At 51.2% G+C, this 455,317-nt stretch carries 485 protein-coding genes, 8 tRNA genes, 1 other RNA gene, 15 pseudogenes, 2 riboswitches and 1 other annotated feature (2 of these 512 running past the window's edge); of the genes and pseudogenes, 203 read left to right on the plus strand and 306 right to left on the minus strand.

Annotated features, from left to right (window positions below):
- Positions 1-247, minus strand: partial view of an HTH-type transcriptional regulator CysB gene (gene cysB / locus E4Z61_RS06035; protein ID WP_045443507.1) — the 5' portion only. It extends 728 nt beyond the left edge of the window; the window shows 247 of its 975 coding nt (coding positions 1-247); the start codon lies at positions 245-247; the stop codon falls past the left edge of the window.
- 195 nt (positions 248-442) lie between these two features.
- Positions 443-3,040, minus strand: a complete 2,598-nt coding sequence (gene topA / locus E4Z61_RS06040; protein ID WP_135321999.1) for a type I DNA topoisomerase — start codon at positions 3,038-3,040, stop codon at positions 443-445.
- A gap of 400 nt (positions 3,041-3,440) precedes the next feature.
- Between topA and E4Z61_RS06045 the strand changes: the two genes are divergently transcribed.
- The gene (locus tag E4Z61_RS06045; RefSeq protein WP_003020616.1) at positions 3,441-3,692 is read left to right on the plus strand and encodes a YciN family protein; all 252 of its coding nucleotides are present in this window, start codon (positions 3,441-3,443) and stop codon (positions 3,690-3,692) included.
- Between the two features lie 51 nt (positions 3,693-3,743).
- On the opposite strand, the gene sohB is transcribed toward E4Z61_RS06045, so the two are convergent.
- Positions 3,744-4,790, minus strand: coding sequence for a protease SohB (gene sohB / locus E4Z61_RS06050; RefSeq protein WP_135322000.1), 1,047 nt, complete (start codon positions 4,788-4,790; stop codon positions 3,744-3,746).
- A gap of 221 nt (positions 4,791-5,011) precedes the next feature.
- Between sohB and E4Z61_RS06055 the strand changes: the two genes are divergently transcribed.
- Together E4Z61_RS06055 and cobO are read left to right on the plus strand one after the other, a co-directional pair.
- A complete protein-coding gene (locus tag E4Z61_RS06055; protein WP_135322001.1) occupies positions 5,012-5,773 on the plus strand; it encodes a YciK family oxidoreductase in 762 nt (253 codons plus the stop codon).
- Complete coding sequence (gene cobO / locus E4Z61_RS06060) at positions 5,770-6,360, plus strand: cob(I)yrinic acid a,c-diamide adenosyltransferase (RefSeq protein WP_135322002.1); 591 nt, start codon at positions 5,770-5,772, stop codon at positions 6,358-6,360. Before E4Z61_RS06055 ends, cobO begins: the two co-directional genes overlap by 4 nt.
- A gap of 41 nt (positions 6,361-6,401) precedes the next feature.
- On the opposite strand, the gene rluB is transcribed toward cobO, so the two are convergent.
- The 3 genes from rluB to rnm all read right to left on the minus strand — a co-directional run bounded on the left by rluB (position 6,402) and on the right by rnm (position 8,873).
- The gene (gene rluB, locus E4Z61_RS06065) at positions 6,402-7,277 is read right to left on the minus strand and encodes a 23S rRNA pseudouridine(2605) synthase RluB (RefSeq protein WP_135322003.1); all 876 of its coding nucleotides are present in this window, start codon (positions 7,275-7,277) and stop codon (positions 6,402-6,404) included.
- Between the two features lie 100 nt (positions 7,278-7,377).
- A complete protein-coding gene (locus tag E4Z61_RS06070; protein ID WP_096756817.1) occupies positions 7,378-7,998 on the minus strand; it encodes an L-threonylcarbamoyladenylate synthase in 621 nt (206 codons plus the stop codon).
- Positions 7,995-8,873: an RNase RNM gene (rnm, locus tag E4Z61_RS06075; protein ID WP_135322004.1), complete on the minus strand. Its 879-nt coding sequence runs from the start codon at positions 8,871-8,873 to the stop codon at positions 7,995-7,997. Before rnm ends, E4Z61_RS06070 begins: the two co-directional genes overlap by 4 nt.
- Positions 8,874-9,011: 138 nt before the next feature.
- Here rnm and trpL point away from each other — a divergent pair, with 138 nt between their 5' ends.
- The 6 genes from trpL to trpA all read left to right on the plus strand — a co-directional run bounded on the left by trpL (position 9,012) and on the right by trpA (position 15,680).
- Positions 9,012-9,056, plus strand: coding sequence for a trp operon leader peptide (gene trpL / locus E4Z61_RS24340; protein ID WP_225622929.1), 45 nt, complete (start codon positions 9,012-9,014; stop codon positions 9,054-9,056).
- Positions 9,033-9,127: a sequence feature (Trp leader region), on the plus strand. It overlaps the preceding gene by 24 nt.
- Before the next feature lie 23 nt (positions 9,128-9,150).
- Positions 9,151-10,713 carry an anthranilate synthase component I gene (gene trpE, locus E4Z61_RS06085; protein ID WP_135322005.1) on the plus strand — a complete coding sequence of 521 codons (1,563 nt, stop codon included), beginning with the start codon at positions 9,151-9,153 and terminating at the stop codon, positions 10,711-10,713.
- Positions 10,713-12,308, plus strand: coding sequence for a bifunctional anthranilate synthase glutamate amidotransferase component TrpG/anthranilate phosphoribosyltransferase TrpD (trpD, locus tag E4Z61_RS06090; protein ID WP_096756814.1), 1,596 nt, complete (start codon positions 10,713-10,715; stop codon positions 12,306-12,308). Before trpE ends, trpD begins: the two co-directional genes overlap by 1 nt.
- A 3-nt stretch (positions 12,309-12,311) precedes the next feature.
- Positions 12,312-13,670, plus strand: a complete 1,359-nt coding sequence (gene trpCF, locus E4Z61_RS06095) for a bifunctional indole-3-glycerol-phosphate synthase TrpC/phosphoribosylanthranilate isomerase TrpF (protein WP_135324886.1) — start codon at positions 12,312-12,314, stop codon at positions 13,668-13,670.
- Between the two features lie 10 nt (positions 13,671-13,680).
- Positions 13,681-14,874 carry a tryptophan synthase subunit beta gene (gene trpB, locus E4Z61_RS06100; RefSeq protein WP_135322006.1) on the plus strand — a complete coding sequence of 398 codons (1,194 nt, stop codon included), beginning with the start codon at positions 13,681-13,683 and terminating at the stop codon, positions 14,872-14,874.
- Positions 14,874-15,680, plus strand: coding sequence for a tryptophan synthase subunit alpha (gene trpA, locus E4Z61_RS06105; RefSeq protein ID WP_135322007.1), 807 nt, complete (start codon positions 14,874-14,876; stop codon positions 15,678-15,680). Before trpB ends, trpA begins: the two co-directional genes overlap by 1 nt.
- A 31-nt stretch (positions 15,681-15,711) precedes the next feature.
- On the opposite strand, the gene E4Z61_RS06110 is transcribed toward trpA, so the two are convergent.
- From E4Z61_RS06110 to E4Z61_RS24290, 6 genes and pseudogenes are all read right to left on the minus strand, one after another.
- Positions 15,712-17,184 (minus strand): GGDEF domain-containing protein, encoded by a 1,473-nt coding sequence (locus E4Z61_RS06110; RefSeq protein ID WP_135322008.1) that lies wholly within the window; start codon positions 17,182-17,184, stop codon positions 15,712-15,714.
- 101 nt (positions 17,185-17,285) lie between these two features.
- Complete coding sequence (locus E4Z61_RS06115; RefSeq protein WP_135322009.1) at positions 17,286-17,561, minus strand: hypothetical protein; 276 nt, start codon at positions 17,559-17,561, stop codon at positions 17,286-17,288.
- Between the two features lie 136 nt (positions 17,562-17,697).
- Complete coding sequence (locus E4Z61_RS06120; RefSeq protein ID WP_135322010.1) at positions 17,698-18,375, minus strand: DUF3313 domain-containing protein; 678 nt, start codon at positions 18,373-18,375, stop codon at positions 17,698-17,700.
- Between the two features lie 514 nt (positions 18,376-18,889).
- A complete protein-coding gene (locus E4Z61_RS06125; protein WP_135322011.1) occupies positions 18,890-19,150 on the minus strand; it encodes a membrane lipoprotein lipid attachment site-containing protein in 261 nt (86 codons plus the stop codon).
- Between the two features lie 24 nt (positions 19,151-19,174).
- Positions 19,175-19,555 (minus strand): hypothetical protein, encoded by a 381-nt coding sequence (locus E4Z61_RS06130; protein WP_135322012.1) that lies wholly within the window; start codon positions 19,553-19,555, stop codon positions 19,175-19,177.
- A 529-nt stretch (positions 19,556-20,084) separates the two neighbouring features.
- A pseudogene (locus E4Z61_RS24290) lies at positions 20,085-20,201 on the minus strand (DUF1722 domain-containing protein); the annotation flags it as partial.
- On the opposite strand from E4Z61_RS24290, the pseudogene E4Z61_RS06140 reads away from it, so the two are divergent.
- A pseudogene (locus tag E4Z61_RS06140) lies at positions 20,199-20,387 on the plus strand (hypothetical protein); the annotation flags it as partial. The pseudogenes E4Z61_RS24290 and E4Z61_RS06140 sit on opposite strands and share 3 nt — an antisense overlap.
- Before the next feature lie 311 nt (positions 20,388-20,698).
- Here the strand turns inward: E4Z61_RS06140 and E4Z61_RS23940 are convergent.
- Both E4Z61_RS23940 and E4Z61_RS24345 read right to left on the minus strand, forming a co-directional pair.
- A complete protein-coding gene (locus tag E4Z61_RS23940; RefSeq protein WP_205746882.1) occupies positions 20,699-20,968 on the minus strand; it encodes a hypothetical protein in 270 nt (89 codons plus the stop codon).
- 68 nt (positions 20,969-21,036) lie between these two features.
- A complete protein-coding gene (locus E4Z61_RS24345) occupies positions 21,037-21,213 on the minus strand; it encodes a YnfU family zinc-binding protein (protein WP_420808698.1) in 177 nt (58 codons plus the stop codon).
- Positions 21,214-21,366: 153 nt separating this feature from the next.
- Here E4Z61_RS24345 and E4Z61_RS06150 point away from each other — a divergent pair, with 153 nt between their 5' ends.
- Positions 21,367-21,600 carry a hypothetical protein gene (locus E4Z61_RS06150; RefSeq protein ID WP_135324887.1) on the plus strand — a complete coding sequence of 78 codons (234 nt, stop codon included), beginning with the start codon at positions 21,367-21,369 and terminating at the stop codon, positions 21,598-21,600.
- A 19-nt stretch (positions 21,601-21,619) separates the two neighbouring features.
- Here the strand turns inward: E4Z61_RS06150 and E4Z61_RS06155 are convergent, their stop codons facing one another.
- The 3 genes and pseudogenes from E4Z61_RS06155 to E4Z61_RS06160 all read right to left on the minus strand — a co-directional run bounded on the left by E4Z61_RS06155 (position 21,620) and on the right by E4Z61_RS06160 (position 30,855).
- Positions 21,620-30,202, minus strand: a complete 8,583-nt coding sequence (locus tag E4Z61_RS06155; RefSeq protein WP_135322014.1) for a GH36-type glycosyl hydrolase domain-containing protein — start codon at positions 30,200-30,202, stop codon at positions 21,620-21,622.
- A 156-nt stretch (positions 30,203-30,358) separates the two neighbouring features.
- Positions 30,359-30,523 carry a YnfU family zinc-binding protein gene (locus E4Z61_RS24050; RefSeq protein ID WP_332593663.1) on the minus strand — a complete coding sequence of 55 codons (165 nt, stop codon included), beginning with the start codon at positions 30,521-30,523 and terminating at the stop codon, positions 30,359-30,361.
- A gap of 120 nt (positions 30,524-30,643) precedes the next feature.
- A pseudogene (locus E4Z61_RS06160) lies at positions 30,644-30,855 on the minus strand (cold shock domain-containing protein).
- Between the two features lie 282 nt (positions 30,856-31,137).
- On the opposite strand from E4Z61_RS06160, the gene E4Z61_RS06165 reads away from it, so the two are divergent.
- From E4Z61_RS06165 to E4Z61_RS24350, 3 genes are all read left to right on the plus strand, one after another.
- Entirely contained in the window at positions 31,138-31,356 is a 219-nt protein-coding gene (locus E4Z61_RS06165) for a cold shock domain-containing protein (protein WP_135322015.1), read from the plus strand.
- Between the two features lie 325 nt (positions 31,357-31,681).
- On the plus strand, positions 31,682-31,909 hold the full coding sequence (locus E4Z61_RS24055) for a hypothetical protein (RefSeq protein ID WP_135322016.1): 228 nt from the start codon (positions 31,682-31,684) through the stop codon (positions 31,907-31,909).
- Between the two features lie 119 nt (positions 31,910-32,028).
- The gene (locus E4Z61_RS24350; RefSeq protein ID WP_420808699.1) at positions 32,029-32,145 is read left to right on the plus strand and encodes a YnaM/YnfT family protein; all 117 of its coding nucleotides are present in this window, start codon (positions 32,029-32,031) and stop codon (positions 32,143-32,145) included.
- A gap of 54 nt (positions 32,146-32,199) precedes the next feature.
- Here the strand turns inward: E4Z61_RS24350 and E4Z61_RS06175 are convergent.
- A pseudogene (locus E4Z61_RS06175) lies at positions 32,200-32,456 on the minus strand (tail fiber assembly protein).
- Positions 32,457-32,542: 86 nt separating this feature from the next.
- On the opposite strand from E4Z61_RS06175, the pseudogene E4Z61_RS06180 reads away from it, so the two are divergent.
- Positions 32,543-32,762, plus strand: a pseudogene (locus tag E4Z61_RS06180) (IS3 family transposase); the annotation flags it as partial.
- A 27-nt stretch (positions 32,763-32,789) separates the two neighbouring features.
- On the opposite strand, the gene arsC reads toward E4Z61_RS06180, so the two are convergent.
- From arsC to arsR, 5 genes are read right to left on the minus strand one after another with little or no spacing between them, the layout of a single operon-like run.
- Entirely contained in the window at positions 32,790-33,221 is a 432-nt protein-coding gene (arsC, locus tag E4Z61_RS06185; protein ID WP_135322017.1) for a glutaredoxin-dependent arsenate reductase, read from the minus strand.
- A gap of 12 nt (positions 33,222-33,233) precedes the next feature.
- Complete coding sequence (gene arsB / locus E4Z61_RS06190) at positions 33,234-34,523, minus strand: arsenite efflux transporter membrane subunit ArsB (protein WP_135322018.1); 1,290 nt, start codon at positions 34,521-34,523, stop codon at positions 33,234-33,236.
- Between the two features lie 47 nt (positions 34,524-34,570).
- Entirely contained in the window at positions 34,571-36,322 is a 1,752-nt protein-coding gene (gene arsA / locus E4Z61_RS06195; protein ID WP_135322019.1) for an arsenite efflux transporter ATPase subunit ArsA, read from the minus strand.
- A 17-nt stretch (positions 36,323-36,339) separates the two neighbouring features.
- A complete protein-coding gene (gene arsD / locus E4Z61_RS06200) occupies positions 36,340-36,702 on the minus strand; it encodes an arsenite efflux transporter metallochaperone ArsD (RefSeq protein ID WP_057696013.1) in 363 nt (120 codons plus the stop codon).
- Between the two features lie 47 nt (positions 36,703-36,749).
- Positions 36,750-37,103, minus strand: coding sequence for an As(III)-sensing metalloregulatory transcriptional repressor ArsR (gene arsR, locus E4Z61_RS06205; RefSeq protein ID WP_135322020.1), 354 nt, complete (start codon positions 37,101-37,103; stop codon positions 36,750-36,752).
- A gap of 156 nt (positions 37,104-37,259) precedes the next feature.
- On the opposite strand from arsR, the pseudogene E4Z61_RS24060 reads away from it, so the two are divergent.
- Positions 37,260-37,460 (plus strand): annotated as a pseudogene (locus E4Z61_RS24060) (site-specific integrase); the annotation flags it as partial.
- A gap of 48 nt (positions 37,461-37,508) precedes the next feature.
- Here the strand turns inward: E4Z61_RS24060 and E4Z61_RS06215 are convergent.
- Positions 37,509-37,625: pseudogene (locus tag E4Z61_RS06215) on the minus strand (OmpW family outer membrane protein); the annotation flags it as partial.
- A 192-nt stretch (positions 37,626-37,817) separates the two neighbouring features.
- Between E4Z61_RS06215 and E4Z61_RS06220 the strand changes: the two are divergent.
- Entirely contained in the window at positions 37,818-38,489 is a 672-nt protein-coding gene (locus E4Z61_RS06220) for an SOS response-associated peptidase (protein ID WP_135322021.1), read from the plus strand.
- Positions 38,490-38,775: 286 nt separating this feature from the next.
- Here the strand turns inward: E4Z61_RS06220 and E4Z61_RS24355 are convergent, their stop codons facing one another.
- Complete coding sequence (locus E4Z61_RS24355) at positions 38,776-39,024, minus strand: pPIWI-associating nuclease domain-containing protein (protein ID WP_205746883.1); 249 nt, start codon at positions 39,022-39,024, stop codon at positions 38,776-38,778.
- Positions 39,025-39,107: 83 nt separating this feature from the next.
- Here E4Z61_RS24355 and E4Z61_RS06230 point away from each other — a divergent pair, with 83 nt between their 5' ends.
- Entirely contained in the window at positions 39,108-40,283 is a 1,176-nt protein-coding gene (locus tag E4Z61_RS06230; RefSeq protein WP_135322022.1) for an HNH endonuclease, read from the plus strand.
- A 155-nt stretch (positions 40,284-40,438) separates the two neighbouring features.
- Here the strand turns inward: E4Z61_RS06230 and E4Z61_RS06235 are convergent, their stop codons facing one another.
- From E4Z61_RS06235 to E4Z61_RS06245, 3 genes are all read right to left on the minus strand, one after another.
- Complete coding sequence (locus E4Z61_RS06235; protein ID WP_135322023.1) at positions 40,439-41,212, minus strand: hypothetical protein; 774 nt, start codon at positions 41,210-41,212, stop codon at positions 40,439-40,441.
- A 278-nt stretch (positions 41,213-41,490) separates the two neighbouring features.
- On the minus strand, positions 41,491-42,420 hold the full coding sequence (locus E4Z61_RS06240; protein ID WP_135322024.1) for a hypothetical protein: 930 nt from the start codon (positions 42,418-42,420) through the stop codon (positions 41,491-41,493).
- A gap of 264 nt (positions 42,421-42,684) precedes the next feature.
- A complete protein-coding gene (locus E4Z61_RS06245; RefSeq protein WP_240703854.1) occupies positions 42,685-43,560 on the minus strand; it encodes an HNH endonuclease in 876 nt (291 codons plus the stop codon).
- Positions 43,561-44,010: 450 nt separating this feature from the next.
- Here E4Z61_RS06245 and E4Z61_RS06250 point away from each other — a divergent pair, with 450 nt between their 5' ends.
- Positions 44,011-45,057 carry a hypothetical protein gene (locus E4Z61_RS06250; RefSeq protein WP_135322026.1) on the plus strand — a complete coding sequence of 349 codons (1,047 nt, stop codon included), beginning with the start codon at positions 44,011-44,013 and terminating at the stop codon, positions 45,055-45,057.
- A gap of 357 nt (positions 45,058-45,414) precedes the next feature.
- Here E4Z61_RS06250 and E4Z61_RS06255 read toward each other — a convergent pair whose 3' ends face one another.
- Entirely contained in the window at positions 45,415-45,804 is a 390-nt protein-coding gene (locus E4Z61_RS06255) for a HumD family translesion DNA polymerase (RefSeq protein WP_135322027.1), read from the minus strand.
- Positions 45,805-45,926: 122 nt separating this feature from the next.
- Between E4Z61_RS06255 and E4Z61_RS06260 the strand changes: the two are divergent.
- The 3 genes and pseudogenes from E4Z61_RS06260 to yibB form a co-directional block, all read left to right on the plus strand.
- Positions 45,927-46,031: pseudogene (locus E4Z61_RS06260) on the plus strand (hypothetical protein); the annotation flags it as partial.
- Positions 46,032-46,124: 93 nt separating this feature from the next.
- Positions 46,125-46,367: a DinI family protein gene (locus E4Z61_RS06265; RefSeq protein WP_038642073.1), complete on the plus strand. Its 243-nt coding sequence runs from the start codon at positions 46,125-46,127 to the stop codon at positions 46,365-46,367.
- Positions 46,368-46,880: 513 nt separating this feature from the next.
- Positions 46,881-47,738 (plus strand): protein YibB, encoded by an 858-nt coding sequence (gene yibB / locus E4Z61_RS06270; RefSeq protein WP_135322028.1) that lies wholly within the window; start codon positions 46,881-46,883, stop codon positions 47,736-47,738.
- 64 nt (positions 47,739-47,802) lie between these two features.
- Here the strand turns inward: yibB and E4Z61_RS06275 are convergent, their stop codons facing one another.
- From E4Z61_RS06275 to E4Z61_RS06380, 20 genes are all read right to left on the minus strand, one after another.
- A complete protein-coding gene (locus tag E4Z61_RS06275; RefSeq protein WP_135322029.1) occupies positions 47,803-48,387 on the minus strand; it encodes a tail fiber assembly protein in 585 nt (194 codons plus the stop codon).
- A complete protein-coding gene (locus E4Z61_RS06280) occupies positions 48,387-50,966 on the minus strand; it encodes a prophage tail fiber N-terminal domain-containing protein (RefSeq protein ID WP_135322030.1) in 2,580 nt (859 codons plus the stop codon). The genes E4Z61_RS06275 and E4Z61_RS06280 overlap by 1 nt, the downstream gene beginning before the upstream one ends.
- A gap of 41 nt (positions 50,967-51,007) precedes the next feature.
- Positions 51,008-54,412, minus strand: a complete 3,405-nt coding sequence (gpJ, locus tag E4Z61_RS06285; RefSeq protein ID WP_135322031.1) for a phage attachment tail tip protein J — start codon at positions 54,410-54,412, stop codon at positions 51,008-51,010.
- Between the two features lie 72 nt (positions 54,413-54,484).
- Positions 54,485-55,162: a tail assembly protein gene (locus E4Z61_RS06290; protein ID WP_135322032.1), complete on the minus strand. Its 678-nt coding sequence runs from the start codon at positions 55,160-55,162 to the stop codon at positions 54,485-54,487.
- Positions 55,060-55,794 carry a C40 family peptidase gene (locus tag E4Z61_RS06295; RefSeq protein ID WP_135322033.1) on the minus strand — a complete coding sequence of 245 codons (735 nt, stop codon included), beginning with the start codon at positions 55,792-55,794 and terminating at the stop codon, positions 55,060-55,062. Before E4Z61_RS06295 ends, E4Z61_RS06290 begins: the two co-directional genes overlap by 103 nt.
- 11 nt (positions 55,795-55,805) lie before the next feature.
- The gene (locus tag E4Z61_RS06300; RefSeq protein ID WP_135322034.1) at positions 55,806-56,501 is read right to left on the minus strand and encodes a phage minor tail protein L; all 696 of its coding nucleotides are present in this window, start codon (positions 56,499-56,501) and stop codon (positions 55,806-55,808) included.
- Between the two features lie 8 nt (positions 56,502-56,509).
- Entirely contained in the window at positions 56,510-56,809 is a 300-nt protein-coding gene (locus E4Z61_RS06305; protein ID WP_240703877.1) for a phage tail protein, read from the minus strand.
- Between the two features lie 33 nt (positions 56,810-56,842).
- The gene (locus E4Z61_RS06310) at positions 56,843-60,145 is read right to left on the minus strand and encodes a phage tail tape measure protein (protein ID WP_135322036.1); all 3,303 of its coding nucleotides are present in this window, start codon (positions 60,143-60,145) and stop codon (positions 56,843-56,845) included.
- 250 nt (positions 60,146-60,395) lie between these two features.
- Entirely contained in the window at positions 60,396-60,758 is a 363-nt protein-coding gene (locus E4Z61_RS06320) for a phage tail protein (RefSeq protein ID WP_133086223.1), read from the minus strand.
- Positions 60,759-60,819: 61 nt separating this feature from the next.
- On the minus strand, positions 60,820-61,302 hold the full coding sequence (locus E4Z61_RS06325; RefSeq protein ID WP_135322037.1) for a phage tail protein: 483 nt from the start codon (positions 61,300-61,302) through the stop codon (positions 60,820-60,822).
- Positions 61,303-61,335: 33 nt separating this feature from the next.
- The gene (locus E4Z61_RS06330) at positions 61,336-61,737 is read right to left on the minus strand and encodes an HK97-gp10 family putative phage morphogenesis protein (RefSeq protein WP_135322038.1); all 402 of its coding nucleotides are present in this window, start codon (positions 61,735-61,737) and stop codon (positions 61,336-61,338) included.
- Positions 61,734-62,123: a hypothetical protein gene (locus tag E4Z61_RS06335; protein WP_135322039.1), complete on the minus strand. Its 390-nt coding sequence runs from the start codon at positions 62,121-62,123 to the stop codon at positions 61,734-61,736. The genes E4Z61_RS06330 and E4Z61_RS06335 overlap by 4 nt, the downstream gene beginning before the upstream one ends.
- Positions 62,092-62,442 carry a head-tail adaptor protein gene (locus E4Z61_RS06340; RefSeq protein WP_135322040.1) on the minus strand — a complete coding sequence of 117 codons (351 nt, stop codon included), beginning with the start codon at positions 62,440-62,442 and terminating at the stop codon, positions 62,092-62,094. The genes E4Z61_RS06335 and E4Z61_RS06340 overlap by 32 nt, the downstream gene beginning before the upstream one ends.
- Positions 62,439-62,756: a head-tail connector protein gene (locus E4Z61_RS06345; RefSeq protein WP_135322041.1), complete on the minus strand. Its 318-nt coding sequence runs from the start codon at positions 62,754-62,756 to the stop codon at positions 62,439-62,441. The genes E4Z61_RS06340 and E4Z61_RS06345 overlap by 4 nt, the downstream gene beginning before the upstream one ends.
- The gene (locus E4Z61_RS06350) at positions 62,737-63,114 is read right to left on the minus strand and encodes a hypothetical protein (RefSeq protein ID WP_135322042.1); all 378 of its coding nucleotides are present in this window, start codon (positions 63,112-63,114) and stop codon (positions 62,737-62,739) included. Before E4Z61_RS06350 ends, E4Z61_RS06345 begins: the two co-directional genes overlap by 20 nt.
- 97 nt (positions 63,115-63,211) lie before the next feature.
- A complete protein-coding gene (locus E4Z61_RS06355; RefSeq protein WP_135322043.1) occupies positions 63,212-64,498 on the minus strand; it encodes a phage major capsid protein in 1,287 nt (428 codons plus the stop codon).
- A 72-nt stretch (positions 64,499-64,570) separates the two neighbouring features.
- A complete protein-coding gene (locus E4Z61_RS06360; RefSeq protein ID WP_135322044.1) occupies positions 64,571-65,491 on the minus strand; it encodes a S49 family peptidase in 921 nt (306 codons plus the stop codon).
- 36 nt (positions 65,492-65,527) lie between these two features.
- Positions 65,528-66,787 carry a phage portal protein gene (locus tag E4Z61_RS06365; RefSeq protein ID WP_135322045.1) on the minus strand — a complete coding sequence of 420 codons (1,260 nt, stop codon included), beginning with the start codon at positions 66,785-66,787 and terminating at the stop codon, positions 65,528-65,530.
- Positions 66,788-66,959: 172 nt separating this feature from the next.
- Positions 66,960-68,681 carry a terminase large subunit gene (locus E4Z61_RS06375; RefSeq protein ID WP_135322046.1) on the minus strand — a complete coding sequence of 574 codons (1,722 nt, stop codon included), beginning with the start codon at positions 68,679-68,681 and terminating at the stop codon, positions 66,960-66,962.
- Positions 68,681-69,115 (minus strand): phage terminase small subunit P27 family, encoded by a 435-nt coding sequence (locus E4Z61_RS06380; protein ID WP_042309017.1) that lies wholly within the window; start codon positions 69,113-69,115, stop codon positions 68,681-68,683. The genes E4Z61_RS06375 and E4Z61_RS06380 overlap by 1 nt, the downstream gene beginning before the upstream one ends.
- 234 nt (positions 69,116-69,349) lie before the next feature.
- Here E4Z61_RS06380 and E4Z61_RS06385 point away from each other — a divergent pair, with 234 nt between their 5' ends.
- Positions 69,350-69,865, plus strand: coding sequence for a hypothetical protein (locus E4Z61_RS06385; protein WP_135322047.1), 516 nt, complete (start codon positions 69,350-69,352; stop codon positions 69,863-69,865).
- A 135-nt stretch (positions 69,866-70,000) separates the two neighbouring features.
- Here the strand turns inward: E4Z61_RS06385 and E4Z61_RS06390 are convergent, their stop codons facing one another.
- The gene (locus E4Z61_RS06390; protein WP_079224593.1) at positions 70,001-70,363 is read right to left on the minus strand and encodes an HNH endonuclease; all 363 of its coding nucleotides are present in this window, start codon (positions 70,361-70,363) and stop codon (positions 70,001-70,003) included.
- Between the two features lie 273 nt (positions 70,364-70,636).
- Between E4Z61_RS06390 and E4Z61_RS06395 the strand changes: the two genes are divergently transcribed.
- On the plus strand, positions 70,637-71,176 hold the full coding sequence (locus E4Z61_RS06395; RefSeq protein WP_135322048.1) for a cytochrome b: 540 nt from the start codon (positions 70,637-70,639) through the stop codon (positions 71,174-71,176).
- A gap of 311 nt (positions 71,177-71,487) precedes the next feature.
- Here the strand turns inward: E4Z61_RS06395 and E4Z61_RS06400 are convergent, their stop codons facing one another.
- From E4Z61_RS06400 to E4Z61_RS06420, 5 genes and pseudogenes are all read right to left on the minus strand, one after another.
- Positions 71,488-71,784, minus strand: a complete 297-nt coding sequence (locus E4Z61_RS06400) for a hypothetical protein (protein ID WP_135322049.1) — start codon at positions 71,782-71,784, stop codon at positions 71,488-71,490.
- 83 nt (positions 71,785-71,867) lie between these two features.
- Positions 71,868-72,065, minus strand: a pseudogene (locus tag E4Z61_RS24070) (hypothetical protein).
- Between the two features lie 29 nt (positions 72,066-72,094).
- Positions 72,095-72,613 carry a DUF2514 domain-containing protein gene (locus E4Z61_RS06410; RefSeq protein ID WP_240703855.1) on the minus strand — a complete coding sequence of 173 codons (519 nt, stop codon included), beginning with the start codon at positions 72,611-72,613 and terminating at the stop codon, positions 72,095-72,097.
- Positions 72,610-73,158 carry a lysozyme gene (locus E4Z61_RS06415; protein WP_135322050.1) on the minus strand — a complete coding sequence of 183 codons (549 nt, stop codon included), beginning with the start codon at positions 73,156-73,158 and terminating at the stop codon, positions 72,610-72,612. Before E4Z61_RS06415 ends, E4Z61_RS06410 begins: the two co-directional genes overlap by 4 nt.
- Positions 73,130-73,408, minus strand: a complete 279-nt coding sequence (locus E4Z61_RS06420) for a phage holin (RefSeq protein WP_001568784.1) — start codon at positions 73,406-73,408, stop codon at positions 73,130-73,132. The genes E4Z61_RS06415 and E4Z61_RS06420 overlap by 29 nt, the downstream gene beginning before the upstream one ends.
- A 334-nt stretch (positions 73,409-73,742) precedes the next feature.
- Here E4Z61_RS06420 and E4Z61_RS06425 point away from each other — a divergent pair, with 334 nt between their 5' ends.
- Positions 73,743-74,264, plus strand: a complete 522-nt coding sequence (locus E4Z61_RS06425) for a hypothetical protein (protein ID WP_240703856.1) — start codon at positions 73,743-73,745, stop codon at positions 74,262-74,264.
- Positions 74,265-74,269: 5 nt separating this feature from the next.
- Complete coding sequence (locus tag E4Z61_RS06430) at positions 74,270-75,154, plus strand: DUF4868 domain-containing protein (RefSeq protein ID WP_135322051.1); 885 nt, start codon at positions 74,270-74,272, stop codon at positions 75,152-75,154.
- Positions 75,155-75,175: 21 nt separating this feature from the next.
- On the opposite strand, the gene E4Z61_RS06435 is transcribed toward E4Z61_RS06430, so the two are convergent.
- From E4Z61_RS06435 to E4Z61_RS06465, 7 genes are all read right to left on the minus strand, one after another.
- Positions 75,176-75,523 carry an antiterminator Q family protein gene (locus E4Z61_RS06435; RefSeq protein ID WP_135322052.1) on the minus strand — a complete coding sequence of 116 codons (348 nt, stop codon included), beginning with the start codon at positions 75,521-75,523 and terminating at the stop codon, positions 75,176-75,178.
- Positions 75,524-75,534: 11 nt separating this feature from the next.
- Positions 75,535-76,563: a DUF968 domain-containing protein gene (locus tag E4Z61_RS06440; protein WP_135322053.1), complete on the minus strand. Its 1,029-nt coding sequence runs from the start codon at positions 76,561-76,563 to the stop codon at positions 75,535-75,537.
- On the minus strand, positions 76,560-76,895 hold the full coding sequence (locus tag E4Z61_RS06445; RefSeq protein WP_135324891.1) for a RusA family crossover junction endodeoxyribonuclease: 336 nt from the start codon (positions 76,893-76,895) through the stop codon (positions 76,560-76,562). Before E4Z61_RS06445 ends, E4Z61_RS06440 begins: the two co-directional genes overlap by 4 nt.
- A gap of 26 nt (positions 76,896-76,921) precedes the next feature.
- A complete protein-coding gene (locus E4Z61_RS06450) occupies positions 76,922-77,122 on the minus strand; it encodes a hypothetical protein (protein WP_071667046.1) in 201 nt (66 codons plus the stop codon).
- A gap of 175 nt (positions 77,123-77,297) precedes the next feature.
- On the minus strand, positions 77,298-78,158 hold the full coding sequence (locus E4Z61_RS06455; protein ID WP_135322054.1) for an HNH endonuclease: 861 nt from the start codon (positions 78,156-78,158) through the stop codon (positions 77,298-77,300).
- Positions 78,159-78,353: 195 nt separating this feature from the next.
- Positions 78,354-78,599: a hypothetical protein gene (locus tag E4Z61_RS06460; protein WP_135322055.1), complete on the minus strand. Its 246-nt coding sequence runs from the start codon at positions 78,597-78,599 to the stop codon at positions 78,354-78,356.
- A 45-nt stretch (positions 78,600-78,644) separates the two neighbouring features.
- Positions 78,645-78,878 (minus strand): DinI-like family protein, encoded by a 234-nt coding sequence (locus tag E4Z61_RS06465; protein WP_080625281.1) that lies wholly within the window; start codon positions 78,876-78,878, stop codon positions 78,645-78,647.
- 294 nt (positions 78,879-79,172) lie between these two features.
- Here E4Z61_RS06465 and E4Z61_RS24360 point away from each other — a divergent pair, with 294 nt between their 5' ends.
- Positions 79,173-79,520 carry a colicin E1 family microcin immunity protein gene (locus tag E4Z61_RS24360; protein WP_135322056.1) on the plus strand — a complete coding sequence of 116 codons (348 nt, stop codon included), beginning with the start codon at positions 79,173-79,175 and terminating at the stop codon, positions 79,518-79,520.
- 14 nt (positions 79,521-79,534) lie between these two features.
- On the opposite strand, the gene E4Z61_RS06475 is transcribed toward E4Z61_RS24360, so the two are convergent.
- The 8 genes from E4Z61_RS06475 to E4Z61_RS06510 form a co-directional block, all read right to left on the minus strand.
- Complete coding sequence (locus tag E4Z61_RS06475) at positions 79,535-80,806, minus strand: colicin-like pore-forming protein (protein ID WP_240703858.1); 1,272 nt, start codon at positions 80,804-80,806, stop codon at positions 79,535-79,537.
- Between the two features lie 118 nt (positions 80,807-80,924).
- The gene (locus tag E4Z61_RS06480) at positions 80,925-81,164 is read right to left on the minus strand and encodes a hypothetical protein (protein ID WP_135322057.1); all 240 of its coding nucleotides are present in this window, start codon (positions 81,162-81,164) and stop codon (positions 80,925-80,927) included.
- Positions 81,161-81,499 carry a DUF977 family protein gene (locus E4Z61_RS06485; protein ID WP_080626321.1) on the minus strand — a complete coding sequence of 113 codons (339 nt, stop codon included), beginning with the start codon at positions 81,497-81,499 and terminating at the stop codon, positions 81,161-81,163. Before E4Z61_RS06485 ends, E4Z61_RS06480 begins: the two co-directional genes overlap by 4 nt.
- A 5-nt stretch (positions 81,500-81,504) precedes the next feature.
- A complete protein-coding gene (locus E4Z61_RS06490; RefSeq protein ID WP_135322058.1) occupies positions 81,505-81,921 on the minus strand; it encodes a PerC family transcriptional regulator in 417 nt (138 codons plus the stop codon).
- Positions 81,922-81,936: 15 nt separating this feature from the next.
- A complete protein-coding gene (locus tag E4Z61_RS06495; RefSeq protein ID WP_135324893.1) occupies positions 81,937-82,482 on the minus strand; it encodes a replication protein P in 546 nt (181 codons plus the stop codon).
- Complete coding sequence (locus E4Z61_RS24075) at positions 82,394-83,305, minus strand: DnaT-like ssDNA-binding domain-containing protein (RefSeq protein WP_240703878.1); 912 nt, start codon at positions 83,303-83,305, stop codon at positions 82,394-82,396. Before E4Z61_RS24075 ends, E4Z61_RS06495 begins: the two co-directional genes overlap by 89 nt.
- Positions 83,306-83,557: 252 nt before the next feature.
- The gene (locus E4Z61_RS06505) at positions 83,558-84,112 is read right to left on the minus strand and encodes a toxin YdaT family protein (protein WP_135322060.1); all 555 of its coding nucleotides are present in this window, start codon (positions 84,110-84,112) and stop codon (positions 83,558-83,560) included.
- 2 nt (positions 84,113-84,114) lie between these two features.
- Entirely contained in the window at positions 84,115-84,342 is a 228-nt protein-coding gene (locus tag E4Z61_RS06510) for a transcriptional regulator (protein WP_047357952.1), read from the minus strand.
- 130 nt (positions 84,343-84,472) lie between these two features.
- On the opposite strand from E4Z61_RS06510, the gene E4Z61_RS06515 reads away from it, so the two are divergent.
- The 6 genes from E4Z61_RS06515 (at position 84,473) to E4Z61_RS06540 (ending at position 89,705) form a co-directional block, all read left to right on the plus strand.
- Positions 84,473-84,880: a helix-turn-helix domain-containing protein gene (locus tag E4Z61_RS06515; RefSeq protein WP_167394269.1), complete on the plus strand. Its 408-nt coding sequence runs from the start codon at positions 84,473-84,475 to the stop codon at positions 84,878-84,880.
- Between the two features lie 198 nt (positions 84,881-85,078).
- Positions 85,079-85,294 carry a hypothetical protein gene (locus tag E4Z61_RS06520; RefSeq protein ID WP_135322061.1) on the plus strand — a complete coding sequence of 72 codons (216 nt, stop codon included), beginning with the start codon at positions 85,079-85,081 and terminating at the stop codon, positions 85,292-85,294.
- 45 nt (positions 85,295-85,339) lie between these two features.
- Positions 85,340-85,678: an RrF2 family transcriptional regulator gene (locus tag E4Z61_RS06525; RefSeq protein WP_240389239.1), complete on the plus strand. Its 339-nt coding sequence runs from the start codon at positions 85,340-85,342 to the stop codon at positions 85,676-85,678.
- 141 nt (positions 85,679-85,819) lie between these two features.
- Positions 85,820-88,300, plus strand: a complete 2,481-nt coding sequence (locus tag E4Z61_RS06530; protein WP_135322062.1) for a 3'-5' exonuclease — start codon at positions 85,820-85,822, stop codon at positions 88,298-88,300.
- Positions 88,301-88,351: 51 nt separating this feature from the next.
- Complete coding sequence (locus E4Z61_RS06535; RefSeq protein ID WP_135322063.1) at positions 88,352-88,585, plus strand: excisionase; 234 nt, start codon at positions 88,352-88,354, stop codon at positions 88,583-88,585.
- Positions 88,578-89,705, plus strand: a complete 1,128-nt coding sequence (locus E4Z61_RS06540; protein ID WP_135322064.1) for a phage integrase Arm DNA-binding domain-containing protein — start codon at positions 88,578-88,580, stop codon at positions 89,703-89,705. Before E4Z61_RS06535 ends, E4Z61_RS06540 begins: the two co-directional genes overlap by 8 nt.
- Positions 89,706-89,750: 45 nt before the next feature.
- Here E4Z61_RS06540 and ompW read toward each other — a convergent pair whose 3' ends face one another.
- Entirely contained in the window at positions 89,751-90,389 is a 639-nt protein-coding gene (ompW, locus tag E4Z61_RS06545) for an outer membrane protein OmpW (RefSeq protein WP_135322065.1), read from the minus strand.
- Between the two features lie 280 nt (positions 90,390-90,669).
- On the opposite strand from ompW, the pseudogene E4Z61_RS24080 reads away from it, so the two are divergent.
- The 4 genes and pseudogenes from E4Z61_RS24080 to yciA all read left to right on the plus strand — a co-directional run.
- Positions 90,670-90,756, plus strand: a pseudogene (locus E4Z61_RS24080) (YkgJ family cysteine cluster protein); the annotation flags it as partial.
- Positions 90,757-90,784: 28 nt separating this feature from the next.
- Positions 90,785-91,528, plus strand: coding sequence for a YciC family protein (locus tag E4Z61_RS06550; protein WP_135322066.1), 744 nt, complete (start codon positions 90,785-90,787; stop codon positions 91,526-91,528).
- A 56-nt stretch (positions 91,529-91,584) separates the two neighbouring features.
- Positions 91,585-92,124: a septation protein A gene (locus E4Z61_RS06555; RefSeq protein ID WP_135322067.1), complete on the plus strand. Its 540-nt coding sequence runs from the start codon at positions 91,585-91,587 to the stop codon at positions 92,122-92,124.
- A 154-nt stretch (positions 92,125-92,278) separates the two neighbouring features.
- On the plus strand, positions 92,279-92,680 hold the full coding sequence (yciA, locus tag E4Z61_RS06560) for an acyl-CoA thioester hydrolase YciA (RefSeq protein ID WP_096756806.1): 402 nt from the start codon (positions 92,279-92,281) through the stop codon (positions 92,678-92,680).
- Positions 92,681-92,760: 80 nt separating this feature from the next.
- Here yciA and tonB read toward each other — a convergent pair whose 3' ends face one another.
- The gene (gene tonB / locus E4Z61_RS06565) at positions 92,761-93,477 is read right to left on the minus strand and encodes a TonB system transport protein TonB (protein WP_135324895.1); all 717 of its coding nucleotides are present in this window, start codon (positions 93,475-93,477) and stop codon (positions 92,761-92,763) included.
- Between the two features lie 223 nt (positions 93,478-93,700).
- Between tonB and E4Z61_RS06570 the strand changes: the two genes are divergently transcribed.
- Positions 93,701-93,997, plus strand: a complete 297-nt coding sequence (locus E4Z61_RS06570; protein WP_135322068.1) for a YciI family protein — start codon at positions 93,701-93,703, stop codon at positions 93,995-93,997.
- A gap of 52 nt (positions 93,998-94,049) precedes the next feature.
- On the opposite strand, the gene E4Z61_RS06575 is transcribed toward E4Z61_RS06570, so the two are convergent.
- A complete protein-coding gene (locus E4Z61_RS06575) occupies positions 94,050-94,223 on the minus strand; it encodes a YciY family protein (RefSeq protein WP_135322069.1) in 174 nt (57 codons plus the stop codon).
- Between the two features lie 142 nt (positions 94,224-94,365).
- Here E4Z61_RS06575 and cls point away from each other — a divergent pair, with 142 nt between their 5' ends.
- Positions 94,366-95,826, plus strand: coding sequence for a cardiolipin synthase (gene cls / locus E4Z61_RS06580; protein ID WP_135322070.1), 1,461 nt, complete (start codon positions 94,366-94,368; stop codon positions 95,824-95,826).
- Between the two features lie 34 nt (positions 95,827-95,860).
- Positions 95,861-96,190 (plus strand): HI1450 family dsDNA-mimic protein, encoded by a 330-nt coding sequence (locus tag E4Z61_RS06585; protein WP_135322071.1) that lies wholly within the window; start codon positions 95,861-95,863, stop codon positions 96,188-96,190.
- A gap of 37 nt (positions 96,191-96,227) precedes the next feature.
- Here E4Z61_RS06585 and E4Z61_RS06590 read toward each other — a convergent pair whose 3' ends face one another.
- The 7 genes from E4Z61_RS06590 to E4Z61_RS06625 form a co-directional block, all read right to left on the minus strand.
- The gene (locus tag E4Z61_RS06590) at positions 96,228-97,064 is read right to left on the minus strand and encodes an ion transporter (protein WP_135322072.1); all 837 of its coding nucleotides are present in this window, start codon (positions 97,062-97,064) and stop codon (positions 96,228-96,230) included.
- Positions 97,065-97,110: 46 nt separating this feature from the next.
- Positions 97,111-98,115: a murein tripeptide/oligopeptide ABC transporter ATP-binding protein OppF gene (gene oppF / locus E4Z61_RS06595; RefSeq protein ID WP_135322073.1), complete on the minus strand. Its 1,005-nt coding sequence runs from the start codon at positions 98,113-98,115 to the stop codon at positions 97,111-97,113.
- Positions 98,112-99,125: a murein tripeptide/oligopeptide ABC transporter ATP-binding protein OppD gene (gene oppD, locus E4Z61_RS06600; protein WP_135322074.1), complete on the minus strand. Its 1,014-nt coding sequence runs from the start codon at positions 99,123-99,125 to the stop codon at positions 98,112-98,114. The genes oppF and oppD overlap by 4 nt, the downstream gene beginning before the upstream one ends.
- An 11-nt stretch (positions 99,126-99,136) precedes the next feature.
- Positions 99,137-100,045 (minus strand): oligopeptide ABC transporter permease OppC, encoded by a 909-nt coding sequence (oppC, locus tag E4Z61_RS06605; RefSeq protein ID WP_135322075.1) that lies wholly within the window; start codon positions 100,043-100,045, stop codon positions 99,137-99,139.
- 18 nt (positions 100,046-100,063) lie between these two features.
- Positions 100,064-100,984: an oligopeptide ABC transporter permease OppB gene (gene oppB, locus E4Z61_RS06610; RefSeq protein WP_096756798.1), complete on the minus strand. Its 921-nt coding sequence runs from the start codon at positions 100,982-100,984 to the stop codon at positions 100,064-100,066.
- Between the two features lie 123 nt (positions 100,985-101,107).
- Positions 101,108-102,739: an oligopeptide ABC transporter substrate-binding protein OppA gene (oppA, locus tag E4Z61_RS06615; protein WP_135322076.1), complete on the minus strand. Its 1,632-nt coding sequence runs from the start codon at positions 102,737-102,739 to the stop codon at positions 101,108-101,110.
- Positions 102,740-103,509: 770 nt separating this feature from the next.
- The gene (locus E4Z61_RS06625) at positions 103,510-104,157 is read right to left on the minus strand and encodes a YchE family NAAT transporter (protein WP_135322077.1); all 648 of its coding nucleotides are present in this window, start codon (positions 104,155-104,157) and stop codon (positions 103,510-103,512) included.
- A 487-nt stretch (positions 104,158-104,644) separates the two neighbouring features.
- Here E4Z61_RS06625 and adhE point away from each other — a divergent pair, with 487 nt between their 5' ends.
- Complete coding sequence (gene adhE, locus E4Z61_RS06630; protein WP_135322078.1) at positions 104,645-107,323, plus strand: bifunctional acetaldehyde-CoA/alcohol dehydrogenase; 2,679 nt, start codon at positions 104,645-104,647, stop codon at positions 107,321-107,323.
- Positions 107,324-107,566: 243 nt separating this feature from the next.
- On the opposite strand, the gene tdk is transcribed toward adhE, so the two are convergent.
- Positions 107,567-108,184, minus strand: coding sequence for a thymidine kinase (gene tdk, locus E4Z61_RS06635; protein WP_135322079.1), 618 nt, complete (start codon positions 108,182-108,184; stop codon positions 107,567-107,569).
- Between the two features lie 646 nt (positions 108,185-108,830).
- Here tdk and hns point away from each other — a divergent pair.
- Complete coding sequence (gene hns, locus E4Z61_RS06640; RefSeq protein WP_096756794.1) at positions 108,831-109,244, plus strand: histone-like nucleoid-structuring protein H-NS; 414 nt, start codon at positions 108,831-108,833, stop codon at positions 109,242-109,244.
- Positions 109,245-109,383: 139 nt separating this feature from the next.
- Here hns and galU read toward each other — a convergent pair whose 3' ends face one another.
- The 3 genes from galU to rssA all read right to left on the minus strand — a co-directional run bounded on the left by galU (position 109,384) and on the right by rssA (position 112,505).
- Positions 109,384-110,292 (minus strand): UTP--glucose-1-phosphate uridylyltransferase GalU, encoded by a 909-nt coding sequence (gene galU, locus E4Z61_RS06645; RefSeq protein ID WP_096756793.1) that lies wholly within the window; start codon positions 110,290-110,292, stop codon positions 109,384-109,386.
- A gap of 203 nt (positions 110,293-110,495) precedes the next feature.
- On the minus strand, positions 110,496-111,509 hold the full coding sequence (rssB, locus tag E4Z61_RS06650) for a two-component system response regulator RssB (protein ID WP_135322080.1): 1,014 nt from the start codon (positions 111,507-111,509) through the stop codon (positions 110,496-110,498).
- A gap of 90 nt (positions 111,510-111,599) precedes the next feature.
- A complete protein-coding gene (rssA, locus tag E4Z61_RS06655; protein WP_135322081.1) occupies positions 111,600-112,505 on the minus strand; it encodes a patatin-like phospholipase RssA in 906 nt (301 codons plus the stop codon).
- A 111-nt stretch (positions 112,506-112,616) separates the two neighbouring features.
- Between rssA and E4Z61_RS06660 the strand changes: the two genes are divergently transcribed.
- The 5 genes from E4Z61_RS06660 (at position 112,617) to E4Z61_RS06680 (ending at position 114,504) form a co-directional block, all read left to right on the plus strand.
- Entirely contained in the window at positions 112,617-113,072 is a 456-nt protein-coding gene (locus tag E4Z61_RS06660) for a YchJ family protein (protein WP_135322082.1), read from the plus strand.
- A gap of 54 nt (positions 113,073-113,126) precedes the next feature.
- Entirely contained in the window at positions 113,127-113,969 is an 843-nt protein-coding gene (gene purU, locus E4Z61_RS06665) for a formyltetrahydrofolate deformylase (protein ID WP_135322083.1), read from the plus strand.
- Positions 113,970-114,124: 155 nt separating this feature from the next.
- A tRNA-Tyr gene (locus tag E4Z61_RS06670) sits at positions 114,125-114,209 on the plus strand.
- A 35-nt stretch (positions 114,210-114,244) separates the two neighbouring features.
- A tRNA-Tyr gene (locus E4Z61_RS06675) sits at positions 114,245-114,329 on the plus strand.
- A gap of 45 nt (positions 114,330-114,374) precedes the next feature.
- Positions 114,375-114,504, plus strand: a non-coding RNA gene (locus E4Z61_RS06680) — RtT sRNA.
- A 208-nt stretch (positions 114,505-114,712) separates the two neighbouring features.
- Here E4Z61_RS06680 and narI read toward each other — a convergent pair.
- From narI to E4Z61_RS06705, 5 genes are all read right to left on the minus strand, one after another.
- Positions 114,713-115,390 (minus strand): respiratory nitrate reductase subunit gamma, encoded by a 678-nt coding sequence (gene narI / locus E4Z61_RS06685; RefSeq protein ID WP_115258301.1) that lies wholly within the window; start codon positions 115,388-115,390, stop codon positions 114,713-114,715.
- Positions 115,390-116,100 carry a nitrate reductase molybdenum cofactor assembly chaperone gene (gene narJ / locus E4Z61_RS06690; RefSeq protein ID WP_135322084.1) on the minus strand — a complete coding sequence of 237 codons (711 nt, stop codon included), beginning with the start codon at positions 116,098-116,100 and terminating at the stop codon, positions 115,390-115,392. The genes narI and narJ overlap by 1 nt, the downstream gene beginning before the upstream one ends.
- Positions 116,097-117,635 (minus strand): nitrate reductase subunit beta, encoded by a 1,539-nt coding sequence (narH, locus tag E4Z61_RS06695; RefSeq protein WP_135322085.1) that lies wholly within the window; start codon positions 117,633-117,635, stop codon positions 116,097-116,099. The genes narJ and narH overlap by 4 nt, the downstream gene beginning before the upstream one ends.
- On the minus strand, positions 117,632-121,375 hold the full coding sequence (locus E4Z61_RS06700; protein ID WP_135322086.1) for a nitrate reductase subunit alpha: 3,744 nt from the start codon (positions 121,373-121,375) through the stop codon (positions 117,632-117,634). The genes narH and E4Z61_RS06700 overlap by 4 nt, the downstream gene beginning before the upstream one ends.
- A 395-nt stretch (positions 121,376-121,770) precedes the next feature.
- Positions 121,771-123,162 carry a NarK family nitrate/nitrite MFS transporter gene (locus E4Z61_RS06705; RefSeq protein WP_135322087.1) on the minus strand — a complete coding sequence of 464 codons (1,392 nt, stop codon included), beginning with the start codon at positions 123,160-123,162 and terminating at the stop codon, positions 121,771-121,773.
- Between the two features lie 340 nt (positions 123,163-123,502).
- Here E4Z61_RS06705 and narX point away from each other — a divergent pair, with 340 nt between their 5' ends.
- Both narX and narL read left to right on the plus strand, forming a co-directional pair.
- The gene (gene narX / locus E4Z61_RS06715; protein WP_135322089.1) at positions 123,503-125,299 is read left to right on the plus strand and encodes a nitrate/nitrite two-component system sensor histidine kinase NarX; all 1,797 of its coding nucleotides are present in this window, start codon (positions 123,503-123,505) and stop codon (positions 125,297-125,299) included.
- Complete coding sequence (narL, locus tag E4Z61_RS06720; RefSeq protein ID WP_135322090.1) at positions 125,292-125,942, plus strand: two-component system response regulator NarL; 651 nt, start codon at positions 125,292-125,294, stop codon at positions 125,940-125,942. The genes narX and narL overlap by 8 nt, the downstream gene beginning before the upstream one ends.
- Positions 125,943-125,961: 19 nt before the next feature.
- Here narL and E4Z61_RS06725 read toward each other — a convergent pair whose 3' ends face one another.
- Positions 125,962-127,347 (minus strand): YchO/YchP family invasin, encoded by a 1,386-nt coding sequence (locus E4Z61_RS06725; RefSeq protein WP_135322091.1) that lies wholly within the window; start codon positions 127,345-127,347, stop codon positions 125,962-125,964.
- Between the two features lie 175 nt (positions 127,348-127,522).
- Between E4Z61_RS06725 and E4Z61_RS06730 the strand changes: the two genes are divergently transcribed.
- Complete coding sequence (locus E4Z61_RS06730; protein ID WP_135322092.1) at positions 127,523-127,876, plus strand: DsrE/DsrF/TusD sulfur relay family protein; 354 nt, start codon at positions 127,523-127,525, stop codon at positions 127,874-127,876.
- 262 nt (positions 127,877-128,138) lie between these two features.
- Positions 128,139-128,384 (plus strand): DUF1883 domain-containing protein, encoded by a 246-nt coding sequence (locus E4Z61_RS06735; RefSeq protein ID WP_096756773.1) that lies wholly within the window; start codon positions 128,139-128,141, stop codon positions 128,382-128,384.
- Between the two features lie 47 nt (positions 128,385-128,431).
- On the opposite strand, the gene E4Z61_RS06740 is transcribed toward E4Z61_RS06735, so the two are convergent.
- Positions 128,432-129,127: a gamma-glutamylcyclotransferase gene (locus tag E4Z61_RS06740; protein ID WP_135322093.1), complete on the minus strand. Its 696-nt coding sequence runs from the start codon at positions 129,125-129,127 to the stop codon at positions 128,432-128,434.
- 402 nt (positions 129,128-129,529) lie between these two features.
- On the opposite strand from E4Z61_RS06740, the gene chaA reads away from it, so the two are divergent.
- Positions 129,530-130,630, plus strand: a complete 1,101-nt coding sequence (gene chaA, locus E4Z61_RS06745) for a sodium-potassium/proton antiporter ChaA (RefSeq protein WP_135322094.1) — start codon at positions 129,530-129,532, stop codon at positions 130,628-130,630.
- A 106-nt stretch (positions 130,631-130,736) separates the two neighbouring features.
- Here chaA and kdsA read toward each other — a convergent pair whose 3' ends face one another.
- The 6 genes from kdsA to hemA are packed head-to-tail and all read right to left on the minus strand — an operon-like array spanning position 130,737 to position 136,040.
- The gene (gene kdsA / locus E4Z61_RS06750; RefSeq protein ID WP_135322095.1) at positions 130,737-131,591 is read right to left on the minus strand and encodes a 3-deoxy-8-phosphooctulonate synthase; all 855 of its coding nucleotides are present in this window, start codon (positions 131,589-131,591) and stop codon (positions 130,737-130,739) included.
- Between the two features lie 35 nt (positions 131,592-131,626).
- On the minus strand, positions 131,627-132,436 hold the full coding sequence (gene sirB1 / locus E4Z61_RS06755; RefSeq protein ID WP_135322096.1) for an invasion regulator SirB1: 810 nt from the start codon (positions 132,434-132,436) through the stop codon (positions 131,627-131,629).
- A 2-nt stretch (positions 132,437-132,438) separates the two neighbouring features.
- Positions 132,439-132,831 (minus strand): invasion regulator SirB2, encoded by a 393-nt coding sequence (sirB2, locus tag E4Z61_RS06760; RefSeq protein ID WP_135322097.1) that lies wholly within the window; start codon positions 132,829-132,831, stop codon positions 132,439-132,441.
- Complete coding sequence (prmC, locus tag E4Z61_RS06765) at positions 132,828-133,661, minus strand: peptide chain release factor N(5)-glutamine methyltransferase (protein WP_135322098.1); 834 nt, start codon at positions 133,659-133,661, stop codon at positions 132,828-132,830. The genes sirB2 and prmC overlap by 4 nt, the downstream gene beginning before the upstream one ends.
- On the minus strand, positions 133,661-134,743 hold the full coding sequence (prfA, locus tag E4Z61_RS06770) for a peptide chain release factor 1 (RefSeq protein ID WP_135322099.1): 1,083 nt from the start codon (positions 134,741-134,743) through the stop codon (positions 133,661-133,663). The genes prmC and prfA overlap by 1 nt, the downstream gene beginning before the upstream one ends.
- Positions 134,744-134,783: 40 nt before the next feature.
- The gene (gene hemA, locus E4Z61_RS06775) at positions 134,784-136,040 is read right to left on the minus strand and encodes a glutamyl-tRNA reductase (RefSeq protein WP_135322100.1); all 1,257 of its coding nucleotides are present in this window, start codon (positions 136,038-136,040) and stop codon (positions 134,784-134,786) included.
- 211 nt (positions 136,041-136,251) lie between these two features.
- On the opposite strand from hemA, the gene lolB reads away from it, so the two are divergent.
- From lolB to E4Z61_RS06835, 12 genes are all read left to right on the plus strand, one after another.
- A complete protein-coding gene (gene lolB / locus E4Z61_RS06780; RefSeq protein ID WP_135322101.1) occupies positions 136,252-136,875 on the plus strand; it encodes a lipoprotein insertase outer membrane protein LolB in 624 nt (207 codons plus the stop codon).
- The gene (gene ispE, locus E4Z61_RS06785; protein WP_135322102.1) at positions 136,872-137,723 is read left to right on the plus strand and encodes a 4-(cytidine 5'-diphospho)-2-C-methyl-D-erythritol kinase; all 852 of its coding nucleotides are present in this window, start codon (positions 136,872-136,874) and stop codon (positions 137,721-137,723) included. The genes lolB and ispE overlap by 4 nt, the downstream gene beginning before the upstream one ends.
- Before the next feature lie 266 nt (positions 137,724-137,989).
- Complete coding sequence (prs, locus tag E4Z61_RS06790) at positions 137,990-138,937, plus strand: ribose-phosphate diphosphokinase (protein WP_001518537.1); 948 nt, start codon at positions 137,990-137,992, stop codon at positions 138,935-138,937.
- Positions 138,938-139,088: 151 nt separating this feature from the next.
- Positions 139,089-140,741 carry a C4-dicarboxylic acid transporter DauA gene (gene dauA / locus E4Z61_RS06795; protein ID WP_240703879.1) on the plus strand — a complete coding sequence of 551 codons (1,653 nt, stop codon included), beginning with the start codon at positions 139,089-139,091 and terminating at the stop codon, positions 140,739-140,741.
- Between the two features lie 106 nt (positions 140,742-140,847).
- Complete coding sequence (locus E4Z61_RS06800; RefSeq protein ID WP_135322104.1) at positions 140,848-141,363, plus strand: GNAT family N-acetyltransferase; 516 nt, start codon at positions 140,848-140,850, stop codon at positions 141,361-141,363.
- A gap of 243 nt (positions 141,364-141,606) precedes the next feature.
- Positions 141,607-141,834: riboswitch (cobalamin riboswitch) on the plus strand.
- A 201-nt stretch (positions 141,835-142,035) separates the two neighbouring features.
- The gene (locus E4Z61_RS06805) at positions 142,036-143,088 is read left to right on the plus strand and encodes an ABC transporter substrate-binding protein (RefSeq protein ID WP_135322105.1); all 1,053 of its coding nucleotides are present in this window, start codon (positions 142,036-142,038) and stop codon (positions 143,086-143,088) included.
- 65 nt (positions 143,089-143,153) lie between these two features.
- Positions 143,154-144,218 (plus strand): FecCD family ABC transporter permease, encoded by a 1,065-nt coding sequence (locus E4Z61_RS06810; protein ID WP_135322106.1) that lies wholly within the window; start codon positions 143,154-143,156, stop codon positions 144,216-144,218.
- 53 nt (positions 144,219-144,271) lie between these two features.
- Positions 144,272-145,036, plus strand: coding sequence for an ABC transporter ATP-binding protein (locus E4Z61_RS06815; protein WP_135324896.1), 765 nt, complete (start codon positions 144,272-144,274; stop codon positions 145,034-145,036).
- Positions 145,037-145,054: 18 nt separating this feature from the next.
- Positions 145,055-145,495 (plus strand): pseudoazurin, encoded by a 441-nt coding sequence (locus E4Z61_RS06820; RefSeq protein ID WP_135322107.1) that lies wholly within the window; start codon positions 145,055-145,057, stop codon positions 145,493-145,495.
- A 27-nt stretch (positions 145,496-145,522) separates the two neighbouring features.
- Positions 145,523-146,071, plus strand: coding sequence for a ubiquinol-cytochrome c reductase iron-sulfur subunit (petA, locus tag E4Z61_RS06825; protein WP_135322108.1), 549 nt, complete (start codon positions 145,523-145,525; stop codon positions 146,069-146,071).
- A 1-nt stretch (position 146,072) separates the two neighbouring features.
- Positions 146,073-147,245 (plus strand): cytochrome b, encoded by a 1,173-nt coding sequence (locus tag E4Z61_RS06830; protein ID WP_135322109.1) that lies wholly within the window; start codon positions 146,073-146,075, stop codon positions 147,243-147,245.
- A gap of 4 nt (positions 147,246-147,249) precedes the next feature.
- On the plus strand, positions 147,250-148,074 hold the full coding sequence (locus E4Z61_RS06835) for a cytochrome c1 (RefSeq protein WP_135324897.1): 825 nt from the start codon (positions 147,250-147,252) through the stop codon (positions 148,072-148,074).
- Positions 148,075-148,103: 29 nt separating this feature from the next.
- On the opposite strand, the gene ychH is transcribed toward E4Z61_RS06835, so the two are convergent.
- A complete protein-coding gene (gene ychH, locus E4Z61_RS06840; RefSeq protein ID WP_045443721.1) occupies positions 148,104-148,382 on the minus strand; it encodes a stress-induced protein YchH in 279 nt (92 codons plus the stop codon).
- Between the two features lie 274 nt (positions 148,383-148,656).
- Here ychH and pth point away from each other — a divergent pair, with 274 nt between their 5' ends.
- From pth to E4Z61_RS06855, 3 genes and pseudogenes are all read left to right on the plus strand, one after another.
- Positions 148,657-149,241 (plus strand): aminoacyl-tRNA hydrolase, encoded by a 585-nt coding sequence (gene pth / locus E4Z61_RS06845; protein WP_135322110.1) that lies wholly within the window; start codon positions 148,657-148,659, stop codon positions 149,239-149,241.
- 115 nt (positions 149,242-149,356) lie between these two features.
- Entirely contained in the window at positions 149,357-150,451 is a 1,095-nt protein-coding gene (gene ychF, locus E4Z61_RS06850; RefSeq protein ID WP_135322111.1) for a redox-regulated ATPase YchF, read from the plus strand.
- A 214-nt stretch (positions 150,452-150,665) separates the two neighbouring features.
- Positions 150,666-150,832: pseudogene (locus E4Z61_RS06855) on the plus strand (Arm DNA-binding domain-containing protein); the annotation flags it as partial.
- A gap of 140 nt (positions 150,833-150,972) precedes the next feature.
- Here the strand turns inward: E4Z61_RS06855 and E4Z61_RS06860 are convergent.
- Positions 150,973-152,898 carry a C1 family peptidase gene (locus tag E4Z61_RS06860; protein WP_135322112.1) on the minus strand — a complete coding sequence of 642 codons (1,926 nt, stop codon included), beginning with the start codon at positions 152,896-152,898 and terminating at the stop codon, positions 150,973-150,975.
- A gap of 432 nt (positions 152,899-153,330) precedes the next feature.
- On the opposite strand from E4Z61_RS06860, the gene E4Z61_RS06865 reads away from it, so the two are divergent.
- Positions 153,331-154,374: a catalase family protein gene (locus E4Z61_RS06865; RefSeq protein WP_135322113.1), complete on the plus strand. Its 1,044-nt coding sequence runs from the start codon at positions 153,331-153,333 to the stop codon at positions 154,372-154,374.
- Between the two features lie 158 nt (positions 154,375-154,532).
- Here the strand turns inward: E4Z61_RS06865 and E4Z61_RS06870 are convergent, their stop codons facing one another.
- Positions 154,533-155,903 (minus strand): Dyp-type peroxidase, encoded by a 1,371-nt coding sequence (locus E4Z61_RS06870; protein ID WP_135322114.1) that lies wholly within the window; start codon positions 155,901-155,903, stop codon positions 154,533-154,535.
- 74 nt (positions 155,904-155,977) lie between these two features.
- Positions 155,978-156,427: a hypothetical protein gene (locus tag E4Z61_RS06875; RefSeq protein ID WP_135322115.1), complete on the minus strand. Its 450-nt coding sequence runs from the start codon at positions 156,425-156,427 to the stop codon at positions 155,978-155,980.
- Between the two features lie 622 nt (positions 156,428-157,049).
- On the opposite strand from E4Z61_RS06875, the gene E4Z61_RS06880 reads away from it, so the two are divergent.
- The gene (locus E4Z61_RS06880) at positions 157,050-157,472 is read left to right on the plus strand and encodes a hypothetical protein (RefSeq protein ID WP_205746885.1); all 423 of its coding nucleotides are present in this window, start codon (positions 157,050-157,052) and stop codon (positions 157,470-157,472) included.
- 172 nt (positions 157,473-157,644) lie between these two features.
- Here the strand turns inward: E4Z61_RS06880 and E4Z61_RS06885 are convergent, their stop codons facing one another.
- From E4Z61_RS06885 to E4Z61_RS06895, 3 genes are all read right to left on the minus strand, one after another.
- Positions 157,645-159,111: a sensor histidine kinase gene (locus E4Z61_RS06885; protein WP_135322116.1), complete on the minus strand. Its 1,467-nt coding sequence runs from the start codon at positions 159,109-159,111 to the stop codon at positions 157,645-157,647.
- A gap of 2 nt (positions 159,112-159,113) precedes the next feature.
- Positions 159,114-159,827, minus strand: coding sequence for a response regulator transcription factor (locus E4Z61_RS06890; protein ID WP_135322117.1), 714 nt, complete (start codon positions 159,825-159,827; stop codon positions 159,114-159,116).
- A gap of 317 nt (positions 159,828-160,144) precedes the next feature.
- A complete protein-coding gene (locus tag E4Z61_RS06895; RefSeq protein WP_135322118.1) occupies positions 160,145-160,648 on the minus strand; it encodes a hypothetical protein in 504 nt (167 codons plus the stop codon).
- A 200-nt stretch (positions 160,649-160,848) separates the two neighbouring features.
- Here E4Z61_RS06895 and E4Z61_RS23845 point away from each other — a divergent pair, with 200 nt between their 5' ends.
- The 16 genes from E4Z61_RS23845 (at position 160,849) to E4Z61_RS06970 (ending at position 179,374) form a co-directional block, all read left to right on the plus strand.
- Complete coding sequence (locus E4Z61_RS23845) at positions 160,849-160,989, plus strand: hypothetical protein (protein ID WP_167817531.1); 141 nt, start codon at positions 160,849-160,851, stop codon at positions 160,987-160,989.
- A gap of 196 nt (positions 160,990-161,185) precedes the next feature.
- Entirely contained in the window at positions 161,186-161,716 is a 531-nt protein-coding gene (locus tag E4Z61_RS06900) for a Csu type fimbrial protein (RefSeq protein ID WP_135322119.1), read from the plus strand.
- A 14-nt stretch (positions 161,717-161,730) separates the two neighbouring features.
- Entirely contained in the window at positions 161,731-162,450 is a 720-nt protein-coding gene (locus E4Z61_RS06905) for a fimbrial biogenesis chaperone (protein WP_135322120.1), read from the plus strand.
- Positions 162,451-162,505: 55 nt separating this feature from the next.
- Positions 162,506-164,779, plus strand: a complete 2,274-nt coding sequence (locus E4Z61_RS06910) for a fimbria/pilus outer membrane usher protein (RefSeq protein ID WP_135324899.1) — start codon at positions 162,506-162,508, stop codon at positions 164,777-164,779.
- Positions 164,780-164,792: 13 nt separating this feature from the next.
- Entirely contained in the window at positions 164,793-165,761 is a 969-nt protein-coding gene (locus tag E4Z61_RS06915) for a Csu type fimbrial protein (RefSeq protein ID WP_135322121.1), read from the plus strand.
- 323 nt (positions 165,762-166,084) lie between these two features.
- On the plus strand, positions 166,085-167,359 hold the full coding sequence (locus E4Z61_RS06920; protein WP_135322122.1) for a Glu/Leu/Phe/Val family dehydrogenase: 1,275 nt from the start codon (positions 166,085-166,087) through the stop codon (positions 167,357-167,359).
- A 328-nt stretch (positions 167,360-167,687) separates the two neighbouring features.
- Positions 167,688-168,758 carry a dihydroxyacetone kinase subunit DhaK gene (gene dhaK, locus E4Z61_RS06925; RefSeq protein WP_135322123.1) on the plus strand — a complete coding sequence of 357 codons (1,071 nt, stop codon included), beginning with the start codon at positions 167,688-167,690 and terminating at the stop codon, positions 168,756-168,758.
- An 11-nt stretch (positions 168,759-168,769) separates the two neighbouring features.
- Positions 168,770-169,402, plus strand: coding sequence for a dihydroxyacetone kinase subunit DhaL (gene dhaL / locus E4Z61_RS06930; RefSeq protein ID WP_135322124.1), 633 nt, complete (start codon positions 168,770-168,772; stop codon positions 169,400-169,402).
- Between the two features lie 10 nt (positions 169,403-169,412).
- The gene (gene dhaM / locus E4Z61_RS06935) at positions 169,413-170,843 is read left to right on the plus strand and encodes a dihydroxyacetone kinase phosphoryl donor subunit DhaM (protein ID WP_135322125.1); all 1,431 of its coding nucleotides are present in this window, start codon (positions 169,413-169,415) and stop codon (positions 170,841-170,843) included.
- A gap of 173 nt (positions 170,844-171,016) precedes the next feature.
- Entirely contained in the window at positions 171,017-172,729 is a 1,713-nt protein-coding gene (locus E4Z61_RS06940) for an alpha,alpha-trehalase (protein WP_135322126.1), read from the plus strand.
- Between the two features lie 208 nt (positions 172,730-172,937).
- The gene (locus tag E4Z61_RS06945; protein WP_135322127.1) at positions 172,938-173,960 is read left to right on the plus strand and encodes an ABC transporter substrate-binding protein; all 1,023 of its coding nucleotides are present in this window, start codon (positions 172,938-172,940) and stop codon (positions 173,958-173,960) included.
- Entirely contained in the window at positions 173,960-174,946 is a 987-nt protein-coding gene (locus E4Z61_RS06950; protein ID WP_135322128.1) for a FecCD family ABC transporter permease, read from the plus strand. Before E4Z61_RS06945 ends, E4Z61_RS06950 begins: the two co-directional genes overlap by 1 nt.
- On the plus strand, positions 174,943-175,704 hold the full coding sequence (locus tag E4Z61_RS06955; protein WP_135322129.1) for an ABC transporter ATP-binding protein: 762 nt from the start codon (positions 174,943-174,945) through the stop codon (positions 175,702-175,704). Before E4Z61_RS06950 ends, E4Z61_RS06955 begins: the two co-directional genes overlap by 4 nt.
- Positions 175,705-175,713: 9 nt before the next feature.
- Positions 175,714-176,526 (plus strand): class I SAM-dependent methyltransferase, encoded by an 813-nt coding sequence (locus tag E4Z61_RS06960; protein ID WP_135322130.1) that lies wholly within the window; start codon positions 175,714-175,716, stop codon positions 176,524-176,526.
- A complete protein-coding gene (gene modD / locus E4Z61_RS06965) occupies positions 176,523-177,380 on the plus strand; it encodes a ModD protein (RefSeq protein WP_135322131.1) in 858 nt (285 codons plus the stop codon). Before E4Z61_RS06960 ends, modD begins: the two co-directional genes overlap by 4 nt.
- Before the next feature lie 23 nt (positions 177,381-177,403).
- A complete protein-coding gene (locus E4Z61_RS06970; protein WP_135322132.1) occupies positions 177,404-179,374 on the plus strand; it encodes a TonB-dependent receptor plug domain-containing protein in 1,971 nt (656 codons plus the stop codon).
- A 47-nt stretch (positions 179,375-179,421) separates the two neighbouring features.
- Here E4Z61_RS06970 and E4Z61_RS06975 read toward each other — a convergent pair whose 3' ends face one another.
- Positions 179,422-179,676: a GlsB/YeaQ/YmgE family stress response membrane protein gene (locus E4Z61_RS06975; RefSeq protein WP_135324900.1), complete on the minus strand. Its 255-nt coding sequence runs from the start codon at positions 179,674-179,676 to the stop codon at positions 179,422-179,424.
- A 198-nt stretch (positions 179,677-179,874) separates the two neighbouring features.
- Between E4Z61_RS06975 and ycgR the strand changes: the two genes are divergently transcribed.
- Positions 179,875-180,609, plus strand: a complete 735-nt coding sequence (gene ycgR, locus E4Z61_RS06980; protein WP_135322133.1) for a flagellar brake protein YcgR — start codon at positions 179,875-179,877, stop codon at positions 180,607-180,609.
- A gap of 11 nt (positions 180,610-180,620) precedes the next feature.
- Here ycgR and emtA read toward each other — a convergent pair whose 3' ends face one another.
- Positions 180,621-181,232 carry a membrane-bound lytic murein transglycosylase EmtA gene (gene emtA, locus E4Z61_RS06985; RefSeq protein WP_135322134.1) on the minus strand — a complete coding sequence of 204 codons (612 nt, stop codon included), beginning with the start codon at positions 181,230-181,232 and terminating at the stop codon, positions 180,621-180,623.
- A gap of 98 nt (positions 181,233-181,330) precedes the next feature.
- On the opposite strand from emtA, the gene ldcA reads away from it, so the two are divergent.
- Together ldcA and E4Z61_RS06995 are read left to right on the plus strand one after the other, a co-directional pair.
- Positions 181,331-182,245, plus strand: a complete 915-nt coding sequence (ldcA, locus tag E4Z61_RS06990) for a muramoyltetrapeptide carboxypeptidase (protein WP_135322135.1) — start codon at positions 181,331-181,333, stop codon at positions 182,243-182,245.
- A gap of 130 nt (positions 182,246-182,375) precedes the next feature.
- Positions 182,376-184,010 (plus strand): annotated as a pseudogene (locus E4Z61_RS06995) (potassium/proton antiporter); the annotation flags it as partial.
- Here the strand turns inward: E4Z61_RS06995 and E4Z61_RS24365 are convergent.
- The 3 genes from E4Z61_RS24365 to E4Z61_RS07005 are packed head-to-tail and all read right to left on the minus strand — an operon-like array spanning position 183,951 to position 186,505.
- Positions 183,951-184,085 carry a hypothetical protein gene (locus E4Z61_RS24365; RefSeq protein WP_420808710.1) on the minus strand — a complete coding sequence of 45 codons (135 nt, stop codon included), beginning with the start codon at positions 184,083-184,085 and terminating at the stop codon, positions 183,951-183,953. The pseudogene E4Z61_RS06995 and the gene E4Z61_RS24365 sit on opposite strands and share 60 nt — an antisense overlap.
- Before the next feature lie 38 nt (positions 184,086-184,123).
- A complete protein-coding gene (dadX, locus tag E4Z61_RS07000; RefSeq protein ID WP_135322137.1) occupies positions 184,124-185,194 on the minus strand; it encodes a catabolic alanine racemase DadX in 1,071 nt (356 codons plus the stop codon).
- Positions 185,195-185,206: 12 nt separating this feature from the next.
- On the minus strand, positions 185,207-186,505 hold the full coding sequence (locus E4Z61_RS07005) for a D-amino acid dehydrogenase (protein ID WP_135322138.1): 1,299 nt from the start codon (positions 186,503-186,505) through the stop codon (positions 185,207-185,209).
- A 322-nt stretch (positions 186,506-186,827) separates the two neighbouring features.
- Between E4Z61_RS07005 and E4Z61_RS07010 the strand changes: the two genes are divergently transcribed.
- Positions 186,828-188,360: a SpoVR family protein gene (locus E4Z61_RS07010; RefSeq protein ID WP_135322139.1), complete on the plus strand. Its 1,533-nt coding sequence runs from the start codon at positions 186,828-186,830 to the stop codon at positions 188,358-188,360.
- 40 nt (positions 188,361-188,400) lie between these two features.
- Here E4Z61_RS07010 and fadR read toward each other — a convergent pair whose 3' ends face one another.
- Positions 188,401-189,120, minus strand: a complete 720-nt coding sequence (fadR, locus tag E4Z61_RS07015; protein ID WP_135322140.1) for a fatty acid metabolism transcriptional regulator FadR — start codon at positions 189,118-189,120, stop codon at positions 188,401-188,403.
- Between the two features lie 237 nt (positions 189,121-189,357).
- Here fadR and nhaB point away from each other — a divergent pair, with 237 nt between their 5' ends.
- From nhaB to E4Z61_RS07030, 3 genes are all read left to right on the plus strand, one after another.
- The gene (gene nhaB, locus E4Z61_RS07020) at positions 189,358-190,899 is read left to right on the plus strand and encodes a Na(+)/H(+) antiporter NhaB (protein WP_135322141.1); all 1,542 of its coding nucleotides are present in this window, start codon (positions 189,358-189,360) and stop codon (positions 190,897-190,899) included.
- A gap of 144 nt (positions 190,900-191,043) precedes the next feature.
- Positions 191,044-191,574: a disulfide bond formation protein DsbB gene (gene dsbB / locus E4Z61_RS07025; RefSeq protein WP_135322142.1), complete on the plus strand. Its 531-nt coding sequence runs from the start codon at positions 191,044-191,046 to the stop codon at positions 191,572-191,574.
- 110 nt (positions 191,575-191,684) lie between these two features.
- Positions 191,685-192,026, plus strand: coding sequence for a TehB family protein (locus tag E4Z61_RS07030; RefSeq protein ID WP_135322143.1), 342 nt, complete (start codon positions 191,685-191,687; stop codon positions 192,024-192,026).
- A gap of 29 nt (positions 192,027-192,055) precedes the next feature.
- Here E4Z61_RS07030 and E4Z61_RS07035 read toward each other — a convergent pair whose 3' ends face one another.
- The 3 genes from E4Z61_RS07035 to E4Z61_RS07045 all read right to left on the minus strand — a co-directional run bounded on the left by E4Z61_RS07035 (position 192,056) and on the right by E4Z61_RS07045 (position 193,617).
- Positions 192,056-192,502 (minus strand): YcgN family cysteine cluster protein, encoded by a 447-nt coding sequence (locus E4Z61_RS07035; RefSeq protein ID WP_135322144.1) that lies wholly within the window; start codon positions 192,500-192,502, stop codon positions 192,056-192,058.
- Between the two features lie 92 nt (positions 192,503-192,594).
- The gene (locus E4Z61_RS07040; protein WP_135322145.1) at positions 192,595-193,254 is read right to left on the minus strand and encodes a fumarylacetoacetate hydrolase family protein; all 660 of its coding nucleotides are present in this window, start codon (positions 193,252-193,254) and stop codon (positions 192,595-192,597) included.
- A 69-nt stretch (positions 193,255-193,323) separates the two neighbouring features.
- Positions 193,324-193,617 (minus strand): YcgL domain-containing protein, encoded by a 294-nt coding sequence (locus E4Z61_RS07045; protein ID WP_135322146.1) that lies wholly within the window; start codon positions 193,615-193,617, stop codon positions 193,324-193,326.
- A gap of 126 nt (positions 193,618-193,743) precedes the next feature.
- Here E4Z61_RS07045 and minC point away from each other — a divergent pair, with 126 nt between their 5' ends.
- The 3 genes from minC to minE are packed head-to-tail and all read left to right on the plus strand — an operon-like array spanning position 193,744 to position 195,557.
- On the plus strand, positions 193,744-194,451 hold the full coding sequence (minC, locus tag E4Z61_RS07050) for a septum site-determining protein MinC (RefSeq protein ID WP_135322147.1): 708 nt from the start codon (positions 193,744-193,746) through the stop codon (positions 194,449-194,451).
- Positions 194,452-194,474: 23 nt separating this feature from the next.
- Positions 194,475-195,287 (plus strand): septum site-determining protein MinD, encoded by an 813-nt coding sequence (gene minD, locus E4Z61_RS07055; protein WP_135322148.1) that lies wholly within the window; start codon positions 194,475-194,477, stop codon positions 195,285-195,287.
- 3 nt (positions 195,288-195,290) lie between these two features.
- Positions 195,291-195,557, plus strand: coding sequence for a cell division topological specificity factor MinE (gene minE / locus E4Z61_RS07060; RefSeq protein WP_003833739.1), 267 nt, complete (start codon positions 195,291-195,293; stop codon positions 195,555-195,557).
- 65 nt (positions 195,558-195,622) lie between these two features.
- Here the strand turns inward: minE and E4Z61_RS07065 are convergent, their stop codons facing one another.
- Entirely contained in the window at positions 195,623-196,540 is a 918-nt protein-coding gene (locus E4Z61_RS07065) for a LysR family transcriptional regulator (RefSeq protein WP_135322149.1), read from the minus strand.
- Between the two features lie 103 nt (positions 196,541-196,643).
- Here E4Z61_RS07065 and E4Z61_RS07070 point away from each other — a divergent pair, with 103 nt between their 5' ends.
- Complete coding sequence (locus tag E4Z61_RS07070; protein ID WP_135322150.1) at positions 196,644-197,729, plus strand: tartrate dehydrogenase; 1,086 nt, start codon at positions 196,644-196,646, stop codon at positions 197,727-197,729.
- Between the two features lie 48 nt (positions 197,730-197,777).
- On the opposite strand, the gene rnd is transcribed toward E4Z61_RS07070, so the two are convergent.
- From rnd to E4Z61_RS07095, 5 genes are all read right to left on the minus strand, one after another.
- Positions 197,778-198,893: a ribonuclease D gene (gene rnd, locus E4Z61_RS07075; protein ID WP_135322151.1), complete on the minus strand. Its 1,116-nt coding sequence runs from the start codon at positions 198,891-198,893 to the stop codon at positions 197,778-197,780.
- An 84-nt stretch (positions 198,894-198,977) separates the two neighbouring features.
- A complete protein-coding gene (gene fadD, locus E4Z61_RS07080; RefSeq protein ID WP_135322152.1) occupies positions 198,978-200,663 on the minus strand; it encodes a long-chain-fatty-acid--CoA ligase FadD in 1,686 nt (561 codons plus the stop codon).
- 204 nt (positions 200,664-200,867) lie between these two features.
- A complete protein-coding gene (locus E4Z61_RS07085; protein ID WP_135322153.1) occupies positions 200,868-201,452 on the minus strand; it encodes a Slp family lipoprotein in 585 nt (194 codons plus the stop codon).
- 103 nt (positions 201,453-201,555) lie between these two features.
- Entirely contained in the window at positions 201,556-202,251 is a 696-nt protein-coding gene (gene tsaB, locus E4Z61_RS07090; RefSeq protein WP_135322154.1) for a tRNA (adenosine(37)-N6)-threonylcarbamoyltransferase complex dimerization subunit type 1 TsaB, read from the minus strand.
- Between the two features lie 58 nt (positions 202,252-202,309).
- On the minus strand, positions 202,310-204,220 hold the full coding sequence (locus E4Z61_RS07095) for a DNA repair helicase YoaA (protein ID WP_135322155.1): 1,911 nt from the start codon (positions 204,218-204,220) through the stop codon (positions 202,310-202,312).
- A 142-nt stretch (positions 204,221-204,362) separates the two neighbouring features.
- On the opposite strand from E4Z61_RS07095, the gene E4Z61_RS07100 reads away from it, so the two are divergent.
- Positions 204,363-204,707, plus strand: a complete 345-nt coding sequence (locus tag E4Z61_RS07100; RefSeq protein ID WP_135322156.1) for a RidA family protein — start codon at positions 204,363-204,365, stop codon at positions 204,705-204,707.
- Between the two features lie 6 nt (positions 204,708-204,713).
- Here the strand turns inward: E4Z61_RS07100 and E4Z61_RS07105 are convergent, their stop codons facing one another.
- Positions 204,714-204,899, minus strand: coding sequence for a YoaH family protein (locus E4Z61_RS07105; RefSeq protein ID WP_135322157.1), 186 nt, complete (start codon positions 204,897-204,899; stop codon positions 204,714-204,716).
- 83 nt (positions 204,900-204,982) lie between these two features.
- On the opposite strand from E4Z61_RS07105, the gene pabB reads away from it, so the two are divergent.
- The 4 genes from pabB to E4Z61_RS07125 all read left to right on the plus strand — a co-directional run bounded on the left by pabB (position 204,983) and on the right by E4Z61_RS07125 (position 210,251).
- Complete coding sequence (gene pabB, locus E4Z61_RS07110) at positions 204,983-206,344, plus strand: aminodeoxychorismate synthase component 1 (protein WP_135322158.1); 1,362 nt, start codon at positions 204,983-204,985, stop codon at positions 206,342-206,344.
- Positions 206,345-206,347: 3 nt separating this feature from the next.
- Entirely contained in the window at positions 206,348-206,926 is a 579-nt protein-coding gene (locus E4Z61_RS07115) for a CoA pyrophosphatase (RefSeq protein WP_135322159.1), read from the plus strand.
- 231 nt (positions 206,927-207,157) lie between these two features.
- Positions 207,158-208,522, plus strand: a complete 1,365-nt coding sequence (gene sdaA, locus E4Z61_RS07120) for an L-serine ammonia-lyase (protein ID WP_135322160.1) — start codon at positions 207,158-207,160, stop codon at positions 208,520-208,522.
- Between the two features lie 130 nt (positions 208,523-208,652).
- Complete coding sequence (locus E4Z61_RS07125) at positions 208,653-210,251, plus strand: EAL domain-containing protein (protein WP_135322161.1); 1,599 nt, start codon at positions 208,653-208,655, stop codon at positions 210,249-210,251.
- A gap of 6 nt (positions 210,252-210,257) precedes the next feature.
- On the opposite strand, the gene yoaE is transcribed toward E4Z61_RS07125, so the two are convergent.
- Together yoaE and E4Z61_RS24370 are read right to left on the minus strand one after the other, a co-directional pair.
- On the minus strand, positions 210,258-211,817 hold the full coding sequence (yoaE, locus tag E4Z61_RS07130; protein ID WP_135322162.1) for a CNNM family cation transport protein YoaE: 1,560 nt from the start codon (positions 211,815-211,817) through the stop codon (positions 210,258-210,260).
- A complete protein-coding gene (locus tag E4Z61_RS24370) occupies positions 211,805-212,014 on the minus strand; it encodes a protein YoaL (RefSeq protein WP_420808700.1) in 210 nt (69 codons plus the stop codon). Before E4Z61_RS24370 ends, yoaE begins: the two co-directional genes overlap by 13 nt.
- A 263-nt stretch (positions 212,015-212,277) precedes the next feature.
- On the opposite strand from E4Z61_RS24370, the gene manX reads away from it, so the two are divergent.
- The 5 genes from manX to mntP all read left to right on the plus strand — a co-directional run bounded on the left by manX (position 212,278) and on the right by mntP (position 216,464).
- A complete protein-coding gene (gene manX, locus E4Z61_RS07135) occupies positions 212,278-213,240 on the plus strand; it encodes a PTS mannose transporter subunit IIAB (RefSeq protein ID WP_135322163.1) in 963 nt (320 codons plus the stop codon).
- Between the two features lie 58 nt (positions 213,241-213,298).
- Entirely contained in the window at positions 213,299-214,099 is an 801-nt protein-coding gene (locus E4Z61_RS07140) for a PTS mannose/fructose/sorbose transporter subunit IIC (protein WP_096756709.1), read from the plus strand.
- 12 nt (positions 214,100-214,111) lie between these two features.
- Positions 214,112-214,963: a PTS mannose transporter subunit IID gene (locus tag E4Z61_RS07145; RefSeq protein ID WP_135322164.1), complete on the plus strand. Its 852-nt coding sequence runs from the start codon at positions 214,112-214,114 to the stop codon at positions 214,961-214,963.
- A 61-nt stretch (positions 214,964-215,024) separates the two neighbouring features.
- Positions 215,025-215,483, plus strand: a complete 459-nt coding sequence (locus E4Z61_RS07150) for a DUF986 family protein (RefSeq protein ID WP_096756707.1) — start codon at positions 215,025-215,027, stop codon at positions 215,481-215,483.
- A gap of 197 nt (positions 215,484-215,680) precedes the next feature.
- Positions 215,681-215,781: riboswitch (yybP-ykoY riboswitch) on the plus strand.
- A 116-nt stretch (positions 215,782-215,897) separates the two neighbouring features.
- Positions 215,898-216,464, plus strand: a complete 567-nt coding sequence (gene mntP, locus E4Z61_RS07155) for a manganese efflux pump MntP (protein ID WP_135322165.1) — start codon at positions 215,898-215,900, stop codon at positions 216,462-216,464.
- On the opposite strand, the gene rlmA is transcribed toward mntP, so the two are convergent.
- The 6 genes from rlmA to mgrB all read right to left on the minus strand — a co-directional run bounded on the left by rlmA (position 216,461) and on the right by mgrB (position 220,801).
- Positions 216,461-217,270, minus strand: coding sequence for a 23S rRNA (guanine(745)-N(1))-methyltransferase (gene rlmA, locus E4Z61_RS07160; RefSeq protein WP_135322166.1), 810 nt, complete (start codon positions 217,268-217,270; stop codon positions 216,461-216,463). The two genes, mntP and rlmA, sit on opposite strands and share 4 nt — an antisense overlap.
- 63 nt (positions 217,271-217,333) lie before the next feature.
- Positions 217,334-219,079, minus strand: a complete 1,746-nt coding sequence (gene ftsI / locus E4Z61_RS07165; RefSeq protein WP_135322167.1) for a peptidoglycan glycosyltransferase FtsI — start codon at positions 219,077-219,079, stop codon at positions 217,334-217,336.
- A 219-nt stretch (positions 219,080-219,298) separates the two neighbouring features.
- Positions 219,299-219,508 (minus strand): transcription antiterminator/RNA stability regulator CspE, encoded by a 210-nt coding sequence (gene cspE, locus E4Z61_RS07170; RefSeq protein ID WP_001062678.1) that lies wholly within the window; start codon positions 219,506-219,508, stop codon positions 219,299-219,301.
- Positions 219,509-219,520: 12 nt separating this feature from the next.
- The gene (locus E4Z61_RS07175) at positions 219,521-219,664 is read right to left on the minus strand and encodes a DUF2627 domain-containing protein (RefSeq protein WP_003034983.1); all 144 of its coding nucleotides are present in this window, start codon (positions 219,662-219,664) and stop codon (positions 219,521-219,523) included.
- Between the two features lie 637 nt (positions 219,665-220,301).
- Positions 220,302-220,583 carry a YebO family protein gene (locus tag E4Z61_RS07180; RefSeq protein WP_135322168.1) on the minus strand — a complete coding sequence of 94 codons (282 nt, stop codon included), beginning with the start codon at positions 220,581-220,583 and terminating at the stop codon, positions 220,302-220,304.
- A gap of 74 nt (positions 220,584-220,657) precedes the next feature.
- Positions 220,658-220,801, minus strand: a complete 144-nt coding sequence (mgrB, locus tag E4Z61_RS07185; protein WP_135322169.1) for a PhoP/PhoQ regulatory lipoprotein MgrB — start codon at positions 220,799-220,801, stop codon at positions 220,658-220,660.
- Between the two features lie 163 nt (positions 220,802-220,964).
- Here mgrB and E4Z61_RS07190 point away from each other — a divergent pair, with 163 nt between their 5' ends.
- On the plus strand, positions 220,965-221,204 hold the full coding sequence (locus E4Z61_RS07190) for a YobH family protein (RefSeq protein ID WP_135322170.1): 240 nt from the start codon (positions 220,965-220,967) through the stop codon (positions 221,202-221,204).
- Between the two features lie 114 nt (positions 221,205-221,318).
- On the opposite strand, the gene kdgR is transcribed toward E4Z61_RS07190, so the two are convergent.
- Entirely contained in the window at positions 221,319-222,110 is a 792-nt protein-coding gene (gene kdgR, locus E4Z61_RS07195; protein ID WP_135322171.1) for a DNA-binding transcriptional regulator KdgR, read from the minus strand.
- Between the two features lie 175 nt (positions 222,111-222,285).
- Between kdgR and E4Z61_RS07200 the strand changes: the two genes are divergently transcribed.
- Positions 222,286-223,659, plus strand: a complete 1,374-nt coding sequence (locus E4Z61_RS07200) for an MFS transporter (RefSeq protein ID WP_135322172.1) — start codon at positions 222,286-222,288, stop codon at positions 223,657-223,659.
- 46 nt (positions 223,660-223,705) lie between these two features.
- Here E4Z61_RS07200 and htpX read toward each other — a convergent pair whose 3' ends face one another.
- From htpX to E4Z61_RS07220, 4 genes are all read right to left on the minus strand, one after another.
- A complete protein-coding gene (htpX, locus tag E4Z61_RS07205; protein WP_045444014.1) occupies positions 223,706-224,587 on the minus strand; it encodes a protease HtpX in 882 nt (293 codons plus the stop codon).
- Between the two features lie 192 nt (positions 224,588-224,779).
- Positions 224,780-226,828, minus strand: a complete 2,049-nt coding sequence (gene prc, locus E4Z61_RS07210) for a carboxy terminal-processing peptidase (RefSeq protein ID WP_135322173.1) — start codon at positions 226,826-226,828, stop codon at positions 224,780-224,782.
- Between the two features lie 19 nt (positions 226,829-226,847).
- Complete coding sequence (gene proQ / locus E4Z61_RS07215; RefSeq protein ID WP_135322174.1) at positions 226,848-227,534, minus strand: RNA chaperone ProQ; 687 nt, start codon at positions 227,532-227,534, stop codon at positions 226,848-226,850.
- A gap of 96 nt (positions 227,535-227,630) precedes the next feature.
- Positions 227,631-228,128: a GAF domain-containing protein gene (locus E4Z61_RS07220; RefSeq protein ID WP_135322175.1), complete on the minus strand. Its 498-nt coding sequence runs from the start codon at positions 228,126-228,128 to the stop codon at positions 227,631-227,633.
- A gap of 128 nt (positions 228,129-228,256) precedes the next feature.
- On the opposite strand from E4Z61_RS07220, the gene yebS reads away from it, so the two are divergent.
- The 5 genes from yebS (at position 228,257) to E4Z61_RS07245 (ending at position 234,271) form a co-directional block, all read left to right on the plus strand.
- The gene (yebS, locus tag E4Z61_RS07225) at positions 228,257-229,540 is read left to right on the plus strand and encodes a membrane integrity lipid transport subunit YebS (RefSeq protein ID WP_135322176.1); all 1,284 of its coding nucleotides are present in this window, start codon (positions 228,257-228,259) and stop codon (positions 229,538-229,540) included.
- On the plus strand, positions 229,509-232,142 hold the full coding sequence (locus E4Z61_RS07230) for a PqiB family protein (protein ID WP_135322177.1): 2,634 nt from the start codon (positions 229,509-229,511) through the stop codon (positions 232,140-232,142). The genes yebS and E4Z61_RS07230 overlap by 32 nt, the downstream gene beginning before the upstream one ends.
- A 109-nt stretch (positions 232,143-232,251) precedes the next feature.
- Positions 232,252-233,640, plus strand: coding sequence for a 16S rRNA (cytosine(1407)-C(5))-methyltransferase RsmF (gene rsmF, locus E4Z61_RS07235; RefSeq protein ID WP_205746893.1), 1,389 nt, complete (start codon positions 232,252-232,254; stop codon positions 233,638-233,640).
- A gap of 100 nt (positions 233,641-233,740) precedes the next feature.
- Positions 233,741-233,977: a YebV family protein gene (locus E4Z61_RS07240; protein WP_161959030.1), complete on the plus strand. Its 237-nt coding sequence runs from the start codon at positions 233,741-233,743 to the stop codon at positions 233,975-233,977.
- 102 nt (positions 233,978-234,079) lie between these two features.
- A complete protein-coding gene (locus tag E4Z61_RS07245; RefSeq protein WP_135322179.1) occupies positions 234,080-234,271 on the plus strand; it encodes a YdfD/YebW family protein in 192 nt (63 codons plus the stop codon).
- Here the strand turns inward: E4Z61_RS07245 and pphA are convergent, their stop codons facing one another.
- From pphA to E4Z61_RS07385, 28 genes are all read right to left on the minus strand, one after another.
- Positions 234,272-234,913: a protein-serine/threonine phosphatase gene (gene pphA, locus E4Z61_RS07250; RefSeq protein ID WP_135322180.1), complete on the minus strand. Its 642-nt coding sequence runs from the start codon at positions 234,911-234,913 to the stop codon at positions 234,272-234,274.
- Between the two features lie 452 nt (positions 234,914-235,365).
- Positions 235,366-235,797, minus strand: a complete 432-nt coding sequence (locus E4Z61_RS07255) for a tail fiber assembly protein (protein WP_135322181.1) — start codon at positions 235,795-235,797, stop codon at positions 235,366-235,368.
- Positions 235,798-235,799: 2 nt separating this feature from the next.
- On the minus strand, positions 235,800-236,867 hold the full coding sequence (locus tag E4Z61_RS07260) for a gp53-like domain-containing protein (RefSeq protein WP_135322182.1): 1,068 nt from the start codon (positions 236,865-236,867) through the stop codon (positions 235,800-235,802).
- A 2-nt stretch (positions 236,868-236,869) separates the two neighbouring features.
- Positions 236,870-237,526 carry a baseplate wedge 1 family protein gene (locus tag E4Z61_RS07265; RefSeq protein WP_135322183.1) on the minus strand — a complete coding sequence of 219 codons (657 nt, stop codon included), beginning with the start codon at positions 237,524-237,526 and terminating at the stop codon, positions 236,870-236,872.
- Positions 237,523-238,722, minus strand: coding sequence for a baseplate J/gp47 family protein (locus tag E4Z61_RS07270; protein ID WP_135322184.1), 1,200 nt, complete (start codon positions 238,720-238,722; stop codon positions 237,523-237,525). The genes E4Z61_RS07265 and E4Z61_RS07270 overlap by 4 nt, the downstream gene beginning before the upstream one ends.
- Positions 238,723-239,076 (minus strand): contractile injection system sheath initiator, encoded by a 354-nt coding sequence (locus E4Z61_RS07275; RefSeq protein WP_135322185.1) that lies wholly within the window; start codon positions 239,074-239,076, stop codon positions 238,723-238,725. It abuts the gene before it with no gap.
- Positions 239,076-239,828: a Gp138 family membrane-puncturing spike protein gene (locus E4Z61_RS07280; protein WP_135322186.1), complete on the minus strand. Its 753-nt coding sequence runs from the start codon at positions 239,826-239,828 to the stop codon at positions 239,076-239,078. Before E4Z61_RS07280 ends, E4Z61_RS07275 begins: the two co-directional genes overlap by 1 nt.
- A 58-nt stretch (positions 239,829-239,886) precedes the next feature.
- The gene (locus tag E4Z61_RS07285) at positions 239,887-240,309 is read right to left on the minus strand and encodes a hypothetical protein (protein ID WP_135322187.1); all 423 of its coding nucleotides are present in this window, start codon (positions 240,307-240,309) and stop codon (positions 239,887-239,889) included.
- A 1-nt stretch (position 240,310) separates the two neighbouring features.
- The gene (locus tag E4Z61_RS07290) at positions 240,311-241,042 is read right to left on the minus strand and encodes a tetratricopeptide repeat protein (RefSeq protein WP_135322188.1); all 732 of its coding nucleotides are present in this window, start codon (positions 241,040-241,042) and stop codon (positions 240,311-240,313) included.
- A gap of 105 nt (positions 241,043-241,147) precedes the next feature.
- Positions 241,148-241,495 carry a hypothetical protein gene (locus E4Z61_RS07295; RefSeq protein WP_135322189.1) on the minus strand — a complete coding sequence of 116 codons (348 nt, stop codon included), beginning with the start codon at positions 241,493-241,495 and terminating at the stop codon, positions 241,148-241,150.
- Positions 241,485-242,558, minus strand: a complete 1,074-nt coding sequence (locus tag E4Z61_RS07300) for a hypothetical protein (protein ID WP_135322190.1) — start codon at positions 242,556-242,558, stop codon at positions 241,485-241,487. The genes E4Z61_RS07295 and E4Z61_RS07300 overlap by 11 nt, the downstream gene beginning before the upstream one ends.
- A gap of 2 nt (positions 242,559-242,560) precedes the next feature.
- Positions 242,561-242,866 carry a phage baseplate plug family protein gene (locus tag E4Z61_RS07305; RefSeq protein WP_135322191.1) on the minus strand — a complete coding sequence of 102 codons (306 nt, stop codon included), beginning with the start codon at positions 242,864-242,866 and terminating at the stop codon, positions 242,561-242,563.
- Entirely contained in the window at positions 242,863-243,441 is a 579-nt protein-coding gene (locus E4Z61_RS07310; protein WP_135322192.1) for a phage baseplate protein, read from the minus strand. Before E4Z61_RS07310 ends, E4Z61_RS07305 begins: the two co-directional genes overlap by 4 nt.
- On the minus strand, positions 243,441-245,396 hold the full coding sequence (locus E4Z61_RS07315) for a hypothetical protein (protein WP_135322193.1): 1,956 nt from the start codon (positions 245,394-245,396) through the stop codon (positions 243,441-243,443). Before E4Z61_RS07315 ends, E4Z61_RS07310 begins: the two co-directional genes overlap by 1 nt.
- Positions 245,389-245,487 carry a DUF6889 family protein gene (locus E4Z61_RS24375; RefSeq protein WP_405000092.1) on the minus strand — a complete coding sequence of 33 codons (99 nt, stop codon included), beginning with the start codon at positions 245,485-245,487 and terminating at the stop codon, positions 245,389-245,391. Before E4Z61_RS24375 ends, E4Z61_RS07315 begins: the two co-directional genes overlap by 8 nt.
- An 89-nt stretch (positions 245,488-245,576) precedes the next feature.
- A complete protein-coding gene (locus E4Z61_RS07325; RefSeq protein WP_135322194.1) occupies positions 245,577-246,002 on the minus strand; it encodes a phage tail assembly chaperone in 426 nt (141 codons plus the stop codon).
- 3 nt (positions 246,003-246,005) lie between these two features.
- Positions 246,006-246,446 carry a DUF3277 family protein gene (locus E4Z61_RS07330; protein ID WP_135322195.1) on the minus strand — a complete coding sequence of 147 codons (441 nt, stop codon included), beginning with the start codon at positions 246,444-246,446 and terminating at the stop codon, positions 246,006-246,008.
- 11 nt (positions 246,447-246,457) lie between these two features.
- Positions 246,458-247,951 (minus strand): DUF3383 domain-containing protein, encoded by a 1,494-nt coding sequence (locus tag E4Z61_RS07335; protein WP_135322196.1) that lies wholly within the window; start codon positions 247,949-247,951, stop codon positions 246,458-246,460.
- A 3-nt stretch (positions 247,952-247,954) separates the two neighbouring features.
- A complete protein-coding gene (locus E4Z61_RS07340) occupies positions 247,955-248,497 on the minus strand; it encodes a phage neck terminator protein (RefSeq protein WP_135322197.1) in 543 nt (180 codons plus the stop codon).
- Entirely contained in the window at positions 248,490-248,876 is a 387-nt protein-coding gene (locus E4Z61_RS07345; RefSeq protein ID WP_135322198.1) for a head-tail adaptor, read from the minus strand. The genes E4Z61_RS07340 and E4Z61_RS07345 overlap by 8 nt, the downstream gene beginning before the upstream one ends.
- The gene (locus E4Z61_RS07350; protein ID WP_135322199.1) at positions 248,876-249,382 is read right to left on the minus strand and encodes a phage virion morphogenesis protein; all 507 of its coding nucleotides are present in this window, start codon (positions 249,380-249,382) and stop codon (positions 248,876-248,878) included. The genes E4Z61_RS07345 and E4Z61_RS07350 overlap by 1 nt, the downstream gene beginning before the upstream one ends.
- Entirely contained in the window at positions 249,379-249,789 is a 411-nt protein-coding gene (locus E4Z61_RS07355) for a DUF4054 domain-containing protein (protein ID WP_135322200.1), read from the minus strand. The genes E4Z61_RS07350 and E4Z61_RS07355 overlap by 4 nt, the downstream gene beginning before the upstream one ends.
- Positions 249,758-250,144, minus strand: a complete 387-nt coding sequence (locus tag E4Z61_RS07360; protein WP_135322201.1) for an STY1053 family phage-associated protein — start codon at positions 250,142-250,144, stop codon at positions 249,758-249,760. Before E4Z61_RS07360 ends, E4Z61_RS07355 begins: the two co-directional genes overlap by 32 nt.
- Positions 250,145-250,181: 37 nt before the next feature.
- Positions 250,182-251,126, minus strand: a complete 945-nt coding sequence (locus E4Z61_RS07365; protein WP_135322202.1) for a DUF2184 domain-containing protein — start codon at positions 251,124-251,126, stop codon at positions 250,182-250,184.
- Positions 251,127-251,136: 10 nt separating this feature from the next.
- A complete protein-coding gene (locus E4Z61_RS07370) occupies positions 251,137-251,655 on the minus strand; it encodes a structural cement protein Gp24 (protein WP_135322203.1) in 519 nt (172 codons plus the stop codon).
- Positions 251,656-251,666: 11 nt separating this feature from the next.
- Positions 251,667-252,926, minus strand: a complete 1,260-nt coding sequence (locus E4Z61_RS07375; RefSeq protein WP_135322204.1) for a DUF2213 domain-containing protein — start codon at positions 252,924-252,926, stop codon at positions 251,667-251,669.
- A gap of 52 nt (positions 252,927-252,978) precedes the next feature.
- Positions 252,979-253,512 carry a phage head morphogenesis protein gene (locus tag E4Z61_RS07380; protein ID WP_135324902.1) on the minus strand — a complete coding sequence of 178 codons (534 nt, stop codon included), beginning with the start codon at positions 253,510-253,512 and terminating at the stop codon, positions 252,979-252,981.
- 61 nt (positions 253,513-253,573) lie between these two features.
- Complete coding sequence (locus E4Z61_RS07385) at positions 253,574-255,052, minus strand: DUF1073 domain-containing protein (protein WP_135322205.1); 1,479 nt, start codon at positions 255,050-255,052, stop codon at positions 253,574-253,576.
- A gap of 115 nt (positions 255,053-255,167) precedes the next feature.
- Here E4Z61_RS07385 and E4Z61_RS07390 point away from each other — a divergent pair, with 115 nt between their 5' ends.
- Complete coding sequence (locus tag E4Z61_RS07390) at positions 255,168-255,497, plus strand: hypothetical protein (protein ID WP_135322206.1); 330 nt, start codon at positions 255,168-255,170, stop codon at positions 255,495-255,497.
- Between the two features lie 35 nt (positions 255,498-255,532).
- Here E4Z61_RS07390 and E4Z61_RS07395 read toward each other — a convergent pair whose 3' ends face one another.
- From E4Z61_RS07395 to E4Z61_RS07430, 8 genes are all read right to left on the minus strand, one after another.
- Positions 255,533-256,738, minus strand: coding sequence for a PBSX family phage terminase large subunit (locus E4Z61_RS07395; protein WP_135324903.1), 1,206 nt, complete (start codon positions 256,736-256,738; stop codon positions 255,533-255,535).
- Positions 256,739-256,776: 38 nt separating this feature from the next.
- Positions 256,777-257,484: a terminase small subunit gene (locus E4Z61_RS07400; RefSeq protein ID WP_135322207.1), complete on the minus strand. Its 708-nt coding sequence runs from the start codon at positions 257,482-257,484 to the stop codon at positions 256,777-256,779.
- A 141-nt stretch (positions 257,485-257,625) separates the two neighbouring features.
- Positions 257,626-258,267, minus strand: coding sequence for a hypothetical protein (locus E4Z61_RS07405; RefSeq protein ID WP_135322208.1), 642 nt, complete (start codon positions 258,265-258,267; stop codon positions 257,626-257,628).
- 77 nt (positions 258,268-258,344) lie between these two features.
- Positions 258,345-258,617, minus strand: coding sequence for an Rz1-like lysis system protein LysC (gene lysC / locus E4Z61_RS24090; protein WP_135322209.1), 273 nt, complete (start codon positions 258,615-258,617; stop codon positions 258,345-258,347).
- Entirely contained in the window at positions 258,502-258,885 is a 384-nt protein-coding gene (locus E4Z61_RS07415; RefSeq protein ID WP_135322210.1) for a DUF2570 domain-containing protein, read from the minus strand. Before E4Z61_RS07415 ends, lysC begins: the two co-directional genes overlap by 116 nt.
- On the minus strand, positions 258,882-259,280 hold the full coding sequence (locus tag E4Z61_RS07420; RefSeq protein WP_135322211.1) for a M15 family metallopeptidase: 399 nt from the start codon (positions 259,278-259,280) through the stop codon (positions 258,882-258,884). The genes E4Z61_RS07415 and E4Z61_RS07420 overlap by 4 nt, the downstream gene beginning before the upstream one ends.
- Complete coding sequence (locus E4Z61_RS07425) at positions 259,280-259,555, minus strand: phage holin family protein (protein WP_128611492.1); 276 nt, start codon at positions 259,553-259,555, stop codon at positions 259,280-259,282. The genes E4Z61_RS07420 and E4Z61_RS07425 overlap by 1 nt, the downstream gene beginning before the upstream one ends.
- On the minus strand, positions 259,552-259,950 hold the full coding sequence (locus E4Z61_RS07430; RefSeq protein WP_049041756.1) for a putative holin: 399 nt from the start codon (positions 259,948-259,950) through the stop codon (positions 259,552-259,554). The genes E4Z61_RS07425 and E4Z61_RS07430 overlap by 4 nt, the downstream gene beginning before the upstream one ends.
- A 204-nt stretch (positions 259,951-260,154) precedes the next feature.
- Between E4Z61_RS07430 and E4Z61_RS23850 the strand changes: the two genes are divergently transcribed.
- Positions 260,155-260,310, plus strand: a complete 156-nt coding sequence (locus tag E4Z61_RS23850; RefSeq protein WP_165755478.1) for a hypothetical protein — start codon at positions 260,155-260,157, stop codon at positions 260,308-260,310.
- Here E4Z61_RS23850 and E4Z61_RS07435 read toward each other — a convergent pair.
- The 19 genes and pseudogenes from E4Z61_RS07435 to E4Z61_RS07535 all read right to left on the minus strand — a co-directional run bounded on the left by E4Z61_RS07435 (position 260,288) and on the right by E4Z61_RS07535 (position 270,600).
- On the minus strand, positions 260,288-260,857 hold the full coding sequence (locus E4Z61_RS07435; RefSeq protein WP_109866325.1) for a hypothetical protein: 570 nt from the start codon (positions 260,855-260,857) through the stop codon (positions 260,288-260,290). The two genes, E4Z61_RS23850 and E4Z61_RS07435, sit on opposite strands and share 23 nt — an antisense overlap.
- Before the next feature lie 181 nt (positions 260,858-261,038).
- Positions 261,039-261,728 (minus strand): bacteriophage antitermination protein Q, encoded by a 690-nt coding sequence (locus tag E4Z61_RS07440; protein ID WP_135322212.1) that lies wholly within the window; start codon positions 261,726-261,728, stop codon positions 261,039-261,041.
- A gap of 211 nt (positions 261,729-261,939) precedes the next feature.
- Positions 261,940-262,545, minus strand: coding sequence for a recombination protein NinG (locus tag E4Z61_RS07450; protein ID WP_135322214.1), 606 nt, complete (start codon positions 262,543-262,545; stop codon positions 261,940-261,942).
- Between the two features lie 2 nt (positions 262,546-262,547).
- Positions 262,548-262,754, minus strand: a complete 207-nt coding sequence (locus E4Z61_RS07455; RefSeq protein ID WP_135322215.1) for a hypothetical protein — start codon at positions 262,752-262,754, stop codon at positions 262,548-262,550.
- The gene (locus E4Z61_RS07460; RefSeq protein ID WP_135322216.1) at positions 262,754-263,353 is read right to left on the minus strand and encodes a DUF1367 family protein; all 600 of its coding nucleotides are present in this window, start codon (positions 263,351-263,353) and stop codon (positions 262,754-262,756) included. Before E4Z61_RS07460 ends, E4Z61_RS07455 begins: the two co-directional genes overlap by 1 nt.
- Before the next feature lie 55 nt (positions 263,354-263,408).
- Entirely contained in the window at positions 263,409-263,603 is a 195-nt protein-coding gene (locus E4Z61_RS07465; protein ID WP_089502786.1) for a hypothetical protein, read from the minus strand.
- 751 nt (positions 263,604-264,354) lie between these two features.
- Positions 264,355-264,612: a DNA polymerase III subunit theta gene (locus tag E4Z61_RS07475; protein ID WP_135322218.1), complete on the minus strand. Its 258-nt coding sequence runs from the start codon at positions 264,610-264,612 to the stop codon at positions 264,355-264,357.
- Positions 264,605-265,099 (minus strand): DUF1643 domain-containing protein, encoded by a 495-nt coding sequence (locus E4Z61_RS07480; protein ID WP_032943664.1) that lies wholly within the window; start codon positions 265,097-265,099, stop codon positions 264,605-264,607. Before E4Z61_RS07480 ends, E4Z61_RS07475 begins: the two co-directional genes overlap by 8 nt.
- 195 nt (positions 265,100-265,294) lie before the next feature.
- On the minus strand, positions 265,295-265,681 hold the full coding sequence (locus E4Z61_RS07485; RefSeq protein ID WP_135322219.1) for a hypothetical protein: 387 nt from the start codon (positions 265,679-265,681) through the stop codon (positions 265,295-265,297).
- A gap of 168 nt (positions 265,682-265,849) precedes the next feature.
- Positions 265,850-266,140, minus strand: a pseudogene (locus tag E4Z61_RS24095) (DUF550 domain-containing protein); the annotation flags it as partial.
- 159 nt (positions 266,141-266,299) lie between these two features.
- Positions 266,300-266,773, minus strand: a complete 474-nt coding sequence (locus E4Z61_RS07495; protein WP_135322221.1) for a class I SAM-dependent methyltransferase — start codon at positions 266,771-266,773, stop codon at positions 266,300-266,302.
- A gap of 1 nt (position 266,774) precedes the next feature.
- Positions 266,775-267,065, minus strand: a complete 291-nt coding sequence (locus tag E4Z61_RS07500) for a hypothetical protein (protein WP_135322222.1) — start codon at positions 267,063-267,065, stop codon at positions 266,775-266,777.
- Entirely contained in the window at positions 267,062-267,274 is a 213-nt protein-coding gene (locus E4Z61_RS07505; RefSeq protein WP_135322223.1) for a hypothetical protein, read from the minus strand. Before E4Z61_RS07505 ends, E4Z61_RS07500 begins: the two co-directional genes overlap by 4 nt.
- Positions 267,271-267,723, minus strand: coding sequence for a hypothetical protein (locus tag E4Z61_RS24100; RefSeq protein ID WP_135322224.1), 453 nt, complete (start codon positions 267,721-267,723; stop codon positions 267,271-267,273). The genes E4Z61_RS07505 and E4Z61_RS24100 overlap by 4 nt, the downstream gene beginning before the upstream one ends.
- Positions 267,720-268,031 (minus strand): hypothetical protein, encoded by a 312-nt coding sequence (locus tag E4Z61_RS07515; RefSeq protein WP_126957837.1) that lies wholly within the window; start codon positions 268,029-268,031, stop codon positions 267,720-267,722. Before E4Z61_RS07515 ends, E4Z61_RS24100 begins: the two co-directional genes overlap by 4 nt.
- Before the next feature lie 18 nt (positions 268,032-268,049).
- Positions 268,050-268,799, minus strand: coding sequence for an ATP-binding protein (locus E4Z61_RS07520; protein WP_135322225.1), 750 nt, complete (start codon positions 268,797-268,799; stop codon positions 268,050-268,052).
- Positions 268,800-268,801: 2 nt separating this feature from the next.
- Positions 268,802-269,713: a replication protein gene (locus E4Z61_RS07525; protein ID WP_135322226.1), complete on the minus strand. Its 912-nt coding sequence runs from the start codon at positions 269,711-269,713 to the stop codon at positions 268,802-268,804.
- Positions 269,714-269,797: 84 nt separating this feature from the next.
- Positions 269,798-270,337, minus strand: coding sequence for a toxin YdaT domain-containing protein (locus tag E4Z61_RS07530; protein ID WP_135322227.1), 540 nt, complete (start codon positions 270,335-270,337; stop codon positions 269,798-269,800).
- A 2-nt stretch (positions 270,338-270,339) separates the two neighbouring features.
- Positions 270,340-270,600 carry a transcriptional regulator gene (locus E4Z61_RS07535; RefSeq protein WP_089502797.1) on the minus strand — a complete coding sequence of 87 codons (261 nt, stop codon included), beginning with the start codon at positions 270,598-270,600 and terminating at the stop codon, positions 270,340-270,342.
- 25 nt (positions 270,601-270,625) lie between these two features.
- On the opposite strand from E4Z61_RS07535, the gene E4Z61_RS07540 reads away from it, so the two are divergent.
- The 10 genes from E4Z61_RS07540 (at position 270,626) to E4Z61_RS07580 (ending at position 277,643) form a co-directional block, all read left to right on the plus strand.
- The gene (locus E4Z61_RS07540; protein ID WP_089502798.1) at positions 270,626-271,057 is read left to right on the plus strand and encodes a hypothetical protein; all 432 of its coding nucleotides are present in this window, start codon (positions 270,626-270,628) and stop codon (positions 271,055-271,057) included.
- A 330-nt stretch (positions 271,058-271,387) separates the two neighbouring features.
- A complete protein-coding gene (locus E4Z61_RS07545; RefSeq protein ID WP_016156718.1) occupies positions 271,388-271,594 on the plus strand; it encodes a hypothetical protein in 207 nt (68 codons plus the stop codon).
- An 11-nt stretch (positions 271,595-271,605) separates the two neighbouring features.
- Positions 271,606-271,767, plus strand: coding sequence for a YdaE family protein (locus E4Z61_RS23855; RefSeq protein WP_053389201.1), 162 nt, complete (start codon positions 271,606-271,608; stop codon positions 271,765-271,767).
- Between the two features lie 139 nt (positions 271,768-271,906).
- Entirely contained in the window at positions 271,907-274,393 is a 2,487-nt protein-coding gene (locus tag E4Z61_RS07550; protein ID WP_135322228.1) for a RecE family exodeoxyribonuclease, read from the plus strand.
- A 14-nt stretch (positions 274,394-274,407) separates the two neighbouring features.
- On the plus strand, positions 274,408-275,448 hold the full coding sequence (locus E4Z61_RS07555; protein WP_135322229.1) for a RecT family recombinase: 1,041 nt from the start codon (positions 274,408-274,410) through the stop codon (positions 275,446-275,448).
- Between the two features lie 34 nt (positions 275,449-275,482).
- Positions 275,483-275,827: a hypothetical protein gene (locus E4Z61_RS07560; protein ID WP_135322230.1), complete on the plus strand. Its 345-nt coding sequence runs from the start codon at positions 275,483-275,485 to the stop codon at positions 275,825-275,827.
- Positions 275,820-276,023, plus strand: a complete 204-nt coding sequence (locus E4Z61_RS07565) for a hypothetical protein (protein WP_003841645.1) — start codon at positions 275,820-275,822, stop codon at positions 276,021-276,023. The genes E4Z61_RS07560 and E4Z61_RS07565 overlap by 8 nt, the downstream gene beginning before the upstream one ends.
- Positions 276,010-276,252: a DUF4060 family protein gene (locus E4Z61_RS07570; RefSeq protein ID WP_135322231.1), complete on the plus strand. Its 243-nt coding sequence runs from the start codon at positions 276,010-276,012 to the stop codon at positions 276,250-276,252. The genes E4Z61_RS07565 and E4Z61_RS07570 overlap by 14 nt, the downstream gene beginning before the upstream one ends.
- Before the next feature lie 64 nt (positions 276,253-276,316).
- On the plus strand, positions 276,317-276,589 hold the full coding sequence (locus tag E4Z61_RS07575) for an excisionase (RefSeq protein WP_135322232.1): 273 nt from the start codon (positions 276,317-276,319) through the stop codon (positions 276,587-276,589).
- Positions 276,558-277,643 carry a tyrosine-type recombinase/integrase gene (locus E4Z61_RS07580; RefSeq protein WP_135322233.1) on the plus strand — a complete coding sequence of 362 codons (1,086 nt, stop codon included), beginning with the start codon at positions 276,558-276,560 and terminating at the stop codon, positions 277,641-277,643. Before E4Z61_RS07575 ends, E4Z61_RS07580 begins: the two co-directional genes overlap by 32 nt.
- Positions 277,644-277,979: 336 nt before the next feature.
- On the opposite strand, the gene E4Z61_RS07585 is transcribed toward E4Z61_RS07580, so the two are convergent.
- Genes E4Z61_RS07585 through yobA form a run of 3 tightly spaced genes read right to left on the minus strand, consistent with a single transcriptional unit; the run spans position 277,980 to position 279,586 of the window.
- Entirely contained in the window at positions 277,980-278,318 is a 339-nt protein-coding gene (locus tag E4Z61_RS07585; protein ID WP_135322234.1) for a YebY family protein, read from the minus strand.
- A gap of 16 nt (positions 278,319-278,334) precedes the next feature.
- On the minus strand, positions 278,335-279,207 hold the full coding sequence (gene copD / locus E4Z61_RS07590) for a copper homeostasis membrane protein CopD (protein ID WP_135322235.1): 873 nt from the start codon (positions 279,205-279,207) through the stop codon (positions 278,335-278,337).
- A gap of 4 nt (positions 279,208-279,211) precedes the next feature.
- Positions 279,212-279,586 carry a CopC domain-containing protein YobA gene (yobA, locus tag E4Z61_RS07595; RefSeq protein WP_135322236.1) on the minus strand — a complete coding sequence of 125 codons (375 nt, stop codon included), beginning with the start codon at positions 279,584-279,586 and terminating at the stop codon, positions 279,212-279,214.
- A 144-nt stretch (positions 279,587-279,730) separates the two neighbouring features.
- Between yobA and E4Z61_RS07600 the strand changes: the two genes are divergently transcribed.
- The 3 genes from E4Z61_RS07600 to exoX all read left to right on the plus strand — a co-directional run bounded on the left by E4Z61_RS07600 (position 279,731) and on the right by exoX (position 281,404).
- Positions 279,731-279,955, plus strand: a complete 225-nt coding sequence (locus E4Z61_RS07600; RefSeq protein ID WP_135322237.1) for a DNA polymerase III subunit theta — start codon at positions 279,731-279,733, stop codon at positions 279,953-279,955.
- Between the two features lie 106 nt (positions 279,956-280,061).
- Positions 280,062-280,718 carry a carbon-nitrogen hydrolase family protein gene (locus tag E4Z61_RS07605; protein WP_135322238.1) on the plus strand — a complete coding sequence of 219 codons (657 nt, stop codon included), beginning with the start codon at positions 280,062-280,064 and terminating at the stop codon, positions 280,716-280,718.
- A gap of 23 nt (positions 280,719-280,741) precedes the next feature.
- The gene (exoX, locus tag E4Z61_RS07610) at positions 280,742-281,404 is read left to right on the plus strand and encodes an exodeoxyribonuclease X (RefSeq protein WP_135322239.1); all 663 of its coding nucleotides are present in this window, start codon (positions 280,742-280,744) and stop codon (positions 281,402-281,404) included.
- On the opposite strand, the gene ptrB is transcribed toward exoX, so the two are convergent.
- The 4 genes from ptrB to yebG all read right to left on the minus strand — a co-directional run bounded on the left by ptrB (position 281,401) and on the right by yebG (position 285,064).
- Positions 281,401-283,461: an oligopeptidase B gene (ptrB, locus tag E4Z61_RS07615; RefSeq protein WP_205746886.1), complete on the minus strand. Its 2,061-nt coding sequence runs from the start codon at positions 283,459-283,461 to the stop codon at positions 281,401-281,403. The two genes, exoX and ptrB, sit on opposite strands and share 4 nt — an antisense overlap.
- An 86-nt stretch (positions 283,462-283,547) precedes the next feature.
- Positions 283,548-284,207: a tellurite resistance TerB family protein gene (locus E4Z61_RS07620; RefSeq protein ID WP_135322241.1), complete on the minus strand. Its 660-nt coding sequence runs from the start codon at positions 284,205-284,207 to the stop codon at positions 283,548-283,550.
- A 93-nt stretch (positions 284,208-284,300) separates the two neighbouring features.
- A complete protein-coding gene (gene yebF / locus E4Z61_RS07625; RefSeq protein ID WP_135322242.1) occupies positions 284,301-284,654 on the minus strand; it encodes a protein YebF in 354 nt (117 codons plus the stop codon).
- Positions 284,655-284,773: 119 nt separating this feature from the next.
- On the minus strand, positions 284,774-285,064 hold the full coding sequence (gene yebG, locus E4Z61_RS07630) for a DNA damage-inducible protein YebG (protein ID WP_135322243.1): 291 nt from the start codon (positions 285,062-285,064) through the stop codon (positions 284,774-284,776).
- Between the two features lie 131 nt (positions 285,065-285,195).
- On the opposite strand from yebG, the gene purT reads away from it, so the two are divergent.
- On the plus strand, positions 285,196-286,374 hold the full coding sequence (gene purT / locus E4Z61_RS07635; RefSeq protein ID WP_135322244.1) for a formate-dependent phosphoribosylglycinamide formyltransferase: 1,179 nt from the start codon (positions 285,196-285,198) through the stop codon (positions 286,372-286,374).
- Between the two features lie 70 nt (positions 286,375-286,444).
- On the opposite strand, the gene kdgA is transcribed toward purT, so the two are convergent.
- The 3 genes from kdgA to zwf all read right to left on the minus strand — a co-directional run bounded on the left by kdgA (position 286,445) and on the right by zwf (position 290,641).
- Complete coding sequence (gene kdgA / locus E4Z61_RS07640) at positions 286,445-287,083, minus strand: bifunctional 4-hydroxy-2-oxoglutarate aldolase/2-dehydro-3-deoxy-phosphogluconate aldolase (protein ID WP_135322245.1); 639 nt, start codon at positions 287,081-287,083, stop codon at positions 286,445-286,447.
- Positions 287,084-287,119: 36 nt separating this feature from the next.
- Complete coding sequence (gene edd / locus E4Z61_RS07645; RefSeq protein WP_135322246.1) at positions 287,120-288,931, minus strand: phosphogluconate dehydratase; 1,812 nt, start codon at positions 288,929-288,931, stop codon at positions 287,120-287,122.
- 234 nt (positions 288,932-289,165) lie between these two features.
- Entirely contained in the window at positions 289,166-290,641 is a 1,476-nt protein-coding gene (zwf, locus tag E4Z61_RS07650) for a glucose-6-phosphate dehydrogenase (RefSeq protein WP_135322247.1), read from the minus strand.
- Between the two features lie 365 nt (positions 290,642-291,006).
- On the opposite strand from zwf, the gene E4Z61_RS07660 reads away from it, so the two are divergent.
- Together E4Z61_RS07660 and pyk are read left to right on the plus strand one after the other, a co-directional pair.
- Positions 291,007-291,876: a MurR/RpiR family transcriptional regulator gene (locus E4Z61_RS07660; RefSeq protein WP_096759428.1), complete on the plus strand. Its 870-nt coding sequence runs from the start codon at positions 291,007-291,009 to the stop codon at positions 291,874-291,876.
- 121 nt (positions 291,877-291,997) lie between these two features.
- Positions 291,998-293,440, plus strand: a complete 1,443-nt coding sequence (gene pyk, locus E4Z61_RS07665; protein WP_096757427.1) for a pyruvate kinase — start codon at positions 291,998-292,000, stop codon at positions 293,438-293,440.
- Positions 293,441-293,491: 51 nt separating this feature from the next.
- Here the strand turns inward: pyk and lpxM are convergent, their stop codons facing one another.
- From lpxM to znuA, 3 genes are all read right to left on the minus strand, one after another.
- Positions 293,492-294,463 carry a lauroyl-Kdo(2)-lipid IV(A) myristoyltransferase gene (gene lpxM / locus E4Z61_RS07670; protein ID WP_135322249.1) on the minus strand — a complete coding sequence of 324 codons (972 nt, stop codon included), beginning with the start codon at positions 294,461-294,463 and terminating at the stop codon, positions 293,492-293,494.
- Positions 294,464-294,582: 119 nt separating this feature from the next.
- The gene (mepM, locus tag E4Z61_RS07675) at positions 294,583-295,902 is read right to left on the minus strand and encodes a murein DD-endopeptidase MepM (RefSeq protein WP_135322250.1); all 1,320 of its coding nucleotides are present in this window, start codon (positions 295,900-295,902) and stop codon (positions 294,583-294,585) included.
- A 15-nt stretch (positions 295,903-295,917) separates the two neighbouring features.
- Positions 295,918-296,862: a zinc ABC transporter substrate-binding protein ZnuA gene (gene znuA / locus E4Z61_RS07680; RefSeq protein ID WP_135322251.1), complete on the minus strand. Its 945-nt coding sequence runs from the start codon at positions 296,860-296,862 to the stop codon at positions 295,918-295,920.
- 78 nt (positions 296,863-296,940) lie between these two features.
- Here znuA and znuC point away from each other — a divergent pair, with 78 nt between their 5' ends.
- Positions 296,941-297,696 carry a zinc ABC transporter ATP-binding protein ZnuC gene (znuC, locus tag E4Z61_RS07685; protein WP_135322252.1) on the plus strand — a complete coding sequence of 252 codons (756 nt, stop codon included), beginning with the start codon at positions 296,941-296,943 and terminating at the stop codon, positions 297,694-297,696.
- Positions 297,693-298,478 (plus strand): zinc ABC transporter permease subunit ZnuB, encoded by a 786-nt coding sequence (znuB, locus tag E4Z61_RS07690; RefSeq protein WP_135322253.1) that lies wholly within the window; start codon positions 297,693-297,695, stop codon positions 298,476-298,478. Before znuC ends, znuB begins: the two co-directional genes overlap by 4 nt.
- 46 nt (positions 298,479-298,524) lie before the next feature.
- On the opposite strand, the gene ruvB is transcribed toward znuB, so the two are convergent.
- The 6 genes from ruvB to aspS all read right to left on the minus strand — a co-directional run bounded on the left by ruvB (position 298,525) and on the right by aspS (position 303,782).
- Positions 298,525-299,535: a Holliday junction branch migration DNA helicase RuvB gene (ruvB, locus tag E4Z61_RS07695; RefSeq protein WP_135322254.1), complete on the minus strand. Its 1,011-nt coding sequence runs from the start codon at positions 299,533-299,535 to the stop codon at positions 298,525-298,527.
- Between the two features lie 8 nt (positions 299,536-299,543).
- Entirely contained in the window at positions 299,544-300,155 is a 612-nt protein-coding gene (ruvA, locus tag E4Z61_RS07700; protein WP_135322255.1) for a Holliday junction branch migration protein RuvA, read from the minus strand.
- Between the two features lie 81 nt (positions 300,156-300,236).
- Entirely contained in the window at positions 300,237-300,758 is a 522-nt protein-coding gene (gene ruvC / locus E4Z61_RS07705; RefSeq protein WP_045444124.1) for a crossover junction endodeoxyribonuclease RuvC, read from the minus strand.
- A 34-nt stretch (positions 300,759-300,792) separates the two neighbouring features.
- Positions 300,793-301,536, minus strand: a complete 744-nt coding sequence (locus tag E4Z61_RS07710) for a YebC/PmpR family DNA-binding transcriptional regulator (RefSeq protein WP_135322256.1) — start codon at positions 301,534-301,536, stop codon at positions 300,793-300,795.
- Positions 301,537-301,564: 28 nt separating this feature from the next.
- Positions 301,565-302,008 (minus strand): dihydroneopterin triphosphate diphosphatase, encoded by a 444-nt coding sequence (gene nudB, locus E4Z61_RS07715; RefSeq protein WP_135322257.1) that lies wholly within the window; start codon positions 302,006-302,008, stop codon positions 301,565-301,567.
- A gap of 1 nt (position 302,009) precedes the next feature.
- Positions 302,010-303,782, minus strand: a complete 1,773-nt coding sequence (aspS, locus tag E4Z61_RS07720; RefSeq protein ID WP_135322258.1) for an aspartate--tRNA ligase — start codon at positions 303,780-303,782, stop codon at positions 302,010-302,012.
- A gap of 264 nt (positions 303,783-304,046) precedes the next feature.
- On the opposite strand from aspS, the gene E4Z61_RS07730 reads away from it, so the two are divergent.
- The 5 genes from E4Z61_RS07730 to cmoB are packed head-to-tail and all read left to right on the plus strand — an operon-like array spanning position 304,047 to position 307,624.
- Positions 304,047-304,613, plus strand: a complete 567-nt coding sequence (locus E4Z61_RS07730; protein ID WP_135322260.1) for a hydrolase — start codon at positions 304,047-304,049, stop codon at positions 304,611-304,613.
- Complete coding sequence (locus tag E4Z61_RS07735) at positions 304,610-305,428, plus strand: DUF72 domain-containing protein (RefSeq protein ID WP_135322261.1); 819 nt, start codon at positions 304,610-304,612, stop codon at positions 305,426-305,428. The genes E4Z61_RS07730 and E4Z61_RS07735 overlap by 4 nt, the downstream gene beginning before the upstream one ends.
- Before the next feature lie 51 nt (positions 305,429-305,479).
- Positions 305,480-305,875 (plus strand): MAPEG family protein, encoded by a 396-nt coding sequence (locus tag E4Z61_RS07740; RefSeq protein WP_003833847.1) that lies wholly within the window; start codon positions 305,480-305,482, stop codon positions 305,873-305,875.
- Between the two features lie 40 nt (positions 305,876-305,915).
- On the plus strand, positions 305,916-306,659 hold the full coding sequence (cmoA, locus tag E4Z61_RS07745; RefSeq protein WP_135322262.1) for a carboxy-S-adenosyl-L-methionine synthase CmoA: 744 nt from the start codon (positions 305,916-305,918) through the stop codon (positions 306,657-306,659).
- On the plus strand, positions 306,656-307,624 hold the full coding sequence (cmoB, locus tag E4Z61_RS07750) for a tRNA 5-methoxyuridine(34)/uridine 5-oxyacetic acid(34) synthase CmoB (protein WP_135322263.1): 969 nt from the start codon (positions 306,656-306,658) through the stop codon (positions 307,622-307,624). Before cmoA ends, cmoB begins: the two co-directional genes overlap by 4 nt.
- A 242-nt stretch (positions 307,625-307,866) precedes the next feature.
- Here the strand turns inward: cmoB and cutC are convergent, their stop codons facing one another.
- Positions 307,867-308,613 carry a copper homeostasis protein CutC gene (gene cutC / locus E4Z61_RS07755; RefSeq protein ID WP_135322264.1) on the minus strand — a complete coding sequence of 249 codons (747 nt, stop codon included), beginning with the start codon at positions 308,611-308,613 and terminating at the stop codon, positions 307,867-307,869.
- A 2-nt stretch (positions 308,614-308,615) separates the two neighbouring features.
- Positions 308,616-309,182, minus strand: coding sequence for a VOC family protein (locus tag E4Z61_RS07760; protein ID WP_135322265.1), 567 nt, complete (start codon positions 309,180-309,182; stop codon positions 308,616-308,618).
- Between the two features lie 238 nt (positions 309,183-309,420).
- Here E4Z61_RS07760 and argS point away from each other — a divergent pair, with 238 nt between their 5' ends.
- Positions 309,421-311,154, plus strand: a complete 1,734-nt coding sequence (gene argS / locus E4Z61_RS07765) for an arginine--tRNA ligase (RefSeq protein ID WP_135322266.1) — start codon at positions 309,421-309,423, stop codon at positions 311,152-311,154.
- Positions 311,155-311,337: 183 nt separating this feature from the next.
- Positions 311,338-313,206, plus strand: a complete 1,869-nt coding sequence (gene mrdA / locus E4Z61_RS07770; RefSeq protein ID WP_135322267.1) for a penicillin-binding protein 2 — start codon at positions 311,338-311,340, stop codon at positions 313,204-313,206.
- A 12-nt stretch (positions 313,207-313,218) separates the two neighbouring features.
- Here mrdA and flhE read toward each other — a convergent pair whose 3' ends face one another.
- The 8 genes from flhE to tar all read right to left on the minus strand — a co-directional run bounded on the left by flhE (position 313,219) and on the right by tar (position 321,790).
- Entirely contained in the window at positions 313,219-313,611 is a 393-nt protein-coding gene (gene flhE, locus E4Z61_RS07775; protein ID WP_135322268.1) for a flagellar protein FlhE, read from the minus strand.
- Positions 313,611-315,689: a flagellar biosynthesis protein FlhA gene (gene flhA / locus E4Z61_RS07780; RefSeq protein ID WP_135322269.1), complete on the minus strand. Its 2,079-nt coding sequence runs from the start codon at positions 315,687-315,689 to the stop codon at positions 313,611-313,613. Before flhA ends, flhE begins: the two co-directional genes overlap by 1 nt.
- Positions 315,682-316,833 (minus strand): flagellar biosynthesis protein FlhB, encoded by a 1,152-nt coding sequence (flhB, locus tag E4Z61_RS07785; RefSeq protein WP_135322270.1) that lies wholly within the window; start codon positions 316,831-316,833, stop codon positions 315,682-315,684. The genes flhA and flhB overlap by 8 nt, the downstream gene beginning before the upstream one ends.
- A gap of 159 nt (positions 316,834-316,992) precedes the next feature.
- Positions 316,993-317,637 carry a protein phosphatase CheZ gene (gene cheZ, locus E4Z61_RS07790; RefSeq protein WP_135324904.1) on the minus strand — a complete coding sequence of 215 codons (645 nt, stop codon included), beginning with the start codon at positions 317,635-317,637 and terminating at the stop codon, positions 316,993-316,995.
- Positions 317,638-317,650: 13 nt separating this feature from the next.
- Complete coding sequence (cheY, locus tag E4Z61_RS07795) at positions 317,651-318,040, minus strand: chemotaxis response regulator CheY (RefSeq protein WP_135322271.1); 390 nt, start codon at positions 318,038-318,040, stop codon at positions 317,651-317,653.
- Positions 318,041-318,056: 16 nt separating this feature from the next.
- Complete coding sequence (gene cheB / locus E4Z61_RS07800) at positions 318,057-319,106, minus strand: protein-glutamate methylesterase/protein glutamine deamidase (protein ID WP_115258787.1); 1,050 nt, start codon at positions 319,104-319,106, stop codon at positions 318,057-318,059.
- Positions 319,103-319,975: a protein-glutamate O-methyltransferase CheR gene (gene cheR / locus E4Z61_RS07805; protein WP_135322272.1), complete on the minus strand. Its 873-nt coding sequence runs from the start codon at positions 319,973-319,975 to the stop codon at positions 319,103-319,105. Before cheR ends, cheB begins: the two co-directional genes overlap by 4 nt.
- Positions 319,976-320,128: 153 nt before the next feature.
- Positions 320,129-321,790 (minus strand): methyl-accepting chemotaxis protein II, encoded by a 1,662-nt coding sequence (gene tar, locus E4Z61_RS07810; RefSeq protein WP_135322273.1) that lies wholly within the window; start codon positions 321,788-321,790, stop codon positions 320,129-320,131.
- A 265-nt stretch (positions 321,791-322,055) separates the two neighbouring features.
- Between tar and E4Z61_RS07815 the strand changes: the two genes are divergently transcribed.
- Complete coding sequence (locus tag E4Z61_RS07815; protein WP_135322274.1) at positions 322,056-323,315, plus strand: dicarboxylate/amino acid:cation symporter; 1,260 nt, start codon at positions 322,056-322,058, stop codon at positions 323,313-323,315.
- A 69-nt stretch (positions 323,316-323,384) separates the two neighbouring features.
- Here E4Z61_RS07815 and cheW read toward each other — a convergent pair whose 3' ends face one another.
- The 6 genes from cheW to flhD all read right to left on the minus strand — a co-directional run bounded on the left by cheW (position 323,385) and on the right by flhD (position 328,800).
- A complete protein-coding gene (gene cheW, locus E4Z61_RS07820; RefSeq protein WP_115258791.1) occupies positions 323,385-323,888 on the minus strand; it encodes a chemotaxis protein CheW in 504 nt (167 codons plus the stop codon).
- 21 nt (positions 323,889-323,909) lie between these two features.
- Positions 323,910-325,934 (minus strand): chemotaxis protein CheA, encoded by a 2,025-nt coding sequence (gene cheA, locus E4Z61_RS07825; protein ID WP_135322275.1) that lies wholly within the window; start codon positions 325,932-325,934, stop codon positions 323,910-323,912.
- A gap of 4 nt (positions 325,935-325,938) precedes the next feature.
- The gene (motB, locus tag E4Z61_RS07830) at positions 325,939-326,868 is read right to left on the minus strand and encodes a flagellar motor protein MotB (protein ID WP_135322276.1); all 930 of its coding nucleotides are present in this window, start codon (positions 326,866-326,868) and stop codon (positions 325,939-325,941) included.
- Positions 326,865-327,752: a flagellar motor stator protein MotA gene (motA, locus tag E4Z61_RS07835; RefSeq protein ID WP_135322277.1), complete on the minus strand. Its 888-nt coding sequence runs from the start codon at positions 327,750-327,752 to the stop codon at positions 326,865-326,867. Before motA ends, motB begins: the two co-directional genes overlap by 4 nt.
- 125 nt (positions 327,753-327,877) lie before the next feature.
- Positions 327,878-328,462, minus strand: coding sequence for a flagellar transcriptional regulator FlhC (gene flhC, locus E4Z61_RS07840; protein WP_135322278.1), 585 nt, complete (start codon positions 328,460-328,462; stop codon positions 327,878-327,880).
- The gene (gene flhD / locus E4Z61_RS07845; RefSeq protein ID WP_137399382.1) at positions 328,459-328,800 is read right to left on the minus strand and encodes a flagellar transcriptional regulator FlhD; all 342 of its coding nucleotides are present in this window, start codon (positions 328,798-328,800) and stop codon (positions 328,459-328,461) included. Before flhD ends, flhC begins: the two co-directional genes overlap by 4 nt.
- Before the next feature lie 794 nt (positions 328,801-329,594).
- Here flhD and uspC point away from each other — a divergent pair.
- Complete coding sequence (uspC, locus tag E4Z61_RS07850) at positions 329,595-330,023, plus strand: universal stress protein UspC (RefSeq protein ID WP_135322279.1); 429 nt, start codon at positions 329,595-329,597, stop codon at positions 330,021-330,023.
- A 17-nt stretch (positions 330,024-330,040) separates the two neighbouring features.
- On the opposite strand, the gene otsA is transcribed toward uspC, so the two are convergent.
- The 5 genes from otsA to E4Z61_RS07875 form a co-directional block, all read right to left on the minus strand.
- Positions 330,041-331,462 carry an alpha,alpha-trehalose-phosphate synthase gene (gene otsA / locus E4Z61_RS07855; protein ID WP_135322280.1) on the minus strand — a complete coding sequence of 474 codons (1,422 nt, stop codon included), beginning with the start codon at positions 331,460-331,462 and terminating at the stop codon, positions 330,041-330,043.
- A complete protein-coding gene (otsB, locus tag E4Z61_RS07860) occupies positions 331,437-332,240 on the minus strand; it encodes a trehalose-phosphatase (RefSeq protein WP_135322281.1) in 804 nt (267 codons plus the stop codon). The genes otsA and otsB overlap by 26 nt, the downstream gene beginning before the upstream one ends.
- A gap of 301 nt (positions 332,241-332,541) precedes the next feature.
- Complete coding sequence (araH, locus tag E4Z61_RS07865; protein ID WP_135322282.1) at positions 332,542-333,528, minus strand: L-arabinose ABC transporter permease AraH; 987 nt, start codon at positions 333,526-333,528, stop codon at positions 332,542-332,544.
- Positions 333,529-333,542: 14 nt separating this feature from the next.
- Entirely contained in the window at positions 333,543-335,057 is a 1,515-nt protein-coding gene (gene araG / locus E4Z61_RS07870) for an L-arabinose ABC transporter ATP-binding protein AraG (RefSeq protein WP_135322283.1), read from the minus strand.
- A 65-nt stretch (positions 335,058-335,122) separates the two neighbouring features.
- Positions 335,123-336,112, minus strand: a complete 990-nt coding sequence (locus E4Z61_RS07875; RefSeq protein WP_135322284.1) for an arabinose ABC transporter substrate-binding protein — start codon at positions 336,110-336,112, stop codon at positions 335,123-335,125.
- Positions 336,113-336,924: 812 nt separating this feature from the next.
- Here E4Z61_RS07875 and E4Z61_RS07880 point away from each other — a divergent pair.
- Positions 336,925-337,428 (plus strand): non-heme ferritin-like protein, encoded by a 504-nt coding sequence (locus tag E4Z61_RS07880; protein WP_135322285.1) that lies wholly within the window; start codon positions 336,925-336,927, stop codon positions 337,426-337,428.
- An 80-nt stretch (positions 337,429-337,508) separates the two neighbouring features.
- Here the strand turns inward: E4Z61_RS07880 and E4Z61_RS07885 are convergent, their stop codons facing one another.
- Positions 337,509-337,760, minus strand: coding sequence for a DUF2766 family protein (locus E4Z61_RS07885; RefSeq protein ID WP_135322286.1), 252 nt, complete (start codon positions 337,758-337,760; stop codon positions 337,509-337,511).
- Between the two features lie 128 nt (positions 337,761-337,888).
- On the opposite strand from E4Z61_RS07885, the gene E4Z61_RS07890 reads away from it, so the two are divergent.
- The gene (locus E4Z61_RS07890) at positions 337,889-339,310 is read left to right on the plus strand and encodes an MFS transporter (protein ID WP_135322287.1); all 1,422 of its coding nucleotides are present in this window, start codon (positions 337,889-337,891) and stop codon (positions 339,308-339,310) included.
- A 34-nt stretch (positions 339,311-339,344) separates the two neighbouring features.
- On the opposite strand, the gene E4Z61_RS07895 is transcribed toward E4Z61_RS07890, so the two are convergent.
- Positions 339,345-339,983 (minus strand): RpiB/LacA/LacB family sugar-phosphate isomerase, encoded by a 639-nt coding sequence (locus tag E4Z61_RS07895; protein ID WP_135322288.1) that lies wholly within the window; start codon positions 339,981-339,983, stop codon positions 339,345-339,347.
- Positions 339,984-340,252: 269 nt separating this feature from the next.
- On the opposite strand from E4Z61_RS07895, the gene yecR reads away from it, so the two are divergent.
- Positions 340,253-340,588, plus strand: a complete 336-nt coding sequence (gene yecR / locus E4Z61_RS07900) for a YecR family lipoprotein (RefSeq protein WP_135322289.1) — start codon at positions 340,253-340,255, stop codon at positions 340,586-340,588.
- A gap of 194 nt (positions 340,589-340,782) precedes the next feature.
- Positions 340,783-341,280 (plus strand): non-heme ferritin, encoded by a 498-nt coding sequence (ftnA, locus tag E4Z61_RS07905; RefSeq protein WP_135322290.1) that lies wholly within the window; start codon positions 340,783-340,785, stop codon positions 341,278-341,280.
- 45 nt (positions 341,281-341,325) lie between these two features.
- Here ftnA and E4Z61_RS07910 read toward each other — a convergent pair whose 3' ends face one another.
- Positions 341,326-341,565 carry a YecH family metal-binding protein gene (locus tag E4Z61_RS07910; RefSeq protein WP_135322291.1) on the minus strand — a complete coding sequence of 80 codons (240 nt, stop codon included), beginning with the start codon at positions 341,563-341,565 and terminating at the stop codon, positions 341,326-341,328.
- Positions 341,566-341,779: 214 nt separating this feature from the next.
- Between E4Z61_RS07910 and tyrP the strand changes: the two genes are divergently transcribed.
- Positions 341,780-342,991 (plus strand): tyrosine transporter TyrP, encoded by a 1,212-nt coding sequence (gene tyrP / locus E4Z61_RS07915; protein WP_135322292.1) that lies wholly within the window; start codon positions 341,780-341,782, stop codon positions 342,989-342,991.
- Between the two features lie 26 nt (positions 342,992-343,017).
- On the opposite strand, the gene E4Z61_RS07920 is transcribed toward tyrP, so the two are convergent.
- The 6 genes from E4Z61_RS07920 to E4Z61_RS07945 form a co-directional block, all read right to left on the minus strand.
- Positions 343,018-343,683, minus strand: a complete 666-nt coding sequence (locus tag E4Z61_RS07920; protein ID WP_135322293.1) for a YecA/YgfB family protein — start codon at positions 343,681-343,683, stop codon at positions 343,018-343,020.
- Positions 343,684-343,890: 207 nt separating this feature from the next.
- Complete coding sequence (locus E4Z61_RS07925; protein ID WP_135322294.1) at positions 343,891-344,172, minus strand: heavy-metal-associated domain-containing protein; 282 nt, start codon at positions 344,170-344,172, stop codon at positions 343,891-343,893.
- Entirely contained in the window at positions 344,169-344,525 is a 357-nt protein-coding gene (locus E4Z61_RS07930; protein ID WP_135322295.1) for a mercuric transporter MerT family protein, read from the minus strand. The genes E4Z61_RS07925 and E4Z61_RS07930 overlap by 4 nt, the downstream gene beginning before the upstream one ends.
- Positions 344,503-345,645: a transglutaminase-like domain-containing protein gene (locus tag E4Z61_RS07935; RefSeq protein WP_135322296.1), complete on the minus strand. Its 1,143-nt coding sequence runs from the start codon at positions 345,643-345,645 to the stop codon at positions 344,503-344,505. Before E4Z61_RS07935 ends, E4Z61_RS07930 begins: the two co-directional genes overlap by 23 nt.
- A 241-nt stretch (positions 345,646-345,886) precedes the next feature.
- Positions 345,887-346,357 (minus strand): SRPBCC family protein, encoded by a 471-nt coding sequence (locus E4Z61_RS07940; protein WP_135322297.1) that lies wholly within the window; start codon positions 346,355-346,357, stop codon positions 345,887-345,889.
- A 13-nt stretch (positions 346,358-346,370) separates the two neighbouring features.
- Positions 346,371-346,958 carry a DUF1571 domain-containing protein gene (locus E4Z61_RS07945; protein WP_332600543.1) on the minus strand — a complete coding sequence of 196 codons (588 nt, stop codon included), beginning with the start codon at positions 346,956-346,958 and terminating at the stop codon, positions 346,371-346,373.
- Positions 346,959-347,276: 318 nt separating this feature from the next.
- Between E4Z61_RS07945 and E4Z61_RS07950 the strand changes: the two genes are divergently transcribed.
- From E4Z61_RS07950 to E4Z61_RS07960, 3 genes and pseudogenes are all read left to right on the plus strand, one after another.
- Positions 347,277-347,621: a hypothetical protein gene (locus E4Z61_RS07950; RefSeq protein ID WP_135322298.1), complete on the plus strand. Its 345-nt coding sequence runs from the start codon at positions 347,277-347,279 to the stop codon at positions 347,619-347,621.
- Between the two features lie 285 nt (positions 347,622-347,906).
- A complete protein-coding gene (locus tag E4Z61_RS07955; RefSeq protein WP_135322299.1) occupies positions 347,907-348,329 on the plus strand; it encodes a hypothetical protein in 423 nt (140 codons plus the stop codon).
- Positions 348,317-349,057: pseudogene (locus E4Z61_RS07960) on the plus strand (hypothetical protein). The gene E4Z61_RS07955 and the pseudogene E4Z61_RS07960 overlap by 13 nt, the downstream one beginning before the upstream one ends.
- Positions 349,058-349,307: 250 nt before the next feature.
- Here the strand turns inward: E4Z61_RS07960 and E4Z61_RS07965 are convergent.
- The 6 genes from E4Z61_RS07965 to uvrY all read right to left on the minus strand — a co-directional run bounded on the left by E4Z61_RS07965 (position 349,308) and on the right by uvrY (position 352,847).
- Positions 349,308-349,394 (minus strand) — tRNA-Leu (locus E4Z61_RS07965).
- Between the two features lie 11 nt (positions 349,395-349,405).
- Positions 349,406-349,479 (minus strand) — tRNA-Cys (locus E4Z61_RS07970).
- A 51-nt stretch (positions 349,480-349,530) separates the two neighbouring features.
- Positions 349,531-349,606 (minus strand) — tRNA-Gly (locus tag E4Z61_RS07975).
- Positions 349,607-349,757: 151 nt separating this feature from the next.
- The gene (gene pgsA / locus E4Z61_RS07980) at positions 349,758-350,306 is read right to left on the minus strand and encodes a CDP-diacylglycerol--glycerol-3-phosphate 3-phosphatidyltransferase (RefSeq protein WP_135322300.1); all 549 of its coding nucleotides are present in this window, start codon (positions 350,304-350,306) and stop codon (positions 349,758-349,760) included.
- A 55-nt stretch (positions 350,307-350,361) separates the two neighbouring features.
- A complete protein-coding gene (uvrC, locus tag E4Z61_RS07985; RefSeq protein ID WP_135322301.1) occupies positions 350,362-352,194 on the minus strand; it encodes an excinuclease ABC subunit UvrC in 1,833 nt (610 codons plus the stop codon).
- Positions 352,191-352,847, minus strand: a complete 657-nt coding sequence (gene uvrY, locus E4Z61_RS07990) for a UvrY/SirA/GacA family response regulator transcription factor (RefSeq protein ID WP_003834023.1) — start codon at positions 352,845-352,847, stop codon at positions 352,191-352,193. Before uvrY ends, uvrC begins: the two co-directional genes overlap by 4 nt.
- Positions 352,848-353,239: 392 nt before the next feature.
- Here uvrY and E4Z61_RS24380 point away from each other — a divergent pair, with 392 nt between their 5' ends.
- Positions 353,240-353,287, plus strand: a complete 48-nt coding sequence (locus tag E4Z61_RS24380) for a hypothetical protein (RefSeq protein ID WP_418222342.1) — start codon at positions 353,240-353,242, stop codon at positions 353,285-353,287.
- A 19-nt stretch (positions 353,288-353,306) separates the two neighbouring features.
- Positions 353,307-353,531 carry a DUF2594 family protein gene (locus tag E4Z61_RS07995; RefSeq protein WP_135322302.1) on the plus strand — a complete coding sequence of 75 codons (225 nt, stop codon included), beginning with the start codon at positions 353,307-353,309 and terminating at the stop codon, positions 353,529-353,531.
- Between the two features lie 66 nt (positions 353,532-353,597).
- On the opposite strand, the gene sdiA is transcribed toward E4Z61_RS07995, so the two are convergent.
- From sdiA to E4Z61_RS08035, 8 genes are all read right to left on the minus strand, one after another.
- Complete coding sequence (sdiA, locus tag E4Z61_RS08000) at positions 353,598-354,320, minus strand: quorum-sensing transcriptional regulator SdiA (protein ID WP_135322303.1); 723 nt, start codon at positions 354,318-354,320, stop codon at positions 353,598-353,600.
- 231 nt (positions 354,321-354,551) lie between these two features.
- Positions 354,552-355,304 carry an L-cystine ABC transporter ATP-binding protein TcyN gene (gene tcyN, locus E4Z61_RS08005; protein WP_135322304.1) on the minus strand — a complete coding sequence of 251 codons (753 nt, stop codon included), beginning with the start codon at positions 355,302-355,304 and terminating at the stop codon, positions 354,552-354,554.
- Entirely contained in the window at positions 355,301-355,969 is a 669-nt protein-coding gene (gene tcyL, locus E4Z61_RS08010; protein ID WP_135322305.1) for a cystine ABC transporter permease, read from the minus strand. The genes tcyN and tcyL overlap by 4 nt, the downstream gene beginning before the upstream one ends.
- Before the next feature lie 21 nt (positions 355,970-355,990).
- A complete protein-coding gene (gene dcyD / locus E4Z61_RS08015; protein ID WP_135322306.1) occupies positions 355,991-356,977 on the minus strand; it encodes a D-cysteine desulfhydrase in 987 nt (328 codons plus the stop codon).
- A gap of 107 nt (positions 356,978-357,084) precedes the next feature.
- Entirely contained in the window at positions 357,085-357,885 is an 801-nt protein-coding gene (gene tcyJ, locus E4Z61_RS08020) for a cystine ABC transporter substrate-binding protein (protein ID WP_135322307.1), read from the minus strand.
- Between the two features lie 100 nt (positions 357,886-357,985).
- Positions 357,986-358,537 carry a flagella biosynthesis regulatory protein FliZ gene (fliZ, locus tag E4Z61_RS08025; protein ID WP_135322308.1) on the minus strand — a complete coding sequence of 184 codons (552 nt, stop codon included), beginning with the start codon at positions 358,535-358,537 and terminating at the stop codon, positions 357,986-357,988.
- Between the two features lie 57 nt (positions 358,538-358,594).
- Positions 358,595-359,314 carry an RNA polymerase sigma factor FliA gene (locus E4Z61_RS08030; RefSeq protein ID WP_096757498.1) on the minus strand — a complete coding sequence of 240 codons (720 nt, stop codon included), beginning with the start codon at positions 359,312-359,314 and terminating at the stop codon, positions 358,595-358,597.
- A 162-nt stretch (positions 359,315-359,476) separates the two neighbouring features.
- Positions 359,477-361,069: a flagellin N-terminal helical domain-containing protein gene (locus E4Z61_RS08035; RefSeq protein ID WP_135322309.1), complete on the minus strand. Its 1,593-nt coding sequence runs from the start codon at positions 361,067-361,069 to the stop codon at positions 359,477-359,479.
- Between the two features lie 255 nt (positions 361,070-361,324).
- Between E4Z61_RS08035 and fliD the strand changes: the two genes are divergently transcribed.
- The 4 genes from fliD (at position 361,325) to amyA (ending at position 365,066) form a co-directional block, all read left to right on the plus strand.
- A complete protein-coding gene (gene fliD, locus E4Z61_RS08045) occupies positions 361,325-362,725 on the plus strand; it encodes a flagellar filament capping protein FliD (RefSeq protein ID WP_135322310.1) in 1,401 nt (466 codons plus the stop codon).
- Between the two features lie 15 nt (positions 362,726-362,740).
- A complete protein-coding gene (gene fliS, locus E4Z61_RS08050) occupies positions 362,741-363,148 on the plus strand; it encodes a flagellar export chaperone FliS (protein ID WP_135322311.1) in 408 nt (135 codons plus the stop codon).
- Complete coding sequence (fliT, locus tag E4Z61_RS08055) at positions 363,148-363,510, plus strand: flagella biosynthesis regulatory protein FliT (RefSeq protein ID WP_135322312.1); 363 nt, start codon at positions 363,148-363,150, stop codon at positions 363,508-363,510. Before fliS ends, fliT begins: the two co-directional genes overlap by 1 nt.
- 68 nt (positions 363,511-363,578) lie before the next feature.
- Entirely contained in the window at positions 363,579-365,066 is a 1,488-nt protein-coding gene (amyA, locus tag E4Z61_RS08060) for an alpha-amylase (RefSeq protein WP_135322313.1), read from the plus strand.
- A gap of 40 nt (positions 365,067-365,106) precedes the next feature.
- Here amyA and yedD read toward each other — a convergent pair whose 3' ends face one another.
- Positions 365,107-365,520 carry a lipoprotein YedD gene (gene yedD, locus E4Z61_RS08065; RefSeq protein ID WP_135322314.1) on the minus strand — a complete coding sequence of 138 codons (414 nt, stop codon included), beginning with the start codon at positions 365,518-365,520 and terminating at the stop codon, positions 365,107-365,109.
- Positions 365,521-365,705: 185 nt separating this feature from the next.
- Here yedD and yedE point away from each other — a divergent pair, with 185 nt between their 5' ends.
- The gene (yedE, locus tag E4Z61_RS08070; RefSeq protein WP_135322315.1) at positions 365,706-366,911 is read left to right on the plus strand and encodes a selenium metabolism membrane protein YedE/FdhT; all 1,206 of its coding nucleotides are present in this window, start codon (positions 365,706-365,708) and stop codon (positions 366,909-366,911) included.
- Positions 366,908-367,141: a sulfurtransferase-like selenium metabolism protein YedF gene (gene yedF, locus E4Z61_RS08075; protein WP_000790504.1), complete on the plus strand. Its 234-nt coding sequence runs from the start codon at positions 366,908-366,910 to the stop codon at positions 367,139-367,141. Before yedE ends, yedF begins: the two co-directional genes overlap by 4 nt.
- A gap of 45 nt (positions 367,142-367,186) precedes the next feature.
- Here yedF and fliE read toward each other — a convergent pair whose 3' ends face one another.
- Positions 367,187-367,501: a flagellar hook-basal body complex protein FliE gene (gene fliE, locus E4Z61_RS08080; protein WP_045444321.1), complete on the minus strand. Its 315-nt coding sequence runs from the start codon at positions 367,499-367,501 to the stop codon at positions 367,187-367,189.
- 216 nt (positions 367,502-367,717) lie between these two features.
- Between fliE and fliF the strand changes: the two genes are divergently transcribed.
- The 14 genes from fliF (at position 367,718) to rcsA (ending at position 379,214) form a co-directional block, all read left to right on the plus strand.
- On the plus strand, positions 367,718-369,388 hold the full coding sequence (fliF, locus tag E4Z61_RS08085) for a flagellar basal-body MS-ring/collar protein FliF (protein WP_135322316.1): 1,671 nt from the start codon (positions 367,718-367,720) through the stop codon (positions 369,386-369,388).
- Positions 369,381-370,376, plus strand: coding sequence for a flagellar motor switch protein FliG (fliG, locus tag E4Z61_RS08090; RefSeq protein ID WP_135322317.1), 996 nt, complete (start codon positions 369,381-369,383; stop codon positions 370,374-370,376). The genes fliF and fliG overlap by 8 nt, the downstream gene beginning before the upstream one ends.
- Positions 370,369-371,076, plus strand: coding sequence for a flagellar assembly protein FliH (gene fliH / locus E4Z61_RS08095; protein WP_135322318.1), 708 nt, complete (start codon positions 370,369-370,371; stop codon positions 371,074-371,076). The genes fliG and fliH overlap by 8 nt, the downstream gene beginning before the upstream one ends.
- A complete protein-coding gene (gene fliI / locus E4Z61_RS08100; RefSeq protein WP_135322319.1) occupies positions 371,076-372,446 on the plus strand; it encodes a flagellar protein export ATPase FliI in 1,371 nt (456 codons plus the stop codon). The genes fliH and fliI overlap by 1 nt, the downstream gene beginning before the upstream one ends.
- A 21-nt stretch (positions 372,447-372,467) precedes the next feature.
- Positions 372,468-372,911: a flagellar export protein FliJ gene (fliJ, locus tag E4Z61_RS08105; RefSeq protein WP_135322320.1), complete on the plus strand. Its 444-nt coding sequence runs from the start codon at positions 372,468-372,470 to the stop codon at positions 372,909-372,911.
- Positions 372,908-374,122, plus strand: a complete 1,215-nt coding sequence (fliK, locus tag E4Z61_RS08110) for a flagellar hook length control protein FliK (RefSeq protein ID WP_135322321.1) — start codon at positions 372,908-372,910, stop codon at positions 374,120-374,122. The genes fliJ and fliK overlap by 4 nt, the downstream gene beginning before the upstream one ends.
- A 104-nt stretch (positions 374,123-374,226) precedes the next feature.
- A complete protein-coding gene (gene fliL, locus E4Z61_RS08115) occupies positions 374,227-374,694 on the plus strand; it encodes a flagellar basal body-associated protein FliL (RefSeq protein WP_135322322.1) in 468 nt (155 codons plus the stop codon).
- A 4-nt stretch (positions 374,695-374,698) separates the two neighbouring features.
- A complete protein-coding gene (gene fliM / locus E4Z61_RS08120) occupies positions 374,699-375,703 on the plus strand; it encodes a flagellar motor switch protein FliM (RefSeq protein WP_115258830.1) in 1,005 nt (334 codons plus the stop codon).
- Entirely contained in the window at positions 375,700-376,113 is a 414-nt protein-coding gene (gene fliN / locus E4Z61_RS08125) for a flagellar motor switch protein FliN (RefSeq protein ID WP_135322323.1), read from the plus strand. Before fliM ends, fliN begins: the two co-directional genes overlap by 4 nt.
- Entirely contained in the window at positions 376,113-376,490 is a 378-nt protein-coding gene (gene fliO / locus E4Z61_RS08130; RefSeq protein WP_135322324.1) for a flagellar biosynthetic protein FliO, read from the plus strand. Before fliN ends, fliO begins: the two co-directional genes overlap by 1 nt.
- Complete coding sequence (gene fliP / locus E4Z61_RS08135; RefSeq protein WP_135322325.1) at positions 376,490-377,227, plus strand: flagellar type III secretion system pore protein FliP; 738 nt, start codon at positions 376,490-376,492, stop codon at positions 377,225-377,227. Before fliO ends, fliP begins: the two co-directional genes overlap by 1 nt.
- Before the next feature lie 9 nt (positions 377,228-377,236).
- On the plus strand, positions 377,237-377,506 hold the full coding sequence (fliQ, locus tag E4Z61_RS08140; RefSeq protein ID WP_003030425.1) for a flagellar biosynthesis protein FliQ: 270 nt from the start codon (positions 377,237-377,239) through the stop codon (positions 377,504-377,506).
- A gap of 8 nt (positions 377,507-377,514) precedes the next feature.
- Positions 377,515-378,309, plus strand: coding sequence for a flagellar biosynthetic protein FliR (fliR, locus tag E4Z61_RS08145; RefSeq protein ID WP_135322326.1), 795 nt, complete (start codon positions 377,515-377,517; stop codon positions 378,307-378,309).
- Between the two features lie 281 nt (positions 378,310-378,590).
- A complete protein-coding gene (rcsA, locus tag E4Z61_RS08150) occupies positions 378,591-379,214 on the plus strand; it encodes a transcriptional regulator RcsA (RefSeq protein WP_135322327.1) in 624 nt (207 codons plus the stop codon).
- Between the two features lie 55 nt (positions 379,215-379,269).
- Here the strand turns inward: rcsA and dsrB are convergent, their stop codons facing one another.
- A complete protein-coding gene (gene dsrB, locus E4Z61_RS08155) occupies positions 379,270-379,458 on the minus strand; it encodes a protein DsrB (RefSeq protein WP_194841960.1) in 189 nt (62 codons plus the stop codon).
- Between the two features lie 163 nt (positions 379,459-379,621).
- On the opposite strand from dsrB, the gene yodD reads away from it, so the two are divergent.
- Positions 379,622-379,849: a YodD family peroxide/acid resistance protein gene (yodD, locus tag E4Z61_RS08160; RefSeq protein WP_096757522.1), complete on the plus strand. Its 228-nt coding sequence runs from the start codon at positions 379,622-379,624 to the stop codon at positions 379,847-379,849.
- Positions 379,850-380,055: 206 nt separating this feature from the next.
- Here yodD and E4Z61_RS08165 read toward each other — a convergent pair whose 3' ends face one another.
- Both E4Z61_RS08165 and E4Z61_RS08170 read right to left on the minus strand, forming a co-directional pair.
- Positions 380,056-380,235, minus strand: a complete 180-nt coding sequence (locus E4Z61_RS08165; RefSeq protein ID WP_135322329.1) for a YodC family protein — start codon at positions 380,233-380,235, stop codon at positions 380,056-380,058.
- 77 nt (positions 380,236-380,312) lie between these two features.
- Positions 380,313-381,227 (minus strand): DUF808 domain-containing protein, encoded by a 915-nt coding sequence (locus E4Z61_RS08170; protein WP_205746894.1) that lies wholly within the window; start codon positions 381,225-381,227, stop codon positions 380,313-380,315.
- A 175-nt stretch (positions 381,228-381,402) separates the two neighbouring features.
- Here E4Z61_RS08170 and yedA point away from each other — a divergent pair, with 175 nt between their 5' ends.
- A complete protein-coding gene (gene yedA / locus E4Z61_RS08175) occupies positions 381,403-382,323 on the plus strand; it encodes a drug/metabolite exporter YedA (protein WP_135322331.1) in 921 nt (306 codons plus the stop codon).
- On the opposite strand, the gene E4Z61_RS08180 is transcribed toward yedA, so the two are convergent.
- The 3 genes from E4Z61_RS08180 to E4Z61_RS08190 form a co-directional block, all read right to left on the minus strand.
- On the minus strand, positions 382,315-382,782 hold the full coding sequence (locus E4Z61_RS08180; protein WP_135322332.1) for a very short patch repair endonuclease: 468 nt from the start codon (positions 382,780-382,782) through the stop codon (positions 382,315-382,317). The genes yedA and E4Z61_RS08180 overlap by 9 nt on opposite strands.
- A complete protein-coding gene (locus tag E4Z61_RS08185) occupies positions 382,763-384,193 on the minus strand; it encodes a DNA cytosine methyltransferase (RefSeq protein ID WP_135322333.1) in 1,431 nt (476 codons plus the stop codon). Before E4Z61_RS08185 ends, E4Z61_RS08180 begins: the two co-directional genes overlap by 20 nt.
- Positions 384,194-384,266: 73 nt before the next feature.
- Positions 384,267-384,962 (minus strand): phosphohydrolase, encoded by a 696-nt coding sequence (locus tag E4Z61_RS08190; protein ID WP_135324906.1) that lies wholly within the window; start codon positions 384,960-384,962, stop codon positions 384,267-384,269.
- A 402-nt stretch (positions 384,963-385,364) separates the two neighbouring features.
- Here E4Z61_RS08190 and E4Z61_RS08195 point away from each other — a divergent pair.
- Positions 385,365-385,676, plus strand: a pseudogene (locus tag E4Z61_RS08195) (porin); the annotation flags it as partial.
- A 782-nt stretch (positions 385,677-386,458) separates the two neighbouring features.
- Here E4Z61_RS08195 and E4Z61_RS08205 read toward each other — a convergent pair.
- A tRNA-Ser gene (locus E4Z61_RS08205) sits at positions 386,459-386,548 on the minus strand.
- A gap of 93 nt (positions 386,549-386,641) precedes the next feature.
- Between E4Z61_RS08205 and mtfA the strand changes: the two genes are divergently transcribed.
- The 5 genes from mtfA (at position 386,642) to E4Z61_RS08230 (ending at position 392,526) form a co-directional block, all read left to right on the plus strand.
- Positions 386,642-387,418 (plus strand): DgsA anti-repressor MtfA, encoded by a 777-nt coding sequence (mtfA, locus tag E4Z61_RS08210; RefSeq protein ID WP_135322334.1) that lies wholly within the window; start codon positions 386,642-386,644, stop codon positions 387,416-387,418.
- A gap of 122 nt (positions 387,419-387,540) precedes the next feature.
- A tRNA-Asn gene (locus E4Z61_RS08215) sits at positions 387,541-387,616 on the plus strand.
- A 220-nt stretch (positions 387,617-387,836) separates the two neighbouring features.
- On the plus strand, positions 387,837-389,159 hold the full coding sequence (gene shiA / locus E4Z61_RS08220) for a shikimate transporter (RefSeq protein ID WP_135322335.1): 1,323 nt from the start codon (positions 387,837-387,839) through the stop codon (positions 389,157-389,159).
- 118 nt (positions 389,160-389,277) lie between these two features.
- The gene (locus tag E4Z61_RS08225; RefSeq protein ID WP_135322336.1) at positions 389,278-390,732 is read left to right on the plus strand and encodes an AMP nucleosidase; all 1,455 of its coding nucleotides are present in this window, start codon (positions 389,278-389,280) and stop codon (positions 390,730-390,732) included.
- Positions 390,733-390,747: 15 nt separating this feature from the next.
- Positions 390,748-392,526, plus strand: a complete 1,779-nt coding sequence (locus E4Z61_RS08230; protein WP_135322337.1) for an aminopeptidase P family protein — start codon at positions 390,748-390,750, stop codon at positions 392,524-392,526.
- Between the two features lie 55 nt (positions 392,527-392,581).
- On the opposite strand, the gene ptsG is transcribed toward E4Z61_RS08230, so the two are convergent.
- The 14 genes from ptsG to yceD form a co-directional block, all read right to left on the minus strand.
- Positions 392,582-394,015: a PTS glucose transporter subunit IIBC gene (ptsG, locus tag E4Z61_RS08235; RefSeq protein WP_135322338.1), complete on the minus strand. Its 1,434-nt coding sequence runs from the start codon at positions 394,013-394,015 to the stop codon at positions 392,582-392,584.
- Between the two features lie 293 nt (positions 394,016-394,308).
- Positions 394,309-395,106, minus strand: coding sequence for a metal-dependent hydrolase (locus E4Z61_RS08240; protein ID WP_135322339.1), 798 nt, complete (start codon positions 395,104-395,106; stop codon positions 394,309-394,311).
- 10 nt (positions 395,107-395,116) lie between these two features.
- Positions 395,117-396,121 (minus strand): DNA polymerase III subunit delta', encoded by a 1,005-nt coding sequence (holB, locus tag E4Z61_RS08245; RefSeq protein WP_135322340.1) that lies wholly within the window; start codon positions 396,119-396,121, stop codon positions 395,117-395,119.
- Positions 396,118-396,759: a dTMP kinase gene (tmk, locus tag E4Z61_RS08250; protein ID WP_135322341.1), complete on the minus strand. Its 642-nt coding sequence runs from the start codon at positions 396,757-396,759 to the stop codon at positions 396,118-396,120. Before tmk ends, holB begins: the two co-directional genes overlap by 4 nt.
- Positions 396,749-397,771, minus strand: a complete 1,023-nt coding sequence (yceG, locus tag E4Z61_RS08255) for a cell division protein YceG (protein ID WP_135322342.1) — start codon at positions 397,769-397,771, stop codon at positions 396,749-396,751. The genes tmk and yceG overlap by 11 nt, the downstream gene beginning before the upstream one ends.
- A 2-nt stretch (positions 397,772-397,773) precedes the next feature.
- Positions 397,774-398,583, minus strand: coding sequence for an aminodeoxychorismate lyase (pabC, locus tag E4Z61_RS08260; protein WP_135322343.1), 810 nt, complete (start codon positions 398,581-398,583; stop codon positions 397,774-397,776).
- 137 nt (positions 398,584-398,720) lie between these two features.
- Entirely contained in the window at positions 398,721-399,962 is a 1,242-nt protein-coding gene (fabF, locus tag E4Z61_RS08265) for a beta-ketoacyl-ACP synthase II (protein ID WP_135322344.1), read from the minus strand.
- Positions 399,963-400,047: 85 nt separating this feature from the next.
- Positions 400,048-400,284 carry an acyl carrier protein gene (acpP, locus tag E4Z61_RS08270; protein WP_003857954.1) on the minus strand — a complete coding sequence of 79 codons (237 nt, stop codon included), beginning with the start codon at positions 400,282-400,284 and terminating at the stop codon, positions 400,048-400,050.
- A gap of 154 nt (positions 400,285-400,438) precedes the next feature.
- Positions 400,439-401,173 carry a 3-oxoacyl-ACP reductase FabG gene (gene fabG, locus E4Z61_RS08275; protein WP_135322345.1) on the minus strand — a complete coding sequence of 245 codons (735 nt, stop codon included), beginning with the start codon at positions 401,171-401,173 and terminating at the stop codon, positions 400,439-400,441.
- A gap of 12 nt (positions 401,174-401,185) precedes the next feature.
- Complete coding sequence (fabD, locus tag E4Z61_RS08280; protein WP_135322346.1) at positions 401,186-402,115, minus strand: ACP S-malonyltransferase; 930 nt, start codon at positions 402,113-402,115, stop codon at positions 401,186-401,188.
- Positions 402,116-402,130: 15 nt separating this feature from the next.
- Positions 402,131-403,084 carry a beta-ketoacyl-ACP synthase III gene (fabH, locus tag E4Z61_RS08285; protein WP_135322347.1) on the minus strand — a complete coding sequence of 318 codons (954 nt, stop codon included), beginning with the start codon at positions 403,082-403,084 and terminating at the stop codon, positions 402,131-402,133.
- A gap of 80 nt (positions 403,085-403,164) precedes the next feature.
- Positions 403,165-404,241: a phosphate acyltransferase PlsX gene (plsX, locus tag E4Z61_RS08290; RefSeq protein ID WP_135322348.1), complete on the minus strand. Its 1,077-nt coding sequence runs from the start codon at positions 404,239-404,241 to the stop codon at positions 403,165-403,167.
- Between the two features lie 122 nt (positions 404,242-404,363).
- Entirely contained in the window at positions 404,364-404,537 is a 174-nt protein-coding gene (gene rpmF, locus E4Z61_RS08295) for a 50S ribosomal protein L32 (RefSeq protein WP_003036242.1), read from the minus strand.
- Between the two features lie 16 nt (positions 404,538-404,553).
- The gene (yceD, locus tag E4Z61_RS08300) at positions 404,554-405,075 is read right to left on the minus strand and encodes a 23S rRNA accumulation protein YceD (RefSeq protein ID WP_135322349.1); all 522 of its coding nucleotides are present in this window, start codon (positions 405,073-405,075) and stop codon (positions 404,554-404,556) included.
- A 197-nt stretch (positions 405,076-405,272) separates the two neighbouring features.
- Here yceD and E4Z61_RS08305 point away from each other — a divergent pair, with 197 nt between their 5' ends.
- On the plus strand, positions 405,273-405,857 hold the full coding sequence (locus E4Z61_RS08305; RefSeq protein ID WP_135322350.1) for a Maf family protein: 585 nt from the start codon (positions 405,273-405,275) through the stop codon (positions 405,855-405,857).
- 53 nt (positions 405,858-405,910) lie between these two features.
- On the opposite strand, the gene rluC is transcribed toward E4Z61_RS08305, so the two are convergent.
- Entirely contained in the window at positions 405,911-406,864 is a 954-nt protein-coding gene (rluC, locus tag E4Z61_RS08310) for a 23S rRNA pseudouridine(955/2504/2580) synthase RluC (protein WP_167817534.1), read from the minus strand.
- A gap of 574 nt (positions 406,865-407,438) precedes the next feature.
- Between rluC and rne the strand changes: the two genes are divergently transcribed.
- Positions 407,439-410,663 (plus strand): ribonuclease E, encoded by a 3,225-nt coding sequence (rne, locus tag E4Z61_RS08320; RefSeq protein ID WP_135322352.1) that lies wholly within the window; start codon positions 407,439-407,441, stop codon positions 410,661-410,663.
- A 310-nt stretch (positions 410,664-410,973) separates the two neighbouring features.
- On the opposite strand, the gene flgL is transcribed toward rne, so the two are convergent.
- From flgL to flgB, 11 genes are all read right to left on the minus strand, one after another.
- Positions 410,974-411,927 carry a flagellar hook-associated protein FlgL gene (gene flgL, locus E4Z61_RS08325; protein WP_135322353.1) on the minus strand — a complete coding sequence of 318 codons (954 nt, stop codon included), beginning with the start codon at positions 411,925-411,927 and terminating at the stop codon, positions 410,974-410,976.
- A gap of 14 nt (positions 411,928-411,941) precedes the next feature.
- On the minus strand, positions 411,942-413,600 hold the full coding sequence (gene flgK, locus E4Z61_RS08330; RefSeq protein ID WP_135322354.1) for a flagellar hook-associated protein FlgK: 1,659 nt from the start codon (positions 413,598-413,600) through the stop codon (positions 411,942-411,944).
- 64 nt (positions 413,601-413,664) lie between these two features.
- On the minus strand, positions 413,665-414,615 hold the full coding sequence (gene flgJ / locus E4Z61_RS08335; protein ID WP_135322355.1) for a flagellar assembly peptidoglycan hydrolase FlgJ: 951 nt from the start codon (positions 414,613-414,615) through the stop codon (positions 413,665-413,667).
- Positions 414,615-415,691 carry a flagellar basal body P-ring protein FlgI gene (locus E4Z61_RS08340; protein ID WP_420808711.1) on the minus strand — a complete coding sequence of 359 codons (1,077 nt, stop codon included), beginning with the start codon at positions 415,689-415,691 and terminating at the stop codon, positions 414,615-414,617. Before E4Z61_RS08340 ends, flgJ begins: the two co-directional genes overlap by 1 nt.
- Positions 415,692-415,724: 33 nt before the next feature.
- On the minus strand, positions 415,725-416,423 hold the full coding sequence (locus E4Z61_RS08345) for a flagellar basal body L-ring protein FlgH (protein WP_135322357.1): 699 nt from the start codon (positions 416,421-416,423) through the stop codon (positions 415,725-415,727).
- Between the two features lie 57 nt (positions 416,424-416,480).
- Positions 416,481-417,263 (minus strand): flagellar basal-body rod protein FlgG, encoded by a 783-nt coding sequence (gene flgG / locus E4Z61_RS08350; RefSeq protein WP_045441663.1) that lies wholly within the window; start codon positions 417,261-417,263, stop codon positions 416,481-416,483.
- Positions 417,264-417,276: 13 nt separating this feature from the next.
- Positions 417,277-418,032, minus strand: a complete 756-nt coding sequence (locus E4Z61_RS08355; RefSeq protein WP_135322358.1) for a flagellar basal body rod protein FlgF — start codon at positions 418,030-418,032, stop codon at positions 417,277-417,279.
- A gap of 20 nt (positions 418,033-418,052) precedes the next feature.
- Entirely contained in the window at positions 418,053-419,309 is a 1,257-nt protein-coding gene (gene flgE, locus E4Z61_RS08360; RefSeq protein WP_135322359.1) for a flagellar hook protein FlgE, read from the minus strand.
- Between the two features lie 26 nt (positions 419,310-419,335).
- Complete coding sequence (flgD, locus tag E4Z61_RS08365) at positions 419,336-420,034, minus strand: flagellar hook assembly protein FlgD (protein ID WP_135322360.1); 699 nt, start codon at positions 420,032-420,034, stop codon at positions 419,336-419,338.
- A gap of 11 nt (positions 420,035-420,045) precedes the next feature.
- Positions 420,046-420,450, minus strand: coding sequence for a flagellar basal body rod protein FlgC (flgC, locus tag E4Z61_RS08370; protein WP_096757562.1), 405 nt, complete (start codon positions 420,448-420,450; stop codon positions 420,046-420,048).
- A gap of 3 nt (positions 420,451-420,453) precedes the next feature.
- Entirely contained in the window at positions 420,454-420,870 is a 417-nt protein-coding gene (flgB, locus tag E4Z61_RS08375; protein WP_135322361.1) for a flagellar basal body rod protein FlgB, read from the minus strand.
- A gap of 156 nt (positions 420,871-421,026) precedes the next feature.
- Between flgB and flgA the strand changes: the two genes are divergently transcribed.
- The 3 genes from flgA to flgN all read left to right on the plus strand — a co-directional run bounded on the left by flgA (position 421,027) and on the right by flgN (position 422,498).
- A complete protein-coding gene (gene flgA, locus E4Z61_RS08380) occupies positions 421,027-421,686 on the plus strand; it encodes a flagellar basal body P-ring formation chaperone FlgA (RefSeq protein WP_135322362.1) in 660 nt (219 codons plus the stop codon).
- Between the two features lie 92 nt (positions 421,687-421,778).
- Complete coding sequence (gene flgM, locus E4Z61_RS08385; RefSeq protein WP_135322363.1) at positions 421,779-422,072, plus strand: flagellar biosynthesis anti-sigma factor FlgM; 294 nt, start codon at positions 421,779-421,781, stop codon at positions 422,070-422,072.
- A gap of 3 nt (positions 422,073-422,075) precedes the next feature.
- Positions 422,076-422,498: a flagella biosynthesis chaperone FlgN gene (gene flgN, locus E4Z61_RS08390; protein WP_135322364.1), complete on the plus strand. Its 423-nt coding sequence runs from the start codon at positions 422,076-422,078 to the stop codon at positions 422,496-422,498.
- An 85-nt stretch (positions 422,499-422,583) separates the two neighbouring features.
- Here flgN and murJ read toward each other — a convergent pair whose 3' ends face one another.
- From murJ to rimJ, 4 genes are all read right to left on the minus strand, one after another.
- Positions 422,584-424,119 carry a murein biosynthesis integral membrane protein MurJ gene (gene murJ, locus E4Z61_RS08395; RefSeq protein ID WP_135322365.1) on the minus strand — a complete coding sequence of 512 codons (1,536 nt, stop codon included), beginning with the start codon at positions 424,117-424,119 and terminating at the stop codon, positions 422,584-422,586.
- A gap of 122 nt (positions 424,120-424,241) precedes the next feature.
- Positions 424,242-425,165, minus strand: coding sequence for a Gfo/Idh/MocA family protein (locus E4Z61_RS08400; RefSeq protein WP_135322366.1), 924 nt, complete (start codon positions 425,163-425,165; stop codon positions 424,242-424,244).
- Position 425,166: 1 nt separating this feature from the next.
- Entirely contained in the window at positions 425,167-425,817 is a 651-nt protein-coding gene (locus E4Z61_RS08405) for a YceH family protein (RefSeq protein WP_135322367.1), read from the minus strand.
- A gap of 35 nt (positions 425,818-425,852) precedes the next feature.
- Complete coding sequence (gene rimJ / locus E4Z61_RS08410; protein WP_115258871.1) at positions 425,853-426,437, minus strand: ribosomal protein S5-alanine N-acetyltransferase; 585 nt, start codon at positions 426,435-426,437, stop codon at positions 425,853-425,855.
- 258 nt (positions 426,438-426,695) lie between these two features.
- Between rimJ and mdtH the strand changes: the two genes are divergently transcribed.
- The 9 genes from mdtH to E4Z61_RS08455 all read left to right on the plus strand — a co-directional run bounded on the left by mdtH (position 426,696) and on the right by E4Z61_RS08455 (position 433,449).
- Positions 426,696-427,904 carry a multidrug efflux MFS transporter MdtH gene (gene mdtH, locus E4Z61_RS08415; RefSeq protein WP_135322368.1) on the plus strand — a complete coding sequence of 403 codons (1,209 nt, stop codon included), beginning with the start codon at positions 426,696-426,698 and terminating at the stop codon, positions 427,902-427,904.
- A 115-nt stretch (positions 427,905-428,019) separates the two neighbouring features.
- On the plus strand, positions 428,020-428,580 hold the full coding sequence (locus E4Z61_RS08420) for a lipoprotein (RefSeq protein ID WP_135322369.1): 561 nt from the start codon (positions 428,020-428,022) through the stop codon (positions 428,578-428,580).
- A 105-nt stretch (positions 428,581-428,685) separates the two neighbouring features.
- Entirely contained in the window at positions 428,686-429,732 is a 1,047-nt protein-coding gene (gene pyrC / locus E4Z61_RS08425) for a dihydroorotase (protein WP_135322370.1), read from the plus strand.
- A gap of 75 nt (positions 429,733-429,807) precedes the next feature.
- Positions 429,808-430,053, plus strand: a complete 246-nt coding sequence (dinI, locus tag E4Z61_RS08430; RefSeq protein ID WP_135322371.1) for a DNA damage-inducible protein I — start codon at positions 429,808-429,810, stop codon at positions 430,051-430,053.
- A gap of 340 nt (positions 430,054-430,393) precedes the next feature.
- Positions 430,394-430,648: a biofilm formation regulator BssS gene (gene bssS / locus E4Z61_RS08435; protein ID WP_135322372.1), complete on the plus strand. Its 255-nt coding sequence runs from the start codon at positions 430,394-430,396 to the stop codon at positions 430,646-430,648.
- Between the two features lie 113 nt (positions 430,649-430,761).
- A complete protein-coding gene (gene solA / locus E4Z61_RS08440; protein ID WP_135322373.1) occupies positions 430,762-431,880 on the plus strand; it encodes an N-methyl-L-tryptophan oxidase in 1,119 nt (372 codons plus the stop codon).
- A gap of 51 nt (positions 431,881-431,931) precedes the next feature.
- Positions 431,932-432,045 carry a YceO family protein gene (locus E4Z61_RS08445; protein ID WP_135322374.1) on the plus strand — a complete coding sequence of 38 codons (114 nt, stop codon included), beginning with the start codon at positions 431,932-431,934 and terminating at the stop codon, positions 432,043-432,045.
- A 260-nt stretch (positions 432,046-432,305) separates the two neighbouring features.
- Entirely contained in the window at positions 432,306-432,872 is a 567-nt protein-coding gene (locus E4Z61_RS08450; RefSeq protein ID WP_135322375.1) for a cytochrome b, read from the plus strand.
- Between the two features lies 1 nt (position 432,873).
- Positions 432,874-433,449, plus strand: a complete 576-nt coding sequence (locus E4Z61_RS08455) for a YceI family protein (protein ID WP_135322376.1) — start codon at positions 432,874-432,876, stop codon at positions 433,447-433,449.
- Positions 433,450-433,499: 50 nt separating this feature from the next.
- Here E4Z61_RS08455 and trhO read toward each other — a convergent pair whose 3' ends face one another.
- Positions 433,500-434,549: an oxygen-dependent tRNA uridine(34) hydroxylase TrhO gene (gene trhO / locus E4Z61_RS08460; protein WP_135322377.1), complete on the minus strand. Its 1,050-nt coding sequence runs from the start codon at positions 434,547-434,549 to the stop codon at positions 433,500-433,502.
- A 221-nt stretch (positions 434,550-434,770) separates the two neighbouring features.
- On the opposite strand from trhO, the gene E4Z61_RS08465 reads away from it, so the two are divergent.
- From E4Z61_RS08465 to E4Z61_RS08475, 3 genes are all read left to right on the plus strand, one after another.
- On the plus strand, positions 434,771-435,691 hold the full coding sequence (locus tag E4Z61_RS08465; RefSeq protein ID WP_135322378.1) for a Kdo(2)-lipid IV(A) acyltransferase: 921 nt from the start codon (positions 434,771-434,773) through the stop codon (positions 435,689-435,691).
- Between the two features lie 153 nt (positions 435,692-435,844).
- The gene (gene mdtG, locus E4Z61_RS08470) at positions 435,845-437,065 is read left to right on the plus strand and encodes a multidrug efflux MFS transporter MdtG (RefSeq protein ID WP_135322379.1); all 1,221 of its coding nucleotides are present in this window, start codon (positions 435,845-435,847) and stop codon (positions 437,063-437,065) included.
- Between the two features lie 81 nt (positions 437,066-437,146).
- On the plus strand, positions 437,147-437,521 hold the full coding sequence (locus E4Z61_RS08475) for a MysB family protein (protein WP_135322380.1): 375 nt from the start codon (positions 437,147-437,149) through the stop codon (positions 437,519-437,521).
- Here the strand turns inward: E4Z61_RS08475 and E4Z61_RS08480 are convergent, their stop codons facing one another.
- The 3 genes from E4Z61_RS08480 to mdoG all read right to left on the minus strand — a co-directional run bounded on the left by E4Z61_RS08480 (position 437,522) and on the right by mdoG (position 441,881).
- Entirely contained in the window at positions 437,522-437,761 is a 240-nt protein-coding gene (locus tag E4Z61_RS08480) for a YceK/YidQ family lipoprotein (protein ID WP_420808701.1), read from the minus strand.
- A gap of 63 nt (positions 437,762-437,824) precedes the next feature.
- On the minus strand, positions 437,825-440,353 hold the full coding sequence (mdoH, locus tag E4Z61_RS08485; protein ID WP_135322382.1) for a glucans biosynthesis glucosyltransferase MdoH: 2,529 nt from the start codon (positions 440,351-440,353) through the stop codon (positions 437,825-437,827).
- Positions 440,346-441,881 (minus strand): glucans biosynthesis protein MdoG, encoded by a 1,536-nt coding sequence (gene mdoG / locus E4Z61_RS08490; protein ID WP_135324907.1) that lies wholly within the window; start codon positions 441,879-441,881, stop codon positions 440,346-440,348. Before mdoG ends, mdoH begins: the two co-directional genes overlap by 8 nt.
- Before the next feature lie 271 nt (positions 441,882-442,152).
- Here mdoG and mdoC point away from each other — a divergent pair, with 271 nt between their 5' ends.
- A complete protein-coding gene (gene mdoC, locus E4Z61_RS08500; RefSeq protein WP_135322383.1) occupies positions 442,153-443,313 on the plus strand; it encodes a glucans biosynthesis protein MdoC in 1,161 nt (386 codons plus the stop codon).
- Positions 443,314-443,328: 15 nt separating this feature from the next.
- Here mdoC and E4Z61_RS08505 read toward each other — a convergent pair whose 3' ends face one another.
- From E4Z61_RS08505 to csgB, 6 genes are all read right to left on the minus strand, one after another.
- Positions 443,329-444,816, minus strand: coding sequence for a phospholipase D family protein (locus tag E4Z61_RS08505; protein WP_135322384.1), 1,488 nt, complete (start codon positions 444,814-444,816; stop codon positions 443,329-443,331).
- Positions 444,752-445,294 (minus strand): O-acetyl-ADP-ribose deacetylase, encoded by a 543-nt coding sequence (gene ymdB, locus E4Z61_RS08510; RefSeq protein WP_135322385.1) that lies wholly within the window; start codon positions 445,292-445,294, stop codon positions 444,752-444,754. The genes E4Z61_RS08505 and ymdB overlap by 65 nt, the downstream gene beginning before the upstream one ends.
- Before the next feature lie 100 nt (positions 445,295-445,394).
- Positions 445,395-445,715 carry a type 1 fimbrial protein gene (locus E4Z61_RS08515; RefSeq protein WP_135322386.1) on the minus strand — a complete coding sequence of 107 codons (321 nt, stop codon included), beginning with the start codon at positions 445,713-445,715 and terminating at the stop codon, positions 445,395-445,397.
- Between the two features lie 150 nt (positions 445,716-445,865).
- Complete coding sequence (csgC, locus tag E4Z61_RS08520) at positions 445,866-446,198, minus strand: curli assembly chaperone CsgC (protein ID WP_135322387.1); 333 nt, start codon at positions 446,196-446,198, stop codon at positions 445,866-445,868.
- 60 nt (positions 446,199-446,258) lie between these two features.
- Positions 446,259-446,708: a curli major subunit CsgA gene (csgA, locus tag E4Z61_RS08525; RefSeq protein ID WP_135322388.1), complete on the minus strand. Its 450-nt coding sequence runs from the start codon at positions 446,706-446,708 to the stop codon at positions 446,259-446,261.
- 40 nt (positions 446,709-446,748) lie between these two features.
- Complete coding sequence (gene csgB / locus E4Z61_RS08530; RefSeq protein ID WP_135322389.1) at positions 446,749-447,204, minus strand: curli minor subunit CsgB; 456 nt, start codon at positions 447,202-447,204, stop codon at positions 446,749-446,751.
- Between the two features lie 763 nt (positions 447,205-447,967).
- Between csgB and csgD the strand changes: the two genes are divergently transcribed.
- From csgD to csgG, 4 genes are read left to right on the plus strand one after another with little or no spacing between them, the layout of a single operon-like run.
- The gene (gene csgD / locus E4Z61_RS08535) at positions 447,968-448,618 is read left to right on the plus strand and encodes a biofilm master transcriptional regulator CsgD (protein WP_135322390.1); all 651 of its coding nucleotides are present in this window, start codon (positions 447,968-447,970) and stop codon (positions 448,616-448,618) included.
- 4 nt (positions 448,619-448,622) lie between these two features.
- The gene (csgE, locus tag E4Z61_RS08540; RefSeq protein ID WP_016152600.1) at positions 448,623-449,015 is read left to right on the plus strand and encodes a curli production assembly/transport protein CsgE; all 393 of its coding nucleotides are present in this window, start codon (positions 448,623-448,625) and stop codon (positions 449,013-449,015) included.
- A 25-nt stretch (positions 449,016-449,040) separates the two neighbouring features.
- Positions 449,041-449,454: a curli production assembly/transport protein CsgF gene (csgF, locus tag E4Z61_RS08545; protein ID WP_135322391.1), complete on the plus strand. Its 414-nt coding sequence runs from the start codon at positions 449,041-449,043 to the stop codon at positions 449,452-449,454.
- Between the two features lie 25 nt (positions 449,455-449,479).
- A complete protein-coding gene (gene csgG / locus E4Z61_RS08550) occupies positions 449,480-450,313 on the plus strand; it encodes a curli production assembly/transport protein CsgG (RefSeq protein ID WP_135322392.1) in 834 nt (277 codons plus the stop codon).
- A 54-nt stretch (positions 450,314-450,367) separates the two neighbouring features.
- On the opposite strand, the gene E4Z61_RS08555 is transcribed toward csgG, so the two are convergent.
- The 4 genes from E4Z61_RS08555 to ghrA form a co-directional block, all read right to left on the minus strand.
- A complete protein-coding gene (locus E4Z61_RS08555) occupies positions 450,368-450,850 on the minus strand; it encodes a DUF1097 domain-containing protein (protein ID WP_135322393.1) in 483 nt (160 codons plus the stop codon).
- A gap of 101 nt (positions 450,851-450,951) precedes the next feature.
- Positions 450,952-451,506, minus strand: a complete 555-nt coding sequence (locus tag E4Z61_RS08565) for a TorD/DmsD family molecular chaperone (RefSeq protein WP_135322395.1) — start codon at positions 451,504-451,506, stop codon at positions 450,952-450,954.
- 23 nt (positions 451,507-451,529) lie between these two features.
- A complete protein-coding gene (locus tag E4Z61_RS08570; RefSeq protein ID WP_135322396.1) occupies positions 451,530-452,267 on the minus strand; it encodes a phosphatase in 738 nt (245 codons plus the stop codon).
- 210 nt (positions 452,268-452,477) lie between these two features.
- A complete protein-coding gene (gene ghrA / locus E4Z61_RS08575; RefSeq protein WP_135322397.1) occupies positions 452,478-453,416 on the minus strand; it encodes a glyoxylate/hydroxypyruvate reductase GhrA in 939 nt (312 codons plus the stop codon).
- Between the two features lie 236 nt (positions 453,417-453,652).
- On the opposite strand from ghrA, the gene E4Z61_RS08580 reads away from it, so the two are divergent.
- A tRNA-Ser gene (locus tag E4Z61_RS08580) sits at positions 453,653-453,740 on the plus strand.
- Positions 453,741-453,928: 188 nt separating this feature from the next.
- Here E4Z61_RS08580 and phoH read toward each other — a convergent pair.
- Complete coding sequence (gene phoH, locus E4Z61_RS08585) at positions 453,929-454,717, minus strand: phosphate starvation-inducible protein PhoH (RefSeq protein ID WP_205746888.1); 789 nt, start codon at positions 454,715-454,717, stop codon at positions 453,929-453,931.
- Between the two features lie 534 nt (positions 454,718-455,251).
- Positions 455,252-455,317, minus strand: the 3' portion of a protein-coding gene (efeB, locus tag E4Z61_RS08590) for an iron uptake transporter deferrochelatase/peroxidase subunit (RefSeq protein WP_135322399.1). It continues 1,218 nt past the right edge of the window; only the last 66 of its 1,284 coding nucleotides appear in the window; its start codon lies off the right edge, out of view; it ends in the stop codon at positions 455,252-455,254.

Below are 455,317 nucleotides of genomic sequence, written 5' to 3' on the forward strand. Positions count from 1 at the left end.
CCGACTTAATGGCATCTACTTTAGACAGCACTTCGCGCGCAATACGAATGACTTCCTGCCCTGCCGGGGTAACCTGCGTCAGGTGCTTACCGCTGCGGGCAAAAATCTGAATACCCAGCTCGTCTTCCAGCATACGAACTTGCTTACTGATACCCGGCTGAGAGGTATAAAGCCCTTCGGCCGTTGAGGAGACATTAAGGTTGTGGTTAACCACCTCAACAATATAGCGAAGCTGCTGTAATTTCATTTTAGACCATCCAGATTAGCGGCATCAGACCATCGTTTATACGCAGGCGGTATCGCGCTGCTAATACGATTTAATAATAAAAAGTTTGTTAACTATAACCACTATATCATTTTAATCTGAGCTGTATAGATACCGCCCGCTATAAAAAAGGGCCGCTTACGCGACCCTTTCAGGAGAAGTTCAGCTGTCAGGCTGTTACTTCTTACCTTCTACCCATTTACCGTCAACGAAGAACGCGGACCAGCCGGTCGCTTTGCCGTCTTTCTCAGCAGCAACATACTGCTGCTTGGTTTTACGACTAAAACGCACCATCGATTTGTTGCCATCCGGATCGGTCTGCGGCGCATCCGCAAGGTAGCGCAGTTTTTCCGGCAGACGATCGCGGAAGCGGTACAGCTCTTCCACTAACGGCGCACGCGTCTCACGAGATTTCGGGAAGGTGTTAGCGGCCAGGAAAATACCTGCTGCACCATCACGTAACACGAAATACGCGTCCGATTTTTCACACGGCAATTCTGGCAGCGGAACCGGATCTTCTTTCGGTGGCGCGACCTCGCCGTTACGCAGGATCTTACGGGTGTTTTTACACTCGTCGTTAGTACACGCCATGTACTTACCAAAACGCCCCATTTTCAGATGCATTTCAGAACCACATTTCTCGCACTCTACGATCGGACCATCGTAACCCTTGATCCGGAACTCACCCTCTTCGATTTCATAGCCGTCGCAGGTTGGGTTATTACCACACACATGCAACTTACGTTTTGGATCGATAAGGTAGCTGTCCATTGCCGTGCCGCACTTCTGGCAGCGACGTTTCGCACGTAAGGCGTTGGTTTCCGCGTCGTCGCCTTCCAGCACGTTCAGCACTTCGTTTTCCGGCACCAGGTTAATGGTGGTTTTACAACGTTCTTTCGGAGAAAGCGCGTAACCAGAACAGCCAAGGAAAACGCCGGTACTGGCGGTACGGATACCCATCTGACGACTACAGGTTGGACAGTCGATGCTGGTCAGCACCATCTGGTTCGGGCGCATACCGCCCTCTTCAGGATCTTTCTCGGCTTTATCAAGCTGCTGAGTAAAATCACTGAAGAAGTTGTCGAGCACACCCTTCCACTCGGCTTCGTGCTTCGCCACCTGGTCGAGACTGTTTTCCATCTGCGCGGTGAAATCGTAGTTCATCAATTCGCGGAAGTTCTCTTCCAGACGGTCGGTGACGATTTCGCCCATTTTTTCTGCGTAGAAACGACGGTTCTCAACACGGACATAGCCGCGATCCTGAATCGTAGAGATGATCGACGCATAGGTAGATGGACGACCAATACCGCGTTTTTCAAGCTCTTTAACCAGTGACGCTTCGCTGAAGCGCGCTGGCGGTTTGGTAAAGTGCTGCGCTGGCGTCAGTTCGACCAATGTCAGCACATCGCCTTTATCCACTGCCGGTAAGATGCGATCTTCATCGCCTTTACGCAGTGCTGGCATCACTTTTGTCCAGCCATCGAAACGCAAAATACGCCCGCGCGCCTTCAGACGGTAATCACCCGCGCCAACGGTCAGCGTGGTGGAGTCATATTTGGCAGGCGTCATCTGACAGGCGACAAACTGACGCCAGATAAGCTGATACAGTTTTTGCGCGTCAGCTTCCATATCTTTCAGCGATTCTGCCTGTACGGCGACATCTGAAGGGCGGATGGCTTCGTGCGCTTCCTGCGAGTTTTCTTTACTGGCGTACTGGTTCGCGCTCTCCGGCAGATACTTTTTACCAAAGTTTTCGCCGATGTAATCACGGACCATAGAAACGGCATCCTGGCTCAGGTTGGTTGAGTCAGTACGCATATAGGTGATATAGCCCGCTTCATACAAGCGCTGTGCCATCATCATGGTTTTCTTCACGCCAAATCCCAGACGGGTGCTGGCAGCCTGTTGCAGCGTTGAGGTGATGAACGGCGCGCCAGGTTTGCTGCTGGTCGGCTTATCTTCACGCTCCAGCACGCTGTAACGTGCTTTTTCCAGCAAACTTACTGCGGCAAGCGTCTGTTCGCGGTTAACGGGACGGAACGGCTTATCATTGTGGTGCGTCACTTCCAGCGGTAACGCATCACCGGAAGGCGTCGTAGTGCTGGCATCAACTTCCCAGAACTCTTCCGGAACGAACGCCTTGATCTCACGCTCACGTTCAACCACCAGACGCACAGCTACCGACTGTACGCGACCGGCAGACAGGCCACGGGCAATCTTTTTCCACAGCAGTGGCGAAACCATGTAACCCACTACGCGGTCCATAAAGCGGCGCGCCTGTTGAGCATTTACACGGTCAATATTCAGTTCACCCGGCTTTTCAAACGCCTGCTGAATCGCATTTTTGGTGATTTCATTAAACACCACGCGACTGTAGCGGGTGTCGTCGCCCCCGATAACTTCCCGCAGGTGCCATGCAATGGCTTCCCCTTCGCGGTCAAGGTCGGTTGCGAGATAGATGTGGTCGGCTTTTTCAGCCAGTTGTTTCAGTTCAGAGACGACCTTCTCTTTACCGGGCAGCACTTCATAGCGCGCATCCCAGTTGTGCCACGGGTCAACCCCCATACGGTTGACGAGAGCGCCACGTTCATCCTTTTTGGGCTTTTTAGCCGTTTTGGTGGAGGTTGAGTCGGCGCTCTTTTTAGTTGCTGAGCCACTGGTCGGCAAATCACGGATATGACCGACGCTGGATTTCACCACGTAGTCATTACCCAGATACTTGTTGATCGTTTTGGCTTTTGCCGGGGACTCAACGATGACAAGAGCTTTACCCATATTCACCTTTACCTAATTTGATTCTTCCAGGAATGCGTCGCGCGTTGATTCACCTTCCACTGGCGACGAGACATAGATATGGTCTCTGCGTCGGCGGATATCAACCCCTAGTACTGATTACGCATTCGTAATGTAATCCCCATGTAGCTGAGTTAACAGGATTTTTTTCACGAAAACGCTAAAGCACGACGGAATATTGGTCGAATGTCAAGCAAATCTGTTGCCAGATTGACGAAAGCGTCACACTGTACCTGATAAAATGCGTTACGCAACTTTATTAGCATGCAAAAACAAATCTCGCCAGTCGCGACACTGATATAAGCCCCCCGTTTTTATCAGGGAATATTTGCCCATAAGGCGGGCTCGGCGTAGACTAATGTCCTTGTTTAAGGAGTAAATAATGCATAAAGACACTCAACCCATCGATCGCGAAACGCTGCTGATTGAAGCCAACAAAATCATTCGTGAGCATGAGGACACGCTGGCGGGGATTGTCGCCACCGGCGTCACGCAGCGCAATGGCGTGCTGGTTTTCAGCGGAGATTACTTTTTAGACGAGCAAGGGCTACCAACGCCCAAAAGCACAGCGGTGTTTAATATGTTTAAACATCTGGCGCATGTCCTTTCTGAAAAGTATCACCTGATCGATTAATGTAAAACGCGAGGCACAGGCCTCGCGTTTTCAGTTATAGAGTCTTAAAGCTTACAACAGTGGTTTTTGTCCACGCTGCCACCAACGCAGCAGCAAGCGGTCGGCGCTTTCAGCCGCGCTCCCGGTGAAACGGTCCATCAGTTTCTTACGCTGCAGATAGCGTACGTTAAGCACTTCGCGACCTTCCATCAAACTCAGGATCACCTCGTCGCTGGTATTAATCTCATCCACCAGCCCATTTTCCAGCGCCTGTTGACCGAACCAGTGCTCTCCGGTGGCAACCTGTTCAATGTCCAGAGTCGGGCGCATGCGATGCACAAAATCTTTAAACAGGTGATGCGTTTCGTTCAGGTCTTCGCGGAACTTCTGTCGTCCCTCTTCTGTATTCTCACCGAGCAGCGTCAGCGTGCGTTTGTACTGCCCGGCAGTATGCAGCTCAATATCAATATCTTTGCCTTTCAGAAAACGGTTAAAGTTAGGGATCTGCGCCACCACGCCAATTGAGCCCACAATAGCAAACGGCGCTGAGACAATTTTGTCGGCCACGCAGGCCATCATGTATCCGCCGCTAGCGGCGACTTTATCGACCGTCACCGTGAGTGGGATCTGCTTATCGCGCAGGCGCTGCAATTGCGATGCCGCCAACCCATAGCCATGGACTACGCCGCCGGGACTTTCCAGACGAATAACCACCTGATCCTGCGGTTTTACCACCGCCAGCACCGCCGTCACCTCTTCCCGCAGCGCGCTGACTTCATGGGCATCCATGCTGCCTTTAAAATCAAGCACCCAGACGCGCGGTTTACCCGACGATGTACTCTCCCCCAGTTTCGCTTTAGCTTTGGCCGCCTTCGCTTCCAGCTTGTGCTTTTTTTTCTGCGCCTTATGCCAGAACTTTTGTTGGTGGCTGTCCAGCAAAGACATCGCCAGGTCTTCTTTCATCTCTTTATATTGTTCACTGAGATTGATGACCCGTAGCTCCCCGCGCTGACGCTTACGTTGTGTCGCGTTAACGATCAGCATGACAATCACCGCAATCGCCAACACCACCGTGACGATTTTTGCCAAAAACAGCCCATATTCAGACAACAATTCCACGAGTCCCACCTTGGTTAAACAACGCTACTTTCGCTCAGTGTACAACAGGCATGTTAGCCCGTCTTGCTTCATCCATCCGCATGGTATTCCGTAAAAAGCATGACAAAGCGTTCATTTTACGGTGTTATTACCTTTGGCTGATTGAAAAATAGCAGGGTTTAAGGCATAAAGCCGACAAGTTATCGAAAACGGGATGGCCAGAGCGTCGCCGAGGAGTAGCCGTGCATTACCAACCTAAACAAGATCTGCTACAGGATCGCATTATCCTGGTCACCGGAGCCAGTGATGGCATTGGCCGCGAAGCTGCGCTGACCTATGCCCGCTACGGCGCGACCGTGATTCTGCTCGGGCGCAATGAAGATAAACTCCGTCAGGTCGCCGAGGTGGTTGCCGTAGAAAATGGCACGCCCGCACAGTGGTTTACGCTGGATCTGCTGACCTGCACATCCGCAGAATGTCACCAACTGGCGCAGCGTATCGCCGCCCATTACCCGCGGCTGGATGGTGTATTGCACAATGCCGGGTTACTGGGTGAAATCTGCCCGATGAGCGAACAAAACCCGCAGGTCTGGCAGGAGGTGATGCAGGTGAACGTCAATGCCACCTTTATGCTTACTCAGGCGCTACTCCCACTGTTGCTTAAGTCTGATTCCGGATCGCTGGTCTTTACCTCATCCAGCGTCGGTCGTCAGGGACGAGCCAACTGGGGAGCCTATGCCACCTCCAAGTTTGCCACCGAAGGTATGATGCAAGTACTGGCGGACGAGTATCAAAACCGTCATTTGCGCGTAAACTGCATTAATCCAGGCGGCACGCGCACCGACATGCGAGCCAGCGCATTCCCGACAGAAGATCCGCAAAAATTAAAAACGCCCGCCGACATTATGCCGCTGTACCTGTGGCTGATGGGCGACGACAGCCGCCGTAAAACCGGTATGACCTTCGACGCCCAGCCGGGCCGTAAACCAGGAATCGCCCAATGAGTGAAGAACGTTATCAACAGCGCCAGCAGCGCGTAAAAGACCGGGTTGACGCCCGCGTTGCCGCCGCAAAGGACGAGCGCGGCATCATCATCGTCTTTACCGGCAACGGTAAGGGGAAAACCACCGCCGCATTTGGTACCGCCACGCGCGCGGTCGGTCACGGTAAAAAAGTCGGCGTGGTGCAGTTCATTAAAGGGACGTGGCCCAACGGCGAACGAAACTTACTGGAACCTCATGGCGTAGAGTTTCAGGTGATGGCGACGGGGTTCACCTGGGAGACGCAAAATCGAGATTCGGACACTGCAGCCTGCCTGGCCGTGTGGGAACACGGTAAGCGCATGCTGGCCGATTCAGAGCTGGATATGGTGGTGCTGGACGAGTTGACCTATATGGTGGCATATGACTATCTGCCGCTGGAAGAGGTGCTCAGCGCCTTAAGCGCCCGCCCTTCACACCAAACAGTAATTATTACCGGTCGGGGATGTCATCGCGATATTCTGGAGTTAGCCGACACGGTCAGCGAGTTGCGCCCGGTCAAGCACGCCTTTGAAGCGGGTATTAAAGCGCAGATGGGCATTGATTATTAAAAAAGGGCCCGATGGGCCCTTTTGTTCACAACCACAGTAGATTAACCGTTGTTGTTGCGACCACCCGGACGACGGCTACTGCCCACCTGGGTGTGACGCTTAACCGCACGGCGGATCTGGTTCGCCTTCATTCGACGACGATCTTTCTCAACGGCAACTTTAGAGCTGGTTTCCGGCTGCAGCTCCACCAGTTGACGCAGATAGTTAGTCTGCGCGAGATCAAGCTCCGTCCAGCCGCCGCGTGGCAGACCTTTCGGCAGCGGAATGTCACCGTAACGCACACGGATCAGGCGGCTTACCTGCACGCCAACGGCTTCCCACAGGCGACGCACTTCACGGTTACGCCCTTCGGTCAACGTGACGTTATACCACTGGTTAATCCCTTCACCACCGCTGAATTTGATGGTTTTAAATGCAGCCGGACCATCTTCCAGCTGTACGCCACGGCTCAGGTCACGCAGTTTCGTTTCATCAACCTGACCAAACACGCGCACTGCGTATTCACGTTCAACTTCACGGCTCGGATGCATCAGACGGTTCGCCAGTTCACCGTCGGTGGTGAACAGCAGTAAACCACAGGTATTCACGTCCAGACGCCCCACGGCAATCCAGCGCGCATCGCGCAGTTTTGGCAGGCGATCAAAGACGGTCGGACGACCTTCCGGGTCGTTACGCGTACACAGTTCGCCTTCCGGCTTGTAATACGCCAGAACACGACAGATTTGTTCTGCTGATTCTTTCACCGAAATCAGATGACCGTCGATACGGATTTTCAGACCCGGAGTGACTTCAACGCGATCGCCAAGCGTGGCAATTTTGCCGTCAACGCTTACGCGACCTGCTGCAATAATGGTTTCAATTTCACGGCGAGAGCCGTGGCCAGCGCGCGCCAGCACTTTTTGTAACTTTTCGCTCATAGAGCTTCCTTTAGGTGTCGCCTTCACAGGCGTCGAACAGGAGAATCAACGGCGCCAGTCAGCGCCATTTTAAGGCCGCGTAGTATACCGAGTTGCGCCCTTATAAGAAAGGTTTAACGTCGCCGACGCCTTCACGCAACACCACCGGCGAATCATCGGTTAAATCAATCACCGTGGTTGGCTGCTGACCGAGGTAACCGCCGTGGATGATCAAATCAACCTGCTTCTCCAGACGATCTTTGATCTCTTCGGGATCTGACTCAGTAAATTCACTGCCCGGCAGCATCAGCGAGGTGGAGAGCATGGGTTCGCCCAGCGCTTCCAGCAATGCCAACGCAATCGGATTGGACGGTACGCGCAGACCGATGGTTTTACGTTTTTCCTGCAGCAGTCGGCGCGGCACTTCTTTCGTCCCTTTCAGGATGAAGGTGTAGTTGCCCGGCGTATTGTTTTTAATTAAACGAAAGGCGACGTTGTCCACGAACGAATAGGTCGACAGCTCGGACAGGTCACGGCACATCAGCGTGAAGTTGTGTCCATCAGGCAGATGGCGGATACGGCAAATGCGCTCCATCGCCCCTTTATCTTCGATTTTACAGCCCAGCGCGTAGCCTGAATCGGTGGGATACACGATCACCCCACCTTTACGCACAATTTCAACGGCCTGATTGATCAGTCGTTGCTGTGGGTTATCAGGGTGGATATAAAAAAACTGACTCATATTTTCCTCTCTGTGGTCTCGGGCTGTTCCCAGAGTTGCCAGACGCCTTCAACGCCTGCGGGCAACCAGAGCTTACGACCCAATTCAATCCACGGACACGGCTGATGAAAATCAGATCCTTGTGATGCCCACAACTGGTGCTGACGCGCCAGGGTCGCCAAATGGGTACGCTCATTGGGAGACTGTTGACACTGTGCCACTTCCATCGCGTCACCGTGATGTTCGGCAAAATATGCAACCAGTCTTTTCAGCCACTTAGCGCTAAGATCGTACCGACCAGGATGAGCCAGCACCGCCTTACCGCCAGAATGATGAATGACATCAATAGCTTGTTCTATTGTACACCACTGTGGCGGAACGTAACCGGTTTTCCCACGCGCAAGGTATTTTTTAAACACGTCGGCAATGGTTGTCGCTTTGCCGCTCTCGACCAGGAACCGGGCAAAATGGCCTCGCGTGACGGCTCCACCGTCAGCCAGACGCAACGCCCCTTCCCACGCGCCCGGGATATGCGCTTTGTCCAGTCGCTCAGCAATTAGCTGTGCGCGCTGCTGACGACGCGCCGTTTGCTCTGCCAGGAATTCACGCATCATGGGGTGAGCGATATCAATATTCAAACCGACAATATGGATCTCGTGGTTTTCCCAGACCGTGGAAATTTCAACGCCGGCTATCAAATTCAACGCTAAACCTGAACGTGAAATTTCTTCTCTTGCCGCCGGAATCGCTGCCGTGGTGTCATGATCGGTAATCGCCAGTGTCCCGACTCGCATCTCTACCGCACGGTGTACCAACGCTTCAGGCGTCAACCGTCCGTCGGACGCCGTTGTATGACTGTGCAGGTCATAAATCACTGCGTAATTCGTGTCGCTCAAGGCGGCTCCCGTTTCAATAAATGTCGTATCACGCCCATCATAGCGTTTTCGACAAATTTACTGAAATCAGGTGTTGACTTTATTCCATCGAACTAGTTAACTAGTACGCAAGTTCACATGAAGAAAAAGGTATCTGAGATGAAAGCAACATATGTCCTGCACGGTTGGTGGCGCACTTCCTGATTTCGGGCAGTGTCTTACGTCTGCAATATGCAACCAGATACCCGGCCCGCCAACTGAGCGGGCTTTTTTTTGAACAAAATTAATGAGAATAACGATGCAAACACAAAAACCGACACTCGAACTGCTGGCCTGTGAAGCCGCCTACCGTGAGAACCCGACCGCGCTGTTTCATCAGGTCTGCGGCGCACGCCCGGCGACGTTGTTACTGGAATCCGCCGATATCGACAGCAAGGACGATCTGAAGAGTCTGCTGCTGGTTGACAGTGCATTGCGCATTACTGCATTAGGTGACACTGTCACCATCCAGGCATTATCAGCGAATGGCGCCTCCCTGCTCCCGCTGTTGGATACCGCCCTGCCAACGGGGGTTGAAAACGAACAACAACCGAACGCCCGCAAGCTGCGTTTCCCAGCCGTCAGCCCACTGCTGGATGAAGATGCCCGTTTATGTTCCCTGTCGGTATTTGATACGTTCCGTTTAATGCAGGAACTGGTTAACGTGCCAGATCAGGAACGTGAAGCCATGTTCTTCGGCGGTTTGTTTTCCTACGATCTGGTCGCCGGATTCGAAGATTTACCCCAGCTTGAAGCCGGCAACCGTTGCCCTGACTACTGTTTTTATCTTGCTGAAACGCTGATGGTCATTGACCACCAGAAAAAAAGCACCCGCATTCAGGCCAGCGTATTCACCCCCTGCGAGGACGAAAAACAGCGTCTGACCAGCCGTCTGGCGCAGTTGAGCCAGCAGTTAACTGAACCCGCGCCGCCACTGCCTGTTATTGAGGTTCCGGAAATGCGCTGCGAGTGTAATCAGAGCGATGAAGAGTTCGGTGCCGTGGTGCGCGGAATGCAAAAAGCCATTCGTGCCGGTGAAATTTTCCAGGTAGTCCCTTCCCGCCGCTTTTCGCTGCCCTGTCCGTCACCGCTGGCTGCGTACTATGTGCTGAAAAAGAGCAATCCGAGCCCGTACATGTTCTTCATGCAGGATAACGAGTTCACATTGTTCGGCGCTTCTCCGGAAAGCTCGCTGAAATACGACGCCACCAGCCGCCAGATTGAAATCTACCCGATTGCCGGGACCCGCCCACGCGGTCGTCGTGCGGACGGCTCGCTGGATCGCGATCTCGACAGCCGTATTGAACTGGAAATGCGCACCGACCACAAAGAACTTTCCGAGCACCTGATGTTAGTTGATCTGGCGCGTAATGACCTGGCACGTATCTGTACGCCGGGCAGTCGCTACGTTGCTGACCTCACCAAAGTCGACCGTTATTCCTTCGTGATGCACCTGGTTTCCCGCGTGGTAGGCGAACTGCGTCACGATCTGGACGTCCTGCATGCTTATCGCGCCTGTATGAACATGGGCACGCTAAGCGGTGCGCCAAAAGTTCGCGCCATGCAGCTTATCGCCCAGGCTGAAGGCCGTCGCCGTGGCAGCTATGGCGGTGCGGTTGGTTACTTCACCGCCCATGGCGACCTGGATACCTGCATCGTGATCCGTTCCGCCCTGGTGGAAGACGGTATCGCCACAGTGCAGGCTGGTGCCGGGATTGTTCTGGATTCTGTACCGCAGTCTGAAGCCGATGAAACCCGTAATAAAGCGCGTGCGGTTCTGCGTGCTATCGCCACCGCGCACCATGCACAGGAGATTTTCTAATGGCTGACATTCTGCTGCTCGATAACATCGACTCATTTACTTATAACTTGGCAGATCAGCTGCGTACCAACGGTCATAACGTGGTGATTTACCGTAATCATATCCCGGCGCAGACCTTAATTGACCGTTTAGCCACCATGAAAAACCCGGTGCTGATGCTCTCCCCTGGCCCGGGCGCGCCAAGCGAAGCGGGCTGCATGCCGGAGCTACTGACCCGACTGCGCGGCAAGCTGCCGATCATCGGTATTTGCCTTGGGCATCAGGCGATTGTTGAAGCCTACGGCGGGTATGTGGGTCAGGCAGGTGAAATTCTACACGGTAAAGCTTCCAGCATTGAACACGACGGCCAGGAGATGTTCGCCGGTCTGGCTAATCCGCTGCCGGTGGCGCGCTACCATTCACTGGTCGGCAGCAACGTACCGGCGGGATTAACCATTAACGCCCACTTCAACGGCATGGTGATGGCGGTGCGTCACGACACTGACCGCGTGTGCGGATTCCAGTTCCATCCGGAGTCAATTCTCACCACCCAGGGCGCACGTCTGCTGGAACAAACGCTGGCCTGGGCGCAACAGAAGCTTGAGCAAACCAACACGCTACAACCGATTCTGGAGAAACTGTATCAGGCTCAGACACTGTCTCAGCAAGAGAGTCACCAGTTGTTCTCTGCGGTCGTGCGCGGTGAACTGAAGCCGGAACAGCTTGCTGCCGCATTGGTCAGTATGAAAGTGCGCGGCGAGCATCCTAATGAGATTGCCGGTGCGGCGACCGCCCTGCTGGAAAATGCAGCCCCGTTCCCACGTCCGGACTATCTGTTTGCCGATATTGTCGGGACCGGCGGCGACGGCAGCAACAGTATCAATATTTCCACCGCCAGTGCGTTCGTCGCCGCAGCCTGTGGTTTAAAAGTGGCGAAACACGGCAACCGTAGCGTTTCCAGTAAGTCTGGTTCATCGGATCTGCTGGCAGCCTTTGGCATCAATCTGGATATGAATGCTGATAAGTCGCGCCTGGCGCTCGACGAACTGGGTGTGTGTTTCCTGTTTGCACCGAAGTACCACACCGGTTTTCGTCACGCTATGCCGGTTCGCCAGCAGCTCAAAACCCGCACGCTGTTTAACGTGCTCGGGCCGTTGATTAACCCGGCGCATCCACCGCTAGCGCTGATCGGCGTTTACAGCCCGGAACTGGTCCTGCCGATTGCCGAAACGCTGCGTGTGCTGGGATATCAGCGTGCCGCCGTGGTACACAGCGGCGGAATGGATGAAGTTTCACTGCATGCACCAACCATTGTGGCCGAGTTGCATGACGGCGAAATCAAGAGCTATCAGCTGACGGCAGACGACTTTGGCCTGACGCCATACCACCAGGAACAGCTGGCGGGCGGCACGCCGGAAGAAAACCGTGACATTCTCAGTCGCTTGCTACAAGGTAAAGGTGAAGCCGCGCACGAGGCCGCTGTGGCGGCGAATGTCGCCATGTTAATGCGCCTGCACGGCGAAGAAGATTTAAAAGCCAACGCACAAATCGTGATTAATGTACTGCGTAGCGGTGCGGCCTATGACCGGGTCACTGCGCTGGCAGCAAGAGGGTAAATGATGCAAACCGTTTTAGCGAAAATTGTTGCAGACAAGGCGATTTGGGTAGAAGCCCGCAAACAACAGCAACCGCTGGCCAGCTTTCAAAATGATATTCTGCCAAGCGCGCGTCACTTTTACGATGCGCTGCAAGGCGCGCGTACCGCGTTTATTCTGGAGTGCAAAAAAGCCTCCCCGTCAAAAGGTGTGATCCGTGATGACTTCGACCCGGCACAGATTGCGGGCGTGTATAAACATTATGCCTCGGCGATTTCCGTACTCACTGACGAGAAATACTTCCAGGGAAGTTTTGATTTTCTGCCAGTCGTCAGTCGCATCGCACCACAACCGATTCTGTGTAAGGACTTTATTATCGATCCTTACCAAATTTACCTGGCGCGCCACTACCAGGCTGACGCCTGTTTACTGATGCTGTCGGTATTGGATGACGAACAATATCGTCAGCTCGCCTCTGTCGCACACAGCCTGAAAATGGGCGTGCTGACCGAGGTCAGCAACGAAGAAGAGCTGGAACGTGCCATTGCGCTTGGCGCAAAAGTCGTGGGTATAAACAACCGTGACCTGCGTGACTTGTCGATTGATCTCAATCGCACCCGCCAGTTGGCACCGCGACTGGGACACGGCGTGACCGTGATCAGCGAATCCGGCATTAATACCTACGGACAGGTGCGCGAACTGAGCCACTTCGCCAACGGTTTCCTGATTGGCTCCGCGCTGATGTCCCATAACGATCTGCATGCAGCGGTGCGTCGCGTGTTGCTCGGCGAGAACAAAGTATGCGGCCTGACGCGCGCGCAGGATGCCAACGCAGCGTATGAATCTGGCGCGATTTATGGCGGACTGATTTTTGTCCCTTCTTCGCCACGCGCAGTCAGTATTGAGCAGGCGCGTGAAGTCATGACAGGTGCGCCGCTACAGTATGTCGGCGTGTTTCGCGACAGCAATATTGATGACGTGTGCGCCGCCGTCGGGCATTTGTTGCTGACAGCAGTGCAACTCCACGGGAACGAAGATCAGACCTATGTCGACACGCTGCGCGCAGCATTGCCGCAACAGGTGCAAATCTGGAAGGCGTTGAGCGTGGGCGAATCACTGCCTGCCCGTCGCTATCAGCATATTGATAAATACGTTTTCGACAACGGCCAGGGCGGCAGCGGGCAGCGCTTTGACTGGTCTCTGCTGGGCGGACAATCGCTGGATAACGTTTTACTGGCTGGCGGGCTCGGTGCAGATAACTGCGTCGAGGCGGCTAAAACCGGCTGTGCCGGTCTCGATTTTAATTCTGGCGTAGAGTCGCAGCCTGGCATCAAAGATGCTCGTCTACTGGCCTCGGTCTTTCAAACACTGCGCGCATATTAAGGAAAAGGACATGACAACATTACTCAACCCCTACTTTGGTGAATTTGGCGGCATGTATGTGCCACAGATTCTGATGCCTGCGCTGCGCCAGCTGGAAGATGCCTTCGTCAGCGCGCAAAAAGATCCTGAGTTTCAGGCGCAGTTTACCGACCTGCTGAAAAACTACGCGGGTCGTCCTACCGCTCTGACCAAATGTCAAAACATTACCGCAGGCACAAACACCACGCTGTATCTCAAACGTGAAGACTTACTGCACGGCGGCGCACACAAGACTAACCAGGTGTTGGGTCAGGCGTTACTGGCAAAGCGCATGGGTAAAACCGAGATCATCGCCGAAACGGGTGCTGGTCAACACGGCGTCGCTTCCGCACTCGCCTGTGCCTTGCTTGGCTTGAAGTGTCGCATCTATATGGGCGCGAAAGACATCGAACGTCAGTCACCCAACGTGTTCCGTATGCGTTTGATGGGCGCCGAGGTGATCCCGGTCCATAGCGGTTCCGCAACGCTGAAGGATGCCTGTAACGAAGCGCTGCGCGACTGGTCTGGCAGCTACGATACCGCGCACTATATGCTCGGTACGGCGGCTGGCCCGCATCCGTTCCCGACCATTGTGCGTGAATTCCAGCGCATGATCGGTGAAGAAACCAAAGCGCAGATCCTCGAAAAAGAAGGCCGTCTGCCGGATGCTGTTATCGCCTGTGTGGGCGGCGGGTCGAATGCTATCGGTATGTTTGCTGACTTTATTAATGAAACCAGCGTCGGGCTAATTGGCGTTGAGCCGGGCGGTCACGGGATTGAATCCGGTGAACACGGCGCGCCGTTGAAGCATGGCCGCGTCGGGATTTACTTCGGCATGAAGTCGCCGATGATGCAAACCGAAGAGGGACAGATCGAAGAGTCCTACTCGATCTCTGCCGGTCTGGATTTCCCGTCCGTTGGGCCACAGCATGCCTACCTGAACAGTATTGGCCGTGCCGACTATGTATCGATTACCGATGACGAAGCGCTGGACGCTTTCAAAACTCTGTGCCTGCACGAAGGTATCATCCCGGCTCTGGAGTCATCCCATGCCCTGGCCCACGCGTTGAAAATGATGCGTGACAATCCTGAAAAAGAGCAGCTGCTGGTGGTTAACCTCTCCGGTCGCGGCGACAAAGACATTTTCACCGTACACGATATTCTGAAAGCGCGAGGGGAAATCTGATGGAACGTTATGAAAACCTGTTTACACAACTGAAGGACCGCAAAGAAGGTGCATTTGTCCCCTTCGTCACCCTCGGCGACCCTTCTGTTGAGCACTCTCTGAAAATTATTGATACGCTGATCGAAGCGGGTGCCGACGCGCTGGAACTCGGTATTCCGTTCTCCGATCCGCTGGCTGACGGTCCAACCATTCAGGAAGCCACCTTACGTGCGTTTGCGGCGGGCGTGACGCCATCACAGTGTTTTGAAATGCTGGCGCTGATTCGCCAGAAACACCCTACCATCCCTATTGGTCTGCTGATGTACGCCAATCTGGTGTTCAACAAGGGTATTGATGAATTCTACGCCCAGTGTGAAAAAGTCGGTGTCGATTCTGTATTGGTGGCTGATGTGCCGGTAGAAGAATCAGCCCCGTTCAGGACGGCCGCGCTGCGCCACAACGTTGCGCCTATTTTCATCTGCCCACCTAACGCCGATGACGAATTGCTGCGCCAGATTGCCACCAATGGCCGCGGTTATACCTATCTGCTGTCACGAGCAGGCGTAACCGGTGCAGAAAACCGTGCGGCGTTACCACTGCATCATCTGGTGGAAAAATTGAAAGAGTACAATGCGCCGCCTGCTTTACAGGGCTTCGGTATCTCTGCACCTGAGCAGGTAACGGGAGCTATTGAAGCAGGTGCCGCTGGGGCGATTTCTGGCTCGGCGATAGTCAAAATCATCGAGAAAAATGTCGCTGCACCAGAACAGATGCTGGCTGAGTTAAAAGCTTTTGTCAGTGCGATGAAAGCCGCCACACATCAGTAAAATGAAACGACCGCCAGAGGTTTCTGGCGGTTTACCTTTCTTTCGCCTGCTTCATTTGGTACATGGCGCTATCCGCATTCTGAATAGCCACATCCAGTTGGCCATTCACCTCCGCAATTCCCCACGACACCGACAGCGGTACGGTATGACCATCCACTACAAACACGTGATTGTTGACCTGCCCGCTAATACGCTCGGCGATGGCGATAGCGTCATTCGCCTGAGAGCGAAACAGCAGGATCATAAACTCATCCCCACCGGTACGAATCACCAGATCATGGCTGGTTCGGGTATTAGACAACATTCTGTTGGCAATGATTTGCAGCGCACGATCCCCAGCCGCGTGTCCCCAGGTGTCGTTGACAGCCTTGAACTTATTACAATCCAGTAGCACGACCGAGCAATGAGATAAATCCCGGCGTTTAATAATGTCGAGGATCCTACGGTTAAAGCACCCCGTCAGGGAATCGATATACACTTTGAGGTCACTTTCATTCAACCACGACTTCAGCGAAAAGCTGATAATAATGAAGAAGAATGGCGCCAGCAAAATAACAATTCCGGCATGGGGATCGCGAACCATAAAGCGACCTAATGAAATTGAATAGTGCAGCGCATACTTTTCTGACAATAACCTGACATTGGCGTTGCTTATAGCGGCACATTTACCGGCTAAACAGAGACTCTCTTGATTGAGTAAATTAACCAATGCCACGTTAAGCCCCTGCGGGACCTGGTATTCAAACGCGCTGGCCAACTCTTCCTGCAGTTCAGATTTCGAATGGTCATAGACCAGATAGGCCACGATATGATCAGAGATGTCCTCACCCGACAGATCGTAAATATAACTCACTACGCTGTACGCTTTGTCACCAGTGATTTTATCGGTATAAAGATCGGTCGAACTGAGGGCTTTATTTTTGACGTTTTTTTGCAATAACCGGGTATAGAAATCAACCGGTGGATAAAAAAAGTTGGAAATATCCAGAGCCATCTCTGAATCAGAAAAAGTAAAATTGCGTGAATCGGCTGGCGTAAACCAGTAAAAATACTCAGCGTCTTTGGCAATGATATAACGATGTGCGTCAAAGGTACCCGGATTAAGTTCATTAACCATGCCGCGAATAAACTCTGCGGCGGTAAACATACACAGGGCCTGTTGACTGGCCTGTTTAGCAATAATGGCTCCTGACGCCGAATGTACCCGCTTTCGGTCGGCGTTGATTCCCCATTCCCCCGCCTCCCGTGGAACAAAGCGCGATACATCACCACATCTTTCGCCATTACTGATGTGATGATAGCGCTCCCCAATAGCATCTGAGAGCAGTTCATTGTCGTTAAAGATGTCCATGAGACGCGATTGTAGACGATTGATTCCATCACTCGCGGTAGCCATACGCTGTTCGTAAATGATAAACAGAAACAGTGAAGTAAATATCAGTGTAATGAGGCCCGAGACCAGCAATGCCTGCCTGTTTCTGAGCTTATCCTGCACAATCTTCACGAGTCCACCCTGATGGTTATCAGCATTGCTAAATCAGTTACCTGAGCGCTAAGTTACAGATTTACACACATAAAAGCACATCTTATTAACAAAAACACAAACTAATCATCACCATCAATCGGATACCCTGCCTGACGGATTGCCTCGCGGCAGTCGCTGACCCCTGCGGCATAGCCGGCTTCAATTTCACAAACCGGGCTGGCGCTGCAATAAGGTAATTTAATCGGTACGGCAAGGGCTTTTTCAAGACTCTCCACCCGACTCATGTACGCCAGCAACGCGCGCGCAGCATACAGGGCAAACTCTGCCATGTCATCGTTGCTTGATGATTCCAGGAGTGAAATTCTTTGTTGTAGCAGTTGACTAGTCAACTCCATCGTTAACGCCCCTCAACGCGGGTTTGCTTAAAGAGTAGCATTTCATCGAAGGGTGAAAAGGCGGGAAGGAAAAAACAGCCCCGCGGTTGCGGGACTATGAGTAAATACCGTAATACTTAATTTTTATTTGCTATATTTACGAGCCTGACTGCTCATTGATACTAAATCCCGTCACATCAGTTCCCAGGTCATCAATGACCTGTTTTAAGTTATCAAGAGTCATTGGAGTACTTTCATTGTTCAGATCTTTCCCCTCACCTAATCTAACAACTTTTAATACCGGTTTCTGGGTTGTAGCATCAATCAACTCACCTTCAATGTATAAGTGAGTATCCATAGTCCGGTGGCCTGTAGCGACCTGCGTTGCGGCGACAACCAAAGCTACCGGTAGAACTTCATAGAACTGGAGTCCCTCTTTCTCGCTGCTCACACCTGTAATTGCCCCCCTGAAAATCAGCGATCTCGGTCCAGGTGTTGAAACCAACGGTTTTCGCGCGGCAAATGATTGCTTCAATTTATTATCTGTGTAGGTCAGCAACTGACTCAGTACTTGCTCTCCTACCTGAGTTGTTGGCTTCGGTGTTGGATAATAAACGAGTGAATTGTACACAATGCTGTCATAATTTCCTGGATTGAAATTAGGATCAATCCACCTTAAAACAGGCTTTCCTGTTTTACTTTCTGCCTTTTCCAACCCCGAATAATCGTTTAAAAAGCCAGAGTATTTGTCTTTATCTGGTACTTTTGATGCACACCCAACAGCAGAAAGAACAGCAGTACACAAAGCGACCTTAAGCAAGCATTTAAATTTCATCCAAAAAACCCCAAAAGAGAAATAAATTCGGATGAAAGATAACAAATAAACATTCAGCAAATGGATTAGCCAATCGTGTCAAAATGTATTTTTTATCAATAACAATACCAACAATGTAAAAAAGCACTTTTATTGCTCAAATAAACCACTGCGAGTAAAATGTGTACAGCTTATTAGCATTAAAACGAAGCGTGATGATTTAAAAAATCACCGGAAACGTCTGGAGGGCGAGTACATTTCCCACGTTCTTCATCAGTAGTCAATACAACTGATTTTAGGCGTAGTGTCATGTCACTGCATTATTATTGTTTTCCCTTCCCGAGTTGTAAAGCCGCTCACAAGCTCCTCCTGACGTATAGTGTTCGTCAGCCTGGTTAGCGTTGAGTTGGGTATGTTGGATGTTATTTTGCGCCATTGGTTACCTCCTATGGCGCAGCAGAAAAAGGTTGTTCAGGCCTGGAATTGATAAGTCTAACGGAATGATGGATCTTCGTAGGCTAAAAGGATTGCAGCCTTACCTGTACCAGCAGCGTCCACCATTATCTGCCTGACTCGCATCTGGCAGGTCTTCGCAATCAGGGAGAGTTACACCTTGTTTAGTGATCATGCGATACCCATCGGAACTGGTGTAGTCGTCATTCTGGCGATCATGATGGTGATGATGGTGTTCCTTACGGTCCTGCTCACGTTTTGCATCAGCATAACGTTGTGCAAAATCTGCAGAACAGCCAGACAATAAAGTTGTGAGTGCAATAAATGTGATTATTTTTTTCATGTGTTGTGTCTCTTTTATTACGAATCAGCGAACAACTACCGATGCAACAGCATCATCCTGTCCCCAGACCAGGGTTGCGTAACGTTCACCCTTACGATATTTGCTGCCGTCCTGAGAGATCCGCGTCCACCCATCAGACTCCATAACATCGACAGCTTCTCCGCGGAAAGATCCAATCACCATCTGGTTTAAATGCGTGCGGATTACATCCGGAGAATTATTGCCACCATGGCGACGGGCATTTCGTTCGTTCTGCTCCGCAGTTTTGTGAATATTGCAGGTGGTTCCTGCATTCATTTCAGTACAGCCGGAACGTTCGAGCTGAGCCCGGTATTGAGCATTGATAGCCAATGCCGGTGATGAATGAATAGCGGCAACAATGGCAAATACAATTAATTTTTTCATGGTTTATCTCTTAATGAATAGTCAGCGGTTTCAATGTCCGCACGGTATGCTTCATGTTCTCTTTCAGTACACACTAATAAAGTAAGATGCCGTCACCCCTCGGCATGGGTTAATAATTACATTAACCAAAAAACATTAAATGTTTACTTTCACCTGAAATCATCAATGACAACATTAATAAAACCCCTTCTAAGTCACAATTATTTAAATTATAACAATTTACATATAAAACAATAAGTTAATAGCAAAGTAGTCATTCGTGAACACTGTTTGCACACCAATAACATGCAAATGTAATGCGTGTTTGGTTTTATAATAAATATCACTAAGCGCATTCGACATGCAAATATTTTTCATCACCCATACTTTAATAAGAACATTCTGACCCAAGGCGTTACACATGAAATAAAGTAGACATTCACCTGCAACTTTATGCAATTAGATATCACCAAACACAATACGCCAAGAATAATTAACATTAAGGCCGATAAATTATTAACAAATGATACCGGGGTAATTTATGGGTTTTTCTATGAGTTACTTCAATAATGTTACGGAAGTAGCCATAAATATGCATCAATATGTTAGTGTGATTTTTTCGTCAGGCTGGATTGTTGAGGATCGCCATTATCTTTTTGCGGTAAAGGAAGGTAACAAGAGGCAGCCCCACTTCATTCATCAGGCCGATGGTCAGCCGATATTTATGGCGGTGATCGGCAGCACACCATTTGAACGAGGAGATGAAGCAGAGGGCGCCGTGACGCATGCCGTCGGGAATGTAAAAAATCAGGGAGCCCAGTTAATCCAGCCAATATGGCGCAGAATCACATAACCAACACTCAGCTAACAATATGATAAATATAAAATTATTATGATTTCAGCCATCAAAAACAACTCGCAATTACCTCTTGTAACTCATTGATTATCAAAAATCTGTTTTCAGTTTTGGGGACGAGTTTTTGCCCCTCCGAAGGATTTTAAATCCTGCGTATTATCGCGAATAATCAATAAGCTAAAATATTATTTCGCCAAAAACTTATAAAAATAAAATATTTATTCAACTACTAGGAAGAGTTCTGAAGAGCCAAGAGCGAATTTTAAGTCAGTAACACTTTTATTACTATAACATTTAAGTGGTTGTTATTAATATTCAAGGAATTGTCTTCTGGACTCATCATCCTCAAGATACTCAAAAGAGAGAAGATGAATTTGGGTAAGGTTATAAAACCATTCGCAATCGTTTCGTTGAATAACTTCGCCTGCCTTGAAACATATCCCTGATGCTTCCCGAACAATCGCATATTTGCCATTACTAAATCTAACTCTGTGGATACAGAAAGGTTGGCCTGCCTGTCCGTGACAGCTGCTCGAAAGGATATCCCCTTCAATAAAAACAGTTTTTTTTGTTTTCATCATCATGCCCTCTACAACTGCAATACAAGAGAATTTATGTCATTCCCCGGCATCATTTTGGGACCCCATCAACCGCCGATACACCAGCATTCTGATGGCCTGAATAACAACCCGCAGGCAGGGCATTCCAGCACAGCATCTTTTCGCAGTTTACCTGCTTTCTGATCTGCCCTGTGTGCGCATACCGGGCAGGCAACATTAACGGGTCTTTCTTTAAAGTGCCTGAGTCCTTTTGTATAAGACATAAATAATACTCTTTGGATTATAATAGTTATTATACGCGTTAATATAAAATTATCTTGGTTAAGTTATGATGATTTATTACTGAATCAAAACATCAGACATTGAAAAATGAATGTCTGGTTTATGATACAATACCCTTCCCTGAGAAAATTATGATGAAATCAGAAGACACCCTTGACTGGTACCCCGCTCAACTGCCGCCAGTGAAAATTATCCTTGGTGAAGCCGTACTGGCTGTGAGTAAACAGGGACGACCGATTAATACCCGAACGTTGCTTGAGTATCTCCAGGTGATGCAGGACAGGCAAAAAAAGCGTGATGACAAAGTCGCCATGCAAACCGCGATTGATGTCCTTAGAGATAATCAGCGCATTAACGGCAGACGTTAATGCGCGTTTTGAGCCAGTGTCAGTTCTGAACAATTTCAACCGTATGGTTTTGTCCATCATCCCACAGCGGGATTCTGTCATCAGGCAGGAGAACGCCATCAAGTGTAACCTGATATTCTCCGTCTCCGCGTGAAACACTAATCTGATAATGGCTTTCGCCATATTGATATGTCATAGAAAAAGACGGCCACTCATGCGGCAACCGGGCATGGACAGTTAAGGTGGTACCAGAACGTTTTATCCCCAGTAGCTCCTCAGTAAGAAGACGGTAGGCCCAACCTGCAGAGCCAGTATACCAGCTCCATCCAGCTCGTCCGGTATGGGGCGTGACACTGTAGACATCAGCGCTCATGACATAAGGCTCGGCTTTATAAATCCCGACCGAGTCTGCATTCAGAGTATGATTTATCGGATTGAGCATTGACCAGAGTTGCCAGGCGCGTTCAGCATTTCCCATTCGGGCAAATGCCATCACCGCCCAGATAGCACCATGTGTATACTGTCCCCCATTCTCCCGCACACCGGGCAGATACCCCTGAATGTAACCCGGATTAGGACCGTGTCCATCGAAAGGGGGAGTTAACAGTTTTATCAATCCACCATCATTATCCACAAGGTGCTTATCCAGTGCCTGCATGGCCTGTGCACAGCGGCCAGGGCTCGCGGCCCCTGACAATACAGACCAGCTCTGCGCGATCGCATCAATCCGGCAGTCCTGCGAGGCTTTAGCCCCCAGAGGAGTACCATCGTCAAAATACCCGCGTCGGTACCATTCATTATCCCAAGCATGGGTTTCGAGACTTTTTTGCAGATGCAGTGCTTGCGTACGACATAGCGAGGCGACACTGTCGTCCTTTCTGCGCTCCGCCAGCACCGAAAACCGCTGCAAGAGGTCGTACAGGAAGAAGCCCAACCAGACACTTTCACCCTTACCTTCGACACCAACCCGGTTCATTCCGTCATTCCAGTCACCCGCCCCCATCAGCGGCAGACCATGCTCGCCGAATCTCAGTCCATGCTGAATCGCTTTGACGCAGTGTAACCAGAGTGTCTCTTCGGTTCCGCTGATGACAGGAGTGTCATAAACAGACTCTTCACCAGGCTGGAGCAAACGCCCCTCCAAATAAGGTATACGTATTTCCAGGACATCCTCATCCCCAGTGGTTTCCACATAGTGGCAAACGGCAAGCGGAAGCCACAGGTAGTCATCAGAACAGCGGGTACGTACACCGTTGCCGTGTGGAGGATGCCACCAGTGTTGCACATCCCCCTCAATAAATTGCCGTGATGCGCACAGTAGTATCTGTTCACGCATCCGGTTCGGATCGGCATGGCTCAATGCCAGCGTATCTTGCAGTTGATCGCGAAAACCAAATGCACCACCAGACTGATAATAACCACTGCGAGCCATAAGGCGACAGGCTACTGTCTGATACAGCAGCCAGCCGTTGAGTAGCAAATTCACGGAGGTGTCTGGGGTGTTCACCACGATTTTATCGAGCACATTGTGCCAGTGGTTGTGAACCCGGTTCAGCTCCTGGCGAACTGTATCCTCATTCAGATAATGGGCGAGCGTCTCATGCGCGCGGGCATGATTCTCATCTGCGCCGAGGACAAAAATAAACGTCTTCTGATCCCCGTCAATTAAAGTGACAGCCGATTGTACCGCGCCGCAGGGATCCAGACCTGCGCCTGTCTTACCTGAAAGTCTGCGCAGTTTCATGGCTGACGGGTTGTGCAGGGAACCATTACGGCCGATAAATTCCCGCCGGTCTCCCGTCAGCGAACAGTAATTACCACTGACGGCAAAAAATGCAGTACGCACGCCACCGTTATCACCGTAAAAGTTGTTCGCCAGCACCCCGCATCCACCAGGGATACTGGCAGCCTGTGTCACAACGTGGGGGGCTGAGCGGGTTCGGGATTCTCCGAGCGTCCACTCCACATAGCCTGTCACGGAGAGTTTACGTGTACGTCCCGAAGTATTACTGAGTGTTAGGATCGCCAGTTTAACCGGCATATCTTCGGCAACCATGACCGTCAACTCACTGTCTATACCAAACTCACGATGGGCAAAGACGCTATAGCCAAAACCATGTCGTGTCAGGTAATCACCGTGACCGCGAACTGGCAAAGCCGTCGGTGACCAGCACTTACCGCTCTCTTCATCGCGCAGATAAAACGCCTCACCGCTACGATCGCTAACCGGATCGTTCTCCCACGGTGTTAACCGATATTCATGTGCATTCTCATACCAGGTATAGGCCTGTCCTGCATCTGAAATTACACTGCCAAAACGGGAGTTTGCCAGTACGTTTGACCAGGGAGCAGGCGTCAGAGTATTTTCCCGCAGGACAATCTGATACTCCCGACCGTCCTGAGAAAATCCGCCGTACCCGTTGAAATAGCGTAACTGACTGATATCGGGTATCCAGTCCGTATGTTGATTGAGTTCAAGTACAGCATGTGGAATGAATGCCCTGCCAGGAGGTTTAAGAGTATGAATACGCTGGTTAAGTTGCTCATTAATTCCACCTGCGCGGTCATCCAGATAAAGACAGGCCACGCTCATCAAAAGCAACTTATCCTCAGCGGAGAGGTGCTCGCCATTACGGACAAAAAGCCCGCCCTTTTTATCCAACAGACTGGCTTCAGACCCAGCATAAATTAAATCCATAATCTGATTTTGTAATCCCTGCTGGTAGCCTCCGGGGCTGTTATTCAGGATCACTAAATCCACCTCCAGTCCTTTCTGTCTCCAGTACCGGTGTGCCTGAATAAGTAAGGTAACAGAGGCGATACTTTCTTCACTGGTAATGCTGAGCAGCACTATCGGCAGGTCGCCTGAAATTGCCCAACCCCACAAACCGGGTTGACCACGCCGGTTACGGCTGATGACCTGGTTGTCGGCTCGTAGCTCCTGAATGGGGTAAAGCACTGCACTGGCGAGACGATTAAACAACGAGGCATCATCTTCACTGGCGTTCATCTGACGTAATACCACCAGACTGTGAGACCAGGCCAGTTCAAAGATGCGATCAGCGATAGGGTAATCACGATATTTTTCCAGCAACGCCAGGCTTTGCTGGCGGGTATCGCTGATGCCATAAATGATATCAATCGTGACCGGCTGCCCCGGCTGCAGAATAATAGCGTGGCGTATCGCCAGTATAGGGTCCAACACTGACCCCGAAGTGTTGCTGAGCGCCCCTCCGCTCTCTATTGCCAGGGCATCAGCAGGACTTCTGCCACGACCAAGAAATTTTGCTCTGTCCGTTTCAAACGAGACGCTCTTACGATTATCGCCATGCACCACCATCATATGAAACAGGCAGGGGCTCGGTTCATCCGGTGAACGTGGGCGTCGGTGGCAAAGAATGGCGTCACGTTCAGGATTAAGCTCCGTCTGAATAAACAGATTGCTGAATGCCGGGTGTGCCAGATCGCTGGCATCAGACGCCAGTACCACTTCGGCATAAGTTGTCAGTTCCAGAGCTCGGGGCTGGCGACCACGATGAATGAGAGTGAGTCGCCGAAGTTCGATATCATCCTCCGGGGAGATCACAACCTGAGTTTTGACGCTGAGTCCCCCGAAAGTGCGTCTGAACTCAGCCCCCGCATCGGTAAAAATCACCTCCTCGTCGTGTCCGCCGGCATTGCCTGTAGGTTGCCAGGTATTGCTCCATACGTCACCCGTCTGCAAATCACGGATATAGCAGAATGCCCCCCAGTTATCGCGGGTGGAATCACTGCGCCAGCGCGTAAGAGCAATATTATTCCAACGACTGTAACCTCCGCCGCCCGCAGTTAACATCAGATGATAATGGCTGTTGGACAGCAGTTGAATATCCGGAGCCGGGGTATCCACCCCACTGAAAATACGGGGTTCATAGCGGACGGGTTTGACCCTGCCCTCATGAGATTCAAAATGACGGCGTGGACTGTAAAGCTCGGGCGCATCCGGCACTCGCTCCTGTAACAGCAGACTCGCTGACCGGAATACGGTACTGGACATGAATCGCTCAATCATTGGAGCGTCAAGCAGCACATGGGACAGAGCCTGAAATGCCATGCCCTGGTGATGTGCCATCCAGGACTGCACCACCGCATACAGCTGACCGGTTGCGAGGCGTGAGGGTGTATAGTCCAGCGCTTCATAAAAACCATATTCGCCATGAGCGCCATTTTTTTTCAGTCTGAACAGATTCTCACAGGCCCTCTGTGGCGATACCATCAGCGCAAGCAGTGTGGCGTAAGGGGCTACAACCATGTCATCGGCAAGTCCCCTGCGCAGACCAAGACCAGGCACGCCAAATGCCTGATACTGATAATTATGCTGAGCATCAAAAGCATGATAACCAGACTCTGATACTCCCCATGGCACCCCACGTTCTTTCCCCCAGTGAATCTGGCGCATAACCGCCGACTGACTCATCTCATTAAGCAGGCTGCCAGGCCAGGTGGGCATCACCAGATTCGGCATCAGATATTCAAACATTGAACCGCTCCATGACATCAGAGCAGTTTCATTATCAATCGTAGTAAACAACCGCCCCAGAGCGTACCAACTTTTAAGGGGCAGCTGATTAGTTGCGATGGCGAGAAAACTGGTCAGGCGGATTTCAGATGGCAGGAGATCGTAGTGACTCTTGTCAGGCGTATTCGTGTCACAGTTATAGCCGACGCTCAGCAGACTGGTTGCTTCACTGTACAGAAAGGCGAAATCCATCCGAGAATGACTATCCAGTCGCTGTTCAAGCTCGGTGATAATATTCAGTCGCATCCGGGCCTGTACCGTCACTGATGCCGGAGGCGTTCCTTCTCCCGTAAATGTCGCACAGGCAAGCCAGCTCAGCGTCGGCAACGTTGGTTCGTTCCAGGATTCAGGTAACCAGTCGAGCAGTAGCGACCACTCATGGCAAAGTTGTACCAGTTGATGCTCCAGATGCCCCGCCCAACGCACCTGAAGGGGAGACCCCTGATGACATTGCCTTGTCAAATGATTGCACTGCGTGCGCATTTTTTTCAGCTCGCTGAAAAACGCCTTCGGAAAAAGCGATACGGCAATCAGGCAGTTTTCACGCAATAACTGAAGACTTGAGGGTGAACTCTGGCCCCACTGTTTTTCCAGAATATCCAGAGTATCATTCAGCCCGGCCAGTACCTGTTGGGTATTAAAAACAGGCTGATGACGCATAGCGGATAGCCCTTCACGCAGTGTCAACAAATGACCAGCCATATTGCCGCTGTCGACACTCGAAACATAGCGTGGGCTGAGAGGTGCAAGCGTACGGGTGTCATACCAATTATAGAGATGGCCCCGGTAGTGTTCCATTTTATCCAACGTATCGAGCGTGAGCGACACACGCTGGAGTACCTCCCCTCCGGGCAAGTAGCCAAAGTCCCAGGCCGTCAGGTTAGCCATCAGGGAAAGGCCAATATTGGTTGGCGAAGTACGATGGGCCACCGTCGGTTGCGGTATTTCCTGATAGTTGTCAGGCGGAAGCCAGTTCTCTTTCTCTGTGGCAAACGTCTCAAAAAATGCCCAGATTTCACGGCTTGTCTGGCGTAACAGCTGTTTTTGCTCCTGATTCGGCGAAAACGTCTTACGCAGAGGCTGGCGACTCAGCCAACTCATCAACAGTGGTGCCAGGCACCATAAAATGGTGATAGATAAAGCAATCGCCAGCATTTGAGGGGCAAATTGTCCGGCCAGTATTGTAAGAGCCACGCCACCAGCAACATTCAGCCACATAGCCTGATAAAAACGAGCAACTGAGGGCCTGGACTGATTACTGTCTGAACTATAGCTGACCCACTGGCTGAGGTGACGCTTGCTGACCCCTAGTCGCCATAACGTCACGGCAATCGCCTTCAGAGAGTATCCGGTTTCGTGTGGCAGTATCGCGAAATTGAGGCCGATACCTGACAGGCGCTTCAGCGCCCCTGTTCCTGCCAGCAGCAAATGCTGCTTCAGGTGGCGACGCAACGGTTTATGCAGAAGGTCATAGGCGATGCTGAGGATGGCTGGCAACAGCCATATCAGTATCAGCACGCCAAGCCAGTAAAACGGATTGGGTACCCAAAGCAGAGCGAAGAACAATAATATCAGTAAAGATGGCGCGACCAGACTGCGCCGCAAATTATCAAACAATTTCCAGTAAGAAAGCGTGGACAGCGGATTCTTACCCCGGGTTCCATCGGCTTTTCTGACGTGTGGTTTCAGCCAGTTGAGCAGTTGCCAGTCGCCCCGTATCCAGCGAGAACGGCGCGCAACATCCGAAAGATAATTGTTAGGGTACTGTTCGTAGAGTAAAACTTCACTCAGCAGACCCGAGCGCGCATAGCATCCTTCAAGTAAATCATGGCTGAGAACCAGGTTTTCAGGGCAGGTGTTGGCGGTGGCTTGCACAAAGATATCAACATCATAAATCCCTTTGCCCACGAACGAACCTTCCCCGAAGAGATCCTGATAGATATCCGAAGACATCATCGAATAGGGATTATTGCCCGGCACACTGCTGCGCATGGCGGCATAACGTCCCTGACCGTTGCGTGGTATCTCCTCCGCGAGACCGGGTTGCAAAATGCCAAATCCTTTGACGACCCTCTGGCGTACTGGATCATACTCTGGCTTATTCAGCGGATGCGCCATTGTCGCGACCAGTTTGTGCGCCGTATCGCGCGGCAGTACCGTGTCACTATCCAGTGTGATGACATATTTAATGTGACCGGGTAAAAGATGAGCAGGCATGTCTGCAACGCTGACGAATTGCGCTCCCGGATGACGCAACCAGCTATTCAGCAACGCCAGTTTTCCCCGCTTACGTTCATAGCCCATCCATGTTCCTTCAGCGGAGTTCCATTCAGGCTGTCGGTGTAGCAGATAAAAACGTGGACGGCAGAACGGATAACGCCGGTTAAGCGTCTGCAAATCGGCGATCGCTTGTCTAAGCAGTACGTTGTTTTCCGGAGAGTGTTCACTTCCGGAATCAGCGAAATCGGTGAGCAGAGCAAAGCTGAGGTTTTCGTTTTGATTCCCCAGCCAGCAGACTTCAAGGCTGGTGAGAAGTTTGCTGAAACTTTCGTGGCTGGTCAGCATACAGGGGATGACGATCATCGTTGCACTGTCAGTGGGAATGCCCGTTGAAAAATCCATCCTTGGCAATGGACGAGGAACGCGAAAACGGGTGGTTACATCGCTGAGTAAATCACTCATTAACTGAGTAAGAGCGATAATCAGAGGCAATGCGACCGCAATCAGCAGCCAGTTTGCGCCCTGCAGGGCTGTTTCGTGCAATATTGCCGCTGTCGTTGCGGTCGTCAACAACGCCAGGCTTCCGAGCCATGACAGCAGGGTTACTTTGTTGAAACTGTGCCGCAAACGTATGAACCTGGAGGTGTCTGCCAACAGATATATTTCCAGCTGCTGTCGACCTTCCCCCGCCAGATAATAGCCAACGTGATGCTCCTGTGTGTCGGGAGCTGCTTCCACTGAAAGCGCCAGCACCTTGTTAGCCACCACAGGCTCACTGAGACCACTGTCTCTGGCCAGAATCTCAATAACGTGGCGGTAATGATCCCGGGTATTGAAGTGCATCAGGGGATAGATACCGGCAGGATCATTGCGTAATACCTGTTCGACGACGCTTATCAATTCGGCGAAATCAGACCAGTCCGTTTCGCTCAGTAATCGCAGACCCGCGATGCTATTACTGACGGATAGCTGGCTGGCGGCGAGCTGCTGATTGAAACTGTGTATCAGAACATCGGTGGTTATCCCCTGTTCTGTAAGGCACTGATCAACCCAGGTCAGAGGTAAAGACAGCGCGTTTCCATGTCCCTGCAGGCGCCGCACCAGTTCTGCGACAAATGCACTGGTTAGTGGAGGTCGGGAGCGCGCCATATCAGCTACCACCATGATTAAATCAGCAGGGGCGCTCTCTGCACATTCGAAAATTCTTGTTATCCACGTATCTGCCAGGTTTCGTTCCTGCTGAGCCTTCACAACATCCATGCTGATACGACGAAGATTTTCGATTAAAGCCAGCCGCAACATCCCCGGCAGGGCCCATACTTCGCCTAATGTCAGCGGTGTAACCTTTTGATAGGCTGTGAGATAGCTGGTCAGGCTTGCGACATCCCAGCGACCATCACCGTGAGCGATAGCCTCTGATGCAATATTGTAAATTCGTGGGCAATTCAGCGGTGACATCAGAGACGGGAGACCTTTACCGAAGCTTTTCGGCAAGTGCTGGCGGACAGTGCGGATTTGTTCTTCAATCAGGTAGTAATTGTCCAGCAGCCACTCTCCTGCGGGCATAATACTCGTTTTTTTCCCCGCATTGAGTTCGTAGCAGTTTTGCGTGATCACGGCTTCATTGTCACCGAGCCTTTTCAGAAGGTAGTAAGGAAGTTTATCCGGCGATAATTTATGCGTGCGCGCCAACTTCTGACCGAAGCGTTCCATCTGAGCGGTCGAAAAGAGTTCTGACCGCGGATTATTTTCACCAGCAGGATCGTTCGCCGAAAACATAACGAGTCCGGAGGCATTTGTAGGAATACGTGAGCGGTTAAACCACGCCCTGGGGTTTATTTTCATAGCGTTGCTCTGATGCGACGTTAGCGCGCAGGAGCAGTTGCGAAATCAGTTAAGAAACGTTCTCTCAGGATGGACGTAAGGCATCAGGGATTTAACAGCTGCTAAGATTTGACTTAAGTATAGAACACTGGGTTTATGTGCGATGGGGTGTCAGGGTTAGCGAGGTGAGACAAACAAAGCCTTACACCCCGGGCACAGCAATGTCTGTTTACGGCGAATTTTGGAGAGGGGTTGAGATGACCGTAAGCCACAAATCGGGCAGATGACAGAGGAGGTCGATGCGCCACTGATGAACTTCATTGCATAATCGATGATAGACATGATGATTAACCTTTCAATGAATGAGCTTCAGCATATCATGCCTGATTAAAATTTAATCATTTTATTTATCTTCCCATTATTTATCCAAAAGTGGGATATCACAGAGGAGATGATGTCGTTTCAGGAAAAAAAGATGTTCGCAACAACAGGACCATAGAGACCGTTGTTCTGACAAAATTCGATATGGATCCCAAGGGTGAGTAATTCTGATTCGTTGGAGTTAACGGCTGAAATGTGAAGCAAAACGTCTTTTCGACCATCAAAAAGGGTTTGAGGCCTTTGCCACTGAGAATATCAAAATTATTGATAATTCCTGTCATTCTGTGGGACAAGTCAATGCCTCATTGAAAAAACGTAACGACTATACGTTGAAATGATTTTTTTGCCATCTTTAATTTTCTTTGCAGATTCTCTGGACGGCTAAAATATAATTTGCTTATTATGACTTCCCGTGCCTTAATGAACCCTATCAGTTCGATATACTTACGAACGTAAAACATTTTCCGAGCAGTCCTCATTACCAGGCGTTATCGCTGATATCCCCTTCTTTTGAGTCCATACGTTTAATACTATACGTTTACTATCAATATCATATATGTATAACTGGAGTCAGTATGACCTCAAGAGTTAAAGGCTTGGTCAAGTGGTTTAACGAAGACAAAGGTTTTGGTTTTATCTCTCCTCTCGATGGAAGTAAAGATATCTTTGTTCATTTTTCTGCACTTAACGGTGATGACTTCAAAACTTTATTTGAAGGGCAGAAAGTAGAATTCGCAATACACAGCGGTGACAAAGGTCCTGCTGCTGCAAACGTAATACTTTGCGATAAATAAATATTTGTGGGTCTGCGACAACGATGAAGGATTATTCCTGAGTAGACAGATCCATAAATTAATTTAGATAAAAGCAGATTATTCTTAACACCAGGTCAGTACATTTTACCTTTGTATGAGTGTACTGACCGATGTGATGAAGTGCAGGTCTGCTGCATGAAAAGCCTTAAAGCAGAAGCTAACTGCTTGTAAAATAATAAAGTGCGTAAGAGGTAAGGCAACCTCAAAAAGCATCACTTCCTTGATTTTACCTCACTGGAATTTGCCCGTTAACATCACTGAGAGAACTGGGTGATGGAAAAGACTAACAGAATCATGGCGGCATATGATAAAAGTCCTTGTTTTCTTTAACACCGAACCCTGTAAGGTCATAACCGTTCTAAATGGTATTTCCTCTATCAGGCAAGAGTACCCAAATGGTAAAGAGACACATCTTCGGATAATGTCTGCAGGTTTTCCTTCATTGACTGGTGATCATGGTGTTGTTTATGTGGCGTCAGACAGGGAGTTAACCTCACAGGAGATACTAAATGCTGCAAAAAAGCATTTGTAGTTCTGGCATACCATGGGCCGTCGCAATACTTTTTCGGGGGTGATATCACTATATTTATCATGAATACTCTCCTGGTGCGTCAGTCTAACAATTACATTCAACTGAAATAAAGAAACATTATGATTACTAACCTTGTATTGATATTTTCTGTAATTACCACTCTGTGCATTATGTTGTTCGCCGCAGTAAAAGTAGGGATTGGTTTGTCTAACAATCCAGATCGAAATGATACTTAGCCCATTCGTAGACGACTACTCACTTTACCTCATGTTAGGTTTAACTAGAGACAGTCATATCACTGGACAATCAGGCCAGTTAATATCTGGTGTCTGACTGGCATCGACACGATTAATCAAAACGCGATATTTTTCCACACCAGCAACAATGCCGATTCCACTTCCGTTGAAATATCAAAATCTACTGTATCCTGCAATGGTCCAATTTTTGATGTACCCATCATCAGAATGCTCTCTTTGAGTTGTGCCGCCTGCGTAATCTTCCCCGTTTTTTCTGCTCCATTATCATGCACCCATTTTTCCCATCCCACATTACAAACTCTTCCACAGAATGGTTATCAATGAGCACCGCACTGTATGGGGTGTAATGACGATGTGTCGGGTACTCAATGTCGCCCGGGCCAATAACCTGGCCCCAAGTATGAGCCGGCGTGGAAACTGCCGGGATAATGCGGTGGCCGGATCGTTCTTCAGTTCACTGAAAAAAGAACGCATCAGAAAACGCATATATAAAACCCGGGATCTGGCCCGGGCTGATATCTTCGATTACATTGAAGTGTTCTACAACTGGGCCCGGCGGCGTCAGTCCGGAGGCCTTTGAACAGGCCTCGTCGTGAGAACAGGATATGTCTACGGGCGTGGGGTCAGTCCAATTTCAGTCTTTTGCCTGCATCATCAACGACTTTCTCGCCATCTTCCTTAACGAAAACCCCTTTTTGAGCATCAGGAAGGATATCCAGAACAACTTCAGAAGGACGACACAGTTTGGTTCCCAGCGGTGTCACAACGATTGGGCGGTTAATCAGGATCGGATGCTGCAGCATAAAGTCGATTAACTGATCGTCAGTAAATTTATCTTCCGCCAGCCCCAGTTCTTCATACGGCTCAACATTTTTACGCAACAGATCCCGTACCGTGATCCTCATATCTGCAATGAGTTTGACCAATTCGTCGCGTGATGGAGGGTTCTCAAGGTAATGAATAACTATCGGTTCATCGCCGCTATTGCGGATCATCTCCAGTGTGTTACGCGACGTGCCGCAGGCTGGGTTGTGATAAATAGTGATGTTGCTCATATCAGTATCTCATTACAAAGTGAAAGAGAGACGTAGCGCCAGCGCAGCCAGCGTTACAAACAGCACAGGCAGTGTCATGATGATCCCTGTGCGGAAATAATAGCCCCAGGTGATCGTCATGTTCTTCTGTGAAAGTACATGCAGCCAGAGCAGCGTTGCCAGGCTACCAATAGGTGTAATTTTCGGCCCCAGATCACAGCCAATCACGTTGGCATATATCATCGCCTCTTTAATAACGCCGGTTGCAGTGCTGCCATCGATAGACAGCGCGCCAACCAGCACAGTAGGCATGTTGTTCATGATGGAAGACAGGAACGCCGTCAGGAAGCCTGTGCCAAACGTCGCGACCCAAAGGCCTTTATCCGCCAGCACGTTCAGTATGGCGGAGAGATATTCCGTTAGGCCGGCGTTGCGCAGACCGTAGACCACCAGATACATCCCCAGTGAGAAGATGACGATCTGCCAGGGTGCACCATGCAGCACTTTGCCGGTGTTAATGGCATGGCCTCGTTTCGCCACAGCAAACAGAATTACCGCCCCAACCGCCGCAATCGCACTAACGGGAATACCGAGCGGCTCGAGGACGAAGAAACCAACCAGCAGAAGAATCAGAACTATCCAGCCGGTGCGGAATGTAGCCGGATCTTTTATTGCTTTTGCCGGTTCCTTTAGGAGAGCCAAATCGTAAGTCGGCGGAATATCTTTGCGGAAAAACAGATGCAGCATAACCAATGTGGCAACAATGGCTGCGATATTGACCGGGACCATCACCGACGCATATTCGGTGAATCCCAGACCAAAGAAGTCCGCCGAAACAATATTCACCAGGTTCGACACGATAAGCGGCAGGCTGGCAGTATCGGCAATAAACCCGGCGGCCATGACGAATGCCAGCGTGGTACCTTTGCTGAATCCTAATGCCAGTAGCATAGCAATAACAATTGGTGTCAGTATTAACGCCGCACCATCGTTGGCAAACAGTGCCGCCACCGCTGCGCCGAGCAAAACGATATATGTAAACAGCAAACGACCACGACCATTGCCCCAACGGGAAACGTGCAGCGCAGCCCATTCGAAAAAGCCAGATTCATCGAGCAGCAGGCTGATGATAATCACGGCAATAAAGGTCGCCGTCGCGTTCCAGACGATATTCCATACCACCGGGATATCACCTAAATGTACAACACCTGAAATCAAAGCCAGTAAAGCGCCAAGTGTCGCACTCCAGCCGATCCCTAATCCTTTAGGTTGCCAGATAACCAGAACAATGGTCAGGACAAAAATAACGCCTGCCAGTAACATACATCCTCCAGACAGGACGACTCTGTCACCCTGTATATGCAAAAAAATTAACTCACCAACTCTCTGAGTTTTTCAATACCGGTAGGCTCAGATGCCAGTACCGGAACGAGCGCTATGCGGTCAGCGTGCTGATGCTTAACAGCCTCAATCTGAGATTGCTCTTGGTTGGCCCGCTGGCAAAGCAAGGGGGAACGCGTATCAGCAATAGAGAGGCTGTTATTGATAATCCAGCCCCACGGATGAATCCCCGCGCGTTCAAGATCGGCCTGCAAATTTGCCGCCTCCAACACAGGTGTGGTTTCAGGAAGGGTAACCAGCAGAACTTTGGTTCTGTCCGGATCCTGAAGCTGCATCATTGGCGTAGTAAAATGGCTTTTGTCTCCCATTTTCTTGGTAATTTCACGGTGATAGGCCCCAGTTGCGTCCAGCAGCAACAGCGTGTGTCCAGTGGGGGCCGTATCCATCACCACAAATCGCTTACCTGCTTCGCGGATCACGCGGGAAAATGCCTGGAACACGGCGATTTCTTCAGTACAGGGAGAACGTAAATCTTCTTCCAGTAATCGTTTCCCGGCCTCATCCAGATCTCTTCCCTTCGTCTCAATGACATGCTGACGATAGCGTTCAGTTTCATCGTATGGATTGATCCTGCTGACCTGCAGGTTATTCAGGCTTCCGTTTAAAGTTGTACTGAGATGTGCGGCGGGATCTGAGGTAGTGAGATGTACATCAAAACCCATATCCGCCAGCCTGACAGCAATGGCAGCCGCCATTGTGGTTTTACCCACACCACCTTTACCCATCAGCATAATCAGGCCGTGTTCACTGCGGGCGATATCATCAACCAAACCAGAGAGCGATAAGTTTTCAGATGCGTACAGGACGTTCGTTGTAGGGAGCGGTAATGCCTCAGAAAGGGGGTTAAATAGTCCCTTCAATGCAGATACGCCAACCATGTTGACTGGCTGTAGTAACAAGATATCTGTCGGCAGCCCGGATAAACCAGCAGGAAGATTTACCAGTGCTTCTTGCTCCCGTTGCATTATTGCAGCGGCTAATGCGTCATGTTCTGTTTCGACGACAGGCAGAACGCCATTAATCACCAGATACTGGTTTTTCAGGCCAATCGCAGCCAGTTCTTCATGGGTGCGGGCAACTTCCTGCAAAGTGGATTTTTGCAGTCGTGCAACCAGAACCAGGCGGGTACGTTCAGGATCTGATAGTGCCTCAACTGCATGCGCGTACTGCTCGCGCTGCTTTTCCAGTCCGGCCATCGGGCCGAGACAGGAAGCACCGTCCGGGTTACTCTCAATGAAGCTACTCCAGGCTCCGGGAAGCTGGAGAAGACGGATAGTGTGACCTGTAGGAGCAGTATCAAAAATGATGTGATCAAAACGGGTCAATAGAGAAACGTCAGTCAACAAGCTGGTGAACTCATCGAATGCTGCAATTTCAGTGGTACATGCTCCGGAAAGCTGCTCACTGATACTGTTAACAACGTCATCAGGCAGAAGGCCTTTGATTGGATCAACGATTCTGGCGCGATATTGCTGGGCAGCTTCCTGCGGGTCAATCTCCAGCGCGTAAAGTCCGGGTACCGTAGTCACTGGATTAATAGTGTTACCGATAGTCTGATCAAACACTTGGCCGACATTGGAGGCCGGATCGGTACTGACCAGCAAAACCCGCTTACCCTGCTCTGCCAGGCGGATAGCCGTCGCGCAGGAAATAGAGGTTTTGCCCACTCCCCCCTTCCCGGTAAAAAACAGGTAAGGCTGGATATTCTGTAAGAATTTCATATGTCCTCCTGACATACTCAGCAACAGGAAGTATTACCACCACAACAGCTGGTGGGAGCTAACCCCACCTTCTCCAGCGGAATACCAAACCAGCGAGCCAGCTCAGCGCGTTTTGGATATCGCCCTGCCATCACCGTTTCGCCGTCTAGCAACAGTAGCGGAAGCCCTTCTGCTCCAGATGCTTCGAGGAATGCTTTCGCTTTCTCGTTCTGAACGAAGCTCATAGGCTGTTGTGCCAAGTTGTATCGTTCAACCTGCACGCCACGTCCTTTCAGCCATTGCACATCAGCAGAGAAATCAACCAGAATCTGGTCGACATCTGAGCCACATACGCCTGTGCTGCAGCACATTGCCGGGTCAAACACCGTTAATGTTTTCATTTTGAATACCTCACATTCGAAAAATCATATATGTTAAGGGAAATTTTTTAGAGACAAATAGCCTTACCGCTACCAGAGCAGTTTGCCGATGCCAGCTTACGGGCGATGTCCTGTACGTCGTCCTGTTGGCTCAACCAGGCTTGCTCAATCACCTGAGCAGCCCAGGAAGGAATATGCGGGGATAGGCGGTAGTGAACCCACTTGCCCTGTTTGCGATCCAGCAATAGACCACTTTCACGGAGCATTGCCAGATGGCGTGAAATCTTGGGCTGTGACTGTTCCAGCGCTGTACAAAGATCGCATACACATAGCTCCCCCATCTCCCTGAGCAGCAGCACGATCCCTAGACGGGTTTCATCGGAGAGGTTTTTGAAGAGTTGTAGAGAAGTTAGTTCAACCATTTTAATCTCCTGGATTCTCTCCGTAGTTTCCGGCAATAGTTGAGCGCCGTCAACCATCACATTCGAAAATTCGAATATGATGGTAATGTAATTTTAATTCTAGGTTTACTGATTGTTTAGTATTCAATTTGTGAATCCTGTCGCTTTTCGACGCCTGTAACCGGTGCGTTCAGAAAAGCACGTGACTCAGTTGACTACGACTGGTCAAGCAAAGGTGCTCCCCCTTCTTTCCATGAGCAACGTTCTTTGGCTGAAAGGATATTCAGGGAGCAAGGTATCGACACACAAATTTTGTTGGGCCATAGCAGTAAAGTAATGACCGATCACTACAACGATACGCGTGGAAAAGAATGGAAAAGCTGGTCATTTTATGACCAGCCTTGCAGAAGAGATGTGCAGAAGAACTTAAAAACGATAACCCGCAGAGAACATAAACACCCACGGATCGAGGCGTACACTGTCGTGCTGCTGCGCGCCAGCCAGTTTATAGCTCGCGGTGGTGTCAATATCCATGTACCACACCGGTATCTCCCTGACCTCCAACTATCATCATGAATTAAAAATATTTTATTGGTATTTCGTCATGTTTGAGTGACCATTTTGAACGTGTTGTAAGCTTATGATTCGCTGTTAGATTTAAATTGTTTTGCAGAACGTATTTTCTCAGATTTTCCTTGAGTACCTATACTTTCAGTCTCGAGACTGGAGGTGTCTATGTGTGGACGTTTCGCTCAATCAATGACGCGTGAAGATTATCTTGCCCTGCTCGCTGATGAATCAGAACGCGACATTCCATACGATCCAGAACCCATAGGGCGTTTCAACGTAGCGCCAGGCACCAAAGTTCTGCTTCTGAGCGAACGTGATGAACAACTGCACCTTGACCCTGTCATTTGGGGATATGCCCCTGGGTGGTGGGATAAGCCACCGCTAATTAATGCTCGCTCTGAATCTGCGGCCACCAGCAGAATGTTTAAACCACTCTGGCAACACGGCCGTGCAATTTGCTTTGCTGATGGCTGGTACGAATGGAAAAAGGAAGGCGACAAGAAGCAGCCCTACTTCATTCATCGGGCCGATGGTGAGCCGATATTTATAGCGGCAATCGGCAGCACGCCATTCGAACGAGGAGATGAAGCAGAAGGTTTCCTGATAGTTACAGCTGCAGCTGACAAAGGACTGGTTGATATTCATGACAGGCGACCGCTGGTACTGTCACCGGAAGCCGCACGCGAATGGATGAGACAGGATGTTGGAGGGAAAGAAGCAGCGGAAATTGCAGCCGACGGTGTCATACCAGCTGATAAATTTATATGGCACGCCGTGACGCCTGCCATTGGGAATGTTAAGAATCAAGGACCAGAGTTTATAGAAGCTATGCGTTGATGTACGAAGCATCAGAGAAAAAACGTCTGCTTTGAGCGAAAAGCGGAAGTTGGACTGTTTGCTCCCACTAGAGCAACGAGAGCACTTATTTTTGCAAAATTGCGATTGTACGGTGGTCTATATGGATATAATTAGGATTTCTTGTCGCTATTTAAACTACGAGTAAGTTATCAGTCAACTCAACGCTTCGGGTCAATTTATGATCTTCCTATGTTATATACTGTTCTCGGTCGCCCCCCCATTCTTCACTTTATTGGTTAAGGTGATTCCTCAATTTCATTTTTTATTAAACGCCAAACCAGGATGACGTATCGATTTCAAAATCAGATTGATCAATAGTAATGTCATTAGGGTCCTCAACATTCATCTCAATATAAATGCTAAACGGATAATTTTCATGTACTTCTGTAAAGTCCTCCCCCTTACCGTATTCTTGAGTTACATAAACCGTACCTGAGACAGCTACAGTTATTCCATTTTCTTTTCTATTAGTTGAATGTATTAATTTTGGCTTGAGAGGCCCGTAAATTTTCAAATTTTTTTGTTGAATTCATTAATTTTATGCAGTATTACTTGTGCTTCATGGCAACTCATCATTGAAGATGGCGAGGGTTCACAATGAGTGAAGAAATTAATAATAAAAACTTTAAACGCAACTATGATGCATTACGGAGAGCAGCAACAGAGAAGTACCCCAACTTTTTCGCTACAGGAGTAGATTCGAAAGTTGAAACTTGGTTAAATTTCTGGGCAGAACATGATGATTTTAGCCCTGCTGATGCCCAAGATAGGGTCTGTGACTTAGAGGATATCTATCAACAACGATTTTCGGATAAAGAAAAAAATGAAATTCCGCTCTACCCTCCGTTGGACTCTTCGGAAATAAAAAACCGGCGTGAAATAATGAATGACTCAGTTAGAGCGGTTCGTCAAAGAAAGCTTCAATTGGGTCATCGTTTGCCAGGTATGGATGCTAACGAAGAAGAAATATTGCAAACAGCTTTGGAAAGAATTCGACGTGAAAGGGAGGAAAGTGATAGCGAATATGCAATGAATAAGGAAAATCGGCATACAACAAAAAAAACACATCTATCTGAGAATGAGGCGCCAGTTCTTACTGACGAACAACAATGGTTAATAGGCTTGGAAGAAAATACTAAACAAAACTATTTCCAATGGTGTAGCAAAAATAATTTGCTGTGTGTGAGAAAAAACTGGAGCCTTTATCAGGCTGCTTTGGCCCAAAACTCTCCGGGTTGTCAGAACAACAACGTAGAAACTCCTGCGGGTACGAATAGTCAACTGACTTCACAGCAAGACACCGATCATAATCGCGAGTTTTTGGCATCTGTTGGCTGGAGCCCTGAGGAAATAGATTCTATTGATGATAGTCAGGCAGCTAAAGTATACGCCGAAGAACTCGACAGGCAGGTATTGAATTCCCCCCATTTTAACAATTCTGGTCCCAAATATTCACGAGTTGAGGTTAGGCCTGCTCAGGGCCGCTTCAGGGCGGAAGTTCTGCGAAACTGGGGAGATGCTTGCGCGATTACCGGGCAGAAGTTGGTAGTAGAAGCCTGCCATATAATTGCGCATGCAGAAGGAGGTGCATCTACAATTGAAAATGGTATCGCACTTGCAGTTGATCTACACCGTCTGCTGGATGCTGGGCATTTACTCATAGTGGATGAAACGGTTTTGATGAGTGATGAAGCGAGGTGTGAAAAACGCTATGCTGATTTGCATAATAAGAAACTTCGAACACCACGTAAGGCGATCATGTACAGGTCATGAGGTAGCAATTATTGTACAAAATCCTAGTACACTAGCAATATCCGCTCATACTCACTGGGGTCACTGGGGAGATTTAGAGCTGTCACTGCCGGGGCGCACAGCAGCAACTTTTTGATTGGGCATGCAGGTCATTCAGTTGATTATTATCTAATTAGTCATAGTGGTATTTTTGAAGCGCCGGGAGGTAGCGGGACGTCATAACTGCCATGTACATTTTCGTATCGCCGGATGAATGCAATAACATCGCTGTACAGCAGGTCAAACAGTCTGATGAGGTCGGTTATCAGCGATGCAACATAGCCTTCATCAATAATGATACGGTGACGTATCAGCCTGATACTTTTTTTCTGTTTACAGTAGTTTTCTATATCAGCAAGCCACTTCATTCTCTGTTTCTCTATCTCACCTTCAGAGTGAACCAGAACATGCCTGATTTGTTCCACTTTCAACATGTCCTCCCAAAGCTCCCATAGCACCTTCCCCGGCTCAAACTTAAAAGAAGCCTCTTTCTTCAGAAATTGACGGAAATTTTTAATGCTCACATTCCGGAATTTATATTTTCCACTTAAATCCTGCGGAAGCAGCCTATTTGTTTCGACGCACAGTGTCTTAATTTGATGTTCGAAAAAATTGTACAGCGTGATAATCATTGCCTTGCGGTGCATGGCGGGGTATATATTTTGTAGCTCATTAAAATCCTGACTGTAGCTTTCAAAAATATCAGTGTGATGATGTTCTTCAGATTTGCAAATTCTTCGATTTACCTCGTTGGAAAGAATATCATTGCTTTTAATTAAATTATCTTCGGTATATTTATCGTAGGCTTTATAACCATGAAGATCGACTTGAGTAAAGTGGCACAGATGAAAAAAGGTTGTACCAAAGAAGTCGATAACATTGGGGTAGCAAAATTCCGTATCCGGTTCCATAAACATCCTTCATCACATGACTGCGTCGGTGGCAGAGATTGTAGTGATTTATCGATTCTGGCCATAATAGCAGAACTGTGGGATGTCCGCTCCTGGCACAAAGCGGACTGCCTGCAGTATCGCGAGGTACGCTCTGAGCGAGAAGCGGGCATTAAAATCTGCTTCTCCAAAAAATTTTCAGGATCTTAGCGATTTTTCAGCTCAAACACTATTCACAATGCGGACTTGGGTTCTCTCATTTTCAATCGTACAGAACAACTAGTTTGATGCATCACAAGCTAATTCTCTTTTATTAATTTCAGGAAATTACAGAGATTGGCAATTTTAGATTTGCATTCGAGAATGGCTATTGCCTTCTTTATTTCTTTGCATTTATTTAATCTAGCATTGAACACTAATATTTCAAAATTATTTATCAGCTTATTTTGAGGTTCTGAGCAGCGCAGTTTATATAGTTTAAACAACCCAGTTCTTTGATAGTCATATCCATACTTTGACAAAAAGGCCATCAGGATAAAATGGAAACAGTTAATTAAATGCCATTTATTGCAAGATTTGTCACTCATTATGGTGGATATGTACTTGCAAACCTGTGTATAGTCTAATTCAGACTCTGATTTAGATTTGAATTCTGAATAAGTAATCACTCCTGTAGGTGTAATCATTTTTTCCACAATACTAATAAGGTCATCCCTGAAAAAATGGTCTACAGCATGCTCATTATCATAACCAATTCCACTCAACATCGAAGCATCGCAAAATATATTTTGCATGGTTTTAATATACTTTACAAAATAAAGATCGTTCTTTTCTGAAAGGGTTACATCTAAATATATCAACTCTCTTTCGAACTTTACACACCAAGCATAAAATGCTAAAAATCGATAACAAAAAGTTTGCAGGTAATATTTATCACCAATTGATTCATTTTTTTTAAAATTATGCCATCCTTTAGTACAATTTCCTGAAAAATTCCATAACCTATGATTCAATGACTCAGCTGAATCGAGTAAAGGCATTTTATATTTTGATATCGCCTCTTTGATTTTCTTCTTTTGTTCGTAGCTATGTTCAACTTTGATTTTGTAAACAAGGAAATATTTATTCCATAAAGGTGTGCATACACCTTTTATAATAAATAATAAAATCGTAACTAATGCAGATACTAGTGCCGCCATAACAGCAGGAGCTGGAGTTATTTCAGACATATGGAACCTTATTGAATGTTTATTCTGAAATCTATTTGTATGTAAGATATTAATATAAAAACGCTCTTATCACAATAGAGTAAATAATTCTTCTCCTGCTTTTACAGCCAGTATCATCTGTAACTTAGGCTCAATTCAGTACATGACGATCCATTCCCTGAAAATTAGCATTATGAGTTGCTGTCAACGTCCGCTTCTGGCACGGAGTGGACGAACCAACTGAGTTGAAGATCCGCTATGAGCGAGATGCAGACAGTAGTAGCGTTAAGCACCTTCAACATCATTACGATTTTCAATCCAATATTGCCGATGATTTATCAGATGAGTTGTTAACGGCCAGTTTTGCTTATCTTTAGGTAACCTGAGATATCGGCCATCTAACTCTGCATATTCTGTCCCGGCCAACTGTTCTGATATCCTTATTTTCAACTCGGTATCAATCCAGAGCAAACCACGGTCAAATAGAGTATGGATATCTGTTTTCAGTAACAGGCCATGCTGAGCACGGGTATGCCAAGCTCCTGCGTAGGGGGTGATATGTGCAGCTTCAAGCAACACTTGGATTGAACAGCCCGTTACTGCGCATTTACCCTCATAAGCTTCAATGAGCTTTCGCCTAAATACTGGTTGCCCTTCTCGAATAATGACCTCACGTAGTGCTTTGAGGCGAAAGTCACCTTCATCGTCAGGCAATTCATTGAATAATTCATCTCTCGCTTCAACTACCATCCGATCGCCTGGCCTTGGGGCGGCAATCTGAATTGGCGTCCTACCATCATCGCCAATGTCCCATATGCCGTGCAGCTCCTGCACATACTGTTCATACCGTGTATTTCGTAGGTTTCCGCTACGAAATAACAAGTCGTATGGGCTACCCAGGTCAGTCCGGGCGCTTTTTCGGCTACCAAGATATCGATATCGGGAGTTGCTATTAACGGTTAATGCATCCAGTTGGATACGAATCTCGCTCTCTTTCAGGGGGGCGTTGCTGTTACGGATCCACTGAACAATATTTTTAGCAGAAGCGGAATTTAGTTGTGTCACGGCATACCATACGCGGAGATATTGCGGATAATGCATTTCTTCAGGAATTATACCTTGCACATCAACAATATACGTTGAGAAATTATGATGACGCATCCATTCTCCCCACTGACGGGAATGGGTGCTAATACCTATGCGATGAGGTTCACGTTTGCCAATTTCATCATTGAATTCCTGTCGCGAGGGTGCTCGACCTAGTTTCTGATAAAGCTCATCACAGCAGTCCCACACAGCTCGTACTAACGGGCCCTGTGGGTATCCATCTTTGCTCTGGTTCAAAGTATTCTCCGTCAACGAACATATCATGAGACTAGCAATATCCAATTCTGACACTAAATCCCCCGCATAGCATCAGGCGGTTATGAGCGAGGAACGGAAGTTGTCCTTATCTACCTACAATGAAAATAGTTACGAAAGCCGTGGCTATTCTTTGTGTCTTTGCCGTCTTACTTTGCTTCAGATTTTTGCAATTCACGGAGCGTATACCCTACCGAGATAATCTGGTATAAACTCTTTTGAAACTTTCATTTGCACGTCGGACCAGTCATGCCAAAAGCTCACACACAGTCGCAAATTAATGAGATGCTAAAATCAGGTGAGGCCAAGCAAGGCCCGCTTCGCAGGGCCATAACGTCTGTAAAAACAGGGAAAATAATCTCAAATGAAATCGTACAATCAACGACTTTGCCTCCTGCTATTGTCACCAAATCTGATATCTATATCATTTACAACGATATAGATATTCAGCAGTTTAAAAAGGAGGTCAGGGATCAGACTAATATAATCTTGCAGGCGCTGAGAAATACTGCGTTCAGTAATGCAGGCGTGCAGTATCAGCAGTTTCTTGATCAGTTCGCTGCATTAATGGAGTTGCCAACAGAAGATCATCTGAATTTGGTCAGGTCAAAAGGTATCGACCTTTATGCTACTCTTGAAAATGAATTTGTGGCTACTGCAGACGAAATTCATCCCGTTAAGAATCCCGATCAAGATTTGGAAAAGAGATTTTATGCTGTAGCAGAAGCCAACCTTAATTTGTTCGTCCATATGATTATCATTAATCTAGCTAAATTCAATCGCTTAGATGATGTTCAGGGACAGTTGCGTGCAAAAATTGCATTATTTAGAAGTAAATTACAAACACTTCTTAACAAGTATGTATTTGCAGGATCTGATGGAACTGAGTCGCAATCAGAAATAGATGAATGGAGAACATTATATGGATGGCTTTTGCTCAAAGAAAATGATCTAGTTACCGCTATGGCAATCTATGATAACGACGAAAACATTAAAGGTCAGGTCACATTCCAAAAGTTATTCAGTGATGTCATGTCAGTTTTCACACCTCAATATGGCAGAGAATCTACTCACTCTGAAATAATAAGGGAAACGTTTGGTTATTGGGGCATTCCCGAATCACGGGTCCGCATCGCGCGGCAAATAGCATATTATCTCCAGCAGTGTGAACAGGTCCGTAGCTATTTAGACGAATTAGTATTCGAAACCAATAATTTGTCGGATACAACAATGGAACCAAATCTGGACATCCGATCTCTAATAATTCATCCGGCCGAAGATAATCTTATCCCTTAGCACTGAGAACTATCTTTCAACCACGAAGCTCTCCCGTAAATTAATGCGGAAGGGCTTTCCAACAACAATTCCACGTTAATAAAATCACTTTTTCGTTTTCTGTAATAAACATAAAACTAACCGTGGCAACTGAGCTGCCCTCATAATATAGGCAACGTCCGCTCCTGGCACATAGCTGCCCTTGAGATGGAACCTCGCCGACATGGGGGGCGGAGGTTCAAATCCTCTCGTGCCGACCAAAAACTCCTTTAAGAACCAGCCTTTACGGCTGGTTTTTTATGCCTGTTTTCTGTACGGGGAATTATCGGAGAATAATGCCGACACCGTACATCCACTACGCAACAAAATCTCAGCTATTCACATCACCGGGCAGTCATCAAACTCCGCATTCCTGGCATCATTAATGATGTACGTGATCACCCCGAATACAGTGTGTGAAGAACTATAGCCATCCGCGTCTACGGGCAGCTCCTCTCTTCTCCCGTTCTCCAGATTTATCAAATGTGGTTCCGAGTGAATTCGATACCGCTTGATCCGAAACTCACCTTCCATTGAACATATCAACAGCGAACCATCACAAGGCGACAGCGAAGAGTCGACGACAAGCAGCGCACCCTGCAGTATCCCCTCCCTGAAATGTGAGCACGATGCCCGCATGAAATAAGTTGCTGATGGCTTGCTGATAAGCTCTTGATCGAGAGAGATGCGATGCTCAACATAATCAGATGCTGGTGACGGAAATCCCATGACTATAGTCCTCCGTTTGGATTGAACAGCTGAAAGGTACGGTTCTCACCTTCCTGCGTTGATACATCGCGGAAGGTGGTCACGTACCATTCGACCCATTCGTTGGCCTGCTTCATCGTCCAGTGCCAGTTAACCTTGCCCAGTTCCTGGACAAACCGCTGCGTGGTGACGGTCTTCCGGCCATTCGGTTCCTGCTGTATCGAGGCATACCAGGCCATTTCAATATCGCTGCGTCGTGGCATCATTACGCCCTCTCTTGAATACCGGATAAAAACACAGTATAAATACTGTATATTCATCCAGTAAAGAGGCAATAAGCAATGTTCGTGGAACTCGTTTATGACAAAAGGAATTTTGATGGTCTGCCCGGTGCAAAAGATATCATTCTGGGCGAGTTGAGTAAGAGGGTTCACCGGATCTTCCCCGATGCTGATGTCCGGGTTAAACCGATGATGACACTACCGGCGATCAACACTGACGCCAGCAAGCATGAGAAAGAACAGATAAGCCGAACGGTTCAGGAAATGTTTGAAGAGGCAGATATGTGGCTGGTTTCAGATTAAACACATTGATTCGTTATGTTGGATAAGTACAATCCGTCGCGACTGTGAACCATTCAATACTCGCTATATCGAATGGCTACCAGTCGGCCGCAGTTACGTTCTTGCATACGACGTGACTGCGGCAACTCTCATCATCGTACATCCATCAATTTACCAGCCCAGTCATCTTTGATGATGTACATTCTTACTCCAAATATCAGGGGGTAAATTATTTTATATAGTGTGGTAACCCATAGATATCGCATATTGCACTAACGGAATAATTCAATAATAAATAATACCGTTATAAATTATTTACCACCAATTAATAGCCGGTGGTAATTTGTTATTCTGGATGCTATTTGCCCCCCAGAACCCATAAACACAATCCATTGCTTATCTTTTAAATATCACATGATGCTTCCCGCCTCATGTTGATACTGATAGAATACCTCCATGTAACAGACATCAAAAAAATATGTATTCAACATTCTTGCAGTTATTGGATAGGTATAAAACACGGATTGCATAAAAATGAACTCATCTATTACCATAGTTACAGCATTTTTCGATATAGGACGAGGAGACTGGACGAGTAATAAAGGTTTCTCTCCTCATTTAGAGAGAACACCTGACACCTATATTCAGTATTTTAAAAACCTATCTGAATTAGATAATGATATGATCATCTTTACATCCAGTGAACTTAAACCCAAAATTGAAAAAATTAGAGATGGGAAAAACACTGTTGTAGTGGCTTTAGACATTAATAAAAAATTTCAACATATCAAAAAAAGAATTGCACGAATTCAAAAAGATAACGAGTTCATAAGCAAGCTTGAAACTCGCCAGTTGATTAACCCCGAATACTGGTCCCCAGACTATGCACTGGTTTGCAATCTAAAAGCATATTTTGTAAACAGAGCGATAGAGTTAAAGCTAGTAAATAATGATATGGTTGCATGGGTTGACTTTGGTTACTGTCGTAGTGCAGAAGTAACCAGAGGGTTATCTCGATGGAATTATCCATTTGACCGAAACAAAGTAAACTTTTTTACAGTTAAACAAGGTTTGACAGTCAAAACCATCCATCAGGTTTTTGACCACATGATTAACAATCGCTCTTATATTATTGGTGGATCAATTGTAGCAACACAAAAGAAATGGAAAGAATTTTACAAACTGGTTTGTCAGTGCCAAATAAAAACCCTCAGACATAATATAGTAGACGACGATCAGGGTATTTTTATAATGTGCTATTATTACAAACCTCAATTAATAAAACTAAATTACCTGGGTAAGAACCGATGGTTTAATCTGTTTAAACTATTCGGAAGGAAAGATTTAATGACTTTATCAAGAAGATTAAAAGTATCTCTTATAGGAAAATAATCTTTAATTGAGGTATGAACAATGCTGTTTCTGGTCAGGATCGGCATTGTTTTACAAAAGTCAGTTATACAGTCAATAGATACTCAGGCCAGATAATGTTTTGAGCATCCTCGGGGTTGATTCGGTTAAGCATCACACGATATTTTTTCCATGCAATAAGTGCGTTCGATTCATCTTCCGTTGCCATACCCAGCTCAACTGCATCCTGCAGGGGGGCAATAGCGGATGTTGCTATCATCAACAGGTTTGCTTTTTCCTGCGCAGCCTGTCCCTGAAAAAAGGCTTTTTCCGCCTCTGCATCATGGACCCATTGTGTGCCGTCCCATTTAACATACCCCCCTTCAGGAGCTACTGAGACAACATTATCAGGCAGTGAGCCCAGCGTCTCAATAACAGTGGGTCTACCTGTGCTGACGTCATAAACGGTTTCTCCCCGGTGGTCTTCTACTTGCGACCATTTATTGGTCTGAGTATCGAAAACAGCCACAAACCCCGCCTTCACTTTTGGCGGCGCTATATCGGTACTATACGCAGGTAAGCCCATATTGGCCGGAATAAAGCCATCCCCCTTACCGATAAACTCATTCGTTGCTGATGAAAGGTTGTAAATAGTAATAACGCGGTTGGTATCGGTCATTTTAAAAGTCATTATGCAAGCCTCACTAAATAATTAAATGCAGTATTTTTTACAGTGTTTTCAGCCTGACCAGATGGTGAAACAGTCACACCATGGCTATGCGCGCCAATGTAAACAGAGTGAGCATGCGCCCCAATACCCACCACGTGATCATGTGCGCCAATTCCTACGGCGTGAGCGTGGTCGCCGACGCCACCAACAGCTCCCCAGTTTGTTCTGTCAGAGCCAGTATTGGACATTGCAACGACATCCCCTGCCTGACCGAACTGCGTTCTCCCGGATATAGGGTGATTGTGAGCCCCCGCGCCTGTTGTTGATTTAGTACCGTAGTCAAAAACTGATACCGATTTGGTTCCATAATCAAACCCGGTTGTATCCCTGCTTCCGAGATCGGTACTTGCGATCGTTGCACCGTGATCGTGCCACTTAATACCATCCTGTTCTTGTGTTAATACCCCTCTACCTGTTGGATTACCTTTAATCGTCTGACCACGCATATCAGGAATAACGCCTGATGGATAAGCTATGGCAAGTAACGGATAGGCAGACTTATCAAATGACTGTCCCTGCATAATGGCGTGGTTAGCAGGTGGCGTTTCTGAAGGCCAGGGGATAGGCGCACCGACAGGATAGGATACAGGCGGGGGGTTCCTGCCAGAATACAAGATATCCCACGGTGTAGATGTATTGTTATCACCGTTAAACGTTCTGAAATACAAACGTCCATTAGTATAATCCGCACCTATTTGCCCTCTGTATCCGGGATTGTCGCCGAACGGAGCATGAAGCCCCCACCAGTCAATAACGGCACAGTTTGAAGGGGGAGCATTTAATGCGGCGCCATATACAAAAGACGTCGAACCTGCTGGCGCGTTGTTAAAATCCGTCCCCGTCGAATATGATGCTGATGACAGTACCAGTGCGCTGGCGGCCCGATTTATCGTGTCTGCTAAACCGAGATACTGAAGAAGACCAGCGACATCTTTTCCGCTCAGATTAGTCAGCGTTTCGTTAAGAGGCTGTTTACCTGCTAACGCATTGAGTATCGTCGTTGCAAAATTGGGGTCATTGTTTAATGCATTAGCTAACTCAGCCAGGGTATCCAGAGCTTCAGGAGATGAGCCAACCAACGCGGCAACCGCAGCCTGAACGTACTCGGTATTTGCAATCTGTTTGTTGCTTACACTTAATGGTGCCGTGGGTGTGGTTGGGAGCCCCACCAGCTCCGGACTATCCAGTGGGGCTTTCTGGTTTGTCAGGTCTTTGACTTTTTTAACGGCTTTCGATGTCGCTGCATAAGCTTCACTGTCGCTGTCGTCATCGCTGCTTAACTGCACAAGTCCCTTTTGCGTTGTACTGGCATCCCCCAGCTTCAGACTTTCAGCAATATCCCGCGCTTCATCACGATATCCCAGTGAGGCTGCAGCTGCACTTTCAGCGCCAGCCATCGCAGCTTCTGCACGCTGAGCATCATCGGCTACAGCAGCTTGCAACTGCTCCGATACCTTGCCTGCAGCTTCCGTTGCTGCGTCTGTCGCCGCCGTTTCAGCAGCTTTTACTGCCTCGTTCCGGGAAGTCAGCGCCTCATCCCTGGCCTGTTCGGCTCGGGTGGCACTCTCAGTGGCTGCATTTTTTTGGTTCTCAGCCGTTTCGGCTGACTGCAGGGCTGATGCTTCACTTGCGGATGCCGATCTCGCACTGGCTGATGCAGCAGTCTCTGATTTAGCGGCATTTTCGCTGGATTCCCTGGCATGCTCTTCACTCAGGGCCGCAGCTGCAGCGCTATCATTACTCTGTTCTGCAGCCTGCGTGGCCGTGAGCGCGCTTTCACGCGCGGAAATTTCAGATGAGGCTGCATTACTGGCATGCTCACCCGCCGTTTGTGCTGAGGCTGCGGCGCTTCCGGCACTTCCCGCTGCTGACTGTGCTGAAGCTCCTGCCTCCTGCTGCGCTTTTTGTGCCGTATCAGCGGCGGTCTTTGCCAGTTCGGCCTGCCCTGTCGCTGTCTGTGTAGACGTTGCCGCACTGTCAGCATCAGCACCACTGGCCAGAACGTCCTGCGCTGTCTGTCGGGCATTATCGGCAGCAGACCGGGCAGACTCATCAGCAGCATCCTCAGAGAGTGCCGCCTGGCGCTGTGACTCTGCCGCTGCCGTTGCAGAAAATGCCGCTGAATCCTTACTTTGTTCCGCTGACTGTGCTGCGTTTTCCGCACGCTCCCGGTCCTTCTCTGCCTGCTGGCACAGCGCTGCCGTGCGGTTAACCATTTCCTCAAAACGTTTCATCACCTCCGGACGCAGGTCCGCATCCGCCGGCGCATCGAGAAACGCATTCAGGGTATCCGGCGCATCAGTCGGCGTGACATAAATTTCACCGGCCAGCGTGGGAGGAAAACCTTCCCGCAGCAGTGACACACTGTAATAACCCGGCTCAGCCTGAATGCTGTAATGGCCATCCATCCCCGTGACAGTCGATGAGATAACCTCCACCACAACGGTCGGGCTGGTTTTCTTCGCATTCAGCTGAATAGTGCAGCCCTGAACCGGTTGGCCCGCCCCGTCTTTAAGTACACCCGAGATAAGTACTGCCATAATCCCTCCATAAAAAAACCGCCCGGAGGCGGTTTCTGTCTTTAACTGATTGTTATCCCTGCGGATGATTTTTTCGTCACAATAACCAGCAGGTCACTGATTCTGGAAAATGGCCAGCCAGTGCTGTTACCGCGTGTACTGACGCTGAAACTCAGCGTCAACCGACCGCTCCCGGCAGGCATATCCAGAGTCCGCGTAAAAGTCGCCGGTACACCTCTGCTTGTCTGGTTGTATATCTCGGCTCCGTTTTTCCTGACAATCAGCGTACAGTCATCCCATAAGTCGTTACTGGTCTGGCTGTCATACGTTGTGCCCTGAAAGGTAATCGCAGGAATGGAAATCTGTCGGTCAAATGACTGGTCATCTTCAATCACAACCGTCAGTGTCCCGTTGGCGTACCGTTTTTGACCTGTATTGGGTTCAAGAAAGTAAGGAAATTCCTTACCAGCAGCCTTAACGATATCCCCCAAAATACGCTCAGCCCGGAGCGTCCCGTTGATGGTGCAGTTTTCCGCTATCGTCACATTATTGAGGGTGCCGGAATTCGCGCTGATATTACCGCTGATATCCGCATTACGGGCGGTCAGTCTGCCGTCAGGCGTCAGCATAAAAGTCGGCGGGTTCCCGCCGCTGGTGATAGTGGGGGCCGTCAGATATTTGAGGAACACCTCGTTCATAAATATCTGGTTGCCCTGAGCCACAAACATCGGGGTCTCATTGCCGTTTGCCGGGTCGATAAACGCGATACGGTTTGCTGCCACCAGGAACTGGCTTATCTTCCCTTCTTCGGTGTCTTCCATACTCAGACCAAGACCAGCCACATAGTGCCTGCCGTCTTCGGTCTGCTCTATCTTCACGCCCCACATGGCGTTCCATTTGCCGTTCGCGTCCTGCCACTCTTTCGAAAACTGATCCAGCCGGCTGGCGTTGTCTTCCGTCAGTTCCACCTTCTCCAGCAGTTCTTTCCCCAGGTGACTTTCGGTGATCTCCCCTTTGAAGAAATCCAGATAACCCGCCGCATCGTTGCTGGCCTGCCCTTTAGCCTCCACGAACGCCGATTTCCCGACCTGGTTCACGGCCCGGATATAGAAGTAATAGTCCTTGCCCGGTTTGATACTGCTGCTGGCCGCAATCCAGTACAGCGCCGTGCCGAGATAACGCGCATCAGTTTCCACCTGGCGGATATCGGCGATCTGCGTATCCGTAAACCAGAATTCATACTGCACCGTGGGGTCGTATACCGCCTGGCGCAGGGTGGCGGTTATCTGAAAATAACCGGGGGTCAGTTCAACATAAGAGGGTACAGCCGGCGCGGCGATGCTGAAATCCGTGCTGGCCGGATCGCCCTGCTGCCCCTGGGAGTTAACCGCCCGCACCGTCAGGGTGTAACGCCCCGGCGTCAGGTTGCGGAAAGTGTGCTCCGTTTCGGTCAGGGTCAGGCTGCTGGCCAGGCGGTCGCTGTTATCTTCCGCTTTTACCGTCAGGCGCAGGGAGAAGTTCACCCCCTTCACCACACGCGGGGTATCCCATCGCGCCCGCGCCTGATACTGCCCCTCCTCTGCCAGAATTTCCGTGGTGAGGTGCTGCACAGCGGGCGGAGTGTTCGTAATGCCGGTACCGGGGAGCGGATCAAATGTCGCCCCGTTATCCACGATGGAGCCTTTCTCCGGGACATGCTGCACGGCGGTAATAGCATACGTGCCATCATCATTTTCCCGGATGGCCACGCAGCGAAACAGGCGCTGGCGCAGGTCCGGCAGTTTCAGCCCCCACACGCTGTACGTCGCCACACCATCCGGTAACTGGCTGACGGTCACGTGGTCCGGGGCCGGATGTGCGGTGATGGTGACGCTGACGGGCTGGCCATCGCTGCCCACCAGGTTCAGCAACACATTGCCCCCTGGCGGTATCTCCACTTCACGATCCAGCGTGAGCGTGCGGGAAAGGCTGTCGACCGACAGGACGCGCCCGCCCACGGTCACGCCGGCATAATCACTGTCGCAAACCTCAATGATATCGCCGGGAACGTGGCGCAGCCCGTCAGCCCCTACGGAGAAATCCACCGTCTGCGTCTCCAGTAATTCGGTGGTGATGGCCCATAGCCCGGCGCGGTGCGCCTGCCCACGGCTGGTACAGGCAAACGCATCCATTTTGAGGACATTGCGCCCGTAGCGCCGGATGGCAGCATCGTTTTCAACCAGTTCGGTGGACGTTTCCCAGCCGTTATTCGGATCGGTGTAGCGGACTTCGGCGGCATTGTGGCGCTCTTTCAGTGCGCTGAAACTGTAGACGAACGGCGCACCGTCAGCGGGCATCACCACATTACTCTGCGTATAGGTCCAGACTTTATCGGCGGGCCGGTCCTGCACAAACGTCAGGGTACTGCCGTTCCAGACCGGCATGCAGCGCATCAGGGAACAGAAATCCCCCAGCACGTCCCACGCTTTACGCTGGTCCGTCAGATACGCATTGCAGGTGATACGCGGCTCTGTCCCACCGAATCCATCCGGTACAGACTGATCGCAGTACTGTGCAATGGCATACAGCGCCCACTTGTCCACATCGGCAACACCAATGCGGCTTCCCATGCCATAGCGCGGGTGAGTCAGCATATCCAGCACACACCAGGCCGGATTATCTGTCCAGGCGGGTTTAAACGTCCCGTCCCAGAGTCCCGTATATATCCTTTTTATCGGGTCGTAATTAGAAGGGACCGGCACAATACGCCCGCGCAGGAGATAGTTTCGCGTGACCTGCTGGCTGCCAAACTGCTCCGCGTCCACTTTTACCCCGATAACAGCGGTGTTCGGGTAGCGTTGTTTCACATCAATGATTTCTGTATAACCCGACCACACCGTTTTGTTCTGCAGCAGGTCTGTCGTACTGTCATCAGTAAGACGCCACATGCGGACTTCAAACGGCCGGGGCGGCAAATCATCAATCACCACGGACGCCAGAAACTGCGTGGTCGTTTTACCCGTAATGGTGATGTCCCGTTCCACCTGCCACTGCCCGTCACGGCGAAACTGGATCAGCAGCTGTACGCTGGTTGGATTACGATCGCCTTTGGTACTGGTGCTGACCAGCGACTGCACACCAAAGGTAAAGCGCAACCGATCCACCGTTTTGGTGGTAATGGTGCGGGTCACCGGCTCTGACTTTTTCACCTCCACACCCAGCAGAGTTTCAGCGCCGGAGTCTTCGAACCCCTCCATCGCGGTCTGCTCATCCTCCCCCACGCGGTAAACCACGGTGACACCGTGAACCATCGCGTTACCGTCGCTGTCGAGGACCGGCGTTTTGTTAATTCTGACGCTTTTCAGCCCGTCCACCGGACCTTCTATCGGCCCCTCACAGATGGCATCAACAACGGTCAGCATCTGACTGGATTTCAGGTCGTCCGGAGCCTCATGCGGCGTTTTACTGCTGCCACCACCCTTACCCATAATCTGTTCCCTCTGAAACAACAAAACCGCCCGGAGGCGGTTCTGTGCAAATACAAATATGCTTCAGTAATATCATCGACCGATAATCACCACCTGCCCCCCGCCGCCTTCATCCCGTGTGCTGATTTCCTGGGAAATGGTGCGGGAGCCGACCAGCATTTCACCGTACAGCACCGGCAGGGCATTGCCCTGCGCCACCATGTTGTCCAGCGATGAAAAATACGTATTCTGTTTGCCGTTGTCGGTCTGCCGGGACGAGGGGATTTTTGCCTGCGGCGTCAGCATCTGCGCCACACCGCCCAGCATCATGGCCGCCCCCAGTGAAAACAGGACCGAGGATACCGAAATGCCACCGGCAGATAACGCTGCTCCCCAGGCAGCCATTGAAGCACCTGCCGTAAAAAAGGACGCGCCTATGGCCACTGCCCCCAGCACCACCTGGAACAGACCACCGGATTTTGCCCCGGCCATACGCGGGACAATGTGAATAATGGCCCCGTCCGGCAGCGGCTCATGCAGACGGGCTGACAGGCTCGTTTCATCCATATCCTGACCGGCGATGCGTATCTGATACCAGCCGTCGCTCAGTTTCTGCCGGAAGCCCGGTATCTGCATAGCCAGCGCGTAAATGGCCTCGGCCCCCGTTTTTATACTGAGGCTGAAACGGCGGCCAAATCGTTGTAACTCCACGTGAAGGCAGACTCGTGCCATGCCCGGTGTCGCCATATCGAGTGTGTGCGGCGTTGCCATTTGTCGGTATACCTCTCGCGTTTACTGAGCTGATCAGGAATATGGTGCAGTAGCTCGCCATCGCCGCAATAAATCGCGGCATGGTTGGCAATCGATGAACCAAAACAACAAATCAGAATGTCTCCGGGTTGTGCCTCTGCGGCATGCACCCGGTAAAAACCGATCTCCTCCAGATTATCCAGGTACAGATTTTTGCCCTGTTTCCACCAGTCATCCTCCCGCGTAAAATCCGGTATCTCAATACCGGCCAGATGGTACGCATCGCGGAACAGGGTGTAGCAGTCCGTCACGCCATGCTCAAATACCCGCCCTGTGAGGAACGGCACGCAGCGAAATTTATATATCCGGTCATCGCAGACCAGCCACCACGGCAGGCCACTTTGCACCTGCAGATGGCGATCGACATCGCTGAGAAACGGCAGGCCATCGGGATGGCTGTGGACCAGGGCCACCACATCGCCTGCCGCCTGCGCCTGAAGGTAATCTGCCGGATCCATACGGAAATACATCGTCGGTTCAGCGGAAAGATTCTGGCAGGGGAAAAACCGCTCCCCAGCAGACGTGTTCACCGCATAGCCGCACGATTCTGCCGGCGCACACGCAGCGGCATGCGTCAGGATAGTTTTTTTCATGGGTGTATCCATCAGGAAAGGCGGTTAATGGAGAGGAAGCAGCCGATGCGCGGCAGGTTATTACGCAGCCCGCAGCCGGTACGGCATTTACTGCAGGCATCTTTTGCAGGGTCTGCCGTGGGCTTGTCAAACTCATCCGCCACGGGCGGCCCGGCATAGCCGCACTCCTCAGAACGGTAGGTCCAGTTGCAGACATGAGCCAGCATGATCCGCGCCGGAAACACGCTGCCGTCCGTTTCTGTCGGTGTGGCCAGCACGAAGGTCGCCGTGGTGGCTTTCAGCTCCGACAGTTGTTCAATCACCCAGCGGCTGACCACTTCCTGTTCCGGATCGGCCTCCGGGTTGCCGCCTGTAAAGTTCACCGCATCGAGAAAACGGGCGTATACCACGCGCCTTACTACCGTGGCCCCGACCAGGCTCTGCACATCTTCCGCAAGTCCCGTAACCATGCCAAACAGGTTCGACACCGCCAGCGTCGGGCGGGCGGATGTCCCTTTCCCTACCAGATCGAACCCGGTTCCCTGTATCGGGTAAACGTCATACTTCCGCCCCTGCCAGGTGACCGGCTCTCCCTTCTCGTTCAGTTCGTTTGAAAAATAGTAACGCTGACCACCAATGGCCGTCAGGTCGATTTCCCACAAATTGATGCGGGCGGACTGTTCGGTTTTCGTGGTTTCGTTAAGGGTGTTCTGAGGAATATCCTGCATAAGGATCCTTAAGCAATAACCTGCTCAAATTTACAGCTGAAGTCGGAATACGTGACGTTGTCCGTAACAGACCATTCCCGGCAGACAACTTTAACCGTGCGGTTGTATTTTGGCGGTCGCCACAGAAAGGCTTTATATCCTCCGTGCCCGGCCAGAAACGCTTCAAGTGCGGTGCGGGAATTGTCCGACGTTGTCCGGAAGACAGGCTGGAAGTTAATTAACTGATGGTTGAGTCCGGTCGGGCGACGTTGCTCATAGCCATCCCCAAATTTTATGGTTGTCACTGAAGGGGAAACAGAAGACTGCATCCCCTCCCTGGGTACCCAATGAAAGGTTTTCACTTATCCTCCCGCCAGCATGCCGCCATCACGGCCCTGAGTTCTCAGGATACTCATGACACGCGTGTCGATCATTTTGACCAGCATCTGCGATGCCTGCGGCCCTATCTCCCCGTTTTGCCCGTCATTCTGAATGGCAATGTGATAAACAGGTGAATAAGCAATTCCCCCATTCATACCACCACCAGAAGAACCCGGGTCACCCAGCGCCCTGACACCCAGCGTACCGTCTGTCGTTTTCGCCAGAGGCATAATGGCTTCCGGACCAGCTTCACCAAACACGCCTGCCCCCTTTGCAAAAGCAAACAGGGTCGGGCTGTCATAGATGCCGTTGCTGTAGGAACTTAATGAAGGTGAGTCATAAACACCGCCTTTCGCATTAAAGCTAAAACTGCTCCCAAAACTGCTGATGGCTGTGCCGGTGCTCGCGGTGGCTGCGCCGCCAAAAAGACTGCCGCCGATGCCCGTAATGGATTTCAGAATGGTGTTGGTAATCAGCGCCTGCGCTGCCATATCGACAAGGTTTTTAATCACCGACTGTGTCAGGGAGGCAAACAACCCAATCATCCCGTCCCGGAGTGTCTGTGTACCATTCAGCATGCCGGTCAGCATGTTGGAGGTTCGCTCCTGGGTGGTTTCCATCAGGCCGATGGCGAGGCTGTTCAGATTCCCCTGCGACTTATACAGCTCCACCGCCGTCTGGTACTGCGCATCAGCGGAATCTTTATCCGCCTTTTGCTTCAGCAGTTCGTACTGCTCTTTGCTGATAACATCGTTCTGATAAAACGCCTGCAGCAGTGACTGACGCTCGGCCAGTTGATTACGCAGTTCAACCAGAGGATCAACCGTGCCGGCGATATCAATCAGAGGAGCGGACATTGCCGCTGCCTGTGCCTGTAACAGTTCACGGGCCGTACTTTGCGCCAGCGTGATTCTGGCTGTCTGATACTCCTTTTCATCCAGAAGACGGGCATCAAAAAGAGATTTCAGCTCCTGGCTCGCTTCGCGCTCTTTCGTCAGAGACGCTCTGGCCGGCGCATACTGTTCTGCCAGTTCGAGGCGCTGTTTCTGATAATTTTTAGCATTCAGCAGCAGCGTCTTCTGAATATCAGCCTCGCTGGCCCCGTCAGCGCGGGCGGCTTCAAGGAGTTTTCTGGCGCTTTCCTGCTCCTGCAGGTTGATACGTCCGAGGCTTGAGGCATGCGCGGCTTCAATTTCACGCCGCAGTTGCTCATACTGGTTAACCTTCGCCTTTTGCCTCTTCCCCGTATCCCCGCCTTCCCCGGTCCAGGGGGTATCGGGTTTATCGCTCCCTGTTTCATTCCCTGATTTATCCGGCTTCGGTATGGGATCGGTTTTTCCTGATTTAGCCTGCTCTATGGCCTCTTTGACTGTTTTTTGCCGTTCCTTGAGGAGTTTTAACCCCTGCTCAACGGCATCCAGATCCCCTTTGTAACGGGTTTTATCGTTCTGTACGCCCTTAAGCTGTCCGAACGGATCGAAGCCACTCAGTCCATCGATACGGTTTTCCGCATCCTGAATTTCCTTAATCAGTTTATTTCGCTGAATAACCTGATTTTCAAACTGTTCATCAATGTCCAGCTGCTTCACGTTGAGCTGGTTAAGCGACAGTTTTTTGAGTTCTTCATTCGTTTCAACAACAGCATTTTTCAGGTCAATCGCTGACTGACGGGCATTCTTCGCCTGATTATGGAAATAGAGCAACGCCGAACCGGCCAGCATTGCCGCCCCCACCGGACCGCCCACCAGTGCCAGCGCCCCTCTGGCCATACCTACCGCTGCAGAGACTGCACGGGCTGAAACGGAAAGCTGTTTATTGGCGGCATTCAGCTGACTCTTCGCCTGGGTGGAAAGCAGTGTCTGCTCGGTTTCCTGGCGAATTAAGCGGTTAAACTCACTCTGATAACTGACGTTAAGGCCAAATTGTCTGGCGCTTTTCTCCATTTCCCGATAACGCCCGAATTCTGCGTTATTCTGTGCCAGCGTGGCAGCGGTACTTTCCAGCGTTTTTCGCGCCATATCCACCTGCGCCATCGCGCTGGCCCTGACCGCCTGCTGCTGCTCCACCCAGGCACCAATGTTCCCCCTGATACCTGCCGTCAGTTTTGTCGTCAGAACAGGAATCAGCGTATACAGCGCCACGTTGGCGACCGTATTAAAATTATCCGTCAGGCCATTAATCGCATCGGTTATAGTCTGAACACCACCACGCAGCGGGCCGTTTCCGCTGTGCCCCACCTTAATAATCAGACCTTCAAAAGCCGAAGTCAGACTGAGAAGATCGCCGTTCAGGTTATTTACCCTGATTTCTGCCTGCTCATGCGCGGTCTGCGTGCCGGTCAACGCAGCAGTCAGCGACTCCACTTTCTCGCGGTTCTGCACCAGGATGGATGCAGCGCTGATGTTTTCCACCCCGAACAGCTTTACGGCCTGCCTGGTTGACAGGTTTTTCCCGGCCAGGTTCTCCAGCGCCTGGCTCAGCCCGACAACGGAAGGCTTCAGGGTTTTGTCCGCGCCCTTCTCCAGATGCAGAATAACGTTGCGCAGCGCGGTCCCGGCTTCACCGCCTTTTACCTCGCGCTCCGCCAGTACCTGTATGGCGGCATTGAGGGTTTCAAAACCCACGCCAGCCTGTGCCGCTGCCACCCCGCCATTTTTAATTGCGGCAGCCGTGTCGGCTATCTCCGACGAGCCAAATTTCGCGCCGGCAGCCAGTACGTTGATATACCGGTCGGCTTCACTGGCCCCCACACCAAACTGGTTTAACGACAGCGCCAGCGTTCGGGTGGCATCCGGAAGCGTGGTCCCTGCCGCCTGGGCCAGCGTTAACGCGCTTTTGGTCGCCGCCGTCAGCCCTGCAGAAGTGCTCAGCAGCTCAGGTTTTGCCGAAGCCATCAGCTTAATGGCCTCGGCAGCCTGTGATGCGCTGTATTCCGTTGTGCGGCCCATTTCCTGCGCCGCCTTATCGTACAGTTTCATCTGCGCACTGGTGGCACCGGTGATGGCCTGCAAATCCGACAACGACTGGCTGTACTGCCGCGTGGTGTTAATAATGGTGCCCAGCGATAACCCCGCCCCGGCATAACCGACCAGCCTGCCAGCCAGCCCCGATACCGAAGCGGATACACGCTTATAGGCATCCTCCGTCTTTTTCGCATCAGCCTGGGCATTGCGGTTAAACTGGCGTGACTGACTCTCAGCGCTGCCGTAGGCGCTCATCAGCTGCGATTTAAAGTTCGCTGCATTCAGATGCAGCCCAACGGCAAGAGAGGCAACGTCACCCATTACATTAATACCTTCATGACTGCCGCACACTGCGCATCCAGATTCGGATTCACAGCGGCGGTGTGAGATTTAACAGGGGGCGGGTTACTGACAGAACCTTCTGTCGAAGGCTTTTTGAAAATACCCTGTTTGAGGAAGAAAGCACGCCAGTGGAAAAGCGTGTCTGCAGGAAGTGCCGCAATTTTTGACGGGTCAGGCTCGCCCCAGCGGTCGGCCAGCCAGAAAACCAGCTCCAGCCAGGGCGAGTCACTCAGTTTTTTTCGGCGGTTTCCAGCTTACCGATACCGTGTTTTTTCACTTTGTCGATAGCGTCCAGAAGCGCAACGTTATCGTGTGCTGCCAGCAGCTCCTTCGCCGTGGGTTTATCTTTGGCTTTAATCGGGGAGCCGTCAGGCTGAACCAGGCTGTCGATAACAATCTGTACGCTCAGCTCAGACGCCATGCGGGCATTGCCAGAGGTTTGGGCCTCAATGAGCGCATCTTCATGATCAATAAGCTCAGCCGCCGTCAGTCGGCGCAGGTAAACTTTTGTACCGAATATTTCAGTTTCAGTCGGCGTGGGGTTCGTTTTGAGCAGTGCTTTTTTCAGTGCGGAGAGGCTAAATTCAGACATGATGTATCCTGTTTTTCAGACGAAAAAAACCGCCCGGAGGCGGTGTATAACGAGAAACGGATTACGCTCCGGCATCTGGCGCTGGCGCGGCACTCCCCCATTTAATGTTGTTTTGCTTACCCTGCACCGTAATCTGGATAACTTCACTGGCAGGCGCTGTGATTTCGTTCATCTGCCAGCCTGAAAGCGCAAGGATCATTGAAGCCGTTCGTTTGTTCGGCAGCTCAATATAAAACTGAACGGTCTTACGCTGTTCTGCAGCATTGAGGAACGCGGTGAAATCTTCGTTTCCTGGGTCGTCAATAAATCCCAGCGATTTTTCCGGCCCTTCCGGCAGGTCGGATATCGACTGCTTACTCTTGTCCAGCAGGGTGGTACAGTCGACAAATCCCCCCGTCTGACCTGTCGCACCCAGCGCCTTACAGTTAATCAGGGGTTTGAGCGCAGCCACAGCGGCCCCCACCTCGCCGAACTTCACCACCGTCCCGGCAGGAAGCATCGCGTACTCAGGGGATGATTTTGGCGTGTTATTTTCATCAGCCATAATGATTCTCTCTTAAATAGTGGGCAGCGGTTGCTACCTGTTCTGAATGCCATTGCGGATTTCTACGGTCAGAATGCGCAGAACCTGCCGGACGTTGTAATCCAGTGCCGGACGGATGAACGGATCGGCAACCTGTTTAACCGTACCGAACTCCTGCGCCAGCGCTTTCATGTAATGCTTTTTGCTGGGACCAACCCGAAGGGTGACCACCGTATTTCCACGACCTTTCCGGGTGGATGAGCGAATTTTGATGGAATCACGCATATGCTCTGCAGAGGACGCATCGTCGAATCCGGCATGTTGTTTCATGTCTTCTTCAACCACTTTCAGCGCCTCACGCCCCGCGTCACGTAACACCTTCGTGCCGACCTTTTCACCGAGCGCGATAAGCTGCCGCTCCAGCTCGTCCAGGCCTTTTACGTCCATGGTGATCATGGTGAGGCGTCCCGGTAGTAAAAGGTAAAATCCCGCACGAACCGGTACTGAATATTGCCGCTGGTCAGTACCGATTTACTCTGCTGTATTCCACCCCGGACCACATACTGCACGGGAAAGCCCTCAAGCTGGCCATGCACGATAGCGGTCCATTCCGCGCTGATTTTCTTATCCAGCTGTATCAGGCGGGTGTAGTCATTGAGCAGATGAATCGCTATCTGGAAGCGGCCCGCAATCAGGCCTGTGCGTAACAGTCCGGCGTACATTTCCGGATCGGAAATACACTGGTAAGTAATCCCCTCCTGCAGCTGATCCGGCAGGAGGAGAGGGTAAGCATCCAGCCCGGTTAAGCGTTCAAGCGCTACCTTCAATGCCTGCTCGATCATGGCGTGCGTCTGCCTCCCCTGTGATGATGATACGGTCCGCCAGGCGCCCGACGTTACGAACGGTATAAACCCGATCAGACGTCGTTATTTTCCAGTCGATATCAATATTCAGGCTCGGATGAGTGGTAAAAAGACACGTTTCAACAACCTGCTGCTGATCCAGTGTGCGGACCTTTCTGCCCGATACCAGCTCGCACTTCGCCCAGGCTTTCCCTGTCACGACCAGCTGTTCCGGCAGGTATTCGCCCAGCGGCCCCCGCCCGGATTGCATATACCCAATCGAAAGACGGCAGGTCATCTCTTCCGGCTTCAGGCTCATACGGTGTTCTCCTGCAACGGGAAAAGAAGGTGCCGGACCGCAGCCGTCTCCAGCCACTGACCGGTGAAACCGTTCAGATACGCATCCCCGACCAGATACTGCATGGCCAGCTGGATATCCTCATCCGCTACAAAACCGCGTTCACCTTCCGGCAGCGCATGTAGTTCGTCATCGCTGCCCACCAGTTTGCAGTAATAGTCGCGCTCAACACTCTTCTGCGCAGCCGCCACCATTTTTGTGAGCATATCGTCATGCTCAGTGAAATCCGGCTCCAGGCGGAGTTGGGTTTTCACGTCATCCAATGTCAGTATCATGATCATCGGCTCCCTGGCGGGGACTCAGCGCTTTTTTCGCATCTTTTGGCCATACTGCTATATGGCGTTCAACCAGTTTCTCTGCGTACTCAGCATCAAAACAGGCCGTATCACCGCGTGAATAACGATGGTATGGTCCCAGGAAAACAACCGCTTTCCGCTCCACTTCTGCTCCCGTCAGGCCCGTGGCCCCGTTTGTTTCACTTTCGATCAGATCAACACCTGCATCACCTGAACCCGCTGCAGTATTCTGACCGTCATCCCCGTCCACTGTATTTTCCGGCGTCAGTTCATCCGGCTTTTTCACATCCCCGGCTGCTGCCGCCGCTGCCGTTGCTTTTGCCGCTTTCGTTGTCATCGTTTTGCTCCTGAAAAGAAAAAACCCGCTGCTGCGGGCCAGGGAAACTACGTGCTTTTACTCTGTGTGACCGTGGTCGCACAGAGTGCAGGACCGGTTAAAACAGCACTTTTGTCCCGAGAACAAGACCTTCCGGATGACGGAAGCCGATATCGTGCTCCGTCACCACACGGATCAACGACTGGTTACGGGAGAACGCGGAAACCAGATTGCCGTCCCCGTCCTGGTAGGAGGCTTCCTGCGAGAAGGACACCTTCATGTTGCCATCCTCACCGATTACCACGTCATTAAAGTCAGCGAAGTAAATTTCTGACTCCTTGCCGCCGTCACCGAGGTTTGCCGGGATAGCGCTGGTACGCTGAATCTGAAATCCTTTCAGGATCCCCTGGGCCATTTCCGGGTAGACCTTATTACCGTTACCGTCGCGCAGCCCGAACAGTTTCATGTAGGTACGGTTCGACATACCCCAGCCGCAGCTGATCATGTTGCTGTTCCCGTCCATAGCCATCAGGATGATGCTGTCGAGATACGCATCAATCGTATTCAGATTGATATCAGCAGCAGCTTCCCACGGCAGCAGGCGGCTCCATTCGGTTGCCCGCGCTTTCATACCGATCGGCGTATCACCGGTACCGTCATCACGCATAAAGGCTTTATCTTCGCGAACAGAAATCGCGGTCAGAATATCCTGCAGGACCAGTTGCTCCACGTTGTAGCCGGCACGACCAATCAGCTGGTTGGAGATTGGCACCATCGCAATCATGGTTTTCGCAGTGAGTTTCACATCATCAAAGCGGGCTTCTGATACTTTCGCATCCTTGCCTTCCCCTGTGTAACTCGCCGTCGCACCACCAGCCAGACGCGGCAGCGCCATATTGCCGTTCGGCAGCGGAATGGAGCGCGCGCCCAGCTTACGAACGATGGTGCGATCACGCAGCAGTTCGATCACCTCGTTGTGGAGGTTTTGCGGAATAAGAACTCCACCTGACGCGGCGGCAGTATTGATGGCCATCGAGACAGACGGGTCATTCAGTTCTTCAGCTGCAAATTTTGCAGCGTCCTGGACGTTACCCTGTGCTGCCGCAATCGACATTACCAGACGGGTCATGCCTGCGCCGGTATATTGCTTTGGCTCTGCTTTAACGCTGATACCAGGAGCCTGCTGTGTACCTTTAACTGGTTTAGCAACAAGCGCTGCAGCACGTTCAGCCGCTTCCAGACGTTCCATTTTGGCGCTGATATCCGTGAACTGCTGCTGCAGGCTGGCAAATTCGGTTAACTGCTCCGCTGTCAGCGTTCCACCGGTAGTTTCAATCGTGGCCAGGGCCTGTACCTGTTCATTAATACCCGCACGCTGACGACGTAATTCTTCAATCTGTGGCATAGTTTTCTCTCTTTTTGGCATAAAAAAAGCAGCCAACAGGCTGCTTTCTGGCAATGACGCGTTAGCGCCGGGTTACATTCTTGTTTGCAGGTCCATCGCGGCTGCCTGCAACTTTATGGAAGTGGTTCGTTGAGGTTGTTTGTACTTTGCCGCAATGGCATTAATTGCGGACTGAGGATCCGAAACTTCATCGGCAAGACCAGCAGAAATGGCATCAGCGCCGAAATAGATTCCGGCCTGCGTGTTAATCACCGTCTGAGGGGCAAGATTCCGGTATTCCGCTACAGATGTAATAAACGTCTCGTACATATCGTCAATCATCCTCTGGAACATTCCCCGAGCGTCTTCACTCAGTGGCTCATGTTGTGTACCGTTATTTTTGTTATCTCCCCGAAAAATCGTGGTGAATGTTAACCCCATTTGCTCTTCCATCCTGGAAGTATCCAGGTGTTCCATGATCACTCCAATCGAGCCGACTCCACTGGTCTGGCTGACTACAATTTTGCTGCAGGCCGAAGCGATAAAGTAAGCCGCAGAATAGGCGCTGTAGTTCACAATTGCAGTAATAGGCTTAGTTTGACGTGACTGGAAAATATAATCGGCCAGTTCCTTGCATCCAACCGCCGCACCACCACCAGAATTTATATCCAGTACAATTTCACTGATGGAAGGGTCATTTAATGCAGCATGCACCTGGCTACGTATGCGCTCATAGCTGGTAAGTTCAGAACACATTGCAGTAATTTGCCCACGACGCGGAACCAGAATGCCGTGAACAGGAATAACTGCCATTCCACCAGCTGGTTGAACCAAATCTGGCGCCTGATTGTTATCAGGATCCTTCGTCATGTGAATTCCAGCCTCTTCTGATATTCCCTGAATACGGGGAACCAGCACAGCTTTTACAGAATCCATTGTCTGTCGTGTCACGTAATGTGGTACACCAAAGACCATAGCCGCCAGATGCGGCAGATTAATTAAATTTTTTGTCATGATGTTTACCAGGTCAGCCCGCACTGCGGGTGATATTCAGTTTCTGGACAGAATAGAGTTGATTTCTGCCAGTTGTTTAGCTGTTGGCTCGTTATTGCCAGGTAAGATTTGTTTACTGTCGACCATATTCAGAGGCGTCAGGTATTTATCACCTCCGGCGATGGGTGGAAGGTTCTCCATACGGCGAATATCATTAACCGATAACCACCCCCACTGGCGGCCTAATGCATAAGATTCATAACGCGACTTCTGATCCCCGCGCAACAGGCCAGAGACATTGAATTCTATGTACAGATCACCGCGCTCGCTGGGTAAAAGAAGATCGCGCATTAATGCGCCTTCATGACGCTTCAGCCAGGCCAACAGCGTGTACATCACAAACTGCAGCCCCTGGTGCTCTATGTTGTTATTCGTGGCTTTCTCCAGCATCTGCACCATATGAGGCGGGATTTTATAAAGCCGGCACACTTCTTCCACGCCCCATTGTCGGGACTGCAATAATTGAGCTTTCTCGTTATCCTGAGATAACTGTTTATAACTCATCCCTTCCTGAAGCAATGCAACAGAGAAGGCGTTTCTGACGCCGGAATATCTGTTCGTCCACTTTGCCAGCAGGCGGTCGATAGCATCCTGGCTTTTGATCGTCGGAGCGTCTTTTGGACGCTCAATAACGCCGCTCATCGTTGTACCACGGCGAAAGACCTGAGAAGCATGCTCTTCCACGGCGAGGTTTAGCCCAAGAACATCCGCGTTCGTCTGGATTGGGGAACTGCCGATATAGCCATCCAGTGAGAAGACCTTCACATGATGCATCATGCGCATTGGCAACGTTTCGCCAATTTCGGGTAGTTCATAATATGGCATCCCATCCGGGCCTTTCAGGACAATGACCTTTTGGGGATTAACCGGGATTAATTCGCGGGGATAACCTTTCCCGTCCCTGTCGATGATCGAGTAGCAATTCCCCTCCAGACCAAGCAGGCCCTGCTGCTGTTCAAAGTATTCAAATGAAGTGTCTTTTTTGTTGGGCTGGGAATGAATCAGATCATAAACAGGGTGGTCAGTCGCCCGTTCACGGCCTCCGTTAGCGCCTCGCCTGTAAAGTTCACACGGCAGTTGCGCCACCGATTCTGCCAGAAGCGTTACACATGCCCGGACCGCCGATAACGCCATTGCGGTTTCAGAAGTGATAATGATCCCCGCCTTGCTCTGGCTGGAACTCACACCACCCAGCATGGTTTCCCAGAATCCACCACCTGATCGCGATTTACCCCGAAACATCTGGGGGATAAACATTACTCACCCCCTGGTTTGTGAAATCCTGTAGATATGGATCTCGCAATTAAAAACGACCACAGCAGGCAAATTAAGCCGCCGGTAATAAATCCGACGGAGGGTGAAATAAGCCAGGCGCCGGTCGACAATAAGCCGACACCAACTAGGCCGATAATAAAACTCAGGACTGTGATTAACATGTAATATCTTCCTCATCATAAGCCGATTTACTTACTGTACTGTTCAGCATGGCCCGTCCGATCCCCATAAGTAATCCTACAGCACCATCAATTTTATTTTGCTTCCCCTCCTTGCCGGGGCGGACGATATCATCGCTTCCAGGCAAATAACGCCCAATAACATTTTGGATGCACCAATTCATGATAGGGTTACCGTCATGATGAAAACGTCCTGATGCCAGCGCGGCCTCAATTTCACGCATTGGGTCACTCATGTTGGTGAAGTTTTGTCTGATCTCAACTGGCTCCAGCCCTTCCTCTTCAAGCATGTGTCGTAATGATGTTGCACCGTAAGGATCAATAGGACACTGAACAATTTTTACACGCTGACGTAATTGAAGGATTGACTCAAAAATAAGCCGATAGTCCACTTCCGCACCTTCTGTCGGTATCAGAATCTCTTGTTTAACAAATGACTGATAGCGGTCAGAAGTGGTTTTCAATGTGGGATCTGGTGAGTAAACCGTATCTTCAGGCACCCAGAACATCGGACTGACACAGTAGAAATGCGTAATACCATCCACTTCCCGTCTGAATACTGGTACGACCGCATTCAGGTCAACCTTGGAAGCAAGGTCTATCCCCAGCCAGCAATCTTCATCGGCGAAATCAGATAACTTGAGACTATTGTCCGCAGCAGCCATCCATTTTTGCAGATCATAGAAAACCGTCTTGGCACTTACCCACCGGTTAAAATGCTTGGTAAGAATTTTGTTCGTCTGGCTGGGATTAGATATGCCAAGCAATTGTTTTGCGCGCAGGAAATGTTCTTTTACGGAAATGCCAAAGTTTGGATTTGCTTTGATTAATGCTTCAGGTTTTGTCCAGTCGTCATCATCATCAAGACAGTAAATAATACCGAAAATTGTTTCATTTTCTTCCCCCACCCGATTCCGGCGTAAAATTTCCACCACCTGCGCACGTTTCTCATAACACGGAGAAGTAATGTCATAACCCGCAGTTGTAATGATCAGAGTGATAGGTTGTTCCCTTGCCCCCATTCCTGTTGTCATAGTCGTATAAAGAGCATCTGTTTGGTGCTCGTGATATTCATCAATAATTGCACATGAAGGGGAATCGCCGTCACCAGGATCGCCGATGACTGGCGCAAAAACAGAGCCATCCGGACGGGTCATTTTCTTCGCCCAAGGTTTGACTGAGTATTTTTGTCGCAATGCAGGGAGTTTTTTTACCATTTGTAGAGCGGGAGAGAAGACTTTCCAGGCCTGTTTTTCTGTAGTGGCGCCACAGTACACTTCTGCACCATGTTCCCCATCAGCGCAAAACATATAATTACCAACGGCAGCTGCAATTGCGGACTTCCCATTTTTCCTGGGAACCTCAATATATATTTCAGAAAAACGGCGGAATCCGGACTTCTTATTAACCCAACCAAATGGCACACCAAGAGCAAACTTTTGCCAGGGCTCAAATTCTATACGTAGTTTCTTCCTGGCCCATTCACCGGCCGTATGAGGCATCTTCTGAGCAAAGCGCAAAAATCGCTCGGCCTTGTTTTTATCAAACCGGTAAGGCCAGGCAGGATCCTTCGCACGATCCAAATCATCAAGGTGTCGTTGACAGGCAAGCACAGTTAACTGACAAGCAAGGATCTTCCCGCCAACAACATCTCTTGCATACTGGTTCGCTGCATTGACGTTCGGATATGTAGACATCAGTCAAACTCATCAAATTCATTCCCGTCATCGTCAGGAGCATTTCTGCCACTGGTCATTCTGATACGGCTGAGTGGATCTAACCCCAGAAGTGAGCCCAGACGGGCAATCTGGGAAACTGAATCATTTCGGACGTTAACTGCAGGGTGTTTTTTTAATCCTCCCATTTCACTTTCAGTTGTCAGCCCTGAAGCCAGTAATTTTTCAGCTTCAAGCATAAGATGGAAGGCATTGCAGTAGGCTAAAAGTAAGGGGGCATCTTCAAGTTCAAATACGCCTCTTTCGATCAGGATTTTGCTCTGGGTCTTCCACATTCTTATAGCAGCCTCCCCCATTAACTCTGCAGGAGGTGCAATTCGGGTTAATTTACTTTTTTGTCCGGCGGGTAAGATGGGTTTTCTCCCCCCTCCAGACGATCGAATTCCACCAGCCATAACTCCTCTTTTAATAGGTGAAGCCTACCGGAAAAAAGATCCTTATTTATGACGTACAAAAATGGCCTTCAGGATGCAGTCCTGAAGCGCGAAAGGGGTAAGGGATTTACTCCCCCCCTCCCCCTTGAAGATGGCAGCTAGAAACCATGCAAAAGGCAGATACTGGTCATCCATCAGGATGTTCAGCAAAGTGTCTTGAGTTAATCTCAATAAATAAACAATGGAGTCTAAGAAATGGATAAAACTAGAAAATATGATAGAGCCTTACAACTTGAAATCCTCAACGCCCATATAGATTGTGCTCCTAACTATTTAAACAGGGCACAGGAGCGAGCGCTCATTGAGAAGTTTGACAACTATGATCACTTTGTGGCGTGCATGCTATATCTTGAAATGCATGCTCTTGTTTCTACACCCTTCGTACGTAGCGAAACCATGGCTGGCGTTGATTTTATCTTCAACGCCCCATACTGCAACATTACAGAGAAAGGAATTGATTTTCTTCTTGATGATGGCGGCTTAAGTGCGATCCTTAAGGTTCAAACCGTTCGGTTACACAATGACACGATTGTTGCCCTTGAGGATATAATCCGTGTCGCAAATATATCTGAAGATCAGAAGAAGGGATTGATTTCAAAACTCCGAGAACTTCCGGGAGACGCCATAAAACATTTGACCCTACAGTTACTGACTCAGGGGGTTCTGAATCTGCCGAACGCACTTCGACTAATTCAAACAACCCTCCAGTAGGGCTAAACTCGTCTGAGGGGCGAATTAACTCAAATTTGCCCCATCCCAATGTTTTACTTAAAAACACCCAAAATTCCTTCCGGGTATCTGCATGAATGTAGAAACTGTTCTTATGCATTACAGCAGTGAATATTATCATCGAATACGTTCTCTTGCTGTCTTTGCTCTGTGGCATTCCCAGCACAACGACTCAAGGTTGGAATCGTCATCAGTACCGCCATGAGCTTTTGGAATGATGTGGTCAACGCTTGCCGCTTTCTTCGCTATCCTCTGTCGGCGATGGTTCTGACACAGGTATTTATCACGCTGAAGGATACGCGCTCGTTTAATTTCCCAGAGTCGCCCATATCCACGTTCTTGCCTGCTCTTTCCCGACTGATAATTCCGCCAGCCGTCACCAGCATGCTGCTGTCGGTGTTGGTCACAATATCCGCTGACATCATTGGTGATTGCCGCACACCCTTTGTGTCGGCATGGGCGTTTAGCACGTGCTGGCATCGGCATAGTCCTGTTTGTTGGATACAAATGGTAATAGGCGGAAAGTAAAAATGAACCAGTAGCTGATTCAAAGTTCTCATAAATAGCGAGAATCTGCACGGTTCTTGCCCCGTAACATCACGGATTATCAGAAAGAAATAAAAATGATAATTATTATCAAAACATTCATGTGAGATCGCTGGAATAACAAAATCTGAAGCTCTCATCAAAAATAAGGATTTGTTAAGCTTCATGATTTATGGTCGATGTAACACACCGTTTGAGGCAAGAATAATGGTCAAATTCTCAAAACTTCAGATTCGATTACACTGGCTAACCCTGATATTAATAGCGATAACCTATGCAGCTATGGAGCTTCGTGGCTGGTTTCCCAAAGGCAGCAACACCTACCTTCTCATGAAAGAAACACATTACAATGTTGGGGTGTTTGTATGGTTTTTAATGATAATACGATTAATTATTAAACATAAGTATCATGACCCAGCCATCATTCCCCCCCCACCAGCCTGGCAGATGATGGCGGCTAAAATAATGCATATCCTGCTGTACATTTCTTTTTTGGCTCTACCATTATTAGGTATTGCAATTATGGCTTACGGTGGAAAGGACTGGAGTTTCTTAGGTTTTAACGTTGTATCGTTCGTTGCTCCTGACGGGGAAACAAAATCACTTATCAAAGATATTCACGAAACACTGGCAAACATCGGATATTTTTTAATCGCAGCGCATGCTGGTGCAGCGCTATTTCATCACTACGTCCAGAAAGATAATACTCTTTTGAGGATGTTCCCTGATTGTAACGATAAGAAATAAATACAAATTTTAATGTTTAACATTACAGCAAGCGCTCAGTGAATGCCTGCTGTAATGCCCGCTCAGTCAAGTTGAAGCACACCGTGTTCTTCTGAATCAGAGAATGCAACCAACCCAGTGTATTCGGGGATAGTGTTACCGTCATCAGCATCAAATGCTGAAATGGTTGCGTGAAAAATCAAAAATGCTCCAAATCCCGCGCTGCTGCTGCCCCGTGGCAGGCCACCTCACCGGGAGGACCCATTAAATAATAATGAGTATCACTTGCCTTAATGAGTGGAGAGTAACAAAAAACCGCCCTAAGGCGGTTTTCAAATATTCCCACGTAACTTGTCAAGAGCATAAAGACCATCACCATCACCATCACCATCACCAGCATCCAACAAGGCGTAATACTCAGGATCTTTTATTCGCTCTATCTGGTTAGATATATCTAATAGCTCGCCTTTTAAAGCATCAATTTCTGATCTCAAATTCTCATTTTCGTCTTTGAGATCCATAACTTCTTGCTGTAGAGATAATATGCTTTTAACCGTTGCAGGAAATCGATTTATTTCATGCCAGATACCGATAAATAATGCTATTGCTGCGATGGTTAACGTTCCCACAATCTATCCCCTTCATATAGTTTGAGGAGATAATAACGCATAGAGTAACCACTGGCACTCAGTGAATGCCTGCTCTAATGCCGCTAGTCGTCGAGTTGCAACACACCGTGCTCCAGTGACTCTGAGTAGGCGATCAGCCCCGTATATTCAGGGATAACCTCTCCATCATTCGCTTCGAATTCAGGGATTGTCCCAGTTGTGATGGTTTATTGGGGCTGACCATCTTCTTTCGCGAAGGCTGCCAGGTCTTCAATCTGCTTAGCTGTAAGAACTACTGTCATGCTTATTCCTCAGTTGTTAAAAAGCCCCGCTATTGCGAGGCTATAGGCTTGTTGTTTGACTCTCTCACTGAGTCGTAAACGCGCTCACATGTCATTCCAGCGTTGTAGCGGTCGTCAGCGATTCCAGCATAATATTTAGCTTCTTCTGCAATACTTCCGAGCATGTCGGCGAGCATTCTTGCGTCGGCTTCGGTTGTTTTGCTTCTGACGGCAGCGGCAAGATCTGCGGTGTGCTTTGCGGCGTCCAGGCGGGTAGCGAGTTTTGTTGCTTCGGTGCGCAGTTGGCTAACAGCGGCAGACAGGCCAGCAACAGAGGCAGCAGATTTAGCGGCTTGTGCTTGTGCATCTTTAACGGCCTCATCCCGGGCAATAATTCGCCCTTGTTCAATCATGCGGGCGGCGGTCTGCGCGTTCGCTGTTCGCGATGATTCCGCGCTATCACGTTCCGCCCACTTTTTTTCCCAACCACGATTACTCCATACATTCCCTGCAATGAACGCAACGACCACCAGCATCGAAATGGCAATACACTGATAGCGTATGCTCACTGGTCTATCCCCCAGCACGTCAGCGCGCTTTCCTGGTCTCGTCGTTCTACTTGGCCATAGCAGCCATTTTTCTGGCCTTTGGTCAGTCGACAGTCGCGGCCACCGTCTTTAATCCACCAGCGAATAGCTTCACAGGCTCCTTTACGATCACCTGCATTGATCCGCTTATAGAACGTGGATGGGAAGCATTTTCCGGGGCCGATGTTATACGGACAAAAAGATGCGATCCCAGCTTTCTGTGGTTCGGTCAGTGACACCTTGATGTTTCGCTCAACCCACGCCAGCGCCTTGTCGCGTTCTATGGAGTTCACCTGAGCGCATTTCTCAGCTGACAGCTTCATGCCTTGCACTACCGGCTTGCCATCAATCATCGTGGCGCCACGGCAAATCGTCCATAGCCCTCCGCCGTCGCGATAAGCCGTCAGACTATTCCCCTCTTTCTCATCCAGAAACTGATCGAGAATAACGGGCGCGGATGCCCCGGCAAGAATCAGACCAACGACCGCTGCGCTCAGCTTATTCCTCAGCTTTTGTGGCATAGCCATTGCGACGATCCTCCCGTTCTTTCCAGCGGAAATACCAGTTCACTGCACAGGTGATTACCGTGCATGCGATACCGACAATAATTGCCCAGTCGCTCAGGCTTAACCCTGCAATTCTGTCGGCCAACATCCAGGACACCTCTTTTGCTGTTTTAGCTGTTTCGGCATATGCCTTCGCTGATACACCGCAGCCGGTCAGCGTGGTTCCTGTTCCATATGAAAGTCTGCTGTAAATGGTGCTCATTCTGGTCATAGCCTCACCTCCGATTTTTCGGATGGCGCTGTGTGTGATGAAAGGGTCAGGCTTCACGGGCTGGATTTATCAACAAAGCGCGTAACGGATGATTCCCGTGAGCCTGAAATGAAAATGCCACCTACTAGTGGCTTCAGAAAACAAAAAACCCCGCCGAGCGAGGTTTGAGAATGCTTAAGTTTGTGTCTAAGTGACCACCCTTAACACGTTACATGAAGAACTGCGTACGCGTTAATTTTTTTCTGTGGCTTTTAGTGTTAGATTTACTCATAAGATAGATACTTTGGGACACATGATGTAAAGTACTGTTTATACATACAGTATAAGGAATGTCATGATGAATAAGTTAGCACGCTTATTATTAACAGCCAGCTCCATTGCGCCTGTATGCGCTACTCTTTTTTTTATTGGGTATGTAAAAGAAACCTTTTGGTTGATGCAATATAGCTTATGCGTAGGAATAGCAAGCTGGTTATTGGCTATAGGTCTTATCCAATATGCTGAAAGGAAACTGGAACCTCTGACAAAAAATATCAATTCAGTTTCACCAGCTAACAAAGAAGTAACTAATTACTTTTTAAGTTATCTATTTCCTCTCCTGGGTACCGATTCCATTGCTGAAAACAAAGCATATGCATTATTCTTTTACTTATCGTTATTATTTTACATTAGCTTTTCCGAAAACTATAATTTCAATCCCGTTCTTTCACTCATCGGCTATAAATTTTACGAAGCCGAGGATGACACCGGCGTAGGTTTTGTTTTGATTTCTAAATCAGTTATAACTGATATTAAAGATATTAAATTCACAGTTGTTCAATTAACAGACTACACTTTTTTACATGTTAAAGGATAATAATCATGGCACTTTTTGCAGTAATGGATAATACAATAACACCGAGAATTGTTAGAGTTGGGCTTGATAGAAATGCCAGCGCATCTGTTACAGCTATTTTTCAAAAACAATCTCAACATTTTGAGAGCCATCATAACAATAAAATATCATTCTACGCCGGTTATGACCCAAAATATAATGAATGCTTTGAAATTCAGAAATTCACTGACTCCGCAAGCCTTCTTGATGCTGTCAATAGGCCAACAGCAGTACCGATATGGGATCCTAGTCAAATAGACATCGACAAAATTAAAGCATTATTTGTCGGTGTTGGCACATCAGCAAACCCTAATATTATCGCACTACAAACCTTTAATAAAAAACAAATTTTGGATAATTCAAAATCATTCTTCGGGAGATTAGTAGCAAGTAAAACTACTTTTAGCAAAGCTGATAGTGTTGGTTTTAATGTTGATGATAAACTTGTTGCCGTAATTGAAAACGATAAAATACGATTTAAGAGCTTCTTTAAACTGAGAAGTATTTTCGATATGACGTCCTATTTCTCGGCTGCTACAGATAAAGAACTTACTACATTTAGTCAACTTAGTGTATTCTCTACACCTCAAGGTTTTGATTTAAAAAACGTTGCGGATACAGTAATTAGGAACAAAGTTACGTTAATAAATCAGACAGGGATGTTAACCCCTAAAAACCTATCAATATTTAAAATTGAAGCTTCCAAAGTCAATTTCCCATTACAAACCACATTAATTGGTGGTGTTGAAAAAATCGTCATGCCTTCATCAAAAAAGGAAATAAAAGCCCTACTCGACTTTATTGAGGAAGACATTTGGGTCTCTGGAATAAGTGGTAGACGCTTTAAGTCAAATTCAAAGCGTCCAATCTAATTGGAATACGGAGAAAATTATCTAATAGATAAGAGTGCAAACAATGCCTTCTATGAAACCAAGCGCTGTTTGCAGCTCTTTTCTAATAGTCCCATCCGAACACTTTTTCTTCTTTGCAATGGCCCGCAAGGATATACCTATCACAAAATGTGCAATAACTAACTCATACTCTTCCGATTTGTATTTCCGTAAACGAGACACACAACCATCAATCATGATGCCTTCGTCATCATCACACTGAATACGTGATTTTTTGCCATGTGGAAGCAAACCTTTAAATCCTGCAGCAATTGGTTGCCAGTCCACACCGCTACTGTCAGCTGCAGCCCATGCCCCCCAACGATCCATCACTTCATACATATCACGCATCAAATATCTCCTTACGCCAGAACACCGAGCCCATAAGCCCGATCCAGCACTCTGATAATCATTACCGGCTGAGGCGCATGTTTTCGCTCAAACTTCACCGGGTCGTTATGTAGTTCTGTATGGCACTGACGACACAGGGGGATCGCGAAAATATCATGCGCCTTCGTTGCTATCCCTCCCTGCCCCCAGCCAATTAAATGGTGTGGGTCATCTGATGATTTACCGCAGGATTCGCAGGGCTGTGTTTTAATCCATGCCAGATATTCGGGGGCCGTCCAGCGGATTCGCTTTGGACGTTTCATATAGGTTTGCGGGGACTCAGGATCGACCAGAACACCAACTACGGGCTTAACCGCTGGCACCTGCACTACGGTTACTGTGCTGGCTTTGGCTGTAATGATGCCGGTGGAGGAGACACCCGGTTCGATATCGCATTCACGCATGACAGACTGATGCTCTTCCGAAGGAATACGGAGCGCCCGGCTGGCTACGGATTCGGGAATTGCGTCGCTAACCCCCATACGAACCGCCCACCAGCAAAGCTCCGCCAGCGACAGTTCTCTGGACGGATCCTGATTCAACACCACTATGATGCTGTTAATAATCCAGTTAATAACATTACGTCTCGCCATCCCTGCAAGTTGTTCGCTGTAGTGGTCACGCAGTTGGTTATCACAATGTCCACACAGAAGAACCGATCCGGGTTCATGACGCAGAGTAGTTAACTCGTGATAATGGTAATCACTGTGTGGCCACTGGCAGCAATTACCGCCATAACGCAGAAGCCAGTAATCAAGGCCACTAAAACCACCAGCAGCCTTTATAACCTTTTCATCCAGGAAGAACGGCCACAGAGACTCGTCACTGGCAAGCGGCTGGCGAACGTCAGGAACGCGGCCGGCGGGCAACCGCTCCATGCCTGCCGGCTGGCTTTCCACCAGCACACGTTCACAACTGAATAATGACATCAGCTCACTGCCCGGCTTGAGCAGCACAATTCCAAGCTCACGCGCAACCACCGGCTTCAGTAGCGCCCTCATTCTGCAATCTCCCCGATAATTATTTGTCCCTTCTCTCCCCATAATTTTGTGATGCGTGAATCCCAGATGTGAGCATCATCTTCGTAAATAGCATCCATCAGGGCTTTCATCATGTTGTCGAAATCAGGTTTAGCCTGATGTGGTTTACCATTGAACTCAGTCCGTTTCTTATTGCTCCAGCTCGCTGGCATCGGAAGAATGAAGGTGACATGCGAACCGCTTTCCGGCAGCTCAACACCCTGCAGACGAACTTCATCACAGAAAGCCCGGTAACGCAGAACCTCGGGGCGCTTTTTCCATTTGTCAGCGCGCGTCATTCTGGGCTTGCCCATTGGGGCGATATTGAAGACTTTCACATTCACCTCCAGATCCGTTGTTGCCAGGTTCTATCCTGACGCGGAGTCTTAGAGACTTCTGGCAAGAACGCGCTGATCGTCCAGTGAATAAAGTCATTATCCAGACTACGCTCGGTCTTAATCTGCTTTGCGCGATAGCGGGCTTCCAGTTCGTCAGCCTGCTCAGTGGTGAGTTGGGTATGTTGAAACCAGCTTTTCTTCATAACGCACCTCTGGATGCGGCAAAAAGAAAATCGCTGGCGTTGGTTAACGTCAGTATGTGGGATTGCTTGCATTGATCTTGCGCCATGGGGCTTTTCTCCATTGGCGCAGCAGGTTGCTAGGTGTTCAAGCTAGCTTCATTACTATATACATTTCAGATTTAAAAAAAAAGTCTATCTAGATTTCATCTATCAGTGCTGATGATGTATTTTTCAAACTTGCTTTAAGTTCTTTGAGCTTTGTTTGTAATGAACTCGCCTCAATACTGTAATGTACCGCCCTGTGGCAATTTGGACATAATGCAGCACAATTACTAGGCGTATCCTTACCTCCTTCACTTAGTGGAATGATATGGTGGACTTCCAGAAATGGTGCGCCGTTAGGCATTCGAAATGGTGCCGCTTTAAGGCATAATGAGCATATTCCTTTACTTTCCTGCAATATCCACGCCTTGACTTCCGGAGATCTTGCATAAATTTTTAGAGCAGAAATTTTGCTCTGAGGGGTTTGGATACCATCTGGTTCAGATAACTTAAAATTAGCTAGTTGTTGAGTCCGGAGAAATAATTCATTTTCATCAAAGGTTGGAACGCTATAGTAAGAAAAATCACCTTCAACTACCGAATGCCACGATTCAACGACATCAAATCCTTCAACACTAATTAATATTCGTTTTGTTCTATTTCCTGAAGGCGTTTCTCGTCGCTCAGTATTACTGAAATAACGTTGCAGCTTACACAATTCATTACGAAGATATTGAGCAGGCTTAGAATCAATATCAAAATAACCAGAATCACATAGCCTTCTGCTCCATATTTCAGGGATACTTTTCCTTAATGGGGCTGAAGCTATATAAGGTATAATACGCTTAACACCTTTACCCTGTAGTCTTTCTATAATGATCTCTAATGCTTCATTGTAATCAGAATTCCTTTTTGAAGGCCCCCAGGACTCCAAAACAAGTCCAAAACAACCATCTTCTTTTTTGATACTACATGCAGCATTTAATTGCCGACCATCGTTTCCCCGAACATTCATACACTCTAATCCTTAGAAGTAAAATCATTACTATACTAATCCCATTGTATGAAAAAGTTAACAAGTCAGTATTATGAGTAATCACCAGCCAAGAGCATATGCGATATGTTACAACCAATAAAGTCATTTCATATCACAGCAAAAATTTGCTACTGTATGGAAATCGTTATGGTTTCTCCCCATGATACAGTACTCCTATGGCGTGAGTGCAACATCATTAAGAGAGACGCGATAACCAGCCCTTTCCAACATCTGAGTAAACAACGTTGGTGTACCAATAATTTCATCATCCTGAAGAGGCATGAAAGACACCATGCTACCGCGACGGTACATCAGGGCGCGTTCACATTCTGGAAATGATTGCAGTCTGGCAACGATGACCCCATCGTGACATCTGATGACTGCATAGCCTTTTTTGGGCAATTCTACTTTTTCTTTCACTTAAACTCCCCCATGCAAACGGGATCAAAGCAACACCCAAAATAATTAATAAAACCAATTGTCAGCACTTTCCGAGGTCTCCTGGAGGCTGATCTCTGTTTTATTTTTATCTTCCTTTTCACAACCTGGGATACTCAATCCATCAGAACCAGCGCGAAGCACACGAAGGCTGCAGTTTTCATAATGATTCTCTAACCTTTTCAGCAACACTTCCGCCAGTACAGATACCGAGCTTTTAGGAATTTCTTTCATGCTATCAATGGTTAATTCAACTTTCATAATGGCCTCCATTGCACTTACTGTATGTATATACAGTACACTTAAAAGATAGTATGATCAACGTTTTAACAGCACAAAATGGTAAAAATGATAAGCGTTGCCTGATGGGGGAACATTGACACAAACAAAAATAAAAACTCTACATATCAATAAATTATTCGTTTACTACCTCTATTTACGAACATAAACACACCCAAGCGACAATGAGAATGATTATCGTTATTGAATTTTTCCTTAATCTTGTTAGTATCTTACTCACAGATGGATAATCGTTGATAACAGGAGCAAAACTCGATGAATTCAGGAATAACACTCAAGTACTATCTTAAAAATAGTGTATGGAGCGTAATAGTCATTGGTGTTTTTTTATACTCCTGGATAAACGACCCTAACAATAATCTGACTTTCCAACTGCTCCTGGCAATATTTATTAATTCGCTACTATTCCCTTTCTCTAAATACATCATTCAAAGAAGTGTCCTTTTGTTTTCAAAGAAAGAATTTTGGCAGAGAGACTTTTTTATCAATCCAACAGGTGGTAGTTTAGTCGTTCTTTTTGAATTTTTCTGCTTTATACTGGCAATTCCAGTTTGTTTATTTTTTTTAATTATTAAAACTGTAAAAACCCTCTCAAAATCATGAGAGGGCTATTATGCTTAGATACCTATTAACTTGTTAATATCTTCCATAAGGCTGTCATTTACCAGAGCACTCATAGCGGCCATTATAATTGCAAAACCGAGGATACCAACAGGAGTTCCGACCATTAAAGCAAACGTCCATGCAGTTACTGCAGATGCAACCCTACCCGCAGCAAGCGACTCCATTTTCACAAAGAATGGCCGCCAGTTATCAGTGGTGAGGGCTTTCTGTAATTCAACTGCCACGTCCAGACGGTCGAGACTCTTACTCACAAATCCGAACGCTTTGCTATAGATACCAAAACTCTTGGCCATTTCAGCTCGATTAATTGACTCCAGGGCATGAGAAATAGCCTGACGATCTTTAAGACTGTATTTTTTATTCAGGTTATTCCTGAATTTATCAAAGGATTTGAGAGCATCATCAACTCCATTAATTTGTTTACCTCTTGAAGCCTCAGCCAGTTCCTTTGCAACTTTCGAAGAGTGCTCACCTAACTTACCGGTTAGCTGATTATAAAAATCAGCAGTCACTTTAAGCGCATCTTTGATCTGTTCTGCATCTTTAGATTTTAGTTCATCGACTTTTTTCTGTTTTTTTTGCACATCTTCTTTAGCTGCTGCGAGTGCTTTTTTTGCCTGTTCGACTTTGATATCCATATCTTTATCAATAGCAAACAAACGGCTCAGTTCAGCCCTGACAACTTTCAATTGTTGCTTAACACGCCCGGGGTTTTCCAGCGACAGAAACCATTGCTCATTATTTTGTTTTAGGTATTGTTCACGTGCTCGTCTTTTAGATGCTTCTGTTTTCAGAAGGGCTGAATTATCACGCTCATATTTGACTTTACTCAAAGCCAGCTGCATCTTCGCCAATTCAAATTCTGAAACATGCCCAGAAAATTCATTAACTTGCTTTTCAAAAGTTGCAACATCATGATTAAGCTGTTGCAGTTTTTTTTCGAGATCTGCCTCAAGATTGGTTGCGTACTTGATCTTATTATCACTCTCTTCGCGATAGATCCCTTTCATCCCCTCAGACATTGGTACGATAAAATCTTCATCCTCATCAAACGGACTTTTAGGTTTATTCATCTCCCCAATTTTCTGATCCCAAATGCGGGTTACGTTGTCCGGACTCTTAGGAGGACTCCCAGACCATCCCTCTACAATCATATCATCTCCACTTCCCTGTAAAGCACGCTGCCACCCGTGACCATTCCAGTGATAACCCATTGACTCCATAATATTTTTTTCTGTTGGATCAATGTCTTTATAATCAGCCATCATAAACTCCTTTTATCATAAACAATAAAAATACTGTATGTATACACATGTGTATATACATACAGTTAAAATGTACACCTCAACTTCCAACAGATCAACAAATAATAATCATTATCATTTATACTGAATTCATAATGACATCTTCTCCACTACAGCTATAACCCCGCGCATAACCGCAATGTTTGTTACTGGATATGCGAAATTCCAGCACCTCATCAATCACTTTCACAGCATCAGCCATTGCGTAGCCGAGATTACCGCCGTCGCTTTGTGCTGCTGCTTTGCTGAGTGTTTCGCGTATCTGGAGCAGGCGATCGAGTGATACAGGACCGTTCGCTGGGTGGTTGTTAGTTGTCATGCTGGCATCCTCCCCACGATTTCAATGACCCGGCGCATAACCGCACTTCCCCGAAAATCTGCTGGTAACTCAATCACAGGCTTACTAGAGCCGTATGAAAAACGCTGGAGATCGAAATCAATCACAGCCTTCTGGTCCCTGAACAAACCAAGACGACCGTAACGAATGAGTTCGCCGCGTTCGGCTGCTACGCGGAAATACTTCTCAGCAGTCTGACGATGCAGCGACAACATCTGTGATGCCTCGCTAACGGTTAAGCGTCCACGGATTTTCACCTCTTCGATAATCACCCGAATAAGTGCCGCCTGCTCTTCTGGTGTATTTGGTCTTGGCATGCTGATCATCTCCGGGCTATACGCAGGCATTCATTACGTTGCTGCGCTATACGTGACACTTCAGCCGAACTGCGGGCAATGTCTAACATGTCGGTATATACCTTTGCCGCGCGCCGCCAGAGTCCTCGTGACTTAAGGTCTTTCGCCATTTTCTCCGCTAATTGCGTTTCAACCGGATCGCTTTTCTCTTCCATGAAGGGCAGTTTTACGTCGGGTATTTCTGCATCCGCAGCGATGTTATATACATACTGAGTTCCGTTGTGAGTACGCAGGACCGTGCTGCTAACAGTCAGCGCGCGCAGAAACTTACCTGCGGTACCGGATGGAATATCCAGCGCTTCACACACATCACGTAATACACAGTTCGGGGTATGGCGTACCACTATCGCTACCCGATCTTTCTGAGAGATTTCTATGGTCATTGGTCAATACTCGTTTTAGTTCGTTAAACCAGCTGCTTTGCGGCGTTTGTATTCTTCCATCAGTAATTGCACTGGCGTTGGTCCTGCCGGATGGTGCGGCGCCGCCAGTTGACGTCGAATTGGGGGGACACTTAGTCCATTACCAACATGCTTCGACCACTTCGTAAGTAACTTTTCCGCCAGTCGTTTCAGCTCCCCCTCTGTCATTTGTCGTTCTACGCCCGTTCTGCGCATTTCGATGCAGATGTGATACAGCACAGGCTGAGGCCATGGATATTTATCGCTACCTGAATACCGATATGACTCATTGCGCCAGCGCCGGTACTCCGCCATAACCTGCTCCGACGTCAGTCCGAATGGATTCGCTCCACTCTCTGAAACCAGAGAAACAAACTCAGCCAGGTCAGGCGGCCATGTATTTCCCATTGCGCAGCGCTCCATGCATTGCTGACAGACCAACCTAATTTGCTGTTCAGTCATCGAACCTATCTGGGCTATCCAGATAGGCGAAGGCTCCGCCCCGTTCTTCTGGGTCCATCGGTTCGAATACACCTCCCCCATGACCTGCCACAGACGCCAGGCTGTTTCCGTCGCCATCAAGTCCATTCCTGCGGCGCCACTCTGCGTGTGCTGACTGAATTTGCTGAACTGCCCGGGATGCTGTTGATTCTGATCCTGCTCCCACATGACTGTTACCTCCGGTTTCTGGTTTTACCTGCGTTCTCACCCGGGCTACATGTCGGGCAAATTTTTGTTCCCACTGGATTTGTGTAAAAACTTTCCCTTCCGACTCCCAATACGCGGTGAATTCTGCGAGTTCAGTCAGAAGGTAATCTGGTTCAGGCAGGGAGATACCCCACGATGCGGCGCGCTGTCGGAAGTCTCTGGAGGGAAGCCAGCTATCTGCCATGCTGAATTTCCCGATCGGTTCATCAACACCGTCCAGGTATCGGGGCATGGCCGGGGATGACAGTTCATCCCCATTCAGATTTTTCATCGCGCCCGCGTTAAGAGAGGGGGTTAAGATCTGTTTACTGCTAACTGCTTTCTGGATACCTGATGGCAAGGGTTTAGCCAAAGACTTAGCCTTATCCTTAGGCAAGGCGAAAGCCTTATCAAAAGCCATACCCATAGCGTCAGAAACCCCGTAACAGGCGGCTTTGAGAGCTTCATATGCTTTATCTTTCAGTGAACATTCAGGCAGTAATTCAAACGATCTTGCCCAGGATTTGATCACGTTCACTGATGCTGGCGGGTTATGTTTCACCGCATTAGGCAACCAAAAAACTCTGGCTTTAAGGTCGGCTTCCACCATACCTAACGCTATGGCTTCGCCTAAGGCTAAGTCGAAGGCTTCGACATCCCAGTTTAATTCTTCGGTCATAGCCGCCCTTCCCGCCTTATACAGCCCGGGAATAATCCCTGTGAATGGACCTGTAAGCAGGTAAATAAACAGACTCTGCCCACTTGGCGGGAGTGGTGATAAGGCTCGAAACTTCGGGTCATCCCACATGGTGATCTTCACCTTACGGTAAGGCTCGTTATTAGCCTTACTCTTAGGCATGGCCTTAGCCAAAGGATTAGGCATACTTCACCCCGCGAGTTGCAGTAATAATGGTCATTGGTCAAAACTCGATTAAAACAATTGCGGCGCTACGGCGCTTATACTCGCCAGTAGTGGTCCCGCCGCGTCAGCAGGTAACATGTTGAACAATGCGATTGCCGCCTCACGAATTTCCTTCTCGAGCTTTTGTAATGGAGCGCCAATTAACTTCGCATGGTGTGCCTCACTGCACTCTTTGATAGCGTTCGCCACCAGCTCCGCTTCTGTGCTTGCATTACTTAATCCATGCTTCCTGGCAATCTGAACTGGCATAGCGGCAATAATTGAACCTGACAGTTGCATAACGTAAGCCGTGTACTTTTCCGAACCGCCCTCGTTTTTCAGGTATCGGAATAAATTCTGTTTATTAACAGCAATTCCGTGTCCATCTGCTTTGGCCCACTCTTCAGCCACCAGCTGAGTGATCCGTTCCTGTGCCTGTCCTGGTAATGTCGATTCCCATTCACGAACGGCGGCCAATATGGCACGGTGCTGAATGCCGTCACGGCGCTGGGGTTTAAATTGATTTTCCGTTTTCAACGGAATAGCTAAACGTTGGCTATGATGTTGATACGTGGCTGATTGCATGATTAAGCCTCCTTTTGAGGTAAACCATCAGTGGGGTTTGGATAAAGGTCCGGTCGCAACTCGTGTGGCGTAATTTGCCAATTGAGAGCTTTGGATACGCGAACAACAAGCTCGCCGGGTACTTTTTTCTTGAACCATCCATTAACTGTTTGAGCTCGCCGATTTAGACGGCGCCCCAGTTCTGCCTGACTGCATATGGCTAACATTTTCTTTTGTGTTGTGAGCTTCATTGATTTGTCTCGAGTAGTGAACGTGAAGCGAGTAAATCAAATTATTTCGATATCGTCAAATTATATCGATAGGTTGAGCTACAGATAAAATCTGTATAATCAGATGTATGTTTTTGAGCGGGCTAGGAATATGAACTTCGGAAAGCGATTACAAAAAGCCATCCATGATCTTGGAATATCTCAATCGGAACTCGCACGCAGACTGGGAGTAAAAGCCCAGTCAGTAAATGGCTGGTGTAACTCTAATATACTTCCAAGAGCTGACATCCTAGATAGGCTACAGTCCGCTACAGGCTATCCACTCTATTGGTTTTTTCTTGAAGAAACTGAAGCTGACACTATTCCTGCCATAACATCAGAAAAAAAACGTCAACCTCAGTCGGCCCAGGAACAAAAGCTACTGGAGCAATTTGAGCTTTTGCCCACTGACGATGAGAGAGAAAAGATAATTAAGTTGATCGAACTGCGTCTGCAAGAGCTAGATGATGTAGCTACTGCTTACCTAAAAAAACGAAAGATAATCCCCAGTAACGAGTAACCCCTCCACTCCTGCACCCTTCATAAAGCACGCGAAATCAATCCGATAAACTAATCGGTGAGCTGTTCACACTCATTGATATCGATTTAATTTGACATATATCGATTCAATCGATAATACTATTCCCAACTCAAAGACAGTCATCTAGGCAGGACGCCCATGAAGTAGCTGCCGGTGGCATACGAATCACCGGATGAGATGACAAGTATTAACACGCAGCAGGTTCAACGTTCCGCCAGCCTGGCGACAAGGGCAACGCAAGAGGATAAATCCATGATCGATTTCGCACGTAAACCAGTGCAGTGTCAGGCCGTACATCTAAATCGCATTGAAGTAATCATTCGACTGATTTGCTACACGCTTGCCCAGAAGGGCGCCCCGTCTGCCGACCAACAGACTGCAGTTCGTTCATAACGAGTTTGACCAATGGCTGTTGCCAGCATCAGTAAGGAAGTGACTATGGAGTTTGGAATGAAACGTGTGGTGGCATCTGTTCAGGTGGTTGCCATCCTCAACAGGATTTACAACGGCAGCCCTGTTTCCGTCGCATCTATCAGTAAAGAATCAAAGCTGTCTGTGTCTTACCTCGAGCAGATTTTCTCGAAGCTGCGCAGCAGTGAAATCGTCACCAGCCAGCGTGGCGCTGGTGGCGGGTACCACCTTAGCAAAGCAAACCCCAGCGTGGCTGACGTCGTTCGCGCCGTTACTCACACGCCTGATTCATTTGAGCCCGTGCTGAATGCTCTGGAGTGGGTCCCCGTCGCACAGCTGGTGCAGGGAAAATCCCCCACCCCATAAAGCACAAAACCCGCGCAAGGCGGGTTAAGTACCCGGTCAGCCGACCAAAGCTTTCCGGAACGAGTTTTGACCAATAACCACTACCTTAGGCGGCGATCATCAGCTGCCGGGTATCTTACAATCCTACGGAGCCCGAACGCAATGTTAACGTATGCGTATCTTATTAAAGCCAAAGCGAAAGCAACTGAGGCAAAAAACCTGTTTTGCTGGTTCTCTGCGAAATCAGATTCCCGTGCAGAACGCGAAATCCTCAATATTCTCGAAGACAACGATATTGCCGTCGGTCGTGGCGCCGACTATCAATTACCTGTCCGCACCAACTGGTTTGTTGTTGACGATCTTCCTGAGGAAAGCACACTTGATGACACATGGTGCGATCGCTACGAACTGGCAGAAGACCAACAAACGTGGCAACTGAAACAGAAGCCTGATAATGAAAATCAGGAGACTTCCTGCCAGCAAAAACCTGAAACTACCAGTGCCAATGTACCCACCAGCGATGCACCAGCGTTGCTCCGCCCCATATCTCGCCTGCGCCTGTCTCAGCGACTGATTGCGCACCTGGTCAATGACACTGAAGAGAAGGAAATCAGCGAAGCGCAGCACATCCAGATCGGACAGATGGAACTGGACGAAAATGATCTCTATGTACAAAACCTGTTACTGGCCGTTACGAATGTGCCAGCGGTGAAAGAGCTTTCTGCTCATGTCGAGTGGAAACTGGCAAACGCAATAAAAGAAGTCTTCGACCGTGAGCAGGTCTATACCGTTGCTTCATTTGAGGAATTTATTACCGAATGGATTGAAGAACCAGATGCCCGGGCTCTTACCGCTCAGGAATGGGTTAATGATAAGAAGGCACGAATTGTGGGTGATGAACAATCAACTCCACCTGTAACGCCAGAGCTTATTACCGTTGCGACTCTGCCGCTACGCCAGCGCCTTTTAGCTCAGTTTATTTCTGATGAATATGCTTACCATATTGATACTGAGCAGAAGAAGACCATTCAGGAACTCGAACTGGATGCGGATAACAGCTATGTGCAAAACCTCCTGCTTGCCGCCGAAAATGTAGAACCATTCAGGAAAGCGCCAGAGTTCGATATCTGGAAAATTGTCAGCGCGCTGAAAACTATTTTCCCGGTTGATGGCAAACGAGTTGAACTGTCTACCGTCATCCATTTCTTTAAAACCTGGTTCAATACTGAACACATCGACCGTGGGCTGCTGGTTAAAGAGTGGTGTAAGGGCAATCGTGTGTCGCAGATTCAGCGCTCTGATACCGGAACGAACGCTGGTGGTGGCAATAAGACCGATCGCAATTCCGATTACGCCCATACACTGGATACGCTCGATGTTGAGATTGCACTGGCCACGCTGACAGTGGATTTCGATATCTACAATATCCCAGGGTCCATTCTCCGCCAGGCAAAAGAGATCATCGCAGCCAAAGACAGTCCATTTAAAGAGTGGTCCGCAGCCCTGCGCAAATGTGCTGGTATCCTCGATTACTCGCGCGCAGCTATTTTCGCATTAATACGAGGAGCTCATCCCTCTTATTATCTTTCTCCCGGACGCTTATCCGGCTACATCAATGCAAATCTGGCCGAAAGCAATCACGAAAAGCCAACCGATGAAACACTGGCGACTGCACGCCAGGTGAATAGCGCTGCTGTTGTCGCAGCAGTAGTTCAGGGTAAAGAGCCGATTGAAAATCTGGAAAAACTGTCCACTGATTTTGCGGTAGTAGGGGCTCTGGCAGCAAAAGCTGCAAAACAAGAATCCTCAGAAACCATCAAACAACCTGAAGTAGCCAATCTCGGTAACGGCATCTTTTCTGTCGATGGCCTGATGAATACCTCTGCAATATTAACCGAGGAAACCACCAGCAATGTGCAGATGGAAGAAACTGACAACAACGAAATCAAAGCTAATCCTGAAGTGTCTCAGGGCGAAACAGCAGTTTTGTCAGTTAAAAGCGCTGATGCAACTGGTGACGCGCCAGCTTCCCTGAATAATGAACCCGTTCACCATATTGATACGGATCCCCTGAACGCTTTTTATACTCACCTGATGGTTGATATGGAAACTATGGGCAGCGGTCCTGATGCCCCAATAGTGTCTATCGGCGCCGTATTTTTCGATCCTTCAACTGGTAACACTGGTGCCGAGTTTTACCGGGTTGTCAGCCTTGAATCATCGATGTCATTTGGGATGAAACCGGATGCGTCGACGATTCAGTGGTGGTTGAAACAATCATCTGAAGCCCGCTCTGCCATTCTTGTTGATGAAGCCATGGGGCTGCTTGAGACCCTCGAACTCCTGGCTGACTTTATTGCTGAAAATGCTGCTAACGGAAGCCACACAGTTCAGTTATGGGGTAATGGATGTTCGTTTGATAACGTCATTCTTCGCCGCGCATACGCGTTAACAGAAACTCCCTTCGCTGTTCCGTTCTGGAATGACAGGGACGTAAGGACCATGGTCGAACTGGGTAAATCTGTCGGTATCAATCCACGCTTCAACATCCCGTTTGAAGGCGACATGCACAATGCGCTTTCTGACGCCCGACATCAGATCAAATACGTCTCTGCAATCTGGCAGCGCCTGACCACAAACTGATTTCATATATTCACTAAGTGGCCCGTCACTGGGCCATACTCTGGGGGAAAAATGTCCAGACTGATTTTACTCTCTGAATGGGCGAGATCAGAGTTCGGTGACCCGGTTCCGAGCAAGTCCACGCTCAACAAATACGCTAAAAACGGGATGATCTTTCCTCTCCCTTGCCGTGTTGGGAAAAGCTGGCGCGTTGAGGCTAATGCGCGATTTACTGGACTCACAACAGAACCAGTAATTAAAAATCAAGATCACCCGTTACTCAGAAGGATTTTAGAAGATGGCTAGACCTCGAAAACACAACGTGACCATTCCCGGATTGTCATGTTTCCTGGATTCGAGGACCAACAGGGTGTACTGGAGGTATAAGCACCCTGTAACTGGTAAATTTCATGGTTTGGGAACAGATGAGCAAGTTGCTAAAGAAATAGCTGTCGAAGCAAATAGCCGGCTCGCAGAAAGACAAATGCGGCACACATTTAAAATCAGAGAAGAAATCAATAAACGGTGTGGGCTGGCTACAACGGTAAGCGAATGGATTGTTCGGTACCGAAAGCTTCAGGATCAGCGCTACGAAACTGGAGAGATAAAACTCAATACGCTTAAGCAGAAAAACGCCCCGCTTAACGCTTTTGAAAGCCATCTTGGCATGCAGGCAATCGACAGTATAACGGTTAAGGATATAGTTGGGATCCTCGAGGACTACAAGAATAAAGGCCAACTACGGATGGCACAAATTGTACGCAAGGTGCTGTCGGATGTTTTTAAAGAAGCACAGCAGGTAGGAGAAGTGCCGGCGGGATTTAATCCAGCTGAGTCTACAAAAAAACCGCAGGTTCGTGTCTCGAGACAACGACTGACGTTCGAAGAATGGCTGATGATCTATCAGGCAGCCGACAAAGATAATTACTTTCTGCAGAAAGGGATGCTGCTGGCCATCATTACAGGTCAACGATTGGCCGATATTTGTAATATGAAATTTTCAGATATCAGAGATGGTCACCTCTTCGTTGAACAAAGTAAGACAGGTGCAAAAATCGCGATACCTGTAATGTTACGTTGTGACAAACTCAATATTTCTCTTGAGGACGTGATCACCCAGTGTCGGGACAGAATACTTAGCCCATATTTACTCCACCACCACCACGACAAAGGGAAAGGCAAAAGAGGTGGAATGGTCAAACCAGCATCTCTAACTGGTGCGTTCAGAAAAGCACGTGACTCAGTTGACTACGACTGGTCAAGCAAAGGTGCTCCCCCTTCTTTCCATGAGCAACGTTCTTTGGCTGAAAGGATATTCAGGGAGCAAGGTATCGACACACAAATTTTGTTGGGCCATAGCAGTAAAGTAATGACCGATCACTACAACGATACGCGTGGAAAAGAATGGAAAAAACTGGTCATTTGATGACCAGTTTTGCAGAAGAGTTTTGCAGGGGTTTTGCAGAAGAACTTAAAAACGATAACCCGCAGAGAACATAAACACCCACGGATCGAGGCGTACACTGTCGTGCTGCTGCGCGCCAGCCAGTTTATAGCTCGCGGTGGTGTCAATATCCATGTACCACACCGACATGTTGATCAACCAGTCGCGGTTGATGAGATAGTCCATCCCCACCTGTCCCGCCGCACCCCAGGAGTCTTTCAGGCTCAGGTCAGATAATCCGGTTTCTTTGCCCTTATCGTTAAATCCTTCGTCAAAGAACGTTGTGTAGTTCACGCCGACGCCAACGTAAGGACGCAGTTTGCTACTGGAGTCACCAAAGTACCACTGCGCCATAAGTGTTGGCGGTAAGTGGTGAACGGTCGCAATATCACCGGTGGTTGACGTGCCGATTTTATGACGAAATGGCGTTGCTGCCAGTAATTCAACACCAATATTGTCAGTCGCCATATAGGTGAATGTCAGCCCCAGCTGTGTGTTATTGCTGACATCAAAACCACCCAAACTTCCCAAGGTACCGCCCGCGCCTTCCGTCGGCCTTACTGTCGCAGAACCTGCGCGGATAAAGAACTCTCCAGCTTCATGCGCAAATGCGTTCCCGGAAAGTAGAGTTGTTAAAGCCAATGCTGCCACTGTTAATTTTTTCATGTCCGCTCCATCGTTATGGTTATAAAAGCGAAACGAATATACCTACAATGGAGTAATAAATGATCTAACACAGATCACATTAAGGTCTGTAATTTAACATTTATTGATCCAGATTAAGTTAGAACTTGCATTCAAAATCCTGGTTAACTTAATTCAGATCAATTTTGATATATTTCCACCTCGCAAGCATATTCCCCACCGATGGTAACTGGCGTATTGACCCCATGGTGTACACAGAACAATCAGCGTTCTTGCATAACGCTGAAGTCATAGCCAAAAATTACCAGCGCTTTACAAAGATATGCTTTTCCATACACCTCGCGATGCTGCCACTGTAGAGTTATCCAGGGTACAATTGCCCGCAAATGAACACCTGCAAAACTCAAGGAGAGTGCATGTCAATCACGGCGAAGTCCGTTTACCGTGACACGGGAAACTTTTTCCGTAATCAATTCATTACCATCTTGCTGGTATCGCTGTTGTGCGCGTTTATCACAGTGGTGTTAGGGCATGCTTTTTCCCCCAGCGACGCGCAGATTGCGCAACTCAGTGAAGGGGATCAGATAACCAACAGCGTGGGACTTTTCGATCTGGTACAAAACATGACGCCAGAACAGCAGCAAATCCTGCTACGCGCATCTGCGGCATCGACGTTTTCTGGACTTATTGGCAATGCTATCCTCGCAGGCGGCATTATACTTATGATTCAGTTAATTTCGGCAGGCCATCGGGTTAGCGCGCTGCGGGCGATTGGCGCCAGTGCGCCGGTATTGCCTAAGCTGTTTATTCTGATTTTTCTGACTACCCTGCTGGTGCAAATCGGTATTATGCTGGTCGTTGTTCCCGGTATTCTGTTGGCCATTCTGCTGTCGCTTGCGCCAGTGATGATGGTTCAGGACAAAATGGGGGTCTTTGTTGCGATGTGCAACAGTATGCGTCTGGCGTGGTCTAATATGCGACTGGTTGCGCCCGCGGTGATCGGTTGGCTGCTGGCAAAGACATCACTGTTGCTGTTAGCACCCACTTTTGCAGTATTAACGCCGAACGTTGGTGCGGTAGTGGCGAATACGCTGAGCAATATGATTTCGGCCGTCTTGCTGATCTATTTGTTCCGCCTGTATATGCTGATTCGCCAATAAACCCTGTATGCATCCCGGCCACTCGGTCGATGCTTTTTTGATTACGGAATCGAAGAATGAAGCAGTTTCTTGATTTTTTACCGCTGGTTGTCTTTTTCGCTTTTTATAAGCTTTATGACATCTATGCGGCGACCTCAGCACTCATTGTCGCGACGGCCGTGGTGTTGATTTACAGCTGGGTTCGCTATCGCAAGGTCGAGAAGATGGCGTTGATCACCTTTATTCTGGTGGCCGTATTTGGCGGTCTGACCATTTTCTTCCACAACGATGAATTCATTAAGTGGAAGGTAACGGTGATTTATGGACTGTTTGCGGGTGCATTACTGGTAAGCCAATGGGTGATGAAAAAGCCGCTGATTCAGCGCATGTTAGGCAAAGAGCTGACGCTGCCGCAACCTGTGTGGTCGAAACTGAACCTGGCTTGGGCCGTCTTTTTCATCCTGTGCGGCCTGGCGAATATCTACATCGCGTTTTGGCTGCCGCAAAATATCTGGGTTAACTTCAAAGTGTTCGGCTTAACCGCCCTGACGCTGGTCTTCACGCTGCTGAGCGGAGTTTATATATACCGCCATCTCCCTCAGGAAGATAAATCGTAATGACCGTTCGCCAGATCTCCGGATCTGGCGAAATTTTATCCCACTGCGTTCCCCTCTCCCCTCAACACCGCATTGCACGCCGTATCCCCTCTGTTCTCAGCCCACAAATTCTAGTAGCATCCGCCTGTAATCTTTCTCTACAGTCGGTTCTACAATGACAACAACGAATAACACCCCTCAGGGTGAGCTGGTTTTACGTACTCTGGCCATGCCTGCCGATACCAATGCTAACGGCGATATTTTTGGCGGTTGGCTGATGTCACAGATGGATATTGGTGGCGCTATTCAAGCCAAAGAAATCGCACACGGTCGTGTAGTAACGGTGCGAGTGGAAGGAATGAGTTTTTTACGTCCGGTTGCCGTGGGTGACGTGGTTTGTTGCTATGCGCGTTGTGTAAAACGTGGCACCACGTCAATTAGCATCAATATTGAAGTCTGGGTTAAGAAAGTGGCATCGGAGCCCATTGGGCAACGCTATAAGGCCACCGAAGCACTATTTATCTACGTGGCTGTCGATAAAGACGGCAAACCCCGTCCGATCCCCGCATCAGCCTGATAAGCCGCGTTAACGTCGCTATCAGACCATCAACATAATAATTGCCGGATGGCGGCGTTCCGTCTCATCCGGCTTACTTCTTACTCGATCTGCGTCGTACCGTTCAGACGAAAGACAATGTTCACCACCAGTCCGGAACCGGGTTTTCCCGCCTCGTAACGCCATCTGCGCATGGCATTCTTCACTTCACGTTCAAACATGTTGGCAGGTTGTGCGGAAAGCACCTCCACATTCTCAACCCGACCATCTGACGTCACGTCAAATTTCACTTTCACACGACCTTCAATACGCAGCGCCTGCGCACGTGCCGGGTACTGTGGCTGATTACGACTCAGCGCACGTGGGCCAGCAGGCGCGCTCACGGTCGGCTTGCTGGTCGCTGGTGCGGTACTGGTAGTCGGACGCGCAGGGGCAGAGTTTTCAACCGGTGCGGCCGGACGCGACTCAACCGGTTTAACGTCACGCTTCGGTTGCTCCTGCACCTTCTTAACCGGTTTAGGCTTTGGTTTTGGCTTCGGCTTCGGTTTCTCAATGACAACCGGCGCCTCTTTTGGCGGCTCAGGAATCGGTTCGGGTTCCGGTTCAGGCTCCACAACGGGCTCCGGCGGCGGCTGAACGACCTGCGGGGGTTCAAGGTCAGCAGGTGCGACCATCGTGATAGAAATCGGCTGCGCGGGCGCAGGCAGTTCAATAACCTGATGTACCGAGGTATACAGCAGCCCTGCCACTACAGCACCATGAATGCCGACGGAAAGTAACGTCGACCAGGGAAAGCGACGAGGTAAATCAAGGGTCATTGAAGTCATAATCGTTTCAGTTAAAAAACCAGGCCCTGATTTTAAATGCAAATAGCAATCATATTCAATAAGCCCATGGCAGTATGCGCATTTAAAACGCGATTTTATGATAATAAACCATTACCAAAGTATGGGCTTAACAAATCAGTTATCTTTCCGTTGCAGTTATTAGGCCTTTCCAATAACGTAATTAACGACTTTTACCGTTCAAGGAGCGCTTCCCGTGCTGTACGTTATTTATGCTCAAGATATCGCCGACTCTCTCGAAAAACGTCTTTCGGTGCGCCCAGCGCATCTGGCACGTCTGCAATTGCTTCATGACGAAGGACGTTTGTTGACCGCAGGCCCTATGCCCGCAGTAGATAGCAACGACCCGGGCGCGGCAGGATTTACCGGTTCAACCGTGATTGCCGAATTTGAATCGCTGGAAGCAGCACAGGCGTGGGCAGAAGCTGACCCGTATGTGGCGGCAGGCGTTTACGCGCATGTTTCAGTAAAACCGTATAAGAAAGTATTTTAATAAACAGAACGAACAAGCAAACATTGGGCACCGCCAGCGGTGCCCTTTTTGATCAGATGCCGTGGATTGCAAACAGCAACGAGTTACGTTGATGATTGAGAATGCACTTTCTGATGGTGTGGATGCGCATATTTCGGCGCGATTGTCCTTCAAGCCAACGCGCTTTACGGCGGCTAGCCTGACGCTGCATCCGCCAGCGCCCCACTTCCGTTCTACTACGCTTCATGTTAACTACTCTTACAGTCACAGAGCGGACATTATACCGCCAGACCGAAGGCAGACCAGTAGTTTTCCCGTGTTTTTATTTGCCAGATGACTCCTGATGCGTAAACTCTTAACAATACGCTTTCAAAAGGATTTTTAAATTTATGACAACCTTCTACACCGTGGTGAGTTGGCTGGTCATTCTGGGATACTGGGTACTCATAGCTGGCGTAACATTACGCATTCTGATGAAGCGACGCGCAGTGCCCTCCGCAATGGCCTGGCTTTTGATCATCTATATTCTGCCATTGGTCGGGATCATTGCTTATCTGTCCTTTGGTGAACTCCACCTGGGTAAACGCCGCGCCGAACGAGCCAGAGCTATGTGGCCCTCTACGGCCAAGTGGCTGAACGACCTGAAAGCCTGTAAGCATATTTTTGCTCAGGAGAACAGCAGCGTCGCCTCTTCTCTCTTTAAGCTGTGCGAACGTCGGCAGGGCATTGGCGGCGTAAAGGGGAATCAACTTCAGTTGCTGACCAGCTCCGATGATGTGATGCAGGCGCTGATTCGCGACATTCAACTGGCGCGACATAACATTGAGATGGTGTTTTATATCTGGCAGCCGGGTGGTATGGCCGATCAAGTTGCTGAGTCATTAATGGCCGCAGCGCGACGCGGTATTCACTGTCGTTTGATGCTGGATTCTGCGGGTAGCGTGGCATTCTTCCGCAGCCCGTGGGCCGCGATGATGCGTAATGCAGGCATTGAAGTCGTCGAGGCGCTGAAAGTTAACTTAATGCGTGTCTTCTTGCGCCGTATGGACCTGCGCCAGCACCGTAAGATGATAATGATCGACAATTACATAGCCTACACCGGCAGTATGAACATGGTTGATCCACGTTTCTTTAAACAAGATTCCGGCGTCGGACAATGGGTCGATCTGATGGCGAGAATGGAAGGTCCGGTCGCCACCGCCATGGGGATTGTCTATTCCTGCGACTGGGAAATTGAGACCGGTAAGCGGATTTTACCGCCGCCTCCGGACGTCAATATTATGCCGTTTGAGCAGGCCAGCGGACACACGATTCATACCATTGCCTCCGGCCCGGGTTTCCCTGAAGATTTGATTCACCAGGCCTTACTCACTGCGGCATACTCTGCGCGCGAATATTTAATCATGACCACGCCCTACTTCGTCCCCAGCGATGATCTGCTGCATGCCATCTGTACGGCGGCGCAGCGTGGTGTGGATGTGAGCATTATTCTTCCTCGCAAAAATGATTCCATGCTGGTTGGCTGGGCAAGCCGGGCCTTTTTCACCGAACTGCTGGCGGCTGGAGTTAAGATTTACCAGTTTGAAGGTGGGTTGCTACATACCAAGAGCGTGCTGGTTGATGGCGAGCTGAGTCTGGTCGGTACCGTGAATCTGGACATGCGCAGTCTGTGGCTAAATTTTGAGATCACGCTGGTGATTGACGATGCCGGATTTGGTGCCGATCTCGCGGCAGTTCAGGACGATTATATCTCCCGCTCTCGCCTGCTTGATGCGCGTTTGTGGCTAAAAAGACCACTCTGGCAACGGATTACCGAGCGACTGTTTTACTTCTTTAGCCCGTTGCTGTAAAACGTGCCCAAGAGACGGTAAACAGGTAGTCATTATGGATATGGATTTGAACAATCGCCTGACTGAAGACGAAACGCTTGAGCAGGCTTATGACATTTTTCTCGAACTGGCGGCCGACAACCTCGACCCTGCTGACATTCTGCTGTTCAATTTGCAGTTTGAAGAACGTGGCGGTGCAGAGTTATTTGACCCGGCAGAAGACTGGCAGGATCACGTCGACTTTGACCTGAACCCTGACTTTTTTGCCGAAGTAGTAATTGGTCTGGCTGACTCAGAAGATGGCGAGATTAACGATATTTTCGCGCGAGTCCTGCTCTGTCGCGAAAAAGATCACAAGCTCTGCCATATTCTCTGGCGCGAATAAGCCAAATAAAAAAAGCTGCTGACGCAGCTTTTTTTATTTAATTCGGAAGCTTACTTCCGCAGCGGTTACAAAATTGCGCGCTGTGCTCGTGCTGATGCTGCTGGCACTGAGGGCATTTACGCTGATTCTGCCGATGCTGAAACGCGCTGCTCATGTGCGTGGTAATCAAACCGGTAGGTATCGCAATCACGGAATAACCGATAAGAATAAGCACCGACGCCACCATTCGCCCCAACGGCGTGTGTGGCACGATATCCCCATAACCCACCGTCGTTACCGTCACGATTGCCCAGTACACCGACGCATTCAGCGTATCAAATCCATACTTCGGCCCTTCAATGAGGTACATCAGCGCACCGAAAATAATCATCAAAATGGCGATAAAAGAGTAGAACAGGATCAACTGGTGACGCGCGCTTTTTATTGCCCCCCAGAACACCATTAGCGATGGCATAAAGCGCAGCAGTTTGAGGATCCGCAGTACACGAATCGCCCGCATCGCGCGCCAGGCAAAAACATAATTAAGGCTCATTTCTGGCCATAGCCACATGACATACAGTGGCAATATGGTAGCCAAATCAATGATACCCCAAAAACTGAACACATATTTTGCCGGATTGGCCCAGCAACATAATCGCAGCAGGTATTCGATGGTGAAGACCAGAGTAATAAAGATCTCCAGCCAGACAAATGAACGCCATTCATCATACGTTAAATGATATTGCGTCCCGACGCCTGACTCGACGAAAATAACAATGACGCTAAGCAACGCAAACAGCGCGCACAGGCCTTCAAAGCGGCGGCCTGAGCGCGTGTTTAAATCGAATAATTTACGATAAACAGCGCGGCGGACAGAGGACACGAAGCCAGACACATTCACCTCACCTATAAAAAGGGCTGACCAATGTCAGCCCTCACGATTATAGCGGGTCTACTTTCAGGCAGGAAACAGCATGACGGAAACTTCCTTCCAGAACCGGTCGTGTCTTCGCACATTCCGGTCCGGCAATCGGGCAGCGCGTACGGAACACGCAGCCAGACGGCGGGTTTATCGGTGACGGCAATTCGCCTTCCAACAACTGGATGGTCTTGTTCCTCTCCTGGTCAGGATCGGGGATCGGTACAGCCGACATCAGCGCTTTGGTATATGGATGCAGCGGATTATGGTACACCTCATCGTAGGTGCCCAGTTCCACCGCATGCCCCAGATACATCACCAGCACACGATCGGAAATATGCTTAACCACCGCCAGGTCATGGGCAATAAAGATTAACGATAAACCCATTTCACGCTGCAGTTGTTGTAACAGGTTAACCACCTGTGCCTGAATAGACACATCCAGCGCGGAAACCGGCTCATCACAAATAATCAGCTTCGGCTCGAGGATCAGCGCACGAGCAATCCCGATACGTTGACACTGCCCGCCCGAAAACTCGTGCGGATAGCGGTTGATCAGGTTGGGCAGCAACCCCACCTTCATCATCATCGTCTTCACGCGATCGCGAACTTCCTGACCGGACAAGCTGGGATGATAAGTGCGCAGCGGTTCAGCAATAATTTCACCAATGGTCATCCGCGGGTTTAATGAAGCCAGCGGATCCTGGAAAATCATCTGAATATCGCTGCGCACGGCCCGCCACTCATCAGGTTTCATACCCAGCAGATCTTTACCCAGCCAGGCCACCTTGCCATCGGTGGCTTTCACCAGACCGATAATTGCACGGGCAAAGGTAGATTTACCACAGCCTGACTCGCCTACCACACCTAAAGTTTCACCTTCGTACAGCCGCAGGGTCACGCCATCAACAGCCTTCAGCGTTTTTGAGGGTTGCCAGAACCACTGCTTGCCGTCTTTGATATCAAAATGAACCTTAAGATCGGCTATTTCGAGCAGCACTTTTCGTTGTTCAGTCGCCGTTGTCATACCAGTTCCTCCACCGGTTTAAAGCAGGCGCGCAGGCGGCCCGGGCTAAACTCCTCCAGCGGTGGAGCACTGCTACAGATTTCCATCGCATGTGGGCAACGAGGCTGGAACGGACACCCTTTTGGCAAACGCAGCAGGTTTGGCGGATTGCCCGGGATGGTCAGCATCTCTTCCCCTTCTGCATCCAGACGCGGCACCGCGTTAAGCAAACCAATAGAATACGGATGAACGGGCTTATAAAAGACATCGCGCGCGCTGCCATACTCCATGGTGCGCCCGGCATACATCACCAAAACTTTGTCACAGATCCCGGCAACCACACCAAGGTCGTGGGTGATCATAATAATCGCAGTATTGAATTCGCTCTTCAGTTCATTCAGCAGCGTCATAATTTGCGCCTGAACCGTCACATCGAGCGCGGTTGTCGGCTCATCGGCGATTAATAACTTCGGCCTGCACAGCAGTGCCATGGCGATCATTACACGCTGGCGCATCCCGCCGGAAAACTCATGCGGGTACATTTTCATACGCTTGCGCGCTTCCGGCATTTTAACCGCATCCAGCATTCTGACTGACTCTTCAAAGGCTTCCGCTTTGCTCATGCCTTTATGCAGCATCAGTACTTCCATTAGCTGCTCCCCAACCCGCATATACGGATTCAGGGAGGTCATAGGATCCTGGAAGATCATCGAAATTTGTTCGGCGCGCAGTTTGTTCAGTTCGCGTTCCGGTAAATTCAAAATTTCACGCCCATTGAACGTCGCAGAACCGCCAATGCGACCATTGGCCGCCAGAAGCCCCATCAGGGCAAATGCCGTTTGTGATTTCCCCGAGCCGGATTCACCGACAATACCCAGCGTTTCTCCGGCACGCAGCGAAAAGTTCAGATCGTTTACAGCAGTGACATCCCCATCGGGGGTGGCAAACGTCACGCGAAGATCTTTCACGTCCAGCAGTGCGTTAGCCTGTTGTTGCGCGAGCGGCGCGGTTGAGGTTTCAATTACGCTCATGGCTGCACTCCTTAACGGTCTTTCGGGTCGAGGGCATCACGCAGGCCATCGCCAATAAAGTTGAAACAGAACAACGTCACCACCAGAAAACCTGCCGGAAACAGCAGCAACCACGGTGAGACTTCCATTGAGTTAGCGCCATCGCTTAACAATGCCCCCCAACTACTTAAGGGTTCCTGTGTCCCTAATCCAAGGAAGCTCAGGAAGGATTCAAACAGGATCATGCTCGGCACCAGTAACGACGCGTACACCACCACCACACCCAGTACGTTCGGTACAATATGACGAATAACAATACGCACGGTCGACACCCCGCCCACCTGCGCGGCTTCAATAAACTCTTTGCGCTTCAGGCTCAACGTCTGGCCACGCACAATACGTGCCATATCCAGCCAGGAGACCATACCGATCGCCACAAAAATCAGCAGGATGTTTTGCCCAAAGAAGGTCACCAGCAGAATGACGAAGAACATAAACGGGAAGGAGTTGAGGATTTCCAGCAGGCGCATCATTACGGAGTCAATTTTGCCACCCAAATAGCCTGACAGCGACCCGTATAACGTGCCGACAAGTACCGCCACCAGCGCTGCGGCAATCCCGACCATCAGCGAAATACGTCCGCCAATCGCCACGCGTACCAGCAGGTCGCGCCCCGATGAGTCGGTACCGAAGTAATGCCCGGACTCGCTGTCCGGCGCGCTGGACATCATTCCCCAGTCGGTATCGAAGTAAGTAAACTGTGACAGCATCGGCGCAAGGGTCACAAACAGTGCGATAATCACCAACACCACCAGACTTGCTACCGCCGCGCGGTTATGCATAAAGCGTCGACGCGCATCCTGCCACAGGCTACGACCTTCGACCTCCAGCTTTTCACTGAAAAGCTCCAGCGTCTCGCTGTTTTTCTTACTTAACATCATAGATAGCGAGCTCCAGTATCAGTAACGGATTTTCGGGTCGATAACGGCATACAGCACATCAACAATCGCATTAAACACAATCGTTAATGCCCCCACCAGAATGGTCAGACTCAATACCAGCGAGTAGTCGCGGTTCAGTGCGCCATTAACAAACAATTGACCAATACCCGGCAAGCCATAAATAGTTTCAATAACCATTGAACCGGTAATAATGCCGACGAACGCCGGGCCCATATAGGACAGCACCGGCAGCAACGCGGGCTTTAACGCGTGACGGAAAATAATCCGCCGCATCGGTAAGCCTTTTGCCCGTGCGGTACGAATAAAGTTGGAGTGCAGCACTTCAATCATCGACCCACGAGTGATACGCGCGATACTGGCGATATACGCCAGCGACAACGCCACCATCGGTAGGATCATAAATTTCAGCGCCCCACCGTTCCAGCCACCGCCAGGCAACCATTTCAGCGTTATCGCGAATATCATCACTAATAAGGGAGCGACCACGAAACTGGGGATAACCACCCCGGTCATCGCCACCCCCATTACCGTATAATCCCAGCGCGTGTTTTGCTTCAGCGCAGCAATGACTCCGGCACTGACGCCAACGAGTACCGCCAGGATAAAGGCGGCGGCACCCAGCTTCGCCGAAACCGGAAAGCTCGAAGCCACCAAATCGTTAACCGTATAATCTTTATATTTAAAGGAAGGTCCAAAATCGCCGTGCGCCAGCTGTTTCAGATAACTGAAGTACTGGGTGGTGATAGGATCATTAAGATGATATTTCGCTTCAATATTCGCCAATACCTCTGGCGGTAACGCGCGCTCACCAGTGAAAGGACTTCCCGGTGCAAGACGCATCATAAAGAATGAGATCGTAATAAGAATAAATAGCGTCGGAATCGCTTCCAGACAGCGACGTAATATAAATTTCAACATTGCCCGTACCTTCTGGCGTGTGCCTTTACACCTCTTTGAGCCAAACTTTAGGTCAAAGGAGGTGTTTATAGTTCGAAGAAAAAGACACTGTGGGGCAACAAATGATTGCCCCACGTCTTGCCATTAATGCTTGATAATATACAAGTCTTTAACGTGGATATTATCCATCGGGTCTTTACCGGAGTATCCACCTACCCATGGTTTCACCAGACGGGCGTTGACATAGTAATAAACCGGTACAATCGCAGAGTCTTTATCCAGTTGCTGCTCAGCTTTCGAATACAGTTCGCTGCGCTGCGCTTCATCTGTCACTTTCAGCGTATCGGCAATCAGCTTATCAAATGCCGCGCTCTTATAGTGAACGGTGTTGTTGGAGCTGTCTGACAGCACCATGTTGAGGAAGGAGGTAGGTTCGTTGTAATCCGCACACCAGCCGGCACGAGAGACATCGTAGTTACCCTGATGACGGGTATCGAGGAAGGTCTTCCACTCCTGGTTTTCCAGCTTAACGTTAGCGCCCAGATTTTTCTTCCAGATAGAAGCTGCTGCAATTGCCAGCTTCTTATGCAGATCGGAGGTGTTATACAGCAGATCGAAGGTCAACGGTTTTTCTGCAGTGAAGCCTGCTTCAGCAAGCAGTTTCTTCGCTTCTTCGTTACGTTTTTCCTGGGACCACTTGAACCATTCAGGCTCAACCAGTTTTGCCCCATCGGTATACGGCGGAGTGAAGCTGTACGCAGGCAGGTCGCCCTGATTCTTCACTTTGTTGACGATAATGTCACGATCCAACGCCATCTTCAGGGCGGTACGAACACGCACATCGTTGAACGGTGGTTTCTGGTTATTGATTTCGTAATAGTAGGTACACAGATACGGGTCAACGTGAACTTCGTTCGGGATCTCTTTTTTCAGTTTCTGGAATAACTCAATCGGCATGTTGTTGTAGGTCATGTCGATTTCACCGCTGCGATAGCGGTTAACGTCAGTCACTTCAGAAGAAATTGGCAGGTAGGTTACCTGGTTAATAACTGTTTTAGCGTTGTCCCAGTAGTTGGTATTACGCTCAAGCACAATGCGCTCGTTGACGACCCAATCTTTTAATTTATAAGAGCCGTTAGAAACGATGTTCGCAGGCTGGGTCCATTTATCACCAAATTTTTCCACCACCGCTTTAGGCACTGGGGAAACGGAGGAGTGAACAAGCAGTTTGTAGAAATAAGGGACCGGTTCACTGAGGGTGACTTCAAAAGTATGGTCATCAATGGCTTTCACACCAAGATCGGTGACCGGTTTTTTACCGGCGATAATGTCGTCAATATTAACGATGTGACCGTACTGCAAATAGCTGGCGTACGGTGACGCGGTATTCGGATTCGCCAGGCGTTGCCAGCTATACACGAAATCTTGTGCGGTAACGGGGGATCCATCCGACCATTTCGCGTCTTTACGCAGATGGAACGTCCAGACTTTAAAATCTTTATTTTCCCATTTTTCAGCCACACCTGGCGATGGCTTGCCATCAACGTCGCTGATTAATAAACCTTCAAACAGGTCACGGTTAATGTTGGATTCCGGTACACCTTCGATTTTATGTGGATCGAGGGACTGAACTTCCGAGCCATTATTACGCACCAGCGTTTGCTTTTCAGCCAGTTGAACACCGGCGGGTACTTCTGCCGCCGTGGCAACATTTCCCGCGATTAGCGCAGATAGAATCCCCGCCGCTACTAAACTTTTTTTAGTGATGTTAGTCATTGTGTTGTACTCCCTCATTATTATGGCTGGTTTTTTAACCAGACTGTTAATCCTGTACGGATCCCTGTACGGCACCGGAGATTTTCTGCCGTCAGGTGGTTTATTGTTTACTGCTTGCTATCACCGACTTTATTTATTCTGGCGATTCGTACGACCGCCTTGCGTCGATTATCTGCGTGCCTCCCCTGCCGGAAACACGCGGTTACTCTGTTGACAAAAACCAAGTGAAAATAATTCTCATCAACGATAAATATTCTGCAAAATACCTGGCCGGAAAGTATCAAATGCGTTTCTTAACCGCCAATACATTTTACAGATTTGTTAACTAATTCTCTTTTATCGAAAAAAAATCTGACAAAAGCGGGTCTCAAAAAGAGAGTATTCTATAAAAAATACATGATAAACAATGAATTAGATCAACAGCATGGCTGATTATCCTGTCCGGTATCCACCCACTGTCAGAGTGCACATAAATTTAACAATTGGTTATTAATTAGCACATTCATCTAAAATAGATGCCGAAATAACTAATAACATTTCGATAATCCTACAGCAAGCCCCAGAGTATGATGTTAGCAAAATAACAACGCGCACTCTGTTTAGCTGTACAGCCGAAAAAATAATTATCTTTTAAATCAATGGATGAGCGAGGGATTGGCGATCGGCTTCTTTTATAATTTCAACGCTGATTTTCAACTTTAGTGAGAAGTTTTACTGATAATGAAAAGAACGGAGTCGATGGCCAACTCCGTTTCCAGTGAGCGGTCCTGTCAGGACAGCAAGCCGGGGAAAATGGATTTAATGCCAGTGACGATAAATTCGATACCCAACGCCATGAGCAGTAACCCCATAATACGCGTAATAACGTTAATGCCCGTTTGTCCCAGCAAGCGAACCAGCCAGGGCGCCATACGAAACAGTCCCCAACAGCACAGGGCAAACAGTGCAATCGCCACAAAGAAACCGAACAGGTTTAATGCACTGTGGTAGCGTGTTCCCCAAACGATGGTTGAACTTATCGCCCCCGGCCCCGCCATCAATGGCAATGCCAGCGGAACAACGCCGACACTCTCACGTATAGCGGTCTCTGATTTTTCCTGTTTGTTTTGTTTATCTTCACCGAGCTTTCCGCTGATCATCGACATCGCGATGGTCACCACCAGAATCCCACCGGCAATTCTGAACGAATCAATCGAGATACCGAAGAGTTGCAGGATACCATCACCGAGGAACAGCGAGGTCCACAGGATGATGGCTACCGACAGGTTTGCTGTCAGGTTGGTTTTGTTACGCGCAGTTGCGGTTTGGTAGCTGGTCATGCTGATAAAAACAGGAATGATCCCTACGGGGTTAACCAGCGCAAATAACCCAATGAAAAATTTAAAATAGAGAGGAAAATCAAATAGCGTTTGGATCACGGTTAGCTCCGAAGCGTTAGCCGGATAAAATGAGTCATAAAAACTGTTAAAAACCGCGCTGAAGATACGCCTTTTGGCAGCATTCTTCACCTTCTATCTGCGTATATCTCTGTAAACATGCTACCAATACTCAGTGTTATTAATATGTATTAAATATGCTAATGTTACCCTCATTCACCACATCTATTTATTAACATTTGCCGACAATCGCTCAAAGAGCCTGCTGAAAGGTGTCAGCTTTGCGTAAATTTGATCCAGATCACGCAATTACTACTCAGAAGTGAGTAATCTTGCTTACGCCACCTGGAGGAAATGCGTTAGAGTTTAATGACGCAAACGTATAAGCTCTTTTAGTAAATCAATGCACGGCGTACGTTAATTAACCGTTTGATTTTCAAAACGTTACACAAATTTTCGTTGATCTGTCTATACTCTCGTAGCGAGCAGATGATTTACTAAAAAAGTTTAACATTATCAGGAGAGCATTATGGCTGTTACTAATGTCGCTGAACTTAACGCACTCGTAGAGCGCGTAAAAAAAGCCCAGCGTGAATATGCCAGTTTCACTCAAGAACAGGTTGACAAAATCTTCCGTGCCGCCGCTCTGGCTGCCGCAGACGCTCGAATTCCTCTCGCGAAAATGGCCGTTGCCGAATCCGGCATGGGTATCGTCGAAGATAAAGTGATTAAAAACCACTTCGCTTCCGAATACATCTATAACGCTTATAAAGATGAAAAAACCTGTGGTGTCCTGGACGAAGACCATACTTTCGGGACTATCACTATTGCTGAACCGATCGGTATCATCTGCGGGATCGTTCCGACCACTAACCCAACGTCTACCGCAATCTTCAAATCGCTGATCAGCCTGAAGACGCGTAACGCCATCATCTTCTCTCCACATCCGCGTGCTAAAGATGCGACCAACAAAGCAGCAGACATCGTTCTGCAGGCTGCAATCGCTGCTGGCGCACCGAAAGACCTGATTGGCTGGATCGATCAACCTTCCGTTGAACTGTCCAACGCTCTGATGCATCACCCAGACATTAACCTGATCCTTGCGACCGGTGGTCCAGGCATGGTTAAAGCGGCATACAGCTCCGGTAAACCAGCTATCGGCGTAGGCGCAGGTAACACCCCTGTTGTTATCGACGAAACGGCTGATATCAAACGTGCTGTTGCATCAGTACTGATGTCAAAAACCTTCGATAACGGCGTAATCTGTGCTTCTGAACAGTCTGTTGTGGTTGTTGACTCCGTCTATGATGCCGTTCGCGAGCGTTTCGCCAGCCACGGCGCTTATATGCTGCAAGGCAAAGAGCTGAAAGCTGTTCAGGACATCATCCTGAAAAATGGCGCACTGAACGCAGCTATTGTTGGTCAACCGGCGTACAAAATCGCTGAACTGGCAGGTTTCTCCGTTCCGACTAACACCAAGATTCTGATTGGTGAAGTTAAAGTTGTTGACGAAAGCGAGCCGTTTGCTCACGAAAAACTGTCTCCGACACTGGCAATGTACCGTGCAAAAGACTTCGAAGACGCTGTTGTTAAAGCTGAAAAGCTGGTTGCAATGGGCGGCATCGGTCACACCTCTTGCTTGTACACTGACCAGGACAACCAGCCAGAACGCGTTGCTCACTTCGGTCAGATGATGAAAACCGCGCGTATCCTGATCAACACCCCGGCTTCTCAGGGTGGTATCGGCGACCTGTACAACTTTAAGCTTGCTCCTTCCCTGACTCTGGGTTGTGGTTCCTGGGGTGGTAACTCCATCTCTGAAAACGTTGGTCCTAAGCACCTGATCAACAAGAAAACCGTTGCTAAGCGAGCTGAAAACATGTTGTGGCACAAACTTCCGAAATCTATCTACTTCCGCCGTGGCTCACTGCCAATCGCGCTGGATGAAGTGATTACCGATGGTCACAAACGTGCGCTGATCGTGACCGACCGCTTCCTCTTCAACAACGGCTACGCTGACCAGATTACTTCTGTTCTGAAAGCCGCAGGCGTTGAAACCGAAGTGTTCTTTGAAGTTGAAGCTGACCCGACACTGACCGTTGTTCGCAAAGGTGCTGAGCTGGCTAACTCCTTCAAACCAGACGTGATCATCGCGCTGGGTGGCGGTTCCCCGATGGACGCCGCGAAAATCATGTGGGTTATGTACGAACATCCGGAAACCCACTTCGAAGAACTGGCGCTGCGCTTTATGGACATCCGTAAACGTATCTACAAGTTCCCGAAAATGGGCGTGAAAGCGAAAATGATCGCTGTCACCACCACCTCTGGTACCGGTTCTGAAGTCACACCATTTGCGGTTGTTACCGACGATGCTACCGGTCAGAAATATCCGCTGGCAGACTACGCGCTGACCCCGGATATGGCGATTGTCGACGCCAACCTGGTTATGGAGATGCCGAAGTCACTGTGTGCTTTCGGTGGTCTGGATGCGGTAACTCACGCCCTGGAAGCTTACGTTTCCGTACTGGCATCTGAGTTCTCTGACGGTCAGGCTCTGCAGGCGCTTAAACTGCTGAAAGAAAACCTGCCAGCGTCCTACCACGAAGGTTCTAAGAACCCGGTAGCACGTGAGCGTGTACACAGTGCCGCAACCATCGCGGGTATCGCGTTTGCTAACGCCTTCCTCGGTGTATGTCACTCCATGGCGCACAAACTGGGTTCTCAGTTCCACATTCCTCACGGTCTGGCGAACGCCCTGCTGATCAGCAACGTTATTCGTTATAACGCGAACGACAACCCGACTAAACAGACTGCCTTCAGCCAGTACGACCGTCCGCAAGCACGTCGTCGTTATGCTGAAATCGCAGACCACCTGGGTCTGAGCGCGCCGGGCGACCGTACCGCAGCGAAAATCCAGAAACTGCTGGCATGGCTGGATGAAATCAAAGCTGAACTGGGTATTCCTAAGTCTATCCGTGAAGCTGGCGTTCAGGAAGCTGACTTCCTGGCACACGTTGACAAACTGTCTGAAGATGCGTTTGACGACCAGTGCACCGGCGCTAACCCGCGTTATCCGCTGATTTCTGAACTGAAACAGATTCTGCTGGATACCTTCTACGGTCGTGAATACAACGAAGGTGAAACTGCCGCTAAGACTGAAGCAGTTGCTGCACCTAAAGCTGAGAAAAAAGCGAAGAAATCCGCTTAATTCAAACGCCTGACTTTTAGTCATCACCCTAAACGGTCCCTGTGGGACCGTTTTTTTTCGTCTTATTAATTCTCGTCTTAATAGTGCAAACGCTCACGCAGCCCATCGCGGCGAATGGTCATGTCAGTGAGGAGATTGAGAGATGAGTAAATAAAGCGCCTACAGAGGTGACTGGAGGGTAGAGTTCACCGGCTAATACAAATACTCTACCCTGCGTGTTATCAGCGCCCAGGAAAGCGTGGGTTAATCGTGGCTGTGCCTTTCCTGAATGGCCGTCAGAGAACCCTCAGACTGCGCTTCTTTATAGTGCTTGCGGCATACCGATACATAGCGCTCATTCCCACCGATAACCACCTGCTCACCCTCGTTATAAGGTCGTCCGGCCTGATCAAGACGTAATACCATGCTGGCCTTGCGCCCGCAAAAGCAAATGGTCTTTAATTCAACCAGCTTATCTGACCAGGCAAGCAGGTATTCGCTACCGCCAAATAATTCACCGCGAAAATCAGTACGTAACCCGTAACACAAAACCGGAATATCCAGTTGGTCGACAACCTCGGATAATTCATAAACCTGTTGGCGCGTCAAAAACTGCGACTCATCGACCAGTACACAATGTATTCTCTGCTGCGCATTCTCCGCGCGAATTTCATCGAACAAAGATGAATTTTGGTTAAACAGTTTTGCAGGTGACGACAGACCTATACGTGAACTTACTTTCCCTGCCCCAAATCGGTCGTCAATTTCCGCTGTATATACAACGGCACGCATGCCACGTTCCTGGTAATTGTATGAAGATTGCAGCAAAGCGGTCGACTTCCCCGCATTCATAGCAGAATAGTAAAAATATAGCTGTGCCATTGACCGTCGGCCCTCACCTGGGTAAATAAATATGGGCGGGATTGTATCATAATTCACAAACATGTCTGAGCGGCGTTGCTACCCACACACGTATAAAACATCGCGCAGCATCAGTCATCGACACGCTAAATATGACGTACTACAGGAAGACTCAGGGAACATACTTAAGTATGGGACGAAGGCCAATGAACACCGTCAATGCTCGAACAATCCGAAGCATAACGGTATATACACATTCTTTCACAAATAGTGCCCTTGAAATTCATCAACGATGATTATCATCACAGTTCAATAAAGCCCCCCTGCTGTTATTGTTATTGAATCCCACAGCGGCCTCCTCGTAATAGCGAATTCCCGTAAGCAAAACTAATACAAAAGGTTGAAATTACTGCAAACAGATACAATTGCAACACCATAAAATGTGACCTGAATCTTGAATTTTTACTCTTGAGCGAAGAGTATCCACCGTACCAATAAGCCTTTTTTATGCCCCGCATTGTGGACAATTTAACGGTAAAGAATTAATACAGGGACTAAATAAAGCGCAATTTTGAATTCCTTACATTCCTGGCTATTGCACATCTGAATTTATCACTCTATTATTAGCTCAACAAACCCCACCCAATATAAGTTTGAGATTACTACAATGAGCGAAGCACTTAAAATTCTGAACAACATCCGTACTCTTCGTGCGCAGGCAAGAGAATGTACTCTGGAAACGCTTGAAGAAATGCTGGAAAAATTAGAAGTTGTCGTTAGCGAGCGTCGCGAAGAAGAAAGCGCTGCTGCTGCTGAAGTTGAAGAGCGCACTCGTAAACTGCAACAATATCGTGAAATGCTGATTGCTGACGGTATTGACCCGAACGAACTGCTGAATAGCATGGCTGCGGTTAAAACCGGTGCTAAAGCTAAGCGTGCAGCACGTCCGGCTAAATATAGCTATGTTGACGAAAACGGTGAAACTAAAACCTGGACCGGCCAGGGTCGTACACCAGCTGTGATCAAAAAAGCGATGGAAGAACAAGGTAAACAACTGGACGACTTCCTGATCAAGGATTAATCCACAATTAGTTTGCTTAAAATCCCGCCAGTGGCGGGATTTTTTTTACCTGTACTTCGCATAACACCCTACCCAATTTAGGTATAAAAAAACGGCGCTGGATAAACAGCGCCGTTTTATGTGGATTAATAACGTGATGTTACTTCTTAATACCCATCTCGTCTTCAAGCCAGGCTTTAAATTCAGCACCGAGGGTATTATGACGAATGCCATATTCGACGAACGCCTGCATATAACCCAGCTTATTACCACAGTCATGGCTTTTGCCCTTCATGTGATAGGCTTCAACCGTTTCTTTTTCAATCAGCATATCGATAGCATCGGTCAGCTGAATTTCGTCACCCGCTCCCGGAGGCGTTTTTGCCAGCAGAGGCCAGATATCTGCGCTTAGAACATAACGACCGACAACAGCAAGATTGGATGGCGCGACATCAGCTTTCGGTTTTTCAACAACACCCACCATCGGTACGCTTTCGCCCGGCGCTAATTCAACCCCTTTACAGTCCACAACACCGTAAGCAGTGACGTCTTCTACAGGTTCCACCATAATTTGGCTGCTGCCTGTTTCATCAAAGCGACTAATCATTTCGGCGAGGTTATCGCGGGATAAATCAGATTCATATTCATCCAGAATAACATCCGGCAGGATGACCGCGACAGGTTCATCGCCAACAACCGGGTGTGCGCACAATACAGCGTGGCCCAGACCTTTTGCCAGCCCCTGACGTACCTGCATAATCGTCACATGCGGTGGGCAAATAGATTGAACTTCCTCCAGCAACTGGCGCTTAACACGTTTTTCCAGCATCGCTTCGAGTTCAAAACTGGTATCAAAGTGGTTTTCAATAGAATTTTTAGACGAGTGAGTCACCAGTACAATTTCAGTGATACCCGCAGCAATACACTCGTTCACGACGTATTGAATTAATGGTTTATCAACCAGCGGTAGCATCTCTTTAGGAATTGCCTTGGTAGCCGGTAACATCCTGGTTCCTAATCCCGCTACCGGGATAACGGCTTTTTTGACTTTCGAATTAAGGGCAGCCATTTAAAACTCTCCTGGACTGTTCATGTATTGAACGTGTTCATCAATCTGTATCGCATCCGAGTATATCAGTACCGCGACAAGCTTCAGGTCTGAAAAGGACGCGCGTCGGTATAATTAAGATAAATACGAATAAATCTGGCGCTGATAGTAGCACTGCAAAAGACAGGGATGTGAAGCAATTTAATCCCCTGCCTCTCGATTGTTCATTCCGCAGACAACATCAGGCGCAGGCGACCTCCCGCCCCCCAAATTTGGCACTGCCAGGACTCGCAGCGTTGGCTTAGCTGGTTAAGGTAAGTATTCCCCAGGGTACCCAGCGGAACGCCATTACTGATTTGTACATTGTGGCTGCCGGTATTTAAGGTCGCGTTCAGACCTGCGGAGACCAAGACCAGATTTTTTAATCCGCTATGGTAGTACCCCACCAGCAACGGAAACTGCCCGGGTAGATTGGCTTGTCGCAACAGGTGGTTAACCTGCTTCAGGAGCGCACCGAGTTCCGGTAACCGCTGATTCTGATGCGCAAGCTGTTCCTGCAACAAACCATTAAACAGCGCTCGCAGTAACAGCGCCGCCAGCACGCCATTATCCCCTGCCCGCGTCACATCCAGACAATAGAAGGCAAGGTCGTTTTCCGACAACGGCGCAATATCAAGTACCAGCCCCGGTTGGTCGGCCGCAACCAGCTGACGATAGTTAATGCGACAATGCGAGATAACTTGCTGAACCGGAGGCTGCAACTCTTGCAACAGTTTTGCCGCAGCGGCAGGATCGCCAACCATGGCATCCCAATCCCGAAACAACCGTTCTTCTTCTTCAACACGAGAGTTAAACATGTTGGGATAGAGGCATGCAAAGACCGTTTCCCGCAGCCGGTTAAGGTCTTTCACCGGCTTCAGCAGTACGTCGTCCACGCCGAGGCGCAGCGCTTTGGCAATGTCAGACATATTTTCCGTCGCGGAGATAACCAGGATTGGCGTCCGATCGCCACGGTTACGCAGGTATTCAACCAGTTTGAGACCGTTCATTCTCGGCATTGCAAGGTCGCAGATCATCAGATCGGGTGCAAAACGCCCCAATAATTCCAGCGCATCAAGCCCATCGCCCGCTACAGCCGTTGTCGCTCCCAAAGAGGAAAACCATGAGTCCAGAAGTGAGCGAAATACAGGCTCATCTTCAACAATAAGAATCTGTTTTCCGACCAATGGCTGCGTCATATTCTCCCCCCTGACTGGCTTTAATCAATAGTGGCATGCTATTGCTACTCACGCCTGTCAGAATTGACTTAAGTGTTGATAAAAAATGCGTTAGATATTGGTTTTCACCAGAGGCAGCAGCTCGTCCATTTTTTTCTCTACTGCAAGCTGCCCTGCGGCAATAGCCGCACCTGCACGGTGGAAATCCAGCGTGGATATTTGCGGACAAAACGGCTGAATCAGGATATCGGGCGGGTCGCCGGCCATGCGGTTACGCTTAAGCCGATTTTCCAGCACCTGAATAGACGTGGTCATAATCTCCATCGCCGTCGGTGCGGTTACGGCACGTCGGGCTGTAATATTACTCAACCGCTCTTTCAGGCGCGCATGCCATGAAAGCTCATCATCGCTAGATTCGCTATCATTGCTGACGTTAAAGGAGAGCAGATCTTGCTGCATGAGATGTGCATCATGTTGCAGGTCAACGGCAATAACGATATCGGCACCCAACGCGCGCGTCAGCGAAACCGGCACGGGATTAACCACCGCACCATCAACCAGCCAATACCCATTATGTGCGACGGGGGACATCAGACCAGGAATACTACAGGATGCCCGGACGGCAAGATGTAAATCGCCTTCGGTAAACCACAGTTCACGACCCGTGCTCAGATTAGTGGCGACGGTAGCAAAGCGGCGCTGGCATTGTTCTATTTCCTTCACAGGCATGACATTACGGTATTGATTGAACACGCGTTCACCGCGCAGCAATCCACCTCTACGCCACGAGAGATCCATCAGGCGTAAAACATCCCAATAGCTGAATGAGCAGACCCACTGCTCAAGGGCAGGTAATTTATTGCAGGCATAAGCGGCGCCAACCAACGAGCCGATAGAGCACCCTGCAACGATATCAATATCAATGCCCATATGTTTCAGGGCCTTAATCACACCAATATGCGACCAGCCTCGTGCCGCGCCGGAACCTAGCGCCAGCCCAATTTTTATTTTTCTCATTGTACCTACAGACTTCCCCTGGCTTGCAGACGTAGCAACATCACTACGGCTCAGTTAACATAGTGCTACCGTGGCGTTTTTACGCCGTTTTTTTATTCCAGGGAGTATTTTGTGTCTCAGCTGTGTCCCTGTGGTAGCGCTGTCGAGTATAGCCTATGTTGCTACCGTTATGTGTCTGGCGAGCAAGTAGCACCTACGCCGTCACACCTCATGCGTTCTCGCTACTGCGCTTTTGTGATGAAAGACGCAGATTACCTGATTAAAACCTGGCATCCCGACTGTCATGCAGCCGAGTTTCGCGATGACATTAGCGCAGGATTTGCTCATACCGAATGGCTCGGACTCACCGTTTTTGAACAGACAACGTCGGAAACAGAAAATACCGGCTATGTCAGCTTTGTGGCGCGTTTTTCCGAACAGGGAAAAACGGGTGCAATAATCGAACGCTCTCGTTTTTTAAAAGAAAACGGCCAGTGGTATTATATTGATGGTACGCGCCCACAAATTGGCCGTAACGATCCCTGCCCTTGCGGGTCAGGTAAAAAATTCAAAAAATGCTGCGGCTAGCCAACGCCCGACAGCATTAATTATGCAAACATTTTCAACAGGAATACCCCGGCAATGCATTCACAACAACGTAAAGTTCTGCGCACTATCTGCCCCGACCAAAAAGGTTTGATCGCACGTATCACCAATATTTGTTACAAGCATGAACTGAACATCGTGCAAAACAACGAGTTTGTTGACCACCGTACCGGCCGCTTTTTTATGCGCACGGAGCTGGAAGGCATTTTTAATGACGTCACGCTATTGGCCGATCTGGACAGCGCCTTGCCTGAAGGATCCATTCGCGAACTCACGCCAGCAGGCCGTCGCCGCATCGTCATCTTAGTCACCAAGGAAGCACATTGTCTGGGTGACCTGTTAATGAAAGCCAATTACGGCGGACTCGATGTCGAAATTGCGGCGGTAATCGGTAACCACGACACGCTGCGCTCACTGGTTGAACGTTTTGATATTCCTTTTGAGCTGGTCAGTCACGAAGGCTTAACGCGCGAAGAACACGATCAAAAAATGGCAGATGCAATCGACGCCCACCAGCCGGATTATGTCGTGCTGGCAAAATATATGCGCGTCTTGACGCCAGAATTTGTTTCTCGCTTCCCGAACAAGATCATTAATATTCACCACTCATTCCTGCCTGCCTTTATTGGTGCGCGTCCGTACCACCAGGCTTATGAGCGCGGCGTGAAGATCATCGGCGCGACGGCTCATTATGTGAATGATAACCTCGACGAAGGTCCAATCATCATGCAGGACGTTATTCACGTGGATCACACCTATACCGCGGAAGATATGATGCGGGCAGGTCGTGACGTAGAAAAGAATGTTTTAAGCCGTGCGCTGTATCAGGTTCTGGCCCAGCGAGTATTTGTTTACGGTAACCGCACGATTATTCTGTAATCACCAATAATATGAATTGATTAGCTTTACTGCGTTACGGATGAAAAACACGCAAACGATCTACGTTAAGCAAAGGAATGCTTTACAGCGGCGCGTCATTTGATATGATGCGCCCCGCTTCCCAAGGAAGCAGGCCAGTAAAAGCATTACCCCGTGGTGGGGTTCCCGAGCGGCCAAAGGGAGCAGACTGTAAATCTGCCGTCATCGACTTCGAAGGTTCGAATCCTTCCCCCACCACCATCCTCATAGCATTACCTACAATTTGAATTACCCCTGGTGGGGTTCCCGAGCGGCCAAAGGGAGCAGACTGTAAATCTGCCGTCATCGACTTCGAAGGTTCGAATCCTTCCCCCACCACCATCACTTCTTTGTAGTATTTCAGCCCAATCAAATCACAATCTCCTATATTCTGCCCATACGGGAAGGATGAGAAGCTTCGACAAGGTTCGATTCGAGCGTAGCGAGAAAGCGTTGCCGCAGGTAACGACCCGAAGGGCGAAGCGCGCAGCGCTGAGTAATCCTTCCCCCACCACCATCACTTCCCTGTAGTATTTCAGCCCAATCAAATCACAATCTCCTATATTCTGCCCATGCGGGAAGGATGAGAAGCTTCGATTCGAGCACACAATTTGCCTGATGCACGATGCTTATCAGACTTACAAAAAACGCCTACATTCACCGTCCTGCAAACAGTTATAAAAAAACCCCGCCGAAGCAGGGTTTTGTCTTACGCAGATAACCGATTAGTGACGCGCACGAACAATCTGGTACTTGCGGGTCAAATACTCGACCGGCACGCTCCAGATGTGTACCAGACGCGAGAACGGGAACAGCAGGAACAGCGTCATACCGAGCACCAGGTGCATACGGAAGATAAACGCCACACCGTCCAGGTACTGAGACGCGCCGCCGTGGAAGGTCACCACGGACTGTGCCCAGTTGACCAGCTTCATCATCTCGCTCCCGTCCATATGCTGGGCGGAGAACGGAATAGTCAGCAGACCCAGCGCACACTGGATAACCAGAACGGACAGCACCAGAATATCCGCGCCGGTGGTGGTGGCACGCACGCGTGGGCTGAACAGACGGCGTTTGAGCAGCAATACACCACCGACCAGACACATCACGCCGGACGCACCGCCCGCAAACATTGCCATTTTCTGTTTCACTTCCAGCGGCAGCCACGCTTCGTACATCCAGTGCGGCGTTAACATCCCCAGGAAGTGGCCGGCGAAAATACCCAGGATCCCGATATGGAACAGGTTTGACGCCATGTTCATCCCTTTGCGATCCAGCATCTGACTGGATGCCGCACGCCAGGTGTACTGCCCGTAGTCATAACGCAGCCAGCTACCAATCAGGAAGACAGAACCCGCAATGTACGGATAGATGTCAAAGAAGAACGTATTCAGGAAGTGCATTATTGCTGTCCTCCGGTGGTGATATTCAGATACTGCGGCGCTACGGCCCCGGCAAAACGACGCTGGTGAGCGGAGATCTCAGATTCACCGCACCCTTGATCGGCAAAGAATTTCACCTGCTCTTCTTCCCAGACAGCGTCCAGCGCCTGCGGAGTATCATCGCGAACTTCATCCGCAATTTTCTCCGCAACTTTGTCGCTGTCGATAGCGGCATTCGCCAGTTTCAACAGCAGGTCGAACAGCACGGCGTAGCGACTTTCACGCTGTTGCAGACGAGCACTGAGCAGGGCCAGAATCGGGGCGATATCCTGCAAACCACCCAGCGCCTCCTCCTTCGGCAACTGCGCCAGATATTCCAGGTACAGCGGCAGATGGTCCGGCAATTCGCGGCTGTCGAGCTGTAAACCGTGCTGCTCGTACTGCGCCATCAGGTCAACCATCGCCTGACCGCGGTCGCGGGATTCACCATGCACATGTTCAAACAACAGCAGCGAGGTTGCACGGCCACGGTCGAACAGTTCACTGTAGCTGGACTGCGCATCCAGCATGTCCTGCGCGGTTAAATCGCGCAGGAAGACGCCCAGAGTCTGGGCATCATCTTTGTCCAGGTTTTCAGATGACGCGAGTGCATCGAAAAGTTCCTGCTGATGCTGCCACAAGGCAGCATCCGGGTACTCGAGCAGACGCGAAACAATGACAAGTTCAATCATTGGTGCGGCTCCGTTTTGCTGGTCACATCGACAGCATCGATGCGGCGGCTGTTGAACAGATTGAATTTAGTATCAGAACCGTGGCAACCGTCACCGAAGGTGAAGCCGCAACCGCTTTTCTCCGGGAACGCGTCACGCGCCAGTTCACGATGGCTGCTCGGCACCACGAAACGATCTTCGTAGTTCGCAATGGCCAGGTAGCGATACATCTCCTGCGCCTGAGCTTCGGTCAGACCGACCTCTTCCAGCGCACGGGTGTCGACTTTACCGTCAACGGTTTCCGCACGTTTATAGTGACGCATCGCCAGCATACGTTTCAGCGCCAGTACGACCGGCTGAGTATCCCCTGCGGTCAGCAGGTTTGCCAGGTACTGGACCGGAATACGCAGACTGTCCACATCCGGCAGAATACCGTTGCTGCCCAGTTCGCCCGCATCAGCCGCAGATTGGATCGGTGACAAAGGCGGCACGTACCAGACCATTGGCAGCGTGCGGTATTCCGGATGCAGCGGCAGCGCCAGCTTCCAGTCCATCGCCATTTTGTACACCGGAGACTGCTGGGCCGCATCGATCACACTCAGCGGAATACCGTCTTTCAACGCCTGTTCAATGACCGCCGGATCGTTCGGATCGAGGAACACGTCCAGCTGACGCTGGTACAGATCTTTCTCGTTCTCAGTGCTGGCTGCGTTTTCAATCGCATCGGCGTCATACAGCAGTACGCCAAGGTAACGAATACGACCGACGCAGGTTTCGGAGCACACGGTCGGCTGACCGGCTTCGATACGCGGGTAGCAGAAGATACACTTCTCTGACTTACCGCTCTTCCAGTTGAAGTAGATTTTTTTGTACGGGCAACCGGTGATGCACATACGCCATCCACGGCACTTGTCCTGGTCTATCAGCACAATGCCGTCTTCTTCACGCTTGTAGATGGCACCGCTCGGGCAGGTTGCCACACACGCTGGGTTAAGGCAGTGCTCGCACAGACGCGGCAAATACATCATGAAGGTGTTTTCGAACTGGCCATACATCGCCTTCTGCATGTTCTCGAAGTTTTTGTCTTTCGACAGCTTCTCGAACTCGCCGCCCAGGTCATCTTCCCAGTTCGGACCCTTGGTGATCTTAGCCATACGCTCACCGGTGATCAGCGAACGCGGACGTGCAATCGGCTGCGCTTTGCTGTCAGCCGGTGCGTTGTGCAGCGCCTGGTAATCGAAATCAAACGGCTCGTAGTAGTCATCAATACCCGGCAGATGCGGGTTCGCGAAGATTTTACCCAGCAGCAGCGCTTTGTTACCCATGCGCGGCACCAGTTTACCGTTGATCTTACGGATCCAACCGCCCTTCCATTTTTCCTGGTTTTCCCAGTCGGTCGGGAAACCGGTTCCCGGCTTGGTTTCAACGTTGTTGAACCAGGCGTACTCGGTCCCTTCACGACTGGTCCAGACGTTTTTACAGGTTACTGAACAGGTGTGGCAACCGATGCACTTATCGAGATTCAGCACCATGCCGACTTGTGAACGAATTTTCATTTTACGCTCTCCTGTACCTGGTCATTGCCTTCGCCATCCAACCAGTCAATGTTCTTCATCTTACGTACCACCACGAACTCATCGCGGTTTGACCCTACGGTGCCGTAGTAGTTAAAGCTGTAGGCCAGGTGTGCATAACCACCAATCATGTGCGTAGGCTTCGGTGTAATACGGGTCACCGAGTTGTGGATACCGCCGCGTTGCTGGGTGATTTCTGAACCCGGCAGGTTAACGATACGTTCCTGCGCGTGGTACATCATGGTCATCCCGGCCGGTACACGCTGGCTCACAACCGCACGTGCAGTTAGCGCACCGTTGCTGTTAAAGACTTCAATCCAGTCGTTGTCTTCAATACCGATCTCTTTGGCATCTTCTTCGCTCATCCACACCACTGGACCACCACGACCTAAGGTCAGCATCAGCAGATTGTCGCTGTAGGTGGAATGAATGCCCCATTTCTGGTGCGGCGTCAGGAAGTTGAGCGCTTTTTCCGGGTTACCGTTGGATTTCTCGCCCATCACTTCTTTCACCGAACGGGTGTCGATTGGCGGGCGATAAACCAGCAGGCTTTCACCGAAGTCGCGCATCCACTGATGATCCTGATACAACTGCTGACGACCGGTCAGCGTACGCCATGGGATCAGTTCGTGAACGTTGGTGTAACCAGCGTTGTAAGAGACATGTTCATCTTCCAGACCTGACCAGGTCGGGCTGGAGATAATTTTGCGCGGCTGTGCCTGAATATCACGGAAGCGGATTTTCTCGTCTTCTTTATTCAGCGCCAGATGCGTATGGTCCCGACCGGTAAACTCGCTCAGCGCCGCCCATGCTTTGACGGCTACCTGGCCGTTAGTTTCCGGGGCTAGTGTCAGAATCATCTCTGCCGCATCAATCGCCGTATTCAGCATCGGCTGGCCTTTAGCCGGGCCTTCAGCCTTGGTGTAGTTGAGTTTACGCAGCAGGTCCATTTCACTCTGGGTGTTCCAGGCAATCCCTTTACCGCCATTACCGACTTTATCCATCAGAGGGCCGATAGAGGTGAAGCGCTCGTAGGTTGCCGGGTAGTCACGTTCAACGGTCATGATGTGCGGTGCGGTAACGCCTGGGATCAGGTCACATTCCCCTTTTTTCCAGTCCTTAACATCCAGCGGCTGCGCAAGTTCGGCAGCGGAGTCGTGCTGGATAGGCAGCGTCACCACGTCAGTTTCTTTGCCGAGGTGACCCACGCAGACTTCAGAGAATTTTTTGGCGATGGCTTTGTAGATTTCCCAGTCGCTCTTCGATTCCCAGGCCGGATCAACGGCGGCAGACAGCGGATGAATAAACGGATGCATATCCGACGTATTCATGTCATCTTTTTCATACCAGGTTGCGGTTGGCAGCACGATGTCGGAATACAGACAGGTGCTCGACAGACGGAAGTCCAACGTGACCACCAGATCCAGCTTGCCATCAAGACCGTTGTCCTGCCATTCCACTTCTTCTGGCTTCACGCCCCCCTGCTTGCCCAGGTCCATCCCCTGAATACCGTGTTCAGTACCCAGCAGATACTTCAACATGTATTCATGACCTTTACCGGATGAGCCCAGCAGGTTAGAACGCCAGATGAACAGGTTACGCGGATGGTTTTTACCGTTTTCAGGTTGTTCCGCCGCAAAGCGGATAGAACCCTCTTTCAGGGATTTCACGGTGTAATCCACCGGTGTCATCCCAGCTTTTTCCGCCTCACGTGCAATGTACAACGGGTTGGTGCCCAGTTGCGGTGCAGACGGTAACCAGCCCATACGTTCAGCGCGCACGTTAAAGTCGATCAGATGACCGCTATAGCGAGATTTGTCGGCCATCGGCGACAACAATTCCTGCGCAGTCACCGTCTCATAACGCCACTGGCTGGAGTGGTTATAGAAGTAAGAGGTGCTGTTCATGTGACGTGCCGGACGCTGCCAGTCAAGGCCAAACGCCAGCGGTTGCCAGCCGGTCTGCGGACGCAGTTTTTCCTGCCCAACATAGTGCGCCCAACCGCCACCGCTCTGACCGACACAGCCGCAGAACACCAACATGTTGATAAGACCACGATAGTTCATATCGAGGTGATACCAGTGGTTCAGACCGGCACCGACGATAATCATTGAGCGACCGTGGGTTTTGTCGGCGTTATCGGCAAATTCACGGGCAATGCGCACGATCTGAGTGCGTGATACACCGGTAATTTTTTCTGCCCATGCCGGGGTATACGCTTTGATATCATCGTAGCTGGTTGCGCAGTTTTCATCGTTCAAACCGCGTTCCAGGCCGTAATTGGCCATGGTCAGGTCATAAACGGTGGTCACCAGCGCAGTAGAACCGTCCGCCAACTGCAGGCGTTTCACCGGCAGTTTGTGCAGCAGAACGTTTTCCAGTTCGACTTTATTGAAGTGCTCGGTACCTTCGCCGCCAAAGTACGGGAAACCGACTTCAGCGATGTCATCCTGGCTGCCCAGCAGACTGAGCTGCAGTTCGGTTTCTTGACCGGACGTGCCGTCGCGCTGCTCAAGGTTCCACTTACCTTTTTCGCCCCAGCGGAAACCAATCGAACCGTTTGGCGCGACCATCTCACCGTCGGTATTGATGGCAACCGTTTTCCACTCTGGGTTGTTTCCCTGCCCCAGAGAATCGACCAGATCGGCAGCGCGCAGCATACGGCCCGCCGCATAGTAGCCGTCGCGCTCTTCGAGCATCACCAGCATCGGGAAGTCGGTGTAGCGACGCACATAGTCGGTGAAGTATTGGCTTGGGTTATCAAGGTGGAACTCACGCAGCATGACGTGGCCCATCGCCAGCGCCATCGCGGCATCAGTACCCTGCTTCGGTGCCAGCCACAGGTCGCACAGCTTGGCGATTTCGGCGTAGTCCGGGGTGATCGCGACCGTTTTGGTCCCTTTATAGCGAACTTCAGTGAAGAAGTGGGCATCCGGGGTACGGGTCTGCGGAACGTTGGAACCCCAGGCGATGATGTAGCTGGAGTTGTACCAGTCGGCGGATTCAGGAACGTCGGTCTGTTCACCCCAGGTCTGCGGAGAAGCAGGCGGCAGGTCACAGTACCAGTCGTAGAAGCTCAAGCAGGTACCACCAATCAGAGACAGGTAGCGTGCGCCAGAGGCGTAAGAAACCATCGACATCGCCGGGATCGGCGAGAAACCCGCCACGCGGTCAGGGCCATAGGTTTTGACGGTGTAAACGTTAGAAGCAGCAATCAGCTCATTCACTTCCTGCCAGGAAGAACGGACGAAACCACCACGACCACGCGCTTGCTTGAAACTTTTTGCTTTATCGGTGTCTTCGATGATGGATGCCCACGCGTCTACCGGGTCGCTGTGCAGTCTTTTCGCTTCACGCCACATTTTCATCAGACGTTTGCGCATCAGCGGGTATTTCAGGCGGTTAGCGCTGTAAAGATACCAAGAGTAGCTCGCACCGCGCGGACAGCCACGTGGTTCGTGGTTTGGTAAGTCTGGACGAGTGCGCGGGTAGTCAGTTTGCTGGGTCTCCCAGGTGACCAGACCATTTTTCACGTAGATTTTCCAGCTGCATGATCCAGTGCAGTTTACCCCGTGAGTTGATCGCACAACTTTGTCATGCTGCCAACGCTGGCGGTATCCATCCTCCCAGTCCCGGTTAGTATTGAGAAGCTGGCCGTGCCCATCGGCAAAGGTTTCGCCCTTCTGCTTGAAGTAGCGAAACCGGTCCAGGAATTTACTCATCGGTTTTCTCCTGTAGGAGCCTGACGGCTCTCTGATAAATCGACATTGCTTGATTGAGAGCGAAGGTAACGCTCTGAAAGGGCGTGAGAATTGATAACGATCAAGGCAGGCAGGGATGAAAAATGGAGGTTAATTTTTATATACCCCCTAAGTGGGATACCGATAAATCATTCAACATATTGAATTTAAATGTTTTTTTGAAATTCACTTATCATACAAATGTTAAATTCTTTATAAGTGGGTATTAAGGGGTATCCCCCCTGCTTAGCCTATTGAAGGCACCGTTCTCACAGGCTATTGTCGTGTCACAATACAACAGTATGTTGTAACTAATGGCGAGCAAAAAAAAGCGCGGTCTAACACCGCGCAATGGATAATCAACAGCTATTACTTTTTTATTTTTTAGAATGACGTCCGTATACCACCCAGGTGATGACCACGCAGGCGACATAGAAGATCAGGAACAGCTTCATCGCCCCAACCGGTGAACCGGTCAATGCCAGCGACGTACCAAACGCTTTTGGAATAAAGAAGCCGCCAATCGCGCCGATAGCCGAGATAAAGCCCAGTGCCGCAGCCGTGTCGGTTGCCGCTTCACGCATCGCTTTCTCTTCGGATCCACCCTCGGCTTTCACTCTGTCCATCGTCAGCTTACGGAAGATCACGGAGATCATCTGGAAGGTTGAACCACTCCCCAACCCGGCCGTCAGGAACAGCGCCAGGAACACCGCAAAGAAGGCGATAAAGCTACCACCTACACCGTTTGTTGGCAGTGTCAGGAACAGTAGAGCACTGAATATTGCCATCAGGACAAAGTTCACCAGTGTCACGCGCGTCCCGCCCAGTCGGTCAGAGATTGCCCCACCAGCAGAACGGGCCAGGGCACCAATCAGCGGGCCAAAGAAGGCGTAATGCAGGATCTGGACCTCAGGGAACTGCGTTTTGGACAGCATCGCAAAACCGGCAGAGAAGCCGATGAAGGAACCGAAGGTCGCCAGATACAGCAGGCTCATAATCCACAGGTGCCCGCGTTTGAGTACCGGCAATTGCTCTTTCAGTGACGCTTTGGAGGTCGCCAGTTCGTTCATACCAAACCACGCAGCCAGCGTGAAAATGGCCAGGAACGGTACCCAAATCCACGCGGCGTTGGCCAGATACAGCTGCGATCCATCCGGTTGTTCTACGCCGTGGCTACCAAATGCAGCGAAGATCGACAATGACACCACCAGCGGAGCAACCAGCTGCATAACGCTGACGCCCATGTTACCCAGACCGCCGTTCAGACCCAGCGCACCGCCCTGTTTCTGTTTCGGGAAAAAGAAACTGATGTTGGCCATGCTGGAGGCAAAGTTTGCCCCGGCGAAACCACACAACAGAGAGATGATAATAAAGGTACTAAACGGCGTGGTGGTATCCTGCACGGCAAAACCTAACCATACGCAAGGGATGATCAGGATACCGGTACTGAATGCCGTCCAGCGGCGTCCACCAAATAAGGGAATCATAAAGGAGTACGGGACGCGCAGCAGCGCACCGGAGACCGACGGTAATGCCGTCAGCATAAACAACTGCTCGGTAGTGAAGTCGAAGCCGACCTTCGGTAAGTTTACCGCCACGGCGCTGAATAACATCCACACGCAAAACGCCAGCAGCAGACAAGGGACGGAAATCCACAGGTTGCGGCTGGCAATACGATGACCTCTTTGTTGCCAAAAGGCGGGATCTTCCGGCCGCCATTCTGTAATTACAGATCCAGATGCCCTTTCTGGGGCAGATGAGTGACTCATAGACACCTCTGATACTTGTTTCGATGCCTGCCACATTAGGGTTTACAGCGAGGGGTAAGTTGATATAAATCAAAGGAAAAGGTGGCATTATTAATGCTTAAAATTTGTCATTACCCCAAATGAGTACATAACATCGGTGAAAAAGATGTGGTTTTTCACGCTTCTGTCGCCCCCTACCCCCCCCAGCCAGGAATCTCTCCTACCAGTGGCAATTAAGGGGTAGCCCGTTTGAGGTATGGGTATACTCCAGTGTATCGCTGAGAATAACGCCACTGACTACTGCAGAATCGTCATTCAATAAGGTTTTCGGTGCAACGAAAACCCGAAGGAACAAGTCACCATGTTTAAACGTTGTCTCTCCCCGCTTACGCTGGTCAACCAGGTGGCGCTGATTGTTTTACTGTCCACCGCGATCGGCGTGGCGGGTATGGCTGTCTCCGGCTGGCTGGTTCAGGGCGTTCAGGGTAGCGCCCATGCGATCAACAAAGCGGGTTCCCTGCGCATGCAAAGCTATCGCCTGCTGGCAGCCGTACCGCTTGATGCTAACGATCAGCCGCTACTGGATGAAATGGAGAAAACGGCATTCAGTCCTGAACTGACGCGCGCCGCTAAGCGCGATGGACAGCAGGTTCAACTGAAAGCATTACAAGATTACTGGCATACCGAACTAGCGCCAGGACTTGCCCATGCGCAAACAGGCAATGCGGTTGCACAGGATGTTGCACGTTTTGTGACCGGACTGGATAAGCTGGTTACCGCCTTTGACCATACCACCGAACTGCGAATTGAACGCGTTGTCCTGTTACATCGCCTGATGGCTATTTTTATGGCGTTGCTGCTGGTTTTCACCATTATCTGGCTACGTGTACGCCTGCTACAACCCTGGAAACAGCTGCTGGCAATGGCGCGAGCCGTCAGCCAACGCGACTTTACCCAACGCGCGCGTATCAGCGGACGTAATGAGATGGCGGCCCTGGGTTCGGCGTTGAACAATATGTCAGAGGAGTTAGCCGAGAGTTACGCAGTACTGGAACAGCGGGTACAGGAGAAAACGGCCGGTCTGGAACATAAAAACCAGATCCTTTCCTTCCTGTGGCAGGCCAATCGCCGTCTGCACTCTCAGGTCCCGCTGTGCGAACGTCTCTCCCCGGTACTTAACGGACTACAAAATTTGACGCTGCTGCATGATATCGAACTGCGGGTGTACGACCTGGAAGATGAAGACAATCATCAGGAGTTTACCTGTCAGTCAAACATCAGCTGTGATGAAAAAGGGTGTCATCTGTGCCCGCGCGGTACGCTGCCAGCGGTTGACGGCGGTATCACGCTGAAATGGCGACTGACCGATTCGCATACTCAATATGGTATTCTGCTCGCCACCTTGCCGCACGGGCGTCATCTTAGCCACGATCAGCAGCAACTGGTTGATACCCTGGTGGAACAACTGACCGCGACGCTGGCGCTGGACAGGCACCAGGAGCGTCAGCAGCAGTTGATTGTCATGGAAGAGCGTGCCACCATTGCGCGCGAACTGCATGATTCTATTGCACAATCACTTTCCTGCATGAAGATGCAGGTCAGCTGTTTGCAAATGCAAGGCGAGGCGTTGCCGGAAAATTGCCGCGACCTGCTGAGCCAAATCCGTAACGAGCTGAACACGTCATGGGTGCAGTTGCGTGAACTGTTAACCACCTTCCGTTTGCAGCTCACAGAACCCGGATTGCGTCCGGCGCTGGAAGCCAGCTGTCAGGAATACAGCGCCCGATTTGGATTTACGGTGAAGCTGGATTATCAGCTACCACCGCGTCTGGTTCCTTCGCATCAGGCGATTCACCTGCTACAAATTGCTCGTGAAGCGCTGAGCAACGCGCTTAAACACTCTCAGGCCAATGAAGTGGTCGTGACGGTGGTGCAAAATGGCAAGCAGGTCAAACTGACAGTGCAAGATAACGGTCGCGGCGTACCGGAAAACGCCGAGCGCAGTAACCACTACGGCATGATTATTATGCGCGATCGTGCGCAGAGCTTGCGCGGCGATTGCCGTGTACGCCGTCGCGAGACAGGCGGTACTGAAGTTGCTGTCACTTTTATTCCCGAAACAAACTTCACAGAAGTCCAAGGAGATACCCATGAGTAATCTGGAACCGGCAACCATCTTGCTGATCGACGATCATCCGATGCTGCGAACCGGTGTAAAACAGCTCGTCAGCATGGCGCCCGATATTACCGTGGTCGGCGAAGCCAGTAATGGCGAGCAGGGTATCGAGCTGGCTGAAACTCTTGATCCCGATCTGATCCTGCTGGATCTCAACATGCCCGGCATGAATGGTCTGGAAACGCTCGATAAGCTGCGTGAAAAATCCTTGTCTGGTCGCATCGTGGTGTTCAGCGTCTCGAATCATGAAGAAGACGTGGTAACCGCCCTGAAACGCGGCGCGGACGGTTATTTGTTAAAAGACATGGAACCGGAAGATTTGCTGAAGGCGTTGCAGCAAGCAGCTGCCGGTGAAATGGTGCTGAGTGAAGCTTTGACGCCGGTGCTGGCCGCCAGCCTGCGTGCTAACCGCGCAACCTCAGACCGTGATGTTACCCAGCTCACTCCACGCGAGCGCGATATCCTGAAACTGATTGCCCAGGGCTTGCCCAACAAGATGATTGCCCGTCGTCTGGACATCACCGAAAGCACGGTCAAAGTCCACGTGAAACACATGCTGAAGAAAATGAAACTCAAATCGCGCGTTGAAGCAGCGGTATGGGTGCATCAGGAACGTATTTTCTGATATCGCGTGCAGTTTATCGCTAACGAGGATCATTTTCCGACATCGCACTAAACGGTTCGGTCAGTGATAGCGTGATCTCATTGGAAGAGACACGCTGGCCCTGTTCGTCTTCCACCACCACCGACAACCGCCAACGGTTTGTTGCCCCTTCACTGCGATCCCATTTCGGCATAATAATCGTCCAGCCTTCCGCGCTACGGGTGGTTGTTCCGGCCGTCAAACTCAGCGCCTGTGTATCCCCCTGCCACGTCAGATGCCGAATACCGTGCAGACTGCGCACCTCCAGCTTCAGCGCCACCGTTTCGCCAGGCTTGAGATCCCACGGCGGAGTCGCCAGAAACACAGACAGCGTTTTACGCTGGCGATATTCCATCGTCGGCAGGTTGTTACGCTGCGGATCGTCATAGCGGCTGCCACGCAGTGACTGACTGCCTGCCACTTCGCTGACCATTAGCTGTTTTTTTAACGGTACGCCAAAGCGATAATTGAGCTTTAGACCAACACTATTCTGACTTTCTCCACTTTCACCCTGCTTATGTTGTGCGGTCACCGTCACCAGCGGTACCGGCGTGTAGCTCAGCCCCAGCTTTACCGCTACCGGGTTGTGGTATCCGTTTCCGGAATGAAACAGATCGACCTGATCGCCAAAATATTGCTCAACGCTGACGCTGGTATTGAGATGCTCATAAAACGGCACCCGCATCAGCGCGGTGAGATCGTACCCACGCGCCATACGCTGCGCTTGCGTCGAAGAATGCTCCTGCCAGGATGAGAACGGCTGGTAATAATTGGCGGATAAGCGCAAATACTCACCCCACGCCTCGGCCCCCACACCGCCGCGCGGCAGGCTTTCATCCAGCAGATTGTCATAAAATGTGTTGTAACCTAACAACCAACCGTTGCGCACCCAGCGCTGTCCAATACCCAGATTACTGACCAGTCCATCATCTTGTTGGGTCAACCCCATCTGGCTCCAGGTCAGGTAGCGTTGGTTATCCTGCCAGGGGATAAACCAGCGGCCCCGGCTGCCGGTGAAGTGGCCCTCGTTATCCACCTGTAGCCCGACACTGGCGTTTCCCCAGGGAGAGAGCCATGATTCCAGTTGCTGATTCACCTGCTCGCTGACCGTGTCACGCACCTGGCCAAACGCGAATTGCTTCGCCTGTTCACCGGTATCTAGCCCGTTATCGGTCATGCTGGCTTCGCCAAACGCTTTAACCATTTCGGCAAAATGCTTTTCGCCTACCCGTGACTCCGCAGCCATACCGAGATCGGGCAAACCATCATTATTGTTGTCAAACGGGTTAGCAGCCTGCTGGACAAACGAAGACTGCGCGCTAGCAGTACCGCCTGCCAGGAGCAAGAGTGTAAATACAGCGGAAGAAGAATAAAAAATACGGCTCAAATCGTTAGTTGTTTCTTACATCAATTAACCACAGCGGCATACTTATCTTAAACCATAACGTCTTCAGCGTTGATTTTCAGCCCTTCCCTCTTTTTTCGGCATTATCCTGGTATCGATAAATAGGTGTAACATACGTGTCGGTTATTAACGCTCACTTGCAGCAACAGGAGTCAAAATGCAAAAGATAGTGATCGTCGCAAACGGTGCGGCCTATGGAAGCGAATCGTTATTTAACAGTCTGCGTCTGGCCATTGCCCTGCGCGAGCAGGATGGCAACCTCGACCTGCGGCTTTTTTTGATGTCGGACGCGGTGACGGCGGGTTTACGTGGGCAGAAACCGGCGGAAGGTTACAATATTCAGCAAATGCTGGAGATCCTGACCGCGCAAAACGTACCGGTAAAACTGTGCAAAACCTGTACCGATGGTCGCGGGATCACCGCGTTGCCGTTAATTGACGGCGTTGACGTCGGTACGCTGGTGGAATTAGCCCAATGGACGCTGGCGGCCGATAAGGTTTTAACCTTCTGATAGACGCTTTTCAGGCAAGCGCACTGAGAGAGCCTGATATTTCCAGATTTAATCTTTTAGGGGCGCGGTTTCGCTAAACGTTAGCACGCCCTTTCAACCCTTTTCAGGCATTTTGTCATTTTTGTTTAATCGTTATGCCATTTTTTGATCAAAATCAGCATCCTGTATCTCCCCCTTTGGTGTTATGCAATGAGTGAAATGTGAACAACATCACGCAGCACTTTCGACAGGAAGTACGTTGTTTTCAAGAACGGGGTGAAAAATGGCATTAGTGAAGGCAAGTTTGAAATTGTTTGGTGGGGATACCGTGGTGGTGCGCTGCTCTGAGCGCTGTCACATTCATCTGATGAGCGAGAAGAACCACGTCAAAGACACGCAGACCGACATTTTAAGCGTGCAGGATCGTGATAACGCATGGCTGACCGTGCCGTATACCGGCACGTGGAATGTTCTGATCGATAGCCACAGTCAGTCACTGGAGCATTCCATCAGTTATATAGCAGCCTGATTGTTCGCTGCCCGATAGCGCACACGCGCATCGGGCAGTTCGCCGACTCAGGCAAATCCCGGTCGCATTACGCCTTCAGGCAACACCTCGCCCAGCAATCTTTTGACCGTGACGATCAGTTCGTTCAGGCAATCATCCTGCATCCCTAACCGGGATAGTTCTTGTTCCAGCGAGAACAGATACTGCGCGTTGGTCCCCAATGGCCCACTGGCAGCGGCAATCAGCGGTGCTATCACCTGCGCACGCGTATCGGACTCAAATAGCGGATGCCGCGGATCCATAATAAAGACCAGCGCATTGACCGTTCGCCCGTCATCAAGCGTTAACTGACACCAGGTCGGAAGATAGCAACCAGTAATCATTTCACGCTTCCACAACAGCGACAACTCTTGCTCCAGCGAGGCATCCGGTAAGCGGTAGGCCACACCGGTGGTGCGTCCCCCTTCTTTCAGGGCCAGCATCCGTCCCGGCTGACATGCGGTTCCTCGTCCCGCCGTCAGGCGCAGACAAAATGCCCGATGCCAGCCAACTAACGTACCGGTACATGACTCTTCAAACTCTAACGCCGGGTTCCACATCAACGATCCATAACCAAAGATCCACACCGGTCCATCATCTGGTCGGCAAGCGAGCGTGGCGGCCAGTGAGGCTGCCCGTTGTTCCGCTGACCAGAGTAGTGATTCTTCAATAGCACCAAATGCCGTCTTACAGTCGGCATTTAATAAAAAATCACGCGTTAACACCTTACACCTCCGCCACTGCAACTTCCCTGCGACAACTTTTTGACGCCTTCCGGGCTTTTTTGCTGCTCATTTTGAAACCAATATCAGGACAATAGGCAATTCACCGGCTGCATGCAAGGCAACAAAGACTCAACGGCACTTTATATCCTGTCCTTATGGCTCGAGCGGGACTGGCATTTTCCCCATTATCAGTGTCAATATTTGTGCTCAATTAAAACTAACATGTTGTTATTTAAATGTTCTCTAAACAAGATAAGTGATTTTACTCATTTTAAAGCAAGAAACGGGCCACGCCGTAAAATTACGTAAAAACAGATCGGAAATACCGAGATATCTGTTATTTTTTACATTCTTTAATACATTTATAATTATAAGCACCTGCAGAGATGGAGAATTAATTACATGACACATGCACATGAGGCGGTGAAAACCCGCCACAAGGAGACTTCGCTCGTCTTCCCGATTTTGGCACTGGTAGTTCTGTTCTTATGGGGGAGCAGTCAATCACTACCAGTGGTTATCGGCATTAACGCACTTGCTCTGGTGGGCATATTAAGCAGCGCATTTAGCGTTGTTCGTCACGCAGACGTATTAGCACACCGACTCGGCGAACCTTACGGGTCCCTGATCCTCAGTCTGTCGGTTGTTATTCTTGAAGTTAGTTTAATCTCCGCATTAATGGCGACCGGTGACGCCGCGCCTACGCTAATGCGCGATACGCTCTACTCCATCATTATGATTGTTACCGGTGGTCTGGTCGGTTTTTCATTACTGTTAGGCGGGCGTAAATTCGCCACTCAGTATATGAACCTGTTCGGTATTAAGCAGTATTTGATCGCCCTGTTCCCACTGGCCATTATTGTGTTGGTGTTCCCGATGGCATTACCGGGGGCGAATTTCACTACCGCGCAGGCACTGCTGGTGGCGTTAATTTCTGCCGCGATGTACGGCGTGTTTCTGCTGATTCAAACCAAAACGCACCAGAGTCTGTTTATTTACGAACATGAAGACGAGGGCGACGACGACGACCCGCATCACGGTAAGCCATCAGCGCACAGCAATATGTGGCATGCAGCCTGGCTGATCGTCCATTTAATTGCGGTTATCGCGGTCACCAAAATGAACGCCAACTCGCTGGAGACACTGTTAACGGAATTGAATGCGCCTGTTGCGTTCACCGGTTTCCTCGTCGCGTTGTTGATCCTTTCCCCTGAAGGGCTGGGTGCGCTGAAAGCGGTACTGAGTAATCAGGTACAGCGGGCGATGAATTTGTTCTTCGGCTCGGTATTAGCCACGATTTCATTGACCGTACCGGTAGTGACACTAATCGCATGGGCAACCGGGAATGATTTGGTATTTGCCCTGGGCGCACCAGAGATGATTGTGATGGTCTCATCGTTGGTACTGTGCCATATCTCCTTCTCCACCGGACGTACCAATGTACTTAACGGTGCGGCGCATCTGGCATTGTTTATCGCGTATCTGATGACGATCTTTGCCTGATTCATAAAAAAGCCGGATGCGACGTAAAGTGTCTTATCCGGCCTCATTTTGATTGCTCGTTATCTTGCCCGATAAGCGTAAGCACCTTCGGGCACACAGAGAAATCTTAGTTCTCAGTATCCAGTTCGTCGAAGCTTTTCACCAGATCGTCAATCGCTTTGATCTGCGTGAGGAACTGTTCCAGCTTAGCCAGCGGCAGCGCGGAAGGACCGTCGCATTTCGCATTGGCTGGGTCCGGATGCGCTTCAATAAACAGCCCCGCCAGACCGACCGCCATACCGGCACGCGCCAGTTCGGTAACCTGCGCACGACGACCGCCTGATGCGGCACCAAACGGGTCGCGACACTGCAGCGCGTGGGTGACATCAAAAATAACCGGAGAGTTACCGGAAACTTTCTTCATCACACCAAAGCCCAGCATATCCACAACCAGGTTGTCGTAACCGAAGTTCGCGCCACGGTCGCACAGAATAACCTTGTCATTACCGCCTTCATGGAATTTATCCACGATATTGCCCATTTGACCTGGGCTTACGAACTGCGGTTTTTTCACGTTGATAACGGCACCGGTTTTCGCCATCGCTTCGACCAGATCGGTCTGGCGAGCGAGGAATGCCGGAAGCTGAATCACGTCCACAACGTCAGCCACAGGCTGTGCCTGGCTGGCTTCATGAACGTCGGTGATCACTTTTACGCCAAAGGTTTGCTTCAGTTCCTGGAAGATTTTCATCCCTTCTTCAAGGCCCGGACCACGATAAGAGTGGATGGAAGAACGGTTGGCTTTATCAAAGGAGGCTTTGAACACGTAAGGGATACCCAGCTTTTGAGTAACGGTTACGTAGTGCTCACAAATGCGCATCGCCAGATCGCGGGATTCCAGCACGTTCATGCCGCCAAACAGCACGAACGGCAGGTCATTTGCCACGTTGATGTCGCCAATGCTAACCACTTTTTGTTTCATAGGATCGCCTTAAACGGTAGGTAAAGTGTCATTAATCAATGCAATACAATTTGCTTGTGCGAAATAGTATTAATCTGCGCACGGATCATTTCGCTGATCGGGTCTTCCGGACATTGCTCAACGAAATAACTTAAATCAGTTAACGCAACATGTTCACATTCCAGCTGCGCGTAAATCAATCCGCGATCGCGTATTTCGTACGGATCTTCAGGATTAAACTGCAATAATGCTTCACTTGCGCGCAGTGCCAGCTCCATTTGCCGTTCTTCCATCAGTGACGATTTCAGCGTGTCGAGCAGCTTGCGGATCACTTCCGCGTTATCCGCTTCATCGAGATCTTCGTTAAACAGCTCCGCAACTGGGCTGATATTCCCCTTCAGCCATACTTCCAGCGTGTGCTCATTTAACGTTTCGCCATTGAACGGGTTAATCAGCCACATTTCACCTTCCAGTGATTCAATACGCAGGATGAGCTGCGTCGGGAAAATCACCGGAACCAGTGGCAGACCCAGCCGATTGGCAAGCCACAATAAGATTGCGCCCAACGACACCGCGCTGCCCTGACGATTTTTCAGGACCTGGTCAAGCCAGAGTGCATCAGAAAGACGATAGACGCCGCGGGTATCCGTAAATCCCCAGTCGCCGTAAAAAAGTGCCAGCAATTTATCCAGTTGCTCATCCTGAGACAAGAGCTGGCTAATTTCTTCATGCGCGAGGCTGGCCAGACGTTCCAGTTCGTCGTAGACAGATTGCGTAGGGAAATCCAGGCGGATAGATTCCGATGCCAGGATCATCCCATCGCACAGCGGCGCTTTATTAAATTCGAAATCAGCTAACGACCTCATGATTACCCCAGTAACGGTATTTTTGTGGTGGCGAGTTTAATGATGATGTACAGCACCACCAGCGCCAGCGGAAAGGCGATTAAACGCATCTGCTGACTGCGCGCCCGACGATAATCGAGCGCAATAAAACCCAAAACGATGTAAATGATAACCCCAAACAGCTTTTCAGTCAGCCATGTACCCTGTGCGGTGAATGGCAGGATGTGCGTTTTAGCGATCAACGCCACGCCGCTGAGTAACAAAACGGTATCAATGACCGGCGGGATGACCCGCGTCCAGCGCGCAGAAGCAAGGCGGGCGTCGGAATAACGCCACCAAAAACGCAGCGTGAGCAGGCCGACGGACAGCGCGATGCTAATAAGATGAACGTTGAGTAACACACTGAAGGTAGTCATGCCGCGATACGCCCGAGCGTAATGCGCTCGTTGCCGCCGTAATCACGACAGGTTTCAACCGCCAGGTATCCGGCACGCATAAACGCGTCGCGCACCGCCTCCCCCTGTTGCCAGCCATGTTCCAGCAGCAGATAGCCGCCGGGGGTTAATACGTGCTGAGACTGGTCGATGATATGCACGATATCTGCCAGACCATTCGCGCCTGCCACCAGCGCGGTCAGCGGTTCAAAGCGCACATCACCTTGCGCCAGATGCGGGTCCTGCTCATCAATGTACGGCGGGTTGCTGACAATCATGTCAAACCGCTGCCCCTGCAAGGCGCTGAACCAGTCGCTTTGCAGCACACGCACATTCCTGATACCCAAATGCTGCGCATTGCGGGTCGCCAGAGCCACGGCATCCGGCATCCGGTCAACCGCGGTGACTTCGCAATCAGGGCGCTCGGTGGCCAGCGCCAGCGCAATAGCACCCGTGCCGGTCCCCAGATCGACAATACGGCACGCTGATGTTGGCAGACGCGCCAGCGCCTGCTCGACCAGGCATTCGGTATCCGGACGTGGGATAAGCGTCGCCGGTGACACGAACAGCGGCAGTGACCAGAACTCGCGAACACCGGTCAGGTGCGCCACGGGCTCTCCCCGCTGACGGCGAGCCACCAGCGAGTTCAACTGTTCATGCTGTGCTGCGGTTAATTCCGTTTCACCAAACGCCAGAATAAAGGTGCGCGCCTTGCCGGTGACGTACTCGAGTAAGATCTCGGCGTCGCGGCGCGGGCTGTCGCTGTCCTGTAAATGGCTTATCGCTTCACGCAGCCAGTGTTGATAATCCATTAATCCTGCTCGGACAGCGCCGCCAACTGGTCAGCCTGGTATTCCTGGACAATCGGCTCAATGAGCATATCCAGTTTACCTTCCATCGTTTCGTCCAGGCGGTAGAGCGTCAGGTTGATGCGATGATCGGTGACACGACCCTGCGGGAAGTTATAGGTACGGTTACGATCGCTGCGATCGCCGCTGCCTAACAGGTTACGACGTTCAGAGGCTTCCGCCTGCTGGCGTCTTGCCACTTCGGCGGCACGAATACGCGACCCCAGCACCGACATCGCTTTGGCTTTGTTTTTGTGCTGCGAACGTTCGTCCTGACATTCAACCACAATACCGGTCGGCAGGTGGGTTATACGAATAGCAGAGTCGGTGGTGTTAACGTGCTGACCACCGGCACCCGATGAACGGAAGGTATCAATACGCAGATCGGCCGGGTTGATGTCCGGCAGTTCGGCTTCCGGCAGTTCCGGCATCACCGCGACCGTACAGGCGGAAGTATGGATACGCCCCTGAGATTCGGTGGCCGGAACGCGCTGTACGCGATGACCACCAGACTCGAATTTCAGTCGACCATACACGCCGTCGCCGCTCACCTTGGCAATAATTTCTTTATAGCCGCCGTGTTCACCTTCGTTGGCGCTCATGATCTCCACGCGCCAGCGACGAGATTCAGCGTAACGGCTGTACATACGGAACAGATCGCCGGCAAACAGCGCCGCTTCATCTCCGCCGGTTCCGGCACGGACTTCGAGAAACGCGTTGCGCTCGTCATCCGGATCTTTCGGCAGCAGCAGAACCTGTAGATGCTGCTCCAGCTGTTCACATTTTTCTTTTGCTTCGCGCAGTTCATCCTGCGCCATCTCACGCATTTCAGGATCGTCGAGCATCATCTGTGCCGTTTCGATATCTTCCTGAACCTGTTGCCAGTCCGTAAAACAGCGAGATACATCGCTTAACTGGGCATATTCGCGCGACAGCGCACGAAAGCGATCCTGGTCTGCGATGGTTCCAGCATCGCCGAGCAGCGCCTGAACTTCTTCATGGCGTTCATGCAGGGCTTCCAGTTTGGCAACGATAGAAGGCTTCATAGGCGTAAATGCACCCTGTAAAAATAAGATTGGTGTGCTGCTACTCCAGCCCGAGGCTGTCGCGCAGAATATTCAGGCGTTCACTATCCCCGTCACGGGCAGCCTGTTGAAGTGATTTGGTTGGTGCATGGATCAGGCGGTTTGTCAGTTTCCAGGCCAGATCCTGCATAATGGCTTGCGCATCACCGCCCTGTTCCAGGGCAGCCAACGCTTTGGCGGTCAGTTCATCACGAACCTGTTCTGACTGACTGCGATATTCGCGGATGGTCTCACTCGCGCTTTGGGCGCGTAGCCAGGCCATAAATTCGCTGGTTTCCTGCTCGACGATCGTTTCGGCTTCCACCGCCGCTGCTTTACGCTGCGCCAGGTTATGCGAAATGATGCTTTGCAGATCGTCAACGCTATACAAATACGCGTTCGACAATTTGCCGACTTCCGGCTCAACATCGCGCGGTACGGCAATATCGACCAGCAGCATCGGCTGATTGCGGCGGTTTTTCAGCGCGCGCTCCACCATCCCTTTGCCGATAATCGGCAGCGGACTGGCGGTAGAACTGATAATAATATCGGCGTCCTGTAAGCGCGCATCGATATCACTCAGTGAAATCACCTCAGCGCCGACCTCGTCCGCCAACACCTGCGCACGTTCACGCGTACGGTTGGCGATGATCATCTTCTTCACTTTGTGTTCGCGCAAATGACGCGCCACCAGTTCGATGGTCTCGCCTGCGCCAACCAACAGTACAGTCACCGTGGACAGCGATTCAAAGATTTGCCGGGCCAGCGTACAGGCCGCAAACGCCACGGACACCGCACTGGCTCCGATGTCTGTTTCTGTACGTACACGTTTAGCGACGGAGAACGATTTCTGGAACATGCGCTCCAGCGCACTGGCGTTCAGGTGGCCTTTTTGCGAATCCGCAAAGGCTTTTTTCACCTGTCCAAGAATTTGTGGTTCGCCGAGCACCAGCGAATCCAGGCCGCTGGCAACACGCATCAGATGGCTGACGGCATCGTTGTCCTGATGCCAGTAAAGGCTGCTGCGCAGGTCTTCTTCATTCAGGTTATGGTATTCGCACAGCCAGCGGATCAGCGCCTCTTGCAGGTTGTCCTGCTCTTCGACGCTGAGGTACAGCTCCGTGCGGTTACATGTCGACAGCACTACCCCGCCCTGCACCATTGGCTGCGCAAGCAGGCTGTCCAGCGCCTGATCGAGCGTATCCGGCGAAAACGTTACGCGTTCTCGCAGCGATACAGGTGCCGTTTTATGGTTAATACCAAGCGCTAAAAGGGTCATGTGTGCGGGAATAGTACCAGCGTTGATAAGGTTAGACTGCGGGCATCATACAGGATGCGTGCGGCCAATAAAAGAGACTGCCCCCTTTTGGAGTAATAGCTTAGTGCACAAATTTTAGTGATTTAAGATAACGTGAACGTAGACGAGGTCAGACAGCGGCGCTAGCATTAAGAACTATAACTGCAACGTATCTCAAGGATTTGTCATCATTATGACCCTGCCTGATTTTCGCCTGATCCGCCTGTTGCCGCTGGCAAGCCTGGTCCTCACCGCCTGTACGCTCAACGCGCCCAAAGGTCCCGGCAAAAGCCCCGACTCTCCGCAATGGCGCCAACACCAGCAGGAGGTACGTGCGCTGCACCAGTATCAGACTCGCGGCGCGTTTGCCTATATTTCCGACCAGCAGAAAGTGTATGCCCGCTTCTTCTGGCAACAAACCGGTCAGGATCGCTATCGTCTGCTGTTGACCAATCCGCTGGGCAGTACCGAACTGGAACTGAAAGCCCAGCCGGGCAACGTCGAGCTTGTCGATAATAAAGGTAAGCATTACACCGCCGACGACGCCGAAGAGATGATTGGCAAACTGACCGGCATGCCGATTCCGCTCGATAGCTTGCGTCAGTGGATCCTCGGTCTGCCTGGCGATGCCACCGACTACAAACTCGACGAACAGTACCGTCTGAGCGAAGTGAACTACAGCCAGAACGGCAAAAGTTGGAAAGTGGTTTACAGCGCCTACGACAGCAAAACGCAGCCAGCGATGCCCGCGAACATGGAACTGTCTGACGGCGACCAGCGCATTAAGCTGAAAATGGATAACTGGATCGTGAAATGATGACCCACTGGCCCTCTCCGGCAAAACTGAATCTGTTTTTATACATTACCGGACAGCGTGCAGATGGTTATCACACGCTGCAGACGCTGTTTCAGTTTCTCGATTACGGCGACGATATCAGCATTGAAGTGCGCGACGACGGCGACATTCATCTGCTTACTCCGGTTGCAGGTGTTGAGCATGAAGATAACCTGATTGTGCGCGCCGCGCGTTTGCTGATGAAAACCGCTGCACAGAGTGGACGCTTGCCCGCCGGTAGCGGCGCGGCCATCAGCATTGATAAGCGTCTGCCAATGGGCGGTGGCCTGGGGGGCGGTTCATCGAATGCCGCCACCATTCTTGTGGCGCTGAACCATCTCTGGCAGTGCGGACTGTCCGTCGATGAACTGGCAACCATTGGGTTAATTTTGGGAGCCGACGTGCCGGTATTCGTACGCGGACATGCGGCCTTCGCCGAGGGTGTGGGAGAAATCCTCACGCCGGTTAATCCGCCGGAAAAATGGTACCTGGTTGCTCATCCTGGCGTCAGTATTCCAACGCCGGTGATTTTTAAAGACCCGGAACTCCCGCGCAACACGCCAAAAAGGTCAATAAAAACGTTACTAAAATGTGAATTCGGCAATGATTGCGAGGTTATCGCAAGAAAACGTTTTCGCGAGGTTGATGCGGCGCTTTCCTGGCTGTTAGAATATGCGCCGTCGCGCCTGACTGGTACAGGGGCCTGTGTCTTTGCTGAATTTGATACAGAGTCTCGTGCTCGCCAGGTGCTTGAGCAAGCCCCGGAATGGCTCAAAGGCTTTGTGGCGAAAGGTGTCAACCTCTCCCCATTGCACAGAGCGTTACTCTAAATCACTCGGGTTTCAGGAAGATGGCGAGATGACGAATCGCCAGGCGCATACAAAAGTATGTGACTGGTGTGAGGAATTGATGCCAGCACACATGAAACGTGAAGGATGGCGAGTAAGCCGGGCAAGCTGAGTTTCGGTGACAACGTCACCCTGTTCCAGACGTTGCATCGCGCTCTTTAATACACCGCCTGGAGAGGATACTGCCTGGCCCGCACAGTTTTCGGCAGATTCTTTCCACCAATGGACGCATGCCTGAGGTTCTTCTCGTGCCTGATATGAAGCTTTTTGCTGGTAACGCCACCCCGGAACTAGCACAACGTATTGCCAACCGCCTGTACACTTCACTCGGCGACGCCGCTGTAGGTCGCTTTAGCGACGGCGAAGTCAGCGTACAAATTAATGAAAATGTACGCGGTGGTGATATTTTCATCATCCAGTCCACTTGTGCCCCTACTAACGACAACCTGATGGAATTGGTCGTTATGGTCGATGCTCTGCGCCGTGCTTCCGCAGGTCGTATCACCGCCGTTATTCCTTACTTCGGCTATGCACGCCAGGATCGTCGCGTACGTTCCGCTCGTGTACCGATTACCGCAAAAGTCGTCGCGGACTTCCTGTCCAGCGTTGGCGTTGACCGCGTCCTCACCGTTGACCTGCATGCTGAACAGATCCAGGGCTTCTTTGACGTACCGGTTGATAACGTATTCGGTAGCCCAATTCTGTTAGAAGACATGCTGCAGCTGAACCTGGACAACCCGATTGTGGTTTCTCCGGACATCGGTGGCGTCGTGCGTGCCCGCGCTATCGCTAAGCTGCTGAACGATACCGATATGGCTATCATCGACAAACGTCGCCCACGTGCGAACGTTTCTCAGGTGATGCACATTATTGGTGACGTTGCAGGTCGTGACTGCGTCCTGGTTGATGACATGATCGATACCGGCGGTACGCTGTGCAAAGCAGCAGAAGCACTGAAAGAACGTGGTGCCAAACGCGTATTTGCGTACGCGACTCACCCGATCTTCTCAGGCAATGCGGCAAACAACCTGCGCAACTCAGTGATTGATGAAGTCGTGGTCTGTGACACCATTCCACTGACCGACGAAATCAAAGCACTGCCAAACGTGCGTACGTTGACCCTGTCGGGTATGCTGGCCGAAGCGATTCGTCGTATCAGCAACGAAGAATCCATCTCTGCCATGTTCGAACATTAATCGAGCCCGGCTCAAAAACCCGCTGCGGCGGGTTTTTTTATCCGTTTTACTTATTTGTATGATTTATGCCAACTTCAACTATCATTTTCTAGATAGATGATGCGCTCATGGATGAAACATTATTGTGAACAGACTATTTTCCTCACATGTGATGCCTTTCCGCGCCCTCATTGACGCTTGTTGGAAAGAAAAATATACCGCCTCGCGCTTTACCCGTGATCTGATCGCCGGGATAACCGTGGGGATTATTGCTATTCCGCTGGCAATGGCGTTGGCAATTGGCAGCGGCGTTGCGCCACAGTACGGCCTGTATACCGCAGCTGTCGCCGGGATTGTTATCGCCCTTACCGGTGGCTCACGCTTTAGCGTTTCTGGCCCAACCGCCGCCTTCGTGGTGATTTTATATCCGGTCTCGCAACAGTTCGGGCTGGCAGGCCTGCTGGTTGCCACGCTGATGTCCGGGATATTCCTGATCCTTTTCGGCCTCGCCCGCTTTGGTCGGTTGATCGAATATATTCCCGTCTCCGTCACCTTAGGCTTTACCTCAGGTATTGGTATCACCATCGGTACCATGCAGATTAAAGATTTTCTTGGACTGCAGATGGCGCATGTCCCGGAACACTATCTGCAAAAAGTGGGGGCGCTGTTCATGGCCCTGCCGACCATTAACCCTGGCGATGCCGCCATTGGCGTAGTCACGCTGGCGATCCTGATTTTCTGGCCGCGTCTGGGGATTCGCCTGCCCGGTCACCTCCCGGCTCTACTGGCTGGCTGCGCGGTGATGGGTATCGTTAACCTGACGGGTGGTCATGTAGCGACCATCGGGTCTCAGTTCCATTACATTCTTGCCGATGGCTCGCAAGGTAACGGTATTCCACAGTTACTGCCGCAACTGGTACTGCCATGGGATATGCCTGGGTCCAACTTTACGCTGAGCTGGAGTTCATTACAGGCGTTGTTACCCGCAGCCTTCTCGATGGCGATGCTGGGGGCGATTGAATCTCTGCTGTGCGCCGTGGTGCTCGACGGTATGACCGGCACCAAGCACAAAGCCAACAGCGAGCTGATTGGTCAGGGGTTGGGTAATATCGTCGCGCCGTTCTTTGGCGGCATTACCGCCACCGCCGCGATTGCCCGCTCTGCGGCTAACGTACGTGCCGGGGCTACCTCGCCCATTTCTGCGGTGATCCACGCAATTCTGGTGATCCTCGCACTGCTGGTATTAGCCCCCTGGCTCTCCTGGTTACCGCTTTCCGCCATGGCCGCACTGCTTTTGATGGTGGCGTGGAACATGAGTGAAGCCCACAAAGTAGTGGATTTGCTACGCCACGCGCCGAAAGACGACATCATCGTGATGTTGATGTGTATGTCGCTGACCGTGCTGTTTGATATGGTGATCGCCATCAGCGTGGGGATCGTCCTTGCCTCGTTGCTGTTTATGCGTCGTATCGCGCGCATGACGCGTCTGGCGCCAGTGAATGTTGCTGTACCGGACGACATACTGGTACTGCGCGTAATTGGCCCGCTGTTCTTTGCCGCCGCGGAGGGATTGTTTACCGATCTCGAGTCTCGTCTTGATGGCAAACGCATCGTCGTTCTGAAGTGGGATGCCGTTCCGGTGCTGGATGCCGGTGGGCTGGATGCCTTCCAGCGCTTTGTTAAACGACTGCCGGAAGGCTGTGAATTACGTATCAGCAATTTGGAATTCCAGCCGCTGCGCACCATGGCCCGTGCGGGTATCCAACCTATTCCCGGCCGTCTGGCGTTCTTCCCGAACCGCGACGCCGCGCTGGCCGATATTTAACGTTTAGCAGTGACCGGCAGGCTTTGCCTGTCGGTCACACTTCACTTCTGCAATCCTCTCTGAGTTGCTATTATCATTTCCCCTACTCCTGATGATAGCTACAGTGATGACCCCTAATTCTACATATATCTTTCGCGAAATTACCGAGGCGGATATCCCGGCCGTGCAGTCGTTTATTATCCGCCATTTGAATCTTTACTTTAGTGCCAATAAGCCACTTCCCCATCCACATGAAGATGTATTTGGCATCAATCACCAGTATATTCAGCAGCAAAGAAATTTGTTACTCGGCGTCTGGAATACGCAACAGCAACTTATCGCCACGCTGGCTGTATGTCAGTACGATGACAGAATACTCCCATTAAAAGGACGTTATATGTTGTCCGAAACGGCTGAAATCTGTCGTTGTTATGTCGAACTGGATTACCGTAGACAAGGTATTGGCAGCCAATTAGTCGCTCTGGCAGAGCATTTTTGCCGCCATCAGCAATATAAAGTGTGCTATCTCCACACTCATCACTTTTTACCTGGAGGTTATCAGTTCTGGTTGCGTCATCATTTCAGCGTTTTTTTTGATGAAGGTGGTGAACAGCAAATCGTGCATATGGAAAAACAATCGTAATAATGTGACAGAGAGCTAATAATTAAATTATTTAGCAGTCCTTATTATTTATTCTTCGATTATTTCACGGAGCAAGTATTAGTTGATCGACATCAAATAATTCTCGTTTAGTTTTTTTATATTCGTTATCAATGTTAAATCGAAGTTAACACAAAAAATATATCTAATTGTATTTTAAGGGTTTAATCGTAAAAAGGTAAGCATACCTACTGATTCAAGCGGTTGACGTGATAATTGGATACCGCTACAGTCCATCGCGACAGTATTTCAAAACATTTTTATTATTTTGAAACGGAATATGGTGCGGATGATTTCAATCTTATGCCATAGCTGCCCCCGCAACTGTAAGCGGATGCTGAATATCCCTGTGTAGTGATGATTCACTACAGGTCACTGTAAAGTATTTTTTATGGGAAGGCCGATATTCTGATTACCGCGAGCCAGGAGACCTGCTGTCATGGTTTTATACATTGAGTGGACGGGATGGTCCATGGGGTGATTTATTTGACGAATGAAAAAATTTGATTCCTGATCAAACCGGCAACAATATGTTTTATTTTCATATTATCTTGTCTGAATTTCATGATTAGATGTCATCTATCGTCATGTGCCTGTCCCGCGAAATAAACAATGACCAGACGCTAAGATTCTGGCATCAACGGGACAATGATAATGTATTCTGACATTACCTCTTCTTATTGCAAATATTCACTTCTGGCGCTGACTGGCGCGGCACTTTTCCTGACCAGTAATATCGCTACAGCGGCAAAGACACAATATCCGTTGACCATCAAAAATTGTGGTCGGGATATTACCTTCAATAAAGCCCCGCAGCGTGTAACCACCGTGGGACAGAACAGCACTGAAATCCTCTATTCTTTGGGTCTGATCGATCGCGTGGTTGGCACCTCGCTGTGGTTTGGTCCGCTACCGGAACAGTTCCAGGCAGCAAACAGCAACATTGCAGTCATCGCGCAAAACATCCCCAGCTTTGAAGGCATTATCGCCAAAAAACCGGACCTGGTTGCCAGCCAGTTTGAATGGCAGATTGGCCCGGCGGGTACGGTTGCCTCTTACGAACAATTTGGCGAACTCAATGTTCCGGTTTATACCGCCCCTGCCGACTGCGCAAAAGATAACGAAGACGGCGGCGATGGCGTGCGTAAAGGCATGTTTGATATCGCCATGGTTTACCAGGAAGTTGCCGATCTGGCGAAAATCTTCGATGTTCAGGACAAAGGCGATGAACTGATAGCCAGCCTCAAGGCCCGCGAGGCCGCTGCAAAAACGAAAATCACCGGTATGGACAATAACGTCTCTGCCGTCTTCTGGTTCTCCAGCGCCGACCTGCAGCTTGATCCCTATGTCGCGGGTAAATTTGGCCCCGCCGCGTGGATAGCACAAACCCTCGGGGTAAAAAATGTCATTGATTCCGCCGAGGAGTGGCCGACGGTCGGCTGGGAAACTATTGCTAAAGCCAGTCCGTCGGTCATCGTTCTTGGCGAAATGGGCCGTCGTCGTTTCCCGGCGGATGACTGGAAAGTCAAAATGGAATACCTCAAATCTGACCCGGTCACTCGACTGATCCCGGCGGTTAAAGAAAACCACCTGCCGGTGATAGATGTGCAAACCATGAATGCTGGTATCAGAACCATTGACGGGCTGGAAAAACTCGCCGATGCACTGGTGCAGTACGGTCTGGCACATCCTCAGACCACTCACTAATCCTCGTCATGCGTGATGCCGTGTGCCGGCATCACGCACTTTCGCACTCAGGAAAGCCATAAAGAATGAGCGAATTACGCAGGACGCGTCGGGCGATAAGTCAGTTTACCCAACGGACGCTGCTGCACAGCCTGTGGGTCAGCATGGTGATGTGCGGGGTGCTGCTGGCCGGGATTTCCATCGGTGAAACGTTTATCCCGTGGCGGCATGTCACCCACACGCTGGCAAACCACCTGTTTGGCAGCCAATATGCGGTGGACGCACTCGATGCCGGGATCATCTGGAATTATCGCCTGACCCGCGCGCTGGTCTCCGCCAGCTGTGGCGCCTGTCTGGCGGTTTCCGGCGTGGTGCTGCAATCCTTGCTGCGTAATGCGCTGGCCGAGCCTTATCTGCTGGGGATCTCTGCCGGGGCGTCGACGGGGGCGGTGCTGATCGCACTGACCGGGCTGGGTGCGGGAATTATTAGCATGTCACTCGGTGCGTTTATCGGCGCGCTGACGGCATTTCTGTTCGTCGCGCTGTTAGCTGTGGCAGCCAGAGGAAAGCACGGCTCTGCCACCACGCAAATCATTCTTGCCGGGATTGCCAGCTCGCAGCTGTTTAATGCCATCACCTCGCTCATCATTACCCGCTCGGCCAATGCCGAGCAGGCGCGGGGCATTATGTTCTGGCTGCTCGGCAATCTGAGCGGCGTGCGCTGGCCCGATGTGGTATTGGCAATCCCAACCGCGCTGGTCGGTATCATCGTCTGCTTTTGTTACGCCCGTCATCTGGACGCATTTTCGTTTGGCGCTGAATCGGCAGCCTCGCTGGGCATTCCGGTTAAACGCACGCGCAGCGTACTGATTACCGCGGTGACGGGGATGACTGCCATTATGGTGTCGATTGTCGGGGCCATTGGCTTTGTCGGTCTGGTGATCCCTCATGCCGCGCGGTTACTGGTGGGCAATCAGCATCACCGCTTATTGCCTGTCAGCGCCCTTATTGGTGCCATCTTTCTAATTGTCGCGGACGTCATTTCGCGCACCTTGCTGCCGGGGCAAGTGTTGCCCATTGGCGTTATCACCGCGCTGGTTGGCGCTCCCGCATTTTCGATTATTTTGATCCGAGGGAACCCGAGCAAATGACGGCTAACCCACACTTTACTGCGCCGCTACGTGCGGCAAATACGGTTAACCATATGGTCTGCGCCCAGCACCTGCACTGGGAGGTGAAGGGCAAGTCCATCGTCAATGATGTCTCTTTTCAGGTCGCACCCGGAGAGTTTGTTGGTATTATCGGCCCCAACGGCTCAGGGAAAACGTCACTGATTTCCCTGCTGGCCGGTTTGCTCAAACCCTCCGCCGGCAGCGTTTCTCTGAACAGCAAAGACATTCGCCGCTACTCGCGCCGCCATCTGGCACAAAAGGTCGCATTGGTTGAGCAACAGGCAGAAACCAGCGAGCGTCTGACCGCTATCCAGGCCGTTTCCCTCGGCCGCACGCCGTGGTTAAGCCTGCTATCACCGTGGTCACAAACCGACGACGATATCGTGCAGACGATGCTGGAGAAAGTCTCCCTGCAAAACCTCCAGCATCGCTGCTGGCATACCTTCTCTGGCGGCGAACGCCAACGCCTGCACATTGCCCGGGCGCTGGCGCAACAGCCGCAGGTTTTGCTGATGGATGAACCGACGAATCATCTCGACATCCAACATCAGATTGGCCTGCTCAATCTGGTCAAGCGCGAAAAACTGACCGTCATTGCCGCCCTGCACGACCTGAACCATGCCGCGATGTTTTGCGATCGCATCATGGTGATGACCGCCGGACGATTGGCTATGCAGGGCCGCCCTGCGACTATCTTCACCCGTGAAAATCTTAACAGCTGGTTTGGCATCGATGCGATTGTCGAACACGCTCCCAATGAAGCAACCTGCTTCATCCGCTACCAACGACCGGCGTAAATACGACAAGGAACCGCTATGAAACGCATTAAGCAAAGTCTGCTCATTCTGTGCCTGTTCGCTTTCACCTCGACAGCTTTTGCACAAACCTACGAAGTCCTGATGAAAAACCGCGGTACCGGAGGGCCGATGGTCTACGAACCGGATTATCTGGCGATCCAGCCGGGCGATAGCGTGAAGTTTGTTCGCAAGCACAAAAGCCACAATGCGGCCTCAATTGCCGAACTCTCCCCCGCCGATTACCCCGGTTTTATCGGCAAAATCGATGAGGAGATTGAAATCAAATACGACACTGCCGGTTTCTACGGCATCAAATGCTCACCGCACTATGCGCAAGGCATGATCATGTTGATCAAAGTCGGCGACGCCGTTTTGCCCGACAGCTACCGCGCGTTTAAAGCCCCTGGCCTTGCCGATAAACGTTTTCAGGACATTTATACCCGTCTTGAGAAACAGTAACGGCACAACGATAAGAGGATAACGGCGGTGAATAAAAAAACGGACAGCGAGGCAATCCACACCCAGCGGCGCGACTGCTTGTGCAAGCTGACAAAATTTGTCGGTGCCGCGGGGGTTACCGCAGCCGTCTGGCCGCTGATCTCGGCGCTGGGACCAGATGATAAAACCGTGGCAGAGAATGAGCCTGTCGATGTTTCCCTTGCGGGAGTGGCGGCTGGACAGACGGTGAAACGTATCTGGCAGGGAAAATTGATCCTGATTCGCCACCGTACACCAGACGAGATCGCGGCGGCGCAGCAGGCTGATGCCCGACGGCTGATCGATCCGCAGACGGATAGCGAGCGGGTGAGCACGGCACATCCGCAGTGGCTGATCGTCCAGGGTTACTGCCCGCACGCCGGATGCGTGCCTAACGCCAACCCCAGCGGACAGGGCTGGATTTGTCCATGTCACGGGTCAGAATTTGACTCGTCGGGGCGCGTGACGCGAGGTCCGGCCACGGCGAATCTGCCGATCCCCGACTATACCCTGGCTGCCGATGGACTGAGCGTACGCCTCGGCGCAAAAGAGGCCTGATATGAACGTAACGTCCCCTACCACGCCCCTGCGCCACGTTCAATTTCGCCTTCCGTTCCCCCGCTCGATGACCGGCATTTGGATCTTTGCCGTCGGCATCATCTTACTGGTCATGCTGGGCGTGCAAATTCTCTCCGGCATCGTACTGGCGATGTTTTATGTGCCCACGGCAGGATCCGCGTTTGATTCCATTGTTCATATTATGCGCGCGGTCAGACACGGCGAGCTGGTGCGTAACCTGCACGCCATTGGCGCCTCGCTTTTCTTCTTCGCCTGCTACCTGCATATTTTTCGCGCGATGTATTACAACGTTTACCGCAAACCGTATCTGAAGATGTGGACCATCAGCGTGACGCTGTATGTATTATTGATGATCACCGCATTTCTCGGCTATAGCCTGATTTGGGGGCAAAAAAGCTATTGGGCCGCCACGGTCATCACCAGCTTCGCCCGCGCAATACCGTTAGTCGGCGATACGCTGTATACCTTTTTGGTCGGTGGATATGCCCCCGGCACGCCGACGTTGGGCCGTTTTTATGTGCTGCACTTTATTATTCCCTTCGCCATTGTCGCGATGACGATATGGCATGTGCGTACCGTCCAGTCGGCTTTCGCCCATGCGATGAAAAAAACGTTTACCACCCGCGAATCGCAACGTTTACTGTTCGATTTTCGCGTCACCGAGCGCGATGCCCTCAAACTGACGCTGTTCTTAATGCTGTTTGCCTGGTTCTTATTCTTTGCGCCGCACTATTTCAGCAGTGCCGATAACTTCATCCCCGCCGACCCGACGGTCACGCCAGCCATCGTCGCGCCCGAGTGGTATTTTCTGCCCTTCTTTTCCATTCTGCGCTGTTTTCCCAGTGAGCTGGCGGGCATTGTCGCCATGTGCGCCTCGGTATTGATCTTCTACTTCTTACCCTGGTTGGATACCTCCCGCGCGCGGTTTCGCCACTTAAGCAAGCTCGTTAAAGTCGGTTTTTGGATTTGGGTCGGCAATGCGTTCTTTTTAGGCTGGCTGGGGTCTAAAGCGCTAGTCGGGCCAGATCTGGTGGACGGGTTCAGTAATGAAGAGGGCTGGATCCGCGCCGCTTCTCAGCTTTCAACGCTTATCTACTTCGCATGGTTTTTGATTGTGATGCCGTGCCGACGCTTACTGGAAAAACAGGACTGACATGATGGGACGATGGCTAACCTTTGCAGCCCTGAGTCTGGGTTTACTCTTTAGTAACACGCTTTACGCGCAGCTTCCGCCCCCGCAGCCGTGGGCATTTAGCGGTGTGAACGGCAAACACGACCCCGCACAGTTGCGGCGGGGCTTACAGGTTTACGAAGAAAAATGCCGGGCCTGCCACGCAATGAAATACCTCACCTTTAAAGAACTCACCCAACCCGGCGGGCCGCACCTCACGCAGGCTGAAGCCAAAACACTGGCCAGCGGTTATGTATTTACGACGGTTGAGGACGATGGGCAACCGGGAGAACGGGACGGAAACCTGAACGATGTCTTCGCCTCCCCTTATCTGAACGAGCAGGAAGCCAAATACCTCAACAATGGCGCGCAGCCGGTGGATCTGAGTTATATCGTGCGGGCGCGAAGCTACGATCGCGGATTTCCGCAGTTTATCCTCGATGCATTTGTTCCCTATACCGACAACGGTGCTGATTATATCTATGCGCTGCTGACTGGCTATCTCACTGACGATCCTGAGCTTAAGGCTAACCGCTATTTCCCCGGTGGGATTATCAATATGCCTAAACCACTGGCAGACGGTGACATTACCTGGACTGGGCAAGCCCATATCCCACAAACAGAGGAACAGTATGCGCGTGACGTCACCGCATTTCTGGCATGGGTTGCCGATCCGCAGCTGGCAGCAAGAAAACATCAGGGAATGTACGTGATGGGATATCTGGCGGTTGTTTTAGCGCTATTAGCGTTACTGCTGCTCATCCAGTCTCGCGCGCGCAGAAAAAAACGAACTGATGACCAGTCAGCGTAAGCTGGCTGGTCCGCAGAAAATGTCACCGCTTAGCTATGGCGTTGGCTATTATTACGACGACAGCGTTTATCGTAATGGCGCACCCACCAGTAGCGGTCGCTGATTTGCTCGTGACCGCCGACGCGTGCACCCGCCAGCCAGAGTACGCCGCCAACAAAAATACTGAGCACGGCACCGTGTGCGAAAAATTGTGGCAAGTTAAATTGCGGCAACTGATTTAAGATTGAATAGCCAACACCGACAACCATCACCACCAACCCTAAAGCCATGAGCACGTTACCGAGTAAAGAAGCGTTTTTGCGTTTCATGTGTCACCTCCGGAACTTTGGGTTGCTACAGGGAATACCCCTAATCCTTATGTGTAAAGTATAGACAACACTCCTGTTCGCATGTGCGCCAGCGATCACAATTACAAACACTCATGCAACAAAACTTTACAATTAACCTACTGAACTGTCTCATTTTCCAATAGTCCAGCGGAGCAATTATTCAGTTTTTGCCAGACTGCACGCAGTTTTTTGTCAAGCGCGCCGACAGACAGTAAACTACACGCCGGTTATGGACACACTCAGGACAAAATACGTGACGATTAAATTGATTGTCGGTCTGGCAAACCCCGGCGCAGAATATGCGGCTACGCGACACAATGCAGGCGCATGGTACGTCGATTTACTGGCAGAGAGATTACGCGCCCCCCTGCGCGATGAGCCGAAATTCTTCGGTTACACCTCAAGAGTGATGCTCGAAGGTGAAGATGTCCGTCTGCTGGTGCCAACCACATTTATGAATCTGAGCGGCAAAGCAGTCGGCGCGATGGCCAGCTTTTACCGGATTAACCCCGATGAAATTTTGGTCGCCCACGACGAATTAGATCTGCCTCCGGGCGTCGCAAAATTTAAGCTCGGCGGCGGGCACGGCGGGCATAACGGCCTGAAAGACATCATCAGCAAATTAGGCAATAACCCGAACTTTCATCGCTTACGCGTTGGAATTGGTCATCCCGGCGATAAAAACAAAGTTGTCGGCTTTGTTTTAGGCAAACCGCCTGTTTCTGAACAGAAGTTAATTGATGAAGCCATCGACGAAGCGGCGCGTTGTACCGAGGTTTTGTTTAAAGATGGCCTGACTAAAGCAACCAGCCGGTTACATACCTTTAAAGCGCAATAAGCAGCGATGTGCGGCATTTTTCCCGCGTGCTGTGTATAATAGGCCGAGTTATTTACTTTTCTACAATCTGTTTTCTATAACAGGTTGAATATCAAAAGATTAAGGTGATTTAAACATGGGATTCAAATGCGGTATCGTCGGTTTGCCAAACGTAGGCAAATCCACCCTGTTCAACGCGCTCACCAAAGCGGGTATTGAAGCGGCTAACTTCCCGTTCTGTACTATCGAGCCGAACACTGGCGTTGTACCGATGCCCGATCCGCGTCTGGACCAGCTGGCTGAGATCGTCAAGCCACAGCGTATTCTTCCGACCACCATGGAATTCGTCGACATTGCCGGCTTGGTAAAAGGCGCGTCCAAAGGTGAAGGTCTGGGTAACCAGTTCCTGACCAACATCCGCGAAACTGAAGCGATCGGCCACGTGGTGCGCTGCTTTGAAAACGACAACATCATCCACGTTAATAACAAAGTGGATCCGGCTGACGATATCGACGTCATCAACACCGAGCTGGCGCTGTCTGACCTCGATACCTGCGAGCGTGCTATTCACCGTGTACAAAAGAAAGCCAAAGGCGGCGACAAAGACGCCAAAGCTGAACTGGCCGCGCTGGAAAAATGCCTGCCGCAACTGGAAAACGCCGGTATGCTGCGTTCCCTGACCAACCTGACTGACGAAGACAAAGCCGCCATCAAATACCTGAGCTTCCTGACTCTGAAGCCGACTATGTATATCGCCAACGTCAACGAAGACGGTTTCGAAAACAACCCGTACCTCGATAAAGTGCGTGAAATCGCCGCGGCCGAAGGTTCCGTTGTAGTTGCCGTATGCGCTGCGGTTGAATCCGATATCGCCGAACTCGACGATGCCGATCGTGAAGAATTCATGGCTGAGCTGGGAATTGAAGAACCAGGTCTGAACCGCGTGATCCGCGCCGGTTACGAACTGCTGAACCTGCAGACCTATTTCACCGCAGGCGTAAAAGAAGTCCGTGCATGGACCATCCCTGTCGGTGCTACCGCGCCGCAGGCTGCTGGTAAAATTCACACCGATTTCGAGAAAGGCTTTATCCGCGCACAAACCATCGCGTTTGAAGACTTCATCACCTACAAGGGTGAACAAGGCGCGAAGGAAGCCGGCAAGATGCGCGCAGAAGGTAAAGATTACATCGTTAAAGATGGCGATGTAATGAACTTCCTGTTTAACGTCTAAATAATTTTTGTTATTTCATGAGGTTTCAAAAAATCTCATGAAAACTACAAAAACCCTTAAAATCCACGCAATTGCGTGGATTTTTTATTTCACAGAGTTTCAACTCATCTCGTAACAACGTAGTCAAAAATGCGTACATGGATGAGTACAACATTCTTCCATCTTCATTTTAAGTGAGTACCATAACGGTATAATTAATAAACAAGGCCCCGTTATGCTCACGGATACTCAATGTCGCACTGCCAAGCCGAAAAAAATCTTTATCGGCTCAGTGATTTCAATGGTCTCTATCTCGAGGTGAAATCTAACGGCAAAGAAGCATGGCGCTATCGGTTTAAACTCAACGATAAAACCTGCATGTTTGCGTTGGGCGAGTATCCAGTGGACACAGGCAGTATGCGCATCGGGTTGCTCTCCGCTGTTGCGGCAAGGCACCAAGCCATAAATTAAGACCGTTGTTATGCGCTGATATGCATAACAACGGGCGCTATATACCTCAACGTTTTATCCGAACCGATGAATTAATATCCCGTCATATCATCCTCTCTGGGGGAGTGGGACAATGCTCCCCCTTTAATACATTCCAGTATGGTGGTCATTGTACTTAAGTCATTATCAAAGCCACCGTGAGAGGTTGATTTTGTCTCTTTGCTTTGTGAAAAGTAGAATATCAGATTATTTCCTTTCGGCATTCCAGATTTATAAATTTCCATTCCAGCCAATGGTATATTTTTTCTTTCCTCAAAAGCCCGAGACACCAGATACAGCAGGGAGTGGCGGTATTTTGGCCATGGCACAGCTGACAAGCCAACAATATCCTTATACTCCAGGTCATCCTGCATCATGTACAGATAAATTTTATCGTTTAGCTTTACGTTCCCTTTATCTTTGAGTAGAGGCTGGTAATGCTCATTGAAAAAATCCACAGTGCAGGCTGGTGCCATCAAATGAATACTCTCAATACTGAGTGTGTTAAGCGCAAAGCGACCAAAGGCGGAAAGTAACCTGCCCAGAACGATTGACCCAGCACTGTGTCCCACCAAATGAATTTTGATTTTTTTCGCGCTAGCCTGATCCAGTTTTTTGAACAACGGCAACAGTCCACGATAGCCGCCATCATAATCTGGATCGCCGCTGAACGCTGCCTGAGCATCTCCTTTCATATTACGCCAGGCACGACTCCCAGCAGCTTTTACCGGCCCAGTTTCGTACATAAAATCATCACTAAAGCCGGTTCCGGCAATATCTGATGCGGCGGAAATTCCTCCGAACACTTCGCCAATAAAATCGGACGCCCACATCAGATGAAAGTTATAAATGCCGTTGTCATCAAAAATCCCCGACCTCTTCCATTTGGCAATGCGTTTGGCCTCATCCTCCTCGGAATTAAGCCCACCGTGAGCATAAATAACCAAATGTTTAAATCCCTTGCCCTTATTGCTAGTAGATGCGAGCAATCTTTTTGCTGTCTCTTCTATTTCAAGGCCAACCGGAGAGAAGTATTTCCCCGTATTTTTTAGTTTCCCATCATCAATATTGATAAAATGTCCAAGAATTTCATCCCGGGTCGGGGAAGATAAACCAACAAGGCCAGAGGGAGCATTAGTAAACATTCTGGGAACCGCATCAAAGGCGGAGGGTGCATTCACTCCGAGCTGCAAAACCCATGCATCCATCACCGTGTCAGCCCAGTCTTTGTAATCCCAGTGGGCTGTGCCCTTATTTCCCCATTTATCACCCCATGTGTTGAGGATCTGGAAACCTGTTTTATCATAACCAATAATAATGAACGCATGGCCACCAGAAGGCTCACCGCCTGGTATGATGATGCCGTTTTTGACATCGTGCCAGTTGTTATGAATTTGCGCGGAGATATAAATAGCACCAATATCATTAAGGGCTGCATGATAGTGGCTGAGTTCCGGTAACAGTCGATAATAAGCACCTAATCTAACTTCGCGTGCTTCTTTTGCCAATTTATAAGTTAACGTCCATAATTTCTTATTAACCTGCGTGCTACTTTCCTTACAAACGCCATTACGATAAAAGCCTTTAAGCCCCCCACGTAGACTGGAACCTTCATGAGGGGAGTCTGCCCACTCATCATTAACCTTGGCCATTTCATAAAGCATCCGTGCACTAACCCGATTATTTTTCAGGTCATTGCCGGTGGACATCAGGATATCGATGTAATGTCCCAGCGCGAAGCCAACACAGCTGTTATTTTCACCTTGGTCACGAATGGGGAAGGATAGGGTTTGTTTTATTTCCGGACTTAATACCCGCAGATTGGGTTGGTAGAGAGTGTCTCTGATGTCGGGTTGATCGGGAAGGATATCCAATATTCTTGGATTTTTGCTTCCCGGTTTAAGCTGCGTGAGGTAGTTCCTGCCGCCGATAGAAACCGTGTTGATATTGGGGTGTGAGCTAATTTTCTTTGTAGGCATAGCGGGCTCCAGAGGAATTTCTGTATTCAATAAGTATTCCGAATAATAGATCTCCTAAAGGGAACTCAACCCGGATTGTGCGCGCCAAAAAGAAACAAAACACCAACCGGACTGAGCAATAATGATCGTAGCACCAATACGTCGTAACGAATGGCATCTGGTGAAGAAATCATTCACAAAATCCAGGGTAAAAACTCTGCCCACAGGCTTACTGATATCCTAATACTGCATCGGAGATGAGCATGTCAGTGTGGAGGCAAGAACGCTTTGTTGTGCCCGTTCATCCACAGACGCTGGATTAACTGGTTTACTCTTTTGGCATCGACGGCCTGAAATCACTTTCGCCCTCTATACTCATATAGAGGTTAGCCTGAAAAACACCTGATAAGCTTTTCAGCTCTAAAGAGTGGTGTATTGCAAAGGAGGTCGCCCGTGCCACAGAATTGTCCCAGCAGCAATTGGCAGGAGGTTGTTGAGAATGGAGAACAGGAGCTGTTTGAAGGCTTTGCACGGGAGTTCGAGGTGCGACAGCAAAAAAATGCTCTAAACACTGGCTGCCCTGTGCGTCGTGGGTTTCACACAAAACTTCATACCGGAGTGGTTGCCGAGTTTCATGTCCTACCAAATCTGCCAAAGGAGGCGCGGTTTGGAGTATTCAGTGAGTCGCAGATTTTCCCTGCGATTGTGCGATTCTCCAACGGGGAACCAATCCCCCATAAGGATACACATCCAGAGCCCCGGGGCATCGCAATTAAATTGCTCGGTGTTCATGGTCGTAAATTGTTACAGGGGCAAGAGGACGCGGTTACACAGGATTTTCTCGCCACGAGTCATTCGGTTACCTCGACGGTTCGCAACATACGGCAATTCATGGCCTTTATCCGTGCAGCTGATAACCGAGTTAAGCTCCCCTTTGCACTGGCTCGCGAGATAGGCTTGGCTGAGTCAATGCGCATCCTAACTGCATTGGTCAAGACCGTTCTCTTCAGTAAAGTGCACAGCATGGTTACAGAGCAGTACTCCAGCACTGCGCCAATAAAGCTCGGGCCATTTGCAATTAAATTCACCATACAACCCTCTGAGGGCACGAAACCGACCGAGAGCAGATTTCTGGCAAGCAATTTCTTACGCGATGAACTGGCGGACAGACTGCGGAATGGGGATGTCAAGTTGGATTTTTTGGTCCAATTTTTTATAGATGAATCCCGGACACCTATTGAGGACACATCGGTTGCGTGGAAACCTGAACACTCATCATTCGTTAAAGTTGCGCATGTGCTTATCCCACAATGCGATCTGGATACACCGGAGAGCCTCACCTTAAGTGAAACTGTCGACAAGCTATCCTTTTCTCCATGGCATTCGATTGAGGAGCATCGCCCACTGGGAAACGTGATGCGTGCCCGCAAGATCGTTTACCTCGCAAGCTCAGCGTTACGGGGCCACAGCCCCGAACCCACTGACTTACCTCGCTGAGAACGAGCTGAAGTGTGGACTACTACAGAAGTGCCGCTAGGCATGACCAAGGAAGACGATGAGCAATGCCTGCCACTTTGATGGCTGGAATAAATAAGGGGATTCAGCAACTCAATATAGAAGAGCTATTCCGCCTCCCATTGCGCGTTGCGGTACTGCTATTGATACTGGCCGTTAGCAAGGGCGTAGAGTGTTTTCACGCTGGGGATCAGGAAAAAGGCTGTTCCCTTGGTGGTCACAAAATCTTTCAATACAACGCTTTGATTCCCCACCTCCGTCGGAATCATAAATTGGATGGAGGCATCCGGGGTTCGGCGATTGGCTAAGGGGTCTTGCGCGTGCAGATCGGGAAATATCGGACTGAAATTGTTTACCTTCATCCAGGCAGTCAACTTGTAGAACTGTCTCTGGATGCTGGCGCAGAGAAACATACCTACTAGCCCGCGTTCGTCATAATCATCTTCGGTCCCCGTGAGGGGTGACCCGTACGGAGTGCCGCGCCGAATAACGCGGGGGACGCCACCTTCTACCATTGAACGGTGATTGAGCGCCTGATCTCGCGGATTAGTCACACGGATATGTGCCGAGAATGGGCATTGATGACCATAGAGATCATTGGAATAATCAAAGTTATTGCTACTGGATAGTTCCGCATTTGGTGCGTCGGGAGATATGACCAGCGGTGTTCCATCACGCCATCTTCCCATAAGTTTGGCGGCAAGCAATTCCTCTGCATTCTTAGGCGGTAATGTCGGGAATGCCCTGAGACCCTCCGCACTAAGAAAGCGATTGAACTGCGCTACGTCCTGGTAGAGCCAGCGAAATACCGAATACGTGCCGTTGCGTACTAGCTCAGTTGCGCGGGTTGAATCCGGATAGGAGGTCAACACCGTCGGTGCCGACTGGATCTCATCGGTGGCATAGCCGAGAATAAAATGACGATAGTCAACTTCCCCCTTCTGGAGGGGGGCGTCATCCCAGCGAACAGTCGGCTGCGAAAAGCCGTCACGGTAACCAAAGTGCAGTTTGCCTGGGATATTGTCGAGCCACTCCCCGTCGATTGCCCTCCCCTCCCTGGTTGGTAACAATTCCCGATTCCCAACGGCCGCGCTACGAACGCCGATTGTCAATTGGTCGAGAGCCTCGGGTGATTGAGCGTATAGATGGACAATCAGATGCACCTGTTGGGTCTTGAATCTGCCATTCCACCAGTTTGTCGGATCGCTAGAATCGAAATCCCCCATTGCGATTTTGTCAGGCTCCTCACGAAACTCTGGAGGAAACCATTTCAGAAAGCGGAGGTTCACCCCGAGAGCTTCAAGTCCACCGTAAGTGATCCCGATGTTGAGCAACGATGCGGGTTTTTCAACAAGAGAAACCTTCGCGTGCGTCACCAGTGGCGAGAGGTACTTGAGCAAACGCTTACCTGCCTCCCGATTGCCAATTTCGAATAACAGGTGTCGAGACTTCGGGTACACATAGCCGTGATGAATCAAACCCTGGATATCTGCCAAATCTGTTATAGGCATTTGGGGGCACCTTTCTGAATAATGAAAAACAGGGAATCAATCATCTGTCGATCCCCATGCTCACAAACAATGTTTTACTTGGCCAATGCCTTCTTGATGTCTTCCACTGTCTTGTTACCAAGAGCTGAGAACAACCACCCAGCCTCATCGTCATCCACCTTCGTACCAAGGGCCCGCAGATCAAAATTCTTAGACGTCTCAACAAATAGATCAGCGCTCTTCTGCAAATCCGTCCACAACGGGGCTCCCTCTACCAGTCCAAATATGGACTCGAACACATTAGGTAATTCTTTGAGAAAGAAGAGTGCGTAGTCCCTTTTATCGCCGTCGTATTCGGTGAGTATCTGGATGTACTTATTATCAATGATTAGAATTCTGGCGAAGTGGACTATTTCCGACTTGGCCAGTGCGTCGCTAATTATTTGCTGAATCCCGCCCGCAAAATTTTTCTTGAGTTCTTCCAGAGCTTCCTGAGACTTTGCATCCTGTTTCAAAGGCATTGTCATATTCAGAGCGTGTGGCATCGTGAAACTCCTCCAAAGGATGGGTTAGGACATCCGCACAGCGGACAGACCAAGGACTCCTTGCTCGCACTAAGGATTAGCTGTGGTCACTCTGCTCCGCAGGTTCGGAATTAGCAGGTTGGTCAGTTTTACCAGTCAACCCTATGACTAAGTCTAGCAGTATTTTTAATGGTGTTTTTTTGTATCCAAGATTAATGTTTTTAATATATGGCCATCTAAGCCATTACTCTTAATATTCAACCATAAGTTAATCCATTTTTATGATGGCCTTTCCACAGACTTTGTAACTCCATAAAATGGATAAATTACGGTTTTTTGTACGACAATTCCCATATAAAAATACAAGTGTTGTATAGGATGAACCACATTGAACATTCACCCGATTATTCTATATTGGTAGAAGTGTACGACAAAATCTTCAGTACATTCATCGAACGCGGGTATTACTTATGAATCACCAGTCAACGCTTTGAATATATAACTGAAAAGGTGAAGGACATGGCAACGAGCAGTGTTGCGACTGATAAATCGAAGGCTTAGCCTTTGTACCAATCCTAGTGAAGGTCATAGGAATATTTTTTATGGTGCCTAAAAGCACAGGAGATGGATCGCGAACGCTCACTTGAGCAGCGGTAAAAATAATATGCCAAACACATTTCAATTGAAGGTACCAGCAAATGCTTGCTGTTACGACTCCCGCATAGAAATTGTATCTGGACACAAATACAGGTTCACTGTTACGGGAAGTTGGGTCGATTTTCATGATGACCCAGTAAATGCAAACGGTAATAACCATCCCGGCGGTATTCGAAATTTTATGGGATGGGCAAAACGAGCTCCTGAAGTACCATGGATGGCACTACTGATTCGAAGTAAAAGCAAATTTAGCACGTCAGATTGGCGCTGGGTGGGCAATGGTGAGAGTTTTGTTGCCGATCTTCCCGCAGGCATGCTTGAACTCTGTGCCAATGATGTGGTGGGGTTTTACAGGAATAACTCAGGAACACTAATTGTTACAGTTACCGATATCACGGAGGAAAACTGACATTAATTATATAGAACCATCAATAAGTTAAAATAATATTCACCATTGACGTCCATATTTATTCGATTTAAAACAGCTTTAAACTTGAACAAACGTAGGGCCTGCTGACAAGCAGGCCCTTTTCTATACTCAGCGATCGCCTTCCTGGTTGCGCGCCACTGAAAAACGTTTATCAGATCGTTAACCCAAAGCGAAAGCAGGCACCGCATTTCGGTGTATCAACCAATACAATGTCGCTACCGTGTAGCTGTAGCATCTGGCGCACGATCATCAGCCCCAGCCCGCCTACCCTGATGCCTGCCTTATTAGCAATCGAAGGACGAATGAATAACCCCTCCATCAATTCTTGCGGGATCCCAGGACCAGTGTCGCTAATTTGCACCATTACTTTATCCGCTTCTCGCCACAGACGCACAGCAACCACGCCTTTGTCGGGAGTATGACGAATAGCATTATCCAGCAGATTGGTAAGAACACGTTCGATCATCCCCAGGTCTGCGTCAATAAGCGGCAGACCAGGTTGAATATCTGCCAACAGCTCCAGTTGTTTGGTCTGGGCGGAAAGTTCGAATTTCTGAAAAACATCCTGCAGCAGTTCACTTATCGAGAATGTCTCTTTCTGAGGTTTGACCACGCCATATTCCAGGCGAGCAAGCTCAAACAACGACTGGGCAAGTGTGCCAACTTTTTGGCTCTGCGCGAGGGCGATATTAAGATAGCGCTGTTTATCTGCTTCACTCAGGCTGGCTGACATCACGGACAAGCTTTCAAGGTAGCCGTGTAATGAAGTCAACGGTGTGCGCAGATCATGGGAAATGTTGGCGATAAATTCACGTCGTAACTGCTCTTGTTGTGAAAGCCGATGCCATTGCTCTGAGATGCGCTGAGCCATGGAGATAACCCCCTGACGAAGCTGGCTAATTTCATCGTTACTGGTATTAATTTGCCGGGGCTGTGCCGCCATTGCCTGCATTTCTTCTATCCCCCCGGTTTCCAGGGCATGGACCTGAGAAGACAGTTCACGCAAGGGTCGGGTTATCCAGCGCAAAGCGAGAGCACCAACCACCATCCCCAACAACGCAACAAGACTGATGGAAAGTAAGACTATCTTCAACAATGCTTCAAATTGCGCGTTGCTGTTTAAGGCGTTGTAATTTTCCCCCAGCAGAATCACATATAAGTAGCCTTTTATCTGCCCATCCTGGCGCATTGGCGAGACGCTAAACACTTTCTTCGCATCGAGGCTACGAGGATCGTCGCCGTAAATAGGGTAATGAGGATTATTCAGTGCTGACTGTATCGGCTGTAAATCTACCTGCTGACGTTTAATGCGCCCTTCCGGTGCGGCATCACCAATGATATTGCCATCTTTATCCAGTAAATAAACTTCTACACTGGGGTTCACGGCCATCAGATTTTCGAACAAGTTACGCATTGAATCTTTATTAAGACCATCACGTTCAAGCAGCGGATAACTTTGGTTGATATGCCCGGCAAGGCCCGACGAAAGTTGCTGAATAACAGCCTTACTGTATTCAGTACTGGTTCGCACCTGCAGCCAACCTAACAGGGCACACGAAGTAATAAACAGGAGTGCAAATACCAACGTTAAACGTTGTGAAAGAGTATAAGTTCGCATAATTACTCGCGTGGCTGTACGGTGAATTTATAGCCTTTTCCCCAGACGGTACGGATAAAATTTGGTTCTGCTGGATTATCCTCAATCTTGAGTCGTAGGCGATTAATATGCGTATTGACCGTATGCTCGTAGCCTTCGTGTTCGTATCCCCAGACCTGTTTTAGCAGATCCAAACGCGAAAAGACGGTGTCCGGATGTCTGGCAAAAAAGTAGAGTAAATCAAACTCTCTGGGCGTCAACTCAACCGGATGACGATTAAGTTGAACATCCCGGGCCAGCGGATCAATAGAGAGGTCATCGAAAATCAGCACGCCAGCATCCAGCCGTAAGTTTTTACTCATCGCTTCCTGACGGCGAAAAAGCGCCTTTACACGAGCAACCAGTTCAAGCATTGAGAACGGTTTAGCAAGGTAATCGTCAGCACCCAGTTCAAGCCCGAGAATACGATGGGTTTCTCCTGACCGGGCACTGATAATAATGATTGGCGTATAACGCGTCATAGTTCTGGCATGGCGGCAGATTTCGAGCCCGTCAACGCCAGGAAGCATCAGATCCAGGATCAGGGCATCCCACCCGCCCTGGTTAAGTAACGCCATACCGATAGTGCCATTTACCGCATGAGTGACTGTAAAACCTTCACCGCGAAGATGTAACTGCAACAGCTCAGCGATGTTTTCATCGTCTTCTACGATCAGTAGTTTCTTATCCTGATTCACTTCATTGTCCCCTCGATCCAGATACTGAAAGTCTACACAACAAGCTGGCAGAAAGTTGTCACATTTTAGTTAACTTTGCGGGAAGCATCGGGGAACAAATTTTGTTGATAATGCTTTCATCGAAAGATGAAATGTCTAAAGCGGGAATGGATATAAAATAATCTCGTTCACTTTAAATCACTTAAAAATATTAAACAATTTAAATTAACTCAAACAACACACGATAAAAATAAGACGTAATATGTATAATCCACGAAAACATCGATGTTGCGGGGGCATTCTGCAATAATGCTGCACCCTCTTTCCATACCGACTATCTAAGGATAAATTAATTGCAGGAAGCGGATTTCAGGCCCAGCATTTAACCGCAGGAAATTCACCATTTCACCAGGTATTTCCGGGGTGACGTACAGGCTAATAGAAAACTCTCCCTTATTTTTCATATCATTATATACAAGATACAGGTCATCCCCACGGCTGTAGATGCCATCCGGTTGCGGGCTGATACTCTCGGTATCATAATACTTATTGAAGTCCCCCCCGATACGCAGCCTGTATTGTCCAGCATGCGCGTCTGGTACAGATATCCTTAGTTTAAATGGCATTTGCTGACGACCAAATTGTTCATAATCTAATGTGACTAAGCTCGATTCATTTGCATTTATGACCCGACTGGCATACCGTTCAGAAAATACGTTGGCGAGCACCGAGAAAAAAACACACAATAACATTGCGCAGCCTATACTACGCAAAATTGATTCAACATTCAGAGACCACGAACTGACTTTCCCTCCAGCGATAGTATGATTTTTATTTATCACTCCCCACCTCACCGTTTCGCTTAAACCCACAAGGAAAATGACTTTAAAGATAATATCCTTCAGAATTCATCTACTTTGCCTAATTAAGAAATAGCAATCAGAACTAATATGTCAAGTTAAGCACTACAGGATGCCATATGAAATAACCTACAGGAGCTTGAGAGGGTTATCGTGGCGTCGAAGAGGCTCGCATCATAACCGTGCAACATGCCAAAATTCTGCCTGACGATGAAACCCTCGCAGATACCCACGGCAACGACAGCCTCAAAGGTAAAACGGCTAACCCGGAGGGGCGAAACATCGTGCGTCCTCGTGAAAAACCCCATAGTCACTCGCGTTAGTAGCATATAAAAAGAAACCATATACTCACCCGTTGGTATTATTTTTTGTCGACACCATCACCTTTTTCCTAAGTAAAATTCATTAGACCAACTGGCATAAGACTAATACTTATCCTAGGGTTAAGTCATGACTTGTTGTATCACATTATTGTTTTTTTAAAGCAAAAAATGTGGTTATTTGAAAAAGGTAAAGAATATGGCTCCAGTTATAGTCACACGCTTAATTCTTTGTTGCAGCGCCTTTTCCATAATCCCTGTGGCAGATGCTGCAACCGCAAACGGCACATTTCAGGTGCTGATGACAATTCAAAAAGCCTGTACGGTTACCGCAGGTTCAGGGTCCAATATATCACTGGGTTCGGTTAATGCCACGGCGACAAATACATCGGCAAGTAACACAATTTCCATTAACTGCTCCAAGACTACGCCTTATTTTATTGGCCTGGCACCTTCGGTTGCTAACGGTGGGAATACCACTGGCAGAGGCGCGATGTCCTCAGTGGCAAACTCGGCAACGAACACAGATAAAGTGCCGTACCAACTGAACCAAACGTCTGCAACAGGTCCGGTGTGGGGAAATACGGCCACCGCAGAAAGCGTGGGAAATGGAGTAGCGTCGACCGGAACCGGGCTGGGACAAAGTTTCACCGTATATGCCACCGCACCGAGCGCCAACTTCACGCCTGATGACTATGCCGACATTGTAACGGTTAACGTTAACTACTAACTTCAGGACGACCAATGACATTGAAACTGTCTGTGCAGTGTGCCTTCGCGTGCCTGTCAGGAATAGCGATGAGCATCAACATCGCGGCGGCAAGCGGGCTGCAGATAGCACCAGTCACCTTAACATTACAGGCGACGCAAAACGCCGACGGTATCTGGTTAAGCAACGCAGGTGAAAGTGTACTTAATGCCCAAGTGCGCGTTTTTCACTGGCATCAGGGCGCTGACGGCGACAAGCTGTCACCCTCTCAGGGACTGGTCATTAGCCCGCCAATGCTGGCCTTAGCTCCGGGTGAACGGCAACTTATCCGTGTGATTCGAACTGCGCCGCCATCAGCATCTACCGAAGATGCCTATCGCTTATCCATTGATGAATTACCGCCAGCGAAATTAGAAAAAAATAAACTGCAATTTGTGATGCGTTATTCCGTGCCCGTCTTTATTCAACCAACAACGCAGGCTGACATGGCAGCCAAATTACGCTGGAAGATACAACAGCGTGACGGCAAAAACTTTCTGGAAGTCAGTAATCAGGGAAATGCCCATGCCCAGTTATCAGCCGCCACGTTTGTACAGCGTAATGGTGTGAAAAAAGTGATTAGCCCAGGGCTGTTAGGCTACGTTCTTCCCGGTTCAACGATGCGGTGGATAATATCCCCGTCTGCCAGTGATACTCATTACGGCGGTAAAGTTGAAGTCACGGTCAATGGCCAAAAAACAGTACACGATCTCTGACTGGCCCTGGCTTGTGGTGACATGTGGCTTACTTAGCGGGGCATTACTATCGGGAATGGCTTACGCACAGATAAATAACCCGATGAAAAATGGCGTTATTCGTGACGACTCCCCCCTGCCCGGCATCGATCTTTATCTCGACGTAACCGTAAACGGTAATACCGTCGGACTGGTTCATTTTGGCTATGAAAACGAAAAACTGTACGGCGGTGCCAATACTTTACGCACGCTGGGTTTTCGTCTGCCAGAGGGCGTCACTAATCCCGTCGCTCTGAACGATATTTCCCAACTACATGTTGACTACAACAAACAACTACAAACGCTGGCACTTACCGCGCCGCTGAGTGAACTCGACCTTGCCACCACCCAGCTAAACCCACCAGCAGAAGCCGCCCCGATGGTCTCGTCAGCACGCGGGGCGTTACTCAATTATGATATTTACGCAGAACAGGGCGATGAAAGCAGTGTGAATACGTTTAGCGAGCTGCGCGCTTTTAATGGGTCAGGGGTGCTAAGTACCACTCAGCTTACTCAGTATTCCACAGAAACCGATGCGGATAATTCCTTTAACCGGCTGGATACCAGCTGGCGCTCATCGTTCCCGCAAAATATGCTGGCGCTGACCGTGGGCGATACGCTGACCAGTTCGCTCGCTGGATCCCGCCAAACCCGCATCGGGGGCATTCAGATAGGTACCGATTTTGGTTTGCAGCCGTATATGCCAACCACACCGCTTCCCGCGTATCTCGGCTCCGCAACATTGCCGTCCAACGTAGAGCTGTATGTCGATGGGGTCAGGTATTACAACGGGGAAGTCCCGGCGGGCAGTTTTCAGATTAACACCATGCCCAATATCAGCGGTGCGGGAACCGGCCAGGTGATGATGACGGATGCACTGGGCAGAACGACGGTGCAAAATTTCTCTTTTTACAACGATCAACAACTGCTGCGCGAAGGCCTGACATCCTGGTCAGCCGAACTTGGCGTGGTGCGAGAGAACTACGGTTACTCATCGTTTGATTATGCCAGCGCCCCGGTGTTCAGCGGTACGTGGCGGCGGGGATTCAGCAATAGCTTCACCGCCGGTGCGCACGCCGAGGCCAGCGATGGGCTGATTAATGCCGGTGTCAGCAACGACTGGATCCCCGGTAGCCGCAGTGGAACGCTCTCCACAGCGTTTGCAGCAAGTGCGGACGCCGGGAAAAACGGTTTTTTATACAGCGTGGGATATCGCTGGTCCGGAGATAAATTTAATTTCAGCACCAGTACCACCGCCACCTCCGGCGATTATCATGATGTAGCGACCCATTATGGCGAACCACCGCCGACGCTGAGCAGCAATACGGTGGTGGGTTATTCGCTGGCGTCAGCCGGGAATATCAGCCTGAGCTACCTGCAGTTTCGCTATCCGCACGAAAGCGCAGTGCGCTATGCCAACGCCAGCTGGTACAAGTCCCTCACCGACAACGTATCCCTTAACGCAGGTTTCAATCAGAACGTGGATGATGACCGCGATCGCAGTGTCTACCTGATGCTGACCGTAACCACCAGCAGTAACCTGAGCGTCAGCAGCACCGTGCAACGCACCTATGATGAAACGGGTTATCAGCTCAATGCCAGCCAGACGCCACCTGCCGACGGCGGCTGGGGCTGGAACGTGGCCGCCAGCCAGCAAGCATCCCGGCAAAGTGGTCAAGGTGAAGTGGGATATTTAGGCCGCTACGGGAAAGCCTACACCGGCTTCAGTCGGTTACCGGATAACCACTATGGCTATGCTGGCGCGACCGGCTCTGTAGTGATGATGGGTGGTGGCCTGTTTGCCGCGCGCGAAATCAACAATGGTTTTGCTGTGGTGTCGACGGACGGTATTCCGGACGTTCCGGTCAAACTACAAAACAACGTGATTGGCACCAGTGATGATAATGGCTTGCTGCTGGTCACCTCCCTGAACAGCTATCAAAATAACCAGATCAGTATTGACCCAATGGATCTGCCCGCCAATATGCGCATCGCCCGCGTCGAGGCGAATGCCACCCCTGCAGACCGTTCCGGCACGCTGGTCAGTTTTGGCATCACTCCCGTACGCGCCGCGCAGGTGGTCCTCGTCGATGAACAGGGTCTGGCTATTCCTGAAGGCAGCGTGGCCATCGCCACCACCGGCGAAGGTCAGTCGTCCCTCGTCGGGTTTGACGGTATGACCTGGTTCGACACACTGGAAAAACACAATGCCCTGCGCGTAAAGACGGAAACCGGTACCTGTAGCGTGACGTTTGACTACCCCAACTCAGCACGAGGTATCGTGCAGATAGGCCCACTGGTATGTCGATAACAGGAGTATTTTTATGCGGCTAAGACATCTGGTCCTGATTGGCGGATTATTCGGATGCCCGGGAGTTGGCTATGCGGTCACCTGTTCGGTGAGCAACGTGCAGCCGGTAAATTTTGGCACGGTGAATCCGCTATCGACATCTGGCGCAACGTCCTCGATGACCTTTAGCTACAGCTGCGCCAAAGAGCTTGGCGATGTGCTGGCGGGGATCAATCTATGCTTTAATATCGGTATCTCCGGCGTCAGCGGGCAGGTCGGCACCAGAACAATGTCATTAAGCGGCACGCCTGCCAGAACGCTGGCCTATCAACTGTACCAAGATTCCGGGTACAGCAAAATCTGGGGGAGCCAGTATCAGTCGGGCACCACCTTCCCGATGGTGCAACTCAACTTACTCAACCTGACGCCGGTGACCGGCACGCTGACGGTATCGGCGAAGCTCGCCGCCCCGCAGACCACCGCAGTGCCGGGAAACTATCAGGATAGTTATACGGCAGCGACGGCGCTGGTCACACTCAATCCCGGTCTGCTTTTCCCGCCCACTAACTGTGGTGATACCGTTGCGGCCAGACTGCCTTTCACCGTTTCAGCCAATGTCACAAAACAGTGCACTATTAGCTACGCCAACAACATTACTTTTAGCGCCGCTAAGGCCACCGATCGCAATGTAACGGCAAAAGGCACGCTCGGCGTCGCCTGTACCAATAGCACCCCCTATACCATTGGATTACAACCATCCAACGGTAATACGGCAGGTTATGGTGTGTTGAAAGGAACCGGGACAAATCAGGATAAAGTGCCGTATCAGTTGAGTTCAACGCCGGGTCCCACCGGCACGGTCTGGGGGAACACATCGCCCAACACCGTGGCTGGCAACGGTACAGGTTTACCCACCGATTTTTCGGTATACGCCACCGTCCCCAGCGCCAATTTCACCCCTGACGACTATGCCGACACCGTGACCATCTCCGTGACCTACTGATCTCATCGCAAATGCAATAAGTAAAATACAAATTATTATCATATTTTTTACTTTTAGAGGTGTGTCATAAATCTGACAAATAGCAATTCTTATACATTATGCATTTTAATCGGTTTACTATTGCCATTTTCACCACACTTCAAGCTTATAACCGGATAATTATTCATTTTTATTCTAAGGGTGAAGCCAGCCTACGTGACAAACCATGCCTTGAAGGCAGGCTGTTATTTGAAAAAAATGTTAAATTTAAGTTTATATGGTGAGATCCACTGTATACCACGGCGAAATTAAGAACATATTACTTTTTATAACTAAGGTTTATCATGGATAAGTTATCTTACGCTTCAGATAGCAACACATCTGCCTGGAATACCTACCTGCAACAAATCGAGCGTGTGGCCCCGTACTTGGGTGAACTTTCCCACTGGGTGGATACCCTGCGTCACCCAAAACGCGCGCTGATTGTCGATATCCCGGTGCAAATGGATGACGGTACTATCCGTCATTTCGAAGGATACCGCGTGCAGCACAACCTCTCCCGAGGCCCTGGTAAAGGCGGTGTGCGTTATCATCCTGATGTTGATCTTAATGAAGTGATGGCCCTTTCTGCGTGGATGACCATTAAATGTGCCGCGCTTAACCTCCCGTACGGCGGCGCTAAAGGTGGCGTTCGTGTCGATCCGTTCTCGCTGTCTGAAGGCGAGCTGGAGCGTTTGACACGCCGCTATACCAGCGAAATTGGCATTATCATCGGACCGCAGAAAGATATTCCTGCACCGGATGTCGGAACTAACGGTAAAGTCATGGCGTGGATGATGGATACTTATTCCATGAACCACGGCACCACCGTGACCAGCGTGGTCACCGGTAAACCTATCCACCTCGGCGGCTCTCTTGGCCGTGATAAAGCCACCGGTCGCGGCGTTTTCGTCAGCGGTCTGGAAGTGGCGCGCCGTGCCAACATCACCATTGAAGGCGCTCGCGTGGCGGTACAGGGTTTTGGTAACGTGGGTAGTGAAGCAGCCCGCCTGTTCGCCAGCGCTGGCGCACGCGTCGTGGCAATTCAGGATCATACCGCCACCCTGTTTAACATGACCGGGATCGATATGAACGCCCTCACCGCCTGGCAGTTGGAGCACAAACAAATTGCCGGTTTCCCGGGTGCCGAAACCATCGCCAGCGAAGCATTCTGGAGCCTGGAGATGGACATTCTGATCCCGGCGGCGCTTGAAGGTCAGATCACCCGTCATCGCGCGGAAACGCTGACTTGTAAGCTGGTGCTCGAAGGTGCAAACGGCCCGACCTACCCGGACGCCGATGACGTTCTGGCGAGCCGTGGCATCGTTGTCGTGCCTGACGTCGTGTGTAACGCCGGTGGCGTCACCGTCAGCTACTTCGAATGGGTGCAGGACATGGCGAGCTTCTTCTGGAGCGAAGAAGAGATCAACGCGCGTATGGATAAAATCATGACCGACGCGATGGTCCACGTGTGGGAAAAAGCCGCAGAGAAATCATGCTCTCTGCGTACTGCGGCTTACATTGTGGCCTGTGAACGTATTCTGCTGGCTCGTAAAGACCGTGGCATTTATCCGGGGTAAGATCGGATTCTACCTTGTCAATAAACCACCTGCTCTGCAGGTGGTTTTGCTGTAACAATTCCCTGCACCTTCGCTTTCTGCGATATACATTGCCTGACCTCTCATTTCCGCTGTTTTATGCACCACTTCGTTTCAATATGGAACGTCAGGCGGTGATAATGTTCCGTATTGAAACTCTCGATGTGGCAATTTTATTTTGACTCCCCTCGTGCAAAATTACCTTATCGGCAGCGAGAGGTTGCCGTGACGCTGTAAAAACCGATACCCTACAATCAGATGTCTGCCCGATTTTTGCAGCCATCTCAGGACTGTCTGCGGAGCATAAAAAATGAAAAAATTGATCAACCGTGTTGAAGACGTACTGAATGAACAACTCGCCGGGCTGGCAAAAGCCTACCCTTCCCTGGCGCTGCATCAGGACCCGGTGTATGTCACCCGCGCGGACGCGCCGGTGATGGGCAAAGTGGCGCTACTTTCCGGCGGCGGCAGCGGGCATGAGCCAATGCACTGCGGTTATATTGGTCAGGGCATGCTCTCCGGTGCCTGCCCAGGCGAGATTTTCACCTCGCCAACCCCGGATAAAATGTTTGAATGCGCCATGCAAATTGACGGTGGTGAAGGCGTGCTGCTGATCATCAAAAATTACACTGGCGACATTCTGAATTTCGAAACCGCCACCGAACTGTTACACGAAAGCGGCGTCAAGGTCACGACCATGGTCGTCGATGACGACGTGGCGGTAAAAGACAGCCTTTATACCGCCGGACGTCGTGGCGTAGCCAATACTGTGCTGATTGAAAAACTGGTTGGCGCGGCCGCCGAGCGGGGAGATTCGCTGGAAGCGTGCGCCGTGCTGGGTCGCAAGCTGAACAACCTCGGTCACTCTATTGGTATTGCCATCGGTGCCTGTACCGTACCGGCCGCCGGACAACCCTCGTTCACGCTGCAGGATAACGAAATGGAGTTTGGCGTCGGCATTCATGGGGAACCAGGGATCGATCGCCGCGCCTTCTCTTCTCTCGACCAGACCGTGGATGAAATGTTCGACACTTTACTGGAAAACGGTAACTACAGCCGCACGCTGCGCCACTGGGATAACGTCCAGGGTGCCTGGCAGGAAGGTAAAGAAACCAAACAAGCGCTGCAACAAGGCGACCGTGTCATTGCGCTGGTCAATAATCTCGGCGCAACGCCGCTGTCCGAGCTGTTCGGCGTCTATAACCGTCTTGAAAGACGCTGTCAGGATGCGGGCATTATCATCGAACGCAATCTGATCGGCTCTTACTGTACCTCTCTGGATATGACCGGTTTCTCCATCACCCTGTTAAAGGTCGATGATGAAACACTGAACCTCTGGGATGCACCGGTTCACACCCCCGCTCTCAACTGGGGTAAATAAGGAGATTCATGATGTCCCTCAACAGAACGCAAATTGTTAACTGGCTCTATCGCTGTGGTGAAATATTCACCACTGAAAGTGATTTTCTGACCGGTCTTGATCGGGAAATTGGCGACGCCGACCATGGCCTGAATATGCACCGCGGCTTCAGTAAAGTGGTCGAAAAGCTACCGTCCATTGCGGATAAAGACATCGGTTTTATTTTGAAAAACACCGGGATGGTGCTGCTCTCCAGCGTTGGGGGCGCCAGCGGTCCGCTGTTCGGCACCTTCTTCATCCGCGCCGCGCAGGTCACTCAGGCCCATCAAAGCCTGACGCTGGACGAGCTGTATCAAATGATACGCGATGGCGCAGAAGGCGTGATTAGCCGGGGTAAAGCCGAGCCTGGAGACAAAACCATGTGCGATGTCTGGGTGCCGGTGGTCGAGTCGCTACGTCAGTCTTGCGAACAAAAACTGAGCGTACAGGCAGCACTGGAGGCGGCGAGTCAACAAGCAGAAGTCGCCGCGCAAAGCACCATCACCATGCAAGCGCGTAAAGGTCGTGCCAGCTACCTTGGTGAGCGCAGTATTGGGCATCAGGATCCCGGCGCAACATCCGTGATGTTTATGATGCAAATGCTGGCTCAGGCAGCCAGAGAGTAAGGATAAAGCGATGGTAAACCTGGTTATTGTGTCTCATAGCGCTCAGTTGGGCGCAGGCGTCGGCGAGTTAGCCCGACAGATGTTAATGGGCGAAGGGTGCAAACTGGCGATCGCCGCGGGCATTGACGATCCCGAAAACCCGATTGGCACCGATCCGATTAAGGTGATGGAAGCCATTGAGTCCGTCGCGGATGCGGATCACGTGCTAGTGATGATGGATATTGGCAGCGCGTTATTAAGTGCGGAAACCGCGTTGGAGCTGCTTGAACCGGCAATCGCCGCGAAGGTGCGGTTGTGCGCAGCCCCGCTGGTTGAAGGCACGCTGGCCGCAACGGTCAGCGCCGCAGCGGGTGCCGATATCGACCGCGTCATTCGCGATGCCATGAACGCCCTCGACGCCAAATATGAGCAACTGGGTTTACCCTCGTCGTCCCCGACCACCACCGCACCGTCAGCACTCGCGGCCGATGCGGAGGCCCATTCGATTGCGGTAGTGGTCAAAAACCCCAACGGCATCCACGTTCGCCCGGCGTCACGACTGGTCTCCACGCTGTCTGGCTTTCGCGCCGAGATGCTGCTTGAGAAAAACGGTAAGTGTGTGGTCCCTGACAGTCTGAACCAAATCGCCCTGCTGCAAGTGCGCTGTAATGACACGCTGCGCTTAATTGCCAAAGGCGAACAGGCCGACGACGCGCTGGCTGCGTTCAAACAGCTGGCTGCAGAGAATTTTGGTGAATCCGTTGAGCAACCGCATGCTGGCGACATCACGAACTCAGACCCCGTACAGGTAACGGGAGTGGCCTTTTGCTATATGCCGGTCGCAGCAGACGTATCCCCGACGCCTGCCACCAATGTGCAGCACGAACAGCAGCGGTTACAGGCGGCTATCCACAATACGCTGGAAGATTTGAGCGGTTTGACGGCGCTTGCCGAAGAGAAATACTCAGCGGATATTGCCGCGATTTTCTCCGGTCACCACACGCTGCTGGACGATGCCGAGTTGTATGACATGGCCTGCGAGTTAATGCGCGAAAAACAGTGTTGCGCTGAATATGCCTGGCACACTGTACTGAGCGATCTGAGCCAGCAGTATCTCCAGCTCGACGATCCTTATTTGCAGGCGCGGTATATCGACATTGACGATTTGCTGTACCGGACACTGCGGCATTTAGCCGGAATACCTGCGCAAATCCCGACCTTTATTCACCCGACAATTCTGGTGGCGGACGTCATTTACCCGTCCACCGTACTGCAGTTGGATCCGCTGACCATCAAAGGTATCTGTCTGCGGGCCGGCAGCGAGGCCTCCCATTCGGCGATCATTGCTCGCGAGATGGGTATAGGCTGGGTATGCCAGCAAGGTGAGGCACTTGACACCATCAAAATGGGTGACACCCTGACCCTCGACTGCGTGGCGCATCGAGTCGTCCACGCCGGTTAAACGCTGCTGCACGCCCTGTTAGCGCAAAGGGGGCGTGCAACTTTCAAAACACGCCTGGAAATGTCTGTTTGTTCGCAAAATGGGGGCTCTGTAACGCACAATGGTCGATCCTGAACTAAGGTTTTCTCATGGTAAATGCCGCAACTTCGGCACGCCGCTAAGGAGATTACCCGATGATAACGCCAGCAATTCGCCGCACTGGCCCACTCTCTGTTGCAATAAAATTGACGCTCGCAAGTACCCTTTTCGCCCTTGCCTCATTCGGCACCCACGCCGAGGAACAGCCAGCCAGTACCCCGCAATCCCCTGATATCCTGCTCGGCCCGCTGTTTAATGATGTGCAAACCGCCAAACTGTTTCCAGATCAGAAAACCTTTGCCGACGCGGTGCCCAACAGCGACCCGCTGATGATCCTTGCCGATTACCGGATGCAGAAAAACCAGTCCGGCTTCGATTTACGCCATTTTGTCAGCGTGAATTTTACGCTGCCCAAAGAAGGTGAGAAATACGTGCCGCCTGCCGGACAGTCGCTGCGCGAGCACATCGATGGGCTGTGGCCGGTGTTAACGCGCTCAACAACTGACGCCGAAAAGTGGGATTCATTACTGCCGCTGCCGGAACCGTATGTCGTACCCGGCGGCCGTTTTCGCGAAATATATTATTGGGACAGCTATTTCACCATGCTGGGGCTTGCCGAGAGCAACCATTGGGACAAAGTTTCCGATATGGTGGCGAACTTCGCTTACGAAATTGATGCCTGGGGACACATTCCTAATGGCAACCGCAGCTATTACTTGAGCCGCTCCCAGCCACCGTTCTTCGCCTTTATGGTTGAACTGCTGGTACAGCACGACGGCAATGACGCGCTGAAAAAATACCTGCCACAGATGCAGAAAGAATACAGCTACTGGATGGAGGGCATCGAAACGCTCCAGCCAGGCCAGCAGAACAAACGGGTGGTCAAACTGGCTGACGGCACCGTTTTAAACCGCTACTGGGATGACCGCGATACGCCAAGACCCGAGTCCTGGGTTGAAGATATCGCCACCGCCAAAAGCAACCCGAACCGTCCGGCCACCGAAATTTATCGCGATCTACGTTCGGCTGCCGCCTCGGGCTGGGACTTCAGCTCGCGCTGGATGGACAATCCGAACCAGTTAAGCACCCTGCGCACCACCAGTATCGTCCCTGTCGACCTCAATGCGCTGCTGTACAAGATGGAAAAAATGATCGCGCTTGGCAGCAAAGCCGCAGGCGATGAAGCTAAAGCCACGCAGTACGAAGGCTTCGCCAATGCGCGGCAAAAAGGGATCGAAACGTACCTATGGAACGACAAAGAAGGTTGGTACGCCGACTACGATTTGAAAAGTAAGAAAGTACGCAATCAGCTCACCGCCGCCGCCCTGTTCCCGCTGTATGTCAATGCGGCGGCCAACGATCGCGCCAGCAAAGTGGCAACGGCGACCCAGACGCATCTGCTGCAACCCGGCGGTCTGGCTACTACGTCGGTAAAAAGCGGTCAACAGTGGGATGCCCCCAACGGCTGGGCGCCACTACAATGGGTCGCGGCGTCCGGCCTACACAACTACGGCCAGGATAACGTCGCCATGGACGTCACCTGGCGATTCCTGACCAACGTTCAGCATACCTATGACCGCGAGAAAAAGCTGGTTGAAAAGTATGACGTCAGCAGCACAGGAACCGGTGGCGGCGGTGGCGAATATCCGTTACAGGACGGTTTTGGCTGGACCAACGGCGTAACGCTGAAAATGCTCGACCTGATTTGCGCCAAAGAAAAGCCCTGTGACAGCGTACCCGCATCACGACCGACCCCGACAAGTACAACGCCAGCTGAGCCTAAAAAACAGACTCAACCGACGCCTTAACGTCATTACCTGAGACGTTTTACTCCCTGAATCCGCGCTATGCCGCGGATTTTTTCTGTCTTATTTTTCGCCATTTAAGCTGTCTCTATACCCTCTAGCCCTTATGGGGTATCCGGGGTTTTCATCCGTGTGAAATTGATTCTGAACATGTTTTTATTCGATATATATGTAAATATATAGCGAATTTGTAACCTTCAGGACACTGATAATGGCACTGACAAGACGGATGTTTGCCCAGCTTGTGGCATCTGCACTGCTGCTACGCCATCTTCCCGCATTGGCTCAAACGCCGCTAACCGTTACCGTTGGAGGCACGCAAGGGCCGAATATAATCCAACGCGTGGTCAGCGCGGGGGCACCCGCTGACATGCTGCTGCTGGCCGTCGCGCCGGAAAAACTGGTGGGGCTTTCCTCCTTTGATTTCTCTCGCCAGACCGCCATCCCGTTCCACGATGATATTCGGGCATTACCGAAACTGGGCAGGCTGGCGGGGCGCGCCAGTACGCTCTCACTTGAAGCGCTACTGGCGCTCAAACCCGACCTGGTGGTTGACTGCGGCAATGCCGATGAAACCTGGCTTTCTCAGGCAAGGCAGGTCAACGCACAAACACAAATCCCCTGGCTACTGATTAACGGTGAACTTCGACAAACGCCGGCGCAGTTGACTGCGGCGGGTAATGCGCTGGGAACCACAACGCGAGCCACCGTGCAGGCCGAGCTTGCCCGGCGATTCATTGATGAAGCTGATGTTTTCTCGCGCTCTGCCGCCGCCAACCTGCGTTTCTATGCCGCACGCGGTGCCCGAGGACTGGAAACTGGTTTACAAGGTTCTTTGCATACCGAAGCGGCAGAGTTGCTGGGGTTACACAACGTGGCGCAGATCACTGGTCGACAGGGGCTGGCGCAGGTGTCAATGGAAAACCTGCTGAACTGGCAGCCTGACATTATCCTGGTTCAGGATGCGGTGACGGCGCAGTACCTGCGAGAAGATCCTGTCTGGCAAGGGGTTAAAGCCGTTGCCGATAAACGTATTCTGTTTCTCAGCGGCCTGCCATTTGGCTGGCTGGATGCACCTCCTGGTATCAACCGCTTATTGGGGTTACGCCGCCTGCACGCCTGGCTCGATCCACAAGTTGAGGCTTGCTTTAAAGCCGATATGCAGTGCTACGCTGAATTGTTCTGGCATACCACGCTAAGCGATTCCCAGTATCAAAAGCTGGTGGCGGCCTGATGAGAACCTCCACCCTCAGTATTCTGCTGACAGCAGCCATCGTAGTGTGCGTGATGGTCGCCGCAATTTCCGGCGCGTATCGACTGGATGCGCAACACGTCATGGCGCTTATTACCGGTCAGGATAGCGTGTTAGCGCAGGATAAAATTGTCTTCTGGCAAATTCGTTTGCCGCGCATTCTGGCTGCACTACTGCTGGGCGCCGCGCTGGCAGGAGCCGGAACCACCTATCAAGGCATGTTCCGTAACCCGCTGGTTTCACCGGACATTCTCGGCGTGGCCGCGGGCGCCGGTTTAGGTGCCTGCTCGGCCATCCTGCTGGGTTTGCCGATCCTGTTTATTCAGCTGTATGCGTTTGTCGGCGGCCTGCTGGTGGTCGCGGGCGTGTGGCTGATTACCCGCCGGGTGAAACGTCACGATCCGGTTTTAACGCTGGTACTGGTCGGCATTGCGTTGGGCACGGTGTGCGGCGCGGGCATTTCGCTGATCAAAACGCTGGCCGACCCGTATACCCAGCTACCATCAATTACCTTCTGGCTGCTCGGCGGTTTATCCACCATCACGGCGCACGATCTCTGGTTCTCTGCCCCACTGATTGTGGCCGGTTCGATCCCGCTGTTGCTGCTGCGCTGGCGCATGAATTTGCTTACGCTGTCAGATGATGAAGCCCGCTCGCTGGGCATCAACGTGTCCCGACTGCGGCTGGGACTGATTGTCTGCGCTACGCTGATTACCGCCTGTACCGTTGCTATTGCAGGGATTATCGGTTGGATCGGATTAGTGGTGCCGCATATTGGCCGACTGCTCAGCGGTAACAATCATCAGCAACTGCTGCCGGTTTCAATGGGCATCGGGGCCATATTGCTGCTGCTGACCGATACCCTCGCGCGCACGCTAAGTAGCACGGAAATCCCTCTGGGGATCCTGACCGCATTTATTGGTGCGCCGTTCTTCTTGCTCCTGCTGCTGCGGGGGGGCCGTTCATGACGCTGCTGACCGTGCAACACGCCTCTCTGGGATACCACGTCCGTCAGCCCCTATTACACAACGTTTCGTTCAGTGTAAGCGAAGGGTCCATTTGCTGCCTGCTTGGCGCAAACGGCAGCGGAAAAACGACGCTGATGCGCACCCTTCTTGGCATTCACCCACTCTTACAGGGCAACATTTTTCTGGATGGCGTTGCGGTAAATCACCTCAGCGAACATGAACGCGCCCGCGCCATCGCCTGGGTGCCGCAGGCGCATGATGGGGCGTTTGCCTTCACCGTTCTCGACATGGTGATGATGGGACTGGCCCCGCAAATGGCGGCATTTGCGGTTCCCGGCGCCAGAGAGCGCGAAACGGCTCTACAACCATTGGAAATGCTGGGAATTAGCCATCTAGCGTATCGACGCTGGAACACGCTGAGCGGTGGGGAACGCCAACTGGTGTTGATTGCCCGTGCGCTGGCACAGCGTCCGCGACTGCTATTGCTGGATGAACCAGCATCCAGCCTCGATTTTGGTCATCAGATCCGTTTGCTCGACACGCTGGTTACCCTAAAAGATTCCGGCATGGCCTTGCTGATGTCGACCCACCATCCTCTGCATGCGCGAGCCATAGCCGACAGCGTGGTACGCGTCGAACCGGACGGCGCGGTGTCGCAAGGTCTTCCTGAACACCAGCTCGCCGCCGATCGACTGGCTGCATTGTATCGCGTTACACCGTCACAAATTACCCACCATCTCTTTGGCTCACACAATTAAGGAATAATAATGCTCATTGACGACATTGATTTTGCCGATCTTTACCGTAAACAGTTACAGCTGGCGAACAGAACCGAGAAAAAGCCGGAGCACTGGGATAAACGTGCGGAAAAAATGGCCGAGAATTGCGCCACATTAACCGACAGCTACCTGCTTCAGCTACTGGGAAAGATTGACCTGAAAGGCGCGGAGTCACTGTTTGACATGGGCTGCGGTCCCGGTACAGTCGCGCTGGCGCTGGCCAAAAAGATACCGATAATCTACGGCGTGGATTACAGCCAGGGAATGCTGAGCGTTGCCGCCCGCCGCGCCGGGCAAATGAACGCCCACCACATACGCTGGGTCCAGCGAGCCTGGGAAGAACACTGGGACGATTTACCTCAGTGTGATATCGCCGTCGCCTCACGCTCCACGCTGGTTGCCGACATGCGTCAGGCTATGACCAAACTGAATAATCAGGCACGGCTGCGGGTATACACCACCCATCTTGTCAATTCTTCATTTGTCTCCCCTACCATTCAGCGCGCGCTGGGTCGTGAGGTGATTGAACTTCCCAACTACATATATGCGCTGAATGTCCTGTATCAGATGGGCATCCATGCCCACGTTGATTTCATCCGCGGACCAAACTGTCAGCAGGACAACAGCTCCTGGACACGTTTTCTGGAAAACGTACGCTGGAGCATGGGCGAGCTCAGTACCGACGAGACTGAACGTCTGGAGCACTGGTATCAACAGCAGGACCCCCGCACCATTGCGCCCGCCAGCCGCGACTGGGCGCTGATCTGGTGGGACAGCGTGCCGCGGGAGGTACTGCAATGATCTACTTTTCGCAAGCGCAAACTGATGCGCTACTGCAGGAAGATATTCAGGGTGGCGATCTGACCACCCGGGCGCTGGGTATTGGCGCACAACCAGGAGTCATCACGTTTTACCATCGCCAGGGAGGATGCGTGAGCGGCATAGCTGTCGCCAGACAAATGCTGCATTCATTAGGTTTGACCGTCACTGAACAGCTGTCTGATGGCGAACACGCGGTCGCTGAACAGTTACTCATTCGTGCCCGCGGCAACGCGGCAGCGCTGCATCAGGGCTGGAAGGCGGTCCAGAATGTGCTGGAGTGGAGCTGCGGCATCTCACACTATCTCGACGCGATGCTAAGCGTTACCCGCAGCCGCTACCCTGATGCGCAGATTGCCTGTACCCGCAAAGCCATTCCCGGCACGCGTATGCTGGCGACTCAGGCAATACTCGCCGCCGGGGGCATTATCCATCGGGGAGGATGCGCCGAAACGGTACTGCTGTTTGCTAATCACCGTCGTTTTCTCACTGACCAGCACGATTGGGCGGGTGCCATCGCGCAGTTGCGACACCATGCGCCGGAAAAAAAGATTGTCGTCGAAGCGGATACGCCAGATGAGGCATTGGCGGCGCTACGCGCCGCGCCCGATGTGCTGCAACTCGACAAATTTACCCCTGAGCAGGCGGCAGATATCGCCCGCCAGGCGCCCTCTCTGGCCCCACATTGCACACTGGCACTGACTGGCGGCATTACCCTCGCTTCGCTGGCAAGTTATCTCGACTGCGGCATCAGACTCTTTATCACCTCCGCGCCTTATTACGCACCACCTGCGGATATCAAAGTCACCCTGAGCCCGGATGCACACGGTATTTAATATTCTTAAATGGACTAAAAATAATGAATTTCACCAACAGTTGTCTTTACACAGCGCTGTCGCTTGCTTTCGCGCAGAGTGCTTTTGCTGGGCAGGAAAGCGAAACCATGACCGTCTGGTCAAGCCCGGCCTCCGCCGCAACCACCACGGTTCTTGGCCAGGAAACAATACAAAAACTGGATAAACAAAACGTCGCCCAGGCGCTGAGCGTAGTCCCCGGCGTGGTGCTGCAAAAATCCGGCAACCGTAATGAGCAACAGGTCAAAGTGCGCGGGTTTGACAGTCGCCAGGTGCCGGTCTTTTTCGACGGTGTTCCGGTGTATATCCCCTACGACGGTAATCTTGATTTAGGCCGTTTTCTCACCTCCGACATCGCCTCGGTTGAAGTCTCCAAAGGCTATTCATCGTTATTGCAAGGTCCAAACCAGATGGGCGGCGCAATCAACATCACCACAAAAAAACCCAGCAAAGCGATTGAGGGCAGCATTGGCTATCGGCAGGGCTGGAGTCGTAGCAAAGACAACGCCCATGATATGCATGCGTCTTTTGGCGCCAGCAACGATCTCGGCTACATCCAGCTCAGCGGTAGCCAGCTAAAGCAGGATTTCCTCGGATTACCACACGGTGTGGATAATCCGGTGGCCGGCAGCAACGGCAAGATGATCAACTCCTCCGCCGATGATAAACGCGGCATCATCAAGCTGGGATTCACTCCACGCGGCGACGATGAATATGTCCTCACCTACATTAATCAGGACGGCGAAAAGGATAACCCGCCGTACGCCGGAACCAGCAGTCAGAAATCGCGCTACTGGCAATGGCCGCAGTACGATAAAGAGAGTTATTACTATCAGGGCACCACACATCTGGGCGATCGCTTTACCCTGAAAAGTCGGCTGTATCGCGACACCTTTGAAAATACGCTGATGATGTACAACTCGCTGGCCGATCTGAAAAATAAGAAAGGCAGCTATAGTCATTATTCTGACTACAGCGACGGTGCGGGATTGCAGCTCGCCGCCGATATGCGTGAAAACGATCTGCTCTCTTTCGCCGTGAACTGGAAAGACGATGTTCATCGCGAAAAAGGCGCGCCGAATGCAGCTTACGATCGTTATGAAGACCGGACATGGTCTGTCGCCAGCGAATACCAGTGGGCGGCTGCGGACAATGTCGATGTGGTGGCAGGGATAAGCTACGATTGGCGCGACAGCCTGGAGGGAATGAAGCACGAGAAAAATGGCAGCGTTACCCACTATGACGACAACCATCAGTCGGCCTTTAACTGGCAGGTGATGACCAAATACCACTTTGACAATACCGACACGCTGGCGCTGTCCTACTCTGACAGAACGCGTTTCCCGACGTTGAAAGAGCGTTACACCACTTCAAAACCGGCCTATAACCAGGTCGCACTGGTTAACCCACAGCTAAAACCAGAGCGCGCCCGCAGCGTTGACCTCACCTGGAACAGCTCACTCAGCAAGGATTGGGGATTCGAAGCCAGCGTGTATTACAACCGTATTACCGATGCGATCCTGTCGCACAATATTGACGCCGACACGATCCAGAACCAAAACAGCGGTCGGGTGGACTACACCGGACTGGATGCAGGCGTTAAAGGCAAGGTCTTCGATATGCTGGACGTGGGACTGAGTTATGGTCTTATCCATGCGGACGTCAAACGCAGCGACATTGGCAAAACGACCGACCTGCCAACGCAAACCCTCACCGCCTGGATGACGCTGAAACCGAGGGATCCACTCAGCATTACGCTGTCTGAAGAGGCTCGCTCGTCAAGCTACAGCAATACCGACGGCTCACAGAAAGCGGCCGGATTTGCCATTACCCATCTCCGCGCGGACTACGCCATCGGCCACGGGTTTAGCGTGAACGCGTCGGTCAATAACCTGTTCGATACGCAGTATGTGTATAGCGAAGGATTTATCGAAGAAGGCCGTAATTTCTGGGCAGGGGTTGAGTATACATTCTAACGTATCGCCATCCAGAGAAGTAAACGGCCCCCGCAGGGGCCGTTCTGTTAATCTCGCCGCACCAGCCGGAAAATGCCCAGCACGAGAATCGCGCCGACGACGGCCACCAGGAAACTGTGCAGATTAAACCCGCTGATATCACCGCCAATACCAAACATGGTTGCCAGCCATCCGCCGACCACGGCCCCGACAATACCGAGAATACAGGTCAGAATAAATCCACCGCCATCACGCCCCGGCATAATCAGTTTGGCGATAACGCCCGCAATCAGACCAAAAATAATCCAGGTAATAATTCCCATTTTCAGGCCCTCTTTCCAGTGAATGCACGCGCAAGCCATTCCTGCGCCAGCACCTTAAGTATAGGCAAGCCGTTGCACGGTGTTTTCCTTCAGCTTGAATTCAGCAGACTTAATAAAAAATTTCATCCATTTGTATTAAGTTCTGTCGCGCAATGCCGATAATCCAACGACAAACCAGGCATCCAGGAGTCATTAGGTGTGAGCAACTACCATGAGCAGTTCCTGAAGCAAAATCCATTAGCGGTGTTAGGCGTTCTCCGGGACTTAAATTCGCAGCAGATCCCACTGCGTATCTCCTGGTCAGGTGGGCAGTTCATCAGCAAAATTCTCGCGGTGAGCCCGGACGAATTGATCATGGATTTTGGCAGCCAGGAATATGAAAACCAGGCCGTTCAGCGGGCCAGCCAGATCTCGATCATCGCCGAAACGCAAGGGGCCAAGGTCGAGTTCACTCTGCCACAGCTTACGAAGGGTGAATATCAACGGCTACCGGCATTTGTCTCGTCGCTGCCGCCTGCGCTGTGGTTTGTCCAGCGTCGGGAATATTTCCGTATTGGTGCTCCGCTGCATCCGCCCTATCACTGCACGGCAAAAATGCCAGATAACAGCATTCTGCGTTTTCGTTTATTCGATTTATCTCTCGGCGGGATGGGCGCATTGTTAGAAGAGACAAAACCAGAGGGACTGGTGGAAGGCATGCGCTTCTCGCAAGTTGAACTGAATATGGAGCAATGGGGGGTTTACCACGTTGACGCCCAGCTTATATCCATTAGCGAACGCAAGGTGATCGACGGGAAAAATGAAACCATCACCACTCCCCGCCTGAGCTTCCGTTTTCTCAACGTCAGCCCGGCGGTGGAGCGAAACTTACAGCGGATTATTTTTTCACTCGAGCGTGAAGCCCGGGAGAAATCCAATAAGGTACGCGAGTAGCATCACGCGTACTACATAGCATCCAGCGCTTGCTGAAGTTTCCAGATATAGCGCGGAGCCTGCGGTGCCGGATGATTATCAGCGACATGCTCAATAAACTCATCCGGGCTGAGATCGTTGATTTTATTAATGGCTTTTTTCCTGTCAGAGGAGAATGTCCGCAGCAGCGCTCCCGCACCGTTGGCATACGACACCACTAGCGCATATTGCATAACCTGTGGGTCTTCGATGCCGGCCAGCGGTCCGGTTTCGAGAATATTCAGGTACGCCGCGCCCATCGAGATATTGCGCTCAGGGTTTTTCAACTCACTGGTCGACGGCTCTCCGCTCCACCCCATACGACGGTACACATCACGCCCTGAAGTGGAGGCTTTGAGCTGCATCAGCCCCACGGCGTTAGATTTACTGACCGCATTCGGGTTTCCGCCCGATTCAATGGCGATGATGGCCGTAATCAATTGTGGGCTTACCCCCCAGGCCGCGCCGGCTTTTTCACTGATCGGCATCCATTGCATTGCGCGTTTAACCGGAACTTCAGCATTCCATGGCGGATTTTTGTAATCTTGTTTTGAACTACAGCCCGCAAGTAATACAACCAAAAAAGCAAACCATCTCAATTTCACGTCATCTATCCTTATAGCCGGAACCTGTCGCTGAGGTGACAACGACATACCTACGCGGCATGATATACATTTGGTTTTAGTTGTAGCAAGGAAATGCCATGTCCCGGTTTCACTTAATTGCCCCTTCGGGCTACTGTATCAACCAGCAAGCGGCATTACGCGGGCTTTCGCGTCTTACTGAGGCCGGTCATCAGGTCGACAATTCAGCGGTCATTGCGCGCCGTTGCCAGCGTTTTGCGGGCACAGAAGCAGAACGGCTGGCAGATGTGAACTCACTCGTTAATCTGAAAACACCCAATACCATTGTGATGCCGGTACGCGGCGGGTACGGCGCCAGCCGTTTATTGGGCGATATTAACTGGCAGGCGCTGGCAGCCCGTCAACAACAAGATCCGCTACTTATCTGCGGACACAGTGATTTTACGGCGATTCAGTGCGGGCTGCTGGCACAAGGCAACGTTATCACCTTCAGCGGCCCGATGCTGGCAGCAAACTTCGGTGCCGAGGAGATGAACGCCTTTACCGAGCATCATTTCTGGCGGGCGTTGCGCAATGCGCAATTTACGATTGACTGGCAGGGTGATGGCCCGGACTGTGCCACCGAAGGGACACTGTGGGGCGGAAATCTGGCGATGCTCATTTCGCTGATTGGCACCCCGTGGATGCCGACCATTGATAACGGTATTTTAGTGCTGGAAGACATTAACGAGCATCCGTTTCGCATCGAGCGCATGCTGTTACAACTGTACCACGCGGGGATTTTAGCCCGTCAGAACGCCATTATTCTCGGCAGCTTTAGCGGCAGCGCGCCGAACGATTATGACGCGGGGTACAATCTGGATGAAGTCTGTACGTTTTTGCGCTCCAGACTGTCGGTACCGTTGATTAGCGGCCTCGATTTTGGTCATGAGCAACGCACTGTCACGCTCCCGCTGGGGGCGAAAGCGGTGCTGAAAAACGTTAAAAATAGCAGCCAGCTCACCTTAACCGGGCATCCGGTACTGAAATCGTAAAAAAAGCCGCTTACAGGGCTAAGTAAAACGCTGTTTCTGCCGCTATTATGTTAGGGTTTATTAATACGAAACAGCGTAATTCAGGAGTAACCGAACGTTGGATGCCGCAGCAATTATCAGCCTTTTTATTTTGGGTTCCGTCCTCGTCACCTGCAGTATCTTACTCAGTTCATTTTCATCACGTCTTGGCATCCCTATTCTGGTGATATTTCTCGCTATCGGCATGTTAGCGGGCGTGGATGGCATTGGCGGTATTCCTTTTGATAACTACCCTTTCGCCTACATGGTGAGTAACCTGGCGCTGGCGATAATTCTGCTCGATGGCGGAATGCGCACCCAGGCCAGCTCCTTTCGCGTGGCGCTGGGCCCGGCATTATCGCTGGCGACCATTGGCGTACTTATCACCTCCGGTTTAACCGGCATGATGGCCGCCTGGCTGTTTCATCTGGATCTTATTGAAGGGCTGCTGATTGGCGCGATTGTCGGCTCAACCGACGCCGCAGCGGTTTTTTCCCTGCTCGGCGGTAAGGGTCTTAACGAACGTGTCGGCTCTACGCTGGAAATAGAATCAGGCAGCAATGATCCGATGGCGGTGTTTCTGACCATCACGCTTATCGAAATGATCCAAAACCATGAGACCGGTTTAAGCTGGATGTTCGCTGTGCATATCATCCAGCAGTTTGGCCTGGGAATCGTGCTCGGCCTTGGCGGTGGTTATCTGCTACAGCAAATGATTAACCGGATATCGCTGCCTGCTGGATTGTATCCTTTGCTGGCCTTAAGCGGCGGGATCCTCGTCTTTGCCGTCACCACTGCTCTTGAAGGCAGCGGTATTCTGGCGGTCTATCTGTGTGGTTTTCTGCTGGGTAATCGCCCGATTCGTAACCGGTTTGGCATTCTGCAAAACTTCGACGGTCTGGCCTGGCTGGCGCAAATCGCCATGTTCCTGGTGCTGGGGTTGCTGGTTACGCCGTCCGACCTGCTGCCTATCGCGATCCCTGCGCTGATTTTGTCTGCGTGGATGATTTTCATTGCCCGTCCGCTGTCAGTGTTCACCGGGTTGTTGCCGTTCCGGGGCTTCAATCTGCGTGAGCGCATATTCATCAGCTGGGTTGGCCTGCGCGGCGCGGTGCCGATCATCCTCGCCGTTTTCCCGATGATGGCGGGGCTTGAGAATGCGCGTCTGTTTTTCAACGTCGCGTTCTTCGTGGTATTAATTTCGTTGCTGTTTCAGGGGACATCGCTCTCATGGGCGGCCAAAAAAGCCAAGGTGGTGGTTCCGCCGGTCGGCTGGCCCGTCTCCCGTATTGGTCTTGATATTCATCCGGATAATCCCTGGGAGCAGTTTGTTTATCAACTGAGCGCGGATAAATGGTGTGTGGGCGCCGCGCTGCGCGACCTGCATATGCCAGAGGAGACGCGAATAGCCGCGTTGTTTCGTGACAACGTGCTGTTTCACCCGTCGGGCAGCACTCGCCTGCGTGAAGGCGACGTCCTGTGCGTCATTGGTCGCGAACGCGATCTCCCCGCTCTTGGCAAACTCTTCAGCCAGTCGCCACCGGTGTCGTTAGACCAGCGTTTCTTTGGTGATTTTATTCTCGAAGCCAGCGCGAAATATGCCGACGTGGCGCTGATTTATGGCCTCGACGATGGCACCGAGTATCGTGATAAGCAGCAAACATTGGGTGAAATCGTCCAGCAATTGTTAGGCGCCGCGCCAGTTGTCGGTGACCAGGTTGAATTTGCTGGGATGATCTGGACAGTAGCCGAGAAAGAAGATAATTCGGTGCTGAAAGTGGGTGTTCGTGTCGCAGAAGACGAAGATGAATAACTGAAACAGGTTGCCGGATGGTGCATGCCACCCGGCAACCTAAAGAGTTACACCGTCACAACAGGGACGCGCAGCGCCAGCGAGCACATTAACTCGTACCCCACCGTACCCGCTGCGAGAGCTACATCATCAATTTTTATCTCTTTGCCCCACAGTTCCACCGGCGTACCGATGCCTGCCTGCGGACACGGCGTCAGATCCACCGCCAGCATATCCATTGACACCGTGCCAACGGTCCCAGTGCGGACACCGTCCACCAGCACTGGCGTACCGCTTGGCGCATGACGCGGATAACCATCTGCATATCCGGTCGCCACTATGCCGATGCGTTGTTCGCCACTGGCAGTGTAACGCCCACCATAACCGACCCGATCGCCGGCCTTCAGCGTTTGCACGCCGATGATTTCACTGCTCAGGGTCATAACCGGTTTTAGGCCGGTGTTGGCGATGTCCCGCCAGTGCCCCGACGGAGAGGCACCGTAGAGAATAATACCCGGACGAACCCAGTCAAAATGCGCCTCCGGGTGCCACAGCGTGGCTGCCGAATTCGACAACGAGCGTTTGCACTCCACCCCTTCCGTCGCCTGCGCAATACGCGTCATCGCTTCCTGAATGCCGTCCGGGTGTTCGGCATCGGCAAAGTGCGACATCAGCGTCATTTCACCCACGTTAGGCATCGCCCGCAGCTGTTGCCAGACGGTCGCCACTCGCTCAGGCAAAAAGCCCAGACGGTTCATGCCGCTGTTAACCTTCAGATAAACATCCAGCGGGGCGTTCAGTCGGGCGTTTTGTAACGCTTTAAGCTGCCAGTTGCTATGTACACAGGTGGTCAGACGATATTGGTCATACACCGTCAGATCTTCAGCGTGGAAAAACCCTTCCAGCATTAAGATCGGGCCTTTCCAGCCCCGGTCGCGCAGCGTTATCGCTTCTTCCAGATTGAGCATGGCGAAACCATCGGTGGTCCCCAGCGCATTCCAGACGCGCTCAATGCCATGTCCATAGGCATTGGCTTTCACCACTGACCAGACACGGGCGTCCGGTGCAGCCTGACGCGCAATGCTTAAGTTTTGTTTCAACGCCTGCAGGTCAATGCTGGCCAGTATCGGGCGGGTCATCTCGCGTCCTTATCAGCTATGTGCGCCGTGTAAATGTCGTGGACGTGACGGGGTAAACCCCGGGCTGTAACGTGCTACGCTCAGGTCGTCGTAGGGGATTGCAGGAGTCCGGCCAGAAAGGATGTCGCTCAGCAGTTGTCCCGAACCGCAGGCCATGGTCCAGCCCAGCGTGCCATGACCGGTATTGAGCAGCAGATTCTTAAAGCGGGTACGCCCTACCACAGGCGTACCGTCTGGCGTCATCGGCCTCAGCCCAGTCCAGAAGGTTGCCTGCTCCACATGACCACCACGCGGGAAGAGATCGCGCACTACCATTTCCAGCGTTTCACGGCGCGGCTGTAATAATTCGGTATTGAATCCAACAATCTCCGCCATGCCGCCCACGCGGATACGGTTATCGAAGCGGGTAATGGCGATTTTGTAGGTTTCATCAAGGATAGTCGATACCGGAGCCCCGTCGTCTTCGGCTACCGGAATCGTCAGCGAATACCCTTTTAGCGGGTAAACCGGGATATCCACTATCCCTTTCAGCATTGCCGTGGAGTAAGAGCCAAACGCCATCACATAGGCATCGGCTTTAATGATTTCCTCACCACACTGCACGCCATAAATCTGTTCACCATCGCAGAGCAGTTTATCGACCGGCGTGTTGAAGCGGAATTTCACCCCCGCTAACTCCGCCATTTGCGCCAGGCGTTGGGTAAACAGCTGGCAGTCACCGGTTTCGTCATTCGGTAAACGCAGACCGCCGGTCAGCTTGTGCGCCACTTCGGCCAGCGCCGGTTCTACTTCCGCGAGGCGATGGGCTTCAAGCAGTTGATACGGTACGCCCGCATCTTCCAGAACGGCGATATCGCGCGTGGCGTTCTCATACTGCTGCGCGGTACGGAACAGTTGCAACGTCCCGCCCTGACGACCTTCGTATTCAATGCCGGTGGTTGCACGCAGTACCTTCAGACAATCACGGCTGTATTCCGCCAGACGCACCATACGTCCTTTGTTTTCCATGTAATGGCTGGTATCGCAATTGCGCAGCATTTGCCACATCCATTTCAACTGGAACTGGGTCCCGTCAAGGCGAACGGCCAGCGGAGCATGGCGCTGGAACATCCATTTAATCGCTTTTAGCGGTACACCGGGTGCCGCCCATGGTGCTGCATAACCTGGAGAAATTTGCCCCGCATTTGCCGCACTGGTTTCCAGTGCCGGGCCGGGCTCACGATCAATGACGGTGACATCGTGCCCAGCCTGACTTAAATACCAGGCGCTGGTCACGCCAACGACACCACTTCCCAGTATGACAACTCGCATAGCCACTCCGTTAACAGTAAAAGAACAATCATCTAATTACATCTTGATAACTCAGTTGAAAATATTATTCAACATATGGCTTTTTTATGGTGATGTATCTCACACATAGCGGCAATGACAGGGAAGTCTCCGCTTTGGCATCTCCTGCTGTGCGTCATTTTTATCCAGCATAAAATTTTGTAGACATCGCGTTTTTCGGCGCTGCATTGATGTGATATCGCAAAGAAAAATTTTCTGCTGCAGCACGCTTTTTAACACCGTGTTCTATGCTTGAAATGAGGTACTCCAGACAGAGAGTGCCGCCAACAATGAGGGTGCGCGAATGGCTACGATTGATTCCATGAACAAGGACACCACACGGTTGAGCGATGGACCCGACTGGACGTTTGAACTGCTGGATGTTTATCTGGCGGAAATAGACCGCGTGGCAAAACTCTACCGACTGGAGACCTACCCGCACCAAATCGAGGTCATCACCTCCGAGCAGATGATGGATGCCTACTCCAGCGTCGGGATGCCGATTAACTATACCCACTGGTCGTTTGGTAAAAAGTTCATTGAAACCGAACGTCTGTATAAGCACGGTCAGCAAGGGCTGGCCTATGAGATTGTCATCAACTCTAACCCCTGCATCGCGTATCTGATGGAGGAGAACACCATCACCATGCAGGCGCTGGTGATGGCGCACGCCTGCTACGGGCATAACTCCTTCTTCCGGAACAACTACCTTTTCCGTAGCTGGACGGATGCCAGCTCAATCGTTGATTATCTGATTTTTGCACGAAACTACATAACCCAGTGCGAAGAGCGTTACGGCGTCGATGAAGTCGAAAAACTGCTCGACTCCTGCCATGCGCTCATGAATTACGGCGTCGACCGCTATAAACGTCCGCAAAAAATTTCATTACAGGAAGAGAAAGCGCGGCAAAAAAGCCGTGAGGAATATCTACAAAGCCAGGTGAATATGCTGTGGCGCACCTTGCCGAAAAAAGAAGAAGAAAAAACCGTGTTTGAAGCGCGGCGTTATCCCTCTGAGCCACAGGAAAACCTGTTGTACTTCATGGAGAAAAACGCCCCTCTGCTGGAGTCCTGGCAGCGTGAAGTCCTGCGTATCGTGCGCAAAGTGAGCCAGTATTTTTATCCGCAGAAACAAACCCAAGTGATGAACGAAGGCTGGGCGACGTTCTGGCATTACACCATCCTTAACCACCTTTATGATGAAGGCAAAGTCACCGAACGGTTTATGCTGGAGTTTTTACACAGCCATACCAATGTGGTGTTCCAGCCGCCGTATAACAGCCCGTGGTATAGCGGAATCAACCCCTATGCGCTTGGATTCGCCATGTTCCAGGACATCAAGCGTATTTGTCAGTCCCCGACCGAGGAAGATAAATACTGGTTCCCGGATATTGCGGGTTCTGACTGGCTGGAAACGCTGCACTTCGCCATGCGTGATTTTAAAGACGAGAGCTTTATCAGCCAGTTCCTGTCACCGAAAGTGATGCGTGATTTCCGCCTGTTCACCGTGCTGGACGATGACAGACACAATTACCTGGAAATCTCAGCGATTCATAACGAAGAGGGGTATCGTGAAATTCGCAATCGGTTGTCGTCACAGTATAATCTGAGCAACCTGGAGCCAAACATTCAGGTGTGGAATGTCGATCTGCGTGGCGATCGCTCCCTCACTTTGCGTTATATCCCGCATAATCGCGCCCCGCTGGATAAGGGCCGCAAAGAGGTGCTGAAGCACGTCCATCGGTTATGGGGTTTTGACGTGACTCTGGAGCAACAGAATGAGGATGGCAGTGTTGAACTGCTGGAACGTTGTCCGCCGAGGATGAACGGCCTGTAAAAACAAAACCCCTCGAATGAGGGGTTTTTTATTTAGCGGCTTAGCGGCCTTGAATGGCTAAATCGCCGGGCAGGTTTTTCTGCATGCGATGCCAAATCTCGCCGCTGTCGTGACCGTAACTGCGCACCGTTTCATACACCTGGTCATGGGAACCCTGCTCGCAGAGTAATGACAGCTTACGGTAGAAGCTCAGCGCCAGGCTACGGGCTTCCGGATTGGCGAAATAATGACGACCAATGCGGGTATATAATCCTTTCATGCCGTTGAGGATCAAGCCGTAAATCGGGTTACCGGAAGCGAATGCCAGGCCGCGGAAAATGTTGTAATCCAGGTCAGCAAAGGCGTCAGCGTGGTCGGCCACCTGATTTGCGGTAGCCAGCACTTCCTGCGCTTTGTCCGGATGTTGACGGAACGCAGTACGGATAAAGATCGTCGAGATGTTGGTCCGCACCGACAGCAGATTATCAATGAGCTGCGGAACGCTCTCGTGATCGAGGCGCGCCAGCGTTTCAAGGATATTCAGTCCGGACGTTTCCCAGAAATTATTCACTTTCGTCGGTTTGCCGTGCTGAATGGTCAACCAGCCGTCTCGTGCCAGGCGCTGCAACACTTCGCGTAGCGTGGTTCGTGTTACTCCGATAAGTTCAGAGAGTTCACGTTCAGCGGGCAAAATAGTGCCAGGTGGGAAGCGGTTATTCCAGATACTTTCAATGATGTACTCTTCCGCGAACCCCGCCGGGCTTTGCGCCTTAATGACCATAGTAATAATTCCATTACACAGCAAAACATAGTTACAGTTATCATACCAGACGGGTTTCATAGCTGATAGCGGACACCACGAAGAAAAAGTGGATCAAGTCTTCATTTTCCAGATAACGCGGATTCACAGCTGGCATACCACGTCAGCTGAAGAGCTTGCCTGCTTTCCTTCGTCCCGTTAAGCTTTACGATCAAACATAAAAACATGATTTCATTTTTATAGGTAAGGGAAACTGCCATGGAGCTATCCTGGGGTCGCGCGCTGTGGCGCAATTTTTTAGGTCAATCGCCGGACTGGTACAAACTTGCATTATTAGTCTTCTTAATCGTTAACCCGATTATCTTCTTCATCAACCCATTTGTTGCCGGTTGGCTGCTGGTGGCTGAGTTCATCTTTACGTTGGCAATGGCGCTTAAGTGTTATCCGCTGCTGCCAGGCGGGTTGCTGGCGATTGAAGCTGTGGTCATCGGCATGACCAGCGCTACGCACGTGCGGGAAGAGATTGCCGCCAATCTTGAGGTGTTATTACTGCTGATGTTTATGGTGGCGGGCATCTACTTTATGAAGCAACTGCTGCTGTTTATTTTTACCCGACTGCTGCTGAGCATTCGCTCTAAGATGCTGTTGTCGCTGTCCTTCTGCGTTGCCGCCGCCTTCCTGTCCGCCTTCCTCGATGCGTTGACCGTGGTCGCCGTAGTGATAAGTGTGGCAGTCGGTTTTTATGGCATTTACCACCGCATCGCCTCTTCCCGTGCGGAAGATAATAATATGCTCGATGACAGCCATATCGATCAGCACAACAAAGCCGTACTTGAGCAGTTCCGCGGTTTTCTGCGTAGCCTGATGATGCACGCAGGGGTCGGTACGGCGTTAGGCGGCGTGATGACCATGGTGGGCGAACCGCAAAACCTGATTATCGCCAAAGCAGCAGGCTGGCACTTCGGTGATTTCTTTCTGCGTATGTCGCCGGTCACCGTCCCGGTGCTTATCTGCGGACTGTTAACCTGCATGCTGGTCGAGAAATTACGTTGGTTTGGCTATGGCGAAACGTTGCCTGAAAAGGTGCGTGACGTTTTGCAGCAATTTGACGATCAGAGCCGCCAGCAGCGAACCCGTCAGGACAAGATCAAACTGATTGTCCAGGCGATTATCGGCGTCTGGCTGGTGATTGCCTTGGCCCTGCATCTGGCGGAAGTTGGGCTCATTGGCCTGTCGGTTATCATCCTGGCCACCTCGTTAACCGGGGTAACGGACGAACATGCTATCGGTAAAGCGTTCACCGAGTCGCTGCCGTTCACCGCGCTGCTGACCGTGTTTTTCTCGATTGTCGCCGTGATTATCGACCAGCAACTGTTCGCACCGATTATTCAGTTCGTATTACAGGCCTCAGAACATGCGCAGCTCACACTGTTCTATCTCTTCAACGGCCTGCTGTCTTCTATTTCCGATAACGTCTTTGTTGGGACAATCTATATCAACGAAGCCAAAGCGGCGCTGGAAAACGGAACGATCAGTCTTAATCAGTATGAACTGTTGGCGGTGGCGATTAATACCGGAACCAACCTGCCTTCCGTCGCCACGCCAAATGGTCAGGCGGCATTCCTGTTCCTGCTGACTTCCGCGTTGGCGCCATTAATTCGCCTCTCCTATGGCCGCATGGTATGGATGGCGCTGCCTTATACCCTCGTGCTGACGCTGGTTGGTCTTCTGTGCGTGGAATTCACCCTCGTTCCGGTGAGTGAATGGATGACGAAAATAGGCTGGATAGCTACACTTTAATAACAATTTACCGGGCAAATCACTGCCCGGTTTGACTTTTTGCATGATAATTATCCGATTACACAATATTTCAATAGCTGCTAGTGGCGCATAAATTGAATTGGTTTAAACTGCGCTCTCTACGCATGTTGCAGGGAAATTATTATGTTGCGATTTTTAAACCAGTGCTCCCGAGGTCGTGGAGCATGGTTATTGTTGGCGCTAACCGCCCTGGCGCTGGAACTCGTTGCTCTTTGGTTCCAGCACGTTATGCTGCTTAAACCTTGCGTGTTGTGTATTTACGAACGTAGTGCGTTATTCGGCGTGATGGCGGCAGGCCTGGTGGGTGCTATTGCGCCAAAAACACCGCTGCGCTTTGTTGCGATAATTATCTGGATTTACAGTGCCTGGCGCGGTCTGCAGTTAGCGTACGAACACACTATGATCCAACTTCACCCGTCACCGTTCATGACCTGTGATTTTGCTGCGCGCTTCCCGAGCTGGTTACCGCTGGATAAATGGTTGCCTCAGGTTTTCCTGGCATCCGGTGACTGCGCCGAACGGCAGTGGTCTTTTTTAACCCTCGAAATGCCACAGTGGCTATTAGGGATCTTTGCTGCGTACCTTGTGGTCGCCGTGCTGGTGGTGATTGCCCAACCGTTTAAACCGAAAAAACGCGACCTCTTCGGTCGTTAACAGAGACGCTCCTCCGGGAGCGTTTTTTTTACCTTAAATTCATTGCCTGCCAGCATTTATAAGATGTATATTAAATACATCTTATAAATGCTGCACCAAGGAGATGTCCCATGACCCATTTACGCATCCCGGCAAACTGGAAAGTTAAACGCTCAACTCCCTTCTTTACGAAAGACACTGTTCCTGCAGCACTGCTTTCGCACCATAACACTGCTGCGGGCGTCTTTGGACAGCTCTGCGTGATGGAAGGTACGGTAACGTATTACGGTTTTGCGAATGAAGAAGCGAAAGAACCTGAAGTGAAAGTGGTGATTAATGCCGGTCAATTTGCGACCAGTCCACCGCAGTACTGGCATCGCGTTGAATTAAGCGACGACGCGCAATTCAACATTAATTTCTGGGTTGAAGATGATAACCACGGAGATGAGATGTATCAGGCGAAAAAGTCTTAATCCTTAACGCCTTTCAGCCAATGGGCGGCTCAGTCCGCCCATGAAGGTTTGTTTAAGATGTGGTCCTGCCAGTCGTGTACTTCTGATTCCTTCACCGCAATATGGCGAACTGAAATACGCTCACCGTGCATCGCTGCTTTAGAGCCGGTCAGCAGCGGGTGCCAGTCCGGCAGACCTTTCCCTTCCGCCAGCAAACGATACGCACAGGTCATCGGCAACCACTCAAAAGTGGGCAGATTATCACGCGTCAGCTTGATGCAGTCAGGCTCATACTCGAATCGACGCTCGTAGTTACGGCACTGGCAGGTTTTAATATTGAGCTGCTTACAGGCAACATTGGTGAAGTAAATTTCATCGGTGTCTTCATCCATCAGCTTGTGCAGGCAGCACTGTCCGCAGCCGTCGCACAACGACTCCCATTCGGCGTCGGTCATTTCATCAAGGGTTTTACTTTGCCAGAAAGGTAATTCGCTCATCGGGATGTCCACATCAAAAATCAGGTTGCACCTTATAACCAGTCTGGCACGCTGATGCAAGTTTTGCCGCCCGAAAAGGCGGCAAGAAGAGATTACAGCACTCGCGTCGTGAGCGTTTGACCGTGAAAACCAATCGCCAGCTCATCGCCGCTATGTAACGGCCCTACGCCTTCTGGCGTTCCTGTCAGTACCACGTCCCCCGCTTTGAGGGTGAAGAAACGGCTCATGTAGGCAATCAACGGAACGATGTGATGGATCATGTCTGCCGTTGAACCGTGCTGACGTGTTTCACCGTTTACCGTCAGACTCAGCGCTGTATTTTGTGGATCACCGTTAAACTCTGACACCGGAATGAAGCCTGATAGCGGGCAGGAGTTATCAAATCCCTTCGCTTTCTCCCACGGCTGCCCTGCTTTCTTCATTTTGCCCTGAATATCACGCAGAGTCAGATCCAGCGCCACACCATAACCCGCAATGGCTTTACGCACATGTTCTTCCGTTGCCTGGCGCAGGGTCGCACCAATCAGCACCGCCAGCTCAACTTCATGGTGCACCGACCCCATATCCGCCGGGATAACCAGCGGTTGGCGCAGGTCGCACAGCGCCGTTTCCGGTTTGATAAACAGCACCGGTTCATCCGGTGTTGCGCTGCCCATCTCTTTAATATGGTTTGCGTAATTGCTGCCCACGCAAACCACTTTACTCACTGGGTAATCCAGCAGAGCACCATGCCAGTTGTGATGTTGATACATGACTTTCCCCTAACGTCGTCTTAGATTTCAGGAACTGCATCGACGGGACACGCTGCTGCCGGATACAGTTTAACCTTTAGCGTCTGGTATATTTTGTTTTGCCACAGACAGATGCTGTTTGAGTAAATCTTCTGGCGGTGGCGGTAATTGTAAATAATAGCCCTGCTCGGTTAACGCCTGTTTTACTTTTTCAAGATCGGCGTTCACCAGTTTCTTGCGGCCATCAAGCGGTAAAATCATTGCCAGTTTCGGCTGACCAAAACCTTTCATCAGTTCTTCAGGAACACGAGAGAAATCGTCTTTTTTTTCGACATATAAATAGGTCTGGTCACGTTTGCTGCTTCGGTAGATCACACAAAACATATCTTTTACTCTGAATTCGCGGAATGGTGGCTTGCCTCAATATAATACTGACTATAACATGCCTTATAGTCTTCGGAATATCACCCCGCACTGGGGATGATAAATAGCAAATTGAGTAAGGCCAGGATGTCAAACACGCCAATCGAGCTTAAAGGCAGTAGCTTCACCTTATCAGTGGTTCACTTACACAAGGCAGAACCCGAGGTTATTCGTCAGGCGTTGGAAGACAAAATCGCGCAGGCTCCTGCTTTTTTAAAACATGCTCCCGTGGTGATCAACGTCAGTGGCCTTGAAAGCCCGGTAAACTGGCCAGCGCTGCAGAAAGTTGTCGCGTCTACCGGTCTGCGCATTATCGGCGTTAGCGGCTGCAAAGATGCCAAACTGAAGGCAGAAATCGACGAAATGGGCCTTCCTTTACTGACTGAAGGTAAAGAAAAAGCGCTGCGCACTGCCGCCATTGCTGAACCAGCTCCTGCCGCGCCAGTGCAAAACGTTACTCCCATCACAAAAACACGATTAATAAATGTCCCGGTTCGTTCCGGTCAGCGCATTTATGCACCACAATGTGATCTGATTGTTACAAGCCACGTCAGCGCAGGCGCTGAACTCATTGCTGACGGCAACATTCACGTTTATGGCATGATGAGAGGCCGCGCACTGGCAGGTGCAAGCGGCGATCGTGAAGCACAAATTTTTTGTACCCATCTGACGGCAGAACTGGTGTCTATCGCAGGTGTTTATTGGCTGAGTGATAAAATCCCAGCAGAATTTTATGGCAAAGCGGCGCGTCTGCAATTAGCAGAGAACGCTTTGACAGTTCAACCGTTGAATTGATCCCTTTTTAACAAGGAATTTCTATGGCACGCATTATTGTTGTTACTTCGGGTAAAGGGGGCGTTGGCAAAACCACCTCCAGCGCGGCCATCGCTACAGGTTTGGCCCAGAAGGGAAAGAAAACTGTCGTTATTGATTTTGATATCGGCCTGCGTAACCTCGATTTGATTATGGGTTGCGAACGCCGCGTCGTTTACGACTTCGTCAACGTTATTCAGGGCGATGCGTCGTTAAATCAGGCGTTAATCAAAGATAAGCGTACTGAAAATCTCTTTATTCTTCCGGCCTCACAGACTCGCGATAAAGACGCGCTGACGCGTGAAGGCGTCGCAAAAGTTCTGGATGACCTGAAATCGATGGACTTCGACTTCATCGTCTGCGACTCCCCGGCTGGTATTGAAACCGGCGCATTGATGGCATTATATTTTGCCGATGAAGCGATCATTACCACCAACCCGGAAGTGTCCTCAGTACGCGACTCTGACCGTATTCTGGGAATTCTGGCGTCGAAATCTCGCCGCGCAGAAAATGGTGAAGACCCGATTAAAGAACACCTGCTGCTTACGCGCTACAACCCGGGCCGCGTAAACAGAGGCGACATGCTCAGTATGGAAGACGTGCTGGAAATACTGCGAATCAAGCTGGTCGGCGTGATTCCGGAAGATCAGTCAGTCCTGCGCGCGTCTAACCAGGGTGAGCCGGTGATTCTCGACATCGATGCTGATGCTGGTAAAGCCTATGCAGATACCGTAGACCGCCTGTTGGGAGAAGAACGTCCTTTCCGCTTCGTTGAAGAAGAGAAGAAAGGTTTCCTCAAACGCCTGTTCGGAGGATAAGTTATGGCATTACTGGATTTTTTTCTCTCGCGGAAAAAGAGCACAGCAAACATCGCTAAAGAGCGGCTGCAGATCATTGTTGCGGAACGTCGTCGTAGTGACGCCGAACCGCATTATTTACCGCAGTTGAGGAAAGATATTCTCGACGTTATCTGTAAGTATGTACAAATTGATCCTGAGATGGTCACCGTACAGCTTGAACAAAAAGATGGCGATATTTCTATCCTCGAGCTTAACGTGACATTACCAGAAGCAGAAGAGTCGAAATAACCGCTTTTGTAAAACAGTCATGGTCATAAAAAGGGCAGATTATTCTGCCTTTTTATTTCTCACCATTATTCCAGCGTAAACGTTGGATACTTCTCATCGAAATAGCGGCGTAAAAACTCAACCGTAATACGGATTTTTGCCGACATTGCCAGGCGAGAAACATAAACAGCCCATATATTTGCTGGCTGATAATACTCCGGTAATATTTGCACCAAATGCCCACTATAGATGTTATCGCAGACATCCCACCATGAACGCAGCGCAATACCCTGTCCATCCAGACACCACTGATGTACCACTTCACCATGATTGGATGATAACGGGCCCGTGACTTTAATCGAATGCTCCCCCTCTTTATTGCGCATTTGCCAGATGCCAAACGGATGATCGCGCTCTTTAATGACCAGACAGGGAAAGGTGGACAGATCATTTAATTGTTTCGGTGTGCCATGCTGTGCCACGAACGCTGGCGAGGCACACAGAATACGATAATTCGTCGCTAGCTTACGGGCGATCAAGTTGGGCGCAATATCATCCCCAATGCGAATATCGAGATCGACACCTTCACTCGCCAGATCCACAAGCCGATCTTCAACATCGAACCTGAGCTCCAACTGCGGATACTGTTTTGCCAGCGCAGACAGCGCCGGTGCCACCACCCGACGGCCAAATCCAAAGCTACTGATGATCCGCAGCGTTCCCTGTGGGATCTGACGGACATCTGACAGCTCATCCATCATTTGATCCACATCCTGTAGGATCCGCTGCGCCCATTCGTAAATCCTCTCCCCCTCTTCGGTGATGGCTACACGCCGGGTAGTCCGGTGTAACAACACCACATTCAGCGTCTGCTCCAGCAGGGCGATACGTTTGCTGATAAACGCAGGTGAAACGCCCAACTCCTGCGCCACAGCGGCAAATCCGGCACGACGAGCCACCAGCATAAAGATGCGCAAATCATTTAACAGCGGCAGATTATTCATGATCTGTGTTTTATGTTTCACCAGTTAGGGGGATTAACTCTTAAACAGTCAATTATAGGATAAGGCGAAAGTCAATTTTGCTGGCATACAAGTGAGAGCTGCGATGAAGAAAACCTGGCGTATTGCCGCGATTCCCGGTGATGGTATTGGTCAAGAAGTTCTGCCTGAAGGTATTCGTGTGCTTCAGGCCGCTGCCGAGCGTTGGGATCTTTCGCTCAGCTTTGAGCACATAGAATGGGCTAGCTGTGAGTACTATACGCATCACGGCAAGATGATGCCCGATGACTGGCATGAGCAACTGAAATCCTTCGATGCGATCTATTTCGGGGCCGTAGGCTGGCCCGATACCGTGCCGGATCACATCTCCCTGTGGGGATCGTTACTCAAGTTCCGCCGTGAATTCGATCAGTACGTCAATCTGCGTCCGGTACGTCTGTTTCCCGGCGTCCCCTGCCCGCTGGCGGGTAAAAAACCCGGCGACATCGATTTCTATGTCGTGCGTGAAAATACAGAAGGGGAATACTCGTCACTGGGTGGGCGAGTGAATGCGGGTACCGAACATGAACTGGTTATTCAGGAATCGGTATTTACCCGTCGTGGCGTTGACCGTATTTTGCGTTATGCATTTGAACTGGCGCAAAGCCGTCCGCGTAAAATACTGACCTCGGCCACCAAATCCAACGGCCTTGCCATCAGCATGCCCTACTGGGACGAACGCGTCGAAGCGATGGCTGCACAGTATCCTGACATCCGCTGGGATAAACAGCATATTGATATTCTGTGCGCCCGTTTTGTTATGCAGCCTGAGCGTTTTGACGTGGTGGTCGCCTCCAACCTGTTTGGCGATATTCTTTCTGATTTAGGCCCTGCCTGCACGGGAACAATCGGTATTGCACCTTCTGCCAACGTAAACCCACAGCGCACCTTCCCGTCGCTGTTCGAACCGGTACACGGTTCAGCTCCCGATATCTACGGCAAGAATATCGCTAACCCAATTGCGACCATCTGGGCGGGTGCCATGATGCTGGATTTCCTCGGCAACGGTGATGCGAATTATCAGGCCGCGCACGATGGGATCGTGACGGCGATTGAACAGGTCATTGCCAGTGGCCCTAAAACGCCGGATATGCAAGGAAGTGCCACGACGCAACAGGTTGGTGAAGCAATTTACCAGGTCTTGCGGCGTTAACCGTCATCCCACTATAAACGGGAGCATCCGGCTCCCGTTTTTGCTCGCTTACTGTGAATATTCCAGCAATAGTGCGTTCAGGCGCTCGGCCATCAGCTCACCACGCCAGCCGGAAATTAGCTCAGGCAAGGAAGACTTCGGCTTTAATTTCCAGTGCCAGTTAAGCAACTGGTTAATCTGACGGCGGGAAGCCAGCAGCTCAATGCTAAGATTGTGTTCCGCGCTCACTTCAGCAACCAGCGTCTTAATGGCTTTGAATGCTTTGCGATAGCCTGGCATATCCATCAGGTTCAGCAGCGGTTCGGGTAATGATGCTTCCGGCAGGGCCAGTGCCTTCTCCACTAACGAAATCAGCGTTTTGCCGTGGAAACGAATTTCACTACCGGAAAGACCGAGGCTGTCCAGTTCACCCAGACTGCCCGGCATATAGCGCGCCACTGACCACAGGTGCTCTTCTCGTACCACAAAGTTCACTGCCAGGTCGCGTTCACGCGCTTTTCGCAGTCGCCAGTCGGCCAGCAGCTGCAGGCAGGCAAGCTGGCGGGTACGCAGTTGCCAGGCGTTGGTAATATCACGCCACGCATCCTCAGGCGCCAGTACTTCCTGGCGACGCTGCTGCATGAGACGGCATTCATCCAACGCGGCCGGTAGCCAGCCGGAGGCATCGGTTTCTGCCATCAGCTTTGCGGTGATCGGTAATAAATACCAGACGTCCGCAGCGGCATACTCACACTGACGCTCGGTCAACGGTCGGGCCAGCCAGTCAGTACGGGATTCGCTTTTGTCCAGCGCCACCCCCGTAAACTCTTCCACCATCGCGGCAAATCCCCACGACAGCGGACGACCGCAAAACGCGGCCAGAATTTGAGTATCAATCAGCGGCTGCGGAAGTTCGCCAAAGGTGTTGAGAAACACTTCCAGGTCTTCGCTTCCCGCATGCAGGAATTTGGTTATCGTGGTGTCGCGCAGAATGGCTCGCAGCGGAGACCAGTCGGTGATCTCCAGCGGATCGATTAGAGCAACGTGTTTGCCGTCAAACAGCTGAATGAGCCCCAGCTGCGGATAATAGGTACGCGTGCGAACAAATTCAGTATCCAGGGCAATCGCCGGAAACTCACGAACGGCTTCGCACAGCGTGGCCAACGCGTCGTCCGTGGTAATCATTTGGTAATTCAAATCGTGCTCTCTCAGGTTTGCGCCAAAAAAAACGCCGGATTAACCGGCGCTTTCTGATGACTGACTTAACGCTCAGCCTTTATTGTCCACTTTGCCACGGGCTTCGTCACGCAATTCTCGTCGCAAAATTTTGCCAACGTTAGATTTTGGCAACTCATCACGGAATTCCACCAGCTTCGGAACCTTGTAGCCGGTCAACTGACGGCGACAGAACGTAATCAGCGCTTCATCGGTGAGTGACGCGTCTTTCTTCACGACAAAAATCTTCACAGCTTCACCGCTGCTACCCGAGGGCACGCCCACCGCGGCAACTTCCTGCACACCAGGATGTTGCATCACCACGTCTTCAATTTCGTTCGGATAAACGTTAAAACCGGAGACCAGGATCATATCTTTTTTGCGATCGACGATGCGCAAGAAGCCTTCATCGTCCATCACCGCGATATCACCGGTGTGCAACCAGCCGTCTTTGACAATTTCATCGGTCGCATCAGGGCGCTGCCAGTAACCCAGCATCACCTGCGGGCCTTTCACGCACAATTCACCCGGCTCGCCCGGCGGGACTTCGTTATCGTCATCATCCACCAGTTTAACCTCGGTGGAGGGAACCGGCAGGCCAATACTGCCGCTGTGATAGTCAATATCGTGCGGGTTGACGCTCACCAACGGCGAACACTCAGTCAGGCCATAACCTTCCAGCAAATATTGGCCGGTCAGCTTCACCCAACGTTCTGCAACCGCCTGCTGAACGGGCATACCGCCCCCCGCAGAGAGATGCAGCGACGAGAAGTCCAGTTGCTGGAACTCTTTGTTGTTCAACAAGGCGTTAAATAGCGTGTTGACACCGGTCATGGCAGTAAACGGGTATTTCGCCAGTTCTTTCACCAGGCCCGGAATATCACGTGGGTTCGTGATCAGTACGTTTTGACCACCCAGTTCAATAAACAGCAGGCAGTTCATCGTCAACGCGAAAATGTGATACAGCGGTAGCGCGGTTATGACCAGCTCTTTACCCGGATGCAGCAACGGACCGTAGGTGGCATGAACCTGTTCGAGATTAGCCAGCATATTGCGGTGCGTGAGCATTGCGCCTTTCGCCACGCCGGTAGTGCCACCGGTATATTGCAGGAAGGCTAAATCCTCGGACACCACTTCAGGCTTCACATACTGCATGCGATAGCCGTTTTGCAACGCGCTGCGAAACGAGATGGCATCAGGCAGATGATATTTCGGCACCAGACGCTTGATGTACTTCACCACAAAGTTAACCAGCGTCCCTTTGGCGGTAGAAAGCTGATCGCCCATTCGCGTCAGGATCACATGCTGAACCGACGTTTTATCGACGACTTTCTCCAGCGTGTGGGCAAAGTTGGAGACAATCACAATCGCTGTCGCGCCGCTGTCATTGAGCTGATGCTCCAGCTCACGCGGTGTGTACAAAGGGTTCACGTTTACCACGATCATGCCGGCACGCAGAATACCAAACAGCGCCACAGGATACTGCAGCAGGTTCGGCATCATCAGCGCAACACGATCGCCCTTTTTCAGCCCTAACCCCTGTTGTAAATACGCCGCAAATGCCCGGCTGCGCTCTTCAAGTTTGCGGAAGGTCATCACCTCCCCCATATTCACGAACGCAGGCTGATCAGCATAACGCCTTACTGAATGTTCAAAGAGTTCCACCAGGGATTGATAACGGTCAGGATTGATCTCCGCGGGAACACCTGCGGGATAACGGTTAAGCCAAACCTTTTTCAATACATCACCTCTAAAATGCGTATTCGTCGTCATCACAACCCCAGACCATAAACAAACTGTTAACATAATATTAACTCAGCGTACCAGTTTGTTTATTACACAACGACAAGGTTGCGAAGCACGTCACTATTTATTTTTCTTATATCCATATGAATGCAGAAACAGCGGACACGCCGCTGCTTCTTTTTCAAATAAATCAATTGGTTATTCTGTAACTATCGTCTGAACCTGTGCCGGCCCCGGATTGTACCATCCCCATCCGCCATAACCGCCGTATCGCCAGCCACGCGCGCCGTAGAACCAGGGATCGATGGGCTGCGGAGGCATCACTATCTGCTGAGTAATATGCCAGCGTTTATAACCGGTTACCTGCATCAGCATGAACTTATACGGCGTACTGCCAATTTTACCGTCCACCGCGCCGCTAATCGGCCCCACGACTGTGACCAATTGCCCACGGAAATCCACCGGATCGAGAAAACCGTTAACATCGGCATAAATTCGCCCGCGCGAAGCCTCACCCAGAATCGGGCGTGCGCCGCTGTCGAGAGGAACAGTGGCAATCTCAAGTCGGGATTTCCCCTGCTGGTTCTGAATGTCCACCACTTTGCCGCCAAAGCGTGCTTCCTGCCCGACGTACAGTTGGGGCGCATTCATTACCCGCACCAGATCCTGTTGCGGCGTTGGGCTTGAACCTTTAATCGCATCAGGAATGGTGACACAACCGCTTAGCGATAACGCTAATACGCTTGCCAGCACACCTTTCATTAATTGCTTTTGAACCGCCATGTGCGACTCCCTTTTCTTAGCGCCTGCCCCGGTGCACTTCAAACTGCTGCGCATTCATCACGTTGAGTCAGTTTGAATTCATCGGGGGATGTACTACTAAGATTCATTCTTTACCGGGAAGTTTCTTCCACGCTACGGTGTTACGTAAATAAACCGGCTCAGCATGTTCAACTGCCACGGTCTTACCGGCTGCCAACATTTGCGTAGCGACAGGCAGCATATCTTCAGCCGCCGGAAGCAGAACATCGCCATCACGGAGCGCCAGACCACTGTCTTTACCCAGTTCAGGCCATGCAGGCCAGCCCGTGCCAACCGTCATCCAGTCGCCGGAAAGCTGCAGAAGTCGTTCATGAACCTGTTCCGGAGTTAACACCGCTTCGGTCTCTTCGCCGTGCCAGATGCCGTTTTCATCGCGCTGATATTCAGCCCAATAGACTTCGCCCATGCGCGCATCAATTGCGGCCAACACGCGCGTTGCGCCGTTTTTGCGCCAGGCACCCTGCGCCATGGTTGCCAACGTGGACACGCCGATCATCGGTAAGTTTGCGCCTAACGCTAACCCCTGAGCAATGCCAATACCAATACGCACGCCAGTGAAACTGCCGGGACCGCGCCCGAACGCCAGGGCGTCGATATCCGTTAATACGACATCGCCAGCGCTCAGGATATCCTGAACCATCGGCAGGATCCGTTGGGTATGTTCTCGTGGGCAAAGCTCAAAAAGAGCATTGATATTACCGTCATTCCACAGGGCGACAGAGCACGCCTCTGTGGCGGTATCGATAGCCAGAATTCGCATGGGTCTTCGTGATCAGATCAATAAATTTGGCGCGTATCTTAGCACAGTCTGTAACAAATTACTCTGTCGTTGGTATGGCAAGAAAGCGAACCGCGCGGGCAATGTCACGTGTGCGAGGTGCCGGTGGCAGACTCGCCAGGAAGGTCGCACCGTAGGGACGCATCACTAAGCGGTTATCACAAATCACCAGTACGCCGCGATCGTCTGCATCGCGAATCAAGCGCCCCACCCCCTGCTTTAACGTGATCACCGCATCAGGGAGTTGAACTTCATCAAACGGATCACCGCCACGCAGACGACAGTCTTCCATCCGTGCTTTTAACAGCGGATCGTCCGGTGAGGTAAACGGCAGCTTGTCGATAATGACCAGAGACAACGTGTCACCTCGCACGTCCACCCCTTCCCAGAAGCTGCTGGTCGCCACCAGCAAGGCATTCCCTGCGCTGACAAACTGTTGCAACAGTTGCCCTTTGCTGGTCTCCCCCTGCAACAGGACCGGAAGCGTCATAGTGGCGCGAAACTGCTCCGCCAGGTCGCGCATCATCGCGTGTGAGGTGCACAGCATAAAGCAGCGGCCATTATTGGCTTCAATAATGGGTCGCAGCATGTTGGCCAATTGACGCGCCGCCCCCGGTTGGTTGGTTTGCGGGAGATTGCGTGGTACACACAGTAACGCCTGGCGCGTGTAATCAAAGGGGCTCGGCAACAACATCGACTCTGCCTGCTCAATTCCCAGTCGCGCAGTAAAGTGGTGAAGATCGTCGTTTACCGACAGCGTGGCGGAGGTAAAGATCCAGCAGCCCGGCTTTTGGTCCATCACTTCTTTGAATTTATCCGCTACAGAGAGCGGTGTCAGTGCCAGGGTGAAATGCCGCGAGGTGCATTCATACCAGTAACTGAATCCCGGCTGGTTGATCTCTTTCAGGCGCTTCAACCGGGCACGATATAGCGTGGCGCGCTCAAACGCGGCGTCCAATAGCGCCGAACGTCCGAGCGACAGTTTCGCCACGTCGTAGCACAGTTCCAGTGTGTCATCGAGCAGTAAGAATGCCCGCTGAATACGCTGGTCCGCCAGCAGTTCACGCAGGTTGCCACGATAGCCAGGTTCGCCCAGTTGTAGACGAAAATCCTGCGCACTTTGCGCCAGGCGGTCGGCGCATTTTTGCAGCTGCTGGGTGTCTTTCAACTCGGTGCGGTACGCAATGGTAATGTCTTTGGCCAGATCGAGCAGTTGTCGGCTGGAGAGTGACTGACCAAAATACTGGCTGGCGATATCCGGTAGCTGATGGGCTTCATCGAAGATCATCACGTCAGCTTCCGGGATCAGCTCCCCAAACCCACTCTCTTTCACTACCATATCAGCGAGAAACAGGTGATGGTTGACCACGACCACATCAGCGTCCATGGCTTTTTTACGCGCTTTAACGACAAAACAGTCTTTATACAGCGGGCAGTCGCTGCCCAGACAGTTGTCGTTGGTACTGGTCACCAGCGGCCAGGCGTGTGAGTCTTCTGCCACGCTAATGCAGGTGCTGATGTCGCCATCAACGGTTTGATTCGACCACGAACGCAGCAAGATCACGTCGCTTAAGGTTTGCACTGGCAGGTCACCGCCCGCCAGCGCCTGTTGTTCAAGGCGTTCCAGACACAGGTAGTTGGAGCGCCCTTTCAGCAGCGCCAGTTTACCGGTGAATTCCAGCGCTTTTGCCACAGTGGGGAGATCGCGACTGTAGAGTTGATCCTGCAGCGCTTTCGATCCCGTAGAGATAATCACTTTCTTGCCGGCGCGCAGCGCGGGCGCAAGGTAAGCGTAGGTTTTCCCTGTACCGGTCCCGGCTTCTACGACAAGCGGCTGTGATTTTTCAATGGCATGCGCGACGGCGACGGCCATCTGTCGCTGTGGTTCACGCGGTTTAAAACCTGGTATCGCTTTCGCCAACTGACCGTCTGCTGCAAAATCGTCCGTCACACTACCCCCTGTTCATTTGAACAGGGATTATGTCAGGCCAGCGGGTCTTTCGCCAGTTGAAGAGGTGACGAGGGCACAACATTATGGCAGTCTTATCGCCAGCTGAAACCCATTAGTTAAAAACGTAAATGAGGAATAATTTATGACTATCGTGCGCATTGATGCCGAGGATCGTTTGTCTGACGTGGTTTGCCACAACAACACGTTATATTACACCGGCGTACCGGAAAACCTGGATGCTAACGCGTTTGAACAAACGGCCAACACGCTGGCGCAAATTGATGCGGTACTGGAAAAACAGGGTAGCAACAAGTCACGCATTCTTGACGCGACCATTTTCCTGACGGACAAAAGTGATTTTGCCGCCATGAACAAAGCCTGGGACGCATGGGTCGTTGCCGGTCATGCGCCCGTGCGTTGTACAGTACAGGCCGGGTTGATGAACCCGAAATACAAAGTCGAGATCAAGATTATCGCCGCGCTGTAACGGGCGTTACTCGTCCTCGTCCTCGTCTTCGAAACGCGCCACGATCCGTTCGCCGGTATGAGTGGCGCGAATTTCAGCCGCGACCTGAGTGATCGCCTCCCCGCTGCTCATCCCCTGTGACATCAGTTCCTGAATGCGCTCAACCGCTTTTTGCTGCTGTTCATGACTGAGTGAAGGTAAACCTGCAAACATTGTTAACTCCTGCTAAATTATCTGCGCTAATTATTTTATGCTACCCGGCAGTGAGCCTGTAAAGTAGCAACGAGTCAGGACTGATGAAGACGTTATCCCCAGCAATAATTACATTACCCTGGCGTCAGGACGCCGCTGAACGCTATTTTTCGACTATAAGCCATAAGCCATGGGCTATGCTGCTGCATTCAGGCCATGCCGATCATCCGCATAATCGCTATGATATCCTGGTCGCCGACCCTATAACGACGCTGACCACACGTGCCGAACAGACCATTGTACATGACAAAGACGGTATCACGAACACGATTGATGACCCGATGACAGTGTTGCGCTCGGTGCTAACATCTCTGGATATTCAGCCCGATTATAATCCCAACCTCCCATTTCAGGGAGGGGCACTGGGTCTGTTTGGTTACGATCTCGGCCGCCGCTTTGAATCACTGCCAAACACTGCCGAGCGAGATATCTCGCTGCCGGACATGGCGATCGGCATTTACGATTGGGCGTTGATTGTCGATCACCAGTTGAAAACTGTGTCGCTACTCAGCCATACCGATGTACAGGCCCGACTTAATTGGCTGGAAAGTCAATCCACGCCAACGCATAAGCCTTTTGCGTTAACGTCAGCCTGGCAGTCAAATATGAGCCGCGAGCAGTACGGTGAAAAGTTCCGCCAGGTGCAGCGTTATTTGCACAGCGGTGACTGTTATCAGGTCAATCTTGCCCAACGCTTTCAAGCGCAATACCAGGGGGATGAGTGGCTAGCTTTTATGCGTCTCAACCACACTAACCGCGCCCCGTTCAGTGCGTTTATCCGCCTCGAGGAAGGCGCAATTCTTAGCCTGTCGCCGGAGCGCTTTATTCAGTTAGAAAACCAACAGATCCAGACGCGCCCCATTAAGGGTACGTTGCCACGATTAGACTCCCCTGATGCCGATCGCCTGCAGGCTCAAACGTTGGCGAACTCGCCCAAGGATCGAGCTGAAAACCTGATGATCGTCGATTTGATGCGTAATGATATTGGTCGCGTTGCCGTACCGGGTTCGGTAAAGGTCCCCGAACTGTTTGTGGTTGAACCCTTCCCTGCGGTGCATCATCTGGTCAGTACCATCACAGCCCGTTTGCCAGAAACTTTGCATGCAACGGATCTACTACGCGCCGCCTTCCCAGGTGGATCGATTACCGGAGCCCCGAAGGTGCGGGCAATGGAGATTATTGATGAGCTGGAACCGCAAAGACGCAATGCATGGTGCGGCAGCATTGGTTATCTTAGCTTTTGCGGCAATATGGATACCAGTATCACTATCCGCACCCTGACAGCCGTGGACGGACAAATCTACTGCTCTGCAGGTGGCGGCATTGTTGCGGACAGTCAGGAATATGCGGAATATCAGGAAACGTTTGATAAAGTGAATCGTATTTTGCACCAACTGGAGAACTAAACCGTGGAAAACAGCAGCCTGACGCTTGATGATTTTTTATCGCGTTTCCAACTCCTGCGCCCGCAGGTGAATCATGAAGCGTTAAACCAACGCCAGGCTGCCGTGCTTATTCCCATCATCCGCCGCCCTCAGCCTGGGTTGCTGTTAACTCAGCGATCCGTTCATCTACGCAAACATGCTGGACAGGTCGCCTTTCCTGGCGGCGCAGTAGACAGCAGTGATGCGTCGCTGATTGCCGCCGCACTGCGAGAAGCCGAAGAGGAAGTCGCCATTCCGCCTTCGTGTGTTGAGGTCATTGGCGTTTTGCCGCCGGTTGATAGCGTCACCGGATTTCAGGTCACGCCGGTCGTCGGTATTATCCCGCCCAATCTTCCGTATCGCGCAAGTGAAGATGAAGTCTCTGCGGTGTTTGAAATGCCGCTGGCACAGGCGTTGCATTTGGGCCGTTATCACCCATTAGATATTTACCGCCGGGGTGACTCGCACCGCGTCTGGCTTTCATGGTATGAGCATTATTTCGTCTGGGGAATGACCGCCGGAATTATCCGCGAACTGGCCCTGCAAATTGGCGTGAAAGCCTGACGCTATTTGCCACATTTAGCCCGCCCTGCGCCGCTCTCCAGCGAGAAGCTATACTTATCTTTACGTGCGGAAGACACAACCTGAAACTCCCGTCACAACATTAGTAAAATCGCGGTTATCTATTAGTTTAATTCATGTGAATAGTTAAGCCGATCGCCGCGTTCCCTCTTACACTATGCGCAGTTATAACATCGTTACTGGAAAGCCCAGTCGCCCTGTAGGAGTATTATCGTGATTAGTCTATTCGACATGTTTAAGGTGGGGATCGGTCCCTCATCTTCCCATACCGTAGGACCTATGAAGGCGGGTAAACAGTTCGTCGATGACCTGGTCGAAAAAGGATTACTGGACAGCGTTACTCGTGTTGCCGTCGACGTGTATGGTTCACTGTCGCTCACGGGTAAAGGTCACCATACCGATATCGCCATTATTATGGGTCTGGCGGGCAATGAGCCTGCTACCGTGGACATCGACAGCATTCCCGGATTTATCCGCGATGTCGAAACCCGTGGACGCCTGCTGCTTGCGCAGGGTCAGCACGAAGTCGATTTCCCGCAAAATGACGGCATGCGTTTTCGCAACGGCAACCTGTCGCTGCATGAAAACGGTATGCAAATTCACGCGTACAGCGGTGAAACCGTTATTTACAGCAAAACGTATTATTCCATTGGCGGTGGTTTCATCGTTGATGAAGAACATTTTGGTCAGGATGCCGCGAATGAGGTCAGCGTACCTTATCCGTTCAAATCCGCTGCTGAAATGCTGGAATACTGCAACAGCACGGGCCTGTCTCTCTCTGGCATGGTGATGCAGAACGAACTTGCGCTGCACAGCAAAGAAGAGATTGAGGCGTATTTTGGCAACGTCTGGCAAACCATGCAGGCTTGTATCGACCGTGGGATGAACACCGAAGGCATTCTGCCTGGCCCGCTGCGCGTTCCTCGTCGTGCCTCTGCCCTGCGTCGTATGCTGGTTTCCAACGACAAGCTCTCCAACGATCCGATGAACGTGATCGACTGGGTGAACATGTTCGCGCTGGCCGTGAACGAAGAGAACGCCGCTGGCGGTCGCGTAGTGACCGCACCGACTAATGGTGCTTGCGGTATCGTGCCTGCAGTTCTGGCCTATTACGATCATTTCATTGAGCCCGTCAGCCCGGATATCTATATCCGTTATTTCCTGGCGGCCGGTGCGATTGGCGCACTGTACAAAATGAACGCCTCGATCTCTGGCGCAGAAGTAGGCTGTCAGGGGGAAGTGGGCGTGGCATGTTCCATGGCCGCAGCTGGCCTGGCTGAGCTGCTGGGGGCAAGCCCAGAGCAGGTATGTGTGGCAGCCGAAATCGGTATGGAACACAACCTTGGCTTAACCTGCGACCCGGTTGCCGGACAAGTACAGGTGCCATGTATTGAGCGTAACGCGATTGCCTCCGTTAAAGCGATCAACGCAGCACGTATGGCCATGCGTCGTACCAGTGCCCCACGCGTTTCGCTGGATAAAGTCATCGAAACCATGTACGAAACCGGCAAGGACATGAACGCCAAATACCGCGAAACCTCACGCGGCGGCTTGGCAATTAAAGTTCAGTGTGACTAATACTTAATTTTCGCCCATCTGCGACGGATGGGCGAATTTACCTCCTCACCCTCGTCTACTGTAATTTTCCCCACTACACTTGCTCTGTTGCTGTTGGCTTCTGTGACCAACGGCTTATCGGGCGGCCCGCATGCAAACAGCACAACGGATCATCAAAAATTATCGCCGTAATCGCTTAATCGTCTGCACAGTTTGTGCACTTCTGACGCTCATTCTTACATTATCTGTCCGATTTATTTCGGAGCGTAATTTAAATCATCATTACACCGTCACGTTCGCCAACCATGCCGTAGAAGAGCTGGATGACATCCTGCTCCCGCTGCAAACCGGACGTGATGTGCTGCTACCGTTAATCGGCCTGCCCTGCTCCGTGGCGCGTTTACCCCTGAGCAAACACGCCGCCAGACTGCAAACCGTACGTTCTATTAACCTTGTTCAGGGTGGCATCCTCTATTGTTCAAGTATCTTTGGCTATCGCAATGTGCCAATCAAGCAACTGCAACCTGAATTGCCCAGCCGGGAGCCGCAGCTGTTGCTGTCTACCGATCATTCATTGATTAAAGGCAGTCCTATTCTGACACAGTGGTATCCGTCGTCTGCCAATGGTGAAGATGGCGTGCTGGAAATCGTCAATATTGAATTATTGTCGAGCATGCTGCTTGAGCCACAGCCCCCGCAAATTACCAATGCCAGTTTAACCTTCGGGAAACGGCATCTACTTTACGGACAAGGCGTCGTCGACAAGCTACCGGAGATTGATGATGAACAGCGCTACCAGCTTTCATCACAACATTTTCCCTTTGCCATTAGCGTCAGCGGGCCAGGGGCCAGCGAGCTGGCGTTAAGACATCTGCCCACGCAGTTACCGTTAGCATTGATGCTCAGTCTGCTGGTCGGGTATCTGGCATGGTTGGCTACCGCCAACAGAATGAGTTTTTCCTGGGAAATTAATCTGGCCCTTGCTGAACGGGAGTTCGAGCTATTTTGCCAGCCGCTGTTGAATGCCAGCACCCAGCAGTGCACGGGCGTTGAAATTCTCTTACGCTGGAACAACCCACGTCAGGGCTGGATTTCACCTGAAGTGTTCATCCCGATCGCTGAAGAGCACAACCTGATTGTGCCCCTGACCCGCCATGTCATCGCAGAAACCATTCAGCAACGACACCTTTTCCCGATGAGCAGCCAGTTCCATATTGGTATCAACGTCGCCGCCAGCCATTTTCGCGACAGTATGCTGTTAAAAGACCTTAATCATTACTGGTTTAGCCAGCATCCCATTCAGCAACTGGTTATTGAACTAACCGAGCGCGATGCGCTCCTGGATGTCGATTATCGGCTGGTGCACGAACTCCACGATCTGGGGGTAAAACTGGCCATCGACGATTTCGGTACCGGCAACAGTTCGCTCTCGTGGCTGGAAAAGTTACGTCCGGATGTGCTGAAGATTGATAAATCATTTACCTCCGCGATCGGTACTGACGCCGTCAATTCGACCGTCACCGATATCATCATCGCATTGGGGAAAAGACTGAATATTGAGCTGGTGGCTGAAGGGGTTGAAACGCAAGCGCAGGCGCAGCATTTGCGGCGACATGGCGTACATATGTTGCAGGGGTTTCTCTACGCCAAGCCGATGCCATTGCGTGATTTTCCAAAATGGCTGGCGGGCAGTACACCACCACCCGCCCGGCATAACGGGCATATCATGCCCGTTATGCCGTTTCGTTAGGCCAGATTATTCGTCTTCATGGTGAGCAGACGGCTCTTTAACAATGCGAACGAGATCCACACGATAATCGTTAGCTTCGACAATGGTGATGCTCAGCGGTGCGACCTCAATCACATCCCCAACTCGCGGGATATGACCGTTCGCCGCAATAACCAGCCCCGCCACCGTGGCAATATCTTCGTCTTCATCCACCAGCGTATCAACGTCCAGCGCTTGCTGCAGCGCATGCAGATCGGTGCCGCCTTTTACCAGCCAGCCCCCCGCATCGGCGATGATTTCCGGTGTTTCATCGGCGTCCGGGAACTCACCAGCAATGGCTTCTAACACATCCAGCGGTGTCACCAACCCCTGAACGACGCCAAATTCGTTGGTGACGATAACAAAGCTGCCGCGAGCACGACGCAACACGCCCAGCAGATTAATCGGATCCAGCGTTTCGGGAACAACGATAGCCGGTGACGCAGAGGCAATTGCCGCCACATCCACGCCGTCTTCAAGGGCCACCAACAGCTCTTTAGCCCGCACGATACCGATAATTTCGTCAAGTTCACCGCGACACACTGGGAACAGACTGTGCGGCGAAGAGAGCAGTTGTTCACGAATTTCTGCCACGCTCAGATCCGCATCCACCCAACTGATTTCACCACGCGGCGTCATAATGCCGCGCAAAGAACGTGAGGCCAGCGACAGCACGCCGTTGATCATATAGCGTTCTTCTTCAACAAACGCCCCTTCTGGAACAGGTACCGGAATCGGGTTGTCGGACTCCACCTGTATACCGGCCTGACGTTTACCGCCCATCAGGCGCACAATGGCGTCGGCGGTACGTGCACGCAGCGGCAGCGTCGACTGGTGGCGAATAAAGTTACGACGGGCAATCTGGTTAAACAGTTCGATAATAATCGAGAAGCCAATGGCAGCGTACAGATAACCTTTCGGAATGTGGAAACCAAATCCTTCAGCAACCAGGCTCAAACCGATCATCAACAGGAAGCTCAGGCACAGCACCACAACCGTCGGATGTTGGTTCACGAATCGCGTCAGCGGCTTGGACGCCAGCAGCATCACCGCCATCGCAATCACAACCGCCGCCATCATTACCGGCAGATGGTTCACCATTCCGACGGCCGTGATCACTGCATCCAGGGAGAAGACCGCATCCAGGATCACAATCTGCGTCACGACAACCCAAAAACTCGCATAGCCTTTTGACTGCCCGGTATCATGCTCACGGTTTTCCAGCCGCTCATGCAGCTCGGTAGTGGCCTTGAACAACAGGAAGATACCCCCCAGCAGCATAATCAGGTCACGCCCCGAGAACGAATAGTCCATTACCGTGAACAGCGGTTTCGTCAACGTCACCATCCACGAGATAACAGACAGCAACGCCAGACGCATAATCAGCGCCAGCGACAGACCGATCAGACGCGCTTTATCTCGCTGTTTTGGTGGCAGCTTATCGGCCAGAATCGCAATAAAGACCAGGTTATCAATACCCAGCACAATTTCGAGAACAACAAGCGTGAGCAAACCCACCCAAATCTGCGGGTCCATTAAGAGTTCCATGACAAGCTCCTGCTTAAAGAATGACTAAACTGCGCCCTGGACATCTCAGGCGTTAAAGCAATATGCAGATAGAGTTTGTGGCAAAAAGTGCCAAACTGACAGGCTTGATACGACCTAAAGGTGAAATGACGTCGGTGACGATCCATACGGTGGGCTACTACCCTATACTCCTGAATAATTAAACATATGCTAAACATAACAGAGACAACTGGTTTTTAGCAAAGATTTACCTTCCTTTGCAATAAGTTGTGTCGGAGATATTTTACCCTTCGAAATTTCTTTTAATCGGAAGTTAAATTACGGATCTTCATCACATAAAATAATTTTTTCGATATCTAAAATAATTCACGAAAATCATAGGTTTTCCATTGTAACCCTTATCTGAATCGATTCGATTGCGGACGGCGATTCAAAATACATCTCGTTGTCGATGTGTTAACGATAATAAAGGAGGTAGCAAGTGACCATTGCTATTGTGATAGGCACACATGGTTGGGCTGCAGAGCAGTTACTTAAAACAGCAGAAATGCTGTTAGGCGAGCAGGAAAACGTCGGCTGGATCGATTTCGTTCCAGGTGAAAATGCTGAAACGCTGATCGAAAAGTACAACGCTCAGTTGGCAAAACTCGATACCAGTAAAGGCGTGCTGTTTCTCGTTGATACATGGGGAGGCAGTCCGTTCAACGCTGCGAGCCGCATTGTCGTCGACAAAGAGCATTACGAAGTCATCGCTGGCGTGAACATTCCCATGCTGGTCGAAACCTTCATGGCGCGTGATGACAACCCAAGCTTTGATGAATTAGTCGCACTGGCAGTTGAAACCGGTAGCGAAGGCGTGAAAGCGCTGAAAGCGAAACCGGTTGAGAAAGCCACCCCTGCCCCAGTTGCAGCAGCAAAAGCAGCAGCTCCGGCTAAACCGATGGGTCCGAACGATTATATGCAGATCGGACTGGCACGTATTGATGATCGCTTAATCCACGGCCAGGTAGCGACTCGCTGGACCAAAGAGACCAACGTGACCCGCATTATCGTCGTCAGCGATGAAGTTGCCGCAGATACCGTGCGCAAAACGCTGCTGACTCAGGTTGCGCCTCCGGGTGTAACGGCGCACGTGGTTGATGTCGCGAAAATGATCCGCGTCTACAACAACCCGAAATATGCAGGCGATCGCGTGATGCTGTTGTTCACCAACCCGACCGATGTCGAACGTGTCGTGGAAGGTGGCGTGAAAATCACTTCGGTAAACATTGGTGGCATGGCTTTCCGTCAGGGTAAAACGCAGGTTAACAACGCGATTTCCGTTGATGAAAAAGACATCGAAGCCTTCAAGAAACTCAACGCACGTGGCATTGAACTCGAAGCCCGTAAGGTTTCTACCGATCAGAAACTGAAAATGATGGATTTGATTGCCAAGGCGAAATAATTACCTGGCATTTACTTAGCTTTCACACTTAAGTCTGTATAGCAATAGGAGAAGTACAATGGAGATTACCACTCTTCAGATTGTGCTGGTGTTCATCGTCGCATGTATCGCGGGTATGGAGTCGGTGCTCGATGAATTTCAGTTCCACCGTCCGCTGGTGGCCTGTACGCTGATTGGCGCCGTTCTCGGGGACATGAAAACCGGTATTATCATCGGTGGTACCCTGGAAATGATCGCGCTGGGTTGGATGAACATCGGTGCTGCCGTTGCACCGGATGCCGCACTGGCCTCAATTATTTCTACCGTTCTGGTTATCGCGGGTCACCAAAGCATCGGTGCCGGTATCGCACTGGCTATCCCGCTGGCAGCAGCAGGCCAGGTTCTGACCATCATCGTTCGTACCATCACCGTTGCCTTCCAGCACGCTGCAGATAAGGCAGCTGAGAGCGGCAACCTGACGGCGCTCTCCTGGCTGCATGTGTCCTCACTGTTCCTGCAGGCAATGCGTATCGCGATCCCTGCGGTTATCGTGGCAATTTCTGTGGGCACCAGTGAAGTCCAGGGCTTGCTGAACGCGATCCCTGAAGTGGTCACCGGCGGTCTGAACATCGCAGGCGGCATGATCGTAGTCGTAGGTTATGCGATGGTCATCAACATGATGCGCGCAGGCTACCTGATGCCGTTCTTCTACCTCGGCTTCGTCACTGCGGCATTTACTAACTTCAACCTGGTTGCACTGGGTGTGATCGGCGCAGTAATGGCCATCCTCTACATTCAGTTGAGCCCGAAATATAACCGCGTAGCGGGTGCGCCAGCTCAAGCTGCTGGCAACAATGACCTTGATAACGAACTGGACTAGCAGGTGAGCGAAATGGTTGATATGACTAAAACTACCACCGAGAAAAAACTCACTCCGAGTGACATTCGTGGCGTGTTCATTCGTTCTAACCTGTTTCAGGGTTCATGGAACTTCGAACGTATGCAGGCGCTGGGTTTTTGCTTCTCCATGGTACCGGCAATCCGCCGCCTGTACCCTGAGAACAACGACGCCCGTAAGCAAGCTATTAAGCGTCACCTGGAATTCTTTAACACCCATCCATACGTTGCGGCACCGGTTCTCGGCGTAACGCTGGCGATGGAAGAACAGCGTGCTAACGGCGCAGAGATTGACGATGGTGCCATCAACGGTATCAAAGTTGGTCTGATGGGACCGCTGGCAGGCGTGGGCGACCCGATCTTCTGGGGTACCGTACGTCCGGTATTTGCCGCCCTCGGCGCAGGTATCGCGATGAGCGGCAGCCTGCTGGGTCCGCTGCTGTTCTTCATCTTGTTTAACATGGTCCGTCTGGCTACGCGTTACTACGGCGTGGCGTACGGTTACCGTAAAGGTGTCGATATCGTTAAAGATATGGGCGGCGGCTTCCTGCAGAAACTGACTGAGGGGGCGTCAATCCTCGGCCTGTTTGTCATGGGGGCCCTGGTGAATAAGTGGACGCATGTGAACATCCCGCTGGTGGTTTCCACCATCACCGGTCAGGATGGCCAAACGCGTGTGACCACCGTGCAGACTATCCTTGACCAGCTGATGCCTGGCCTGGTACCGCTGCTGCTGACCTTCGCCTGTATGTGGCTGCTGCGTAAGAAAGTTAACGCCCTGTGGATTATCGTTGGCTTCTTCGTCATCGGTATCGCGGGTTACGCTGTCGGCCTGCTCGGCCTGTAAGACTGCTATACAATACCGGGGGCCCTGCTCCCGGTTTTTCTATTTAGAAGGTTGAGGATTCATGACTATCACGGACCTGGTGCTGGTTCTTTTTATCCTGTCGCTACTGGCGTTTGCCATCTACGATCAGTTCATCATGCCCCGCCGTAATGGCCCTACTCTGCTTGCCGTTCCCCTGCTGCCTCGCAGCCGCGTCGATAGCGTTATCTTCATTGGGTTAATCGCGATTCTTATCTACAACAACGTCACCAGCCATGGGGCACAATTCACCACATGGTTATTATGTGCTCTGGTGTTGATGGGGATATATCTGTTCTGGATCCGCACGCCAAAAATCATCTTCAAACAAAAAGGTTTTTTCTTCGCCAATGTTTGGGTTGAATATAGCCGGATTAAAGAGATGAATTTATCTGAAGATGGCGTACTGGTGATGCAATTAGAACATCGGCGATTGCTTATCCGCGTGCGAAATATAGACGACCTTGAGAGAATATATAAACTCCTCATATCAAATCAATAAGTTACCAACATAGCCTGAGCTATAATTTTTGTGTATTGAAGCAAAAAAGACATAGCACGGGCTATATTCCTTTCTTCTATTTGTTATTTTATTTAACGTTTTATCGATAATTAGATCTAAATGAAAATCGTTTTCAATTAGATGTCAAATAATATTCCCGCGTTTCTTGTTTTATATTCTCAAATTATGTTAAGGTTGCGCCCGTCATTGGGGAGTAGCCGATTTCCAGACTCCGGAAATGTACGTGTCAACATACTCGTCGCAAGACGTGGCGCGTACGGACTGTAAACATACAGTCAGGCGAGACCATAGACACATCAACTGCAATGCATGTTTTCTGAACTGCGTGTTCTGACGTGTATGGTTACTGGGGGCAGTGATGTGTTTAATGGTTACCCCGGTCAGGACGCTGTTATGAATATCACCGCTACTGTTCTTCTCGCTTTCGGCATGTCGATGGATGCGTTCGCTGCATCAATTGGCAAAGGTGCCACGCTACACAAACCCAAATTCTCTGAGGCTCTGCGCACGGGTCTTATTTTCGGTGCAGTCGAGACGCTGACCCCGCTGATTGGCTGGGGAATGGGCATGCTGGCGAGTAAATTCGTGCTTGAGTGGAACCACTGGATTGCCTTCATCCTGCTGATTTTCCTCGGTGGGCGAATGATAATCGAAGGTTTCCGTGACAACGATGATGAAGATGAAGAGCCACAGCGCCGCCACGGTTTCTGGCTGCTTGTGACCACCGCAATTGCAACCAGCCTGGATGCGATGGCCGTCGGCGTTGGCCTGGCTTTCCTGCAGGTCAACATTATTGCCACCGCGCTGGCTATCGGCTGTGCCACGCTGATTATGTCCACACTGGGGATGATGATCGGGCGCTTTATTGGCCCGATGCTGGGTAAACGCGCTGAAATTCTCGGCGGGGTGGTATTGATTGGCATCGGTGCCCAGATCCTCTGGGCACATTTCAACGGTTAATTCACGCGCTGCCAGATATGAATACTAAAATCTGTCTGGCAGTCAAATATCTCTTTCCCCGCCAGCGTTTCCCAGACTTCCGGTTTTGCCCGCCAGGCGAAAGGCGTCATTTGCAGCAATGCCACGGCCTCGCTGCCGCTTAGCTGCATCTGATAGCCCAGCGCGATACTCTGCTGCTGGGCAAAGCCTTCCAGCTGTTCGGTGTGCGGCGCATGCAGACGCACCTCATCGTAAATCAGCCCTTTCAACTCCATTAAATGCCGCGGCCCTGGCGTGGCCGTAATCACCCATCCCCCCGGCTTCACCACGCGAGCCAGTTCCTGAGCTTTGCATGGTGCGTAGATCCTGATAATGGCATCCATTGAGGCGTCGGCAAAAGGCAGGCGATGGCTTGACGCGACACAAAAGGTCACTTGCGGGTAACGCCTGGCGGCAGCCTTAATCGCCACCTTCGAGACATCCAGGCCAAAAGTCGCGCCTCCTGGTATCGCATCTGCAAACGCGTGCGTGTAATACCCTTCCCCACAGCCGATATCCAGAATCGCCGCTTCATCTGGAGTTAACGTTTGCTGGAGGACGTTCACAATCGCCTCACGCAGCGGCTGATAATGCCCGGCGTCGAGAAATGCCCGGCGCGCCTGCATCATTTCGGCACTATCACCCGGATCGCGCGACCGCTTGTGTTGAACCGGGAGTAAGTTGACATACCCTTCCTTCGCCAGGTCAAACTGATGCCGGCCAGGACACGAAAAACTGTTTTTATCTTGAGTAAGAGGCTGATGGCAAAGGGGACAGGAAAACGACATGACAACTCCGGCAGATGGCTTCAGGGCGCAAGTGTAACGCGAATTGCGCCCTGGGAAAATAACTTACAGCGACGGAGAGGAGACGCTATTGCCGTGCATCACCAGCAAGTGCTCAGAGTCGGCGGGCATGCCATCCGGTTTGACATTTTCCAGACGCAGCACGTCCCCCATTATCTGACTAAAGACAGGGGCCGATACTGCGCCGCCGTAATACGCCCCGTTTTGCGGATTGTTGATAACCACCACCAGAGCAAACTTTGGATCGCTTGCCGGGGCGACACCCGCCGTGTACGCCACGTATTTATCGACATATTTACCGTCATCACCAATTTTCTTTGCCGTCCCGGTTTTCACTGCCACACGATAATCTCGTACCGCAGCCTTTGTTCCCCCGCCACCGGGCAGCGCGACGCTTTCCATCATATGCTCAACCTGATGAACTAACGCCTCAGACATCACGCGTCGGCCTATCACCGGCGGATCGATACGGGTAATAGATAGCGGTCGATAGATGCCAAAACTGCCGATGGTGGCGTAAACGTGCGCCAGTTGTAGCGGGGTGACCATTAAACCGTAGCCAAACGCAAAGGTCGCGCGATCCAGGCTACTCCAGTAGCGGCGCTGGGGCATTAAACCGCTACTTTCGCCGGTCAATCCCAGTCCGGTCGGTTCGCCAAAACCAAAGCTCTTATAGGTGTCCAACAGCCGCTGAATGGGCATGGCCAATGACAGATGCGACACGCCGGTATCGCTCGATTTTTGCAAAATACCGGTCAGCGACAATTCAGGGTAATAGCCAACGTCACGGATACGATGCCCATCAAGATTAAAGGGATGGGTATCAATCACGCTATCAGGCTGCACAATCCCCTGTTGCAGGGCGGTCATAAGCACCAACGGCTTAACGGTAGAGCCCGGCTCAAAGGTATCGCTAATCGCACGGTTACGAAAATCGTCCAGCACGGCGCCATCGCGATTGTTGGGATTAAAGTCAGGGAAACTCGCCATCGACAATATCTCACCAGTAGCGATACTGACCAGCACCGCCGCGCCTGACTCGGCTTTATTCCACGTGACGGCATTATCCAGTGCATCTTCGGTAACAGTCTGCAAGCGCTCATCAATACTCAGCTGCAACTCATGTGCGGGCACTGGCATCACTTCCGTGATGTTCTCAATCACATGACCAAACTTATCTTTGCGCACCAGTCGCGAGCCGGGTTTGCCCATCAACTGGCTATTAAAGCTTTTTTCTACCCCTTCAATTCCCTGACCGTCAATGTTGGTGAAACCAATCAGATTCGCGGCGACATGCCCGGCCGGATAAAAGCGGCGGGACTCTTCACGCAGATTGATCCCCGGAAGATTCAGTTTATCAACCCACTGCGCCTGTTGGGGCGAAATCTGGCGCGCCAGGTAGATAAAGCGTCCGGCGGGATTGCTGTTAACGCGTTCCGCCAGTGAACCAAGCGACAGATGCAGAGTCTTTGCCAGCGCTTGCCAGCGCTCGTTATAACCGACACCGCCTTTGCTAATAATCGTCTTAGGATCGGCCCAGACAGCGTTAACCGGTACGCTCACCGCCAGCGGTCGCCCTTCTCTGTCGGTAATCATTCCGCGCGGAGATGCTGTTGTGACTTCACGTAACGAACGCATATCCTCCTGCTTCACCAGGCTGGTCGGTGTGACTATTTGCAACCACGCAACCCGCCCCAGGAGCAGCCCCAGGCTTAATAAAATTGCCGCGCAAAGCAGGGCAAAACGTACGGGAGTAAAATTGCGTGTATCGCCGTCGTTTTTCTTTTTCACCTGGTCTCCAGCAAGATAGTTTTTCAGGTGACTGATTTAACGAGAATTAGCGGCAGAAAGCGGGGAAAACAATGCTACGAACATCACGCCTTTGCAACAAAGCGCTAATGGGAAGGCATTTTGAAATATTTTGACGTAATCTGAATTAAAAAGCCCCGCAAATGCGAGGCTTTATATCTGAAATTGCTGCGCCTGAGCGCTTCAAATCAGTGGTTTCGATCAGATAGCTGTTACGTTAACAGCAGCCGGACCTTTCTGGCCGTCCTGAATTTCGAACTCAACGTTCTGGCCTTCAGCCAGAGTTTTGAAACCGTTACCCTGGATTGCAGAGAAGTGTACAAACACATCTTTGCTGCCATCAGCAGGAGTAATGAAACCAAAACCTTTAGACTCGTTGAACCACTTAACTTGACCTTTAATCTTTGCCATTTGCAAAATTCCTTAGAGTATTTTCTTCGCCCGCAGGCATAACATAGATAAAACTGAGACATTACTGCTTGAGGCACTAATATAAGGTTCGGCAGAGAAGCGGTATTCAACGTCAACGTGTTTACTCAGGACTTCTTTACTGAAAATGCCACACATAAACAGAACTGTACCTCGTTTAACCCAAAACGTGTTATCACATACAACGATAATAATGGCAAGCCATTTTTAAACGTGTCTCGATCGGTCGCACAAATCCCGAAGTTCATCTCACGACAACTGCACAGTTATGCGCCAGACCAAGTCTGGATATATTCTCAACGCTCTCGCCCAGCCCCGGCTGGCATATGCAGCAGCCGTGACATATCTACCATAGCTCACGTTGTTCGGTTGTTCCAGATACTCTGATGCACCGTGTGCTGAATATCATTTTTTATGCTTAGTAATGCATAATTTGTCACAACGGTGAAAATGAGATCCGCCTTCTGGTTTTGCAGAAAAATAATGAAAGAATGATGACAAAGCACAAAAAAGTAAGAGAAACGTTTCGCTGATAATAAAACGATCGTTATCACAAAAATGACACAATCATATTATTAACGTATGGGTAATTATATTTAACGCTGGGCCAGACAGAGAATTAATGGGGGCGCAGTGAATAGAAGGAAGGATGTTACATACCGAACAATACGCGAACAGCCCACAGGTTGTAGAAGAAAATCATCTGACGGGGCTGACGACAGGATGGCGTATCTGAGAACAGCGTTGTCAGACGCCCACCCTGTCTTTCAGGTTACTAGCGCTCAGCTACCAGGCGAATGATGTCATCATCCTCATCCTGTTTTTGCTCCGCAACCTCCGCGACCTTTTCGGGTTCGTTAGCTTCGCAAAGACGACGGAGCAATGCGTTCTGCCGTTTTTGCTGATCTAACAATGCTTCAAGTAACTCGATCTGCTCATTAGTACGTGAGCTTGCTCGATTGATGAAGAACCACAATACAAGCCCGATAACCAGAACCACCACCGATACAACTAAAGACGCAAAGCTTAACGCGCCAGAGTTCAAAACTTCGTTCATTTCACCACCTCAATGTAGACAGCGTAGTTTACCACTGCCGCACAAGAAGGTAATCAACTGTTGCTAAAATGCGCTTACCAGGGAATAAATTTATTGATGGCGCAAATTCCGTTGAAAAATTGTACGTCCTGATCGCACATGATGTTGAACACCTGCGCCCACATCAGTATGCATACCAGTACGACAACTATCAGGACCACCCACCGCATTTTTTTCACTCCAACTCCACTCTCCGAATCCACATCCTATGCGACTAAATTATCATGCGTTACCTAAACCCAGCGTTAACTGTAACGGCATTACTCTTTTTAGGAATGATTAACTTGTTTCATTCAGTGTACAGGCTAATCTTATAATAACGAGAAAAGATAAGAGGTTGTAATGCGTCTAATTATTCGCGCGATTGTTTTGTTAGCTCTGGTTTGGATTGGTTTATTACTCAGCGGCTACGGCGTATTGATAGGAAGTAAAGAGAATGCAGCGGGACTCGGCTTGCAATGCCAGTACCTGACGGCACGAGGCACCAGTACCGCACAGTATGTGCATACCAACAGCGGTATCATCGGACTGTCGGACTGCCCTCTGTTAAGGAAAAGCACCGTGATTGTCGATAATGGTTAATACAGCGGCAATATAACAGTTCATTATTTGCGCCAACCTGCATTAAATTTGTTCATAAAAAAGCCCCGGTAGATTAATACCTGGGGCTTTTTAGCTTATGGCTCATTAATCAAATCAGAATGGATAGTCGTTATAACCCATTTGCTCTGAAATTTTACGTGCAGCCGTGTGCAGCATCTCGACATAGTCGTGTAAACGTTCTTCAGAAAAACGCAGGGTTGGGAATGAAATACTCAGACCCGCAATGACCACACCGAAACGATCAAAGACCGGAACGCCGATGCAGCGCAACCCTTCTTCCTGCTCTTCGTTATCTTCACCGTAACCTTGTTCACGCACTTTATCCAGCAGCAGCAACAATTCATCAGTGTTAGTGATCGTACGGTCTGTGCTGCGCTTGTATTCAACGCCTTCAAGAATCTGTTTTACTTCGTCACGGTCACGCCACGCCAGCAGCACTTTACCAATCGCCGTACTGTATAACGGGTTACGACGGCCTACGCGAGAATACATACGCAAATTGTACATCGAGTCTATTTTGTGGATGTAGACAATGCTGTCTTCATCCAGCGCACCGAGGTGTACCGTCTCTTTGGTCAAACGCGACAGTTCGCGCATCTGAATATCCGCGCTACGGATCAAATCTACGTTTTGCAACGCGCGCGCACCCAATTCAAACAATTTCAGGGTCAGAGAATATTTCTCAGACTCCCCTTCCTGTGCCACATAACCCAGCGTTTTCATGGTCTGTAAAAAGCGATAAACGGTGCTTTTTGACATCATGACGCGTTGCGACAATTCGGTAATACCAATTTCGCGCTCTTCACCCAGCGCCTGCAGAATGCCAAAAACTTTCAGCACGGAAGAAACAGAATCGGGTTGTTTATCCAGATCTGCGATAGCCATTTATCACCTCATTACGAGTGTTTTATAAAAATCAGAACCGGTTTTTATTATAATTTCACGTATCGATGCTCGCAATCCATCTTTGCTTACTTAGTTACAAATCTGCGACATACCGCCTGAATATCAATGCTAGAATTATTATTCTCATCATAATTTCCGACAATATTGACTCCCTATGGATAAGTCCCAGGCCGATGGCCTGCCGTTGCCCCAACGATATGGCGCAATTTTAACCATTATTATTGGTATCTCGATGGCCGTACTGGATGGCGCAATTGCGAATGTTGCCCTGCCGACAATTGCTGCCGATCTTCAGGCCTCCCCCGCCAGCTCAATTTGGATTGTTAACGCTTATCAAATTGCGATTGTAGTTTCACTACTCTCACTCTCATTTTTAGGCGACATGTTTGGCTACCGACGCATTTATAAATGCGGGCTGGTCGTTTTTCTGCTCGCGTCACTCTTCTGTTCATTGTCGGATTCCCTGCAGATGCTAACACTTGCGCGCGTAGCTCAGGGGTTTGGCGGAGCCGCGTTAATGAGCGTGAATACGGCGCTGATCCGGCTTATTTACCCGCAGCGCCAACTTGGTCGCGGGATGGGCATTAACTCGTTCGTTGTGGCGGTCTCTTCTGCCGCCGGACCGACTATTGCTGCAGCAATCCTCTCCATTGCTTCATGGAAATGGTTGTTCTTGATCAACGTACCGCTCGGGATTATTGCCCTCTTGCTAGCCATGCGCTTTTTGCCAGCGAACGCTGCACGTAGCAATAAACCTCGCTTTGATTTACCCAGTGCGGTGATGAATGCGTTAACGTTCGGTTTGCTGATCACAGCACTCAGCGGATTTGCCCAGGGACAGTCATCAACACTGATCGAAGCTGAACTGGTGGGACTCATCGTGGTAGGATTTTTCTTTATCCGCCGACAGCTGTCACTGCCTGTTCCACTCCTACCGGTTGATCTGCTGCGCATACCGCTTTTTTCGCTCTCCATCTGCACCTCGATCTGTTCATTTTGCGCACAAATGCTGGCCATGGTATCCCTGCCCTTCTTTTTACAAACCGTGTTGGGTCGCAGTGAGGTTGAAACAGGCCTGTTGTTGACCCCATGGCCGCTGGCCACCATGGTTATGGCACCACTGGCAGGCTATTTGATTGAACGTGTCCACGCCGGGCTTTTAGGCGCTTTGGGAATGGTGGTGATGGCGTGTGGATTATTTTCACTGGTGTTGCTGCCATCCGCGCCGTCGGATTTCAATATTATCTGGCCGATGATTTTGTGCGGCGCGGGCTTTGGCCTGTTCCAGTCGCCAAACAACCACACTATTATCACTTCCGCACCGCGCGAACGTAGCGGAGGCGCAAGCGGGATGCTGGGAACGGCGCGTTTGCTGGGCCAAAGCACCGGTGCCGCATTAGTGGCACTGATGCTAAATCAGTTTGGCGACAGCGGAACGCACGTGTCGTTGCTGACAGCAGGCGTTTTGGCAACCCTTGCCGCCATTGTCAGTGGGCTACGAATTACCCAACCTCGGGTTCAGATGTAAAAAAAGCGCGTCGATTGACGCGCTTTTTCATTTAACATACCGCGGGTTATTTCAGGTATTCTCCGCTGCGAAGCGCTTCAATACGCTTATCCAGCGGTGGGTGCGTCATAAACAGCTCGCTCAACGACTTGGATTTACCGTTGATGCAGAAAGCCATCATGCTGGTTGCTTCCTGCGGCTCATAGCTGGTTTTCAGACGCTGCAATGCAGCGATCATTTTCTCACGACCAACCAGTTTGGCAGAACCCGCATCCGCGTGGAATTCACGATGACGTGAGAACCACATGGTAATAATGCTCGCCAGAATACCAAACACCAGTTCCAGCACCGTTGCAACGGCAAAGTAGATTAACGGGTTACCGTTGCTCCCCTCGCCTTCTTCGCGGTTTCCACCCATAAAACCGGCGGCGATTTGCGCCAGAATGCGCGAGATAAAGATAACAAAGGTGTTCACCACGCCCTGAATCAGCGTCATGGTAACCATATCACCATTGGCAATGTGGCTGATTTCATGCGCGATAACGGCTTCTGCTTCATCCGGGCTCATGTTTTGCAACAAACCGGTGCTGACAGCCACCAGCGACGCATCCCGGCGCGCGCCGGTCGCAAATGCGTTAATATCCGGCGCATGGTAAATAGCCACCTGCGGCATAGCGATCCCGGCCTGACGAGCCTGTGTCGCTACAGTATTCATCAGCCAGCGTTCTCTTTCATTGCGGGGCTGTTCAATCACTTCCCCACCAACGGACTTTAACGCCATCCATTTGGACATCAGCAGCGAAATGAAGGAACCACCAAAACCAAACAGCAGTGCCATAATCAACAAGCCTTGAACGCTGCTTGACTGAATCCCTGTCAGGCTCAATACCAGCCCGAAAACGACCATCACAGCCAGGTTCGTCAGCAGGAAGAGCGCGATTCGCATCATAATTTTCTTTTAACCTCAATTTAACAAAACGCACTATGCGATTACCCATATCGTATGGGTCTTACGGCTATTTTCAAGCATGCATACGTGCTAAGTCACCAGAAAGACACAACTTTACATTTTACCGTATCACACTGACGACTTCATGCGGTTGTTAAAAAAACAGGCACAATTTCTTGTGCCTGTTGGATATTACTGACTGGATGCGGGCTGTTCCGCTGGCTTCTCTTTTTCAAGATGCGCCAGGTCGAGTGCGATTTTCACCGTCTCATCCAGATACGGATCCGGTTCCTGGTAATCCTTCGGCAGATCGTCCAGTTTCTTCAGCAGCGGTTTGCCTTCACGTTTAAAGCGATCGTTGATACGCGCCAGACGCAGGGCATCATCTTCGTTATTCTCTTTTTCACGTTGAGCAAAATTAAGAGACGCGATGTTGCGCTTATCTTTCAGGGCATTGAAACGGGCAATATCCTTCATGATGTACTGGAACTCAGGATCTTTGGCGATACGCGCATTATGTTCTTTCAGTAATTCAGGGCCGAACGGCGTTAAATTATCTGACTTCTCATAAGTTGCCGCATCGACGCTATCCCACGGCAAGGCGTTATCTTCAAACTTCTCACCGGTTTCGGTTTCTTCATTGCCTGTCGGCATGATGATATCCGGCGTTACGCCCTTACGCTGCGTGCTGCCACCGTTAACGCGGTAGAATTTCTGGATAGTGTACTGAACGGAACCCAGCGCAGGCCATTCTGGACGCAGCATCTGATCGTAGATACGATTCAAAGAACGGTATTGCTGCACAGTACCTTTACCGAAGGTTGGTTCACCGACGATCAACGCACGGCCATAATCCTGCATTGCCGCTGCAAAAATCTCAGATGCCGAGGCACTGAAACGGTCAACCAGAACCACCAGCGGGCCTTTATAGTAAACAACACCGTCAGTATCGCTGTCTTCGCGCACTTTACCGTTATTGTCACGTACCTGAACAACCGGGCCAGAAGGGATAAACAGACCAGAAAGCGAGACGGCTTCGGTCAGAGCGCCACCACCGTTGGTGCGCAGATCGATAATCACGCTGCTCACATTCTGTTTTTCCAGCTTCTGCAGCTGAACTTTGACGTCATCCGTCAGACCAACATAGAAGCCAGGAATATCCAGTACGCCGACTTTCTCTTTGCCAACGGTTTTGACCGACATTTTAACGGCGCGGTCTTCCAGACGAATACGTTCGCGCGTTAGCGTAACGGTACGCGTCTTAGTGCCTTTACCGGCAGGCAGGATCTCAAGACGAACCTTGCTACCCTTTGGTCCCTTGATCAGCGCGACGACGTCATCAAGACGCCAGCCAATCACATCAACCACGCCTTTGCCCGACTGTCCGACGCCAACAATACGATCGCCTACGCTTATCGCCTTGCTCTTGGCTGCCGGGCCGCCTGCCACCATAGAGTTAATGACGGTATAGTCATCATCCATTTGCAGAACCGCGCCAATACCTTCCAGAGACAGGCTCATTTCAGTATTGAACTGTTCGGTGTTACGCGGAGACAGGTAGTTGGTATGCGGATCGATTTCGCGTGCGAACGCCGTCATTGCCAGTGAGAACACATCTTCACTGTTGGTCTGCGCCAGACGGCGAATCGCAAATTTGTAACGACGAGTCAGCGTTTCGCGGATTTCAGCATCAGTTTTACCGGTCAGTTTCAGGCTAAGTTCATCGAATTTAACCTTACCGTCCCACAATGCGTTTAGCTCGGCTTCACTTTTTGGCCACGGGGCCTTGCTGCGATCGAGATTAAACGTGTCGTTACCGGTGAAATCCATTGGACGAGCCAGCACGTTTAACGCGTACTGGTAACGTTCAAACCGGCGTTTTTGCGCCAGGTTGTAGAGATCGTAAAAGACATCCAGCTTGCCCGTACGCAGTTCATCACCGAGAACGGTTTTCTTTTTGGCAAACTGCTCTATATCACTCGCCAGCAGCACGTTATGGCTGTAGTCGAGCAGATTCAGATAGCGGTCAAAAATTTTTGCCGAAAACGCCTGATCCAGATCGAACTGGCGATAATGTGAACGCGTAAAGCGCGATGTGACACGTTCGCTCACCGTCGCGTGCTGCGTTTCTTCCTTTAGTATGGGGAGTTGATCGGCACGCGTGATGTCTTCCACAGCGAGTGCCTGGCCTGCTAATACAAACAGACCAGCTAACGCAGTAAGCCTAAAAAAAGTGTTCATGCCAGGCCAGGCCTCCGTTTCAGAACACCAAGTGTTCTGCGCGTACAATCAAAGACATACCCGAATTCAGCTGTACACGGACGCCATCTTTGGTGATTTCTAATACGGTGGCATCCATCGCATTATTACCTGCTTTCACCTTTAAGGACTGCCCTACCTTCAGCACTGAAATATCAGACACTGGGGTATGCTGTTCTTCGCGAGGAGCACGCGGTGCTTGAGCGGCCGGTTTTTCAGCGCGAGGTTTACGCTCTGCGCCTTCTTTACGACGCGGAGCAGGACGCGGCTTACGCTCGCGACGCGGTGCGCCTTCTTTTTCACCAGCAGCAGCGGCCGCTTCGCGTTTTTTCGCCTGTTGCTCGGCACGTTGCGCCTGAACGCGGGCTTTTGCTTCTTCAAGCTGTTTGCGCGCATGTTCAACGTGTTGCTCATCCAGCTCACCGCATGGGTTGCCGTCGAGATCGACACGCGTTGCGCCCAGCTTAACGCCATACAGATAACGCCAGCTTGAAGTGTAGAGACGTAAGGCAGAACGGAGCTGTGTCTTGCTGAGGTTCATTTCGCCCTCAACACGCTCTACCAGATCCTGAAAAATGCCAATTTTCAGCGGGCGCGCTTCGCCTTCCGCACTAAAACACTGCGGGAAGCGTTCGGCCAGAAACGCGATGACTTCTTTACTGCTATTCAACTTAGGTTGATTTTCCATGAAATTTCCTGATTACAACGGACGTAGCCAACAAGCGCAGGCATGAACAGGCGTCATTATAATGACGCCATCAGTAATTGCTACGTTATCCGTTGATTATCCTGCGACGGTCGCAAAGAATTTTTTGTAATCCGTCATTGCAAGCACGGTTTCAAGCTGTGCCACAAGCGTACGCAACCCCTGTTCATCCTCTTCAGTAAACCGGCCAAACGCGGTGCTATCAATATCCAGCACGCCGATTATCTGATTTTCGACCGTGACCGGCAGCACGATTTCAGCATTGCTGGCGGCATCGCAAGCAATGTGCCCGTCAAAGGCATGAACGTCTTCAATGCGCTGAACTTGGTTCTGCGCCACTGCGGTACCACACACGCCGCGGCCAACAGGGATACGCACGCAGGCGATCTTTCCCTGGAAGGGGCCGAGCACCAGCGTGTCGTTCTCGAGCAGATAAAAACCAGCCCAGTTCACGTCTGAAAGCCGTTCATACAACAAGGCACTGGTATTCGCCAGCGTTGCCAGAAAACTGGTTTCACCTGCCATTAATGCGCGAAAATCACGGTTCAGATCCGTGTATAGCTCTATTTTGTTCATTATGTAATCACTTAGTTGTCTTACTTAAAACTGCAGCCTACTAAAATAAACATTAAATGCGTTAATGCTCAAGATCATTCCCATCATGGGTTAAGATAACATTACTCTAACACTTTGATCCGCGATACATGGCCCTAAATACTCCACGCATCAAGCCATCCAAAAAAATAGCGATCAGGTCCGTCGGTGAGGCGCTACCCCGCGCGCACTATCAGCGTTGTCCCGAATGCGACATGTTATTTAGCTTGCCGAAAATGCGTTCGAACCAAAGTGCATACTGCCCCCGCTGCCAGGCAAAAATCCGTGACGGGCGCGACTGGTCGTTGACGCGACTGGCGGCAATGGCCTTCACCATGCTGCTACTGATGCCGTTTGCCTGGGGAGAGCCGCTATTACACATCTATTTATTAGGCATTCGCATCGACGCCAATGTGGTTCAGGGCATCTGGCAAATGACCCGCCAGGGCGATCCACTGACCGCATCCTTTGTGCTATTTTGCGTGATGGGCGCGCCGATCATACTCGTCTCCTCAATTGCTTATCTGTGGTTGGGTAACATACTCGGTATGAACCTACGCCCGGTCCTGCTGATGCTGGAAAGGCTTAAAGAGTGGGTCATGCTTGATATTTACCTTGTGGGTATTGGCGTCGCCTCGATCAAAGTACAGGACTATGCTTTTCTTCTTCCGGGCGTGGGGCTGTATGCTTTTCTTGCGCTGGTGATCCTCAGCATTCTGACGCTATCACACCTCAATGTAGAACAGTTGTGGGACCGTTTTTACCCGCAAAGACCCGCACGACGCCCCGACGAGCAGCTTCGCGTGTGCCTTGGCTGCCACTTTACCGGTTATTCAGACGCCCGAGGTCGCTGCCCTCGTTGTCATATTCCTTTGCGCTGGCGCAGGAATCAAAGCATACAAAAGTGCTGGGCCGCGCTGCTGGCCTCGATTGTCCTGCTGCTGCCTGCTAATCTGCTGCCTATCTCTATCATTTACGTCAATGGCTCCCGGCAGGAAGACACCATTTTGTCCGGTATTATGTCGCTGGCAAACAGCAATGTTGGCGTCGCGGCAATAGTCTTTATTGCCAGTATTCTGGTGCCTTTCACCAAAGTGATTGTGATGCTTACCCTATTGATTAGCATCCATTTTAAATGTGAACAGGGCTTACGCACGCGCATTCTACTGCTACGCATGGTGACGTGGATTGGTCGTTGGTCGATGTTGGATCTGTTTGTTATCGCATTAACCATGTCGCTGATTAATCGTGACCAGATACTTGCTTTTACTATGGGACCGGCTGCGTTTTATTTCGGCGCAGCGGTAATTTTGACTATTCTTGCTGTGGAATGGCTGGACAGCCGCTTACTTTGGGATGCACATGAGTCAGGAAACGCCCGCTTCGCAGACTGAAGCGCAGATTAAAACAAAACGCCGCATATCTCCGTTCTGGCTACTGCCGATCATCGCCTTGATGATCGCCGGGTGGCTGATCTGGGGAAGCTATGAAGATCGCGGCAATACAGTCACCATCGACTTTATGTCTGCAGACGGTATTGTGCCGGGCCGAACGCCCGTTCGTTATCAGGGCGTCGAAGTTGGCACGGTGCAGGATATCAGTCTCAGCAAAAATCTGCGCAAGATTGAAGTTCGCGTCAGTATCAAATCCAGCATGAAAGATGCTCTGCGTAAAGATACGCAGTTCTGGCTGGTGACGCCGAAAGCGTCATTGGCAGGGGTCTCCGGGCTCGATGCGCTGGTCGGCGGGAACTATATCGGGATGATGCCCGGAACCGGTGAGCCAAAAGATCATTTCGTCGCACTGGATACGCAGCCCAAATATCGCCTGAATAACGGCGATTTGATGCTACATCTTCATGCGCCTGATCTCGGTTCCCTTAACAGCGGTTCGCTGGTGTATTTCCGCAAAATACCGGTAGGCCGGGTATATGACTACACCATCAACCCCAACAATCAGGGCGTGACCATAGACGTACTGATTGAGCGCCGATTTACTAATCTGGTAAAAAAAGGTAGCCGCTTCTGGAACGTATCTGGCGTCAATGCAGATATCAGCCTCAGCGGGGCGAAGGTCAAGCTGGAAAGTCTGGCCGCACTGGTCAATGGCGCTATCGCTTTTGATTCGCCGGAAGATTCACAACCGGCTGCCGCAGACGACACCTTTGGTCTGTATCAGGACCTCGCGCACAGCCAGCGTGGCGTGATCGTGAAGCTGGAATTACCCAGCGGCGATGGGCTAAAAGCAGGTTCAACATCTCTGATGTACCAGGGTTTGGAAGTCGGTGAACTGACGAAGCTAGAGCTGATCCCAGGTGGTAAAGTCACCGGTGAAATGACGGTTGATCCGAGTGTCGTTTCGTTACTGCGAGATAACACGCGCATTGAACTGCACAGTCCCAAATTGTCATTGAGCGATGCGAACCTCAGCTCGCTGTTAACCGGTAAAACCTTCGAACTGGTCCCCGGTGATGGCGAACCACGTAGCCAGTTTGTGGTGGTTCCCGGCGAAAAATCCTTACTGCATGATCCGGGCGTGATGACGCTCACCCTGACCGCGCCGGAAAGTTACGGCATTGAGGCGGGGCAACCACTGATCCTGCACGGTGTCCAGGTTGGACAAGTGATTGAGCGTACGCTGTCCAGCAAAGGCGTCTCCTTTACCGTCGCCATCGAGCCCCAGCATCGCGATCTGGTACTGGGTGACAGCAAATTTGTGGTCAACAGCCGGGTTGACGTCAAAGTGGGCATTGACGGCGTGGAGTTCTTAGGTGCCAGCGCCAGCGAATGGATTAGCGGCGGTATCCGTATTTTACCCGGCACCAAGGGTGAAATGAAAAGCAGCTATCCGCTGTATGCCAATCTGGAAAAGGCGATTGAAAACAGCCTGAGCGATCTGCCCACCACCACGCTCAGCCTGCGCGCCGAAACGCTGCCCGACGTTCAGGCCGGTTCGGTGGTGTTATACCGTAAATTCGAGGTTGGTGAGGTCATTAGCGTTCGCCCCCGCGCCGACGCGTTTGATATCGATCTGCACATCAAACCGGAATACCGCAACCTGTTGACCAACAACAGCGTTTTCTGGGCGGAAGGCGGCGCAAAAGTCCAGCTTAACGGTAGCGGTTTGACCGTACAGGCATCGCCCTTGTCACGCGCGTTAAAAGGTGCAATCAGCTTCGATAATCTGAGCGGTGCCAGCGCCAGCCAGCGCAAAGGAGACAAGCGGATTCTGTACGCCTCAGAAACAGCCGCACGTGCAGTGGGGGGGCAAATTACCCTGCACGCCTTTGACGCCGGTAAGCTCGCCGCAGGCATGCCCATTCGCTATCTGGGCATCGATATCGGTCAGATCCAGACCCTGGAGCTTATCACCGCGCGCAACGAAGTACAGGCGAAAGCGGTACTGTACCCGGAGTATGTCCAGACTTTTGCACGCAGCGGGACGCGCTTCTCGGTTATTACCCCGCAAATCTCTGCGGCAGGCGTGGAACATCTGGATACTATCCTGCAGCCGTATATCAACGTTGAACCAGGTCGTGGGAATCCACGTCGTGATTTTGAATTGCAGGAAGCCACCATTACCGACTCACGTTATCTTGATGGCCTGAGCATCGTGGTCGAAGCACCGGAAGCCGGTTCGCTGAATATCGGCACGCCTGTTCTGTTCAGGGGCATTGAAGTGGGCACCGTCACCGGGCTGACGCTGGGCTCGCTTTCTGACCGTGTGATGGTTGCCATGCGCATCAGCCAGCGCTACCAGCATCTGGTGCGTAACAACTCCGTGTTCTGGCTGGCATCCGGCTACAATCTCGATTTCGGTCTGACCGGCGGCGTGGTGAAGACCGGAACCTTTAATCAGTTCATTCGCGGCGGTATTGCCTTTGCCACCCCACCGGGTACGCCACTGGCACCAAAAGCTCAGGCCGGAAAACACTTCTTGTTGCTAGAAAGCGAACCAAAAGAGTGGCGTGAATGGGGAACCGCCCTACCACGTTGATGCCTCCTGCTCCGGCGTACCCGCGCCGGAGCAAATATGCTACACTGCGCGCCTGTTTTTTTTCCGGTGGTACTACGTGGCTTATTTTCCTGACGCCTTTCTGACTCAAATGCGGGAAGCAATGCCTTCCTCGCTCTCTTTCGATGATTTTCTCGCCGCCTGCCAGCGTCCATTACGACGCAGCATTCGTATTAATACCCTGAAAATCTCCGTTGCCGACTTCCTCGACTTAACGGCACCTTACGACTGGTCGCTCGCACCAATTCCGTGGTGTGAAGAAGGCTTCTGGATCGAGCGCGACGATGAGGAGTCAGTCCCACTCGGCAGCACTGCTGAGCATTTAAGTGGGCTATTTTATATTCAGGAAGCCAGTTCGATGCTGCCGGTTGCCGCGCTGTTTGCCGAGGGCAATACGCCCGATCGCGTGATGGACGTTGCCGCCGCACCGGGTTCGAAAACCACGCAAATAGCTGCAAAAATGAAGAATAAAGGCGCGATTCTGGCCAATGAATTTTCCGCCAGCCGCGTCAAAGTGCTGCATGCCAATATCAGTCGCTGCGGTATCGCTAACGTTGCCCTCACCCATTTTGACGGACGCGTGTTTGGCGCTGCGCTGCCGGAATCTTTCGATGCTATTCTTCTGGACGCACCGTGTTCCGGCGAAGGCGTGGTGCGTAAAGATCCCGATGCACTGAAAAACTGGTCCGTCGACAGTAATCTTGAGATTGCCGTCACCCAGCGCGAACTACTAGACAGCGCGTTTCATGCCTTACGTCCCGGCGGTACGCTGGTGTATTCCACCTGCACGCTGAACCGTGATGAAAATGAATCCGTCATGCAGTGGCTGATAGCAACCTATCCGGACGCTGTGGAGTTTCTCCCGCTGGGTGATTTGTTCCCCGGAGCGGCACGCGCGCTGACGCCTGAAGGTTTTCTGCATGTCTTCCCGCAAATTTACGACTGTGAAGGATTCTTCGTCGCCCGTTTGCGTAAAACAGCCGCTATCCCAGCTCTGCCCACCCCAAAATATAAGGTCGGTAATTTTCCGTTCAGCCCGCTGAAAGGCCGCGAAACCGCACAAATCACCGGGGCGGCTAACGCCTGTGGATTGCAGTGGGAAGACAATCTGCGCCTCTGGCAGCGTGATAAAGAGATCTGGTTGTTCCCTGTTGAGATTGAATCGCTAATTGGCAAAGTCCGGTTTTCCCGTCTCGGGATTAAGCTGGCTGAAACCCACAATAAAGGCTATCGCTGGCAGCATGAGGCCGTCATCGCCCTCGCCGACCCGCACCACGGCAATGCGTTCGAACTGACCCACGAAGAAGCCGAAGAGTGGTATCGCGGCAGAGATGTCTACCCGCAAACCGCTCCGGAGACAGACGACGTGCTGGTGACCTTCCAGCGTCAGCCTATTGGGCTGGCAAAACGTATTAACTCACGGTTGAAAAACAGCTATCCGCGCGATCTTGTGCGGGATGGTAAGCTCTTTAGCAGATAACGCACGTTTTTACTGGCGCTTTTGCTAACGTTGACTACGCTGAAAAATGGACGACCCAACTGGTCGTACCACAACCAGTAAACTAACGGAGAGCACGATGATGAAAACCAGTGTGCGCATTGGCGCTTTTGAGATCGACGACGCCGAGTTACATGGCGAATCGCCGGGAGACCGAACGTTAACCATTCCGTGTAAATCCGATCCGGATTTATGTATGCAGCTGGACGCCTGGGATGCCGATACCAGCGTCCCGGCCCTCCTTAATGGCGAACATTCTGTTCTATTCCGTGAGCACTACGATCGTAAGTCAGATGCCTGGATCATGCGTTTTGCCTGATTCAAAAAGAACCCGTCGCCAGACGGGTTATTTATTTCTTAATTTCCCCCTCGCAGCAACCTCTTCTACACTATGGGTACGGCAGTACAATTTGAGGATGGAATGTTCACGCTGGTTCTTTTTGTTTGCTACCTGGATGGCGGTTGTGAAGATATCGTGGTCGATGTCTACAATACGGAACAGCAGTGCCTTATTTCGATGGACGATCAGCGTATTCGCAATGGAGGATGCTTGCCGGCGGATGGCTACATCGATAGCTTCTGGAAACCTGCCCAAACGTACAGCGATTTTTGATTATTGTAGCTGCACTAATGTCAGCTCACCGCCAAATACCGCGCCGGTATCAATATAGTGCAGGTTCCCAATGTCCAGACGATGACGCAACGGCGTATGGCCAAACCAGAAATGATCCGCACCACGAATTCCGCGCCCCTTGTTAAGCAGTCGCGTGCGATCCCACAACACCCGCTGTAAATCGACATTCTTCTGCCACTGATATTCATCATCCGGGTAATCGGCATGAGCAATAATGTGTAGCCCATCCTGACAGCGCAATTCCACAATCCAGGGTAATTGCCGACACTCCTCAAGCGCGCGCCGCGCTGCGGGTTGCGCGGCGTGGGTAAACCATTCTCCCCCATTCATCTGCCATAGCAACGCTTCGCCCGTTGTCAGCGCATCAAGCGCCATCTGCTCATGATTTCCCCTAACCGCCACTATCCAGTTTTTGCGCAGTAACTGCAGACAGCGCAGACTGTCAGGTCCACGGTCAATCACATCGCCGACCGAAACCAGCAGATCCTGCCACGGATCAAACCGGCACTGACGCAATTTAGTCATCAATAATGAGAAACAGCCGTGGAGATCGCCCATCACCCAGACGTGACGCCAGTGCGAACCTTCGATTCGTTGATAGATATTGTTAGGTCCTCCCATGTGGCCTCCTGGATGCAGTAATCGCCCTTATAAAAATTTAACAATAGCAGCAAAAAAGCCTGGACGATCGAGGGGCGGAGTATGGTATGGTTTGGGAAGAATACAGCATGCGACACGCAGTGTTTTGCCCCGGACGGCATCGTATTCGCCACATAAAAAGAGACCGAATACGATTCCTGTTTACAACTCAAACCGTAATAATCTATATACTTCAGTAAGTTAACACCAAAAATCCACTAAATAACACCTTCTGATACTTACTATTGCAATCATTCAAGATCAATCAGTTGCCATTGATTTCGTGAGGTCGTCGGGAAATTTTCGGGATCAAAACTCCAGAACAGAAATTTCTATGGCACGCTGTTACGCATGCCATCTGTAATGTGAAAAAATCAGGTGGCAGAACCAATGCAACCAATATGACTGCACGCGCCCCATTCCATCAAAGGTTCCTATTCTGCTGGCTTGACCGGCCATTCGAAATCGTCAGTAATTGCTTCATCAGCAGAAACCGCCTTTACTTGCCGTTTATAGGCCATCCACGCAGAGAGTTTTGCTTTGTCATCATCGCTGATTTCTCCCAGAGCTAACTCAGTACGCCAGTCTGCCATTGCGAAATCTGCGGCATTCATAAGGCGCAGTCTCTCTACCTCCATGCGGGCAATGAGTTCTGAACGTGCAGGAGGTGGTATATCACCCCACGCAGGATGTCCGTCAATGCCAGCAACTCTCACTTTTCCGGCAGGTGGTGTCTGAAATTGCAGAAATTCTTCCTCATCCACTTCAATTCCTGTGGCTGGCCACATTTCAGTGGACCTGTAAGCATCTTCCAGTGAAGTAGGATAAAAACTATTTGTTTTTGCATCATACAAGTATTTATTCACACTTAGACTCCCTTAGCAAACCAGCGACACCCCGATGCTACAGGAGAACCGAGTGATGGATTTCCACGAATTAATGTCCCCAGATTGACAGCAACGCAATTATTTAATGTTACCTCTCTAAATTGCCACATCGACATGCTTTCTCCAGATGGAGCCATATCATGCTCGTTAATGGAGATAATCGCAGTGGGGAATGGGATTGGAAAATTGATAGTTACATCCGTGGTTGTTGCACCGGTCAGTCCCCACTGCTCGATATAACCGTCAGGTGTTTTTCTCCAGCCTGTTGTGGGACTACCTCCTGAAACCCATGAAGACATGTCAGGTACTTGTCCAGCACCGTTTCCCACATCTTTAGTTGCAGCGCTTTTCAGCCCGAGATAGCTTCTTGAGTCAGCGGCATCTGGTGCGCCAAGCAGCCCCCGCGCATACGCCGTCAGGTCAGTTAACGCTGCCGTATCAGCACCGTTGAAATACGGGAGCTTATCGGCAACACCCGCCAATGCGGCAAGAGCTGTTAGCGTGGTGTCAAGGGGTTGCTTACCATCAAGTGCAGTTGTTATCCCCAGATAAGACAGAACGTCAACTTTCGTCGGAGCGCTAATAATATTTTTTCCGACCTCTGTAACGATAAGACCAAGGTCAGAGAGAACGCTATCGGCATCACTACGAGCGAGCAAGGTCCTGGCGAATGCCGTAAAATCTGTTAGAGCAGCGGTATCGGTACCGTTGAAGTACGGGAGTTTATTGGCTGCACCAACAAGGCTGGCAAGAGCCGTTAGGGTTGCGTCGAGCGGTTGCGAAGTCTTATTGATTGCAGAAAGTAGCTTTGTAACCAGCCCCGCTACGTTACCATCATCAAGCACATCACTACCGCTCTTGTCGCAAATAAACTGTGCCAGAACTGAAGCAATAAATGTTGCCTGTCTAATCGCTTTGTTCGCTTCTTTAGAACTGGCCTTGCCGGATGAAAATCCCGTAGACAGTGCAGCCAGTGCGAGGTATTCCGCTTGTGTTAATACATTCGCCCCACCAGCGGATGCAAATGGTTTAATATCATTAGTTGGCATTATTAACTCCAGTAGCCATTATCAAATCCGGCAATCGCCGTATCCTGAATATCAAATCCGAACAGTGGGTGTGCGGGATCGATAACATCAAGACTTTTAACCCTGACGCCTGCCGCTTTCACTGTTAATTCACCAGCTTCAATTACTTCAATTAACTCTGCCGATGTGTTGGCAATACCGTTTAATGCAATTGCGTTAATGCTTATCGACATATCCATGTTGTCGATTATTTGCATCTCAATTCCGGTCCCTTCAAATACTCGTTCAAGTAAGTCCTCAAGATCACCGACTGTCCCATCCCACTGGTTAATCGCTATCTGCGCTTTTAATACCAATCGATAAACATCATCGCTGAGCACAGTAAATCCTGAATCGGGGTCATACGGCCCCTGCCAATTCCCCTGGTCCCATCCCAGGCCGTCCGTGTCCCACGAGAAATAGACATTGGAAATTGGCGTGGTCACTCTCCTATCCCGCCCAACCCATAACCCAACAATATCCAGTTGCTCACCCTGCGCTGAGTCCAGATCGAACTTGCGAAGCATGTCTGCTGTTACGCCAGAGATGTCAGTGAAAGGTCGGGTTATCAGGTCAATGTGTTGCAGGAAGAGTGGTTTAGTGACGTGGTAGTTCGTTATCAGTTCAGTGTATTTACTCATGGCGTTGGTGTTATTTTAATGTTGGCAATATTAGAATGCGCAGCCTCATTAAATAAAATGTCTATATTTGAAGCGGCAACCGTTGCTGCACTCTTACCGATTTTCAGCGAGTTAATATCATAATATTTACTGTCACCACCGCTAATTACACCAAGGTTGGCGGGAGAATAAATGCGGCTTAACAGCACATCATCACCAATACGCAGTGAATTAATATATTTTGAAATCTCTGCTCTCATCTCCTCGGCAACTTGTGACGTATAGCCAGGGTAAGTTGCGATGACTATTTCGATAAACGCCTCAACCACCACAGGGCGAGAAAACTTTATCGCTTTTGGCTCGCCATATTTGCCAACAAGATTCACTGTAGTGGTACCGAAGGTCGATGTGCCTTGATCCTTTTTCTTCGAAATTGCCGTGGCGATAGTTGTCGCATCTCCGCCATCAACAATGCAGCTGATCGAGTGCGCTGGCAGACCATTGGCATCCGCGGTATCAGAGTCGTTCTCGTAAATACGTACGCGTGTTACGCCGGGAATATCCAGTAGCGTACCGTCTAACCCGTCAATGGTGGTAATTGATGGAAGTGCAGTACTTCGTGATTGTCGCTGACGCAACTGCGCGTCACTTTCACCGGGAGAACCGACTGTTGCCGCTAATGGATTTGTTACGGTTTTCCATCCTCTAGTCGGTGTAGCAATCTGTGTGATGGAGTTAGCCATTGCAGCGACCGGGCCGGGCGTTCTGCATGTAGCAGTAACTGTGACTGTACCTGACCCAGGAATATTCACGCCAACGGGTAAGTCCCATAATGCCCCGTTAGCATCTCTAACCGTACCGGCAGCAATTGGCGTTCCAATATCGCCGGTGATAATTACATCAGCGGTTGAATTCGTCGCAATCTTGCGGGTAATTCCGTTAATTTTAACGTTGCTACCAAGCGCCCGACCTATCCCTGTAGCAGGTGAATAGGAGTTATATACCGCAATGGCCGTGTTATTAGCATCGTGAATCCCGAGTGCATACAGCGCTACCATTTGCCCGTCTTTACTATCAGGGTCGAGATAAGAATCGCTGCCGTATATCTCCTTAAAGTATTCAGTGAGTTTATCCAGGATAGTCTGATAATCAGGCGCACTGATCCCCTGGGCCGTTACCGTTGCCGATAACCCCAGCGTGTCGAGGTTCAAAGCCATTTATGCCTCGCTGGTTACTGTGATTTGTCCGTAAATGGTGTTTATGGAGGAAGTGAACGTGACGCGGCGAGTTGTTCCGCTGTTGACTGTGTCAAACGACAGAATGGACAACACGCCGGGGGTTGAACTGATGCGGTCTCTTATTGCCAGGTTGTAAACTTCTGGCCTCTGCTTTCCAAGAACCGACTGAATATAGGGAGTACCTTCCGCCGTATCAAGGAACCACTGGCCCTTCCAGAGCTCAAATCGAGTCTTAACCGCCTGGGCAACGCACTCTGGAGAGTTAGCCAGGAAAGTATTGTCGCCCTGTCCGAAGGTATAATCACCCTCACTATCTTCGCGTCTGTATCGCATCAGCTCACCTTCCCTGATTGCCCCGTTCCTGGCTGTACGTCGTCATGGGTATGGGTATCATCAATGGTTTTGTTGTTCGATTTCAGCGAACCGAAGAACTCAATGGCGCCAGTTATCTTCGCTGCGGTTCCGCTAGAAAGACTACCGACCATGCCACCCACCCACGTTAACAGACCGGTGATTGTCACCTTCGCCGAGAAGGTTGACTCCGGGGAGATCACGTCGAACCCGCCTGGCGCGACCAGTTTAATTTTCTTCGTGTCCGGGTTAATTTCGAAGTAGGTACTGCCATCATCGCTGCGGAACTGAGCCGCTGTGGTGCTGATGCCGCTGATTTTGCGCGCCTGAGACTGCGGGCCTACGATGGCGAACGCATCACTAAGGTCATGCTGGCGCGGGTCCACCGCCTCCTGTACACTACCGTTCTGCCACCAGAAATCAATGCAGCGATCGGAGAATACCAGCAGGCACTCGTCACCGGCTTTAACCGGGAAAGTCAGCGTGCACCCTCCGCCCCGCGGGAATACCACCGGCACATCAGGAAGGATCGGGATGGCCTCGGAGGTAGCCTTACCATCTTCACCGACTTTCTGGCCGTAGATGGCAGGCTGAACAGAGCAGGTCACTGTATCAGGATTAAACGACTGAATGATTCCGGGCATGGCAACGCGCAGGCCGGTGAAAATAGACAGTTTTTGCGCGTCAAACGCCTGCTGCTCGCTGCCGTCCTGCGCGCGTGTTGATACTGGCATGAGGATCTCCGGGCAATAAAAAACCCGCCGGAGCGGGTTTGCGTGAGTTTGTTGAATGTTAGCTTGCTGTTTGTTTTGTATTAATCATGTCTGCGACCATCACCTGCATATCTTCAGCATCCTTAATGGTACTGTGCGCATCCAGTCTGTTCACTTTTTTTCCTAAGTTATAATCAGCAGAAACTCTTCTGTGATGCGCTGTTTTAAGCTTCAAACCAACTCTTTTGGTAGCGTTCGCATCTAAATTGTGATTTCCCGCTGCATCATTTCCGCACAAATACTCTGCAAGTCTGGCATGAACGCCACCACTCAACCTTTGACCATGTTCGTCCTGAGTTGGTATATATCCATCTGTCAATTGGAGAGCTGAATGGTACATGGTGTAGTACGCCCTGCTAATCGCGTTGCGAGTCCATTCCTCACCATTATTCTCAATTGATTTTTTTGCTATTTCTAAAAAACAGTCGATGGAAACAGCCATATCAATTCGCCGCCTCAAAGAAAGCCACACTACATCCCGTCTCGAGGCCTCTTTCAATCATCACATCAATCACTTTGTCATTTAGATATGAAAGATAAGCATGATCATCGGTATCGATTGCAACAGAAAATGAAGTATACCCTTCACCATCAGTAAGAAGATTTGAGCCTTTTGCCTTAATGTGTTCGGATTCGATCACATGCATTAATACTTCGGCTACTTTTTTTAGGTGACGACTTGATTCCTCACCAATGCACTCAACCATCCGCCACACTTCAAACTGAATTGAATCAGTAATTGTGTTTAGTTGATTATATCGCTCAAGTCTGTCATATCCCATTTTAAGCATCTCCGCGTCTGCCCAGAAGGCACCGAAGTGAAAAGCACGATTTGCCATTCTGGGGAGATCATATTCTAGAGATCTGATGATGATCTCTCGCTCCTTTGAGTAAAGACCAATGTTACTCAGCGCGCTGGAATAATTTCCCCATGTAACAGGATCGTATGGAGATAACTTTAAAGATTTTTCTACTGCCTCAACCCCACGCTCAATCTGTCCATCGAGCAAAACGATGAACCCTTCCAAAGCCAAGGACTGATATCTAATGGGTAATGAGCGGACTTCCCTCAGCAGCTTCTGCTTTTCTATGTCGCTAAGAAGCAACTTTCCGGCCTCAAGGGACGAAGCAAGAATGGCTTCAATTTTTGACGTGTCAGGCTGTGCTGCAAGCATAAGGTACTTTGGCTCTTTCGAATTACCGCATTGGTGTCGATGTAGTTTAAACAAGTTTCGCTACATCGCAACCACTTACCTTAGAAAGCGCGGTCCCGGATTAGATTATTTTAACCTCTCACAATCGTATGTTCCAAACACTCGCGGCGCATTCATATTGGCCCTGAGTGCTTCGACATTTAGAAAAGCCTTGCCGTTACGCTTTATCAGTTCATAGCCGTAGGCGTTGCCATCAGGAGATGGAGACAGAACCATCTCAAGCTTCATGTTGGAATAGTCGCCTTTCGCCTTCAAAAAGGTGACTTTTTGAGTGCTGGTCACAACCCCGTTTATCGTAGTTTCGCCTGACTCGTTGGCATCAACTAGCCATTCCCCACACTTTAACCCAGAGGCATGACTAGTGCCTGCAGCCAATAGCACCAAGACACCTAACATCCTAATATTAACTGCCACCTGGAACTCCCCTTGTGATTGCAGAGCTCGATAGTAAATCCTTCGCCCCGCGCGCCATACACATGAGATCCATATACCATGGATTTCCCCTCGTATCACCGGTGTAGCTTATTGACTGGACAATGTAGACGCCATCAGTGGCCACACTGGCGGGCTGCGCTATAGTGCCGCCAAGTGAAAGGTTACCATCATTGCTCGACTCTGTGATTCTTGCCTGTGATCTTTGGATCTCATCGTTCGGCAGTTGGGTACGATAGACAGATGCCTGGTCGAGCTGAATTAAGCCGTTCACCCTGATGTTGGGGTTAATCAGGCAGCGAACATTGACGCCAGCACCCATGGTCTGCTGCGGCATCCCTATGAGCCCGGTAGCGCTGCTCAGCACAATGGCCTCGTGTAGATATTTATCTTCAGGAACCATCTGCGCCTGACCGTCCACAAACTGCCAGTTGGCGTTGCATTGCGCCGCAAGATTGCTCATGTAATCACGGGTCATACCGTAGAACACCCGGCCCCGAGGCATCACGCGGTCCGGGAACTCTCCGGTAACCCCCTGGGTTATACCGAACGGGGAGAAATCTCTCATCAGCACCGAGTGAACATCTGACAGCTTATACCCGGCAGACAGGCTGCCGGATGAAACGGCCTCGTTAAACGCCTGGTGCCCATCGATGGACTGAATCAGGGTAAAAATGTCGGTGGGGTTATCTCGCCCGGTGATTGTGAAGCGTATCTCACCGTTGAAGATTTCCCCGTAGTTCTGGCCGCGCGTCTGTCCTATCTGATCAGGAGATATTTCCGTGACCTGCCCAACCTGACTTTCAGGTACTGGAGTTGCCAGGCCATCATAACCTGCAATAATAGTGATACGTGAAAACTCCGAGCCGGTTATGCGACTCATGGTATCCCGACTTAGGTTATATATCTTCAACGTAGCAACGCGCGGCCACATGGAATTAGTCCAGTCGATATTAAACGTCACTTTAAAATCGGAAAGTAATATGCCCTTCCCAGAGTCGTCGATCAGACGTAGCTCGAAATGGCGCATCCAGTTCACTGTCATGTTTACACCTGTATAAAGTAAAGGTGGCTTTCGACTCCCAGATTGATTTTTGTTGGGTATTCAGGCGCACCATTATCCGTTATTACGATGAATGCACCTGATATTCCTAACTCAGGATATTGTTCCAGCAAGTCCGTGTCTGGTAACAATGGCACTCCCATCAACACTGGCTGCGCTCCGTTATCCATGACATCCATGATCCATCCGGCATCGTCACGCCATATAACTTTAAGCATGTAATTATTGTTGCCAAGCATGACGCGAAAAGCCTGATTATCCGCACTGAGCGGTATTTCATTGATGTTCACATCGTCTCCAGGAATCCTTTGATTTTTTGAATTACCGAGGTGTTGGTGACTGGCGTAGGTGATTTGGTACCAGTATCCTGGACTGGTGAAGTGGTAACACCCTCCTGCATGTCAGCTTTGCTCGCCACCGAAATGTTCTGTGTCTGCGTCATCAGCACTTCTCGCAGTGTCAGAACGCATGAGAGTACATTTTCACTGGTTCGTTCGGTGGTTACTTCAATGGCACGGATCAGCATATTTTTGTAGGTACGCTTGCCGGTTATCACATCGAATGGAACTCGGGATGCCTGAATATCAAGCATCTGTTGGTAAATCTCCTTAGGGCTTTGGCCTATCCCCAGTCCAATCCCCGAGATATCAACCAGGTCAAGTATTGAGCCGCCACCCGCGAAGCCACACTCCATTGTTACTTCACTTGCTCGTTTATAAGCATGGTCATTTACTGACGCTCCGACTTCCACCGGATGTTCGGTGATCTCCAGCGCATCAATATGCTTTTCCGACACAACAACGCTCGGCACCAGAATGCCAATCTTCCGTGACTGTAGACGAAAAATAGCCGAAAGAATGTCCATCAGTAGACCCTTGGTTGGAGTTGCTGAGTAAGGCGAGAGTTAACGCCAGACTGGCGGTCTGCAATTTCTCTCCCTGTCGAGGCCGGATCATCTGCGCCATAAATATTGATATTCGTTTCCTGGCTTATTTGTGCTGCTGCCTGAGAAGCTGCAACGCTGGCAAGTGGTGAATTCCATTGCCCATATCCTTCTTTGCGCGACATGGCCTGTAGGAGATTGCTGAACTGCTGAGGGTCGCCGAGATTAAGCGTATCCTTTGCTCCAACACCCATCATATTGGCCACAAAGTTGGAATACGCCTCCGGATCATTGTTGTCACTGGCTGGTGCATATTTGTGAATTATGTCCCAGATAGACTGGAGTTTTTCAAATCCAGCTGCAGCACTTTTCCCTGTGAAGTACAGACGAATCTGCCTCGCCATTGCCATCCATCCGGCCAACGGCGATTCGTGAGAGGTGAATCCTGTACCGCCGACAGGCCGTAAATTACCCGGGTTGTTATTGCGGTCGGCCAGTGTATTTCCTTTGCCTCCACTATCACTGGACAGCCAACCGTTAATGGTCTGTCCAAATCTTCTTGGATCAAATCCAGTACGGTTCTTAATCCATTCAGCGGTGTTATTTGCACTATCCGATACAGCAGGAAGAGCATCTTGTCCTTTACCCTGAGAAAGAAGGTTTTTGCCAATTGCATAAGCATCAGACCAGCGTCCATCATTGATAGCGTTGATGAGATCGCCAATCATCTTGATCATTTTGCCAAACTCACCGAACTGCTTCGTGAGGTTGTCTATCTCGCCTTTCAGGGTCCAGTTTTTGAGATTGATGTTCAGCAGTTTGGCGATCTCCACTCCAATCGCCTTTACAGAATCCCGTAACTCACCAAGTGATTTCAGAGCAGAGTTAATTTCCGGTTCCCACTTATCCCACGGCAACAGACTTTGCCCGCCCTCCTTCCATGTTTTGTAATCATCATAGAGAGCGAATAGTGCGGTACCCAATGCCATAACAAGGCCAAATGGAGACTTAAGGAATTCTGTGTTTAGTAGATGCCAGGCCGAAACCAGAGCAGAAACTAACGCGATAAGTTGCTGCACATCCTGCGGTAGCTTTTTGAACCATTCAATCAGACCACCTATTGCCTGAGAGACGCGCCACGCCATTTGAGCAATCACATCGGCAGCAAGCAGCACCCCTTTCACTACCTTCGTGACGACGCCTTCTATCTTCGGCCAGTTCTCCAGCATCTGTTTGCTTAGGTTGTTCAACGTGCCGCTCAGCCCACCAGCCAGATTAGAACCGACTTTATCGCGCAGGATCCCCAGCAGCGATACAAATTGCCGCATGGAGGTCATGAACTTATTAGACTGTTGTGCTGCTTTATCTGCGTCGAATCCGGTCTTTTGCATCATCGACTGGTATTCAGCGGTAAAGCCGGATATTCCACGACGCATCGCCATCAGGGTGTTTTCATCGATGCCAAGCATCTGCGCGTACTGATTTGCCCGGTAATATGGCATGCTGCTGAGGCGCTGGCCGACACCAGTGAAAATCGCAGACATATCCCTCATCTGCCCGGAAGCGTCACGCGTCTGCACACCAAGACGATTCAGGAAACCTTCAGCGCCCGGATTGCTTCGCATGAAACGCGCCAGGCTCTCCAGCGAGTTCTGGGCAGCCTCTGCGCTGGAGCCTGTTTGTGATGCGGCATAACCCAGCTCCTTGATGCCGTTTACCGAAGCACCAGTGCGCTGTGAGGCCCAGTAGAGCTTATCCAGACCGTTGGCGATAGAGGTAGTGAACCCCACAATCGTCAGCGCTGTTGATTCCACTACAGCCCCCAACTTAACGACGTTCGCCGCCACGCCTTTGAGAGTGGCTTCAAATTTCGCCTGCCCGGCACCATCAATATCGAACCCCAGAGAGACCAGGTAATCACGGATAGTATCAGCCATTGTTCTGGGCTCTCCATTTGGCTACGCGAGCGTCGTTATCGTCGCGCATATCAAGGTAATCGTTAAGCAGCGCGATGCGGCACAGGTCCACTGAGCCGCTATCGAGGTCTTTCTGATCGAGGTTGAAGGCGAGCGTCGGGCGAAGAATGTAATCCTCACCGCCCGGCAGGGTGTTGAAAGTTATGCCGCAGGCTGGATGTTCGTCTCGTTGGTAGGAAGTCCTTGCAAAAAATTTCCCAGAGAATCAGCGACCACCCGCGCCACTAACTGCAGCATCACGAACAGGTCAATATCGTCGAACGCCATAGTGCCTTGCTGACAGATTGGCACCCAACCCTTCCCATGATATCGCGCAACTACCTGCAGGCACGGGAACAGGATCGCATCCACATCAGCATCACTGAGGCCGGAAACAGCATTAGCAATCTTTGGCAGAATGCTCTCCAGCGCGCCTTCGGTGTCTTTGGTGTTGAGCTTTGACTGGATATTACGGAAGTCAGAGACCAGGCCAGCCAGTACTGGGAGCAACTTTCGGGATACCTTCAACTGCTCAAATACACTCAACTTACCAATGCGGTACTGCTGATCTTTGATGGTAATTTCCATGGATTAAAACTCCCCGAGTAACTGGTCAATTTTGCCCGCGTCGAACACCCATGCTACCGTGCCGCCCTCTTTAGCATTGGCGTGGTCTGGCTGCTTCTGAAATGCGCAGGCGCGCGCGGTGGTGATATCACCGGATACACTGTTGCGGATCACAAAAACGTTATTTCCCCACAGGGCTGAAGACTGGCTCTGAGCGTTGTAAGCCAGGGATAATTTCTTATTAACCGGTGACGTCTTCAGTAGGGTCACAGTGATGGTTCCGCTCTTCCCGGCATGCAGACTGTGCATGACTTCGCCGTCCGCGCCGATCGTCATGGTGTTTTTGTTTTCGGTCATAGTGACCGTGATGCCTTCTTCCGAGTTAGCAGAACCATATCCGAGATCAATAACCCCAGTTGGTCCGGTCATTGACGCGGTAACGTCAATAAAAGAATAAGTGCTCATTCAGGATCCCCTTATCGCACCACATCGATTAGAACATCAGCGAAGTGGATTGCACCCGCCAGTTTGGTAGCAACCTGAATCACCGGTGCTTTACGTGCTTCGCGATCAGCCTGCGCCTGTGTAGTCAGAGGATTTGCGTAAACGTAATAGCCTTTGGTCAATGTATCGCCTGCGGTAACCTGCCCGATATCGCCTCCGTTCCAGATACCCGGAGCCACCAGACCGTTACTCACCGACTGATCCATTGATTGCTCAACGTTTGTTACCAGGCGAGTAACACCGGCTTCAGTCTGTGGGATTTTGGTGGTTGAGGTGTAAAGCAGGTTCCAGAGATTGTTCTGGACGTAGTTCTGCAGCCAGTCGAGCCCGTGTCGCTCATCGAAGAAGTCGCCGTTGGACATGATACCTTCCTGAATGATGGCGGTATCGTTGGCATAACGCACGAACACGTTGCAATTTTTGGCTTTCAGCGTGTCAGCCTGCTGTGCAGTAATCGTTTCGGCAGTAATGCCAGGCTCTTGCTTGAACTTCAGGGTGATGGTGGTGTTATTTCCAAGGAAATTAACGGTAAAGGCACGACCAAATGCAGATGCCGCGGCGTAAGGCACCTGGCTGTACTGACAGAATGTGCGCCTATAGCCCGCTGCCTTCAACTTGCTGGCGATGTCAGTTGCATCCGTACTATCAAGCACTTTGGCATCAGCAGACGTCACACCGTACACACGTGAATCGCTGGCAGCGCCAATTAGTGCGGAGACATCGAGATGGTCTTGATCGGTCATCGAAGTGTCTGCGATAACAAGCCCGTACCAGTCAGCTGAGTAGCTGAGAGCTGCTGTCACGGATGGGACTGCTGAACCTGCTTGTGCATCGGTGCCCGCTATGGCAATCGGATGACTACCTGCATCGACACCCATTAACGGAGCAAGATCAGTTCCAGCGCCGGCAGCCGATGGAATACCCACAATTGATGCTGCACCAGTTGTTGGCGAGGTGATCAGGAAATGTGAGGTCACCGCATTCCAGGTTACAACCGCGCCGGCCAGTTTGGTGCTGATGGCCGTTGCCACTTCTGCCAACGTGGTCACCGCAGACAGGTCGACAGCGCTGATATTTTTTACAGTACCATCAATGGTGATTTTCAATGCACCATCGGTGATAGCGCTGAAGTTTTCAATACGTTGTTCGGTGGCATTGAGTTGAGCGCCGGTGAGGGTTCCAGCTGTAGCAGGTACAGGTGTTTTGCTCATCTTACCGATATACAAATCACGCGGCTGTGGTGACTGCTGGAAGTATAGATTGGCGGCCTTGTACTCTTCTGAGGTGGTACCGAAGTCGGTAGCGACACTCTCAATATCTTGGTACAGCCGCATAACCTCTGGCGCGGTGATAACATTCGAGGTGCCGAGGATAAGCAACGCACCAAAATTACGCCCGGTCGCCGCGCGTACGGCGAGTGAAACCTGTACGCGAACGACGCGTGAAACAGATAAGCCGTTAGGCATGGTTTATTCTCCGAAAAATTGAACTGGAGCAGAGAGGATCGATTTGATGCCGTACTCACGTACCGTCTTGCGGCGAAGTGTCACAGACAGGTCGTAACGGCGTTGCCACTGGTTGTTAATCAGTTCAGGGGCCGGGATGATGCGGCCTACCTCGCCAAGCGTCAGGCCGACCCGGTTGAGTTCGGCATTGTTCTGCGAGACGAACAGCCCGCTGCGGAACGTTTTGGCAAATGACTGACCCGCGGGGCCGTAAAAGCAGCAGAGCACCACAAGCGTCTCGAATTGCCACTGGTAATCAGTGTTATCATCCTTGGTGACAGTCGCCGGGTTGGCTGCGTCCTGAAAGTCTGAGATGTTGAATCCGCACCAGTTGGTCCCCAGTGCGGGAATAGTTGGCTGGGGATCGGTGAATCGCGACATGGCCATACCGTCAGGTAGACCAGAAACGCCACGAATCCACCGGCTGAGTTCCCGTTCCAGTTCCTGGTCATACTGCGGCGCTTGGCTGGTCGGCGTCAGGTAACCCGGTTGCGTGGTGTCATTCAACTGGCGTACCTCCGTCGAGCTCCATCAGCTCGCAGTGAGCCTGAACGAACCCGGCACCGTATGAGGTGTAGGGATCCACAAACGTGACGCGGTAATGCCGCCCGTTGTAGAGCACCACATCAGCATCCTGCCCTGGCTGCCCCTGCGTTAAGCGAAATGTGGTCACGACAAGAATCGCACCGCCGATAACCTGCCCCGCCGCCATACGTTTGGCTTCCAGAGCGCGGTCCACTGTCACTACGCCGTTGAAAGAGATTTCCTCTTTGGTGTTGGTCGCGAATCCATCAGCGTCAACCGTCTGCGCATTGCGGGTGCATACCAGCGTGTAGTCGCAGAAGTCAGGGTCGAGCAGCACGTCAGTCACATCGAGAAAAGGCATTATTTTTTACCTCTCACAACGTAGGTGATTGAGCGCAGGAGATAGCCATGGGCATAGAGTGGCTTGTCGCCTGGCAATCCCTGCGCCCGGCGGTTAGCTCTGGTCATGTCAGAGATAGGAATTAGGCGATCGCCATCAGTAATAACACGCTTCGCAGCATCCGAAGCCAGTTGCCCGGCGGAAGTTAGCTCACGCTCAGCACCAGTGAAATTGCCATCCAGCGCAAGACCAGCAGCTGTCTTGAGATGCTCAGCGGTTACCTTGGCAGAATCCTCGATCCCGATATCCAGGAACGGGCGTGGAGGCAATGTCACCTCCTGACCACCAAGCCTGACCGTTGCCCCTGTAGACTGCAGATATCCGATTTCCGCGTTATTCAGCTCCTCCCCATCCTCGCGAACCGCGTTGGATTCTGGTATGCCCACCAGCACATCCATCTTCGACAGCCTGTCCAGCCCAGCGAGAACAGAAGCGACATTGTCCGCCCTTATTTTCACGCCGCTCATAGCAATTGCCGTCCACCTGCGCCCGACATCGACCACCACCAGTAGAATTCGCGCCCGTACCCGGTGTTATTCCAGAAACCGGCATCTGGGTTGATCACGCCAGATACGTCATAGCTGGCGGAAACCTTGTCCACAGATTTGGATGTGAGGACGCCGCCTCCGGAGGAGTTAACTCCGCCACCAGTTGCTGCGCCAGCAATGGCCTTACCACGCAACTCTGTGTAGTGGGCCGTGAACAACTCGGCGAGGTAAACAAACTGACAGCCGAATACATCCTGATTGAGCAGGCAGTCAGCCTGGTTCAGGTAGAAATTTACAGATGGCTCAGGGTATTTGTTTTTGTCGGTAAACTCGGGGAAGTCGGTGCGGAACTGATCACTTGTTGGCAGAAGGCTGTTTTTTGGCATTGCCAGCCTCCTGTGCCGCCAGCTTTTCAGTTAGCTCATCCACCTGCTGCTGCAGGCCGGTGATGGTGCTGTTTTTCTCTTCAATCTGCTTAAGCTGATCGTCGATAGTGGCGGCTTTTTCATCCACCTGCTGCTGCAGGCCGGTGATGGTGGTTTCCAGCTCGGAGACCTTCAATGCGAGGTCTTCGCCACCCAGACTCTGCCTCAACTCATCTTCAGTTATGGCCTGCGCATGGGCATTAAACGCCCAGTGCTCGGTCACGCGTTTTTCAAAGCTGTGCACGCCAGGCTTCAACTCGACATGCGAGCCGTCGGTGAAGCGCAGAACCGCACCGGAAGTTACGAGATATTTCATACTCTCTCCAGAACGGCGGGTTACCCCGCCCTAAAGGTTACGCTACAGGCACGTCCATGTAGGCGATGGTGTTGCCGTAAGGTGTTTCAACCTGGCCCAAGCGGCCGTAGTAGGTTGTCAGCTGATACAGGCCGCGGTATTCCAGTGGGGTATTCAGGAGCGGCACCAGCGGGAAGCGGATGAACTTCTCGTCCTGCGTGTACGCCACGACCCGGTGAGCACCAGCTGCGCCACGCTTGGATGCCCACTTCATGGACACGATTTCCAGCGGTACGCCGTTTTCCTGGAACGCGATGCAGTTGATTTTCACGTACTCCAGCACGGAGATGTTACCTGCATCAGAAACCTTTTTGCTCGACAGCAGCCCGAACAGTTCAGGCGCCAGGCCAACTTTTCTCGGGCAGATCGCGTAACCAGAGCTCACCCATGCCTGGGAAAGAATCAGGTTGAAATCCTGCACAATTTCGTCAGGCGTTGCGCTAACCCACGCCTTAGCAGCGCTGATTGGCGTTACCTGAGAGAGATTCAGCAGGCCAGTAATCCCCAGGTCAGTATCGCCGATATAAACCTGCTCATCGATGTCCATGTTCCACTTGAGCTGCATGGCATCGTACTTCTGGCTGTCTACCGGACGCCCAACCTGTTGAGCTGATGCCAGTTCAGGAAGAGTCCATCCCAGCTCCATACCCCACAGGCTCAATGGTTGAGCAGTTTTCTCGATATAGAGATTGGTCTGTGGGATCGCAGTGGAGTTTTTGCCGATCCAGTTTTTGCCGTTCGGGTTAACACCACCAGCTGCCGCGATATCGGTGTTGGTGAAGGAGGACTGCTCATCAGCGATAGATACGTCACTGCGCAGCGGCATATCACGCGACCACTTATAGCTGACCAGCGGCAGGTTTAGCGTCTGATCAAGACGCTCAAGTTCGCCGACCAGGAATACGCCTGCAGCGTCTACGGTGGCTTTATCGATAGTAAACATTCATCGTTCCTTAGATGTTGTAGGCGATTTCAACGTTGCCGTGGGTGGTGGTTGCTGCTGCATCGCCAGGGCCCATCACTTTCGCAATGGTCAACTCAGGGGTGTTAGATGCGGTGCCATCAGGAGTGAGTACCACAGAACCTAAAGGACTTGCCGTCGTAGCCGCAGCTACACGGATGTAAACCTTGTCACCCTTCTTGGCAGTACCGGCCTGAGCCGTAGGGACGGCCACGCAGATATAACCACGTTTCAGTTGGTCGCCGGTGTATCCGGCCGTTACACCCAGCGCGCGAGCATCAGTCGGGTTGGTCGTTGGATACGGACGAACGAACAGGCCAGCTACGTCAGCAACGGTGTCACCGGCCTCCAGTGGCACGAATTTACCGTTGAGGTTTTTGCCAGCCAGGCCATACGAAGGGAATGGCTTAGCAGCATCGAGAATTGCAGGCTCTGCGGTGAGATCCTGCGGACGGGTTACGGAGCCTGGGAAACCAATCCCCATGCGAGTTAAATAAGCTTTACCAGCCATTGTTGGTTACCTTATTGGTTGCGTTTCCAGAATTCGGCGTTGATTTTGTTCAGCTCAGCCGGGGTCATCGGGCCGCGAGCGCGGTCACCGGTTGGTTTGCCTGATGGCGGGGTGATGTGATTCTTGGCCTTACTGATTTCGACGGCAGCCTTGAACACTGCATCAACGGTAGCTTTCGGCGCTTTATCGAAGTCGCTAATACCAAATGCTTTCAGACTGTCGCCAGTACGGGCTGCGTGAGTAAGAACCTGGCGTTTCAGACCTTTGTCACTGGCAGGCTGGAAACCCGGGCAGATGATCTCAGCATCGCCGATGATGTTGCGCTTATATGCCGCATCGCCGGTCACCTTCGCATCTTCTTCAGCGTCTTCGTCGCCGGTTTTCTTGTCTTCGTCAGGGTCAGCGTCGCCAGTTTTACCTTCCAGCTTGTCGAGGCGGGCAATAATCGCCTGAGCCCAGGCTGGTACCTCTTCATCACCGGTTTTCTTATCCGGATCGGTTTCTTCGTCGGTAGTGGTCTTCTGGTCTGCCGGCAACGCGGTAGCTTGTGAAGGCACGTTCATGTTGATGGTTAACCCGGGGATCGAGCTCATACCGTCTGACGGCATGTCCGACGCTTCATCAGCGAGTTGCGCCAGCGCATCTTCATCTTTCGTGCGAATGGCTACAGCCAGCTTCTGAAACCAGTTCAACTGTTTCATGTTGCTTCCTTTGGTTGATGGGGCTGAATCCCCGATTGCACAACGGGAACCAGCCCGTCCGCGGTCGATACCGACGGCCAGATGGTTGCCTGTGATTTGGTGTTGCTTGCCCTTTCCGGGTGAGAGCTGCTTATAGAGCGCGTCATATCCGCAACTGACATCGGTCAGGCCAGATTCGATTGCGTCGATTGCTTCCTGGCGTTTAACCAGCACGTCGGCAATGAGCAGGTCTGATTTATCTCCGGTACCGCGTCGGACGTTCTGAATATGACCGTGGGCAAGCTCCGCAAAATTTGCCGGGTTGACGAAGAGAATTCCGCCACCAGCATCTTCTGGGTGACCCAGCGTGACGGCGACGCCCTCAAAGCTCGCCATCGTTTCAGGAGAGAACACCTCATCTTCCGTTCGCCAGACAGTGACAGTACCGCTCGCGTCCGGTTCGAGGTCGATTTCTTCTGGCAGGTAGACCTGCGATCCCGTTCTGGCGATCGGCACGTCTTTGCAGAGCAATGAGCCATCCGCCATGCGGAACCGGGTTTCCCCGAGCCTGGTCTCAAAAAAGTATTTCATGGGTTACCTGCTGAATTGCGGGCAATAAAAAAGGCCGCTCAGTGGCGGCCTGTTATTTTCTTGGCGCTGGTACCTGCACTTCCGGCCAGCAATCGCAGTTCGGGAGGCAGCCGGCGTGCCCAGTCATGCCGTCAAGCGTTGGTGGGTTATCCCAGCGTACGAACTTATCTTTCATCGCTTTATGGGATTTTCGAGTGCCAACCCCTTTAATGCGCCACCAGTACCCCTCTGAGCCGATGGATAATGCGCGTGCCTCGGTGAGTGCCGTCGTGGCTCTGCCGATTTCGGTGCGGGCTATGCATTTTGCCCTCCCCTCCGCCACGTCACCGGACTCCATAATCATCCGGTAGAGCGCGTCGGGGCGTTCACCGTTGATGACGGCTTCCATTGCGCGCGCCTGGATGTCGCGCACTCTGTCTGCGGCCTCCAGCGGGAGTGACTTAATCAACTGCACCTGGCGGGATACGATGTCCTGAGCCACGAACCCCACTGGTGTATTACCGACGACGTCGCGCAGCCCCTCGGAGATATCCTGCGATACCGAGCGCCACTGGCTCCACTCCTCCTGCTCAACCTGCAGGAACATGCGTTTAGCGACCAGGTCGGCCCAGTCATCAATCAGCAGGGAGTAATCCATCAGCCGGGCGTTAACCAGCTCGGCGCTGGCCTCCGAACCATCGTAGGAGCCAGTTACTATCGCGCCGCACTGGCGCGCTATCTCCTGTAGGCTTTTCTGATACTGGCGCTCCGATTTGCGGCGGAGGTTCGGTTTCAGATTCAGCCTCCTCCCATTCTGCTTTGGCATCTTCAATATCCTTGTCGGTGATAGAGCCGCCGATACCGATAATGTCTGACAGGTTACGGAGGTCATTCAGAGCGGCATGCTGCGGCATCCCGATATCGCGCACGGCAGTCGCCAGGGCGGTGGCCACGTTGCTCGCCATCGTCGCCCTGTCGGTGTCCGACATCTCCCAGAGCTTGTTGAACTCAAAGGTGAAGTCTTCCGGCAGAGGCTGACCAAACAGCGATCGCCAGGTGATATCCAGCAGCCAGCGAATGTGGCGGCGCAGGCGGCGTTCCTGAAGCGAGTTAACCCGGCTGTAGTAGTTCTCCAAGTCACCGTCACCAGTGCTGAACCCGGATGGAGATTGCCCGAACAGGCGTACCAGCGGGATACCGGTTGCTCCGGACACCTGCTCAGCAAAGCGCAGGATGACGTCGGCGATGCCGGCGAACGAGTAGCTGTGGGTCTGGAAGGTATCGCTGGCATCCATGATGGTCATGCCTTCGATAGTCTGGAATTCACGGATCATGTCCATGTGCTTCATCAGGCCGTCTTCCAGCGTGCCGCCGGTAGCCAGAATCTTGCGCAGCCCCTCTATGCTGTACGTTCGCAGATGCGCTTTGTGAATCAGTTGTGTGGTGCCTACGGTCGCCGTATCGAAAGCCTGAATGCGTTCGAAGATACGCTCAACAACCGACATGCCCCAGCCGTTCTCTGTCTGCGCCTGCTGAAATGGCAGCGTGTCGCCTTCCATGCGAATAATGCGGCTGTGGTGAATCTTCCAGGGCGGGATCCCCTGCTGGTTGGTCACCACCTTGTAATATTTCGGTTTGCCGAACTCAGGGCCGTAATCGGTCACCAGATCGTAATAGCTCGGGTTAACCTGCCAGCGGTCGAGCACCATCAGACCTTTAAACTGACCCTCCTTGATGCGGTCAAGTTTGAGCGGCGTGCTCATGTCCTGACCTTCGATAAGCACCACCAGAAGTGAGCCACCGTACAGGCGCGACCATTTCAGGTTGTTGTTTACCTCATCCCATACAGCGATATCATCCCAGAAGGTTTCAAGCTTCCCCTTCTGCCCGGGGTCGAGCTTTGAGCTGATGTTAATGCCCTTGCGGGTCATATCATCAGCCATCGCGTCTACACCTGCGCCCACAAGAAACGATGACCGGTAGGCAAATTCCAACTGGACGCGGTTACGGGAGATGTAGCCAGGTTGATAACTCCCACCGCTTTGGATATTTGCGGTGTACCCGCCGAGCTTGGCAGCGAAGTTGTTGTACCCGTCACCAGTTCGGACGGGCTTTTTTGCGCCGTTCTGGCGATTTTTTCGGGACACATTCACTCCTTAACGAAAATCCATTGATTTTCATCACAAAATCGTTTTTGAGCATTTGAATTTGAGTATCAAATCCCAAGATCAACGTTTCACACAAGCAAATAGGAATAACAAAATGACACAGCGGAATTTTTTACTGACGTACTCAGTAAAACCAGTTACCGATCATTCATCTGACGAAGATAAGGCCGACAAAGTAAGAAAAAAAATTGCACGCATTACCGAGTGGATGAAGACTTCTGACGTTGAAACAACCTTCCTGGGAAAAGTAGAAATTACGAAAATTTCAGAAAATTATAAAATTGATCAAGCCCGGGAGGAGATTGAGCGCGTATTTATTCCAATCCTGGAAACGTACAATGCAGGCCCGCTCGATGTACAAATCCACTGTGCGATGATGGTCGAAAACATCGACCAGCCATTTGAGTTCGTAGTCCATCAGTAAAAATGTTAAAGCCCGCTTGATCAAGGGCGGGCTGTTCAACCATCTCTTCCCAATGCGGCCCAGACACCGAGATCGCCAACGCTTGTGATGTATCCATCCAGCGAGTAACGCACGGCATCCCAAAGGTGGTTGTGCTTATCCACGACAACCGGCAACACTTCGCCGGTCATACGGTCTGTTTTGTATGAATACAGGCGCGCCTCATCGACCATGTGCTTACAGCGCTCATGGATGATGATTTCTTCGAACCCTTTGAGGTATGTGATGCCGTCCTCAACGCTGCCAGGCCACTTCGTAGCCCCATCGATGACGAAGCCCTGACGCGACAGGTAGCTGATTGTTTCAGGTCGGCTGCAGTCACCGTGGATAGGCCATTTTCTGGACTCTGGGATGGAGTCATAGAACGAGGCCATTTCATCCAGTTCGACGCCTACACCGTAGGCCTCATACTCGATATAGAGCCTGGTGCCGATAATGAAGCAGCGAACCAGCGTTGACGGGTCATTAGCGAAACCGAAGTCAGCGCCATAGAAAAGGCGATCTGCGTTTAACCAGAGGTCATCGGCGAACGCTTCAACCCGGTACTTGCCGGAGAAGATGACGGCTTCACTGAGCGCCTTCGGTAGCCCCAGCCAGATATGCTCGTAGGCTTCAAAATCAATGCGCTTGCAGTACTCCATCTCATGCCGGAGTACGTCAGGGAAGAAGGCGTTATCGCAGTAGTTAACGCAGGTGATAATCGCACCGCCATCAGGGGGATCGGCGCGGTGCCGTTCCATCATGGCGTAGGTCGGATCGGTAGCTTCGCGCGGGTTGAATGACACCCACACTTCCGATTTGTTGGCACGAACGGTCGGACCGAGTATATCCCAGCTGTCCTGCGATACGGTCTGCGCCTCTTCAACCCAGCATATTTTGATGCCATGCATCGACTTGATGCTCTGGATGTTGTTGCGCAGGCCTTTGAAGGTAAAACGCGTGCCGTTGCTGCCCTCTATCTCGTTGTTCTTAACCTTGTAGAAGTGCGCCAGGCCAAGCGAGTGAATTTCCGCATCGAGCAGCGCCAGTACAGAGTCGTTGATGGAGTTCTGAAATTCACGAGCGCAGAGAATAATCATCGGCTCGATAGCGCCCAACAATACCAGTGCGCGAGCAATCTCTACCGACTTGCCGCCACCACGGCCTCCATAGGTCCAGCGCCAGCGAACAGCGCCGACTGGGCTGTCATAGAGCGTACCCAGCACCCAATCACTACTGAATGAGTACAGAACGCCATCGATTATTGTTGGGCTGTCTGCTTTCCCTCGCGCAGCTTTTCCATGTGCGCTGCCCATGCTTCAGGCGGACAGTTCGACGGAGTGACGATGCAGACCTTTCCGTAGCTCAATCCAGCCAGATCGACATTCACTTCCGTTTTGTTGCTCATGTCGATGCCGGTGAGCTGTGCGGCATTCTTGATGTTCGGGGCTACCTGCCCAAATTTCTTTTCTTGTAGTGCTTCTTTCGCTGATTTGTAGGAGAGCTCAGCCAGGTCTTTCGCGTCGAAGGAGACAAGCAGCGCAGCATCCTGACGCAGCTCCCTGATACGCCTGCGCACGTCGGGTCGTTTGAACAGGATGGACGCCTGAGAGTCAGCCCGCGACGGAGAGTATCCTGCGCATATCGCCGCCTCTTTCTGCGGCATGCCTCGCGCAATGTTCTGCGCAAACTGCTCATGCTGTGGCTTAAGGATGCCCGCGCTTTCCTGCGCAGTATCACTATCAGGTGGTGAAGCAGCTTCAACCACAACTACGTGTGACATCAGGCTTTGCGCAGTTTTGCGCACTTCTTTCTGCGCAGTTTTTTGCGCAGCAGGCTTTTTGATGTATCTGCGCGCAGATGTGTAATTCAGTTCCTGTGCTTCGCACCAGTCTTTAGGTGATATACCTGTTTTGGCATGCTCGGCGAGGAACTGGTCTTGCAGCGCTCCCCAGTCCGGTTTTGCCATGAAACTGTTCCTTTGGTTAAACCCATTAAAAAAACCACCCGTGAGTGGCTTTTGTGATAATAGCGGATAACGCTACAAGATTGACTCTCGGTTTAATACAAACACTGGCCGCATCATAACTCACCTAATTTAATGGGTGTATTAGTTCAATCCGATAAATTTTGCATTAGGCATATCTTTCTTTATTGGTAATGCTAATGCATATGGAATGATTATGGTTGTTTGTATGAAAGTGCATTCATGAAATGAGCAATCAATAAATTGCAAAACACCATTCAAGTAAGCAAAATCACATTCCTTAGGTAAGGTAATAAATTCGCCGCAGTATTCAAAAGATGAACCACTTATAGTACCGCCTCCTATTAATATGGTCATAGGTCCAACTAGCTTACATCTTCTGAATGTTTTCTTGGTTTGCGATTCATTGAATGGCAGACGTAGATCTTCTAAATGGATTACTTTGTTTGAAAAAATATCATCTAAAGGATTTGTTTCAACTTTTTTCTCAATGAGGCTTAAATAGTACTGTTCCTTTGTTGTTGAGAGCTTCGCCATTTTATATAAATATAACATAGCAAAAAAGAGTGTTATACAAACGATAAAAATAAGCCCATAAGCCAAATACCCAATTCTTTTAAAATATGGGTCAATCCATGCCAATAAGCCTAAAACTCCTGTACCACCTAAGGTTATTATTAGAAACTGGAGTGCCTGATATAACTTCTCAGCAATAGAAAAGGATGTATCGAATTCCTTTAATCCTCTTCTGACACGATTAAACATGACGTTTCCTCAATGATTTTTATATCAATATCATTGAAGTTAGTCTTCAGGTCAACAACCAATTAAGCACCATTCTTTCAGTTTACTGAAGCCTCTGTGCCGCGACGAATATCATCTATTTGTCTAACCGCAGCCTTATCCAGATTGCACTGACCAAGCGCCGACAGCAGGCTTACATTCAGATCCAGACTGGCCCCGTAGGTCAGCGGGTCAGGAATAGCTGGTTGTGGCGTCTCAGCTGTCAGGTTTGCCGGTAGTGGTAACACCGGAACCGGTACGTAAACTGTCCGCGTATTGCCGCAACCTGTCAGCAGCGCCAGCAGGCACAGTCCGACGAGCGCACTCATCATCCGCAACAGCCACTTTGATATCTGCCTGGGCTTTCTGTGACTCCAGTGCGATCTGCTGTTTGGCATACTGGTTGGTCTCCAGAACGATGTTGGTGATTTTGATAGTGCGCAGGACGTTATCGGTAATAGTCACAGCACTGGCTGCAGACTGCTCGGCATCATCAGCACGCTTCTTCTCGCCTTTGTAGCTGGCGTATGAGAGCCATGACGCCAGAACCAGCAGGAGAATTACACCCGGCACAATCAGCGACTTCAGACTGATGTTCATGCGGGGATCTCGATATGTGGCGCATCGATGAATCTGGTTTCGATAGGCAGCGACGGGTCATTTTTCCAGTTGATTCCGAAGCGGAGTTTCAGACCCTGTTCATCAGCTGCCTGTTTAACCGCCTTTAGCAACGGCTTGAACTCTTCAATATTCCATGTGGTGTTAACCGGGATGATATCGACAGCGTTACCGGTCAGGTGACGGCTGTTCATCGTCTGCGACTTTCCGGTGGCAACCAGTTCTTTCTGTCTGGCCTGCGTTCTCAGCCCTTCAATGACGATGAAGTCGACAGGGGTGATTTCCAGCGCGCGGCGGATTACGTTCACCAACACCGGTTTGACACCTTTGAGGTTGTTCTCGCTACGCTGTGAGAATCTGAAGTTATTGGTTTGCATCATTCAGCCCTTACGACTTTTGCCAGGTTGCCTTTGGCTCGCCAGACAGCAATGCAGATAGCCAGGTTGAGGAATAACTCACCCGGGTCAACGTTGCTGTAATGGCCGAGAAGGATACGGAAAGCGGTGAAGCCCGCCGCCAGAATCAGCAGGTAAGCCATCCACGCGTAACCGGGTCGGTGTGTCTTCCCTGCTTTACTGAAGAACATCAGACGCATCACGATCGCCATACAGATGATCGCGTTCGCGTCCAGGATGACGGAATGCCATGTCATTTCCCTTCCTCCTCCAGCCCGGGCATCTTGCCGCGCCGTGATTTGGCGACGATTCGAAGCAGGACTGCGACGGAAATGGAAGCGGATACCAGCGCACCAACATTTGGTGAGACTTCGATACTTACCGGCGGCTGCAGCAGCCCGAGAGCTGTGTTGATTACCCCTGCGAGTATCTTTGCCATGGGAACGGAGAAGAACACGCCCCCCATGAACGAAATGACCGCGAAGAGCATCTGCTTCCAGAGTTGATGAGGCTCTGAGGTCAGCACATACATTGCCGCCCCGGCAAGCGCACATAACATTACGCCAGGCGTCGCCTCCGGGAACATAGTGGCGAAAGTGATCCCTACCGTAGCGGAGGTCACCCCACTGGCAATTGTGATTGGCTCAGACATAGTTATTCCGTGTGTAGAGGGTCAGGCTTCACGGGCTGGATTTATCAACAAAGCACGTAGCGGATGATTCCCGTGAGCCTGAAATGAAAAAGCCCCGGCAAACGCCAGGGCAAAGTGAAGAGCCAGATCATGTGTCTGGCGGTATAACCTCGCGTTTGATATCGTTAAATCGCCAAAAGTAACAACTCAAACGAAGAGGTTTTTATGTCTGAACAAAAGCAGCCACAAAACGAAAATAAATCACAATCGACTGAAGCTCCAAAACCCGCGCCTCAACCCCAGCCAGCAAAAGAATTTGCCACGAGACGTGTATTTGTCGGCGATTCTGCTGACTTTGTCAGAGATAACAAAAAGCAATAGCTGATGCCATTATAGACACTACCGGAGCAAGGATTGTCATGATCCTTGCTCTATCAAGATGCGTTCTAATTCTTTTGTTTAATACCAGCATCTCTTTTGACGTCTTACACAGATCAGCCAAGCGGTAACGCCGGATAATGGGAAGGGTCTTCTCAGTCCCGGTGTAGCCATTTCCTCGAAACCACTGGTGATCGTCGCTATCGATACTTTTAAAGCTCTTAGTGTAAAGACTATCTGGCGGTGCAGAAATCAACGCCCTGACATTAACCGACAACCCTGAGTGGACAAGATATATTGCGCACCATGTCCACAAGAAAGTAAATGCAGCGATACCAACAGCAAGGTAGTCCCAGTTCGTTTTTTGAGTAAGGAGTAAAAACGAAGAGCCAATACCGACGATCTGAATATTGAGCAGCTTATAGCCATTCTCAATATTGACAGTGTTCGAGTGGTAAGCCTCTTTGATGCATTCTTCACCCTGCTTTTCAAGGTAATCGACAAGCTCGTCGTCAGCATCCAAAAAGTATTCGCCAGTAATATTTTCCATAATGCTATTACCTTCTGCATCCTACTTATTGAATGAATACTACCTGATTACCACTCTTCTTGGCATATCAGTATCCAGAAACGCCAAAAGCCCAAGGCGCTAACCTCGGGCTTGAAAACTCATTTACTGCCAGTGCATACAACAATGGCACAATATCAGATTTACACGAAATATATGCTAATTAGTTCATTTCTGCAATACCTTGCTGATAATTTGCTGCCTTTTGTTGTGAACGTGATCGCGAAACATGCAGTAGCGCCTGGGAATCGAGTCCCTTATACAGGCTGATCATCGCATCGTAATGTTCCACGTAATTCTGAGACCAGTTTGTTTTATTAACGCCCACCAGCGCAGCGAGATCACCATACTGATAGACATCACGCCCCGCCAGTTCCGCTTTCACATCCTGCGCCGCCAACCATATCAACTGCCGTAAACGGTCAATGGTCTTCTTCGCCACCTTTTTTCCGGCCAGATGCTCGCAGAATTTCGACCACGCCCACTGAGTAATCAACACCTGATTATCCCAGCGCACATTCTCGCTGTAGTTCCATAACAGCCACGCCTTTTGGTGTTCTTCGAGTGACATCAGTGCGCGGCGCCACGATGAGGTGGAGTATTCAACCGGCTGCACCAGAGGAATATGCGACCCCTTGGCATGCGACTGCTTGCCGGGAATCGGTGGGTTATCAAGCGTAATCATTTTCCCGGTCACTTCATCCAGTACTTGAGGCTTCTTACGTTTAAACGTTCCCATATCAAACTGGGCGTTCTCCAGCCAGGCCATCAGCTGACCTTTCGTCGCACCACTTAGGTCGGCGGTGGCCATAATCAGCTGCTGGCGCACGTATTCGAGAAATTGAGTATTCATGCGACCGCCTTAGCTATCGCTTTATATGCGCGCAGAACGTGAGAGCTTTTCCCGTAAAGAGTTATCTGGAAGGTCAATCCTTTCGATTCCCACGAATTAACTGGGGAAGCCATGAGTCCAGCGTCAGCAACACGCCTCGCTCTTCCAAACTGCCAGAAAGGACCGGTCAACCAGATACGGGCATGGGTTCCTTCGTCGCTGTAAGTGATTTTCACGCTGCCTCCCGCTGTTTCAGTTCTTTGAGTTTTGCGCGGTACTCATCGCGGATTCGGATGTAGTTGTCGCGTTTCCATTTCGGTAATTCGTGGGGGCCCATCAGGGCATCAAAGCGTGCCTGGCCGATTTTGGCGATCAGCGCCGGGCGGTATGCCGTCAGGTTGCCGGAGAGATGGTTATTACAGGGGGCGCACTGGCGATGACAGTTGTCTTCGTTGAAGCGCAGCTCTGGGTTAGCTCCGGTGGTGCGGAAGTGGCCGGCATGATACTGGCCATCATGATAGCGACCGCAGCTGATGCATGGCTGATGCCGATCCCGGTACCGGATAAACTCATTAAACGCTTGCTGCGCCTGCTTTGCGAAGTAACTTAGCGGCTTAACCTCAAGGCGTTTTTTGGCCTGCCGATCCCTACTCTCTTTCTTCTCTTCGAGCTGGCGCTTCTTCTCAACACGCTGCGCCTCGGCCCGGCTCTTCGCGGTCTGCGCTTTGGCAACGGCGGTGGCGCACTCGTAGCAGCAAACCACCTGCCCGTCGCGGACCGGGTGGAACCACTGGCGGCATTCTTTGTTGGCGCACTTGCGGCGCGGTAGCTTAGCCATACTCAACCCCACGCCCTGTTTTGCCAGACCTTACTCGGACGCGGCGCTTTCTCGCTTTCCGGCAACTGCACGCTGACAGTCCAGGTGATGTTGTCGCGATTAAGGCTGCGTTCTACCGTGGCGCCACGACGGCGGTAACTGGCCACCAGCTCGTCGGCCTGCTCGGTTGTGCATTCGTGATGATGGAAATATGAGTATTTCATCGCCATCACCCCGCAAAGCTCATGAGCTGCGCTGCGGCGTTTTCCGCTTCACGCTGGTCCTTGAATGCCCTGGACAATACCCAGCGCCACAGAACATCGAGCGCGGCTTTGTAGAGCTGCTGGAACTCAGTTTCGTCCATGTTGGCGAAGGCAATGCTGCGGGGATGTTTGCGGAGGGTGCCGTCGGGCAGCTGTATGGCGTCGTAGTGACCAGACTCGACTATCACCCATGCTCGGTATGCGTCATAGGATTTGCAGATGCTGATGCTACCGCCACGCTTATCGGCGATGCGGTCGAGATATTGTTCGGCAGCATCCAGGAGCGCGGCTTCGCTTCCCGCGAATGAGGCAAGAAATTTTGCGTAGCCGGTTACCAACTTGCGTTCGTTGGAGGAGATTGCTCCGCCAGTAGGTTCCCAGTATTCAAATCCGAGATTGAGTAATGCGAAGAAGCGACGGTGAAAGGCTGGATTGCGTACCTGCCGGAACTCGGACACCAGCACGGCACCGAGTTTGATTTTCGACTGCAGAATATCACTGGTCTCGGGCGTAGCCGGGATCAGGATTCCTGAGGACTGCTTGATTAGTTGTAGTTCGTGCGCCATGGTTTCTCTCCGTGGCGCTTTGCTGCTCCGTGTCGTTGTTCAGGCGACGAAAGGATTATGGCAGTAGGCTATCTTCTCCGTCAATCCGGAAACCTGCCTCCCGGAGGAGATCGAGTAACTCAGCGAGAGAGAGAACGTGCTGATCATCTCTTACGCGCTCAAGGCTTGTTACTTCACCACCTTCGCATGTAATGACGAATTTACCACCTTCCTTGACGGTATCAATCGCTTCAGCGACCTCAATGCTCACATCCCCCTCCTCACTTTGCTATCAACAAATTTCACTCTTCCAGCCGGGATAATCCCGTCCACAGAACCAACATACCAAATGGCGCAAATTTCCTAATAGGTTGGCTGGAAGAAAAATAAAACTATTTACTGCAACATCTTAACTATACTCCAAAACAACTGTACATATAAACAGTATTTATCTGTTTTGCTTAAGTATGCACATGAAAGACCTGTTTGCGCAAGGTCATTTATCCGATTGATTTAGATAAATTTTATTGCTACTTTCGTGCAAAAATTGATCGTTATTTTTAACAGGTAACTACGTCAAAACTGTCGATTGTAAATATCTGATTGGAATGCTCTCGTCAGGTAAATGACAAAGGTGTCGATGTCGTCAGGGGACATATTTCACTCGTGGCGAGGAAAGTCAGGTTGGTAATTTGTTGCTGCGCTGTGCTTATTTGATAATCGATTTAATAGATCGATTTTATCAAATCGATCGGTATTATCGATCGACTAATATTTGTAGCGGTTTTCCGGGAGAAACGCGTATTCGTAGGTGAAGTTGAATGCCTCGTTTTCAGTGTTAAATCGACGCTCGGTGATATCTCTCCAGCGCCCTCCCCTGAAATACTTCTGTGCTACCCACTTTCCCTCGAACGGAAATACAGCATATGCGCCTACATACCGGTTATCAGCATGCGGATCCGGATACGACTCACCTTCTGCCAGAGTGTAAAACTTGATGCCGCCAACAATGAGACATCCCATTACTTCTTCTCGTTCTGCGCAGCCATATCCAGATAGCGCGGATCGGATGCTTTCGGCAGTATCATGCTTTGTTCGCGGTAGTAGCGAACACGCTCCATGAAGTATTCACGCAGGTGCTCTGGCTGCTCGCGGGCTACCTGCTCGGCGATAACTTGCATATTCAGGCGCTCTTTGTACGCTACGCCACTTGCAGCAAGGTCGACGTTAACCTTGTCCTGCTCTTCTTTCGATTTTGCTGCGATGTTGAAATCACTCATCCAATGCCCACTCCTTTAGCTTGGTACCTGATGGGAGTCTTTGCGGATGCAAAGGGTCCTTGCCTGATTTTGTTTTCCCAAAGCAAAGGACTGGCTTCCCAGAAGACAGTAGTAAGTTCATGCAATTATCCAGGAGATGTCTATTACCCGCCCTCAGCTTCGCTCTACTCCCCCAGCACGGAACTAAAATATCGGCCTCGCTAATAATCTGCTGGAAGTGGAAATCGTGCTCATTTCCCCTTAGGGGAATATCTGTTCTCAATCCATTGATATCTGTTGAAACAAGAGAAAACACATTAGCAACTATGACCTTGCCTGCTCCATTTTCCTTCGCAAATTCCAACATCCGGTTAACGGTTCTGTCGTTATCTACATCATTTGCTATTGATGGGTTTATACCAATGAACGCTACCGTCTTGAGCGCGACTCCAATTTTCCGATCAAGGCGGTATCGATACTTACCGCATTCGCTGAAATTCGCTGACATAATAAAATCCCCTCGGGTTATGGAGGGGATTATAGGTCAGGCTGCAATTTGTTTCGACTGGCATAGCTCCAGCAGATTGGCCCTCATCTGAGCCTAAGCAAACAGGTGCGGAATTGCCAAAGAAAACCCGCTACAGCGGGTTTAAATAGAGAGATTGATTACTGTGATGTAACCCCGAAGTTCTATGAAATTCTTCTATACCACACGAACCGCAGACTTTTCATTTCTCCACGGCATAAGAAGTAAAGAAAAAATCGTCATTTTTAAAGCCACACCTAACGTGATGAGAAGAGCTAATTTTATGTTATACGCCCCTGTCACATCTAAGTGACTCAAAACTTGCCAGGCATTTATTGCAGCTAGCGAGATGAGAACTACGTAAAATTTTAAAAGCCGAGTTTTTTCCCAACACCCTCTGGTTTTTGCCCAATCAATCAATACAGCATAAAACGCAATGCAGATGATAATAGCATCAACACCCTTGCCGTAAATGTAGACACTCAAGATACCCGCAAGTACCAGCAATGTGATTAACGCGCCACATAAAGCCTTAATTAAGAGCACCTTAATATTCATTTTCACCCACTAACCAGCCAAAATAAGTCATTTTAATAACCATCACCCCACATCTCGTCTATTGAAGCATGCGAGCAACGTCTTTGCTATCCACCAACAGCAAGATTTCCAGTTCGGCGATGCGCTTCGTAGCGTATTCCAGTTGCGGTTGCATCACTTGTGCTCCTGGCTCTGTTCCGCTTTGATGTGCAGCCGCGGCTCACCGTCTTTCGGCTCAGGCCATTGGCGCTGCTTGTTCACCTTCAGCTTTTCCACCATCGCCTGGGTAATCTGCTCGTCACTGATACCGGCACGACGTTGCGCATCCCATAACAGGAATTGCATGTCAGCCCATTCGCTAAGGTCGCCGGGTTCAGCAGCAGCCTCGAGCGCTTCTTTGGAAAGGTGCTTTAGCGGACCAACTGGACCGACATCGCCGAAAGTAGCCAGTGACCATGCTGCATGTTCACGGCGTACCAGTTCGCGAGAAATCACCCCATCAATCACCTTCACAGCATCAGCCATTGCGTAGCCGAGATTACCGCCGTCGCTTTGTGCTGCCGCTTTGCTGAGTATTTCGCGTATCTGGTGCAGGCGATCGAGTGATACAGGACCGTGCACCGGGTGGTTGTTAGTTGCCATGAGTTAGTCCTTCACAAAAATAATCCAGTGGGTTTTATCGTTCTTCCCGGTACGCTGACCAATTGCAGGTTTCACATCTGTAAGCGCCAGAATCTGGCTAACTGGGATTTGTGTTTCGTTCCATTTAAAAATAAGCACGCCGCATGGCCACAACACCCGAAATGCTTCTTTGAAACCGGCACGTAAGTCAGAGCGCCACGTTTTTTTGTTCAGTCGCCCGTATTTTTTACCCATCCAGGCAGACTGGCCCACGCGCTCGAGATGCGGTGGGTCAAACACCACAACCGGAAACGATGCGTCGGCGAATGGCAGCACACGGAAGTCGGCAATCAGGTCGGGACTGATAACCAGGCGGCGACCGTCGCACAGCTCATGCTCTTCGGCGCGGATATCAGTGAACACGGCGCGGGTGTCCTGCTTGTTGAACCAGAACATGCGGGAGCCGCAGCACACGTCTAAAATAGTTTGCTCTGCCATCTCACTCCCCCTTCACGCCAATGCCAGCGGCGCGGATTGCGTCGGCGCACTCTTGAACAATATTCTTTTTGAACTCGCAGAATATTTTCACTTCATAAGGTGCAAGGGAGTGGACGTCACCAGTTACAGGCAGCGTCACCGTCCGCGCCTCCAGTTCTGCTATGCGCTTCTCTGCGGATTCCAGCTCATCCAGTAGCGCGTTAGCTTCATCCTCTTTCAGCACCACTGTGTCAAAGCTCTCGGTCTGCTTTTTGATTTTGGCAATCAGCGCCTGTTTGTTGAGTGCTGTCATTGGACTGCCTCCCAGCATATTTGAACCTTGTAATTGGTTTTGACGCGCTTAACTACGCCTATTGCTTCTAGCTTTTTCAGGCGGCGCAATACGTATGCTGTTTGCAATGAACGATGGTCATCACGCAGCCAGTTATTCACTACGTAAGTCATGCATGGTCCACGACGTTTCAGTACAGCAATGATTTCTTCATCGGTTGGTTTGCTCATAGCGCGGCTCCTTTGCGAAGCTGGGCGGCGATATCTTCGAGTACGCCATCAGCAAAAGAGCGGTCAAAATCACCCTCTAGTGCGTCAGCCATAAACTCTGTGGAGGTAAGAATCATCCGGGCAATATCAGCGGCGTTCTTCGCGGTATCATCGATAAAACCGGCTTCCCATGCGGCCAGCATTCGATTTGCTACAAAGTGAGCACCTTCCTTGTGGGCCTGCGCCCGCACTTCAGCCAGGAAAGCGTCGGTGGCTGGGGTTTCAGGCTTGCAGTCATTCGCATCAATAGGTTCTGGAGTGAAGCTTGAGTAGACAAAGCATTCTTCCTCGATGAATACATTCAGCCCCGCATTCTCCGCCGCCAGCTCCCTGCACTTGCTCTCGGCGTTAGCGAGCTGTACTGACAGTTCGAGCACCTGCTGCTCAAGTTGTTCGTATGTTGGTTTCATGCTGATGCTCTCCCGTAAAACGCCAGTACACGCTGCATTGCCGGACTTGTGCGGCAAACTGATGTGACCATGTTTTTGCTCATGCTCGACTTGAGCTGCTTGATGTTCAGCTCCCCGCCGGGCTGAAGTGAATAGACCGGGCGATGCGGCTCGCCAGTGCGGATTACTACCGCTCTGCGTACCAGGTGAAGCAGCAGGTTGTGCGATTTCTTACTGTCACATCCCAGCAGGCTCTGAACCTGACGAGGCGTTATGGTCTGGTTAACCCGAAGAAAATCGACAATTGCCCACAGTGATTTGCTTGCCATAGTGATTTGCCCTCGAAGTTATTTAACGATCCGGAGATGGCTAACGTTCTTGCGATAGCTGCCCCAGTCAAAGTTCACCCACATCCCGCCATCCATCTGGAGGCGATCGATAACCCGCGCGCCCAACGCTCCGAGAAGTTCTTCGTGGTTCAGGTTCGTCAGGATCCCCACCGGACGCATCGACGACAGGCGACGGTCGATAACCTGATTCAGAATGACTTTCTCGCCGTTGCTACCGCGCTGAATACCGACTTCATCCAGCACCAGCAGATCGACTTTGCAGAGGTCATCCAGAAGTGAAGCCTCTGACTGGCCACCGTCGTAGCACTCGCGAACGCGCAGCATCAGATCAGGGATTGTCACCACCAACACAGATTGGCCACCGGACAGGAGATGATTCCCGATTGCCGCTGCCAGATGGTTTTTCCCGGTACCAGGACCGCCACTGAACACGAAGCTCGCAAAGCCAGCCCCAAAGTTCTGCGCGTAGCTTTTCGCCATGGTGTAGGCCTTGCGCTGTTGCTCACCGGATACTTCGTAGTTGGCGAACGTGCAGCTTCGATGCAGGCTCTGGATGCCAGAGCGACCGAAGATTTTCTCTGTGCGCGCTTTCTGATTCAGCTTGTCCAGCTCTTCGCAATGTTTCAGGCCTTCTTCCCGCTGCCACGCCAGCAGCTCTGCTGCACTGGTGAACTTAGGCTGAACACCTGGCGGTATGAGTTTTTTCAGGCGATCAAGAGCGCTGCCGGAATTAACAATGTTTTTCACCGTTACCCCCTGAATCCGGTTGGGATGGTTTTATCTGGCTCAGAAATGCGGTTCACATCCCTGCCCGTTTTGCGGTCATTGAGAGCGAACTTCGGTTTGAACAGTCCCTGGTATCCGTTGGCGATACTGGTGTTGATCACATCAACGGGATCGTGACCTTCGTCCATGCAAGCCTTGAGCAACTTGAATGCTTTGGTGACTGTCATTTCGGTCTTGATGGCTTTGCCAGACTGTTGGCGGTAGGCAACCCACTCACTCCAGGACACAGAATCAAGCCACTCAGGAACGGGAATCGTCAGCGGGTCAAACTTACCCTTCCCCTTTGGGGGATTAGAGGGGGTTAGATCTGTATTTATATTTGTATTTGGAAGAATGTCTTTGGTGTTCCCTGTTTTCAGGGATACCTCTCCCTGTTTTTGGGGATGGTTATCCCCGTTTTCAGGGATGATTGAAGGGGTAAAATTGCTATCCCTGAATTCAGGGATGGTAATAACCCATGTGACAACTTCAGCAGCAGGAAACACCGCTGGACACTTCATGCAATTTGGCTTGGTATACGCCCATTTATCCAGGCTGGTATTAATCCCTATGTATCTGGTTTGCCCAATGCGGCGCAGGATGATGATGTTCCGATAGGCAAGGCTCAACACGGCTTCAGATACGTGCTTCACCTTCAGCGTCGTTTTATCTGCAATGAGGCTATTGGCGATGCGGTCAGAACCCTTAGACCAGCCATAGGTCAGACGAACGATAGCATTCAGCACCCGGAACTCGCGCCCGGATAGTTCGACGATACACAGGGCATCCTGAATCTGGTTGGCCAGGCGCAAATAGCCTTTCTCCAGTTCAGCCATGCTGCTCTCCTGTTTCCCCTGCTGCGTGGGGAATTTGTATATTTCAGCGGTATTTGACATACTGTTCTCCGCAATTACGTCCTGTTTTTGCACCTGAAGGCCGTTGGTGTTCGAGCACCGCGGCTTTCGCCATTTTTGAACCCGTCATACAACCCCCAGCATCATCTGCACCATCTCCATCAATGGACCGGTTAAGCCAGGGTCAACGCGGTACATCTCCACGATCCCCTCACTCAACTCTTTCAGCTTCTGATGACGCGGCGCATCCATTGCGACAGCTATCTTCGCTTCGCTGGTTTCCTTCTCCATACGTGCCAGGCGAGCCATGATGTTGTCTTCTGGCAGCAGGCGACTGCGAAACTCAATCGGCAAAACCGCGAGGATTGCCGGAGTCAGCTGGCGAACGTTCTCGCGGTACCGCTCGCTGTTGAAATGGTTGTCCAGGAAGCGGAAAAGCTTCTGGCGCTTTCGGCAGAGATCATCAGGGAAAGTGATGTCGTCACCACCCTGAGCCTGGTACTCTTCGATGATCAGAGCCGTAACTACGTCCTGACCATCAGCACCAGCCCAGGAGCGAACCGCATCACGAATATTTTCATGGTTCGGGCAATCCGTTGTTTGAGCGCGATTTATCATCGGGCATGTAGAAAGGTTGTTATTCTGTTGAAATGTAAGTGATTGCATTTTTACAACCTCATTTGTTTTCCGGTTGTTGATTCAGCGGCCTGTGGGGAAAATTCAGGCCAGATGCGCATCCATTTCTCAGGTAGGCAGTCAGCGCGGTTAACGACGCCATTTGTGAAGCGCTCAATTTCGATGGCCCTCTCCGGTGAAATAGCTGAGGTGCATGACGCCATTTGAGATAAGTAAGGCATGGAAATCCCAAGCTTCTTAGCCAACCATTTGGCATTACCGCGCTGCTGGGATAGATAATCTTTGAGTTGCATATGTGCCCTCCAAGTAAGGTGTTTTATGAGTTTACTAATTACTAAACCTTTTAGTCAAGTATTTGCTTGTTTAGCATTAACTAATCAAAATACGCACATGAGCACAGCAGATATCCGTAGGAAGCAGCTAAAGGCATGGTTTGCCGGTAAGTCGCTACCAGAAAAAGAGAAGAGCTATTTATCGCAATTGATAAATGGCAAGACCTCCTTTGGTGAAAGAGCCGCCAGAAGAATTGAGCGCGACTATGGTATGCGCCCTGGTTATCTTGATACTGATGAACAGCACCCTGATAAAGCCAGTAATGATACGATTCTACTAGTTGATGAGTTGGAGTTGCTTTTGCATTACCGCGCCTTCCCAGATTCAGAGAAGAAGGCTGTTCTCCAGGAATTTAAAGCTAAGCACGATAAGTACAATAAGCTTTTCCAAGAACTACTGGCATCTCGAAATAAATAACCTATCCCTCTCAAACTAAACCGCCATATCGGCGGTTTTTTTATGTCTTTACGCCACTTCAATCCACTAATCGCCCTAATCCCTCATACGTTTAGTACGAGCTTAATAATTTTGTTTATAATTTACTTTACAGGATGGTTTAGTAATGAGTAAACTAATCCCATCAACAACGCGCTGCGTTGCTCCGATAAACGTTCCGCCAGCCTGGCGACAAGGGCAAAACATAGAAGTGAGCTTCGCGGTGGTGAACTGCAGAGTTAAAACGCTCAACTGTGAAGATCAGCACCACGGCACCACCAGCGAAGTTCACTCGAAAAACTGGAGAACATCATGGTTCATCAGCACTACGGTACACAGACGGTAAACCGCGGCGCAGTTCAGCCTGGAATGCTCGTCAAACATAAGGATTCAACCTGGACGGCATCAGCTAATGCTCGCGGTCGTTTGTATCTGCATCGCGGCGTTGAGATGACTTACACCAGGGATTTGCTGGTTGAAGTTTATCTGAACGGTCTGGGGAATGGCCTCAGCCATTAACGGAGAGTGTCATGCAAGACAAGAAATGCGGTTATTGCAGCAAGCCGGTTAAACCGGAAGAAGTAATCAAAAGTACCCTTCTCTACCGCAACGGCTCACAGCTGGCGCGCAAAGAGAAAGAGTATTGCTCCAGACGTTGCGCTTCGCACGACCAGATGGCTCACGAAGGCTAACGTAAAACCCGCGCAAGGCGGGATCTACGTCCGGTGGTACCGACCAAAGTTACACCGGAAACAACATCAAAACCAAAGTTAACCCAATGGGCGCTATCAATGGTCCGGGGATTCTAACACCCAAAAATGAGGATCTCACATGGAATTTCCATATGTAGTTAAAGCCACGCAAAAGTCGGGAAAGCCTGATGCTTTTGTCTGGTTCGCTGCGAAAACTGAGGCTCGCGCCAACCTGATGCTGGACGTTGCGCTGGAAGATGCAGGTATCGAGACCGGTCGTGGCAAGGACTACGCCAAACCGATTCGCACTGATTTTCCTGTTGTTGATGACCTGCCGGAAGAAGGTGAAGTTGATTTCACCTGGTGTGATCGTTACGAGCTGGCCGAAGACCAGCGTACCTGGAATGTGAAATTGAAAGCTGATAACGCGGCGCAGGAAGAAAACCACCAGGCTGATGACAATGTCGTTGATGGTGAAACCGGCCATGCAGACGAATCCCAGCAGGCAGAACAGCCGCAGTTGATCACTGTCGCCACCCTATCCTTGCGCCAGCGTATCTTGGCTCAGTTCATCTCTGATGAATATGTTTATCACATCGATGCTGAGCAAAAGAAAATTATTCAAGGACTCGAGCTGGATATGGATAACAGCTACGTCCAGAACCTGCTGCTTGCTGCTGAAAACGTGGAGTTTTTCAAGAATGCTGCTGAGATTGACATCTCCCGGGTTGTAGCTGCTCTGAAAACCGTCTTCCCGGTCGAAGGGAAACGGACTGAACTATCTCTTGTAATGCGGTTCATCAGGATCTGGTTCAATACTGATTACATCGACCGTGGCATTCTGGCGCGCGAATGGGCCGCCGGTAACCGCATCAGTAATGTTCAACGCACTGACTCCGGTACAAATGCCGATGGCGGATATGTCACCGACCGTGGCGATGGCGCACATCACACGCTGGATACACTGGATTTAGAGATTGCCTGCGCCCTTCTGCCGATGGACTTCAACCACTTCGAAATTCCAGGCAGCATTCTTCGTCGCGCCAAAGAAATCGTAGCCAAAAAAGAAGAACCGTGGAAATCATGGAGCAGCATCCTGCGCAATCAACCAGGCGTTCTGGGCGTAAACCGCACAGCCATTTTTAACCTGGTACGCATCGCGCCGGAGAATATTCACCTGACACCTGTTGCTCATCTGGAATTTGTTAACCAGACGATGACTGCTGAATTCAACGCTGCGGTTGAGTTATGGCCGTTGCCTGTAGCTGGCGCGCAGGAACCAAACGCTCAGGATCAACCTCGCGTTGAGAATCTTGGCGCAGGAGTTTTCTCCATTGATGGCCTGATGGGTGATCAACAAACACATACAGATGACCGTTCACCACTTAATAAGGAAACCACCAGCAATGTGCAGATGGAAGAAACTGTCAGTGATGAAGAGCAGGCTGGTAATGAAGTGCAGTCAGGCGAAAGCAGTCTGGAAACTGGTGAAGAGTCACATACCGGCCAGCAAGCCGATGTAAACCAGAATGCGGATTCTGTCGCCCAAAATAGCAATTTTGTAAACCAAACCGAACCGGTTGCGGCACAAATCAAGCCAGAATCTCATTCTGACGAACCGGCTGTTGTGTATCCTGCTTACTTTGAGCCAGGCCGCTATGAAGGATTGCCGAACGAGGTTTATCACGCAGCGAACGGTATCAGCTCAACCCAGGTGAAAGACGCACGTGTCAGCCTGATGTTCTATCACGGCCGTCACGTGACCAAGACTATCCGTCGCGAAAGCAGCGAAGCGCTGACGTTCGGTAGCCTGGCGCACACCCTGGCCCTGGAGCCCGAAAAGCTCCACGAAGAGTTTGCGGTATTCCCAGGTATTCCTGCTGAGGCGTTTACCACCACCGACTCCATGAAGGCGTTCATTCGAGAATTTAACGCGGATAAGCCAAAGGCCGAGCAACTGAAGCTCACCGGTAAGAAAGAAGAACTTCAGGCGGCGATACGCGCGGTCAGCCCGGAGGCCATTTTCGCTGATGAATTTGAGCAGCAATGGCGCGATAGCGTTGATGGGAAAACCATCCTGTCCAGAGAACAACTGACGCTGGCCACGGCAATTCAGCAAGCCCTACTGAATCATGAATCAGCCGGGAAACTGCTGCGCCATCCTTCCCGTTCAGTGGAAACCAGTTATTTCGGGATGGACGACGAAACCGGTCTGGAAGTCCGTGTGCGCCCTGATCTTGAGGTTGAAATCAACGGCGTTCGTATCGGTGTTGACCTGAAGACGATCAGCATGGGACGCGTTAAGCAAGACGGTTTGCGCGCCAAACTGCACCGGGAAATCATCGACCGCGACTACCACCTCAGCGCTGGCATGTATTGCTCCGTTGCCGACTTTGATCAGTTCTTCTGGATCTTCGTCAACAAAGACGAGGGCTACCACTGGGTGGCGGTAATTGAGGCATCGGAAGATTTGCTCGACCTCGGGCTGCTGGAGTATCAGCGCACCATGCGTGCACTCGCAAATGCGTATGACACCGATTGCTGGTCTGCACCGATAACCGAAGACTACACCGACGAACTGAACGACTTCGACCTGCGCCGCCTTGAAGCGCTGCGTCTGGCTTAATGGAGGATTTGACCATGCAAAATACCAACATCATCACGACTGAGCAGGCACCAAACACCATTTCTGCCAGTAACGCTGTATTCAACGTGCAGGCGCTAGGCCAGCTCACCTCTTTCGCTGAATTGATGGCGCAGTCTGCCGTCACCGTCCCCAAACACCTGGCGGGGAAACCCGCCGACTGTATGGCTATCGTCATGCAGGCTATGCAGTGGGGAATGAACCCATATGCAGTTGCCCAGAAAACACACCTGGTCAACGGTGTGCTGGGTTACGAAGCGCAGCTGGTTAACGCAGTAATCTCCAGCTCCAGCGCCATTATTGGCCGCTTCCATTACGAGTACGGCGGTGACTGGGAGAAGATCGCCGGGAAAAAAGACGGTCGTGATGAATTAGGTCTGTTTATCCGGGTTGGCGCCGTACTGCGCGGAGAAGAAGAAATCACCTGGGGCGAGCCAATCTACCTGGCAGATATCACCACACGTAACTCCCCATTGTGGAAAACAGCGCCGAAACAGCAGATCGCTTATCTGGCGGTAAAGTACTGGGCTCGCCTGTACTGCCCAGAAGTCATCCTCGGCGTCTACAGTCCAGATGAAGTTGAGCCACGCACTGAGAAAGAGATTAACCCAGCACCGAAGCACGTTAACCTGGCTGATATATCAGGTGACACCGTCACAACTACGCAAAGCGCACACGAATCGTCGGTAAATATCGACGCTCTTGCCGATGATTTCCGCGAGCGCATCGAGGCTGCACAGGATGTTGATAGCGCAAAAGCACTGCGCGCTGATATCGAAAGCGCGAAGGCCACGCTCGGATCTGCCCTGTTCACCGAGCTGAAGAATAAGGCAGTGAAGCGCTACTACCTGGTTGATTCACGTAACAAGGTTGAAGCCGCGATCAACTCCCTGCCGTCTCCGGATGAACCGGATGCAGCTGAACGGTTTGGGGAAGTTGAGCGAGTTCTTGCAACGGCGAAACGTCATCTGGGCGACGAGCTGCACGATCAGTTCAGCATCACCTTGGCGGATATGAAACCGGAATACGTGGCCTAAGGGAGGCGGGAGGGCGAACCCTCCCGGTAACGAGATGAGTAAATCTTTAAACGCACGCTGCATCCGCCGCTGGGAAATTGAGTTCAAAGGACGTTGCGATTCGAAAGTAAGTCCTTGGTGGCGCAAACAGCACCTTCGCGGTTACATCCGGGAATGCGCCCTGACAACTGCCGGCTGCATGGTTGAGCGTATGGCTGAGGACAACGCTCTGGTTGATTTTCAAGGTAATGGTCGCGGCTGGTCACCGGAGTTCTCTGCCTGGTACCACGAACGCCGAGAACAGTATCTTAAAGAGGCGCGCGACTATCTAAACGAAGACGCCACCAATGACGAGATCGACGAGGAAATCCAGAACGAGCTGGAGGCCTGGAATGACTGAGCTAAATTATAACCCGGCAGACCCCGATAAAATGCAACTCCCGAAGGGTAAGACCTGCGGCGACTGCGCCCATATCCGTCGCTGTAAGGCAATTTTCGGACATACCGAAACCGATGCATATTGCGATTGGTCGCCGTCCCGAGCGGTTTTCCGTCAACCATCCAATCCAGAAGGCGGTGACCATGCGATTAATTAACCGAGGCAACCAGCAATCCCCGTTAGCGCGTCAGGCATGCCACATAGCACTGGCCACTCATCACGAACGCTACGGCGACTATGGCCGCAGCAAGATGAAGGAGACGTACACGGTGAGAGTTGAAGGTGTGAAGGTCTGGGTGGAAGTGGTGAACCGTAAGGCGAGTTACGTGGCCACGGCGATGACAGGTATGCGCCGGTTGCGCGCCCTGCCAGGTCAGGTGAGTTGATAACGATTTTTCATTAACAGTTTTCCGGCGGCTCTATAATAAGTTGCCGGAAGCCGGAGGTAGTATGGCCAAGCTTCTTAATCTGCAGGAATGGGCGAATTCAACTTATTCAACCCCACCGTCTCTTTCAACACTTCGCCGCTGGGCGCGGGAGGGGCGCATTTACCCTGCTCCGGAACTTCACGGCAAAGAATACAAGGTCCAGCCAGATGCTATCTATGTGGATCCGAGCAAAAAGAACCTTCGTCCCAAAGCAAAACACATCTCGCTGCCAACTGGTGGCACTCTACTGGAGAGACTGACTCATGGCGAAAAGGCCAGTACGTTACGACGCTAATCTGCCACGTAACCTGACCTATCGTAAACGAGACAGGCTTTATAGCTGGCGAAACCCGATTACCGGTCAAGAGATATCTCTTGGCCGGATCGACAGAAAGGATGCCGTCTCTCAGGCCATCGAAGCCAATAACTACATCGATCAAAATTACCTTCCGTCTGCGCTGCTGGACCGCATAAAGGAAACACCAACATTTACGGTTAAAGCGTGGCTCGAGCGCTACGAAGTAATTCTTGAGCGAAGAGAATTGAAGCCCAACACGATGAAGGTCAGGCGCAATCAGCTCGCCACTATCAGTGATGAATTCGGACGTATGCCGTTATCGGCGGTCAGCACTAAGGATGTATCTACTTTTCTTGAGAGTTACATACTCTGTGACAAGAAGAGCATGGCTTCCGGACTGCGTTCGGTTTTGTTGGATATTTTCAGGGAAGCAATTGTCGAGGGGCATATTGAAAGAAACCCGGCAGAGCCGACAAGAACGCCGACGCCAAAAGTTAAGCGTGAGCGTCTTTTGCTTGAGCAGTTTGAGATAATAAGGGATGCCGCAACTACCCATTCCGAATGGGCTGCAAACGCATGTGACCTGGCACTTGTCACCGGGCAAAGAAGAGAAGACGTATCGTTGTTCAGATTCAGCGATATCAGGGATGGAAGGTTGTTTGTCACGCAGGAAAAGACAGGTCACAAATTGGCGTTGCCACTTGATTTGCGACTGGACTCTGCTGATTTGGTGCTGCAGGATGTTATCGACCGTTGTCGTAAAAACAACCCGTCAGACTTCATGCTTTATTCTGCGGTAAGGCGTGGCGGCAGGAAGCCAGGTCCGTTAACCCCGGACGGAATCACTCAAGCATTTTCTGATATCAGGGATTCTACAGAGTTAAAGTTTGGCCCCAACCCTCCTCCTTTCCATGAGATCAGGAGCTTGGCGAGTAGACTGTATGAAAGGGAGCGCGGAGAGGATTTCGCACAGAGACTGCTGGGGCATAAAAATTTAACAATGACCAAAAAATACCTGGACGCACGCGGTGCAGAATATGTTATGGTTTAGACAGGATATGGAAATTTCGAGTAATTTTCGTGGGATTTCGGGAAGGAACCGAAAAAACCCAATGAAAACAAGCACATAAAAAGAGACCGAATACGATTCCTGTATTCGGTCCAGGGAAATGGCTCTTGGGAGAGAGCCGTGCGCTAAAAGTTGGCATTAATGCAGGCTAAGTTACCCTGCCATTTAAGAATAGATGACAGCGCCAGGTTTTCCAGTCCGCGACCAAAGTGGCCTGAAAAAAAGGACGATTGTCACCCGCTACAACGCAAAAACCGCAAGTTCTTCTGCAAGAACGTTGCGGTTTTTTATTGGAAATCAGAACGATACATCTGGCAATTAACAGAGTTTTTCCGCGCGTTCAATAAACGGGGCAAGGCTCATTTTTTGGCCGGGTTTTGCCGGATCGTCAATCTGGATAATGTCGATCGGCTTGGCGGTAGTTTTACCACTTTCAACCTGCTGCCTGGCAATATCGTTCAGCGGGTATTGCACCAGTGTACTCGGGTTAATGACATACAGCGCATTACCCGGTCGACACGTCAGCATCACTTCTTCGCGGTTAAACGCCCACTTGTCTTTGCCAACCTCAAAACGACTGACGGTAATGACCTGAGGCGCAGCGAATGCCGCCCCTGAACTTGCCAGAAGTAACACCGAGATAATCAATTTTTTCATACGTTTTGCCAGTCCATCAGAACGGTTCCAGGGTTGCAAACAGGCTGACAATCGCCAGCACAACGGCCCCTATTCCCCATTCAATCTTAGTCATCCAAATAAAATAGAGAGTCATGCAGCGTTTATCCTGCTGCATACGTGGTACCAGAACATACCGGTTCGCCAGCGCAATCGCCACCATTAGCGCGACCAGCACACATTTTAACAACAGCAATTGCCCATAGGCCGCATGCCAGGGGAAGGACAACCCAACAATAAACAGCCCGTTCGCTATACCGGTGAGCAAGACACCAATAACGAAAAGATGCCCAAAGCGGGAAAAACGCATCATGGTGTCGATCGCCTGCTGTCGCCAGCGACCTTGTGCCATTCTCATGCAGTAGAGAACCGGCAGCAAGCCGCCAAACCAGGCGGCAGCGCACACCAGATGCAATGCATGGTTAAGTTGCTGTATGGCCCGCGTTGCGCCGTCATGAAGCGTCGCATGTCCGACTCCGGCCAATAAAATAAACTGCGCAATCGTCAGCATCAGCAGCAGTCGTGACATGCTGCGCGGCACAATGAGGGTTATCACCAGCGTGACCAGAGCAAGGATAATTTGCCAAAGCCATACGCCACCAAACTGCGTTTGCAGGACCGCCTCCCATATATCAACGGCGATCACGTCCTGCCAGCCAGAACCCATCAATCCCCCCTGGACAGCCATCATCAGCGTCGCGCTGAGAAAGCTCCACATCGCGGCATGGCGTTGCAGGCGCATAAAACGACGCATCATTAAACGCCGCACCGAAACGGGGGCCAGCCAGGCACCGTACAGCGCACAGCCAAACACCAGCATCAAAGAGGCAAAATGGATAAACCGCAGCGCAACCCAGGTGAATGCCAGCATCGTTTTATTTCACGCTAAAGGTATAGTGTCCCTTCGTTTTGTGGCCATCCACTGACACAACATGCCAGTCAACCGTATATTTTCCAGCATCCAGTGACTGTTCAACAGGCACAATCAGTTGCGTCTTGTCCTGTTCATTACGCGTCGCCTTGCCCGTTTTGATCTGTTCTTTGTTTGGGCCTGTCAGCGTTGCGCCGCTGAATCCCGGCTCGACGCCCTCAGAAAAATTCAGCGTCAACGCCTGGGGAGATGTCGCGACCTCGGCATTAGCCGACGGGCTTTGTTTTGTCAGGTGAGCATGAGCCAATGCAGCGGGTGTTGCCAGAACGCTGGCGAGTACGATGAAAGCAGAGCGAAGTGTAGATGCAGGTGAAGCCATATCAACTATTCCTTTTCGTTATGTCTATTCTGTAGAGAATAACCTTCTACAATGAACGAGTCGAGAATCATCAATTCAGGCTTGCCATTAACGCACACTCTTAGTAACTTTTGCGCGCTACGGGATACCAATAAGGAGAAACGCATGAATCTGGCCAAACTCGAACAAGCTGAAATGGATAAGGTCAATGTCGACCTGGCTGCGGCAGGCGTCGCTTTTAAAGAGCGCTATAACATGCCGGTTGTTGCAGAAGTCGTCGAGCGTGAGCAACCTGAACATTTACGTGACTGGTTTCGTGAACGGTTAATTGCACATCGCTTGGCATCCGTTTCCCTCTCACGTTTACCTTACGAGCCGAAAGTTAAATAAAACTTATAATACGTTACGATTCCTTACATGATGGCTGCTACAGTATAAGTATATTCTTAATCTATACTTTAAAGATGAATGTAGACACTATGAAAAGGAAGTCATTATGTCACACTGGAAAATCGCTGCAGCGCAGTACGAACCACTTCAATCATCACTAACTGAACACGTCGCCCATCACCTGCAGTTCATCAGAGCCGCCGCTAAATGCCAATGTGAGTTGCTGGTTTTTCCCTCCCTGTCTCTGTTGGGCTGTATTGATGAGCGCGATGAACTTCCCGCCCCACCCGATGAATCTCTGTTGCAACCCCTCGCCCACGCCGCCGTGACGTATCGCATGACCATTATCGTGGGGTTACCGGTTGAACATAAAGAACGTTTCGTAAAAGGCATCGCACTTTTTTCTCCATGGATGACGTCACCGTTAACGTTTCACCAGAGCCATGGTGCCTGTATTGCCAGACAGCGAAATACCATCAGCGTCGTCGACAGCCAGCCGGAGGGCATCGATATTGACCCTGCGTTTTCACTGTTTACCACCAGTCAGTGCGTCAGCGAACCTGAACTCCTCTCCTCAACATCTCGCCTGCAACATTTCTCACATCAGTTCGCCATTGCGGTGCTGATGGCTAATGCGCGCGGTAGCAGCGCATTATGGGATGAACGCGGCCGGTTAATTGTGCGCGCGGGCAGCGGTTCATTGCTCTTAACCGGTCAACGCACCTCTCAGGGTTGGCAAGGCGATATCATTCCATTACGCTAGTCGTTTTCGGCCAGGAGCATGGCATGTTGCGCATAATAGATACAGAAACCTGCGGTCTGCAGGGAGGCATTGTTGAGATCGCTTCTGTCGATGTGGTTGATGGCAAAATTGTTAATCCGATGAGCCACCTCGTTCGGCCTGATCGTCCCATCAGCCCACAGGCGATGGCTATTCATAGGATTACGGAAGCCATGGTAGCGGGTAAACCGTGGATTGAAGACGTCATCCCACATTATTACGGCAGCGAGTGGTACGTCGCGCACAATGCCAGTTTCGATCGACGCGTATTGCCTGACATGCCCGGTGAATGGATTTGCACCATGAAGCTGTCCCGACGTCTGTGGCCGGGGATCAAATACAGCAACATGGCGTTATATAACTCCCGTAAGCTGAGCGTACAGACGCCCGTCGGTTTGCATCAGCACCGCGCGCTTTACGATTGCTATATCACCGCGGCATTGCTGATCGACATCATGAACACCTCAGGCTGGTCGGCAGAGCAAATGGTCGACATTACCGGTCGTCCTGCGCTATTAACCACATTTACCTTCGGTAAATATCGCGGTAAAGCCGTTTCCGAGGTCGCCGAACGCGATCCAGGCTATCTGCGCTGGCTGTTTAATAACCTTGACAGTATGAGCCCGGAACTGCGATTAACACTTAAACACTATCTGGATAACGCCTAGGCAGCAGCGTGGCCGGGCAACGTCCCTTGTGCCAGGCCAATCAAAAAGGCGAACTCAAGAGCCACGCCTTCATAAGATTTATAGCGACCAGATTTACCGCCGTGCCCAGAGTCCATATCCGTACACAGCAACAGTAGATGATCGTCCGTTTTCAGCTCTCGTAGTTTTGCCACCCATTTTGCCGGTTCCCAGTATTGCACCTGGGAATCGTGTAACCCGGTGGTAACCAGCAGATGCGGATAGGCCTGCGCGGTAACATTATCGTACGGGCTGTAGCTTTTCATGTAGGCGTAATATTCCGCATCCTGCGGGTTGCCCCACTCTTCAAACTCCCCAGTGGTCAGCGGAATCGACTCGTCCAGCATCGTGGTCACCACGTCAACAAACGGCACCTGAGCAACCACTCCGTGAAACAGCTCCGGGCGTTCGTTAATGGCGACGCCCATCAGCATCCCACCGGCGCTTCCTCCCATGCCATAGCATAATGAAGGTGAACCGTATCCCTGCTTGAGCAAGGCATCGCAGACGTCGAGATAATCGTTGAAGGTGTTTTTCTTGAGCAAAAACTTACCGTCTTCGTACCATTGTTGCCCCAGCTCGCCTCCACCACGAACGTGGGCAATGGCATACACAAAGCCGCGATCCAGCAGGCTTAAACGGCTGCTGCTAAAATCAGCGTCCATACTGGCCCCATAGGAGCCATAGCCGTATACCAGCAATGGATTTTTCTCTTTTTGGAAATGCTTCTGATGGTAAACCAGCGAAACCGGCACCTCTGTGCCATCACGCACGGTGATCCACATGTGCTCGCTACGGTAATTTTCCGCATCAAAACCAGGGACCTCCGTCTGTTTAAGCACCCGTCGCTCTCCGGTGTCCATATCCAGCTCAAAGAGCGTGTCCGGCGTCGTCATTGATGAATAGCCATAACGCAGCCGTGATGTTTCCGGTTCGGGGTTATAAGCAAGCCAGGTGACATAGGCTGGATCGTCAAAGGCGATCCCAACCACTTCGCGCGTCTTACGGTTGATCTGTCGCAGGCTGGTTAATCCCCGCTGACGTTCTTCCACCACCAGCCAGTCGGTAAACAGCGTAAAGCCTTCCAGCATGACGCTCTCGCGCGGTGGAATCAGCTCTTCCCAGGACTGTTCATCACGCACGCGAGTACGGTACAGACCAAAGTTTTTACCCTGACGGTTAGATCGCAGATAAAACGCGTGCTGATAGTGATCGAGGCTGTACTCATGATCTTTGCGCCGCGGTAAAAAAACTAATGGTTCGGCATCGGCCAGCTCGGCATCAAGCAGCAAAACCTCACTGGTGGTCGCACTGGCAAGATGAATAACGACATAATGCTGCGAGGTCGTTTTATGCAGGCTGACATAAAACATATCGTCCGCCTCTTCATAGACCAGCCGATCCTGGGATGACGGTGAGCCGACGGTGTGCCGCCAGACCTGGTATGGCAACAACGTGGTTTCATGCTTACGCACGTAATAGAAAGTTTGCGAATCGTTCGCCCAGACTAATTCAGGCTCAACGTTGTCGAGGACTTCTGGATACCAGTTACCACTTTGCAGGTTGCGAAAGCGCACGCCATATTGCCGACGCGAGAGATAATCCTCAGCCAGCGCCATAATAGTGTTGTCCGGGGATATTGCGAGACCGCCCAGCGTATAAAACTCACTGTGGGCTGCGCGCTGGTTCCCGTCCAGCAACGTATCCCATGCGTCCCACTCTTCGCTGAGTGCAGACTGGCGCTGATAAATGGCGTACTCACAGCCTGGTTCATAGATATGCCGGTAGCGAAAACCGTTCTTCACATAGGGTGCGGAAACATCCTGTGGGGGGATACGGTCGATAATTTCTTTCAGCACGCGATCCTGCAACGCCTGCTGCGAGGCCATAACCTGACGGCCCCAGGCATTTTCTTGCTGCAGGTAATCAAGGACCTCTGGCTGCGATCGGGTGTCATCTCGCAACCAGTAATAATTATCAACGCGCGTATCGCCATGCTGCGTCATGGCGTGTGGAATACGAGGAGCTTTGTGTAGCATGTCATTGTTCTTTTGCTTAAACATCCTATAAGGGTGGCAAAAGTCAGCAATGATGCAAGCGAAACATGCTCCTTCGCAGTAACTATTTAACTTGGCAACGCCTGTTTTTGTTGCTTAAGATCCTGCTCAATGCCTTCGCGCACATCCTGCGGGATCTTTAAGGCATCGCCCAGCGCGTTCAGATAGCTGCGCTCCATAAAGTGGTCAATATCGATCGCCGCACAGCTAAGGAAATAAATCTCCAGCGCCTCTTCTTCATTGCGGATCCCCTGCGCCAGGCGCTGAGGATCAAGCGGTTGTTCGATGGCGCGTTCAATTAGAATGCGCCCCTGCTCTTCTACACCCGCTTCACGCAGTTGCTGCTCAATGGCCGCACGTTCTTTCGCATCGATATGGCCATCGCTTTTTGCCGCAAAGACCAGCGCGAGGATCAAGCGTTCAGTCCGCTCATCCACCGGCGTACTTTGCGTGCCAAACTGCGTCTCATCCTGATGAGCCGTGCGGACTTTATCTTTGTATTTGTTCCATAACACGCTTCCGGCAACCGCTCCGCCACCCACTAACAGCGCGCTGGTACCGTATTTGGTCAACAGTTTGCGTGAGGATTTACTGGCAACCAGTAATCCCGCCAGACCGCCTAATGCCCCGGGAACCAGCAGTTTGCTCAGCCCCTGATCGCCCGAAGAGGACGCGGACGATCCTTTTTGCCCAAGAAGAGATTGTAGTTGATTCAGCCAGTTAGCCATTTTGCCCCTCAAGTACCGACGATTAATCATCACAGCGTACCCGAGGGGATGTCAGGAAGTGTCTATTGTAGCAAAAGATGCGCAAATACCGGGTTACTGCGACAGGTACTCCGCGCTACCCGCTTTACAATCAACCTTCACCTGATAGTGAATATCCGCGCTCTTGCCGCGTACAGTAAGAGGAACCGTCCACTGCCCGTCTTTACCGACAATGTCCTGCGGATTAACCCACGCGACTGGATCAAGTTGTCCCAGTTTTTTCTGATCGTCAGCCCAGCGAACAATGCGATTTTGCTGATAATCACGTTTTACACTTGCCGCAATACCGTCGGCATCCAGACCTTCGCACTTAGGAAACTGGACGGTCTTACTTTCCGTATTTGCAGCAAAGGCCGATACGCTGGCAGATAACAGCAGCAGGCTCAACAGCGTTTTTCTTTTATTCATTCTTTTCTCCTTTATCCCCTACACCTTTCAGGCTGCAGAAATGCAACACGAAATCAGTTGGGTACAGCACAATGATTCAGGAAAAAGCATGGTACAAAACGCCGGGAGCGCAAGTCGGATCAGGCCGCTTGTGTATCATCCTCGTCGGAAGCTGCGTTTTCGACTGCCTGAGGTGATGGCAGTTTGCCGTTTTTCAGGATGGTGCTCAGCACGTCTTTTTGCTCAGCCAGCCACAGAGACAGTGCTTCACGCTGTTCATCTTCGAGCGCGACCGGCGACTGTTCCAGCCATGTATCTAGCAGATCTGCTGTATCCAGCATTTTGTCATACGCATCGGCTTCCTTTTTGCTGGTAAACGACATTTTTTCCTCACCTTCCCGAATGACTACGTATTTAACTTCAACCGCCATTTTGCAGCCTCTTAAATTACCTGTAATTATGTACAGTATATTCTTTTTCAGCCACGAAATCAACCTGGTAATAAAGACAGACGCAAACGTTTTCGTATATACTGCGCCCAGATAAAACAGGGGATTAATTTATGACGTTATTAGGCACGGCGCTGCGTCCGGCAGCAACGCGAGTGATGTTATTAGGTTCAGGGGAACTGGGTAAAGAAGTAGCAATTGAATGCCAGCGCCTGGGTGTGGAAGTGATTGCCGTGGATCGTTACCCCGACGCGCCGGCGATGCACGTAGCCCACCGCGCATACGTGATTAATATGCTGGATGGCGACGCATTGCGCGAGGTCGTCGAGCGTGAAAAGCCACATTATATCGTGCCCGAAATTGAAGCCATTGCGACGGATATGCTGGTTAAACTGGAGCAGGAAGGCCTGAACGTTGCGCCCTGTGCCCGCGCAACGCAACTGACCATGAACCGTGAAGGTATCCGGCGCCTTGCTGCTGAAGAGTTGTCCTTACCCACGTCCTCTTTCCGCTTTGCCGATAGCGAGGCCCGCTTTCGTGATGCGGTGGCCGAAATCGGCTTTCCGTGCATCGTGAAGCCGGTAATGAGTTCTTCCGGTAAGGGGCAGAGTTTTATTCGTTCCGCCGAGCAGCTTACCGAAGCCTGGGAGTATGCCCAACAGGGAGGCCGTGCAGGTTCCGGGCGCGTGATCGTCGAAGGCGTAGTCAATTTCGATTTTGAAATCACCCTGCTGACCGTCAGCGCCGTTGACGGTGTGCACTTCTGCGCGCCAGTAGGCCATCGCCAGGAAGATGGCGATTACCGTGAATCCTGGCAGCCGCAGCAGATGAGTGAGCTGGCGCTGGAACGCGCACAGGAGATTGCCCGCAAGGTCGTGCTGGCGTTGGGTGGTTATGGGTTGTTTGGCGTAGAGTTATTTGTTTGCGGTGACGAGGTGATTTTCAGCGAAGTCTCCCCTCGCCCACACGACACCGGCATGGTGACGTTGATTTCGCAAGATCAGTCCGAATTTGCGTTGCACGTTCGTGCGTTCCTCGGATTGCCCGTTGGTATAATCCGCCAGTATGGTCCGTCTGCATCGGCCGTTATTCTGCCGCAGCTTACCAGCCAGAATGTGACGTTTGGTAACATTGAAAGTGCTGTTGGTGCCGGTTTGCAACTCCGTTTGTTCGGTAAGCCGGAAATCGAAGGCTCGCGTCGTTTAGGCGTCGTGCTGGCAACAGCAGAAAGCGTTGATGCAGCAGTTGAGCGAGCGAAAATCGCCGCTGCACAGGTGAACGTCGCAGGATAAAAAAACGGGCCACCCGACCCGTTTTAGACTCACATGCCCGGTAAACGCTACCGGGCATTTTATGCTATTACTACTTCGCGCCTTCTACTGCTTCGCGAGCCAGCTTGGTAATGCGATCGTAGTCGCCCGCTTCCAGCGCATCCGCCGGAACCAGCCAGGAACCACCGATGCACAGCACGCTTTTCAGTGCCAGGTAGTCACGGTAGTTGGCCGGAGAGATACCGCCAGTCGGGCAGAAACGCACCTGGGAGAACGGACCCGCAATCGCCTGCAGCGCTTTTGTGCCGCCATTCGCTTCAGCTGGGAAGAATTTGAATTCTTTCAAACCGTAGTCCATGCCCAGCATCAATTCAGAAACGGTGCTGATACCTGGGATCAACGGAATCGTCCCTTCGGTTGCCGCTTTCAGCAGAGGCTCGGTCAGGCCCGGGCTAATCGCAAACTGCGCGCCAGCTTCGGTCACTTCCGCGAGCTGCTGCGGGTTCAGTACGGTGCCTGCACCGACGATGGCGTCCGGCACTTCTTTGGCGATTGCACGAATAGCATCCATCGCACATGCGGTACGTAAGGTCACTTCCAGGACACGCACACCACCTGCAACCAGCGCTTTTGCCATCGGCACTGCGTGTTCCAGTTTATTCACCACAATAACCGGTACAACCGGGCCAGTGGTCAGGATTGCTTCTGCACTTGTCTTCCAGTTTTTCATCAGAGTTTCTTCTCTCGCCTGATTACAAAATGAGTCTTAAAAATCGATACAGGTTGCGCCCTGCTCCGCACCGGACAGCTTTTCGCGCAACGCGCTGAACATTTCACGCCCTGTACCCACGCGCGATGCGCTGAGATCGGGAATGTGGGGCTGACGAGAGGCAAGTTCCTCTTCATCAACCAGCAGCGTCAATTCACCTGTCTGTCCATTCACACGAATGATGTCGCCATCGCGTACTTTTGCCAGTAGCCCGCCATCATAAGCTTCCGGGGTTACATGGATTGCTGAAGGCACTTTACCTGAAGCACCTGAAAGTCGTCCATCGGTAACTAACGCAATTTTGAAACAACGGTCCAATAATACACCAAGTGGTGGCATGAGTTTATGTAATTCTGGCATGCCATTCGCTTTTGGTCCCTGATGACGCACAACGACTACGCAATCCCGATCCAGCAGGCCCGCATCAAACGCCGGTAACACATCATGCTGGCTTTCAAAGACAATCGCCGGAGCTTCAATCACCTGGTTTTCAACCGGTACTGCGGAGGTTTTCATCACCGCACGCCCCAGGTTGCCGCTTAGTACTTTGGTACCGCCATGATGTGAGAACGGCTCGTCAAACGCCGCAATCACGGTGCTGTCCAGCGACTTCTCAGCCCCTTCACGCCAGTCCAGCTCGCCGTTGTTCAGCCACGGTTCCATGGTGTAACGCGATAAGCCGAAGCCTGCAACAGTGTTGACATCTTCATGCAGCAGACCAGCATTGAGCAGCTCGCGCATTAACACCGGCACACCGCCTGCGGCCTGGAAATGGTTAATATCGGCCGGACCGTTCGGGTACAGGCGCGCCATCAGCGGCACGATGTCGGACAGATCGGAGAAGTCATCCCAGTTGATGAGAATACCCGCCGCACGCGCCATCGCCACCAGGTGCATCGTATGGTTGGTTGAACCACCGGTCGCCAGCAGCGCCACAATGCCGTTCACTACCACTTTTTCATCAATCATTTTACCGATTGGCATCCATTCGTTGCCGTTACCGGTCAGACGCGTGACCTGACGGGCCGCCGCCGCGGTCAACGCTTCGCGCAACGGGGCGTCAGGGTGCACAAAAGAGGAACCTGGCAACTGCATACCCATAAACTCCACCACCATCTGGTTAGTGTTGGCGGTACCGTAGAAGGTACAGGTACCCGGCGCGTGATAAGACGCGGCTTCAGACTCAAGCAGCGCCATACGGTCCACTTTTCCTTCGGCATAGAGCTGACGGATACGCACTTTTTCTTTGTTCGCCAGGCCGCTCGCCATCGGGCCTGATGGAACAAAAATGGATGGCAGGTGACCAAACGACAGCGCCGCCATCACCAGACCTGGGACAATTTTGTCGCACACGCCGAGGAACAGCGCGCCGTCGAACATGTTGTGAGATAAGCCAATAGCCGCAGACATTGCGATCACTTCGCGACTCAGCAGGGAAAGCTCCATCCCGTCCTGTCCCTGAGTTACGCCATCGCACATCGCAGGTACGCCGCCCGCAACCTGACCTACCGCATTGGCTTCATGCAAGGCTTTGCGGATGATATCCGGGTAATGCTCGTACGGCTGATGCGCAGAGAGCATGTCGTTATAGGAGGTAATGATCGCGATATTGTTTCGCAGCATGCTTTTCAGCGACGCTTTGTCTTCTGGCTGACAGGCGGCAAAACCATGGGCCAGATTCCCGCATGCCAGTTGTGAACGGTGAACGGTTGTCGTTTTGGCCTGTTCGATACGGGCGAGGTAGGCAGAACGCGTCTTTTGAGAACGTTCAACGATGCGTTGTGTTACGCGTAACAATTTCGGATTCATAGAGGCTCCTAAAATTTATCTGTCAGAGCATGAGGATTCACAATGCGTTTCAGTAGGGTAAAACCATGCTGAATAGCTTGCAGGCCGTAGCTCAGGGGCAAAATCGTTTCAGGCAGTGTAATAAAAAAAGCCTCGCGGGTGAATCCACACGAGGCTTAAAAGTGCAAAAATTATTCTACAATCTGTGTTAGATCATGTTACCGGTAAAATAACACCTAATGGCTAGATGAAATTTTATTCGAATTCGTTCCACGAACGACCGTCACGGGTGATCATGGCCACCGAGGCAACCGGTCCCCAGGTCCCTGCCTGATACGGTTTCGGTGCGTCGTTGTCCATTGCCCAGGCTTCGGTGATGGAGTCAACCCACTTCCACGCTTCTTCAACCTCGTCACGACGCACAAATAGCGCCTGAATGCCGCGCATGGTTTCTAGCAGTAAGCGCTCGTAAGCATCGGCCAGGTGCGTTTGATTGAAGGTCTCGGAATAGCTCAGATCCAATTTGGTGATCTGCAGATTATGCTTGTGGTCCAGACCCGGCACTTTGTTAAGCACCTGGATATCAACACCTTCATCAGGCTGCAAACGGATGGTCAACTTGTTCTGCGGCAGATCCTGCCAGGATTCTTTAAACAGGTTCAGCTCAGGCGTTTTGAAGTACACTACCACTTCAGAACATTTGGTCGGCAGACGCTTACCGGTACGCAGATAGAACGGCACGCCCGCCCAGCGCCAGTTGTCGATATCCACGCGGATCGCAACAAAGGTTTCGGTATTGCTGCTCTTGTTCGCGCCCTCTTCTTCCAGATATCCCGGTACTTTTTTACCTTGCGCAAAACCGGTGGTGTACTGACCACGAACCGTTTTTTCACGCACGTTTGTGCGATCGATACGGCGCAGTGATTTCAGGACTTTCACTTTCTCATCACGGATGCTGTCGGCGCTCAGATCGGACGGCGGCGACATGGCGATCATGCACAGGATCTGCAGCAGGTGGTTCTGGATCATGTCGCGCATCTGACCGGCCTGGTCAAAATAGCCCCAACGTCCTTCGATACCCACCTCTTCCGCCACGGTAATTTCTACGTGATCGATAGTGCGGTTATCCCAGTTGTTCACAAACAGAGAGTTGGCAAAACGCAGTGCCAGTAGGTTCAGTACCGTCTCTTTGCCCAGATAGTGGTCAATACGGTAAACCTGGCATTCTTCAAAATATTTGCCAACCTGGTCGTTGATTTCACGGGAGGTCGCCAGCGACGTTCCCAGTGGTTTTTCCATCACCACACGAGCCGGTTTGGCGTTGAGTTTCGCTTCACCTAAACCTTTGCAGATCGCGCCAAATGTGCTTGGCGGCATGGCAAAATAGTTAATGGTGGTGCGCGCTTTTTGATCAAGCATTTCACCCAGACGGCCAAAGGCAGCGGTATCATTGACGTCCAGGTTACAAAATTCCAGACGACCACTGAGGGTATCCCACAAACTTTCATCGATTTTTTCTTTCATGAAAGTTTCGAGTGCTTCGCGTACAACCTTGGTATAGGCTGCTTTGTCCCAGTCAGCGCGACCTACCCCAATAATGCGGGTATCCGGGTTAATCTGGCCGGCCTTTTCCAGCTGATACAGGGAAGGCAGCAATTTCCGACGTGCAAGATCACCCTTCGCGCCGAAAATGACCAGGTCACATGCCTGGGCTGTTTGCGTTACCGCCATGTCATTCTCCTCAGTTGAGTGCCTGGTGCTTTTGCCAGACACTGGATGTAATTTTATTACAGTGCACTGTACTGCTTTTACGTGATTCCGTGAACCGTAAACGCTTATCCAGCCGTGCTGTTACCGTGAACAGCGGTGTTATTGGCGTTTACAGCAGCAAAATGGATAAAAAAGTCGCTTTTTTGCGTTCCCATGAAAACGTAAGAAAACCCGACTCCGATCATGTATTGAAAAAAAACAACAACTTTTCTGTCCATTTTGCCCCGAACGTTAGTGAGCAGGGGTAATATCTAACAAAATTATCTCCCGATTTCCCCGTATCGTTGAAATCGTTTTTGCCCATGACCGATGAGTCTACCTACATCATGAATATGCTGGAAAAAATCCAGTTAAAACTGGAACATCTGAGCAAGTCCGAACGTAAAGTCGCCGATGTCATTCTGACATCGCCTGACCGGGCGATCCATTCAAGCATTGCTACACTGGCTCTGGAAGCCAACGTCAGCGAACCGACTGTGAATCGATTCTGTCGCAGCATGGACACGCGAGGCTTTCCTGATTTTAAACTGCATCTGGCGCAAAGTCTGGCAAATGGTACCCCATATGTTAATCGTAATGTCGATGAGGATGACAGCGTTGAATCCTATACGGGGAAAATCTTCGAATCCGCGATGGCAAGCTTGGACCATGTCCGCCAGTCGCTGGATAACGCGGCGGTCAATCGAGCAGTTGATTTATTAACCCAAGCGAAGAAAATCGCCTTTTTCGGCCTGGGTTCCTCTGCTGCCGTGGCGCACGACGCCATGAATAAATTTTTCCGTTTTAACGTACCAGTGATCTATTCCGACGATATTGTACTGCAACGCATGAGCTGTATGAATTGTAGCGATGACGACGTCATTGTACTCATTTCCCATACCGGCAGAACGAAGAGCCTGGTGGAACTGGCACAGCTGGCGCGAGAAAACGATGCCATGGTGATTGCACTCACCTCGCCCGGCACACCGTTGGCACGTGAAGCCACGCTGGCAATTACCCTGGATGTACCGGAAGATACTGACATTTATATGCCCATGGTCTCTCGACTTGCTCAACTGACCGTGATAGATGTGCTGGCTACAGGATTTACTTTGCGCCGAGGGGCAAAATTTAGAGATAACTTGAAGCGTGTCAAGGAAGCGCTCAAGGAATCGCGTTTTGATAAAGAATTACTCATCAAGAGTGATGACCGCTAAAAGCAATAACGATGTTCTACCCTTTTATCATCCGGGTTGTTCATTTTTACCGTTATGTTTAAGAACGGCCGGATCAATGTTCACACGCAACACCTAGTTGTTTCAGTCAACGGAGTATTACATGTCCAGAAGGCTTCGCAGAACCAAAATCGTTACCACGTTAGGCCCGGCAACTGACCGCGATAACAACCTTGAAAAAATTATCGCCGCGGGCGCAAACGTCGTACGCATGAACTTTTCGCACGGGTCTCCAGAAGACCACAAACTGCGGGCGGATAAAGTCCGTGAAATTGCTGCCAAACTGGGACGTCATGTCGCTATTTTGGGTGACCTGCAGGGACCTAAAATCCGCGTATCAACCTTCAAAGAAGGCAAAGTATTCCTCAACATTGGCGACAAGTTCCTGTTAGATGCCAACCTGGGTAAAGGCGAAGGCGACAAAGAAAAAGTCGGTATTGACTATAAAGGACTGCCTGCTGACGTTGTCCCTGGCGACATCCTGCTGTTGGACGATGGCCGCGTACAGCTCAAAGTGCTGGAAGTTCAGGGCATGAAAGTCTTCACTGAAGTGACCGTCGGTGGCCCGCTTTCCAACAACAAAGGCATCAACAAACTGGGCGGTGGTCTCTCTGCAGAAGCACTGACCGAAAAAGACAAAGCCGACATCATCACCGCCGCACAAATCAGCGTTGATTATCTGGCCGTCTCCTTCCCGCGCTGCGGCGAAGACCTGAATTATGCCCGCCGTCTGGCGCGCGATGCCGGCTGTGACGCGAAAATTGTCGCCAAGGTCGAGCGTGCAGAAGCCGTCTGCGACCAGAATGCGATGGATGACATCATCCTGGCATCTGACGTAGTGATGGTGGCTCGTGGCGATCTGGGCGTTGAAATTGGCGACCCTGAGCTGGTTGGTATTCAGAAAGCCCTAATCCGTCGTGCTCGTCAGCTGAACCGTGCGGTCATTACCGCCACGCAGATGATGGAGTCGATGATCACCAACCCGATGCCGACCCGTGCGGAAGTCATGGATGTGGCTAACGCCGTGCTCGACGGCACCGACGCCGTCATGCTGTCGGCAGAAACCGCCGCGGGTCAGTATCCGGCTGAAACCGTCGCCGCGATGGCACGCGTCTGCCTGGGCGCTGAAAAAATCCCGAGCATCAATGTCTCCAAACACCGCCTCGACGTGCAGTTTGATAACGTTGAAGAAGCCATCGCTATGTCAGCAATGTATGCGGCAAACCACCTGAAAGGGGTAACTGCCATTATCGCGATGACGGAATCCGGTCGTACTGCGCTGATGACATCCCGCATCAGCTCTGGCCTGCCGATTTTCGCCATGTCCCGTCATGAGCGTACACTGAATCTGACTTCCCTGTATCGTGGCGTCACCCCGGTTCACTTTGACAGTGAAACCGACGGTGTGGTTGCCGCCAGCGAAGCGGTGAACCTGCTGCGTGATAAAGGCTATCTGGTTTCTGGCGACCTGGTGATTGTCACCCAAGGTGACGTCATGAGCACGATTGGCTCTACCAACACCACGCGTATTCTGACTGTAGAATAACGGCAAGCTTTTCGCCTGATGTAAAAAGCCTCTCAAACGAGAGGCTTTTTTTTATTTCTTCGGATAGAGATCTTTTCGTTTATACGGCTCAATTTCACCGGGTTTACGGGTCTTTAACAGCTTCAAAATCCAGGTGTACTGCTCAAGGTGCGGTGCGACAAAAATCTCCACCTCTTCGTTCATTCGTCTGGCAATGGTGTGGTCATCCGCCGTCAGGATGTCATCCATCGGCGGGCGAACCTGAATCGTCAAGCGATGCGTTTTACCGTCATACACCGGAAACAGCGGCACGACACGCGCATGGCACACTTTCATCAGGCGGCCTATCGCCGGTAATGTCGCTTTGTAGGTGGCAAAGAAATCAACAAACTCGCTGTGCTCAGGACCATGATCCTGATCCGGCAAATAGTATCCCCAATAGCCCTGACGCACGGACTGGATAAAGGGTTTGATGCCGTCGTTACGCGCATGTAAACGACCGCCGAAACGACGGCGCACCGTGTTCCAGACATAATCAAAAACAGGATTGCCCTGGTTGTGGAACATCGCGGCCATTTTCTGACCCTGAGAGGCCATCAACATAGCCGGAATATCAACACCCCAGCCGTGCGGAACGAGAAAAATCACCTTTTCCTCGTTGCGTCGCATCTCCTCAATGATTTCAAGACCTTGCCAGTCCACCCGATTTTGGATTTTCTCCGGGCCACGCAGCGCAAGCTCCGCCATCATCACCATCGCCTGAGGCGCGGTCGCAAACATCTCATCGACGATAGCTTCTCGCTCGGCTTCGCTGCGCTCAGGAAAGCATAGGGATAAGTTGATCAGCGCTCTGCGGCGCGAACTCTTCCCTAATCTTCCAACAAGACGTCCTAGTTTCGCCAGCACAGGATCGCGAAACGATGCAGGCGTTAACGCAATCCCTGCTATCGCCGCCACACCCAGCCAGGCGCCCCAGTAGCGCGGATGGTGGAATGATTTATGAAACTCAGGGATATACTCAATATTCTTTTTTTTCGTTTCCATGCTCTTCCAGTGTCTGGTACCGCGAAAAGTAAATCTGCTGATAGTGTAGCGGCGCGTCGTGCCCCGTACAAAATAAAAAAGCCGGCACGCAAAACGTACCGGCTTTTTCAGTGTGTTGATTAATCGAAGCGCAACTGAGGAAGCACCTCTTTGACCTGCGCCAGGTAATCGGTACGATCCGAGCCGGTCAACCCTTCCGTACGCGGCAGTTTAGCCGTTAACGGGTTCACGGCCTGCTGGTTAACCCACACTTCATAGTGCAGGTGTGGGCCGGTTGAACGCCCGGTATTACCTGACAGCGCGATACGATCGCCACGTTTCACTTTTTGCCCGGGTTTGACTAACAGCTTACGCAGGTGCATATAACGCGTGGTGTAAGTACGACCATGACGAACCGCGACATAGTAGCCTGCAGCGCCGCTGCGCTTCGCGACGACCACTTCGCCATCACCCACCGACAGCACCGGCGTCCCCTGCGGCATCGCAAAGTCAACACCTTTGTGCGGCGCAACGCGTCCGGTTACCGGATTAAGGCGACGCGGGTTAAAGTTAGACGAGATACGGAACTGTTTCGCGGTCGGGAAACGCATAAAGCCTTTAGCCAACCCGGTCCCGTTACGGTCATAGAACTTACCGTCTTCCGCACGGATTGCGTAATAATCTTTACCTTCGGAGCGTAAACGAACGCCCAGCAACTGGCTTTGCTCACGTTTGCCGTCTAACATCTCGCGAGACATCAGCACCGAGAACTCATCGCCTTTTTTCAGTTTGCGGAAGTCCATCTGCCACTGCATAGCCTTAATCACCGCACTGATTTCAGTACTGGTCAATCCAGCCTCTTTGGCGCTGGCGACGAAACTGCCGCCCACGGTGCCGTTGATACGGCTATTAACCCAGTCGCCCTGCTGCATTTCGCTGCTCATTTTGAAACCCGTCGCGGTGCGATCGTACGTGCGGGTTTCACGACGAGAAACTTCCCAGGTCAGGCGCTGCAAATCGCCTTCCGCGCCTAACGTCCAGGAAAGTTGCTGGCCAATTTTCAGGTTACGTAATTCTTTATCCGAGGCAGCAAGCTGGCTGATATCGCCCATGTCGATGCCGTACTGATTCAGGATGCTGCTCAGCGTATCGCCAGTAGAGACAACATATTCGTGAACACCGGCCTCTCCTGAAGTTTTGTCATCCAGTTCATCCTGAGGGATAGCTTCATCTTCCTGAGCAGCCTGATCGATAGGTTCACTCGCCTCAGGCAACAGCGAGCGAATCTCACTTTTTTCGAGTTCGATGGTTTTGACAATCGGTGCAGAATCGGGATGATAAACATAAGGCCGCCAGACGGCGACGGCCAGGGTAAGAACGGTAAGCGACCCCAACATAACGCGATGGGGTCGTGGCAGATTATTAAATGCCAGGGCGACAGAGCGGGCTATCTGTTGCACGTATTCACTTCCTCATTAATCTCCTTTCAGGCAGCTCGCATACTGGTTGGCTAATTGGTTCAGAAACGCTGAATAGCTTGTTTTACCCAGTTTGATGTTTGTTCCGAGTGGATCCAACGTTCCCATTCGAACGGATGTCCCTCTCGCAACGGCTTCAACGACCGCTGGCCTGAACTGTGGCTCAGCAAAAACGCAGGTTGCTTTTTGCTCAACCAACTGTGTTCTTATTTCATGTAAACGCTGCGCACCAGGTTGAATCTCAGGGTTCACGGTAAAGTGACCAAGCGGTGTTAATCCGTAGTGTTTTTCGTAGTAGCCGTAGGCGTCATGAAAAACGAAGTAACCTTTCCCCTTGAGCGGTGCGAGCTCGTTACCTACCTGCTTATCGGTTGCGGCTAATTGTGCCTCAAAATCCTTCAGGTTGGCGTCAAGTTTGGCTCGACTTTGCGGCATAAGTTCCACTAATTTTTCATGGATTGCAACCGCTGTAGCCCGCGCTATCTCTGGGGAGAGCCAAAGATGCATGTTGTAGTCACCGTGATGGTGATGTTCGTCACTTTTTTCACCCTGGGCATCATTGTGTCCATGATCGTCATCATCATCGTCAGCCCCTTTCATGAGCAGCGGTTTCACGTCATTAAGCTGCGCAATCGTTACCTGTTTAGCATTAGGAATATTCTTGACAGATTTTTCCATGAACGCTTCCATCTCAGGGCCTATCCAAACGACTAAGTCCGCGCCCTGTAAGCGTTTTACGTCAGACGGACGCAATGAGTAATCATGTTCAGATGCACCGTCAGGCAGTAGCACTTCGGTATCCGTAACACCATCGGCAATCGCCGAAGCAATAAAACCTAACGGCTTAAGTGAGGCAACCACGGCAGCATTTGCGGCCTGTGTTGCACTCCCCCAAAGAGCAGCGGATAATGCTGCGAAAAGAAGCGTATTTTTATGTAACATAATGCGACCAATCATCGTAATGAATGTGAGAAATGTGATATTATAACATTCTATAACTTCTGCAAGACTAAAATTGATATGACGACTTTGGTTTCACTGGAAAATGTCTCGGTCTCTTATGGTCAACGCCGCGTCCTTTCTGACGTTTCGCTTGAACTACGACCCGGCAAAATTTTAACGCTTCTCGGCCCGAACGGTGCCGGGAAGTCTACGCTGGTGCGCGTTGTCCTTGGGCTGGTAGCAGCAGATGAAGGCGTTATCAAGCGTAACGGGCAGTTGCGGATAGGTTATGTTCCGCAAAAACTGTATCTCGATACCACCCTTCCTCTGACGGTCAGCCGTTTTTTACGTTTACGCCCGGGTACAAAGAAAGACGATATTCTCCCGGCACTCAAGCGTGTTCAGGCCGGACATCTGATGGACGCGCCGATGCAAAAACTGTCTGGCGGGGAAACGCAACGCGTCCTGCTGGCCCGCGCATTGCTGAATCGACCACAGCTTCTGGTGCTGGATGAACCCACCCAGGGCGTCGATGTCAATGGCCAGGTCGCACTGTACGATCTTATCGACCAGCTTCGCCGTGAGCTGGATTGCGCCGTGCTGATGGTTTCCCATGACCTGCATCTGGTGATGGCAAAGACCGACGAAGTGCTGTGCCTCAACCACCACATCTGCTGCTCCGGCACGCCGGAAGTGGTTTCTATGCACCCGGAATTCATCTCCATGTTCGGGCAACGCGGTGCCGAACAACTCGGAATATACCGCCACAATCATAATCATCGCCACGATTTACAGGGTCGCATCGTATTACGCCGGGGAAATGGTCACTCATGATTGAATTGTTATTACCCGGTTGGTTAGCCGGGATTATGCTGGCCTGCGCCGCTGGCCCGCTGGGTTCGTTTGTGGTCTGGCGTCGTATGTCTTATTTTGGTGACACGCTGGCGCACGCGTCACTGCTAGGCGTGGCCTTTGGTCTGCTGTTAGATGTGAACCCATTCTATGCGGTTATCGCCGTCACTCTGATGCTAGCAGCGGGCCTGGTGTGGCTGGAAAAGCGCCCTCACCTCGCAATAGACACCCTGCTCGGTATTATGGCGCACAGCGCCCTGTCGCTGGGCCTGGTGGTCGTCAGCCTGATGTCCAATATTCGTGTGGATCTCATGGCCTACCTGTTTGGTGATTTGCTTGCGGTTACGCCGGAAGATCTGATTTCCATTGCCATTGGCGTCGTCATTGTACTGGCTATTCTCTTCTGGCAATGGCGCAATCTGTTGTCGATGACCATAAGCCCGGATCTGGCGTTTGTCGATGGTGTGAAGCTGCAGCGCGTGAAGCTACTGCTGATGCTGGTCACAGCGTTAACGATTGGTGTGGCGATGAAATTTGTCGGGGCGCTGATTATCACGTCACTGCTGATTATTCCTGCAGCCACTGCACGCCGTTTTGCGCGCACGCCAGAACAGATGGCCGGTGTTGCTGTAGGTATAGGGATGATAGCGGTTACAGGCGGCCTGACGTTTTCCGCGTTTTATGATACGCCTGCTGGGCCATCCGTGGTGCTGTGTGCTGCACTGCTGTTTATCTTCAGCATGATGAAGAAACAGGCCAGTTGATTATTTGTTGTTGCCGGATGATCTGCACAATCCGGCAACAACAAACTTAAGGCATCTCCGGCGGAGTAATACCAAAGTGGTTCCACGCACGTACAGTCGCCATACGTCCGCGCGGAGTCCGTTGTAAAAAACCTTGCTGAATCAAATACGGCTCCAGCACGTCCTCAATGGTTTCGCGCTCTTCTCCAATCGCTGCCGCCAGGTTATCCAGCCCTACCGGCCCGCCGAAGAATTTATCGATCACCGCCAACAGCAGCTTACGGTCCATATAATCGAACCCTTCAGCATCAACGTTGAGCATATCCAGCGCCTGAGCGGCAATGTCTGCCGAGATAGTGCCGTCATGTTTCACCTCGGAGAAGTCACGCACGCGACGCAGCAGACGGTTGGCAATTCGCGGCGTACCACGCGCGCGCTTAGCCACTTCCAGAGCCCCTTCATCGCTCATCTCCAGCCCCATGTAACGCGCGCTGCGCCCCACAATGTGCTGAAGATCGGCAACCTGATAAAACTCCAGTCGCTGCACGATACCAAAACGGTCACGCAGTGGAGAGGTTAACGACCCGGCACGGGTTGTTGCGCCAATCAGGGTGAACGGCGGCAGATCGATTTTAATCGAGCGCGCAGCAGGCCCTTCGCCGATCATGATATCCAACTGATAGTCTTCCATCGCCGGATACAATACTTCTTCCACTACCGGTGATAAGCGATGGATCTCATCGATAAACAGCACGTCGTGAGGCTCCAGGTTCGTCAGCATCGCCGCCAAATCGCCCGCTTTTTCCAGCACCGGACCGGACGTCGTGCGCAGATTTACACCCATTTCGTTGGCGACAATATTCGCCAACGTGGTTTTCCCCAGCCCCGGCGGGCCGAAGATGAGCAGATGGTCAAGTGCCTCACCGCGCAGTTTCGCCGCCTGGATAAAAATCTCCATCTGCGAACGCACCTGCGGCTGGCCGATATATTCTGCCAGCAGTTTTGGTCGAATAGCCCGATCTACCACATCTTCCGGCAGAGTACTTTCTGCACTAATCAGGCGGTCTGCTTCAATCATCCTCTACCTCATAGCGCAGCGCGTAACGCTTCGCGGATCAATGTTTCACTACTAGCGTCCGAACGCGCAATTTTGCTGATCATCCGGCTGGCTTCCTGAGGTTTATAGCCCAGCGCCACCAGCGCGGCAACCGCTTCCTGTTCCGCATCGTCCGTCGCCGGGCTTGCCGGAGAGGTGAGCACCAGATCGGCCGCGGGCGTAAACAGATCGCCATGTAAACCTTTAAAGCGGTCTTTCATTTCAACAATCAGGCGCTCGGCCGTTTTCTTACCGATACCCGGCAGCTTCACCAGCGCACCGAGTTCTTCGCGTTCAACCGCGTTCACGAACTGCTGCGCCGACATACCCGAGAGGATTGCCAGTGCCAGTTTTGGCCCGACGCCATTGGTTTTAATCAGCTCTTTAAACAGCGTACGCTCTTGCTTATTGTTAAAACCGTAGAGCAACTGTGCGTCTTCGCGCACCACAAAATGCGTGAAGATGATGGCTTCTTGCCCGGCTTCCGGCAGCTCGTAGAAGCAGGTCATTGGCATATGCACTTCATAGCCTACCCCGCCCGTCTCCAGAAGAACCAACGGGGGTTGTTTTTCGAGAATGATGCCTCTGAGTCTGCCTATCACATGACGCTCCTGCGTTAAGGGCTAAAAAGGTAATGCGCTATCATAAAAAAAGGCTGGATAGATATCCAGCCTCATTTGTCATTAACGTAGTCGTCCACGCGCTAAATTCAGCCGGGTGTCGCTCATTTGCATGGCGTTCTGGCTGACGTGACAGTGGGTAATCGCTATGGCCAACGCATCTGCGGCATCCGCCTGAGGATTTGCCGGGAGTTTCAGCAACGTGCGCACCATATGCTGCACCTGGCTTTTCTCCGCGCTACCGATACCCACCACGGTCTGTTTCACCTGACGGGCGGCGTATTCAAACACCGGAAGATCCTGGTTGACGGCAGCAACAATCGCCACGCCGCGCGCCTGCCCCAGCTTAAGCGCCGAATCGGCGTTTTTCGCCATGAACACCTGCTCAATGGCAAAGTAGTCTGGCTGAAACTGGGTGATGATTTCCGATACGCCCGCATAAATCAGCTTCAGGCGCGACGGTAAATCATCCACTTTCGTTCGAATGCATCCACTGCCCAGATAGGTCAACTGTCGACCAACCTGGCGAATCACGCCATAACCGGTGATGCGCGAGCCCGGGTCAATGCCGAGAATAATAGACATCACGCATCTCCTGTTATTTTATCGCTTAACCACGTCATTCTAACGTAGCTGCAACCTCATCGGAGATTTCGCCGTTGTGGTAAACTTCTTGCACGTCGTCGCAGTCTTCCAGCATATCGATCAGACGTATCAGTTTTGGTGCCGTTTCTGCATCCATGTCCGCTTTGGTGGAAGGGATCATAGAGACTTCAGCGCTGTCCGCTTTCAGACCAGCAGCTTCCAGTGCGTCACGCACTTTGCCCATCTCTTCCCACGCGGTGTAGACGTCAATCGCACCGTCGTCATAGGTCACAACGTCTTCAGCACCGGCTTCCAGCGCGGCTTCCATGATGGTATCTTCGTCACCCTGCTCAAAGGAGATCACGCCTTTTTTGCTGAACAGATACGCAACAGAACCGTCGGTGCCCAGGTTGCCACCAGTTTTGGTGAACGCATGGCGCACTTCCGCAACGGTACGGTTACGGTTGTCAGACAGACATTCAATCATGACAGCTGTACCGCCAGGACCGTAACCTTCATAAATGATGGTTTCCATGTTCGCATCATCTTCGCCGCCCACGCCACGTGCGATAGCACGGTTCAGGGTGTCACGGGTCATGTTGTTGGACAGCGCTTTATCGATAGCCGCACGCAGACGCGGGTTTGCGTCCGGATCGCCACCACCCAGTTTAGCGGCCGTCACCAGCTCACGAATGATTTTGGTGAAGATTTTGCCGCGCTTGGCATCCTGTGCCGCTTTGCGGTGTTTGGTGTTGGCCCATTTACTATGACCTGCCATAAATAATATCTCCAAAAAGCGCGCCTTCTCAGGCGACGTTAATTACAAATTCTTCAATCGCTTGCCGGTTACTCCACGACTTGGTTAACTGCGCGGCTTCGAGCGCATTAACCCAACGGTAGGTCAGATGTTCGGTGAACACGATCTCTCGTTCAGAGGGAAGTGCCAGGCAAAACCAGGATTCAGTATTACGCTCAATTCCCGGTGCGTAGCGATGACGTAAATGGCTAAAAATCTCAAACTCCACCGTGCGCTGGCAGTCAATTAAGGTCAGTTGCTCGCGAGCAACATCAATGGCGACCTCTTCCTTTACTTCGCGCATAGCGGCTTGCGACGCGGTTTCACCCTCTTCAAGGCTGCCGGTAACCGACTGCCAGAAATCAGGATCGTCGCGTCGCTGTAACATCAGCACTCTCCCGGTGTCCTTTGCATAAATCACGACTAACACCGAGACAGGCTGTTTGTATGTCATATCAGTTATTCTCGGCCTTCTTCACAACCTGAATGCTCAGTTCCGCCAACGCAGCTTCGTTGGCAAAGCTTGGCGCTTCGGTCATCAGACACGCAGCAGCCGTGGTTTTCGGGAAGGCAATAACGTCACGAATGTTATCGGTACCAGTCAGCAGCATGGTCAGACGATCCAAACCAAACGCCAAGCCCGCATGCGGCGGGGTACCGTATTTCAGCGCGTCCAGCAGGAAGCCGAACTTCTCGCGCTGCTCTTGCTCGTTAATGCCCAGAATACCAAACACGGTTTGCTGCATGTCGCCGTTGTGGATACGCACTGAACCGCCGCCCACTTCGTAGCCGTTGATAACCATATCGTAAGCGTTGGCAACAGCGTCTTCCGGCGCGGCTTTCAGCTCAGCGGCGGTCATGTCTTTCGGTGCGGTAAACGGATGGTGCATCGCGGTCAGGCCGCCTTCACCGTCGTCTTCAAACATCGGGAAGTCAATAACCCACAGCGGCGCCCATTTGGCTTCGTCGGTCAGGTTCAGATCTTTACCCAGTTTCAGACGCAGTGCACCCATTGAGTCGGCAACCACTTTCTTGTTGTCGGCACCGAAGAAAATCATGTCGCCGTCTTGTGCACCGGTACGCTCAAGAATCGCTTCCACAATTTCTGCGTTCAGGAACTTAGCCACTGGACTGGTGATACCTTCCAGGCCTTTCGCACGCTCGGTGACTTTAATATAAGCCAGGCCTTTTGCGCCGTAGATCTTGATGAAGTTACCGTAATCGTCGATCTGCTTACGGCTTAAGCTCGCACCACCCGGTACACGCAGTGCAGCCACGCGGCCTTTCGCATCGTTGGCCGGACCGGAGAAGACGGCGAAATCAACAGATTTCAGCAAGTCAGCAACGTCAACCAGTTCCATTGGGTTACGCAGGTCCGGTTTATCTGAACCGTAACGACGTTCAGCTTCCGCAAAGGTCATGATCGGGAAATCACCCAAATCCACACCTTTCACTTCCAACCACAGATTACGCACTAACGCTTCCATCACTTCACGCACCTGCGGCGCGGTCATGAAGGAAGTCTCGACGTCGATCTGGGTAAATTCAGGCTGACGGTCCGCACGTAAGTCTTCGTCACGGAAACATTTTACGATCTGGTAGTAACGGTCAAAACCGGACATCATCAGCAGCTGTTTAAACAGCTGCGGGGACTGCGGCAGCGCGTAGAATTTACCTTTATGTACGCGGGAAGGTACCAGATAGTCACGTGCGCCTTCTGGGGTCGCCTTGGTCAGCATCGGGGTTTCGATGTCGAGGAAGCCGTGCTCATCCATAAAGCGACGTACCAGGCTGGTAATTTTGGCGCGGGTTTTTAAACGCTGTGCCATTTCCGGACGACGCAGATCCAGATAGCGATACTTCAGACGCGCTTCTTCGGTGTTAACGTGGTTAGAGTCCAGCGGCAGTGATTCTGAACGGTTGATGATGGTCAGATCGGACGCCAGCACTTCAATCTCACCGGTCGCCATATCGGCGTTGACGTTTTTGGCATCACGTGCACGCACGGTGCCCGTCACCTGGATGCAGAACTCATTACGCAGTTCGGAGGCCAGCTTTAACGCGTCCGCACGGTCCGGATCGAAAAATACCTGCACGATACCTTCGCGGTCGCGCATATCGATAAAGATCAGGCTACCAAGATCACGACGACGGTTGACCCAACCACACAGAGTCACCTGCTGCCCCTCGTGGGACAGACGTAGCTGTCCGCAATATTCTGTACGCATGAGATATCCCTTAACTTTGCCGCAGGCGGATTGTCACCTGCTTTGCAGATGACGAAGTCGCAGCTTTAGCTGAATGTCACAACTGAATGAAAAAAGGCGGCTATTATACTGGAAATTCTGCCGCACGATAAGTCCGGTACTGACTGTACGCGTGTTTCCTACGCGGGTATTGCGTAATCTCACAAAAAATAACAAAAATTGTCGCCCCTTTCACACAGAATCGCGATTAAGGTGTAACGGAATTCTTTTTTTACTGGAGCCACCATGCTGGAACTGAACGCTAAAACAACCGCCCTTGTCGTTATTGACCTGCAGGAAGGGATCCTGCCCTTCGCCGGCGGCCCTCATTCAGCAAGCGACGTTGTTACCCGCGCGGCAAGCCTCGCGGAAAAATTTCGTGCTCACGGTTCACCGGTGGTGATGGTTCGCGTCGGCTGGTCTGATAATTATGCCGAAGCGCTGAAACAGCCGGTTGACGCCCAGACGGAGGCAAAAACGCTCCCCACAAACTGGTGGGACTATCCGCACGCTCTGGGCAAATGTGCCAGCGATCTGGAAGTCACCAAACGCCAGTGGGGAGCGTTTTACGGTACCGACCTCGAACTGCAATTACGTCGTCGCGGCGTTGACACTATTGTCCTGTGCGGAATCTCCACTAACATTGGCGTCGAATCCACGGCACGTAACGCCTGGGAGCTGGGCTTTAACCTGGTGATTGCCGAAGATGCCTGTAGCGCGGCCAGTGCCGAGCAGCATCAGGGCAGCATGACGCATATTTTCCCGCGCATTGCGCGCGTGCGCAGCGTTAACGAGATCCTGCACGCGCTATGATCTATATCGGCTTGCCGCAGTGGTCGCACCCAAAGTGGGTGCGACTGGGGATCACCAGCCTTGAAGAATATGCCCGCCACTTTAACTGTGTGGAGGGCAACACCACGCTGTACGCACTGCCAAAAGCCGAGATTGTTGCGCGCTGGCTGGCGCAAACTTCCGACGATTTTCGTTTCTGCTTTAAATTCCCGGCTACCATTTCACATCAGGCCGCGCTGCGTAACTGTGATGATTTGGTGCAGGAATTTTTAACCCGCATGCAGCCACTGGAAACCCGTATCGGAGAGTACTGGTTGCAGTTGCCCGCCACCTTTTCTCCTCGCGATCTCCCTACTCTGTGGGCATTTCTCGATGCACTGCCCACATCGTTTACCTACGGTGTCGAAGTTCGCCATCCTGAATTCTTTGCCAAAGGTGAAGCAGAGCAGTTATTCAATCGTGGTTTACACAAGCGCGGAGTCAATCGGGTGATTTTAGACAGTCGCCCGGTGCATGCCGCAATCCCGCATACAGAAGCGATACGCGATGCCCAGCGCAAAAAACCAAAAGTCCCGGTACATGCCGTGGTGACGGCAAATAATCCGATGGTTCGCTTTATAGGCAGCGATAACATGAAACAAAATCGGGCGCTCTTTGCCGTTTGGCTAACAAAACTGTCGCTCTGGAAGCAGAGCACTACGCCGTTTCTGTTTTTGCATACGCCAGACATCGCGCAGGCCCCGGAGCTGGTAGATACGCTATGGGCAGATTTACGCAATGTCCTGCCAGAGATCGGATCAGCACCGTCTATTCCACAGCAATCTTCTCTTTTCTGAAAATGCCACCTATCATAGACAGTGCCATCAGCCATTTTAAAGGGAGTTTGTATGGTAAGCGCGCTATATGCCGTACTAGGTGCGTTGTTGTTAATTAAGTTCTCCTTTGACGTTGTTCGCCTGCGTATGCAATACCGCGTAGCCTATGGCGACGGCGGTTTTAGCGAACTACAAAGTGCAATTCGCATTCACGGCAATGCGGTGGAATATATTCCTGTCGCACTGGTGCTGCTGTTATTTATGGAAATGAACGGCGCAGAAACGTGGATGGTGCATATTTGCGGGCTGATGTTAATTGCCGGTCGGCTGATGCATTATTACGGATTCCACCACCGTCTGTTCCGCTGGCGTCGCTCCGGCATGAGCGCGACCTGGTGTTCGCTGTTGCTAATGGTGCTGGCGAATCTTTGGTATATGCCCTGGGAGTTGGTTTTCTCCCTGCATTAGCGCACAATACGCCACTTTATTTTTCCCGGATTTTTACGTTATGTCTCACCGCGACACGCTTTTTTCTGCGCCTATCGCCAGTCTGGGTGACTGGACCTTTGATGAACGGGTAGCTGAAGTCTTCCCGGATATGATCCAGCGTTCCGTTCCCGGCTACTCCAACATCATTTCTATGATTGGTATGCTGGCCGAACGTTTCGTGCAACCCAACACGCAGGTCTACGATCTGGGCTGTTCTCTGGGCGCAGCGACGCTCTCGGTGCGTCGCAATATTCAGCATGACAATTGTAAAATTATCGCCGTCGATAACTCCCCGGCTATGGTTGAACGCTGCCGCCGTCATATTGACGCGTATAAAGCGCCCATTCCGGTCGAGGTTGTCGAAGGGGATATTCGCAACATCACTATCGAAAACGCCTCAATGGTGGTGCTGAATTTTACCCTGCAATTCCTTGAGCCCGTTGAGCGCCAGGCGTTGTTGGATAAGATTTATCAGGGGCTGAATCCCGGCGGCGCGCTGGTACTGTCGGAGAAATTCAGTTTTGAAGATACTAAGGTTGGCGAACTGTTGTTCAACATGCACCACGACTTCAAACGGGCAAATGGTTACAGCGAACTGGAAATCAGCCAGAAGCGCAGCATGCTGGAAAACGTGATGCTAACCGACTCAGTCGAAACGCACAAAGCGCGTCTGCATCAGGCGGGTTTTGAGCACAGTGAACTGTGGTTCCAGTGCTTCAACTTTGGTTCCCTGGTGGCGCTAAAAGCTGAGGTAGCGGCATGATCGACTTTGGTAACTTTTATCAGCTGATTGCCAAAAATCACCTTTCTCACTGGCTGGAAACCCTCCCAGCGCAAATTGCAACCTGGCAGCGCGATCAGCACGGCCTGTTTAAGCAGTGGTCGAACGCGGTAGAGTTTCTGCCCGAACTGACGCCGCATCGTCTGGATCTACTGCACAGCGTGACCGCTGAAAGCAAAGAGCCGCTCAGCGACGGTCAGATTAAACGCATCGATACGTTGATGCGTAACCTGATGCCATGGCGTAAAGGGCCGTACTCGCTGTATGGCGTCAATATCGATACCGAATGGCGCTCGGACTGGAAGTGGGATCGGGTACTGCCGCATTTATCCGACCTGACCGGACGGACCATTCTTGATGTCGGCTGCGGCAGCGGGTATCACATGTGGCGCATGATTGGCGCGGGAGCACATTTGGCGGTCGGTATTGATCCGACCCAACTGTTCCTGTGTCAGTTCGAAGCGGTGCGCAAATTGCTGGGCAACGACCAGCGCGCGCATCTGCTGCCGCTGGGTATTGAACAGCTTCCGGCATTGAATGCGTTTGATACCGTTTTCTCGATGGGCGTGCTCTATCACCGCCGTTCTCCGCTGGAACATCTCTGGCAGTTAAAAGACCAACTGGTAAAAGACGGCGAACTGGTACTCGAAACGCTGGTGGTTGAAGGCAACGAAAATACCGTGCTGGTGCCGGGTGACCGCTACGCGCAAATGCGCAACGTCTACTTTATTCCGTCTGCGCTGGCGTTAAAAAACTGGCTGGAGAAATGCGGTTTTGTCGATGTGCGCATTGCTGACGTGTGTGTGACCACCACCGAAGAGCAGCGTCGCACTGAGTGGATGATTACCGAATCGCTAGCCGATTTCCTCGACCCGAACGACAGCAGCAAAACCATTGAGGGTTACCCTGCACCATTACGTGCAGTGTTGATTGCGCGTAAACCGTAATGGATTGCCAGATGGCTGTTACGTATAACACCATTTCTCCAAAATAGTTCAAGTTGCAGCAAGGCGGCAACGCAGCAAGTCTCCGGGAGCTTACATCAGTAAGTGACCGGGGTGAGCGCGGAAAGCCAACACAGTTGCAGGCCGAAATATGCCGGAGAAAGATAAAAAAAGGCCCCTGTTGAAATTGCAGGGGCCTGGTACGAGCAAGCATCATATTGGGCGACATGATGCAACGGTAAAAATCAGCTGGCTTGATGGAGTGCAATAATCGCTTTCATTTCAGCAACCGCCGCCCCGTCTACCGCATAGCGAGAATATTCATCCGCTTGCGCATCCGACGACATCGACAACCCCGCGTTGCGATACTGCATGGGAGAAGCCAACCATACTCCGGCAGAACTGTGGACTTCCTGCACTCCGGCGTCGAGAAACTGCGACACATTCGCGGCGCGAACCCCCGCTCCGGCCATAATGATTGGAGCACCGGGCTGTGCAATAAGTTCCATTATTTTTGGTAAACCTTGCTGCGCGTCTGATTTTTGCCCGGAAGTCAGCACCCTGGCGACCCCCAAATCAGATAAATTTTTCAGCGCATTTAATGGGTTGGCACACATATCAAAGGCCCGATGAAATGTGACCCTTAGCGGACCGGCAGCCGCCATAATCTTTTCCATACGCGAGATATCGACGTTACCGTCAACATCTAATAACCCGGTCACCAGCCCTGAAAACCCAAGTTCTCTGACCATGGCGATATCATCAAGCATGGCGGCAAATTCACCGTCGGTATAGCAAAAATCTCCTCCGCGCGGGCGGATGATGGGATTGACGGGAATATCAATGCGTTGACGTACAGTACGCAATACACCCAGCGACGGCGTTAAGCCCCCTTCTTTGGGTGCCGAACACAATTCAATACGGTCCGCGCCATTTTGCTGTGCCGTCAGCGCACACTCCATGCTGTAACAGCAGATTTCCAGCAGTGCCATGCTTACTCCTGTTGTTCGCTTGCTACAATGGTCTCAATTGACCACGGATGAAACTTGATGGTCACGCTGCCATCGCTCACTGCCAGCGTCGGGTTCGCCAGGCGCTCACGCTCGCCTTTCGGTGAACTGGTTTTGACAAAGATTCCAGGCTGACTCAATCCCTCATCGGAAAGTAACGCCAGAGCCCGTGCATTTAGCGTTTCCGGGTCGCCTGGCAGAACGATTTCGATATGCTCCCAACCCTCGTGCGGGTAACGCTTCTCACCCGGCCATGGCAACTCCACAATAGAAAACTGCCAGTGTGCCACGCAAACCGGCTCATCCAGTTTGAACAGGCAAATCGGTCTGCCGTTGATGATATTTTCCGACAGCAGCTCGCCGCACTGTTCAAACCCACGACGCCAGCGCTCTGCGGTCGTATTCTGATGGCAGCGCAAAGAAATGTGATCGGCTTCAAGCGATGCGACATCCAGATCCAGACGGGTGGAAAGATCTGTTAACGCCTGAGTGAAATGCCCTAAATCTGCCGAAATATCATGCAATTCTGCAACGGTTTGCCAGTTCGCCATAGTGAAAGCTCATATCCATGTTCAAAGCCGCTAATTTACTCTGTTGCGCTGCCCCATCCAACCGCTGTTTTTTTCAGGTACAAAATGAATGATTATGCGTAATCGCATTGCATATATTTTAGGCAGTTCGCGGTACTCGCAATGCTGACGTCAACGGGCATTTGCAGTATACTCCCGCCCTAAATTCTTAAACTGGCGCGGTGAATTTCAATCCGCTTCATAAATGTAAGGTATTCCGGTGAATATTCAGGCTCTTCTCTCAGAAAAAGTCCGTCAGGCCATGATTGCTGCAGGTGCGCCTGCAGATTGCGAACCTCAGGTTCGTCAGTCAGCAAAAGTACAGTTCGGCGACTATCAGGCCAACGGCATGATGGCAGTTGCTAAAAAACTGGGTATGGCACCGCGACAACTGGCAGAGCAGGTGCTGACTCATCTGGATCTCAGCGGGATTGCCAGCAAGGTTGAAATCGCCGGTCCGGGCTTTATCAATATTTTTCTCGACCCGGCCTTCCTGGCGCAGCACGTGCAGCAAGCGCTGGCGTCCGCTCGTCTGGGCGTAGCACAGCCAGAGAAGCAAACCATCGTCGTTGACTACTCTGCACCGAACGTAGCGAAAGAGATGCACGTAGGCCACCTGCGTTCCACTATTATCGGCGACGCTGCTGTCCGTACGCTGGAATTTCTCGGTCATAAGGTCATCCGTGCAAACCACGTTGGCGACTGGGGCACCCAGTTCGGTATGCTTATCGCGTGGCTGGAAAAGCAGCAACAGGAAAATGCCGGAGAGATGGCGCTGGCCGACCTGGAAGGTTTCTACCGTGATGCGAAAAAACATTACGACGAAGATGAAGAATTCGCCGAACGTGCCCGTAGCTATGTAGTGAAATTACAGGGTGGCGATGCTTATTTCCGCGAAATGTGGCGCAAACTGGTCGACATTACCATGTCGCAAAACCAGCTTACCTACGATCGTCTGAACGTGACGCTGACCCGCGACGACGTGATGGGTGAAAGTCTGTACAACCCGATGCTGCCTGGCATTGTTGCCGACCTGAAAGCCAAAGGTCTGGCCGTTGAGAGCGAAGGCGCTACCGTCGTATTCCTTGATGAGTATAAGAACAAGGAAGGTGAACCGATGGGCGTCATCATTCAGAAGAAAGATGGCGGCTATTTGTACACCACCACCGACATCGCCTGCGCCAAATATCGTTACGAGACGCTGCATGCCGATCGCGTGCTGTATTACATCGACTCCCGTCAGCATCAGCATTTAATGCAGGCATGGACCATCGTGCGTAAAGCCGGTTATGTACCGGACTCCGTACCGCTGGAACACCACATGTTCGGTATGATGCTCGGCAAAGATGGTAAACCGTTCAAAACACGTGCTGGTGGCACGGTAAAACTGGCCGATTTGCTGGATGAAGCGCTGGAGCGCGCACGTCGTCTGGTGGCTGAGAAGAACCCGGACATGCCTGCCGACGAGCTGGAAAAACTGGCGAATGCGGTCGGTATCGGTGCTGTGAAGTATGCTGATCTGTCGAAAAACCGTACTACCGACTACATTTTCGACTGGGACAATATGCTGGCCTTTGAAGGCAACACCGCGCCGTACATGCAGTATGCCTACACCCGCGTACTGTCCGTGTTCCGTAAAGCGGATATCGACGAAAGCGCACTTGCCAACGCCAACGTCATCATCAATGAAGATCGTGAAGCCCAGCTGGCAGCGCGTCTGCTGCAGTTTGAAGAAACGCTGACCGTCGTCGCACGTGAAGGTACGCCGCATGTCATGTGTGCCTATCTGTACGATCTTGCCGGTCTGTTCTCTGGCTTCTACGAACATTGTCCGATCCTCAGCGCGGAGAGCGAAGACATTCGTAACAGCCGTCTGAAACTGGCACAGCTGACGGCGAAGACGCTGAAGCTGGGTCTGGATACGCTGGGTATCGAAACTGTAGAACGTATGTAAGTGTGCTAAAAAATCAGGCCTGAGTTCGGATGACGGACTCAGGCCTTTTTTATATCCGTAAAGGGCTATCTGTAACAACTCACAAGGAATGACACATTTCCGTAGAGATATGGAACATTTTTTGTCTGTCATCCCGAATAAGCCTCCGTATCATTAGGCGGCGAATTAATCGGGTACGGGTCAATGACATTCAGAGATTTTGAGGCGGAAGAGAAACTCTTCCAGCGGCGTGTGATAGTGGCCTTTGGCCTGGTGGTCATCTGTTTTGGCATCCTGATTTACAACCTCTACAATTTACAAATTCGCGAGCACCAGTATTACACCACCCGCTCGAATGCCAATGACATCAAAATGCTGCCTGTCGCCCCAACGCGCGGCATCATTTACGATCGCAACGGTATCCCTCTGGTGCGCAACGTCACCTGGTACGATATTTCCGTCACCCCTTATAAAATCAACGATATGGATGCTCTTCTGAAGCAGCTAACACCGATCGTTGACCTTACACCTGATGAGATTGACCAGTTTCACCATGAGCTGAAAGCCAGCAGCCGTTATCGCCCGGTGGTGCTCAAAAATGCGCTGACCGATGTGGAGATCGCCCGTTTCTCGGTTAACCAGTTTCATTTTAGCGGCGTCACCATCAACAGCTATGAAGATCGCCAGTATCCTTATGGCGCAGAACTGGCGCATGTGCTCGGCTATGTTTCTAAAATCAACGACAGCGACCTGAAAGCGTTGGATAAAAAGGGGCTGGCGGAGAACTACGCCGCCGATCACAACATTGGTAAGCAGGGGATCGAGCACTATTACGAAAACGATCTGCACGGTAAAACGGGTTACCAGGAAGTCGAAGTTGATAACCACGGACGCATCGTGCGCCTGATAAAAGATGTGCCGCCCGTCGCCGGGAAAGATATCCATCTGACGCTGGATTTACACTTACAGGAATACATTGAGAGCCTGCTGGTCGGTCAGCGCGCGGCCGTGTTGGTTGAAGATCCGCACGATGGCTCGGTGTTGGCGATGGTATCTAACCCCAGCTACGATCCAAATCCGTTCGTCAAAGGCATCAGCTACCAGGAGTACAACACGCTGCTGCAGGATAAGGACCTGCCGTTAATTAACCGCGTCACGCAAGGTTTATACCCTCCTGCCTCCACGGTTAAGCCGTATATGGCGATGTCAGCGTTACTTAACGGCGTTATCACCCCGCAGACCAGCTTCTTTGGCGCACCAACATGGACATTGCCCGGCACCGAGCGTCATTATCGCGACTGGAAAAAAACCGGTCATGGCATGCTCGACGTGACCAAAGCGATTGAAGAGTCTGCAGATACATTCTTCTATCAGGTGGCGTATATGATGGGCATCGACCGAATCAATAGCATGCTCAGCCAGTTTGGTTACGGTAAACCCACCGGTATCGACCTTGATGAAGAGTACAACGGCCTGTTACCGAGTCGCGACTGGAAACAGCGAGTGCATAAAAAAGCCTGGTATCAGGGGGATACCATTTCAGTCGGCATCGGCCAGGGTTACTGGATTGCTACGCCAATCCAGATGGTAAAAGCGATGGTGGCGTTGATTAACAACGGGAAAGTGATCGCCCCTCACCTGCTGCAGAATGAAGCGAGCGGCAAATCCATTACGCCTTATCATGCTGCCACGGTGCCGTCGCAAATTGCTTCTGCCTCATCGCCCTACTGGGGTCTGGTACGCGAGGCAATGTTTGGTATGGCCAATGCACCGAACGGGACAGGTTATAAATTCTTCCATACCGCACCTTACGGAATTGCGGCGAAAAGCGGGACCTCACAGGTCTTCAGCCTGAAAGAAAACCAAACCTACAATGCGAAGATGATCCCCATCCGCCTGCGTGACCACGTGTTCTATACCGCGTTTGCACCGTACAAAAACCCGAAAGTCGCGGTAGCGTTGATTCTGGAAAACGGCGGTAGCGACGGCGTCACCGCCGCGCCGGTCATGCGTCAGATTATGGATCATCTGTTTGTGCAGCAGAGTAGTGTCGCACAACCAGTGCAGGGTTAAGCCTCCGGAATACTAGCGATAGTTCACAATCACCTGGTTACTTTGAACCTGTAAGGCGGGGATCAGGCGACCGCCGCCGGGTACTTCCCAGACAAAATGCATCGGTTCGATAGCAGGAACATTATTGAACCCGTGGGTGGTCCCGCTTTGCCCGTCCAGCTCAACGCAGCGGGACTGCGAACATAAACGCACCCGCAAACCCGCAGGCGTAGGGCCATTCAGCTCATAACGCCAGGCCACAAGCGTCATCAACCCCGAAACCGGTTGGCTGGGAACCAGCGGCGCAGACGAAGCAGACTGCCCGCGATGATTTAAGGTAATCCCCATGCTGCTGGCCTGCCAGGCCCCTTCTCCAGTGGCCTGCGCCGCCAGTGGGAGAAGTAACAGCCACAGAAACTTACGCATTATTTACCTCCAATGGTCGCGGTCATGCGGATATGGCGGTTATCCGAAAGCTCCATGTTCGACAACACCACCAGTTGCGGTATGCTGCGGCGCAAAAAGCGGGCCAGTAATGGTCGCAGCGCATGATTAACCAACAACACCGGCGGTGCACCCAGCATCTCCTGACGCGATAATGCCTCCTGGGTCTGGGCCAATAGCCTGTCTGCCAGCCCCGGTTCCAGACCACCGCCCCCTTGCAGAGCCTGCAACAGCAAGCGCTCAAGCGGCGTATCCAGACCAATAACCTGAACTTCATCATTACCCGGGAACCACTGCTGAGTAATCGCCCTTCCCAGCGCCACGCGCACCACGGCGGTGAGTTCATGCGGATCGTTTTGCAGCGGCGCATGTTCAGCCAGTGTTTCGAGAATGGTACGCATATCGCGAATCGGCACTTTTTCATCCAACAAATTCTGTAGCACCTTATGCAGCGTGGTCAGCGTTACCACGCCCGGCACCAGATCTTCTGTCAGTTTCGGCATTTCCTGCGACACGCGATCCAGCAGTTGTTGCGCTTCCTGGCGTCCAAACAGTTCGGCGGCAAACTGGCCAATCAGGTGATTCAGATGCGTGGCGACCACGGTACTGGCTTCCACCACAGTGAAACCCTGAATTTGTGCCTGTTCTTTCAGCGCGCTTTCAATCCAGATAGCGTCCAGTCCAAAGGCCGGATCGACCGTTTTTTCACCCGGCAGTGACCCGGCTGCCGTACCTGGGTTGATGGCCAACCAGCGTCCCGGATAGGCATCCCCGCTACCAATTTCCACCCCTTTCATCAGGATGCGATAGCGCGCAGGCTGCAGATCCATGTTGTCGCGGATGTGCACCACTGGCGGCAGGAAACCCATATCCTGGGCAAATTTCTTACGAATGCTGCGAATTCGCCCCAGCAATTCACCATCCTGTTGAAAGTCCACCATCGGGATCAGGCGATACCCCACCTCCATCCCCAGCGAGTCCTCCAACTGGACGTCGTTCCAGGTCGCTTCCACCACCGCATTATTTTCCGGCATTTTGACCGACTGGGGTTCCGCAGGGGCTTTTGTCTCACGACCGCGCAGCCACCAGGCCAGACCCAACAATGCCGCAGTAAACATCAGGAACACCATGTTCGGCATGCCAGGCACCAGTCCCAGCAAACCGAGCACCGCCGCACTGAGCACCATCACGCTGGGGTTACTGAACAGTTGGGTCACCATCTGTTCACCGACATCCTGATCGGTACTGACGCGGGTCACGATAACACCCGCCGCAGTGGAGATAACCAGCGCTGGAATCTGCGCCACCAGCCCGTCACCGATGGTCAGCAAGGTGTAGCTTTCAGCCGCACTTCCCATGCTCATGCCGTGTTGCAAGACCCCCACCAGCAGGCCGCCGATCACGTTAATCACCATGATCAGAATACCGGCGATGGCGTCGCCACGGACGAACTTACTCGCACCGTCCATCGAGCCGTAAAAATCAGCTTCCTGGGTCACTTCAGAACGGCGTTTTTTAGCTTCATCCTCACCAATCAGTCCGGCGTTGAGATCGGCGTCAATCGCCATCTGTTTACCGGGCATCCCGTCCAGCACAAAGCGCGCGCCGACTTCAGCAATACGACCGGCACCTTTGGTGATAACCATAAAGTTGATGATGACGAGAATGACGAAGACTACGATACCGATGGCAAAGTTACCGCCGACCAGGAAGTGACCAAATGCTTCAACTACCTTCCCCGCAGCCGCTGAACCGGTATGCCCTTCCATCAAAATAATACGCGTTGAGGCAACGTTAAGTGCCAGGCGTAATAAGGTGGTGAACAGCAAAATCGTCGGGAAGGCAGCAAACTCCAGCGTTCGTTGGGTGAACATTGCCACCAACAGCACCATGATCGACAGCGCAATGTTGAAGGTAAACAGTAAGTCGAGGATGAAGGCCGGCAGTGGCAGCACCATCATCGACAGGATCAGCAGGATGAGGATCGGCCCGGCAAGAATTTGCCATTGCGTGGATTTCAGGTTGCTGGGCAGACGCAGCATCGCGACCAGATTAGCCATCAGTATTCTTCTCGTTCATAAAATCCAGTGCTTCAGGCACCGGAAGGTTTCCAGGTTGTGGTGGCGGCTTGCCGCCAGCCAGACGCCAGCGTTTTAATTGCCATACCCATGCCAGCACTTCCGCGACGGCGGCATACAGCTGACCAGGTATTTGCTGACCAATCTCAGCATGGCGATATAGCGCACGCGCCAGCGGCGGTGCTTCTAAGGTTGGGACACGATGTTCCGCGCCAATTTCGCGAATGCGCAACGCCACCAGCCCCGCCCCTTTGGCAACGACGCGTGGCGCACTCATTTTGTTTTCGTCATATTGCAGCGCGACCGAATAGTGCGTGGGGTTGGTTACTATAACGTCCGCTTTCGGTACATCCGCCATCATGCGTCGCTGTGCTGCCGCGCGCTGCATCTGGCGAATTTTGCCCTTTACGTGTGGGTCACCTTCGCTTTGTTTATATTCATCGCGAATATCCTGGCGTGACATGCGCAGCTTTTTCACATGACTGTAAATCTGGAAAAAAACGTCAAACCCTACCATCGGGATCACCCCGAGCACTACCAGCAGCGCACACATGCCGACTAAATCGAGGGCATTGCCCATGGCCGTAATCGGCGATTCGGCCATCAGACGCATCATCTCAGGCCACTTGTGCCAGAGGTAGAATCCAGCCACGCTGCCGACCAGCGTCGATTTCAGGATAGCTTTCAGCAGCTCGGCCCCGGTTTGCGCAGAAAACATGCGCTTAATACCCGGCAGCGGATTCAGCTTGGAGAATTTGGGCTGTAGCGATTTGCCGCTGAAAATCAAACCGCCCAGCATCACCGGGGAGATCAGTGCCACCAGCACCACGCCTGTTATCAGCGGTAACAGCGCAATCATGGCGTCTTTAATGAGCAGAATGATTTGGCTGAGGATCAGGTTAGGATCATTGACCATGCGGTGGTCAAAACGCAGCCCGGCCGACAGCATCCCCGCCAACCTGCGGGCAAGCGACTCCCCACCGATCCAGATAATGCACACGCCCACCAGCAAAATAAGCAGTGAGGTCAGCTCCTTGGAACGGGGGATCTGCCCTTCTTCCCGCGCTTTCTCAAGTCGGTGGGGTGTGGGGGCTTCTGTTTTGTCGTCGTCGCTTTCTTCTGCCACGCATCAGACCCTGGATAGAGACACAGGCGAGAATGATGCCAGAAGAGCATTACAGCAATGGGGAGAGTAAGCGGCAAAAAAGACGGGGTTTATGGCTTTAAGCTGAATAGCATATGAGCCGGATGAGAAGTTTAATCCCCAACATCCGGCCTTTACATATCAGAAGCCGAGGCTATCCAGCAGGTCGTCAACCTGATCCTGGCTTGCCACGACGCCAGCTTTCGAGGTGTCAACCTGCGGGCCGTTCAGCAAACTTTCATTTTCGCGTTTTGGACGGGCACCCTGCTCCGGGATGTTCTCCAGCAGCACCATTAATAGCTGACGCTCAATTTCCTGAATGACGTCCATCATGCGCTTGATAACCTGGCCGGTGAGGTCCTGGAAATCCTGCGCCATCATGATGTCCAGCAACTGGGCATTGGTAAAGCTGGTATGTCCGGGGACATCGCCAAGGAACTGACGAGTATCGGTGACCAGTTCACGGGCATCAGACAGTTCAATCGGATTTTCGAACCATTCATCCCAGCGTTTGCTCAGATTTTTGGCCCCTTTTTCCATCGCATCCTGGTGCGGCTGCGAAGCTTCTACACTGTTCAGCGCACGCTCTGCCGCCTGTGCGGTCATCTGCACAACGTAATCCAGACGATCGCGCGCATCCGGGATGGCTTCTGCCGCCTCAGCGATGGCCTGGTCCAGCCCCAGTTCACGCAGGCTGTCGCGCAGCATTCGGGTCAGACTACCGATGCGCGCGATGATATCCCCTGCTGAATTTTCATCAACAGGTTTAATTTGTGGTTGCATCATCATCATCACACCCTCACATACCCAGTTTCTCAAAGATCTTATTGAGTTTCTCTTCCAGCGTCGCCGCCGTGAAAGGTTTCACCACGTAACCACTGGCACCCGCTTGTGCGGCCGCGATGATATTCTCTTTCTTCGCTTCAGCCGTCACCATCAGCACCGGTAGGGAGGACATACCACCGTTGGCACGAATGGTTTTCAGCAATTCCAGACCGTCCATATTCGGCATGTTCCAGTCAGAAATAACAAAACCAAATCCCCCTGCCTGCAGCTTGTTCAGCGCATCCACACCGTCTTCGGCTTCTTCAACATTGTTGAATCCCAGCTCTTTTAACAGGTTACGCACGATGCGTCGCATGGTGGAAAAGTCATCCACAACCAGAAACCTCAGCTCTTTATCCGCCATAAAATACTGCTCCTCATTAAATACGTATTGCCTGTCCGGCACTGATTTTCGCCAGCATCTGCTGGCTTACCTGGCTAAGATCGACCACTTCGCTCACGCCACCCATATTGATGGCCTCGCGCGGCATGCCGAACACCACACAACTTGCTTCGTTTTGCGCAATGGTCCAGGCGCCCGCCTGGTGCATTGCTAACATTCCGGCTGCGCCATCGTTGCCCATCCCCGTGAGGATCACGCCCACGGCGTTGCGCCCCGCCTGTTTCGCCACCGAATGGAACAGCACATCCACAGAAGGCCGATGCCGGTTGACCGGTGGCCCGTCATGAATCTTGATCACATAGTTCGCCCCGCTGCGGGCCAACTCCATATGTTTGTCACCCGGCGCGATATACGCATGACCCGGCAGCACACGTTCGCCGTCTTCCGCCTCTTTAACGCTGATCTGACACAGTTTATTCAGACGTTCGGCAAATGAGCGGGTAAAACCGGGTGGCATATGCTGGGTGATAATCACTGCCGGACTGGAAAGCGGCAGCGGCTGCAGCACATGACGTATCGCCTCCGTTCCCCCGGTCGACGCACCAATGGCGATCAGTTTTTCAGAACTGAGCAACGGCACCGCTTTTAACGTCTTCGGCGCAGCAATCGGTTTATGCGCCGCCAGACGCGCGCGGGATGCCGTGCGTACTTTCTCGGCAATCATCTCGCTGTAGGCCAGCATGCCTTCACGGATCCCTAACTGCGGTTTAGTGACGAAATCAATCGCCCCCAACTCCAGCGCCCGCAGCGTGACCTCCGAGCCTTTCCCGGTCAGAGAAGAGACCATCACCACCGGCATTGGGCGCAAACGCATCAGCTTCTCAAGAAAATCGAGACCGTCCATGCGCGGCATTTCCACATCCAGCGTCAGGACATCGGGATTGAATTTTTTGATTAAATCCCGGGCTACCAGCGGGTCGGGGGCTGTTGCGACCATTTCCATGTCGCTGTGGCTGTTAATAATTTCAGTCATGATTTGACGCATCAATGCGGAGTCATCGACCGACAAAACCCTGATTTTACTCATGATTTATCCTTACCCGGCGCATGCGCATACACCGTCTGTCCGCGCAGGCTAAACTCGCGCACGAGATTGCTAAAGTTTTCTGAGTGACCGGCAAACAGCAGCCCATCAGGCTTCAGGAGTGGAACAAAACGGTGCAAAATGTCCTGTTGTGTCGTTTTATCAAAATAGATCATGACGTTACGACAAAATATGGCGTCGAACGGACCGGGCACGTTGTACTTTTTATCCAGTAAATTCACGCTCGAGAATTCAACATGGCTCGCCAGTTCCTGACGCACGCGCACCAGCCCTTCATGCGGTCCGGTACCGCGCATGAAATAACGCTGTAACTGCTGTGGCGACAGCGTTTTCAGTTCATCGAGGCGGTAAATGCCGTTTCTGGCCTTTTCCAGCACTTCGGTATCAATATCGCTGGCAAAAACGCGCCAGCGCCCCGGTGCCATACCCAACGTATCGGCCAGCGTGATCGCAATACTGTAGGGCTCCTCACCTGTAGAGGCCGCCGCGCTCCAGACACGGTATTCGCCGCCACGCCGACGCGCGTGGTCGGTCAGTACCGGGAAATGATGTCCTTCGCGGAAAAAAGCGGTCAGGTTGGTGGTTAGGGAGTTAATAAAAGCCTGCCACTCAGCGCTGTTCTGGTTGGCTTCCAGCATGCTGAGGTAGCGACCAAAGTCATCCAGTTCCAGGGTACGTAAGCGACGCACAAGGCGGTTATAAACCATATCCCGTTTGTGGTCGGCCAGCACGATACCCGCGCGCTGGTAGATTAATTGACATATCCGACGAAAATGCGCGTCAGACAGCGCGAGGCGCTGTGTCATCTGTAACAATAATGACGTTTGCCCGGAGGGCAGAGATGATGTCATAGCGCCTTCTCAATCACATTCAGGATACAACGGGCACAGCCGGCAGCTGCGCTAATTTGTGTTGTGTTACGGTTTGCTCTTCATGCTTAAAAACACGAATCAGGCAGAAAGATTCTCTGCCTGTTCGACTTATTATCCGGTATTGGCTACCGGTTAAAATGTTTCCCAATTGCTATCTGGTTCAGTGTTTAGCGGGCGCGAGGGTGAAACGGAAGCTGCTGTTTCAGTTTGTCGTGCATCGCGTGATTTAGCCGACAGTGGACGTGAAGCCAGGCGGAAAGCCGACACCGACTGGGTAAGACGACTGGCCTGCTCTTCAAGCGCGGCGGCCGCAGCGGCCGACTCCTGCACCAACGAGGCGTTCTGCTGCGTCACGCGGTCCATCTCGGACACGGCAAGCGCAACCTGGTCGATGCCACGACTTTGTTCATCAGAGGCCGACGCGATTTCGCCCATGATATCGGTGACGCGGGTCACCGCATTGACGATGTCATTCATGGTTTCCCCGGCGCTCTCAACCAGTACCGAGCCGGTATCAACCCTTGAAACGGAGTCTTCGATCAGTGCTTTGATCTCTTTCGCTGCCTGCGCGCTGCGGCTCGCCAGGTTACGGACTTCTCCCGCCACCACGGCGAAACCACGGCCCTGCTCTCCGGCGCGTGCGGCTTCGACCGCTGCGTTCAGCGCAAGAATATTAGTCTGGAAGGCTATGCCATCGATAACGCTGATGATGTCGGCAATTTTCTTCGAGCTATCGGCGATTTCGTGCATGGTATTAACCACACCATCAACCACTTTGCCGCCGTGCTGTGCGGTATCGGAAGCACTTTTCGCCAGTTGAGAAGCCTGACGAGCGTTGTCAGCATTTTGCTTCACCGTCGCCGTCAGCTGTTCCATGCTGGCCGCCGTTTCTTCCAGTGCAGAAGCCTGCTGTTCGGTGCGTGAAGAAAGGTCGGTGTTACCGCTAGCGATTTCGCTGGTACCGGAATAAATCGCATCGGAACCTTCGCGCACCAGGGTGACCGTTTCAATCAGCGAACGCTGCATATGATCAACCGTACTGGCCAGTTCGCCAATTTCATTGCGACCGCTGACAGTTAATGATGTGGTTAAGTTACCGCTGGCAATTTCCCGGATATGGGCAATAACGCGAGCAAGAGGATTAAGCAAGGTATGACGGATGCCGTACCACACCACCACCAGAATCAACACCAGCACTACGGACAGAATGCCAAGCTGCCATTGGGCAAAATGGTAATCACGTGCACTTTCATCAAACGCCTGGAGGTAGAGTTTTTCACTGACGCTGGCATATTTCCCGAGAGCCTCACCCAGTGCGTTTTGCATTCCCTGGGTCGGCTGAGCGAAGTACGCATCCATATTGCCGTTTTCCAGGAACTGTACCAGCTCCGTTAACGCCGCATGATATTGCTGATATTTTTCATCTACGTTACTACTAGCTTCTGCCATCTCAGGTAACGGTGTGATGTTCTTGAATTTTGCGTAATGCGTTTCCGCTTGCGCCAGCGTACCTTTCGCATTCTTCAGCAGATCGTTCTTGGCGCTACTCTGCTGATTAGAAGCATCCATCATCATGCGCGCAGAGGAGCGGCTCAAGTTAATGCGCGTTTGCAGCATAAGATCCCATGTTGAGGTGAGTTCACTTTGCTGCTGGCGTAAATCGTTAGAAATGACAAAACTTTGCTGATTCTGCTGCAATGAGGAAAACAACAGACCACCGGAAACAAGCTGTAGCAGTGCGAAAACCCCCAGCACCATCATCAGCATTGTGACAACGCGGATACGGTTAAACATAAGGCACCTTCCTGAAAACGAGTTATCACTGTTATCGGCATCCACCCGAATAACTTTACGTTTGCGAAAAGGAAATCCTGCAGGAAAGAGAAGCGTAAAAACACGGATGCACAGGCAGCACAACAAAATGGATAAAAAATTAAAAAAAGTTGTATCCCTCCCTGCTTTAATTCAATTTATATGATGAATGCTTTGCTACCACTTAATAAGTACAAAAAATGAGTAGCTGAAAAATAAATGTTAAATCAACACTGAGGGATTTTTAGTGGCAAATGCAAACAAACTCACGTTGTTCATCGTGGTCTTTATGCTGGCGGGGATCCTGTCAGGCGCAGTGATCCACTCCTGGGCCTCACCGGGTGTGGTGACCGCCTGGGCTGATAATATTACGCTGCTCACCGACATTTTCTTGCGGTTGATTAAAATGGTTATTGCGCCGTTAGTCTTCAGTACGCTGACCGTCGGCATTATGCGACTGGGAGAGACATCTACCATTGGTCGCGTCGGGGGCAAAGCCATGCTCTGGTTTATCAGTTCATCCGTGCTGTCTATCCTGGTCGGTCTATTCGTGGTCTCTCTTGAACAACCGGGTAGCGGTCTGAACCTGGCCATTCCTCTGGAAGCAACCGATACAGGCCTCGCCGTGAGCGGCATGAGCCTGAAAGGTTTCCTCACTCACACCATCCCGACCAGTATCGCCGAGGCGATGGCCAATAATGAGATCCTGCAAATCGTGGTGTTCTCAATGTTCTTCGGTATTGGCGGGGCCTCACTTGGTGAGAAATTTAACGCACCGCTGGTTGCCGCGCTGGATGTGGTCTCCCACATTATGCTGAAAGTAACCGGCTACGTGATGTATGTTGCGCCGCTGGCAATTTTTGCCGCTATCTCCTCCGTCATCGCCACCCAGGGCTTAGGGATCCTGCTCAACTATGCGTCTTTCATCGGCGGTTACTACGTTGCGATTCTGCTGACCTGCCTGGTCCTGCTGGCGGTCGGTTATATCATGTTGAAAAAAGAAGTTTTCCGCCTGGTCAGCATGCTGAAAGATCCGGTGCTGGTGGCCTTCACCACCAGCAGCTCTGAAGCCGCCTATCCTAAAACGCTTGAGCAACTCACTAAATTTGGCTGCTCGCGCAACATCGTGTCGTTCGTGCTGCCAATTGGCTACTCATTTAACCTGGTCGGCTCGATGGTGTACTGCTCTTTTGCGTCGATGTTTATTGCGCAGGCCTATAACATTCACCTTTCCTTCGCAGAAATCACCGTCCTGATGCTGACGTTAATGCTGGCGTCAAAAGGGATTGCCGGCGTACCACGTTCAGCGCTGGTGGTGCTGGCGGCAACGATTCCGAGCTTTAATATTCCGGTCGCCGGTATTCTGTTATTGATGGGTATCGACCACTTCCTGGATATGGGCCGCTCAGCGATTAACGTATTGGGCAACGGGATCGCCACCGCGATGCTGGCACAGGATGAGGGTTTACTGGAGGAAGAACCAGAGCTGGTTGAAAGGGAAGCCTAAGAGGTAATAATGCCGGATGGCGCGATGCTTATCCGGCCTACAAAGCTCGTCGTTGTAGGCCGGAAGCGGTTAGGCTACGTGACTTGCCGCAATATCCAGCAATGCCATTTCGTCGCTGTTCAGCAGCTTTTCAATATTCACCAGAATCAGCATCCGGTCACCCAGAGCGCCCAGCCCTGTCAAATATTCCGTTGACAGCGTGACCGCAAACTCCGGTGCCGGACGGATTTGATCGGTCGTCAGTGACAGCACATCTGACACACCATCAACCACAATACCCACCACGCGTTGACCCAAATTCAGCACAATCACCACGGTGTTCTCGTTGTAATCAACGTCGCTCTGACTGAATTTCACGCGCAGATCAACAATCGGCACAATCACACCGCGCAGGTTAGTCACCCCTTTAATAAAAGATGGCGTATTGGCGATGCGCGTCACCTGATCATAACCACGGATTTCCTGCACTTTCAGGATATCGATGCCGTACTCTTCATCCCCCAGCGTAAACACGAGGAATTCCTGACCTGACGGTTCGCCGGCCAGTTTAGTTACATTACTCATACCGGTCATATTATTCCCTTTCTCACTCAATCAGGCGGCGGTGATCGCCACACGTTGTTCGCGGTTTAACCCCTGCAATGCAGAAACATCGACAATCAGCGCGACGCTGCCGTCGCCGAGGATCGTTGCGGCAGAAATGCCTGGCACTTTGCGGTAATTGCTTTCCAGGTTTTTTACCACCACCTGGTGTTGACCAATGAGTTGATCGACCAGCAGCGCATAGCGACGTCCCGCGCTTTGTAAAATCACCACGATGCCCTGAGTTGCTTCGGTTTTAGCGCCTTCAACCTCAAACACTTTCCACAACTCAACCAGCGGTAAATATTCACCACGTACTTCGAGCACGCGTTCTCCCCCGGCCAACGGATGGAGATCTTCTTCGCGAGGTTGCAGCGATTCCATCACCGCATTCAGCGGCAGAATGAATACCTCATCCGCCACACGAACGGACATACCGTCCAGAATCGCCAGCGTCAGCGGTAGCAAAATCCGGATAGTCGTGCCCTGTCCCTGTTTCGACTGGATCTCAACATGCCCGCCCATTTCCTGGATATTTCGCTTCACCACATCCATCCCGACACCGCGACCGGAGACATCCGTCACCTGCTCGGCAGTCGAGAACCCCGGCGCGAAGATCAGCATGCCGACTTCATCATCGCTCATGTTTTCGTGGATAGGCATGCCCTGCGAGATGGCTTTGGCCAGGATGCGCTCGCGGTTCAGTCCCGCGCCGTCATCGGTGACTTCGATACAAATATTTCCGCCCTGATGCTCAGCGGACAACGTCAGGTTGCCGACCGGATTTTTCCCGGATTCGAGGCGTTTTTCCGGCAGTTCAATACCGTGGTCGAGGCTGTTGCGCACCAGGTGCGTCAGCGGATCGATAATGCGTTCAATCAGGCTTTTATCGAGTTCGGTGGAGCTACCAATTTGTGTCAGTTCAACGTGTTTTCCCAGTTTGCCCGCCAGATCGCGTACCAGACGCGGGAAGCGACTGAAGACATACTCCATTGGCATCATACGAATCGACATCACCGATTCTTGTAAATCGCGGGCGTTACGTTGTAACTGACCCATGCTGGTGATGAGATCCCCATGGTTTACCGGATCCAGTTCGTTAGAACGCTGGGCCAGCATCGACTGTGTGATCACCAGTTCACCGACCAGGTTAATCAGTTGATCGACCTTCTCAACCGCTACGCGAATACTCGTGGATTCGCTGGCCCGTGCGGGTTTTTCTCTCTCGACGCGCCCCTGCGGCGGCTCGCTGGCGGCGGCTTTAACCACCGGGATAACGGCAACCGGCTGCGGTTCTTCCACCACGGTCACCGCCTCAACGGGGGCAGAGGCGACGGTGGTAAACTCAATCTGGTCGGCTTCTATTACAAAGCAGAGTACCGCAATGATGTCATCTTCAGCGAGGTCACCCTCGATCGTTGCCGATAGCGTATCGCTACTTTTGACCACATCCGTTAAGGTCGCCAGGTTCCCCAGTTCTTCTTCCAGTAAATCCACTTCACCGGCCTTCAGACGCGAGAGGACAATTCGTTTTTTAACTTCGTCAGGGGTGGCAGTTTCCTGCGCAATCGTCTCTTCCTGCATCGTCGTGCCGTCAACAACGCTCAGTTTGGCAGGGTTGACGACCGCTGGTGCGGTTTCGCCTTTTGCTTCGAGCGCTAACTGTCGTAGCGCATGACAAATGTACTCAAAGCTGGCGGCATCCGGCTCTTCAGAGCTTTTATAGGCGTCGAGCTGTTCTTGCATAATATCTTTTGTTTCCAAAAACAGGTTGATAATGTCGGCATTGAGCTGCATCTCACCACGCCGCGCTTCATCCAGCAGGTTCTCCATTAAATGGGTCGTTTCCTGCAAAATAGTAAAGCCGAAGGTGCCCGCCCCGCCTTTAATCGAGTGCGCCGCACGAAAAATGGCATTCAGTTGCTCAGAATCTGGAGATTCAGGAACCAAATCAAGCAGGTGCTGCTCCATGTCAGCCAACAGTTCGTCAGCTTCATCAAAAAAGGTCTGATAAAAATCGCTAATATCCATGCTCACGCTATCACCTCGGATTGGCTGGTGGCGATGTGGGAACGCTTGCCGGCGGAACAACCGCTGGCTGTTGTAAGACACTTACCGGCTCATTCTGGCTTTCAGCGTTTTCATGCAAAATGGCCTCTTCTGCTTGCTTATTCAGCACCAGCAGACTTATACGGCGGTTGATGGCGTCCTCAGGACCGCGATCGCTCAGACGCATCGTGGCGGCCATGCCTACCACCCGTAATACTTTTCCCGTGTCCAGACCACCGCTAACCAGTTCGCGGCGCGAGGCGTTGGCGCGGTCAGCCGACAATTCCCAGTTGCTATAGCCTTTCTCACCGTTGGCATAAGGATAATCATCCGTATGACCGGACAGGCTGATTCGGTTAGGGATGTCGTTCAAAACCGGCGCAATTGCCCGCAGGATATCGCGCATATACGGTTCAACCTCGGCGCTCCCGGTCTTAAACATCGGGCGGTTCTGACTGTCGATAATCTGAATACGCAGCCCTTCCTGCACCAAATCAATCTTCAAATGCGGACGCAGCGCGCGCAGCTTAGGATCGGACTCAATAAGCTGGTCCAGGTCGCCGCGTAATTTACTCAGGCGACTTTGCTCCATGCGTTTTCTCAGCTCGTCGATATTCGGCTGCCGGTTCACTTCCCCTTGCTGTTGGGTGTAATCATCTCCCCCACCAGGGATCGGACTTTGGCTGTTTGAAATTCGATTTCCACCGGTGACCGCGGTGGCCAGAGGCGTACGGAAATATTCGGCAATCTGGATCAGTTCTTTCGGGCTGGAAATGGAAATGAGCCACATCACCAGAAAGAAGGCCATCATCGCAGTCATAAAGTCGGCGTAGGCAATTTTCCATGAACCATGCGCCCCACCACCGTGACTTTTATGTTTACGTCGTTTGACGACGATAATGGGATGGGCCTGATTTTTCATGCTTCCTCGGTCGTTTGCTGCGCAGTTGGGTTTCTCACCGCACGAACATGTTCTTCCAGTTCGATAAACGACGGACGTTCGCTGGAATACAGCGTCTTACGACCAAACTCGACGGCAATCGGCGGAGCGTAGCCATTCAGGTTGGAAAGCAGGGTTATCTTCACGCATTGCATCATTTTGGTTGTTTCAGCGCTTTTCTGACGCAAAACGCTGGCAAGAGGAGAAATGAATCCATAGGCCAATAAAATACCGAGAAATGTCCCCACCATCGCATGCGCAATCAGTGAACCCAACTCAGCCGCCGGACGATCGGCGGAAGCCAGGGCGTGAACAACACCCATAACGGCCGCCACGATACCGAAAGCCGGTAATGAATCACCGACCATCGCCAGACTGTTGGCCGGGACTTCCGACTCACTCTCATGCGTTTCAATTTCTTCGTCCATCAGCGCTTCAATTTCAAACGTGTTCATGTTGCCGCTGATGATCAGACGCAGATAATCGACAATAAAATCAAGCATCACGGCATCCGCAAGAATGCGTGGATAGCTGGCGAAGATTTCACTCTCTTTGGGATTTTCGATATCGCGTTCAAGCGAGAACATGCCCTGCTGACGTGACTTGGCCATCAGGCGATACAGCAGCGCCAGCAGATCCATATACATGGCTTTGGTGTATTTTGAACGACGAAAGAGCATGGGGATCGCTTTCATCGTCCCCTTAATGGCTTTGCCGTTATTACCGACAATGAATGCCCCGATACCCGCGCCACCGATGATCACCAGCTCAGCCGGTTGATAGAGTGCCCCAAGGTGTCCGCCGGTCATCATATAGCCGCCGAAAACTGTACCAATAACAACCAGGTAACCTAATAAGATCAGCACGATATCATCCTTACGCAATTGACTATGACAGGATGCGCAGTCGGGCAGTTAACTCAAAGGTCAGGACAAAAAAAAGCAGCGGTAATCGCTTACCGCTGCTGGAGTGTCTATCCACACCGTATCAGTTAAACAGCCTGTTCGATCTGTTCATCCAGCAGTTGTGGAATAATATCGGCAGCATTCTGGGAAAGTTTACGTCTTTTTACGGCGCGCGATGGCGGCTGACATAAACTGCAAGCAAAGCTGCCTGCGGGCTGGTGCGCGTGGGTAATAAAATTTCCGCCGCAGCAGTTGCAGGTAGACAGTTCTAACAATCCGCTGTCGACAAAACGGACAAGCGTCCACGCGCGGGTTAAAGCGAGTAGCGGCCCTTCAGCCGGTTGCGGACATTGTTCAAGATACAAACGATACGCTTTAATAACGGCATCTACGCCGCTGCACAGGCCCGTTTTAAGAAGAAATTGCCATGCATTGCAAAACATAGAAGCATGAATATTTTGCTCCCACGTCATAAACCAATCGGTGGAAAAAGGAAGCATCCCTTTCGGCGGAGGACTACCGCGTAATTCTTTATACAGCTTGATGAGGCGACCACGGCTGAGTTGCGTTTCGCTTTCCAGCATTTGCAAACGGGCGCCCAGTGTGATTAATTCCATGGCTAACTGGATATCACGCGCTTCCTGAACGATGCTTTTTTCGCTCATCATCAAGCCCTTTTCTTACGCGCCGCATCATTGATGTCGCTTAACAGACGCGTTGAAAGCATGATACCTGTGTGAATTTGCTGAAGATCGTCGACGCGGGAGTCTTGCGTCAGGCGGGTAACCGTTTGATGATCGTCAAAACGGAAATGGCATACCAGTTGGTTTGTTTCCGCCAGTTTGACCATTTGAGGAAGGGTTAATGTTCCCAACGTGTCCGCCATCTCTTCGCTGATACCAAGGCGAAACATCGCGGAAGCCTTGTCCTGAACGATTAGACGCTGTGCAAGCAATAAATATGACAAATTTATGTCATAAATGTGTTTCAGCAACTCGGATGTATGCATTATTTGCATCCATAATAACCAACATTATTTTTATGCGGTAGAACCGCACCCCGTGATGTCGCCGGGAAGGCCCGGTAAAAAAAAAGCAAAAGGTCAAATACATAGCAACGTTACGGCATTTACGCGTTGTGTAAACATCCCTTTTTAAGAAGGCCGCGTTCCTTACAAGCTCACATCAATTCTTACAAATGACTAAGATTTTTCCTAATTCGACGCAACTCTACCCGCCGTCAGTTACACATACAACGGAGCCATGCTGCGAATTTGAAGAATATGTGATGTAGATCACATAAATTGAATGAACGTTTAACATAAATCCATCAGCACCGCTTTTATTTTGATTGTTTTATGAGCATCCGCTTTTGCTTTCGATTCCATGCCTGTGAATATTCTTGCATTAAAAGCGAATCGTCTTTTGTTTACAGCAGTTAATATCACACAAAGAAATAACGAGCTGGATCACAGATTTACAATAAACTGTCATTTAAATTTATCTCTTTAGAAACAACAATTTAAACATTCAGCTCAATTAATTAATACCGCGCCGTAACGATATGCCAAATGTTAATTTTTGTTTATTTTTTATTAACACATTGTTTTCATTAGCCAGGAGTTTCACTTAAATCCGCTGAATGAATTTTCAGCTTATGTGATGTGATTATTCTATTTATAAGAATAATTAATGAATAATCATGATGACATTCACACTATTGCCGCATGAAACGTTGCAGTATGGTGGAACCTGGAGTAACGCTAAACTTCCTCTCATAATTCTTGTATTTAAGGAGCGAGTTATGAGCTACACGCACATTCTTGTCGCGGTTGCCGCCACCCCCGAAAGCCACCAGCTGTTAGCAAAAGCCGTTTCTATCGCTCGTCCTGTCAACGCCCGTATTAGCCTGGTAACCCTGGTCTCGGATCCCGAGCTGTATAACCAGTTCGCGGCCCCCATGCTGGAGGACCTGCGTGATGTAATGCAAGAAGAGACGCAGAATTTTATCGACAAGCTCACCCATGAGGCGCAGTACCCCATTGAGCACACCTTTATTACCTATGGGGCACTCAACGAACATATTCTGGATATCTGCCGCAAACACGCCGTCGATCTCGTCATTTATGGCAACCATAACCACAGCTTCTTTTCGCGAGCATCCTGCTCCGCGAAAAGCGTTGTCAGCGCGAGTCAGGTCGATGTGTTACTGGTACCGCTGGCGGGTGATTAATAGCTATATACTCGCCGTCAGGCCAGTTTTGGAAAGTCAGCCACGGTGTCGTGCGGCTGACTTTCAGCCTGACGCGGCGTGACCTTTTTTAAATCGCGAATAAAACGCGCCTGCCAGTTGTTGATATCATTTTTAACGATAATTTCCAGCATCTCGGCGTGGCGGGATATACGTTCGGCAAGCGGCATGGTTAACGCGCGGTTTAATGCGCCCGCGACATCATCCCGGTCATAAGGATTAACAATCAGCGCTGAGGTCAGTTCATGCGCTGCCCCGGCAAATTGCGATAACACCAGCACGCCTGGATTGGCGGGATCTTGCGCAGCCACGAACTCTTTGGCAACCAGGTTCATCCCATCCCGCAATGGCGTCACCAGCCCGACATCCGAATAACGGAATATCTTCATCAGCAATTTACGATCAAAATACTGATTCAAATAATAGAGCGGCGTCCACCCCAGTTGCCCGTATTTACCGTTGATGCGCCCTGCTTCCGTCTCCAGTTGGTGGCGTATATCCTGATAAGCCTGCACCTCTTCACGCGATGTCGGTGCTATTTGGGTATAGCGAATTTTACCGTGATGCTGAGGGTAACGTTCCAGAAGTGCCTCATAGGCCTGAAATCGCTCCGGCAAGCCTTTGGAGTAGTCCAGTCGCTCAACCGAAAATATATTCTTCACGTTTTTTAGCTCGGCTTTGAGCTGCGCCATTTTCGGCGGCAGTGCCCCGGCCGCCTGGCGGGCAATTTCATCGGGCGCAATACCGATAGGATAGACCTGGGTACGGAATACCTTGCCCCAGGCCTGATGATGATTGTCGCCGCGCGTGGTTACCCGGGTTTGTACACTCAGCGCGTCGATAAAAGCCTGACGATCGTTCTCAGTCTGGAATCCCAGTAAGTCAAAATCACACAATTGCTCAAGCAACACATCATGTGGGGGCAGCGCGTTGAATATCTCCGGCGTCGGGAAAGGAATATGCAGGAAAAAACCGATACGATTATTCACGCCACGTTTACGCAGTTCACTGGCAAACGGTAATAAATGGTAATCATGAACCCAGATGATGTCGTCATCGTTAAGTAAGGGCAGCAGTTTATCGACCAATAATGTATTGACCCGCTGATAACCTTCCCATGCCGGACGCTGAAACTGTACCAGATCCAGACGATAGTGAAAGGCAGGCCATAAGACGGCATTCGAAAACTGGCAGTAATACTCTTCGTAATCTTGCTCACACAGATTAAACGATGCCCAGGTGATATTGCCGCGGGTGACTTTTTTTAACGGTTTGTCTTCATTACCGATCTCACCGCTCCAGCCAAACCACAACCCACCTGCCGTTTTCAATGCCCCCAGCACGCCAACCGCCAGGCCGCCAGCACTACCTTTGTCATCCGGTGAGGCAATTCGATTAGAGACTACGACTAAACGACTCATGGTCATCACTCCTGTCATTCGTTACTTTTTGTTCTTGCTGTGGACAGTTGATCTGCTCCAGCCAGCGCCAGACGTCCGTTACACCAGCCAGACGCCACATCGCCTGGGTCGCGCCGCTCCCCACCTTCACGGAAACACCGTCAGCGCGGTTTACCACACTGAAACCCGATTCATCCGTTAAATCATCACCGACAAAAACGGGAAGGCGTCCGGCAAAAGGCACTTCCTGCATGAATGCGGCAATCGCTTCGCCTTTGTTCGTGCCCTTAGGTTTTATCTCGACCACACATTTACCTGGCTGCAGGGCGAGCTGCGGCCATCTGCGCGTGATGCGTTCCGCCAACGCCAGCAGCGCGGCTTCATGCTGCGGAGCCTGTCGATAATGCAGAGCAAACGCCATGCCTTTTGTTTCCAGCGTCGTACCGGGTAAACCTGCCAGCGCTGCCTGCAATAACGCGCTAATGTCACGTTCAACGTTCTGAGGAAGACTCACAATGTGGGTGTGACCATTGATGTCGCGACGCTCGGCTCCATGAACTCCGGCAAGCGGAAAACAAAAAGGCTGCGTGAGTGCGTCAAGTTCAGCCATTGAGCGCCCTGAAATCAATGCCAGTGCTCCCGCATTGTGCGTCGCGAGGCAATGTAATAACTGCAGGATCGTCTGCGGAACGATGACCTGATCGGGATGCGGCTTGATCTCAGCCAGTGTTCCATCGAGATCAAAAAAATAAGCACAGTTTGCGGGTAGTTCAGGGGGTACGGTTCGCGATGCTGTCACCCGGTTCTCCTCCTTATCATTGTCTGTGCGACGCGCGGATCGCGCCGAAGATAGGATGTTTATACCCAAAATAATTCGAGTTACATGAAGGCGGCAAGTGAGTGAATCTCCAGAAGCATAGGTAACTATGTGACTGGGGTGAGTGAACGTAGCCAACGCACATGCAGCGTGAAGTATGATGGGTATGACGGGTATAAGTATAGACAGTGTGACCAGGCTCGCCATTTGCAAAAACAATCGCCAGCCGGTATAGCGGCTGGCGATAGAGAGAAGCTAGACTAAAAAGTTGGGCGTTAAATCATCAAATGGTGCGCTTCGCTTTTTGTTTGTAACGGTCGAAGATCACCGCCGCCAACAGGATTAAGCCACGCACGACGTACTGGGCGAACGGAGAAATATTCAGCAAGTTCATCGCGTTTTCCACCGTCCCGAGGATCAGTACCCCAGCCACTACATATGAGATTTTTCCGATGCCGCCTTTGAGCGAAACGCCCCCCAGCACACACGCTGAAATCACAATCAGCTCATAGCCGATAGACGTCATTGGCTGACCACTGGTCATACGCGACGCCAGGATAATCCCTGCGACGGCCGATACCAGACCGGAAAGGATGAAGATAATGATCTTGGTGCGGACAACCGGAACCCCCGCCAGACGTGCAGCCTCTTCATTACCGCCGATGGCCAGCGTGTTACGCCCAAAGGTAGTTTTATTCAGCAGTAAGCCAAAAATAATGAAGCAACCAACAGTCAACCAGATAGGAGCAGGCAGCCCCAGCCAGTTAGCGTAGCCGAGGGCGAAGAAGCGTTCGTCTTCGATACCGACCGCTTTACCGTCAGAGATAATATAGGCCAGGCCGCGCACAATCTGCATGGTCGCAAGAGTGGTAATCAGCGCGTTTATTTTTAAACGTGCAATGACAAAACCGTTCACCAGGCCGCAAAGAACGCCCAGCAGCAGCCCAGCAGCGACGCCAATCCACAGACTTTCGGTCATATTGATGACCACCGCAGTCGTGACCCCTGCACAGGCAATCACAGACGCGACGGAGAGGTCAAAGTCACCGGAAGCCAGGCAAAACAGCATCCCACACGCAACCATACCCGACATGGAAACCGCCAGTCCAAGCCCCTTCATATTAATAAAAGAGGCAAAGTTTGGCACAAAGAGGGCGCACACGAGAAACAGCACGGCAAAAACCACCAGCATCCCGTACTGATCCCAAATTCTGCCAAGATTTAGCGCTGATTTGGCTGCGCCAGAACCCGATGTAGAAACGGAAGACATCATACTCTCCTTACTCAGGCTACAGCCTGGCTGACTTTAGGCATAGCAAGGCTCAACGCCTGACGCTCATCCGCCTGTTCGTGAAGCAACACACCGGCAATTTCACCTTCTCTCATCACCACGATACGGTCGGCGACACCGAGAACTTCCGGCAGGTCACTGGAGGCAAACAACACGGCAACACCGCGCGCCGCCAGGGCATAAATAACGTTATAAATTTCATGCTTCGCGCCCACATCAATGCCGCGCGTTGGCTCATCAAGCAAAATCACCTTCATATCTTCCGACAACCAACGGCCAAGAATCGCCTTCTGCTGATTTCCCCCGGAGAGGTTCATGATCAGTTGCTCTGCGCCCGGCGTTTTAATGTTGAGTGAGCGGATATGATGGTCAGCGTTGGTTTCTTCCCAGCTGTTGTTGATCAGGCATCCGCCCAGAACATGCTTACGCCGGGCGCTAATGTTGATGTTGTTACGCACCGAATGGACCGGAATAATCCCTTCAGCTTTGCGGTCTTCCGGACACAGCATCATGCCTGCTTCAATCGCGTGGCTGGGTTTACGGATATCAATCGGCTTATCATCAATAAACACCTGGCCTTCGGTGATCCGCGTCCCGCCAAACAATCCTTTCATCAGTTCGCTACGACCGGCCCCAACCAGGCCAAACAGCCCGACGATTTCACCGCTGCGTACCGATAAACTGATCGGCGTGCGCACGCCTGGCGCTTTAACTTCATGCAAGCGCAGACGTTCAGCACCATACGGTCTGGATTGCCAGCCGTAGATATCACCAAGGTCACGCCCCACCATGGCCTGAACCAGCGCCTCGTGATCAACCTGCTGCATATCCGTAAACGTCTTAACGTACTGACCATCTTTAAATACGGTAATGGCATCACTGAGAGCGAAGATCTCTTCCATGCGGTGCGAAACATACAAAATGATGCGTCCCTCGTTGCGCAATTCGCGAATGACGCGGAACAGATTTTCAATCTCCCTTGCGGAAAGAGAGCTGGTAGGTTCATCGAAAGCGATAATTTTGGCGTTACGCGCCAACGCTTTTGCAATCTCCACCATTTGCCACTGACCGATGGAGAGATATTTCAGCGGCGTGGCCGGATCGATGTCCATCCCCAGATGCTTTAACTGCAAACCAGCTTCGTAATTCAACAACGAGCGGTTCACAATCCCGCCCTTGTGGGGAAGCTGGCCTAAGTAGATATTCTCGGCGACGGTCATTTCCGGTACCAGGTGTAGCTCCTGGTAAATAATGGCGACACCGGCGTTCAGCGCGGTGGTGGTGTCGGCAAACGAAACCTCCTGGCCACGGATCACCAAAGATCCCGTCGTTGGCGCATAGTTACCGCTGAGAATTTTTAATAATGTTGATTTCCCGGCGCCATTTTCACCCATCAGTGCATGCACCTGACCGGCAAAGCAGTCGAAACTAATATCCGTCAGCGCCTTAACGCCAGGGAAGGTTTTGCCAATGCCACGAAATGAGAGATACGGGGTAGACTGTTGCATAACGTCTCCGTGAATCTAATCTGTTGCCGGATAAGAAATGTTCAGCTCTTATCCGGCATTGAGTATTACTTGCCGCCTAAACCTTTTTTCGCCAGCTCTTCTTTGAAGTTATCGCGAGTGATCAACACCACATCCGTCACTTCAGTAAATGCCGGTGGCTCAGCGCCTTTCGTCACCCAGTTGTAGAGCATTTCACTGGATTTGTAGCCATGTACGTCCGGGCTTGGCAGCAGTGAGCCGTAGAATCCGGTCGCTTCGCCTTTAGACAGTTCGCTAATGGCATCGACACCGTTAATGCCAATCCCAATCACGTTCGGTGCTTTAAAGCCCTGCCCTTCAGTCGCGCGTACGCCGCCCAGTACGGTGTTGTCGTTCATCCCGACAATCAGCCAGTGTTTAACTTCAGGATGCTGAACCAGCATAGAGTTCGCGGCGTCAAATGCGCCGGGGATATCATTGGATTTGGTGGGAACCTGATAGATCTGTTTTTCCGGGAAGCCCGCAGCTTTGAGTGCTTCCATTGAGCCGGATGTACGACGGCGCGCGGTATCCAGTTCGTTAGCGGTAATCGCCATCACGGCGGAAGATTTCACATCCCAACCGCGTTTTTGCATTTCTTTGTACAATTCCTGCCCCTGACGCTCACCAATTTTTGTTGCCGCCATCATCACCAGCGGCACGGTGTCCATCGGTTTACCTTTGGCGTTGGCAAACTGGTCATCAACGGCGATTACTTTCATGTCGTAGCCACGCGCCTTAGCCATAATCGCAGGCCCGAGTTTGGGGTCCGGCGTACAAATAACGAACCCTTTCGCCCCACTTGCCGCAAGGCTGTCGATGGCATTCAGGGTTTTCTCACCATCTGGGACAGCAATCTTAATCACTTCAAAACCAAGATCTTTACCGGCTTTATCCGCAAATTTCCATTCAGTCTGGAACCAAGGTTCCTCTGGCTGCTTGACCAGGAAACCGAGCTTCATGGATTCAGCGATAGCGGATTGTGACATAACGGCAGCCAGACCGATGGCTGCCAGCGCTTTAGTGAATTTGTGCATGGTTAACTCCAGCTTTAACGTTCTTTTATGTAGGGTAAAATCAGACGATTTTTTGTAATTCGGACGTAAAACAAGGCATTACCTTTTATTAATAAGATCAATGCCAGTGCTGAGAGTAGTTGTAGCGGGAAATTGATTCTCCATAAGAGAGCGGCATCACACCACAGAATTACAGTAATTGCGTACATAAATTCAGTGGGAAATGACATAAAAAAACGTGTTTTTTTCGACGGGGAAAATGAGATGTAGCAGATTAGTCCATAAGCTCAGCCAGTGAATCCTTGTTCCCGAATACAAGGCATTCGAGAACGTAGGCCTTTTTCATACCTAATACTTCGATTTATCCACACAAATAAAACAATGAATGCCGAATTATTTATGCGTTTGATTAATGGCATTCATTAAAATGATCTGACGCCAAAATGCTGCAGATAATCAGTACCAACGTGAAGAGACCTTGCAATGAAATTTAATTTCGCTATATGAAAACGAAATCCTATTATTTTAATAAATTAAAAATCAGTTAGTTACATGATTATTTTTTATGCATAGAAATGTTAAATCTGAAAATACCCTTATGACAATATGTAAAAAAACATAAATGCGTGGATTTAAGGATTTTCTTATGTCCGGGCTACCGCTATGATTATTTGTGATCGGCATAGAATTGCCTCATTGATCACACAAAGGACCGGCGGAACGGATTTATTCTGCTAACAGTATTACGTGTACGTAGATGTGAAGTGCAACGACAGCCCGTTGTACTGACGTGAGTAACGTACATTTCCCTTTCTGGAAATAAGGATATTGATATGGCTGCAGTTGGAATTGTTCATAAACTCAACACCCAAATGAACCTTGAGTTTTACGCATCAAACCTCTACCTTCACCTCAGCGAATGGTGCTATGAGCACAGTCTGACCGGCACCGCAATGTTTCTGCGCACCCAGGCACAGAGTAACGTCACGCAAATGATGCGCGTGTTTAATTTTATGAAAAGCGCGGGTGCCAACCCCATTGTCAAAGCCATCGACGTACCTGGCAATGAGATGACTTGCCTTGAAGAGTTATTTCAAAAAACGCTGGACGAATATCAACAGCGAGCCAGCACGCTGTCACGCTTAACGAACGAAGCGGAAGCATTGAACGATGCCCCAACCGTTGATTTTCTTCATGATCTGGAAAAAGAACAGCAGCAGGATGGCGTGCTGTTACAAACGATTCTTGATGAGGTGCGTAGTGCCAAACGCGCCGGGCTGTGCATGGCGCAAACGGATAAGCACCTGCTAAACGTGGTTAATTACCAGCAGCACTAATACCTGGCATCACCCAATCTGCGCCTCCCTTTCCGAGAGGCGCAAAAAAACCTTTCTAAAACCTGAAACAACGGTTTATTTTAGTGAGACTCACTCTGCGGGGTGAATTTCAGTTCGATCAACGCAACGGCTTTTTGAATTGCGCGCATCGTCACCGGATCGGCCCCCGCTGGATGACTAGAAAAATCGATGCTTTTCAGCTGACTGGACATTTTCTCCCGCACTTCTACCGGGGCAATAACATCAATGACATCCAGAATTTGCTTGATAACCAGCTGACAGGCAACAACGTCCGAGAGCAGTTCCTGATCGGCATTCAGTGTTTGGGACATAGTGAGCTCCTTATAGAAAGGTCGCCATAGTACCCATTCAGCGCGCGAAACGATAGCGGTGCCGTCATTACGGCTGCGCTGAAAATAAAAAAAGATCCCGTGATTTCCTTTGAGATGGCAAGCACAACATGAGTAACGATTTAGCGGTTGAGAATAAACGTGGCATCTCCCCGGCGGCCTTGCTCGTTGCCGGGGCTTTTTTTATGGAGTTTATCGATGGCACGGTCATCGCCACCGCCCTGCCCGATATGGCGAAAAGCTTTGGCGTGCCGGCAGTCGATCTGAACATTGGCATCAGCGCCTATCTGATCACCCTGGCGGTTCTGATTCCCGCCAGCGGCTGGATTGCCGATCGCTTCGGCGCGCGCAAGGTATTTAGCCTGGCGCTGGTCATCTTTACCCTTGCTTCAATACTATGCGGGTTAGCCACCAGCCTGGAAGGCTTTGTGGCAATGCGTATCTTACAGGGGGTGGGCGGCGCGTTGATGGTACCTGTCGGTCGCCTCGCGGTGCTGCGTACCACGCCAAAACACCAGTTAATTACCGCCATTGCTACTCTGACCTGGCCGGCATTAGTCGCTCCCATCATCGGCCCACCGCTCGGCGGGTTTATCACCAGCTACGCCAACTGGCGCTGGATTTTCTTTATTAATGTCCCGTTGGGATTACTGGCAATAACCCTGGCGTTACGCTTCATCCCCGACATTCATGACGACGAACGCCGTCCATTCGACACCCCCGGCTTTATTGCCACTTCTGTCGCCATGGTCAGCCTGGTGTATGCCATGGAGTTACTGGGATCGCAGCAACCGCAAGGCTGGTTGACTGCAGGGCTGCTCACGCTTGGGATAATCACCTTCCTGTTTGCCCTGCGCCATTTTCGCCATGCCGCCTGGCCGATGATTCGTCTGGATGCTCTACGTGTCCCCACCTTTCGCGTCACCATGTTCGGCGGATCGCTGTTTCGCGCGTCTATCAGCGCCGTTCCCTTTCTGCTGCCGTTAATGTTTCAGGTGGGGTTTGGCATGAACGCCTTTCATGCTGGCTCGCTGGTATTGGCAGTGTTTGTCGGCAATCTGACAATTAAACCCGCCACTACGCCGTTGATACGCTGGCTGGGCTTTAAGAAGTTGCTGTTGATAAACGGTGCGTTGAACGTGCTGGCGCTTCTGGCTTGCGCGTTGATTACCCCGCAAACGCCGGTGTGGGTTATTTTACTGGTGCTGTATCTGGGTGGCGTGTTCCGTTCGATCCAGTTTACCGGCGTCAGCACGCTGGCCTTCGCAGATGTCCCCGCACCGCAGATGAGCTATGCCAATACGCTGTTCAGCACGGCCACACAATTAGCGGTGGGGTTAGGGATTTCGCTGGCGGCAATTGGTATCAGAATTGGCGATAAGGTCAGCGAGTGGCTGGCGCTGGACAATATACCCGGCATTAGCTTCCGTCTGGCTTTTGTAGCAATTGCCATTATTTGCCTGACTGGCATGGTAGATACGCTACGACTGACCCGCGACGCGGGAAGTGCGGTGTCAAACAAGAACAAATAAGCCCGGACAGCCTACGCCACCGGGCCAGCAACATTTAGCCAATCATCTCACGGACAAACGCTTCGATAGATTTGTCCTGGCAGTTTTCAAAGAAACACTGCTGGAAACGCGGGCCGGATACGGCGGTTTTCACCAGTTCAGGATCGATAGCGCGCAAGGTATCGAGATAGTTTTCTTTCACGACTGCTTCTTTAACCTGATTCAGAATTCCGGCGTTACGCACCTGCGGCTCTTTACGCTCCGGCGGATAACCTTCACCGTTACGACCTGTGAAAGCTTTCTCGAACATGTAGCGCACGTTCAGTTCTGCGCCCCAGCCGAAACCTTTCGCAAACGCCAGGGAGAGCGCATTGCCGTTGTTGATTTGAGCAAACAGGAAGGCGTCTGCCGGATCGAGGCAGTAACCGCACACCACTCCCGGATGGATATTCAGCGACATCATGGCACCCTGGCCCGTACCGCAACCGGTGACGACAAAATCAACCGCTTTAGAATTAAGCAGGATGCTGGCCATAATGCCGAGATGGATGTAGGTCAGATGATGGTCATTTTCGTCGCTCATTCCAACGTTAAACACCGGGAAACCTTTCTCATCCGCGACAGCTTTAAGCTCGTTATGGATGATTGCGTTTTTGCTCGCCTGGCTGTTTTCCATCATCAATGCAATTTTCATTGTGTCTTCTCCTGAATGCGTTGCGGGAATTCCGCCGTAAGCCATCATATTCAGGTCACATTACTATTTTGCAAATTCACTTTCAAATTTAATGAAATTTAGTTTTAAAAAGTCATGAAGTGCTCACATTTTTTCCCCAAAACAACAGACTTGCCTCATGGAAAAGGAGTCGTTGTGATTAATCGCAGGTGATTGTCGAGTTATTCAGGCCATTGCCCGATCGCAGTGTATGCGACGATAGCGTATCACCGAACTTTCAGAGCGATATCATGAAGACCCTTATCCTAACCCTTTTGCCGCTCGTGCTGACGGGATGCACTATCACTAAACAGGCACAGATCAGTGAAGCCAGCGCTGTCACCGGCGTGGTTCGTCTGACTTACAACCAGGCCATGCTGCAGACGGCACGTACCGATGATTATGTTGCCCAGGGTACGGCAACGAAGGCGTGTCAGCAGATGGGATACGCCAGCGCGATGGCGTTTGGTCAGCCGGTAGCCACCTGCAGCATTTATGCAGGCTCTCTGTGTATGAATACCAAAATCACGCTCGCCTGGCAGTGCCACGGTGCAGTTGTCGCACAAGCCCCTTCTTTAAATTATTAATTTGCGGACCAGCATATTGTTGCTGGTCTATTATGGTTTCCTGACTTATATCGCCGACTCAATATCGTTAATGCGTTTTATTCCCATTCGCATTTTTAATAATTAAATTTATTATTTTACCTTTTGCAAATAATTAAATAACAAATTATAGTGACGCCACATCAATATATAATTAACGTTCGTGGAGCAGAACCATGCTGAAAACAGAAATGATCGACCAACTGAATGAGCAAATGAACCTTGAATTATATTCATCCCTGCTCTACCAACAGATGAGTGCGTGGTGCAGCTATCACAGTTTCGAGGGTGCCGCCGCGTTTCTGCGCCGTCATGCGCAGGAAGAGATGACGCATATGCAGCGTTTGTTCGACTACCTGACCGATACCGGCAGCTTACCGTGCATTAATACCGTGCCGTCACCGTTTGCTGAATATGCTTCTCTGGATGAACTGTTCCGTGTCACCTATGAACACGAGCAGCTGATTACGCAGAAAATTAATGAACTGGCACACGCGGCAATGACCCATCAGGATTATCCAACCTTTAATTTCCTGCAGTGGTATGTTGCCGAGCAGCATGAAGAAGAGAAATTATTTAAATCAGTTATTGATAAATTAACGCTGGCAGGCAAAAGCGGTGAAGGTCTTTATTTCATCGATAAAGAACTGGCCACGCTTGATACGCAGAATTAATGCTGTCGACTAACGGTGGTGTATCGCCACCGTTAGTCAACAATCTTAATGACGGCAGATCTTGCTTTCGTGTGTAGAGAAGCCATCGTCTTTGGCAATAAACTTCCCCTTCGCCGCTAAAAATGCCACCAACTCAGCCGCCGTCATGCCTTCCGCAGAACAGGTATGAAAACGTGCCTGCTCCCCAAAACGTGCCGTAATCGCCGCCTCAAGGCTGGCATTTGAATACTGTTCACCAGACTCAATCATCATGTTGAGTACTTCGTGGCCGTGAATAGATTCCATACATTCTCCTCAATAAAGCCCGTAGCCTAATGTGAACCGCACCACGCTGCTTTGCGCTAACGCAGGAAAAATGTCATCTGGAATACATCTTAATCACTCAATTTTTGTAAATATTAATGTACAGTCATTGTAACGGTCATTTGACGAAAATAGCGTTATGCCTTACCCTGCGCCGCAGATACAACTGTTGACTATCTCTGGGACAGAGGAAAGCGTGAAGAATAGAACTCTGGGTAGTGTTTTTATCGTGGCGGGAACCACGATTGGTGCCGGTATGTTGGCGATGCCGCTGGCTGCAGCAGGCGTAGGATTTAGCGTCACGCTGGTGTTGTTGGTTGGGTTATGGGCACTAATGTGCTACACCGCGCTGTTGCTGCTGGAAGTGTATCAGCATGTGCCGGCCGACACAGGGCTCGGCACACTGGCGAAACGCTATCTCGGTCGATACGGACAGTGGGTTACTGGTTTTAGCATGATGTTTTTGATGTATGCACTCACAGCGGCGTATATCAGTGGCGCAGGTGAGCTGTTGGCCTCGAGCATCAGTGACTGGACTGGAACAAGCATGTCCCCAACGATGGGCGTGTTACTGTTCACCTTTGTTGCCGGGGGTGTGGTATGTGTAGGTACATCACTGGTTGATCTGTTCAACCGCCTGCTGTTTAGCGCCAAGATTATCTTCCTGGTCGTTATGCTGGCGTTGCTGATGCCACACGTCCATAAAGTCAATCTCCTCACTCTGCCGCTTCAGCAGGGACTGGCGCTTTCTGCCATTCCAGTTATCTTCACGTCATTCGGTTTTCACGGCAGCGTCCCCAGTATCGTCAGCTATATGAACGGGAATATCCGTAAATTACGCTGGGTATTTATTAGCGGCAGCGCCATCCCGCTGGTTGCCTATATATTCTGGCAACTGGCCACTCTTGGCAGCATTAACTCATCAACCTTTATGGGGCTGTTAGCTGACCATGCAGGCTTAAACGGTTTATTACAGGCGTTACGTGAAGTGGTGGCCTCACCGCACGTTGAGCTGGCTGTGCATCTGTTTGCCGACCTCGCGCTGGCAACGTCATTCCTTGGCGTGGCGCTGGGTCTATTTGATTATCTGGCCGATCTCTTCCAGCGTCGCAATACCGCAGCCGGAAGAATGCAGACCGGCGTGGTGACATTCCTGCCGCCACTGGCATTTGCTCTGTTCTACCCGCGTGGCTTTGTGATGGCGCTGGGATACGCAGGCGTGGCCCTCGCGGTGCTGGCGCTACTGATCCCGTCAATGCTGGTCTGGCAGAGCAGAAAACACAATCCTCAGGCAACGTATCGCGTAGCTGGTGGCACCCCGGCGCTGGCGCTGGTGTTTATATGCGGTATTGTGGTGATAGCGGTGCAGTTTTCTATTGCAGCAGGATTGTTGCCAGAAGTCGGGTAAAGAAAAAGGGGCTTACGCCCCTTTTCTTAGTGCAGACAGCACTGCTTATATTTTTTACCGCTGCCGCACGGGCAAGGATCGTTGCGCCCTACTTTGGCATCCACTTTTACCGGAGCCTTAACCGGAACTTCCTGCGGATGCGCCATCCAGTAAGCATGCAGATCCAGCGCCGCCAGACGGATAGCCTCAACGCTCTCTTCAAACGCCTCTGGGGTCAGTTTTTCCACCACCTCAAAGTTCTCTTCTGTTCCGTGCAGCGCAATCGCCTCAAGAGCAGGTTTTAACGAATCCGGTAACGCGGACCAGTCGGACAACGCAACGCCGCGCATATAGCCAAAGCACCACTCTTCTACGATAGTCAGCTCATGACCTTCAATTTCACGCAGGCCAAACAGCGGTTCAAACTGCTCCGGAAATTCATCCAGGCGATCGGCGGTATCGGCCATATGTTGAAATGCCAGGTTCATAAAACGCGCCATTTCTTTTTCGGATGACCAGCGAGGGACATACTGCGCGCCGCCCCATATAGCGACCAGCCACTGCTCCGGCTCAATTTCAAACGGTGAACTGAGTACCGCCGTCAGTAAGCCGTCCAGCTCTGAGACATCCAGAATCGCCTTTTCCGTATTGTACTTAGTCAGTACATCATCCAGCCATTCCAGCTCGCTCTCGTTTAATGGTCCCGTTTTCATAACGCTTTTCCTTAGTCAATAATTCTTGCCTGTGATTATCTTACATGGCGTGTGGGATAACGGATACAAATGGCGTGGGCGGCTTACTGATACCGCCTGTTCAGGTTAACAGGAAACGGGGTAATTCCGGTAGTCAACGCACAAAAGGGATCACAAAATCGCCGGGCATTATATCTGCAACACACAATAAAACCACCCGCAGGTGGCTTACTGTTGTTCAATATGGTTCAGCGTGGCCGTATATCCGGTTTTCGCTACTGCATTGAGCAGCGTATCGGTCGAGAAACCTTGCGGAACGATGGCTTCAGCCTGACGGGTCTTAAGCGAAGATTTGGCTTTGATCACGCCATCAGTTTCACGCAATGCTTGGTTAACCGAAATGACGCACAGCGAGCAGGTCATATTTTGTATATCCAGCACCACTTTTTGATTGGCTGCTTGCGCCCATAACGGCAGTGATAAACACATAAGCAGCGTCAATATTTTCATTCAAACACCTCATAATACCAGGCCACCAGCGTGGGGTAGAATAACACTGGCAAAATCAGCATCAGTGCGAACCAGTACAGCACGCGCATCTGCGTCAGGGTTAACCGCCCTGTGCACCAGAGCCTTTTAGAAAAATAGAGTCGCCAGAACACCCGCAATAATAACCCTATCGTCAGCACCATCAGGGGAATACGTAAAAACTCAACGCGGGTGAATACAGCGAAACCTGCCGCCGAAATACCAAACAACAGATATAACAGCGGGCCAACGCAGCATAAACCGGCGGTGACGGCAGCCGCAGCGGCCGTCAGCAGAGTGAGTCCCGCGCCCTTAGCGTTGTTCTGTTGCGACATAGCTGTAAGAGAACGCTTTAGGGTCATAGAAATTGATCGGATCGCCATCTACTTCAGCATAAGGATAACCAAAGTTGTTCATCGCACCCTGCTCGGTTGCCGGATACAATTCAAAATCACGTCCGTAATTGAAGCCCACCCAATTCATTTCCCAGTTGCCAAACAGGTAAGCATTGACGGCCTGAACATCGGCATCCTGATGGGCTTTTTTCTCTGCCAGACGCATTTTGGTCACGTCTGCCGGGTCACACGGCAACCAGCCGTAACCGGCCAGATAGAACTCAGCGCGACAGTGTTGCCCACCGCTGACATCGGCAACCCCTGCGCTGTCGGCTTTGCCAAACGCGCTTTTTGAATAACGCTCCAGTTTATTGGCTTTCCCCAGGCGGATGCCAAACAGTTCACGCGCCGGTATGCCGCTGGCCCGAGCCAGTGCCACAAAAACGGAACTCATATCGGTACATTTACCCTTGAGCTTGCCACTTTTCAGGATCTCCGCGACGTCACCCGTGCCGCAGCCGATCACGTCATTATCACGCTCCATATAGCGGCTCACCCACTCGTAAATCAAGCGTGCTTTTTTCAATGGGTCCTGCTCCGTACCAGTAATTTTACGTGCGGTTTCCTGAACCAGTCCATCAACGGGGGTATGCGCTGTCGGCAGTAGATACGGTTTAACATCCAGCGGGTAAATAATCTGTTCCGGCGCTTGCCAGGTTTTTAGCGCGTCATGTTTCAGTGGTTCCCAGTCTGACGTTTCAATCTCAATATCGACCTTCATCAGCAATTCCCCCTGCGAATCTGGCCAGCTGGCAAACAGCGTTTTGGCGCCGTAGCTGTTATTGGTAGTGACGTAAGCCTGCTTATAGTTACCGCCAAAAACAAGGTTTGTCATCTGCTGAAACGCGGTGTCTACCGGTAACGGGATCCAAAGCTTTACCATACCGCTTGAACCCTGCGGCGGATTGAGTTTATAGGTTTGTGATAACACAAAACGCCGACGCGCCACCGGTGCAGCCAATGGCTCTGCAGCCTGTACCGACTGGCTAACGATCGAAGGGCCGACGATACCGACGGCAGAGAGGAGAACGCTATTTTTAAGAAATTGGCGACGTTGCATTGCTGTCTGTCCATATTGTGTGAGTTGAGCTACGGCAAGCGTAGGAGATCATCACAGCAGACAGACGCTGACATAAAAAGGCGAGTCGATGGGGATTATTCATCAATAACAGACCTGTTAACTGTGAATGAAAAGAGAACCGATTAAGCCACTTTCAGTTGCAAGAGTACAGGCGCAACAAGAAAAAAGGCGAAGAATGCATATAAATAAGCAGTCTCCCTGACCGATAGCCCCAGTAAAATTAAAACATAGATACATGAGTGCCTAATTTACGAGCTAACCCCCTTGCTCCTTCGCGCATGACCGTGTCGTGATTCCAGCGAAATACGGGCGCAGCCAGCGGAGCAAGGTAGTTCATCCAGCGAATCGTGGTCCGAATATTCCAGTCGTATCTGACGATAGTTGCCTTACCCAGTTCTACAAAAGACCATACCCCATGACCTTCAACCTCACCACGGGCTTCTCCTTCGAGCAGAGAACAAGGGCGAATATTCAATACGTTGATATCAAATGTTAAACGATACGGCAGCGCTCCTTTCCAGGTATAGCGGTGCAACGCCCCGATCCCCTGCACATCGCCTTTCTTGAGTTCGATGACTTGCTCCAGACTTATCCACCACTCAGGCCACTGGTCCGGGTGCGAGAATACCTCCCAGACCTCCTGGAGTGACGCCTCAACCCGCCAGACGGTAGAGAATTGATATTCGGCCATGGACCTGACTCCTTTAAGGCGTGAAGAAATCGGCGGGGAAACGCAGGTTGACGATCATGGCGTCCATAAGCACCGTTTCCAACGATTTACCCTCTGACGTGTAGCTCATCACTTTGGCAGGCAATCCATGGTAGTTATCTAACCAAACGTCATAACGATGAACACCATCAACAACCATGCCCCTCGCCCCCACCACCGAGACATGCGTTACTGAGCGACCGGACAGGTTCTCCACGCCAAGGGTGGTGGTTGTCCCCTCACGCTGCAAACGACGAATATTCCCCAGCAAAACGCCGATGTCTGACCGATCAACCCGATGACCACGCTCATCCTGGATCAGCGAATTCGTGGGCGAGAGACTTAGCACAGGCAACGTCCCCAGCCCAAATGGCCATAACTTCACTTTACCGCTGACGGGGTTATAGGTCAGCACTGCGCCAGCATGGGGTTGGGTAAAGTCCATCCGTACATAACCAGGCTTTTTATAGCTATAGCGAATAATTTTACTCTCCTCCGCAGTCGATGAAGAGAGCATAACAACCTGATAAGATTGCATTTTATCAAAACTTTGCTGAGAGAGACTGATGGGATCAGTCGTCATGGCGATTTGTGGCAGCGCTGATGCCACGGCGATGCTCACTGCTGCCGGGTACGCTATAGTACAAAAAACGAGTAACGTTGCAGGCATTACCGTCGCAGAGAGTGAGCCTCTCATGATCGCCTCCAGCATCAACATGGTCTGCAAACAGGCACAATCACCTGTTATCTGTGTTCATTATAGGGGGTAATTCAGCGGCTCTGACCACCAGGCTAGTCATTATTCGTATATGCGGAGCGGTAAAATTAATCATGCTTAGGTCGGGCATCGACACCGCACAACGCTATACTTTAATAGCCACATTTTTACCAGGTATTCATCATGAAACGGCCACGGGTGCTTTCATGCATCGCCATCACAGTACTGCTGATGGTGTCATTCTGTGCTACCGCCAGCACCTTGCAAGATCAAGCCGCAAGGGAGCGTGAATTAAGTGCCGCACTGGCTACCGGCAACAGCGTCATCATCATTGGTGGGACGGATGACTTCGGTTTCACGCTCAGAACCCGCAACAAGATCCACCGGCCATTTGCTCTTCAGGATGGCATTGGCGATCCCGTTATGTTCAACAGCTTCCAGAACCACAGTGATAATCCTGCCCGGGATGGGTTCAGGAACAACCCGGCCCGGGGAGGCTTTATGCTGGGTGCACCTATTCGCAGATAATTATAGTCGGAATAGCATTCAATTTTAATGAGAGGATAATAACATCCTAACGACAAGAAATAATACACATCGCCAATAGTCACCTCATCCTGTACCGTTAGAATGAATACGCAGATAAATATATAATGATTAAGTTGTAATTTCACACCAATATAAAATTGACATGTGTAATATAGATTACTAGCGTATATAAACAGGTTTCGATTTTTAATAAATAGCACCGCATCTATTCCGCCGTCAACAAAACGATATTTCAGTATTTATTCGTATTGAGAGAGCAAGAAAATGCGACAATCGGCATTATCTGTTGCGCTGGAAGTGAAGCCCGAAAGTTACGAGTATTTAGCTTACCTGCTGAATAAACTATACATCAGACGGGATACCGTTCAACAAGGTATCACTGGCGAGTTTGCGCCATTTCTGGCCTCCGTTCCCGTTTTACATTTCATGTCACTCAGTCTCTTTCCTGGCTATGAGTACGATCCACTATTCGTTATCGAAGCCAATTTTGATGGTGAGCCTGGCCCCTTTTGGGCGCAACTTGAAGCCGCTATCGGCCCTGAGATCCGCAGTTTTCTAGCCTGTTGTAAATGCCCGCGGGATGGTCTCGGCCCCCTATTCACTATCAGAAACCTCAAGCTCTGTAGATCGGGTATCGGTATTTGCCGTAAGGGCTTTGATGAATGTATTGGTGAATCGAAAGGCTGAACGACGCGTATAAAAAAATATTACGGGAAGTTGACGCCCGATAATTTAACCTGGATGAGGATAAATACTCAGGTGTCTTTTTACCTGTGCCCTTTGAATAATACCGGTATTCACCGGTAAAAATCATGCTGATTGGACGTGAAACCGCTGGCTGGAATACGCTGAATGGTAAGAATACAATATCACGGGTGCTGGGACTTATACCTGACGTCACCATCGAGCAGGTGGTTGAAGAGGCTGTGGCTCGTTACAAGAAACATCTTTCGGTAAAAAGCGATGGAACGTCAAACTTCAAATCACGTAACAGCTTCACACAATACCATTTCCGGCTGGCCCGGGAGCTAGATATTCCTCCTCAAGCCATCGTGTATGCCAATCTACTGGCGTGGGATTACGATGTGCTGCCCCCTCTAACTCGCCCTGAAAATGAAGTGCAGGAGGTCATATTGGCCTCACTGAAACTGCTGGCGGTACAAATTAAACACCTTGAGCCCGATTTCATTATCTTTGCATCCGGAGCCCGGAGAACAGACTACATCATAAAACAGGTGCTTACTGAGCTAGGCGGCTATGAGACTTCTTCCGTCATTCCGGGGAAGCTATGGGAGTTTAAAGTAGGTAACGCTATCTGTTTCAGAATTGCCTATCCAAGGGCTATGCGCGGACACCAGCAGTACAGAGATGAGGTGATTGCACGAATTAAGCGACATTGCACTCATGGCTGCTAGTGCATTACAGATTACTCAGTAGGTATCCCTGAGCAACCCTTCCCAGAAGAGTACCGGAAACGGGCGAATCGGCCTGGTTCTCTATGCTAGAGGCGACACGTTCGATTCGACATTGACAGGCTGGAGATTGCACTTCATTGCACCCCGTGAGCACAGGATATGCACAGGACGTGAATTTCAGGCACAAAAAAACCACCCGTAGGTGGTTTCACGACACTGCTTATTGCTTTGATTATTCTGTTCTTTCCCATGGTACCCGGAGCGGGACTTGAACCCGCACAGCCTTACAGCCGAGGGATTTTAAATCCCTTGTGTCTACCGATTTCACCATCCGGGCTCGGGAAAAATTGGAGGCGCGTTCCGGAGTCGAACCGGACTAGACGGATTTGCAATCCGCTACATAACCGCTTTGCTAACGCGCCAAAATCTTCAGGCCTTTCAGCCACACCCGCAAATTGCCGATGTTTTAAATTTGGAGCGGGAAACGAGACTCGAACTCGCGACCCCGACCTTGGCAAGGTCGTGCTCTACCAACTGAGCTATTCCCGCATCATCAAGTAACTTTGTTAATCACTTGATTTTGCTATCGTCTGGCAACCTGTGCCGCCGTTCGATGCGTTGCATTCTACTTACCTGACGCACTGAGTCAACGATATTTTTCGCTACTCACGATCGTTTGCTGAAATTTGCGGCGAAACGATCACTGATCAAGCAAATCTCCACGTGCAGCGCTCAAATACTGGAACATCGACCACAGTGTCAGTACTGCGGCGACAAAGAAAAGTGCGATCCCGGCGTACTCAACCCAGATATTTGGACGCCACAGCAGCCAGGCCAGCGCCGCCATTTGCGAGGTAGTTTTCACTTTACCGATCCAGGACACAGCCACGCTGCTGCGTTTGCCCAGTTCAGCCATCCATTCACGCAGTGCAGAAATGATAATCTCACGTGCGATCATAGTGGCGGCAGGCAATGTCACCCACCAGCTGTGGTAGTGCTCCGTCACCAACACCATGGCGATAGCCACCAGCACTTTGTCGGCGACCGGATCGAGAAAGGCACCAAAACGCGTGCTTTGGTTCCAGCGACGCGCCAGAAATCCGTCAAACCAGTCGGTGATCGCCGCGATACAAAAGATAAGCGCACAAACAAAGGGAGCCCAGGTGAATGGCAGGTAAAACGCCAATACAAAGAATGGGATCAGGATGACGCGAAACAGCGTGAGCAATGTAGGGATATTAAATTGCATATGACGGATAACTATCTGTTGTCAGTGAAATTACCCCTATGTTGCTACAGAGGGCCTAATGTTTCAACGAGTAGAAGATCTTTTCTGCCAGACCTTGCGAAATACCCGGCACTTTTGCAATTTCTTCGACACTCGCGTTACGAAGCCCTTGCAAACCGCCCATGTACTTTAGCAGCATCTGCCGACGTTTTGGTCCTACGCCCTCGATCGTTTCCAGCGTACTGGTGCTTTTCACCTTCGCCCGTTTTTTACGATGCCCGCTGATGGCGTGATCGTGCGATTCATCACGAATATGCTGAATCACGTGCAGCGCAGGCGAATCAGGCGGCAGGCTAAACCCCTCACCTTCCGGTTCAAAGAACAGCGTTTCCAGACCGGCTTTTCGATCGGCCCCTTTGGCCACGCCCAGCAGAAGCGGATGGTTTTTGTCCCAGGGCACGTCCAGCTCAGCAAATACCGCTTTCGCCTGCCCCAGTTGGCCTTTGCCACCATCAATGAGGATGACGTCCGGAATTTTACTTTCTTCAATCGCCTTACCGTAACGTCGACGCAGCACCTGATTCATCGCCGCATAATCATCACCGGGGGTAATGCCAGTAATGTTATAGCGACGGTATTCAGCACGTAACGGTCCATTAGCATCGAAAACAACGCAGGAGGCTACCGTCTGCTCGCCCATGGTGTGGCTGATGTCAAAGCATTCCATGCGTTTAACCGCCGGTAGCTTCAGCACCGATGCCAGTGCCGTCAGACGTTGAGTAATGGTGGACTGCTGAGACAATTTCGTGGTCAATGCCGTAGCCGCATTGGTACGCGCCAGCTTCAGGTAACGTGCGCGATCGCCACGCGGCTTCGTCTGGACGTGAATCCGCCGCCCGGCTAGCTCAGACAACGAGTCGGCCAACAGCGTTTTATCGCTCAGATTAAAATCAAGCAGGATCTCACCGGGTAAGGTGCGCATCTGGCTGCCCTGTAAATAGAACTGTCCGACAAAGGTTTCGACCACTTCGCCCAGTTCCGTACCACCCGGCACTTTAGGGAAATAACTGCGGCTACCCAGCACTTTTCCCTGACGGATAAACAGGACATGCACGCAGGCCATCCCGGCATCAAACGCCACGCCGATAACATCCAGATCATCTCCCGTATTGGAAACAAACTGTTTTTCGGTGACACGGCGTACGGCCTGAATTTGGTCGCGAATACGCGCAGCTTCTTCAAATTCCAGATTCTGGCTGGCCTTTTCCATCCGGGAGATCAATTGCGTTAACACCTGATCGTCTTTGCCGGACAGGAACAACCGGACGTAGTCAACCTGCTGCGCGTACTCGTCCTCACTCACCAGACCAGCCACGCAGGGACCGAGACAGCGACCAATCTGATATTGCAGGCAAGGACGTGAGCGGTTGCGATAGACGCTGTTTTCGCACTGGCGAATCGGAAAAATTTTCTGCAGTAGTGCCAGCGTTTCACGCACGGCATAACCGTTGGGAAACGGTCCAAAATACTCGCCTTTGGCATGCTTAGCCCCGCGATGCATCGCCAGGCGCGGGTGGGTATCACCGCTGAGAAAGATAAAAGGATAGGATTTGTCATCGCGCAGCAGTACGTTGTAGCGCGGCTGGTACAGCTTGATGTAGTTATGTTCGAGTAATAACGCTTCGGTTTCCGTATGCGTCACCGTCACATCAATCTGCTGAATGAGCGCCACCAATGCTTCGGTTTTACGCGACGCGAGGTTACTACGGAAGTAGCTGGAAAGCCTTTTTTTCAGGTCTTTCGCTTTACCGACATAGATAACCGTCCCGGCGGCATCGTACATACGATAAACGCCGGGTTGGCTGGTTACGGTTTTCAGGAACCCTTTGGCATCAAACTGTTCGGTCACTGGCTTGTTAACGTCTCCGCATTACACAGGCCATGGCGAATTGCCAGGTGAGTCAGCTCTACGTCACCGTGAATGTTTAATTTACTGAACATTCGATAGCGATAGCTGTTCACCGTTTTCGGACTGAGATTCAGCTGCTCTGAGATCTCATTGACCTTCTGACCTTTGGTGATCATCAGCATAATCTGCAACTCACGTTCAGACAAACTGGCAAACGGCGTTTCCGTTTTCTCTGGCTCAATCTGGCTGAGCGCCATTTGCTGAGCGATATCAGAAGCAATATAGCGTTGCCCGGAAAAGACTGAGCGAATGGCGCTAACCACTTCCTGAGGCGCAGCCCCCTTGCTCAGATATCCTGCGGCACCCGCCTGCATAACTTTTGCGGGCAACGGGTTTTCAGTATGGACGGTCAGCATAATCACTTTTATGTCAGCCGTTGAACGCGCGATTTTGCGTGTGGCCTCAAGCCCACCAATACCGGGCATATTCATGTCCATCAGCACGACGTCGACGGAATTTGAGCGGCACCATTTTACAGCATCTTCGCCGCAGCACGCTTCGCCGACAACTTTAATGCCTTTAATATCTTCAAGAATGCGTCGTATCCCTGCGCGCACCAGTTCGTGGTCATCAACAAGAAAAACGTTGATCAAAGGAATATCTCCAGAATAGGGATAACGCTACCGATAGTTAATCAGTCCTATGTTAACGGGTTTTATCTCAACTTTGAAATGTAAAAAACACCCGTCTTTCGATTTTGCTCTCGTTTTTGGAAATTAGATTGTACGCCGCGTGGAAACATTCACTGCTGACGGCCTTCCGCCTGGGTTATATGCGCATCACTGTTTCAGAATAGTGACAAAAAGATCATATTCTTCAGTTGAATGATAAATTGGCAGGCAAAGTTGTAACAATAATTAACCAGTAAAATACTCGAGATATACAAAGTATGGAGAAAATATATGCACTGCAACATCTTGTTTATTTTAATGACGCCGGTTAATGTTTGCGCAAAAAACAGCCACTGATATTTTTAACCGCGCTTATGGTATACTCCGCCGCCTTAACATTTGCCATCGCACTTTTTCATTGAAACATAACGAGGAAAATAAATGAGTACGCCTGATTTTTCCACTGCTGAGAATAATCAAGAACTGGCTAACGAAGTCACCTGCCTGAAAGCCATGTTAACGCTGATGCTGCAGGCAATGGGACAAGCCGATGCAGGCCGCGTGATTCTTAAGATGGAAAAACAGCTCGCGCTGATTGAAGACCAAGCCCAGGCTGCGGTATTTACCAACACTGTTAAACAAATTAAACAGGCCTACCGTCAGTAATAAGAAACCGGCTGATAGCACTGCAATCAGCCGGTTTTGCGTCTGACACTCAGAACGACAATTTATTCAGATAAGCCCGGTCGCGGCAGCATAACAGGCTATCTGTGTTTTGTTTGGCGCATTAAACTTCTTCTGCATATTCTTCTGATGGAAGTTAACGGTATTTTCAGAAATCGACAGGATCATCGCTATTTCAGCCGATGTTTTTCCCTCTGCGGTCCATTTCAGTATTTCTTTTTCCCGCTTACTAAAACGCATCTCGGGCGCCATGACCATATCATCTTCCAGTCGCGTCAGAACGGACAGGCTCTCCCTTACCAGTAATTGCATTCTGAGTTCCACTTCATCCTGCGCAAAGCGGCCATTACGCACACTCGCACGCGAGACGGAAAGAAAACCCAGCGCCCGGTTCGGCAACATTACGCACTGCGTCACCCCTTTGCGTAAACCGTGATTACGCGCGGCATCCCACAGAGGTTGCGCATCGCGAAATAAGGTATCGTCCCAGGCTAGATGGCCCTGGCTAAAGTTTTCGGGCTTTAGCACCGGGTCAATCGCGAGATAATTTTCGGACTGATAATGCGCCACCCAAGCTTGAGGATAGGTTGTATGAAGCGCCGTTTTGGGTCGGGTAAACGGTACGGGATGACGAACACAGAGCGCGTAAAAATCGAACTCCAGATGTTGCGTCTGATGTTGTAATTCATTATAGACGTCCTCTGCCGTCGCCATTTCCTGAAAGCGTAACAGCATGCTCCGTCGCCAGGTGAAGAAATCATGATCCTGCATACTAAGTGGTAATGCCCCTGAGATTGATAATCATCACAAATGAGAATGAAACAAGCTAACACATAAATGTATTTTATATATGCAAATTATCGGACAAGAATGGATTTACTTGAGTATTACACTCATCGGACTATGTAGACAGGGCTTAACGTCAATAATAAAGCAGCAATAATAAATAGTTATGCAGACTGTACTCACCAAAATCTATATCGGTGAGTACAGTAAGGTTATTTATTGCATTAAAAACTTTTCTAGAAACTGACGAGTGCGCGGTTGTTGAGGCGCGGTAAACAGAGATTTTGCCGGTCCCTTCTCCACAATGCGCCCCTGATCCATAAATATTGCCCGGTCAGCAACGTCGCGCGCAAAGCTCATTTCATGCGTCACAATCACCATGGTGCGTTTTTCCTCCGCCAGCTGGCGAATGGTATTCAACACCTCGCCAACGAGTTCAGGATCAAGTGCTGATGTGGGTTCATCAAACAGGATCACCTCCGGGCGCATTGCCAGCGCCCGGGCAATCGCCACGCGCTGTTGCTGTCCACCGGATAAACGACGCGGATAGCTGGTCTCTTTACCGGCCAGACCGACCTTCGCCAGCAATTCACGCGCGCGGGCCGTCGCTTCGGCTTTTGACTCTCCTTTCACAATTACCGGACCTTCAATGATGTTCTCCAGCACCGTGCGGTGTGGAAACAAATTAAAGTTCTGGAACACAAAACCTACATGCTGGCGCAACTGGCGGATAAGTCCTTTCTGCTGATTCAAAGAACGCGCGGTATCAATGGTAATGTCACCGACTTTGATCGTGCCTGCCTCCGGTTGCTCCAGTAAATTAATACTCCGCAACAGAGTGGTTTTACCCGAGCCGCTCGGCCCGATAATCGCCACCACTTCGCCAGGCTTTACCTCAAGATCAATACCGTGCAGTACCGTTTGCCCGTGAAATTTTTTCACCAGGTTTCTGACTTCGATCGCACTCATTTCGGCTCTCTCTCCTGGCGGTTCAGTTGTTCTTCAAAATAGTTCTGCAGTGCGGAAAGCACCGTCGCCATCACCCAGTAAATCAGCGAGGCCGCCAGATACATGGTGAACACTTCCAGCGTGCGCGAGGTGATTAGCTGCGCCTGACGGAACAGTTCCGGCACCTGGATTGTCGCCGCCAGCGACGTATCCTTCACCAGGCTGATAAAGCTGTTGCTCAGCGGCGGTAAGGCCACCCGCGCCGCCTGCGGTAGGATCGCCCGACGCATGGTTTGCCAGCGTGTCATGCCGATACTGGCCCCCGCCTCCCACTGACCTTTATCAATAGAGGAGATGGCAGCACGCAGCGTTTCAGCCGCATACGCCGCAGTGTTCAGCGACAAACCAATCATCGCCGCCGGGATCGGGTCCAACTCAATGCCAAATTGTGGCAGGCCGTAGTAGATCATAAACAGCTGAGCTATCAGCGGAGTGCCGCGAAAAATGGAGATATAAATGCGAGCCAGCCAGCGCACAGGCAGCAGCGGCGACAGGCGCATCAGGGCGAGGATAAACCCCAGCACCAGGCCAAAGAACATCCCGCCAATACTTAGCTGCAGCGTAAATACCGCGCCTTTGAGCAGGTAGGGCAGCGAATCAATCACCAGTTGGATACTTTCTTGCATTAGTATTCTTCTACCTTGCCGTTACACGTGAGGATGGTAGGCAAACAGCGCAGGCGCCCCACCGGTATGAATAAACAGGACGGGACCTTCATCCTTGAAGCGCTTCTGGGCGATCCCGTCGATCAGGCCCGCCATCGCTTTACCGGTATACACCGGATCCAGCAAGATGCCTTCCAGACGCGCCAGCAGTTTCACCGCTTCCATACCCTCTTCATTTGGCGTGCCGTAGCCCGGCGCAAAATAATCATCCCATAAAAGGATATCCGCGGTGGCCGTCAGTTCCAGTTCGCGGGCAATATCCTGCTGCAGCGCGACAACTTTCGGTTTTTGATCGGCTACGCTGCGCGATACCGTCACCCCTATCAGCTCAACGTTGGGCATCAGCTGTTCCAGACCCACCGCCAGACCGGCATGCGTACCCGCACTACCCGACGCCACCACCACGGAGGAGAGCTCGACCGCCCCCTCACACTGCTGGGCAATTTCCAGCGCGCTTTCAACATAGCCCATTGCGCCGAGCGCATTCGAACCGCCGACCGGGATCACATATGGTCGAAACCCTTGCGCTTCAATCCGCGTCGCCAGTTCCTGCAGCTGAGCATTTGGGTCAGTCAGCGCGTCGCACATTTCAACCTGAGTATTAAACAGGTCTAACAGCAGACGGTTGCCGTTGCTGAGATAGTTTTCTGCCGTGGTGCCAATCGGGTTTTCCAGCAGCGCCACGCAGTGTAGCCCCAGCTTTGCTGCCACCGCCGCCGTCTGGCGCACGTGGTTCGACTGGATGGCACCAGCGGTAATCAGCGTATCGGCCCCTTCGCGCAGCGCGTCTGCCGCCAGAAACTCCAGCTTGCGCAGCTTATTGCCGCCCATCGCCATCGGCGTGACGTCATCGCGTTTTATAAAAATGTCACGCCCGAGGTAATCAGAGAAGCGCGGGAGATATTCGAGCGGCGTTGGCGCGCCAATAAATTCCAGACGTGGAAAGCGCGTTAAGTTATGCAGCGGCATACAGCCTCCGGTATTCGTTGTTGTGATGTTCTTTTTATTATGCACGTTCAGGCGCAATGAAATAAAAAAAGGCGCTGTTAAAGGCGCCTTTTTTATTCGGATGACGATTATTTCGTCACATCCGCCCCAAACCATTTTTCAGACAGGGCTTTCAGGGTACCGTCTTTCTGCATTTCAGCAATGGCTGCATCGACAGCTTTCAGCAGATCTTCATTGCCTTTACGCAGCGCTACGCCGGACTCCTGGCGAGAGAATGCTTCACCGGTCACCGCCAGCGTGTCTTTGGTTTTCTTCACCAGATCCAACGCGGCCAGACGGTCAACCAGAATGGCATCGATACGACCGACGCGCAGATCCTGATATTTTGTCGGGTCATCATCATAGGTACGAATATCGACGCCCTGCACGTTCTGGCGCAGCCATTCTTCGTAGTTAGTACCCAGACCGACGCCGACTTTTTTACCTTTCAGGTCAGCCGCCGTTTTAATCACGCCTTCGTTGCCTTTTTTCACCAGCGCCTGGATACCAGAAACCGTATACGGGGTAGAGAAATCGTATTTTTTCTGACGTTCGTCAGAGATGGTCACCTGGTTAATGACCACGTCAATGCGTTTGGAATCTAAAGAGGCCAGCATGCCATCCCATTTGGTCGGTTTCAGCGACGCTTTCACCCCGAGATGTTTTGCCAGTTCTTCAGCAAACTCCACTTCGAAACCGGTCAGCTTGCCGTCATCACCCTGAAAACTAAACGGGGGGTAGGTCCCTTCGAGACCGACCAACAGCGTGCCGCGCTCTTTCACTTTATTTAACAGACCTTCGTCCGCAAATGTTTTTGCGCTCATACCGGCGACAAGTGCAACAGCCATTACACCCATCAAAGCCTGACGTCCCAGAAGTGCTAATTTCATAGTTACCCCGAATATTGTCATTAGTGACCATCATTTATGACCGTAGTGTAGAGCGTATATCGCTATTCACAAACACGACTCTGTTACACCTTATTCGTTTTTAATATATATCAGAACTGGCTGTCCAGGAGGATTTCTGCATATGGCCCATATGCGCATGCGCTTTAAACTGCTCATACTTGCGCAGCGCAATACGATAATTGTTGGTGCTGGTTTCCGGCAGCCACGGGGCGAGGTTTTCGTCGAGGAAGCCTTCCTGCAGCAGGTCATGAGAGATGTTCTGTTCGGTCAGATGATTACCAAGTCGACGCAGGCGAACCACATATTCACGCACCGTGCCGTGGCTCATTTCGGTTTGTTCAAACAAAAATTGTTTAAAACCAATGATGTCAAAAAAGTCGCTTTGTTCTTTGCAATGTAAATCACCGCAAAAACGACACAACGCCACCCACTCTTTTTTCTCCTGCTCCCAGGCGGCAGCGTCAAGCAACGTATCCAGACGGGCGATGGCGATTTTATTCACAATCTGGCCCCGGCGGACCAGCGTGATCCTGTCGAGCAACTTAAAGCAATGGGCGCAATGCGTCTGGCTGTGTTTGAAATCTTTGAGGTAGCGGCTTAGAGGCCGTCTTTTTGATTGCTGCACCGTCATGAGAACTCCTGGTAGTCAATACGTTATGCGGCATTGTTCAGGGGCAATGATTTACCCCTATAGCTTACCCAGCTTAGTGCGTAGACGTTTGATGGCCTGACTGTGCAACTGGCTGACCCGAGATTCGCCGACTTCCAGGACGGCACCAATCTCTTTCAGATTCAGCTCTTCCTGGTAGTACAGCGTCAGCACCAGCTTTTCACGCTCCGGCAATGCGTCAATCGCGTCCATCACGCGCTGGCGTAAATTGCCATCAAGCAGCTGTTGTAACGGGTTTTCCTGCTGATTTTCTTCAGTCACCAGCTCAATACTATCGCCATGCTCTTCCCGCCACTCATCGTAGGAAAAGAGTTGGCTGTTATTGGTATCAAGCAACATCTGACGATACTCTTGCACAGGAATAGCCAGACGCTCCGCCACTTCGGTTTCCGTCGCGTTGCGCCCTAATTCCTGCTCCAGTTGTCCCATTGCCTGGGCCACTTCGCGGGCATTGCGCCGAACGCTACGCGGCACCCAATCCCGGCTGCGTAGTTCATCCAGCATAGCCCCACGAATACGCTGCACTGCGTAAGTGGTAAATGCCGTTCCTTGCAAAGCGTCATATCGGTCAACTGCATTCAATAACCCGATGCCGCCCGCTTGTAGCAGGTCATCCAGTTCTACGCTCGCCGGCAAACGCACCTGAAGGCGCAATGCTTCGTGACGCACCAACGGTACATAACGCTGCCACAGCGAGTGTTTATCCATTACACCTTCAGCGGTATACAGTGAATTCACGATAAACAGCCCTGCGTTAAATGAGTTATCGGCATGATTATCCGTTTCTGCAGGGGTTTTAATCGGGTGAATAGTGGGTGAAATGAGGGGTTATTTGGGGGTTACGGGTAAAGCAGAATGTAAAAAACCCCGCCGGAGCGGGGTTTGCGCGATAAGCGTAAATTAACGCAGCAGAGACAGAACGTTCTGCGTGGTCTGGTTAGCCTGCGCCAGAACAGAAGTACCCGCCTGCTGCAGGATCTGCGCACGAGACATGTTAGATACTTCGGTCGCATAGTCAGCGTCTTCAATACGGCTACGAGCAGAAGACAGGTTGTTTACGGTGTTACCCAGGTTGGTGATAGCAGAATCAAAACGGTTCTGTACCGCACCCAGAGAGCTACGCAATTTATCAACTTTAGCTAACGCAGAATCCAGTTTTTCCAGAGGATTGTTGGTGCTGATTGCTTTCAAATCACTTGCAGTCAGTTCTTTCGTCTTATCAGTAGTCGCTGTTGGGGCTGCTGTACCTAATGCGCCTAAAGTGGTTGCATACGTTTTATCACCATCACGAACAATCGTTTTAGCGCTACCATCAGAGCCAAGCGCAAATTCAACATTTTTTCCGTCAGCATCTTTGATCACGGAAGTGTTACCAGTGGCTTTATCCACATTGACTGCCAGGTATTTACCATCAGCAGTTTTAGCTGCATAGGTATCAGCAATAGCCTTACCATCCTTATCCAGTACCTGACGTACTTCAAGGTTTTTCCCATCGGCATATACAGACATTGGGGAATCGTTGAACGCCAGCGCTTTGCCAACTTTACCGGATGTCAAATCTACCGATTTTGCAACGTTAGTATCGTCAACGAATGCAGTGACACGTCCACCAAAGTTAGCCAGTTGAACGTTTTTACCTTCAACCTGAACCTTTTCATAACCAGAGCCATTTTGCTTAAGTAAGTTGAAGCTCCCACCAGCCGCATCACCATCTTGGGCTACGAAGTAGCTTTGTCCTTCAACTTGAATTTGATAGACCTTATCTGTTTTACCCGCACCATTTGCATCAGTAACGTCACCAGTAACGGTTGCGCCCGGGAAATATGCTGCAGTTAACGCAGTTTTATAGTCAGTCCCAAAAGCATCAACAGTACCAACTTTACCAGTTGTGGCATTTACCTGCGTCAGAGTCGGAGCCACTTCACTTTTCAGTGCAACGGAAGAAGAAGTCGGAACCTTACCAGGAGCTACACTGAAGCTATCCAGACCTAAGGTTTTCGCGTCAATTTTGTCCAGCTGGATTTCGATGGTTTCACCATCGTTTGCACCAACCTGGATTTTCATGGTCTGGTCGGCTGCAAGCACTTTCACGCCGTTGAACTGGGTCTGACCAGATACACGGTCAATTTCGCTTAAGCGCTGGGTGATTTCATCCTGAATGGAGTTCAGGTCAGAATCGGAGTTAGTACCGTTAGTTGCCTGAACGGACAGTTCACGGATACGCTGCAGGTTGTTGTTAATTTCAGACAGTGCACCTTCAGTGGTCTGTGCAACAGAGATACCGTCGTTGGCGTTACGGGACGCCTGGGTCAGACCTTTGATGTTCGAGGTGAAGCGGTTTGCAATTGCCTGGCCAGCAGCATCGTCTTTGGCGCTGTTGATACGCAGACCGGAGGACAGACGCTCGATAGCGGAGCTCAGGGAAGACTGAGATTTGTTCAGGTTGTTCTGGGTCAACAGCGACAGGCTGTTTGTATTGATGACTTGTGCCATGATCTTTTCCTTATCAATTACAACTTGATGTTATTGGGCCGTTGCCCACGGTTTCTGACCGTAACCCATGTATCGGCACGTTAATTTCGAACTTTAGAAAATTTTCACTTTCCGCCCTCTTTTTTCTTAGCCCCTGAAATACCCGCAATATGCCCCACTATTCCGCGTATTATTCTCGCAAAACTATCATTAAACTTTGCGCGCAGATTGCCGATAACCCGCTTAACTACTGTTTGCAATCAAAAGGAATTAGGCATGGCTTCATTTACATCTCTCGGCGTCGGTTCAAACCTGCCACTGGATACATTGCTGACGAACCTGACCATCGCTGAGAAAAAACGCTTAAACCCGATCACACAACAACAGAGCGACAATACATCTCGTCTGACGGCTTATGGCACACTAAAAAGCTCACTGGAAAAATTCCAGACTGCAAATACTGCACTAAATAAACCTGAGTTATTCAGAAGTACGACTGTCACCAGCAGCACTGAGGACTTAAAAGTCTCCACCGAGTCCGGGGCTGCACCAGGCATATATACCATTAGTGTCACGCAATTGGCTCAGGCACAGTCTTTAAGCACCGCAAATGTAGCTTCAAGCAAAGATGCTCTGGGTAATGGTTCTGCTACCCGTACGATTAAGATTGAACAACCAGGTCGTAAAGAACCGCTGGAGATTAAACTCTCTCAAGATAAAACGACGCTGGATGATATCAGTAAAGCGATAAACGATACCGACAGCGGTATCTCAGCCAGCATTGTTAAAGTCAATGAGAATGAATTTCGTCTGGTGCTGACTGCTGCCGAAGGTACGGATAGCAAAATGACTATCTCCGTAGAAGGAGACAGCAAGCTTAACGATTTACTGGCCTACGACAGCAAAACTGGTACCGGTAAAATGGACGAATTGGTTGAAGCGCAAAACGCGAAATTAACCATGAACGGTATTGATATTGAACGTCAGAGCAACAAAGTGACCGATGCCCCGCAGGGCGTGACGCTGGAACTGACTAAAAAAGTAACCGATGCGCGTATAACCGTTACGAAAAGCAATGACAAAGCCACTGAAGCGATTAAAGGCTGGGTGGATGCTTATAACTCTCTGCTAGATACGTTTAATACACTGACCAAATACAAAGCCGTAGATCCTGGTGCGGAAGAACAAGACACAAGTAATGGCGCACTGCTTGGCGACAGTGTCGTTCGAACGATTCAAACAGGTATCCGCGCACAATTTGCTAACGGAGCAAGTGAAGGTGCATTCAAAACATTAAATGAAATTGGTATTAAGCAGGATGGTGCAACCGGAAAGCTGAAGATTGACGATGACAAGCTCAAAAAAGCGCTAAACGAAAATACAGCCTCCGTACGTGAACTACTGGTCGGCGATGGCAAAGAAACCGGGATCACCACCAAAATCGCCACTGAAGTAAAAGGGTATCTGGCCGATGACGGCATTATTGACAGTGCACAAGACAGCATCAACGCCACACTGAAAAAACTGACCAAGCAATACCTGTCCGTCAGTGCCAGCATTGAAGATACCGTGGCACGCTATACGGCACAGTTTACTCAGTTAGACACCATGATGAGTAAGCTGAATAACACCAGTAACTATCTGAGCCAGCAATTTACTGCCATGAGCAATTCCTGATAACACGAGGTAAGCATGTATACCGCGAGCGGTACCAAAGCCTATGCACAGGTCGGCGTAGAGAGTGGCGTGATGAGCGCCAGTCCGCATCAGTTGATCGAAATGTTGTTTGATGGCGCGCACAGCGCCCTGGTGCGCGCTCGCCTGTTTATGCAGCAGGGTGATATCGTTGCCAAAGGTGAGGCCTTAAGCAAAGCTATTAATATCATTGATAATGGTCTGAAAGCGGGGCTGGATCAGGACAATGGCGGCGAAATCGCCACTAATTTGTCTGCGCTATACGACTATATGATCCGCCGTCTGCTGCAAGCCAACTTGCGTAATGATTGTCAGGCCATTGAAGAAGTCGAAGGGTTACTCAGTAACATTGCGGAAGCCTGGAAACAGATCTCACCCAAAGCATCGTCCCAGGAGTCTCGCTAATGACCTCAGCCGTGGAGTTTATCAACCGTTGGCAGCGCATCGCGCTGCTCAGTCACTCACTGCTGGAACTGGCGCAGCGCGGTGAATGGGACCTTTTACTGGAACAGGAAGTTAGCTATCTGCAAAGTATTGAAGTGGTCATGGAAGACGGAACTCCACCTGGCATTACGCGAAGTATTCAGGACATCGTCGCAGGATATATTAAACAGACGCTGGATAACGAACAGTTACTCAAAGCCTTGTTACAACAACGACTGGATGAACTCAGCAATCTCATCGGTCAGTCAACACGCCAAAAGACACTGAATAATGCCTATGGCCGTCTTTCCGGTATGCTGCTGGTTCCCGACGCCCCACAATAATTTCCCGTCTCGTCTGAATAATCTTCCATACTCCAGAGGTCGGCCAAACGACTTCTGGAGCACGGAAGATGAAAAATCCCACGTTATTGCAGTACTTCCACTGGTATTACCCCGAGGGCGGTCAACTGTGGCCCGAACTCGCCGCACGCGCGGGCGGTCTCAACGATATCGGTATTAATATGGTGTGGCTGCCCCCTGCCTACAAAGGCGCGTCCGGTGGCTACTCCGTTGGCTACGACTCCTACGATCTGTTTGATCTGGGCGAGTTCGACCAAAAAGGCACTGTCGCCACCAAATACGGTGATAAAAACCAGTTGCTGGCTGCCATTGATGCACTGAAACACAACGACATTGCGGTACTGCTGGACGTGGTGGTCAATCACAAAATGGGCGCCGATGAGAAAGAGACCATTCGCGTCCAGCGCGTTAACGCCGAAGATCGCACACAGATTGACGACGAGATAGTTGAATGTGAGGGATGGACACGCTACACCTTCCCAGCCCGCGCCGGTCACTATTCGCAGTTTATCTGGGACTTTAAATGCTTCAGTGGCATCGACCATATCGAAAATCCAACCGAAGATGGCATTTTCAAAATCGTTAATGATTACACCGGCGAAGGCTGGAACGATCAGGTCGATGACGAGCTCGGCAACTTTGATTATCTGATGGGTGAAAATATCGATTTTCGTAATCACGCCGTCACCGAGGAACTCAAATACTGGGCACGTTGGGTGATGGATCAAACCCATTGCGACGGCTTTCGCCTCGATGCCGTCAAGCATATTCCGGCCTGGTTTTATAAAGAGTGGATCGAACACGTGCAGGAGGTAGCGCCAAAACCGCTGTTTATCGTTGCTGAATACTGGTCACACGAAGTGGACAAGCTGCAAAACTACATCGATCAGGTGGAGGGGAAAACCATGTTGTTCGATGCTCCCCTGCAAATGAAGTTTCACGAAGCATCCCGTCAGGGCCGCGATTATGACATGCGTCAGATCTTCACCGATACCCTGGTGGAGGCCGACCCGTTTCATGCAGTGACGCTGGTCGCTAATCACGATACCCAACCGCTACAGGCGCTGGAAGCCCCGGTCGAGCCGTGGTTTAAGCCGCTGGCCTACGCACTGATCCTGCTACGGGAAAACGGGGTGCCATCGGTGTTCTACCCCGATCTGTATGGCGCACACTATGAAGATACCGGTGGTGATGGCAAAACCTATCCTATCGACATGCCGGTTATTGAACAGCTTGATGAGCTGATTTTGGCCCGCCAGAGATTCGCCCACGGCGTACAAACGCTCTATTTTGATCACCCCAACTGCATCGCCTTTAGCCGCAGCGGCACGGACGACGATCCCGGCTGCGTGGTGGTCCTGTCCAATAGTGATAACGGTGAAAAGAGCATTACGCTCGGAGAAAACTACGGCAATAAAACCTGGCGCGACTATCTGGGGAATCGCGAAGAAAGCGTGGTGACCGATGAACATGGCGAGGCGACGTTTTTCTGCAACGGCGGCAGCGTCAGCGTATGGGTGATTGAAGAGGTTTTATAATGGTTGACCCCGGTAGCAGCGGACTACCGGGGCTAAACGCTTACGGCAGTGGAGTGGCCAGCGGGGTTTTCTGTAACACCTCGGCGCATTCCGGCGTTGGGCGCTCGACCCGTTGCAGCGTCATCCCGTCATATTCCAGCGTGCTGCCTTCACGCTCAATCTCATACAGCTCTCGCTTCACCGTCACGTTGGTGAGATCGCCGGAGAGCATCGTCAGTTTCCCCGGAAGCGCAATTACCCGCTGCCACTGGCGGCAATCCAGCGTATCGCCCTCTTTCGTTACCACCAGCGAGGCGATCGCTTCCGGACTCACCAGCTTACGCTGCGGGCCCTTCGACTGCCAGTAGCCTTCCAGACCGGCGGGCGCGGGCGTTTTCACGACATCATTATAATTTTCGACCTCGGCGCATCCGCTAAGAACCAGAAATGCACCAACGATTGCTAATTTTTTCATCATTCATCCTGCATGCGAAGAAAATGGGATTGTGGCATTAAACCCCTGATGTCGCCAGCCTTTCGGATGCACGGAGAAATATTGATCCAGGCAATAATACTTCTTATTACTAATAGTCAAAAATTCTGATCGGTGTAGTATCCACACTTCTTGTTACATACCTTCTGAGTTCAGAGGCAAAACGCATGTCATGGCAACACTTCAAACAGGCCTGGTTGATTAAATTTTGGGCCCCTGCCCCTGCGGTCATCGCGGCGGGTATTCTCTCCACTTACTATTTCGGCATTACGGGTACCTTCTGGGCGGTAACCGGCGAGTTTACTCGCTGGGGCGGTCAAGTCCTGCAACTGTTTGGCGTTCACGCCGAAGAGTGGGGCTACTACAAACTGATCCATCTCGAAGGCTCTCCGCTGACCCGCATCGACGGCATGATGATCCTCGGCATGTTCGGCGGCTGCTTTGCTGCCGCGCTGTGGGCCAACAACGTTAAATTACGTATGCCGCGCAGCCGGGTTCGCATTATGCAGGCCATTATCGGCGGGATGATCGCCGGTTTCGGCGCGCGTCTGGCGATGGGTTGTAATCTCGCAGCGTTCTTCACCGGTATTCCGCAGTTCTCCTTGCATGCGTGGTTCTTTGCGCTGGCAACGGCGATTGGCTCGTGGTTTGGCGCACGCTTCACCCTGCTGCCCATGTTCCGTATTCCGGTCAAAATGCAGAAAGTCTCTGCGGCCTCTCCGCTGACGCAAAAACCGGAACAGGCGCGTCGTCGTTTCCGCCTCGGTATGCTGGTGTTTATCGGTATGATCGGTTGGGCGCTGTTAACCGCCATGGATAAACCCAAACTCGGGTTAGCCATGCTGTTCGGCGTCGGGTTCGGCTTACTGATTGAACGTGCGCAAATCTGCTTCACCTCAGCCTTCCGCGACCTGTGGATTTCCGGGCGCACCCATATGGCAAAAGCCATTATCTTCGGTATGGCGGTCAGCGCCATCGGTATCTTCAGTTACGTGCAGTTGGGCGTTGAGGCGAAGATCATGTGGGCCGGTCCCAATGCGGTGATTGGCGGCTTGCTGTTTGGCTTTGGCATCGTGCTGGCTGGCGGCTGTGAAACTGGCTGGATGTACCGCGCGGTTGAAGGTCAGGTGCACTACTGGTGGGTCGGTCTGGGCAACGTGATTGGCTCCACCATTCTCGCTTACTACTGGGATGACTTTGCCCCGGCACTTGCCACCAGTTGGGATAAAGTAAACCTGCTCAACACCTTCGGTCCACTCGGTGGTCTGCTGGTGACCTATTTGCTGTTGTTTGCCGCGCTGATGCTCATCATCGGCTGGGAAAAACGTTTCTTCCGCCGTGCAGGGCTGTCGCCTGCTAAGGAATCCGCATGAAAAATATCGTCCCTGATTACCGTCTGGACATGGTGGGTGAACCGTGCCCCTACCCGGCCGTTGCCACGCTGGAAGCGATGCCGCAGCTGAAAAAAGGTGAAATTCTGGAAGTGGTGAGCGATTGCCCGCAGTCGATCAACAATATTCCACTGGATGCGCGTAATCACGGCTACACGGTGCTGGATATTCAGCAGGATGGGCCAACTATTCGCTATCTGATTCAGAAGTAATTCCGCTCTCCCGTTGCAAGGCGCAGCGGGAGAATGTTCAGGTCACTACACCTGCATGCTCATCACTTCCTGGTAGGCCGACACCAGCTTGTTACGCACCTGAATCCCCATTTGCATCGAGACCGACGCTTTTTGCATATCGGTCATCACATCATTCAGCGCAATGCCCGGCTCACCCAGGGTAAATTTTTCTGCCTGCACGCGAGATGCAGTTTGCACATCGCTGATTCGGTCTAATGCCGCATGCAGCTGACCGGCAAAGCTCACGGTCGGTTGTGGCTGCATATCCTGCATTTTCGCTGACGTCGCCGTAGCCTGTAACTGGCTGATGACCCCTTCAATCCCCTGTATTGCCGACATGCTTATCCCCTGGATGATTTTTCACGTAGCAGAGATTACCAGCTCGTCAATAAGATAAAGGCGCTAAATAACGATAAAAACACTCGGTTTTTGGCGCATAGAAAAATTTGAAACCGCAAATAATGTGACGGTCAATTTTTCGAGTTTGCTGACCCGGGAGTGAGTCTTGTTCCACTTTGCAAAAAACGCCGTCCACGATAATCCACGAGGTGCGAGATGAGTGCGACAGCATCGACTGCAACCCCACTGAAATCTCTCGAGTGGTTAAATCGCCTGCGCGCGAACCCCAGAATTCCTCTGATTGTGGCGGGTGCCGCTGCCGTCGCTATCGTCGTGGCAATGGTTCTGTGGGCTAAAGCGCCTGATTACCGCACGTTGTTCAGCAACCTTTCCGATCAGGACGGCGGCGCCATCGTCACCCAACTGACGCAGATGAACGTCCCCTATCGCTTTGCCGAAGGAAGCGGCGCCATCGAAGTCCCTGCGGATAAAGTGCATGAATTACGTTTGCGTATGGCCCAGCAAGGTCTACCAAAAGGCGGCGCGGTGGGCTTTGAGCTACTGGACCAGGAAAAGTTTGGTATCAGCCAGTTTAGCGAACAGGTGAATTACCAACGCGCGCTGGAAGGCGAGCTGGCCCGCACCATTGAAACGCTGGGACCGGTGAAACGCGCCCGCGTCCATCTGGCAATGCCTAAGCCGTCACTGTTTGTGCGTGAGCAAAAATCCCCTTCAGCCTCCGTTACCGTGAATCTGGAACCGGGTCGGGCGCTGGATGAAGGTCAAATTAGCGCGGTTACTCATCTGGTTTCCAGCGCCGTAGCCGGTTTACCGCCGGGCAACGTCACGCTGGTCGATCAGGCTGGTCATCTGTTAACCCAGTCGAACACCAGCAGCCGCGATCTGAACGATGCGCAACTGAAATATGCCAGCGACGTCGAAGGTCGCGTTCAGCGTCGTATTGAATCGATCCTGTCACCGATTGTCGGCAACGGTAACGTCCACGCGCAGGTTACCGCCCAACTGGATTTTGCCAACAAAGAGCAAACTGAAGAGAAATACAGCCCTAACGGCGATGACTCGCAGGCTGTGCTGCGTTCACGACAGCTCAATGTCAGCGAGCAGGTAGGTAGCGGAGCGCCTGGCGGCGTACCGGGTGCACTGTCTAATCAGCCTGCCCCGGCAAATACCGCGCCGATCGCCACACCACCGGCGAATCAGCAGAATGCGCAAACCACGCAAACGGCGAATAACAATAATGCTGGCCCGCGCAGTACTCAGCGTAATGAAACCAGCAACTATGAAGTCGACCGTACCATTCGCCATACCAAAATGAATGTCGGCGACGTGCAGCGTCTCTCCGTGGCGGTGGTGGTCAACTATAAAACCTTGCCGGACGGAAAACCTCTGCCGTTGACCGCCGATCAGATGAAACAGATTGAGGATCTGACCCGCGAAGCCATGGGCTTCTCCGATAAACGCGGCGATACCCTGAACGTGGTGAACTCACCCTTCACGGCAACCGACGAAACCGGTGGTGAATTGCCGTTCTGGCAGCAACAGTCCTTCATTGAGCAGTTGATGACTGCCGGACGCTGGTTACTGGTTCTGCTGGTGGCCTGGATCCTGTGGCGCAAAGCGGTACGCCCACAGCTGGTCCGTCGCAGCGAAGAGGTGAAAGTCGCGCAAGAACAAACGCGTGTTCGTCAGGAAACCGAAGAAGCGGTAGAAGTGCGTCTCAGCAAAGACGAGCAGACCCAGCAACGTCGTACGAACCAGCGCCTGGGCGCAGAAGTCATGAGCCAGCGTATTCGTGAAATGTCAGATAACGATCCGCGCGTTGTGGCGCTGGTCATCCGCCAGTGGATAAATAACGAACATGAGTAATCTCAGCGGTACCGATAAAAGCGTCATTTTACTGATGACCATTGGCGAAGATCGCGCGGCGGAGGTGTTTAAACATCTGTCCACGCGCGAAGTGCAGACCCTCAGTACGGCGATGGCCAACGTGCGCCAGATCTCCAACAAGCAATTGACCGAGGTACTGGCTGAGTTTGAACAAGAAGCCGAGCAGTTTGCTGCGCTGAACATTAACGCCAACGAATATCTGCGCTCGGTACTGGTGAAAGCGTTGGGCGAAGAGCGCGCCTCCAGCCTGCTGGAAGATATTCTGGAAACCCGCGATACCACCAGCGGCATTGAAACGCTCAACTTTATGGAGCCGCAAAGCGCCGCCGACCTTATCCGCGACGAGCACCCGCAGATTATTGCCACTATTCTGGTGCACCTCAAACGCGGTCAGGCTGCCGATATTCTGGCGCTGTTCGACGAACGTTTACGCCACGACGTGATGTTACGTATTGCCACCTTCGGCGGCGTGCAACCAGCCGCGTTGGCGGAACTGACCGAAGTGCTCAACGGCCTGCTCGACGGCCAGAACCTCAAGCGCAGCAAAATGGGCGGCGTGAGAACGGCGGCAGAAATTATCAACCTGATGAAAACCCAGCAGGAAGAAGCGGTCATTACCGCCGTGCGCGAATTCGACGGCGAGCTGGCACAGAAAATTATCGACGAGATGTTCCTGTTCGAAAACCTGGTGGACGTCGACGATCGCAGCATCCAGCGTCTGCTGCAGGAAGTGGATTCCGAGTCGCTGCTGATTGCCCTGAAAGGTGCCGAACAGCCGCTGCGCGAGAAGTTCCTGCGCAACATGTCGCAACGTGCCGCCGATATTCTGCGCGACGACCTCGCCAACCGTGGCCCGGTACGTCTGTCGCAGGTGGAAAACGAACAGAAAGCGATCCTGCTTATTGTGCGTCGTCTGGCGGAAACCGGCGAGATGGTGATCGGCAGCGGCGAGGATACCTATGTCTAACGAACTGCCGTGGAAAGTCTGGACCCCGGACGACCTCGCGCCGCCGATGGCGGAGTTCGTTCTGGCCGATGACAGCAGCCCCCTGCAAACAGACGAGGCGGAAGAGCCGCAGTTGTCCCCTGAGCAACAGCTCGAGCAGCAGCTGGCGCAGCTGCAGTTGCAGGCACATGAGCAAGGTTATAACGCCGGTCTGGCGGAAGGTCGGCAAAAAGGTCATGAACAGGGTTACCAGGAAGGGTTAGCGCAGGGTCTGGAGCAAGGTCAGAACCAGGCCCGCGCGCAGCATGCGCCGATTCATGCCCGCATGCAGCAGTTGGTCAGCGAGTTTCAAAATACGCTGGACGCGCTGGACAGCGTGATTGCTTCGCGCCTGATGCAAATGGCGCTGGAAGCCGCACGTCAGGTGATTGGGCAGACACCCATCGTCGATAACGCCGCGCTGATTAAACAAATCCAACAATTATTGCAGCAGGAGCCGCTGTTTAGCGGCAAGCCGCAGCTGCGCGTGCACCCGGACGATCTCCAGCGCGTGGAAGAGATGCTGGGCGCAACCCTCAGCCTGCATGGCTGGCGACTGCGCGGCGACCCGACCCTGCACCATGGCGGGTGTAAAGTCTCTGCCGACGAAGGCGATCTGGATGCCAGCGTCGCCACGCGCTGGCAGGAACTTTGCCGCCTGGCAGCACCAGGAGTCGTGTAATGACCACTCGTCTGACCCGCTGGCTCACCACGCTGGATAACTTTGAAGAGAAAATGTCGCTGCTGCCGTCGGTGCGTCGCTACGGACGCCTGACCCGCGCTACCGGACTGGTGCTGGAAGCCACAGGTTTACAACTGCCACTGGGTGCGACCTGCGTTATTGAGCGTCAGAACGGCAACGAAACCCAGGAAGTCGAAAGTGAAGTCGTGGGTTTTAACGGTCAGCGTCTGTTTCTGATGCCGCTCGAAGAGGTTGAAGGCGTTCTGCCCGGCGCGCGCGTTTATGCGAAAAACATTGCCGGTGAAGGTTTGCAAAGTGGGAAGCAGTTGCCGCTTGGTCCTGCTCTGCTTGGTCGCGTGCTCGACGGTAGCGGAAAACCGCTCGACGGCCTGCCCGCGCCCGATACCACCGAAACCGGGGCGTTAATTACCCCGCCGTTTAACCCACTGCAACGTACCGCCATTGAGCACGTGCTGGATACCGGCGTGCGCCCCATCAATGCGTTGTTAACCGTCGGTCGCGGCCAGCGTATGGGGCTGTTCGCCGGTTCCGGCGTCGGTAAAAGCGTCCTGCTCGGCATGATGGCGCGTTATACCCAAGCCGATGTCATCGTCGTGGGTCTGATTGGCGAACGTGGTCGTGAAGTAAAAGACTTTATTGAAAATATCCTCGGTGCCGACGGTCGCGCACGCTCGGTAGTGATTGCCGCCCCGGCGGACGTCTCGCCGCTGTTACGTATGCAGGGCGCCGCCTATGCCACGCGTATTGCCGAAGATTTTCGCGATCGCGGGCAGCACGTCCTGCTGATTATGGACTCCCTCACCCGCTATGCGATGGCGCAACGTGAAATCGCACTGGCCATCGGTGAACCGCCCGCGACCAAAGGCTATCCGCCGTCGGTGTTTGCCAAATTACCGGCGCTGGTGGAACGTGCAGGGAACGGTATTCATGGCGGCGGTTCGATAACGGCGTTTTATACCGTACTGACCGAGGGGGATGACCAGCAGGATCCGATTGCCGATTCCGCCCGCGCCATTCTCGACGGACACATCGTGCTGTCCCGTCACCTGGCGGAAGCGGGCCACTACCCGGCCATTGATATCGAAGCCTCAATCAGCCGTGCGATGACCGCGCTTATCAGCGAAAAACACTATGCGCGGGTGCGTAACTTTAAACAGCTGCTGTCCAGTTTCCAGCGTAACCGCGATTTAGTCAGCGTGGGCGCCTATGCCAAAGGCAGCGACCCGATGTTGGATAAAGCCATCGCGTTGTGGCCGCAGCTGGAAGCCTTTTTACAGCAAGGCATCTTTGAGCGGGCTGATTGGGAAGATTCCCTGCAGGCTCTGGATCTGATTTTCCCTGGTGTGTGATTAAGCAGGAGAGCATAGGTCATGGCACAACATGGTGCACTGGCAACACTGAAAGACCTGGCTGAAAAAGAGGTCGATGACGCCGCAATTCTTTTGGGCGAAATGCGGCGCGGCTGTCAGCAGGCAGAAGAACAGTTAAAGATGCTGATCGATTATCAGCATGAGTACCGAAACAATCTCAATAGTGATATGGGTCAGGGGATCACCAGTAACCGTTGGATCAACTACCAGCAATTTATTCAGACGCTGGAAAAAGCGATAGAGCAGCATCGCCAACAGCTGAATCAGTGGACACAAAAAGTTGACCAGGCGCTGAGCAGCTGGCGCGATAAAAAACAGCGGCTGCAGGCCTGGAAAACCCTGCAGGACCGACAAACCACGGCGGCCCTACTGGCTGAAAACCGCCTGGACCAGAAAAAAATGGATGAATTTGCTCAGCGTGCAGCTATGAGGAAACCCGAATGATTACTTTGCCCCAACTGATCGCCACCGATACCGATGTAGCCGCAGGTATTCAGTCAGGAAAAGCGGTAGATTCCCCCGAGAATTTTTTAGCGCTGCTGGCTGGCGCATTAGGCGCGGGCGACGCACAGGGTAAAGATGCCCCGCTTACGCTTGCCGATCTCCAGGCTGCGGGCAGCAAACTGCAAAAAGGGTTACTGCAAAAACAAGGTGATAACGGACAGGCCACACAGTTAGCGGATCTGCTGGCACAAAAAGGTGGACAAACGGACACGACGCTGGCCGATCTGACCGACGCCCAACAGTTGCTGTCCGCACTCACGCCGTCGCTGAAGGTGAATGCCCTGACGGCGTCAGGAAAAGCCGCGCAACAGGACGAAAAGATCACCACGCTCAGCGATGAGGATCTGGCAAACCTGAGCGCACTGTTTGCCATGTTGCCGGGCCAGCCCATCACTACGCCAGCCGTTGAAACCGCGCCAGCCGCAGCAGATACCGCCCTGACCTCTCTTTTACGCGGCAATACCTCTGGCAGTCCTGCGGATGCTCGCGGCGAACTGACTGCCGATGAGGTGAAAAAAGGTAAGGCAGATATCGCAATGCACGCCGCTGGCGTCGACCCGACGCGCAATCCGGGCTTAACCCCGCTGACGGTTGCTGCAACCGCCCGCGCGGAGATGGAAAGCACGCCGTCCCCGGTAAGCGTTGGCGCGGCAATCACGCCTCCGGCTGGCCCGCAGCCGCACGCACAGCCGCTGCCCGCTGCCGCTCCGGTACTCAGCGCCCCACTGGGTAGCCATGAATGGCAGCAATCGCTGAGCCAGCACGTCACGCTGTTCACCCGTCAGGGTCAGCAAAGTGCGGAACTGCGCTTACATCCGCAGGATCTGGGCCAGGTACAAATCTCCCTTAAGCTTGATGACAACCAGGCTCAGCTGCAAATGGTTTCACCGCACAGTCACGTGCGTGCGGCGCTGGAAGCGGCATTGCCGATGCTGCGTACTCAGCTGGCTGAAAGCGGGATCCAGCTGGGGCAAAGCAGCATCAGCAGCGAAAGCTTCGCTGGCCAGCAGCAGTCTTCCGCCCAGCAGCAACAGCCGGGTCGAGCCCAGGGACAAGACCTCTTTGCCAGCGAAGATGACACTGTTCTGGCCGCTCCGGCCTCACTGCAAGCCGCTGCGCGCGGTGATGGCACTGTAGACATCTTCGCCTAACGCCAGAGGTAGCATGATTATCCGCGTCTTTTCCACGCTTTGTCGTGGACAGGACACGGGATAATCAGCCCATAAGCTGTACCGAAACAGGAAGCCCGTATCTGATGACTGACTCCGCGATTAACAAAAAGAGTAAACGCGCTATTTGGATCCCTCTGCTGGTGTTAATTACCCTCGCCGCCTGCGCAACTGCGGGATATAGCTACTGGCGCATGCAGCAGCAGCCGTCCGCCAGCGTCAACGCGGAACCGGCCCCACCGCCTGCCCCGGTGTTTTTTGCGCTGGATACGTTTACCGTCAATCTGGGTGATGCAGATCGTGTGCTGTACATCGGGGTCACGCTGCGCATGAAGGACGAAGCGACGCGCGCGCGCCTAAGCGAATATCTGCCGGAAGTACGCAGCCGTTTGCTGCTACTGTTCTCGCGTCAGAATGCCGCCACGCTCGCCACCGAGCAAGGTAAGCAGCAACTGATTGCGTCCATCAAAGAGACGCTCGCGACTCCGCTCGTTGTCGGGCAGCCGAAACAGGTTGTCACCGACGTTCTTTATACAGCTTTTATTCTGCGGTAAAGACATGGGCGACAGTATTCTTTCTCAGGCTGAAATTGACGCATTGCTTAACGGCGATAGCGACACCAAAGACGAACCTATTTCCGGTATTGCAAACGAAAGCAATATTCGTCCGTACGATCCCAACACCCAACGCCGCGTCGTCCGTGAGCGTTTACAGGCGCTTGAGATCATTAACGAACGCTTCGCGCGCCAGTTCCGGATGGGATTATTTAACCTGTTACGCCGTAGCCCGGATATTACCGTAGGTGCGATCCGTATCCAGCCGTATCACGAATTTGCGCGTAACTTACCGGTACCGACCAACCTGAACTTGATCCACCTGAAACCGCTACGCGGGACGGGTCTGGTGGTATTCTCGCCGAGCCTGGTGTTTATCGCCGTCGATAACCTGTTTGGCGGTGACGGGCGCTTCCCGACAAAGGTGGAAGGTCGCGAATTTACGCATACCGAACAGCGCGTGATCAACCGCATGCTGAAACTGGCGCTGGAAAGCTACAGTGACGCCTGGAAAGCGATCAACCCGCTGGAAGTCGAATACGTGCGTTCGGAAATGCAGGTGAAATTTACCAATATCACCACCTCGCCTAACGACATCGTAGTGAATACGCCGTTCCACGTTGAAATTGGCAACCTGACGGGCGAATTTAACATCTGTCTGCCCTTCAGCATGATCGAACCTTTGCGCGAGCTGCTGGTTAACCCGCCGCTGGAAAACTCGCGCAATGAGGATCAGAACTGGCGTAATAACCTGGTGCGCCAAGTTCAGCATTCAGAGCTGGAGCTGGTGGCGAATTTTGCCGACATTCCGCTGCGCCTGTCGCAGATTCTAAAGCTGAAACCCGGCGATGTACTGCCGATTGAAAAACCCGACCGCATTATTGCTCATGTGGACGGCGTGCCTGTGCTGACTAGCCAATATGGCACCGTAAACGGTCAGTATGCGTTACGCGTAGAACATTTGATAAACCCGATTTTGAATTCGCTGAATGAGGAACAGCCCAAATGAGTGACATGAATAATCCGTCCGATGAGAACAATGGCGCATTGGACGATCTGTGGGCTGACGCGTTAAACGAGCAAACAACGACCACCAGCAAAAGTGCGGCCGATGCGGTATTCCAGCAATTAGGTGGCGGCGACGTCAGCGGCACACTGCAGGATATCGACCTGATTATGGACATTCCGGTCAAACTGACTGTCGAACTGGGCCGCACCCGCATGACCATCAAAGAGCTGCTGCGACTGACGCAGGGCTCCGTCGTCGCGCTGGACGGTCTGGCGGGCGAGCCGTTGGATATTCTGATCAACGGTTACCTGATTGCCCAGGGCGAAGTGGTTGTCGTCGCCGATAAATACGGCGTGCGTATTACCGACATTATTACGCCGTCTGAACGTATGCGCCGTTTGAGCCGTTAATGATGAACACCCAGGCCACTGTTTCTCAGCCTGCCGCCGTACCCGGCTCACCGTTGGTACAGGTCAGCGGCGCGCTGTTGGGGATTATCCTGTTGATCCTCGCTGCAGCCTGGGTCATTAAACGTCTGGGATTTGCGCCCAAAGGGGCCAGTACGCGAGGGCTGAAAGTTACGGCCAGTACCTCATTGGGCCCTCGCGAACGCGTGGTGATTGTTGAGGTTGAGGACGCGCGTCTGGTGCTGGGCGTGACGGCATCGCACATTAACGTACTGCATACCCTGCCCCCTGCGCCCGAGGCTGCAGAAGAAAAACCGGCCTCCCCTGCGGATTTCCAGGCCATGATGAAGAGCTTACTCAAGCGTCCTGGGAGATCCTGATGCGCCGTTTGTTATCCCTCACGCTGCTCGGCTTGTGGTTGTTCAGCCCGGTTGCCGTTGCCCAGCTTCCTGGTCTGGTTAGCCAGCCGCTGCCCGGCGGTGGGCAAAGCTGGTCGTTACCGGTGCAAACGCTGGTATTTATCACCTCGCTGACGTTCCTGCCCGCCATTTTGCTGATGATGACCAGCTTCACTCGCATCATCATCGTTTTCGGTCTGTTACGTAATGCGCTGGGCACCCCGTCTGCGCCGCCAAACCAGGTGTTACTCGGACTGGCACTGTTTTTGACTTTTTTCATCATGTCGCCGGTGATCGACAAAATCTACGTTGACGCGTATCAGCCGTTCAGCGAAGAGAAGATCTCCATGCAAGAAGCGATCGATAAAGGCGCGCAGCCGCTACGTGAGTTTATGCTGCGCCAGACCCGTGAAGCCGATCTCGCGCTGTTTGCGCGTCTGGCAAACAGCGGGCCGCTGCAAGGGCCGGAAGCGGTACCGATGCGTATTCTGCTTCCTGCGTATGTTACCAGCGAACTGAAAACGGCCTTCCAGATAGGTTTTACGATTTTCATTCCTTTCCTGATCATCGACTTAGTTATCGCCAGCGTGCTGATGGCACTCGGTATGATGATGGTGCCGCCCGCCACAATCGCGCTACCGTTTAAGCTGATGCTGTTTGTGCTGGTTGACGGCTGGCAGCTGCTTGTCGGCTCGTTGGCGCAAAGTTTTTACAGTTAGGGGCGCGAAATGACTCCTGAATCGGTCATGATGATGGGCACAGAGGCGATGAAAGTCGCTCTTGCCCTCGCCGCGCCGTTACTGCTGGTCGCTCTGGTTACGGGGCTTATCATCAGCATCCTGCAAGCGGCAACTCAAATTAACGAAATGACGCTGTCGTTCATTCCGAAAATTGTCGCGGTTTTTATCGCCATTATTGTGGCCGGGCCGTGGATGCTTAACCTGTTGCTGGACTATGTGCGTACGCTGTTCAGCAATATCCCCTATATCATCGGGTAGACGCCGCCATGCTGCAGGTGACGAGCGATCAATGGCTTTATTGGCTGAACCTGTATTTCTGGCCGCTACTGCGCGTGCTGGCACTTATTTCAACGGCACCAATCCTCAGTGAACGTGCAATACCCAAGCGGGTAAAGCTGGGGCTGGGCCTGATGATAACGATTGTTATCGCCCCGTCATTGCCCGCCAATGTCGTTCCTGTTTTCTCCATTACGGCATTATGGCTGGCGATGCAGCAAATCCTGATCGGCATCGCGTTAGGGTTCACCATGCAATTTGCCTTTGCTGCAATACGTACGGCCGGTGAGTTGATTGGTCTGCAAATGGGGCTTTCCTTCGCCACATTCTTTGATCCCGGCAGTCGCCTGAACATGCCCGTGCTGGCACGACTGATGGATTTACTTGCTATGCTGCTGTTTTTGACCTTTAACGGTCACTTATGGCTGATCTCACTGCTGGTGGATACATTCCATACCCTGCCCATTGGCGGTCACCCGGTAAACAGCAATGCCTTCCTCGCGCTCGCCCGCGCCGGTAGCTTAATCTTCCTCAACGGGCTGATGCTGGCGCTGCCGGTGATGACGCTGCTGCTCACCCTCAACCTCGCACTCGGATTATTAAATCGTATGGCACCGCAGCTGTCTGTATTTGTCATCGGTTTTCCGCTTACCCTGACGGTAGGTATTTCATTAATGGCTGCGTTAATGCCATTAATTGCCCCGTTCTGTGAACGTTTATTCAGCGAAATTTTTAATTTACTTGCCGATATCATCAGCGAAATGCCCACAAATAATAACCCATAGTATTTATCCTGCTTTACTAAGGATTATCCTAAATTTAAAAACGAACAATATTCACCAGGATAACGCTGCCACGGCTTATTTGTTTTTGCCTTACTCACAGAACGTAACATTTACTTTACTTTAAGAAGTTTCCTGGCAAATTATACGCAACTTTACGGGATAGTAAATCCGCCTGAAAACAAGCAGTAAAAGCATCATCTTGGGTCATTATTATTCCGTTTAGTTGTGCAGAAATAATCAGGTAAGGGGAATTATCGTTACGCATTGAGTGAGGGTAAGCCATGTCAACGATTATTATGGATTTATGCAGTTACACCCGGCTAGGGTTGACCGGGTATCTGGTAAGCCGGGGGGTGAAAAAAAAGGAAATCAACGGTATTTCAACTGTTGACGAACTCAGCATCGCCTGTGACGCACATCAACCTGCTGTGGTGTTTATTAATGAAGACTGCTTCATTCACGATCCCGCTAACAGTCAGCAAATAAAGCAAATCATTAATCAGCATCCCAGTACATTATTTATTGTATTTATGGCTATTGCCAATGTCCATTTTGATGAGTATCTCTTAGTCAGAAAAAATTTATTAATCAGTTCAAAGTCGATTAAACCGGATTCACTGGACAAACTTCTTGGCGATATTCTGAAAAAGGACGGGGATATTGTTGTCGATGTCAATCTACCGACACTGTCTTTAAGTCGCACCGAATCCAGTATGCTACGAATGTGGATGGAGGGTCAGGGAACTATTCAGATTTCAGATCAAATGAATATCAAGGCAAAAACCGTCTCATCCCATAAGGGGAATATAAAACGAAAGATCAAGACGCATAATAAGCAGGTTATCTATCACGTCGTTCGACTCACCGATAATGTCACCAACGGTATCTTTGTGAATATGCGATAACCGATGCTGGCTGGTGGGAATGCCACCAGTCAGCATAAAGACAAAAGCAGTATGATTAGTCTACCTTCTCCACAAAGATACCATCCTGATGACCTGACTCATTAAAGAACCAGATACCGAGCGGGTAGTCTTCCAGCGAAACCAGGTACATGGTGCCTTCACTAAACTCTTCGATTGCCAGTACCACGCCTGGCCGACGAGGGCCGCCGTCCGTTTTGACTGTAACCCGATCATTCACCTTCATAGTTTTCCTCCTGTGGCTTTGTGCCAGTGTAGAACAAATTCCTTTTTCTGGCAGCGCCCGGCACGCGCGATGGCGGGTTTTCTCGACGGTCTATACTTACTTTGTGTGCATCAGAGATTTTGCTGCACACGCCCGGCATCTGTAACGGTTGAGAGGTAGGTGAATGAAAACCGCGAAAGAGTACAGCGAGACGGCCAAACGTGAGGTCAGCGTTGATGTGGACGCGCTGCTGGAGGCGATTAACGAAATCTGCGAGAGCGAGATTCATCGAAGCCGCGATGACCCGGATCGCGTCAGCGTCGACGGCCGTGATTACCATACATGGCATGAATTAGCCGAGGCGTTCGAGCTAGATATCCACGATTTTAGCGTGACGGAAATCAACCGCTGATTTGAGGCGAAAAAAATCCCGGCCCTCGGCGGGTCGGGATCAAACTTGCTTATGCAAGAAGCACTTGAAAATTCGTTACACCAGGAAATCTGATGTGAGGCCAACCTTATCTGCAATTTTTTTGCCTGACAAGTAAATAATTCTCACCAAAATGATAAATATAACTAATGGTTGAGAGATCACCTGCTTACGGCTGAACGTTGTGTTCAGACATCCTGCTGTTTTTGTCTCTCACCGGATTTTAGTTCGTCTTCACGGAATGCTTCCCGTTTGACGCCATAGCCATCGTACCAACGGCACTCAACCATGCCGTTGGCGTATCCGGTGACAATCATGCGTGGGCCACCCTGTTTTACGGTGACTTCCTCACTGACAGAAAAGACCATACCTGCCTCCTGTATCAAGAGAAACCTTTTCACCATAGACGACAAGGCACCATTTTGCGTAATCAGATGGACAAAAATTAGTGTGAAACACCACGCAATTTTGCCACCATTTTTACGACCAGCACGACAGCCCCACCAATAATAAAGCCCAGTACGAGGTTTAGCAGGGTCGGAACCATCATTGAAATGAATGAATTCTGTTGCTGAGCAAAATGTTCAATCGCATGATGCAACGGCGCAATCCCATGGACCACAATGCCGCCGCCGACCAAAAACATCGCCAGGGTTCCTACCACGGACAGCGTTTTCATCAGCCACGGCGCGACAACCAGCAAACCTTTACCCAGCGCCTGAGCGATAGCGCTGCGCTTTTCCGCCAGCCAGTAGCCGATGTCATCCAGCTTGACGATAATGCCGACCAGACCATACACCCCAACGGTGACCGCTAAAGCGATACCCGACAGCACCAGTACCTGATTGAGTAACGGCGAATCAGCCACAATCCCCAGCGTAATCGCCACGATCTCAGCGGATAAAATAAAATCGGTCCGTACGGCCCCTTTGATTTTATCTTTTTCAAAGGCCAACGGATCCTGCGCCGCCAACTCTGCCAGACGCTGTTGTCGCGCTTCAGGCGATTCCTGATGTTTACGCGCCTGCAATGTATGCAGGACTTTTTCCACACCCTCGAAACAGAGAAACGCCCCGCCAATCATTAATAACGGAGTAATCGCCCAGGGAATAAAAGCGCTGATCAGTAACGCCAGCGGCACGAGGATAACTTTATTGACGAACGATCCTTTTGCCACGCTCCAGACTACCGGGAGCTCGCGGTTAGCCCGTACGCCCGACACCTGCTGTGCATTAAGCGACAGGTCATCCCCCAGTACACCCGCTGTTTTTTTTGCGGCCAGTTTTCCCATCATGGAGACATCGTCAAGCAGCGTGGCAATGTCATCAAGTAAAGTCAGTAAGCTACTTCCTGCCAAAATTTTCACCCTCAATATTATTTTTTTGCAGTCATAAGTATGAAGTAAAAAACGTCATGCTGAAACTCGCCTTTATGGTCAACAAATATTTAACAACAGCGGGTAATTATAAATCTCGCCAGCACGATAGTTTTGACGTTTACTATGTTGCGCCTTTTTATTTCCACCGTGAGGGATTATGCGTTTCAGGCAATTGTTACCACTTTTCAGTGCGCTGTTCGCGCTGTACATCATATGGGGTTCCACATACTTCGTTATTCGTATTGGCGTTGAGAGCTGGCCGCCGCTAATGATGGCTGGCGTGCGATTTCTGTCTGCGGGGATTTTGTTAACCGCATTTTTACTTCTGCGCGGTCATAAACTGCCACCATTACGCCCGCTGCTCAATGCCGCTCTGATCGGTATTCTGCTGCTGGCGGTGGGGAATGGGCTGGTCACCGTCGCTGAACACCAGAACGTCCCTTCTGGTATCGCTGCCGTGGTAGTCGCGACCGTCCCGCTGTTTACGCTGTGCTTCAGCTATTTCTTTGGTATCAAAACCCGCAAACTGGAATGGATGGGCATCGCCATTGGACTGGCTGGGATCATTATGCTCAACAGCGGCGGGAATTTGAGTGGCAACCCGTGGGGGGCAGTGTTGATCCTGATTGGCTCGATGAGCTGGGCATTCGGTTCCGTGTACGGCTCGCGCATAACATTACCCGTGGGAATGATGGCCGGAGCCATTGAGATGTTAGCCGCAGGTATTGTGCTGATGGGTGCCTCGCTTATCTCCGGGGAAAAACTGACCACCATGCCGTCGTTTTCTGGCTTTATGGCGGTCGCTTACCTGGCGCTGTTTGGTTCCATTATCGCGATCAACGCGTACATGTACCTGATCCGTAACGTTAGCCCGGCACTGGCGACCAGCTATGCCTATGTTAACCCGGTCGTTGCCGTGCTGTTAGGAACTGGTCTGGGAGGCGAAAGCCTGGCATTCATCGAGTGGCTGGCTCTTGGGGTGATTGTTTTCGCGGTAATACTGGTGACGCTGGGCAAATACCTGTTCCCGGTCAAAGCGGACGCTGTCGCCGCACCGTCGGAAAAGTCATTACAGTAAATGAATACCCATGGTGTCGATCTGCGCGGTGGCCCCACCGCAGCAGATCCACTCCACGACTCGTTCGGACAGTGCCTCATCGCCAAGTTTTTTTCGCCCCCGTAAGGCGCACTCCCAGATAATCAGTACGCGCCAGCCAAGCAATTGCAGCTTCTCGCGATCCCGCGCATCGCGCCCGACGTTTTTACCTATCTTTTCCAGCCAGAATTCCGTGCGCGTCGTGGGAGTCTTAAATAAATAGCAGTCGTGATGATGCCAGAAACAGCCATGGGTAAAAATGACGCACTGGTAGTCATCCACCACAAAATCGGGACGGCCAGGTAACGCTGCATCCTGGACGCGAAACGTTACCCCCTGCTCCGTCAGTAACCTGGCCAGGCATTTCTCAATAGCCGTATCGCGGGTCGCTATTGCCCGCATATTTTTACTGCGCGTAGGCTTATCGTGAACGTCTGCCATGCAGACTCTCTTTCTCACGCAGCGAGACGGCCTGTTTGATTTTTGGCTCCAGCAGCCGGGCTACCGCCGCAAATGCCGGGACCACCACCGAGTTACCGAACTGGCGATAGGCCTGAGTATCAGACACAGGGATGCGAAACTGATATCCCTGAGGTGACTCAAACCCCATCAGGCGCGCACACTCTCGGGGCGTGAGCCTGCGCGGTCGGTGCAACTGGTTGCCCGGATCGTCAAAATCCTGTTCACCCAGCGCCATATCCCAACCACGGTCGATTAAGATTTCCGCCCCATCTTTGTAATAACGGGCGGATAATGTTCGCGTCACGCTGTGCGGATTACCGGGATACACCATGCCATAGCCAAAGCCATTCCCCCGCGCCTGATGCTTTTTCGCGTAGCGATATAAATATTTCCACAGTACCGGCGTCAGGATATATTTCGCGTCAACGGTCGGTTCAAGCAGTTCCGCCAGCGTAATACGCCGTTGCGGGTAGCAAGTGGCAATATCGCGCAGCGTGAAGTCGGTTTTCAGGTTCAGATCGCGTCGAAAGCCCACAAGGACAATACGTTCGCGATGCTGCGGCAAAAAGTGTTTGCCATCGATGATTTTAGGATCGTCCGGCCCATTATCCGCCGCATTCGCCACGTCATACCCTAACTCATCCAGCGTTTGCATAATGATGCGAAACGTTTTCCCCTGATCATGACTTTTCAGGTTTTTGACGTTTTCCAACACAAAAATTGCCGGACGGCGGGCGTCAATGATTCTGACCACGTCGAAAAATAGCGTGCCTTGCGTATCACAGGCAAAACCATGCGCACGGCCTAAGGCATTTTTCTTGGAGACACCCGCCAGCGAAAACGGCTGACAAGGAAAGCCAGCCAGCAGCACATCATGCTGAGGTACATGCTGGCGGATATGTTCAGCGGCATCTTCGTCGCTCACTCCGGCACGATGACTTAACGTGATATCGCGAATATCTTCATTAAATTGGTGCAGGTCAGGGTCGCAATAGTAATTCGCTTTGTAGGTGCGCACTGCATGCTTGTTCCACTCGCTGGTAAACACGCACTGCCCGCCAATAGCCTCAAAGCCGCGGCGAATGCCGCCAATCCCGGCGAAAAGATCGATAAAGCGAAAAGCATACTGCGGATGGTGCACTGGCGGCGTCGGTAGTAAGGTCTTCAGATGGGCAAATTCACGATCGCTCAAGCGGTGCCATGATTCGTTCGCGAACACACGCTTGAAGATGGCCGGGCTCCAGTGATGCTCACCGACGCCATTAAGGTGAGCCACCAGCGTTTTCACGTCATAAATCTCAAGCAACTTTTCCAACATCACCTGCACGGCGATCCCGGTATCATCTGTCATCAGGTTCATGGTGCCTGTTACTGAAAAATTTTCCTGCATACATTTAACCGGCCGAAATGGATTATCGACAGGTTAACATAAAACAGAGACGTTTACGTTTCAGCTGTACGGGCTACCGATGCGCCTTAAAGGGCTGAATAGCTGCAAGATCCAGCCCCTCATACTCCCCTTTTAGTTCTGCGCTTAATTTCGCCATGTAGGTCAGTAAAAATTCGGCGTTATGCTGTGCTAAATGCCGCCCCTGCTTCGTTTGCATCGTTAGCGGCAGTTGCAACAATTTGGTCTGGAAATGATCGAGTGCATACTGCTTATCGTCAAGCGCACGGTGATGTGCAAAAGGGTCTTCAGCGTCAAACAGTGCTACCCCTAGTGCGCCAGAAACTGAAAATACGCGGGCTAAGCCGATGGCCCCTAACGCCTCCAGCCTGTCAGCATCCTGAACAATTTTGGCTTCGGTCGTGGTTGGCGAAATTTTTGCGCTAAAACTGTGTGCTTCAATGGCATGACTTACCGCCGGCAATCGGTCTGCAGGAAAAGCGGGGAAATCCTGTGCCAACACGCGGCATGTTTCCTGCGCAGCCAGCACCGACGAACGATGACGGTCAGGATGGTTTTTCGGCAAGCTGATAAGGTCATGAAAATAACAGGCGGTCAGTACCACCAGCCAGTCGACGGTTACGTCGGTACTCAGTTGTTGTGACGTCATCCACACGCGACGAAAATGAAAGATATCATGGGCGGCATCCTGCCCGAGATGATTTTCACGCAACCATGCTTCGAATTGTGACTGCCAGTGTTGTAATTCCATCATGCTATTCCTTGTGAACGCTACACCAAAATATACACAACATAAATTAGCCCACTAATTTCATAACATCAAATTATTAATCATCACAAACTCGAACCAGAACCTAAAAATTACAAATACAATTAATAGAAACATATTCAATTTATATTAAATTCACACTTAATATAAATCTCAAGAAACCAATAAGTTAATGATAAATTAGCCATTTACATGGCAAATGAAAAATACAAAAACATATTAAAAGAATAATAAAAAAGCAAATTGAAACATTTTGAAATCTTTTAAATACATTTGTTACATGTTATATTTTAAAATAAATGAACTTCATAGAATAGTATCCGAATGTAGTCTTTCGGATAAAACTATATATTCACATCAATTATTATCATAAGGGAATACATAATGAAAAGAAAAGTACTGGCACTTCTGGTTCCGGCTTTATTAGTCGCTGGAGCCGCTAACGCGGCAGAAATCTATAATAAGAATGGCAATAAAATTGATTTTTACGGCAAGATGGTTGGCGAACACATCATGACCCATGATGGCGGCAACAATAACTCTGATGATACCTCCTATGCACGTTTCGGTGTCAAAGGTGAAACTCAGATTAATAACGAACTGACCGGTTACGGACAGTTTGAATACAACATTAAAGCAGACAAACCAGAAGGTCAGCAATCTGATGACACCCGCCTGGCGTTTGCAGGGCTGAAACTATGGGCGCGTTATGAGGAAGAGAAAGCCAAACGATCAGACGTAATGACATTTTCTAAATTATGGAAGTTATCCACCAGCAGCCCAGCTTTTGCTGAACTAGCACCACGGACGTAGACTGATTACAGGTCGTATGAAAAAAACCTTGTCCCCGTGTTCGGGAATATGCGCGCTGATGACATAAAAATTGAGATGGTCAGGATCTATATGGAGCCCCAGCTCTTCGGGTTGGCATGGAGATATCTTACTTATGTGCAGCTCGCGTTTCCGATGTTCTTTCTCTCAAATGGTCGCAAGTAAGCGAGGAAGGCATTTTCATCCAGTAAGGAAAGACAGGGACAAAACAAATTAAAGTCTGGACCAAGAGGCTACATAACGCGATCGAACTTGCAAAGACGCTGGGCGGACGGGAAACGGTTATCTGTAGCAGCAAAAAAACTAAGTATTCGAAAAGTGGGTTTAACGATCTGTGGGAAACAGCAAGGGAAGCATCAGGAAGAAAGCTTGATAGAAAACTGCCATGCACTTTTCATGATCTCAAGGCTAAAGGAATATCTAATTGCGAAGGCTCAAGTAAGGACAAACAAATATTCTCAGGTCACAAAACTGAAAGCCAAGTTGTGGTTTATGACAGAAAAGTGAAAATTTCTCCCACACTGGATCTTCCAGTATTGGGCAAATCAGAAGATGATGATGGCGAGTTTTATACCAAGTGAATATACCAACACTATACCAAGTGTGACATGAGTCGTTGAAAGGAATTGAGCTAAGTGTTTGAATAGTGGCGGAGAGAGGGGGATTTGAACCCCCGGTAGAGTTGCCCCTACTCCGGTTTTCGAGACCGGTCCATTCAGCCGCTCTGGCATCTCTCCGTTCTGGCGGTTGCCATGATGCCAGGTAATTTGGCATTTTAACAGACCCCGTTCCGTCAATTTCGTTCAAGTGACGAGTTTGCGAGCAAAACGATGATTAAGTGGCCCTGGAAAGAGCAAGAAACAGCCCGGAATGATGACTGGCCGTGGGATGATGCCTTGGCAATTCCTCTTCTGGTGAATCTCACCGAGCAAGAACAAGCCAGACTTATCGCCCTGGCTGAGCGTTTTTTACAGCAAAAAAGGTTAGTTGCGCTCCAGGGATTTGAACTGGACCCTCTAAAAAGTGCGCGTATTGCTCTGCTATTCTGTTTGCCCATTCTGGAATTGGGTATTGAGTGGCTTGATGGCTTTCATGAAGTCCTGATCTACCCTGCCCCGTTTGTGGTGGATGATGAATGGGAGGATGACATTGGGCTGGTGCATAACCAACGTGTCGTACAATCCGGACAAAGTTGGCAACAAGGTCCGGTGATCCTGAACTGGCTCGATATTCAGGACTCCTTCGATGCCTCCGGTTTCAATCTGATTATTCATGAAGTGGCGCACAAACTGGATATGCGTAATGGCGATCGCGCCAGCGGTATTCCGGCGATCCCGCTGCGGGATATCGCTAGTTGGGAACACGACCTGCATGCTGCAATGAATAACATTCAGGATGAAGTAGACCTGGTGGGCGAAACCGCTTGCAGTATAGATGCCTATGCCGCGACCGACCCTGCAGAATGTTTTGCAGTGTTATCTGAATATTACTTCAGCGCCCCCGAATTATTTGCGCCTCGTTTCCCTGCATTATGGCAGCGTTTCTCTCAGTTCTATCGGCAGAACCCGTTGCAACGACTGCGTGATAGTCGGGAAGATGAGAATTAATTGCTCATCGAATGTGCATTAACACTGCATTTTGAGGATTAATTAACCAATTGAAATGACGTGTTAATTTTACTGTTGACACGTCATGGTGAGGTCAGTAATATGCGCCTCGTTCACACGATTCCTCTGTAGTTCAGTCGGTAGAACGGCGGACTGTTAATCCGTATGTCACTGGTTCGAGTCCAGTCAGAGGAGCCAAATTTAAAAAGCCTGCTTAGGAAACTAAGCAGGCTTTTTGCTTTTCAGTTTTTTCTTTTCTCTTTCGTCATATTTTTCATCTTGCCTGCTGTAAGGGATAAAATCGTTTTCTCTTCCCCTCTGTCGCGGTAGTCTCATCACAGTCGCTAATATCTCGACTGCAATGTGCGTAACCTTATTCCAATACTAATAACAAAAAATCAGTACAGACAGGATAGCTATGGATTCCACCCTCATCTCCACGGGTCCTCAGGAGGACTCTACTTCACAACATCGCGATCGCGCGCGCCGTGCCGCACTGGGTAGCTTCGCCGGTGCCGTAGTCGACTGGTATGATTTTCTGCTGTATGGCATCACCGCCGCGTTGGTTTTTAACCGGGAATTTTTCCCTCAAGTCAGCCCGGCGATGGGCACGCTCGCGGCCTTTGCCACTTTTGGCGTTGGCTTTTTATTCCGCCCATTAGGCGGGGTGATCTTCGGTCACTTCGGCGATCGACTGGGCCGCAAACGTATGCTGATGCTCACCGTTTGGATGATGGGCATTGCCACAGCGTTGATTGGTATTATTCCCTCTTTTGACACCATCGGCTGGTGGGCCCCGGTTCTGCTGGTAACGCTGCGTGCCGTTCAGGGATTCGCCGTCGGTGGCGAATGGGGCGGCGCGGCGTTGCTCTCCGTCGAAAGCGCGCCAAAAAACAAAAAAGCGTTCTACAGCAGTGGTGTTCAGGTGGGTTATGGCGTCGGTCTGTTGCTCTCAACGGGGTTGGTATCGCTAATCAGTTCACAAACGACCGATGAGCAGTTCCTGAGTTGGGGCTGGCGCATCCCGTTCCTGTTCAGCATTGTGCTGGTACTCGCCGCATTATGGATGCGTAACCGAATGGAAGAATCGGCGGAGTTTGAACAGCAAAAACAGCAGGCATCGCAGACCCAAAAGCGCCTGCCGGTGATCGAAGCATTAACCCGACACCCGGGGGCATTTATGAAAATTATCGCCCTGCGCCTGTGTGAACTGCTGACCATGTACATCGTCACCGCGTTTGCCCTGAATTATTCCACGCAAAACCTGGGGCTACCACGTGAGCTTTTTCTAAATATCGGGTTGTTAGTCGGTGGGTTGAGCTGTCTGACTATCCCCTGCTTCGCCTGGCTTGCCGACCGATTTGGCCGCCGACGGGTCTACATTATCGGTGCTCTGGTCGGTACACTCAGCGCTTTCCCGTTCTTTATGGCGCTTGAGGCGCAGTCTATTTTTTGGATTGTATTCTTCGCCATTATGCTGGCAAACATCGCCCACGACATGGTGGTCTGCGTACAGCAGCCGATGTTTACTGGGCTATTTGGCGCAAGCTATCGTTACAGCGGCGCTGGTGTTGGATATCAGGTTGCCAGCGTCGTAGGCGGCGGTTTTACCCCGTTTATTGCCGCTGCACTGGTGACCTTCTCTGGGGGAGACTGGCATAGCGTCGCTATTTATCTGATGGCGGGATGTCTTATTTCTGCCGCGACCGCAATTCTGATGAAAGATAAAATGCACGGCTAAGCCTTTATGCGAAGCCCATTCGGTCTTCGCATATTCTTCCTCAACGTCTGACTTTTGTTTCACATTCCTGTGACATACTATCGGGAGAGCAGCACATCTGTGGAACAAGGAGACAGACATGAACAATAAGGGCCCCAGCCTGACCCCGGCTCAGGCGCTGGATAAACTGGACGCATTGTATGAGCAGTCAGTTAAAGCTCTGCGTAGCGCCATTGGCAAGTATATTGAAACCGGGACACTTCCTGACATCATCGCCCGAGATAACGGTCTTTTTGTTTACCCTTCACTTTCTGTAACCTGGGATGGCAGCGCAACGAATCCCCCGAAAACACGTGCTTACGGTCGTTTTACCCATGCTGGCTGCTATACAACGACCATTACTCGCCCTTCTCTGTTCCGCCCTTATCTTGAAGAGCAGCTCACCCTGCTGTACCAGGATTACGATGCGCATATTTCCGTCGAACCGTCACAGCATGAGATCCCTTATCCCTATGTGATAGACGGCTCTGAACTGGCGCTCGACCGCTCCATGAGCGCCGGATTAACACGCCATTTCCCCACCACCGAGTTGTCGCAGATTGGTGATGAAACCGCTGACGGGACGTATCACCCGGCGGAATTTTCTCCGCTGTCGCACTTCGACGCCCGACGCGTTGATTTTTCGCTGGCGCGCCTGCGTCACTACACGGGCACGCCGGTGGAACATTTTCAGCCCTTTGTACTGTTCACTAACTACACCCGCTATGTCGATGAGTTTGTGCGCTGGGGCTGCAGCCAGATCCTCGACCCGGACAGCCCGTATATCGCGCTGTCATGCGCAGGTGGAATTTGGATCACAGCTGAAACCGAGGCACCGGAAGAAGCCATTTCCGATCTTGCCTGGAAGAAACACCAGATGCCCGCCTGGCATTTAATCACCTCCGACGGTCAGGGGATCACGCTGGTGAATATCGGCGTCGGCCCGTCAAACGCCAAAACTATTTGCGATCACCTGGCGGTCCTGCGGCCTGACGTCTGGCTAATGATTGGACACTGTGGCGGCCTGCGTGAAAGCCAGGCAATTGGCGATTATGTTCTGGCTCACGCTTACCTGCGCGACGACCACGTACTGGATACCGTACTGCCGCCGGATATTCCAATTCCGAGCATCGCCGAAGTACAGCGTGCGCTGTATGACGCCACCAAAGAAGTTAGCGGCATGCCCGGTGAAGAGGTCAAACAGCGCCTGCGTACCGGTACCGTCGTCACCACCGACGATCGCAACTGGGAGCTACGCTACTCCGCCTCTGCGCTACGCTTTAACCTCAGCCGTGCCGTCGCTATCGATATGGAGAGCGCCACGATTGCCGCCCAAGGTTACCGCTTCCGCGTGCCTTACGGCACCCTGCTTTGCGTCTCCGATAAACCGCTGCATGGTGAGATTAAACTGCCGGGTCAGGCCAACCGTTTTTATGAAGGTGCAATTTCTGAGCACCTGCAAATTGGTATCCGGGCAATCGATCGTCTCCGCGCCGAAGGCGATCGCCTGCACTCCCGCAAATTACGTACGTTCAACGAACCGCCGTTCCGTTAAGGCCTGAAGGTAACTATGCATAACTCAACTCCCCTTTCCGCTCTGCGCAATCTGATGTTAGCGCAGGGACTGGATGGTATGATTGTTCCACGTGCCGATGCTCATCAGAGCGAGGATTGCACGCCGCACGACAATAAACTGGCCTGGCTGACCGGTTTTAGCGGCTCTGCTGGCCTCGCGCTGGTGCTGCGCGATCGCGCATTAATGTTTGTCGATGGACGTTATCAGGTCCAGGTACGCAACGAAGTTTCCCTGGATGACTTCGAAATTCATCATTTACACGACGAACCGCTGGCCGATTATTTGCAGTCTCACGTTGCCGCAGGCACACGTATTGGCTTTGAGCCTCTGCTGATGGTCAACAGCCAGTTTGAGGCACTGTCAGCCACCCACTGCGAAATGGTGCCTCTGGAGCAAGATCCTTTTGACCAGATATGGCTTGATCGTCCGGCAGCTCCCTGCGGCATCATCCGCGAAATGCCCATTGAAATAAGCGGTGAAAGCAGTGAGCAAAAACGCGCGCGGATCGTCGAACAACTTGTTCAACATCAGAGTGACTTTCTGGCGATTACCCTGCCCGATAACATAGCCTGGCTGCTCAATGTGCGCGGCTCAGATCTCAACATGGTTCCGGTACCGTTTTCATTTGCCCTGCTGCATCGCAGTGGTGAACTGGAGTGGTTTGTTGATGCCAAAAAAACACAGCAGTTACCTGATTCGCTGCTGAACACATTGACGATTGCCCCGCAGGACCATTTCCTGACTCGCTGCCAGCAGCTTGCTCGCGGGAAACGCTTCCTGGTCGATAAAGACTATGCGCCTGTGGCACTCCGATTCGCTATTGAACAGCATGGCGGCGAACTCCTCTGGGCGCCCGATCCCATCACCCTGATCAAATCGCATAAAAATGCCACTGAACTGGCAGGCTATCGCGAATGCCATGAGCAGGATGGTACTGCCTGGGTGAATTTCCTTGCCTGGCTGGCGCATGAAGTGCCATTGCGTGAGGCGGCAGGTAATCCGGTAACCGAACTGGAAGCACAGGCAAAACAGTTGGCGTTTCGCCAGCAACAGCCAGGCTTTATTGAGCAGAGTTTTGGTACTATCTCAGCAGCAGCCAGCAATGCAGCAATGTGCCATTATCATTCCAGCGAAAAAACCAATACGCCGATCACCTCTCAAGCAATGTATTTAAATGATTCAGGCGGTCAGTACCAAAACGGTACCACGGATACAACACGCACCCTTGCCTTCGGCCCACAGGATCCGCAGCGTCGACTGCATTACACCGCCGTTTTGAAAGGTTTTTTATCGCTGATCACGCTGCAGTTTCCCAGCGGCACTCAGGGACATCAGCTGGATGCGTTTAGCCGTCGGGCACTTTGGGAGCTGGGTCTGGATTTCGATCATGGCACGGGACACGGCGTGGGACACCAGTTATTGATCCACGAGCAACCGCACCGCATTGCGAAGAAAGTGAATCCCTGGCCTCTGGTCGCAGGTAATATCATTACCATCGAGCCGGGATATTATCTGGCCGGGCAATACGGTATTCGCATTGAGAATCAGGTCGAGATTATCGAGAGTCGTCCAGGTTTTTGCCGCTTCTCCACGCTGACGCTGGTGCCTATCGACCTGAGTCTGGTTGAGTTGCATTTGCTGAGTGAAGCAGAGAAACAGTGGATTGATGATTACCATCAGCAGGTCAGAGAAACGTTGTCGCCACGCGTAGAGAGCGGTGCGCGTCCGTGGCTAGTTGCTGCCACCGCGCCAATTCGCGTCCGAGCCAACTAATTCATTAAAAAAGGCAGCCCGCAGGCTGCCTTAGTTCTCCCCAACATCTTACTGCTTAGCTGTTACGGATGTATTCATCCATTTCAGTTTTCAGGTTATCGGACTTGGTCCCGAAGATAGCCTGAACACCGGAACCAGCAACCACCACACCTGCAGCACCCAGTTTCTTCAGGCCAGCCTGATCCACTTTGGCAACATCAGCAACGCTGACACGCAGACGTGTGATGCACGCATCAAGGTTAGTGATGTTTTCTTTACCGCCGAATGCAGCAACCAGAGCCGGAGCCATTTCGCCCGTTGCGGCAGCTTTGCTGTCTTCAGTAGCATCTTCACGACCTGGGGTTTTGAGGTCCAGCGCTTTGATCAGCACACGGAAGATGGTGTAGTAAATAATTGCATAACCGATACCGACAATCGGGAACAGCCACAGTTTGCTGCTGTTTCCGGACAGAACGATGAAATCGATCAGACCGTGAGAGAACGACGTACCGTCACGCATACCCAGCAGGATACAGATCGGGAATGCCAGGCCTGCCAGAATCGCGTGGATGATGTACAGGATCGGCGCAACAAACATGAAGGAGAACTCGATCGGCTCGGTAATACCGGTCAGGAACGAGGTCAACGCTGCGGAGATCATGATACCGCCCACTTTCGCGCGGTTTTCTGGTTTTGCAGAATGCCAGATAGCTATAGCGGCAGCCGGCAAACCGTACATTTTGAACAGGAAACCACCGGACAGCATACCCGCTGTCGGGTCACCCGCCATATAGCGAGGAATATCACCGTGGAACACCTGACCTGCAGCGTTGGTGTATTCACCGATCTGCATCTGGAATGGAACGTTCCAGATATGGTGCAGACCAAACGGTACCAGGCAGCGTTCAATGAAGCCATAAATACCGAACGCGACAACCGGGTTCTGGTAGGCGGCCCATTGAGAGAACGTCTGAATAGCAGTACCGATCGGCGGCCAAATGAAGGACAGGACCACACCCGTAAAGATGGCAGCCAGACCAGAAATAATTGGAACGAAGCGCTTACCGGCAAAGAAGCCAAGATACTCAGGCAGTTTGATGCGGTAGAAACGGTTGAACATGTACGCTGCAATCGCACCGGAGATAATCCCTCCGAGAACACCGGTATCGGCCAAGTGTTTTGCTGCGATTTCTTCAGCAGGTAAATGCAGAACCAGCGGCGCAACCACAGACATGGTCTTAACCATGATGCCGTAGGCAACCACTGACGCCAGTGCGGAAACACCGTCATTGTTGGTGAAGCCTAACGCCACACCGATGGCGAAAATCAGCGGCATGTTAGCAAAAACAGAACCGCCTGCTTCTGCCATTACGTGCGATACAACGGCTGGCAGCCAGCTGAAGTTAGCGGAACCGACACCCAGCAGGATACCTGCAATTGGGAGTACGGATACCGGCAGCATCAGCGATTTACCGACCTTTTGCAGGTTAGCAAATGCATTCTTAAACATAATTGAGAGTGCTCCTGAGTATTTGTGCTTTTCTACGTTCTCACGCATTGGCGAGGGGGGAGAACCTCGCCGTGGACAGGGCATCTAAGTACCCTTTATTTATTACACAGAGTAAAATAATTCAGTTTATTTTTGTTTGACGGTTATCACAATTCAGCTGTAGATAGCCGTAAAACTCGCACAATCCGATAAAATAAGTATCTGAATGTGTCTAACTGGTTATTCACCGCCCATTTTGCGGCGGTGAACTTTACTCGCTTTACTTATTAATTACGAGCTTTAAAAAAACTCAGTTAGCGGATAGATTGCAGGCGAGAAGCGTCGATGTGAAACAGGCGGGCAAAGTTATCAGTGGTGATTTGCGCCAGTTCTTCAACGGCAACACCTTTCAATACGGCCATATACTCTGCGACATCACGAACCATGGCGGGCTGGTTCTCTTTACCACGATGCGGCACCGGCGCAAGGTACGGGGAGTCAGTCTCAACCAACAAGCGATCCAAAGGAACATAACGCGCGGCGTCACGTAACTGCTCAGCGTTACGGAACGTGACGATGCCAGAAAAAGAGATATAAAATCCGAGATCCAACAATTTGCCCGCAGTTTCTCTGTCCTCTGTAAAACAGTGTAGTACGCCACCACAATCCGTCACGTTTTCTTCGCGCAGAATTGACAGCGTATCGGCTCGCGCATCGCGGGTATGGACGATCACCGGCTTTTGCAGTTCGCGGCCAATCTGGATGTGATGAATGAACGACTCCTGCTGGCGAACTTTTGTTTCCGGGGTGTAAAAGTAATCCAGCCCAGTTTCGCCCATCGCCACCACGCCCTCTTCGGCGGCAAAACGACGCAGGTCTTCTACGTCATAGGTTTCATCCTGATTTAACGGATGCACGCCGCAGGAGAAAACCACATTGTCACGCTCGCCGACCAGGTCGCGCATACTGCGATATCCGCGTAACGTGGTCGCCACAGCAAGACAAAACTTCACATCACGCGCCGCCGCTTTCGCCAGCACGTCATCCACGTCCTTATGCAGAGATTGATAATCCAGGCCATCAAGATGGCAGTGTGAGTCGACTAAAAACATAATGTCTCTCTCAAAGATGGGGAACAGGCAGTACGGTGCCTGGTTGCAGGTAATGCTCAATACGCAGGATAAGATCGGTTAATACCAGTTCACGGTTTACACCCGTCACGTTTAGCAACTGTTGGCGACAATGACAAACGTCACCAAGTATCGCCTGAATCTGAGCGACAGAAAACCGTTCAGCAATTGATGATATCAATGCCAGCGCATCAGGATTCGTTAAATGAGCAACGCCATACGGGCGTTTAAGCGCATCGGTAAGCAGCGTGGCCAGCCAGTGTAAACGGGCGGCTGCCTGTTCATGGTTCAGCGCCGCCAGCAGGAGATACCAGTCTCCGGAGTGCAAGGTGTTCGCCAGCGCTGCACAGAAATCACTACGGTGTGCCCAGCTTTCTGCCTGGAGCAGCGTTAATGCAGCCCCAGGGGACCCCGCGCTCAGGCGTAATGCGCTAAGAAGTGCATCCTGCGGGGCAGTCACTTCGCGGGCCAGCCAGGAAACCGAATACGATTCCACCGGGGGCGCAAGGTGATGCAATCGACAGCGGCTACGCAATGTGGCAAGTAAGCGCGCCGGCTCGATAGTGGCAAGGAAAAACCAGGTTTGCGCTGGCGGCTCTTCCAGCGTCTTCAGTAAGGCATTGGCCGCAGCATCCGTTAACTGGGCGGCATCGGGGATCCACACTACCTTGGCGCCGCCAAGACGGGAATGCTCGTACAGCTTTTCACTGATTTCACGCACGGCATCCACACCCAGCGTACTTTTCCCTTTCTCCGGCAGCAATGAGTAATAATCAGGATGCGTTCCTGCCTGCATCAACTGGCAGCCACGGCAATGCCCGCAGCTTTTATGTCCTTCCGGCTGCTGGCACATCAGATAACGGCTGAGGGCATAAATCAGCGCATCGTCACCCATGCCGGGTAACGCCTGAATCAGTAACGCATGGTGACCGCGACCCGCCTGATAACTGGCGACCAGTTTTTCAAAATCGGGTCGTAACCATGGGTACCATTTCATGCGTCCTGCTCCTGCACCCAGTGAGTAATGGTGCTACGGATATCATTCATGACAGCCTCAAGCGGCTGCGTGGCATCAATGGTACGAATGCTGGGATCTTTCGCCGCCAATTCCAGATAGCGGGCACGGGTGCGATTGAAGAAATCAAAAGACTCCTGTTCAATGCGGTCCAGCTCACCACGGGCGCGAGCACGCTTTAAACCGACTTCAGGTGTTACATCCAGATAGAGAGTCAGGTCTGGACGAAAATCACCGAGTACCGCATCACGCAGAGTTGCCAGCATCGTTTGGTCGATCCCCCGACCGCCGCCCTGATAGGCCTGGGTCGACAGATCGTGACGATCGCCAATCACCCAGGTACCTTTTGCCAGCGCGGGCTTAATCACGGTTTCTACCAACTGAACGCGTGCGGCATAGAACATCAGCACTTCCGCTTTATCGGTAATAATCTCATCACCGACCGACTTGATGTCCAGCACCAGGCTTCTTAATTTCTCTGCCAGCTGGGTTCCACCGGGCTCGCGGGTAAACACCATGTCGCGAATACCGAGTTGCTCAAGTGTCTCCACCACTACATCGCGCGCAGTGGTTTTCCCGGCGCCTTCCAGGCCCTCGATGACGATATAATTACTGCCCATTTTTTTCCTTAAGCACTTTCAGGTAATCCTGCACTGATCGGTTGTGGCTCGCAAGATTGGTATTAAACGTGTGACCACCTTTGCCATCAGCCACAAAATAAAGATACGGTGTTTTCGCCGGATGTGCGGCGGCCTGCAATGAGGCTTCGCCTGGCATAGCAATCGGGCCTGGTGGCAGTCCGGTAATGGTATAGGTGTTATATGCGGTCGGCGTTTCCAGGTCGACACGCGACAATTTACCATTATACCGTGTGCCCATCCCATAAATCACGGTCGGATCGGTCTGTAAGCGCATGCCAATACGGAGACGGTTAATAAACACCGAAGCCACCTGGTCGCGCTCGCTGGCAACAGCGGTTTCTTTTTCAATGATCGACGCCATGGTCACCAGCTGATTTTTATCTTTATACGGCAAACCTTCTGCACGCCCTTCCCAGGCGCTATCAACCGCTTTAACCATTTTTTGGTGCGCGCGCTTCAGCAGCGCCACATCCGGGGTATTGGCGGTGTACATCCATGTATCAGGCCAGAACCAGCCTTCCACCCATTCAGGGTTTTCCAACTTCAGCGCCTCGGCTACGGTCGCGTAGTTGTCATCGCTCAGGGTATGCTTGATATACGGCGCATCGCGCAACTGTTTAAGGTAATCACTCAGGCGCATACCCTCCACCAGACGTAACGGGAACTGCGCTTCTTTACCGCTTTCCAGCAGTTGCAGCATATCTCGTACGGTCATATCAGGCGTCAAACGGTAAGTCCCGGCTTTAAAATGCGAAAGGTCGGGTTCAATACGCAGCAGCCACTGGAATACGCGCGGACGATTGATAACCTTATCAGCATACAGCTGTTCACCCAGCGCCAGACGGCCCGTCCCCGCTTTCAGCGTAAAAATCGTCTCATCTTTGATTAAGAGTTTACTGTCCGCCAGATGACGAACTTTCCACATTCCCACTCCCGCGGCAATGCCCAGCACAACCAGCAGTAAAAGAACAACGAGTAACAATTTTTTCATGACTAATTTGGGTGCTCACAAAGTGGGGCTAAAAAATCGAATAACAAACGTGAAGACAGCATCCTGTCGCCACAGGCACGCACGGGAACCACCGGCATTAATGCATTACAGACGATCATCTCATCAGCCTGCATCACGTCCTCTTCCCGGGCATACACTTCGACAATCTGGAACGGTGATTGTGCCAGCATCCGCATACAGAATTGTCGCATAATGCCGTTCACTCCCGCCTGGTCCATACGAGGGGTATAAACCACATCGTCTTTACGCCAGAACACATTAGCCGCACAGCATTCCGTAACCCATCCCTCACTGTCAAGAACCAGCGCTTCATCGGCGTCTGTCTGCTCAAGATGAGAACGAATCAGCACCTGTTCCAGACGGTTTAGGTGCTTCAGTCCGGCAAGCATTGGATTGCGCCCCAGACGGACGGGGCTTAACGCGAGGGTGATTCCTTGCTCTCGCCAGCAATCATAATGTGCAGGCCAGGCAGAAACAGAGAGGATACGGCTGGCGCTATGGCAGTTGGCGCCACTGTAGCCCCGACCTCCGCTGCCACGACTGATGATCACCTTCAGTACACCACGGGCATGGGCCGCTGCTAACATTTCCATTTCCCGTTGCAGTTCGGGCCATTTCTCGTAGGAGATCAGCAATTTTTGGCAGGTGTCTTGTAAACGCTGGAGATGCGCCGCAAGGAGGCTAACTTTACCGTCGATAATTCGCGCCGTGGTGAAACAGCCATCACCAAACTGCGTCGCCCGATCGCTCGCAGCTAGCATATCCTGCTGACAGCCATTAATTAAGAACATGGTGGCTCCTTATTCGTGGTCCGCTAGTTTGGCAGGATGAGTAACCCAGGACAAGGGCAGAAAATCGAATAAAAAAAGGTCCGACAAGCGGACCTTTTTTCATCTGGCAAGGACGCTAACGCATCACCTGCAGGCACTTAGATCTTTTTAAAGATTAAGGAACCGTTGGTACCACCGAAACCGAAGGAGTTGCACAGTGCATATTCCATGCCGCTAACCTGTCGCGCTTCGTGGGGAACGAAGTCCAGGTCACAACCGTCATCCGGGTTATCCAGGTTGATGGTTGGCGGAACAACCCCATCACGTAGCGCCAGGATAGAGAAAATAGACTCTACAGCACCCGCCGCACCTAACAGGTGTCCGGTCATGGATTTGGTTGAACTGACCATTACGCTACGTGCAGCATCGCCAAAGACAGATTTTACTGCCTGGGTTTCAGCTTTATCGCCTGCCGGTGTGGATGTGCCATGTGCGTTAACATAGGCAATCTGACCAGGTTCAATCGCCGCATCACGCAATGCGTTAACCATCGCCAGTGCAGCACCTGCACCGTTTTCCGGTGGTGACGTCATATGGTAAGCATCGCTGCTCATCCCAAAGCCGACCACTTCAGCATAAATTTTTGCACCGCGCGCTTTTGCATGCTCGTACTCTTCCAGTACCACCATACCTGCGCCGTCGCCCAGCACAAAACCGTCACGCTCTTTGTCCCACGGGCGGCTAGCCGCTTGCGGGTTATCATTACGCGTAGACAGCGCACGTGCTGCGCCAAAACCACCCACACCCAGCGGTGTACTGGCTTTTTCTGCACCACCCGCAACCATCGCGTCTGCGTCGCCGTATGCAATGATACGCGCGGCATGACCAATGTTATGCACGCCTGAAGTACAAGCGGTCGCGATGGAGATACTTGGCCCTTGCAGGCCGTACATGATGGTCAAGTGACCTGCCACCATGTTAACAATCGTCGACGGAACGAAGAACGGGCTGATCTTACGTGGTCCACCGTTTACCAGAGAGGTATGGTTTTCTTCGATAAGACCGAGACCGCCAATACCAGAGCCGATAGCGGCGCCAATACGGTGAGCGTTCTCTTCCGTAATTTCGAGGCCAGAATCCTGCATGGCCTGAACGCCAGCGACAATTCCATATTGAATGAAGGCATCCATCTTGCGCTGTTCTTTGCGCGAGATAATGTCATCACAGTTAAAATCCTTTACTAAGCCAGCAAATTTCGTTGCATAGGCGCTAGTATCGAAATGGTCGATCAGGCTGATGCCACTCTGACCGGCAAGGAGAGCTTTCCAGGTAGACTCTACGGTATTGCCGACAGGAGACAACATGCCCAGTCCGGTCACAACTACACGACGCTTAGACACGGTTGTCCTCCAGGGAGGGAAAATAATTCAAGTGGGATAAAAAGATAAAACTCAGGCGGTCGAATGACCGCCTGGAGATGTTCACTTACGCCTGGTGACCGTTGATGTAATCAATGGCTGCCTGAACGGTAGTGATTTTCTCAGCTTCTTCGTCCGGAATCTCAGTATCAAACTCTTCTTCCAGAGCCATTACCAGCTCAACGGTGTCAAGAGAATCTGCGCCCAAGTCTTCAACGAAGGAAGCGGAGTTCACAACTTCTTCCTGCTTAACGCCCAGCTGTTCGCCGATGATTTTCTTAACGCGTTCTTCGATAGTGCTCATACTCTTAAATTTCCTATCAAAACTCGCTTTCGCGATGGTTTTCGTAGTGTATAAAATGTTGAAAAATTTGCAACTAAATCCCGGCAGGTCTTACCACGATTTTACGTTATTTTGAGGCCATTCGCCCTAATAACGCAAATATTTTTCATCGTGGTTAAACCATGTACATCCCGCCGTTGACATGCAAAGTCTCACCTGTGATGTAACTTGCTTCGTCAGAAGCTAAAAATGCAACCGCACTGGCGATTTCATTTGGAGAGCCGAGGCGCCCCGCAGGAACTGCCGCCAGCGTACCCGCACGCTGCTCATCAGTTAGCGCACGCGTCATGTCCGTTTCAATAAAGCCCGGAGCAACAACGTTTACAGTAATACCACGAGACGCAACTTCACGCGCCAGTGATTTACTGAAGCCGATCAAACCCGCTTTCGCCGCAGCGTAGTTGGCCTGACCCGCATTTCCCATGGTACCAACCACAGAACCAATAGTGATAATACGACCATGACGCTTTTTCATCATAGCGCGCATTACCGCTTTTGACAGACGGAAAACAGATGACAGGTTGGTTTCGATGATATCGTTCCACTCGTCATCTTTCATGCGCATTAACAGGTTATCACGAGTAATCCCGGCATTATTAACCAGAATATCGACTTCCCCAAATTCTGCGCGAATATTTCCCAGAACAGATTCGATAGATGCAGGATCGGTCACATTCAACATCAGACCTTTACCCTTTTCACCTAAGTAATCGCTGATGGCCTGCGCACCGCTTTCGCTGGTTGCAGTGCCGATAACGATCGCGCCACGGGCAACGAGTGTTTCAGCAATAGCGCGGCCAATGCCACGGCTTGCACCGGTAACCAGCGCGATTTTTCCTTCAAAACTCATGGTTTTCCTCTTTTATTGCGCAAGCGCCGCAGACAGCGCCGCCGGCTCATTCAGTGCCGAAGCAGTCAGGGTATCAACAATACGTTTTGTCAGACCGGTGAGGACTTTGCCCGGCCCCACTTCATACAGATGCTCTACGCCCTGGGACGCCATAAACTCAACGGTTTTGGTCCACTGAACCGGGCTGTACAACTGATGAACCAGTGCGTCGCGAATCGCATCTGCGTTGGTTTCACACTTCACGTCAACGTTGTTCACAACCGGAACAGTCGGCGCGTTAAACGTGATTTTCTGCAGTTCAACGGCCAGTTTTTCTGCTGCAGGTTTCATCAGCGCGCAGTGAGACGGTACGCTAACCGGCAGCGGCAGAGCGCGTTTCGCACCCGCGGCTTTACAGGCAGCACCCGCACGTTCTACGGCTTCTTTATGCCCGGCAATAACCACCTGACCCGGTGAGTTAAAGTTAACCGGTGATACGACCTGTCCTTCGGCTGAGTCTTCGCACGCTTTCGCGATGGAAGCATCGTCCAGACCAATAATAGCAGACATGCCGCCTGTACCTTCCGGCACCGCTTCTTGCATGAATTTCCCACGCATTTCAACCAGGCGCACGGCATCAGCAAAATTGATGACACCCGCACAGACCAGCGCCGAGTACTCACCCAGGCTATGCCCTGCCATCAGTGAAGGTGTTGCCCCCCCCTGCTGCTGCCATACGCGAAACAGCGCGACTGAGGCAGTTAACAATGCCGGCTGCGTCTGCCAGGTTTTATTCAGTTCTTCGGCCGGTCCCTGTTGAGTCAGCGTCCACAGATCATAGCCCAGCGCAGCTGAAGCTTCAGCAAAAGTTTCTTCAACAATTGGGTAGGCGGTTGCCATTTCAGACAACATCCCAACGGTTTGGGAACCCTGACCCGGGAACACAAATGCAAATTGCGTCATGTTATAATCCTTATACTAGAAACGAACCAGCGCAGAGCCCCAGGTGAATCCACCCCCAAAGGCTTCAAGCAATATCAGCTGACCAGCTTTAATTCGCCCGTCACGGACAGCTTCGTCCAACGCGCACGGCACGGAAGCCGCTGACGTATTGCCATGTCTGTCCAGCGTTACCACGACATTATCCATCGACATGCCCAGCTTTTTCGCCGTAGCACTGATGATGCGAAGGTTTGCCTGATGCGGTACCAGCCAGTCAAGCGCAGAGCGGTCAAGATTATTTGCTGCCAGCGTTTCATCAACGATGTGCGCAAGCTCGGTAACTGCCACTTTAAAGACTTCGTTACCCGCCATGGTCAGATGAATCGAGTTTTCCGGATTCACACGATCGGCATTAGGCAGCGTCAGCAGTTCGCCGTAGCGCCCATCAGCGTGCAAATGCGTGGAGAGGATACCAGGCTCTTCTGATGCGCTCAGAACTACCGCACCAGCACCGTCACCAAAGATAATGATCGTCCCACGATCGGTTGGATCACAGGTACGCGCCAGCACATCAGACCCAACGACCAAAGCATGCTTCACCGCGCCAGACTTAACATACTGGTCGGCAACGCTCAGGGCATAAGTAAAACCGGCACATGCCGCCGCAACGTCAAACGCCGGGCAGCCTTTGATTCCCAGCATACTTTGGATCTGGCACGCCGCACTTGGAAAGGCGTGCGTTGATGAAGTGGTCGCAACCACAATCAGGCCAATTTGTTGTTTATCGATGCCAGCCATTTCCAGTGCGCGGTTTGCAGCAGCAAAACCCATGGTCGCAACGGTTTCATTTGGGCCAGCAATATGGCGTTCACGGATACCTGTACGAGTGACAATCCACTCATCAGATGTCTCAACCATTTTTTCCAAATCGGCGTTAGTACGCACTTGTTCAGGCAGAAAGCTGCCGGTACCAATAATCTTCGTATACATGTACACTCAGTCACTTTTTGGTTATATACCGCTACGAGCAAATCACTGGTACGTTGACTACACTCCCAAACACACTGTTATCAGTGCCCCCGGGAGCGTGTGCTTTCGCCACCGTCCAGCAGTTCGAATCCAGCTGGGTATACAGATTCCAGGCGAGCGGCAATTCGCTGAGGAACTTGTCGCTGCACCGCCTGCACTGCCTGTTCAATCGCGACTTCAAATGCTCGCTGATTGGCCGCACCATGACTTTTTATCACCGTGCCGCGCAATCCTAACAGACAGGCGCCATTATACTGGTCGGGGTTGAGGTGACTGAATCGCCTCGTTAGGCTTTTTTGTAACCAACGTTTTAATAACAGCAGCCACCACGACCGTTTTTTCCCCTCACCCTGAGATTTCAGCAGTGAGAGGAACATTCTTACAACACCTTCCATCGTCTTTAATGTGACATTGCCTGTAAAGCCGTCACAAACCAGCACATCGGTTTTGCCAGTCAACAACTCATTGGCTTCAAGATAGCCGATATAGTTGATGGAAGGGATTGTTTTTAGCACAGCAGAAGCATCCCGAATACTGTCGAGACCCTTAGTTTCTTCTTCACCGATATTGAGCAATGCAACGCGAGGATTGGTAATCCCAACCACTTCCTCTGCCAACACGGAGCCCATGACGGCAAATTGCACCAACATCGTACTGTCGCAATCGACGTTAGCGCCTAAATCCAGCACCACCGTTTTGCCCTTTTGCTGATGCGGTAACACCGTCACCAGCGCAGGGCGCTCAATCCCCTCAAGGGGTTTGAGTAATAGCTTCGCAAGTCCCATTAGCGCGCCCGTATTACCGGCGCTGACACAGGCTTCTGCACGACCTTCTTTCACGAGCTCCAAGGCAACACGCATAGAACTACCGCGACTGGCGCGGATAGCTTGCGAGGGCCGGGCATCACTGGCAATAACTGACTGAGCAGGGATAATCTGCAGACGTGAACGTTGTTCGAAGTCAGCTTTGGCAAGTAATGGCGTGATTGTATCGGGATCCCCGACTAAAAGAAGTGTGAGTTGCGAATTAGAATTCAGTGCCTGCAATGCTGCAGGCACTGTCACGGTAGGGCCAAAATCGCCCCCCATGACATCTAACGCCAGGGTTAGACGTGTCAAGGTATCGTCGCTGCCCGGTTAGGTGTTTCCCCAGTTACCCGGGGAAAGCCTCACTAAGCTTCATCACGCTGGTACTCTTTGTTTTTCTCACCGAGGTGGGAAATTCATTGAGCCATGCGTGATTACTTAGCGATTACCTTACGGCCACGGTAGAAACCGTCGGCAGTGATGTGGTGACGCAGGTGTTGTTCACCAGAAGTTTTGTCTACAGACAGGCTGGTGACTGCGGTCAGAGCGTCATGAGAACGACGCATGCCACGTTTGGAACGGGTTGGTTTATTCTGTTGTACGGCCATGGACCTTACTCCTCAATTACTTACGCTTTAAGCTGGCTAATACGGCAAATGGGTTTGGTTTTTGCGCTTCATCAGGCAATTCACCAAAGACCATGTCCGCCTCGGACACTTCACAGTGTTCAGAATCATGCACCGGAACTACCGGCAAGGAGAGGATAATCTCATCTTCAACCATTGCAAGTAGATCGATTTCACCGAATTCGTTAACCTCAATCGGCTCATACGCTTCCGGCAGTGCTTCAGCCTGCTCGTCAGAACGAACAGGACTAAAACAATATGTTGTGTGAACATGAAGTGGGAACGGTTTCCCGCAACGCTGACATGCGAGCGTAACCGAGACCTTCGCATCGCCTGTAATAACGGCAAGACGCTGGTTGTCGATCGCGAACGACATGGAGCATTCCACATCACTGTCCACACTGACTACGAAATCGGAGACGCGCTCTACCAGATCAGAAGTGTAGATACCTTCATAATCGAGGCGTTTTTGAGCCGTACGAACCGGATCAAGAGTCAGGGGTAATTTTACCTTTTGCATAGGGCGCGCATATTAACTTTGTAACGTCATATAGTCAAAGAAAAAGGCAGTCTGCGGTTGCCTTTTGCCAATAATTCGCACACATTGCGGGTCATCGACTTAAAATCGTTCAAGCCAGGCCATAATAGCCAGCTTGAAGGTCGAGGGCCCTAGTTTAAAATGGCTCTCATCAATACGCTATATGCGAGGGAAAAAATATGCCTCAACTCATTCTTGCATCCACCTCTCCCTGGCGTCGCGCCTTGCTCGAAAAACTGGCCATCCCGTTCGAATGCGCAGCGCCCGAGGTAGATGAAACGCCTTTACTTGGCGAAACACCACGGCATTTGGTGTTACGCCTGGCACAGGAAAAAGCGCAATCTCTTGCCCACCGCTACACATCACATCTCATCATTGGCTCCGATCAAATTTGTGTGCTTGATGGAGAAATAACCGGTAAGCCGCTAACAGAAGAGAAAGCCAGACAACAATTAACCAAAGCCAGCGGTAATATTGTGACGTTTTACACCGGACTGGCGCTGTATAATTCTGCAAACGGACACTTACAAACCGAAGTCGAACCGTTCGATGTTCATTTCCGCCATTTAAGCGAAGCGGAAATAGACGATTACGTGCGCAAAGAACGTCCGTTACATTGTGCCGGAAGTTTTAAAAGCGAAGGATTAGGTATTGCGCTCTTTGAGCGTCTGGAGGGCCGCGATCCCAATACGTTGGTTGGACTGCCACTGATCGCGTTGTGTCAGATGCTACGTCGCGAAGAGATGAACCCGTTGAAGGCCTAATTAATGTGCTGGCCTACAGGCGCAATCCCGTAGGCCAGACAGGCAACGCGTCATCAGACTTTGCGGCGTAATACCTCAAGGCAGCGTTTCAACTGATTATCCATCGGGGCTTCAACACGCATGACCTCACCGGTTCCCGGATGGGTAAACTTCAATGCTGCGGCGTGCAGAAACAGTCGATTCAGCCCCGTACCCGCCAGCTGCTTATCGAACTCACGGTCGCCATAGCGATCGTCAAAAGCAATAGGATGTCCAGCAAATTGTGTATGCACGCGAATCTGGTGAGTACGTCCGGTCACCGGGCTACAGCGCACAAGAGTGGCAAACGCATAACGCTCTTCGACTTTAAATCGCGTCTCTGACGGCTTACCTTCCTGATTTACCCGCACGATTCGCTCACCGCTTTGCAGAATATTCTTTAACAGCGGCGCCTGTACGGTTTTGACATGCGACTGCCACTGGCCTCTTACCAGCGCAAGGTAATCTTTTTGCATCCCTTTTTCACGCAACTGCTCATGCAACGATCGCAGTGCAGAACGCTTTTTGGCGACCAACAGCACGCCAGAGGTGTCACGGTCGAGACGATGCACCAGCTCAAGGAAACGTGCCTCCGGGCGTAGCGCACGCAAACCTTCGATCACGCCAAAACTTAATCCGCTGCCGCCATGCACGGCCGTGCCGGATGGTTTATTAAGCACCAGAATATGGTCATCCTCATACAGAATAACGTCGGCCAACGCGGCGACCTTCTGCAGATGCGGCGAAATCGCCTCTTCTTCACGCTCAGCGACGCGCACAGGCGGAATACGCACAATATCCCCGTCTTCAAGCTTGTACTCAGGTTTGATGCGTTTTTTATTCACCCGCACTTCGCCTTTACGCAAAATGCGATAAATCATACTTTTCGGCACGCCTTTAAGCTGGGTGCGTAGAAAGTTGTCGATGCGTTGCCCTGCTTCGTCGGCAGTAATGGCAACTATTTTTACGGCTGGAGTCTCTGTTTTCATGGGCGCTGATTTTAAATAGCCATCAAGATTCGCGCCACTCATTTTTCTATGCTTATATTAACTGCTATACCCTATTACACAGGTTTAACAGTTTCGATTTGGTGGTTATTAAACCAATCACTCTGCGGAAGTGTAAAAACTGTGAGTAACCGGGTGATAAATGGCAAAAGTCATCTTGCTATAACAAGGTTAGCAGTGGAATAATGAGGTCGTCTCCGTGTTGAATCTTGTTAAAACAAGAACTTTTCCGGAATGACCCAATTTTGCCCGACCGATCATCAACGCAGCAATGGCGTAAGACGTATTGATCTTTCAGGCAGTTAGCGGGCTGCGGGTTGCAGTCCTTACCGGTAAAAAGGAAGCTTCTCTGGAGAGTAACACCCAGACTGTTCCCCTGATAATTGCGCTGTGTTTCCGTATGAAATACAGGCAACCGACACTCTGCGCCTCTTTGAGCTGACGATAACCGTGAGGTTGGCGACGCGAATAGACACGAGGCCATCGGTTCACACCCGGAAAGGCATTACTCTGCCCGCAGCTTAGTCGTCAATGTAAGAATAATGAGTAAGTTACGATGAAAAGAATGTTAATTAACGCGACTCAGCAAGAAGAGTTGCGTGTCGCCCTTGTAGATGGGCAGCGCCTGTACGATCTGGATATCGAAAGTCCTGGACACGAGCAGAAAAAAGCCAACATCTATAAAGGTAAAATTACCCGTATTGAACCGAGTCTGGAAGCCGCTTTTGTTGATTACGGCGCTGAACGTCACGGTTTCCTCCCGTTAAAAGAAATTGCCCGCGAATATTTCCCCGCTAATTACAACTCCCACGGTCGTCCCAACATTAAAGATGTGTTGCGTGAAGGTCAGGAAGTGATTGTTCAGATTGATAAAGAAGAACGCGGCAACAAAGGTGCTGCGTTGACCACCTTTATCAGCCTGGCGGGTAGTTATCTGGTTCTGATGCCCAATAACCCGCGCGCGGGTGGTATCTCTCGTCGTATCGAAGGCGACGACCGGACTGAACTCAAAGAAGCGCTGGCAAGCCTGGAACTGCCTGATGGCATGGGGCTTATCGTACGTACCGCAGGCGTTGGCAAATCCGCCGAGGCGCTGCAGTGGGATCTGAGCTTCCGTCTGAAGCACTGGGAAGCGATTCAAAAAGCCGCTGACAGCCGTCCAGCTCCGTTCCTGATCCACCAGGAAAGCAACGTCATCGTTCGCGCATTCCGCGACTATTTGCGTCAGGATATCGGCGAAATTCTCATCGACAACCCGAAAGTCATGGAGATGGCGCGTCAGCACATCGCCGCGCTGGGTCGTCCGGATTTCAGCAGCAAAATCAAACTTTACACCGGTGAAATTCCGCTGTTCAGCCACTATCAAATCGAGTCTCAGATTGAGTCTGCGTTCCAGCGTGAAGTGCGCCTGCCTTCCGGCGGTTCTATCGTTATCGATAGCACCGAAGCGCTGACCGCAATTGATATCAACTCCGCACGCGCCACGCGTGGGGGCGATATCGAAGAAACCGCATTTAATACCAACCTTGAAGCGGCCGATGAAATCGCTCGCCAGCTGCGTCTTCGTGACCTTGGCGGCCTGATTGTTATCGACTTCATCGACATGACTCCGGTACGCCACCAGCGCGCGGTAGAAAACCGTCTGCGTGAAGCGGTACGCCAGGACCGTGCGCGTATCCAGATTAGCCACATTTCTCGTTTCGGCCTGCTGGAGATGTCTCGTCAGCGTCTAAGCCCGTCACTGGGTGAGTCCAGTCATCACGTCTGCCCGCGCTGTAGCGGTACTGGCACCGTGCGTGATAACGAATCACTGTCGCTGTCTATTCTGCGCCTGATTGAAGAAGAAGCGCTGAAGGAAAACACCCAGGAAGTCCACGCGATTGTCCCGGTGCCAATTGCATCTTATCTGCTCAACGAAAAACGTACTGCAGTCAATGCCATTGAAACCCGCCAGAACGGCGTGCGTTGTGTGATCGTGCCAAACGATCAAATGGAAACGCCGCACTACTCTGTTCTGCGCGTACGTAAAGGTGAAGAGACATCGACTCTGAGCTATCTTCTGCCGAAACTGCACGAAGAAGAGATGGCGTTACCGACAGAAGAAGAGTACGTCGAGCGTAAACAGCCTGAGCAGCCTGCGCTGGCGACCTTCGCCATGCCTGAAGTGCCGCCTGCCCCTCAGGAGCCTGCCGTTAAAGCAGCAGCTGCCGCACCAAAAGCAGCCGTTGTTGCAGCCGGAACCGAGCAACCTGGTTTGTTTGGCCGCTTCCTCGGCGCACTGAAGTCAATCTTCGGTGGCACTGAAGAAGCGAAGCCGGTTGAGCAGCCTGCACCAACAGCTGAAGAGAAATCTGAACGCCAGCAGGATCGTCGTAAACCTCGTCAGAACAATCGTCGTGACCGTAACGATCGTAACGATCGCCGTGATAATCGCGATAACCGTGGCGACCGTGATAACCGCAATGAACGTTCTGAAAGCGGCGAAAACCGCGATGACAATCGCCGTAACCGTCGCCAGTCGCAGCAGCAAAATGTGGAACCGCGCGATAACCGCCAGCAGTCCACCGACGTCGCTGACAAAGCGAAGTCTGGGGATGAGCAACAGGCTCCGCGTCGTGAACGCAACCGCCGTCGTAACGATGACAAGCGTCAGGCCCAGCAGGACGTTAAAGAACTGAACCTGACTGAACAGCCGGCACAGGATACGGATCAGGAAGAGCGCGTTCGCCAGCCTCAAAGCCGCCGTAAACAGCGTCAGTTGAACCAGAAGGTGCGTTTCACCGATAGCGCGACTGCCGAAGCCGAAGTCGCGACCGCTGCCGTTGTTGCTGAAGCCGCTGTGGCAGAACCTGTTGTACAGGCTGCTGTCGCTCAGCGTACTGAACTGGCAAAAGTCGACTTACCTGCCGTCGTCGCACCAGAGCATGAAGACAACAGCGAAGCACGTGATACCAACGGTATGCCACGTCGTTCTCGCCGTTCGCCTCGCCATCTGCGCGTAAGCGGCCAGCGTCGTCGTCGCTATCGTGACGAACGTTACCCGGTTCAGTCGCCGATGCCGATAGCGGTCGCCTGTGCGTCTCCGGAATTAGCGTCTGGCAAAGTTTGGATCAGCTACCCTGTTGCCCGTCCGCAGGAATTGCAGGTTGAAGAACAGAATGAGCAAGACGTTGCACAGATGCAGCAGCTCGTCGCTGAACAACAAACCATTGCCGCGGTCGTTGAGCCTGTAGTTGAAGCTGTAGCAGTAACAGAAGCACCGGCTATCAACGAAACCATCGTTGCCGAACCTCAGGAAGTGGTGGTTGAAACCACGCATCCAGACGTTATTGCGACGCCAGTTGAGGAACAACCGCAGCTCATCGCTGAAGCTGACGTACCGGTTGCTGAAGAAATCGTTGCTGTATCCGAGCCAGTGGCAGATGTACTAGAAACCCCGGTTGTCGAAGCACCTGTCCAGGTTGATGTCGCCGTCGCCAAGCCAGAAGTGGTTGAGCCGGTAGTCGAGGTCGCTACAGCGTCTCCTGCTCCGCAGGAAGACGTCGTTGTCGCTGAAGCGGTTGTAGAACGAGTATCTGTTATCGCTGAACCTAAAACGGTTCATAGCCACGCAACCGCACCGATGACCCGTGCACCTGCGCCGGACTATGTACCGGAAGCACCGCGTCAGAGCGACTGGCAGCGTCCTGCTTTCGGCTTCGAAGGCAAAGGTGCCGCAGGCGGTCACAGTGCTACACATCAGGCTACTGCGCCAGCAACGCGCCCGCAGCCTGTTGAGTAAGCCGTAATCAACATCAAAGCCGACCTTCGGGTCGGCTTTTTTATATCTCGTCTATTCGTTTCATCCCCTTCAGATGTGGCATCACATCTTTCATTACCCTTAACTGCGGATATCGAGCAAAAAATTACAGCAACGGCTCAAGGAATTGTAGGACTGGCGATCGATAGCGGCGCGATTGCGTTGGCGATGAGACTAGTGGGTAATCCGGCGGAGAGTCAGGCTACAGCGGCATAAAAAAATGCCCGCTCCGGGTGTTAAGGGAGCGGGCAGACAAACATATCCAGTTTCATGATATGTTCAAAAAGGGCCGTTACCGGTTAAGCTGGAACAACGACATTCCCTGCATATCAGAAAACGCTTTATAGGATGCCTGTAGTGCAGCCTGCTGCATTACGTAGGACGAAATCGCTGCGTTCCAGTCTACATCTACCAGGTTACTCATCTGCTGGGTTTGGCCCAATGCACGATCGGCCCCCAGCGAATCCAATGAGCTCAATTCACTGAGCTGCGTGCCTAATTCAGCGCGAACGGACAGCACGTTATTAAGCGAGTTTTTCAGACCCCGGCTGGTTTTATCAATCGCAGCTGCGGCTTTATCTTTTTCCGCATCATTACCTGCGATAGGTGTGTTAAGTGCCTCGATGGCGGTATCCAGCATTTTGAACAGGTTCTTTTCCTGTGTACCGCCCGCAGGCTCCGGTACGGCATTGCTGGTCAGGTTGGCAAATACTTTATCGCCGGTATGCCCAATCACCATGGTACGAGCGGCATCTACCTGCTGGGTCACGTTTGTTGTGCCGCCACTGTAGGCACCATCAGCTTGTGCAAACGGTGCAGATTCTGTTTTGTATCCCCCGAAAATATAGCGACCATTGCCATCGGTGCTGTTTGCCAGGTTCATCAGCTGATCGCGGATCCCCTGTAAGTCAGTCGCCAGTGATGCCCGGTCATCATCACTTAACGTACCGTTGGCGGCGTGGACAATTTTTTCCTGAGCGGTCTGGATAGCCGTCGTAACCTGCCCCAGAACGTTCTCTTCCAGCGAGACTTTTTGCGTCGCGAATGAGCGCGCCAGCGTATATTGGCTGTTTTGTGCCTGAGCCTGAGACAGCACGACAGCCTGTGACGCAGCAATCGGATCGTCCGACGGGTTGATCACCCGTTTGCCCGTCGACATTTGCTCGCCGAACTTCATCCATTCAGCCTGAGAGTTAGTGATACCGCGCATATTCTGCTGGTACATCATCTGGGTGCTGATACGCATTGTGTCCCTCTCCCTTAGCGAATATTAATCAGTGCGTCAAACAGCGCATTCGCGGTTTGCAGCACTTGCGCGTTAGCCAGGTAATACTGCTGATAGCGCTGTAAATTACCGTACTCTTCGTCGAGGTTAACCCCGGAAATAGACTGTTGCTGCTTATAAAGCTGTGTCACTACGTTGTTTTGCGTGGTACTGCTGGTTTTCAGCGTCGCGGTTTTGTTCCCCACATCGCTTACCAGCGTAGCGTAGGCGTCGTTAAATGTTTTATTACCAACGGTAGCCTTGGTTTGCAGATCCAACAGTTTCTGACCGTTACGGTTATCGCTCTTACCTTTATCAACATTCGGATCAAGGTCATTTTTGGACACTTCTGCCATGGCGATTTTCGACTCGTCGGTCACCATGACTTTCATATCAACAATGGCGTTACTCACGGGTTTCAGAATAAAGCTGTCGTTTGCTTTCGCACCAGCACCTACCGTGATTTCCATCCCGTCAAAAGACATTTTCCCGCCGGTGACGGTAGCCTTAAAACTGGTATTGTCTGCAAGGCGGGTAACCTGCCAGTCTGTACCATCAAAAGCGATTTTATAATCTGTAGCCTGTACAGCAGAACTGTCAGTAACTTTTGCTGTTAACGATCCCGTTCCTGTGTTTTTAGCATTACTGAGCACGGACGGGCTGCCGATAGCAAAGAAGTCTTTGCCCTGATCGCCGTTGGCATCAAAGCCTTCTTTATGCTGGGTGTTAAACGCGTCGGCAAACGCAAGCGCCAATTGTCCGAGGGTATTACGTGTCTGATCCAGCTCCTGAGACCGGAAAGTCAACAATCCGCCCAGTGAGCCGGTGTTCAGCATTTTTTCCGGAATTTCAATATTACCGGCAACCCCATCAACATACGCTACGGTGGTGCGGCTGGGATCGTCGCTGGATGGTACGGCAGCAAGTTGACGCGCACTGCTACCCTGCACCAGCGAATAGCCATTCGCCATGGTGATGTTGTAGGTACCGCCATCCTGAACGCTGACCTCGACGCCGACGATCGTGTTCAACTCGCTCACCAACTGGTCGCGCTGATCCAGCAGATCGTTAGGTGAAGCCCCCGCGCCGACGCCGGTCAGACGAGAGATTTGGTCATTGAGACTGGCGATTTGCTTCGAGTAGTTGTTGATCTGGTCTACGCTGGCGGCAATCGCGGTGTTAACCTGCTTATCCTGATCGCGCAGATACTGATCGGTAGTTTTAAACTGGTTGACTAAACCATCCGCTTTGCCAATCAATGCCTGACGCGCCGCTGGATCTTCCGCGTTACTGACCAGCGTTTGCAGGCTGGTAAAAAAATCCTGCATTGAGGTCGAAATGGAACTGGTTTTGCTGGAAAGCAGATTGTCAATTTTTGACATTTGCTCATAGCGTGTCGTCAGGCCGCTGCTCTGGTTCTGCGCTGCCCGTAACTGATTAGTTATAAAGGAGTCATACTCACGCTGTACGCCAGAAACATAGACGCCATTGCCAACCCAGCCCCCCGCACCCAGCGTGCTGTTCGCTTGCGCCATAATTGTTGTTTGGCGGGTATATCCGGCAACGTTATAGCTGGAGATGTTATTACTGGCAGTATTCAACGCGGCCTGCGCTGCGCTAAGACCACTCATGGCGTTGTTAATCAAGCTGGACATGGAGGTTCCTTGTAATCCTTCAATACTCGTTATTATCGGCAGCGGGTGGGCAGACTTGAGCTATTTAAAATAGATTGTCGAGATTGCTGCTGTAGGTTTTGCTCACTTTCTCGCTCATCGACTTCAGCTGCTGGATCATAGTGGTTAATTTACGCGCATAGTGAGGGTCGGTGGCGTAGCCTGCATTCTGTAGTGCCTGTGCGCCCTGCTCGGCGGTAGCCGCGCCGGTTACTGCGGCGTAGCGCGGATTACGCGATATCAGTCCGACATAATCCGACAGCGCCTCAAGGTAAGAGCTATAGACACGGAATTTGGCTTTCACCTTTTTCGCCTCACCGTTTTCATATTCGGTAGTGGTGATTTCGGTGGTCGGTCCTTTCCAGCTCCCAGTGGCCTTCACGCCAAAAATGTTGAAGCTTGGCTCGCCGTTCTCACGGCGGATTTGTCGCTGCCCCCACCCAGATTCCAGCGCTGCCTGCGCCAGAATGAGATGATGCGGCACCCCACTTTGCTGGCTTGCCAGTTTTGCCGGCAGCGAGAGTTGGGCGAGGAAGTCTTTACTGTCGCCCGACAGCGGCTCATCATTGCTTTCCGTCGCTTTCGGTAGCGCTTTACGCACCATCTGCGTCAGCGCCTGGTTTTGATAGCTGGTCACCGTTTCCAGTGAGAACTTCATCGGCACCTGCGGCGCGTCATCCGCAGGTACCACCTGCCCTTCGGTCATCTGCTTAACCATCATTTCAGCCAGACCCAGACCTTTACCTGCGGTCATCTGCTGGGCGATTTGTTGGTCATACATACTGGTGTACAAGCGCGTCGAGTCGCTGCTAAAGACCCCGTCTTTTGGCAGCGCTTCACGCATGCTTTTCAGCATCATTTGCACGAACATCCCTTCAACCTGGCGGGCGACCGGACGGATATTTGCCGCCGGATCCTGACCCGCCTTCGCTTTCAGTTCATTCAACGATTGTGCATCCCAGGCGGCACTGGTCAGCAGTTTGCTGTCACCAATCATTAGATGATTTCCAGTTTGGCGCGTAAGCAACCCGCGCTTTGCATTGATTGCAGGATTGACATCAAATCCATTGGCGTGGCACCGAGGGCATTGAGTGCGCGGACCACATTGTTCAGATTGGCGCTGAAGCGCACGCTCTGCAACGAACCACCGCTTTGGCGCATATCGATCTGGGTTTGTGGCGTCACCACGGTTTGTCCACCGCCAAACGGCGTATCTGGCTGGCTGACGTTGGCCTGGCGGTTTACCGTAATCGACAAGTTACCTTGCGCCACGGCACAGCTATCCAGCGTGACTTCGCGGTTCATGACCACAGATCCGGTGCGCGAGTTGATAATCACTTTCGCATCCTGCGGCGTGACGTTCACCTCCATGTTTTGGATATCGGCGAGGAAACGCACTTGCGAACTGTTGCCGCTTGGCACGCGCACCTGAATCGTGCGCGCATCCAGCGCCGTTGCACTACCAAAACCACGCGAGCGGTTGATGGTGTCGGTTATCTGCTGCGCCATGGTGAAATCTTCATTATTGAGCTGCAGGTTGATGGTGTTACCCCCGCCAAACTGGCTGGGTAACTCACGTTCAATGGTGGCCCCGTTGGTGATACGTCCACCGTTGAGCTGGTTAACCTGCACGCTACTGCCCCCCGCCGCCGCACCCGCACCACCGACTAAAATATTGCCCTGTGCCAGCGCATACACCTGGCTATCGACCCCTTTCAGTGGGGTCATCAGCAGTGTCCCACCGCGCAGACTTTTGGCGTTACCCATTGAAGAGACTACAACATCAATGGTTTGTCCCTGACGTCCAAACGCCGGGAAGGATGCCGTTACCATCACCGCCGCCACGTTTTTCAACTGCATATTGGTGCCGGTCGGCACGGTGATCCCCAGTTGGGAGAGCATGTTATTGAGCGTTTGGGTAGTGAACGGCGTCTGGGTTGTCTGGTCACCCGTACCGTCCAGTCCTACCACCAGCCCGTAGCCAATCAGCGAGTTTTCACGCACGCCCTGAACGCTGGTCAGATCACGAATACGATCGGCATGAACCAATGAGGTTGCCAACAGCAGAACCATTGCAACAAAAGTTTTAAGCACTGAAGACCTCGCTTACATCGGCGACAAGTTAAGGAAGAAACGCTGCAACCAGCCCATATTCTGCGCTTCGTTGATATAGCCGTTACCGACGTACTCGATACGTGCATCCGCAACCTGGGTTGACGGAACAGAGTTACTGCCGCTGATGGTGCGCGGGTTAACAACCCCGGAGAAGCGGATAAATTCAGTGCCCTGGTTAATGGCGATCTGCTTTTCACCCACAACGTGTAAATTGCCATTGACCAGTACCTGATCGACGGTCACGGTCAGCGTACCGCTAAAGGTGTTACGGGCATTCGCGCCACCTTTGCCATTAAAGGAGTTCCCGCCGGAAGCCTCTACGTCAGCACGTTCGTTACCAAACAGCCCTTCCAGGTAGCGCGGTACGGTATCAAACCCAAAGTTGGTCTTACCATCGCGGCTGGCATTAGCCGAAGAGCTTTTGCTCGCACTGACGTTTTCCTGCAATACGATAGTCAGCGTATCGCCAATATTGCGCGGACGACGGTCTTCAAATAGCGGCTGGTAGCCATAGTTAACAGGCTGAGTCGACTGAAATATTGATCCATTCGCCACCGGCGTCGGGCCGGGTACCGGCTGTGCAGAGGTTGCGCCCTGCACCAGAGGCGTGGCCGGGATCCAGGCACATCCTGTCAGCGAAACCACCAGCAGGGCCGTAATCGGGTATGGGTGAAGCGCGTATTTTCGCATTGCCTTCATCTTCTACATCAGTGTGCCGGTGAGGTTTTCACCCCACCGGAAAACACGTTAGAGTTGCGTCAGTTTTTGCAGCATCTGATCGGTGGTCGACACCGCTTTGCTGTTGATTTCGTAAGCACGCTGAACCTGGATCATATTCACCAGCTCTTCCGCCACGTTCACGTTAGAGGTTTCAACATAGCCTTGATACAGCAGACCCGCGCCGTTAAGCCCCGGCGTGCTCTCGTTTGGCGCACCTGAGGATTGCGTCTCGGTGTACAGATTTTCACCAATGCTTTCCAGGCCGGTATCGTTCATAAAGGTGGTCAGGTTGAGCTGACCTACCTGTACCGGCGCAGCCTGTCCCTGCTGGGTGACGCTAACGATGCCGTCACGCCCAATAGTGATGCTGAGCGAATTCGCCGGAATGGTGATCGCCGGCTGAACCTGAAAACCGCCCGCCGTCACCAGTTGACCGTTCTGATCCACCTGGAAAGAACCGTCACGCGTATAGGCTGACGTCCCATCCGGCAGCATGACCTGGAAAAAGCCCTGCCCTTTAATCGCCACATCTTTGCTGTTGTTAGTCTGCGACAGGTTGCCCTGGCTGTGTAAACGTTCGGTCGCCACCGGGCGCACACCGGTACCGATTTGCAGACCTGAAGGCAGCACGGTCTGTTCAGAAGACTGCGCGCCAGGCTGGCGGATCGTCTGGTACAGCAGATCTTCAAATACCGCACGCTGACGCTTGAAACCATTGGTGCTGACGTTTGCCAAGTTGTTGGCAATCACATCCATGTTGGTTTGCTGTGCATCCAGGCCGGTTTTGGCGATCCATAATGAACTGATCATAAAATGTCCTGTGTTAACTCATCGACAGCAGTTGGTTGGCGCGACCCGCGTTATCATCCACGCTACTGATAATCTTCATCTGCATTTCGAAGCGGCGGGCGCTGGCGATCATGTCGCTCATCGCGGCAACCGGCTTGACGTTACTGCCTTCCAGCACCCCCGACATCACGCGGATGCTGGGATCGGCCTGTAATGTCGGACCACGGGCCGCCTGTGCCGCCGCGCTCAGACGGAACATACCGTCATCGCCACGCAGCACTTCACTCCCCGTCGCCTTGACCAGCTTCAGACGCCCGACAGGCGCGACCGTGTTCGCCGGATCGCCGGGGTTCAGCGCAGAAATCGTCCCATCGGCGGCGATAGTAATTTCTGAACCTTCCGGTACCGCTATCGGCCCGGCTTCACCAATCACCGGATGCCCCTGAATGGTCAGTTCACCCGTGGGGCTAACCTGAATAGCACCATTGCGGGTATACCCTTCGCTACCGTCAGCAGTTTGCACCGCTAGCCAGCCGTCCTGCTGTAACGCAACGTCCAACGGGCGGGAGGTGTAGTCCATCTGGCCCGGCGTCATATCCGCCCCTGGCGTAGAAGCCACCACCAACGTACGCGTTGGTAAAGAGAGTCCTTCAACCGGCACCGCACGCAGCGCATTGAGCTGCGCCCGGAAGCCCGGCGTTGAAGCGTTTGCCAGGTTGCTGGCCGTCACCGCCTGTTGATTCAGCGTCTGACTAGCCGCGCCCATGGCGGTATAAATTGCGTGATCCATTAAGCCATCCCGTCAGGCGCTTAGCGCAGGTTGACCAGCGTGTTGAGGATCTGATCCTGGGTTTTGATGGTCTGCGCGTTCGACTGATAGTTACGCTGGGCGACGATCATGTTCACCAGTTCTTTACTCAAATCCACGTTTGATGCTTCCAGCGCGCCGTTAGTCAGCGTGCCGAAGTTACCCGTGCCTGCGGTACCCAGCAGTGCGACGCCAGAGGACTGAGTTGCGGCCCAGACGTTGTCACCCTGAGAAGCCAGACCTTCGTTGTTGGCAAAGTTTGCCAGCACGATCTGCCCCAGAATTTGCTTCTGTTCGTTGGAGTAGTTACCGACCACGGTGCCATCATCGTTAATCTGGTAGCTCACCAGATCGCCAGGCTTGTAACCGTTCTGGTTAGTGGCGACGATGTTGTTAGCGCCGGTGTTCTGCTGCATGGAGTTCAGGAAACTCAGAGAGAAATTTGCGGTGTCTGCGCCATTAATCGTACCGGTTTGAATCGCGATATTCGTTGGCCATGCTGGTGCAGGAGGAGTCGGTACCGCCTCGGCGGCCGTGGCGCTCATACCTAAAAACACACCATTTTCGTTAAAACGCATAAACCCTGCTGATTTTGCAGCGTCGCCGGTCGAAGCATCCTGTGTGTGAACTTCCCAGGTGTTACTCTGCGCATTTTTGACATAAAAAATATTCATGTCATGGGCATTACCCTGGCTATCAAAAACGGTAACGGTGCCTTTTTTGTTGTAGGTATCCGCATCACTTGCGCTAAATGGCGTCTTCGTTGGGACTTTATCGGTAGAGTTCAGGTTGATCTGCATAGACGCGGTGGTCGTGGCTTTGGCCGCCATCAGCGTATTTGGGATAGTGATCGGTGTCGGGTTCGCGCCCTGCTGTATCGTCGGCGGCGTACCGGTGGCTGGGTAGCCCGTCAGCTGCAGCCCCTGCATATTGACGATATTACGGTTTTCATCGAGCTTAAACTGACCGTTACGGCTGTAGAAAACAGAACCATTGCTGTCGACCATACGGAAGAAACCGTTCTGGCTGATGGCAACGTCCAGGCCACGCCCGGTGTTGGTGGTGGTGCCATCGGTAAAGTCCTGGGTAATACCCGCCACTTTAACGCCCAGTCCTACTTTAGAACCGGCAAACATATCCGCAAATGAAGCGGTACCAGATTTAAACCCGTAGGTCGCGGAGTTGGCGATGTTGTTACCAATGACATCGAGGTTGGTCGCTGCAGCGTTCAGACCGCTGACCGCTTGAGAAAAGGCCATGACTTACTCCTGATAAGTGTGAAGGCTTAGATGATCTGCCGTACTTCGTCGAGGGTGGTGGTTCCATAGGTGCCAAGGTCCAGCGTATTACCGCCGTTGCTACGAATAACCCCCTGCACCAACGCAAACTGAAGCGGCTGCGCCACGAGCTGTGTGCCACCATTGCTGGCAGATATCGCCACGTTGTATGAACCGCTCGGTGCCGACGTGCCGTCCGTCATGGTGCCGTCCCAGGTGAAGGTATGAACCCCCGCTTTCAGCTCACCAATATCAATCGTGCGCACAACTTTGCCGTCTTTATCGGTAATGGTGGCGGTGACCTTGTCGGCAGACTGTTGCAGCTCAACGCCAAACGGTGTCGTGGTGGTAGTAGCCCCCTCTTCCGTCCCTTTACCGGTCAGGATGGTGGTACCCGGGATCATGACGCCGTGACCAATCAGGGTGCTGGCCTGCAGCGACTGATTGTTATCGATCTGCCCGGAGATCGACCCCAGCGTGGTATTCAGTTTCTCAATCCCACTCACGGTGCTGATTTGCGCCAACTGGGTGGTCAACTCATTGTTTTGCAGGGGATTGGTCGGGTCCTGATTTTTCAGCTGCGCGACTAACAGCGTCAGAAAGCTGCTTTGCAGATCGGCGGCGTTACTACCCGTCAGCGAACTGTTATTACTGGCGGCATTAACGCCCGTACTACTCGGGTCATTCATTTTTACCGAAATTGACATGTACGGCTCCTTTACTGGCCTAGCGTCAGCGTTTTAAGCATCAAGCTTTTCACGGTGTTGAGCACTTCGACGTTTGCCTGATAGCTACGCGAGGCTGACATGGTGTTGACCATCTCCCCAACCACGTCCACATTGGGCATTTTTACGTAACCATTCGCATCAGCCAGCGGGTTGCCCGGTTCATAAACCAGCTTATCCGGAGCCTGGCTTTCAATGACGTCAGCGACTTTTACACCACCGGTTGCCGCACCCGGCGCGGCGTTAACCTGAAAAACAACCTGCTTTGCGCGATACGGTTGACCGTCAGGTCCTGTCACGCTGTCAGCATTCGCCATGTTGCTGGCCGCCACGTTCAGGCGCTGGGATTGCGCGGTCAGCGCAGAACCTGCGATATCAAAAATATTTAACAACGCCACGAATTAGTTCCCTCCTTGCAGCACGGTCATCATGCCCTTGATTTGTCCACCCAATGCGGTGAGCCCCATCTGATACTTCAGACTGTTATCCGCAAACTGCGTACGCTCCCGGTCCATGTCCACCGTGTTGCCATCCAGCGACGGCTGGTCTGGAATACGGTAGAGCAGCTCCGTCGAGGGTGCAGAAAGTGTCTGGGCCGGAATATGTTGTGCAGAGGTCAACGTCAACGAAACACCGCCGGTTTCTTCCCGTCCACGCACCATGACTTTTTTCAATTCACTGGCGAAATCCATGTCGCGCGCCTGATACCCCGGCGTGTCGGCGTTGGCAATATTGGCCGCTAATACTTCCTGGCGTTGAGCGCGTAGATTCAGCGCTTCCTGTTGAAAACGTAAGGCGGCGTCGAGCTTATCGAGCATATCTCCTCCGCAAATGACAAAATTCAGCCGACAGCTTAAATCCCATTACGCGCGCGTTATCGCTGGAATAAACGCAAAATGCGTCGCTATTTGTTGCGTTGATGACTGCGTCACACAGGTAAAATCCAGCTACTGCCTGAAAAAAGAGAGGTATTGATGCAAACGTTTAAACGCGGAATAGCCGTGGCAGCACTGCTGTTCAGCCCCCTGACGCTGGCGCAAGACCTGAATTCGCAACTGACGGCATGGTTTTCCCAGCGGCTGGCGGGGTTTAGCGATGAGGTCGTCGTCACTATCCGTACACCACCTAATTTATTACCTGGCTGCGAGCAGCCTGCATTAAGCGTGTCCGGCAGTTCGAAGTTGTGGGGCAATGTGAATGTGCTGGCCAGATGCGGCAATGAAAAGCGTTACCTGCAGGTGAACGTGCAGGCCACAGGAGACTACGTTGTCGCCGCTGCCCCCATAGCCCGGGGCAGCACGCTTAATCCAGCCAGCGTGATGCTAAAACGGGGTCGACTGGATCAACTGCCGCCGCGCACCGTGCTGGACATAAACCAGGTGCAGGCTGCGGTGAGCCTACGCGATCTGATATTGGGTCAACCGATACAGCTCACTATGCTGCGTCAGGCATGGCGGATAAAAGCTGGTCAGCGCGTGCTGGTTATTGCCAATGGCGAGGGTTTTCGCGTGAATGCGGAAGGCAAGGCGCTGAACAATGCGGCGGTTGCCCAAAATGCCAGAGTACGGATGCTTTCCGGCCAGGTAGTAAGCGGTGTCGTCGATTCTGATGGGAATATTCTTATTAACCTATAATAGGTTAAAGATTTTTTAGCGGATGCCGATAGATAATCAACCAATGATTAAAGCGGGTCGCTATAGCGTAACCCCTCGATGAGGATAAAAAAATGAGCATTGATCGTACCTCACCATTGAAGCCAGTTAGCACAGTCCAGTCGCGCGAAACCAGCGACACGATGGTACAGAAAGCGCGCAAGGAAAAAACAGCAACGACGAACAGCACCAGCGTAATGTTGAGCGACGCGCAGGCCAAACTGATGCAGCCTGGAACCAACGACATTAATATGGAGCGTGTCGAAGCACTGAAAACCGCGATCCGTAACGGTGAGCTGAAAATGGATACCGGAAAAATTGCCGACTCGCTGATCCGCGAGGCACAGAGCTACTTACAGAGTAAATAAAGTATGACTCGTTTGTCAGAAATACTTGATCAGATGACGACCGTTCTTAATGACCTGAAAACTGTGATGGATGCTGAGCAACAGCAACTGTCCGCAGGCCACATCAGCGGTAGCCAGCTACAGCGTATTACAGAAGAAAAAAGTTCTTTGCTGGCGACCCTGGATTACCTGGAGCAGCAGCGCCGTCTTGAGCACGACGCGACGCGCAGCGCCAATGATGATATTGCCCAACGCTGGCAGACGATTACCACTAAAACGCAGCATTTACGCGATCTCAACCAACATAATGGTTGGCTGTTGGAAGGGCAAATCGAGCGAAACCAACAGGCGCTCGAGGTGCTGAAGCCGCACCAGGAACCGACGCTGTATGGCGCTAACGGCCAGACATCCTCAGCCCATCGCGGCGGAAAGAAATTCTCAATTTAATCATTGCCTGATGGCGCGCAGCGTTATGGCCTACACATTTAGTAGGCCAAAAACGTCGCAACGCCGTCTTCCGGCAATCCGATCATTACGCAGTCCGGCGCACAAACTCTTTCACTTTAAAGCCCAGAACGGCCAGTGCGGCAAAGTAGGCCGTAATCCCGACCAGCACCACCGCCATCAGCCGCAGCAGACGCCATAGCATCGTCCCCTGTGACCACTCCGGCATGATGTAGAGCATTCCCACCAGGGCCGCTGACATAACCAGAACAGATATCACCAGTCGCGTCAGGAACCAGGCCCAGCCCGGCTGAGGGGTGAAAATTTTCTGTTTACGCAACTGCCAGTACAGCAGTGAAGCGTTCAGACACGCCGCCAGACCTATCGACAGCGACAGACCGGCATGCTTCAACGGCCCGATAAACGCCAGGTTCATCACCTGAGTCATAATCAGCGTAACGATGGCAATTTTCACCGGCGTTTTAATATCCTGACGTGAGTAAAAACCGGGTGCCAGTACTTTCACCACGATCAGGCCAATGAGCCCGACCGAATACGCCACCAGCGCGCGCTGGGTCATGGAGGCATCAAAAGCGGTAAACTTACCGTACTGGAACAGCGAAACCGTTAGCGGTTTTGCCAGAATGCCCAACGCCACGGCGCTCGGCAAGGCCAGCAGGAAGCACAGGCGCAGACCCCAGTCCATCAGTCGGCAATACTCATCATGATTACCGCTGGAAAAACTCTTCGACAGCGAGGGCAGCAGGATAGTCCCCAGCGCCACACCCAATACGCCTGACGGGAACTCCATCAAGCGGTCGGCATAATACATCCATGAAACCGAACCGGAGGCCAGAAACGAGGCAAAAATGGTATTGATGATCAGTGAAATCTGGCTGACAGAAACACCGAGGATCGCCGGCCCCATCTGCTTCACAACGCGCATCGCGCCGGCATCGTGGAAGTTCACGCGTGGTAGCACCAGCATACCGATTTTCTTCAAATGCGGCAGTTGGTACACCAATTGCAGCACTCCACCAACGGTAACCGCCCACGCCAGCGCCAGCACCGGCGGGTTAAAATACGGTGCGGCAAACAGCGCAAAACCGATCATGCTGATGTTGAGAAATGTCGGCGCAAACGCTGGAATAGAGAAGCGGTTCCAGGTGTTAAGAATCGCCCCCGCCAGCGAGGCCAGCGAAATCAACAAGATATAAGGAAAAGTTATCTGCAATAGCTGAGTGGTCAGCGCAAATTTGTCGGCGGTATCGGCAAATCCTGGCGCGGTGACCATGATCACCCACGGCGCGGCGAGCATCCCGGCAACCGTCACTAAGGCCAGCGCCAGCGTCAGTAGCCCTGACACGTAAGAAACAAACACGCGGGTGGCATCTTCGCCCTGCTTACTTTTGTACTCTGCCAGAATAGGCACAAACGCCTGAGAAAATGCACCTTCGGCAAAAATACGGCGCAGCAGGTTAGGAAGTTTGAATGCCACAAAAAAGGCATCTGTCGCCATCCCTGCGCCAAAGATTCTGGCGACGATCGCATCACGCGCAAAACCCAGCACGCGTGAAAACATCGTCATCGAGCTGACGGCTGCCAGTGACTTTAATAAATTCATCTATGTTGTATTCCAGACTCTGAGGCAAAACCCCACATTCGCTGTCAGAATAAGGGGTTATTTTGAGTGGGCATATAGTACCTGGATTATGCTGAATTACTACCGCCAGATGTTACAGGGGGTTATTCGGCCATCGCATCCCGCCACAGCTTATCCACCACGCGCTGAGCCATAATCGCCTGCTCACCCGCCGTCTCAGGAACTGTCTGATTTTGCACGCATTCAATAAAATGGCGTGCGCATCCGGCAAAGCCTCGCTGCTCCAGCGTGGTTTGCCAGCCGGGTATCGGTTGCAAAACCACGCCATGTCCGCGCTCCTCACGCCATTCGCGCATATCCGTAACATCAATTAACCCGCCGTCGGTGACCGCCTGCACGCTCTCCCGCTGACTGCCCGCGCGGCGATGCATACTGGTTGTTATCTGTAACTGATCGACGGAGAAATGGTGTTCTGCATAAAACATGGCACCGGACTCGTTGGTTAACAGCGTACCGCTCGTTAACTGCGTCTCTCTGCCTGCCAGCCACAGCGCAGTATCCACCACGTGCAGGTAGTCATCCAGCAGCGTAAAACGCAAATCGTGCGGTCCAACGCTATCGCTACGATGCTTATCCATGCGGATAGAGGCCGCCTGACTTAACTGTGATTTTAACTCCCGATACAGCGGCGCAAAACGGCGGTTGAATCCGACCATCAGCGTCAGATTTTTTCGCGCTGCCAGCGCCACCAGTTGTTCCGCATCGCGCAGATTTTCCGCCAGGGGTTTATCCACGCAAACGTGAACTCCGGCATGAAGCAACTCGCTGACAACCGCATGGTGTGTCGCGGTACTGGAGTGTACGAAAACGGCATCACAGGTTGCCGCCAGGTTCTGTAGCGAATCAACGTACGGCATGCGCCAGGTAGCACAAATACGCTCTGCTTTTTCACGCGAAGGTGACCAGGCCCCCTGTAACGTCCAGTCTGCGGCAATACCCAGCACGGGCAGCCAGGCTTTTTGCGCAATACCGCCCAAGCCAACGACACCGATACGAAGTTTTTTCACGTTACTCTCCCAGATGCGCCAGCAATGATTCGAGCCGCTGCTTTAACTCTGCTACTTCGCTTTCCAGCACCTCTACGCGTGCCTGCAAATCGCCAGAAACAACCTGTGGTTCGTCTGCTGCTGTCGCAACCATCTCATCGACGTCTCCACAGAACAGGTGCATATAGCGGCTTTCGCGTTTACCCGGTTCACGCGCCAGACGGACCACGTAAGGGCCATCTTCACGGGTGGCAAGCTGTTCAAGAGTCGATTCCACTTCCGCCATATCGCTGAATTCATACATGCGGGATGCACGACTACGTAGCTCTCCTGGCGTCTGCGCACCGCGCAGTAACAGCGTAGTGATTAACGCCACCTCACCAGCGCTGAGCTTAAGATTGCCAAACTCTGAATTGCAGAAGCGCTGCTCGTATTTGGTGACGCGATTACCAAACCCGCTCACTGTACGTAAAAAATGGCGTTTCACCAGATTATCGAGCTGATCCTGCACGTCCGATTCCGACAGGTTCATCACCGGTTCACGATTGGTTTTTTGATTACAGGCGGTCACAACGCCATTGACGGAAAGCGGATATTGTTCTGGGGTAGTAACCTGCTTTTCCAACAAACAGCCAATCACGCGTGCTTCGGTAGGGGTTAATTCGTATTTCATCGTCATCTCCATTAATCAGCCAATACTGCTGAGGCTTAGCGCCCGGGGGTCCATTCTGATGTTGTTAACGCCGTCAGCACATGATCGCGCCACTGCCCATCAATCAGCAGGTAGTCTTTTGCATAGCCTTCTTTTTCAAATCCGAGTCGTGCCAGCAAATCGCCACTACGTTTATTGTGCGGCATATAGTTCGCCATAATGCGATGAATATGCTGCGTGCGCTGCATATAGCGAATAGCCGCGACTAAGGCTTCATACATCAACCCCTGCCCTTGCCACTTCTGCGCAATGGAATAACCGAGATAGCAGGCGTGGAAAGATCCCCGCACCACATTGGAGAAGTTTGCGACGCCGATAATCTCTTTTTCTTCCGGGTCCAGCAGCGCAAAATAATAGGCAGAACCTTGTTTATGAAACTCGGTGATCATACTTAGACGCGCCTGCCAGCCAGAGGGATAGCAGTGGCTTTCATCGCGAATAGGTTCCCAGGGTTTTAAGAAATGACGATTTTCTGCGTAATAATCTGCCAGACGCCAGGCATCACGCTCATGCACTAAACGCACGACCAGGCGGTCCGTGGTTAAGCGCACTTTTGGCACGTTACTGCGATAGCCAAACATTCTATACCTACTCCTTCCCGTAACGTCTTCAATACGCTATTCGCGATACTATACCTGTACAAATATGCCCGATGAAAAGAGCAAAACACCATTTATTGAATTATTCACACATTTTGATGAAAACTCTCTATCAAGACGGACTTTTAATAAAAAAATATTGTCCCGCCGAGGGTAGGAAAAGGCCTGACAACACCGCAGAATAGACAGGCTTACCGTTAAAACTCTAAATAGAGTGACGAGTTTTTCCCTGGAGGGGAAATGTCGCAAGTCTCGCAGGCGAGGAACCTGGGTAAATACTTCCTGCTCATCGATAATATGCTGGTCGTGCTGGGTTTCTTCGTCGTATTCCCGCTGATCTCGATTCGTTTCGTCGATCAAATGGGCTGGGCCGCCGTGATGGTCGGTATCGCACTCGGGTTACGTCAATTTATTCAGCAGGGGTTGGGGATTTTTGGCGGGGCCATTGCCGACCGTTTTGGCGCAAAACCGATGATTGTCACCGGCATGCTGATGCGCGCCGCCGGGTTCGCGACGATGGGGATCGCCCATGAACCCTGGCTACTGTGGTTTTCCTGTTTTCTCTCCGGGCTGGGCGGCACGCTGTTCGACCCTCCCCGTTCGGCGCTAGTGGTCAAACTGATCCGCCCGGAAAAGCGCGGGCGCTTCTTCTCCATCCTGATGATGCAGGACAGCGCGGGGGCGGTCGTTGGCGCGTTACTGGGGAGCTGGTTGCTGCAATATGATTTCCGACTAGTCTGCGCCACCGGTGCCATTTTGTTCATCCTGTGCGCCGCGTTTAACGCCTGGCTGCTTCCTGCCTGGAAGCTGTCGACGGTGAAAATTCCGGTACGCGAAGGAATGAGTCACGTGATGCGTGACAAACGATTCGTCACCTACGTACTGACGCTTGCAGGTTACTACATGCTGGCGGTCCAGGTGATGCTGATGCTGCCGATTATGGTCAATGACATCGCCGGTTCTCCCGCTGCCGTCAAATGGATGTACGCCATCGAGGCGTGCCTCTCTTTAACGCTGCTCTACCCGATTGCCCGCTGGAGTGAAAAACGTTTTCGCCTCGAACACCGTTTAATGGCCGGTCTATTAATCATGTCTATCAGCATGATGCCGATTGGTCTGGTCGGAAATTTACAGCAGTTATTCACCCTGATCTGCACATTCTATATCGGCTCAATTATTGCTGAACCGGCACGTGAAACGCTTAGCGCGTCGCTGGCAAGTGCGCGGGCCCGGGGGAGTTATATGGGCTTTAGCCGGCTAGGGCTCGCCATCGGCGGAGCGATAGGCTACATCGGCGGCGGCTGGCTGTTTGATATGGGTAAGGCAATGTCGCAGCCCGAATTACCGTGGATGATGTTGGGCGTTATCGGCCTTATTACCTTCCTGGCGCTGGGCTGGCAGTTCAGCCATAAACGCCCGTCACGCGGCATGCTGGAACCTGATGCCTGACGCGTAACCCCGCTCCCGGACACCTTTTCAGCTTTTTCTGCTGGTGTCCGGGGCGCTGGTACTGGATGCTGCTTTGTGTCACGATTACACCATAAGCATCATGTTGAGGAACCCCATGAAAAAGTTTTTTTTTGCTGCTGCTCTGATTGTCAGCGGCCTGTTGGTTGGTTGTAATCAACTCACACAATACACGGTAAGCGAGCAAGAAATTAATCAGGCGCTGGCGAAGCATAATAATTTTTCTAAAGATATTGGTTTGCCCGGCGTGGCTGAAGCCCACATCGTTTTAAGCAACCTCACCAGCCAGATCGGTCGCGAAGAACCGAATAAAGTGACGCTGACAGGGGATGCCAATCTGGATATGAACTCCCTGTTTGGCAGCCAGAAAGCGACGATGAAGCTGAAGTTAAAAGCGTTACCGGTCTTCAATAAAGAAAAAGGCGCGATTTATCTGCAAGAAATGGAAGTGGTTGATGCTACCGTTACGCCAGAAAAAATGCAGTCGATATTGCAAACCCTGATGCCGTACTTAAACCAGTCGCTGCAGAATTATTTCAACCAGCAGCCGGCGTACGTCCTGCGTGAAGACAGCAGTGAAGGCGAGGCGCTGGCGAAAAAACTGGCGAAAGGTATTGAGGTGAAACCAGGGGAAATCATCATCCCGTTCACCGATTAACACACCAGAGGGCGCATCAGCGCCCTTTTTTTTCGTGCAAACGAAAACGTTTCCGCTTATCCTTTGTTTCCGGCAAAAAAGACTATCCTCAGCCGGAGCATATTGATGACTGCACCATCCCAGGTATTAAAGATCCGCCGTCCAGACGACTGGCACCTTCACTTTCGCGATGGCGACATGTTAAAAACAGTCGTGCCCTATACCAGTGAAATTTATGGTCGTGCGATTGTCATGCCAAACCTGGCACCGCCCGTCACCACCGTTGACGCGGCCATCGCTTACCGTCAACGTATTCTGGACGCCGTACCTGCCGGACACGATTTCACCCCGTTAATGACCTGCTATCTGACAGACACGCTGGATCCCAACGAGCTGGAACGTGGATTCAACCAAGGTGTATTCACCGCCGCTAAACTATACCCGGCCAATGCCACCACCAATTCTACCCATGGCGTGACGTCTATAGATGCCATCATGCCGGTGCTGGAGCGGATGGAAAAACTCGGCATGCCCTTACTGGTGCACGGTGAAGTCACGCACGCGGATATCGATATATTCGATCGCGAAGCACGCTTTATTGAAACGGTTATGGAACCATTGCGTCAGCGTCTGACCGCGTTGAAAGTGGTGTTTGAACATATCACCACCAAAGACGCCGCCGAATACGTGCGTGACGGTAATGACCTGCTGGCAGCGACGATTACCCCACAGCATTTGATGTTTAACCGCAACCATATGCTGGTCGGTGGGATACGTCCTCATCTGTATTGCCTGCCCATCCTCAAACGTAACGTCCACCAACAGGCGCTGCGCGAACTGATCGCCAGTGGTTTCAGCCGCGCATTCCTCGGAACTGACTCGGCGCCGCATGCGCGCCATCGTAAAGAATCCAGCTGCGGCTGCGCGGGTTGTTTTAATGCCCCTACCGCGCTCGGCAGCTATGCAACCGTCTTCGAAGAAATGAACGCGCTGGCCCATTTTGAAGCCTTCTGCTCGCTCAATGGCCCCAGATTCTACGGGCTGCCGGTTAACGACACCTTTATTGAACTGGTCAAAGAAGAAGAGCAGATACCGGAAAGCATCGAGCTGGAAGATGACACACTGGTACCTTTCCTCGGTGGTGAAACGGTACGCTGGTCAGTGAAGCGCTAAAAAAAGTGTAGCCAACTGTTGTCAACGGGTTAAGTTAACTGTATAAATAACCAGTATATTCAACAGGGGGCTATTATGCGTATTGAAGTCACTATTGCCAAAACTTCACCTTTGCCTGCTGGCGCCATTGACGCGCTGGCAGGCGAACTCTCCCGTCGTATTCACCATCATTTTCCGGATAACGAAGGTAACGTTACCGTCCGTTATGCCGGTACAAACAATCTGTCGGTTATTGGCGCGACAAAAGAGGACAAAGAACGCATCAGCGAGATCCTTCAAGAGACATGGGAAAGCGCGGATGACTGGTTCATTAATGAATAAAAAATGATATGCCATGATGTTTTTTGCCGGGTCGCCCCGGCTTTTTTATTTCCACACACCTTACCGATTTCGCACAATCTGCCCTAACAACACAGATAATATTTATTTGCACACTGATTATCTTTTAGTCAAAACCACAAAATAACTGCACAACATGCCAAAAAAATATGAATGACATGCCGGTTTATCATTCAGATAACACTTAAAACAAAAAAATTATGCCCTGCCCTCTTTAAATTTTCAGTGAATACCCTTATTTATTGATATACTGAACTTGCTTCAGAAAAAAACGCATTGAACCTCGAAAACCGTTGTCTAGTAACACGAATTAGGGGGCATGATGGAAAAGAATAATGAAGTCATTCAGACTCATCCGCTTGTAGGATGGGACATCAGCACTGTTGATAGCTACGATGCGCTGATGCTGCGTTTGCACTACCAGACCCCAAATCGTCCGGACCCGGACGGGACTGAAGTTGGTCAAACGCTCTGGTTAACCACTGATGTTGCCAGGCAATTTATTTCGATATTAGAAGCCGGAATCGCCAAAATTGAATCAGGTGATTTCCCAGCGAATGAGTATCAGCGTCATTAAATCTGATGCACCCACCATCAAAAGGCACCTTCACGGTGCCTTTCTTATTTCATGGTTGAATAATGCGGGTCAGTTATTTACCCTGCAACTATCGCGATTGCAGAGAGAAGCGGATGAAATACGACTTAATCATTATTGGCAGTGGTTCCGTAGGTGCCGCCGCCGGATACTATGCCACACGCGCCGGTCTGAATGTACTGATGATCGATGCACATATGCCACCACATCAACAGGGCAGCCACCATGGTGATACACGTTTAATCCGTCATGCTTATGGTGAAGGTGAAAAATACGTTCCGTTGGTACTGCGTGCACAGACATTATGGGATGAACTCACCAAACATAATGAAGAACCTATTTTTGTCCGTTCTGGCGTGATTAACCTCGGCCCGGCAGATTCAACATTCTTATCTAACGTGGCGCAAAGCGCAAAACAGTGGCAGCTCGACGTTGAACAACTGGACGCCGCTGCCATCATGGCACGCTGGCCAGAAATCCGTGTCCCGGAAAACTATATTGGTCTGTTTGAGGCCGATTCAGGTTTTCTACGCAGTGAGTTAGCCATTAAGACCTGGATTCGCCTGGCTGAAGAAGCAGGCTGCGCGCAGCTGTTTAAATGCCCGGTCACCGCGATTCACCATCATGATGATGGCGTAACGGTTGAGACTGCGGACGGCGACTACCATGCGAGAAAAGCGCTGGTCAGCGCCGGAACCTGGGTGCAGGCATTAATACCGGAATTACCGATACAGCCGGTGCGAAAAGTATTCGCATGGTATCAGGCCGATGGACGCTATAGCGTTAAAAACAACTTCCCGGCCTTCACTGGCGAATTGCCTAATGGCGATCAGTATTACGGTTTCCCGGCAGAGAACGATGAACTGAAGATTGGTAAACATAACGGTGGGCAGGTTATTCACTCACCCGAAGAGCGCAAAGCGTTTGCCGCTGTCGCTAGCGATGGTTCAGAAGCTTTCCCGTTCCTGCGTTCTGTTCTACCGGGGGTGGGATGTTGTCTGCACGGAGCCTCCTGCACCTACGATAATTCCCCGGACGAAGATTTTATTATTGATACGCAGCCAGGGCATGACAATACGCTGATCGTTACTGGACTGAGCGGCCACGGCTTTAAGTTTGCCTCGGTGCTGGGGGAAATCGCTGCTGATTTTGCCAGAGACAAGCCGTCAACCTTTGACCTGACGCCGTTCAAGCTAAGCCGTTTTAAGCAATAACCACAGCATGGCCTCGTCATTGAGGCCATTTTTATTTAAGGAATAATATTGATGCGCCGCATCGTTGACTATCTGGTAAATAATATTCGCGAGCATTTTATGCTCTACATTATTTTGTGGTCACTGCTGGCGATCATGGACGCGATATATATTATATTTTTCTGATATTACCTTACTGACAATAATTTACAGTAATTGAAATTACCTTAATTTTCATTGCAATTAATTGAACAACCATCACCCCATCAATACCAGTAAAACAGGCATCATTATCCATCTTCCTCTAAACACCTGATGATTATTTTATAAATCAATCAATTTTATTGAATTAAAAATAAATATCATCACTATTGTTATTTATTAGTTGCATTAATGTCTTTTACACGCCATTTTCATTTACTTCTGAAATATCTATCGGTGTGCTTATGCAATTCAATAATAGTCCACAGCGCTATGGCGTGGTGTCAGTCGCATTGCACTGGCTGGTTGCACTTGCCGTGTATGGCATGTTTGCGTTGGGTTTATGGATGGTTACGCTCAGCTATTACGATGGCTGGTATCACCAGGCGCCTGAACTGCATAAAAGCATCGGTGTTCTGCTGATGATGGGGCTGGTGATACGCGTGGTCTGGCGGCTGTTCTCTCCGCCCCCTGCGGCACTGAAGAGCTACTCCCGTTTAACGCGCCTGGCTGCTGCCCTGGGTCACCTCAGCTTATATCTGCTGCTGTTTTCTCTTGTCATCAGCGGGTATCTGATCTCAACAGCAGACGGTAAAGCGATCAGCGTTTTTGGTTGGTTTGAGATCCCCGCCACGCTTGCCAACGCCGGCGTTCAGGCCGATCTTGCCGGTAGCCTACACCTGTGGCTTGCCTGGAGCATTGTGATTCTGTCTCTTCTACATGGGCTGATGGCCCTGAAACATCACTTTATCGATAACGACGATACCCTTAATCGCATGTTGGGAAAATCGTCATCTGACTATGGAGCTTAAAATGAAAAAAAACCTGCTGGGACTAACTCTCGCTTCTTTGTTGTTTACCACCGGCTCGGCCATCGCGGCAGATTACAAAATCGACAAAGAAGGACAACATGCCTTTGTTAATTTTCGTATTCAACATCTGGGGTATAGCTGGCTGTACGGCACGTTTAAAGACTTCGACGGGTCTTTTACCTTCGATGAAAAAAATCCTGCCGCCGATAAAGTTAACGTCACCATCAACACCAATAGCATTGACACCAACCACGCTGAACGTGACAAGCACCTGCGCAGCGCAGATTTCCTCAACGTAGTCAAATTCCCACAGGCCACGTTCACCTCCACCAGCGTTAAGAAAGCGGGGAACGACCTGGATATCACCGGGGATCTGACCCTGAATGGCGTCACCAAACCGGTCACGCTGGATGCGAAGCTCATCGGTCAGGGTGGCGATCCGTGGGGTGGCACCCGTGCGGGCTTTGAAGCACAAGGGAAAATTAAACTGAAGGATTTTAACATCACCACCGACCTCGGCCCTGCTTCGCAGGAAGTCGACTTAATCATTTCGGTGGAAGGTGTTCAGCAGAAATAATACCTCATTTATGCCGGATGAAGCTGCTACCATCATCCGGCATAATGCTATTACGTAGGATCCGGAATACCCAGCTTGGTATTCAGACGACCGCGGGACTTATTAAAGATCTTATTACCATTCTCACGACCCGCGCGACGGCGGCGTTGCTCCTCTTCCGGCAACGTACTCTCTTCACAACACAGATCGCTGCAACACCCTTTATGCTTTTCGGCGCAGGCCGGACATTGAATAAACAGCAGATGGCAGCCGTCATTTTTGCAATTGGTATGACTGTCGCACGCCACCCCACACTGATGACAATGCGCAATAACATCTTCAGAGATCCGCTCTCCCATACGTTCATCAAAAACAAAGTTTTTACCAATAAAGCGTACCGGAAGTCCCTGCTCACGGGCTTTGCGGGCGTATTCAATAATACCGCCCTCAATGTGCCAGACCTTACTGAATCCGTTGTGTTTCATCCAAGCGCTGGCCTTCTCGCAGCGAATACCGCCCGTGCAGTACATCACGATTTTTTTGTCTTTATGTTCCTGCATCATTTCAACCGCTTTCGGTAACTGATCGCGGAACGTATCTGCCGGAATCTCCATGGCGTTCTCGAAGTGCCCCACCTCATATTCATAGTGGTTACGCATATCAATAAACACCGCGTCAGGATCGTCAAGCATGGCATTCACTTCTGCCGCTTTCAGATAATCACCGACGTTACTGGCATCAAAAGCCGGATCATCAATACCATCAGCTACAATGCGCTCACGGACTTTCATGCGCAGTACCCAGAACGATTTCCCGTCATCGTCTAGCGCAATATTAAGACGCAGCCCGGAAAACGCAGGATCAAAGGCGTACAGCTGTTGACGAAAGGCCTCAACCTTGCTTTGCGGTACGCTGATTTGTGCGTTAATACCTTCGTGCGCCAGATACACGCGCCCGAAGACGTTCAGCCCGGTGAACAGTTGGTACAATGCATCACGGGTATGCTGAGGATTCACAAGGGTAAAATATTTATAGAACGAAATCGTGATACGCGGCTCAGACTCAGCCAACATTTTAGCTTTGAGCGCGTCATTCGAAATGCGATTGTGTAACACTGGCATGGTGTACGAATCCTGCAATCAATAAAAAGATGAAAATCGGCCGGCATCATAAAGCAAACATTGCCAATTTACATCCACACATTTTACGCTACATTTCCTACTTCATGATAAAAATGTCACAACAATTGACGAAAATTCAGCCATTCTCCCGTCACAAATTTTTGATACGCGCGAAAAAATGCGACAATACAGAGCATTGGTCGTTTAATGACAGGATAGACATGACGAATTTACCCAAGTTCTCGGTTGCGCTACTGCATCCACGTTATTGGTTAACCTGGCTAGGTATTGGCATTCTTTGGTTGATCGTGCAGTTACCCTATCCGTTCCTCTATAAGTTGGGCTGTGCATTAGGTCGCCTGGCGTTACGTTTGATGAAACGCCGGGCAAAGATTGTTTCGCGTAATCTGGAACTGTGCTTCCCGCACATGAGCGAGCAAGAACGCCAGCAAATGGTGGTAAAAAACTTTGAGTCCGTCGGTATGGGCGTCGTGGAAACCGGCATGGCATGGTTCTGGTCCGACCGTCGCATTACGCGCTGGACCGAAGTCATCGGCATGGAGCATATCCGTGACGTTCAGGCGCAGCAGCGCGGGATCCTGTTAGTTGGTCTGCATTTTCTGACGCTTGAGTTAGGCGCACGCCAGTTTGGTTTACAGGAACCCGGTATTGGTGTGTATCGCCCCAACGACAACCCGCTGCTCGACTGGCTGCAAACCTGGGGGCGTATGCGCTCCAATAAATCAATGCTCGATCGCAAAGACCTGAAAGGGATGATCAAAGCGCTGAAGAAAGGTGAAGTGGTCTGGTATGCGCCGGATCACGACTACGGCCCTCGCGCCAGCGTCTTTGTGCCGCTGTTTGCCGTGGAACAAGCCGCGACGACGTCAGGAACGTGGATGCTGTCACGGATGTCCAATGCATGTCTGGTGCCATTTGTTCCCCGTCGTAAACCCGATGGCAAAGGGTATCAGCTAATTATGCTGCCGCCGGAATGTTCGCCACCGCTCGACGACGCTGAGACCACCGCCGCATGGATGAACAAAATTATTGAGCAATGCATCATGATGGCACCGGAGCAATATATGTGGCTACACCGCCGCTTCAAAACGCGCCCTCAAGGTGCACCTTCCCTGTACTGAACCCAGTTGCAGCCCACTGGCTGCAACGCCTCGCATCACCGGTTTAGGTTTAACTGCTCTTCGCATTGCGGTGACTATCAACCAGGCGCATAATTAGTCTGCTTATTTATCTACAAACGATAGCGCAAACAGCGCGCCATACTGCGGATCGCTATGTCACCCTCAGATGTCCCCATAAACTGGAAACGCAATCTCACGGTTGCCTGGCTCGGTTGTTTTTTAACCGGTGCGGCATTCAGCCTGGTGATGCCATTCCTCCCCCTGTATGTCGAAAGCCTCGGCGTGGCGGGACACGGTGCCCTGAACATGTGGTCAGGTCTGGTATTCAGCATTACTTTTCTTTTTTCCGCTATTGCTTCACCTTTCTGGGGCGGTCTTGCGGATCGCAAAGGCAGAAAGATCATGCTCCTGCGTTCAGCGCTGGGGATGGCTATCGTGATGCTGTTAATGGGGCTGGCGCAAAATATCTGGCAGTTTTTGATCCTGCGTGCGCTGTTGGGGCTGCTTGGTGGTTTTATTCCCAATGCCAATGCGCTGATTGCCACCCAAGTTCCGCGTAATAAAAGCGGTTGGGCGCTGGGAACGTTATCAACTGGCGGCGTCAGCGGTGCACTGCTGGGTCCGCTGGCGGGAGGCTTACTTGCCGACCAGTATGGGCTGCGCCCCGTTTTCTTTATTACCGCCTGCGTGCTGCTGCTCTGCTTTATTCTGACATTATTTTTTATCCGCGAGAATTTTCAACCGGTCAGTAAAAAAGAGATGCTGCACATTCGGGACGTCGTCGGCGCCTTAAAGAATCCAAAGCTGGTGTTGAGCCTGTTCATCACTACCCTGATAATCCAGGTCGCAACCGGATCCATCGCGCCCATTCTGACGTTATATGTGCGGGAACTGGCCGGCAACGTCAGCAATATCGCCTTTATTAGCGGCATGATCGCTTCCGTTCCCGGAGTGGCCGCTTTAATCAGTGCGCCGAGGTTAGGCAAACTGGGTGACCGGATAGGCCCGGAGAAGATCCTGATTGTTGCTCTGGTCATTTCCGTACTGCTGCTCATCCCCATGTCATTTGTACAGACGCCCTGGCAGCTCGGTGTTCTGCGTTTTCTACTCGGCGCAGCTGACGGTGCACTATTACCCGCCGTCCAAACGCTGCTGGTGTATAACTCAACCAACCAAATAGCCGGACGTATTTTCAGTTATAACCAGTCATTTCGTGATATTGGCAACGTGACAGGACCGCTTATGGGTGCGGCTATTTCAGCTAGCTATGGCTTTCGCGCCGTCTTCTGCGTGACCGCAGGCATCGTCTTGTTCAACGCTATCTACTCATGGAACAGCCTGCGCCGACGTCGGGAAGTCCAGCACACAGAATGATTTTTGTGCATTCATACTTGAACTATCGGAGAATCAACTATTATTTTCCTGAATACTTCATTAAATCAAAGGGAGACGCTGATGACCATGTATGCCACGCTGGAAGAAGCCATTGATGCTGCCCGTGAAGAGTTTCTGGCTGATAACCCCGACCTTGAACCTGACGACGCCAGCGTTCAACAACTGAACGTACAAAAATATGTGCTACAGGATGGCGACATTATGTGGCAGGCTGAATTTTTCGCCGACGAAGATGAGGAAGGTGAATGTTTGCCAATGCTGAGCGGTGAAGCGGCACAAAGCGTCTTTGATGGCGATTATGATGAGATTGAAATTCGCCAGGAGTGGCTGGAAGAAAACACCCTCCACGAGTGGGATGAAGGCGAATTCCAGCTTGAACCGCCTCTTGATACCGAAGAAGGTCAAACGGCAGCCGACGAATGGGATGACCGATAGTTACTCATAAGGTCCATGGTGGATATCAAGGGGCAGCAGCAGCGTATCAAACACTAGCGAAAAAGGCAGATCGAGGATGGTAACGTAACGCCATGCTGAATCACGGACATCCCATTGCACGCCGGGATAGTATTGATTTCCGTGTCCCTGCCCAGGGATCGTCCGGCTAATAATACTGCCGCACCCGCTCAGCAAGATGACCATGACACCAACAGCAAGTATTCGCACCTGAACCCTCATTAACGTTGTTACCCACATAAAAAAATACCGGCGCCTGGCCGGTATTTTCACATTTCAGGATGTCTATTTTTTCCTGAGTGCCAGCGGGTTCAGGGTTATTCCCTGATAATAATTGACCCACGAAGAATACTTATCCGGTGAGTTCCAGACCCGATAGTGTAAACGCGCCATGGTCACCGGATCGCTCAGCAGCACAAGGCGACGATCGCGATTCAGTTTCTCCGGCGTATCGTTCAGCGCCTGCTCGACATGTCGGTCACGCGCAATCTCAAGCACGTTACTGGCACGGTGACGTGCGGTCGCCATCGCCGTTGCCAGCGCGTTAAATGACGGATTAAACACCGCGTGCATAAAGCCGTCATCCAGCGAGCGATTACGGTTCATCACCAGGTAGTTGTCCGTATCCACCAGCACCTGCGGAGGAGAATACTCTTCCGGGATCAGGAACAGCTTCCAGCGCTTGGTACGTAATCCGACCGTTGAACGGCTGGAAATCACCGAAACGAATGGCGACAGGATCAGCGAGAAGACAATCGGTGCCAGCCAGAACAGGAAGCGCAGATCCAGCCATGCCATACCGACGGCCCATACCAGACCCAGCAGCAGTTGCGAACCATGACGCATAAACGCTTCACCCCACGGGGTGGAGTCGTCATCGCGCTGCGGCGAGTTCCACACCACTTCCCAGCCGAGGAAGGCGCTGACCACGAAGACGGTATGGAACAGCATACGTACCGGCGCAAGCAACACGGAGAACAAAACCTCCAGCAGCAGCGACAGCGTGACGCGAATAAATCCACCGTACTCTTTCGTCCCCTTGCACCAGATGAGCAAAATACTCAGCAGCTTCGGCAGGAACAAGAGCACCATTGTCGAGGCAAACAGCGCAATCGCCAGTTCAGGACGCCACTGCGGCCAGACCGGGAACAGCTGACGCGGCTGCAGGAAGTATTGCGGTTCCGTCAGCGCATGCACCACCTGCAATGCGGTTGAGAGCGCGAGGAACATAAACCACAGCGGTGCAGACAAATAAGACATCACGCCCGTCAGGAACACCGCGCGGTGAACCGGGTGCATCCCTTTCACCAGGAACAGACGGAAGTTCATCAGGTTGCCATGACACCAGCGACGGTCACGCTTCAGCTCATCCAGCAAGTTTGGCGGCAGCTCTTCATAAGAGCCAGGCAGATCGTATGCAATCCACACGCCCCAGCCTGCACGACGCATTAACGCCGCTTCCACGAAGTCATGAGAGAGGATCGATCCCGCAAATGAGCCTTCACCCGGTAGCGGTGCGAGAGCACAGTGCTCGATAAACGGCTTCACACGAATAATCGCGTTATGACCCCAGTAGTGCGACTCACCGAGCTGCCAGAAGTGAAGCCCGGCGGTAAACAGCGGCCCGTACACGCGGGTAGCAAACTGCTGGCAGCGCGCATACAGCGTATCCATACCGGACGCTTTTGGCGAAGACTGGATAATACCGGCATTAGGGTTCGCTTCCATCAGGCGCACCAGACCGGTCAGGCAATCGCCGCTCATTACGGAGTCAGCGTCCAGGACAACCATGTAGCTGTATTGATTCCCCCAGCGACGGCAGAAGTCATCAATGTTACCGCTCTTACGCTTCACACGACGACGGCGACGACGGTAGAAAATCTGCCCTTCGCCCTGCACTTCGGCAATCAGCTCCATCCACGCTTTTTGTTCCGCCACGCAGATATCAGGGTTATAGCTGTCGCTCAGGATGTAGACATCGAAATGCGCAGCATTGCCCGTGGCTTTAACCGACTCCCACGTGGCGCGCAGACCTGCAAATACGCGGTCAACGTCCTCGTTACAGATTGGCATTATCAGCGCAGTACGGTGCTCAGGATTTAAGGCTTCATCCCCTACCGTTGACGCGGAAATACTGTACTTATCACGCCCAATCAGCAGTTGCAGAAAGCCCATTAGCGCGGTCCAGAACCCGGCCGATACCCAGCAGAAAAGCACGGCAAACAGAATAAGAATACCGGTCTGTAGCATATAGGGCAGCAGTTGCATAAAGGAGACCCACAGATCCTGTCCCATCATGTCAGCCGGATTAATAAACGCCCAGCCCTGGTAAGGAAGAATGGTCTTCATATACCAGGTGGCGACGACCGTTTGCGCAAGCGTTAAAATCAACAGCGTGTAGCGGCGGATCGTCCCAACGGTACGCCATTTCTGTTCACTCTCTTGCTCTTCTTTCGTCAAACGCGAAAGATAACGCGGCGTAACGTCACGCCCACGCAGACGATCCCAAAAACGGCCTACCGGGTTGGTACGCCAGGGATCGGGAAACATAGACGTGCGCGTAGCCTTCGGCATGGCCTGCAACTGGTCGCGCCCTTCATCGTCTTTAATTAACTGCTCGTTGGCCAGAGAGTCCGGCCAGGCTTGCTCAAGACGAGCTTTAACAGACCCCTGCGGTGAATCATCTTCGCGCGAGTAAGTACGATGCTCGGCATCCAGCGCCTGATGAACGGCGCGGATGTCAGTTTTCGGCAGTGCCGCTTTCTCGATATCCGAAAGCGGCATTGCGTCAATATACTCAGTTGTCTTATTCATTGGCAGGTAACTGGTAGCTCCAGGTTTCACTCAACGTCTGATCGGCATTGACCAACGCAGCACGCATTTCAGTGGTTTTCTTCGCATCTTTCACTTTCACGCGCAGCATCAGACGCCAACCCTTAGTGACCGGGTTGTAATTTACAGTGCTCTCGACGATCTCACCGTTGTCGCCAATGCTGGTTTGCGCGGTGACCGGGGTATCCTGCGGCAGTTTTTTCATGTCAGTGCCGGCAAAATCCACCATAAATGCAATCGTGCCGTCAGGCTGACGAATGAGGTTTGATTGTTTGACATCACCGGTGGAACGACGCGTCTGCTGTACCCAGGCACTTTCCGGTGCATGAAGTTTGTCTTCATCGCGAGTGAACGTTAGCGTGTACTTGAAGTTCATCTCTTTGCCCGCTTCAGGTAGTTGATCCGGCGTCCAGTAGGCGACGATGTTGTCGTTGGTTTCATCGTTGGTCGGGATTTCAACTAACTCAATTTTACCCTTGCCCCAGTCGCCTTTTGGCGTTACCCAGGCACTCGGACGCAGGTCGTAGCGGTCCTCGATATCTTCAAAACGCGAGAACTGGCGGCCACGTTGCAGCAGACCAAATCCTTGCGGGTTTTCCATCGCAAAACTGCTCACCGCGAGATGTTTCGGGTTATTCAACGGACGCCAAATCCACTCGCCGTTTCCAGCATGGATAGACAAACCGTTAGAGTCATGCAACTCCGGACGGTAGTTGGTCGCCGGAGAAGGCTGGTTCGGCCCGAACAGGAACATACTGGTCAGCGGCGCTACGCCCAGCTTGCCCACTTTATCGCGCAGATAAACTTTGGACTGCACGTCCACTACCGTGTCACGACCAGGCATAATCACAAAGCGATAGGCCCCGGTTGCGCGTGGGGAATCTAGCAGTGCATAAATGGTTAAACGTTTGTCAGTGGGTTTTGGACGCTCGATCCAAAACTCGCGAAAGCGGGGAAATTCTTCACCGGAAGGCAGAGCAGTATCAATAGCGAGGCCGCGTGCGGACAAGCCATAGACCTGACCGGCCCCCAGGACGCGGAAATAGCTGGCACCGAGCATGCTGACGATTTCATCGTTTTTATCTTTGCTATTGATCGGATACAGCACTTTGAACCCGGCGAAGCCGAGATCTTTTACCGTGTCTTTATCATGCTGAACATCGCCAAAATTAAAATAATCTGGGCTATATTTGATTTTCTTTACCGCAGTGGCGGTAACTTCGTTGATCTTGACCGGCGTATCGAAGTACATACCCTGGTGGTAGAACTCGAGCTTAAATGGGGTCTTAAGATTGCTCCAGTAGGCTTTATCGTGATTAAACTGGATCTGTTGATAATCCGCATACTTCATGTCGCGGAAAACGGAGGGCAAGTTACTTTTTGGCGCCTCATAGCCTTTACCGGCTAAGGATTGAGCTTGCTTTGCCACATCATCAATACTGAATGCCCAGCTCGATGATGTATACAGCGTTAACATAACTGCTGCACCCAACCAACGCATTTTCATCATTTGTAGTTTATGTTTCATAATTAGTAAGCACTTCCCCCTTTGTGTGCTTATATTGATCCGATCCATTTTAATGGATAATCGGGTATTCCGACAACTGAATCCCTGTATTGTTCGCGCGCTGGCTCATGGTTTAATCAGGTTCATCTGCCTTTTTTCACTTTGCGTGCTTATCCTGGAGACAGGTTGTTGGACTTCGTGTAGGGTTGCCCTCGAATGTAACCATTATTCGTCTTAGGGATAAGACGAAAAGTCTGAGAATACGTAACTGTCTATGAGCTCTGTATCTCCACCGCGTGAATACTTTCTTGACTCCATCCGCGCATGGCTGATGTTGTTGGGGATCCCATTCCATATCTCATTGATCTATTCCACACACACCTGGCACGTGAACAGTGCAGAGTCGTCGTTGTGGCTGACCCTGTTTAACGATTTCATCCATGCGTTTCGCATGCAGGTTTTTTTTGTTATTTCGGGTTATTTTTCCTACATGCTTTTTTTACGCTATCCATTAAAACGTTGGTGGAAAGTGCGTGTTGAACGCGTGGGGATCCCGATGTTGACCGCGATTCCATTGCTTACGCTACCGCAATTTATCATGCTGCAATATGTGAAGGGAAAAGCAGACAGCTGGCACACTCTCAGTGGATACGATAAATACAACGCCCTTGCCTGGGAGCTTATTTCTCATCTGTGGTTTTTACTGGTCCTGGTGGTATTGACGACCGTGAGCTTGTGGGTGTTCACCCAAATGAAAAAAGCACAGGAACGCGCAGAGGAAAACCGAGCTGCCCCGGTATCAATGGTGAGGATAACGCTGATTTTTGCCTTGCTCGGCGTGGGGTATGCCGCCGTCAGACGGACCATTTTTATCCTCTACCCTTCTATACTCAGCGACGGCATATTTAATTTTGTGGTCATGCAAACGCTGTTTTATGTGCCTTTCTTTCTGCTCGGCGCGCTGGCATTCATCAACCCCAATCTGAAAACGCTGTTCACCACCCCCTCGCGTGGCTGCACGCTAGGTGCGGGAATCGCTTTTGTGGCGTACCTGCTTAACCAACGCTACGGCAACGGCGACGCCTGGATGTACGAAACCGAATACGTGATAACCATGGTGATGGGACTGTGGATGGTTAACGTTGTCTTTTCGCTCGGCTATCGTTTATTGAATTTTCAGTCAGCCCGCGTCACCTATTTTGTCAATGCATCGCTGTTTATCTATCTGGTGCACCATCCGTTAACGCTGTTTTTCGGCGCGTATATCACACCACATATCTCATCGAATCTGCTGGGCTTTCTCTGTGGACTGCTGTTTGTGGTCGGGATTGCGGTGATACTGTACGAAATTCATTTACGTATACCGGTGCTGAAATTTCTGTTTTCAGGAAAACCGCCGATTAAGCAGGACAAAAACAAGGCCGTTGCCGGTTAGCTTTCACGATGGGGTTCAGAGCAACCATTCAATCGGTAGTACGGATGCCAGCTTCACCAATACCCGCTTCCAGAATCTGGTGGCGGGTTCTTTTTTCAGCACCTGCTCAGCGCCATGCTGGCGGTCAACCCAGTTAACCCGCCCCCAACGGTCGAGACGCAATTGCCAGGCAACATCATACTGACTCTGCATAAAACGGTTATGAATCAGCGCAGCCAGGGTTTCGCTTTCAATCACAAAACCCATTTCGGTATTGAGCAACGTGGAGCGCGGATCAAAATTAAGCGAGCCGATAAACACTTTACGCCCGTCAATGCTGAACGTTTTAGCATGCAAACTGGAACCCGAATTACCGGTTAATCCGCGGTCGTGAACGTCCGTGGTGCGATCGCGTGTCGGTTTAAGTTCATATAATTCCACACCATAACGCAGCAGTTTTTTTCGCCAGCGCGCGTAGCCTGCATGGACAATCGCCACATCGTTCGCTGCCAGCGAATTGGTTAAAATAGCAATCTTTACCCCTTTTCTCACCAGACGTAGCAGCTGCGCCACGCCCGCTCGGGTGGGTACAAAATAGGCGGAAATAATATCAATACGCTCGGTGGGTGAGCCCATAATATCAAACAAGCGCTGGGGTAATAGCGAATGGCGCGGTGCCTTCCCCTCGCCTTTTACCGGGTCGTCGCTGAGTAGGCGCGTTTTGGCCCAAATGAGCGGCAACGCCCCCTGATCGAGGCTGGCCATAAACTGGCTGGTTTCCAGCTTATTCAGATAGCGGCGGGTCATTTCATCGTTATACCAGGACTCGGGCTGGTCAATTCGCTGGGTTGGTTCTGGTTCAGACAGTGAGAGCACTTTTTTGAGTGTAGAAACGGACTGACATTGCCAGTAACGTTCAAAGTCATCCGCGACCTCTTTAACCACAGGCCCAACGGCCATGACATCCAAATCAGAAAAAAGCGGTTGTTCACCAACGCCAAAATAGGCATCACCGATATTGCGCCCACCTACAAGCGTCACCACCCCGTCGGCGGTATAGCTTTTATTGTGCATGCGACGGTTAAGTCGGGCGAAATCGGTTAAATAGCCCACGGCACGTAGTATGCGAAAAGAGAAAGGGTTAAACAGGCGGACTTCAATGTTAGGGTGGTTATCCAGTAATTGCAGCGAATCATCCAGACCCGGCGTATTGTTGTCGTCCAACAGTAAACGGACCCGCACTCCACGTTTTGCCGCAGCCAGCAATACCGAAAACAGCAGCAGCCCGGACATGTCGTTCTCCCAGATGTAATACTGCACATCCAGAGTGCGTTCCGCCATTTCGGTTAATCGATAGCGGGCGGCGAACGCATCCAGACTATCATCCAGCGCAAGAATGCCGCACAGTTCAGGATGGCTGGTGCACAGGGGAGTAATCGCACGCTCAAGTCGCGTCATATCAGGCCAGGTTATCATCACCCTGCTGGGTGAGTAATCGTGTATAAAGTTGGGCCATTTCTTCATCAAAACACACGAAGTAAATGTGCTCCGGTAACGCACGGCGAGTCGTAAACTTCAACACCGTATTCACGGCTATCTCTGCTGCTGCAGCGCGCGGGTAACCATACACTCCAGTACTGATCGCTGGGAAAGCAATGGATTGATAGCCATTGGCTAAAGCCAGTTGCAACGTATTTAAATAAGCATCTTCGAGCCGTTCAGCTTCATGATGATCGCCCCCTTGCCACACCGGTCCCACGGTATGGATCACCGCCTTAGCAGGAAGATTACCCGCCAGAGTGATCACCGCATGGCCAGTCGGACATTCTCCCTGCTGCTGGATAACCTGTTTGCAGGCTTCCAACAGTGCAGGACCGGCAGCACGATGAATGGCTCCATCCACGCCGCCGCCTCCCAATAGTGACGAATTGGCGGCATTGACGATCACATCAACAGCGATCGTCGTAATGTCGCCCTGTAATACGTGAACACGCGATTGCATAAATTTCCCCTGACAAAACACCCTCTACTCAGTGTACAGCAGGGTTTTCCAGGAAATCTCAATTTTTAACGATGCCCGTGCATATCTACGCCAGAACGGTTCATTTATATTCAATGTTAAGAATAGCGAGATTTTTTTGCTCGTTGAGATAATGCATTTTCACCGCAGCTATTTGCTTAACACTCTGGGGGGGCATCATCACCTGTTGCGTGTTAAAGCGGCTACTGTGCGTTTTGCCGTCACGTATACATGACATTTCAATCTGTTGTTGATGGGTATTGACTTCACAAGGCGGTTCCACTATTTCGCCGCGAAAATGAATAATCCCACCATTTGTGATTTGTTGAGCGCTTACCGAGACCGTAAAAAGAGAAAAAACACCTATACCAATACTTAGAATTCTGTTCGCTAAAGTGCACATAAAGGCTCCTCAATGATTAACCATCTTGAGAGATCGGTATGATCCTTCACCGCTGCGATTAACGACCCGATAAAAACATATTCACGTTTCTATATTCATAGAACAGCAATGCGCTCTCAGCCACACCCGTTATGCAAATACTTCAACACATCAAGAATGGCTGGATGAATCTGGCCACTGTTTTGAGAGATGCAGGGACTGTCCATCCGAAACGGTGACCACAATTTTGACCGAATCCCCAGCGGAAATATTAAAGCTCAGTTTGGTTAATTCAATCGGTCGATTAGCGGGGACCGAAAGGCTTGTTTTCTGCTGCGTTTGGCTTTGCCCCCCCTTCCCTTGACGTATGGCGAGAACTTGAACCTTACACACGCACGGCTGAGTTAACGTTACCTGAGGGATAATGGTGTACATTTCACCTTGTTGGGTTGTATTGAACGTGATTTGATTTGATAGCGCGGCAATAAGTAATAGCGTATGCATGATATTCTCCCGAAAAAAAACAGGGCTTTCGCCCTGTTTATTCTCAGTCAGAAGACTGAATTAATGTTGGTTAGCGGTGGCGTTGTTGCCAAAACCAACCTGACGAACCAGAACATTGGAGTCAGACGCTGTCTGATTAACCACTGCGCCGTTGCGACCACCGTATTGGGTCACGCTAATATCAGCATTTTTAGCATTCCACTGATTAATGTCAGCGCTGTTATTGAAGCCAGTTTGTTTCAGACTAATGGTACTGTCATCAGCACCTTGTCCGACGGTTGCCCCGTTACCACGACCGTGCTGGGTGATGGTCACATCGGATTTACGTGCATCACTTTGCAGCGCATTCGCAATGTTGCCAGAACCATACTGGTAAATACTCATTGAAGAGTCCGGGCCATTGTTATTACCACCGCCATGATGATTGCCGCCCCATTGCGGAACAACACCAGCCAGAGCACTGCCAGAAACTACGATTGCTGCGAATGCTGCCACTTTTAAAAGTTTCATGGTAAACCCCCATCGGATTGATTTAAACGTCGTTAATGGATTAGCGTTGAGTTACGCGAATGGCCATTTGCGACTGTCTCTGCACCACAACTGCTGTTTTTTGTGTACCGTACTGGGTAATATTTGCTTTATTACCAGAGCCTTTCTGGATAATAACCGCCGTATTACCGTAAGAGCCTTGTTTAATACTCGCATCATTGGAACTACCCGCCTGATCAATATATGCAAGATTATATGATCCTGTCTGATCTATTCTAGCCCGGTTACCTGCGCCGTCTTGAGAAATAACAGACAATAGCTTCGAGCCCGATTGGCGTGTATTTGCACTGTTCGCAGTACCAACTTGACCAATAATGGCTGCCTGATTAAATGAAGACTTGCTTAATTCATTTACCGCAAAGTTATATTCTGAATTAGCCATATCATAACTTGTTGCGGATGCAATCCCAGGCACACCCAGCATTGTAAACATCATAAATAACAACTTGTTTTTCATGTTGTCACCCTGGACCTGGTCGTACATGAAGTTAAATTATTTACCACTCAAGTTTTGTTGTTAACGTGACTTATTTTTGTTAACGCCGCGTTACGATGAAGAGTATGTCCGTTGAAACATTTTAAATAACTCACCCACGAGTGGTATTTTTATATCCAGATTCACCCCAAAGTACTAATTAACAGCCAATAACGCTGTTATCTGTATAGATTTTATTTCTGGTTCAGCGTGGGGCTTGCATTTCTATGCAGTAACATAAAAAGGCCGTCTTCAACGCATTCAGGGCCTCTCAGCGCGTTGTCTTGATAGTCATTGGCACAAGTCGTGACAAACATCATTTTTTTCTATCGAAAATTGTTCAACGTAAAGTGAGACAAAGAATTAAGAAATCATTAGAATACTAAAACTAAAGAACTATAAATAAAAACCTTTAAAATCAATAAATTGATATAATTTGTATGATTTTTTAAATCTGTGCAATAACAGTAAAATGTACAACTTTCCTATCAAATCTAAACTCAATAAAAACCTCAAAATCACATTTTAATATATAAATTTACATTATGTAACAAGTTTAACACTTGCTTTAAGATTTGTAATAGCTAGATTGAAATCAGTTGAAGTCCATTTGTTTTAATATTTTCACCCCTTCGGGTCGATATTTTATTTCTACACAGCAGTGCAACGTCTGTCAGTACTTCTGGTGCCTCTATTTTAGTAGAGGCAGCTGTCAGGTGTGCGACTATAAAAGTGGAGTTTCATCATGTTTAATGAAGTCCATAGTATTCATGGTCATACATTATTGTTGATCACTAAACCGTCTCTGCAGGCAACTGCATTATTGCAGCATTTAAAGCAATCGCTGGCGCTCACCGGAAAACTACATAATATTCAACGTTCTCTGGACGATATTTCCGCCAGCTGCATTGTTTTACTGGATATGATGGAGGCAGATAAAAAACTGATCCATTACTGGCAAGATAACTTAAGTAGAAAAAACAACAATATAAAGACGTTATTGTTGAATACACCCGATGATTATCCTTACCGGGATATTGAAAACTGGCCGCATATCAATGGTGTGTTTTACGCAGCAGAAGATGAACAGCGTGTTGTGAACGGGTTACAAGGCGTTTTGCGGGGTGAATGCTATTTTTCACAAAAGCTCGCCAGCTACCTGATCACACATTCTGGAAACTACCGTTACAACAGTACAGAGTCGGCATTACTCACGCATCGTGAAAAAGAAATCCTTAATAAACTGCGTATCGGCGCCTCAAATATTGAAATCGCACGCTCACTGTTTATCAGTGAAAATACGGTAAAAACACATCTTTATAATCTTTTCAAAAAGATAGCTGTTAAGAATCGTACGCAGGCGGTCTCGTGGGCTAATGATAACCTCAGGCGATAAAGCCATGAAACGCTATTTAACCTGGATTGTGGCAGCAAATTTATTCCTTGCTGCCGGGAATCTACACGCCGCTGTAGAAGTGGAGGTTCCCGGACTGTTAACCGACCACACTGTCTCTTCGATCGGGCATGATTTTTATCGTGCATTTAGCGACAAGTGGGAAAGTAAGTACACAGGAAACTTAACTATCAATGAAAGGCCCAGTGCACGTTGGGGAAGTTGGATCACCATAACGGTCAATCAGGACGTTATCTTCCAGACTTTTTTATTCCCGACAAAACGAGACTTCGACAAAATCGTGGTCTTCGCACTGGCTGAAACTGAGGAAGCATTAAATCGCCGGCAAATAGATCAAACACTATTAAGCACGAGCGATTTAGCGCGCGATGAATTCTAAAAAATGATTTTGTCCGGAGGCTTTCATGCGTGTCAAACATGCAGTGGTTTTGCTCATGCTAATTTCACCATTAAGTTGGGCCGGAAACATGACGTTCCAGTTCCGCAACCCAAATTTTGGTGGCAACCCTAACAACGGCGCTTTTTTGCTGAATAGTGCGCAGGCGCAAAACTCATATAAAGACCCGAATGGTGATGATTTCGGTTTTGAAACCCCATCAGCACTGGATAACTTTACCCAAGCTATCCAGTCGCAAATTCTCGGTGGCCTGCTCACCAATATTAATACCGGCAAGCCGGGCAGGATGGTAACCAATGAATTTATCATTGATATCGCCAACCGAGATGGACAACTGCAGCTCAATGTCACGGACAGGAAAACGGGGAAAACGTCGACAATAGAAGTGTCGGGTTTGCAAACACAGTCAGCCGATTTCTAAGTTATAGCCACGAAAGGAAAAAATCATGCAGCGCTTACTTATTTTGGTTGCAGTATTTTTACTCAGCGGATGCTTAACCGCCCCGCCACAAGAAGCAGCTAAACCGACATTAATGCCCCGTGCCCAAAGCTATAAAGATTTGACGCACCTGCCAATGCCTACGGGTAAGATCTTTGTGTCGGTTTACAACATTCAGGATGAAACAGGTCAATTCAAACCTTATCCGGCAAGTAACTTCTCAACCGCCGTTCCGCAAAGCGCCACAGCTATGCTCGTCACCGCATTGAAGGATTCACGCTGGTTTGTACCATTGGAGCGCCAGGGATTGCAGAACTTGCTTAACGAACGCAAAATTATTCGTGCGGCACAGGAAAATGGCACTGTTGCAGTGAACAACCGTATTCCGCTTCAGTCTCTGACCGCCGCGAACGTTATGGTAGAAGGGTCTATCATCGGTTATGAAAGCAACGTTAAGTCTGGTGGGGTAGGCGCGCGTTATTTCGGTATTGGCGCAGATACGCAATACCAGCTTGATCAGATTGCGGTTAACCTGCGTGTGGTTAACGTCAGCACCGGCGAGATCCTTTCTTCGGTAAATACCAGTAAGACTATTCTTTCCTATGAAGTACAGGCTGGGGTATTCCGCTTCATTGATTACCAACGTCTTCTGGAAGGTGAAATCGGTTATACCTCTAACGAGCCGGTTATGCTTTGTCTGATGTCAGCCATTGAAACCGGGGTCATTTTCCTGATTAATGACGGGATTGATCGCGGGTTATGGGACTTGCAGGACAAGAAACAGGTCGATAACGATATTCTGGTTAAATACCGTCATTTGTCAGTACCGCCGGAATCCTGATACCCGATATAAAGAAACAATGCGAAAAGCGTGAGGGTAACCTCACGCTTTTTATTATTTATTGGTCAACGAAGGTGATACTCGATTTTCACGGCGGGACGCCAGCCACAGTCCACTGTTCTTCATTGCATAGCCAAACACCAGTCCTACAGCCAGAGAAGGCAGAACCAGCCGCCAGTCCCCCTGCCCTGCAAATGTTGCACATGCACCGATAAACGTGCCCGGCACAAATGAAAGCAACCATTGCTTTGCCTGGATGCACATTAAGAACGCGACAATACCGGTTATGACATAACCGATGATGTCCACATGCGAGGCAAGAGCACTACCGTTAATAATCACCAACGCCCACACCACACCGCTTAGCAGCGTACACGCTGAAATCCACAGCCCTTTCAGCCCACCCTGCGGACAGGCAAAATAGGCTGTACAACCCAAAAAACCCGCCCAACTGAGCAAACCAAGAGAAACGGCCACCCATCCCCAGATCCCGGAGAGAATGCCCGTTGTGATTGCAATAGAGAGAAGTATGTTCATGCCGCGCATCTTAGCAGAAAAACGGCATGAGAATGAGATCGTGCACACATTTTATGCAAGACGACAAATTGCGTTGCAGTATAAAGTGACTTATCTCACACTTACTCTTCTGTATCTTCCTGCAGTTCATCCCACATGGCACTCAGTGCATCACGCGTCAGCGGTGCCATAGTACGCCAGAATGGTGTACTGGCATGCGCTTCCACTTTGCCAAGGAACGTACCACACCACGGGAGCAGATACTCAGTAAATAACGTTTCCAGCGCTTCACTTTCATCTTCAGCAGACTGGTCTTCAAGCCATGACGCAGCCAGCAGCAAGGTACCGATATGATCAGCAGGCGTATCCGCCAGCGGCATACCACGCGCAGAAAGGAATGCGCGAACGTCGGATTCCTTAGCGCCTTCAACCCATGCACTGCGGTAAGGCGGCACCGCACACTCTTCGCCGACAAACAGCGCGTTGTAATCCGCAGCCAACTGCGGCATGTCACAGCTTTTCTGTAAGCGGGCCAGCAGTTCATCTTGCTCCAGAGGCCAGCTTGCAGACAGTTTACCTTCACTGATCAAGGTAAATAGGGGAACCAGTAACGGGTCCTGCGGTTGGCGGTAAAACAACGATCCCAGGACACGGCACAGGATAGAAAACTCGTTCATTGATGTATTCCAGTTAGTCACAATTAAAGTTCAGCAAATTCCGCGATAGGCTCCATGCCGCGCGATTCCAGAAACGCCAGCAAACGTTTCGGCGATACGTTCAAAATTCTGTCTTCCGGGAAGTTCACATCATCCAGAATCTTACGACACTCACCAAATTCCCCTAGTGTAAAGGCAGTATGGGAATCCGATCCTAAAGCCACCCAACCTCCGGCGTCACGAACCGCTGCGGCGACCGCACGGCAGTTGTCTTCACTGCCCTTGCGTGAATGAAGGAATGAGGAGTTATTGATTTCCAGTGCAACCTGGTATTTCGCCGCCGCCTGCGCAATGGCGGTAATATCTACAGGGTATTTCGGATTTCCGGGATGGCTGATGATGTGTACATTGCCACTCGCTATTGTGGCAATCATCGCCTGGGTATTGGTTTCTTTATCGTGTGGTGCAAAAACCGGTTCATGAAAGCCTGCAATGATCAAATCCAGAGAGGTAAACATCGGACCGGAACAGTCGATTTCACCTTCAATATTCTTAATATTCGCTTCAATACCGCGGAGAATTCCCACCCCGTTCACAACACGTGGCCAAATACGCATATTAATAAAGTGCCAGTGATGCGGGGCATCTGCCATGTCTGGCCCGTGATCGGTGATGGCGAACAGCTTGATGCCTTTGCGTTTAGCTTCAGCGATATAATCACTCAGAGTACTGTAGGCGTGGGTGCTGGCGACGGTATGCATATGCAGGTCAACGGGATACATAATTCTCTCCTGTAGTCATTTTTGGTCAAGGATAGCAGGTATCGCCGCCATTAATCCCCTAAATAATTCGAGTGGCAGGCAGGCGGTAAGGGAGTAAATCCCGATGAGCTTACTTCAGTAAGTGATTCGGGTGACGACCGTAGCCAACGCACATGCAACTTGAAGTATGACAGGTATTTTAGTCGAAACCCGGCGCTGGCCGGGTTGGCATTAGTATCCCCGCACGCGATCGACCTGACCCGTCACGGCTTTCCCACTTTCAAGATTTAAAATTGTACGCGAGATATAGTCGACGGCTTCTGCAGGACGCGTTACGGCGGCAATATGCGGCGTCATCGCCACGCGTGGGTGTTTCCACAGAGGGTTATTCTCCGGCAGAGGCTCGCTGCTGTAGACATCCAGCATTGCCCCTTTCAGTTTCCCTGCGTTAAGTGCTGCCAGCAGATCGTCTTCTTTCAGATGCACTCCGCGCGCCAGGTTAAGCACGTACGCACCATCCTGCAATTGACTCAGCAGCCCGGCGTTAATTATGCCTACCGTTTCTGCCGTATTCGGCAAAAGATTAATCAGCACCCGCGTTTGATTTAGGAACGCCCCCAATTCTGCGGTGCCGGCAAAGCTTTCCACACCTGGCCAGGATTTACGTGTCCGACTCCAACTGCGTAGCGGGAAGCCCCACGCTTGCAGACTTTCAGCCACTTTAGCCCCTAACACCCCTGCCCCCATAATCCCGACGGCAAACTCCTCGCGGGTATACTCTTGCAACGGTTGCCATTTTGACTGGCTTTTGAGTTCCTGATAATCATCAAAGCGACGAAACCAGTGCAGTACCTGACTCACCGCGTATTCCTGCATTTGCAGGCCCATTCCGGTATCTTCCAGACGGAAAAGCGGGATTGACGCATCCAGCATTTCAGGATGGGCTTTTAGCTTGCTGAGGATAGAGTCTACGCCAGCGCCCAATGCGAACACAGCTTTTAGCTTACGGCCCGCCAGCATTTCAACCGGTGGATGCCAGACGAGAGCATAATCGGCATGCGCGTTATCACCCCGCTTCCATTCACGAACGTTTGCGCCTGGGATTGCCTTAGTCAACGCCTTCAGCCACCAGGCCGTATCGAATGTCGGGTGATAGAACATTATTTCCATATTGACTCCTGAATAGTGTTATGCGGAACTTTCTCGCACTTATAATCATCATTTTCCGAGGGAACTTCAGAATAGCAAATTTTAGGATGCTGGCAAAAAAAGCAATTCTCGTTTATTTAAGCTTCATGTTGCTTGAAGTTTGTGTAAATGCACGTTTTTTTGAAAAAGTAGATTGACGCCGGGGCGGTATTTCCCCTACATTAGCGCCCGTTCCGCTAACGCAGGAACAACAATACGGTGAGGTGTCCGAGTGGCTGAAGGAGCACGCCTGGAAAGTGTGTATACGGCAACGTATCGAGGGTTCGAACCCCTCTCTCACCGCCACATTTAAGAAAGAGCTCGTACGCAAGTACGGGCTTTTTTTTCGCCTGTTGCACGGCCAGACTCTAAACCGGATTGATGAAAATAATAACGACTTTGATACAGCACAGGTAATTTACTGGAGCACACAAAAAATGCTCCTCTGATAAAAACAAAGCCCGGTTTCCCGGGCCTTGAAGACGAAGAACATATCAGTTGTAAGCATTAAGCGTCCGCTGACAGAGCGCCGAGCGAACGCAATCATCTTTATTGAAACGAACGATTCCAACCATGTCATCTTCTTCGAAGCGGGCTAGCGCATCGTTTAGCCCGGATCGTACATGCGCAGGTAAATCGCACTGGGTAATATCCCCGTTAACAATCACCGTCACATTCTCCCCGAGGCGAGTCAAAAACATCTTCATCTGCGCAGCCGTCACATTCTGAGCCTCGTCAAGAATGACAACTGCATTTTCAAATGTCCGTCCGCGCATATAGGCAAACGGCGCGATTTCTACCTTCCCAATCTCAGGTCGCAAGCAATATTGCATAAAAGAGGCCCCCAGACGTTTTACCAGCACGTCATACACCGGGCGAAAATAGGGAGCAAACTTCTCAGAAACATCACCAGGTAAGAAGCCGAGATCTTCATCAGCCTGCAGAACTGGACGGGTTACAATGATCCGATCCACATCTTTGTGGATCAGGGCCTCTGCTGCTTTTGCCGCGCTGATCCAGGTTTTACCACACCCGGCTTCACCGGTGGCGAAGATCAGCTGTTTGCTCTCGATAGCATTCAGGTAGTGCGCCTGAGCTTCATTTCGCGCCATGATGGGTGTGACATCACGACTGTCACGCGCCATGCCAATCGCTTCTACGCCGCCCATCTGCACAAGCGAGGTGACCGATTCATCTTCGCGTTGCTTATGGCTACGCGAATCCCGTCTCAGCACACGTTTTGCTTCACGACGAGCTTTGATCACTGCTTTTTGTCTTCCCATGGATAGCACCTTGAGTTGTAGGTATACATCACACGCGCCGCCTTCGGCACGATTATGCGCACGAACATCTGAGGTTTGGCTTCCTTGTAAGCCATTGCTTGCCTTTGGATAAGACACCACACACGGCTACGCGCACCGTACAGGGTGTCAGTAACACGGATAAGATGAGGAAGAGAGAGGAATTCAGCGGTGACGAGATGGCTACCGGAAGATAAACGTCCGCGTAAGGAAGTATGGATGCTTTGAAATACCAGTCCAATACAGGACGTTACCATTCGCGATCTCCATAGTGAATGACTATCACTGCCGGGAACTACCGCTGTTACTTATAAGTACAACAGAATTTATTTTCAATGCAACAATATTTTTACTTATTGTTAACTAAATTCCATCTTATCGTCGTGTACAGTCTCTTGCAGAGAGATGACAGAATTATTTCAGCACAGCAGACATCACGAAAAATAATTTTTTCGTTCATCAATCTGTCAGGTCAACATGTCAGAAATTGCCCCGCAGAGGCGCGGGGCACAGGAGTCAGGCTTCGATCAAAGATTGCCCAAGGTAGTGGTCGGCCGTTGTAACCCCAGGTAAAGCGAAGAA

Source organism: Citrobacter tructae (assembly GCF_004684345.1).
In the GTDB taxonomy this organism is placed as follows: domain Bacteria; phylum Pseudomonadota; class Gammaproteobacteria; order Enterobacterales; family Enterobacteriaceae; genus Citrobacter; species Citrobacter tructae.

Bases quoted from the DNA above. Each gene is read 5' to 3' on its own strand.
- E4Z61_RS06815 (WP_135324896.1), top strand. From the start codon at position 144,272: ATGGTCTGCGCCCAGCACCTGCACTGGGAGGTGAAGGGCAAGTCCATC.
- tcyJ (WP_135322307.1), bottom strand. From the start codon at position 357,885: ATGAAATTAGCACTTCTGGGACGTCAGGCTTTGATGGGTGTAATGGCT.
- E4Z61_RS08570 (WP_135322396.1), bottom strand. From the start codon at position 452,267: ATGTATCCCGTTGACCTGCATATGCATACCGTCGCCAGCACCCACGCC.
- E4Z61_RS08355 (WP_135322358.1), bottom strand. From the start codon at position 418,032: ATGGATCACGCAATTTATACCGCCATGGGCGCGGCTAGTCAGACGCTG.
- flhE (WP_135322268.1), bottom strand. From the start codon at position 313,611: ATGCGTAAGTTTCTGTGGCTGTTACTTCTCCCACTGGCGGCGCAGGCC.
- fliE (WP_045444321.1), bottom strand. From the start codon at position 367,501: ATGTCGGCAATACAGGGGATTGAAGGGGTCATCAGCCAGTTACAGGCT.
- narL (WP_135322090.1), top strand. From the start codon at position 125,292: ATGAGTAATCTGGAACCGGCAACCATCTTGCTGATCGACGATCATCCG.
- pyrC (WP_135322370.1), top strand. From the start codon at position 428,686: ATGACTGCACCATCCCAGGTATTAAAGATCCGCCGTCCAGACGACTGG.
- arsA (WP_135322019.1), bottom strand. From the start codon at position 36,322: ATGAAATTCTTACAGAATATCCAGCCTTACCTGTTTTTTACCGGGAAG.
- phoH (WP_205746888.1), bottom strand. From the start codon at position 454,717: ATGGGAAGACAAAAAGCAGTGATCAAAGCTCGTCGTGAAGCAAAACGT.
- E4Z61_RS06275 (WP_135322029.1), bottom strand. From the start codon at position 48,387: ATGACTTTTAAAATGACCGATACCAACCGCGTTATTACTATTTACAAC.
- fliJ (WP_135322320.1), top strand. From the start codon at position 372,468: ATGGCACAACATGGTGCACTGGCAACACTGAAAGACCTGGCTGAAAAA.
- tsaB (WP_135322154.1), bottom strand. From the start codon at position 202,251: ATGCGAATTCTGGCTATCGATACCGCCACAGAGGCGTGCTCTGTCGCC.
- flgL (WP_135322353.1), bottom strand. From the start codon at position 411,927: ATGCGTATCAGCACCCAGATGATGTACCAGCAGAATATGCGCGGTATC.
- yebS (WP_135322176.1), top strand. From the start codon at position 228,257: ATGGCCCTAAATACTCCACGCATCAAGCCATCCAAAAAAATAGCGATC.
- cheY (WP_135322271.1), bottom strand. From the start codon at position 318,040: ATGGCGGATAAAGAGCTGAGGTTTCTGGTTGTGGATGACTTTTCCACC.
- E4Z61_RS07460 (WP_135322216.1), bottom strand. From the start codon at position 263,353: ATGGCGCACGAACTACAACTAATCAAGCAGTCCTCAGGAATCCTGATC.
- purU (WP_135322083.1), top strand. From the start codon at position 113,127: ATGCATTCACAACAACGTAAAGTTCTGCGCACTATCTGCCCCGACCAA.
- E4Z61_RS06245 (WP_240703854.1), bottom strand. From the start codon at position 43,560: ATGCGTCATCATAATTTCTCAACGTATATTGTTGATGTGCAAGGTATA.
- E4Z61_RS06490 (WP_135322058.1), bottom strand. From the start codon at position 81,921: ATGACCATAGAAATCTCTCAGAAAGATCGGGTAGCGATAGTGGTACGC.
- E4Z61_RS06310 (WP_135322036.1), bottom strand. From the start codon at position 60,145: ATGGGTGACGTTGCCTCTCTTGCCGTTGGGCTGCATCTGAATGCAGCG.
- fliT (WP_135322312.1), top strand. From the start codon at position 363,148: ATGACCTCAGCCGTGGAGTTTATCAACCGTTGGCAGCGCATCGCGCTG.
- znuB (WP_135322253.1), top strand. From the start codon at position 297,693: ATGATTGAATTGTTATTACCCGGTTGGTTAGCCGGGATTATGCTGGCC.
- E4Z61_RS07435 (WP_109866325.1), bottom strand. From the start codon at position 260,857: ATGGAAAATATTACTGGCGAATACTTTTTGGATGCTGACGACGAGCTT.
- E4Z61_RS06130 (WP_135322012.1), bottom strand. From the start codon at position 19,555: ATGAAAAAATTAATTGTATTTGCCATTGTTGCCGCTATTCATTCATCA.
- prmC (WP_135322098.1), bottom strand. From the start codon at position 133,661: ATGGATTATCAACACTGGCTGCGTGAAGCGATAAGCCATTTACAGGAC.
- lysC (WP_135322209.1), bottom strand. From the start codon at position 258,617: ATGATGAGTGCGCTCGTCGGACTGTGCCTGCTGGCGCTGCTGACAGGT.
- E4Z61_RS07065 (WP_135322149.1), bottom strand. From the start codon at position 196,540: ATGAATAATCTGCCGCTGTTAAATGATTTGCGCATCTTTATGCTGGTG.
- narH (WP_135322085.1), bottom strand. From the start codon at position 117,635: ATGAAAATTCGTTCACAAGTCGGCATGGTGCTGAATCTCGATAAGTGC.
- ruvC (WP_045444124.1), bottom strand. From the start codon at position 300,758: ATGTCTATTATTCTCGGCATTGACCCGGGCTCGCGCATCACCGGTTAT.
- E4Z61_RS07910 (WP_135322291.1), bottom strand. From the start codon at position 341,565: ATGGAATCTATTCACGGCCACGAAGTACTCAACATGATGATTGAGTCT.
- E4Z61_RS07475 (WP_135322218.1), bottom strand. From the start codon at position 264,612: ATGAGTGATTTCAACATCGCAGCAAAATCGAAAGAAGAGCAGGACAAG.
- E4Z61_RS07150 (WP_096756707.1), top strand. From the start codon at position 215,025: ATGACTATCACGGACCTGGTGCTGGTTCTTTTTATCCTGTCGCTACTG.
- E4Z61_RS06465 (WP_080625281.1), bottom strand. From the start codon at position 78,878: ATGAAAGTTGAATTAACCATTGATAGCATGAAAGAAATTCCTAAAAGC.
- fliR (WP_135322326.1), top strand. From the start codon at position 377,515: ATGCTGCAGGTGACGAGCGATCAATGGCTTTATTGGCTGAACCTGTAT.
- E4Z61_RS08340 (WP_420808711.1), bottom strand. From the start codon at position 415,691: ATGGTTCTGCTGTTGGCAACCTCATTGGTTCATGCCGATCGTATTCGT.
- E4Z61_RS23855 (WP_053389201.1), top strand. From the start codon at position 271,606: ATGCAAGACAAGAAATGCGGTTATTGCAGCAAGCCGGTTAAACCGGAA.
- yobA (WP_135322236.1), bottom strand. From the start codon at position 279,586: ATGGCTTCACCTGCATCTACACTTCGCTCTGCTTTCATCGTACTCGCC.
- E4Z61_RS08035 (WP_135322309.1), bottom strand. From the start codon at position 361,069: ATGGCACAAGTCATCAATACAAACAGCCTGTCGCTGTTGACCCAGAAC.
- E4Z61_RS06730 (WP_135322092.1), top strand. From the start codon at position 127,523: ATGCAAAAGATAGTGATCGTCGCAAACGGTGCGGCCTATGGAAGCGAA.
- ispE (WP_135322102.1), top strand. From the start codon at position 136,872: ATGATGACCCACTGGCCCTCTCCGGCAAAACTGAATCTGTTTTTATAC.
- E4Z61_RS06155 (WP_135322014.1), bottom strand. From the start codon at position 30,202: ATGAAAATAAACCCCAGGGCGTGGTTTAACCGCTCACGTATTCCTACA.
- E4Z61_RS07940 (WP_135322297.1), bottom strand. From the start codon at position 346,357: ATGGCCGAATATCAATTCTCTACCGTCTGGCGGGTTGAGGCGTCACTC.
- E4Z61_RS06235 (WP_135322023.1), bottom strand. From the start codon at position 41,212: ATGGAACCGGATACGGAATTTTGCTACCCCAATGTTATCGACTTCTTT.
- csgG (WP_135322392.1), top strand. From the start codon at position 449,480: ATGCAGCGCTTACTTATTTTGGTTGCAGTATTTTTACTCAGCGGATGC.
- E4Z61_RS08555 (WP_135322393.1), bottom strand. From the start codon at position 450,850: ATGAACATACTTCTCTCTATTGCAATCACAACGGGCATTCTCTCCGGG.
- flgB (WP_135322361.1), bottom strand. From the start codon at position 420,870: ATGCTCGATAAGCTCGACGCCGCCTTACGTTTTCAACAGGAAGCGCTG.
- E4Z61_RS07100 (WP_135322156.1), top strand. From the start codon at position 204,363: ATGACTATCGTGCGCATTGATGCCGAGGATCGTTTGTCTGACGTGGTT.
- ychF (WP_135322111.1), top strand. From the start codon at position 149,357: ATGGGATTCAAATGCGGTATCGTCGGTTTGCCAAACGTAGGCAAATCC.
- rne (WP_135322352.1), top strand. From the start codon at position 407,439: ATGAAAAGAATGTTAATTAACGCGACTCAGCAAGAAGAGTTGCGTGTC.
- copD (WP_135322235.1), bottom strand. From the start codon at position 279,207: ATGCTGGCATTCACCTGGGTTGCGCTGCGGTTTATCCATTTTGCCTCT.
- flgN (WP_135322364.1), top strand. From the start codon at position 422,076: ATGACTCGTTTGTCAGAAATACTTGATCAGATGACGACCGTTCTTAAT.
- E4Z61_RS08445 (WP_135322374.1), top strand. From the start codon at position 431,932: ATGCGCCGCATCGTTGACTATCTGGTAAATAATATTCGCGAGCATTTT.
- mdtG (WP_135322379.1), top strand. From the start codon at position 435,845: ATGTCACCCTCAGATGTCCCCATAAACTGGAAACGCAATCTCACGGTT.
- E4Z61_RS06220 (WP_135322021.1), top strand. From the start codon at position 37,818: ATGTGTGGACGTTTCGCTCAATCAATGACGCGTGAAGATTATCTTGCC.
- E4Z61_RS06505 (WP_135322060.1), bottom strand. From the start codon at position 84,112: ATGCAATCAGCCACGTATCAACATCATAGCCAACGTTTAGCTATTCCG.
- oppF (WP_135322073.1), bottom strand. From the start codon at position 98,115: ATGACAACGGCGACTGAACAACGAAAAGTGCTGCTCGAAATAGCCGAT.
- E4Z61_RS08480 (WP_420808701.1), bottom strand. From the start codon at position 437,761: ATGAGGGTTCAGGTGCGAATACTTGCTGTTGGTGTCATGGTCATCTTG.
- E4Z61_RS07420 (WP_135322211.1), bottom strand. From the start codon at position 259,280: ATGCAAACCAATAACTTCAGATTCTCACAGCGTAGCGAGAACAACCTC.
- E4Z61_RS07270 (WP_135322184.1), bottom strand. From the start codon at position 238,722: ATGGCTTTGAACCTCGACACGCTGGGGTTATCGGCAACGGTAACGGCC.
- amyA (WP_135322313.1), top strand. From the start codon at position 363,579: ATGAAAAATCCCACGTTATTGCAGTACTTCCACTGGTATTACCCCGAG.
- E4Z61_RS08405 (WP_135322367.1), bottom strand. From the start codon at position 425,817: ATGAAATACGAATTAACCCCTACCGAAGCACGCGTGATTGGCTGTTTG.
- yodD (WP_096757522.1), top strand. From the start codon at position 379,622: ATGAAAACCGCGAAAGAGTACAGCGAGACGGCCAAACGTGAGGTCAGC.
- mdoC (WP_135322383.1), top strand. From the start codon at position 442,153: ATGAGCTCTGTATCTCCACCGCGTGAATACTTTCTTGACTCCATCCGC.
- E4Z61_RS07030 (WP_135322143.1), top strand. From the start codon at position 191,685: ATGACCCATTTACGCATCCCGGCAAACTGGAAAGTTAAACGCTCAACT.
- cheB (WP_115258787.1), bottom strand. From the start codon at position 319,106: ATGAGTAAAATCAGGGTTTTGTCGGTCGATGACTCCGCATTGATGCGT.
- E4Z61_RS07330 (WP_135322195.1), bottom strand. From the start codon at position 246,446: ATGAGCACTTATTCTTTTATTGACGTTACCGCGTCAATGACCGGACCA.
- rimJ (WP_115258871.1), bottom strand. From the start codon at position 426,437: ATGTTTGGCTATCGCAGTAACGTGCCAAAAGTGCGCTTAACCACGGAC.
- E4Z61_RS23850 (WP_165755478.1), top strand. From the start codon at position 260,155: ATGTCTGAACAAAAGCAGCCACAAAACGAAAATAAATCACAATCGACT.
- trhO (WP_135322377.1), bottom strand. From the start codon at position 434,549: ATGCCAGTGTTACACAATCGCATTTCGAATGACGCGCTCAAAGCTAAA.
- E4Z61_RS06860 (WP_135322112.1), bottom strand. From the start codon at position 152,898: ATGCCTACAAAGAAAATTAGCTCACACCCCAATATCAACACGGTTTCT.
- rsmF (WP_205746893.1), top strand. From the start codon at position 232,252: ATGCGGGAAGCAATGCCTTCCTCGCTCTCTTTCGATGATTTTCTCGCC.
- E4Z61_RS06360 (WP_135322044.1), bottom strand. From the start codon at position 65,491: ATGACAAAAAATTTAATTAATCTGCCGCATCTGGCGGCTATGGTCTTT.
- E4Z61_RS06385 (WP_135322047.1), top strand. From the start codon at position 69,350: ATGGATAAAACTAGAAAATATGATAGAGCCTTACAACTTGAAATCCTC.
- minD (WP_135322148.1), top strand. From the start codon at position 194,475: ATGGCACGCATTATTGTTGTTACTTCGGGTAAAGGGGGCGTTGGCAAA.
- E4Z61_RS06885 (WP_135322116.1), bottom strand. From the start codon at position 159,111: ATGCGAACTTATACTCTTTCACAACGTTTAACGTTGGTATTTGCACTC.
- E4Z61_RS07005 (WP_135322138.1), bottom strand. From the start codon at position 186,505: ATGCGAGTTGTCATACTGGGAAGTGGTGTCGTTGGCGTGACCAGCGCC.
- flgJ (WP_135322355.1), bottom strand. From the start codon at position 414,615: ATGATTGGTGACAGCAAACTGCTGACCAGTGCCGCCTGGGATGCACAA.
- E4Z61_RS08565 (WP_135322395.1), bottom strand. From the start codon at position 451,506: ATGAACGAGTTTTCTATCCTGTGCCGTGTCCTGGGATCGTTGTTTTAC.
- ghrA (WP_135322397.1), bottom strand. From the start codon at position 453,416: ATGGAAATAATGTTCTATCACCCGACATTCGATACGGCCTGGTGGCTG.
- oppD (WP_135322074.1), bottom strand. From the start codon at position 99,125: ATGAGCGTAATTGAAACCTCAACCGCGCCGCTCGCGCAACAACAGGCT.
- csgD (WP_135322390.1), top strand. From the start codon at position 447,968: ATGTTTAATGAAGTCCATAGTATTCATGGTCATACATTATTGTTGATC.
- tonB (WP_135324895.1), bottom strand. From the start codon at position 93,477: ATGACCCTTGATTTACCTCGTCGCTTTCCCTGGTCGACGTTACTTTCC.
- E4Z61_RS07190 (WP_135322170.1), top strand. From the start codon at position 220,965: ATGCGTCTAATTATTCGCGCGATTGTTTTGTTAGCTCTGGTTTGGATT.
- E4Z61_RS07370 (WP_135322203.1), bottom strand. From the start codon at position 251,655: ATGGCTGGTAAAGCTTATTTAACTCGCATGGGGATTGGTTTCCCAGGC.
- trpB (WP_135322006.1), top strand. From the start codon at position 13,681: ATGACAACATTACTCAACCCCTACTTTGGTGAATTTGGCGGCATGTAT.
- nhaB (WP_135322141.1), top strand. From the start codon at position 189,358: ATGGAGCTATCCTGGGGTCGCGCGCTGTGGCGCAATTTTTTAGGTCAA.
- E4Z61_RS06335 (WP_135322039.1), bottom strand. From the start codon at position 62,123: ATGATCGAGCAGGCATTGAAGGTAGCGCTTGAACGCTTAACCGGGCTG.
- uspC (WP_135322279.1), top strand. From the start codon at position 329,595: ATGAGCTACACGCACATTCTTGTCGCGGTTGCCGCCACCCCCGAAAGC.
- E4Z61_RS08505 (WP_135322384.1), bottom strand. From the start codon at position 444,816: ATGAAGAAATGGCCCAACTTTATACACGATTACTCACCCAGCAGGGTG.
- E4Z61_RS07380 (WP_135324902.1), bottom strand. From the start codon at position 253,512: ATGTTCCTGCAGGTTGAGCAGGAGGAGTGGAGCCAGTGGCGCTCGGTA.
- flhA (WP_135322269.1), bottom strand. From the start codon at position 315,689: ATGGCTAATCTGGTCGCGATGCTGCGTCTGCCCAGCAACCTGAAATCC.
- flgE (WP_135322359.1), bottom strand. From the start codon at position 419,309: ATGGCCTTTTCTCAAGCGGTCAGCGGTCTGAACGCTGCAGCGACCAAC.
- E4Z61_RS06960 (WP_135322130.1), top strand. From the start codon at position 175,714: ATGCTCATTGACGACATTGATTTTGCCGATCTTTACCGTAAACAGTTA.
- flhD (WP_137399382.1), bottom strand. From the start codon at position 328,800: ATGCATACATCCGAGTTGCTGAAACACATTTATGACATAAATTTGTCA.
- nudB (WP_135322257.1), bottom strand. From the start codon at position 302,008: ATGACATACAAACAGCCTGTCTCGGTGTTAGTCGTGATTTATGCAAAG.
- minC (WP_135322147.1), top strand. From the start codon at position 193,744: ATGTCAAACACGCCAATCGAGCTTAAAGGCAGTAGCTTCACCTTATCA.
- acpP (WP_003857954.1), bottom strand. From the start codon at position 400,284: ATGAGCACTATCGAAGAACGCGTTAAGAAAATCATCGGCGAACAGCTG.
- yceG (WP_135322342.1), bottom strand. From the start codon at position 397,771: ATGAAAAAATTGTTACTCGTTGTTCTTTTACTGCTGGTTGTGCTGGGC.
- exoX (WP_135322239.1), top strand. From the start codon at position 280,742: ATGTTGCGCATAATAGATACAGAAACCTGCGGTCTGCAGGGAGGCATT.
- E4Z61_RS07565 (WP_003841645.1), top strand. From the start codon at position 275,820: ATGACTGAGCTAAATTATAACCCGGCAGACCCCGATAAAATGCAACTC.
- E4Z61_RS06305 (WP_240703877.1), bottom strand. From the start codon at position 56,809: ATGCAGTCTTCTGTTTCCCCTTCAGTGACAACCATAAAATTTGGGGAT.
- E4Z61_RS08225 (WP_135322336.1), top strand. From the start codon at position 389,278: ATGAACAATAAGGGCCCCAGCCTGACCCCGGCTCAGGCGCTGGATAAA.
- E4Z61_RS07300 (WP_135322190.1), bottom strand. From the start codon at position 242,558: ATGACAGTGAACTGGATGCGCCATTTCGAGCTACGTCTGATCGACGAC.
- fabD (WP_135322346.1), bottom strand. From the start codon at position 402,115: ATGACGCAATTTGCATTTGTGTTCCCGGGTCAGGGTTCCCAAACCGTT.
- csgB (WP_135322389.1), bottom strand. From the start codon at position 447,204: ATGAAAAACAAGTTGTTATTTATGATGTTTACAATGCTGGGTGTGCCT.
- E4Z61_RS07570 (WP_135322231.1), top strand. From the start codon at position 276,010: ATGCGATTAATTAACCGAGGCAACCAGCAATCCCCGTTAGCGCGTCAG.
- E4Z61_RS06430 (WP_135322051.1), top strand. From the start codon at position 74,270: ATGGCACTTTTTGCAGTAATGGATAATACAATAACACCGAGAATTGTT.
- E4Z61_RS07245 (WP_135322179.1), top strand. From the start codon at position 234,080: ATGTTCACGCTGGTTCTTTTTGTTTGCTACCTGGATGGCGGTTGTGAA.
- E4Z61_RS07730 (WP_135322260.1), top strand. From the start codon at position 304,047: ATGCTGGAACTGAACGCTAAAACAACCGCCCTTGTCGTTATTGACCTG.
- E4Z61_RS06345 (WP_135322041.1), bottom strand. From the start codon at position 62,756: ATGATACTGACATTGGATGACGTGAAAACCCAACTCCGCCTGGAGCCG.
- flgA (WP_135322362.1), top strand. From the start codon at position 421,027: ATGCAAACGTTTAAACGCGGAATAGCCGTGGCAGCACTGCTGTTCAGC.
- E4Z61_RS08185 (WP_135322333.1), bottom strand. From the start codon at position 384,193: ATGCAGGAAAATTTTTCAGTAACAGGCACCATGAACCTGATGACAGAT.
- cheR (WP_135322272.1), bottom strand. From the start codon at position 319,975: ATGACATCATCTCTGCCCTCCGGGCAAACGTCATTATTGTTACAGATG.
- arsC (WP_135322017.1), bottom strand. From the start codon at position 33,221: ATGAGCAACATCACTATTTATCACAACCCAGCCTGCGGCACGTCGCGT.
- kdgR (WP_135322171.1), bottom strand. From the start codon at position 222,110: ATGGCTATCGCAGATCTGGATAAACAACCCGATTCTGTTTCTTCCGTG.
- E4Z61_RS06585 (WP_135322071.1), top strand. From the start codon at position 95,861: ATGGATATGGATTTGAACAATCGCCTGACTGAAGACGAAACGCTTGAG.
- E4Z61_RS06520 (WP_135322061.1), top strand. From the start codon at position 85,079: ATGACAAGTATTAACACGCAGCAGGTTCAACGTTCCGCCAGCCTGGCG.
- cspE (WP_001062678.1), bottom strand. From the start codon at position 219,508: ATGGCAAAGATTAAAGGTCAAGTTAAGTGGTTCAACGAGTCTAAAGGT.
- motB (WP_135322276.1), bottom strand. From the start codon at position 326,868: ATGAAAAATCAGGCCCATCCCATTATCGTCGTCAAACGACGTAAACAT.
- minE (WP_003833739.1), top strand. From the start codon at position 195,291: ATGGCATTACTGGATTTTTTTCTCTCGCGGAAAAAGAGCACAGCAAAC.
- E4Z61_RS06955 (WP_135322129.1), top strand. From the start codon at position 174,943: ATGACGCTGCTGACCGTGCAACACGCCTCTCTGGGATACCACGTCCGT.
- E4Z61_RS06805 (WP_135322105.1), top strand. From the start codon at position 142,036: ATGTATTCTGACATTACCTCTTCTTATTGCAAATATTCACTTCTGGCG.
- E4Z61_RS08450 (WP_135322375.1), top strand. From the start codon at position 432,306: ATGCAATTCAATAATAGTCCACAGCGCTATGGCGTGGTGTCAGTCGCA.
- narJ (WP_135322084.1), bottom strand. From the start codon at position 116,100: ATGATTGAACTTGTCATTGTTTCGCGTCTGCTCGAGTACCCGGATGCT.
- E4Z61_RS07180 (WP_135322168.1), bottom strand. From the start codon at position 220,583: ATGAACGAAGTTTTGAACTCTGGCGCGTTAAGCTTTGCGTCTTTAGTT.
- csgC (WP_135322387.1), bottom strand. From the start codon at position 446,198: ATGCATACGCTATTACTTATTGCCGCGCTATCAAATCAAATCACGTTC.
- shiA (WP_135322335.1), top strand. From the start codon at position 387,837: ATGGATTCCACCCTCATCTCCACGGGTCCTCAGGAGGACTCTACTTCA.
- E4Z61_RS06450 (WP_071667046.1), bottom strand. From the start codon at position 77,122: ATGAAGAAAAGCTGGTTTCAACATACCCAACTCACCACTGAGCAGGCT.
- E4Z61_RS08455 (WP_135322376.1), top strand. From the start codon at position 432,874: ATGAAAAAAAACCTGCTGGGACTAACTCTCGCTTCTTTGTTGTTTACC.
- E4Z61_RS06340 (WP_135322040.1), bottom strand. From the start codon at position 62,442: ATGAGCCTGAAGCCGGAAGAGATGACCTGCCGTCTTTCGATTGGGTAT.
- E4Z61_RS06800 (WP_135322104.1), top strand. From the start codon at position 140,848: ATGACCCCTAATTCTACATATATCTTTCGCGAAATTACCGAGGCGGAT.
- modD (WP_135322131.1), top strand. From the start codon at position 176,523: ATGATCTACTTTTCGCAAGCGCAAACTGATGCGCTACTGCAGGAAGAT.
- E4Z61_RS06325 (WP_135322037.1), bottom strand. From the start codon at position 61,302: ATGGCTGATGAAAATAACACGCCAAAATCATCCCCTGAGTACGCGATG.
- E4Z61_RS06540 (WP_135322064.1), top strand. From the start codon at position 88,578: ATGGCTAGACCTCGAAAACACAACGTGACCATTCCCGGATTGTCATGT.
- pphA (WP_135322180.1), bottom strand. From the start codon at position 234,913: ATGGGAGGACCTAACAATATCTATCAACGAATCGAAGGTTCGCACTGG.
- E4Z61_RS07070 (WP_135322150.1), top strand. From the start codon at position 196,644: ATGAAGAAAACCTGGCGTATTGCCGCGATTCCCGGTGATGGTATTGGT.
- ptsG (WP_135322338.1), bottom strand. From the start codon at position 394,015: ATGTTTAAGAATGCATTTGCTAACCTGCAAAAGGTCGGTAAATCGCTG.
- dadX (WP_135322137.1), bottom strand. From the start codon at position 185,194: ATGACCCGCCCGATACTGGCCAGCATTGACCTGCAGGCGTTGAAACAA.
- E4Z61_RS07365 (WP_135322202.1), bottom strand. From the start codon at position 251,126: ATGTTTACTATCGATAAAGCCACCGTAGACGCTGCAGGCGTATTCCTG.
- yebG (WP_135322243.1), bottom strand. From the start codon at position 285,064: ATGGCGGTTGAAGTTAAATACGTAGTCATTCGGGAAGGTGAGGAAAAA.
- yedA (WP_135322331.1), top strand. From the start codon at position 381,403: ATGCGTTTCAGGCAATTGTTACCACTTTTCAGTGCGCTGTTCGCGCTG.
- oppC (WP_135322075.1), bottom strand. From the start codon at position 100,045: ATGATGTTAAGTAAGAAAAACAGCGAGACGCTGGAGCTTTTCAGTGAA.
- E4Z61_RS06870 (WP_135322114.1), bottom strand. From the start codon at position 155,903: ATGCCTATAACAGATTTGGCAGATATCCAGGGTTTGATTCATCACGGC.
- E4Z61_RS24345 (WP_420808698.1), bottom strand. From the start codon at position 21,213: ATGTCTTATACAAAAGGACTCAGGCACTTTAAAGAAAGACCCGTTAAT.
- E4Z61_RS07085 (WP_135322153.1), bottom strand. From the start codon at position 201,452: ATGGCGGTTCAAAAGCAATTAATGAAAGGTGTGCTGGCAAGCGTATTA.
- arsD (WP_057696013.1), bottom strand. From the start codon at position 36,702: ATGAAAACATTAACGGTGTTTGACCCGGCAATGTGCTGCAGCACAGGC.
- topA (WP_135321999.1), bottom strand. From the start codon at position 3,040: ATGGGTAAAGCTCTTGTCATCGTTGAGTCCCCGGCAAAAGCCAAAACG.
- arsR (WP_135322020.1), bottom strand. From the start codon at position 37,103: ATGGTTGAACTAACTTCTCTACAACTCTTCAAAAACCTCTCCGATGAA.
- sirB1 (WP_135322096.1), bottom strand. From the start codon at position 132,436: ATGAGGTCGTTAGCTGATTTCGAATTTAATAAAGCGCCGCTGTGCGAT.
- purT (WP_135322244.1), top strand. From the start codon at position 285,196: ATGACGTTATTAGGCACGGCGCTGCGTCCGGCAGCAACGCGAGTGATG.
- E4Z61_RS06265 (WP_038642073.1), top strand. From the start codon at position 46,125: ATGTTCGTGGAACTCGTTTATGACAAAAGGAATTTTGATGGTCTGCCC.
- hemA (WP_135322100.1), bottom strand. From the start codon at position 136,040: ATGACCCTTTTAGCGCTTGGTATTAACCATAAAACGGCACCTGTATCG.
- E4Z61_RS07600 (WP_135322237.1), top strand. From the start codon at position 279,731: ATGAATCTGGCCAAACTCGAACAAGCTGAAATGGATAAGGTCAATGTC.
- E4Z61_RS06380 (WP_042309017.1), bottom strand. From the start codon at position 69,115: ATGGCTGGTGGAATTCGATCGTCTGGAGGGGGGAGAAAACCCATCTTA.
- E4Z61_RS08420 (WP_135322369.1), top strand. From the start codon at position 428,020: ATGAAAAAGTTTTTTTTTGCTGCTGCTCTGATTGTCAGCGGCCTGTTG.
- ompW (WP_135322065.1), bottom strand. From the start codon at position 90,389: ATGAAAAAATTAACAGTGGCAGCATTGGCTTTAACAACTCTACTTTCC.
- rlmA (WP_135322166.1), bottom strand. From the start codon at position 217,270: ATGTCGTTTTCCTGTCCCCTTTGCCATCAGCCTCTTACTCAAGATAAA.
- E4Z61_RS06330 (WP_135322038.1), bottom strand. From the start codon at position 61,737: ATGATCACCATGGACGTAAAAGGCCTGGACGAGCTGGAGCGGCAGCTT.
- fabH (WP_135322347.1), bottom strand. From the start codon at position 403,084: ATGTATACGAAGATTATTGGTACCGGCAGCTTTCTGCCTGAACAAGTG.
- flgD (WP_135322360.1), bottom strand. From the start codon at position 420,034: ATGTCAATTTCGGTAAAAATGAATGACCCGAGTAGTACGGGCGTTAAT.
- E4Z61_RS06970 (WP_135322132.1), top strand. From the start codon at position 177,404: ATGAATTTCACCAACAGTTGTCTTTACACAGCGCTGTCGCTTGCTTTC.
- E4Z61_RS06390 (WP_079224593.1), bottom strand. From the start codon at position 70,363: ATGCCAGCACGTGCTAAACGCCCATGCCGACACAAAGGGTGTGCGGCA.
- pyk (WP_096757427.1), top strand. From the start codon at position 291,998: ATGTCCAGAAGGCTTCGCAGAACCAAAATCGTTACCACGTTAGGCCCG.
- E4Z61_RS24055 (WP_135322016.1), top strand. From the start codon at position 31,682: ATGATAAAAGTCCTTGTTTTCTTTAACACCGAACCCTGTAAGGTCATA.
- tcyL (WP_135322305.1), bottom strand. From the start codon at position 355,969: ATGCAAGAAAGTATCCAACTGGTGATTGATTCGCTGCCCTACCTGCTC.
- E4Z61_RS06435 (WP_135322052.1), bottom strand. From the start codon at position 75,523: ATGCGTGATATGTATGAAGTGATGGATCGTTGGGGGGCATGGGCTGCA.
- E4Z61_RS07880 (WP_135322285.1), top strand. From the start codon at position 336,925: ATGGCTGCAGTTGGAATTGTTCATAAACTCAACACCCAAATGAACCTT.
- E4Z61_RS07930 (WP_135322295.1), bottom strand. From the start codon at position 344,525: ATGTCGCAACAGAACAACGCTAAGGGCGCGGGACTCACTCTGCTGACG.
- E4Z61_RS06820 (WP_135322107.1), top strand. From the start codon at position 145,055: ATGAAACGCATTAAGCAAAGTCTGCTCATTCTGTGCCTGTTCGCTTTC.
- prc (WP_135322173.1), bottom strand. From the start codon at position 226,828: ATGAACACTTTTTTTAGGCTTACTGCGTTAGCTGGTCTGTTTGTATTA.
- E4Z61_RS06295 (WP_135322033.1), bottom strand. From the start codon at position 55,794: ATGAAAAAAACTATCCTGACGCATGCCGCTGCGTGTGCGCCGGCAGAA.
- E4Z61_RS08305 (WP_135322350.1), top strand. From the start codon at position 405,273: ATGCCTCAACTCATTCTTGCATCCACCTCTCCCTGGCGTCGCGCCTTG.
- E4Z61_RS06705 (WP_135322087.1), bottom strand. From the start codon at position 123,162: ATGAGTCACTCATCTGCCCCAGAAAGGGCATCTGGATCTGTAATTACA.
- mtfA (WP_135322334.1), top strand. From the start codon at position 386,642: ATGATTAAGTGGCCCTGGAAAGAGCAAGAAACAGCCCGGAATGATGAC.
- E4Z61_RS06920 (WP_135322122.1), top strand. From the start codon at position 166,085: ATGGATAAGTTATCTTACGCTTCAGATAGCAACACATCTGCCTGGAAT.
- E4Z61_RS07735 (WP_135322261.1), top strand. From the start codon at position 304,610: ATGATCTATATCGGCTTGCCGCAGTGGTCGCACCCAAAGTGGGTGCGA.
- fliG (WP_135322317.1), top strand. From the start codon at position 369,381: ATGAGTAATCTCAGCGGTACCGATAAAAGCGTCATTTTACTGATGACC.
- pabB (WP_135322158.1), top strand. From the start codon at position 204,983: ATGAAGACGTTATCCCCAGCAATAATTACATTACCCTGGCGTCAGGAC.
- rluC (WP_167817534.1), bottom strand. From the start codon at position 406,864: ATGAAAACAGAGACTCCAGCCGTAAAAATAGTTGCCATTACTGCCGAC.
- E4Z61_RS07145 (WP_135322164.1), top strand. From the start codon at position 214,112: ATGGTTGATATGACTAAAACTACCACCGAGAAAAAACTCACTCCGAGT.
- yoaE (WP_135322162.1), bottom strand. From the start codon at position 211,817: ATGGAACTCTTAATGGACCCGCAGATTTGGGTGGGTTTGCTCACGCTT.
- E4Z61_RS08165 (WP_135322329.1), bottom strand. From the start codon at position 380,235: ATGGTCTTTTCTGTCAGTGAGGAAGTCACCGTAAAACAGGGTGGCCCA.
- E4Z61_RS06425 (WP_240703856.1), top strand. From the start codon at position 73,743: ATGATGAATAAGTTAGCACGCTTATTATTAACAGCCAGCTCCATTGCG.
- E4Z61_RS07760 (WP_135322265.1), bottom strand. From the start codon at position 309,182: ATGGCGAACTGGCAAACCGTTGCAGAATTGCATGATATTTCGGCAGAT.
- E4Z61_RS07290 (WP_135322188.1), bottom strand. From the start codon at position 241,042: ATGCTTGCAGCACAGCCTGACACGTCAAAAATTGAAGCCATTCTTGCT.
- E4Z61_RS06375 (WP_135322046.1), bottom strand. From the start codon at position 68,681: ATGTCTACATATCCGAACGTCAATGCAGCGAACCAGTATGCAAGAGAT.
- E4Z61_RS06070 (WP_096756817.1), bottom strand. From the start codon at position 7,998: ATGAGTCAGTTTTTTTATATCCACCCTGATAACCCACAGCAACGACTG.
- trpCF (WP_135324886.1), top strand. From the start codon at position 12,312: ATGCAAACCGTTTTAGCGAAAATTGTTGCAGACAAGGCGATTTGGGTA.
- holB (WP_135322340.1), bottom strand. From the start codon at position 396,121: ATGAAATGGTACCCATGGTTACGACCCGATTTTGAAAAACTGGTCGCC.
- E4Z61_RS06290 (WP_135322032.1), bottom strand. From the start codon at position 55,162: ATGGCAACGCCGCACACACTCGATATGGCGACACCGGGCATGGCACGA.
- rssB (WP_135322080.1), bottom strand. From the start codon at position 111,509: ATGACGCAGCCATTGGTCGGAAAACAGATTCTTATTGTTGAAGATGAG.
- tar (WP_135322273.1), bottom strand. From the start codon at position 321,790: ATGTTTAACCGTATCCGCGTTGTCACAATGCTGATGATGGTGCTGGGG.
- E4Z61_RS06975 (WP_135324900.1), bottom strand. From the start codon at position 179,676: ATGGGAATTATTACCTGGATTATTTTTGGTCTGATTGCGGGCGTTATC.
- araH (WP_135322282.1), bottom strand. From the start codon at position 333,528: ATGTCTTCCGTTTCTACATCGGGTTCTGGCGCAGCCAAATCAGCGCTA.
- oppA (WP_135322076.1), bottom strand. From the start codon at position 102,739: ATGACTAACATCACTAAAAAAAGTTTAGTAGCGGCGGGGATTCTATCT.
- E4Z61_RS07415 (WP_135322210.1), bottom strand. From the start codon at position 258,885: ATGAACATCAGTCTGAAGTCGCTGATTGTGCCGGGTGTAATTCTCCTG.
- E4Z61_RS07545 (WP_016156718.1), top strand. From the start codon at position 271,388: ATGGTTCATCAGCACTACGGTACACAGACGGTAAACCGCGGCGCAGTT.
- E4Z61_RS06555 (WP_135322067.1), top strand. From the start codon at position 91,585: ATGAAGCAGTTTCTTGATTTTTTACCGCTGGTTGTCTTTTTCGCTTTT.
- E4Z61_RS07175 (WP_003034983.1), bottom strand. From the start codon at position 219,664: ATGTGTGGCATTTTCAGTAAAGAAGTCCTGAGTAAACACGTTGACGTT.
- fliZ (WP_135322308.1), bottom strand. From the start codon at position 358,537: ATGACGGTGCAGCAATCAAAAAGACGGCCTCTAAGCCGCTACCTCAAA.
- E4Z61_RS06810 (WP_135322106.1), top strand. From the start codon at position 143,154: ATGAGCGAATTACGCAGGACGCGTCGGGCGATAAGTCAGTTTACCCAA.
- E4Z61_RS07240 (WP_161959030.1), top strand. From the start codon at position 233,741: ATGAAAACCAGTGTGCGCATTGGCGCTTTTGAGATCGACGACGCCGAG.
- E4Z61_RS06485 (WP_080626321.1), bottom strand. From the start codon at position 81,499: ATGCCAAGACCAAATACACCAGAAGAGCAGGCGGCACTTATTCGGGTG.
- proQ (WP_135322174.1), bottom strand. From the start codon at position 227,534: ATGGAAAATCAACCTAAGTTGAATAGCAGTAAAGAAGTCATCGCGTTT.
- E4Z61_RS07040 (WP_135322145.1), bottom strand. From the start codon at position 193,254: ATGTATCAACATCACAACTGGCATGGTGCTCTGCTGGATTACCCAGTG.
- E4Z61_RS06700 (WP_135322086.1), bottom strand. From the start codon at position 121,375: ATGAGTAAATTCCTGGACCGGTTTCGCTACTTCAAGCAGAAGGGCGAA.
- E4Z61_RS06115 (WP_135322009.1), bottom strand. From the start codon at position 17,561: ATGGAGTTGACTAGTCAACTGCTACAACAAAGAATTTCACTCCTGGAA.
- E4Z61_RS06395 (WP_135322048.1), top strand. From the start codon at position 70,637: ATGGTCAAATTCTCAAAACTTCAGATTCGATTACACTGGCTAACCCTG.
- E4Z61_RS08180 (WP_135322332.1), bottom strand. From the start codon at position 382,782: ATGGCAGACGTTCACGATAAGCCTACGCGCAGTAAAAATATGCGGGCA.
- oppB (WP_096756798.1), bottom strand. From the start codon at position 100,984: ATGTTGAAATTTATATTACGTCGCTGTCTGGAAGCGATTCCGACGCTA.
- E4Z61_RS07885 (WP_135322286.1), bottom strand. From the start codon at position 337,760: ATGTCCCAAACACTGAATGCCGATCAGGAACTGCTCTCGGACGTTGTT.
- fabG (WP_135322345.1), bottom strand. From the start codon at position 401,173: ATGAGTTTTGAAGGAAAAATCGCGCTGGTTACCGGTGCAAGCCGTGGC.
- mdtH (WP_135322368.1), top strand. From the start codon at position 426,696: ATGTCGCAAGTCTCGCAGGCGAGGAACCTGGGTAAATACTTCCTGCTC.
- ymdB (WP_135322385.1), bottom strand. From the start codon at position 445,294: ATGCAATCGCGTGTTCACGTATTACAGGGCGACATTACGACGATCGCT.
- E4Z61_RS07260 (WP_135322182.1), bottom strand. From the start codon at position 236,867: ATGCCAACTAATGATATTAAACCATTTGCATCCGCTGGTGGGGCGAAT.
- ftnA (WP_135322290.1), top strand. From the start codon at position 340,783: ATGCTGAAAACAGAAATGATCGACCAACTGAATGAGCAAATGAACCTT.
- trpD (WP_096756814.1), top strand. From the start codon at position 10,713: ATGGCTGACATTCTGCTGCTCGATAACATCGACTCATTTACTTATAAC.
- E4Z61_RS08475 (WP_135322380.1), top strand. From the start codon at position 437,147: ATGACCATGTATGCCACGCTGGAAGAAGCCATTGATGCTGCCCGTGAA.
- E4Z61_RS07740 (WP_003833847.1), top strand. From the start codon at position 305,480: ATGGTAAGCGCGCTATATGCCGTACTAGGTGCGTTGTTGTTAATTAAG.
- E4Z61_RS07360 (WP_135322201.1), bottom strand. From the start codon at position 250,144: ATGAAATATCTCGTAACTTCCGGTGCGGTTCTGCGCTTCACCGACGGC.
- E4Z61_RS06300 (WP_135322034.1), bottom strand. From the start codon at position 56,501: ATGCAGGATATTCCTCAGAACACCCTTAACGAAACCACGAAAACCGAA.
- E4Z61_RS07400 (WP_135322207.1), bottom strand. From the start codon at position 257,484: ATGGCAAAACCGGACTGGGGAGCGCTGCAAGACCAGTTCCTCGCCGAG.
- E4Z61_RS07950 (WP_135322298.1), top strand. From the start codon at position 347,277: ATGAAACGGCCACGGGTGCTTTCATGCATCGCCATCACAGTACTGCTG.
- cls (WP_135322070.1), top strand. From the start codon at position 94,366: ATGACAACCTTCTACACCGTGGTGAGTTGGCTGGTCATTCTGGGATAC.
- E4Z61_RS07355 (WP_135322200.1), bottom strand. From the start codon at position 249,789: ATGCCAAAAAACAGCCTTCTGCCAACAAGTGATCAGTTCCGCACCGAC.
- zwf (WP_135322247.1), bottom strand. From the start codon at position 290,641: ATGGCGGTAACGCAAACAGCCCAGGCATGTGACCTGGTCATTTTCGGC.
- E4Z61_RS07480 (WP_032943664.1), bottom strand. From the start codon at position 265,099: ATGTCAGCGAATTTCAGCGAATGCGGTAAGTATCGATACCGCCTTGAT.
- fliP (WP_135322325.1), top strand. From the start codon at position 376,490: ATGCGCCGTTTGTTATCCCTCACGCTGCTCGGCTTGTGGTTGTTCAGC.
- arsB (WP_135322018.1), bottom strand. From the start codon at position 34,523: ATGTTACTGGCAGGCGTTATTTTTGTCCTGACCATTGTTCTGGTTATC.
- E4Z61_RS07125 (WP_135322161.1), top strand. From the start codon at position 208,653: ATGCAAACAGCACAACGGATCATCAAAAATTATCGCCGTAATCGCTTA.
- E4Z61_RS07280 (WP_135322186.1), bottom strand. From the start codon at position 239,828: ATGCCAGTATCAACACGCGCGCAGGACGGCAGCGAGCAGCAGGCGTTT.
- solA (WP_135322373.1), top strand. From the start codon at position 430,762: ATGAAATACGACTTAATCATTATTGGCAGTGGTTCCGTAGGTGCCGCC.
- cobO (WP_135322002.1), top strand. From the start codon at position 5,770: ATGAGTGAAGAACGTTATCAACAGCGCCAGCAGCGCGTAAAAGACCGG.
- E4Z61_RS06945 (WP_135322127.1), top strand. From the start codon at position 172,938: ATGGCACTGACAAGACGGATGTTTGCCCAGCTTGTGGCATCTGCACTG.
- E4Z61_RS08465 (WP_135322378.1), top strand. From the start codon at position 434,771: ATGACGAATTTACCCAAGTTCTCGGTTGCGCTACTGCATCCACGTTAT.
- yceD (WP_135322349.1), bottom strand. From the start codon at position 405,075: ATGCAAAAGGTAAAATTACCCCTGACTCTTGATCCGGTTCGTACGGCT.
- E4Z61_RS06515 (WP_167394269.1), top strand. From the start codon at position 84,473: ATGAACTTCGGAAAGCGATTACAAAAAGCCATCCATGATCTTGGAATA.
- htpX (WP_045444014.1), bottom strand. From the start codon at position 224,587: ATGATGCGAATCGCGCTCTTCCTGCTGACGAACCTGGCTGTGATGGTC.
- E4Z61_RS06350 (WP_135322042.1), bottom strand. From the start codon at position 63,114: ATGACAACGAAAGCGGCAAAAGCAACGGCAGCGGCGGCAGCAGCCGGG.
- rnd (WP_135322151.1), bottom strand. From the start codon at position 198,893: ATGATTACCACGGACGACGCGTTGGCCACGCTGTGCGAAGCCGTTCGT.
- E4Z61_RS06835 (WP_135324897.1), top strand. From the start codon at position 147,250: ATGGGACGATGGCTAACCTTTGCAGCCCTGAGTCTGGGTTTACTCTTT.
- E4Z61_RS07535 (WP_089502797.1), bottom strand. From the start codon at position 270,600: ATGCAACTCAAAGATTATCTATCCCAGCAGCGCGGTAATGCCAAATGG.
- E4Z61_RS07310 (WP_135322192.1), bottom strand. From the start codon at position 243,441: ATGGACATTCTTTCGGCTATTTTTCGTCTACAGTCACGGAAGATTGGC.
- E4Z61_RS07035 (WP_135322144.1), bottom strand. From the start codon at position 192,502: ATGAGCGAATTACCTTTCTGGCAAAGTAAAACCCTTGATGAAATGACC.
- E4Z61_RS07335 (WP_135322196.1), bottom strand. From the start codon at position 247,951: ATGCCTAACGGCTTATCTGTTTCACGCGTCGTTCGCGTACAGGTTTCA.
- E4Z61_RS06940 (WP_135322126.1), top strand. From the start codon at position 171,017: ATGATAACGCCAGCAATTCGCCGCACTGGCCCACTCTCTGTTGCAATA.
- edd (WP_135322246.1), bottom strand. From the start codon at position 288,931: ATGAATCCGAAATTGTTACGCGTAACACAACGCATCGTTGAACGTTCT.
- cutC (WP_135322264.1), bottom strand. From the start codon at position 308,613: ATGGCACTGCTGGAAATCTGCTGTTACAGCATGGAGTGTGCGCTGACG.
- E4Z61_RS07220 (WP_135322175.1), bottom strand. From the start codon at position 228,128: ATGAACAAAATAGAGCTATACACGGATCTGAACCGTGATTTTCGCGCA.
- E4Z61_RS07345 (WP_135322198.1), bottom strand. From the start codon at position 248,876: ATGCCTTTTCTCGATGTGACTGACGTGCTGCTCGACCCTGACTTCTGC.
- E4Z61_RS07045 (WP_135322146.1), bottom strand. From the start codon at position 193,617: ATGTTTTGTGTGATCTACCGAAGCAGCAAACGTGACCAGACCTATTTA.
- E4Z61_RS06910 (WP_135324899.1), top strand. From the start codon at position 162,506: ATGGCTTACGCACAGATAAATAACCCGATGAAAAATGGCGTTATTCGT.
- rluB (WP_135322003.1), bottom strand. From the start codon at position 7,277: ATGAGCGAAAAGTTACAAAAAGTGCTGGCGCGCGCTGGCCACGGCTCT.
- E4Z61_RS06255 (WP_135322027.1), bottom strand. From the start codon at position 45,804: ATGGGATTTCCGTCACCAGCATCTGATTATGTTGAGCATCGCATCTCT.
- E4Z61_RS08240 (WP_135322339.1), bottom strand. From the start codon at position 395,106: ATGTTTTTAGTCGACTCACACTGCCATCTTGATGGCCTGGATTATCAA.
- E4Z61_RS07585 (WP_135322234.1), bottom strand. From the start codon at position 278,318: ATGAAAAAATTGATTATCTCGGTGTTACTTCTGGCAAGTTCAGGGGCG.
- narX (WP_135322089.1), top strand. From the start codon at position 123,503: ATGTTTAAACGTTGTCTCTCCCCGCTTACGCTGGTCAACCAGGTGGCG.
- ldcA (WP_135322135.1), top strand. From the start codon at position 181,331: ATGTCCCGGTTTCACTTAATTGCCCCTTCGGGCTACTGTATCAACCAG.
- E4Z61_RS07455 (WP_135322215.1), bottom strand. From the start codon at position 262,754: ATGGCGATGAAATACTCATATTTCCATCATCACGAATGCACAACCGAG.
- E4Z61_RS06415 (WP_135322050.1), bottom strand. From the start codon at position 73,158: ATGGCTATGCCACAAAAGCTGAGGAATAAGCTGAGCGCAGCGGTCGTT.
- E4Z61_RS07560 (WP_135322230.1), top strand. From the start codon at position 275,483: ATGAGTAAATCTTTAAACGCACGCTGCATCCGCCGCTGGGAAATTGAG.
- gpJ (WP_135322031.1), bottom strand. From the start codon at position 54,412: ATGGGTAAGGGTGGTGGCAGCAGTAAAACGCCGCATGAGGCTCCGGAC.
- E4Z61_RS24360 (WP_135322056.1), top strand. From the start codon at position 79,173: ATGAATTCAGGAATAACACTCAAGTACTATCTTAAAAATAGTGTATGG.
- E4Z61_RS06575 (WP_135322069.1), bottom strand. From the start codon at position 94,223: ATGAAGCGTAGTAGAACGGAAGTGGGGCGCTGGCGGATGCAGCGTCAG.
- dinI (WP_135322371.1), top strand. From the start codon at position 429,808: ATGCGTATTGAAGTCACTATTGCCAAAACTTCACCTTTGCCTGCTGGC.
- E4Z61_RS07710 (WP_135322256.1), bottom strand. From the start codon at position 301,536: ATGGCAGGTCATAGTAAATGGGCCAACACCAAACACCGCAAAGCGGCA.
- E4Z61_RS07515 (WP_126957837.1), bottom strand. From the start codon at position 268,031: ATGGCAAGCAAATCACTGTGGGCAATTGTCGATTTTCTTCGGGTTAAC.
- E4Z61_RS24350 (WP_420808699.1), top strand. From the start codon at position 32,029: ATGATTACTAACCTTGTATTGATATTTTCTGTAATTACCACTCTGTGC.
- E4Z61_RS06250 (WP_135322026.1), top strand. From the start codon at position 44,011: ATGCCAAAAGCTCACACACAGTCGCAAATTAATGAGATGCTAAAATCA.
- ruvB (WP_135322254.1), bottom strand. From the start codon at position 299,535: ATGATTGAAGCAGACCGCCTGATTAGTGCAGAAAGTACTCTGCCGGAA.
- sdiA (WP_135322303.1), bottom strand. From the start codon at position 354,320: ATGCAGGATCATGATTTCTTCACCTGGCGACGGAGCATGCTGTTACGC.
- dsrB (WP_194841960.1), bottom strand. From the start codon at position 379,458: ATGAAGGTGAATGATCGGGTTACAGTCAAAACGGACGGCGGCCCTCGT.
- yebF (WP_135322242.1), bottom strand. From the start codon at position 284,654: ATGAATAAAAGAAAAACGCTGTTGAGCCTGCTGCTGTTATCTGCCAGC.
- E4Z61_RS07660 (WP_096759428.1), top strand. From the start codon at position 291,007: ATGAATATGCTGGAAAAAATCCAGTTAAAACTGGAACATCTGAGCAAG.
- dhaL (WP_135322124.1), top strand. From the start codon at position 168,770: ATGTCCCTCAACAGAACGCAAATTGTTAACTGGCTCTATCGCTGTGGT.
- E4Z61_RS07530 (WP_135322227.1), bottom strand. From the start codon at position 270,337: ATGCAATCACTTACATTTCAACAGAATAACAACCTTTCTACATGCCCG.
- araG (WP_135322283.1), bottom strand. From the start codon at position 335,057: ATGCAACAGTCTACCCCGTATCTCTCATTTCGTGGCATTGGCAAAACC.
- lpxM (WP_135322249.1), bottom strand. From the start codon at position 294,463: ATGGAAACGAAAAAAAAGAATATTGAGTATATCCCTGAGTTTCATAAA.
- E4Z61_RS08515 (WP_135322386.1), bottom strand. From the start codon at position 445,715: ATGTGCACTTTAGCGAACAGAATTCTAAGTATTGGTATAGGTGTTTTT.
- lolB (WP_135322101.1), top strand. From the start codon at position 136,252: ATGACCCTGCCTGATTTTCGCCTGATCCGCCTGTTGCCGCTGGCAAGC.
- E4Z61_RS07955 (WP_135322299.1), top strand. From the start codon at position 347,907: ATGCGACAATCGGCATTATCTGTTGCGCTGGAAGTGAAGCCCGAAAGT.
- E4Z61_RS07200 (WP_135322172.1), top strand. From the start codon at position 222,286: ATGGATAAGTCCCAGGCCGATGGCCTGCCGTTGCCCCAACGATATGGC.
- fliF (WP_135322316.1), top strand. From the start codon at position 367,718: ATGAGTGCGACAGCATCGACTGCAACCCCACTGAAATCTCTCGAGTGG.
- E4Z61_RS24075 (WP_240703878.1), bottom strand. From the start codon at position 83,305: ATGACCGAAGAATTAAACTGGGATGTCGAAGCCTTCGACTTAGCCTTA.
- yibB (WP_135322028.1), top strand. From the start codon at position 46,881: ATGAACTCATCTATTACCATAGTTACAGCATTTTTCGATATAGGACGA.
- E4Z61_RS07285 (WP_135322187.1), bottom strand. From the start codon at position 240,309: ATGGCTGTTTCCATCGACTGTTTTTTAGAAATAGCAAAAAAATCAATT.
- E4Z61_RS07540 (WP_089502798.1), top strand. From the start codon at position 270,626: ATGAGTTTACTAATTACTAAACCTTTTAGTCAAGTATTTGCTTGTTTA.
- fadR (WP_135322140.1), bottom strand. From the start codon at position 189,120: ATGGTCATTAAGGCGCAAAGCCCGGCGGGGTTCGCGGAAGAGTACATC.
- trpA (WP_135322007.1), top strand. From the start codon at position 14,874: ATGGAACGTTATGAAAACCTGTTTACACAACTGAAGGACCGCAAAGAA.
- E4Z61_RS07450 (WP_135322214.1), bottom strand. From the start codon at position 262,545: ATGGCTAAGCTACCGCGCCGCAAGTGCGCCAACAAAGAATGCCGCCAG.
- E4Z61_RS07935 (WP_135322296.1), bottom strand. From the start codon at position 345,645: ATGCAACGTCGCCAATTTCTTAAAAATAGCGTTCTCCTCTCTGCCGTC.
- E4Z61_RS06735 (WP_096756773.1), top strand. From the start codon at position 128,139: ATGGCATTAGTGAAGGCAAGTTTGAAATTGTTTGGTGGGGATACCGTG.
- E4Z61_RS07945 (WP_332600543.1), bottom strand. From the start codon at position 346,958: ATGACGACTGATCCCATCAGTCTCTCTCAGCAAAGTTTTGATAAAATG.
- E4Z61_RS07405 (WP_135322208.1), bottom strand. From the start codon at position 258,267: ATGTTTAATCGTGTCAGAAGAGGATTAAAGGAATTCGATACATCCTTT.
- E4Z61_RS06455 (WP_135322054.1), bottom strand. From the start codon at position 78,158: ATGAATGTTCGGGGAAACGATGGTCGGCAATTAAATGCTGCATGTAGT.
- E4Z61_RS06525 (WP_240389239.1), top strand. From the start codon at position 85,340: ATGGAGTTTGGAATGAAACGTGTGGTGGCATCTGTTCAGGTGGTTGCC.
- E4Z61_RS07140 (WP_096756709.1), top strand. From the start codon at position 213,299: ATGGAGATTACCACTCTTCAGATTGTGCTGGTGTTCATCGTCGCATGT.
- flgG (WP_045441663.1), bottom strand. From the start codon at position 417,263: ATGATCAGTTCATTATGGATCGCCAAAACCGGCCTGGATGCACAGCAA.
- cheW (WP_115258791.1), bottom strand. From the start codon at position 323,888: ATGACCGGTATGAGTAATGTAACTAAACTGGCCGGCGAACCGTCAGGT.
- flgK (WP_135322354.1), bottom strand. From the start codon at position 413,600: ATGTCCAGCTTGATTAACAACGCCATGAGTGGTCTTAGCGCAGCGCAG.
- E4Z61_RS06440 (WP_135322053.1), bottom strand. From the start codon at position 76,563: ATGAGGGCGCTACTGAAGCCGGTGGTTGCGCGTGAGCTTGGAATTGTG.
- E4Z61_RS07920 (WP_135322293.1), bottom strand. From the start codon at position 343,683: ATGAAAACGGGACCATTAAACGAGAGCGAGCTGGAATGGCTGGATGAT.
- ychH (WP_045443721.1), bottom strand. From the start codon at position 148,382: ATGAAACGCAAAAACGCTTCTTTACTCGGTAACGTGCTCATGGCTTTA.
- dhaK (WP_135322123.1), top strand. From the start codon at position 167,688: ATGAAAAAATTGATCAACCGTGTTGAAGACGTACTGAATGAACAACTC.
- E4Z61_RS07495 (WP_135322221.1), bottom strand. From the start codon at position 266,773: ATGGCAGAGCAAACTATTTTAGACGTGTGCTGCGGCTCCCGCATGTTC.
- E4Z61_RS06950 (WP_135322128.1), top strand. From the start codon at position 173,960: ATGAGAACCTCCACCCTCAGTATTCTGCTGACAGCAGCCATCGTAGTG.
- E4Z61_RS06475 (WP_240703858.1), bottom strand. From the start codon at position 80,806: ATGGCTGATTATAAAGACATTGATCCAACAGAAAAAAATATTATGGAG.
- E4Z61_RS07325 (WP_135322194.1), bottom strand. From the start codon at position 246,002: ATGGAAATTACCATCAAAGATCAGCAGTACCGCATTGGTAAGTTGAGT.
- E4Z61_RS08190 (WP_135324906.1), bottom strand. From the start codon at position 384,962: ATGGAATTACAACACTGGCAGTCACAATTCGAAGCATGGTTGCGTGAA.
- dhaM (WP_135322125.1), top strand. From the start codon at position 169,413: ATGGTAAACCTGGTTATTGTGTCTCATAGCGCTCAGTTGGGCGCAGGC.
- E4Z61_RS06365 (WP_135322045.1), bottom strand. From the start codon at position 66,787: ATGTTTATCCCCCAGATGTTTCGGGGTAAATCGCGATCAGGTGGTGGA.
- fliN (WP_135322323.1), top strand. From the start codon at position 375,700: ATGAGTGACATGAATAATCCGTCCGATGAGAACAATGGCGCATTGGAC.
- prfA (WP_135322099.1), bottom strand. From the start codon at position 134,743: ATGAAGCCTTCTATCGTTGCCAAACTGGAAGCCCTGCATGAACGCCAT.
- E4Z61_RS07350 (WP_135322199.1), bottom strand. From the start codon at position 249,382: ATGAGCGGCGTGAAAATAAGGGCGGACAATGTCGCTTCTGTTCTCGCT.
- E4Z61_RS06830 (WP_135322109.1), top strand. From the start codon at position 146,073: ATGAACGTAACGTCCCCTACCACGCCCCTGCGCCACGTTCAATTTCGC.
- E4Z61_RS08345 (WP_135322357.1), bottom strand. From the start codon at position 416,423: ATGCGAAAATACGCGCTTCACCCATACCCGATTACGGCCCTGCTGGTG.
- E4Z61_RS07315 (WP_135322193.1), bottom strand. From the start codon at position 245,396: ATGGCTGATACTATCCGTGATTACCTGGTCTCTCTGGGGTTCGATATT.
- E4Z61_RS07620 (WP_135322241.1), bottom strand. From the start codon at position 284,207: ATGGCTAACTGGCTGAATCAACTACAATCTCTTCTTGGGCAAAAAGGA.
- E4Z61_RS06230 (WP_135322022.1), top strand. From the start codon at position 39,108: ATGAGTGAAGAAATTAATAATAAAAACTTTAAACGCAACTATGATGCA.
- yciA (WP_096756806.1), top strand. From the start codon at position 92,279: ATGACAACAACGAATAACACCCCTCAGGGTGAGCTGGTTTTACGTACT.
- otsA (WP_135322280.1), bottom strand. From the start codon at position 331,462: ATGAGTCGTTTAGTCGTAGTCTCTAATCGAATTGCCTCACCGGATGAC.
- E4Z61_RS06045 (WP_003020616.1), top strand. From the start codon at position 3,441: ATGCATAAAGACACTCAACCCATCGATCGCGAAACGCTGCTGATTGAA.
- E4Z61_RS07550 (WP_135322228.1), top strand. From the start codon at position 271,907: ATGGAATTTCCATATGTAGTTAAAGCCACGCAAAAGTCGGGAAAGCCT.
- znuA (WP_135322251.1), bottom strand. From the start codon at position 296,862: ATGTTACATAAAAATACGCTTCTTTTCGCAGCATTATCCGCTGCTCTT.
- E4Z61_RS07925 (WP_135322294.1), bottom strand. From the start codon at position 344,172: ATGAAAATATTGACGCTGCTTATGTGTTTATCACTGCCGTTATGGGCG.
- E4Z61_RS07375 (WP_135322204.1), bottom strand. From the start codon at position 252,926: ATGAAATACTTTTTTGAGACCAGGCTCGGGGAAACCCGGTTCCGCATG.
- E4Z61_RS23940 (WP_205746882.1), bottom strand. From the start codon at position 20,968: ATGAAAACAAAAAAAACTGTTTTTATTGAAGGGGATATCCTTTCGAGC.
- E4Z61_RS07440 (WP_135322212.1), bottom strand. From the start codon at position 261,728: ATGAATACTCAATTTCTCGAATACGTGCGCCAGCAGCTGATTATGGCC.
- dcyD (WP_135322306.1), bottom strand. From the start codon at position 356,977: ATGCCGCTGCATAACTTAACGCGCTTTCCACGTCTGGAATTTATTGGC.
- mrdA (WP_135322267.1), top strand. From the start codon at position 311,338: ATGACATTCAGAGATTTTGAGGCGGAAGAGAAACTCTTCCAGCGGCGT.
- E4Z61_RS07890 (WP_135322287.1), top strand. From the start codon at position 337,889: ATGAGTAACGATTTAGCGGTTGAGAATAAACGTGGCATCTCCCCGGCG.
- znuC (WP_135322252.1), top strand. From the start codon at position 296,941: ATGACGACTTTGGTTTCACTGGAAAATGTCTCGGTCTCTTATGGTCAA.
- mntP (WP_135322165.1), top strand. From the start codon at position 215,898: ATGAATATCACCGCTACTGTTCTTCTCGCTTTCGGCATGTCGATGGAT.
- E4Z61_RS06900 (WP_135322119.1), top strand. From the start codon at position 161,186: ATGGCTCCAGTTATAGTCACACGCTTAATTCTTTGTTGCAGCGCCTTT.
- E4Z61_RS06535 (WP_135322063.1), top strand. From the start codon at position 88,352: ATGTCCAGACTGATTTTACTCTCTGAATGGGCGAGATCAGAGTTCGGT.
- E4Z61_RS07010 (WP_135322139.1), top strand. From the start codon at position 186,828: ATGGCTACGATTGATTCCATGAACAAGGACACCACACGGTTGAGCGAT.
- E4Z61_RS06915 (WP_135322121.1), top strand. From the start codon at position 164,793: ATGCGGCTAAGACATCTGGTCCTGATTGGCGGATTATTCGGATGCCCG.
- tcyN (WP_135322304.1), bottom strand. From the start codon at position 355,304: ATGAGTGCGATCGAAGTCAGAAACCTGGTGAAAAAATTTCACGGGCAA.
- E4Z61_RS06480 (WP_135322057.1), bottom strand. From the start codon at position 81,164: ATGACAACTAACAACCACCCAGCGAACGGTCCTGTATCACTCGATCGC.
- fliM (WP_115258830.1), top strand. From the start codon at position 374,699: ATGGGCGACAGTATTCTTTCTCAGGCTGAAATTGACGCATTGCTTAAC.
- yedF (WP_000790504.1), top strand. From the start codon at position 366,908: ATGAAAAATATCGTCCCTGATTACCGTCTGGACATGGTGGGTGAACCG.
- fliQ (WP_003030425.1), top strand. From the start codon at position 377,237: ATGACTCCTGAATCGGTCATGATGATGGGCACAGAGGCGATGAAAGTC.
- E4Z61_RS06495 (WP_135324893.1), bottom strand. From the start codon at position 82,482: ATGGGGGAGGTGTATTCGAACCGATGGACCCAGAAGAACGGGGCGGAG.
- E4Z61_RS07430 (WP_049041756.1), bottom strand. From the start codon at position 259,950: ATGTCTGAGCCAATCACAATTGCCAGTGGGGTGACCTCCGCTACGGTA.
- csgA (WP_135322388.1), bottom strand. From the start codon at position 446,708: ATGAAACTTTTAAAAGTGGCAGCATTCGCAGCAATCGTAGTTTCTGGC.
- tdk (WP_135322079.1), bottom strand. From the start codon at position 108,184: ATGGCACAGCTATATTTTTACTATTCTGCTATGAATGCGGGGAAGTCG.
- galU (WP_096756793.1), bottom strand. From the start codon at position 110,292: ATGGCTGCCCTTAATTCGAAAGTCAAAAAAGCCGTTATCCCGGTAGCG.
- kdsA (WP_135322095.1), bottom strand. From the start codon at position 131,591: ATGAAACAAAAAGTGGTTAGCATTGGCGACATCAACGTGGCAAATGAC.
- fliK (WP_135322321.1), top strand. From the start codon at position 372,908: ATGATTACTTTGCCCCAACTGATCGCCACCGATACCGATGTAGCCGCA.
- tmk (WP_135322341.1), bottom strand. From the start codon at position 396,759: ATGGGCAGTAATTATATCGTCATCGAGGGCCTGGAAGGCGCCGGGAAA.
- E4Z61_RS06125 (WP_135322011.1), bottom strand. From the start codon at position 19,150: ATGAAAAAAATAATCACATTTATTGCACTCACAACTTTATTGTCTGGC.
- yedE (WP_135322315.1), top strand. From the start codon at position 365,706: ATGTCATGGCAACACTTCAAACAGGCCTGGTTGATTAAATTTTGGGCC.
- fliH (WP_135322318.1), top strand. From the start codon at position 370,369: ATGTCTAACGAACTGCCGTGGAAAGTCTGGACCCCGGACGACCTCGCG.
- E4Z61_RS06530 (WP_135322062.1), top strand. From the start codon at position 85,820: ATGTTAACGTATGCGTATCTTATTAAAGCCAAAGCGAAAGCAACTGAG.
- aspS (WP_135322258.1), bottom strand. From the start codon at position 303,782: ATGCGTACAGAATATTGCGGACAGCTACGTCTGTCCCACGAGGGGCAG.
- E4Z61_RS06875 (WP_135322115.1), bottom strand. From the start codon at position 156,427: ATGCCACACGCTCTGAATATGACAATGCCTTTGAAACAGGATGCAAAG.
- E4Z61_RS06165 (WP_135322015.1), top strand. From the start codon at position 31,138: ATGACCTCAAGAGTTAAAGGCTTGGTCAAGTGGTTTAACGAAGACAAA.
- E4Z61_RS06550 (WP_135322066.1), top strand. From the start codon at position 90,785: ATGTCAATCACGGCGAAGTCCGTTTACCGTGACACGGGAAACTTTTTC.
- hns (WP_096756794.1), top strand. From the start codon at position 108,831: ATGAGCGAAGCACTTAAAATTCTGAACAACATCCGTACTCTTCGTGCG.
- yecR (WP_135322289.1), top strand. From the start codon at position 340,253: ATGAAGACCCTTATCCTAACCCTTTTGCCGCTCGTGCTGACGGGATGC.
- dsbB (WP_135322142.1), top strand. From the start codon at position 191,044: ATGTTGCGATTTTTAAACCAGTGCTCCCGAGGTCGTGGAGCATGGTTA.
- E4Z61_RS06280 (WP_135322030.1), bottom strand. From the start codon at position 50,966: ATGGCAGTACTTATCTCGGGTGTACTTAAAGACGGGGCGGGCCAACCG.
- cmoA (WP_135322262.1), top strand. From the start codon at position 305,916: ATGTCTCACCGCGACACGCTTTTTTCTGCGCCTATCGCCAGTCTGGGT.
- E4Z61_RS07555 (WP_135322229.1), top strand. From the start codon at position 274,408: ATGCAAAATACCAACATCATCACGACTGAGCAGGCACCAAACACCATT.
- E4Z61_RS06355 (WP_135322043.1), bottom strand. From the start codon at position 64,498: ATGCCACAGATTGAAGAATTACGTCGTCAGCGTGCGGGTATTAATGAA.
- E4Z61_RS24370 (WP_420808700.1), bottom strand. From the start codon at position 212,014: ATGTTTAGCATATGTTTAATTATTCAGGAGTATAGGGTAGTAGCCCAC.
- E4Z61_RS07505 (WP_135322223.1), bottom strand. From the start codon at position 267,274: ATGAGCAAACCAACCGATGAAGAAATCATTGCTGTACTGAAACGTCGT.
- E4Z61_RS07230 (WP_135322177.1), top strand. From the start codon at position 229,509: ATGAGTCAGGAAACGCCCGCTTCGCAGACTGAAGCGCAGATTAAAACA.
- E4Z61_RS24050 (WP_332593663.1), bottom strand. From the start codon at position 30,523: ATGTCTATCATCGATTATGCAATGAAGTTCATCAGTGGCGCATCGACC.
- fliI (WP_135322319.1), top strand. From the start codon at position 371,076: ATGACCACTCGTCTGACCCGCTGGCTCACCACGCTGGATAACTTTGAA.
- dauA (WP_240703879.1), top strand. From the start codon at position 139,089: ATGCCTTTCCGCGCCCTCATTGACGCTTGTTGGAAAGAAAAATATACC.
- E4Z61_RS07105 (WP_135322157.1), bottom strand. From the start codon at position 204,899: ATGTTTGCAGGTTTACCTTCACTCAGTCATGAACAGCAGCAAAAAGCG.
- E4Z61_RS07265 (WP_135322183.1), bottom strand. From the start codon at position 237,526: ATGAGTAAATACACTGAACTGATAACGAACTACCACGTCACTAAACCA.
- E4Z61_RS07875 (WP_135322284.1), bottom strand. From the start codon at position 336,112: ATGCACAAATTCACTAAAGCGCTGGCAGCCATCGGTCTGGCTGCCGTT.
- fliD (WP_135322310.1), top strand. From the start codon at position 361,325: ATGGCTTCATTTACATCTCTCGGCGTCGGTTCAAACCTGCCACTGGAT.
- fliO (WP_135322324.1), top strand. From the start codon at position 376,113: ATGATGAACACCCAGGCCACTGTTTCTCAGCCTGCCGCCGTACCCGGC.
- E4Z61_RS07500 (WP_135322222.1), bottom strand. From the start codon at position 267,065: ATGACAGCACTCAACAAACAGGCGCTGATTGCCAAAATCAAAAAGCAG.
- fliL (WP_135322322.1), top strand. From the start codon at position 374,227: ATGACTGACTCCGCGATTAACAAAAAGAGTAAACGCGCTATTTGGATC.
- narI (WP_115258301.1), bottom strand. From the start codon at position 115,390: ATGCACTTCCTGAATACGTTCTTCTTTGACATCTATCCGTACATTGCG.
- E4Z61_RS07605 (WP_135322238.1), top strand. From the start codon at position 280,062: ATGTCACACTGGAAAATCGCTGCAGCGCAGTACGAACCACTTCAATCA.
- E4Z61_RS07390 (WP_135322206.1), top strand. From the start codon at position 255,168: ATGACACAGCGGAATTTTTTACTGACGTACTCAGTAAAACCAGTTACC.
- pgsA (WP_135322300.1), bottom strand. From the start codon at position 350,306: ATGCAATTTAATATCCCTACATTGCTCACGCTGTTTCGCGTCATCCTG.
- flgM (WP_135322363.1), top strand. From the start codon at position 421,779: ATGAGCATTGATCGTACCTCACCATTGAAGCCAGTTAGCACAGTCCAG.
- E4Z61_RS07425 (WP_128611492.1), bottom strand. From the start codon at position 259,555: ATGACATGGCATTCCGTCATCCTGGACGCGAACGCGATCATCTGTATG.
- rcsA (WP_135322327.1), top strand. From the start codon at position 378,591: ATGTCAACGATTATTATGGATTTATGCAGTTACACCCGGCTAGGGTTG.
- E4Z61_RS07995 (WP_135322302.1), top strand. From the start codon at position 353,307: ATGAGTACGCCTGATTTTTCCACTGCTGAGAATAATCAAGAACTGGCT.
- mdoH (WP_135322382.1), bottom strand. From the start codon at position 440,353: ATGAATAAGACAACTGAGTATATTGACGCAATGCCGCTTTCGGATATC.
- cmoB (WP_135322263.1), top strand. From the start codon at position 306,656: ATGATCGACTTTGGTAACTTTTATCAGCTGATTGCCAAAAATCACCTT.
- E4Z61_RS08230 (WP_135322337.1), top strand. From the start codon at position 390,748: ATGCATAACTCAACTCCCCTTTCCGCTCTGCGCAATCTGATGTTAGCG.
- E4Z61_RS06150 (WP_135324887.1), top strand. From the start codon at position 21,367: ATGAAATCAGAAGACACCCTTGACTGGTACCCCGCTCAACTGCCGCCA.
- ptrB (WP_205746886.1), bottom strand. From the start codon at position 283,461: ATGCTACACAAAGCTCCTCGTATTCCACACGCCATGACGCAGCATGGC.
- E4Z61_RS06240 (WP_135322024.1), bottom strand. From the start codon at position 42,420: ATGTCTGAAATAACTCCAGCTCCTGCTGTTATGGCGGCACTAGTATCT.
- E4Z61_RS06420 (WP_001568784.1), bottom strand. From the start codon at position 73,408: ATGACCAGAATGAGCACCATTTACAGCAGACTTTCATATGGAACAGGA.
- mdoG (WP_135324907.1), bottom strand. From the start codon at position 441,881: ATGATGAAAATGCGTTGGTTGGGTGCAGCAGTTATGTTAACGCTGTAT.
- trpE (WP_135322005.1), top strand. From the start codon at position 9,151: ATGCAAACACAAAAACCGACACTCGAACTGCTGGCCTGTGAAGCCGCC.
- cheZ (WP_135324904.1), bottom strand. From the start codon at position 317,637: ATGATGCAACCACAAATTAAACCTGTTGATGAAAATTCAGCAGGGGAT.
- csgF (WP_135322391.1), top strand. From the start codon at position 449,041: ATGCGTGTCAAACATGCAGTGGTTTTGCTCATGCTAATTTCACCATTA.
- adhE (WP_135322078.1), top strand. From the start codon at position 104,645: ATGGCTGTTACTAATGTCGCTGAACTTAACGCACTCGTAGAGCGCGTA.
- E4Z61_RS07575 (WP_135322232.1), top strand. From the start codon at position 276,317: ATGGCCAAGCTTCTTAATCTGCAGGAATGGGCGAATTCAACTTATTCA.
- murJ (WP_135322365.1), bottom strand. From the start codon at position 424,119: ATGAATTTATTAAAGTCACTGGCAGCCGTCAGCTCGATGACGATGTTT.
- kdgA (WP_135322245.1), bottom strand. From the start codon at position 287,083: ATGAAAAACTGGAAGACAAGTGCAGAAGCAATCCTGACCACTGGCCCG.
- csgE (WP_016152600.1), top strand. From the start codon at position 448,623: ATGAAACGCTATTTAACCTGGATTGTGGCAGCAAATTTATTCCTTGCT.
- yedD (WP_135322314.1), bottom strand. From the start codon at position 365,520: ATGAAAAAATTAGCAATCGTTGGTGCATTTCTGGTTCTTAGCGGATGC.
- E4Z61_RS06445 (WP_135324891.1), bottom strand. From the start codon at position 76,895: ATGGGCAAGCCCAGAATGACGCGCGCTGACAAATGGAAAAAGCGCCCC.
- E4Z61_RS06510 (WP_047357952.1), bottom strand. From the start codon at position 84,342: ATGAAGCTCACAACACAAAAGAAAATGTTAGCCATATGCAGTCAGGCA.
- sirB2 (WP_135322097.1), bottom strand. From the start codon at position 132,831: ATGACTACCTTCAGTGTGTTACTCAACGTTCATCTTATTAGCATCGCG.
- E4Z61_RS06905 (WP_135322120.1), top strand. From the start codon at position 161,731: ATGACATTGAAACTGTCTGTGCAGTGTGCCTTCGCGTGCCTGTCAGGA.
- E4Z61_RS06120 (WP_135322010.1), bottom strand. From the start codon at position 18,375: ATGAAATTTAAATGCTTGCTTAAGGTCGCTTTGTGTACTGCTGTTCTT.
- chaA (WP_135322094.1), top strand. From the start codon at position 129,530: ATGACACATGCACATGAGGCGGTGAAAACCCGCCACAAGGAGACTTCG.
- rpmF (WP_003036242.1), bottom strand. From the start codon at position 404,537: ATGGCCGTACAACAGAATAAACCAACCCGTTCCAAACGTGGCATGCGT.
- rssA (WP_135322081.1), bottom strand. From the start codon at position 112,505: ATGAGAAAAATAAAAATTGGGCTGGCGCTAGGTTCCGGCGCGGCACGA.
- bssS (WP_135322372.1), top strand. From the start codon at position 430,394: ATGGAAAAGAATAATGAAGTCATTCAGACTCATCCGCTTGTAGGATGG.
- fliS (WP_135322311.1), top strand. From the start codon at position 362,741: ATGTATACCGCGAGCGGTACCAAAGCCTATGCACAGGTCGGCGTAGAG.
- E4Z61_RS24100 (WP_135322224.1), bottom strand. From the start codon at position 267,723: ATGAAACCAACATACGAACAACTTGAGCAGCAGGTGCTCGAACTGTCA.
- E4Z61_RS07275 (WP_135322185.1), bottom strand. From the start codon at position 239,076: ATGCGATACAGACGCGAAGATAGTGAGGGTGATTATACCTTCGGACAG.
- E4Z61_RS07525 (WP_135322226.1), bottom strand. From the start codon at position 269,713: ATGTCAAATACCGCTGAAATATACAAATTCCCCACGCAGCAGGGGAAA.
- E4Z61_RS06320 (WP_133086223.1), bottom strand. From the start codon at position 60,758: ATGTCTGAATTTAGCCTCTCCGCACTGAAAAAAGCACTGCTCAAAACG.
- pabC (WP_135322343.1), bottom strand. From the start codon at position 398,583: ATGTTCTTAATTAATGGCTGTCAGCAGGATATGCTAGCTGCGAGCGAT.
- E4Z61_RS07895 (WP_135322288.1), bottom strand. From the start codon at position 339,983: ATGAAAATTGCATTGATGATGGAAAACAGCCAGGCGAGCAAAAACGCA.
- E4Z61_RS07580 (WP_135322233.1), top strand. From the start codon at position 276,558: ATGGCGAAAAGGCCAGTACGTTACGACGCTAATCTGCCACGTAACCTG.